The organism is Serratia ficaria, from assembly GCF_900187015.1.
Classification (GTDB): Bacteria; Pseudomonadota; Gammaproteobacteria; order Enterobacterales; family Enterobacteriaceae; genus Serratia; species Serratia ficaria.
The window spans coordinates 4,542,946-5,004,318 of sequence record NZ_LT906479.1 but is presented as its reverse complement, the minus strand read 5'-3'; the positions used below and the strand labels follow the sequence as shown (position 1 = coordinate 5,004,318).

Genomic DNA, 461,373 nt, shown 5'->3' with positions numbered 1-461,373 from the left:
CATAGCGTTCGGCCATAAAGTGGCGCGCTCGCCAGGCCTGGGCAAAGAAATTCGGCGTGGCGGCGTCCAGCACCGCCGGGCTTTCGATGCCAGTGATTTTAGCGCTCGGCATCAGCAAATACTGCAGCGGCCCGTTGCGATCCTTAAACACCACGAAACCGTCCGGCAGCGCCACCTGCGCGCAGGGCGCCGGATTGCCATGCGCCTGCTGATTGGGCACGCACTGCCGGCTGACGATGCGCCACAGCGCATCCGGGTGCGAGGGCTTCAGCCAAAAATAGAGCGCGGCGGCCACCACCGCCAGCAGCGCAACGCACAATAGCCATCCACGACGTACAGACATCAGCAAATCCCGATACGGAGAGAAGCTCTCAGCATAGTCGGCTTTTATGACAGGAGACAAACAACGCGTGCGGCCCCCGCAGCAGGGGGCCGACGGTGGGGTTACAGCGACTGGTGGCGGGTTTCTTTCATCAGCAGCAGGGCGATCAGCGTCAGGGTGGCCATCGCCGCCAGGTACATGCCGACGTAGAACAGCCCGTAGCGGGTCGCCAGCCAGGTGGCGATATAAGGCGCCACCGACGCGCCGAGGATCGACGCCACGTTGTAGGAGAACGAAGCGCCGGTATAGCGCACCTCGGTCGGGAACAGCTCCGGCAGCAGCGCGCCCATCGGGCCGAAGGTCAGGCCCATGATGCTCAGGCCGCACAGCAGAAAGCCCATCACCAGCGCCTGATTGCCGGAGCCCAGCATGCTCGGGAACAGGAAGGCGAAGCCAATCATCAGCAGGGTAATGACAATCATGGTCTTGCGGCGGCCAAAGGCGTCCGCCAGCAGGCCGGCGATCGGCACCATCACGCCGAAACCGATCACCGCCACCATCAGCATCCACAGGAAGCTGTTGCGCGAGTAGCCCAGGCCCAGCGGCTGCGGCGTGGTGCCGTAGGTCATCGAATACACCGTCATCAGGTAGAACAGCGTGTAGGTCGCCAGCATGATGAAGGTGCCGAGGATGGTGGCCTTCAGGTGCTTGCTCAGCAGGGTGCCGAGCGGGATTTTCACCTGCTTGCCGGCCTTGGCGACCTTGGCGAACACCGGGGTCTCGTGCAGCGATACCCGCACGTACAGGCCGATCAACACCAAGGTGGCGGAGAGAATGAAGGGCACGCGCCAGCCCCATTCCATAAATTGCTGGTCGGTCAGCAGCCATGACAGCAGCAGGAAAGTGCCGTTGGCGAAGAAGAAGCCGATCGGCGCGCCGAGCTGCGGGAACGAGCCGTACAGCGCCCGCTTTTTGGCCGGCGCGTTTTCGGTCGCCAGCAAGGCCGCGCCGCCCCATTCGCCGCCCAACCCCAGCCCCTGACCAAAGCGCGCCAGCGCCAGCAGGATCGGCGCGAAGATGCCGATGGTTTCGTAGCTCGGCAGCAGGCCGATCAGTACGGTGGAGATCCCCATGGTCAGCAGCGAGGCGACCAGCGTCACCTTGCGCCCGACGCGGTCGCCGAAGTGGCCGAACAGCGCAGAGCCGATTGGCCGCGCGACGAAGGCGACCGCGAAGGTGGCCAGCGACTGCAGCGTGGCGGTGGTCGGATCGCCCTGCGGGAAGAAGATATGCGGGAAGACGATCACCGCCGCGGTGGCGTAGATATAGAAGTCGAAAAACTCGATGGCGGTGCCGACCAGCGAGGCGACAATCACTTTTCCGCGTGAGTTTACCGGTGTTGACGCTTCGTCGGCGTCCAGAGTTGTTGCGATGGAGGCTTGCATAATGTTTCTTATATTTGGAATTTGTAAAAATCCATCTTAGACATAGCAAAATGCCTTTTCAATGCTGCAACTTTGTACAATGCGGTGATTAAGCGGTTAAAAAGATTAATGTTTTATCGGAGCTCAATCTTGCAGACGGAAACATTGGGAAATTGTCGATAAGCAGATGTAACGGCTGTAAAAACGGGAAAGAAAAGTTATTGGCTAGTTTGTTATGCTGTTTTTGCCGACCGGGTGGCGCTTGTTTTGGCGTTATATGCTGGTTTTTGGCCTTAATGCCAAAATAAAATGCCGGCCACGGCGATGTGGCCGGCATGATTGCGTTGCTTCAGGGCGCCGGCGGCGGCTGCTCCGGCAGGGTTTTATCCTCTTTGTACTGCGCGGTGGCGATCCAGGCGGCGCAAAATAGCGTCAGGCGGGCGAAGAAGTAGAAGAAGGCCATCAGCCCAATCACCGAACCGAAGGCGGCGCCCGAGGGCGATTTCGCCACCTGCGGCAAGGTCATGGTCATCACGAACTTGATCACTTCGAAGCCGATGGCGGCCAACAGCGTGCCGCGCAGCAGCGCTTTTTTCTTCGGCTTATGGCGCGGCAGCATCCAGAAGATCCACAAGAACAACAGGTAATTGGCGAAAATGGAGATCGACAGCGCAATCAGCGTCATCGCCGGCCGCAGCCACTCGATGCCGTCCAGCCCCAGCGCCTTGACGATCGCCGCCTGCGCCGAACCGGCGATAGAGGTCAGCGACAGCGTGACGATCAGCGCCACCACCAGGCCGGTCAGCGAGATAAAGTCGCGGGTGTACTTGAAGTAGATTTTCTCCTGGTCCTGCGGGTTGCGCTCCCAGACATCGCGCGACTGGGCGCGGATCGCTTCGCGCAGGTTGCCCATCCAGCTGATGCCCGAATACAGCGCCAGCGCCAGACCGGTCAGCCCAACGGTGGTGCGCTGCTGAATGGCGGTATTGACGGTGTTCTTCAGCGTGCCGGCGAGCGTCGGATCGCTGATGCTGCCGACCATCTTGTTGATCAGGCTGGCCAACAGATCGGGATTGGACGCCAGCACGAAGCCCACGGCGGCGAACGACACCATCAGAATGGGGATCAGCGACAGGAAGGAGAAGTAGGTGATGGCTGCGCCGAACTGGCTGCCCAGGCGATCGTTGAAACGTTCGGCGGCGCGCAGCAAATGCGCGATGCTCGGCCAGGCTTTGATGCGCTCCACCAGGCGTGAAAAACCGGAGATGCGGCGGTCGATCTTTTCATGGCCGGTTTTGATGGCGATAAGCGGCTTGGGCTGCTGTTCCTGCGGCGGCTGACGGCGTTCTTTATCTGGTCCTGTAGGCATTACTTCACGATTTCCTTAACGATAAATAGCATGTCTCGAATTTGATTATAGCCAAAACGCCCGGCGATTTGGCCGCCCGGCGCGGCAAAGGGGGCATTTCCGAGCTTAGCGCGTTAGCCTGCGGCATGAAACGCCGGGGGTGGCCGATAGGTAAAATTCTTATGCGAGCCCAGTCCCGGCGCGGTTTTTTTCACTCGTTACCCGCCAATTTTTATCTGTTTCATCGAAGAGAAAGCGTTTACTCATGATGTGGCGCGGCGGTTTATCGTCCGTCGCGCCGCCGCAGCCGTAGGGGCTGGAACGGTTTCACCGGTTATCAACAGAGAAATGGAAGGTCATATGAAATTACTTAATCACCCCACCTGTCGTCCGTTTACCGAAGCGGGCAACCTGACGCAGATCTCCGCCTATTACGAGGAGGAGCGGCACATCATGTGGATGCTGCTGCGCGCCGAGCCGCGTCCGTGCTTCAATCAGGCGCTGATTGAAGACATCATGACGCTGGCGCAGGCGGCGAAAGAGTCATCGCTGCAGTTCGACTTTTGGGTTACCGGTTCACTGGTGCCGAACATGTTCAACGTCGGCGGCGACCTGCAGTTCTTCGCCGAGGCGATCAAAAACCGCAAGCGTGAGGCGATGATGGCCTATGCTCGCGCCTGCATCGATTGCGTGCATGCGGCGGCGCGCGGTTTCGACACCGGCGCGGTGAGCATCGCGATGGTCGAAGGCAGCGCGCTGGGCGGCGGATTCGAAGCGGCGCTGGCGCACCATTTTGTGCTGGCGCAGAACAACGCGCGCATGGGCTTCCCGGAGATCGCCTTCAACCTGTTCCCCGGCATGGGCGGGTATTCGCTGGTGGCGCGCAAGGCCGGCATGCGGCTGGCGGAGGAGTTGATCTGGGGCGGCGAGTCGCACACCGCCGAATGGTTTGAAAGCCGCGGATTGGTGGATCAGCTGTTCCAGCCCGGCGACGCCTATGTGGCCACCCGCACCTTTATCGACACCATTCGGCCCAGGCTGAACGGCATGCGCGCCATGTTGCGCGCGCGCCAGCGGGTGTTGCAGCTGACGCGCTCCGAGCTGATGGATATCACCGAGGACTGGGTGCATTCCGCCTTCACCATCGAGGAAAAGGACCGCGCCTACATTGAACGGCTGGTGATGCTGCAGGACCGCCATACGCTCAACCTGCGGCGTGCCGGCTAACCTTGACTCGCCCGCATCACGCTGAGGGGGTGTGCGGGCGATATGACCGCAGCCAATGTTCCAGCTGCGCCGGGAGCATTGGCCGCGCAAACAGGAAGCCCTGTTTTTCATCCACGCCGACCTCGTCGAGGAAGCGGTTTTCGCTTTCGGTCTCCACGCCTTCGGCGATCACTCTGAATGCCAGCGCCTCCGCCGCCGCAACGATGGCGCGAACCAGCGATTGCGACACCGGGTTGGCGTCTACCCCGCGCACAAAGCTTTTATCCAGCTTGATGGCGTCCAGGGGAATGCGCGCCAGCTGGGCCAGCGATGAATAGCCGGTGCCAAAATCGTCAAGATGCACCTGAGCGCCCAACTCACGCAGCCGGGTGATCAACGCCCGCGCGCGCGCTTCGTCTTCAATCAGGCTGCTTTCGGTCAGCTCGAAGTCCAGCAGGCAGGGCGTCATCCGATGGTGATGCAACATGCCGATCAGCGCGTCGACGATGCCGTCGTCGGCCAACTGCCGGGCGGACAGATTGACCGCCACCCGCAGGTTCAGCCCCTGCCGCTGCCACTGCGCCGCTTGCCCGGCGGCGGTCTGCAGCACCCATTGCCCCAGCGGGCCGATCAGCCCGGACTCCTCGGCGTACGAGATGAACTGCAGCGGCGGGATCAGCCCGCGCTCCGGCGAATCCCAGCGCACCAGGGCCTCCACGCTGTGCACTTCGCCGCTGCGCGCGTCGATCTTCGGCTGGTAATAAACCACCAGTTGGTTCTGCTCCAGCCCTTTGCGCAGGTTGGTGTCCAGCCACATGTATTCGGCGACGCGCCTGTTCATTTCCGGCGAAAACACGGTATAGGTGCGCTTGCCCTGCTCTTTGGCCACGTACATGGCGGTATCGGCGCTGCGGATCAGGCTGTCGAGATCGTTGCCGTGCTCCGGGCACAGCGCGATGCCGATCGAGCAGCCGGTATAGACTTCGATCAGGCCGATGCGGAAGGGGGTTTTCAGCCGATCGATGATGCGCTGCGCCAGGGTTTGCAGCATTTCGCGGTTGGCCTGCTGCGCCAGCACCAGGAATTCGTCGCCGCCCAGCCGGGCCAGCACCTGGTCCGGGCTCAGGCAGCCGAGGATCGCCAGCGAGACCTCGACCAGCAGACGGTCGCCGAACATGTGGCCGTAGGCGTCGTTCACCTTCTTGAAATTGTCGAGATCGAGATACACCAGCCCGACGTTGTCGTCCTGGCGGTTGGCGATGGCCCGGGTGATTTTATCCTGGATGGCGTTGCGGTTGGGCAGGCCGGTAATGATATCGGTATTGGCCAGCACCCGCAGCCGCTCCTGCGCGCGCCGCTCTTCGGTGATGTCGGTGCCGGAGCAAATCAGGAACACCTCGTTTTTGCCGCTGCCGCTGTGGACGAACTTGTTGCGAAACAGGAACAGCCGCTCGCCTTTGACCGTTTTTATCCAGCGCTCCACCTCGTAGGAGGAGCCGTTGCGAAAGAAACCGGCGATGTTGCGCCTGGAGGCGGCGGCCTCTTCGGGGCTCATGAACAGCTGAAAGACGTTTTTGCCGATCACGTCATGCTCATGCAGCCCGGTATATTCCTCGCTCAGGCGATTGAAGCGTTGAATGCGGCCGTGCTGATCGACAATCACGATCACAGAGTTGGCTTCCGAGACCACCTGTTCGGCGAAGGACAGGCCGTGCACCAGGTCACGCGCTACCGACTGGGTATCGCTGAAGGCGGAGGCGGTGCCGGCCCATTCCAGCTTGTTGACGCGTCTTCCCACCAGATGCAGGTGTATCTGTTCGCCGGCCAGCGTAATGCTGAGGTCGAGGCTGGCGGTAACGCCGCTCAGCCGGCGGATTTTTGCCGCTTGCATGGCGCTGAGCGCCACCGCCAGGTGGGCTTTTCCTTTGACGGCGGACAGTTCCAGGGCGTTGCTGTCAAACGCCAACCGCCAGTAGGGGCTGTTGGTGCCGAAATGCGCGTTAAGAAGCATAGGGCCTTGGTCTGCGAACATGATTATTCCTCAAAAGAGCGCGGGCGGCCGGTCTGCGCGGTGAGCGTCGCGGCGGACTTATGGCCCGTTGGTGGCCGCAGTGTGCGTATCTCCATCATATAACACGTTTTTCACAGGCGGGCATGGGTGGTGAAACTATTATATAAGCAATAATTAGTTCTGCGTTGTACTCGCCGCTTGATCGCCGGCTGTCTTAAAGTGTAGAAACAGAAGCCATGGCCGTGCCAAATTATCGCCGACGGGCCTCACGCGGGAGCCGAAAAGCCGTTGACGAGCGGTTGCAATGCGCGAACGTAAATTATAGAGGCGACGGCGGTGAACCAAAATACCCTGATAGGGGGGATATTACTTTCGTCAGGAAATCAAAATTTCCACTGAATAAGCGCCATCTCCATAATTTTCTCATAATTGGCGAATAAAGCCGTCGCGGGTTTTAAAAAGTTTACACTGCATCGCATTACTTTAAGTTTATCAGCCTATTATTATCTCCGACGAACGATGAGCCTGTTAATGTACAGCGCTCCCGATGAAGAATAATTTTTAAAGGAAATGATTATGCGTAAATTGACCGCTTTATTTGTCGCTTCTACTCTGGCTTTGGGTTCTGCTTCTATGGCCTTCGCCGCAGACACCACGGCGGCGCCGGACGCCGCGCCGATGAAGATGATGCATCATAAAGGTGAAGGCAAAGGCGGCCCGTTCGCCGGTCTGAACCTGACCGAACAACAGCGCCAGCAAATGCGCGACATCATGAAAGAGTCGCATCAGAAGCGCGGCCCGGGCATGAAAGAGGACCGCCAGGCGCTGCATAACCTGGTCGCTTCCGACAGCTTCGATGAAGCGAAAGCGAAAACGCAAATTGACGCCATCAGCAAAGCGCAGTCCGAACGCATGCTGGAACGCGCCAAGGCGGAAAATAAGATGTATAACCTGCTGACCCCTGAGCAGAAAAAACAATACAATGAGAATTATCAGAAACGCGAACAAAAAATGATGGACCACATGAATAAAATGAAATCGCAAATGGCGACTGAGCAATAATATATTCCGGTGGTAAAAAAGGGCCAGATGAATAATCTGGCCCTTTTGTTTTTTATTAACCGGATGCCGTTAAATAATCGCCCGCTCTGGCGCGCCGGCGATGTGCCGAAACTGCTCGACAATCGCCTGCGAGAAGCGCGGATCGTTAATATGATAGGGCGTTTTGACCAGCCGCCGTTGATGGGTGGGCTGCAGCGTGCGCTCCAGCGCCTGCACAAAGGCGGCCAATGCCTGCGGGTCCCAGAACGGTTGGCCAGGGGCATCCAGGGCGGAAAGGCCGCCCCCCGGGATCACGAAGCGCACTTCGCCCGCGCAGGCATTCAGTTTTTCCCCGATCCAGCGCCCAAGCCGGGCGTTTTCCTGCGGCGTGGTGCGCACCAGGGTGACCTGCGGGTTATGGTGATGGCGCAGGCGCCCGGCATAACGCTGCGGCACGGTGGCCGGCGAGCCGAAATTGATCATGTCCAGCGCGCCGCAGGACAACACACAGGGAATGCCGGTGCGGGCGATGGCACCGAAGCGGTCGCCGCTGCAGGGCAGCACGCCGCCAAACAGATAGTCGGCCACCTCGGTGGTGGTCAGATCGAGCACGGCATTCAATAAACGGCTGTCGATCAGTTTCTCCATCGCTCTGCCGCCGCTGCCGGTGGCGTGGAACACCAGGCAATCCCAATCGGGCTCGAGGGCGGCGACGATGGTTTTAACGCAGGGCGTGGTGAGGCCAAACATGGTCAGGGCCACGGCGGCTTTGCTGTCTGCATCGGCATCGCCGGCAAAGCGCACCGCGCCGGCAATCTGGCGCGCCGCATTGCCCAGCACCCGGCGGGATATGCGGTTCAATCCGGCGAGATCGGTCACGGAATACAGCATGGCGATATCGCTGGTGCCGACGTACGCCGACACATCGCCGGACGCCATGCTCGAGACCATCAGTTTGGGCAGGCCGACGGGCAGCTGCTGCATCGCCGGGGTGAGGATAGCCGTGCCGCCGGAGCCGCCCAGGCCAAGCACGGCGGCGATATCGTTGCGCGTTAGCATAAAGCGCTCAAAGGCGAGCGCCATGGCGGCGATCGCCTGGCCGCGATGGCGGCAAAATACCGCGGCGGCCCCGTCAGGGTGATGGCCGGCGATGTCTATTGCACTGATGTCGGTTGCAGAGTCTGCGCCGGGACGGCGGGTGGAAATATCAACGGTGACCGTGGGTAACCCGAGGGCGGCGATGGCCTGACGAACATACTCCAGCTCTTGTCCTTTGGTATCTGCTGTGGTAGCAATATAGACAAAATTTGAAGTATTAATCATTGTCTTTTCCTGGGTGTTTCTTATTTTTATGTATAAAATTATAATGTTACTTAATCATTGGGGGCCCTGGCGTTGGCCTGTTAAGTTAGAATGATTAATGTATCTACATAATGAGACGGCAGTATCATTTTTGCAAGGCGCATTACGCCCATAATGAGACGCCGATCTCATTTTTGGGCTTTTTATGCTGCCGGCCTGAAGGCTATCGCATGTTGTGCCGGGGCGAAGCGTTGCGAAGAAGTATGAGGTTGCCGTGCCAATAACTGCCTTTCCCGAGAAGCCGGAGGAGTCTTTGACTTCGGCGCGGGCGAAAACCCACCGTCTGTTGCTGACCAGCGCCATGGCGCTGTATAACGAAGGCGCTTTTCCTTCCATTACCGAAGTGGCTGCGCATGCGCAGGTATCGCGCGCCACCGCTTACCGTTATTTCCCTACCCAGAGCGCGCTGATCGCCGCCGTGGTGGCGGAAAGCCTGGGGCCGATCCTGGAATGGCGGCCGCAGGATAATGACGCCTTGAAACGCATTCAGCAGCTGTTGGCCTTTGCGTACCCGCAGATGGAGCGGCATGAGGGCGCCCTGCGCGCCGCGCTGCAGCTGTCTTTGCAGCAGTGGGCCAATGCGACGCCGGGCGAGAAACTGGTGCGCGGCAATCGCAAGCGGCTGCTTAAACTGGCGGTCGAGCCGCTGCAGGATAAACTGCCGGCTGATGCGCTGCAGCGGGTGATTCATTCTTTCTCGCTGATTTACGGTTCGGAAGTGTTCCTGGTGTTGAAAGACATCTGGGGACTCGAACTTGACGGCATTCAGGAGGTGACGCAATGGATGGCCAAAGCCATTATTCGCCAGGCCGAAGAGGATGCGATGGACCGCAAAAAAACATCAGCAGGATAATCCATTTTTTGCCGAGTGCGGCGGTAAAACTCAGCATATTTCACTGAGTTAATATTGGCAAAAGTTATAATTAAAAGCGATAAAAAGAGCCTCGCAAGCAATTTGAAATCGGCCGCAGGTGGGGATCCCATGCGGCCTTTTTTGTCATTATTTCCATACTTATCATTTGATTAATTTATTTTATTACCGGGCGCGAAATGCCCCCTCCCTGAATGGCAAGCCATCGCCAACGCTTATCGGTTGCACCCCATTTTATCGACGTTGGTTCTCCTGCTGCCGCTCGTTGCCTATTTGACACATTAGGCGCACTTCAGATTGTTGTGCTTTATTTATTTGGTGTTACCAAACTGTTACACAAAAAACCAATAAAACATTTGCAAACAACAATGGACGGTATCTGGGATGGGAAATACACGTAGAGGAGTCAAGCCTGCTCGGGCGGCCTTCGGCTGGCCTGAGATTGGGGTGCATCGCGCGCGCTGGAGCGCCATGTTGTTGTGTCTGACCACCATCGGCGGCGCACAGGCCGCAACCTATATAGAGAACGGTAAAGCCGGCGATCCGGCCAGCTGGCGCAGCGGCGAATTCAACGCCGAGTGGGGGCTGGGGGCGATCCATGCCGATCGGGCCTATGCCGCCGGTTATACCGGAAAAGGCGTAAAACTTGGCATTTTCGATCAGCCGGTTTATGCCAAACACCCCGAGTTCGTCGGCGATGGCAAAGTGATCAACCTGGTTACCGAAGGCACCCGCGAATATACCGATCCCTATATTCCGGTGAAAAAAGGCGATCATTTCATCTATGACGGCACGCCGAGCGTGGATTCCGACGGCACGCTCGGTTCCCACGGCACCCACGTAGGCGGCATCGCCGCCGGCAGCCGCGACGGTGGCGCCATGCACGGCGTGGCGTTCAACGCCCAGATCATCAGTGCCGAGAACGGCGATCCCGGCCCGGAAGACGGCATTATCCTCGGCAATGACGGCGCGGTGTATAAGGCCGGTTGGGATGCGCTGATCGCCAGCGGCGCGCGCATCATCAACAACAGCTGGGGTATCGGCATTACCGAGAAGTTCGCCAAGGGGGGTGACGATCCGGCCTACCCGCACTTCACGGTGGACGACGCGCAAAAGCAGTTCGATCAGATCAAACTGATCCTCGGCACCAAGCCGGGCGGCGCCTATCAGGGCGCCATTGACGCCGCGCGCAGCGGCATCGTCACCATTTTCGCCGCCGGCAACGACGGCAACCTGAACAACCCGGACGCCATGGCCGGCCTGGCCTATTTCGTGCCGGATATCGCCCCGAACTGGCTGTCGGTCGCCAGCCTGGAGGATCCGAACAACACCGGCGACTACGGCATCAGTACCTTCTCCTCTCGCTGCGGCTACACCGCCAGCTTCTGCGTCGCCGCACCGGGCACCAAGGTTTACAGTTCGGTGATCGAAGGCAACAGCACGGACAACCTGACCACCGGCTATGCCAAATACAGCGGCACCTCAATGGCGGCGCCGCACGTGGCCGGCAGCATTGCGGTGCTGATGGAGCGCTTCCCTTACCTGAACGGCGCACAGGTAGCGGAAGTGTTGAAAACCACCGCCACCGACATGGGCGCGCCGGGCATCGACGCGCTGTACGGCTGGGGGATGATCAACCTGGGCAAGGCGATCAACGGCCCGGGTATGCTGGTTACCGAGCAGGATATTCCCGAAGAGTTTCGCGTCAGCGGCGCCTACGGCTCGGAACAGTTCGTGGTGGACCTGCCGGGTATCGGCGCGGTGCTGGATAAGGGCCAACCGACCGAGCGCGTCTGTGACGACATTCACTGCGGGCTGGACGTCTGGAGCAACGATATCTCCGGCCACGGCGGCCTGACCAAACAGGGCATCGGCACCCTGGTGCTGACCGGCGCCAACACCTATACCGGCCCGACCCAGGTCAACGCCGGCCTGCTGGCGGTCAACGGCTCGCTGGCGTCGGACGTCAGCGTGCAGGGCAGCGGCATCCTCGGCGGTGCCGGCAGCGTCGGCTCGCTGGCGGTGCATCGCGGCGGCACGGTGGCGCCGGGCAACTCGATCGGCACCCTCAGCGTGGCCAACGACCTCGGCTTCGACCCCGGCTCGCGCTACGCGGTGGAGGTAGGGCCGAACGGCCGGAGCGATCGGATCGTCAGCGGCGGATCGGCGACGATCGGCGGCGGCGAGGTGGCGGTATCGCTGGAGAACAGCGGCAACCTGCTGTCGCAAAGCGAGGCGCGCAGCCTGCTGGGCCAGGAATACAACATCCTGAGCGCCCGGCGGGGGATCAGCGGGCGCTTTGACGCGGTGGCGCCGAACTACCTGTTCCTCGGCACCGGCCTGAGCTACCGGCCGAACCAGGTGACGCTGAGCGTCGGGCGCAACGACACCGCCTTCGCCGACGTGGCGCAGACGCAGAACGAGCGCGCGGTGGCGGCGGCGGCGGATGCGCTGGCGGCGGGCAACCCGGTGTACGAGAGCATTTTGACCAGCGGCACGGCGGGTGAGGCGCGGCAGGCGTTCCGGCAGCTGTCGGGGCAGATCCATGCGGACATCGCCTCGGCGCTGGTGAACGACAGCCGCTACCTGCGCGAGGCGCTGAACGGGCGGCTGCGTCAGGCGGCAGGGCTGGCGGCGTCGCCGGAGATCAAGGCGGACGAGGGCGGCGCCTGGGCGCAGTTGCTGGGGGCCTGGGACCATGCGTCGGGGGACGCCAACGCCACGGGGTATCAGGCGTCGACCTACGGGGTGCTGCTGGGGCTGGACTCGGCGCTGGCTGACGACTGGCGGCTGGGGGTGGCGACCGGTTACACCCGCACCTCGCTGGACGGCGGCTACGGCGCGAATGCCGACAGCGACAACTACCACCTGGCGACGTACGGCGGCAAGCAGTGGGGGGCGCTGGCGCTGCGGGGCGGGGCCAGCTACAGCTGGCATCGCATCGACACCGCGCGGTCGGTGAACTACGGCCAGCAGTCAGATCGTGAGACGGCGAAGTACAGCGCGCGCACCGAGCAGGCGTTCGTGGAGGCGGGCTACGGGGTGAAAACCGCCTGGGTGGACCTGGAGCCGTTCGCCAACCTGGCGTACGTCAACTTCAAGAACAACGGCATCGCGGAAGACGGCGGAGCGGCGGCGCTGCAGGGCGACAAGCAGCACACCGACGCGACGGTGTCGACGCTGGGGCTGCGGGCGGACACCCAGTGGCAGGCGGGCAAAACCACCCGGGTGGCGCTGCGCGGCGAGCTGGGCTGGCAGCATCAGTACGGCGAGCTGGAGCGGGGCACCGGGCTGCGCTTCAGCGGGGGCAACGCGCCGTTCGTGGTGAACAGCGTGCCGGTATCGCGCGACGGGATGGTGCTGAAGGCCGGCGCGGAGGTGGCGGTGAACGACAACGCCACGCTGTCGCTGGGCTACGGCGGGCTGCTGTCGCAGAACCACCAGGACAACAGCGTCAACGCCGGTTTCACCTGGCGCTTCTGATCCAACGTATCTCAATCCTTGCACAGGAACCGTCTGCGGACGGTTCCTTTTTCACATCCTGCTTATGGCGGCCCGGCGTTCCTGACGGCCGTTAAAACATCAAAAGGTAAGGAAATGGCAACTACGGGGCTTGATAACAGGGGCGGCGCTCAGCGTTCGCTATGGCGGCTGAAAACGCTGGTGTGTTGCATGGCGTTGGCGGGGTATGCGCAGGCCGGTCCCTACGTCGAAAGCGGCAAGGCGGGCGATCCGGCCAGCTGGCGTACGCCGGAGTTTCAAACCGGGTGGGGGCTGGGCGGCATGCATGCCGATGCGGCCTATGCGCAGGGCGTCAACGGCGCCGGGGTGAACATCGGGATCCTGGATTCCGGTTTCGACAGCGCGCACCCGGAATTCGATCCGGCGCGTTTCCATTCGGTCACCGCCAGCGGCAACGACCTCAACGGCGCCGCCTTCAGCGTGTCGGGGGAGAAAAACGACAATAACGATTCGCACGGCACCAAGGTGAGCGGGGTCATCGGCGCCAGCCGCGACGGCGCGGGCATGCATGGCGTGGCCTACGGAGCCGACATTTACGTCGGCAACACCAACCAGAACGACGGCTTCCTGTTCGGCCCCGGGCCGGACGCCAACTATTTCACCGCGGTATACAACGCGCTGCAGGCCGCCGGCGTACGGGTGATCAACAACAGCTGGGGCAGCCAGCCCAAGGACGTTTCCTACGACACGCTGGCTGGCCTGCAGGCGGCCTACGCCCAGCATTTCGGCAAAATCACCTGGCTGGATGCGGCGGCGAAAGTGTCGCGCGAAGGGGTGATTAACGTATTCAGCGCCGGCAACAGCGGCTACCGGAATGCCAGCGTGCGATCGGCCCTGCCGTATTTCCGGCCGGAGCTGGAAGGGCACTGGCTGGCGGTCAGCGGCATGCGCGAGAACGGCAGCCAGATCTACAACCAGTGCGGTGCGGCGAAATACTGGTGCGTGGCGGCGCCGACCATTGTCACCAGCACAGGGCTGGACGGCAGCTATTCATCGTTCAACGGCACCTCTGCCGCGGCGCCGCACGCCACCGGCGCGCTGGCGCTGATCATGGCGCGCTTCCCGTACATGACCAATCAGCAGGCGCTGTCGGTGCTGTTCACCACCGCCGAGCAGGTTGCCGGCCAGATGAGCGAAGCGCCCATCGCCCTCACCGGCTGGGGCCTGCCGAACCTGCAAAACGCCATGGCCGGCCCGGGGCAGCTGCTGGGGAGCTTTGACGCCAACCTGCCGGCGGGCATCACCGACACCTGGAGCAATAACATCAGCGACAAAGCGCTGCAGCAGCGTCGGGAAGAGGATCGGGCGGAGCACGACGCCTGGTTGCAACGGCTGCAGGACAAAGGCTGGCAGCAGGGATTGGCGGCCAACGCCAGCCTGGAGGAGCAGTCCGAGTACGCCACCGGTATGGCGCGCGAGGCGGCTTACCAGCAGCGGGCCTATCAGGGCAGCCTGACCAAGTCGGGCGAAGGCACGCTGGTGCTGACCGGCGCCAACACCTATACCGGCCCGACCCAGGTCAACGCCGGCCTGCTGGCGGTCAACGGCTCGCTGGCGTCGGACGTCAGCGTGCAGGGCAGCGGCATCCTCGGCGGTGCCGGCAGCGTCGGCTCGCTGGCGGTGCATCGCGGCGGCACGGTGGCGCCGGGCAACTCGATCGGCACCCTCAGCGTGGCCAACGACCTCGGCTTCGACCCCGGCTCGCGCTACGCGGTGGAGGTGGGGCCGAACGGCCGGAGCGATCGGATCGTCAGCGGCGGATCGGCGACGATCGACGGCGGCGAGGTGGCGGTATCGCTGGAGAACAGCGGCAACCTGCTGTCGCAAAGCGAGGCGCGCAGCCTGCTGGGCCAGGAATACAACATCCTGAGCGCCCGGCGGGGGATCAGCGGGCGCTTTGACGCGGTGGCGCCGAACTACCTGTTCCTCGGCACCGGCCTGAGCTACCGGCCGAACCAGGTGACGCTGAGCGTCGGGCGCAACGACACCGCCTTCGCCGACGTGGCGCAGACGCAGAACGAGCGCGCGGTGGCGGCGGCGGCGGATGCGCTGGCGGCGGGCAACCCGGTGTACGAGAGCATTTTGACCAGCGGCACGGCGGGTGAGGCGCGGCAGGCGTTCCGGCAGCTGTCGGGGCAGATCCATGCGGACATCGCCTCGGCGCTGGTGAACGACAGCCGCTACCTGCGCGAGGCGCTGAACGGGCGGCTGCGTCAGGCGGCAGGGCTGGCGGCGTCGCCGGAGATCAAGGCGGACGAGGGCGGCGCCTGGGCGCAGTTGCTGGGGGCCTGGGACCATGCGTCGGGGGACGCCAACGCCACGGGGTATCAGGCGTCGACCTACGGGGTGCTGCTGGGGCTGGACTCGGCGCTGGCGGACGACTGGCGGCTGGGGGTGGCGACCGGTTACACCCGCACCTCGCTGGACGGCGGCTACGGCGCGAACGGCGACAGCGACAACTACCACCTGGCGACGTACGGCGGCAAGCAGTGGGGGGCGCTGGCGCTGCGGGGCGGGGCCAGCTACAGCTGGCATCGCATCGACACCGCGCGGTCGGTGAACTACGGCCAGCAGTCAGATCGTGAGACGGCGAAGTACAGCGCGCGCACCGAGCAGGCGTTCGTGGAGGCGGGCTACGGGGTGAAAACCGCCTGGGTGGACCTGGAGCCGTTCGCCAACCTGGCGTACGTCAACTTCAAGAACAACGGCATCGCGGAAGACGGCGGAGCGGCGGCGCTGCAGGGCGACAAGCAGCACACCGACGCGACGGTGTCGACGCTGGGGCTGCGGGCGGACACCCAGTGGCAGGCGGGCAAAACCACCCGGGTGGCGCTGCGCGGCGAGCTGGGCTGGCAGCATCAGTACGGCGAGCTGGAGCGGGGCACCGGGCTGCGCTTCAGCGGGGGCAACGCGCCGTTCGTGGTGAACAGCGTGCCGGTATCGCGCGACGGGATGGTGCTGAAGGCCGGCGCGGAGGTGGCGGTGAACGACAACGCCACGCTGTCGCTGGGCTACGGCGGGCTGCTGTCGCAGAACCACCAGGACAACAGCGTCAACGCCGGTTTCACCTGGCGCTTCTGATAGCAACAAACCAACGGATAAACCGTCTGGGGCGGTTTTACTAAAACAATAAGGGTAAGGGAATGAGAAGACTTGCAGGCAAGAATAAACCGGCGTCGGCGCCGTCATGGAAACTGAACGCCCTGCTGTGCGGGCTGCTGGCGGCCGGCCTCGCGCAGGCTGCGCCGCATGAGCCGGGCGGCAAGGCGGGCGATCCGGCCAGCTGGCGCAGCGATGAGTTCAACGCCAACTGGGGGCTGGGCGCGATCCACGCCGACGAGGCTTATGCCGCCGGCTATACCGGCAAAGGGCAGAAGGTGGGGATCCTGGATACCCCGGTCAACCGTCATCCGGAATTCGCCGGTGACGGCAAGCTGATCAACGTCGTCACCGAGGGCTATCGCGCCTATACCGATCCGCACCGGCCGGGAATCAACGCCGGCGATCGCTTCTACTTCGACGGTACTTTCCACTTCTACAACGGGGCAACGCTGAGCAACCACGGGGTGCACGTGGCCGGGATCAGCGCCGCCAACCGCGACGGCGTCGGCATGCACGGCGTGGCCTTCGACTCGCAGGTGATCAGCGTCGACAACGACAACGACGGCCCGGCCTACGGCGAGTTCCTCGGTCTGGACGGCGCCGTCACCAACGCCGGCTGGCAGGCGATGATCAACAACGGCGTACGGGTGATCAACAACAGCTGGGGCGTCAGCATTCCCGACATCCTGTCCGACGGCGGGCGGGATCCGGATGCGCTGCACTTTGAGCTGAAGGATGCGCAGGAACAGTTCGATCAGGTCAAGCCGCTGTTGGGCAGCCTGGCGGGCGCCGGGTATCAGGGAGCGATCGATGCGGCGCGCAAGAATATTCTGGTGCTGTTCGCCGCCGGCAACGACGGCAACTATAACCAACCGGATGTGATCAGCGGCCTGGCCTATTTCGTGCCGGATATCGCGCCGAACTGGCTGTCGGTGGCCAGCGTGGCGCAGGACGATGCGTCGACCAACCGCGTGCCTTACAGCATCAGCGCTTTCTCTTCCCGCTGCGGCTATACCGCCAGCTTTTGCGTTTCGTCGCCGGGCAGCAAAATCTACAGTACGGTGGCCAACGGCTCGGATCCCGCACAGCTGGTGTCGGACTACGGCAACAAGAACGGCACCTCGATGGCCACCCCGCACGTGGCCGGTGCGGTCGCGGTGTTGCTGCAACGCTTCCCGTACATGACTTCGGCGCAGATTGCCGACGTGCTGAAAACCACCGCCACCGACATGGGCGCGCCGGGCATCGACGCGCTGTACGGCTGGGGGATGATCAACCTGGGCAAGGCGATCAACGGCCCGGGCATGTTTTATACCGTCGAGGATATTCCTGAAGAGTTCCGCATCCCGGATCCCGCCGGCGTGGCCTACGGCCCCTCGCAGTTTGTCGCCAATATTCCGGGATTGGGCGCCGAGGTGGATGCGGGCACGCCGCACGCCAGGAAGTGCGACGATATTCATTGCGCGCTGGAGGTCTATGCCAACGACATTTCCGGCCACGGCGGCCTGACCAAAGAGGGCCAGGGGGCACTGGTGCTGACCGGCGCCAACACCTATACCGGCCCGACCCAGGTCAACGCCGGCCTGCTGGCGGTCAACGGCTCGCTGGCGTCGGACGTCAGCGTGCAGGGCAGCGGCATCCTCGGCGGTGCCGGCAGCGTCGGCTCGCTGGCGGTGCATCGCGGCGGCACGGTGGCGCCGGGCAACTCGATCGGCACCCTCAGCGTGGCCAACGACCTCGGCTTCGACCCCGGTTCGCGCTACGCGGTGGAGGTGGGGCCGAACGGCCGGAGCGATCGGATCGTCAGCGGCGGATCGGCGACGATCGGCGGCGGCGAGGTGGCGGTATCGCTGGAGAACAGCGGCAACCTGCTGTCGCAAAGCGAGGCGCGCAGCCTGCTGGGCCAGGAATACAACATCCTGAGCGCCCGGCGGGGGATCAGCGGGCGCTTTGACGCGGTGGCGCCGAACTACCTGTTCCTCGGCACCGGCCTGAGCTACCGGCCGAACCAGGTGACGCTGAGCGTCGGGCGCAACGACACCGCCTTCGCCGACGTGGCGCAGACGCAGAACGAGCGCGCGGTGGCGGCGGCGGCGGATGCGCTGGCGGCGGGCAACCCGGTGTACGAGAGCATTTTGACCAGCGGCACGGCGGGTGAGGCGCGGCAGGCGTTCCGGCAGCTGTCGGGGCAGATCCATGCGGACATCGCCTCGGCGCTGGTGAACGACAGCCGCTACCTGCGCGAGGCGCTGAACGGGCGGCTGCGTCAGGCGGCAGGGCTGGCGGCGTCGCCGGAGATCAAGGCGGACGAGGGCGGCGCCTGGGCGCAGTTGCTGGGGGCCTGGGATCATGCGTCGGGGGACGCCAACGCCACGGGGTATCAGGCGTCGACCTACGGGGTGCTGCTGGGGCTGGACTCGGCGCTGGCGGACGACTGGCGGCTGGGGGTGGCGACCGGTTACACCCGCACCTCGCTGGACGGCGGCTACGGCGCGAACGGCGACAGCGACAACTACCACCTGGCGACGTACGGCGGCAAGCAGTGGGGGGCGCTGGCGCTGCGGGGCGGGGCCAGCTACAGCTGGCATCGCATCGACACCGCGCGGTCGGTGAACTACGGCCAGCAGTCAGATCGTGAGACGGCGAAGTACAGCGCGCGCACCGAGCAGGCGTTCGTGGAGGCGGGCTACGGGGTGAAAACCGCCTGGGTGGACCTGGAGCCGTTCGCCAACCTGGCGTACGTCAACTTCAAGAACAACGGCATCGCGGAAGACGGCGGAGCGGCGGCGCTGCAGGGCGACAAGCAGCACACCGACGCGACGGTGTCGACGCTGGGGCTGCGGGCGGACACCCAGTGGCAGGCGGGCAAAACCACCCGGGTGGCGCTGCGCGGCGAGCTGGGCTGGCAGCATCAGTACGGCGAGCTGGAGCGGGGCACCGGGCTGCGCTTCAGCGGGGGCAACGCGCCGTTCGTGGTGAACAGCGTGCCGGTATCGCGCGACGGGATGGTGCTGAAGGCCGGCGCGGAGGTGGCGGTGAACGACAACGCCACGCTGTCGCTGGGCTACGGCGGGCTGCTGTCGCAGAACCATCAGGACAACAGCGTCAACGCCGGTTTCACCTGGCGCTTCTAAGCTTTTCTGGATTATCTTGTTCCACGGAGCCGGCATGCCGGCTCCGTTTTTATTTGTCGCGGTGACGTTCCGCCGAGGAGAACGTATGATGGCGCCGGAAATTGACGGCGATAACGACAATAAAAAACCGGGATCCTTGCGGAACCCGGCTCAAAAGTGGGTAAAACAGATTGGTGCTAAAGGCTCAAATCCAGTATTGCTTGCCGGCTGATCTGATGCATACATCCTTTCAGCAGCCACAATCGGAATGAGTTTTCCCTGGTGTTATTATGGTTATTATCAAAAAACGATCTGGTATTATTTTTTATAGTGTATTGCTGTATGTCTCTTTTGATACCATGTTTGACTATAGAACATGGTATGTCAAGCAACGTTTTTAGCGCATAATTGCATGAGATGCTAGTTTTAGAAGGTGCTTCTTCATCATAAATAATCAAAACGACTGATAAATCAGCAAAAAAAATCGAAGGAACAAATGGATAACAATCATCAAAAATTCGATTCACAGTCGATTGCAAACCGGGTCAGGGAGCTATTTTTACATTACGGGATTGGCAAGCGTCAGCATGCCAAAGAGCTCAGCCGCATTTTGGATCTGAGTTTTTCGCATGCGCACCGCAAACTGAAAGGGCAAAGCCCATGGACGCTGGAGCAGATCAACAGCGTCGCCGCCGCGTTGGGAGAAACGCCGGCGGCGATCGCCGATATGGATGCCGAACATGACGCGCCGGAGCAAACTATGGCACAGGATGCCATCTTTGTGGTCGGCGGCGTGGATATTCCCTGCGTCGGGCACATCGGCGACGAGCTGACGGCCGGGCGGTTATCGGAGTTTGTCGCGCTGCGGGTGGAACAACAATGGCGTATCTACCGCACCGACGATGCGCCGGCGGGCAAGCGCCACAGCGTCGAACTGATCGAAATCCGTCCCGGCAGCCAAGAAGACGAGCGGTTAAGCATTGCGGTGCTGGATGATTCGCATCAGGCGGCCGACGAGCTGGCGAAATATCTGGTCAGCCGCGGGTTCAACGCGGTGGCGTTCTATGACGTTAGCCGTTTTTGTCAGGCATTGCAGCAAAGCCTGTTCGACGGTTACGTGGTCGACTGGCTGATCGGCGAGGAAACGGCGGATAAGTGCATCGAGGTGATCCGCGCCTCCGATAACCCGGATGCGCCGGTGCTGGTGTTGACCGGTGAGCTGGGCACCGACCGGCGCGAATCCGAGATAGCCAAGGCGATGCGCGAGTACGACGTGCTCGGCCCTTATGAAAAGCCGGTGCGGCTTCACGTGATAGAAGCCGCCCTGCAGCGTTGTTTTAATCTGTAGAAGGGAATACCTCGGCCAGCGCGCCTGACAGCGCATCCAGCCGCACGGGTTTCATCAGGTAATTGTCGAACAGCGCCCGCTGTTCGGCGGAGAGCTGCTCCGGGGTATAGGCGCTGATGCCGATAATCGGCACGTGGCGGTTGGGCCCCCGGCGGTTGCGCAGCTGTTTGGCCAGCGCGGCGCCGTCGATGCCCGGCATCTGCAAATCCAGCAGCAGCGCATCGTAAGGCCGGCGCAGCAGCTTCTGCAGCGCGCGCTCCGGCGAATCGCACAGTTCATGCTGATAACCGAGCTTGTCCAGCAGCGCCGCAAAGGCATCCCCCACCGACTTGTTGTCGTCCACCACCAGCACATGCTGCGGTTTTTGCTGCGGGTTGTGGTGCGGCGCAGCCTGGTCGCCGGCCTGCGGGTCTTCGCTGACCTGCACCGGAATGCTGACGATAAAGGTGCTGCCCTTTTTAACTTCGCTGTAGACCGTGATGGTGCCGTTAAGCAGCGTCACCAGGCCATGCACGATCGCCAGCCCCATGCCGACGCCGGCATACTGCTTGGTATGCGACTGATCCAGCTGGGTAAAGGGTTTGAAGATCTGGTCGAGCATGTCTTTTTCGATGCCGATACCGGTGTCGGTCACTTCGATAATCAGCGAGCTGCCGCCGGGTTGACGCCGCAGGCAGCTGTGCAGGGTAATGCTGCCGCTCTCGGTATATTTGTAGGCGTTGGTCAGCAGGTTGACGATAATCTGCCGGATACGCAGCGGATCGGAATACACCTGCAGATGGCTGCATTCCACTTCGCAGCTCAGCTTGACCTGTTCTTTGCGCGTCAGCGTGGCGATTTCGTTGGCGGTTTCCCCGATCAGCTTCTGCGCGTCAAACGGCACGATGCGCAATTCCATCATGCCGCTGTCCAGGTGCGCGTAGTCGGTCAAATCCTTCATCTGGCTTTCGATCTGCTGCGCGGCGGTCTCCAGCCGCTGGAAGGTGTCCGCATGCTCCGCCGACACCCGGGTGTTCACCAGCACGTCGATGGCGGACATGATGCTTTGCAGCGAAGTGCGCAGCTCGTGGCCGATGGCGCCGAGGAAGGCGTTTTTGGTGCGGGTGGCCTTCTCCGCGGCGATCGCCTTGGCCTGCTGGCGAATGGTCAGCCGCTGCTGGCGGAAGACGATCAGGGTGATGGCGATCAACGCTATCACCGAAAACATCACGATCACCAGGCCATAGAAAATGATGTGCCGCTTCTCGATATAGTCTTCATAGGCGGCGGTGCGCTGCTTCACTTCGGCATGGTCGGTCAGGTTGGCCATTTCGATGGCGTAAGGCTTGATTTGCCGCATGGCTTGGGAAATCAGGCCAAAGTCGATTTGCGGGCTGTCCAGCAGCCGGTCAATTTTGTCCATTTGCTCGCGCATGTGCTTGACCACCTCCGGGTAACCCGGCTGGGCGTACAGCGGCTGGGTAGATTCGGAGACGGTTTCCAACACGTAAAAACGCGAATAGAGAATTTCAAACTTGAGACGCAGGTCTTCGCCGTTCACCCGCGGCGCGTTTCTCTGCTGTTCGACCAGCGTCTCGAACTCGGCCAGCTTGATGGAGAACTTGGCGATCGACCAGGAGTAGTTTTCCTGCGTGCCGGCGATGGCGTACAGCCCTTTCTTCGACAGGGTGGCGCTGTAGTAATACAGCGTCACCGTCGAGGCGACCAGGAACAGCGCGGCGAAGATGGCCGGGATCGCCAGCCTGCCGCCGCTTTTAAAACTTGTCAGCTTCATTTGATCACTATCCTGTCGACCTGCCAGATAAAGCGCGAGTTGTATAACGGCGAGTTCAACTCAGGCCCTGCGGCGTCCCTTGGGTAAACTAAAAATAACGGGCCGAAGTTTCTGATCTTCAGCATTTCCCCGTCCATTTTGTAGGCCAGAATCATGTTGTATTTTTCAACGTCGGACAGCGGCACGTCGATGTAATAGTCATTCAGCGCATAGAAGGTCAGCGTGCTGCCCCTGGCGCCGACGCGGGCCAAAATATCCGCCACCGCGATGCCTTCAAACTTGCGCTGCGGGGTCCAGGAGGTGGACGTGGTGATGCTGCGCACCGGCATGGCCAGTAACTGTTTATCGGTAAACAGATAGCTTTTTTTTGTCGGGTCGGTCACGTTGTCGATCTTTCCCGCCACTTCCAGCGTGAAGCTGAACGCGCTGGCCTGGGCGATAACCAGGGCCATGCAGGCTAACGTGATGTTTTTAAAAAGCGTGAACAGCATCAATATTCTCCAGAGGCGCGGATGCACTTATCGGTTCCGCTAATTTATCAGGCAAAATAATGGCAGAAAATGCCGGTTTATGTCGAAGGGAATGCTAAAGAGCACGAAAAGAATAGGCCAGCGGCGCATCCCGGCCCGGCGGCGCGGTTAAGCTTAATATAACGGGCGACGGCATCATGCGGCAGATTTTAAATGAGAGTGAGGGGGGAAATAAGCCCGATGCGGGCATACAGCTTGATTACCAATGAATATCTCTATGCCGATGAGGGTGGCTCAGGGGGAAATAATCTGGTTGGGTGAATAGGACGCTCATTTTGCCTTGCCGAATTCAGTAGAAACGTTTTAGTTATCGTTGCAGGAAAGAAAAACCAGCGATGCGGGCGCTATCGGTTTGTATTCGCCTGATTATGGGCGTGGTGAAGAAAAAAAAGCCCTATAAACATAGGGCAAAGACACACAACAACACCAGGGAAACTTTAGGGTATCTTATATTATAGGTTTCTAATCATATATACCGTTTTGTTATATCTATATCCTCACTCATTCAGTTGTTTAAATCTGCTTTACTTTCAACGGGTTGTTTTTTCTGCCGGCGACGGCAGGCCCGAGCAACCCGCGGGTTAATTTTGGCGGTAACTTTTAGTTACATTGCCATGATGCAAATATGCATCGTAATGATGAGCTTTTATGCATTCAAAAGAGGGCGCTGATCGTTTATTGTCCAGCGGTCGCCGATCGCAGCGTTATTGAATTTAAGCCGATACCAGGGCTTTTACGGCACCAGGGAATACCGATATTAGGGCGATGTTTTGCCCGCGATAAAATGGTTTGCGACGATTTAACGCGGCGGTTTTTTTTAGCCTGCGATTTACCGCATCGATGATAAAAACGTTTATTTTTAGCCGGCGGCGGCGATGGCTGAGCGAATTGACGGGCGTGGGCGCTTGCTGTTGCCGGCCGTTTTTTATCGGCGAAAGGCAATATTTTAACGCCCTCCTCAACGATAAAACCCGGGCGCCTAGGATTTTTGTCATGCGCAAAAATGCGGCGGCGGCCGGAGATAAAAAAAGCCAGACGCAAAGGCGTCTGGCTTGCGATGCTGCCGAGCGCGACGGCGCCGAGGATCAGCGCATGGTGACGAACTCTTCCGCGGCGGTCGGGTGGATCGCCACGGTGTTGTCGAAGTCCTGCTTGGTGGCGCCCATCTTCACGGCGACGGCGAAGCCCTGCAGGATTTCGTCCATGCCGAAGCCGATGCCGTGCAGGCCGACGATTTTCTCTTCCTTGCCCGCGCACACCAGCTTCATGCGGCACGGCTGGCGGTGCTGGGTCACGGCGCTGTACATGGCGGTGAAGGAGGATTTGTACACCTTCACGTTGTCGGCGCCGAATTTCTCGATGGCCTGCGGTTCGGTCAGGCCGATGGTGCCGATCGGCGGGTGGCTGAACACCACGGTGGCGATATTGCTGTAGTCCAGGTGCTCTTCCGGCTTGTTGTTGAACAGGCGCTCGGACAGACGACGGCCGGCGGCGACCGCCACCGGGGTCAGTTCAACCGCGCCGGTGTTGTCGCCCACCGCGTAGATGCCCTTGACGCTGGTGTTCTGGAACTTATCGACGTCGATATAGCCTTGCTCGTTGGTTTTCACCCCGGTGACGCTCAGGTTCAGGTTGTCGGTCGCCGGTTCGCGGCCGATGGCCCAGATCAGGCTGTCGACGGTGAATTCCTTGCCGTTTTCCAGCTGCAGCCGCAGGCTGCCGTCGGCGTTCTTCACGATCGCTTTCGGCACCGATTCGGTGTGCAGGCTTGGCCCTTCGGCGTTCATGACCTCCACCAGGGTTTCGACGATCATCGGGTCGAAGGTGCGCAGCGGCGCGTGCTTGCGCACGAACAGGTGAGTTTCCGCGCCCAGCGCGTTCAGCACCCCGGCGATCTCCACGGCGATGTAGCCGGCGCCCACCACGGCGACGCGTTTCGGCATTTCGTCCAGCTCAAAGAAGCCGTCGGAGTCGATGCCGTATTCCGCGCCCGGAATGTCCGGATGGCTCGGGCGGCCGCCGGTGGCGATCAGAATATGGTCGGCGGTGATTTTCTCGCCGTTCACTTCCACGGTGTGGGCGTCGACAAAGCGCGCGAAGCCTTTGATCACGTCGACTTTGTTTTTGCCCAGCACGTTATCGTAGGAGTTATGGATGCGGTCGATATACGCGGTGCGGTTGGCGACCAGCTTTTTCCAGTCGAAGGCATTGACGGTGGTGTCGAAACCGTAGTCCGGGCCGTACTGGTGGATGGCTTCGGCGATCTGCGCCGCGTGCCACATGACTTTTTTCGGTACACAACCCACGTTGACGCAGGTGCCGCCCAGTTCCTTGGCTTCAATCAGCGCACATTTCTGGCCGTACATGGCTGCCCGGTTGATCGATGCGATACCGCCGCTGCCGCCGCCAATTGCTAGATAATCGTAATGTTTCGTCATCTGGGATTTCCATGAGTTGTGAGATTCGAAGAGGGTAAGAGTTTAACGCCTGATGTGGGTTTGTCGCAAAGGTTGCGTCGATGGCTGCAATAGGCGGGGTAAAGGCGCGGCGTGCCGCGCCCCGGATGGCTTATTCCGGTACGACCCAGTTCACCAGATGGTGGCCGTTGCCGGACGGCACCAGCGTTTTGTGCAGCCACGGCAGCACGTTGTTCATCTGCTGCTCCAGCTTCCACGGCGGGTTAATCACGATCATGCCGGAGGCGGTCATGCCGCGCTGATCGCTGTCGGGTTTCACCGCCAGTTCGATCTGCAGAATACGGCGGATGCCGGTGGCTTCCAGCTCTTTCAGCATGCGTTTGATCTGCTGGCGCATCACCACCGGGTACCACAGCGCATAGGTGCCGGTAGCGAAGCGCTTGTAGCCTTCCTGAATGCCCTTGACCACGTCCTGATAGTCGGTCTTCATTTCGTACGGCGGGTCCATCAGGATCAGCCCGCGGCGCGAGGCCGGCGGCAGCTGGGATTTCAACTGCTGGTAACCGTCGGCGCGCTGCACCTTGGCGCGTTCGTCCTTTTGAAACTCGCCGCGCAGCAGCGGGAAATCGCTCGGGTGCAGCTCGGTCAGGTGAATTTTGTCCTGCGGGCGCAGCAGCTGGCGCGCGATCAGCGGCGAACCCGGGTAGTAGCGCAGGGTGCCGGAGCGGTTGAAGTTGTGCACCACGCTCATGTAGGCCGCCAGCTCTTCCGGCAGATCGTCGCGTTGCCACAGCAGGCCGATGCCTTCCAGATATTCGCCGGTGCGTTCGGCGTGCTCGCCGCTCAGCTGATAGCGCCCCGCGCCCGAGTGGGTGTCCAGATACAGGAAGGGTTTTTCTTTTTCTTTCAGCGACTCGATGATCAGGCTTTGAACGCTGTGCTTGAGCACGTCGGCGTGGTTGCCGGCGTGAAAACTGTGGCGATAACTTAACATGGCTGGTGGCAGTTCCTTGCGCTCCGCAGGCGGAGCTTTCAATAAGGCATATAATCTGCACAGTATAAACTGTCTGGCCGGGAAAAACCGGACTGCGTTACTGCAGACGATAAGGAGGCGACATGAGCTGCATTTTTTGCGACATGGTGGCGGGCAAGGTGCCGTGCCATAAAATCTGGGAAGACGACGCCCATATGGCGTTCCTTTCCATCTACCCCAATACCGACGGCTTCAGCGTGGTGATCCCCAAGGCGCACTACCCGAGCTACGCCTTTGAACTGCCGGACGCGGCGCTGAGCGCGCTGATGCTGGCGACCAAGCGGGTGGCGCAGCGGCTCGATCGGGCCTTCGACGACGTCGGCCGCTGCGGCATGGTGTTTGAAGGCTTCGGCGTCGATCACGTGCATGCCAAACTGATCCCGATGCACGGCACCGCCGCGTTGGAACAGTGGCGGCCGATCGAGTCGGCCTCGGCGAAGTTTTTCGATCGCTACGAGGGCTATTTGTCCTCCCACGACGCCGCGCGCGCCGATGACGCGCATCTGGCGGCGCTGGCCGAGCAGATCCGCCGATGCGCCGTTTAAGGCACTATCTATCAACGCCGGGCATTGATTTTCCCCTGTTCTGGCTCCATGTTAGATATTCATACGCATTTTAAGGCCTGCCCGCTGCGGCGGGCCCCAACGCTAATCAGGACTGCCCTATGACAAATCCGTTGCTGACTCCGTTTTCCCTGCCGCCGTTTTCGGCGATCCGCCCTGAAGATATCGTGCCCGCGGTGCAATCCGCGCTGGCAGACTGCCGCGCCGCGGTAGAGCGCGTGGTCGCGCAGCCGGGGCCGTTCACCTGGGACAACCTGTGTCAGCCGCTGGCGGAGTCGGACGATCGCCTGTCGCGCATCTGGTCGCCGGTCGGGCACCTGAACTCGGTGAAAAACAGCCCGGAGCTGCGCGCCGCCTATGAGCAGGCGCTGCCGCTGCTGTCCGAATACGGCACCTGGGTCGGCCAGCACGCAGGGCTGTACCAGGCTTACCGCAGCCTGAAAGAGGGCGCGGCGTTCGAGACGCTGAGCGCGCCGCAGCGCAAGTCGGTGGAAAACGCGCTGCGCGACTTTGAGCTGTCGGGCATCGGCCTGTCGGCGGAAAAACAGCAGCGCTACGGCGAAATCGTCGCGCGCCTGTCCGAGCTGGGCTCGACCTACAGCAACAACGTGCTCGACGCCACCATGGGCTGGAGCAAACTGATTACCGACGAAGCCGAGCTGAGCGGCCTGCCGGCCAGCGCGCTGGCCCAGGCGCAGGCGATGGCGCAGGCCAAAGAGCAGGACGGTTGGCTGCTGACGCTGGACATGCCGAGCTACCTGCCGGTGCTGACCTACGCCGACAACCGCGCGCTGCGTGAAGAAATGTATCGCGCCTTCGCCACCCGCGCTTCCGATCAGGGGCCGAACGCCGGCAAATGGGACAACAGCGAAGTGATGGCGGAAACGCTGGCGCTGCGCCACGAACTGGCCCAGCTGCTGGGCTTCGACACCTATGCCGACAAATCGCTGGCCACCAAAATGGCGGAAAGCCCGGACCAGGTGATTGGCTTCCTGAGCGATCTGGCCAAGCGCGCCCGCCCGCAGGCCGAGCAGGAGCTGGCGCAGCTGCGCGCCTTCGCCAAACGGCATCACGGCGTGGACGATCTGGAAGCCTGGGACATCACCTATTACGGCGAAAAACAGAAGCAACACCTGTTCTCGATCAGCGACGAGCAGCTGCGCCCGTACTTCCCGGAACAGCGGGTGGTGGAAGGGCTGTTCGAGGTGGTGAAACGCATTTACGGCATCAGCGCCAAAGAGCGCAAGGATGTGGATACCTGGCATCCTGAAGTGCGCTTCTTCGATCTGTTCGACGCCAACGGCGAGCTGCGCGGCAGCTTCTATCTCGACCTGTACGCGCGTGAAAACAAACGCGGCGGCGCCTGGATGGACGACTGCGTCGGCAGCCTGCGCAAGGCCGACGGCACGCTGCAAAAGCCGGTCGCCTACCTGACCTGCAACTTCAACCGCCCGCTGGGCGATCAGCCGGCGCTGTTCACCCACAACGAAGTGACCACGCTGTTCCACGAGTTCGGCCACGGCCTGCACCATATGCTGACCCAGATCGACACCGCCGGGGTCTCCGGCATCAGCGGGGTGCCGTGGGATGCGGTCGAGCTGCCGAGCCAGTTTATGGAAAACTGGTGCTGGGAGCCGGAAGCGCTGGCGTTCATCTCCGGCCATTATCAGAGCGGCGAGCCGCTGCCGAAAGAGATGCTCGACAAGCTGCTGGCGGCCAAGAATTACCAGGCGGCGCTGTTTATCCTGCGCCAGCTGGAGTTCGGCCTGTTCGATTTCCGCATGCACTTCGAATACCGCCCGGAAAAGGGCGCGCAGATCCTGCCGACGCTGGCGGAAGTGAAGAAAATGGTGGCGGTGGTGCCTTCGCCGAGCTGGGGCCGCTTCCCGCACGCCTTCAGCCATATCTTCGCCGGCGGCTACGCGGCGGGTTACTACAGCTACCTGTGGGCGGAGGTGCTGTCGGCCGACGCTTACTCGCGCTTCGAAGAAGAGGGCATTTTCAACGCCGAAACCGGCAAATCCTTCCTCGACAACATCCTGTCGCGCGGCGGTTCGGAAGAGCCGATGGCGCTGTTCAAACGCTTCCGTGGCCGCGAGCCGCAGCTGGATGCTATGCTGCGCCATTACGGCATTAAAGGATAACCCGCCACGTGAGTGTGTGTTTATTGTGTGAAGCAGGCGCCGATCCCGGCGCCTTGTCTATTTTGGCGCAGCGCTGGCAGTTGGTCTCGGACGACGACGCGCCGATGGCGCTGGTGCTGACCCCGGAGCGGCTGGAGCTGCGCAAGCGCGACGAGCCCAAGCTTGGGGCGATCTACGTCGATTTCGTTACCGGCACTCTGGCGCACCGGCGCCGTTTCGGCGGCGGCCGCGGCGAAGCGGTGGCCAAGGCGGTCGGCATCAAGGGCAGCTACCTGCCGGACGTGGTGGACGCCACCGCCGGCCTGGGGAGAGACGCCTTCGTGCTGGCGGCGCTGGGCTGCCGGGTGCGGATGCTGGAGCGCAATCCGGTGGTGGCGGCCTTGCTGGACGACGGCCTGCAGCGCGGCTATCGCGATGCGGAAATCGGCCCCTGGCTGCGCGAGCGCCTGACGCTGCTGCACGCTTCCAGCCTGACGGCGCTGGCCTGCCTCGATCCGCGGCCGGAGGTGGTGTACCTCGATCCGATGTATCCGCATAAGCAGAAAAGCGCGCTGGTGAAAAAAGAGATGCGGGTGTTCCAGTCGCTGGTGGGCAGCGACGACGACGCCGACGGCTTGCTGGAGCCGGCGCGCCGGCTGGCGACCAAACGCATCGTGGTGAAGCGGCCGGACTACGCGCCGCCGCTGGCCAACGTGCCGGCTCACGCCGCCACGCTGACGAAAAGCCACCGCTTCGATATCTATATGCCGCTGTAATCTTCGCCGGGCTCGGCGCGCCGGGCCCTCAGTTCCCCTCCCGCAAACTTTTCCCCACGTCGCCGCCCGGGTGCACCGCCAGCAAGGTTTCTTTGCCGTAGCCGCTGCGTTCCATCAGACAGGCGCAGGCGGCGTCGAAAATCGCCAGCACCAGCACGATAGAGGTGGTCGCCAGCATGTTCAACGGATCTATCTCGTTTTCCACCCCGGTGGCGATGGTCAGCTGCGCCGCCTGCGCGATGGCGGAGGCGGGGTTTTCCGTCACCGCGATCAGCGGCACCCCCTTGGCCTGCAGCGTCGGCAGCAGGCGGGTCAGCTCGTCGGAATTGCCGCCGCGCGAGATAAGGATCAGCAGATCGTCACTGCGCAAAAACCCCAGGTCGCCGTGCGCCGCGTCGGTGGCGTCGAGGTAGACCGCCGGCCGCTCCACGCAGGCCAGCATATGGGCGATTTTACGCGCCGCAATGCCCGAGGTGCCGACGCCGGTGACGGCGATTTTGCCGCGACACTCCGCCAGCTGCGCCAGCAGCCGTTGCCAGATCTGCGCGTCGAGGCGATCGCCGAGCTGCGCCAGCTCGCGGCTGTAGGTTTCCCACCCCTGAACGGCGCGTTGCCATTCCCGCTGCATCAGGCATCCTCCTGCATCAGTTGGCGGTATTTCATATGGTCGTCGTACAGCTGATGGAAGACCCGGTATTTGCGGTCGTAGTAGCGTTTGATCTTGTTGGTCTGCGGCGTGACCGTTTTGCCGATGCGGCTCATGGCGCCCATCGCCTCCGGCAGGGTGTCGAACACGCCCGCCGCCACGGTGCCCATCATGGCGCCGCCCAGCAGCATCGCTTCGCTTTCCTCCGGCAGCAGCATGGCGCAGCCGGTGGCGTTGGCGTGCTCCTGCACGAAGATCGGGTTCTTGGTGCCGCCGCCGCTGGCCATGATGGTGTCGATGCGGTAGCCGCTGTGGTTCATGGTCTCGATGATGTGGCGGGTGCCGAGCGCGATGGCCTGAATGGTGGCCAGGTAGTGCAGAGCCATGTCTTCCGGGGTGCGCGACAGCTTCAGCCCGGTCAGGGTGCCGGTCAGCGTCGGGTTGGCGCGCGGCGAGCGGTTGCCGTGGAAGTAGGGCAGCATGTGGATGTCCTGGGTGAGGAAGGCTATGTCCTCCGGCTCGCCGGCCATGCGGCGCAGAATGGCGTTCAGCGCCTCATAGATGGTCTGCCCCTGGGTTTTCGCCTGCGCCAGCAGATCCTGATGGCAGGGGTGCGACTGGATCACGTGGTCGATCAGCGCGCCGGTGGCCGACTGGCCGCCTTCGTTGAGCCAGTATTCCGGCAAAATGGCCGAGTAGTAAGGCCCCCAGACGCCGCCGATAAAGCGCGCGGTGCGCGACATCGCCATATGGCCGGTGGAGGTGCCGCCGATCAGCGCCACGCGGCGGTTGAAGTCCGCCACCTCGCCGGAAACGCCGGTGGCCCCCAACGTGCCGAGGGTGCCGGCGTGGGCGTCGATGATCGACACGCTGACCGCGGTGCCGGCAATCAGCCCCATCTCGCCGGCGGCGCGTTGGGTCAGGCCGTGGCCCAGCGGTTCGCCCATCATCTTGACGTCGCTGCCGATCTTGGCGGCGTCGTGCTCCAGCAGGTCTTCCAGACCGATCTGCCGGAAGTAGCTTTTGTCCCAGCGCTGCTCGTGGCCGAGGTAGGTCCACTTGCATACCGTCGAACACAGCGAACGGGTGGCGTCCTGGGTGGCGCGCCAGGTGAGGAAATCCGGCAGATCGAACAGATAGCCGGCGTTGGCCCAGGTGGTGGGCATGTGCTGCTTCAGCCACAGCAGCTTCGGCGTCTGCATCTCCGGCGAAATGATGCCGCCGACGAAGTCCAGCACCCGGTGTTTGGTGGCGTTGATGCGTTCGGCCTGGACTATCGCCCGGTGATCCATCCACACGATGATGTTCTGCTCGGTGCGGCCGGACGGGCTGACGGTCAGCGGCTTGCCCTCTTTGTCGAGCACCACCAGCGAGCAGGTGGCGTCGAAGCCCAGCCCCTTGACCTGAATCGGGTTGATGTCGGCCTGATTGACCGCATCGCGCACCGCGTTGCACACCGCCTGCCAGATATTGTCCGACGACTGCTCGACGAAGTCCGCCTTCGGCCGGTACAGTTCGATGGCCCGGCTGGCCTGGCCGACCATGCGGCCGTTGAGATCGAATACGCCTGCGCGCGCGCTTCCGGTGCCCACATCTACGCCAATAAAATAGCTCGCCATCATTTTCTCCTAAGGGTTGTGTCCGCAACCTAGCTTTTTCGATTCTGTAACGCGATAAACAGGATCAGCACGCCGCCCCACAGGGCCATGGTCAGATAGCTGCTGACCCCCAGCAGGTTGAGGCCGCTTTCCAGCATTTGCAGCACGATCAACGCCAGCACCAGCCCCAGGACGCGGCCGAAGCCGCCGTCCGGGTTGATGCCCCCCAGCACCGAGGCCAGAATGGTCACCAGCAGATAGGACTCGCCGTAGCCGGCCTTGGCCGAGTTGAACTTGGCCATCATCAACAGCGCGGCGCCCCAGCCGAGCAGCGCCGACAGGATGTACACCGCGACCTGCACCCGGGCGGTATTCACCCCGCTGAAGCGGGTAGCCTGTTCGTTGGAGCCGATCAGATACAGGCTGCGCCCCAGCGTGGTGTGCTCCAGCAGCAGCCACAGGCCGGCGGCCACCAGCAAGAACAGCAGCAGCGCCACCGGGATGCCCAGCACCGCGCCGTTGCCGAGAAACTGTATCGCCGCCGGGAAGCCGGAGATCACCGCGCCGTTGGACAGCAGGATGTTCAGGCCGGTGATCAGCGTCATGGTGCCGAGCGAGGCGAGGATCGGCGAAACGCCGACCCAGGCCACCAGCACGCCGTTGAGCGCGCCGATCGCCACCGCCACCAGCAGGCCCGCCAGCAGCGCCAGCGCCAGAAACAGCGGCTGATCGGGGTGGTTGACGATAATCGCCGCCATCACCAGCGAACAGGCGTTGGCGCCGGCGATGATCGACAGGTTGATGCCGCCGGTCAGCATGGTGATGCCCATGCCGAGCGCCAGCAGGCCGAGGATCGGCAGTTGCGAGGCGATCGACTGGAAGTTGCCAAGGCTGAAGAAGCGCGATCCGAGCAGGCCGGCGAACAGCAGCGCCACCGCGATGATGATCGCGCCCTGCAGGCGGATGATCCGATCGTTGGGGATCAAACGGGTTAACTGCGTCATGCTATAGCTCCTTGACCAGTTTGCGTTTTTCGTTCCAGGCGGTGCTGCTGATGCTGATCAGAATGATCGCGCCGCTGAACACCTGGTGCCAGTAAGCCGAGACGCTGAGCAGCGTCAGCCCGTTCTGCAGGAAGGCCAGCAGCACCACCCCGAGCAGGGTACCGGTCAGCGAGCCGCGGCCGCCGGTCATGCTGGTGCCGCCCAGCACCACCGCCGCCAGCACCGTCAGTTCGAAACCGAGCAGCGAGTTGGGGGCCACCGACTGGGTGATCTGCGCCTGCACCACCGCGGCGATGCCGGCTAAAATCCCCATGTAACCGTAGACATAGAAGTGCAGCCGCAGCAGGTTCAGCCCCAGGCGCGACGCCGCATCGCGGTTGCCGCCCATGGCGTAGATCTGGCGCCCCAGCCGGGTGCGGTTCATCAGCACGCCGGTGACGACAATCACCGCCAGCAGGCACAGCAGCGGCAGCGTCAGGCCGTAGTCATAGCCGTCGGCGCCCTGGAACGAGAACCAGTTGATGCCGTCCATGAACCAGTCCGGGAAGCCGTACAGCCAGGTGCCGTTGGTGGCGTACACCAGCAGGCCGTAGAACAGGTTGAGCGTGGCGATGGTGATGATGATCGCCGGCACCTTCAGCCAGTACACCAGGAAACCGTTCACCAGCCCGAGCAGCAGGCCGACGCCGGCAGCCAGGGCGAACGCCAGCGGGAAGCTGCCGCCGTGCTGGATAACCCAGCTGGCCATCGCGTACTGGGCGATGGCGGTGATCGCCGGGAAGGAAATGTCGATACCGCCGGCGATCAGCACCACGAACAGCCCGCAGGCGAGAATGCCGAGAATGGCGTAGCTGGTGGCGACGTCGGTCAGGTTGCCGAGCGTCAGAAACTCGTCGGTGCCCAGGCTCAGGCCGACGCCCAACGCCAGCACCAGCAGGCCGAGATAGAGCTCGTGCCGGCCGGCCAGGCGGGCCAATAATGACTTATCCATTCACCACCTCGGCGATCTGTTGTTCGGTACTCTGGTGCGGCGCAAATTCGGCGATCAGCTCGCCCTTGCGCATCACCATCACCCGATGGCTGTTGTAGTAGGCTTCCGGGATCTCGTCGCAGATCATCAGCACCGCCATGCCCAGCTGCGCCAGATCGCGGGCGATCTGGTAGATCCCCTCTTTGTTGGCGATATCCACCCCGACGGTCGGCGAATCGAGGATCAGGATCTTCGGCTGCGTCGCCACCCATTTGGCGATGGCGATGCGCTGGGCGTTGCCGCCGGACAGGGTTTTCACCGGCAAGGCGCTGTCGGACACCTTGATGTTCAGATCGCGGATCAAGCGGTTGACCAGCTCGCTCGCCTTGGCGTGGTCCAGCAGGCCGAGCCGGGTATGCAGCTGGTCAAACACCGTGACGATGGTGTTGTCGTAGATCGATTGCTCCATGATCAGCCCCTGGGTCAGGCGATCCTCCGACACATAGCCGATGCCGTGGCGCACCGCTTCGCGGTTGTTGTGCAGCCGCACCGGCTGGCCCGCCACCTTGATCTGGCCGCTGTCCGGCCGGGTCATGCCGAACAGGCTGAGGCACAGTTCGGTGCGGCCGGCGCCCAGCAGCCCGACGATCGAGACTATTTCGCCGCCGCGCAGCGCCAGGTTGATGTTGCGGTACTTGTCGCCGCGGCTGAGGTTGCACACCTCCAGCAGCGGTGCCTTGTCGGCCGGCGGCTGCGCCGGCAGCGGGCTGTAGTGGAAGCGTTGGCCGGTCATCAGGAACGCCAGCTCGTGGCTGTCCAGCTCGCTGGCGGGCCAGGTGCCGACCAGCTTGCCGTCGCGCATCACGCTGATGCGGTCGGCGACCTCCATCACTTCGTCCAGCCGGTGGCTGACGAACACCACGCAGATGCCCGCCGCCTTCAGCTCGTTGACCACCCGCAGCAGGCCGTTGACCTCCTGGCGCGTCAGCGAGGCGGTGGGTTCATCCATGATCACCAGCCGCGCCTCGGCGGCGATGGCGCGGCAAATCGCCACCAGTTGCCGATCGGCGATCGACAGTTTTTCGACCTTCTTGTCGGGATCGATGGTCACGCCGACGCGCGCCATGGCGTCCAGCGCCGTCTGGCGCATCACCCGCTTGCGCACCCAGAAGTGGCCGCCGGGCAGGTAGCGGTGGATGGCGATATTTTCCGCCACCGTCAGGTTAGGGAATAACGACAGATCCTGATAAATCACCTGAATGCCGTAATAACCGGACAGCTGCGGCGTCAGGGAGTGGAATAATTTGCCTTCCAGCGAAATATTGGCGCCTTTTTCCGGCTGATAAACGCCGGAGATAATTTTAATGATGGTGCTTTTGCCGCAGCCGTTTTGCCCGGCCAGGCAGTGCACTTCGCCAATATTTAGCGTCAGGTTGATCTGGTCTAATGCCAGCACGCCGGGGAATCGCTTGCTGATATTCTCCAGAGTGATAAATGCAGGGGATGCGTTCATAACGTTAACCTGTGTTTGCATAGCGGCGGCACGCGCAGCCGCTATGGATTTTCCCGGTGTGGCTAATGAATTAAAAACCGAGCGATTTGGCGTTATCTTTGGTCACTTCCAGAATTTTATTGAACCGAATCACTTTGTGTTCCATATCGACATCGGCCTTGCCCAGGCCCTCTATCGACAGATCTTGGGTCACTTCCTTGCCCTGCAGCAGCCGATCCGCCACCGTCACCAGCGCGTAGCCGGCGTCTTTCGGATCCCACAGCAGCGCTTTCTTGATGTCGCCGCGCATCAGGTAAGGGGCGGCCTGCGCCGGCATGGCGATGCCCACCACCGCAATCTTGTCCTTGGCGCGCTTCTTGGCCACCGCCTGGCCGGCGCCGATCGGGCCGAGCGAACCGAAGCCGATGATGCCCTTCATCTGCGGATAGGTTTTCATCAGGTCCAGCGTGGTGGCGTAGGATTTGTCGATGCTTTCGGCCACCGGCAGGCGCGAGGTGACTTCGAACATGTCCGGATATTTGGCTTTCTGGTACTTGATGGCGGAATCGGCCCAGGCGTTGTGCAGCGGCACGGTCAGCGAACCGACGTAGATCGCGTAGCCGCCCTTGCCGCCCATGTCTTTCGCCAGCTCATCGACGTTGGCCTGCGCGTATTTCTCGCTGTCGATGGTTTCGATATCCCACTGGCCGATCTGCTGGTCAGGAGATTCATGGGTCAGCACCACGATGCCTTTGTCGCGCGCCTTTTTCAGCACCGGCTCCAGCACCTTGGCGTCGTTCGGCACCACGATGATGGCGTTGACGTTTTTGGCGATCAGATCCTCAATCACCTTGACCTGCGCGGCCGGGTCCGGCGTGGAAGGGCCGGTCTGGTAGGCGTTGACGTCGAGCTTTTTCGCCGCCTCGTTCACGCCCACTTCCATACGGTTGAACCACGGAATGCCGGTCACTTTGGCGACCACGGCGATCTCGTACTTATCAGCGGCGAAAACAGGTGTTGTCGATAACATGCACGCAGAAACCACACATGCATTCAATAATGCGAGGTTAAATTTCATTAGCGGTACCTTTTTTATCTGTAGGGGTGGCGGTTTTTCCACCGATGCAGATTACAAAGGAATGGAAGGGGGGGCGTAACCGAAGTTAACGAAATGTGATCTGCGCACATTGGAGTGAAATAATGACGGTTTTAATGTTAATTAAATGTTTAATAATTTTGAGGTGGTAATTTTACCACGTTAAATAGTCATTTATTTAACATGTTAAATGATTATTGATAACATAATTGCAACCATTGGCGTTGAACAAAGCGGGAAAAAATGCCGGCGTCGTCGCCGGCATTGCAACATTTAACGGATGTGTGAACAAGATCACCTTGTCGGCAGGTCAGAGCACCCCCTGCGCCAGCATGGCGTCGGCCACCTTGACGAAACCGGCGATATTGGCGCCGTGCACGTAGTGGGTTTGCTTGCCTTCACCGCCGTATTCCACGCAGGCGTGATGAATATCCGCCATGATATGTTGTAAACGTACATCCACTTTCTCCGCCCGCCAGCCGAGGCGCGCGGCGTTTTGCGCCATCTCCAGCCCCGAAGTGGCCACCCCGCCGGCGTTGGCCGCCTTGCCCGGCGCGAACAGCACGCCGGCGTCGAGGAAGGCGTCGGTGGCCTGGATGGTGGTCGGCATATTGGCGCCTTCCGCCACCGCTTTCACCCCGTTGCGGATCAGCGTTTGCGCCGCCTCCAGGTCCAGTTCGTTCTGGGTGGCGCACGGCAGGGCGATATCCACCGGCACGCCCCACGGCTGTTGGCCGGCCAGATAGGTCAGGCCGCGCTCGCGGGCGTAATCCTCGACCCGGCCGTAGCGCTGGTTTTTGATCTCGGCCAGGTGCGCCAGCTTTTCGGTGGTGAAGCCGGCCTCGTCGACCAGCGTGCCGCCCGAGTCCGAGACGGTAATGACCCGCGCGTCCAGCTCCAGCGCTTTTTCGATGGTGTACTGCGCCACGTTGCCGGAGCCGGACACCGCCACCCGCATGCCCTCAAAACCCAGCCCGTGACGCTGCAGCATGGCGTCGGTGAAATACACCAGGCCATAGCCGGTCGCCTCGGGGCGGATCAGGCTGCCGCCGAAGGACAGTCCCTTGCCGGTAAACACGCAGGCGGTGTTGTTGGACAGCTTCTTCATCATGCCGGCCATAAAGCCGACCTCACGGCCGCCAACGCCGATATCCCCGGCGGGCACGTCGGTGTCCGGCCCCAGGTGACGGTACAGCTCGGTCATCAGCGCCTGGCAAAAACGCATGATTTCGCCCTGGCTTTTCCCTTTGGGATCGAAGTCGGCGCCGCCTTTGCCGCCGCCCATCGGCAGGGTGGTCAGCGCATTTTTGAAGGTTTGCTCGAAGCCGAGAAACTTCAGAATCGACAGGTTCACCGACGGATGAAAGCGCATGCCGCCCTTATAGGGGCCGATAGCCGAGCTGAACTGCACGCGCCAGGCGCGGTTGACCTGTACCTGGCCGCGATCGTCGACCCAGCTGACGCGGAACTGGATGACGCGCTCCGGCTCCACCAGGCGTTCCAGCAGCGCCTGCTCGCGATAGTGCGGGTTGCGTTCGATAAACGGCCACAGCGAGGTGAAAACCTCCCTCACCGCCTGCAAATACTCCGGTTGGTGGGGGCTGTGGCGCTGCAGCGAGGACAGGAAAGATTCGACCGATACGGCATGTTCCATGGATTAGCTCCTTCTGGCATTAAATGTCCCCCCGCTTTTTTTATAAATATGGGTATAGGCGATGTCCGGGGGAGTGATGTTGTGTCTTTAGCGACTATATCACCGGGGGGCGGTTGATTATCAAGCGATTAATCAGACAGGCGGAATGAAAAACGCCCGCGAGGGGCGGGCGTTGGCGAGCGGGTTCGGCAGAGGCTTAGTTATCTTCCGCCTCTTCTTCATCGCGCAGCGGCACGATCAGCATGTCGATATGCACGGTGTTGATCAGCTGGCGCGCGGAGGACATCAGCTTGCTCCAGAAGTCCTGGTGGTGGCCGCACAGCACCAGGTCCATATCGTATTTCTTGATGGCGTCCACCAGCACCTGCGCCAGATCGCCGCTGCCGCTCAGGGTCTCGGTAATCGGGTAGCCGGCGTTCTGCGACAGCTCGGTCAGCGCCTGGTGGGTTTCCTCGGAAATGCGCTTTTGCATGTCGCCAAGGTTGACGTCGATCAGGCCGGTGTACAGGTCGGAATAGTTGACATCTACGTGGATCAGGGAAACTTTGGCGTTGTAGGGGCGCGCCATAGATACGGCTTTCTCCACCAGAATTTTGCTTTCCGGGGACAGGTCTACCGCAATCAGAATGTGTTTGTAAGCCATGAGAATACTCCTTCCATAATACTGCCGATTAAAGGGTTAGCAGGCGTTCCATGTACCAGCCTGACGCTTTTGGTTTCATAGTATCATTCGGATAACGTAATGATATGTTGGGGCGATCACACTGCGCCGCATCAAAAATCTTGCCATTTCAACTCGTTCAGTTTTACACCCGGACGGCAGAAAAACCTATTGTTTATGCGGTCTTGAGCGGTCTGACCGCTTGAATTATAAGCGTTCTTACACAGAGTATAGTCCCAAAACCCCCATCAGGCAGTGGAAAATGCCGGGCGTCGTCCGGCGGCGCGGTTATCACTTATAACCCATCGGCAGATGACAAATCGGCGCGTTGCGGTAAATTTTATCTACTGCTCAGGCCAGTTTGCGTTTCATTAACCTACAATGATGAATATGGGCCTTATCATTTCTCCTCTGGCGGGATCGCGCTGACTATGCAGCCTGCGTGGCGATGACCCTTCTTCAGAGGCCGTGGGTTATGCGTCTGGCCCGTGCGGTGCAAAAGGGGATGGGAGCGGTATGCTCCAGCAGAGTATTGGGTATAGAGGTAGGGCGGTTGGACCCGGCGGATTGCCGCGGATAACCACGCCTTGAGGGGGCTATCATGATCAGTACCGTCGCGCTGTTTTGGGCTTTATGTGTGGTGTGTGTGGTAAACATGGTGCGGTATTACTCTTCTCTGCGTGCGCTGCTGGTGGTTCTGCGCGGCTGCGACCCGCTGCTGTACCAATACGTCGACGGCGGCGGTTTCTTCACCGCCCACGGGCAGCCCAGCAAGCAACTGAGGCTGGTGCGTTATATCTTTGCGCAGCGCTATGTCGAGCATCACGATCCGGAATTTATCCGCCGCTGCGAGCGGGTGCGCGGGCAGTTTATGCTGACCTCGGCCCTGTGCGGCCTGGTGGTCATCAGCCTGATTGCGATGATGATCTGGTATTGACTCCCGCCGGTTTCCTCGGCGAAGGGCAAAAAAAAGGCGGCCATCCTGGCCGCCTTTCTCATGCTGTGAAGGGCTTAAATCACCTTCAGCGCCAACCAATACAGCCCGCCGGAGAGCAGAATCGAGATTGGCAGGGTCAGTAACCAGGCCAACAGGATGTTCTTCACGGTTTTGCTTTGCACGCCGCCGCCGTCCACGATCATCGTCCCGGCAACCGCCGAAGACAGCACGTGGGTGGTGGAGACCGGCATGCCGGTATAGCTGGCCACGCCAATCGACAGCGCGGCGGTCATTTGGGCCGACACGCCCTGGGCGTAGGTCATGCCTTTCTTGCCGATCTTCTCGCCGATGGTGGTGGCCACGCGTTTCCAGCCAACCATGGTGCCGAGCGACAGCGCCAGCGCTACCGCGACGATGATCCACAGCGGCGCATACTCAACGGTCTGCAGCAGATCCTGACGCAGGTTCTTCAGGAAGCGCTGGTCGGCCGCGGAGGTTTCCGGCAGTTTGGCGACCTTGTCCGCAGTGTCGGTGACGCACATCAGCAGGCGGCGCAGATGGCTGCGCTGTTCTACCGTCAGCTGGTCGTAGCTCTGCAGGTTGTTCAGCATGCCCTGCGTCAGCTCAATCGCCGGCATGGCGCGGGAGCTGTCGCAGTGGAACTCGACCGGCTGGTTAGGCGCGGCTTCCTGATCCGGGCTCGGCACCAGCGGCGTCAGGGACACCACGTGCGCCAGCGCGTCGCCGTGCTGCTGGTAATATTGCTGCAGGTGGGTGACGGCATCCCGCGTACGGGTGATGTCATAACCGGTTGCATTCATATTGACCACGAAGCCGGCCGGCGCAACGCCGATCAGCACCAGCATAATCAGGCCGATGCCTTTCTGGCCGTCGTTGGCGCCGTGCGAGAAGCTGACGCCAATCGCCGACAGGATCAGCGCGATACGGGTCCAGAACGGCGGCTTGCGTTTGCCGTCGACCTTTTCGCGTTCCGCCGGGGTCATGTGGATACGCTGGCGTTTCTTGGTGCCGCTCCAATAGCGGCGCAAGGCGAACACCATCAGCCCGGCGACCATCATGCCGACCAGCGGCGAAATGAGCAATGACAGGAAAATACCGATCATTTTCGGGACGTTGAGCGCATCCACCACCGAAGTGTGGGTCATCAGGGCGTTGGTTAAACCGACACCGATGATTGCGCCGATCAGCGTATGGGAGCTGGAGGCCGGCAGACCGAAATACCAGGTGCCGAGGTTCCAGATGATCGCCGCCAACAGCATGGAGAACACCATGGCTAATCCGTGTGCTGAACTGACGTTCAACAACAGATCGGTAGGCAGCAAATGGACAATGGCGTAGGCAACACTCAAACCGCCGAGCATCACGCCAAGAAAGTTGAACAAGCCCGCCATGACGACCGCAAGTTGCGAACGCATGGCACGGGTATAGATTACTGTAGCAACCGCATTGGCCGTATCATGAAAGCCGTTGATGGCCTCATAAAACAACACGAACAACAATGCGAGAATTAACATCAGGCCGGTATGGAAATCCAGGCCAGCGAACAAATGCAGCATAAGCGTTACGCCAGGTTTGTGGACATGAACGCCGCGCATTATCAGTGACAACCGGGCCCGGGGAAAAGGAAAATATGACGTTTTTTTGATTTAAATATGACGAATTGACGTCAGCGTCGTGACAAACATATTTAATATCAGCCTGTTATGCTCATCTGACCTCTGTAATATTTTCTTACTATGGCGTTGGCGGCGCTGGGGCCTTACAATCGGCCACCGTGAATTTAGCGGTTACCGGCGGCGAAACGGCGTAACATGGCGCTCTTTTGTCGCGATTGTGGTTTTTACACCCAAAATAATTGGAGTTGCGGCCAGCCAGCCAGGGGCTGCGGCTTCAAGTATGCGGGGGATATACAGAGAGGCGCAGGTGGAACAGTTTGATGTCGTAGTAATAGGTGCGGGCGCCGCGGGCATGTTTTGCGCCGCGCAGGCGGGGCAGCTCGGCCGCCGGGTGCTGCTGCTCGACAACGGCAAAAAACCGGGCCGCAAGATCCTGATGTCCGGCGGCGGACGCTGTAACTTCACCAATATGTACACCGAACCGGCGGCCTATCTGTCGAATAACCCGCACTTTTGCAAATCTGCGCTGGCGCGTTACACCCAGTGGGATTTCATCGATCTGATCAACCGCTACGGCATCGCCTATCATGAAAAAACCCTGGGGCAGCTGTTCTGCGACGATTCGGCGCAGCAGGTGGTCGAGCTGCTGGTCAAGGAGTGCGAGTTGGGCCAGGTGACGACGCGCCTGCGCAGCGAGGTGCTGAGCGTGGAAAAAACCGAACAGGGTTTCGAGCTGGCGCTGAATGGCGAAAAAGTAAGCGCTCGCTCACTTGTGGTGGCCAGCGGCGGTCTTTCGATGCCGGGGCTGGGCGCGTCGCCGTTCGGCTACAAGCTGGCGGAGCAGTTTGGCCTGAACCTGTTGCCGACGCGCGCCGCGCTGGTGCCCTTTACCCTGCATAAACCGCTGCTGGAACATCTGCAGACGCTGTCCGGCGTCTCAGTTCCGGCGGTGATCACCGCCGAAAACGGAGTCAGCTTCCGCGAAAGCATCCTGTTCACTCACCGCGGGCTGTCTGGCCCGGCGGTATTGCAGCTTTCCAGCTACTGGCATCCTGGCGAGCATGTAAGCATTAACTTACTTCCGACGCTCGATCTGGCGGCCTTCCTCGACGAGCAACGGCGGGCGCACCCCAACCAAAGCCTGAAAAACACCCTGGCGCTGCACCTGCCGAAGCGGCTGGTGGAGTGCCTGCAGACGCTGGGGCAACTGCCGGAGGCCACGCTGAAGCAGCTGAACCCGGCGCAGCAGGCGGCGCTGGTGGACAGCCTGCAGAGCTGGCGGGTGCAGCCGAACGGCACCGAAGGCTACCGCACCGCGGAAGTGACGATCGGCGGCGTCGACACCAAAGAGCTGTCCTCCAAGACCATGGAGGCCGGCAAGGTGCCGGGCCTGTACTTTATCGGCGAAGTGGTGGATGTGACCGGGTGGCTGGGCGGTTACAACTTCCAGTGGGCCTGGAGCTCGGCCTGGGCCTGCGCGCAGGCGCTGGCGGCGGTCGACGGCTGATGGCCAGCGCCCTCGCTCCCGCGCCGCGGCGGGCTCCGCGTCGCAAATACGCCGGCAGTGCGCTCTCGTTGAAGGGGGCGACGCGCAGTACGATGTGATCGATTTGCTGCAGGCTGAATGGGCGCAGGGTTTTATCCTCGGGCGGATGCGTAATGACTCGGCATGTCAGGCGCCGTCCTCGTCGCACATCCTTGCCACCCTCTCCTCCAGCGCCGCACGCGCCGCCGCCTCGAGCGCCGGGGCGGCGGCCGCATTCTCCGCCAGCAGGGTTTGCAGGCCGACCAGCCAGTCGTAGATATAAAAGGCGGCATGCGTGGCCGCCGTCGGCGCCAGCTTGGTCAACCGCTGCTGATTGCCCCAGTCGATCGCCGGCTGCGGCGGCGGGCTAAATATCGGCCGGCCGTGATTGATGCGGCTGGCGGGGCGCGACGCCGCATCGCGTTGCTGGAAGCCCAGCCAGGCGACGAAATCGCCCAGTATCGCCAGCGCCTGGCCAATCTGCCGATCCTCGCCCGCGGCGGCGGCCAATGCGCGTTCCAATGCGGCGTCAATCTCCAGCCGGCCGGCGGCGGTAATCAAGGCATCGGCCAACAGTTCCAACTGGGGTTTGTCGACGCCCAGCAGCGCCGACAGTTGGGCGTTATCCGGCAGATTGCGCAGGTGATTGACCCACTCCGCGAACACCCGCTGGGCAAACGGCGAGCCGCCATGCGCCGCCGGTGCGGCGGCGGGCTCCTCGCCGAACAGGTCGACATCGACGCCGAACGGCGGGGCGGCGGCCACCGGTGCGGGCATGAGGGGCTGCGGCTGTGGGTACAACCGGCGCAGCGCATCGCGCTGCGGCAGCAGCCATTCCAGCAGTTCGCCATGCGCGCCGGCCTGCGCCTGCAGTGCGCGCAGCAGGCGCCGGGCGCGCTGCGGGTCCGGGCTGGTCAGCCAGTTGCCGAGCAGGCTGTCTTTCAGTTCGCGCCGCAGCTCTTGCCGCCGTTCAAGGATGCGCGCCTGTTTTAACGCCGGGCGCGCCTGCTCGGCCAGATAAGCCGCCATGCGGCGGCAGTCTCGCTCGTCCGTCGCCAGCAGCGTCGCCCAGCTGTCTCCGGGCTCGCCGACGTGACGCTGAACGGCGTCGTCAGGCCGTTGCTTCCCTTCCCGGCGCGCGTCGAACGGCGTGATGGCCCAGATCAAGCCGGGCTTGCGGCGGCTGCGCACCCCGGCGCTTTCCCCCTGCGTTTGCTCGACCCAATAGGCGAGCGCCTCGCCCGTTCGGCCGGCGTCCTGCGGCCGGTCGACCGCGTCGGCAATCAGCAGCAGGCTGGCATGCAGCCCTTCGGCGCAGCGCGCCAGCAGATCGGCGCGTTTCGCCTGCTGCAGGCGCTGCGTCGGCTCGGCCCCCGGGCAGTGGGCGCTGGCCGGGATATCGAGCAGCTCAACCCCGGCCGGCAAGCCGGCGGGCAGGGGCACCGTCACCTCGGCGGCCAGCCACGCCAGATCGGCCTGCGAGACGTTTAGCGCGGCACCGCTCTCCGTCAGCACCGACAGCGTTGCCCTGGCTGACGCGCCGAGGGCGCAGGCCGCTTCCGGGGCCTGCAGGCGCGCGCTGCAGCCCAGCGCGTGCAGCGCATAGGCCAGCTGACGATAGTGCGCCGTCAGCCGCGGATCCTCGCCCCACAGCGGCGCGAACAGCCGGGCCCGATCGTCGATGCTCAGGTGGGGCGCCAGCGCGACGGCCTGCGGCCAGAAATGGCGGTCCAGCGCCGGTTGCCATTTGCCGCCGTGGCGGCGGATGCGGTCCCACAGTGCTACAACGGCGTTGCTGTCCATGCCGTCAACGGCCATCGCCTGGCGGTGGCGCGCCAGCGCCTGCAGGCGAGCGGCGATGGCGCGCGCTTCGCCCTCGGGGCGAAACCCGTCCATTAACGCGGCGCCAATCGCCATGCCAAGCAGCTGCGTTTCATCAAGCAGGGTGATGGCGATCGGGTAAGCGGATGAGGCCCGAGCCGCGGAGCCGGCGTAGCGCACCGTCAGCGCGGCGTCCCCGCCCAGCGGCTCGGCGCCGGGCGCCAGCGCCGCCAGCAGGTGCCTTTTGGCGGCGAGGTTATGGCCATAGAGGCCGATGGCGACGGGCCGCTGCGCGGCGTGGTCCAACAGCGTCGCCCGGTTGTAGCAGCGCCGCAGGCGCAGCGTCAGGCTGTCGGCTTCCCGGTTCAGGCGGACGGAGCCTTGCCGCGCCGCCGCCAGCCAGTCAATCGCCTGAAGGATGCCGCCGCTGAGCCGCGAGGGGGAGGGGATAGGTTTCATCTGGTATAAATGCTCCCGCTGTCTATCCAGTAATGGGCGGCGCCGGAGGCGCTGGCAGCCAGGGTATTGAGTTTCAATTGCAGCTGGTGCGCGGGCACCGGCGTGCCGTCGTCCAGCAGGGCTTCGGCGATCTCGACGCCTTCGGCGCCCTGCTCGGCGCTGCCGGTGACGGCCAGCCTCAGGCTGATCACCGCATCGCCGGCCAGCCTGCGCGCCAGTTGGGCATCGGCGATGGTGAGCGTATACAGCGGCGATGCCGGCCAGCGCGGGTTGTCCAGCTGGCGGAAACCCAGGCGCAGCGGGCCGCGCAGCTGGAAGCGGCCATGGGGATCCAACGTAAAGTCGGCGCGGTCCAGATCGATGTCGCGGTAGTAGACGTTATCGTCCGCCAGCATGTTATTGCCGTCCAGCATGCCCAAATGGCGCAGGGTGGAATAGGGCTGGAAATCGCCGACGTTGAAGTAAAAGCTCCCCAGGCGCAGGCCGCTCGCCAGCAGGCACAGCATGGCGCCCACGGCGGCGGTGGATTTGGGGTTGGCGATGCGCCCGCGTTGGTTAAACGGATACCAGCTGCGGGTATGGTAGCCCTCCAGCGGCAAAATGCGGCTGGCGGGCAGCGGCTGCAGGCGGCGCAGCAGGGCCTGCACGCCGGGGAAGCGCGCCGGGCGGCCGGTCAGCAGCAGCACATCGCAGGCGTACAGCGCCACCACCTCGCAGAGCAGCCGCAGGCAGCGGCCGATGCCGACCCGGTCGGACAGAAAAGCGGCGTGCAGCGCGCCCAGGCGGATCACCAGCGGGGTCTGCAAGATGGCGAAGGCGGCGCCGATTTCGCGTTGCACCTCGCCGTCGATAAACGCCAGTACCTGCGGCGTCGGCGCTTGCGGCAACAGCTCGCCGAGGCTGGCGGCGATCTCGGCGCGGGCGTCCAGCGGATCGTAATCTTCATACGCGCAGAGCAGGGCGCGCCCGGCGGGCATGAATATCTGCAGCGCGGCCTGCTGGCGCAGGGTGGAAAACCCGTCCATGCGGCCTTCGTTGCCGAACAGCTTGTCCATGACGGCCGCCGGCGCGGCGACCCCGGCGTCTTCGAGCGCCTGCTGTACCGCGGGCAGGATAAACAGCCGGATGGTATCCAGCAGAATATCGTCACCGGCGACTTTAAATCCTTCGCGGAACAGCAACCGCGGATTGATCTTGATGTTGTTGCCCACGCCGTCGTCCAGCGCGTACTGGGTGATGGCCAGATCGGTGGTGCCGCCGCCGATGTCGATGGAGGCGATGCGCAACGTTTTGCCCGCCTGTTCTCCCGGCGCCGGCGGGCGGTCCGGCCTGGCCATGGCGGCGAAAAAGGCGTCGGTGCGGCCGGCGTAGTTCATCTGCGTTTCGTTATACAGATAAACCATCTGCCCGCAGGTGGCCTCGTCCCATTCCATATGCACCTGCGGCACCGCAACGCGGGTTTGCTCGCCGTCGAACGGCGCGTCCAGCGGGTGCCAACCCATGGCTTTCCACACCAGGCCGATGGCTTCCCGCATGCGGCGGCGGAAAATCTCCCGCTCGGGCTTCGGCATCGCCGAAGGCAGGGTCAGGATAATGGCGCGCAGGCGGCGCGGAGCGGCGGCGTTGGGCATTTTGCTCCGCTGGGCGACGCTGTTGATCTGCATCAGCGCCTGCGCCAGCAGTTCGGTCAGCATCAGGCTCATGACCGCGCTGCGGCTGTAGTGGGCGGCGAATACCGGCAGACGTTCCGCCGCAGGCAGCGCGGACAGCGGCACGCCTTCGTCGTTGATCAAGCCGGTCAGCGGCGCCGCGGCGGCCATCGGCTCTTGCGGGCCGTTGAACCGCCAGCCGGGGGCGTAGCGCTCTTCGTCCCACAGGTAGCGGCGCGGGCTGGAAATGCCGGTGCTGCCTTCAGTGCCCCGCCGCCGCTGCGCCAGCTGCACCGCCTCGCGGCCCACCCGGACGATAGCAGGCCAGACGAAGGCGTCGTCGCGCCCGCTTTGGAACGAGAGGTGGGCCTTGCCGAACGAAGCCTGGGCGAATTCGACCCGGCTTTCGAACAGCTCGTTGTAAACGCAGTGCGGTGCGGACAGCGAGCGCAGTTGCAGTTCATAGGTCTGCTTCAGGCCGTTGTTTTCTTCCGGATGATCCTCGACCAGCACGCCGCAGGTGTGGGAGTTGCCGACGTCCAGGACCAGATCCACGTCGACCGCCGGCTGCTGCAGCGTCGCGCCGACGATTTTTATCTGCGGCACCGCCAGCTGGTGGCCGAGCATGTGCAACAGATTGAGGTAGTGCGCTTGATATTCGAAGGTTTTCAGCCCGGCGTTAAGCGCGGCTTCGTCGCGCTGTTCCCGCATGGCGGCGCGCTGGGTAAAGGCTTCGCGCAGCCAGCCGTCCACCCAGGTGTGATCGAGAAACTCGCCCAGCTCATGGTTGCGGTGGGCCAGAGCGAAGTGCAGGCCGGTCGCGAGATCGCGCTCGCTCGGGGCCAGTCTCTCCTGGCCCGGCGCGGCGAGGCGGGTATCGAAGGCCAGCACCACCCGCAGCAGATTGCCGTCCCGATCGGGCGCGTCCAGCTGCGCGATTTGCATCCGCGCCCAGTTATCCGGCCCGGCTAAAAACGCCCCGGACGGGGTGTAACGGAAGAACGGCAGCGGCAGCCAGATTTTATCCAGCAGGCTCAGCGATTGCTGCAGCGAATAGCCGAACTCCGGGCGCACCACCTCGGCGGCCTGCCCCGGCTGGGCGGGCAACAGGTATTTCTCGCCGTCGGCATCCCACTGCAGGCGCAACAGCGGGCCGCTCGCCGTCTGGCGGACAAACTTGCCCGCCACGTCGCCATCGGCCGGTATCAGGGCAAAGTCCAGAAACTGAATACCGCTGTCCTGGATCAGCGTAACGGCTTGCGGGTAATCCGTAAGGGGTGCCGGCATCATTTACTCTCGCGCTTGAACGTCATGGGGTAAACCGTATCCGCACCGTAGCGGCCGCTGCACGCCGCCGGCCCGGTATCGTTTTGCCTGCAGACGATTTCCGGCAGCGGGTAGCGGCTGCCGTCGCTGCAGCGCGCTTTGGCGCGGCTGTTGATCACCAGGTTGCCCGACGGCATCAGCCCGGCCTCGATCGGCGCCCGGCAGGTGACGGCGTCGCCGTGGGTAATGCTGGCGGTGCCTTTGCCGCCGTTCAGCCGGTATTGCAGGCTGGGGCGTTTGCCGGTCAGGGGATCCTTCAGCGCCACGGTGGCGCGCCATTTGCCGTTAAGAAAACGGGTCGAACCGGCCTTGACCGCGTCGGCGGGCAGCACCAGCGAATGTTTATCCGCCGGCGTCTGGGCGGCCGGCGCGGGGGGCGGCGGCATCAGCGTCGCGTGGGCTAGCGGCAGCCGTGGCCTGAACGCCGGCGCGGTCGGGCGGGGCTGCGGAGCCGCGGGTTGCGCCACGGCAGGGTGAACCTGCGGCCGGCTCAGCCAGCCGGCCACGGCCAGCAAGGCGGCCAGCATCAGCGCAGGCCAGACAAAACGGCGCCGGCGAGGTTGCGCCGGCCTGATGATTTCAGTCGCGGGTGCGGGCTGGGCGGCGGGTGCCGCTAATGGCCGCGGCGCGGCGGCGATCGGCGCCGTTTTTTCCGTTGGCGGTTCGGCAGGGCGCAGGCAGGCCAGCGGATCGTCCTGGCGCTGGGCCTGCGGCCGGATAAAGCCCCAAAAGGTCAGCACCGGTTTATCGTCGACCAGGTAGACATGGTTTTGGTCCGGGATCTGCATCGCCTTGGCCAGCAAGGCGCCGAACAGACGCTGGCTGGGGTGATCCGTCGCCTGCGCCTGCGCCGCCAGGGTGCGCAATGTCTCCAGGCTGCGTTCCAGCCGGCGCAACGCCTGCGCGCGTTGATCGTCGCTCGCCGCCAGCCAGGAGGTGACCTTCCCCGGGAAGGGGGCATACCAGTCAATGCGGGTGCCGGACTCGTTCGGCTGGGGGATGGCCAGGCAATCGGCGGCCTGCTGCCGTTGGCGGATGCGCAAGGTTTCCCGCAGCTGCGGCGCGCAGGCATAAACCGGTTGCCCATTTTCGCCCAAGGCAAGCACATCATCCAAACTGCCACTGCGTAAAAAGGGTTTCACCACGGCAAAAAACCTTGTCCTGTTCCGCTAGACGCATAAACGACCATGGTAACCCGCGCCGCCCGCGGTCAAACGGCCAAGGACAGGCGTAAAAACCCGCTTCTTTCGCCGCTATCGGCCGGATCTTGCCGATACTGGTCTGGCGATAATCTCGCTATCCGGATCTGTCGCTGTACCGCTTTATCTGAAGAATAAGGGGAGCCGGGCGGTTAGCCGGCGCGCGATTTTCTCATTCAATATGACAGCGTCTCGCGGGTTGCCGACATGCGGCATGCCTCAGGCGTACGGAGTGGTAGCGGAATGAACGGTCAGTCAGAAAAAACGCCCGTGGTCGCCGGCCTTGCACGTTCAGAGGGAGGGCGCCCGACTCAGGGCTGGGTCAACGGATTTTTGGGCATGCTTATTTTCAGCGGATCGCTGCCCGCCACCCGGGTGGCGGTGCTGGAGCTGGATCCGCTGTTCCTGACGGCGGTCAGGGCGGTGATCGCCGCCCTGCCGGCGCTGTGCGCGCTGCTGTTCACGCGGCAGCCGCGGCCGGGGCGGGGCGACCTGCCGGCGTTGCTGTCTGTGGCGGTCGGCGTGGTCATCGGTTTTCCGCTGCTGACGGCGCTGGCGTTGCAACACGCCACCTCGGCGCATTCGCTGGTTTACATCGGCCTGTTGCCGCTGGCGACCGCCTGTTTCGGCGTGCTGCGCGGCGGGGAGCGGCCCAAAGCCGCATTTTGGGCGTTTTCCGTGCTGGGCGCCCTGTTGGTGGGCGGTTTTGCGCTGAGCCAGGGGGGCGGCGGCGCCGGGGTGGGCGATGCCCTGATGGTGGGGGCGATACTGCTGTGCGGCCTGGGCTACGCGGAAGGGGCGGTGTTGTCGCGCCGCCTCGGCGGCTGGCAGGTGATCTCGTGGGCGCTGGCGATCGCTCTGCCGCTGACCTCGGTCGCGGCGCTGCTCACGGCGCCGAACGGTTGGCCGACGATCGGCGGCGCGGCCTGGCTGTCGCTGATCTACGTTTCGGTATTCAGCATGTGGATCGGCTTTATCTTTTGGTATCGCGGCCTGGCGCAGGGCGGCATCGCCGCCGTCGGCCAGCTGCAGCTGCTGCAGCCTTTCTTCGGGCTGGCGCTGGCGGGGCTGGTGCTGCATGAAACCGTCCAGCCCGCGATGATCGCCGTGATGGCCGGCGTGTTGGCGTGCGTGTTCGGCGCCAGGCGTTTTTCTCGTTAGGGCGCAGGGGCGGCGCAGGCGCGGATGACCTGCCCAAGCTTTTGCACCGCCTGGTCGACCGCGCGATCGCTGTGGCCGCCCAGCCCGAGCACCAGTCCGGGCTTGCCGTGGCCGACGGCATACATCGGCGAAACGGCGCGCAGCGCCAGGCCGGCCCGGTTCGCGCGCTCGGCCACCTGCAGATCGTCGAAACCCGCCTTTAACCACAGCACCGTATGCATACCCTGATCGCAGGGCTGCAGCCAGGCCAGCTCAGGGTCGAGGTGGGCGTCTATCGCCGCGATCAGCACCCGACGCTTCTCCGCATAAACGCCGCGCATTTTGCGGATATGCCGGTCCAGATACCCTTCGGCGATAAAAGCGGCCAGCACGTGCTGATCGGCGCTGGGCGGATGGCGGTCCATCAGCATTCTGGCACCGCAAAAAGCGTCGACCAGCGGCGGGGGAACGATGGCGTAGCCCAGCCGCAGCGAGGGGAACAGCACTTTGCTGAAGGTGCCCAGATAGACGACCCTGTCGGGATCCAGCCCTTGCAATGAGGGAAACGGGTGGCCGGCATAGCGCATCTCGCTGTCGTAATCATCTTCAACGATCCAGGCCTGCCGTTCCCTGGCCCAGGCCAGCAGGGCGGTTCTTTTGGCCATGCTCATCGGCATGCCGAGCGGATATTGATGAGAAGGGGTGACAAAGGCGGCGCGGGCCTGAGCGGCGAGCCCGGCGCCGGCGGCGACGTCGATGCCGTCGTCGGCGACGGGCACCCTGATCATGCGGCGGTCCCTGAAGACGTTGTCGAAAATGGCGGTAATGCCCGAGTAGGCGGGATCTTCAACCCAGGCGGCGTCGCCGGCGTCCAGCAGTATTTGCGCGGCCAGATAGAGCCCCTGCTGGGTGCCTGAGGTAATAATGATTTGCTGCGGCGTGCAGCTTACGGAGCGGGAGCGGCGAACGTATTCGCAGAGGGCCTCGCGCAGCGGCAGTGCCCCCATGGGATCGCCGTAACCCGACGGCGCGCCCGGCCCGCGGGCGCGAATGCGGTTGCCGAGCCGGCGCCAGATATCGTCCGGCGCGGTCTCGCCGATGGGCACCGACACGGCGAAGGGCACCGGCGGCAGAGGGCGCACCTGGGCGGCGAAACGGGCCAGGCGCTGCGCTTGCTCCGCCAGCGGCGGCGCTGCCGCCGAGGGGGACTTTGCGGGGGAGAGGCGCACCCTGCGCGGCGCCAGCGAACCGGCCACCCGGGTGCCGGATCCCGGCTGCGGTGCGAGAAAACCTTCGGCGGTCAGCTGGGCGAAAGCCTCCAGCACGGTGCCTCTGGCCAGCCTGAGCGCCGCGGACAACCGCCGGGTGGAGGGCAGCAGATCGCCCGCCTTCAGTTCGCCCTTATTGATGGCGGCGCGCAGCGCCTGCGCCAGCTGCTGGCTCAGCCGCCCCGCCTGGCGATCGAGCTGACCGATGGCGGGAACTTCAACGACCCTGGCTTTTCTCGGCATCATTCCGGTCCATTGCTTATGAATAAAGTCGTGAACCAGAGTAAACCACTATGAGGTTGTTGGCGACAGCTCCGCGCAGCCTTAATTCAGCCCCATCTGATTCAACAGCATTTTGTTCAATTCGCTGCTCTTGCGGACGTTGAGCTTGCGCATCGCCGAGCGTTTGTGGGCGCTGATGGTTTTCTGGCTGCGCTGCAGCATGCCGGCGATGCTGCAGGCGGACATGCCGGTGCTCATCAGCCGCAGCACCTTTTTCTCGCAGCTGCTCAGCGCGGCGATGCGGCACTGCTGGCATTTCCACAGGCCGGCGGCGTGCAGCGCCACCCAGGGCTGCTGGCAAAAACGTTCCAGCGCCATCTGCAGCTTGTTGCGAACGGCGTAAACGGAATCGCGCCGGTGAATGCTGAACAGCGCCGGATGGGCCTGCCAATGCCGCGGCGCATGATCGTCCAGGATCAGCACGGTCATCTGCCGGTGCCGTGGCGTCTGATACGGGCTCTGGTAGCAACAGGCGCAGCCCCAGCGATCCTCCAGGGTGCGGAACACCACCTCAACGCCCTCCAGACGCTGCGACTCGAGGGGGGCCAGCTGAGGGTACAAGCGGTGGCATTCATTCAGGGCGTGCAGATAATCCTGCAGCAGCGAACGCAGCCCCTGCTGATAAAAGTTATCGCCGTCGAACAGGGTGAATCGGATATCGGGCATGGGTTACTCCTCAAAGCGTCCGTCGTGCGGGAACAGCCGACGCGCCTGCGATTGCAGCTGCGCAGCCCGTTGGGGCTGTTGCAGCAGCCGGCTGACCCGGATCAGGTTGAAGTAGATGTTGGCTTCCGGGCGCACGCGGATTTCGTTCTCGGCCCAGCGCCGGTAGCTCCGCAGCGCGGCCGCGTCCCGGGTGCGCGGGTACTGCAGCAGCAGCCGCAGCTGGCTGTCGAAGTCGTAACGGGTTTGCCAGGGCGTGGGCGAAATAACCTGATTCATGGGAGCGAACTGCCGCAGGCCCGTTTTTTCCACGCGGGTGATGATCAGCGCGCTGTGCAGCCCATTGAGCATATAAATCAGCATCAGCGCCGCCGATACGGCCGCCGCCCCGCGCGACGCCCGTTGCGCCATCGGCGGCAGGCGGCAGCGGCGGCGAAGGTCGCCGGCGCGCAGTATCGCCAGCAGCAGCACGGCGTGCGCGGCGGAAAGATACAGCGGGTATTCCACCATCATATGCAGCAGGATAGGCAGGGCCGCCTGCCAAGGCGCAGGGCGCAGCGGCCGGGCGCGCCGACGCAGCAGGCGCCACAAGCCCCAGCCGATGACGCCGACGCCGCACAGGCTCAGCAATCCGCCCTCCACGCCCCACAGCAACACTTCATTATGCGGATGGGTGACGCTGACGCTTTCCATGCCGCTGCGGTGGTTCTGGTAAAAATGATGCAGGAAATCATGCCGGAAGTGGCCATAGCCCCAGCCGAACCACGGACGCTCGGCGATCATGCGCACGGCTTCCTGCCAATAGGCCAACCGGTAGAAGATCGGCTCGGCCACGTCGATGGCGCGGGTGGCGCCATTCAACGCCACCAGGGCGAACCCGGCCAGCGTCCCGGCGGCCAGCAGCCACAGGGCGTGGCCGGCGCGGCGGCGGTTGAGGCGATGCAGCATCAGCCATTGCCACGGGGCCAGCAGCACGGCGGCCAGCAGGCCGGCGCGCGAGGCGATCAGGATCAGTAACAGCGGTGCCAGCGTCAGCATGGCCCCGCCCAGCAGGCTGACCAGCGGCGACAACCGCCCGCGGCGGCTCAGCAGGTACAGCGCCAGCGCCAGGCCGGTGGCGATAAAACTGGCCATCAGATTCCACTGCTGGAAAACGCCGTAGGGGCGATTCTTCAGGGTGTCATAACCGAAGCCGTTGCCCGGCTGCAGCAGGCTGTACTGCGCCATGCCCAGCAGCGCTTCGATGACCGCCGCCGCCAGCAGCAACGTCAGCAGGCGGCGGCGTCGGCGTCGGTCGAGCGGAATTTGCAGCAGCGCGAGGTAGGCCATGACGCCGAGCCCCAACCCCAGCAGGCGCGGCAAGGCCTCGCTCAGCCAGGGCTCGGCGGCCCAGCAGGAGGGCAATAATAAAATCAGGCCGCCCAGCGCCAGTCGGTTAAAAAAGCCGGAGACGGCCAGCGGCGGCCGGCTGAACAACATCGCCCCGAGAATAAACAGCGCCATAAATAGGGCGCCGACCATATTCCACGGCAGATAAAAACCGCTGCCGCCGCGATTGGGCCAAGACAGGTGCATGGCGATCAGGCAATAACCGGCCGCCAGCCCGAATAGCCAGGCCGTTTTTTGTTGGGACATATCGCTTTTCCTGAAGACGCCGGGCTTATTGGTAAGCCAGCACGAAGTTGGCCACCGAGCGGAATTCGCCTTCGGTTATGGTTTTATTCTGGATGGCGCTCGGGTGGCCCTGCACATAGGCGGTGAAATTCAGCACGTTGGGCCCGTTCTGCAGCGCCACCGCGCTGGTGGCCCGGTTCAGATCGATATCCGCTCCCTGGTGGTCGAACAGCGCGATGGCGGCGCCGTTGGTGCCGTTGTTGATCGCCAGCTTGCCCGGCAGCTCCGGGTCCTCAATGCCGCTGAAGGTGACGTTGACCGACTTGAACACCGCCGTTTTGCAGTCGGTCAGCTTGATGTTGAACGGCACCGGCGTGGTGTGGCCGTAGCGGTACAGGGTTTTGACGATCACCGTGCCGATCTCCACCAGCTGGTCGGCGGACTGCGGCTCGATGTTGCACGGCCGGCTCACCACGGTGCCGTGAAATTGCAACGGCGAGCCGATCAGCTCGGTATCCGCCGTGGCCGGCAGGGCCGCAAACCACCAGGGCGCGCAGCTCAGCAGCGCGAAAGCGCGTAGACGCATCTTGAGTTTCTCCCTCAGTTACTGGAATGCCGCCACTATGGTGGCCGACGCGTTGAATTCCCCTTCATCGATCTCCTTGCCGCCGTTGGCCAGCGGCGCCGCCACCAGATTCCAGGAGCCGCCGTTGCCGATATTCGGCACCGGATAAAATTCGTTCGGGACCACCAACTGGCCGTTATGCTTTATCTGGATGCCCAGATCGTTCTTGTCGGTTTTGAACGCGTTAGTGCTAAAAGAGGCCGCGGTGCCGGAAACCGCCAGCTTGATGTTCAGGGTGCCGTCTTCGAAGCTGCCGCCCTCGCATTGGAAGCGCACCGGAATGTTTTGCGGGTAGCTTGCGCCGTTCAGGTTGCTGCCGCTGATTTCGCCGAATTCCACGTTGATCAGCTGGCCTTCGTTGACCACGCATTTGTCCGGCACGTAGAGGATGGCGGACTGGATGAACACCTGCGCCATCGGATTGGGGCCGAAGCCGCCGTCGAGAGAGCCTAACCGGCCGTACATCTCGATGATCTGCCGGTCGTTGATCTGCACGCCATTGATGATCTTCTTGCGCACCCGGAAGGTGATGCGGCCTTTTGAACCGCTTTCGTAGTTGTTGATCTGCGCATAGGGCGGGGTGCAGGCATGCTGGCTCAGCAGGTTGGACTCGTTATAAAACGGCACGGTGACATAGGCCTTTTTATTGCCGGCGATCCACACCTCGGCCTTCAGGTCGAGAAAGTCGTTCAGCTGCAGATAGCCATTGCCGTAGTCGGAAGCGGGCAGCGCCGAGTCCGATTTGTAATAGTGCGGGCTTTTGGGGATAGGGGTATCGCAATAGGCCTTGCCGGTATAGGTGCCGCCTAATGAATAGGTAAACAGTTTGGTAAACCCCACCTGGTTGGTGATGTTGGTTTCATTCAGATCGATATAAAACTGTTTCGGGCCGCCGTCCGGCGTCACGTAGCCGTTGGCCCAGGCGGCAGGGGCCGCCAGCGTTAACGCCAGCGGCAGACAGAATTTAACGTATTGGTTTTTCATCGGATCACGAGCCTCACAGGTAGATCACCTGAATGTGCGCCACGGCGGCAAACCCCGCCGCCATCACCGCCCGCTGGGTGGACTCCACGCTGGCGCTGAACCACAGGGTGTTGCTGCCGGGTTGCAGAATATAGGGACGGCTTTGCTGATTGAGCGCCAACGCGCGGCCCTGCTGATCCCTCAGCCGCAGGCCGATGCCTTGCGCGCCGCCGTTCAGCTTCAGCAGCTGCGGATTGGCGATGTCGCTTTCGCCGAGGAACACCAGCGTGGCGGCCTGTTCGCCCTGCAAATAGAGCCGATTGGCGTCGCCGTTGCGCGGCCCGGCCGGGTTATCCGCCAGCGCGCGCGCGCCCAGCAGGCAATTGCGGAAGGACAGACGGAAGCGCACCGGCGCGCTCCGATCGCCGGCGTTCTGGAAGTCGCGCGCGTTGACCTCGCCGAGATCGATCGACTGATCCTGGCTATCCGGCGCCAGGCTGCAGGGGGCGCTGAGCAGCCCGCCGTAAAAACTGACGGTGCCGGTGGTGCCCTGAACCACGCCCAGCGGCGTCGCCGCCGTGGCGGATCCGCCGCACAGCAGGGCGCAAAGCAGCAGGGGCCGTAGGCGGCCGGTGAATTCAGCCATGCCGTATCTCCTTATTTTTTATCGGGCACGGCGGTGCAAACGCTGCCGTTGCAGGCGAAGCGCAACTCAGGGTGGCCGCCGTAGTCATTGATATAGGTGACGACAAAGCCGCTCAGGCCGTTATCGCGCAGCTTGATGCTTTCGCTGGATTTCGGCTTCAGCATCAGCGGCTGAAAGTCGCCGATCGCGCCGCCGCCCTGCTTCTGCGTTTGGCGGGTGATGCCGGTCAGGGTGATGTAGAACGGCGTCGGGTTGTCGATGGTGAAACCGCCGCCGCTTTTACGAAACACCAGCTTCTCCTGCCAGACTTCGCCCTTGGGGGCGACGATGGCCTTCGGCCGGTAAAACAGCTTGATTTGCGTCTGCAGCGCCAGCTGCATGACGTTGGTTTTGCCGCTTTTCGGCGGGATTTCGCGCAGGTTGAAATAGAACACCGATTCGCGATCCTGCGGCAGACGCTCGGCCTCCGGCGTTTTGGTGATGCGCACCACGCTGCGCTCGCCGGCCTCCACCCGCTGCAGCGGCGGCAGCACCACCAGCGGCGAGGTGATTTTCCGGTGCTGCTCATCCTCCAGCCAGGACTGGGCCAGGAATGGCAGCTCTTTGTTTTCGTTAACGATATTCAGGCTGATGGATTTGGCGTCGCTCAGGTAGACGGCGCGCGTGCGATCCAGCGAGATCGCCGCATTGGCCGCCGGCATGGCGGCCGTCAATGCCAGGCCGGCCGCGGTCAGTATTGCTATCGGGTGTTTATTCATGTCATCGGTTCTCAGCGTTACGGATTACAGTTTGGCGCACGGCAGCAGCAGCTGATCCAGCGGCTTGGCGGCGCCCGGGATCACTATGCGGCACTGGCGCTGGCCTTCCCAGGCGACGTCCAGCCGTTCTTCCGGCTGCACGCCGGTCAGATAGACCGAGCCGCCGTCGTTCACCACCGCCACTTCGCGGCCTTTTTCACTCAGCACCGTGGCGCCGAACGGCGGCTCGCTGCCGTCGGCCAGTTTGATGGTGGCCAACAGCTTGCTGCCTTTCACCACCTCGAAGTGGCGATAGCCGATGGCGCCTTCGGTCAGCGTGCCCTGCACCACGGCGCGGGTCGCTTCCACGTCGTCCGCCAGGGTGTTGACGTCGATGCGGGTGTCGGTGTTGTAGTAGCTGGTGATATCGGCGATCACCGCCAGCCCGAAACGGTTGCTGTAGGCGCGGCCGTTGTTGATCGGCACGCCGGCGACGCCGTCGGTATCCAGCATCATGCGGCTGCCGCCGTTGCTGGAGTTTTGGTGCGCCGCCACGCCGTGCCGGGTGGCGGTCAGGCCGCCGCGGAAGGTGCCGCCGACCGAGGAGTAGCTGTCCTGCTGGTAAGAGGCGCTGGCGTTGAGCGAGCCGAACGCGGCGTTGTGGGTGTAGTAGCCGCGCGCCAGTGACTTGCCGGACTGATTGAAGCCGCCGCTGACCTGCCAGCTGTTGTTCGGGTCGGTATAGTCGTTGTAGGACGCCAGCTGGGTGACGTCGCTGTTGGTGGTCTGCAGCGAATAGCCGATGCGTCGGCGGTCGCCGATCGGCACGGTGAAGTTCAGCATGATGCTGTCGTCGGTGCGCCCCTGGTAGCTGGTGCGGTAGGCGGCCAGCGAGGCGGTGATGTTGCTGACGTCGCCGATGCTGAACAGCTTGCTGGCCGACAGCCCATAGCGATCCTGTGTCCTGGCGTCCCAGTAGGTCTGGTGCGAATAGGTCAGGTAGGCGGTGATCGCCCTGGCGCTGTCTTCCGCCATAAAGGTCTTGCTGGCGGTGACGGTATACAGCTCTTTTTGACGGCCGTTGTAGCTGTCGTCGTAGTTGTCGTAGCGCTCCTGCAGGTACTGCGACATGTTCATGAACTTGCGCTGCGAGAAGCGGTAGCCGGCGAAGGTGATCTGGCTGTTCAGCTCATCGAAACGCTTGGCGTAGTTGACCTTGAACGACATGCCGCTGGCGGTCGGTTCGCCGGGCAGGCGGGCGATCGACTGGGTCACGTCCACCGACATGGCGCCGAACAGGTTCAGATCGCGGCCCAGGCCGAGCGCCCAGGCGTTGTAATCGCCGCCGAGCAGCGCGCCGCCGTACAGCGACCAGGCGTTGCTCAGCCCCCAGGAGAAATCGCTGGCGGAAAACAGCGGCCCCTGGATGCGATGATCGTAGGCCGAAGGCTTGCCGAGGGCGATGTTATAGCGCACGTAGCCGGGACGGGTCAGGTAAGGAATGGTGGCGGTATCCACCTGGAAGGTAGAAACGCTGCCGTCCTGTTCTTCCACCTTGACGTCCAGCCGGCCGCGCACCGAACTGTTGAGATCCTGAATGGCGAAGGGCCCGGCGGGCACCGTGGTTTCATACAGCGTGCGGCCTTCCTGCGACACGGTGATCTTGGCGTTGCTCTTGGCGATGCCGCGCACTTCCGGCGCGTAGCCCTGCAGGTTGGGCGGCAGCATGCGTTCGTCGCTGGCCAGGTTGAGGCCGGTGAAGCGGTAGGAGTCGAACACGCCCGAGTCGAGATAAACCTCGCCCAGCGTCAGCTTGGCGGCCTGCATCGGCAGCGCGCGATAGGCGTAAATTTGGTTCCAGTCGAAGCCGCTGTCGCGTTCGCCGGCCTGCTGATTGTAGTTGGCCTGATAATCCGCGCGCAGGCGCCAGGCGCCCAGGTTGGCGCCCAGCGTGCCGTAGCTGCTGAGGTTTTCCGCGGTCGTGTTGTTGTGGCTCTGTTTGCCGGCCTGGCCGCTGAGGCTGTAGTCCAGCAGCAGGCCGGGAATGCCGTCGTCCCACTGCTCGGGTGGGGTCCAGTTCGGATCGGAATACTTCATCCAGGCCTGCGGAATGGTGATCGCCAGCACGCCGCCGCCGATGCGGTCGGAAATCGTCGCGCCCTTGATGCCGCTGAGATCGGCGCAGCCGTTGTCGTGCCAAAAGGTGATTTTTTGGGCGGCCTCTTCTTTCAGCGCCATCTTCTCCACCAGGTCGGGCGGCAAACACACCCGGCTGCGGGTTTTTTCGTCCGCCGAGGGGTAATACTGGATGCTGCGCTGCGGCAGCGTTTTCTGGTTTATTTTGATATCCAGCAGATAGGCGCCGGGCATGACATAGTCGGCGTCGGAGAAACGCGACAGGTCCACTTTGCTGCGATCGCCAATATCCAATACATCGGTATTAAATTCCGTGGCGGACTGCGCCGGACGCACCCAGAGGAAAGATAGAATGACGATGATGGGTATGTTTTTCCGTGTCAGTAATGACGTCATAGAATAATCACTCATGGCAAATCCGCGCCCAATAGCAGGTCATCCTGTACGACCTGAATACGTATTTCGTCATGCTGTGCAACGCCTGTCGGGAACCGGCGCTACAGATAAGACAGGGTGAATCTGGCCAGCGAACTGAAACCGCCCGCCCGCGCCTTATCCGGATAAATGCGCAATTGCGCGCCGAAACGCAGCTGGTTGTCGCCGGCGACGATCAGATAATCCGGCGTGGTGCTGCCGAGCGGGATCGGGGTGCCGGCGTCGGTCAGCAGCTCGATGGCCACGCCCTGGGCTTCGCCGTGGACGCCAAGCAGTTCGGGGTCGCGGCGGTCCGCGGTGCCGTCGAAGGTGACGTTGGCCGCGCGATAAACGAAATCGGGCTTCACCTGGCTGGCCAACTCGCAGTTCACCAGCCGGATCGCAAAGCTGCGGCGGCTGCCGATCAGCACCGGCGCTGCGCCCTGCGCCGCATCGCTCATTGAAATAAGCCCAAAATCAACGGTTTGATCCACGCTCTCGCTGGCAATGCCGCAGGGCGTCTCGACGATTTCGCCGCCCAGGCTGACCTTGCCGTGGCCCTGATCCTTCGCCGTTGCCGCGGTGCTGCAAACGCTGAGCGCCACAAGCAGCGCGCCCCAAAATCGGCTTTTCATGCTGGCATCTCCCTGACGCGACCTGTTCCATTGCCGATGTCGGCAGGCATAAAGCGGGGATGCCGGTGCGGCATCCCCTGCGGGGGTATTACAGGTAAGCCAGGGTGAAGTTCGCCACGCTGGTGAAGTCGCCCGGCACTACGGCGCCGGATGCGCTGCTGCCCTGCAGGTAAGCGGCGAAGTCCAGGGAGTTGTCGTTTTCGGTCAGGCCCTGGCCATCGGTGGCGGTGCCCAGTTCAACGTCCTTGGAATGCAGCTTGTCGTAGATCATGATGCCGGCGCCGGTCGCCGTGCCGCTCAGGGCCAGCAGTTTGCTGTTGTCCGGATCCGGCGTGCCGGTGAAGGTCACCTTGACGTTTTTCATGGTCGACAGTGAGCAGTCTTTCAGTTTGATGCTGAAGGGTTCCATGCTGGATTTGCCTTGCTTGTCCAGAATGCGGCTGCTGATCTGGCCCATCGGCACGGTCTGGTCGACGGAGTTCGGTTCGATGCTGCATGGCGCATCGATGATTGAACCGGTAAAGGTGACTTTGCCGCTGCCTTGATTAGATGCTGCATGGGCAACAGATGCGGAAGCGAAAGCAATCATGGTTGCCAGCATTAATTTATTCAGTTTCATTTCTCAGGTTCCTGTAGAGAGTATTTAAATAAAAAGAACAGCACATCTAAATCCCCTGCGGGGGCGGCGACGTCATGTCACCGGCGCCGCAGTTGGAGCCAGATCCTTTTGCTCAGGGCAATACGCCATCCTCCGTTATTTATGGTGAATAACGAAAGTTATTGGAAATCGGTATTCAATTTCCGCGAAAGTAAAATATGAATATCGGCATGGCGTCTTGCTGGGATTATTCTTGCAAATAATAGAGTTGTTTGGGAATAGCTTTTATTAAATCAGGTCAAATTCAGAATATAAAACCAAAAGGAAAAAGAAATATATATCCCTGAAAATCAATAGATCGTATACAAATATTATCCAGTATAAATCACTATATAAATAACGATATGCGAGATATTAGATCGAGAGAAATAGAGTTCGCACTACAATTCATAATATTGTTTTGCTAATATCGCTCTCGGACGGCAGGCGACGAATGCCTGGGCGCTGGCAATGTATAAAACATAAATTATTGTTTTTATTTGCGTTGTCTGGCGGACTGTTGCGCGGTTATCGTGGGGCCGGCGTTCGATGGTGCAAACGTCTTTTCTCTTTAAATTAACAAAAAAACAACAATGCCGGCGGCGGATGATTATTCCGATCCTTTGCCGTTGTCGGGCGTTATTTTGTTATTTAACCCATTTTGATTAATCAAAAACGGTCAGGCGATGTGAAAGTTCGCTACATAATGATGACCTAAGTTAAAATTAAGGAATGATGACCGGAATGATTACTACAGTTAATGTTTTCACCGCTCGTTGTGCTGGCGCGCTGGCGATATTGATAATGTCAGTCGCTACGCTTTCAGGTTGCGCAGGGAAAAATAGCGCAGGCGCGATTTCTGTGAAAAAAGTTTCACAGAGTAATCCTAATGAAAAGTCCGATGAACAGCGGATCGCGCTGTGCCAACAAAGGGTTAATTCGTTAAAAAATATTAATCCGCAAAGTTATCAAAAGCGCATCGCCTATTTTAACGGGCTGCTGTCCAATGCCTCCGGATATGCCGGCATTCGCAGCAACGTGGATGAAAGCACCCGTAAAGCTATAGATGCGCTTTATAAATATAAAACGGAAAAGTTCTGCGCCGATGTGGAGCATGAGCTGATGTCCGACTTATCCAATCGGGTCGAGAGCCTGTAAGCATGAACAAGTGTGCGGAAGGAGCCGCAGCCATCTTGATATTATTGGCGGGGTGCGGCCTGGCCGGCGCCAGCGATGACGGCATTCCCGCGCTGCTGAAATTCGCCGAACGGCAGCAGGCCCCGGCGGTTAAGCCGGCGGCGCCCGCACCGCGGGCCGAGCCGGGTGCCGCCAGGCCCGGAAACGCGTCCCCTCCCGCCGGCGATAGCCTTCGTTTAACCACGCTGAATCAAACTCTGCGGCAGCAGGCCGAAACCATCCGCCGGCTGGAGCGACAGCTGGCGGAGCGCAAGGCGCTGCCCGCGCCGCCGCCGAAAATAACCGAAATCGACATTCGGCCGCTGGCGCGGGCGCTGCAGGGGTTGCGGCAGGCGATGGCCCCCGCGCCAGAGCTGGGCGCGCTCGCCGCGTCGCTGGCGCAGGCGGAGCAACAGCGCGCCGCTCTGGCCGGCCAACTGGCGCAGCAGCAGCAGCGGGAAGCAGCACGGGTACGGCGGCTGGAGCAGCAGCTGGCGGCGCGGCAAAAGGCGGCTGAACCGCCGGCGCTGACCAGCGCGGCGGATAAACAGGCCTATGCCGCCGGCGTATCGCTGGGCCGCGACATCCTGCAGCTGCAGCGCGATAACCGTCAGCTGGGGTTGACGGTGGATCGGCCGCGGTTGCTGGCGGGCATCGCCGACACCCTGGCGGGCAGCCAACGGCTGGACGACGCCGCGATCGACAGCGCGCTGCAGGCCGCCGATCGGGCCATGGAGCAGGCCCAGCGGCGCCGATCGCAGGACGGCAAGGCCTACCTTGCCGACTTTGCCCAACGGCCGGGGGTGCAAAAAGACGCGCTCGGCTTTTACTACCGGGTGGATTATGCCGGCAGCGGCCGGATCGGCGCGGCGGATCGCGTCGATATCGTGGTGCGCGAAAGCCTGCCCGGCGGGCAGGTCATCAAGGATATGGAGCTGGCCGGCACGGTGATCTCGCAGCCGCTGGCGCAATACCCGCCGCTGTTTCGCGCCGCCATCGGCAAGCTGCAAAAGCACGGCTCCATGACCCTGGTGGTGCCGCCGGCGCTGGCCTATGGCGATCGCGGCAGCCCGCCGGCGATCCCGCCGGGGGCCACCATGATTTACACCCTGCGCGTGGCCGACGTGCTGCCGCCGAGCGGGGAAGCTCAGAAGTAACCACTCAGGAGGAATGCCATGGCTAAGGCACCGAGAACATACGAAAGCAGGAAGTTGCAGATGCTGAACGTGTTGCAGGGATTGTGCAGGGAGCGGGCGGCGGGGGCGGGCGGCCACCACCCGCCGCCGGAACAGTGGCCGAAAACCCGCGAACTGGCGGATAAATGCGGCGAGAACATCTACACCACCCGCACCCTGCTGCTGGCGCTGGAGAAAGAGGGGAAAGTCCATTGCACCCATCGCAGCATCAATAATTCCCTGCGTTGGTATATTTGCCTCGAACGAGGCTCGGCGCGATAAAGCGTTATTCAGCCGTTCCAGTCTTTGACTGCCTTTCACCGATAATCATTAATAAATTTTATCATTTGGCGGGGCCGACAGGCTCCGCCTGCTTGCCGGCGATTTTTTCGCGCCTAGCAGGCGTTGCCAATATGTTTTTTACGGCCATATACTTAACGCTCAATTGCCAGTGGAAGCGCGGAGCCGTCGTCATCATGAAGGAAAACAAAGAAATACTCAGATTGGATGATATTCATTATCAAATAGATGGCCAGGTGATCCTTGATTCCGTCTCTTTCGGGCTTGCGGAAGGGGAATTTAAATTGATTACCGGCCCCTCGGGCTGTGGAAAAAGCACCTTGCTTAAAATCATCTCCTCGCTGATGGATCCCACCCGCGGCACCCTGACCTTCGCCGGCCAGGCCATCACCGCCATGCGGCCGGAGGATTACCGCAAACAGGTCTCTTACTGTTTCCAGACGCCCTCGCTGTTCGGCAATACGGTGTACGACAACATTGCGCTGCCTTATCAGATCCGCAAGCAACAGCCGGACGAACAGAAAATGCAGGCCGACCTGGCGCGTTTTGGCCTGCCGGACAGCATGTTGAAAAAGAGCATCAACGAACTTTCGGGCGGCGAAAAGCAGCGCATTTCGCTGATCCGCAACCTGCAGTTTATGCCCCGGGTGCTGTTGCTGGATGAAATCACCAGCGCGCTGGACGAAGACAACAAGCGCAACGTCAACGAATTGATCCATCGGCTGGTGGCGGAACAGCGGCTGGCGGTGCTGTGGGTGACGCACGATACGGAAGAAATCAGGCACGCGGATGAGGTGATCACGCTGCCTGCGCACAGCGCCCAACGACAGGAGCACGCCGATGAACCAGCATAACATCACCAATGAATCATTAGGGCTGTCGATGGTCTTGGTGGTCATCGCCATCCTGATCAGCCACCGGGAAAAGCTGGCGCTGGAAAAGGACATTATCTGGAGCATCTGCCGGGCGGTGGTGCAGCTGATTGCCGTCGGCTATGTGCTGAAATATATTTTCGACCTGAACAACGCCGCGCTTACCGTGCTGATGGTGCTGTTCATCTGTTTCAACGCCGCCTACAACGCCAAGAAGCGCAGCAAATATATCGAACGCGCGTTCGTCACCTCGTTTATCGCCATCACCACCGGCGCGGTGCTGACGCTGGCGGTGCTGGTGTTGACCGGCTCGATCGAGTTCACCCCGATGCAGGTGATCCCGATCGCCGGCATGGTGGCCGGCAATGCCATGGTGGCGGTAGGGCTGTGCTACACCAATCTCGGGCAGCGCTTCAAAGGCGATCAGCAGAAGATCCAGGAGATGCTCAGCCTGGGCGCTACGCCGAAATTCGCCTCGGCGACGCTGATCCGCGACAGCATTCGCGCTTCGCTCATTCCCACCGTCGATTCGGCGAAAACCGTCGGGCTGGTGAGCCTGCCGGGCATGATGTCCGGCCTGATCTTCGCCGGTATCGATCCGGTCAAAGCGATCAAATATCAGATCATGGTGACCTTTATGCTGCTGTCCACCGCCAGCCTGTCGACCATCATTGCCGGCTACCTGGCCTATCGCAAATTCTACAACGCTCGCCATCAGCTGGTGGTCGGCAACCTGAAATAACGCCATAAAAAACGGCCTCCGCAGAGGCCGTTCGCCGGAGTGTTACCCCTGCAGCAGGGCGATGCTCCGGCGAATTTCGCGTTCGATATCCGCTTCCGACCAGCCATCCAGCTGCGAGGAGAACGGCTCGAAGGCATAGATGCCGGTATAACCGAGCCGTTCCAGGTTCTGCACCTGCCGCCGGCTTTCCAGCCGATCCCCGTCGCTCAGCATGACGCGCTCTTCGTCGCTCAGCGTTTCCCTGGCCCGCGGGTCTTCCACCCCGGACAGATGCACCAGGCCGATTTGCGCCACCTGGATCTGCGCGTCGAAATCGGCCTGCGCCACGTCGCTGAGATAATGGTGGAAGGTATCGAGCACGATTTTGTAGGGTGCGCCCGAGTCGCGGATCAGCGCCTGCGTCAGCAGCGACGAGCGCAGCGAGCTGATGCCGAAGCCCAGCGGCTCGACGTAGCCCTGCACGCCGTAGCGCTGGAACAACGGCGCCAGCAGCTTCAGCGCGGCCAGCGTATCGTCCCGTTTTTGCCGTTCGCTGCGTGAGTCGTCGGCGCTGCAGTGCGGGCACAGCACCAGCGCCCGGCTGCGGATGGCCTGCGCCTGGCGCAGCAAGGCTTCCGCGCGCTGCTGCAGCGCGGCGGCGTCGTCCGGCAGGTTAAACATGCCGAGGGCGTTGATGGTGACGATGTCGATGCCATATTCGGCGGCCAGCGCATTGAGCTGCGCGTCGCTCAGGTTATCGGTCACCTTGCCGCTGGGCATATCGTTGCGCAGCTCGACTTTGCTGAGCCCGCACTTTTTCACCAGGCGGAAAAAGCGTTCCAGATCGAGGTTTGGGGCAATCTTGCGGTTGATGCAAAAACGGTCCAGCGCAATGGTCATGATGCACTACTCCAGCTGTAGGGGGTAAGTAACAGGGGTTGATCAGGATTTGCCGTTTTCCAACGGCGCCTGCGGCGTGGCGGCCAACGGTTGGCGGTCTCGTTTGGCCATCACCACCTCTTCCATTTTCTCCAGCGAGACGCCTTTGGTTTCCGGAATGTAGCGGCCGATAAACCAGTAGCCGAACAGGCAGCAGCCGGCGAAGATCCACATCGGGAAGGCGCCGTGGAAATGAGAGAACAGATAAGGGTTGTCGTTAATCATCGGGAAACTCTGCGACACCACGAAGTTGGCCAGCCACATGCAGCCGACGGCGATGCTCATGCCCTGCGCGCGCATGCGGTTGGGGAAAATTTCCGATACCAGCACCCAGGTGCCCACGCCCCACGACAGCGCGAAGAACAGCATGAAGAACAGCATGCCGAACAGCGCGAAGTAGCCGGTGGCCTGCGTGTAAAGCGCATAAGAGGTGAGCAGCAGGCCGGCGATGGCGCCCAGCGTGCCGTAGCGCATCAGCGGAATGCGCCCCATGCGATCCATCAGCACGGCGCCGATCACCGAACCGATCAGCTGCAGCACGCCGATCCAGATGGTCTGGAACAGCGCTTCCTGCGCATTCTCGGTGACGGTTTTCAACACCACCGGCGCGTAGTACATCATCACGTTGACGCCGGTAACCTGTTGCAGCATGGCTACCATGCAGCCGACGAACAGAATGAAGCGCACCCGCACGTCGCGGTAGTTCAGCTTCTGCTGATGCTTCTGCCGGTCCTGGCGCAGCGAGTCCTTGATCTCCTGCAGCAGATTCTGCGCATGCGCGGCGTTGGAGACCTTGGTCAGCATCGCCAGCGCCTGATCGTCCCGGCCCATCATGACGTTCCAGCGCGGCGACTCGGGAATGATAAACACCAGAATGCAGAACAGGATGCAGGGGAGCACGCCGGAGGCGAACATCCAGCGCCAGCCCATGTCCACCAGCCAGGCTTCGCTGGCGATGCTGGCGATTTTGAAGTTAACGTAGAAAATCACGATCTGGCCGAAGACGATGGCGAACTGCTGCATGCTGAGCGCGCGGCCGCGCATGTCTTTCGGCGACACTTCCGACATGTACATCGGCGAGACGGTGGCGGCGATGCCGACCGCCAGCCCGCCGATAATGCGATAGATGACGAACCAGCTGAAGGTCGGGGCCAGCGCGGCGCCGATCGCCGAGACGGTGAACAGCAGGGCCGCCAGCATCAGCGCCTTTTTGCGGCCGTAGCGCGCCGCCAGCGGCCCGGCGGCGAAGGCGCCGATCACGCAGCCGATCACCACGTTGGAGACCGCCCAGCCGGTTTCCGCCGGGCTGAGATCAAAATAGGTTTTCAGGGCTTCTATCGCGCCGGAGATCACGGCGGTATCGTAACCGAACAGAATGCCGCCGAGCGCCGCGATGCCGCAAATTCGCAGTATGTACCCGGTATTGTGCTTACGCTGATATGACATGTATCGCTCCGATTTTTATCCTGGCTTCCGCGCGCGCAGCAGGGTAGGGAGAAGGCGGCGAAAGGGTGTGAACCGTGCCTGTCATCAAGACGGTGATAGTGAATTGATTCTGGCCTAAACAAGAACATTTATTTCATAATTAGTGAATAATGAAATATAGATTTTTCGATCCAGTTCAAAAAAAACCGCAAATCGACGGCAAGCGACATCGAACTTTCGCGGGCCGGGTTACGCGGCGTCTGGCCGCCGGCACCGAAGCTTTTCTGTATAAAAGTCATGGGTAATTGCTGCGGGCTGGCTTGCCGCCGTCGGGACGCGCGCCCGGCGGCGATGCAATGGCTTTGTACGGCGCCGTGGCAAAATTGCGACCTTCCGCACTAAAAACAAAATTTCTAAAATAATTTATTTGAAACTTTTTTTTCAATGAAATAGAGTTTGCTGCATCCGGTCAGGATTTAGCCTGTGTGCGGGCGCCGCCTGGCAGACAGGATGATTAACGCCATGCCGTTTGCGGCCGGGCGACAGCGGACTTGAAAAGAGGGTGTGACATGAAAACCGTGGGTAACTTTATTGGCGGGCAAGTGTGCCTGAGCAGCAGTAATCAAACCGTCGACGTGCATAACCCGGCGACCGGGCAGGTTGAACGCCGCGTCACCCAGAGCACCGCCGCCGAGGTGAAACAGGCCATCGACGTGGCCCATCGGGCGTTTGCCGACTGGTCGCGCACCACGCCGCTGCGCCGCGCGCGCGTCATGTTCAACTTCAAGGCGCTGCTGGAGCAGCATCGCGACGAGCTGGCGGCGCTGATCGTCAGCGAGCACGGCAAAGTCTATTCCGACGCCCTGGGCGAACTGACCCGCGGCATCGAAGTGGTTGAATTCGCCTGCGGCATTCCGCACCTCATCAAGGGCGAGTATTCGCCGGACGTCGGCGGCGGCGTTGACAGCTTCTCGCTGATGCAACCGCTGGGCGTGGTGGCGGGCATCACCCCGTTCAACTTCCCGGCGATGGTGCCGATGTGGATGTTCCCGATCGCGCTGGCCTGCGGCAACACCTTCGTGCTCAAGCCGCCGGCGCTGGTGCCTTCGGCGTCGGTGCGCCTGGCCGAACTGCTGAAAGAAGCCGGCCTGCCGGACGGCGTGTTCAACGTGGTGCACTGCGCCAACGAAGACGCTGCGCAGCTGTGCACCGATCCGCGCATTCAGGCGGTGAGCTTTGTCGGCTCGTCCACCGTGGCGGAGCACATCTATACCACCGCCAGCGCCCACGGCAAGCGGGTGCAGGCCTTCGGCGCGGCGAAGAATCAGGCGATCATCATGCCGGACGCCGATCTGGACGCCACGGTTAACGCCCTGATGGGCGGCGCTTTCGGCTCCGCCGGCGAACGCTGCATGGCGCTGCCGGTGGCGGTGGTGGTCGGCGACAGCACCGCCGACAGGCTGATCGCCAAGCTGAAACCCTTGATTGCGCAACTGCGCGTCGGCCCGGGCATTCAGCAGGGCGGCGAAGAGAACGAAATGGGCCCGCTGGTTTCCTCCGCCCACCAGAAAAAGGTGCTGGGTTATATCGACCTTGGCGTCGAAGAGGGCGCCACGCTGGTGGCCGACGGCCGCAACTATCAGGTGGCGGGCTATCCTGAGGGGTACTACGTCGGCGGCACGCTGTTCGATAACGTGAAGCCGGACATGCGCATCTACCGCGAAGAGATCTTCGGGCCGGTGCTGGGCATCGTGCGGGTGCCGGACTACCAGACCGCCATCGACACGGTTAACGGCCATGAGTTCGGCAACGGCGCCGCCATCTTTACCAGCAACGGCCACTACGCGCGCCAGTTCGTGCAGGAAGTGCAGGCCGGGATGGTCGGCGTCAACGTGCCGGTGCCGGTGCCGATGGCGTTCCACAGCTTCGGCGGCTGGAAACGCTCGGTGTTCGGCGCGCTGAACGTGCACGGCACCGACGGCGTGCGCTTCTATACCCGCATGAAAACCGCCACCGCACGCTGGCCGACCGGGCAGCAGACGGTGTCGGAATACAGCATGCCGACGCTGGGCTAATCCCCGCAGGCAGAACAAGGCCGTTGCTTCATTGGAGCGACGGCCGCTGCATTTGTAACGCTATAGGTTAACAGGAGAATCGTCATGTCTTCACTGCTTGCCAAATGTCAGCAGCCGAACGCCCAGGGGCGCATCCAGCACGTCACCCCGGAAAATGCCGGCTGGCGCTTTGTCGGGTTCGAGGTTTATCGCCTGGCGGCCGGCGAGTCGCTGCAGCTGGAAAGCGGCGACCGGGAGCTGTGCCTGGTGCTGGTGGCCGGCATCGCCTCGGTCGCCACCCTGCGGGCGGAATACCCGCATATCGGCAAGCGCATGAGCCCGTTCGAGCGCACGCCGCCTTACGCGGTGTACGTGCCGCATCAGGATCGCATCGAGGTGCGGGCGGAAACCGATTTGGAGCTGGCGGTATGCAGCGCGCCGGGCGGCGGTCACCTGCCGTCGCGGCTGATCACCCCGGCGGATGTCGGCGTGGAGCGGCGCGGCAAGGGGCGCAACCAACGGCTGGTGCACAATATTTTGCCGGACAGCGAACCGGCCGACAGCCTGCTGGTGGTGGAAGTGTACACCGACGAGGGCAACACCAGTTCTTATCCCAGCCACAAGCACGATCGGGAAGACTCGCCGGATGAAACCTATCTGGAAGAGACTTACTACCATCGCATCCAACCGGAACAGGGCTTCTGCATGCAGCGCGTGTATACCGACGACCGCGCTCTGGACGAATGCATGCCGGTCTATAACCGCGACGTGGTGAAAGTGCCGCGCGGCTACCACCCGGTCGCGACCCTGGCCGGTTACGACAATTACTATCTCAACGTGATGGCCGGGCCGGTGCGGCTGTGGAAATTCACCTGGGAGAAAGATCACGCCTGGATTAACAGCGACGGTTATCCGGCGGCGAAGTAAGCGTTAGCGGGCCCGGCTTGCCGGGCCCGTCGTTATTCAGCGTTATTCGTCCTTGGCGTTGTTCAGCGCCAGCGAGACCGCCAGGGTTTGCGCCAGGCACATCGAGGCGACCTGCGAGCGGAACCCGTCCACCTGCGCTTCGCGCACCACAAAGCACACGTCGCTGAAGGCGGCCAGCGGGCTGACCTGGCTGTCGGTGATGGCGATCTGTTGCGCGCCGCGCTTGGCGCCCAGCTCCACCAGCTCCAGCGCTTCTTGCGCATACGGCGAGTAGCTGATGGCGATCACCACGTCCTTCGGTTTCACCATGCTCAGCTGTTCGGTAAACATGCCGCCCAGCCCGTCGATCAGAAACGCCCTGCGCTCCAGATGGCGCAGCGCATAGGTGAGGTAAGAGGCGACGCTGAACGAACGGCGCAGGCCGATCACGTAGATATTCTCGGCGTTGTTCAGCAGCTCGACCGCGCGATCCAACTGCTCGGGGGCGATTTGCATCGCCAGCTGCTGCAGCGCCTGGGCGTTGACCATGGTGAACACGTTGAGGATTTCCGCCGGTTTTTCCGGCGCCACGTTGTCGTCGGTCGAGGTTTGGCGGAACAGACGCGCGCGCTCGGTGTAGTTCACCGTTTCTTCCATCAGGTGCTGACGAAACACCTGCTTCATTTCGTTGAAGCCGCTGAAGCCGAAGGCGTTGGCGAAACGGATCAGGGTGGAGGGCGGGACGCTGGCCTGTGCGGCGATGGAGGCGACGGTATCGAAAGCAATGCTGTTACTGTTATCCAAAATGTAGCGCGCCACCTGCTTTAAGCGTTTGCTCAGCGTTTCATAACGGTGGCGAATCTCATCCTGTAACAGCGAAAGTTGAGTTGGGTTGTTCATCCATTCGGCTCGCAGTGTGGGCTAAGGCGTATCGGCCTGACGCCTGAATTGTTGACAGGCCATTCTAACAGACGGAGTGGAAATTTCATTTCCTCAAAAAGCGATTTATTCGATCGCAAGTTGCGTTACTTCACAGAAAACCGGCAAAAAAATCCCCTTAAAGTGGTGAAATCACCTTAAGGGGACGATAACGCGCAACGCGGCGATCAGCGCGCGCCGTCGCTCTGCGGGCGATACTGGCGCCAGAAACCGATCAGCGTCAGGTATTTTTGTTTCACCTGTTCGATCAGCGCGGCGTCGTCCAGCTCGCCCTGCAGCCAGCGGCGCGAAGGTTGGCCGAAGATGGTGCGACCGACGGCGAAACCTTTCACCCAACGGGCGTCCGCGGCGGCGGCGAAGCCGGCCTTCAGCGTTTCCTCCGGTGAGTCCAGCCCCAGGATCAGCACCCCGCGGCAGTGGGGATCGTTGGCCTCGATCAGCGCGCCGACCCGCTGCCAGTGGGCGGCGCTCAGCGGCGGCAGCTTCCACCAGTCCGGCTGCACGCCCAGCTGATAAAAGTGCTCAATCATCTCCAGATAGTAACGTTCGTCCTTGTCGGCGTTGCTGTCCGGCAGGATCACCTCGAGCAGCAGTTCATGGCCGGATTTGCAGCAGCCGCGGTAGATGTCGGCGATCAGCTCGTCCTGTTCGCGGCGCAGTTCGGCGGCATCGTGCGGGTGATAGAACACCAGGCATTTCACCACGTGCTCCTGCGGCCAGTCGATCAGCTGCGAGCCGATATTGCCGTGCTCCAGGCGCAGCGGGCGCGAGCTAGGCAGCTCCACCGGCCGGCCGATCCACCAGCCCTGGCCGGTGATTTCGTTCAGCGCCGCCTGGCCGTAGGTGGTGTCGGCCAGAATGCCGCTGTTGCCGTGCAGCCCGGCCTGTTCGGCAGCCTGCTGCGCCGCCGCCAGCAGCAGGGTCTTCAGGCGGGGGATGCGCTCTTCGCCGACGTTGGCTTCGCGCGCCATGTCCGCCAACTGCTTGCGGTGATCGAAGGCGAACACGCACAGCTCCGGCCACTGTCGTTTGCGGGTGGTCACCCGATGCAGGTGGTTCAGGCGCGCGTCGCGGTCCGGGCGCGGCACCTGCCGTTCGCGCAGCAGGTAGTCGTCCAGTTCGCTCTTGGTCGGCATCGCCGGCGCACAGCCGTGGCGCGACACCACCAGCGCGCCGCAGGCGTTGGCGTAGCGGCAGGCCTGATCCCAACCCTCATCGTTCAAATAGCCGCGCAGCAGGCCGGACATAAAGGCGTCGCCGGCGCCGAGCACGTTGAGCACCTCCACCCGCACGCCGGAGTGCAGCTTCACCTGCCGCCAGTCATCGGCGATCTCGCCTTCAAATACCGAGCAGCCTTGCGCGCCGCGTTTGCATACCAGCGTGGCCCGGGTGGCCCGGCGCACGTTTTTCAGCGCGGTCAGGGTGTCGGTGCTGCCGCCGGCGATATGAAACTCTTCTTCGGTGCCGACGATCAAATCAAAGTGGTGCAGCACTTCCTGCAGTTCGCGCGTCACCTGCTCGGATTCGACAAAGCGGGTTTCGCCGTCGCCCGGCGAGGTCAGGCCCCACAATACCGGGCGGTAGTCGATATCCAGCGCGGTGCGCAGGCCGTGGCGGCGGGCGTATTCCAGCGCCTTCAGCACCGCCGCGCGGGTGTTCGGGTGCGAAAGGTGGGTGCCGGTGATGGCCAGCGCCCGCGACGAAGCGATATAGGACTCGTCGATATCGTCCGGCGTCAGCGCCATATCGGCGCAGTTTTCGCGGTAGAAGATCAGCGGGAAGGTTTCCTGATCCTTGATGCCGAGGATCACCAGGCCGGTCAGCCGCCGCGGATCGGTGATCAGGCATTGGGTATCTGCGCCGACGCGCTGCAGCTCTTCGCGCAGAAAACGGCCCATGTGTTCATCGCCGACGCGCGCCAGCATGCCGGAGCGCAACCCCTGAATGGCGGTGCCGTAGGCCACGTTGCCGGAAGAGCCGCCAAGATATTTGGAGAATGTGCTGGCGTCTTCCAGACGCGCGCCGATCTGCTGAGCATAGAAATCGACGGCGATGCGCCCGAGACAAATGACATCAAGCTGTTTTTCTTGTGTAGCCATACCCGTTTCCTTCTGTATTAAGCAAAACCCCGGCTTGCGGCCCGATAACGGCGCCAGCAGGAAGCATGTTTTGAAGTATGGGGAATAAAAATTTCAATTTCAATATGGAATGAAATTTACACCCCAAAAATGTGATGCATTTAAAACATCGCCGCAACCGGCGAGGAAAGGGGAAAAACCGCGTCGGGGCTGAGGATAAACCGGCGATCGGCGGGAAACGACATGGCCCGCAACCGGACGGCCGCGCCGAGCTTCCGCCGGCCGGAGAACGGCGGCGGGCGCGGGATGGCGCCGCTAAGTCCGTGAATAGTAAAGGCCGGGATGAAATGGGGTTTTCATCAATATGCGATCTTTATCGCAAAATGAAATGTTTCTTCTGTAATGTGATTTTATGAAAAATATATTTGTTTATAATCGCTTCACGTTTCAGGTTGTCGACTTAGTGAGCGGCGGGCACCGCCCGCTCAAGATAACAGCTGCCGCCGCGTAACAAAACACCGGGCGTGCGACCCGCTAGCGAGGTTGCACCGGGGCGGCCCTCAATCGAAAGGGTGAGTAAATGGGCAAGATCAAGCTAACCATGGCGCAGGCGCTGGTCAGGTTCCTCGACAACCAGTATCTGCTGGCCGACGGGGTGGAAACCAAGTTCGTGAAGGGCGTCTTTGCGATTTTTGGCCATGGCAACGTGCTTGGCCTGGGGCAGGCGCTGGAACAGGACAGCGGCGACCTGGTGGTGCATCAGGGGCGCAACGAGCAGGGGATGGCCCATGCGGCGACCGGTTTCGCCAAGCAGAAGCTGCGCCGGCAGATTTACGCCTGCACCTCCTCCGTCGGCCCGGGCGCCGCCAACATGATCACCGCCGCGGCCACCGCCACCGCCAACCGCATCCCTTTGCTGCTGCTGCCGGGCGACGTCTACGCCTCGCGCCAGCCGGATCCGGTGCTGCAGCAGATAGAACAGTCTTACGATCTCAGCATCAGCACCAACGACGCCTTCCGCGCGGTGAGCAAATATTGGGACCGCATCGTGCGGCCGGAACAGCTGATGAGCGCCTGCATCAACGCCATGCGCGTGCTGACCGATCCGGCGGAAACCGGCGCGGTAACGCTGTGCCTGCCGCAGGACGTGCAGGGCGAAGCCTACGACTACCCGGACTACTTCTTCCAAAAACGCGTGCACCGGCTCGATCGCCGCCCGGCGACCGAAGGCATGCTGGCGGATGCGCTGGCGCTGGTGAGCGCCAAGCGCAAGCCGCTGCTGGTGTGCGGCGGCGGGGTGAAATACTCGCTGGCCGGGCAGGCGCTGCGCGCGTTCGCCGAGCGCTTCCACATCCCGTTCGTCGAAACCCAGGCCGGTAAGGGCGCGGTGCCGAGCGATCATGAGTTCAACCTGGGCGGCATCGGCGAGACCGGCTGCCTGGCGGCCAACACCCTGGCCAAGCAGGCCGATCTGGTGATCGGCGTCGGCACCCGCTACACCGATTTCACCACCTCGTCGAAATGGCTGTTCCAGGATCCGCACGTCGACTTCCTCAATATCAACGTCAGCGCCTTTGACGCCGGCAAGCTCGACGGCGTGCAGCTGCTGGCGGACGCCCGCGCGGCGTTGACCGCCCTGAGCGCGCTGCTGGCGCAGTCCGATTACCGCGCCGGTTGGGGCGAGGCGATCGCCGAGGCGCGCAGCGCCCAGCAACGGGAAACCGCCCGGGTGTATGCGGTGGAATACAGCGGCGAAGGCTTTGTGCCGGAGATAGACGACCATCTCGACCGCGAGCGGGTGTTCGCCGAGTTTATCGCGCAGACCGATTCCTTCCTGACCCAAAGCCGGGTGCTGGGGGTGTTGAATCGGCAGCTGCCGCAGGACGGCGTGATCGTCGCCGCCGCCGGCAGCCTGCCGGGCGACCTGCAGCGCGTGTGGCACAACCACGGCGAGCACGGCTACCACGTCGAGTACGGTTACTCCTGCATGGGCTACGAGGTCAACGCCGCGCTGGGGGTCAAGCTGGCCGAGCCGCAGCGTGAGGTATACGCGATGGTCGGCGACGGCGCCTTCATGATGCTGCATTCCGAACTGGTCACCTCGATCCAGGAAGGCTGCAAAATCAACGTGGTGCTGTTCGACAACATGACCAACGGCTGCATCAACAACCTGCAGATGGAGCACGGCATGGACAGCTACACCACCGAGTTCCGCTTTCGCAACCCGCAGGGCGGCAAGCTCGACGGCGGGCTGGTGCCGGTCAACTTCGCCATGCTGGCGGCGGCCTACGGCTGTAAAACCTACAGCATCACCACCGAACAGCAGCTGATCGAGGCGCTGGCCGATGCCCGCAAGCAAACCGTCTCCACCCTGCTGGATATCAAGGTGCTGCCGAAAACCATGGTGCACAAATATTTCAGCTGGTGGCGCGTGGGCGGCGCCCAGGTGGCCGACAGCGAAAAAATCGTCGCGGTGGCCCGCAGGCTGCAGGAAAACGTCGATAAGGCACGCGAATACTGATTCGTTCTCATACATAAATCTCGAGGGTAGCGAAATGACATTGAATATTGGGGTTATCGGCACCGGCGCCATCGGCCGCGATCACATCCGTCGCTGCAGCAAGGTGTTGCAGGGCGCCCGCGTCGTCGCGGTGAACGACATCAATCGCGACAACGCCGCCAGGGTGGTGAGCGATCTGCAGCTGGACGCCCGGGTCTATGACAACGGCCATGATCTGATCAACGCTGCGGACGTGCAGGCGGTGCTGGTCACCTCCTGGGGGCCGAGCCATGAAGAGTTCGTGCTGGCGGCGATCGCCGCCGGTAAGCCGGTGTTCTGCGAGAAGCCGCTGGCGGTGACCGCGCAGGGCTGCAAAAACATCGTCGACGCCGAAGCGAAGCACGGCAAACGTCTGGTGCAGGTCGGCTTTATGCGCCCTTACGATCGGGGTTACCGCGCGTTGAAACAGGTGCTGACCAGCGGCCAGATCGGCGAACCGCTGATGCTGCACTGCGCGCACCGCAACCCGACCGTCGGCGAGGCTTACACCACCGATATGGCGATCACCGACACGCTGATCCATGAGATTGACGTGCTGCGCTGGCTGCTGGACGACGACTATGTGTCGGTGCAGGTGGTGTTCCCGCGCAAGAGTCCGAAGGCGTTCCCGCACCTGAAAGACCCGCAGATCGTACTGTTCGAAACCGCCAAGGGCACGCGCATCGACGTCGAAATCTTCGTGAACTGCCAGTACGGCTATGACATTCAGTGCGAAGTGGTGGGGGAGACCGGCATCGCCAGGCTGCCTGAGCCGTCTTCGGTGCAGATGCGCAGCGGCGCCCGGCTGTCGACCGAAATCCTGACCGACTGGAAGGAACGCTTTATCGACGCCTACGACGTCGAGCTGCAGGGTTTCATCAACGACGTGTTGGCGGGGGCGCTGACCGGGCCTTCCGCCTGGGACGGTTACGCCGCCTCGGTTACCGCCGACGCCTGCGTGGCCGCCCAGCTCAGCGGCGAGATAGTGCCGGTGACCCTGCCGGCGCGCCCGGCGTTCTACAACAAATAACCGCCTGAACCGCCGATCTACGTTGAAGAGGAGTGACCATGAAGATCGCTTTTGATGTCGATGTCATCCGGGATTTGGGCGTGACCCGGATGGTTCAGCAGGTGGCCGACTGGGGTTATAAATACATCGAACAGTCGCCGCACCCGCAGATAAATCCGTTTTATAAGCATCCGAAAGCCAGCCGCGAAATTATGGCGGAATACAAAAATGCCCTGAAGGCTACCGGCGTGGAGATCTCCTCGTTCATCGTGGTATACCGCTGGTCCGGCCCGGGCGAAGATCGCCGCCAGGCGGCGGTCAAAAATTGGCGGCGGATGATCGAGATCGCGGTGGAAATGGGCGTTCAGGTGATCAACACCGAGCTGGCGGGCAACCCCAACGAACCGGAGATCTGCGAAGAGTTGTGGTACCGCTCGATGGAGGAGCTGCTGCCGATTATCGAGCGCGAGGGCATTCGCATGGAGATCCAGTCGCATCCGTGGGACTTCTGCGAACTGAGCAACGAAACCGCCGACATGGTGAAGTCGCTGCGCAGCGATCACGTCAAATACCTCTACAGCGTGCCGCACAGCTTCTATTACGACAAGGGGCAGGGCGACGTGGCCGGCATGCTGAAGTACGCCGGCGACGATCTCTCGCACGTGCTGATCGCCGACACCATGAACCACACCAAGCATTGCCGCTATATCGTCAACCCGCCGGGCGTTGACGCTGCGGTGCACCAGCACGTGGGCATCGGCGAAGGCGAAGTGGACTTCGACGCGCTGTTCCAGACCCTGCGCGACATGGAGTTCGCCAACCGCAACTTTAAGGTTGGCGGAGAGTCGATCATCTGCACCTCGCTGTTCGGCTATCCGGAAAAGATGAAGAGTCAGGCGGTGGCGACCCGCGAGCGCATCGAACGAGAGCTGCTGGGCAAATAACCTTTCGGTGCGCCGGCGGCCTGCGCCCCGGCGCGCCATCCGATGATTGAGGCTGAAAATGAACAAAGACCACGTAAAGCTGGCCATCGCGCCGATCGGCTGGACCAATGACGACATGCCCGATCTGGGCAAGGAAAACACCTTCCAGCAGTGCGTCAGCGAAATGGCGCTGGCCGGGTTCACCGGCAGCGAAGTGGGCAGCAAGTACCCGCGCGATCCGGCGGTGCTGAAGCCGATGCTGGATATCCGCGGCATCCAGATCTGCAACGCCTGGTTCAGTACCTTCTTCGCCGACGGCCTGAAGGAAAAAACCATCGATGAATTTATCAACCACATGAACTTCCTGCATGCGATGGGCGCCCGGGTGATCGGTTGCTCCGAGCAGAGCCAGAGCATTCAGGGCACCGCCAAGGGGGTGTTCGAAGAGAAGCCGCATTTCAGCGATGAAGAGTGGCAGCGGGTGGCCGACGGTTACAACGCGCTGGCGAAGATCGCTGCCGCCAAGGGGATGCAGGTCTGTCTGCACCACCATATGGGCACCGGCATCCAGACCACGGAAGAGATCGACCGTTACATGAGCATGGTCAACGACGACGTCTACCTGCTGTTCGATACCGGCCACGCCTACTACTCGGAAGGCAGCCAGCAGGCGATGATGGCGATCCTCGAAAAGTATCTGCCGCGCATCAACCACGTTCACCTGAAAGACGTGCGCGATGAGGTGGTGGCGGAAGTGAAGGCCAACAAGCTGAGCTTCCTCGACGGCGTGAAGAAGGGCACTTTCACCGTGCCGGGTGACGGGGTGATCGACTTCCGGCCGGTGTTCCGGCTGCTGGACGAGCGCGGCTACCAGGGATGGATGGTGGTGGAGGCCGAGCAGGATCCGGCGCTGGCCAACCCGTTCGAATACGCGGTCAAGGCGCGCCGCTACATTCGGGAAACCGCCGGGATTTAACCGGCGGGCGCGGCAAAGGGGCGATGACGCCCCTTTTTTTATGGCGTCGGCTCAGGCCAGACTGCGCCAGGTCACCACCTGGCTGCCCGGCCATGGGGTGGCGGCATACACGCCGCGGGCGATCGCCCGCGCCAGGGTATCCGCCGCCAGAGCGCCAATCTGCAGCACCGCCAGTTCGCGGCTGCCCTGCACCTCGCGTTGGCCGGTCGACAGGGCGAACACCACGTCGCCGTCGAACGGGCTGTGCAGCGGGCGAATGGCGCGCGCCATGCCGTCCTGCGCCATGATGGCCACCCGTTTCAGCTCTACCCGCGTCAGCGCCAGATCGGTGGCGATGCAGGCCAGGGTGGTATTCTTCCGGCCGCCTTCCGGCTCCTTCACCATCCAGTCTTCGCCCTGCGCCTGCAGCTGCGCCAGCGCCGCGGCGCCGCCATTGCCGAATTCGCCGTTGATTTCATAAGGGGTGGCCCAAAAAGCCCGGGTGCCGGGCGCGACCACCGAACCCAGGCTGTTGACCGCCACCAGCGCGCCGACGGCGGCGCCGTTGGCGGCGATCGCCGAGGCGGATCCGAGACCGCCCTTCAGCTTGCCCATGCCGGTCATGGCGCCGTAACCGGCGCCCACGGTGCCCAGAGGGAAATCCAGGCTCGCCTTGCCGGCCGCCTCGATGCCCAACTGGCGGTAGGGGGGAGCGAGCTGCCAGTCTTTATCTCCGGCATTGCTTAAGTCGTACAGGCAGGCGGTGGGCACGATCGGCGAAACCGGCACCCCGGGCGCCGGGCGCAGGGCGTAACCCTTGCCCTGTTGCCCCAGCCAGGCCGCCACGCCGTCCGCCGCCGCCAGGCCGTAAACCGAGCCGCCGCTCAGCACCAGCGCATCGAGGGTCTGCACCAGGTTGTCTTCCCCCAGCGCGTCGGTTTCGCGGGTGGCCGGGCCGCCGCCGCGCACGTCCACGGCGGCGATCGCCGGCCGATCCGGCAGGATCACCGTGGCGCCGGTGCGCACCTTGCTGTCCTGCGCTACCCCGACCTTCAGGCCGGGGACGTCGGTAATCAGGTTGCGGGCGCCGGTCCGCAGGGTGGCTGAAGTTGGCATAGCGGTCCCCAATAATGTGGTGGGAGAAAGGACGCCGACGGCGCCGGTGAGGCACGCCAGCGCCTGCAGAAAGGTGCGGCGGCTAAGGGCGAGGGGCCGGCTCAGCGGCCCCGTCTTACCTGCGGCGTTATGCATCGCCGTTTGCCTGCGCGGAACGAAAGCGCGCCATGTGGTAGGCGTCGACCAGCACTCCGTCGCGCATGGCGTAGCGGCGGCTGGTGCCTTCTATCTCGAAGCCGAACTTGCGGTACAGCGCGATGGCCGCCTGATTGTCGGTAAATACCGTCAGCTCGATGCGCTCGATGGCCGCCCAGCTGTCGCAGATGTCGATCATCGCCTGCATCAGGCTGCTGCCGATCCCTTGGCCCTGATAACGGGAATCGACGCCGAGGCCGAAGGTGGCCACGTGGCGGCGGCGCACGCGCTGGTTCAGTTCTACGGCCAACTGCCCGACAAGTTGCCCATCGAGGCAGGCCACCAGGTTGTGCATGCCAGGCGGTTGTTCGGCAAGACGGCGTTGCCACAGTTCTATTGACTGCAGCGGCAGATGTAGGGTGTCACGGTAGAGGGCGGGCTGAGAGTAGAGCTGTTGCAAAGCCTGCGCATCGGTTGTTTCCACGTGACGAACCACTATTTCGCTCATGTCGCTGCTCCTGTCGCTTACCGGTTGAATAACCTCTGAATTTATCCGTTTATCGTATCGAGTCAACATTATTCCCGGTTGGTCAAAAAAACGCTTTACAGGTGCGAATGATAATGATTATTATTGCGATGCGTTCCGGGGAGGGCATCAGCCTTTGATGCTCTCGCTGCGAAGGCACGACATTGCTCACATTGCTTCCAGTGTTTACTTAGCCAGCTCGGGTGCTGGCTTTTTTTTTGCCCGTTTTCCGCCGCCGCCCGCTCAACAAATCCGCTGTCGATCGCTTTCCCACTCCATCTAATTTTTTGAACAGAGGGATGAGTTTTTTACGCTTTCTTATTCTGCCGCCAGGACTAGACTGTAGAAAACATTGAGGAGAGTTGAATATGATTTACGTACGCAAAGCAGAAGACCGCGGTCATGCCAATCATGGTTGGCTGGACAGCTGGCACACCTTCTCATTCGCCAACTACTATGATCCTGACTTTATGGGGTTCTCGGCGCTGCGGGTGATCAACGAAGACGTGATCGACGCGGGGCAGGGCTTCGGCACGCATCCGCATAAAGACATGGAGATCCTGACCTATGTGCTGAGCGGCACGGTGGAGCACCAGGACAGCATGGGCAACAAGGAGCAGATCCACGCCGGTGAGTTCCAGATCATGAGCGCCGGTACCGGGGTGCGTCACTCCGAGTACAACGGCAACAGCGATCGTCCGCTGCACCTGTACCAGATTTGGATCATCCCGGATCAGGTCGGGCTGGAACCGCGCTACGAGCAGCGCATGTTCGACGCGCCGCAGGGCCGCCAGCTGGTGCTGTCGCCGGATGCGCGCGACGGCTCGCTGAAGGTGTTCCAGGACATGACGCTGTCGCGCTGGGCGTTGAACCAGGGCGAGCAGGCGGAATGCCCGATCGCTGCCGGCCGCCGGGTGTGGATCCAGGTGGTGCGCGGCAAGGTGACGGTGAACGGCCAGCCGGCCGGCACCAGCGACGCCTTCGCGGTGTGGGATGAAGCGGCGTTGTCGATCCGGGCCGACGAAGAGAGCGAAATCCTGCTGTTCGATCTGCCGCCGGTATAATTAAGCGGTAAATATCAAGGGCTCACGGCGTGAGCCCTTGTTGCTTTTCGTCGCCGGATAACCAGCAATATCAGCCCGCCGTTTTTTTTGCTAAAATGACCGCCCATTCACGGTTAGCCAGTTCATTGATAATGAAGAAAAAACGGCCGGTACTCCAGGATGTTGCAGACCAGGTAGGCGTTACCAAGATGACGGTGAGCCGTTATTTGCGTAACCCCGACCAGGTTTCTGTCGCCTTGCAGCAAAAAATCGCCGTCGCGCTGGATGAGCTGGGTTATATCCCCAACCGTGCGCCGGACATTCTTTCCAACGCCACCAGCCGGGCGATCGGCGTGCTGTTGCCGTCGCTGACCAACCAGGTGTTCGCCGAGGTGCTGCGCGGCATCGAAAGCGTGACCGACGCGCACAACTACCAGACCATGCTGGCGCACTACGGCTATTTGCCGGAGCGTGAAGAAGAACGCCTGACCTCGCTGCTGTCCTACAATATCGACGGCCTGATCCTGTCGGAGCGCCACCACACGCCGCGCACCCTGAAGATGATTGAGGTGGCGGGCATTCCCGTGGTGGAGCTGATGGACTGCGTCTCGCCGTGCATCGATCTGGCGGTGGGGTTCAACAACTTCGAGGCGGCGCGGCAGATGACGCAACAGATCATCGCCCACGGCCATCGTCACCTGGTGTACTTCGGCGCCCGTCAGGATGAACGTACCATTATCAAACAGCAGGGTTACGAACAGGCGATGCGCGAGTCCGGCCTGGAGCCGTACAGCATCATGACCGCGCGCTCTTCCTCCTATTCCGCCGGCGGCGAACTGCTGCGCCAGGCGCAGCGCGACTACCCGCAGATCGACAGCATCTTCTGCACCAACGATGACCTGGCGATCGGCGCGGCCTTCGAGTGCCAGCGCCAGGGGCTGTCTATTCCTCATGAGATGGCGATCGCCGGTTTCCACGGCCATGATATCGGCCAGGTGATGGTGCCGAAGCTGGCCAGCGTGCTGACGCCGCGTGAGCGCATGGGGCAAATCGGCGCCGAACGCCTGCTGGCCCGGCTGCGCGGCGAAACCGTCTGCCCGCGCATGGTGGACGTCGGCTTCACCGTGATCCCCGGCGGCAGCATCTGATCGGTTTCAACGGTTTGTTTTAGAACTATTTATTCCAGACTCGCGCCGTTCGGCGCGCCGCCTTTCCCCCCTGTACGCCACGCTTCCGTTACCTGCATAAGTTTGATCTCTATCCCAGAACGGGAATTTTAGCCCTTGACCCGGTTCCGCTGTTCGTTCTGTTACCGGTATCATGATACCGGTAACAACGAGCATGCGGTTATCTTGCAGCAAGATGAGACCTCTGACTCAACAACACCTACAGCTCGCCTTATCACACCGGGAAAGAGCCTAAAAATACAACAACCGCACGCTTTACGGCCTATTGTAAAGTGAGACTGCGATAAAAAGGTTGGAGAAAAATTATGCCATTAGTGATTGTTGCAGGCGGCGTAGCGCTGCTGCTGCTGCTGATGATCCGCTTTAAGCTGAACGGCTTTATCTCTCTGGTGCTGGTCGCGCTGGCGGTCGGCATCGCGCAGGGTATGCCGGTCGATAAAGTGATCGGCTCCATCAAGGCCGGGGTTGGCGGCACGCTGGGCAGCCTGGCGCTGATCATGGGCTTCGGCGCCATGCTCGGCAAGCTGCTGGCGGACTGCGGCGGCGCTCAGCGCATCGCCACCACGCTGATCGACAAGTTCGGTCAAAAATACATTCAATGGGCGGTGGTGCTGACCGGCTTTACCGTCGGTTTCGCCCTGTTCTATGAGGTCGGGTTCGTGCTGCTGCTGCCGCTGGTATTCAGCATTGCGGCTTCTGCGCGGGTACCGCTGCTGTACGTCGGCGTGCCGATGGCGGCCGCGCTGTCGGTCACCCACGGTTTCCTGCCGCCGCACCCTGGCCCAACGGCGATCGCCACCATCTTCCATGCCGACATGGGGAAAACCCTGCTGTACGGCACGCTGTTGGCTATCCCCACGGTGATCCTGGCCGGCCCGGTCTATGCCCGCTTCCTGAAAGGCATCGACAAGCCGGTGCCGGAAGGCCTGTATAACCCAAAAATCTTCACCGAAGCGGAAATGCCCAGCTTCGGCATCAGCGTCGCCACCTCTCTGGTGCCGGTGATCCTGATGGCGCTGCGCGCGGTAGCCGAAATGGTGCTGCCAAAGGGCCATAGCCTGCTGCGCTTCGCCGAATTCTTCGGCGATCCGGTGATGGCGACGCTGATTGCGGTGCTGATCGCTATCTTCACCTTCGGCCTGAACCGCGGTCGCAGCATGGATGAAGTGATGGGCACCATCACCGACTCGATTAAAATCATCGCCATGATGCTGTTGATCATCGGCGGCGGCGGCGCGTTCAAACAGGTGCTGGTCGACAGCGGCGTAGAGCAATACATCGCCGGCCTGATGGCGGGCAGCAACGTTTCGCCGATCCTGATGGCCTGGTCGATCGCCGCCGCGCTGCGTCTGGCGCTGGGTTCCGCCACCGTGGCGGCGATCACCGCCGGCGGCATCGTGGCGCCTCTGATCGCCACCACCGGCGTCAGCCCTGAGCTGATGGTGATTGCGGTCGGTTCCGGCAGCGTGATTTTCTCTCACGTCAACGATCCGGGCTTCTGGCTGTTCAAGGAGTATTTCAACCTGAGCATCATGGAGACCATCAAATCCTGGTCGGTGCTGGAAACCATCATCTCGGTGTGCGGCCTGGTGGGCTGCCTGCTGTTGGCGACGGTCGTATAATCGCTACCCCGTCCGGCGCCGCGTCTGGCGCCGGACCCCGTTACGGCATTTATTGAGCATTTTCATCAGTTGGGGCGCATTTGATGACGTCGGCAGCCTGACCCGCCGCCAGGACGCGCATTAGACTCCATAAGGGCATGACATTATGAGTAATCCGCAGAATCACGTATTTATCTTGATGGGGGTTTCAGGCAGCGGCAAATCCGCCGTGGCCAGCGCCGTCGCCCATGACGTCAATGCCGCCATGCTGGACGGCGACTACCTGCACCCGCGGGCCAACATCAACAAAATGGCCGCCGGGCACGCGCTGGACGACAACGACCGCGCGCCCTGGCTGGCGGCGTTGAACGACGCCATCTTCGCCATGCAGCGTACCAACGGGGTTTCGCTGCTGGTGTGTTCGGCGCTGAAAAAGAGCTACCGCGACCGCCTGCGCGAGGGCAACAGCAACCTGCATTTCATCTACCTGAAAGGGGATAAGGCGGTGATTGAAGAGCGTCTGAAGCAGCGCAAGGGCCATTTCTTCAAGCCGCAGATGCTGGTTTCCCAGTTCGCCACCCTGGAAGAGCCGGGTTCGCAGGAACCGGACGTGCAGGCGATCGACATCAACCAGCCGCTGGACGGCGTGGTTGCCGACACCGTCGCCTATATTCAGCGCGTTGCGGCCCGTTAATCGCGGGCCATCTGCCGGCGCCGCTCTGGCGCCTACAGCTTCATGTAAGCCCGCACGCCGTCCAGGAACATCTGGGTCGACAGCATCACCAGAATCAACCCCATCAACCTTTCCAGCGCGCTGACGCCCTTGCTGCCCAGCAGGCGCAGGAACAGATTCGACATCAGCAGGATAGCCGCGGAAATTCCCCAGGCGATCAACAGCGCCACCACCAGATGAGACAGCTGGTTCGGGTACTGGTGCGACAGCAGCATCAGCGCCGCCAGAATCGACGGGCCGGCCACCAGCGGGATCGCCAAGGGCACCAGAAACGGCTCTTCGCCGGCGGACAGCCCGGAGCTGTTGCCTTCCTGAGAGGGGAAAATCATCTTGATGGCGATCAGGAACAGGATGATGCCGCCGGAGATGGAGACGGTCTCGGTGCGCAGGTTGAGGAACGCCAGGATCTTCTCGCCGGCAAACAGGAAAATCAGCATCAGCAGCAGGGCGATCACCAGCTCGCGGATCAGCACCACCCGCCGGCGGCGCGGCTCCAGGTGCTTGAGCACCGACATGAATATCGGCAGGTTGCCCAGCGGATCCATAATTAAAAACAGCAGTACCGTGGCTGAAATCATCTCTGTCATGGTGACCTCGGGATTTAAAATACACGTCGGCCGTTCAGGCCGCGTCCTTGCCTATACCCTATGGATTTCAAATTGCAGCTAGGCGCCCAGCGATCGCATCCCCAGGAGCTTACTCAAGTAAGTGACTGGGGTAAGATCGTGCAGGTAACAACGTTGCAGTTTGAAAGACGACGGGTATATAAGAAGGATTGCTGAGAAATGCCCAGCCATCGAATAAATTCACTTTGCGCCCGCGCCGACATTTTGTAAGGTGAAGAGATATTGCACACCATTTTCATCATCTAATAGCCATCCCCAAGGCAGGACACAGTCATTATGAAAAACGTTGGTTTCATCGGTTGGCGCGGAATGGTCGGCTCGGTCCTCATGCAACGCATGACGGAAGAGCGCGATTTTGACGCCATTCGCCCGGTCTTTTTCTCCACCTCGCAGCACGGCGCCGCAGCGCCGGCCTTCGGCGGCCAGCCGCAGGGCACCCTGCAGGATGCCTATGACGTCGACGCGCTGAGCGCGCTCGACATCATTATTACCTGCCAGGGCGGAGATTATACCAACGAAATTTACCCCAAGCTGCGTGAAAGCGGCTGGCAGGGGTACTGGATTGACGCGGCGTCTTCGCTGCGCATGCAGAATGACGCGATCATCATCCTGGATCCGGTCAACCATGCGGTGATTCAGCAGGGGCTGGATAACGGCATCAAGACCTTCGTCGGCGGCAACTGCACCGTCAGCCTGATGCTGATGTCGCTCGGCGGCCTGTTCGCCAACGATTTGGTGGAGTGGGCGTCGGTCGCCACCTATCAGGCGGCCTCCGGCGGCGGCGCGCGCCACATGCGCGAACTGCTGACCCAAATGGGCATGCTGCACGCCGACGTGGCGAAAGAGCTGCAGGACCCGGCCTCGGCCATTTTGGACATCGAGCGCAAGGTGACCGCGGCCACCCGCAGCGGCAAGCTGCCGACCGACAACTTCGGCGTGCCGCTGGCCGGCAGCCTGATCCCCTGGATCGACAAGGCGCTCGATAACGGCCAGAGCCGCGAAGAGTGGAAGGGCCAGGCGGAAACCAACAAGATCCTGAATACGTCCAGCGTGATCCCTGTCGACGGCCTGTGCGTGCGCGTCGGCGCGCTGCGCTGCCACAGCCAGGCCTTTACGCTGAAGCTGAAAAAAGACGTTTCGCTGCCGGAAATCGAACAAATGCTGGCGACGCACAACGACTGGGTGCGGGTGATCCCGAACGACCGCGAGCTGACGATGCGCGAACTGACGCCGGCGGCGGTAACCGGCACGCTGAATACGCCGGTCGGCCGTTTGCGCAAGCTGAATATGGGGCCGGAATATCTGTCGGCGTTCACCGTGGGCGACCAGCTGTTGTGGGGCGCGGCCGAGCCGTTGCGCCGCATGCTGCGTATCCTGCTGTAAACTGAACTGAACTTCCCGGGGGCTGGCCTCTTTCAGCCCCCTAAAGCCCTATTTTTCACCTTTTTGTCGCTCATGCCGCGCTATGGACAAAGTGGCTGAAAGCAGGGCTTCGCCTACCGGTAACCCGCATTTTTCCCCGTCGGCGACAGCGCAAAGACGCCGTCAGGCTGGCAGTTTTCTTAATGAAGAATTTTCCTTGGCAATGCTGCGCTGCTTTTAACGGACATTGGCTATGCTTAAAGCACTGGCGGATAAATTTTCACCAGCGCTGATAGCCCCTTAAAAATAAGCATAAAGAGCGAAATTCAGGTCGGGAAGTCAAAGATTGGTCAATAACCGACCGCAATCACGCTTTAGATACCGAATGAATTGCATGATAACCAAAACGGCCATGGATCAATCAACCGGCCGATTCTTATAGATCATGCTGTTAATCTAAGGAAGAAGACTATGCCTGTACTTCCCGATCGTGACGTGATTGATCAGCTTATCTCCGGCCATTACGCCGACCCCTTCGCTCTGCTTGGCATGCATGCGGCCGATAACGGCCTGCAGGTGCGCGCGCTGCTGCCGGACGCCACCGAGGTGTGGCTGGTGGATCAGCAGACCGGCCGCCGGCTGGTGCAGCTACGCTGCGATGACCCGCGCGGCTTCTTCAGCGCCGCGGTGCCGCGCCGCAAAACGCCTTTCCGCTACCAGCTGCAGGTCAGCTGGCGCGATCACCAACAGATCGTCGAAGATCCCTACCGTTTTGGCCCCTTATTGCAGGATATCGACAGCTGGCTGCTGGCGGAGGGCACCCATTTGCGCCCCTATGAGCGGCTGGGCGCCCATCTGGCGACGCTGGACGGCGTCGACGGCGTCAGCTTTGCGGTCTGGGCGCCCAACGCCCAACGCGTTTCGGTGGTGGGGGAGTTCAATTTCTGGGACGGCCGCCGCCATCCGATGCGCCGCCGCCGTGAAAACGGCATCTGGGAGCTGTTCTTGCCCGGCGTGCAGGCCGGCCAGCTGTACAAGTATGAAATCATCGACTGCTACGGCAACACCCAGCTGAAGGCCGACCCTTACGCCTTCGAGGCGCAGATGCGCCCGGATACCGCCTCGTTGGTGGCGCCGTTGCCGGAGGTGGTCGAACAGACGCCGGAACGTCGGCGCGCCAATGATTTCGATCGGCCGATTTCCATCTACGAGGTGCATCTCGGCTCGTGGCGGCGCCATACCGACGATCACTTCTGGCTCAGCTACGGCGAGCTGGCGGCGCAGCTGATCGCCTACGTCAAGGACATGGGCTTCACCCATATCGAGCTGCTGCCGATCAACGAACACCCGTTCGACGGCAGCTGGGGCTACCAGCCGCTGGGGCTGTATGCGCCGACCCGGCGCTTCGGCACCCCGGCCGACTTCAAAGCCTTCGTGGCGGCGGCGCACCAGGCCGGCATCAACGTGATCCTCGACTGGGTGCCGGGGCATTTTCCCAGCGACGCCTACGGGCTGGCGAACTTCGACGGCACCGCGCTGTACGAGTACGCCGATCCGCGCGAGGGTTTCCACCAGGACTGGAACACGCTGATCTACAACTATGGCCGCCATGAGGTGCGCAACTACCTGGCGGGCAATGCGCTGTATTGGCTGGAGCGCTTTGGCATCGATGCGCTGCGGGTCGATGCGGTGGCCTCGATGATCTACCGCGACTACAGCCGCGCCGACGGCGAATGGGTGCCGAACTACTACGGCGGCAACGAGAATCTGGAGGCCATCTCCTTCCTGCGCTACACCAATCAGACCCTCGGCAAAGAGCGGCCCGGCGCGGTGACGCTGGCGGAGGAATCCACCGATTATCCCGGCGTGACGCTGCCGCCGGACGCCAACGGACTGGGTTTCCACTACAAATGGAACCTGGGCTGGATGCACGACACCCTCAACTACATGAAATGCGATCCGGTGCACCGCAAATATCACCATAACCAGATGACCTTCGGCATGCTGTACGCCTACACCGAGAACTTTGTGCTGCCGATCTCGCACGATGAAGTGGTGCACGGCAAGAAGTCGATTCTCGATCGCATGCCCGGCGACGCCTGGCAAAAGTTCGCCAACCTGCGCGCCTACTACGGCTTTATGTGGGCGCACCCCGGCAAGAAGCTGCTGTTTATGGGCTGCGAGTTCGCCCAGGGGCGCGAGTGGAATTTCGATACCAGCCTCGACTGGCACCTGCTGGAAGGGCTGGACAACTGGCATAACGGCGTGCAAAGGCTGGTGCGCGATCTGAACCGCTGCTATCAGCAGCAGGCGCCGCTGTATGAGCGGGATTACTGCCCCGACGGCTTCGAGTGGCTGGTGGTCGACGATCACGACAATTCGGTGTTCGCCTTCGCCCGCTACGACTCGCAGGGCAATGAGCTGATCGCCGTCAGCAACTTTACGCCGGTGCCGCGTCATCACTATCGCATCGGCATCTCCCGTTCCGGCGGCTATCGGGAGATCCTCAACACCGATTCGCATCACTATCACGGCAGCAACGCCGGCAATCAGGGGAGGGTCGAGTCCGAGCAGGTCGGCAGCCACGGCCGCGAATACTCCATCAGCGTGACGGTGCCGCCGCTGGCGACCATCTACCTGCTGCGGGAGGCGCAATGACGGAGCTGAAGCCCGGCCTCGCCGCGCCGCTGGGGGCGCATTACGACGGCAACGGCGTCAACTTTAGCCTGTATTCCGCCTGCGCGGAGCGGGTGGAGCTGTGCCTGTTCGACGGCCAACGGCGCGAAGTGCGGCTGCCGCTGCCGGCGCGCAGCGGCGACGTTTGGCACGGCTACCTGCCGGGAGGCAAACCGGGCCAGCGCTACGGTTATCGGGTTCATGGCCCGTTTGATCCGGCGCGGGGCCTGCGCTGCAACCCCGAAAAACTGCTGCTGGATCCCGCCGCGCGCGCGGTCGAAGGGCCGGTGGCGGACCATCCGCAGCTGCACGGCGGTTACGACCGGCCGGACGCGCACGACAGCGCGGAGCTGATGCCGAAGTGCGTGGTGGTCGACGAGCGCTATGACTGGCAGGACGATCGCCCGCCCGCGACCCCCTGGGGGCAAACGGTGATCTACGAGGCGCACGTGCGCGGCCTGACGCTGCTGCATCCGGACATCCCGCCGGCGCTGCGCGGCAGCTTCGCCGCCCTCGGCCATCCGGTGATGATCGCCTATTTCAAACGCCTCGGCATCACCGCGCTGGAGCTGTTGCCGGTGCAGCAGCACACCTCTGAACCGCGCCTGCAGCGGCTCGGGCTGATCAACTACTGGGGCTATAACGTGCTGGCGCCCTATGCGCCGGATAACCGCTACGCCAGCCTGCGCACCGGGAGCACGCCGCTGGGTGAGTTTCGCGACGCGGTCAAGGCGCTGCATAAGGCCGGCATCGAGGTGATCCTCGACGTGGTGTTCAACCACAGCGCCGAGCTGGATCTCGATGGGCCGACGCTGTCGCTGCGCGGTATCGACAACCCGGGCTATTACTGGCTGACGCCCGACGGGGACTACGTCAACGATACCGGCTGCGGCAATACGCTGCGGCTGGATAGCCCGCAGGGCGTTGCCTGGGTGATGGACTGCCTGCGCTTCTGGGTAAAAGAGTGCCACGTCGACGGCTTCCGCTTCGATTTGGGCAGCGTGCTCGGCCGCACGCCGGCGTTCGATCGCGAGGCGCCGCTGTTCCAGGCGATGCTGGCGGACGACCTGCTGTCGCGCTGCAAGCTGATCGCCGAGCCTTGGGACATCGGCCCCGGCGGCTATCAGGTGGGGGCGTTTCCCGGCCGCTTCGCCGAATGGAACGACCGTTATCGGGACGATATGCGCGGCTTCTGGCTGCAGGGGGAAGTCTCGCTCGGCCAGTTCGCCCGGCGTTTCGCCGCCTCCAGCGACCTGTTCAACCAACGCGGGCGGGCGCCTTACGCCGCCATCAACATGCTGACCGCGCACGACGGCTTCACCCTGCAGGACCTGGTCAGTTTCAATCAAAAACACAACCAGCCGAACGGCGAAGGCAACCGCGACGGTAGCGAACGCAATTTCAGCAACAACCACGGCGTTGAAGGCCCGACGGCCGACGACGCCATTGTGCAACGCCGCAGGGCCAGCCAGCGGGCGCTGCTCGCCACGCTGTTACTGTCCCAGGGAACGCCGATGCTGCTGGCCGGCGACGAACATGGACATAGCCAGCAGGGGAACAACAATGCCTATTGTCAGGACAACGCCACCACCTGGCTCGACTGGGCCACGGCGGACGACTCCCTTACCGCTTACGCCGCCGCGCTGATTCGCCTGCGCCGGCAGATCCCCGCGCTGCGGCAGGACCGCTGGTGGCAGGACGGCGACGGCAGCGTGCGGTGGCTGAATGCGCAGGGGCAGCCGCCCGATGCGCAGCAGTGGGAGCAGGGCGATCTGCAGCTGCAGATCCTTCTTTCGCAACGCTGGCTGCTGGTGATTAACGCCACGCCGCAGGCGGCGGAGATGAGGTTGCCCGACGGCGACTGGCAGGTTGTCGCCCCCTTTATTCAGGAAGACTCGCGGGCGGTTTTACCCGCCTGGCACCAGGCCGCGCACTCGCTTTGCGTGCTGGTACGGAAATAATAAAAGGAGTCAGCTATGGTTAGGTTTGAAAATAACGACCCCCTGATGTTGGCGCGCCAACTGCCGATCAAGTCCGTTGCCCTGATCCTGGCCGGCGGCCGCGGTTCGCGCCTGAAAGATTTAACCTCAACCCGCGCCAAGCCTGCCGTACACTTTGGCGGCAAGTTCCGCATCATCGATTTCGCCCTGTCCAACTGCCTGAACTCGGGTATCCGCCGCATCGGCGTGATCACGCAATACCAATCGCACACCCTGGTGCAGCACATCCAACGCGGCTGGTCGTTCCTCAACGAAGAAATGAATGAGTTCGTCGACCTGCTGCCGGCCCAGCAGCGCCTCAGCACCGAGCATTGGTACAAGGGCACGGCGGATGCGGTGTACCAGAACCTGGACATCATCCGCCGCTACGAGGCCGAGTACGTGGTGATCCTGGCGGGCGACCACATCTACAAGATGGATTACTCGCGCATGCTGATCGACCACGTCGAAAAGGGCGCGCAGTGCACCGTCGCCTGCCTGCCGGTGCCGCGCAACGAGGCCAGCGAATTCGGCGTGATGAACGTGGACGAAAACGACCTGATCCTCGAGTTCCTGGAAAAGCCCGCCAATCCGCCGGCGATGCCGGGCAACCCGGACATGTCGCTGGCCAGCATGGGCATCTACATTTTCAACGCCGATTACCTGTTCAGGCTGTTGGAAGAGGATATGTCGACCCCCGGTTCCACCCACGACTTCGGCAAGGATCTGCTGCCGAAAATCACCGCCCAGAAGGCGGCGTGGGCGCACCCGTTCACCCTGTCCTGCGTCACGTCCAACCCCGACCTGCCGCCGTACTGGCGCGACGTGGGCACGCTGGAAGCCTATTGGCGCGCCAACCTCGATCTGGCCTCGGTGACGCCGGAGCTGGACATGTATGACCGCGCCTGGCCGATCCGCACCCATATGGAGCCGCTGCCGCCGGCCAAGTTCGTGCAGGACCGTTCCGGCAGCCACGGCATGACCATGAACTCGCTGGTGTCCGGCGGCTGCATCGTCTCCGGTTCGGTGGTGGTGCATTCGGTGCTGTTCCCGCGGGTGCGGGTGAACTCGTTCTGCACCATCGACTCTACCGTATTGCTGCCGGACGTGAACGTCGGCCGCTCTTGCCGCCTGCGGCGCTGCATCATCGACCGCGCCTGCCATATCCCCGAAGGCATGGTGATCGGTGAAAACGCCGACGAAGACAGCAAGCGTTTTTATCGTTCGGAAGGCGGCATTGTGCTGGTGACGCGCGAAATGTTGTCAAAGTTGTGAGTTAACCTGGGCGGCAGAACGATAACCTGCCGCCGGATGAACGTTTCGCTGGCTTGCGCAACGCGGGATTAACACGGCGGCAAGCCTGCCTTATTTCTTATCCAGAGGCCTTTGGCCGACTTTCAGGAGTGATAATGCAGGTTTTACACGTATGTTCTGAAATGTTCCCCCTGCTGAAAACGGGTGGGCTCGCAGACGTGGTGGGTGCCTTGCCGGCGGCGCAAATTGCCGAAGGCGCCGACGTTCGGGTGTTATTGCCCGCTTTTCCTGACGTACGCAACGGCATACCCGACACCGTGCCGGTGGCGGAAATCGATTCGTTCGCCGGCCGGGTCGGCCTGCGCTACGGCAGCTATCACGGCGTGGGGGTGTATCTGATCGACGCCCCCTGGCTGTATGACCGGCCGGGCAGCCCGTACCACGATCAATCGATGTACGCCTACGCCGACAACCACCGCCGCTTTGCGCTGCTGGGCTGGATGGCCTGCGAGCTGGCCAAGGGGCTGGATCGTTACTGGCGGCCGCAGGTGGTGCACGCCCACGACTGGCACGCCGGGCTGGCCTGCGCCTACCTGGCGGCCAACGGCCACCCGGCGCGTTCGGTGTTCACCGTGCACAACCTGGCCTATCAGGGGCTGTTCTCGGCCCATCACGTCGCCGAGCTGTGGCTGCCGCCGTCGTTCTACAACCTCTACGGGCTGGAGTTTTACGGCCAGATGTCGTTCCTCAAGGCGGGGCTGTTCTATGCCGATCACGTCACCGCCGTCAGCCCGACCTATGCCCGCGAGATCACCCGGCCGGAGTTCGGCTACGGCATGGAGGGGCTGTTGCAGGAACGCCAGCGCCAGGGGCGGCTGAGCGGCATTCTCAACGGCGTGGACGACAAGATTTGGGACCCGGCCCAGGATCCGCGGCTGACCGCGCGCTACGACGCCGACGATTTGAAAAACAAGGTGAAAAACAAGCTGCACCTGCAGAAAGCGATGGGGCTGAAGGTGGACGAATCGCTGCCGGTGTTTGCGGTAGTGAGCCGCCTGACCAGCCAAAAAGGATTGGATCTGGTGCTGGAGGCGCTGCCGGCGCTGCTGGAGCAGGGCGGCCAGCTGGCGTTGCTGGGGGCCGGCGACGCGGTGCTGCAGCAGGCGTTTCTGGCCGCCGCCGCCGACTATCCGGAGCAGGTCGGGGTGCAGATCGGTTACCACGAAGCGTTCTCGCACCGCATCATCGGCGGCGCCGACGTGATCCTGGTGCCGAGCCGCTTTGAGCCCTGCGGCCTGACCCAGCTCTACGGTTTGAAATACGGCACGCTGCCGCTGGTGCGGCGCACCGGCGGGCTGGCGGATACGGTGGTGGACTGCGCGCTGGAGAACCTGGCCGACGGCACCGCCAGCGGATTTGTGTTTGACGATTGTGACGCCACCGCCCTGGGTAACGCTATCCGGCGCGCGATGGTGCTGTGGAGCAGGCCTAAACACTGGCGTCACGTCCAGCGCCACGCCATGGGCGTGGACTTTGGCTGGCAGATAGCGGCAAAGGCTTATCTGTCACTTTATTCCCGTCATATTTGACGCTGCCTCGGTGTTGGCTGCACTCACTTACCCGAATCACTTACTGAAGTAAGTTCATCGGGATAAGTTCCCTTGCCGCCTTGATGCAGCGCCAATTATTTTGGGTATATCAACGCTTGTTGTAACCACGCACTTGGGATCGAAAAGCTATGACTTCACCGATTAGTTACACCTCACCCACGGTCAGTGTTGAAGCGCTGAAACACTCCATCGCCTACAAGCTGATGTTCATCGTCGGCAAGGACCCGGCCATCGCCAATCAGCATGACTGGCTGAACGCCGTGCTGTTCGCGGTGCGCGACCGCATGGTGGAGCGCTGGCTGCGTTCCAACCGCGCCCAGCTGTCACAGGATGTGCGGCAGGTGTATTACCTGTCGATGGAATTTCTGATTGGCCGCACCCTGTCGAACGCGCTGTTGTCGATGGGCATTTATCAGGATATCGACGACGCGCTGAACGAGATGGGGCTGAGCCTGGCCGAGCTGCTGGAAGAGGAGAACGATCCCGGCCTCGGCAACGGCGGCCTGGGCCGATTGGCCGCCTGCTTCCTCGATTCGCTGGCCACGCTGGCGCTGCCGGGGCGCGGTTATGGCATTCGCTACGAATACGGCATGTTCAAGCAGAACATCGTCAACGGCCAGCAGATGGAATCGCCGGATTATTGGCTGGAGTACGGCAACCCCTGGGAGTTTCCGCGCCATAACACCCGCTACAAGGTGCGCTTCGGCGGCCGGGTGCAGCTGGAGGGCGCCAAGGCGCGCTGGCTGGAAACCGAGGAGGTGGTGGCCATCGCTTACGATCAGGTGATCCCCGGCTTCGACACCGACGCGACCAATACCCTGCGGCTGTGGAGCGCGCAGGCCAGTAACGAAATCAACCTGGGCAAATTCAATCAGGGCGACTACTTTGCGGCGGTTGAGGATAAAAACCACTCGGAAAACGTATCGCGCGTGCTGTACCCGGACGACTCGACCTATTCCGGGCGCGAGCTGCGGCTGCGGCAGGAGTATTTCCTGGTGTCGGCCACGGTGCAGGATATCCTCAACCGCCACTGGACGATGCACAAGACCTTCGACAACCTGGCGGACAAGATCGCCATTCACCTCAATGACACGCACCCGGTGCTGTCGATTCCGGAGCTGATGCACCGGCTGATCGACGAACACAAGTTCAGCTGGCTCGACGCCTGGGCGGTGGTGGAGCAGGTGTTCTCTTACACCAACCACACGCTGATGAGCGAGGCGCTGGAGACCTGGCCGCTGGACATGATCGGCCGCATTTTGCCGCGTCACCTGCAGCTGATTTTCGAGATCAACGACCACTTCCTCAAGCAGGTGCAGGAGGTGGCGCCGGGCGACAACGATCTGCTGGCGCGGGTGTCGATCATCGACGAAACCAACGGCCGGCGGGTGCGCATGGCGTGGCTGGCGGTAGTGGCCAGCCACAAGGTCAACGGCGTGTCCGCCCTGCATTCCGAGCTGATGGTGCAGTCGCTGTTCGCCGACTTCGCCCGGCTGTTCCCCAATCGTTTCTGCAATAAAACCAACGGCGTAACGCCACGCCGCTGGCTGGGGCTGGCCAACCGGCCGCTGGCGGCGGTGCTGGACGACAGCATCGGCCAGACCTGGCGCACCGATCTCAGCCAGCTGAGCGAAATCAAGGCCAACGTCGACTACCCGAGCTTCCTGCAGGCGGTGCAGGCCGCCAAGCGGCAGAACAAGGAGCGGCTGGCGGCCTATATCGCCAAGACGCTCAACGTGGTGGTCAATCCGGACGCGCTGTTCGACGTGCAGATCAAGCGCATCCACGAGTACAAGCGACAGCTGCTCAACGTGCTGCACGTGATCACGCTGTACAACCGCCTGCTGCAGGAGCCGGAAATCGAACGGGTGCCGCGGGTGGTGATCTTCGCCGGCAAGGCGGCCTCGGCATACTACGCCGCCAAGCAGATCATTCGGTTGATCAACGACGTGGCCAAGGTGATCAATAACGATCCGCGGGTGCATACCCAGCTGAAGGTGGTGTTTATTCCCAACTACGGCGTCAGCCTGGCGCAGATCATCATTCCGGCGGCGGATCTCTCCGAACAGATCTCGCTGGCGGGCACCGAGGCTTCCGGCACCAGCAATATGAAGTTCGCCCTGAACGGCGCGCTGACCATCGGCACGCTGGACGGCGCCAACGTCGAGATGCTGGAACACGTGGGGGAGGAGAACATCTTTATCTTCGGCAACACCGCCGAACAGGTGGAGGCGCTGCGCCGCAACGGTTACAACCCGCATCTTTACTATGAGCAGGATCCGGAGCTGCATCAGGCGCTGACCCAAATCGCCACCGGGGCGTTCAGCCCGGAAGAACCGAAGCGCTACAGCAACCTGTTCGACTCGCTGGTGAACCTGGGCGATCACTACCAGCTGCTGGCGGACTACCGCAGCTATGTGGACACGCAGGACAAGGTGGATGAGGTGTACCGCAATCAGGATGACTGGACGCGGCGGGCGGTGCTGAACATCGCCAACATGGGCTACTTCTCTTCCGACCGCACCATTCAGGAATACGCGGACGAAATCTGGCACATCAAGCCGATCAAGCTGTAATAAAAAAGGCCGCGCAAGCGGCCTTTTCCTTATGCGTTGGCTCAGGAAGCCAGCGACAGCGCTTTCGCTTTCGCGTGTTGCGCCAGCCAGGCCTTCACCCGCGCCTGCTGCGCGTCGTCCAGCCACATGCCCAGCTTGGTGCGGCGCCAGATGGCGTCGTCCAGCTCCACCACCCACTCTTTCTCGATCAGGTAGCGCAGCTCGGCTTCGTACAGGCCGTGGCCGAACTCTTCACCCAAATCGCTGAGGGCGTTGGCGCCGGCCAGGATCAGCTCGCTGTGGCTGCCGTAGGTGCGGGCATAGCGGCGCGCCAGGGATTCCGGCAACCAGCCGTGCTCGCGGCGCAGCCTGGCGGCGTAGGCGTCGCGATCGCCACCGATGTCGCCGCCGGGCAGCGAACCGTTTTTGGTCCACGCCGGGCCGCAGCCAGGGTAGTAGTGCGCCAGCTTCTCCATCGCGTGCTCAGCCAGCTTGCGGTAGGTGGTCAGCTTGCCGCCGAACACCGACAGCAGCGGCGCCTTGCCCTGCTCGTCGTGCACGTCCAGGGTGTAATCGCGGGTCACCGCCTGCGGCGAATCGGACTCGTCGTCACACAGCGGACGCACGCCGGAGTAGGTCCAGACGATATCGTCGCGGCCCAGCTGCTTCTTGAAGTGATCGTTGTACACCTTCAGCAGGTAGTTGATTTCGTTCTCGTCGATCTTCACATCTTTCGGATCGCCGTGGTATTCCACGTCGGTGGTGCCGATGATGGAGAACTCGTCGTTCCACGGGATCACGAACACGATGCGGTGGTCTTCGTTCTGCAGAATGTAGGACTGCGGCTGGTCATGCACGCGCGGCACCACGATGTGGCTGCCTTTGATCAGGCGGATGCCGTAAGGCGATTTCAGCTTCAGGCCGTCGTCGAAGAAATTCTTCACCCATGGGCCGGTGGCGTTCACCAGGCCCTTGGCGCGCCAGGTGAAGGTTTTGCCGCTGTCGATATCGACCGCTTCCACCATCCACAGGCCGTTTTCACGCCATGCGCGGGTGACTTTGGTGCGGGTGCGCACTTCGCCGCCGCGTTTTTCCACTTCCTGCGCGTTCAGCACCACCAGGCGAGCGTCGTCGACCCAGCAGTCAGAATATTCGAAACCGCGCTTCAGTTCAGGCTTCAGCACCGATTCTGGTCCAAAGCGCAAACTCTTGCTGCCCGGCAGGCTGGTGCGTTTGCCCAGGTGATCGTACAGGAACAGGCCGATGCGGATCATCCAGGCCGGACGCAGGTGCGGCTGATGCGGCAGGCGGAAACGCATCGGGAACGCGATGTGCGGCGCCAACTTCAGCAGCACTTCGCGTTCGGCCAGCGCTTCGCTCACCAGACGGAATTCATAGTGTTCCAGGTAGCGCAGGCCGCCGTGGATCAGTTTGGAACTGGCGGAAGACGTAGCACAGGCCAAGTCTTGCGCTTCCAGTAGCAGTACCGATAGCCCGCGCCCGGCAGCATCCGCCGCGATGCCGGCACCGTTGATGCCGCCACCGATAACGATCAAGTCTTTGGTTTCCACGTCATCTTCCTCCAGATGTTCGAAATAGCTCTTTCATGTTCGTTTTCGCTCATGATTGTAATCAAAAACCAACAAACAAGCCAAGACTTAACCAAACAAAAACATTTAGGCGTGATAGAGCTAACAGTTTGCCGGTAGTAGTTATACAAAAAGGAGGGATATGGACGCGGGCGAGTGCGGGTTCAGCAGGCTGAACCCAGCGAAAAAGCAGGCGTTAAACGGGCGCGGCGGGCGGCGCCCCGGGGGAGTGAACGCGTTGGGGCCGGCTCAGCACAGCTCCAGCTGCACGTCGTACTGTTCGATGATTTTCATCACGCTGGGCGGCGGCAGTTGGTCGGTGAACAGGTAGTCGATCAGGTTCATGTTGCCCAGGTTGACCATGGCGTTGCGGCCGAATTTGGAGTGGTCGGTCACCAGCATGACGCAGCGGGAATTTTCGATAATTGCGCGTTTGGTGCGCACTTCGTGATAGTCGAATTCGAGCAGCGAGCCGTCCATGTCGATGCCGCTGATGCCGAGAATGCCGTAATCGAGCCGGAACTGGGAGATGAAATCCAGCGTGGCTTCACCCATGATGCCGCCGTCGCGGGTGCGCACTTCACCGCCGGCCAGGATCAGACGGAAGTCTTCCTTGGCGGTCAGCAGGGTGGCGACGTTCAGGTTGTTGGTCACCACGCGCAGATTCTTGTGGTTCATCAACGCGTGGGCCACCGCTTCCGGCGTGGTACCGATATCGATAAACAGCGTGGCGCCGTCCGGGATCTGGCTGGCGACGCGCTGGGCGATGCGGGCTTTCTCTTCCGACCACATTACCTTGCGATCGTTATAGGCGGCGTTGACCGAGCTGGAGGGCAGCGCGGCGCCGCCGTGGTGGCGCTGGATCTTGTTCTGATCGGCCAGGTCATTCAAATCGCGGCGAATGGTTTGCGGGCTGACGTCAAAATGTTCCACCAGCTCTTCGGTACTGACATAACCCTGCAGGCGCACCAGCTCGATAATTGCGTCATGACGCTGTGTTTGCTTCACGATAATCCCCTAAAACGCCCGGTATACCCTGCGGTGGGCATAGGTCCTGGCTGTTATTGTTCGTTGTGCGCGCGATGACGCGTGTCCCAAAATGCCATCAATAACCCTAACACTAAACCGGCCACGTGTGCCGCGTTGGCGATCGACATTCCTAAAATATCGAAATATCCGGCCACCAGCCACAGCACCGAAAACACCATCAGGCCGCGCGGCAGCATCAGGCCGCGCTCCGGCGCGCGTTCGCCCGAGAGCCACGCGTAGCCCATCAGCGCGTAGACCACGCCGGACAGGCCGCCGAACAGCGCGCCGCTGAACAGCGATTGCGCCCAGCCGCTGAAAAACGCCGACACCACCGCCAGCACGAACAGCTTGCCGGCGCCGAGGCGTTTTTCCATCGGGCCGCCGAGGTACCACCACCACAGCAGGTTGAAGACGATGTGCAGCAGCGAGAAGTGCAGAAACGCATGGCTGACCCAGCGCCACAGCTGCAGGTATTGGCTGCTGTCCTGCGGCCATGACAGCCAGTACATCACCACGTCGTCGCCGAGCAGCTGCATCAGGATATACACCGCAATGCACAGCGCCATCACGCTCAGCGTCAGCGGCCCGGCCTTGCTGCGCAAGGTGTGCAGATAGGATTCGCTCTGGTAGTGCAGGCCGGCGTCGGTATGGCCGGTCTGCCAGCTGGCGGCCTGGTAGCGGCGGTTAAGCGGATCGACCAAAAACTGCTGCAGCTCATGTTGCACCTGCTCCAGCCGGCTGTCGTCCGCCAGCCAGATTTCGGCCGCCTCGCCGCTGTTGCGCAGCTCAAGCCGGATGCCCTGGGTCGCCATATAGTCGACAAAGGCCAGCGCCAGGCGCGGGTTGGATACGGCGATTACTCTAACCATTGCTCTTCCGTCTAAGTGGATGATTTTAGCCGCCGCTTTGGCGTCGACGGCCCAGACGGCCGATTATAGCGTCGAAATCCTGAGCGCAAACAAGGGATCGGTGAAAAACAGTAAAAACGCCGGCCGACGGCGAAGAAAAGCAACCCGCCGGCGATCGGCGGGCCAAATTAGGCGGAGGTTTCAACGTCCTGCGGGTACTGGCGCGCCCAGGCCTCGAAGCCGCCGTCGATGCTGTATACCGCGTCAAACCCTTGATGCAACAGGTATTGCGCCGCGCTGCGGCTGCTGTTGCCGTGGTAGCACATCACCATCACCGGGCGATCGAAATCGTTCTGCTGCATGAACGCCGGCAGGCTGGCGTTGGTGAGGTGGAAGGCGCCCGGCGTATGCCCGGCTTCAAAACTTTGCGGATCGCGGATGTCGACCAGGGCGGCGCTGCCGTCTTGCCAACGGCTGTGCGCCTGCTCAACGTTGATCGCTTCAAACTGTTCCATACTGCTGACTGCCTCGTGATTGGGGGACGCCGGTATTGTAACCAACTCTGCGGCAATTAAGACCAGAGCAAGGTTGTGGTTTTTAGGCGCCGTACCCCATCATTTTCAGCAATTGCTGCGCCTGCTGCACCGCTTCCTGCCGATGGGCGACCCCCAGCTTCTGGTACAGATTGCGGATATGGGTTTTGATGGTGGTGGCCGCCACGTCCAGCTCGCCGGCGATCTGGTCATTGCTGTAGCCGGAATAGATCAGCCCCAGCACCTGCCATTCGCGCTGGGTCAGCGGGCTGGTGCGAATAAGCTCCGGCACCTGCGGGTGAGTCAGCAGCTTATCGACGAAGTTCTCGTCAAAATGGGCGAATTTATGCCGGTGATGCTGGTTGATGTCGCGCAGAATGCGCTGGGCGCGATGCTGCTCCAGCTCCGGCAGCGTATTGAGCTGGATCAGCTGGCGCAGCTGCTGCGCCATCGCCTCGCCCTCGATAACGAAGTGGCTGATAAAACCGGTGCGATTCGCCAGCGACAGCGCCTCGATCAGCGCCTGCTGCGCTTCGCCTTTGCGATCCTGTTGCCAGAACAGCTGGTTGCTGAGCAGCAGGTTGCGGTTGAGATCGCTCATCAACCGCAGCCGGCGGGCGTTGTCGTTCAGTTCGTCCAGCACCACTCCTGCCTCGTCATGCTGGCCGAGCAGGATTTGCACCCGGGCGATATTGCGCCATTGGCCCTGGGTAAAATGGTTGTCCGCCATGCCGGGCTTTTCGGTCTGCCGCAGCCATTGGGCGGCGGCGGCGGCGTCGCCGGTCATCTGCCAGTGGATCACCCGCGATTTGTCGGTATTGGTCAGCCAGTCGCGGTGGTATTGCGCGCCGTGCAACAGCGCTTCGCAGCGCTGCAGATGGGCGTTGGCGTTGTCCAGATCGCCGCGCGCCAGCGAACACTTGGCCAGCATGGCGATGCACTGCAGCTGCTGCTGCGGCTGGTAGTTGGCGAGGATCTTCAGGCCGGCGCGCGCGGCGTCTTCGGCTTCGTCCAGCCGCGACCACGACCACAGGATCTGCGCGCGGATGCGCAGCAGGAACTCGTGCATCGGCAGCTGCTCCAGGTGCTGCTCGCGCACCAGCTCGAACGCCTTGTCCTGGGTTTCGTAGGCCGCCTGCAGAAAGCCCTGGGCGATCAGGATCTCGCTCTGCTGCAGCAGCGCCCACAGCCCGTAGTGGTAAGTCTGGTGGCGGCGCGCCATCTGTTCGGTCTGCTGCATCATCGGCAGCGCGCGCGCCAGCTCGCCTTTGCAGTGATGCACTTCGCCGGTCACCGAGGTGGCGACGATGCGGCTGTAATAGCTGGACAGCGGCAGGAACTTCAGCGCTTCGGTCGCCAGGCGCTCGGCTTCTTCCGGCTTGCCGGCGTTGATCGCCACCTGGGCGCGCAGGGCGTCGAATTCGGCGTGCAGCGTCTGATCGACTTCAACCTTCTGCTCGCGCATCGTTCGTTCGGCGCGCTCGAGCAGGGTATTCACTTCGCCGTAGCGGTGCTGGCTCTGCGCCAGCCAGGCCTGCAGCAGCGCCAGCTTGGGATTTTGGATCAGGCACTCATACGGCAGGGCGTTGAGGCACTCTTCCAGCAGGGCCAGCTCGCTGTGGTGGAACAGCGACCAGGCGTGCTGTTGCAGGATGTCGCGCAGCATGCTGACGTCGCTGGCCGCCAGCGCATGGTGGATGGCCTCGGTCGGATAGCCCAGCGCCAGCCAGCCTTCGGCGGCGGCGCGATGCAGCCCCGGCAGCTCCAGCGCCAGCTCCCACTGGCAGCGTTGGCGCAGGAAGGTGGCGAACAGCGGGTGGAAACAGAACCATTCGCCGGTGTCGTCCATGCGGTGGATAAACAGCCCCTGGCGCTCCAGCTCTTCCAGCCGCTGCTGGCCGTTGTCTTCGCCGGTCAGGCGGACGATCAGCGCGTCGTTCATCGAACGCAGCACCGAGCAGCGCAGCAGGAAGGCGCGCGCCTCGGCGTCGACGCGATCCAGCACCTCGTCCACCAGGTAGTCCGACAGATGGCTGGCGTTCAGCCCCGCCAACCGCTTGGCCGACAGCTGGGCGGAAGAGGCGGACTGACGGGCCGACAGCGCAATCAGCTGCAGGGCGGTGGCCCAGCCTTCGACCTCATCGCACAGGCGGCTGCTGTCGTGCTGCTCCAGCGGCGCGGCCAGCCGGCAATCGAAGAACTGCTTGGCTTCCTGGTGATTGAACGCCAACTGCTGCGTGCCCATTTCCAGCAGCTGATCGCGCACCCGCAGGTTGGCGATGCCGAGCGGCGGCAGGGTGCGCGACAGCAGGAGCAGCGTCAGGTTTTCCGGCTGATGGCGCAGGAAAAATCGCATCGCTTCGTGGATGGCGTCGTTGGTGATCAGATGGTAGTCGTCAATCACCAGGTACAGCGGCTGGTGCCAGTCGGACAGTTCGATAAACAGCTGGGCGAACAGCGCCGACAGGCTGGCGTACTGATGCTTCTGGCTCAGCGCCTCGCTCTTCACGCAGTGGCCGCCGCTGGCCTGCTGCAGCGCGGCGATCAGATAGCTGGCGAAGCGTTCCGGCTGGTTGTCGCTTTCGTCCAGCGAATACCAGCCGAGGTCGGTTTTCCCGGCCGCCCACTGGGCGACCAGCGTGGTTTTTCCGTATCCCGCCGGGCAATTGACCAGTGTCAGGCGATAGTTGCCCGCGCTGGCCAGCTTGGCCAACAGGCGATCGCGGATCACGGTATTTTGCAGCCGTACCGGGCGGCTCAGTTTTGATGGGATCAGCATAGTATTCCAGGGTAAAAATCGCGGTTCCCGCCGCCTAAGGCCAGCCCGAAGGAGTTCATATCATCGCGACTCCCGCCGGGATCGGAGTGGAGCTAATTATTTTATGGTTCGTAATTAATAGCCCTCCTAACTTCTGACAACGTTAAACGTATTGCAACAAGCTTCCGCATTGGCTTGGAGTTAAATTGCTATCGATCACACTTTTTTACGTTTAGCGCCGGCTCGCCGCGCTATCGCCCGGGATCGCATTTCCCGCCATGGACAAAACTTCAGCAGTGCGAATAACTGTGCTAACGTCAGGAACAGCGTTCTCAGTGCTCGCCGCGCCCGGCGGTGGGCTTTTTTGCATCGGTGCAAGGGAGTCAAAAAGTGCCTGAGATCACAATTCCAGCTACGCCCCAATCCTCCTCCCCAGCTAATCCTCAGGCGGGATGATGCCGTCCGGGTTTCTCCCCGGCACGATAACGGCAATTTGACGACCCACTTACTGGATAGAGAGTTTTTCTTATGTCACAGCCTACGCTCAAGAAGGATGCTTTTCTGGCGGCACTGACCCGTCAGTGGCAACGGTTCGGCCTCAGTTCCGCACAACAGATGACCCGGCACCAATGGTGGGAAGCGGTAAGCCGCGCGCTGGCCGAACAGCTGGCCGCGCAGCCGGCGCCGCGCAACGACGCCAGGCCGCTGCGCCATGTGAACTACATCTCGATGGAGTTTCTGATCGGCCGCCTGACGGCGAACAACCTGATCAACCTGGGCTGGTACGACACCGTTGAACAGGCGCTGGCGGAGCAGGACGTCAAGCTGGCGGACCTGCTGGAGCAGGAAACCGACCCGGCGTTGGGCAACGGCGGGCTGGGGCGCTTGGCGGCCTGTTTCCTCGATTCGATGGCGACGGTGGAGCAGCCGGCCACCGGCTACGGGCTGAACTATCAGTATGGGCTGTTCCGCCAATCGTTCAGCGGCGGCCAGCAGCAGGAGGCGCCGGACAACTGGCAGCGCGAAAGCTACCCCTGGTTCCGTCACAACGCCGCGCTGGCGGTGGACGTGGGCATCGGCGGCAAGCTGGAAAAACAGGCCGACGGCCGCGAGCTGTGGCGCCCGGCGTTCACCCTGCGCGGCGAAGCCTGGGATCTGCCGGTGCTGGGCTTTCGCAACGGCGTGACCCAGCCGCTGCGCCTGTGGCAGGCGACTCACCGGCAGCCGTTTGATCTCGGCGATTTCAACGACGGCAAGTTCCTGCAGGCTGAGAAGCAGGGCGTCGAGGCCGCCAGGTTGACCAAGGTGCTGTATCCGAACGATAACCATCAGGCCGGCAAACGCCTGCGCCTGATGCAGCAGTATTTCCAGTGCGCCTGCTCGGTGGCGGATATCCTGCGCAAGCATCATCAGGCCGGGCGCAGGATTGAAGACCTGCCGAAGTACGAAGTGATCCAGCTGAACGACACCCACCCGACCATCGCCATTCCGGAAATGCTGCGCATCCTGCTGGATGAGCATCAGCTGGACTGGGACGCGGCCTGGGCTGTCACCAGCAACACCTTCGCCTACACCAACCATACCCTGATGTCGGAAGCGCTGGAGTGCTGGGACGAGAAGCTGGTGCGCAGCCTGTTGCCGCGCCATTTCTCGATCATCAAACAGATTAACGCCAACTTCAAAAAGTTGGTGGAGCGGCACTGGCCGGGCGACGAGGCGGTATGGGCCAAGCTGGCGGTGCACTACGACAAGCAGGTGCGCATGGCCAACCTGTGCGTGGTCAGCGGTTTCGCGGTCAACGGCGTGGCGCAGCTGCACTCGGATCTGGTGGTGAAGGATCTGTTCCCGGAATATCACCGGCTGTGGCCGAACAAATTCCATAACGTCACCAACGGCATCACGCCGCGCCGCTGGCTTAAGCAGTGCAACCCGGCGCTGTCCGGCCTGATCGACCAAACCCTGAAGGTGGAGTGGGCCAACGATCTCGACGCGCTGAAAGGGCTGGAGAAATACGCCGACGACGCGGCTTTCCGCCAGCGCTACCGGCAGATCAAGCGCGACAACAAGGTGGCGCTGGCCAACTACGTGCACGGCGTAATGGGGCTGACGCTCAACCCGGACGCCATCTTCGACGTGCAGATCAAACGCCTGCACGAATACAAACGCCAGCACCTGAACCTGCTGCATATTCTGTCGCTGTATCGCCAACTGCGCGACAACCCGAACCTCGACATCGTGCCGCGCGTATTCCTGTTCGGCGCCAAGGCGGCGCCGGGCTACTACCTGGCGAAGAACATCATTTACGCCATCAATCAGGCGGCGGAGAAAATCAATAACGATCCGCTGGTGAGGGATCGGCTGAAGGTGGCGTTTATCCCCGACTACCGGGTGTCCGTGGCCGAACTGATGATCCCGGCGGCGGATATTTCCGAGCAGATCTCCACCGCAGGCAAAGAGGCCTCCGGCACCGGCAACATGAAGCTGGCGCTGAACGGCGCGCTGACCGTCGGCACGCTGGACGGCGCCAACGTCGAGATTGCCGAACAGGTGGGCGAAGACAACATCTTCATCTTCGGCAACACCGTCGAACAGGTGAAGGCGCTGCTGGCGCAGGGGTATGACCCGCTCAGCTACCGCAAGAAAGACAAGCACCTGAAAGCGATCCTGGACGAGCTGGCGAGCGGCGCTTTCAGCCACGGCGACAAGCACGCGTTCGACATGATGCTGCACAGCCTGCTGGAAGGCGGCGACCCGTACCTGGTGCTGGCCGACTTCGCTTCGTACTGCCAGGCGCAACGCCGGGTAGACGAGCTGTATCGCAACCAGGACGAATGGACGCGCCGCACCATCCTCAACACCGCGCGCGTCGGCATGTTCAGTTCGGATCGTTCGATTCGCGACTACCAGCAGCGCATTTGGCAAGCCAAACGTTAAGGAGAGCGAATGGATCGCAAGCGTATCGATCAGGCGGCCGCGCAGGCGGGTATCGCTGCCGACTACATCAATGCCCACGGCAAGCCGCAGGCGAGCCCGCTGGACACCAAGCGCAAGCTGCTGGCGGCGATGGGCCGCGACGGCGCGCCGGCGGCAATGCCGCCGACGCCGTTGCCGCCGGTAAAGGTGTTTTATCAGGGGGCGCCGATGGCGCTGCCGCTGGGCGGTGAGGGCGAATATTTGTGGACGCTGCAGCAGGAAGACGGCGGGCGCCGGCAGGGGAAAGCCCACGCGCGCAAAACCCTGACGCTGCCCGGTGACCTGCCGGCGGGCTATCACCAGTTGACGCTAAGCCAGGGGCAGCGGCAGTGGCCGTGCCGGCTGATCGTCGCGCCCAAACGCTGCTTTGAACCGGACGCGCTGCTGACCGGCAAAAAGCTGTGGGGCGCCTGCGTCCAGCTCTATACGCTGCGTTCCGACCGCAACTGGGGCATCGGCGATTTCGGCGACCTGCGGCTGATGGTGGAGCAGGTCGGCGAACGCGGCGGCGCCTTTGTCGGCCTGAACCCGATCCATGCGCTGTATCCGGCTAACCCGGAAAGCGCCAGCCCGTACAGCCCGTCATCGCGCCGCTGGCTGAACCTGGTGTATATCGACGTCGACGCGGTGGAGGATTTCCGGCATAGCCAGGCCGCCCAGCAGTGGTGGCGCAAGCCGGCGACGCAAAAGCGGCTGGCCAAGGCGCGCGCCGCCGATTGGGTGGACTACGGCGCGGTAACGCAGCTGAAGCTGGCGGCGCTGACGCTGGCGTTCCCGGTTTTCCAGGCGCGCAAAGCGGGCGACCCGCAGCGCCAGGCGTTTGAGCAATTCGTTGCCGAAGGCGGCGACAGCCTGTACCGGCAGGCGGTCTTCGATGCGCTGCATGCCCATCTGGCGGCGCAGGACAGCAGCCTGTGGGGCTGGCCGGCCTGGCCGGAACGGTACCGTCAGGGCGATGGGGCCGCGGTGCAGCAGTTTTGCCGGGAGCATCGGGATCAGGTGCGCTTCTACCTGTGGCTGCAGTGGCTGGCGGCCAGCCAGTTCGCCGAGTGTTTCAGCCAAAGCCGGCAGCAGCAGATGCCGATTGGCCTGTACCGCGATTTGGCGGTCGGGGTGGCGGAAGGCGGCGCGGAAACCTGGTGCGATCGCGAGCTGTACTGCCTGAAGGCCTCGGTCGGCGCGCCGCCGGACATCTTGGGGCCGCTGGGACAAAACTGGGGGCTGCCGCCGATGGATCCGCACGTGATGGCGGCGCGCGGCTACCAGCCGTTTATCGACCTGCTGCGCGCCAACATGACCAGCTGCGGCGCGCTGCGCATCGATCACGTGATGGCGTTGCTGCGCCTGTGGTGGATCCCCTACGGTGAAACGGCGGACCACGGCGCCTACGTCAAATATCCGGTGGATGACCTGCTGGCGGTGCTGGCGCTGGAAAGCCAGCGGCACCGTTGCATGGTGATCGGCGAGGATCTCGGCACCGTGCCGGTGGAGATCGTCGGCAAGCTGCGCGACAGCGGCGTTTATTCTTACAAGGTGTTGTATTTCGAGCGCGACGCGGAGAACCGTTTCCGTGCGCCGCAGGCTTACCCGGTGCAGGCGATGGCGACCATTACCACCCATGACCTGCCGACGCTGCGCGGCTATTGGCAAAGCGGCGATCTGACGCTCGGCAACCAGCTGGGGCTGTACCCGGATGCCGAGATCCTGCAGGCGCTGTTCGCCGATCGCGAGCGCGCCAAGCAGGGGCTGCTGGACGGGCTGCATCATTACGGCTGCGTGCCGCAAAAGGTGGGCAAGAAGGCGGCGCTGCTCGGCATGAGCCCGCTGCTCAACCGGGGGCTGCAACGCTACGTCGCCGACAGCGCCAGCGCCTTGCTCGGCCTGCAGCCGGAAGACTGGCTGGACATGGCCGGCCCGGTCAACATTCCCGGCACCAGCGATCAGTACCCGAACTGGCGGCGCAAGCTGACCCATACGCTGGAGGAGATGTTCGCCGATCCGCGGATCAATCGCCTGCTGAAGGATTTGGACAAGCGGCGACGCAAGGTGTCGGTGGGGTGACGACGAGGTGTCGCGGTATCAAGGCGCAGGATAACAACCCGGGCCCTATCCAAACGATGGGGCCCGAATTCATTGGAGTTGCCGCCTAGCTGCAACTTCAAGTAAGAAGGGGATCAGTAGTAAGAGTGCTCGCCGCGCTGGTGCTCGGTCAGATCGCGCACGCCTTTCAGCTCCGGGAACTTCTGCAGCAGCTCTTTCTCGATCCCTTCTTTCAGCGTCACGTCGACCATGGAGCAGCCGTTGCAACCGCCGCCGAACTGCAGAATAGCCAGGTTGTCGTCGGTGATCTCCATCAGCGTCACGCGGCCGCCGTGGCCGGCCAGCTGCGGGTTGATCTGCGATTGCAGCACGTATTCGACACGCTCCATCAGCGGCGCGTTGTCGTCTACCTTGCGCATTTTGGCGTTAGGCGCCTTCAGCGTCAGTTGCGAACCCAGCTGATCGGTCACGAAGTCGATTTCGGCGTCGTCCAGATACGGCGCGCTCAGCTCATCGACATAGGCGGACAGCTTTTCGAACTTCAGCTCGGTGTCTGTCGCTTCTACCGCATCCGGCGGGCAATAAGAGACACCGCATTCGGCCGTCGGCGTGCCCGGGTTGATCACGAACACGCGGATTTGGGTGCCTTCTTCTTGATTTGCCAGCAGTTTGGCAAAGTGTTCCTGTGCAGCATCTGTTATACGAATCATAGCATTAGCTCAATAATTGACTTCTATAGTCGGTTATAATACGCCCATTGCCGTGGCACTACAACGTGCGGCAGACGCACCATATCTGCAGCGACGCGGCGCCTTGCCGATGCAACAGCGCAGCGATTTCCGCCACGGTGCTGCCGGTCGTCACCACATCATCCAGCAGCGCGATATGTCGGCCGGCGACGGCTTCGTCACAGGCAAACGCATTGCGCAGATTGCGCCGCCGCGCGCCGGCGCTCAGCCGCTGCTGCAGGGCGGTTTTGCGCACCCGCCGCAGCGCCGCCGGGCGGTAGGCGCAGCCCAGCCAGCGCGCCAGCGGCCTGGCCAACAGATCGCTCTGATTATAGCCGCGCCGCCAGCAGCGTTTAGCCTGTAAGGGTACCGCTAAAATCAGGTCGGGTCTGTTCAGATACTGCTCTCTGCGCGCCTGCAGCCAGCTCAGCAGGATCAGGCGCGCCAGCGTCGGCGCCAGTTCGGGCGCCTGCTGGAATTTGAACCTTTTCACCAGCTGGCTGAGCGGGGCAATATAGTCGCCGGCGGACACCAGGCGTTGCCAGAGCGGCGGCCGTTGCAGGCAGCGGCCGCAGGGCAGCAGGGTGCTGCCGGCGGGCAGACCGCAGCGCGGGCAGCAGCGGGGTCTGGCCGGCAAATGGCGCAGGCAGCAGCTGCAGATGCCGTGGCGGATAAACACTAAGGGTTGTCGGCATAGCCAACAGCGGCTGCGGATTGCTAGCATAGGGGCTCGGTAACGGATGAATTTCAAAGGACATTAACCGATGACAGCGTTGTACTGGCAAACAGTGGGTGAAGGCGAGCGCGATCTTGTGCTGCTGCACGGCTGGGGTTTGAATGCCGAAGTGTGGGGTTGCATGCTGGAGCGGCTGACGCCGCATTTTCGCCTGCACCTGGTCGATCTGCCGGGCTATGGGCGCAGCCAGGGGTTTGGCGCCATGTCGCTCGAACAGATGGCGGAGACGGTGCTCGCCGCCGCGCCGCCGCAGGCCTGGTGGCTTGGCTGGTCGCTCGGCGGGCTGGTGGCCAGCCAGATTGCGCTGACGCGGCCGCAGCGGGCGAGCGGGTTAATCACCGTCGCCTCTTCACCGTGCTTTGCCGCCCGCGACGACTGGCCGGGGATCCGCCCTGAGGTGTTGAGCGGCTTTCAGCATCAGCTGAGTCAGGATTTCCAGCGCACCGTCGAGCGCTTTTTGGCCCTGCAGACGCTGGGCACCGAAAGCGCCCGTCAGGATGCCCGCCAGCTGAAAGCGGTGGTGCTCAACCAGCCCACGCCGACGGTCGAGGTATTGAACGGCGGCCTGGAGATCTTGCGCACCGCCGATCTGCGCCGGCCGATGGCGGATCTGAACCTGCCGCTGTTGCGCGTTTACGGCTATCTGGACGGGCTGGTGCCGCGCAAGGTCGCCGGGCTGCTCGACGCCGCCTGGCCGCGTTCAACCGCAGAAATCCTCGCCAAAGCCGCCCATGCGCCTTTCATTTCTCACCCTGACGCGTTTGCGTCGATTATCGAAACGTTCATCACAGCGCATTGAATATTGATGAGAAAAGCACGATAGGGCGCTAAAAAAAGCGCCCCCCGGGTGGATAAAAGACAAAGCTGTTCGATACTTAGTGAGTCAATGCGTTGGCTGCAAAGTGAAAAAGCCGCGTGCGCTTTTTTCACTTTGGCGTTTCGTCTCTGGGCAAGGGGTCTCGTCAGGGAAAGCAACGAGACCTGAGGATGTCACGGCAGCCTGCTTTAGCGCGCATTATTCTTGACGGCTTTCATAACGTATAAATTATCCATTGAGAGGTAGAGTCATGAAATCATTGAAGATGATAGTTGCAGCGTTGGTGGTGGGTACCTTGTCTTTCAGTTCCATGGCGGCAACTCTGCTGACCAAGGAAGATCTGGATAAGAATCCGGGTAAATACGAGAAAATCGGCACGGTCACCACGACCGCGGAAACCACGTCGCCGATGGACGCCAAAGAAGAGCTGTCCAAGCTGGCGGATGAAAAGGGCGGGCAATACTACGTGATCCTGGCCGGCCGTGAGCACGGCAAGTTCAGCGCCATCGCCGAAGTGTACAAAGACAAGCAATAATTATTGATTGGCGAGGGGCGCTCAACGCGCAGCGCCCCTGATTTCAGGCTTTCAGCCGATAGGTTACCGTACCGCATCCCCGGCCCTGCGGGCAGCTTTTGCAACTGCCGCTCAGGCAGGCGCCGTCCTCCTGTTCGATACGCTCCACTTTTCCCATCGCCGTTAAACGCTCCAGCATCGCCTGCACCAGCGGCAGAGGCGTCGCCAGCAGGCGGCTGAGCTGCTGCGGCTGCGCGCTGCCGTGCAGCGCCAGCGCGTCGCGCACCTGCAGCAGGCCGGCCATCAGTGGCAGCTTCCTTGCGGGCCCTGGCAGCAGGCGGCCGGCGTGGCGTTGCCCAGCCGCACTCTCACCCGGCTGCGCGCCCGGCGCAGGCCGAACAGGATCAGCAGGTTGATCAGCACCACCGTCAGGATCGCCGCCAGGCTGTACCGCGGGTGTTGGCTGAAGGTGGCCGTCTGGTAGAACAGCGTCGCCAGCGAATAGGCGATGTTCAGCCCCCAGAGAATGGAGAAGGTCATCCAGCCGCGGCTCGACTCACGGGCGATGGCGCCCATCACCGAGACGCAGGGCACATACAGCAGCACAAAAATCAGGTAGCTGTAGGCGGAGATCCCGGAGCCGAATTTGCTGCTCATCACGCCCATGGAGCTGGCGCCCATTTCGCCGTCGCCCTTGCTGGCCTCGATCGGGTTGGAGAGCACGCTCAGGCTGAAGGTGTCTTTCAGCCCCTGCCAGGTGTCATGCAGCGCGCCGCCCAGCTGGCCCAGCAGGTTAAAGCCGGCGGCGTCGAACGGCTGATTGTTGATCTGTTCTGCGGTGTACAGGGTGTTCAGGGTGCCGACCACCACCTCTTTGGCCATGGCGCCGGTCACCAGGCCGACGGTGGCCTGCCAGTTATCGCCGTGCACGCCCATCGGCTGCAGCAGCGGGGTCAGCACCTTCGAGACCGAGGCCAGCGCGGAGTCGTTGATGTTGTCGACCGGCTGGCCGCTGAACGAGAAGCTGTTCAGGCCGCCGATGAAGATGCTGGCGATCACGATCACCTTGCCGGCGCGCAGCACGAAGCCTTTCAGCCGCTGCCAGGTTTGCAGCAGCAGGCTTTTCAGGTGCGGCACGTGGTAGACCGGCAGCTCCATGACGAACGGCGAGGCTTCGCCGCGCATAATGGTGTATTTCAGCACCAGGCCGGTGAGGATCGCCACCACGATGCCGAGCATGTACAGCGAGAACACCACGCCCGCGCCGTCCTGGCCGAAGAAGGCGGCGGCGAAGACCGCGAAGATCGCCAGGCGAGCGCCGCACGACATGAAGGGCGCCATCATGATGGTGATCAGCCGCTCGCGCTGGGCATCCAGGGTGCGGGCGCCCATGATCGACGGCACGTTGCAGCCGAAGCCGACAATCAGGGGCACGAAGGATTTGCCCGGCAGGCCGAGCGCCTGCATCAGCCGGTCCATGACGAACGCCGCGCGCGCCATATAGCCCGAGTCTTCCAGAAACGACAGGAACAAATACATCATGCCGATCTGCGGCACCAGCGGCAGCACGGTGTTGATGCCGCCGCCGACCCCCTGCGCCAGGAAGATGGTCAGCCATTCGGGGAAATGCAAGGTATAGCCCAGCCACTGAATGCCCTGAATGAATATCGCCGCCGAGCCGATGTCGAAGATCGGCTGCAGCGCGCCGCCGATGTTGATCGCCAGCAGGAACATCAGGTACATCACCAGCAAAAAGATCGGCACCCCCAGCCAGCGATTGAGGATCACCTTATCCAGCAGTTCGGTCAGGCGGTTCGGCAGCGCCTGCTGCGAGTTGCTGACGGCGTCGCACAGGAGGGCGATCGACTGATAACGCGCATCGGCGATCACCAGCGCCGGATCTTCCTGCCGCTGCCGTTGCAGCGCCTGCCGGGCCGCCGGCAGCAGCGCGGTGGCGGGGCCGGCCAGGCTGTGGCTGTAGATATCGCCCTCCAGCATCTGCAGCGCCAGCCAGCGGCGTTGCTTCGTCGGCAGGCGCTGCGGCATGGCGTCGCTCAGCGTGGCGACCTCTTCCAGCAGCAGCGGCGGGTAGTTCACCAGCGCCTTCAGCTCATTGAAACCGTGGTTGTCGATCATCTGCTTCAGCACGCCGATGCCGTCGGCCTTGGTGGAAACCATCGGCACCACCGGGCAGCCGAGGCGCGCCGACAGCGCGGCGATGTCGATCTCGATGCGCTGGCTCCTGGCGATATCCAGCATGTTCAGCGCGACGATGCAGGGAATGCCCAGCTCCAGCAGCTGCAGCGTCAGATAAAGATTGCGCTCCAGGTTGGCGGCGTCGACCACGTTGATCAGCAGATCGGCGTCGCCGCTGAGGATGTAGTGGCAGGCGATCTGTTCGTCGAGCGAGGTTTGCTCCGAGATGGTGGTCAGGGAATAGGTGCCCGGCAGATCGACCAGCCGCACCTCAGACTGCGGCGTGGTGAAGTGGCCTTCCTTGCGCTCCACCGTGACGCCCGCCCAGTTGCCGACCCGTTGGCGCGCCCCGGTCAGCTGGTTGAACAGCGTGGTTTTGCCGGAGTTCGGATTGCCTATTAAGCCGATGGTGAGTTTTTTCATAATCCCACGTGATAGTAGTCAATGGAAACAGCGCCGACGCAGCGGTGCGCCGGCAAAGGGTCGGGCTCAGGCCTGGCCGTCGAGCAGCAGCAGGGCCAGATCTTTCCGGCGCAGCACCAGGCTGACGCGGCGAGTTTTTATTTCTATCGGGTCGCCGAGCGGGGCGACGCGCACCACCTCGAATGAGGAGCCGGGCAGCATGCCGAGCGATAACAGTTTCTGGCGATAGGCCGGGCCAATTTCGCTGGAGAAGCCGGCAATCTTATAAGCGTGTTTAGGCAGAAGATGCATATTGTTAACCTTCCGGGAGCCGATGAGAGTCGGGCTGATGATTATTGAGCGTGGCCGGTGAGCGCGCTGGGCCCGCGGCGTCATTCATCTATTAAGGTTATGCGGTAAATAAAGAAGGCAATAGTAGTGAGAATCATTATCGCATTCAATATAAAAAGTAAGGGTATTGGTAACCAATTATTATGACAATCACATGTGGGCGTGGCGTTGTCTTGTTGAGCACCGTTTTACCACCGGCGCTGGCGCGCTACAAATGAGAATGGCGAGTTAAATCAGTTACGTGATTGTAATTAATTTTTCCCATTTGAAAACGCCGGCGACAGTTTCATCGCTTTTTTATCAGCGCCAAGGGCAATTCAATAACATTCCACTCTTTGAATGCGAGCGGTAACCATTTGTGTTTCGCCCATAAATCACCAGATGAAAATGGCGTGTTAATGGCGGTGTTAATAAGTGGCTGGCGCGAAGTGTTTATCGGTTGGCAACAGGAGAGGTTTATCGCCCCGAGCGCGGTAATAAAAAAATGCCGGTTTATTGAGATGGGTCAAAAAAAGCCGCCGGATAATTATCCGGCAAGGGCGGAGCAGGCTCCGCCCTGAATAACCCGGTTAGCGTTTTTTACCGAACGCCGCCGCCAGAGCGTCGCCCATGGCGCTGTTGCCGGCCGGCGCGCTGGCGCGCGGCTTGGCCTTGTTGGCCGGCGACCGGTTGGCGTTATCGCGCGCCGGCGCCGATGCGTTGCCGCCGCGGCGCGGCGAGCCTTCGCCCGGCTGCTCATCCAGACGCATGCTCAGCGCGATGCGCTTACGCTGCAGGTCGACTTCCATCACCTTCACTTTGACGATGTCGCCGGCTTTCACCACGCTGTGCGGATCTTCGACAAACTTGTCCGCCAGCGAAGAAATGTGCACCAGGCCGTCCTGATGCACGCCGATATCCACAAAGGCGCCGAAGTTGGTGACGTTGGTGACCGACCCCTCCAGGATCATCCCCGGCTGCAGATCGTTAAGCGTTTCAACGCCTTCGGCAAAGGTGGCGGTCTTGAATTCCGGGCGCGGATCGCGGCCCGGTTTCTCCAGCTCTTTCAGGATGTCGGTGACCGTCGGCATACCGAACTTTTCGTCGATAAAATCGCTGGCCTTCAGGCTGCGCACCGCCGCCGAATTGCCCATTAAATCCTGCAGCGCCTGCTGGGTGGCGGCCAGAATGCGTTCCACCACCGGATAGGTTTCCGGGTGAACGGTGGAGGCGTCCAGCGGGTTGTCGCCGTGGTTGATGCGCAGGAAGCCGGCGCACTGTTCGAAGGCTTTCGGCCCCAGGCGGCTGACTTTCAGCAGCTGCTCGCGGTTGCTGAAGCGGCCGTTTTCATCGCGCCAGTTGACGATGTTCTGCGCCATCATGCGCGTCAGGCCGGCCACGCGGGTCAGCAGCGGCACCGAGGCGGTATTCAGATCGACGCCGACGGCGTTCACGCAGTCTTCCACCACCGAATCCAGCTTCTTGGCCAGCTGGCTTTGGCTGACGTCGTGCTGATATTGGCCGACGCCGATGGATTTCGGCTCGATCTTCACCAGCTCAGCCAGCGGATCCTGCAGGCGGCGGGCGATGGATACCGCGCCGCGCAGCGAGACGTCGAGATTGGGGAATTCCAGCGCCGCCAGTTCGGAGGCGGAATACACCGAGGCGCCCGCTTCGCTGACGATCACTTTCTGCGCCTTGACCTCGCTGAACTGTTTTTGCAGATCGAGGTAGAAACGCTCGGTCTCGCGTGAGGCGGTGCCGTTGCCGATGGCGACCAGCTCTACCTGATGTTTGATGCACAGCGCCGCGACGATGGCGGCGGCTTTGGCCGCCTGGCCGGTATGCGGGTAGACGGTGTCGGTAGCCACCAGCTTGCCGGTGGCGTCCACCACGGCGACCTTCACCCCGGTGCGCAGGCCCGGGTCCAGGCCCATGGTGGCGCGCATGCCGGCCGGCGCGGCCATCAGCAGATCCTGCATGTTGCGGGCGAAGACGTTGATCGCTTCGTCTTCCGCGCGCTCGCGCACCGTGCCCATCAGCTCGGTTTCCAGGTGCAGCAGCACCTTGATGCGCCAGGTCCAGTTGACCACCGCTTTGCGCCAGGCGTCGGCCGGGGCGTTGTTCAGGCGCAGGTCGAGGTGGTTGATGATGATCTGTTCCGCCTGGCTTTCGCGCGGCGCTTCTTCAAACTGCGGATCGGCATTCAGCGCCAGCTGCAGTACGCCCTCGTTGCGGCCGCGGAACATCGCCAGCGCGCGGTGCGAAGGCACCTGGGCGATAGGTTCGTGATGATCGAAATAGTCGCGGAATTTGGCGCCTTCCTGTTCTTTGCCTTCCACCACCTTGGACACCAGATGGGCGTTTTTCCACAGGTAGTTGCGCACCTTGGCCAGCAGGGCGGCGTCTTCGGCAAAGCGTTCCATCAGGATATAGCGCGCGCCGTCGAGGGCGGCTTTCACGTCCGCCACGCCGTTATCGGCGTTAACGTAGCTTTCGGCCAGCAGCTCCGGCTGCTGCTGAGGATCCTGCCACAGGGTATCCGCCAACGGCTCCAGGCCGGCTTCGATGGCAGCCTGCCCGCGGGTGCGGCGCTTCGGTTTGTACGGCAGGTAAAGATCTTCGAGCTCGGTTTTGCTCAGCGTGGCGTTGATCGCCCCCGCCAGCGGCTCGGTCAGCTTGCCCTGTTCGTCGATCGATTTCAGGATGGTCTGACGGCGGTCTTCGAGTTCACGCAGATAGCCCAGGCGGGTTTCCAGCTGGCGCAGTTGGGTGTCGTCCAGGCCCCCGGTGACTTCCTTACGATAGCGTGCAATAAAGGGCACGGTATTACCTTCATCCAGCAGACGGATGGCGGAGTCAACTTGCTCCGGCCGGGCCTGCAGTTCTGTTGCGATAATGCGGCTCAGTGGGTCATTCATAAGTCTGGTATCTGTGTTGGGAACGGTGAATAAACAGGGGACAGTTATACGGATTGCGCGCGGAAAATGCCAGTGGAGCGGCCGTTCGGAAAAAACCGAATCTTACTTCGGGTATTCGATCGCGTTGACGTACCACAGCGCCTCGCCCAGCGGGGTGTTGACGGTGGCGGTGTCGCCCACCTGTTTTTTCAGCAGGGCCCGGGCCATCGGCGCATCGATGGAGATGTAGTCCCGCCGGCCAAAAATCTCGTCATAGCCGACGATGCGGAAACGTTTGATATCGCCGTCGTCGTTTTCCACCTCGACCCAGGCGCCGAAGAACACCTTGCCTTCCTGCTGGGGGGAGTAGTCGACGATCTTCAACTGCTCCAGACATTTGGTCAGATAGCGCACGCGGCGGTCGATCTCGCGCAGCCGCTTCTTGTTGTACTGGTAGTCGGCGTTTTCGCTTCTGTCGCCCAGGCTGGCGGCCCAGGTCACTTTCTTGGTCACCTCGGGGCGCTCTTCGCGCCAGAGGTAATCCAGCTCCTGCTTGAGCTTGTCGTACCCTTCGCGGGTTATCAGTTGAGTTCTCATCGTGGCTTATCTTTATTGGGTCACCGGCACAGTGTACGTGAATGGAGAAGGCTTTAAAAATGGCGCGCGGGCCTGCGCCTTGCCGCACGGTTTTTATTCAGTTTGCGCAGCTTTTAACGATCGGGAGTATGCTTAGCGATAGCGGAAAAGGAATGTGACGAAAGGAGGATATCTGGCGAGAGAGACAAGAAATTTTGGCGCACAACCCATCAAATTGAAGGTATTACCGCATGGAATTTAAAGATTATTACGCGACGATGGGCGTCGAACCCACCGCCGATCTGAAAACCATCAAAACCGCCTACCGTCGGCTGGCGCGCAAGTACCACCCCGACGTGAGCACCGAAGACGATGCCGAGAGCAAGTTCAAGCAGCTTGCCGAAGCGTACGAGGTGCTGAAAGACGAGGAGCGCCGCGCCGAGTACGATCAGATCCGGCTGCATCGCAACGATCCGAACTTTGGCCGCCAGGCGCACGGCGATCGCGGCGGCTATCAGCAAAGCGCCGCTTGGCAGGGCGACGGCGGGCAGGACTTCTCCGACTTCTTCGAGAGCATGTTCGGCGGCCGCTCCGCGGCGGGGCATCGCGCCTCTTCGCACGGCGGGCATGGCTTCCGCGGCCAGGACCTCGAGATGGAAGTGCCGGTGTTCCTCGAAGAGACGCTGCATGGCCAAAGCCGCGAGATCTCCTATCAACTGCCGGTTTACGACGAACTGGGCCGCCAGGTCAGCGAAGCGGGCAAGACGCTGAATGTGAAAATCCCGGCGGGCGTGGTCGATGGCGAACGCATTCGCCTCAAGGGCCAGGGCGTCGCCGGCGTCGGCGGCGGCCGGAACGGCGATCTGTATCTGATTATCCGCATCGCGCCGCATCCGCTGTTTGAGGTCGACGGCCATAATCTGCATATCGTGGTGCCGCTGGCGCCGTGGGAAGCGGCGTTGGGCGCCAGCATCGAAGTGCCGACGCTGAGCGGCAAGATTGCGCTGACCATTCCTCCCGGCAGCCAGAGCGGCAAGCGGTTGCGGGCCAAGGGCAAGGGGCTGGTCGGCAAGAAAGAGACGGGCGATTTGTACGCCATTCTCAAGGTGGTGATGCCGCCGAAGCCGGACGAAAAAACCAGCGCCCTGTGGCGCGAGCTGGCGGGCCAGGCCGCATTCAATCCGCGGACGGAATGGGAGTGAACATGATGAACAAAGAGATCACTTTTACCCTGGTGGAGCTGTGCCAGCGGGTGGACCTGTCGCAGGACGAACTGATCGAGATAGTCGAGCTGGGCGTGATTGTGCCATTGCAGCCGGAACAGCCGAGCTGGGAATTTGACTACCCGGCGCTGAGCCACCTGCGACGCGCGCGCCGGCTGCGCGCCGAGCTGGACCTGGATTGGCCGGGGATCGCCATGGCGCTGACGCTGCTCGATCGGGTCGATGACCTGCAGAAAGAGAACCGGCAGCTGCGCCGCCAACTCGAGCGTTTTCTGCAGACGCCTGAGGCCCGGTAATCCTTCCCCGAGCGCCACCGCGCAAAATTGCCTGCCGGTGGCGTTTTTATTTATTGCGGCTGGGGTACACTGCGCAACCGGCCGCGAAGGGCGAATTGGCGAGAATTGGGCGGTTATCCCACATTTGGCCGATAAACGGCGGAATTTTGACGAACCCGCGTCGACATTTGCTCAAAATTGTTGATAAATGGGCAAAAGAATAAGCTTTGTAACAATTTCGTCTAGAATATATACCATTAAACGCTGTCCGAATTGACAGGGTTTTTTAACAATATTCGAGTCAGGCAATAAAGCCTTTGGGAGTAAGACAATGCAAGAGAATCATAAGATTCTGGTCGTCGATGACGATATGCGCCTGCGCGCGCTTTTAGAGCGTTATTTAACCGAACAGGGCTTTCAGGTTCGCAGCGTCGCCAACGCTGAGCAAATGGATCGCTTGCTGACCCGTGAATCCTTCCACCTGATGGTGCTGGACCTGATGCTGCCGGGCGAAGACGGCCTGTCGATCTGCCGCCGTCTGCGCAGCCAGAGCAACCCTATGCCGATCATTATGGTGACGGCCAAAGGCGAAGAAGTTGACCGTATCGTCGGCCTGGAAATCGGCGCCGACGACTACATCCCAAAACCGTTCAACCCGCGTGAACTGCTGGCCCGCATCCGCGCGGTGCTGCGCCGGCAGGCCAACGAGCTGCCGGGCGCCCCTTCGCAGGAAGAGGCGGTGATTGCCTTCGGCAAATTCAAACTGAACCTCGGCACCCGCGAAATGTTCCGTGAAGACGAACCGATGCCGTTGACCAGCGGTGAGTTTGCGGTGCTGAAAGCGCTGGTCAGCCACCCGCGCGAGCCGCTGTCCCGCGATAAGCTGATGAACCTGGCGCGCGGCCGCGAATACAGCGCGATGGAGCGCTCCATCGACGTGCAGATTTCCCGCCTGCGCCGCATGGTTGAAGAAGATCCCGCGCATCCGCGCTACATCCAGACCGTCTGGGGTCTCGGCTACGTCTTCGTCCCGGACGGCAGCAAGGCATGAGGCGATTGCGCTTTTCACCGCGTAGCTCGTTTGCCCGAACCCTGTTGTTGATCGTCACCCTGCTGTTTGTCAGCCTGGTGACGACCTATCTGGTGGTGCTGAACTTCGCCATCCTGCCCAGCCTGCAGCAGTTCAACAAGGTATTGGCTTACGAAGTGCGTATGCTGATGACCGACCGGCTGCAGCTGGAGGATGGCACGCTGCTGGAGGTGCCGCCGGCGTTCCGCCGCGAAATCTACCGCGAGTTGGGGATATCCCTTTACACCAACTCAGCGGCGGAGGAGAGCGGCCTGCGCTGGGCGCAGCATTATCAGTTCCTCAGCCAGCAGATGGCGCAGCAGCTCGGCGGGCCGACCGACGTGCGGGTGGAAGTGAACAAGAACTCCCCGGTGGTGTGGCTGAAAACCTGGCTGCAGCCCGATATCTGGGTGCGCGTGCCGCTGACCGAAATCCATCAGGGCGATTTCTCGCCGCTGTTCCGCTATACCCTGGCGATTATGCTGCTGGCGATAGGCGGCGCCTGGCTGTTTATCCGCATTCAAAACCGGCCGCTGGTGGAGCTGGAGCATGCCGCCCTGCAGGTGGGCAAGGGCATTATTCCGCCGCCGCTGCGCGAATACGGCGCCTCCGAGGTGCGTTCGGTCACCCGGGCGTTCAACCAGATGGCGTCGGGCGTCAAGCAGTTGGCCGATGACCGCACGCTGTTGATGGCCGGGGTCAGCCACGATCTGCGCACCCCGCTGACGCGCATCCGCCTGGCGACCGAAATGATGAGCGCCGAAGACGGCTATCTGGCCGAGTCGATCAATAAAGATATTGAAGAGTGCAACGCCATCATCGAGCAGTTTATCGACTATTTGCGCACCGGCCAGGAAATGCCGACCGAAATCAGCGACCTCAACGCCATTCTCGGCGAAGTGGTGGCGGCCGAAAGCGGCTATGAGCGAGTGATTGAAACCGCCATGTCGCCGGGCGAGCTGATGATGAACGTGCACCCGCTGTCGATCAAGCGCGCGGCGGTGAACATGGTGGTCAATGCGGCGCGCTACGGCAATGGCTGGATCAAGGTCAGCAGCGGGCGCGAACTGCAGCGCGGTTGGTTCCAGGTTGAAGACGACGGCCCGGGCATCAAGCCGGAAGAGCTGAAACACCTGCTGCAGCCCTTCGTGCGCGGCGACAGCGCGCGCAGCACCAGCGGCACCGGGCTGGGCCTGGCGATCGTGCAGCGTATTATCGACGCGCACGACGGCGCGCTGGACATCGGCACCAGCGAACGCGGCGGGTTGCTGATCCGCGCCTATATCCCGTTGCCGATGGAGAAAAAAGAGTCGACCAACGGGCAGCCGCCGCTGAAGGACAACGCGTAATCTTGCCGTATCGGGGCCGCGGTCAGGACTTCCTGCTCATCACGTAGTATTCCGCCGCATCCTCATGCAGCCGACGGCCGGCCGGCGCCTGCCAGGGATCGATTAACTCGATGCCGCAGTGGAGAAAGTTTTTGCTGTTGCGGGTGGCCAGGGCGGCGCCGTAGTGCAGGCAGGTGGCGGCGATTTGGGCATCCGGTACGCTCATCAGCTTGCCCTGCAGCCGGTTTCTTGCCGTCAACTCCGCGTATTGCATCGCGCACAGCCCGTCAAACGGCAGAGTTTGCCCTTCGAACTTCAGCTGGATGGCGTCCGCCAATTTGAGCTTCAGATCCCGCTGACGCTTGCCGTCAGGCATGCAGGCGGCGCCGTTGAACAGCTCGGCAATGACAATGGCGCTCAGGTAGAGCTCGTCATTGTCCTTTTCGTTTAACCAGTTTATGACGTTGTAGTGCGGGCTGGGGCGCAGCGTTTCTGACATGACGTTGGTGTCGAGAATAATCATGCGTTGTCATCTTCATCATCAAAGCTGACTATGCGAGGCGGCACGGCGTCTCGCGGCGGAATGTCCAGCTCGACGCCGCCAAATTCGGCGAAGTGCTGATGCATCCAGGTACCCAACCCGTAGCGCGGCGGCTTTTTCACCAGCGCCTGTTTCAGGATCGTGCGCGCTTCCTCTTCCATCGAATGGCCATTTTTCGCTGCCGAAATGCGCAGCAGCTCTTTTATCTCATCGTCCAGATTCCTGACGGTTATAGTAGCCATTGAAACCTCCTTTGCTAGCAATGATTGCATTGCTTTATTTTCTCGCTTTGCTGATTGCAAAGCAATCAGTGAAAATAAAAAAGGCGCGGGATCCGCGCCTTGGCTGAAGGGGTAACGCTAGCGAATCACAGCTTCGGGCCGGCGCTGACCAGCGCGGCGCCCGCAGGGGTATCGGTGTATTTGTCGAAGTTGGTGATGAAGCGCTCGGCCAGATCCTGCGCTTTTTCCTGCCACAGCTCGGCGCTGGCGTAGGTGGCGCGCGGGTCGAGAATATCCGGGTTTACGCCCGGCAGGGCGGTCGGCATCGCCAAATCGAAAATCGGCAGGGTGACGGTTTCCGCTTTATCGATTTCACCGCTCAGGATGGCGTCGATGATGCCGCGGGTATCCTTGATCGAGATGCGCTTGCCGGTGCCGTTCCAGCCGGTGTTCACCAGGTAAGCCTGGGCGCCGGCGGCCTGCATGCGTTTCACCAGCACTTCGGCGTACTGCGTCGGGTGCAGCGACAGGAAGGCGGCGCCGAAGCAGGCGGAGAAGGTTGGCGTCGGTTCGGTTACGCCGCGTTCGGTGCCGGCCAGCTTGGCGGTGAAGCCGGACAGGAAGTGGTACTGGGTCTGATTGGCGGTCAGGCGCGACACCGGCGGCAGCACGCCGAAGGCGTCGGCGGTCAGGAAGATCACCTTGGTGGCGTGACCCGCCTTGGAAACCGGCTTGACGATATTCTGGATGTGGTAGATCGGGTAGGAAACCCGGGTGTTCTCGGTTTTCGAACCGTCGTTGAAATCGATGCTGCCGTCGGCCAAGACGGTGACGTTTTCCAGCAGCGCATCGCGTTTGATGGCGTGATAGATATCCGGTTCGGCTTCTTCAGACAGCTTGATGGTCTTGGCGTAGCAGCCGCCTTCGAAGTTGAACACGCCGTCGTCGTCCCAGCCGTGTTCGTCGTCGCCGATCAGCTGGCGTTTCGGATCGGTGGACAGGGTGGTCTTGCCGGTGCCGGACAGGCCGAAGAACACCGCCACGTCGCCTTTCTCGCCGACGTTGGCCGAGCAGTGCATCGAGGCGATGCCCTGCAGCGGCAGCAGGTAGTTCATGATGGAGAACATGCCCTTTTTCATCTCGCCGCCGTACCAGGTGCCGCCGATCAGCTGCATGCGCTCGCTCAGGTTGAAGGCGACGAAGTTTTCCGAGTTCAGGCCCTGCTGCTGCCAGTTCGGGTTGGTGCATTTGGCGCCGTTCATCACCACGAAGTCCGGTTCGAAGTCCTGCAGCTCTTCGTCGCTTGGGCGGATGAACATGTTTTTCACGAAGTGCGCCTGCCAGGCCACCTCGGTGATGAAGCGCACCTTCAGGCGGGAGTCGGCGTTGGCGCCGCAGAAGGTATCCACGACGAACAGGCGCTTGCCGGAGAGCTGCTCGGTGACCAGGTGTTTCAGATCGGCCCACACTTCCGGGCTGAGGGGTTTGTTGTCGTTTTTGCCTTTGCCCTGATCGGCCCACCACAGGGTGTTGCGGGTGACGTCGTCGCGGACGATGTATTTATCTTTCGGAGAACGGCCGGTAAAGATGCCGGTATCGACGGAGACTGCACCCAGCTTGGTGACGACCCCACGCTCAAAACCTTCCAGAGATGGGTCTGTTTCTTCCTTAAACAGCAGTTCATAGCTCGGGTTGTGAACGATTTCGCTTACGTCGTGAATGCCGTAGGCGGCCAGATCCTGAGGGGTTATACCTTTAACGCGCATGTTACTACTCCTTGGTCACAGAATTTCTGGCGGCAATTGTAGGGATTCAGTGGGGCGTAACCGCGATGGGTATCAAATATTTAACGTTTTAAGCGGTATTTCGTTACGATCTGAGAGATAGCACACGGAAAAAAGCAAACGTGCAAACGGCGGACGCAGGGCGCGTCCGCCAATAGAGGGTGCTACTTAGTGCAACTGGTCGCTTTCGCCGGTGTTACCGGTGTACAGCGCGGCGACGTCCATCGGGTCAAAGACATAGTGATTGCCGCAGTAGTCGCAGTGCATGTCGATATTGCCGTCCTGCTCCAGCATTTCCGCCACTTCTTCGGCCGGCAGCGTCAGCAGCGCATCGGCGCAGCGCTGGCGCGAACAGGTGCAGCGGAACAGCACGTCCTGCGGTTCGTACAGGGTGACTTCTTCCTGATGGTACAGGCGATACAGCACCTCGTTGGCCGGCAGGCCGAACAGCTCTTCGCTCTTCACCGTGTTGGTCAGTTGCACCAGATGGTCGAAATCGTCGGCGTTGCCGTCCTGCGCCGGCAGAACCTGCAGCAGCATGCCGGCCGCGGCCGCTTTGCCCTCCGCTTCGCCGGTGCGGATGAACAGGCGGGTCGGCAGCTGTTCCGACTGACGGAAGTAGGCTTCCAGGCAGGCGGCCAGGGTTTCCCCTTCCAGGCCGACCACGCCCTGATAGCGTTCGCCTTCCGCCGGCGCAATGGTGATGACCATCACGCCGTTGCCGATCATCTGGTGCAGGGTGCTGTCGTCGGCGATGGGCGCCTGGACGCGCGCCACGCCGCGCATTTCCTGGCGGTTGTTGCCGTTGACCACCGCCAGCTTCAGCGGGCCGTCGCCCTGCAGCTGCACGGTGATGTCGCCTTCGAACTTCAGGGTCGCGGTCAGCAGGCTGGTGGCCACCAGCAGTTCGCCCAGCAGCTTTTGCACCGGCGCCGGGTAGTCGTGGTTGTTCAGTACCTGCTGATAGGTTTCGCTGACGGTAACCAGCTCACCGCGCACCGCGTAGTTTTCGAACAGGTAACGGTGCAATTGGTCATGGTTGGACATAATTTTCTCTCTTTACGGCGAGGGGTTATTCCGACTCGCCAAATTTAAATTTTATCAGGTCGCGCCGCTCTTTCTTATCCGGACGGCGGTCCGGATGCGGCATGGTCAGCGCATTCATCTTGCGCGCCAGCGCCAGCCTTTCGCGGTTGGCGATGCTGGCCTCGGTTTCCTGGTACAGCTGCTGCGCCTCGCCGGCGCCGCGCCGCTGGCTGGTGAGCGCCAGCACCTTCACCGTGCGCTCTTCGTTGCCCTGGCGCAGTTTGATCTCGGCGTTGAGCTCGACGAGTTTGCTCGGCTTGCCGCGCTGTCCGTTGTAGTGCACCTTGCCGCCGTCAATCATCTCCCGCGCCAGCGCGCGGGTCTTGTAAAAACGCGCCGCCCACAGCCACTTGTCCAGCCGGACTGCATCGTCGCGCGCTTCTTTCTCTTTCATGCTGCCCCCCTGGCCAGCGCCGGTATCAACAGGCGGTAATCGCGCATCGACGGATGGTGCCGGAAGGTTTTCTCCGCCGTGCTGGAGTCCGGATTCTGCACGCCCAGGCAATAACGAATGCCGAAGGTGCGGGCGGCGTCGAGGATCGGCTCGCCGTCGTCGACAAACAGCGTGCGCTGCGGATCAAAGCCGGTGCGTTGCTGTACCGCCTGCCACAGGCGCTGATCTTCTTTCGGATAACCAAATGTGTGGGTGGAAAGCAATAAATCAAGGTGCCGATCCAAACCGGTGTGCTCAATTTTTACCGCCAGGCTGTGCGGATGGGCGTTGGTCAGCAAAATGGTCTGCAGGCCGGCGTCGCGCAGCGCCTGTAAAAACGGCTCGGTATCCTCACGCAGCCGTGCGCGGCTGCCCACTTCGCTGGTCATGCGGTAAATATCCAGATCCAGCCGCTCGCTCCAGTAATCGAAGCAGTACCAGTTCATGGTGTGCTGCACCGCCAGATATTCCTGCTGAATGATATCACGCGCGTGTTCGAACGGGATGGCGCGCCTTTCGCTCAGCGCCTGCGGCACCAGACGGAGCCAGAAATGGCTGTCGAACTCCAGGTCCAGCAGGGTGCCGTCCATATCCAGCAGGACGGTATCAATTTGCTGCCAGTCAAACTCGGGAACCATAAAAACTCCATGGGCGGACCGGCGGCGGTCCGCAGATGAGAATAATAGCGTTAGCGTAGCACAAGCGGGGGGCGGGCCGGAGGGCGAAGCGCGGCTCAGGCCATCGGCCGCAGCGACATGGTATCGAGCTGCGGGTTGAAGCAGCTTTCGTAATAGCGCTGGATATCGGCGATGCGATGCCGGTTGATGCGCCGGCGCTGCACCAGCCGCCAGACGTTGTAACCGAGGCTGACGACCACCGCCAGCAGCAGCAGGCTGGTGCCGAGATAGCGCCACAGGGTGATCATGTCCGGCTCGCTGTGCAGCGCCACGTGGCGGGTGCCGTTGGCGTCGACGCTGATGCCGGTGATCACGCCCTGCGCCTGGAACGGGGTGTGCAGCAGCATGCTGGCAAGGCGCTGCAGCTCGTTCCACTGGTCGAGCGCGTTGTATTCATTCAACGGCACCGACGGCTGCGGATGGCTCACCAACTGCCGGCCCTCGTCGCTGCTGATCAGGAAACCGCCGGGCGGCGGGCTGTTGAGCGCCGCTGCGGCCTGACGGGTTTCGTTGTAAACGAATGAAGAGGCGGCGACCTTGGTCAGGCTTTCCAGCGATTCGGCGCTTACCGGGCGCAGCAACACGTTCACCCCCTGCAGCGCACCGGATTTGGCGCGCTTCACCAGGCTACCCCAGTTTTTGGCGTTGCCCAGATTCACCAGGGCATTTTTCAGCCGTACGCAGTCGTTGTCTTTCTGGCACAGATCCTGGGTTTTCAGCACGATATCCGCGAAGTCATCCAGCAGTATCATGCCGGATTTTTCAATCGCGCTGGCCAACTGCGGGTTGATTTTCTGATCCGCGCCGTCCGGGTGCAGCTGGGTGTTTACCGTCGCCAGCAGCGCGGTGGCCTTGTCGATGACCTCAGACTCCGGCTGCGGCAGCGGGGTGGCGTTGTTCCAGTAGATGCCCGAGCAATCGAACGGCATAAAGCCGGAAGCGCCGCCGCCGCCGGCCTGCGGCGGCACGTAGCACATGCCGTTGCCGCGCACGTTCAGCGTATCGCCGATGCGCAGCGGCATGGCTTCCAGCGCCTGCACGCTGGTCACTTCCACCTTTTGCGCGCCTTGCAGCCACGCCACGCTCAGCGTTAACGGCAGGCTGAGCGGGATGTAGGTCAGCAGCAACAGCAGCACCAGCGTCGAACTGGCCGCCAGCACCGCATTGCGCCCCCATTGCTGCAGCGGGAAGTTTTTCACCTCATCGTGCAGCGAGAGGAAACGTCCCTGCCGCACCACCTGGCGGTTCAGATAGATGTCCACATCGGTGGACTTGCCCAGGTCCCGAGTCAGGTAGGGCTGCCAGTGCGGCGGGTAGATCAGGTCGATGATGCCGAGCGAAATATTGCTGATTTGCCCCTGGTTGGATTCGCCGAACAGCCCCCAGCGTTTTGGCGTGCCGCGCAGGCAATGCACCTCTTTCAGCTCGCGAGCCGCCGGCCGGCGGAACAGGCTCCAGCTGCCCCAGGCGATCATCAGCACCGCGACGAAGATCATCCAGGGAATGACCAGCACCGGGCTGATCAGGCTGAAGAACAGCAGCAGCAGGGCGGTGGAGATGATGGCGGCTTCACGGATGCCGTTGGGGCGCGTCAAAGCGTGTTCTTCCGGCGTTTCCTTGCGGATGTTCACCAGCTCGACGTGCTCGCTTTCCTCTTTGCGAATGGAGGCGTTTTTGGTTGGCGCCGCCGTCACCACCGGCGGCTGCGGCCGATCGTGGATGTGATCTTTCAGCGAATGTCCGTTGAGGGAGATAACCAGCGGCAGCGTCTGGGTTCTGATCACTTCCACATGGTTGTCGGCCGTGATGTACTGCTCCCAAAACGGCGGCAGATGCACCTCTTCGGCGTCGAGATAATAACGCCATTTGTTGGGTTCATCGCTGGCCAGCCCGTAACGGGTGATGGCGTGGGTAACGGGATAGACGTTGTCGCTTTGCGGGGTCAGCGCCAGCTTGGCCGAAGGCAGCGCAGGGTTGCCGGGCAACAGCTTGTTGCCGAGTTTATTCTGCTGTTTGAGGTAGTACTCGACGGCCGCGCGCTCTTCAGCGGTCAACTTGCGGTGGGTGGGTTTAATAAACGGCAGCGTGCGCGCCAGCAATGGCTGGCTGCGGGCTTTGAACCAGAGATACAGGCCGGCGGCAATCAGGCAGGCAAGCACTAAGGCCAATATCAACACTATTGTGCTCATGCTATCCCCATCATATAACCGTGAATCTCGCCAACCCGATGAAAAACTGCATATTATACGGAGTAACCCGCCAGGAGGCACCCAGAACTCGTGAGGGAAGAACAGATACTCGCTCTGGATCTCATTCTTTCGCAACGCCACGCGATTTTATCACCAGCCCTTGCCTGCGCGATAGTAGCAACCGGCATCGGATGTCGATATCGGCATTATCCTATTTTATTCGGCTCTGTTTGCTGAATTGGTACGGAAAATCGGCGGGCGCTGGCTACGCTTGTTAAAAAAAAGTAAATTACTGCTTGTGCTCGTTGCGGCTAAGGTTCTCATTAACGCACAATGTGATCAAGATCGAATTTGGTCAGCGTTTGAGCGCCGACGCGCTGCGCCAATCATTATTCCGGCTATCCCTCTCCGTGCCTGATATTGCCGCCGGCCGACGGGTAACCCATTTGAGGCAATCATGGATAAACACCTGCAAAAACCTAAAATTCTGAAAGTGGAAACGGTCGCGCGTTCGCGTTTATTTAACGTAGAGTCGGTCGATCTGGAATTCAGTAACGGTGTACGGCGGGTGTATGAGCGCATGCGGCCTTCGGAGCGGGAAGCGGTGATGATCGTGCCGGTGATTGGCGACGACCTGCTGTTGATCCGCGAGTACGCGGTCGGCACCGAATCCTATGAGCTGGGCTTTCCCAAAGGGTTGATCGATCCCGGCGAAGGGGTGCTGGAAGCGGCCAACCGCGAGCTGATGGAAGAAGTGGGATACGGCGCCAAACGCTTTGATTTCCTCAGCAAGCTGACCATGGCGCCGTCGTATTTTTCCAGCAAGATGAATATTGTGCTGGCGCACGATCTCTATCCGCAGAGCCTGGAAGGGGATGAGCCGGAGCCGCTGCCGCAGGTGCGCTGGCCGATTGCCGACATGATGGCGCTGCTGGCGGAGCCGGATTTCCGCGAGGCGCGCAACGTGAGCGCGCTGTTCCTCACCGAGGCGTTTTTACGCGGCTCGCGCTGAGCGGCAGCGCTTGCCGAATAAAAAAAGGGCCAGATTTCTCTGGCCCTTGTTGATCAGAACAGCTCGTGGCTTTCGCCGCCGGGGTCCGTCAGCGTGGTGCCGGTATCGCGCGACGGGTAGTCCTTCGGTTGAGTGCCTTCGATGAAGTACTCGGAGCGGCTGCCGCCGCCGCCGCCGGAGAGCTTGCCGCTGCTCTTGTCGATGGTGACGCTGACGATGCCCGGAGGCGGGGTGACTTTCTGCTCCGGAATGCCTTCCAGCGCGCTTTTCATGAAATCATCCCATGCCGGCTGCGCACTCTTGGCGCCGCCTTCACCGCCGGAAATTTGATCCGGAATGGCCCCTGACACCGTAGAACGGCCCAGATCGCGGCGATGGTCATCGAAACCAATCCACACCGAGGTGACGGTATCCGGACCATAGCCGGAGAACCAGGCGTCTTTCGAACTGTTGGTGGTGCCGGTTTTGCCGCCGATATCGCGGCGCTTCAGATCGCGGCCCGCACGCCAGGCGGTGCCCATCCAGCCCGGTTCGCCGTAAATGTTGCTGTTCAGCGCATCGTGGATCAGGAACGCCAGCGGCGTGCTGATGACGTGCGGCGCATACTGCTGATCGCCGTCCTGCTGCACCTGAGCCGGGGTCACCTGCTGCAGTTGCGGCATCGGCACGTTGCCGTTATTGCCTTCCTGCGAGGTGGCGACGTTCTCGACGTTATCGTCGGAAAGCTCCGCCGCACGGTGGGTATCGCCGTAAATCACCGGCAGGTTGCAGCTGCTGCAGACGATCTTCGGCTTGGTTTCAAATACCGTATTGCCGTTATCGTCTTCGATTTTAGAGATGAAGTACGGATCCACCAGGTAGCCGCCGTTGGCCAACACCGCGTAACCGCGCACCAGCTGCATCGGCGTGAAGGAGGCGGAGCCCAGCGCCAGCGACTCGGTATGCACGATATTCTGCGCCGGGAAGCCGAAGCGCTGCAGGTACTCCGCCGCGTAGTCGACGCCCATTGCACGCATGGCGCGCACCATCACCACGTTCTTCGACTGGCCCAGCCCCTGACGCAGGCGAATCGGCCCGTCATAGGTCGGCGGCGAGTTTTTCGGCCGCCAGTCGGTGCCGGCGCCGGCGTCCCAGCGGGTGATCGGCAGGTCGTTCAGAATGGTGGCCAGCGTTAGGCCCTTGTCCATGGCGGCGGTGTACAGGAAGGGCTTGATGTTCGAACCGACCTGACGCAGCGCCTGGGTGACGCGGTTGAATTTGCTCTGGTTGAAGTCAAAACCGCCGACCAGCGCTTTGACCGCGCCGTCGTTCGGGTTGATCGACACCAGCGCGGAGTTGACGTCCGGCACCTGCGACAGCCCCCAGGCGTCGTTGACCTTACGCACCCACACCTGCTGGCCGGCCTGCACCACGTCGGTGACGCGCTTCGGCGTCGGCCCTTGCTGGGTGTCTGATTTGTAAGGACGGGCCCAGCGCATGCTGGCCATCGGCAGCGCGATATTGCTGCCGTCCGCCAACATCGCCGTGGCCTCTTCGGCATTGGCGGCGGTGATCACCGCCGGTGCCAACGGGCCGTAGTTCGGCAGGTTTTTCAGCGAGTCGACAATCTGTTTTTGATCCCAGGCCGCTTCACCGACTTTCCACAGCACGTTGGACGGGCCGCGGTAGCCGTGGCGCATGTCGTAGGCCAGCACGTTGTTGCGCACCGATTCCTGCGCCGCCTGCTGCAGCCGCTTGGTGACGGTGGTATAGACCTTGTAACCGTCGGTATAGGCGTTGTCGCCGTAGCGCTTGATCATCTCCTGACGCACCATCTCGGAGAGATAAGGGGCGGAGAAGCTGATTTCCGGCGCATGGTAGTTGGCCACCAGATCTTCGGCGCGCGCCTGATCGTACTGTGCCTGGGTGATGTAGTGTTCATCCAGCATGCGCGATAGCACCACGTTGCGACGGGCGACGGCGCGATCGTGCGAGTAGAGCGGGTTGAAGGTGGACGGCGCCTTCGGCAGACCGGCGATGGTCGCCATTTCGCTCAGGGTGAGCTGGCTGACGTCTTTGCCGAAGTAAACCTGCGCGGCGGCGCCCACGCCGTAGGCGCGGTAACCCAGATAGATCTTGTTCAGATACAGTTCAAGGATCTCGTCCTTGGACAGCATCTGCTCGATGCGCACCGCCAGGAAAGCTTCCTTGATTTTGCGCATCAGGGTGCGTTCCGGGCTCAAGAAGAAGTTTCGCGCCAGCTGTTGGGTAATGGTACTCGCCCCCTGAGACGCGTGGCCGGAGACCAGCGCGATAGAGGCGGCGCGGAAGATGCCGACCGGATCGACGCCGTGATGCTCATAGAAGCGGCTGTCTTCGGTGGCGATAAACGCATGCACCATCACCGGCGGGATCTGATTGAGCTTCAGCGGAATGCGGCGCTTCTCGCCGTATTGGGCGATCAGCTCGCCATCGGCGCTGTAAACCTGCATCGGTATCTGCAGCCGCACGTCTTTCAGCGTTGCGACGTCAGGCAGCTGTGGCTCGACATACTTGTACAAGCCAAAAATCGAGGCTGCTCCCAGCACGATGCAACATACTGCAAGGATTAGTAAATACTTTACGAACTTCACCTGAGATTTCCCATTTTCATGTCATTTGGGCAGTTTATAAACAACCGCGCGGTAGTATAAAGGCAAGCCTGCAACATGGATATGTTCTTTTATCATCTGATGTTATGGAGGCTTGGCGAAATATGTTCTCTCAATCATGGCAGGTGGGGCTGGATATACAAAACAACGGCGTGCGCGCCCTGGCGGCTCAGCGCCGCCGCAATGGGTGGCAGCTGCGCCACTGGTGGCAACATCGGCTGCCGCAGGCGGTGCTGCGCGACGGCTGCCTGGAACCTTCCGAATCCCTCATTCAGGCGCTGCGGCAATGGCGCGTCCAGTTACCAAGACATATTTCCTTACGCATTGCCCTGCCCGCGCAACGGGTTTTGCAGCAGCGCATGCCGCAGCCGGACGCGCGGCTGAAAGAGCCGGAGCGCGACGATTATATCAGCCGTCACGGGCTGAAGCAGTTCCCGCTCGCCGGGCAAACGCTGGTGCTCGATTACCGCGCCGCGCCGCCGGATGCGGCGGCATTGCTGCTGACCGCCGCGCGCAGGCTGGAATTGCAACAGTGGCTGCACTGCCTGCGCCAGGCCGATCTGCAGCCGCAGGCGGTCGACATTACGCCCTGCGCGCTGCGGGTGATGGCCACCGCCGCCGGATTGCCCGCCGCCGCGGGATTGTTGCACCGTCTGGAGCACGAATGGCTGTGGGTGGCGCCCGGCGGTGGCGCGTTCGCTTATGGCGCGCTGTCGGCCGGCGAGCCCGATGGCCTGATGCAGGCGCTGCGGGCGCTGCAAGCAGCAGGGGCGCCTCGCGCCGATCTGCCGGTCTGCTACAGTAGCGTGCTGGATGATGCGCCTCCGCCCGGCTGCCTTGCCTGGTCGCCGCTCAGCGCCTTTCGCCAGCTGCGGCCGCCGCTGCCCGCGCAGCCGGCGGCGTTTGTGCTGGCCGGCGGTTTGGCGCTGCGGCAGGAGGATGCGTGATGTATCAGGTCAATCTGCTGCCCTGGCGGGGCCAGCGTCAGCGCCGACGCGGTTTTTTTTGGCTGCGCATGTTGGCGCTGCAGCTGGCGTTGGTGCTGCTGACCGTGGCGCTGGTCTTCAGCTTGCTGCACGGCCGCCAGGCGCAGCGGCAAACTCGCCTCGAAGCGCGCGCCGATCGGTTGGCGGCGCTGACGCAACGCTACCAGCAGGGGCAGCGCCAGCTGGCGCAGCTGGAGCGGCAAAGCGCCAGAGCGGAGCAGCGGGCGCGCAATCGGCAGCATAACCGGCGCTATCTGCAGCTGTTGCAGCAGCTTTCCGCCGCCGTGCCGCCGCCGCTGTGGCTGATCTCGCTGGACGGCAACCTGCAGGAAGGGTTCCAGCTGCGCGGCCTGAGCCGGCATCACGCGGCGATCGCCCAATTTGAGCAGCGGCTGGCGGCGCTGCCGCTGTTGCGCCAGCATCGGCTGGCGGAGGTGGCGCAGCGCCAGGATGGTCTGTTCACCTTCACGCTGACGGCGTGGGGGCGCGATGGATAGCGCCTTTTCTCTCTGGCTGTGGCGCTGGCTGAGTCTGCCGGGCTGGCAGGTTTTGGCGACGCAGTGGCTCGCGCTGAGCCTGCTGGCGCTGGTTGCCGCCGGTTGGCTGCTGCGGGATGAAGGGCAACAGCGGGAACGCGCCTCCGCACAGCGGCAACGCCTTGAACAGCAAATTGAACAGCGCGAGCGGCAGCTGGCGCAGATGCCAACGCAGGAAGCGATGCGTGTGCGCTTGCGGCAGGCGATACACCCGTCTGTCGGGCAGGCGGGGCTGATGGAGGCGCTGCGGCCGACCGACGCCACGCTGCTGCGCTGGCAGCGGCTGGAAAAACCGCCGCGACAGCTCCTGAGTGTGCGCATCGGCTATGCCGGGTTATTGACGCTGTTGACGGCATTGCCCGCCGGCTTGCGCATTGAGCGGCTAAGCATTGAAACGCCGCCGCAGGGCATGAGAGTACGCCTCACGCTGCAAGACGACGCCGAAGAGTACGCCGATGAATAAACGGCGATGGCTGGGGATATGGCTGCTGCTGCCGTGGGTACTGGCGGCGCAGCCGCGCAATCCCTTTATCCCGCTGCCGTTGCCTGACTGCCCGATGGCGGCGGAGTCCCCGGGCGACTGGCGGTTGCTGGGCATTATCGGGCAGCCGGCCTTGCGCTATGGCTGGGTCGTCACGCCGGCGGGGCAATGGTTGCGCCTGCGGCCGCAGCAGACGTTGCTGGCCGGGCGCTGGCGGGTAGCGTGGATAGCGGCTGATGCGCTGACGCTGGCGGCGCTGCCGACGGATCCGGATTGCCCGGTCGCCGGCGACGACGTGCGGCTGATGCTGAACACACCATAGGGAAACAGAATGAAAGGATGCCACTGGCTGGGAATGTCGCTGTGGAGCCTGGCGGCTGCCGCGGCTCCCGCGCAGGATAACCCGCCCATTTCACTGGCGTTTCAGGAGGCGCCGGTCGCGGTGATCCTGCAGGCGTTGGCCGATTACCGTCAGCTGAATGTGATCGTCGCCGCGGGAGTGAGCGGCACTCTGACGCTGCGGTTAGATAACGTCCCCTGGCCGCAGGCGCTGGCGCTGGTATTGCGCATGGGCAAACTGTCGATGACGCGGGAGGGCAATGTGCTGCTGGTCTCTCCCGAGCCTGACGTGCAGGAACAACAGCAGCGCCAGCAGGCTCTGGCGTTGCGGCAGCCGCTGCACAGCCTGACGCTGGCGCTGAAAAACGCCGACGCCGCCGAGGTTGCCGAAACCCTGAACGCGCAGCGCGGCGCGTTGCCCGACGAACGCGGCAGCGTGGTGGCCGACAGGCGCACCAACGCGTTATTGATCCGCGATACCGCGTCGGGATTGGCGTTGCTCAAAAAGCGGGTGGCGGAGATGGACAGGCCGCTGGCGCAGGTGCAGCTGGCGGCGCATATCGTGACCATCAACAGCGAAAGCCTGCGCGATCTTGGCGTGCGCTGGGGGCTGGCGCCGGAGGGGCGGCCGGCGCAGCCGCTGCGGCTGGATAACTTCAGCGTCGATTTGCCGCTGGAGCGCAGCGCGGTGAACGCCGGCTTTCACCTGGCGCGCCTTGGCGGGCGCCTGTTGAGCCTGGAACTGAGCGCGCTGGAGCAGGAAAATCAGGTGGAAATCATCGCCAGCCCGCGCCTGCTGACGGCGCATTTGCAAACCGCGAGCATCAAGCAGGGAACGGAAATTCCTTACGAAGTCTCGAGCGGCGCCAGCGGCGCTACCTCGGTGGAGTTCAGGGAAGCGGTGCTGGGCATGGAGGTGACGCCGAAGGTGTTGCCCGACGGCCGCATTACCCTGACGCTGCACATCAGCCAAAATATGCCGGGGCGCTCGGTCAGTCGGGGGGCGGGAGAAGCGCTGACCATCGATAAGCAGGAGATAAAGACCCAGATCACGGTAAAAGACGGTGAAACCATCGTGTTGGGGGGGATTTTTCAACGGCATAGCGGGCGGGGCGCCGACAAGGTGCCCGGCATCGGCGACGTGCCGCTGCTGGGATCGTTGTTCAAACAGAGCAGCAAACAGCATAAAAGACGCGAGCTGGTGATATTCATCACTCCGACATTGATTAAGGCATGAACAGCCGGCTGTCGCCTTTGCCGTAAATCGCCTAAAGTTGATGTGCAGATACACTTTTTTGTCTCCTTGGGGGCATCTGCGTTTGACGCTGCGGCCGAATTAGCTTACAAGGGTTACCGAATTGAGCACCGAGGTTTTTTTTGTTAGCGCCAAGACGCCGTTAAAAACGTATGGTTTCCCTCCTGCGGCGTGGATTGCGATTTATTCGGTTGCCAAACTACCAAGAGTGTTGAGATAATTTTTCGTCTGATCTCGCACTATCGTTCATGAGGTTTCAGTTTAGGTCCCGCCGCTGATTTGATTGGCGGGGCGGGTTAACATTAACGAATTGTCTTAGTAATACCGAAAAACATGGCAGAGAAACGCAATATCTTTCTGGTTGGGCCTATGGGTGCCGGCAAAAGCACTATTGGCCGTCAGTTAGCTCAGCAACTCAATATGGAGTTCTTCGACTCCGATCAAGAAATTGAGCGACGTACCGGAGCTGACGTGGGCTGGGTATTCGACGTGGAAGGTGAAGAAGGTTTCCGCGATCGTGAAGAAAAAGTCATTAATGAACTGACGGAAAAGCAAGGGATTGTGCTGGCTACCGGTGGCGGTTCGGTGAAGTCGCGCGAAACGCGCAACCGTCTGTCGGCGCGTGGCGTCGTGGTCTATCTGGAAACCACTATCGAGAAGCAATTGGCCCGTACCCAGCGCGACAAAAAGCGTCCGCTGCTGCAGGTTGATTCTCCTCCGCGTGAGGTCCTGGAAGCCCTGGCGAAAGAACGCAATCCGTTGTACGAAGAAATTGCAGATGTGACTATCCGCACCGACGATCAAAGCGCTAAAGTGGTTGCCAACCAGATCATCAACATGCTGGAAAGCAACTGATTGCGGTTTCCGTGTTGGCCACGGGCAAATGCGGAAAGACTGATTGTGTTCCCCGCAGCAGCGGGGATAAACCGCCACATTGAGAACTGAGCGCGACATGGAGAGAATTACCGTAACGCTTGGGGAGCGCAGCTACCCGATTACCATAGCCGCCGGATTGTTTAACGATCCGGCTTCTTTTATGCCGCTGAAAGCCGGTGAGCAGGTGATGCTGGTCACTAACCAGACGCTGGCGCCGATCTATCTGGACCGCGTCCGGAAGGTGCTGGAGCAGGGCGGCGTGATGGTGGATCAGGTGATACTGCCTGATGGCGAACAGTACAAATCCCTTGCCGTACTCGAGCAGGTGTTCTCAGCGCTGCTGGAAAAGCCTCACGGCCGCGATACGACCCTGATCGCGCTCGGCGGCGGCGTTGTCGGTGATCTTACCGGCTTTGCCGCGGCCTGCTATCAGCGCGGCGTGCGCTTCATTCAGGTTCCCACCACGCTGCTGTCGCAGGTGGACTCCTCCGTTGGCGGCAAAACCGCCGTCAATCACCCGCTCGGCAAAAACATGATCGGCGCGTTCTATCAGCCCGCCTCGGTGGTGGTCGATCTGGACTGTCTGCAGACCCTGCCGGCGCGTGAACTCTCCTCTGGCCTGGCTGAAGTGATCAAGTACGGGATCATTCTCGACCGCGACTTCTTCGTCTGGCTGGAAAGCAATATCGATGCGTTGGTGGCGCTGGATATGCAGGCTCTGGCCTACTGCATCCGCCGCTGCTGCGAGCTGAAGGCCGAGGTGGTGGCTGCCGACGAACGCGAAAGCGGTCTGCGCGCGTTGCTTAACCTGGGTCATACATACGGCCATGCGATCGAAGCTGAAATGGGCTATGGTGTATGGCTGCACGGCGAAGCCGTGGCGGCCGGCATGGTGATGGCGGCGGAAACCGCGCGCCGTCTCGGCCAGTTCTCGGCCGACGACATCGCGCGCATCAAAGCGCTGCTGCTGCGCGCCGGCCTGCCGGTCTGCGGGCCGCAGGAAATGACGCCGGAGTCCTATCTGCCGCACATGATGCGCGACAAGAAAGTGCTGGCGGGCGAGCTGCGGTTGGTGCTGCCGACCGCCATCGGTCAGGCGGAAGTCCGCGGCGGCGTGGGGCATGAGCTGGTGTTGGCGTCGATCGCCGCCTGCCTGCCCGTGCAGAACGCCTAACCAAATCGGACGAAGTAACAGTGGCTTAGCCGCCGTTTACATCTATATTAATAATGAGCAAAGCATGACGGGTGTCGCTTTGCCATCATCGGGTTAATCTGCCCGTGCCACGGTAGGTCTACGGTGGTGGGCTTTTGCCTCTAGTTGGAGGGTTTCAGATGGATGAGTTTAAACCGGAAGACGATCTCAGACCTGATAGCAGCGATCGTCGTCCTGCGCGCTCGCGCAAGCCGGCTGCGGCGCCGCGTTTTGCCGTGTCGCGTCAGCATTTGATGATTGGCATCGGCATTTTGGTGCTGCTGCTGCTGATTATCGGCATCGGCTCGGCGCTGAAGGCGCCTACCAAGCATGAAGCGGCGCAGGAAGGCGCGCAAAACGGCGCGGCCAGAGACATCAACCTGTCCGGCTCTTCGTCGCTGACCACCAATAACAACGGTGTGGCGGGCGGCACTACGGATACCAACGACAATAACGGCGTGAGCACCGCGCCTCAGCCGCAACAGCCGCAAAACGTCAGCGTTCCGCCGATCTCCGGCACGCCGACGCAGGCGCAGCCACAGCCTCAGCAGGGCGGCGCGCAGCAGCGTGTCGATCTGCCGGGCAACATGGCGGATGCGCTGTCTTCGCAGCAGGGTCAGGTTGACGCGGCGACTCAGGGCATGACCGGCGCGGCCTCGACATTGCCGACCGCACCGGCCACGGTGATGAACGGCGCAGCGGCGAAAGAAGCCACGCGTCCGATTCAGGGCACCGCGCCGCAGCAGCACAAGACGCCGGCCAAAAAACCGGCGGCGACGCAGCACAAGGCGCCGACCACGGTGTATACGCCGCCGTCTACGCCGTCCTCTTCCGCCAAGGCGGGAGCGGTCAGCAGCAGCGGCAGCGCCGTGCAGTCCGCACCGGCCAGCCACTATACCCTGCAGCTGAGCAGCGCTTCGCGTTCCGATACGCTGAACGCCTACGCCAAACAGCAGAAGCTGCAGAACTACCTGGTGTACGCCACCAAGCGCGACGGCAAACCCTGGTATGTGCTGGTAAGCGGCAACTACGCCTCCTCTGCGGAAGCGAAGCGCGCCATTGCTACGCTGCCGGCGGATGTTCAGGCGAAAAAACCATGGGTCCGACCTGTACGTCAAGTGCAGCAAGATCTTAAAAAATAAATCATTTAAATTTGTGCGCTGATGTGCTGTCTGAAACAGAGTACAATCCGCCGCTCTGAATTGTATAAGTAGCTAACTGACGGCATGAAGAAAAACCGCGCTTTTTTAAAATGGGCTGGTGGAAAATACCCGCTGGTGGACGAGATTCGTCGTCATCTGCCAGCGGGCGACTGCTTAATCGAGCCCTTCGTGGGTGCGGGTTCAGTCTTCCTGAACACGGAATACGACGCCTATATTCTCGCCGACATCAACAGCGATCTTATCAACCTGTATAACATCGTTAAGCTGCGCACGGACGACTTCGTGCGCGATGCCCGCATTCTTTTCACCGATGAATTCAATAACTCAGACCAGTTTTACCTGCTGCGCGAAGAGTTCAATACTAGCGCCGACGCCTATCGCCGCGCGCTGCTGTTTCTGTACCTGAACCGCCACTGCTACAACGGCCTGTGCCGCTACAACCTGCGCGGCGAGTTCAACGTGCCCTTCGGCCGTTACAAGAAACCGTATTTCCCGGAAGAAGAGCTGTACTGGTTTGCTGAAAAATCCCGCAACGCCACTTTCGTCTGCGAGCATTACCGCGATACCATGGCCAAGGCGACGCGCGGCACGGTGGTGTATTGCGATCCGCCTTATGCGCCGCTGTCGGCGACGGCGAATTTTACCGCCTACCACACCAACAGCTTCAGCATTGCCGACCAGCAGAGCCTGGCGCTGATGGCGCACCAGCTTTCGGTGGAAAGCCAGGTGCCGGTGTTGATTTCCAACCACGACACCGAGCTGACGCGCGATTGGTATCAGCACGCTTCGCTGTACGTGGTGAAGGCGCGTCGCACCATCAGCCGCAACATTCTTGGCCGCAGCAAAGTGAACGAGCTTTTGGCGCTGTATCGCTGAGCCGGGATTGCCCCGGCGTATTTACCCTACGTTTGGAGATAGCGGATGAAAAAGTTTTTGATTGCCCCGTCCATTCTGTCGGCAGATTTTGCCCGGTTAGGTGAAGACACCGCCAACGTGTTGGCCGCCGGCGGCGACGTGGTGCACTTCGACGTGATGGACAACCACTACGTTCCCAACCTGACCATCGGCCCGATGGTGTGCGAAGCGCTGCGCAACTATGGCATTACCGCGCCGATCGACGTGCATCTGATGGTGAAACCGGTGGACCGCATCGTGCCGGACTTCGCCAAGGCCGGTGCGAACTACATCTCTTTCCATCCCGAAGCCTCCGAACACGTAGACCGCACCATACAACTGATCAAAGAGCACGGCTGCAAGGCCGGCCTGGTGTTCAACCCGGCTACGCCGCTGAGCTACCTCGATTACGTGATGGATAAAATCGACGTGATCCTGCTGATGTCGGTTAACCCGGGCTTCGGCGGCCAGTCGTTTATCCACGGCACGCTGGACAAGCTGCGTCAGGTGCGCAAGCTGATCGATGAAAGCGGCCGCGACATCCGGCTGGAAGTCGACGGCGGGGTGAAGGTGGATAACATCGCCGAGATCGCCGCCGCGGGCGCCGATATGTTCGTCGCCGGCTCGGCCATCTTCGGCAAACCGGACTACCGCAAGGTGATCGATGAAATGCGCGGCGAGCTGGCGAAGGTGACCCATGGCTGATTTCGGCGCGATCCGCGGCCTGGCTTTCGATCTGGACGGCACGCTGGTGGACAGCGCGCCGGGTCTGGCGGCCGCCATCGACCTGGCGCTGGCTGAAATGGGCCTGCCGCAGGCGGGCGAAGCCCGAGTCGGCACCTGGATCGGCAACGGCGCCGACGTGCTGGTGCAGCGCGCGCTGCGCTGGGCCGAGGTGGACGCCGCGCCGGAACACTGCAGCCGACTGCGTGCGCGTTTCGATCATTTCTATGCGCAAACCGTCGACGGCGGCAGCCGCCTGTTCCCGCAGGTGCAAGAGACGCTGGCTCGCCTGGCCGCGCAGGGCTATCCGATGGCGCTGGTGACCAACAAGCCGACGCCGTTTGTCGCGCCGTTGCTGGCCGCGCTCGGCATCGGCCGGCATTTCTCGCTGGTGATCGGCGGCGATGACGTGACGGAAAAGAAACCGCATCCGGCGCCGCTGTATCTGGTGCTCGGCAAGCTTGGCCTGCGCGCCAATGAGCTGCTGTTCATCGGCGATTCGCGCAATGATATTCAGGCCGCGCAGGCGGCCGGCTGCCCCAGCGTCGGCTTTACCTACGGTTATAACTACGGCGAGTCGATCGCCCTGAGCCACCCCGACCGCGTGTTGGAGCGCTTCGCCGATTTGTTGCCCGCTCTTGGGCTGTCATCTTTAGAGAATCAGGAAATTTAAACATGAGTAAGCCCATCGTATTTAGCGGCGCGCAGCCGTCCGGCGAACTGACCATCGGCAACTACATGGGTGCGCTGCGTCAGTGGGTTCAGATGCAGGACGACTACGACTGCATTTATTGCATCGTCGATCTGCACGCCATCACCGTGCGTCAGGACGCGGAAAAGCTGCGCAAGGCCACGCTGGATACGCTGGCGCTGTACCTGGCCTGCGGCATCGATCCGGAAAAAAGCACCATCTTCGTGCAGTCGCACGTGCCGGAACATACCCAACTGAGCTGGGTGCTGAACTGCTATACCTACTTCGGCGAGCTGAGCCGCATGACCCAGTTCAAGGATAAATCCGCGCGCTACGCGGAGAACATCAACGCCGGCCTGTTCAGCTACCCGGTGCTGATGGCGGCGGACATCCTGCTGTATCAAACCAACCAGGTGCCGGTCGGCGAAGACCAAAAGCAGCATCTGGAGCTGAGCCGCGACGTGGGCCAGCGTTTCAATGCGCTGTACGGCGAGGTGTTCAAGGTGCCTGAGCCGTTCATTCCCAAGTCCGGCGCGCGCGTGATGTCGTTGCAGGAACCGACCAAGAAGATGTCCAAGTCGGACGACAACCGCAACAACGTGATTGGCCTGCTGGAAGATCCGAAAGCGGTCACCAAGAAGATCAAGCGTGCGATGACCGACTCCGAAGAGCCGCCGGTGGTGCGCTACGACGTGGTCAACAAGGCGGGCGTCTCCAACCTGCTGGATATCCTCGCCGGCGTGACCGGCAAGAGCATCGCGCAGCTGGAAGCCGAGTTTGCAGGCCAGATGTACGGCCACCTGAAGGGCGCGGTGGCCGAAGCCGTGTCCGGCATGCTGGGCGAGCTGCAGGAGCGTTACCATCGCTTCCGCAACGACGAAGCCTACCTGCAGCAGGTGATGCGCGACGGCGCCGCCAAGGCGCGCGCGCGCGCGCAGGAAACCCTGGCGAAGGTCTATCAGGCCGTCGGTTTTGTGCCGCCGCCGCAATAATGGCGGACAAGCGAAAAAAGCGGCCAATGGCCGCTTTTTTTTAACTCTGCCTCAGGCTTGCCGGGCGAGATTTTCCGCCGTTTCCTCGCCGGAAAACCAGTTGAGCTTGCGCCGCAGGCCGACCACGCTGCCGACGATGATTAAACTCGGGCTGGCGGCCCGCTGCGCCAGAGCGGCCAACTGACGCAGTTCCCCCTCGATCACCCTCTGGCGGCATGACGTGCCGTTTTCCACCAGCGCCACCGGCGTGGTGGCCGCCAGACCGTGGGCGATCAGCTGGCGCTGGATTTCCGCCGCCTGCGACAGCCCCATATAGAACACCAGCGTTTGCTGCCCGGCGGCCAGCGGCGCCCAGTCCAGCCCGCCGTCGGCCCGGGCGTGGCCGGTGACCAGCCGCACGCTTTGCGCGTGGTCGCGGTGGGTGAGCGGGATGCCGCCGTAGGCCGCACAGCCGGAGGCGGCGGTGATGCCCGGCACCACCGAGAACGGAACACCGGCGTCCGCCAGCGTTTCCAGCTCTTCGCCGCCGCGGCCGAAGATAAAGGGATCGCCGCCTTTCAGCCGCACCACGCGCCTGCCTTGCAGCGCCTGCTGCAGCAGGATTTGGTTGATCTGCTCCTGCGGCACGCAGTGGTGGCCGGCGCGTTTGCCGACGAAAATGCGTTCGGCGTCGCGGCGCACCAGCGCCATGACGTCGTCCGACACCAGCCTGTCGTAAACCACCACGTCGGCCTGCTGGATCTGCTGCAGGCCCTTCAGCGTCAACAGGCCGGCGTCGCCGGGGCCGGCGCCGACCAGCACCACTTCGCCCCGATCTGCCGGCTGCTCGCTGAACAGCCGTTCCAACTGGCGTTCGGCCTGCGCATCGTCGTTGTTGGCCAGCGACTGCGCCAAGCGATGGTGGGCGAACAGCCGCTCCCAGAAGCGCCGACGCGCACCGGCGCCGGCAAAGCGCCGTTTTACCCGCTGGCGCAGCGCGCCGCCCAGCTGCGCCAGCTTGCCGAGGTGCTGCGGCAACGCCGCTTCCAGCTTCTCGCGCAGCAGGCGGGCCAGCACCGGTGCTTTACCGCCGGACGAGACCGCCACCATGATCGGCGAGCGGTCGATGATCGACGGCATGATAAAGCTGGCGCGCTTCGGATCATCCACCACGTTGCAGAACACCCGCTGCCGGTTGGCACACTGATACACCCGCGCGTTGACCTCCAGCCGATCGGTCGCGGCGATCGCCAGCCATTTTTCCGCCAGCAACGCCGGGGTGAATTCGCCCTCGACCAGCGTCAGTCGGCCCTCATCGGCCCACCGCCGGAACTGCGGGCTGAACTCGCAGGCATTGACGGTCAGCGCCGCCCCGGCGTCGAGCAGCAGGCGCGCCTTGCGTTCGGCGACTTCTCCGCCGCCGACCAACAGGCAGGCCTTGTGTTGCAACCGGCAAAAAATCGGCAGGTAATCCATCGGCGATCCTCGGAACGTTGTGGGGGTCAGGCGGCTATCTGCACCAGGCCGTCGACCACCCGGCTGGTGAAACTCGCGATGGAATGCGCGCCGTCTTCCAGGCAGTGACCGTCGTTCAGGCGAAAATGCTGTTTCTTCAGCGGGCTGGCGATCCACAGCTCGCCCTGATGTTCGGCGATCAGGCCGCGAGACAAGACGCTGGCCTGGGCGAAGGGGTCGATATTGCTGATGGCGAACACCCGCTCATCGGCATAGGGGCGGAACACCGCCACCTGGCGATCGCCAATCAGGGCGCACACGCCGGTGCCGGGCAGGATATCGGCGACGGGACAAACGGTAATCCACTGGCTCATGCGGGGTTCTCCTCGGTGTCGAGCAGGGTAACGGGAATGCGCTCGTCAGGGCGCGCCGGGCGATGCTGCTCGCGCTCGGTCACCACCTGGACGTTCGGGTCGCGCAGCGGGCTGTTGATAAAGTGGGCGAAACGCCGCTGCGTTTCCGGGTGTTCGAGGGTCTCTCGCCACTCGCAGACCACCGCGTCGCGCAGGCGGGCGATCTCGGTCTCCAGCTGGTCGTTGATGCCGAGCTTGTCGTCGACGATCACCTTGCGCAGGTAATCGATGCCGCCTTCCAGGCTTTCCAGCCACACCGAGGTGCGCTGCAGCTTATCGGCGGTGCGGATATAGAACATCATAAAGCGGTCGAGGTAGCGCACCAGCGTGTCGCCGTCGAGGTCGGCGGCCAGCAGATCGGCGTGGCGCGGTTTCATGCCGCCGTTGCCGCAGACGTACAGGTTCCAGCCGTTCTCGGTGGCGATGATGCCGACGTCCTTGCCCTGCGCCTCGGCGCATTCGCGGGTGCAGCCCGAGACGCCGAACTTCATTTTGTGCGGGGTGCGGATGCCTTTGTAGCGGTGCTCCAGCGTAACGCCGAAGCCGACGCTGTCGCCGACGCCGTAGCGGCACCAGGTGCTGCCCACGCAGGTTTTCGCCATGCGCAGCGCCTTGGCGTAGGCGTGGCCGGTTTCGAAGCCGGCGGCCAGCAGCCTGCTCCAGATGGCCGGCAGGTCGTCTTTTTGCGCGCCGAACATGCCGATGCGCTGCGAGCCGGTCATCTTGGTGTAGAGGTTGTACTCTTTGGCGATGCGGCCGATGGCCAGCAACCCGTCCGGGGTGATTTCGCCGCCGGCCGAACGCGGGATCACCGAGTAGGTGCCGTCTTTCTGGATGTTGCCGAGGAAGTTGTCGTTGGTGTCCTGCAGCGGCGTATGCTGCGGCTTCAGGATATACTCGTTCCAACATGAGGCCAGCAGCGAGCCGACGGTCGGCTTGCACACTTCGCAGCCGTAGCCCTGGCCGTATTTGGCCAGCAGTTGGTCGAAGGACTTGATGCCCTCGACGCGGATCAGGTGATACAGCTCCTGGCGCGAGTAGGCGAAGTGTTCGCACAGGTGGTGGTTGACCTCGATGCCCTGTTTGCTCAATTCGGCGTTCAGCACCTGGGTGATCAGCGGAATGCAGCCGCCGCAGCCGGTGCCGGCCTTGGTTTCGGCCTTGAGCGCCGCCACCGTGTGGCAGCCCATGTTGACCGCCTTGATGATGTCGCCTTTGCTGACGTCGAAGCAGGAGCAAATCTGCGCGCTTTCCGGCAGCGAGTCCACGCCGATCGCCGGCTTGCTGCCGGCGTGCGCCGGCAGGATCAGCCCATCCGGGTTCTCCGGCAGCGCGATGCCGTTCAACGCCAGCTGCAGCAGGTTGCCGTAGTCGCTGGTATCGCCCACCAGCACCGCGCCGAGCAGGGTTTTGCTGTCGGCGCTGACCCAGATGCGTTTATAGACTTCTTTGCTTTCATCCAGATACACGTAGCTGCGCGCGCCTTCGGTGCGGCCGTGGGCATCGCCGATGCCGCCTACGTCAACGCCCAGCAGCTTCAGCTTGGCGCTCATGTCCGCGCCCCGGAAAGCGTTTTCTCGGCCCAGCAGATGGTCGGCCGCCACCTGCGCCATTTTGTAGCCGGGCGCCACCAGGCCGAAGGTGCGCTCGCGCCAGGAGGCGCATTCGCCGATGGCGTAAACGTCCGGATCCGAGGTCTGGCAGCTGTCGTTGATGACAATGCCGCCGCGGCGAGCGGTGGCCAGCCCGCACTGGTGCGCCAGTTTGTCCTGGGCGCGGATGCCGGTGGAGAACACGATGAAGTCGACTTCCAGCGCGCTGCCGTCGGCGAACTGCATGGTTTTGCGCGCGGTGGTGCCGCCGTTGACGATCTCTTGGGTATTTTTACCGGTATGCACCTTAACGCCCATGCGTTCGATCTTGCGGCGCAGCTGGTCGCCGCCCATCGGATCGAGCTGCTCGGCCATCAGCACCGGGGCGAATTCGATCACGTGGGTTTCCACCCCCAGGCTTTTCAGCGCGCCGGCGGCTTCCAACCCCAGCAGACCGCCGCCGACCACCGCGCCGCGTTTGCTGCGGCGCGCGCAGGCTTCGATGGCGTTCAGATCTTCGATGGTGCGGTAAACGAAGCAGTCCTGGCTGTCCGAGCCTTTAATCGGCGGGATCCACGGATAGGAACCGGTGGCCATGATCAGCTTGTCGTAGTAGAGAGTGCGCCCGGTGTTGGAATGAATGACTTTCTCACCGCGGTTGATGGTAATGGCGCGTTCGCCGACCAGCACCTTCACGCCCTGTTTTTCGTAAAAGCCTTCGCGCACCAGCGACAGCTCTTCGGCGGTGTGGTGGGAGAAGTACGAAGACAGGTGAACGCGGTCGTAGGCGATGCGCGGCTCTTCACAGAACACCGTGATCTCGAACTGGTCCCGGTCTGCTTTCTCCAGCAGATCTTCGATAAACCGGTGGCCGACCATGCCGTTGCCGATGACGGCAAGTTTGACTCTGCTCATTATTGCCTCAAAATTCTGATTTCCTAGGCTTACCTTATTCCTCCCGGCGGGCAATTTATTGATGCAAATCAAGCCGGCCCTCATATACCCCTTATGTGGTATGCCAATGATTTTTCTATCTATTTGTTAAGTTGCGGATTTTATTCACCTTTAGCTGAAACGTGACAGTGACCGGATCATTTGCCTCTCGGGGAGTAGGGCGCGGGCGCACTCTCGCAATCGGCTTTTGTCAGCCCAATCCGCTGGCAGTATGATGAAGAAAACCAGCCGCAACAGCAGAGGTGAAGGGTGGCCAAGAGTCCATTGAAGTTTATCGACAACCTGCGTTTGAGCGGGCATGAAGGGCTGTGGCAGCTTGCCATCGAACAGGGGCGCATCGCTCATATCGTGCCGCAGCCGGAAGGGCAGGAATGGCGCACTGACGCGCTGGACGCGCAGGGCGGGCTGGCGCTGCCGGCCTTTGTCGAGCCGCATATCCACCTGGACACCACCCAGACCGCCGGTCAGCCGGCCTGGAATCAGTCCGGCACGCTGTTTGAAGGCATCGAACGCTGGGCCGAGCGCAAGGCGTCGCTGACCCACGAGGACGTCAAGCAGCGCGCCTGGCAGACGCTGAAGTGGCAGATAGCCAACGGCGTGCAATACGTGCGCACCCACGTGGACGTTTCCGATCCCACCCTGACCGCGCTGCGCGCCATGCTGGAGGTGAAGCTGGAGGCGGCGCCCTGGGTGACGCTGCAGATCGTCGCCTTCCCGCAGGAGGGCATTTTGTCCTATCCCGACGGTGAAGCGCTGCTGGAAGAGGCGTTGCGGCTCGGCGCCGACGTGGTGGGGGCCATTCCGCACTTCGAGTTTACCCGCGAGTATGGCGTGGAATCGCTGCACAAGGCGTTCGCGCTGGCGCAGAAGTACGATCGGCTGGTGGACGTGCACTGCGACGAGATTGACGACGAACAGTCGCGCTTTGTCGAAACGGTGGCGGCGCTGGCGCTGAAGCTGGAGATGGGGGCCAAAGTGACCGCCAGCCACACCACGGCGATGCACTCTTACAACGGCGCCTACGCTTCGCGGCTGTTCCGCCTGCTGAAGATGTCCGGCATCAACTTTGTCGCCAATCCGCTGGTGAACATTCACCTGCAGGGGCGCTTCGACAGCTATCCGAAACGGCGCGGCATCACGCGGGTGAAGGAGATGCTGGAGGCGGAGATCAACGTCTGCTTCGGCCACGACGACGTGTTCGATCCCTGGTACCCGTTGGGCACCGCCAACATGCTGCAGGTGCTGCATATGGGGCTGCACGTCTGCCAGCTGATGGGCTATGGCCAAATCGACGACGGGCTGAAGCTGATCACCAGCCACAGCGCGCGCACCCTGCACCTGAGCGATTACGGTCTGGCGGCGGGCAACAGCGCCAACCTGGTGATCCTGCCGGCGGAAAGCGGTTTTGATGCGGTGCGGCGGCAAACGCCGGTGCGCTATTCGATCCGGCAGGGGGCGATCATCGCCGAAACCCAACCGGCGGAAACCACGCTGTATCTGCAGCAGGATGAGAAAGTGGATTTCAGGCGCTAAGCGCCGCGACATAAAAAAGGGCGCCTCAGGGGCGCCCTTGTTGCATCACAGTCGGCCGATCAATGCGTAACGTGGCCGTGGCTGCGGTGCTTGGTCACGAAGCCCAGCAGCAAGCACATCACGAACACCGCCAGGTACAGGCCGTTGGCGGTGGTCAGCGCGGCGTGCGCGCCGCCTTTAGCGACGATCGGGCCGGTGACCACGAAGGTCAGCATGGTGCCGATGGTACCGCAGGTCAGGATGAAGTTGACCAGCTTCGGCGAAGACACCTTGGTCTGCAGCGAGCCCAGGGTGATCAGGGTGGTGTAGATGGCGCTGGAGACGAAGCCCAGCGCCATGATGTAGTAGCCCAGATGCTGCGGGTTATCGGTGCTGACGAACAGGTACATCGCGCCGGTAGCCAACGCGGCCAGCACGGTGACGATGCGCTGCAGGTCGAAGAAGCGCAGGATAAAGCTGAACACCCACATGCCGACCATGTACGAGGTCCAGAAGTCGCTCACCAGCTTGCCGGCCTGGCTGATGTCCATGCCGAACGACTTGGTGGCGTATTCCGGCACCCACTGAATGAAGCCCAGCTGGCCGAGGATGTAGCACAGCGCGGCGACCGACAGGAACAGCACGCCGATGCCCCATTTTTCTTTGGCGACGGGCTGGCCGGCATCGGCGCCTTTTTTGCCCAGCACCGGGAACTCGGAGCACAGGGTCAGTACGAAGATGCCGACGTACAGCAGGCCGATGCAGGCGTAGACCCAGTACCAGCCGATGTGGCGCGCCAGCAGCATGGCGGCGACGATCGGGAAGATCATGCCGGCCATGCTGAAGAAGGAGTCGGTGAACAACAGGCGCGAACCGCGCTGGCGGCCGGCATACATATGGGTGATCAGGAAGGTGCCGATCGACATGGTGATGCCGCTGACCACGCCGAGAATAAACATGCACAGCGAGAACATGGTCAGGCTTTTGCCGAGCATCAGTCCGGCCACCGCCAGCACCATCAGCACAAAGCCGAAGATCAGCTGGCGCTTCAGCGGGATGATTTCCATCAGCCAGGCGTTGAGGAAAATCGAAATCAAAATGCCGGCGTTGAGAAAGGTAAAGGTATTGCTCATGCTGGAAACCGGCAGATTAAAGTACTCTGCAATGTTTCCCATCACCATCCCTGTGACGATCACTAAAGCACCGGTCAGCGCATAAGAAAAGAAGCTGATCCAGGTAAGCCGTATGCGGTTACTGTCATTCATTGTATAGGCCTGATTATGTCTGTTAGAAGTGTTAAAACTGGCATAAGGCCGCTGGCTTTTCCTGGCAAAGCAGAAAAAAGTCCCGATCAGGCCACCAGGGAGCGGATCCTAGCACAGACCACGGGAGTTTTTGTGATGGCTGTCGATTTTTTGATGCAATCAATGAATAGTTGTGAATTGTTTTTGTGATCTATTTGCGCACCGTCACGATCGAATCGCGGCTGACGATCGCCGGCTCGAAGCGATGAGCCGGGGTGGCCGGGTCGATCAGGCGCCGCGCCGCGTACTGCGCCATTTCGCCGATCGGAAAGTGCACGCTGGTCAGCGCCGGGCGGACAAAGGGCGCGCGCTCGCCGCTGTCGTAGCAGATCAGCGAGATGTCCTGCGGCACCCGCAGCTGATGCTCATTGATCGCCAGCAGCGCGCCGATGGCCATTTCTTCGTTGCAGCAATAAATGGCGGTCGGGGCGGTTTCCTGCAGCAGCAGCCGATCGGCGCAGCGATAGCCGCTCTCCAGATCGTAAACGCCTTCCAGGCAGGCCAGCGGCTTGATGCGCGCCGCCTGCATCGCCTCCTCAAAACCCTGCAGCCGCAGCCGGCTGGAAGGGCGTTCGCGCGGGCCGCTGATGCAGGCGATGCGCCGGTGGCCGGCGTCGAGCAGCCGTTGCGTCGCCATGCGGCTGGCGTGCGGATGGTCGAAAGTCACGCAGCGATCTTCCAGGCCGGGCACCAGACGATCGAGCAACACAAAGTGACGCTGCTCGGCGGCCAGTTGGCGCAATTGGTTGTCGCTGAGAAAACGCACGTGCAGGATCACGCCGTCGCAGCGCAGGCTGAACAGCCGCTGGATAGCCTGCCATTCGTTCTCGGCGCTGTTGCGGCCCTGGGTGACCAGCAGCTGTTTGCCGTGGGATTCGGCTTCGGTTTGCACAAAGTCCATCAGCGCGCCGAAGAAGCCGCCGCGGTAGGAGGTGGTGACCAGGCCCAGCGTATTGCTGTGGCTGGAGGCCAGCGCCCGGGCGGCCGGATTCGGGGTATAACCGAGCTGGGCGACCGCGCGTTCAACCTTCTCGCGGGTCGGCGCCTTGACGTTGCTGTCGCCATTCACCACGCGTGACACGGTGGCGCGGGATACGCCCGCCAATGCTGCGACATCTTCCAGTGTCACCATCATCCGACTCCTGATTACGACAAAAATGGGTTCGGCGAACCGAACCCCGGCATGCTGCCCCTAACGGCTATCGGTTAAACTGCGGCAGGTAAGGCTGGTTTACCGTCAGCACCTCCTCCAGCAGCGGCTGCGCCACGTTGGCGTTGGCCACCAGCGGATTGGTGATCAGCGCCAGCAGGCCGCTGCGGCGATCGCCGTGCACCGCGGCCTCGATGGTCAGACGCTCGTAGGCTTTCACCTGTTGGGTCAGCGCATGCATCGCATCCGGCAGTTGGCCGAAGGTCAGCGGGTGCGCGCCCTGCGCGTCGACGATACAGTTGATTTCTATCACAGCGTCGTCCGGCAAACCACGAATAGCGCCACGATTTGCGGTATTGACCACCAACTGCGCGCCGAGATTATTATGGATGGCGCGGATAAGCTCCAGCGCCACTTCCGAATAATACGAGCCGCCGCGGAAGCCGAGCTGCTCCGGCTTGCTGTCCAGATGCGGATCGGCGTACAGCTCGAACAGTTCCTTTTCCACCCGCATCACCTGCTCGGCGCGGGTGCCGCGCTCGGCGGCGGCGGCCACTTCTTCGGCCAGCATCTCTTTCGTCTGGTAGAAATAGCGGTGATACGGGCAAGGAATGGCGCCGACCGCCCGCAGGAAGTCCGGTTGCCACGGCTCTTCCTTGATGTTGTTCATGGTCAGGGCCGCGCCGTCGCACAGCATGTCGATCACCTCGCCGGTGACGTCGCGGCCGTGTTGCGTCACCCGATGCACCCATACCATATGGTTCAGGCCGGCGAACTGCAGCTGCACGTCCTCATAGGGGGTTTGCAGCATGTTGGCGATCATGTGATGCATGCTGATCGGCACGTTGCACAGGCCGATGATCTTCGCCTTGGTGTAGCGAGAAACCGCTTCGGTCACGATGCCGGCCGGGTTGGTGAAGTTGATGATCCAGGCGTCCGGCGCCAGTTTTTCCACCCGGCGGGCGATGTCCAGCATCACCGGGATGGTGCGCAGCGCCTTGGCGAAGCCGCCGACGCCGGTGGTCTCCTGGCCGATCAGATGGTATTTCAGCCCCAGCCGTTCGTCGGCGGCGCGCGCCGGCAGCTGCCCGACGCGAAATTGGGTCAGCACGAAGCCGGCGTCGCGGATCGCTTCGTCCAGCGCGAAGTGCACGCTGACCTTCACCTGCTCCAGGCCGTGGCGCGCCAGCATGCGGCGGGTCAGGGCGGCGATGATCTCCACCTTGCCGCGGCCCGGCTCTACGTCCACCAGCGCCAGTTCGGTCACCGGCAGCTCTTCGATACGCTGGATCAGGCCGTCGACCAGTTCGGGGGTATAGCTGCTGCCGCCGCCGATTACGGCGATTTTCAATGAGCTCATGCGCGGGTCTCCATCTGTGCCTGGCGGCGGTAAAGTTCGATCATGTCGCCGGCCAGATCCTGGATCACCATGGCGTTCATCAGGTGGTCTTGCGCATGTACGGTGATCAGCGTGATCGCCAGCTTGCCGCAGCCCTCATCCAGGCCGATCAGTTCGGTCTGGATCAGGTGCGCCTTTTTCACCCAGGCCTTGGACTCGGCCATCTGTTCGGCCGCGGCGGAAAAATCTCCGGCGCGCGCCTGCTGCAGCGCCATCAGCGCACTGCTGCGCGCGCTGCCGGAGAACACCAGCAGTTCCATGATGGTGCTTTCAAAATCGGCGCTGATTTCAGTCATCAATTCACTCACATTATTTCTCCAGTCATTGCGCGGCGAAGCCGCCGGCGGATGGTCTTCGCATCGGCGCCCAAAAATGAGAGCGCTCTCATTTATCTAGAATAACCGCAATGGCGCAGCAAAACGGGAGTTGCGTCGCAAAACGCGTCGAAGGAGGGAAAAGGGCAAAAAATGCGTGATGCAGTTGGCAAAAAGGCCACCGGCGATCATACTTTCGGCAGTAAAATTCAGGGCCAGCTAAGATATGTCCCACAATTGCGTAAATATAGGTAAATGGCTGGTACTTGCCGATGCAGCTCTTTAGAATCAAAGCGCTTTTCCGTAGTTTGTCTCTCAGAGAAAGGACCCGTTAATGTTCAAACGTACTTTAGTGACCTTCGTTGCGCTGTGTTCCCTGACAGCAATGGCGCCCGCAGCCTTAGCCGCCGGCGAAACCCATGTCATGCTGACCACCTCGGCAGGGAATATCGAATTGGCGCTCGACGGTCAGAAGGCGCCGGTATCCAGCCAGAACTTCGTCGACTACGTGAACAGCGGCTACTACAACAACACCATTTTCCATCGCGTGATCCCGGGCTTTATGGTGCAGGGCGGCGGCTTTACCGCCGACATGCAGCAAAAGTCCACCAAGGCGCCGATCAAGAACGAAGCCGATAACGGCCTGCGCAACCTGCGCGGCACCATCTCCATGGCGCGCACCGCCGACAAAGACAGCGCCACCAGCCAGTTCTTCCTGAACGTGGCGGACAACGCCTTCCTGGATCACGGCCAGCGCGACTTCGGTTACGCGGTGTTCGGCAAAGTGGTGAAGGGCATGGACGTGGTAGACAAAATTTCTCAGGTGCCGACCGGCAACGTCGGCCCGTATCAGAATGTGCCGACCAAACCGGTGGTCATTCTGTCCGCCAAGGTACTGCCGTAAGATTGACGGCCGATCCCGCCGGGATCGGCCGTTCGCTCCCGGCCCCGAACCTTCCGAAGCCTTGCCTGCATCACTGTTTTCTTCCCCTTCGCATGTTCTAATCGGCAGACTATAACCAGACCGGAAATCCGGCGTTGTTTCTCTGGATGAGTTGCTGCCATGTATGAATTTAACCAGGTGTTGCTGCTGTTGCAGCAGACGTGCGTCTATCTTGTCATCGCTTATTTGCTGAGCAAGACGCCGCTGTTCATTCCGCTGATGCAGGTGACCATTCGCCTGCCGCACAAGCTGCTGTGCTACGTGATCTTCTCGGTGTTTTGCATCATGGGCACCTATTTCGGCCTGCATATTCAGGATTCGATCGCCAACACCCGGGCGATAGGCGCGGTGCTGGGCGGCCTGCTGGGCGGGCCGTCGGTGGGCTTTTTGGTGGGGCTGACCGGCGGCTTGCACCGCTATACCCTGGGCGGCATGACCGACGTGGCCTGCGCGATTTCGACGGTATCGGAAGGGTTGGTCGGCGGCATCGTGCACAGCATCGCCATGCGCCGCGGCCGCATCGAACTGTTGTTTAATCCGCTGTTCGTCGCCGGGGTGGCGCTGGTGGCCGAAGTGCTGCAGATGGCGATTATCCTGACGGTGGCGCGCCCTTACCAGGAAGCGCTGCGGCTGGTGGAGCACATCGCGCTGCCGATGATGATCGCCAACACCGTCGGCGCGGCGATGTTTATGCAGATCCTGCTGGACCGGCGCGCGATGTTCGAGAAATACACCAGCGCCTTCTCCTCCAAGGCGCTCAAGATAGCAGAACGCACCGAGGGCATTTTGCGCCAGGGGTTCGACCAGGAAAACAGCATGAAGGTCGCCCGGGTTATCTATCAGGAGCTGGGCATCGGCGCGGTGGCGATCACCGATCGCGACAAGCTGCTGGCGTTTATCGGCATCGGCGACGACCATCACCTGCCGGGCACGCCGATCGCCTCGGTGCATTCGCATCGCGCCATCGACAACAACGAAGTGGTGTACGCCGACGGCAACCAGCTTTCCTACTGCTGTTCGATCAATCCCGGCTGCAAGCTGGGATCGACGCTGGTGATCCCGCTGCGCGGCGAAAACCAGCGGGTGATCGGCACCATCAAGCTGTACGAACCCAAGAGCCGGCTGTTCAGCACCATCAACCGCACGCTGGGCGAAGGCATCGCCAGCCTGCTGTCGGCGCAGATCATGGCCGGGCAGTACGAGCGCCACAAACAGCTGCTGGCGCAGTCGGAAATCAAGCTGCTGCACGCCCAGGTCAATCCGCATTTCCTGTTCAACGCGCTGAATACCCTGGTGGCGGTGATCCGCCGCGACGGCGACCGCGCCTGCGAGCTGGTGCAGTATCTGTCGACCTTCTTCCGCAAAAACCTGAAGCGTTCGGACGATGAGGTCAGCCTGGCGGACGAGCTCGAACATGTGAACGCCTACCTGCAGATCGAGAAGGCGCGCTTTGCCGATCGTCTGGAGATTGCGGTGTCGCTGCCGGAAGAGCTGCTGGCGGTGCGTCTGCCGGCGTTTTCGCTGCAGCCGATCGTCGAGAACGCCATCAAGCACGGCACCTCGCACCTGTTGGGCGTCGGGCGGATCGATATCGGCGCGCGGCGCGAAGGTGACCGCTTGCTGCTGCAGGTGACCGACAACGCCGGGTTGTTCCAGGCGAAGCCCAACCGCAGCGGGCTGGGCATGAACCTGGTGGACAAGCGCATTCGGGTACGCTACGGCGAAGGCTACGGCGTGCGGGTGGATTGCCGGCCGGACGCCTTTACGCGCATTACGCTCAACGTACCCATGGCGAGGGCCGCCTGATGTTAAACGCACTGATTGTCGACGACGAACCCTCCGCGCGCGATAACCTGCGGCACCTGCTGGAGGCCGAGGAAGAAATCAGCATCATCGGCGAGTGCGCCAATGCGATAGAGGCCATCAGCCAAATTCATCGTCTGCAGCCGGACGTGGTGTTCCTGGATATCCAGATGCCGCGCATCAGCGGGCTGGAGATGGTCGGCATGCTGGATCCCAACCGCATGCCGCACATCGTATTTCTGACCGCCTATGACGAATATGCGGTGCAGGCGTTTGAAGAGCACGCGTTTGATTATCTGCTGAAGCCGGCGGAGCCCAAACGGCTGAGCAAAACCTTGCAGCGCCTGCGGCAGCGCAGCGCGCCGCAGGATATCGCGACGCTGGAACAGAGCGCCGGCTACTTGAAATACATTCCCTGCACCGGCCACAGCCGCATCTACCTGCTGCGTTTCGACGAAGTGCTGGCGATCCGTTCCCGCACCAGCGGGGTGTTCGTGGTGCGTAACGACGGCATGGAGTGCTTTACCGAACTGACGCTGCGTACGCTGGAAAGCCGCACGCCGCTGGTGCGTTGCCACCGGCAGTATTTGGTCAATCTGGAGCAGGTATGCGAGATCCGCTTCGAAGAGGGCGGCGCGGCGGAGATGATCATGCCGGCCGGCGACCCGGTGCCGGTCAGCCGGCGCTACCTGAAGGCGCTGAAGGAGCAGCTGGGGCTGCGCGGGTGAGCGTGATCTTAGGGCGATTCTGAAAATATTGGCTTAATGGGGCGTCCTGATGGCGCCCTTTTTGTTTGTTCTTGACGGGGTTACGCCGCGCTTATAGCTTTATTGCATCAACAGGCGCTTTTCGCGCCGCGGCAGCGTCAAAGGAAAAGAAAATGAGTGAAGCACGGATTATCGCCAAGGCGATGAAGGACGGGAAACCGGTACAGGATCTGGTCATCTTGCCGGCTTTGGCGAACCGCCATGGCTTGATTACCGGGGCGACCGGCACCGGCAAGACGGTGACGCTGCAGAAAATGGCCGAGCAGTTCTCGCGTATCGGCGTGCCGGTGTTTCTGTCTGACGTGAAGGGCGACCTGTCCGGCATCGGCACCGAGGGCGTGCCTTCCGAGAAGCTGCAGGCGCGGCTGACGGCGATTGGCGTCAGCGACTGGCAACCGCAGGCCTGCACCCTCATCCCCTGGGATATCTACGGCGAGAAAGGCCACCCGATCCGCGCCACCGTGTCCGATTTGGGGCCGCTGCTGCTGGGCCGTCTGCTGGACCTGAACGAAGTGCAAAGCGGCGTGCTGCAGCTGGTGTTCAAAATCGCCGACGACAACGCGCTGCTGCTGCTGGACATGAAAGATCTGCGCGCCATGGTGCAGTACGTCGGCGACAACGCCAAACGGTTCCAGACCCAGTACGGCAACATCTCTTCGGCCTCGGTCGGCGCTATCCAGCGCGGGCTGCTGACGCTGGAAGAGCAGGGCGCCAACCAGTTCTTCGGCGAACCGATGCTGGACATCAACGACCTGATGAAAACCGACGCCAACGGCCACGGCGTCATCAACCTGCTGGCGGCGGACAAGCTGATTAACCAACCGAAGCTGTATTCGGTATTCCTGCTGTGGCTGCTGGCCGAACTGTTCGAGCATCTGCCGGAAGTGGGCGATCCGGAGCAGCCGAAGCTGGTGTTCTTCTTCGACGAGGCCCACCTGCTGTTCAACGACGCGCCGCCGGCGCTGCTGACCAAGATCGAGCAGGTGGTGCGGCTGATCCGCTCCAAGGGCGTGGGCATTTACTTTGTCACCCAGAACCCGCTGGATATCCCGGACAGCGTGCTGGGCCAGCTGGGCAACCGCGTGCAGCACGCGCTGCGCGCCTTCACGCCGCGCGACCAGAAAGCGGTGAAGGCGGCGGCGCAAACCATGCGCGCCAACCCGGCTTTCGACGCCGAAACGGCGATCACCGAGCTGGGCGTGGGCGAAGCGCTGGTGTCGTTCCTGGACGAAAAGGGCCGGCCCAACGTGGTGGAGCGGGCGATGGTGATCGCGCCGGAGTCCAAGATGGGCATGCTGGGCGCCGACGGCCTGAACAGCGCGATCAACAAATCGCCGCTGTATGGCCGCTATGAGGATATGGTCGACCGCGAATCGGCCTACGAGAAGCTGTCTTCGGAGGGTTTCGCCACCGTCGGCGCGCCGCAGCCGGGCCAGCCGGCTCAGCAACCGCAGGCGCAGCAGCAGGCGGGCGGCGGCCTGATGGGCGGCCTGAACGAGATCCTGTTCGGCTCCACCGGCCCGCGCGGCGGCAAGCGCGACGGCATCGTCCAGACCGCGGCCAAGAGCATGGCGCGCGACCTCGGCCGGCAGATCCTGCGCGGCGTGCTGGGCTCCATCATGGGCGGCCGTAAAAAGTAAGCCGAAATTATCGTCGGCAGCAGCAGGCTAAACCAGTAAACTGTCGCAGCGCTTTTTTCTGCTGGACCTAACATGCTGCTGTTGATCGATAACTACGACTCCTTTACCTATAACCTTTACCAGTACTTCTGCGAATTGGGCGCCGAGGTGTTGGTGAAGCGCAACGATGCGCTGCAGCTGGCCGATATCGAGCGGCTGGCGCCGCAGCGCCTGGTGATTTCACCCGGTCCCTGCACCCCGAACGAAGCCGGCATCTCGCTGGACGCCATCCGTCACTTTGCCGGCAAGTTGCCGATCCTCGGCGTTTGTCTGGGGCATCAGGCGCTGGGCCAGGCGTTTGGCGCCGAAGTGGTGCGCGCCCGCGAGGTGATGCACGGCAAGACCTCGGCGATCCGCCACTGCGATGGCGGGGTGTTTCGCGGGCTGAACAATCCGCTCACCGTGACCCGCTACCATTCGCTGGTGCTGAAGGCCGATACGCTGCCGGACTGCTTCGAGGTGACCGCCTGGAGCGAACGCGACGGCGAGCGCGATGAGATCATGGGCATCCGCCATCGCCGGCTGGCGCTGGAGGGGGTGCAGTTCCATCCGGAGAGTATCCTCAGCGAACAGGGGCATCGGCTGCTGGATAATTTCCTTAAAAGTTAATCCATTGGCATTTTTTTTGCCCCAAAGGCGATTTGCGTTTGCCCTTTATTGGTTTTTTATGCATATTTTGTGATTATATTTTCACTCAATCATCAAGATAACGCTGAAAGACCTTCAGGGTGGGCCCGATAATGACCGAAAAATCCGCAGTAAGCCGCAGTACGTTTGATCAGGTTATCCTGCCTGTTTATGCACCCGCGCAGTTTGTTCCGGTGCGCGGCAAGGGCAGCCGGGTGTGGGATCAGCAGGGGAAAGAGTACATCGATTTCTCCGGCGGCATCGCGGTGACGGCGTTGGGCCATTGCCACCCGGCGCTGGTGGCGGCGCTGAAACAGCAGGGCGAAACCCTGTGGCATACCAGCAACGTTTTCACCAACGAACCGGCGCTGCGCCTGGCGAGCAAGCTGATCGCCGCCACCTTCGCCGATCGGGTGTTTTTCGCCAACTCCGGCGCCGAGGCCAACGAAGCGGCCTTCAAGCTGGCGCGCCACTACGCCATCACCCGCCACAGCCCGTACAAAACCAAAATCATCGCTTTCCATAACGCGTTCCACGGCCGCACGCTGTTCACCGTTTCGGTGGGCGGGCAGGCCAAGTATTCCGACGGTTTCGGGCCAAAGCCCGCCGATATCGTGCATGTGCCGTTCAACGATCTGGCGGCGGTGAAAGCGGTGATGGACGACCATACCTGCGCGGTGGTGATGGAGCCGATTCAGGGCGAAGGCGGCATCACGCCGGTGAACGCCGAATTCCTTAACGGGGTGCGCGCGCTGTGCGACCAGCATCAGGCGCTGCTGGTGTTTGACGAGGTGCAAAGCGGCATGGGCCGCAGCGGCAAGCTGTTCGCCTATATGCATTATGGCGTGACGCCGGACATTCTCACCACCGCCAAAGCGCTGGGCGGCGGCTTCCCGGTCAGCGCCATGCTGACCACCGAAGAGATCGCCTCGGTGATGCAGGTGGGCACCCACGGCACCACCTACGGCGGCAACCCGCTGGCCTGCGCGGTGGCGGAAGCGGCGCTGGACGTGATCAATACGCCGGAGGTGCTGAGCGGCGTTGAACAACGCCATGGCCTGTATGTCGACGCCTTGCGGAAGATTGGCGAAAAATACCGAATTTTCACCGACATTCGCGGCATGGGGCTGCTGATCGGCGCGGAGCTGACGCCGCAGTATCAGGGGCGGGCGCGGGATTTCCTCACCGCCGCCGCCGCGCGCGGGCTGATGATCCTCAACGCCGGGCCGAACGTGATCCGTTTTGCGCCGTCGCTGGTGGTGGAGCCGCAGGATATCGAGGCGGGCATGGCGCTGTTTGAACAGGCGGTGCAGGACGTGATCAACGCCTGAACCCGGCGTGCGACGATTGGGGCGCGGCCATGCCGCGCCCTTATTGATCGCGCAGCTTGCGTTTCAGCCAGATGCCGTGGTGCGGGCGCTGGCTCCAGGCCAGCGACGAAATGGTGTGCATCACGCTCAGGTGCGACAGGATGCGCCGCAGGTGGCGTTCCATCTCGGTGACCGGCATGTCGGGATGCAGATCCGGCGGCTGCATGATGCCGCTGTTGCTGCTGCTCGGCCCGTCGTATTCCAGCCGCTGCTGGCAGCTTTGCAGCGCGATTTCACAGGTTTGCAGGTACTCTTCCGCCAGCGTTGGCGTCAGCATGTAGTGCTCGCGCGCCAGGATGGTCATGGCGTTGAGGTGCTCGACGATAAACTGGCTGTGGGTGACCCACAGCCGCATATCCGCCAGATAATCCGAAGCGAATCCCGGTTCCTGCATCGCCTGATTCAGCGAGGTGAACAGCGCATTATGCGCCTGATTGACCTGCATGCGCGCATAGGCCAGCGCGGCGGGATCCGGCTCCCGTTCTTCCAGCATCAGCCGCAGCGCGCGCTGATCGTTTTCCAGCGCCTGGTGCGCGTTTTTGCGCAGCAGGCCGCTTTGCCACTGCGGCCACAGCCAGATGGTGCCGCCGAAGACCAGCACGCAGCCAATCAGCGTATCGACCAGGCGCGGCACCAGGAAATGGGAGCCGTTCAGCGCCAGCAGCTGCAGGGTGTACACCGCGGTAACCGTGAAGCCGATGACCGCCAGCCCGTAGTTTTTCCGCGAAACCAGGTAGGCCAGCAGCGTGATCGCCAACATGATGCTCAGGGTTTCGGCCTCCGGCAGCTGCAGCCGCAGCAGGCCGGCGGCGATCATCAGCCCGGCCAGGGTGCCGAGCGCACGGTGCTGGATCCGCACCCGGGTGGCATTGTAGCCGTTCTGGCTCACCAGCATGATGGTCAACAGGATCCAGTAAGGCTTGGGCAGGTTGAACATCATCCCCAGGCTGCTGCCGAGCGCCAGCGTGACGCCCAGCCGCGCGGCGTTGCGCAGGGCGTTGGACCTGAACGACAGGTAGCTGGCCAGCGCCGGCCAGAACGGCAGGCGGCTCTGATTGGCCATCAGATCGCGACGGTACAGCGGGCGCTGGGTGCGCAGCAGGCGGGCGATGCGGCTGAAATGGTAATAGCAGAACTGGCCGACCGGGTTGTCGGCATGCTGCGCCGCCACCTTCTCCAACGCCGCCAGTTCATGGGTCATATTGAAGCGCTGCGAATGCTGATGATAGAGGATATCGTGCGCCACCACGCGCAGCCGGCCGGCGATCACCTGGGCGTTGCGGCGGATAATCGCTTCGGCCTGGCTTTGCTCCACCAGTTTTTGCACCTCTTCCGGCTGATGCAGGCTGACGGTAATGTGCTCCTGCAGATCCAGCGCCACCTGGAAGGTGCGCAGCAGGCGTTTTTGCTCCAGATTGCTGGCGTGCGGCAGGAAGTTGAGCTGCTGATACAGCAGGCCGATCAGATCCATCACCTTTTGCTGGCGCACCAGCAGCGGCGGCAGCGCGGTTTGCGGATCGGTGTGCTGGGTCAGCAGCGAATATTTGGCCTCGCAGTAGTCCGCCAGCTCCAGATACAGCTGGCTCAAAGACTCGCGCATCGGCTGCTCTTTCCACAGCTTGAACCAGAACCAGGTGAACAGGCCGTACCAGGCGGTGCCGATGACGTACAGCAGCGGCGCCTGCCAGATCGGCACCGTACCGGCCATGCTGAGGGAAAAAATGGCGGCCACCAGCGCCGCCGGCAGCAGCCGGGCGTGCAGCGGGCTGATTTCCCCGCTGACGCCGAGCAGCAGCGCCAGGCCGAGCATCAGCGCCGGCAGCGGCACCTGCCACAGCAGCGCCTGTTGCAACAGCAGGCTGCTGAGCGCGAACAGCGAACCGCCGACGATCAGACGTTTAAAGAAGCGTTTATGGGGCGTGTCCAGCCCGGCGATGTTGCAGCAGGCGGGAACCAGCGAAAACAGCAGGCCGAGCTGCAGCTGGCCAATCAGCAGGCCGAGCAGTACCGGCAGGCACAGCACCAGCGTTTGCCGCAGTGCGTAGTTGACTTCGGGGTGGTAGATCAGGCGGCGCCACATCGCAGGCTGCAGATAAAAAAACGGCGCATCGCTGCGCCGTTTTTTCAGTGATTAACGCGTGCCGTAGACGACAATGGTTTTGCCGTGGGCGGAGATCAGGTTTTGGTCTTCCAGCATTTTCAGAATACGGCCAACGGTTTCGCGTGAGCAGCCGACGATCTGGCCGATTTCTTGACGGGTGATCTTGATCTGCATGCCGTCCGGGTGGGTCATGGCATCAGGCTGTTTCGCCAGGTTCAGCAGGGTTTGCGCGATGCGGCCGGTAACGTCCAGGAAGGCGAGGTTGCCCACTTTCTCGGAGGTGACCTGCAGGCGGCTTGCCATCTGGGCGGACAGGCGCATCAGGATGTCTGGGTTAACCTGGATCAGCTGACGGAATTTCTTATAGGAAATTTCAGCCACTTCACAGGCGGTCTTCGCCCGAACCCAGGCGCTGCGCTCCTGACCTTCTTCAAACAATCCGAGCTCGCCGATGAAATCCCCCTGGTTGAGGTAGGACAGGATCATCTCTTTACCTTCTTCATCCTTGATCAGCACCGCTACGGAGCCTTTCACGATGTAGTAAAGCGTTTCGGCCTTTTCACCTTGGTGAATCAGCGTACTCTTCGATGGATATTTGTGGATATGGCAATGAGACAGGAACCATTCGAGAGTAGGGTCTGTTTGCGGTTTGCCGAGAACCATTCGCTGTTATCCTCTGTTGTTATCGCTGCCTTGTGTCACAGGGGTCAGAGTTCCCTGTAAAACGTGCCTGTAGCCGTTGTCTGAGCGAGGGCTATCGGCAGGTTTTGAGGCGTGTCATAAATATACGCTGTCGCTCTAGCATATTAACTTGCCGGGAGAGCTGCAAGCTACATTCTATTAACATACCGGTAAAGGAGCCTTTCCCTGGGCGTTTCCCTGAAATCAGTGTCCCGGAAAGATTTATTGCGGCTCTGTTTGTAGCACAGAGTAAGGCGGGTGTCTTGTGTTGTCTCGCTTCAGCATGATTAGCATCAGGTTCCGTTGCCTGTTTCTATGCGAAAGCGTACCCTGATTTTAAGAAATCAACCGGAGTGACCAGTATGCAGGCAAGAGTCAAGTGGGTGGAAGGGTTAACGTTTCTGGGTGAATCGGCGTCAGGCCATCAGGTGCTGATGGACGGCAACGCCGGCGACAAGGCGCCCAGCCCGATGGAAATGGTGCTGATGTCGGTGGGCGGCTGCAGCGCGATCGACGTGGTGTCGATCCTGCAAAAAGGCCGCAACGACGTGCGCGACTGCGAAGTCAAACTGACCTCCGAACGCCGCGAAGAAGCGCCGCGCCTGTTTACCCGTATCAACCTGCATTTCATCGTGACCGGCCAGCATCTGACCGACAAGATCGTTGAGCGGGCGGTCAACCTGTCGGCCGAGAAGTATTGTTCGGTCGCGCTGATGCTGAACAAGGCCGCCAGCGTGACCCACAGCTTCGAGATCCGCAGCCCGGAATAACCGGTTAACGGGCGCGGCCAGCGCTGCGCCCGTGCGCTATCATTCGATCTTCTTGCCTTCCAGCAGCCGTTGCACCAGCGGCGCCATAATCAGCTCCATCGCCAGCCCCATTTTGCCGCCCGGCACCACCAGCGTGTTGATGTGCGAGATGAACGAGCCCTGCAGCATCGCCAGCAGGTAGGGGAAATCAATCTGATCCAGCCCGCGGAAGTGGATCACCACGAAGCTTTCATCCAGCGAGGGGATCGCCTTGGCGGCGAACGGGTTGGAGGTGTCCACCGTCGGCACGCGCTGGAAGTTGATGTGGGTGCGCGAGAACTGCGGCGTAATGTAGTTGATGTAGTCTTCCATCGAACGCACGACAGAGTCCATCACCGCCTCGCGGGAATGGCCGCGCTCGCCGGTATCGCGGATCAGCTTCTGGATCCATTCCAGGTTGACTATCGGCACCACCCCGACCAGCAGGTCGACATGGTTGGCCACGTCGTTGTGTTCGGTGACCACGCCGCCGTGCAGGCCCTCGTAAAACAGCACGTCGGTCGGCGCCGGCAGCGGCTCCCAGGGGGTGAAGGTGCCGGGCACCTGATTGTAGGGCACCGCCTCGTCATAGGTGTGCAGGTACTTGCGCGAGCGGCCGGTGCCGTTTTTGCCGTACTCGATAAAGCTCTGCTGCAGCAGGCCGAAATCGTTGGCCTCGGGGCCGAAGTAGCTGATATGCCGCCCCAGGTCGCGCGCCTTGCGGATCGCCGCGTCCATTTCCGGCCGGGTATAGCGGTGGAAGCTGTCGCCTTCGAGCTCCGCGGCGCGAATGTTGAGCTGCTGGAAAATCTTGCGGAACGCCACGCTGGTGGTGGTGGTGCCGGCTCCGCTGGAGCCGGTCACCGCGATAACGGGATGTTTGGCAGACATGATGGTTGTCACTCCGTGTTAAATGCGCCGGCGTCAGATTCAGATATGGTTATGGGTTTGTTTGACGCCCTTTCGCCGGGGGCAAAATCTCGCGCGCTGGTTTGCAATGGCCCATTGTTACCTGATTTTTTCCGTCAGTCATAGAACCGATAACCACTAAATTTCTTCCTGCCCGGCGCGTAGCTGCCCGCGCGGCATGATGTTGACGGTTTCATGCAGCTCCGACCACATCAGCACCACTTCGCCGCTTTTCAGCTGGCGGCGCACGTCTTCCACCTTCTGTTCCAGCGAGCGTTCATGTTCGCCGTAGTCGGTGCCTTCCCGCAGCACAAAGGATTCGATCAGGCTGTTCAGGGTGTCGGTTGCCAATTCTTTCCAGGGGATAATCACGTCGGGATGTCCAGATAAGGGGATAGCCAGGATGGAATGCGATATTCCAGCCACATTTGCGGTTTTTTCAGCGTGCCGCCAACGAAGCCGACGTGGCCGCCAAACTCGGTCAGCTGGTATTCGATGTTGCGCGGCAGGTTGGCGACTTCGGGGATCACTTCATCGGTCATGAAGGGATCGTCCTTCGCATGGATGATCAGCAGCGGCGTTTGGATCGCCGGCAGCAACGGCAGCGCGCTGCAGCGCCGGTAATAATCGGTGGCGTCGCTGAAGCCGTGGATGCGCGAGGTGATGGCGTCGTCGAACTCGCGGATGCGCCGCAGGCGATTGAGCTGCGGCAGCCTGAGCGGCAGGGTGTCCGGATAGTGCAGCAGCTTGCGGGTGGCGTTTTGCTTCAGCTGCCCCAGCAGATAGCGCTGATAAACGCGGGAAAATCCCTGATCCATGCGGAACGAACAGGGTTCCAGCATCAGCGGCGCCGATACCACCACCGCCGCCTGCAGCAGGCTGTCGGCGCCCTGCTGGGCCAGATAACAGGCCAGCATGTTGCCGCCGAGCGAGACGCCCACCGCGGCGGTCGGCGCCGTACCGTAAGTGGCGCGCAGCCACTGCAGGAAGAAGCGGGCGTCTTCGGTTTCACCGGAATGGTAGATGCGCTGCTTGCGATTGGGCACGCCGCTGCAGCCGCGAAAATGCATCACCACGCCGAGCCAGCCTTTTTCGCGCCAGGCGTTGAGCAGGCCGTGTGCGTACGGGCTGTAGAAGTTGCCTTCCAGGCCGTGGAACAGCACCACGCGCGGTTTGTCGCCGGCCAGCGCGGGGTCCTCGCTCCAGGCGAGATCGACAAAATCGCCGTCGGGCAATTCCAGCCGCTGCCAGTGCGGTTTCAACAACACGCGGCGGCGCACCAGCCGCGGCAATAGCGTTTGCAGGTGCGGATTGCTGGCCCCGCTCAGGGGGCGAAAAGATTCATGCATAACCTGAATAAAAATCTTGTTGGCGGCTATTGTGAGATCAATAGCGCACTGTTAGCTTCAATACCATGAATTGACAATAATACTGCAAAAAAGCGACCTGGGTGAGGAGCACCCGCCTCATGGAACTGAGTTTATTTCTTTCGATGTTAGGCTTCCTGTGGGTAGCCGCCATCACGCCTGGCCCCAATAATATGTTACTGACCACCTCCGGCGCCAATTTCGGCTTTATGCGCTCGCTGTGGCTGATGATCGGCATCATGCTCGGCATGCAAAGCATCCTGCTGCTGGTGGCGTTCGGCGTCGGCAGCCTGATCCTGGTTTACCCGTCGCTGCACCTGATCCTGAAAATTCTCGGTAGCCTGTATCTGCTGTGGCTGGCGTGGAAAGTCGCCACCGCCGCCTATGAAAAGCTGGAGACCGACGTGGCGCCGCCCAAACCGGTGCGTTTGTATCAGGGCTGGCTGCTGCAGTTCCTCAACCCCAAGGCCTGGCTGATGGCGCTGGGCGCGGTGGCGAGCTTCAGCCTGGCGGGCGACGAGTATAACCATTCCATCGCGGCGATTGCGTTGGGCATTCTGGTGGTGAATATTATCGCCGGCATTATCTGGCTGGGATTCGGCACGGTGATCGGCCGCCTGCTGCGCAGCAAGAAAGCCTGGATTATCTTCAACGTTTCCATGGGGTTGTTGACCGCAGCCTGCGTGTTGCTGATCTGGCACTGAGGACATGTTATGACGGAAAACTATTTCCACGTCGTCGCCTTTACCGGTGACGGCCTGCGCGGCAATCCGGCCGGCGTTTGCCTGTTGCCGCAGCCGCTGCCGGCGGCGCGGATGCAGGCCATCGCCAACGAAATCGGCCTGCCGGAAACCAGTTTCGTCTGGGATGACGGCGACATGACGGCGATCCGCTGGTTCACCCCCGAGCGTGAAGTGGACCTGTGCGGGCACGGCACGCTGGCGGCCGCGCACGTGATGTTCAGCGCGGTCAATCCGGCGCTGCAGGATATCCGTTTCCGCTCGGCCGGCGGCGAGCTGTACGTCAAGCGCGACGCGCAGGACGGCGAGCGCCTGGTGCTCGATTTCCCGTCGCGGCCGCCGCAGAAGGTCGCGGAGCCCGCCGGGCTGGCGGCGCTGCTGGGCGCCAGGCCGCAGGAAGTGTGGCAGGCCAACGCGCTGCTGGCGGTGTTGGGGAATGAGGCGCAGCTGCGGGCGTTGCAGCCGGATATCCCGGCGTTGATCGCGTTGGCCGGCCGCGCGGTGATCGTCAGCGCGCCGGGCGAGGACGTGGACTTCGTCTCGCGCTATTTCACCCTGGACGGCGGCGAAGATCCGGTAACCGGCTCAGCGCACTGCACGCTGCTGCCTTACTGGACGGCGCGTCTTGGCCGCCACCGGCTGCACGCGCGGCAGATCTCGGCGCGCGGCGGCGAGTTGTTCTGCGAGCAGAAGGGCGATCGCACGCTGATCGGCGGCTATGCGCAGACATTTTTACGCGGTGAAATCAGCCTGTAATCAGGCCGAACCGCGTCGCACCAGCCGCCAGTCGAGCACGTCATTGCTCGGCGGCTGCTGCGGGTTTTTGATTTTTTCCAGCAGCAACTGCACGCTACGCACGCCAAACTGGTGCATCGGCTGTTCGACGGTGGTCAGCGGCGGGGTGGTGACGGCGCCGAACGGCACGCCGTCGAAGCCCATTACCGCCACCTCAGCCGGGATCGCCAACCCCTGCCGGTGCAGGGTGCTCATCGCGCCGCCGGCGATCACGTCGGAGATGGCGAACACCGCATCCGGCCGCGGTTGCGCGTCCAGCAGCCGGCTCATCGCCAGCGCGCCGGCGGCATATTCCAGCCCCTCAACGTATTCCACCCGGCAATAGTCCAGCCCCAGTTCGGCCAGCGCCTGTCGGTAACCCTGTTCCCGCTGCTGTGAATAGAGGTAACGCATATCGCTGTTGATCAGCGCAATGCGCCGTCGGCCCTGCGCCGCCAGATAGCGCACGCCGGCCATCGCCGCCTGGTGGTTGTCGATGGTGACCGACGAGGCGCGAAAGTGGGGATCGCCTTCGCCGCACTGCACCCAGGGGAAATCGCCGATCATGGCGGTCAGGCCGGGCAGGCAGCTGACGGCGTCCATGGTGATCACGCCGTCCACCACTTTGCCGCTCAGCAGGCTGAGGTAGGCGGATTCGCGCGTCGGGTTGGATTCGGAGTTGCACAGCAGAATGTGGTAGCCGTGGCGTTCGGCTTCTTCTTCGATGCCGCGCACCACCAGCGAACAAAAGGGGTTGGTGATGCTGGAGACCAGCACCAGCAGCATGCGGCTGCGTGCGGTGCGCAGCTGGCGCGCCAGCAGGTTGGGCTGATAGTCGCATTCGCGGATCGCCGCCAGCACCCTGTCGCGGGTGGCCGGTTTGACGATTTGCTGGCCGTTCAACACCCTCGAGACGGTTGCGGCGGAGACGCCGGCGAGTTTCGCCACCTTTTCTATCGACATGGTTTGCTGTTCCTTCTGCCCATTTGCCCCGCACAATATGCCGAAGTGCGGGAGCCTGTCCGCGCCCGGCCACCGGATTGTGACGGCGGTTACAAATTCATCTTATCAATGCCTTTCTCTACATTAATCAGGTTGCCGAAAAAAAGAAATCGATTACATTTTGCTCATGGTGAAAATGAAATCGATTACATTTCATGATTTCGCGTTATTTCGCCGGCTTCCTAAACGCAAAAGAGGTGGCGGATGCAACTTTCATTAGCGCAACAGGGCGATCGCCAGGAGATTGCACGGCTGATTCAGCTATCGACCAACGCCTGGTATCGGCGTCACGGCATGGGCGACATTTTCCCCGCCGAGCCGGACGGCTGCGGGCTGTTCGTCGACGTATATCGCCGGCTGGATCCCGACCGGCACTGGATAGTGCGCGATGAACAGGGGGTGCTGTGCGGCTCCTGCTTTTTCCACCCGCGCGCTACGCATCTCGGGCTGGGCATCATGAATGTGCATCCCGATTATTTCGGCCGCGGCATCGCCGCGCAGTTGATTGTCAAGGCCGACGAGCTGGCGGGCGATTTGCCTATCCGGCTGTTGTCCAGCGCGCTGAACCTCGACTCCTACGCGCTGTATCACCGCGCCGGCTTTACCCCTTATGCGATGTATCAGGATATGGCGATCCCGGTGCCGGCCGAGGGATTTCCCGCTCTGCGGCTGACGCGCGGCCGGGTGCGCGCCGCCCGGCCGGACGATCTGGCCGGTATCCTGCAGTTGGAACGAGAGCTGTTGGGCATCGAACGGCGGCGAGACATCGACGACTTCCTCAATGACGCCGGCGGACTGTGGCGCACTGCGGTGTGGGAGCTGGACGGCGGCATCGGCGGTTACCTGGCCTCGGTGGCGCACCCGGCTTTGCGCATGCTGGGGCCGGGCTGCAGCCACAGCGAAGAGATCGCGCTGGAGCTGATCGGCTGGATGCTGGATCGGCATCACCGCGGCGAAACGCCGGTGGTGCTGGTGCCGGCCCGGCGTTCCGCCCTCAGCCAGGTGCTGCTGCAGTGGGGCGGGCGGATTTGCGAATTGCATGTGGCGCAGGTGAAAGGCCATGCGCAGCAACCCGGCGGTGTGGTTATGCCGTCCTTCCTGCCGGAAAGCGGTTAGACAACATTACAACAATACCGAGGGGGGAATTATGCAAACTGACAGCGCGGCCCTGGGGGCCAAAAGCGTCGAATTCAAATGGGTAGTGCCGCGGTTGGCGCTGATGATGTTCCTGCAGTTCTTTGTCTGGGGCGCCTGGTACGTCACGCTCGGCGTGGTGATGGGCAAGTACGGGCTGGCGGCGATCATCGGCGACGCCTATTCCACCGGCCCGATCGCCTCGATCCTGTCGCCGTTCGTGCTGGGCATGGTGGTGGACCGTTTCTTCGCCTCGCAGAAGGTGCTGGGTGTCCTGCACTTGATTGGCGCCGGGCTGCTGTGGCTGATGCCGGGTTTCTTCAGCAGCGGGCAGAGCGGCCTGCTGTGGGTCATCTTCGGCTACATGCTGTGCTATATGCCGACCATCGCCCTCAGCAACAACGTGGCGTTTTACAGCCTGAGCAACAGCGAGAAGGCCTTCCCGGTGGTGCGGGCGTTCGGCACCTTCGGCTGGATCGTCGCCGGCCTGATCGTCGGCGCCGGCGGGCTGTCCGACAGCACCGGCATTTTCACGCTGGCGGCGGCGGCTTCGCTGGTGCTGGCCATTTACAGCTTTACCCTGCCGCATACCCCGGCGCCGGAGCGCGGCAAGCCGGTAAAAATGCGCGACCTGCTGTGCGCCGATGCGTTCGCCATGCTGAAACAGCGGCATTTCCTGGTGTTCATCATCTGCGCCACGCTGATTTCCATTCCGCTGGCGGCCTATTACGCCTATGCCGCGCCCTTCGTGGCGGCCACCGGCTTCAGCAACGTCGGCGGCGTGATGTCGCTGGGGCAGATGTCCGAGCTGTTCTTTATGCTGCTGATCCCCTTCCTGTTCGCCCGGCTGGGCATCAAGGCGATGTTGCTGATCGGCATGCTGTCCTGGTTCCTGCGCTACGTGATGTTCGCGTTGGGCATCACCGAGGAGCTGCGCTGGATGATTTACCTCGGCATCATCCTGCACGGCATGTGTTACGACTTCTTCTTTGTGATCGGTTTTATCTACACCGACAAGGTGGCGGGCGATAAGGTCAAGGGACAGGCGCAGAGCCTGCTGGTGCTGTTCACCTACGGACTGGGCATGCTGATCGGCTCGCAGATCAGCGGCGCGTTGTTCAACCGCCTGGTAACGGCGGAAGGGGCGGCGGCGTTGCCGCAGTGGCAGAGCTTCTGGTGGTATCCGGCGGTCGGCGCGCTGGTTATCGCCGCGCTGTTCTTCTTTACCTTCAACTACCGGGAAACCCCGCAGGGGGAGAAGCGAGATGGCTGATTTACGCGTACTGGTGGTGGGCTGCGGCAATATGGGGGCTTCGCACGCCGAAGCTTACCACGGCATGGCGGGCGTCGAGATTTGCGGGCTGGTGGCGCGCGGCGATACCCGGCGCCGGCTCAATGCCCGGCTGGGCGGCGGCTACCCGGAGTTCATCGACTTCGCGCAGGCGCTGGCGGTTACGCGCCCGGATGCGGTCTGTCTGACCACCTGGCCTGACACCCACGAACCCTATGCGCTGGCGGCGCTGGCCGCCGGCTGCCATCTGTTTATTGAAAAGCCGCTCGCCACCACCGTGGCCGGGGCGGAGCGGGTGATCGCCGCCGCGCGCGCCGCCGGTAGGCAGGTGGTGGTCGGGTATATCCTGCGGCATCACCCGTCGTGGCGGCAGTTTGTCGAGCTGGCGCGCGGCCTGGGCAAGCCGCTGGTGATGCGCATGAACCTCAACCAGCAGAGCCACGGCGCGATGTGGGACGTGCATCGCAACCTGATGCAGTCGCTGTCGCCGATCGTCGACTGCGGCGTGCATTACCTCGACGTCATGTGCCAGATGACCGAGTCGGAACCGATCGGCGTCAGCGCCATCGGCGCGCGGCTGAGCGATGCGCTGCCGCCGGAGATGTACAACTACGGCCAGCTGCAGGTGCGCTTCGCCGACGGCTCGGTCGGTTGGTACGAAGCGGGCTGGGGGCCGATGATCAGCGAAACCGCTTTTTTTGTGAAAGACGTCATCGGCCCGCTGGGGGCGGTTTCGATCGTGGCGCGGCAGGCGGCGGGAGCGTCGGATAACGTCGACGCCCATACCCGCACCGAATCGCTGCGCATCCATTACGCGCAGCTCGACGGCGCCAATAGGTTCGTTCGCCCGGACCGCTGGATCGACTGTCAGGACGAACCGGATCATCTGGCGCTGTGCCTGAGCGAGCAACGTTACTTTTTGCAGGCGATACGCGAAGGGCTGGATCTTGGCCGCCACTGGCAGGATGCGGTGAACAGCCTGCGAGTGGTATTGGCGGCGGATGAAGCGGTGCGCAGCCAGAAAACGGTAACCTTAGGGAGAAAAGGATCATGAAGACCATTCAGGGGCCGGGACTGTTTCTGGCGCAGTTTATCGGCGCGCAGGCGCCGTTTGATACGTTGGACGGGCTGGCCGACTGGGCCGCCGGGCTGGGGTTCAAAAGCCTGCAGATCCCGACCGGCACGCCGTCCATTTTTGACCTGGAGCGGGCGGCGCATTGCCAGGAATATTGCGACGAGGTGCGCGAACGGCTGGCGCGGCGCGGCCTGGCGATTTCCGAACTGTCCACGCATCTGCAGGGGCAGCTGGTGGCGGTGCATCCGGCTTACGATGCGGCCTTCGACGGCTTCGCTCCGCCGCCGCTGCGCGGCAACCCGCAGGCGCGGCAGGCATGGGCGACCGAGCAGCTGCTGATGGCGGCGCAGGCGTCGCGGCGGCTCGGACTGACGGCGCACGTGACCTTTTCCGGCGCGCTGGCCTGGCCTTACTTCTATCCCTGGCCGCCGCACAACGCCCTGTTGCTGGAGGAGGCCTTCAGCCAGCTGGCGCAGCGCTGGCGGCCGATCCTCGACGCCTTCGACGATGCCGGCGTCGATCTCTGCTATGAGCTGCATCCGGGGGAAGACCTGCACGACGGCGTGACCTTCGAGCGCTTCCTGCGCCAGGTCGGCAATCACCCGCGCTGCCACATTTTGTACGACCCCAGCCATCTGCATTTGCAACAGATGGACTACCTCGGGTTTATCGATCTGTATCACTCGCGCATCCGGGCGTTTCACGTTAAAGACGCCGAGTATCGGCCCAGCGCCCGCAGCGGCGTCTATGGCGGCTATCAGCCATGGCTGGAAAGGCCGGGACGTTTTCGTTCGCTCGGCGACGGGCAGATAGACTTCCCGGCGATTTTCAGCAAGCTGGCGCAGTACGACTTCCCCGGCTGGGCCACGCTGGAATGGGAGTGCTGCCTGAAGTCGCCGGAGGTTGGCGCGCGGGAAGGGGCCGAGTTCATCGCCCGCCATATCATTCCGGTCGCCGGCCGGGCGTTTGATGATTTCGCCGCCGGCGGCGGCGAAGCCAGACAGATTAAAAAGATGCTGGGCATCGGAGAGCAGCCATGAGATTACGCTTGGGCATGGTCGGGGGCGGCGAAGGGGCGTTTATCGGCGCGGTGCATCGGTTGGCGGCGCGGATGGACGACGAGTTTGAGCTGGTGGCCGGGGCCTTCTCCTCCGACGCCGAAAACTGCCGCCGCACCGGCGAACGGCTGCACCTCGATCCGCAGCGCTGTTACCGCGACTTCAGCCGGATGGCGCAGGCGGAAGCGGCCCGCGCCGACGGCATCGATGCGGTGGCGATCGTGACCCCTAACTACCTGCATGCGCCGGTGGCGAGCGCCTTCCTCAACGCCGGCATCGACGTCATCTGCGACAAACCGTTGTGCAACAGCTACGCCGAGGCGCTGCAGCTGGCCGAGACGGTGCGGCGCAGTGGGCGGCAGCTCATTCTGACCCATAACTACAGCGCCTATCCGCTGGTGCGCGAGGCGCGCAGCCGGGTGCTGGCCGGTGAGCTGGGAGAGCTGCGCTTTATCGAGGTGGAGTATCTGCAGGAGTGGCTGGCGCAGCCGCTGGAGCTGACCGACAACAAGCAGGCCGGTTGGCGCGCTCAGCCGGAGAAGGCCGGCGCCGGCTGCATCGGCGACGTGGGTACCCACGCCTGGCAGCTGGCGCAGTTTGTCAGCGGCCTGCTGCCGCAGGCGATCAGCGCCGAACTCAGCACCTTTATTGCGGGCCGCCGGTTGGATGACGACGTGCGGGTGCAAATGCGTTACGCCAACGGTGCCAAAGGCCGCCTGTGGGCCAGCCAGGTGGCCTGCGGGCACGAAAATGGCCTGCGGCTGCGGGTATACGGCAGCGAGGGCAGCCTGGCGTTTTGCCAGGAGCAGCCGAACCAGCTGTGGGTGCGCCCGCGGGACGCGCCGGCCTACTGCATTACCCGCGCGTCGTCTTTCCAGTATGCGGAGAACCGCCAGCTGGCGCGGGTGCCTGCGGGCCACCCCGAAGGGTATCTGGAGGGCTTCGGCCAGATCTACCGCGAGGCCGCGCGCCGGCTGCGTGAAGGGCCGCAGGCTGCGCCGCTGCTGCCGGGGATTGAAGCCGGGGTGCAGGGCATGGCGTTTATCGACGCGGCCCAGCGCAGCAGCCTCGCCGGTGGAGAGTGGATCGATATAGAAGAATTCATATTTCATTAAGTAATAAAGAAGACTTTTTTATTCTTTTATCGCCCGCCACCGCTCGGATAAAACTGTCAGCAACTGAACAGACTTTTATCAACGGAGCGGAACATGGCGGGCAAACTCTTTTCCTTACGCAGCGCGGCGCTGCTGGTGTTGTCGCTCAGCGCGGCCAGCGCCTACGCGGTGGACGTGACCGTGGCGTACCAGACCTCGGCGGAGCCCGCCAAGGTGGCGCAGGCGGAAAACAGCTTCGCCAAAAGATCCGGCGCCACCGTCGACTGGCGCAAATTCGACAGCGGCTCCAGCGTGCTGCGCGCGCTGGCTTCCGGTGACGTGCAGATCGGCAACATCGGCTCCAGCCCGTTGGCGGTCGCCGCCAGCCAGAAGCTCCCCATCGAAGTGTTTCTCATCGCCTCGCAGCTCGGCAGCTCCGAGGCGCTGGTGGTGAAGAACGACATCAAGAGCCCGAAAGATCTGATCGGCAAGCGCATCGCGGTGCCGTTCATCTCCACCACCCATTACAGCCTGCTGGCCTCGCTCAAGCACTGGGGCATCAAACCCGAACAGGTGAAAATCCTTAACCTGCAGCCGCCGGCCATCGCCGCCGCCTGGCAGCGCGGCGATATCGACGGCGCGTACGTCTGGGCGCCGGTCGTTAACGAGCTGGCCAAGCAGGGCAAGGTGCTGACCGACTCCGAACAGGTGGGGCAATGGGGTTCGCCGACGCTGGACGTGTGGGTGGTGCGCAAAGACTTCGCCGATAAGCATCCCGAAGTGGTGACCGCCTTCGCCGCCAGCGCCCTGCAGGCGCAAAAAGCCTATCTGGCGGAGCCGGAAAAATGGTTGAAGGATCAGGGCAACCTCAGCACCCTGGCGCGCCTGAGCGGCGTGCCCGAGGCGCAGGTGCCGGAACTGGTGAAGGGCAACCGCTATCTGCCGGTGGCGGATCAGATAACCCAGCTTGGCCAGCCGGTGGACAAGGCCATTCGCGACACCGCCGAATTCCTTAAACAGCAGGGCAAAATCCCGCAGGTCGACGGCGATTACAGCGCCTATGTGACCGACCGCTTTGTGAAACAGGTGCAGGCTGCGCCGCAGTCGTAAGGAAGCCGGATGCTAAACGTTAACCATCTTTCGGCAGAGTATCAGGGGCGTCCCGCGCTGCGCGACGTCTCGTTCCAGATAGCCCCCGGGCAGCTGGTGGTGGTGCTCGGCCCGTCGGGCTGCGGCAAAACCACGCTGCTGAATTTGATCGCCGGGTTTATTGAGCCATCAGCCGGCAGCATCCGGCTGGATGGAACGCCGGTTAACGGCCCGGGGGCCGAACGGGGCGTGGTGTTCCAGCATGAGGGTTTACTGCCGTGGCGCAACGTGGCGGATAACGTCGAATTCGGCTTGCAGCTGGCCGGCGTGGGCAAAGCGCAGCGCCGCCAGGTAGCGCAGCAGATGCTGCAGCGCGTGGGGCTGGCCGGCTACGAACAACACTTTATCTGGCAGCTCTCCGGCGGCATGCGCCAGCGCGTCGGCATCGCCCGCGCGCTGGCGGCCGATCCGCGCCTGCTGCTGCTGGACGAACCCTTCGGCGCGCTGGACGCCTTCACCCGCGAACAGATGCAGGAGCTGTTGCTGACCATCTGGCGCGACACCGGCAAGCAGGTGTTGCTGATCACCCACGACATCGAAGAGGCGGTATTCCTCGCCAGCGAGCTGCTGCTGCTTTCGCCGGGGCCGGGGCAGGTAGTGGAGCGGTTGGCGCTGAACTTCGGCCGGCGCTACGCCGACGGCGAACCCTGCCGTGCGATCAAGTCCGATCCTGAATTTATCGCGCAGCGCGAATACGTGCTGGGCAAAGTCTTCCAACAGCGCGAGGCATTGCCATGAGCCTGCATTCTACCCTGAAGCGCGCGGCGCAGCAGCCGCAGGCCGGGACCGCGCGCCGTTTCAGCCTGCCGCGCAACGTTTGGCTGAGCGGTGCCACCCTGCTGACGGTGCTGGCCATCTGGTGGGGCGTGACCGCGCTGAACCTGATCAGCCCGCTGTTTTTACCGGCGCCGCAGCAGGTGCTGCATCAATTAATCACTATCGCCAGCCCGCAGGGCTTTATGGACGCCACCCTGTGGCAGCATTTGGCGGCCAGCCTGGGGCGCATTCTGGTGGCGCTGCTGGCGGCGGTGATCGTCGGCGTTCCGGTGGGCATCGCCATGGGGCTGAACGACAGGGTGCGCGGCATTCTCGACCCGCTGATTGAAATTTACCGCCCGGTGCCGCCGCTGGCCTATCTGCCGTTGATGGTGATCTGGTTCGGCATTGGCGAAACATCGAAAATACTGTTGATTTATCTGGCCATTTTCGCGCCGGTGACGCTTTCCGCGGTAGCGGGGGTGCGCAGCGTGGCGCAGGTGCGAGTGCGCGCGGCGCGCGCGCTGGGCGCCAACCGCTGGCAGCTGTTGCGTTTCGTGGTGCTGCCGAGCGCGCTGCCGGAGATCCTGACCGGCATCCGTATCGGGCTGGGCGTCGGCTGGTCGACGCTGGTGGCCGCCGAACTGATCGCCGCCACGCGCGGCCTGGGATTTATGGTGCAATCCGCCGGTGAGTTTCTGGCGACCGACGTGGTGCTGGCCGGCATCGGCGTGATTGCGATTATTGCATTTGGGCTGGAGCTGGGGCTGCGCGCCCTGCAGCGCCGATTGACCCCCTGGCATGGAGTACAGCAATGAACGAACGTCTGAGTATCACCCCGCTGGGGCCTTATATCGGCGCGCTGGTGGATAATGTGGCGCTGGCGCGGCCATTGGGCGACGGCCAGTTCGAGCAGCTGTACCATGCGCTGCTGAAGCACCAGGTGCTGTTCTTCCGCAATCAGCCGATCACGCCGCTGCAGCAGCGCGATCTGGCCGGCCGCTTCGGCGATCTGCATATTCACCCGGTTTACCCGCACGCCACCGACGTGGAAGAGATCATCGTGCTGGACACCCACGACGACAACCCGCCGGATAACGACAACTGGCACACCGACGTGACCTTTATCGAAAATCCGCCGCAGGGGGCGATCCTGGCGGCCAAAACGCTGCCCGCCACCGGCGGCGACACGCTGTGGGCCAGCGGCATCGCCGCGTACGAGGCGCTGTCCGCCCCCTTCAGAACGCTGTTGGCCGGATTGCGGGCCGAGCACGACTTCACCAAGTCGTTCCCGGAACACAAGCACCGCGGCAGTGAAGAAGAGCTTCAGCGCTGGCGGCTGGCGGTGCAGAAGAACCCGCCGCTGCTGCATCCGGTGGTGCGTACCCATCCGGTCAGCGGGCGGCAGGCGCTGTTCGTCAACGAAGGTTTCACCACGCGGATTGTCGATCTGGCACCGAAGGAGAGCGATGCGCTGCTCAATTTCCTGTTCGCCCATATCACCAAACCGGAGTTTCAGGTGCGCTGGCGCTGGCAGGAGAATGACGTGGCGATCTGGGATAACCGCGTGACGCAGCATTACGCCAACGCGGATTACCTGCCGCAGCGGCGCATTATGCACCGCGCGACTATCTTGGGGGACAAACCTTTTTACAAGGCGTAACGCTTAGGACTCAAACGCTTGCGTTAACTGTTCCAGCTGTTCCTGCGCGTCCAGCCAGGTCATTTCCGTCTCTTCCAGCGCGGATTTGGCCTGGCTTTGTTGTTGCAGGCATTCGGTCAGCTCGGCCTTGCGGCCGATGTCGTACAGCGCCGAATCCGCCAGCTTCTCCTCTATCGCCGCCAGTTCGGCGCCCAGTTTTTCCATCTGCTGTTCCAGCTTGGCGATCTGCTTGCGCAGCGGCTGGGTCTGGGTGCGGAACTCGGCCTCGCGCCGTTTCTGATCTTTGCGCGCCTGCGCGCTGTTGCCGTTGTTTTCCTTCTCCGGCGCATCCTGCTGGCTCTCCTGACGTTGCAGCTCGATCAGCCATTGCTGGTAGTCGTCCAGGTCACCCTCGAACGCCTCCACCTGGCCGTCGTGCACCAGGTACAGATCGTCGGTGGTGGAACGCAGCAGGTGACGGTCGTGCGAGACCACCACCAGCGCGCCTTCGAAGTCGATCAGCGCTTCGGTCAGCGCCTGGCGCATATCGAGATCCAGGTGGTTGGTCGGTTCGTCGAGCAGCAGCAGGTTAGGGCGCTGCCAGACGATCAACGCCAGCACCAGCCGGGCTTTTTCGCCGCCGGAAAAGCGTTCGGTCTGCTCGGTGACCTTGTCGCCCTGGAAGCCGAAGCCGCCCAGGTAATCGCGCAGCTGCTGTTCCAGCACCCGGGGGGCGATGCGGCTCAGGTGCTGCAGCGGCGACTCGTCTGCGCGCAGGAACTCCAGCTGATGCTGGGCGAAGTAGCCCAGCTTGATGCCCTTCGCCAGGCCAATCTCGCCGCTCAGCGGTTCCAGCGTGCCGGCCAGCAGCTTGATCAGCGTCGACTTGCCGGCGCCGTTGCGGCCGAGCAGGCCGATGCGCGAGCCGGGCACCAGGTTGAGCTTGATCGACTTCAGGATCACCTTGTCGCCATAGCCGGCGCTGACCTTCTCCATGCGCAGCAGCGGATTCGGCAGGCTCTCCGGCGCGCGGAAGCTGAAGGTGAACGGGTTGTCGACGTGGGCCGGGGCGATCAGCTCCATGCGCTCCAGCATCTTGATGCGGCTCTGCGCCTGTTTGGCCTTGGTGGCCTGGGCGCGGAAGCGGTCGATGTAGCTCTGCAGATGCGCCACTTTCTCCTGCTGGTGCTGATACAGCGACTGTTGCTGCGCCAGCTTGGTGGCGCGCTGGCGCTCGAACGAGGAGTAGTTGCCGGTGTATTCGTTCATCGCCTGCTGCTCGATATGCAGGATCTTGTCGACGATCGGATCGAGGAAGTCGCGGTCGTGCGAGATCAGCACCAGCGTGCCCGGGTAGTTTTTCAGCCAGCGTTCCAGCCAGATCACCGCATCGAGATCCAGGTGGTTGGTCGGTTCGTCGAGCAGCAGCAGGTCCGAGCGGCACACCAGCGCCTGCGCCAGGTTGAGACGCATGCGCCAGCCGCCCGAGAAGGCGCGCACCGGGCTTTGCAGCTGCTCATTGGAGAAGCCGAGGCCGTGCAGCAGGCTGGCGGCGCGGGCGCGGATGGTCCAGGCGTCGATGGCGTCCAGCTTGCCGTGCAGCGTGGCGATGGCGTGGCCGTCGTTTTGCTCGTTCGCCAGCTGCAACTCGGCTTCCAGCTGGCGGAACTCGCGGTCGCCGTCGATAACATACTCGATCGCCGGCACCTCCAGCGCCGGCGTCTCCTGGTTGACCCAGGCCAGCGCCCAGTTGCCGGGGAAGGTATAGCTGCCGCCGTCCGCGGCGATTTCGCCCTTCAGCAGCGCCAGCAGCGTCGATTTGCCGCAGCCGTTCTTGCCCACCAGGCCGACCTTCTGACCTGGATTAACCGTCGCCGTGGCGTTGTCCAGCAGGACGCGGGTGCCGCGTCGGATTTGTAGCGAGGAGAATACAATCATAAAGCGCCGTATGTTCAGAGTATGTTAAATTATCATTAAGGTAACAGCGCCGATTGAGCGCGCTGTTTTTGTCTTTGCGCTGCATGGTAACGGAAAACCGCTACCCTGACGACGCTTTGGAGGGGAATGATGTCGCAGCCGCCCAAGGTCCTGCTGCTGTATGCCCATCCGGAATCCCATGACTCGGTGGCTAACCGGGTTTTGCTTCGACCGGCGCAGCAGTTGGAACATGTCACCGTGCACGATTTATACGCGCACTATCCTGACTTTTTTATCGATATTCACCACGAACAACAGCTGCTGCGTGACCATCAGGTCATTGTTTTTCAACATCCTCTTTATACTTACAGCTGCCCGGCGCTGCTGAAAGAGTGGCTGGATCGCGTGCTGTCGCGCGGCTTCGCCAGCGGCGTGGGCGGCAATGCGCTGGCGGGCAAGTATTGGCGTTCGGTGATCACCACCGGCGAACCGGAGGGCGCCTACCGCACCGGCGGTTATAACCGTTATCCGATGGAGGATATCCTGCGCCCGTTCGAACTGACCGCCGCCATGTGCCACATGCACTGGCTGACGCCGATCCTGGTGTACTGGGCGCGCCGGCAAAAGCCGGAGGTGCTGAAAAGCCATGCCGACGCCTATGGCGACTGGCTGCGTAACCCGCTGCCGCACGGAGGGCGCTAATCATGGAAGGCTCGACCTTACTCACCGCCATTCTGCTGTTTCTGTTCGCCGCCGTGGTGACGGTGCCGATCGCCCGGCGGCTGGGTATCGGCGCGGTGCTGGGCTACCTGATCGCCGGTATCGCCATCGGCCCCTGGGGATTGGGTTTCATTCGCGACGTCGATGAAATTCTGCACTTCTCCGAACTCGGGGTGGTATTCCTGATGTTCATCATCGGGCTGGAGCTGAACCCCAGCAAGCTGTGGGAACTGCGCCGCTCGATCTTCGGCGTCGGCGCCGGCCAGGTGTTGCTCAGCGCGGCGGTGCTGGGCGGGTTGCTGTATCTGACGCAGTTCGCCTGGCAGGCGGCGGTGATCGGCGGTATCGGCCTGGCGATGTCTTCCACCGCCATGGCGCTGCAGCTGATGCGCGAGAAGGGCATGAACCGCAACGAAGGCGGCCAGCTGGGCTTCTCGGTATTGCTGTTCCAGGATATGGCGGTGATCCCGGCCCTGGCGCTGATCCCTATTCTGGCGGGCGCCGGCGGCAGCAGCGACGACTGGGCGAAGATAGCGCTCAAGGTGGCGGCGTTCGGCGGCATGCTGATCGGCGGCCGCTTCCTGCTGCGGCCGCTGTTTCGCTATATCGCCGCTTCCGGCGTGCGCGAGATCTTCACCGCCGCCGCACTGCTGGTGGTATTGGGCGCGGCGCTGTTTATGGACGCGCTCGGCCTGTCGATGGCGCTTGGCACCTTCATCGCCGGCGTATTGCTGGCGGAGAGCGAGTATCGCCACGAGCTGGAGATTTCGATTGAGCCGTTCAAAGGCCTGCTGCTGGGGCTGTTCTTTATCTCGGTGGGCATGGCGCTGAATATCGGCGTACTCTATACCCATCTGGCCGAAGTGCTGATTGGCGTGCTGCTGCTGGTGGCCATCAAGTCCGGGGTGCTCTATACGCTGTCGCGCATTTTCGGCCTGCGCAGCTCGGTGCGTTTGCAGTTTGCCGGCGTGCTCAGCCAGGGCGGCGAGTTCGCTTTCGTGCTGTTCTCGGCGGCGGGTGCGCAGAAGGTGCTGCAGCCTGACCAGCTTTCCCTGCTGTTGGTGGTGGTGACGCTGTCGATGATGACCACGCCGCTGCTGATGCAGATTATCGACCGCATTCTGGCGCGCCGTTACAACGCCAAAGACGAAGACGAAGAAACGCCTTACGTCGAAGATGACGATCCGCAGGTGATCATCGTCGGTTTCGGGCGCTTTGGCCAGGTGATAGGCCGCCTGCTGATGGCCAACAAAATGCGCATTACCGTGCTGGAGCGCGACGTTAGCGCCGTCGGCGTGCTGCGGCGCTATGGCTACAAGGTGTACTATGGCGACGCCACCGAGCTGGAGCTGCTGCGCGCGGCGGGGGCCGAGAAGGCCAGGTCGATCGTGATCACCTGCAACGAGCCGGAAGATACCCTGGAGATCGTGCGTTTGTGCCAGCAGCACTTCCCGAATCTGAGCATTCTGGCGCGCGCGCGCGGTCGCGTTGAGGCGCATGAGCTGCTGCAGGCCGGGGTGAAGCAGTTCAGCCGCGAAACCTTCTCCAGCGCGCTGGAGCTGGGGCGCAAGGCGCTGATGGAGCTGGGCATGCATCCGCATCAGGCCTATCGCGCCCAGCAGCATTTCCGCCGGCTGGACATGCGCATGCTGCGCGAACTGATGCCCCCGCATCAGGGCGACGTGGCGCAAATTTCCCGCGTGAAAGAGGCGCGGCGCGAACTGGAAGAACTTTTCCATCGCGAAATGCAAAAAGAGAGTCGCCAGTTCGACGGCTGGGACGAATACGAATAAGCGGGAGCACAGAGATGTCTGTAACACGTAAAAGGTTTATCGCCGGCGCGGTATGCCCGAGCTGTAACGCTATGGATACGTTGGCGGTTTGGCGCGAAGATCAGGTCGAAGTGGTGGAGTGCGTCAAGTGCGGTCACCATCAGCGGCAGACCGAAAAGCAGGTGGAAAAACACGTTCGGCCGCAGGAACAGGTGATCGGTATTTTCCATCCGGAGTAGCGTTATCCGGCGCGTTTTTTTATGCTGAAGGGTACAGCGGGGCAGATTTCCGATACAATCTGTCCGGAAAAGGCGCGGCTCTGGTTTGCAGGCTCGCGTCCAAGTATCCAACGGTAGGAGATATCATGAAAGTAGCAAAAGACTTGGTGGTCAGCCTGGCTTACCAAGTACGTACAGAAGACGGTGTTTTGGTTGATGAGTCTCCGGTGAGTGCACCGCTGGACTATCTGCACGGGCATGGTTCTCTGATCGCAGGTCTGGAAAAAGCGCTCGAAGGCCACGAAGCCGGCGATCGCTTTGACGTGAACGTTGGCGCTAACGATGCGTACGGCAACTACGACGAAAACCTGGTGCAGCGCGTTCCTAAAGACGTCTTCATGGGCGTTGACGAACTGCAGGTTGGCATGCGTTTCCTGGCTGATACCGATCAGGGCCCGGTTCCGGTTGAAATCACCGAAGTTGACGGCGACCACGTGGTGGTCGATGGCAACCACATGCTGGCCGGCCAGAACCTGAACTTCAACGTGGAAGTTGTCGCGATCCGCGAAGCGACCGCAGAAGAGCTGGCGCACGGTCACGTACACGGCGAGCACGATCATCACCACGAACACGGCGACGGCTGCTGCGGCGGCCACGATCACGGCCACGATCATGACCACGACCACGGCCAGAAAGGCGGTTGCGGTAACGGCGGTTGCGGCTGCCACTAAGCGCGGCGCAGTAACTGCAAAAAAGGGCGGCCATCGGCTGCCCTTTTTTATCGGCGCTCAGTAGTGCGGCGGCGGCGTTTCTTCCGACTGCGAGGCGATCATCGAGGTTTGGGTCGAACGCAGCTTGTCGGTCAGCATGCGCAGGTGTTCGCGCATCTTCAACATCTCCATTTGATGCTGAACTACGGTCTGGTTGAGCTCTTCGATGGTGAGCTCCTGAAAAGCCTGACGGCTCTCCAGTTCTTCAAGCCGCTGTAGCAGGCTTTGGGTGTCGGCGTTGTGCATGAGGCTACCTCTGACGCGGTTAAATCCTGATTCCGGCGCTATGTTAACAGCTGCCGCCGGGTTTGCCTGCGCTATTTGATCGAGCGGGGCACAAGGCGCGGATAAACTGTGTAAAGTGCTGAAAAGTCACGCGCCGGGCGCGGCGGTTTTTGCTGGCGTTGTCGGATGAGCGGCAAGAAAAATCTGATTTATCATACGGGTAGCACGTTTAAGGAAACTTCTCCGTAAAGCAGGAGTCACACTTTGACTCGATTGGTTACCTGTGCGACTGTTTTGTTTGCTTTCAGGCAGCTATAGTAGCCCGGTTATCTTACTTAATGATTGTTTGGGGCACCGCTTCAGACACTGGAGAAATGGATGAAATCTTTGTTTAAAGTCACGCTTCTGGCAACCACCATGGCTTTTGCTCTGAATGCGACCCAGGTCATGGCCGCCGATGCCGCCAAGCCAGCTGACGCTGCAGCCGCTGCGCCAAGCACCGGAAAATTCAAGAACGATGACGAGCAAGCGGCTTACGCGCTGGGCGCTTCTCTGGGCCGTTACATGGACAACTCTCTGAAAGAGCAAGAGAAGTTGGGCATCAAACTGGACAAGGATCAGCTGATTTCCGGCGTTCAGGATGCGTTCGCCAACAAGAGCAAGCTGAACGACGCGGACATCGAAAAGACCCTGCAGGGTTTCGAAGCGCGCGTGAAGGCTTCCGCTCAGGCGAAGATGGAGCAGGACGCCAAAGACAACGAAGCCAAAGGCGCCAAGTATCGTGACACCTTCGCCAAAGAAAAAGGCGTGAAGAAAACCGAATCCGGCCTGCTGTATCAGGTAGAGAAACCTGGTGCCGGTGAAGCGCCGAAAGACAGTGATACCGTGGTGGTCAACTACAAAGGCACCCTGACCGACGGCACCGAGTTCGACAACTCGTACACCCGCGGCGAGCCGCTGTCATTCCGTCTGGACGGCGTGATCCCGGGCTGGACCGAAGGCCTGAAACACATCAAGAAAGGCGGCAAGATCAAGCTGGTCATCCCACCGGCGCTGGCCTACGGTAAAACCGGCGTTCCGGGCATCCCGGCTAACTCTACCCTGGTGTTCGACGTTGAACTGCTGGACGTGAAAGCGGCGCCGAAAGCCGACGCCAAGGCTGAGAAGCCCGCTGCCGCTGCGGCAGACGCCAAAGCGAAATAAGGCCGAGCTTTTGCCTGCCACCGCCGCGAATGCCCTTCGCGGCGGTTTTCATTTCCGCCCACCGCAGCCCCCTTCCCATTGATCGCTTGACGCCTGCCGGGCATCGGGCTTAACGTCAATACCACGCGCAAACGCAAGGACTTTACTCTGGCAGTTTTGCTAGACTAATAATCCGGACTTATGAGTCATGCGCCTGCCCCTTAGGGCGTGTACCTAAAACTGCTCCCGGCCGTCTTGGCCCGCGGAGGCTCGCCGTGCCGTTTCATGCTGATAACCGCCTGTTATCCTGCGGGATGCCTGACGGCGTGCCGCCTGCGGAAAAAAGCCTGCCCGAGCTGTTTTAGCTGCGCCCCCTGGCACAGGCGATCTATGAGGGTGGTATTTTCGATGTCTAATTCGCTTTTATCCAGCGAAGCCAGCGAACTTGATTTGCTGAATGAACGTCCGTTTAGCCAGACGGATCATGAAATCCTGAAGTCGTATGAAGCGGTGGTCGACGGCCTGGCGATGCTGATTGGCGGCCACTGCGAGATAGTGCTGCACGCGCTGGAAGATTTGAACTGCTCGGCGGTGCGCATCGCCAACGGCGAACATACCGGGCGCAAGATAGGCTCGCCGATCACCGACCTGGCGTTGCGCATGCTGCACGACATGGCCGGCGACGACAGCAGCGTGTCGAAGGCCTATTTCACTCGCGCCAAAAGCGGCGTGCTGATGAAGTCGGTGACCATCGCCATCCGCAACCGCGAGCAGCGGGTGATCGGCCTGCTGTGCATCAACATGAACCTCGATGTGCCGTTCTCCCAAATCATGCAGACCTTTATGCCGCCGGAAACGCAGGAGGTGCCTTCTTCGGTGAATTTCGCCTCCTCCGTAGACGATCTGGTGGCGCAAACGCTGGAGTTCACCATCGAAGAGGTGAATGCCGATCGCAACGTTTCCAACAACGCCAAAAATCGGCAGGTGGTGCTCAATCTCTATGAGAAGGGCATCTTCGATATCAAGGATGCGATCAACCAGGTGGCCGATCGTCTGAACATCTCCAAGCACACCGTCTATCTGTACATTCGCCAGTTCAAAAGCGGCGATCTGCTGGGAAGCGACCGTTGATGCTCGATTACTGTTTGCTGGTCACCGGGCCGGCCTACGGCACCCAGCAGGCCAGCAGCGCCTATCAGTTCGCGCAGGCGCTGTTGACCAGGGGGCACCGGCTCTCCAGCGTATTTTTCTATCGCGAAGGGGTGCTGAACGCCAACCGGTTGACCGCCCCCGCCGGCGACGAGTTCGATTTGGTGCGCGGCTGGGTGCAACTGGCGCAGCAGCATGGCGTTGCGCTCAATGTCTGCGTGGCCGCGGCGCTGCGACGCGGCGTGACCGACGAGCAGGAGGCGGCCCAGCTGGGGCTGGCCGGTGCCAACCTGCAGCCCGGTTTCACCCTGAGCGGGCTGGGCTCGTTGGCCGAGGCCTCGCTGCGCTGCGATCGCCTGGTGCAGTTCTGAGGACATGATGAAACGAGTCGCTTTTGTGTTTACCCACGGGCCGCACGGCAACGCCGGCGGCAGGGAAGGGCTGGACGCCTTGCTCGCCACCTCGGCGTTAAGTGAAGATCTGGGCGTGTTTTTTATCGGCGACGGCGTGTTGCAGCTGCTGCCCGGCCAGCGGCCGGAAAAAATTCTGGCGCGCAATTACATCGCCACCTTTGGCGTGCTGCCGCTGTATGACGTCGAGCAATGCTATCTGTGCCAGGCTTCGCTGCAGGAGCGCGGCCTGAGCCAGGTGAAGGATTGGGTGCTGGACGCCGAGGTGCTGGCGCCGGACGAATTGCGCCGCGCGCTGGCCGGTTTTGATGCGGTGATGACCTTTTAGGAATTTTTGATGCTGTATACCCTGAGCCATGCTCCCTCGCAATGCGATTTACCCGCGCTGCTGCGCCTGACGGCGGAAGGCGACGCCCTGCTGTTGCTGCAGGACGGCGTGCTGGCAGGCCTGGCCGGCGGCGCGCATCTTGAATTGCTGCTCAGCGCCCCCATATCCCTGTATGCGCTGCAGGACGACCTGGAAGCCAGAGGGCTGGCTGGTCATTTTTCACACAAGATAGCCGTCGTCGGCTATAATCACTTCGTTGAATTAACCGAAAAACATCGCAGCCAAATGGCCTGGTGATGAGAGTGATGTTGTATATTTCTTGACACCTCTACTGGTCAGCCATAAAATTCTGCGTCCTCGTACTTTGCCAGTAGTGCATACGAGGGGATTTATCACATGTTTACGAAGCTAGTACGAAGCAAAAACCAGGAGCTTTTTTAATGGCAACAATTAATCAGCTGGTTCGCAAACCACGCTCTGTGAAGGCTGCTAAAAGCAACGTTCCAGCGCTGGAAGCTTGCCCGCAGAAACGTGGCGTATGTACCCGCGTATATACCACCACCCCGAAAAAACCAAACTCCGCACTGCGTAAAGTTTGCCGTGTGCGTTTGACCAACGGTTTCGAAGTGACTTCCTACATCGGTGGTGAAGGTCACAACCTGCAGGAACACTCCGTGATCCTGATCCGTGGCGGTCGTGTTAAAGACCTGCCAGGTGTGCGTTACCACACCGTCCGTGGTGCACTTGACTGCTCCGGTGTTAAAGACCGTAAGCAAGCTCGTTCCAAGTACGGCGTGAAGAAGCCAAAGGCTTAATGGTTCTCCGTTAAGTAAGGCCAAACATTTTCACTTTAATGTCAAAATAAACTCGTAGAGTTTTGGACAATCCTGAATTAACAACGGAGTATTTCCATGCCACGTCGTCGCGTAATCGGCCAACGTAAAATCCTGCCAGATCCTAAGTTCGGATCCGAGCTGTTGGCCAAATTTGTAAATATCCTGATGGTAGACGGTAAAAAATCTACTGCAGAAGCAATCGTCTATACCGCGCTGGAGACCCTGGCTCAGCGTTCTGGTAAAGAGCACCTGGAAGCTTTCGAAGTAGCTCTCGACAACGTTCGCCCGACTGTAGAAGTTAAGTCTCGCCGCGTTGGTGGTTCTACTTATCAGGTACCAGTTGAAGTCCGCCCGGTCCGTCGTAATGCTCTGGCAATGCGTTGGATCGTTGATGCTGCACGTAAACGCGGTGATAAATCCATGGCTCTGCGCCTGGCGAACGAGCTGTCTGACGCAGCAGAGAACAAAGGTTCTGCTGTTAAGAAGCGTGAAGACGTTCACCGTATGGCCGAAGCCAACAAGGCGTTCGCCCACTACCGCTGGTAATTGCCACGCAGTAGTTATGCTAACCAAGCGGGCGCGTCAAGCCAACCCGCTTGGGTTAACCGAACTTGAACGCCCTAGGAATAGAGGAATCAAATGGCTCGTACAACACCCATTGAGCGCTATCGTAACATCGGTATCAGTGCTCACATCGACGCCGGTAAAACCACCACTACCGAACGTATTCTGTTCTACACCGGTGTAAACCACAAAATCGGTGAAGTTCATGACGGCGCTGCCACCATGGACTGGATGGAACAGGAGCAGGAGCGTGGTATTACCATCACTTCTGCAGCGACTACTGCCTTCTGGTCTGGTATGGCCAAGCAGTTTGAACCGCACCGCGTAAACATCATCGACACCCCGGGACACGTTGACTTCACCATCGAAGTAGAACGTTCCATGCGTGTTCTTGATGGTGCGGTAATGGTTTACTGTGCTGTTGGTGGTGTTCAGCCACAGTCTGAAACTGTATGGCGTCAGGCTAACAAATACAAAGTTCCACGCATCGCGTTCGTTAACAAAATGGACCGCATGGGTGCCAACTTCCTGAAAGTTGTTGGTCAGATCAAATCTCGTCTGGGCGCTAACCCGGTTCCACTGCAGCTGGCTATCGGCGCAGAAGAGAAATTCACCGGCGTTATCGACCTGGTGAAAATGAAAGCCATCAACTGGAACGAAGCTGATGCAGGCGTGACCTTCGAATACGAAGAGATCCCGGCTGACATGCAAGAGCTGGCCGCAGAATGGCGCCAGAACCTGGTTGAATCGGCAGCTGAAGCTTCTGATGAACTGATGGACAAGTACTTGGGCGGCGAAGAGCTGACCGAGGAAGAAATCAAGACCTCTCTGCGTCAGCGCGTGCTGAACAACGAAATCATCTTGGTTACCTGTGGTTCCGCCTTTAAAAACAAAGGCGTGCAGGCAATGCTGGATGCGGTAATTGATTACCTGCCATCCCCGGTTGACGTACCTGCGATCAACGGCATCCTGGACGACGGTAAAGATACCCCGGCTGAGCGTCACGCTAGCGATGATGAGCCATTTGCTGCACTGGCCTTCAAAATTGCTACCGACCCGTTCGTGGGTAACCTGACCTTCTTCCGCGTGTACTCCGGTATCGTTAACTCCGGCGACACCGTGCTGAACTCCGTTAAGGCGGCGCGTGAGCGTCTGGGCCGTATCGTTCAGATGCACGCTAACAAGCGTGAAGAGATCAAAGAAGTTCGCGCAGGCGACATCGCTGCGGCTATCGGTCTGAAAGACGTGACTACCGGTGACACCCTGTGTGATCCAAACCACGTGATCATTCTGGAGCGCATGGAATTCCCTGAGCCGGTGATCTCCGTTGCAGTTGAACCAAAAACCAAAGCTGACCAGGAAAAAATGGGTCTGGCTCTGGGCCGTCTGGCGAAGGAAGACCCATCATTCCGCGTATGGACTGACGAAGAATCAGGTCAGACCATCATCGCAGGTATGGGTGAGCTTCACCTGGACATCCTGGTTGACCGCATGAAGCGTGAATTCAACGTAGAAGCTAACGTGGGTAAACCTCAGGTTGCTTACCGTGAAGCGATTCGCGCCAAAGTTACCGATATCGAAGGTAAACACGCCAAGCAGTCTGGTGGTCGTGGTCAGTATGGTCATGTTGTTATCGACATGTACCCACTGGAGCCGGGCTCAAATGCGAAAGGCTACGAGTTCGTCAATGACATCAAAGGCGGTGTGATCCCAACGGAATACATCCCTGCCATTGATAAAGGCCTCCAGGAGCAGATGAAGTCTGGTCCACTGGCCGGTTACCCGGTAGTTGATCTCGGTGTGCGTCTGCATTTCGGTTCTTTCCACGATGTTGACTCCTCCGAATTGGCGTTTAAACTGGCCGCGTCTATCGCCTTTAAAGATGGCTTTAAGAAAGCGAAACCTGTTTTGCTTGAGCCGATCATGAAGGTTGAAGTTGAAACGCCGGAAGAGAACACTGGTGACGTCATCGGTGACCTTAGCCGTCGTCGTGGTCAACTGAAAGGTCAGGAATCCAACGCTACCGGCGTTCAGATTCACGCTGAAGTTCCGTTGTCCGAGATGTTCGGCTACGCAACTCAACTGCGTTCTCTGACCAAAGGCCGTGCTTCTTACTCCATGGAGTTCCTGAAGTACGATGATGCGCCGAACAACGTCGCTCAGGCCGTTATTGAAGCCCGTGGTAAATAAGCTTTCGGGTTTAACACATTGATCAGTGCTCTCTCCATGAGGGGGGAGCATAAGAGTAAGGAATATAGCCGTGTCTAAAGAAAAATTTGAACGTTCCAAACCGCACGTTAACGTTGGTACTATCGGCCACGTTGACCACGGTAAAACTACCCTGACTGCAGCGATCACCACCGTTCTGGCTAAAACCTACGGCGGTTCTGCGCGTGCTTTCGACCAGATCGATAACGCGCCAGAAGAAAAAGCTCGTGGTATCACCATCAACACTTCCCACGTTGAGTATGACACCCCGACTCGCCACTACGCGCACGTTGACTGCCCAGGGCACGCCGACTACGTTAAAAACATGATCACCGGTGCTGCTCAGATGGACGGCGCTATCCTGGTTGTTGCTGCGACTGACGGCCCAATGCCTCAGACCCGTGAGCACATCCTGCTGGGTCGTCAGGTTGGCGTTCCTTTCATCATCGTATTCATGAACAAATGCGACATGGTTGATGATGAAGAGCTGCTGGAACTGGTAGAAATGGAAGTTCGCGAACTGCTGTCCGCTTACGACTTCCCTGGCGATGACCTGCCGGTAGTTCGCGGTTCCGCGCTGAAAGCGCTGGAAGGCGAAGCCGAGTGGGAAGCTAAAATCATCGAGCTGGCTGGCCACCTGGATACTTACATCCCAGAACCAGAGCGCGCTATCGACAAGCCGTTCCTGCTGCCAATCGAAGACGTATTCTCCATCTCCGGTCGTGGTACCGTGGTTACCGGTCGTGTTGAGCGCGGTATCATCAAAGTTGGCGAAGAAGTTGAAATCGTTGGTATCAAAGACACCGTCAAGTCTACCTGTACCGGCGTTGAAATGTTCCGCAAACTGCTGGACGAAGGCCGTGCCGGTGAGAACGTAGGTGTTCTGCTGCGTGGTATCAAGCGTGAAGACATCGAACGTGGTCAGGTTCTGGCTAAACCAGGTTCCATCAAGCCACACACCAAATTCGACTCAGAAGTTTACATCCTGAGCAAAGAAGAAGGTGGTCGTCACACTCCATTCTTCAAAGGCTACCGTCCACAGTTCTACTTCCGTACTACTGACGTGACCGGTACCATCGAACTGCCAGAAGGCGTTGAGATGGTAATGCCTGGCGACAACGTGAACATGGTTGTTACCCTGATTCACCCAATCGCGATGGACGACGGTCTGCGTTTCGCAATCCGTGAAGGCGGCCGTACTGTAGGCGCTGGTGTTGTTGCTAAAGTTATCGCTTAATCGCGTATAATTTTTCGACACAGTAAAGAGGGCACTTCGGTGCCCTTTTTTTATGCAGTTCGTATAAATCTTAATTGAAATAAAAAGCATTCTTATTTAGACTCAGAATATTGGTTAAGAAGTGAGTCTCTCTATGTATGTATGTCTGTGTAATGCCGTGACTGACAAAGCGATCCGCAAGGCCGTGCGTCAGCACAATCCTCATACCATGAAGCAGCTGCGTGAATTAGTGCCGATTGGTACCGACTGTGGAAAATGCATTCGTCAGGCAAGACAAATTATGGTGGAGGAACGCGGAACCATTATTCCGATGCACGAAGTTGCCTAACAAAAGGTAAGGTTATTTTTTGACTCTTGGCCTACAGGTTCTACACTTTTAGAACCGGTCAGGAGGATTTACCTATGAAAGGCGATAAAAAGATCATTGCTCACCTCAACAAGCTGCTTGGAAACGAGCTGGTTGCCATCAATCAATATTTCCTGCACGCCCGCATGTTCAAGAATTGGGGTTTAATGCGCCTCAACGACAAGGAATATCACGAGTCGATCGACGAAATGAAACATGCCGATCGCTACATCGAGCGCATTCTGTTTCTGGAAGGTCTGCCTAATCTGCAGGACCTCGGCAAGCTGAACATCGGCGAGGACATCGAAGAGATGCTGCGCTCCGATCTGGCTTTGGAGCTCGATGGCGCCAAGAACCTGCGCGAAGGTATCGCCTATGCTGATTCCATTCACGATTACGTCAGCCGCGACCTGATGATAGAAATCCTGGCCGATGAGGAAGAGCACATCGACTGGCTGGAAACCGAACTGGATCTGATTGCGCGGCTGGGTATCCAAAATTACGCCCAGGCCCAGATCCTGGAACGCAAAGACTGACATTATCGCTTTTACCTACGCCGATGACTCTTCTGCCGGCGGCCGCATGGCATGTGCGGCGGGGCAGGGGAGCCACTGCCCGCATCGCTCCGTGCATAAACCATTCCTTTTCGCTCGTTCTGCCGCGTTGAATTCCCCTCTTCATTAAAAGTGGCGATATCCTGAGCATATTTCCAACTGCGGCTTGCTTCCTGGCTCATTTTGCGTATAATGCGCGGGCTTACCTAATCTTGGTAAGCCTGATTTTAGCGAATCAGTCGATTGGCAGGCCGTTTTTGCCTTTCGAACAATACTCCCGATATGGGGGTTATATGTTGACGATTACACTCCCCCATCAATCGAAATGGGTGTGAGGAGTAATTATTTACGTTTATAAATAATTGGAGCTCTGGTCTCATGCAGAACCAAAGAATCCGTATCCGCCTGAAAGCGTTTGATCATCGTCTGATCGATCAATCAACCGCGGAAATCGTCGAGACTGCTAAGCGCACTGGTGCGCAAGTCCGTGGTCCGATCCCGCTGCCAACTCGCAAAGAGCGCTTTACCGTTCTGATCTCTCCGCACGTTAACAAAGACGCGCGCGATCAGTACGAGATTCGCACTCACAAGCGTCTGGTTGACATCGTTGAGCCAACCGAGAAAACCGTTGATGCTCTGATGCGTCTGGATCTGGCTGCCGGTGTAGACGTGCAGATCAGCCTGGGTTAATCAGGTCATTGAGCGATTGAGAGGTTGAAACAATGATTGGTTTAGTCGGTAAAAAAGTGGGCATGACTCGTATCTTCACTGAAGATGGCGTTTCTATCCCAGTAACCGTGATTGAAATTGAAGCGAACCGCGTGACTCAGGTTAAAGACCTGGCGAACGACGGATACCGTGCCATTCAGGTCACTACCGGTAGCAAAAAAGCTAACCGTGTGACCAAACCGGAAGCGGGTCATTTCGCTAAAGCTGGCGTTGAAGCTGGCCGTGGTCTGTGGGAATTCCGCCTTGAAGAAGGTCAAGAGTTCGCTGCAGGTCAAGAAATCAGCGTAGAAATCTTCGCTGACGTTAAAAAAGTCGATGTTACCGGTACTTCTAAAGGTAAAGGTTTTGCTGGCACTGTAAAGCGCTGGAACTTCCGTACCCAAGACGCTACCCACGGTAACTCCTTGTCTCACCGCGTTCCGGGTTCTATCGGTCAGAACCAGACTCCGGGCAAAGTGTTCAAAGGCAAGAAAATGGCTGGCCACCTGGGTGACGAGCGTGTAACCGTTCAAAGCCTGGACGTAGTACGTGTTGACGCTGAGCGCAACCTGCTGCTGGTTAAGGGTGCTGTACCGGGCGCAACCGGTGGCAACCTGATCGTTAAACCAGCTGTGAAGGCGTAAGGGGATAGCAATGGAATTAGTATTGAAAGACGCGCAAAGCGCGCTGACTGTTTCCGAAACTACCTTCGGTCGTGATTTCAACGAAGCGCTGGTACACCAGGTTGTTGTTGCTTATGCAGCAGGTGCCCGTCAAGGTACCCGTGCTCAGAAGACCCGTGCTGAAGTGACTGGTTCCGGCAAAAAGCCATGGCGTCAGAAAGGTACCGGCCGTGCGCGTTCAGGTTCTGTAAAGAGCCCGATCTGGCGTTCCGGTGGTGTGACCTTCGCTGCCAAGCCACAGGACCACAGTCAGAAAGTAAACAAAAAGATGTACCGCGGCGCGCTGAAAAGCATCCTGTCCGAACTGGTACGTCAAGATCGTCTGATCGTTGTCGAGAAGTTCTCTGTAGAAGCGCCTAAAACTAAGCTGCTGGCACAGAAACTGAAAGATATGGCTCTGGAAGACGTGCTGATCGTGACCGGTGAACTGGATGAGAATCTGTTCCTGGCAGCTCGCAACCTGTACAAGGTTGACGTGCGCGATGTAGCAGGTATCGATCCGGTTAGCCTGATCGCCTTCGACAAAGTGGTTATGACTGCTGATGCTGTGAAGCAAGTTGAGGAGATGCTGGCATGATCCGTGAAGAACGTTTGCTGAAAGTGCTGCGTGCACCGCACGTATCTGAAAAAGCATCCGCTGCGATGGAAAAAAGCAACACCATCGTACTCAAAGTTGCCAAAGACGCGACCAAAGCAGAAATCAAAGCTGCAGTGCAGAAACTGTTTGAAGTCGAAGTCGAAGACGTGAACACCCTGGTAGTTAAAGGGAAAGTGAAACGTCACGGTCAGCGTGTTGGTCGTCGTAGCGACTGGAAAAAAGCTTACGTCACCCTGAAAGAAGGCCAGAATCTGGACTTCATCGGCGGCGCAGAGTAAGTCGGAGGAGTAAGAACAATGGCAATTGTTAAATGTAAACCTACATCTCCGGGTCGTCGCCACGTTGTTAAAGTGGTTAACCCTGAGCTGCACAAGGGTAAACCTTATGCCCCGCTGCTGGAAAAACTGAGCAAAAGCGGTGGTCGTAACAACAATGGCCGTATCACCACCCGTCATATCGGTGGTGGCCACAAGCAACATTATCGTCTGGTTGACTTCAAGCGCAACAAAGACGGTATCCCTGCTGTGGTTGAGCGTCTGGAGTACGATCCGAACCGTTCCGCGAACATCGCGCTGGTTCTGTACAAAGACGGCGAACGCCGTTACATCCTGGCGCCGAAAGGCCTGAAAGCTGGTGACCAGATTCAATCTGGCGTTGATGCTGCAATCAAAACGGGTAACACCCTGCCGATGCGTAACATCCCAGTTGGTTCAACGGTTCACAACGTAGAAATGAAACCAGGTAAAGGCGGCCAGATGGCTCGTTCAGCCGGTGCCTACGTTCAGATCGTTGCTCGTGATGGTTCCTACGTAACTCTGCGTCTGCGCTCAGGCGAAATGCGTAAAGTTCCAGTTGATTGCCGCGCCACCCTGGGTGAAGTCGGTAACGCTGAACATATGCTTCGCGTTCTGGGTAAAGCAGGTGCTGCACGTTGGCGTGGTGTTCGTCCTACCGTTCGCGGTACGGCGATGAACCCGGTAGATCACCCGCACGGTGGTGGTGAAGGTCGTAACTTTGGTAAGCACCCGGTAACTCCGTGGGGCGTTCAGACCAAAGGTAAGAAGACCCGTAGCAACAAGCGTACTGATAAGTTCATCGTACGTCGCCGTAGCAAAAAATAATTAGAGGATAAGCCATGCCACGTTCTCTCAAGAAAGGTCCTTTTATTGACCTGCACTTGCTGAAGAAGGTAGAGAAAGCGGTGGAAAGCGGTGACAAGAAGCCTTTGCGCACTTGGTCCCGTCGTTCAACGATCTTTCCTAACATGATCGGTTTGACCATCGCTGTCCATAATGGTCGTCAGCACGTACCAGTGTTCGTTTCCGATGAAATGGTCGGTCACAAACTGGGTGAATTCGCGCCGACTCGTACTTATCGCGGCCATGCGGCTGATAAAAAAGCTAAAAAGCGCTAAGGTAGGAGGAAGAGATGGAAACTATCGCTAAACATCGCCACGCTCGTTCTTCTGCTCAGAAGGTTCGCCTTGTTGCAGACCTGATCCGCGGTAAGAAAGTGTCGCAAGCTCTGGAAACTCTGACCTACACCAACAAGAAAGCTGCTGGTCTGGTTAAGAAAGTGCTGGAGTCTGCCATTGCTAACGCAGAACACAACGATGGCGCTGACATCGATGATCTGAAAGTCACGAAAATCTTCGTAGACGAAGGCCCAAGCATGAAGCGCATTATGCCGCGTGCGAAAGGTCGTGCAGATCGCATCCTGAAGCGCACCAGCCACATTACTGTGGTTGTGTCCGATCGCTGAGACTCTGGAGACTAGCAATGGGTCAGAAAGTACATCCTAATGGTATTCGCCTGGGTATTGTCAAACCTTGGAACTCTACTTGGTATGCGAATACCAAAGAATTCGCTGACAACCTGGACAGCGACTTTAAAGTTCGTCAATTCCTGACTAAGGAACTGGCGAAAGCTTCCGTTTCTCGCATCGTTATCGAGCGTCCTGCGAAGAGCATCCGTGTGACTATTCACACTGCTCGTCCAGGCATCGTTATCGGCAAGAAAGGTGAAGATGTCGAAAAACTGCGTAAGGTCGTAGCGGATATCGCTGGCGTTCCTGCACAGATTAACATCGCCGAAGTCCGTAAACCGGAACTCGACGCTAAATTGGTTGCTGACAGCATCACTTCCCAGCTGGAACGTCGCGTTATGTTCCGTCGTGCTATGAAGCGTGCTGTACAGAACGCAATGCGTCTTGGCGCTAAAGGTATCAAAGTTGAAGTAAGCGGCCGTCTTGGCGGTGCTGAAATCGCGCGTACCGAATGGTACCGTGAAGGTCGTGTTCCGTTGCACACACTGCGTGCGGACATCGATTACAACACATCTGAAGCGCACACCACTTATGGTGTAATCGGCGTTAAGGTATGGATCTTCAAAGGTGAGATCCTGGGTGGTATGGCTGCAGTTGAACAACCGGAACCGGCTGCTCAACCTAAAAAGCAGCAGCGTAAAGGCCGCAAGTAAGGAGAGTCGCTGATGTTACAACCAAAGCGTACAAAATTCCGTAAGATGCACAAGGGCCGCAACCGTGGTCTGGCGCAGGGTACGGATGTTAGCTTCGGCACTTTCGGTCTGAAAGCTGTTGGCCGTGGCCGTCTGACTGCTCGTCAAATCGAAGCAGCTCGTCGTGCAATGACTCGTGCAGTTAAGCGTCAAGGTAAGATCTGGATCCGTGTATTCCCGGACAAACCGATCACCGAGAAGCCGCTGGAAGTGCGTATGGGTAAAGGTAAGGGTAACGTGGAGTATTGGGTTGCCCTGATCCAGCCTGGTAAGGTCCTGTACGAAATGGACGGCGTGCCAGAAGAGGTTGCCCGCGAGGCATTCAAACTGGCAGCAGCGAAACTGCCGATCAAAACCACCTTTGTAACTAAGACGGTGATGTAATGAAAGCACAAGAGCTGCGTGAAAAAAGCGTTGAAGAGCTGAACACTGAGCTGCTCAACCTGCTGCGTGAGCAATTCAACTTGCGCATGCAGGCGGCCAGTGGCCAACTGCAACAAACTCACCTGTTGAAACAAGTGCGTCGTGACGTCGCACGCGTTAAGACTTTACTGACTGAAAAGGCGGGTGTGTAAATGACTGATATTATCCGTACTCTGCAGGGTCGTGTTATTAGTGACAAAATGGAGAAATCCCTGGTTGTCGCTATCGAGCGCACGGTGAAGCACCCGATCTACGGGAAATTCATCAAGCGTACGACCAAGCTGCACGTACATGACGAGAACAACGAATGTGGTATCGGCGACGTGGTGGAAATCCGCGAATGCCGCCCACTGTCCAAGACTAAGTCCTGGACGTTGGTTCGCGTTGTAGAGAAAGCGATTCTGTAATAGAGTAGCTGGCTCTCACCTAATAAACGGCTCAGAAAATGAGCCGTTTATTTTTTCTACCCATACTCTGGAAGCGGTGTTATAATGCTGCGCCCTCGGTTATGGGGCTTTTCAACGACCTGAAAATTACTTAGGTCTTAAAGTAGTAGTTGACATTAGCGGAGCACTAAAATGATCCAAGAACAGACTATGCTGAACGTCGCCGACAACTCCGGTGCACGTCGCGTAATGTGTATCAAGGTTCTAGGTGGCTCGCACCGTCGCTACGCAGGCGTCGGCGACATCATCAAAATTACCATCAAGGAAGCAATTCCTCGCGGTAAGGTGAAGAAAGGCGATGTGCTGAAGGCGGTAGTGGTGCGCACCAAGAAGGGTGTACGTCGCCCGGACGGTTCTGTCATTCGCTTCGATGGTAATGCATGCGTTATTTTAAACAATAACAGCGAGCAGCCTATCGGTACGCGTATTTTTGGGCCGGTAACTCGTGAACTGCGTAATGAGAAGTTCATGAAAATTATCTCTCTGGCACCAGAAGTACTCTAAGGAGCGAACCATGGCAGCGAAAATCCGTCGTGATGACGAAGTTATCGTGCTTACCGGGAAAGACAAAGGTAAACGCGGTAAAGTAAAAAATGTCCTGTCTGCTGGCAAGGTCATTGTTGAAGGTATCAACCTGGTTAAGAAACATCAGAAGCCGGTTCCGGCCCTGAACCAACCAGGCGGCATTGTTGAAAAAGAAGCTGCAATTCAGGTTTCTAACATTGCTCTCTTCAACGCGGCTACCGGTAAGGCTGACCGTGTAGGCTTTAGATTCGAAGACGGCAAAAAAGTCCGTTTCTTCAAGTCTAACAGCGAAACTATCAAGTAATTTGGAGTAATACGATGGCGAAACTGCATGATTACTACAAAGACGAGGTAGTCAAACAACTGATGTCTCAGTTTGATTACAACTCTGTCATGCAAGTCCCTCGGGTCGAGAAGATCACCCTGAACATGGGTGTTGGTGAAGCGATCGCTGACAAGAAACTGCTGGATAACGCAGCAGCTGACCTGACAGCAATCTCCGGTCAAAAACCGCTGATCACCAAAGCCCGCAAATCTGTTGCAGGCTTCAAAATCCGCCAGGGCTATCCGATCGGCTGTAAAGTAACTCTGCGTGGCGAACGCATGTGGGAGTTCTTTGAGCGTCTGATTTCCATTGCTGTTCCACGTATCCGTGACTTCCGTGGCCTGTCCGCCAAGTCATTCGATGGCCGTGGTAACTACAGCATGGGTGTGCGCGAGCAAATCATCTTCCCAGAAATCGACTACGACAAAGTCGATCGCGTTCGTGGTTTGGATATTACCATTACCACTACTGCGAAATCTGATGATGAAGGCCGCGCGCTGTTGGCTGCTTTTAACTTCCCGTTCCGCAAGTAAGGCAGGGTTACTGATGGCTAAGCAATCAATGAAAGCACGCGAAGTCGTTCGCGTGAAACTGGCTGACAAGTACCGCGCTAAACGCGAGGAATTGAAAGCTATCATTTCTGGTGTGAACTCTTCCGACGAAGATCGTTGGGATGCTGTTCTCAAGCTGCAAACTCTGCCGCGTGATTCCAGCCCGTCTCGTCAGCGTAAACGCTGCCGCCAAACTGGCCGTCCACATGGTTATGTGGGCAAATTCGGGTTGAGCCGTATCAAGCTACGTGAAGCCGCTATGCGCGGTGAAGTACCAGGCTTGAAAAAGGCTAGCTGGTAATTACCAATTGAATCACGGGAGTAAAGACAGATGAGCATGCAAGATCCGATCGCGGATATGCTGACCCGTATCCGTAACGGTCAAGCCGCGAACAAAGTTGCGGTCACCATGCCTTCCTCCAAGCTGAAATTGGCAATCGCCAACGTGCTGAAGGAAGAAGGTTTTATTGAAGATTTCAAAATCGAAGGCGACGCCAAGCCTGTTCTGGAACTGGTACTGAAGTACTTCCAGGGCAAGGCAGTGGTAGAAAGCATTCAGCGTATCAGCCGTCCAGGTCTGCGAATCTATAAGAAAAAAGATGAGCTGCCAAAAGTTATGGCCGGTTTGGGTATCGCTGTTATTTCTACCTCTAAAGGTGTTATGACCGATCGTGCAGCTCGCCAGGCTGGTCTTGGTGGCGAGATTATCTGCTACGTAGCTTAATTCGGGAGGAAAGAATGTCTCGTGTTGCAAAAGCACCCGTCGTCATTCCTGCCGGCGTAGAGGTAAAACTCAACGGTCAGGTTATTTCGATTAAGGGTAAGAACGGCGAGCTGACTCGTACTGTCCACGACGCCGTTGAAGTGAAGCAAGAAGCTAACGCACTGACTTTCGCCCCGCGCGAAGGTTTTGCTAACGCCTGGGCCCAAGCGGGTACTACGCGCGCTCTGCTGAACGCAATGGTAGTTGGTGTTACCGAAGGCTTCACCAAGAAGCTTCAACTGGTAGGTGTTGGTTATCGTGCTGCCGTAAAAGGCAACGTGGTGAATTTAGCCCTGGGCTTCTCTCACCCTGTCGATCACCAGCTGCCAGCAGGTATTACTGCTGAATGCCCAAGCCAAACTGAAATCGTGCTGAAAGGCGCTGATAAGCAGGTTATTGGCCAGGTTGCTGCAGATCTGCGTGCCTACCGCCGTCCTGAGCCTTACAAAGGCAAGGGTGTCCGTTACGCCGACGAAGTCGTGCGTACCAAAGAGGCTAAGAAGAAGTAAGGTAACACTATGGATAAGAAATCTGCTCGTATCCGTCGTGCGACCCGCGCACGCCGTAAGCTCAAAGAACTGGGTGCAACCCGCCTGGTGGTACATCGTACCCCGCGTCACATTTACGCACAGGTAATTGCTCCAAACGGTTCTGAAGTTCTGGTAGCCGCTTCTACTTTAGAAAAAGCTATCACTGAGCAACTGAAGTATTCCGGTAACAAAGACGCAGCAGCAGCAGTGGGCAAAGCCCTGGCTGAGCGCGCGTTGGAAAAAGGGATTGCGAAAGTATCCTTTGACCGTTCCGGTTTCCAATATCATGGTCGAGTCCAGGCACTGGCAGATGCTGCCCGTGAAGCTGGCCTTCAGTTCTAAGGAAGAGGTTTAAGATGGCTCACATCGAAAAACAAGCTGGCGAACTGCAGGAAAAGCTGATCGCGGTAAACCGCGTATCCAAAACCGTAAAAGGTGGCCGTATTTTCAGCTTTACCGCACTGACTGTAGTTGGTGATGGTAACGGTCGCGTAGGTTTTGGCTACGGCAAAGCTCGCGAAGTTCCAGCAGCGATCCAGAAAGCGATGGAAAAAGCCCGTCGCAACATGATGAACGTCGCGCTGAACAGCGGCACCCTGCAGCACCCTGTTAAAGGTGCTCATACGGGTTCCCGTGTGTTCATGCAGCCGGCTTCCGAAGGTACCGGTATTATCGCCGGTGGTGCAATGCGCGCCGTCCTGGAAGTCGCTGGGGTGCACAACGTATTGGCTAAAGCTTATGGTTCCACCAACCCGATCAACGTGGTTCGTGCAACTATCGATGCTTTGGCAAATATGAAGTCCCCTGAAATGGTCGCTGCCAAGCGTGGTAAATCCGTTGCAGACATTCTGGGGTAATTGACCATGGCTAAGACTATCAAAGTAACACAAGTTCGCAGCTCCATTGGCCGTCTGCCGAAGCATAAAGCTACACTGCTCGGTCTGGGTCTGCGTCGTATTGGTCACACCGTAGAGCGCGAGGATACTCCTGCTGTTCGCGGTATGGTCAACCTGGTTTCCTACATGGTTAAAGTTGAGGAGTAACAGATGCGTTTAAATACTCTGTCTCCGGCTGAAGGTGCCAAGCATGCGCCGAAGCGTGTAGGTCGTGGTATTGGTTCTGGCCTGGGTAAAACCGGCGGCCGTGGTCACAAAGGTCAGAACTCACGTTCTGGCGGTGGCGTACGTCGCGGGTTTGAAGGTGGTCAGATGCCTTTATATCGTCGTTTGCCGAAATTCGGCTTCACCTCTCGCAAAGCTATGATCACGGCAGAAGTTCGTCTGTCTGAGCTGGCTCTGATCGAAGGCGACGTAATCGACCTGAACGCGCTGAAAGCCGCTAACGTAGTTGGTATCCAGATCGAATTCGTGAAAGTTATGCTTTCTGGCGAAATCGCTCGTCCGGTTACCCTGCGTGGTCTGCGTGTCACCAAAGGCGCTCGTGCTGCTATCGAGGCTGCTGGCGGTAAAATTGAGGAATAAGTAGCAGATGGCTAAGCAACCAGGATTAGATTTTCAAAGTGCTAAAGGCGGGCTCGGCGAGCTGAAGCGCAGACTTTTGTTTGTCATCGGCGCGCTGATTGTCTTCCGTATCGGCTCTTTTATTCCGATTCCTGGTATCGATGCCACTGTGCTTGCCAAATTGCTTGAGCAGCAGAGAGGCACTATCATTGAAATGTTTAACATGTTCTCTGGTGGTGCCCTCAGCCGTGCTTCTATCTTTGCCCTGGGGATCATGCCGTATATTTCGGCGTCGATCATCATCCAGCTGTTAACGGTGGTTCATCCGGCGTTGGCAGAAATCAAGAAAGAAGGGGAGGCTGGCCGTCGCAAGATTAGCCAGTACACCCGTTACGGTACGCTGGTATTGGCCATATTCCAGTCGATCGGTATTGCTACCGGTCTGCCGAATATGCCTGGTATGCAGGGCCTGGTGTTAAACCCAGGCTTTGCATTCTACTTTACTGCGGTTGTGAGCCTGGTGACCGGGACGATGTTCCTGATGTGGCTGGGCGAGCAGATTACTGAGCGTGGTATCGGCAACGGTATCTCAATCATTATCTTCGCGGGTATCGTAGCGGGACTTCCGCCGGCAGTGGCCCATACTATCGAGCAAGCCCGGCAAGGCGACCTGCACTTCCTCCTGTTGCTGTTGGTTGCAGTATTGGTGTTTGCAGTAACCTTCTTCGTTGTTTTCATCGAACGTGGTCAACGTCGTATCGTCGTTAACTATGCGAAACGTCAACAAGGTCGTCGTGTTTACGCAGCACAGAGCACACACTTACCGTTGAAAGTGAACATGGCAGGGGTTATCCCGGCAATCTTCGCTTCCAGCATTATTCTGTTCCCGGCCACGATCGCATCATGGTTTGGGGGCGGTACCGGTTGGAACTGGCTGACAACGATTTCGCTGTATTTGCAGCCAGGGCAACCGCTTTATGTGTTACTCTATGCGTCTGCAATCATCTTCTTCTGTTTCTTCTACACGGCGTTGGTTTTCAACCCGCGTGAGACAGCAGATAACCTGAAGAAGTCCGGTGCCTTCGTACCAGGAATTCGTCCGGGAGAGCAAACGGCGAAGTACATCGATAAAGTAATGACGCGTTTAACCCTGGTGGGCGCGATGTACATTACTTTCATCTGCCTGATCCCGGAGTTCATGCGTGATGCAATGAAAGTACCATTCTACTTTGGTGGTACCTCGCTACTGATCGTGGTTGTCGTCATCATGGACTTTATGGCTCAAGTGCAAACTCTGATGATGTCAAGTCAGTACGAGTCTGCATTGAAGAAAGCAAATCTGAAAGGCTATAACCGCTAGTCAGATTCGTTTGAGAAGTTACGGAGAGTAAAAATGAAAGTTCGTGCTTCCGTCAAGAAATTATGTCGTAACTGCAAAATCGTTAAGCGTAACGGTGTCGTTCGTGTGATTTGCAGCGCCGAGCCGAAGCATAAACAGCGTCAAGGCTGATTATCTCGCATATTTTTCTTGCAAAGTTGGGTTGAGCTGGCTAGATTAGCCAGCCAATCTTTTGTATGTAGCTGCAACATTATTTGAGTATCCTGAAAACGGGCTTTTCAGAATGGTGTTGCCGTATAAAATAGTAGGAGTGCATAGTGGCCCGTATAGCAGGCATTAACATTCCTGATCATAAACATACCGTTATCGCCTTAACCGCGATCTTCGGCATCGGTAAAACCCGTTCACAGTCTATCTGTGCATCTACGGGCATTGCTGAAAATGTTAAGATCAGTGAGCTGTCTGAAGAGCAAATTGAACAGCTGCGTGAAGCAGTCGCCAAATTCACCGTAGAAGGTGATTTGCGTCGTGAAGTTACCCTGAGCATCAAGCGTCTGATGGATCTTGGTACATATCGTGGTTTGCGCCATCGTCGTGGTCTGCCAGTTCGCGGTCAGCGTACTAAGACCAACGCACGTACCCGTAAGGGTCCGCGTAAACCGATCAAGAAATAATCGGGGTGATTGAATAATGGCAAAGGCACCTGTTCGTACACGCAAGCGTGTAAGAAAGCAAGTCTCTGACGGCGTGGCTCATATCCATGCTTCTTTCAACAACACCATTGTTACTATTACCGATCGTCAGGGTAATGCTTTGGGTTGGGCAACTGCCGGTGGTTCCGGTTTCCGTGGTTCTCGTAAGTCAACTCCGTTTGCAGCTCAGGTTGCAGCCGAACGTTGTGCTGAAGCAGTAAAAGAATACGGTATCAAGAACCTGGAAGTTATGGTTAAAGGACCTGGTCCTGGTCGTGAGTCTACTATCCGCGCTCTGAACGCGGCTGGTTTCCGCATCACTAATATTACTGATGTGACTCCGATCCCTCATAACGGTTGTCGTCCGCCGAAAAAGCGCCGCGTATAACGCCGCCGCTTTTCGGATTGTTGGAGAAAGAAAATGGCAAGATATTTGGGTCCTAAGCTCAAGCTTAGCCGCCGTGAGGGCACAGACCTGTTCCTGAAGTCTGGCGTTCGCGCGATCGATTCAAAATGCAAAATTGAGCAACCGCCTGGTCAACACGGTGCGCGTAAACCGCGTCTGTCTGACTATGGTGTACAGTTACGTGAGAAGCAGAAAGTTCGCCGTATGTACGGTGTTCTGGAGCGTCAATTCCGTAACTATTACAAAGAAGCAGCACGCCTGAAGGGCAACACCGGTGCAAACCTGTTGCAACTGCTGGAAGGTCGTCTGGACAACGTTGTTTACCGTATGGGCTTCGGCGCTACTCGTGCAGAGTCACGTCAGCTGGTTAGCCACAAAGCAATTATGGTAAACGGTCGCGTTGTTAACATCGCTTCTTATCAGGTATCTCCGAATGACGTAGTCAGCATCCGCGAGAAGGCTAAAAAGCAGTCTCGTGTTAAAGCTTCTCTGGAGCTGGCTGAGCAGCGTGAAAAGCCGACTTGGCTGGAAGTTGATGCTGCTAAGATGGAAGGCGTGTTCAAGCGTATGCCTGAACGTACCGATCTGTCTGCGGACATTAACGAACACCTGATCGTCGAGCTTTACTCCAAGTAAAGCTTAGTACCAAAGAGAGGACACAATGCAGGGTTCTGTGACAGAGTTTCTAAAACCGCGCCTGGTAGATATCGAGCAAGTCAGTTCGACGCACGCCAAGGTGACCCTTGAGCCTTTAGAGCGTGGCTTTGGCCATACTCTTGGCAACGCACTGCGCCGTATTCTGCTTTCATCTATGCCGGGTTGCGCGGTGACCGAGGTTGAGATTGATGGTGTACTGCATGAGTACAGCACCAAAGAAGGCGTACAGGAAGATATCCTGGAGATCCTGCTCAACCTGAAAGGGCTGGCGGTGAGAGTTCAAGGCAAAGACGAAGTTATTCTTACCCTGAATAAATCTGGCATTGGCCCTGTGACCGCTGCCGACATCACCCATGATGGTGATGTCGAAATCGTCAAGCCTCAGCATGTGATCTGCCACCTGACCGATGAGAACGCTGCTATCAGCATGCGTATCAAAGTTCAGCGCGGTCGTGGTTATGTGCCGGCTTCTGCCCGAATTCATTCGGAAGAAGATGAGCGCCCGATCGGTCGTCTGTTGGTTGACGCCTGCTATAGCCCTGTAGAGCGTATTGCCTACAATGTTGAAGCAGCGCGTGTAGAACAGCGTACTGACCTGGACAAGCTGGTAATCGAGATGGAAACCAATGGCACGATCGATCCTGAAGAGGCGATCCGCCGTGCGGCTACCATTCTGGCTGAACAACTTGAAGCTTTCGTTGACCTGCGTGACGTGCGTCAACCGGAAGTTAAAGAAGAGAAACCAGAGTTCGATCCGATCCTGCTGCGCCCTGTTGACGATCTGGAATTGACTGTCCGCTCTGCTAACTGCCTCAAGGCAGAAGCTATCCACTACATCGGTGATCTGGTACAGCGTACCGAGGTTGAGTTGCTGAAAACGCCGAACCTGGGTAAAAAATCTCTTACCGAGATTAAAGACGTGCTGGCCTCACGTGGTCTGTCTCTGGGCATGCGCCTGGAAAACTGGCCGCCGGCAAGCATTGCTGACGAGTAACCGGATCACAGGTTAAGGTTTTACTGAGAAGGATAAGGTCATGCGCCATCGTAAGAGTGGTCGTCAACTGAACCGTAACAGCAGCCATCGCCAGGCTATGTTCCGTAACATGGCCGGCTCTTTGGTTCGTCATGAGATCATCAAGACGACCCTGCCAAAAGCGAAAGAGCTGCGTCGCGTTGTTGAGCCGCTGATTACTCTTGCCAAGACCGACAGCGTAGCTAATCGTCGTCTGGCATTCGCCCGTACTCGTGATAACGAGATCGTGGCAAAACTGTTTAACGAGCTGGGCCCGCGTTTCGCGAGCCGTGCCGGTGGTTACACTCGCATTCTGAAGTGTGGCTTCCGCGCAGGCGACAACGCGCCGATGGCATACATCGAGCTGGTTGATCGTGCTGAGTCTCAAGCAGAAGTGGCAACTGCAGAGTAATCTGTAGACGCGTAAAAAAACCGGGCTTGCCCGGTTTTTTTACGTCCAAAGCCAGCCAAACGTGCTGTCTTTTCCCCGCCAGTCTTAAGATCCCCATCCCTATCCGCTATGCTATGGCTATTAATCAGGCTAACTGGGGCGGCATGCCATGTGGTTACTCGATCAATGGGCGGAACGTCATATTCACCAAGCCCAGGAAAAGGGCGAGTTTGATAATTTGCCGGGTCAGGGCCAGCCGCTGGCGCTGGATGATGACAGTGCGGTGCCCGCCGAGCTGCGCGCCGGCTTTCGCCTGCTGAAGAATGCCGGCTATGTGCCGCCGGAGTTACAGGCTCGCAAAGAGGCGTTAACCTTGGCCAAATTGCTGCAAGAGATCGGCAGTGAGCATCCGGACTATGCCGAGCTCGGCAAGCGCATGGCGCTCCTCGAATACCGTTTGCATCAGGCGGGAATGAGCACCGACTTCCTGCATGGAGAATATCAGCGTGCGTTGGATGGCAAATTTACCCGGGAGGAAAAGTGATGTTCAAAATCGGCCAATTGGCCAAGCTGGCTGATGTGACGCCGGATACCGTGCGCTACTACGAGAAGCAGGGCATGATGGATCATAACGTCCGTACCGAAGGCGGCTATCGGCTCTATAGCGATCAGGATCTGCAGCGCCTGCGGTTTATCCGCTATGCTAAACAGCTGGGCTTTACGCTGGAAACGATCGCCGAGCTGCTGTCGATCCGCGTCGATCCTGAACATCATACCTGCCAGGAGTCGAAGTCGATTGTCGACGCGCGCCTCAGTGAAGTGCAAAGCAAGCTGGCTGAATTGAGCCGGATGCGGGACTCATTGCAAAGATTGAGCGATGCCTGCTGCGGCACGGCCCACACCAGCAACTATTGCTCTATTCTGGAAGCGCTGGAACAGGGCGCCAGTGACGAAAAATGTAAAAAAGGCGGCTGATGCCGCTTTAATTTTTATGCGGCCGGCAGTATTATCGCCAGGCGTTATAACCATACCTTTAACAGGAGCATTACCATGACAAAGTATCGTCATACCAAAGGCCAGATTCAGGATAACGCCATTGAGGCGCTGTTGCATGACCCGTTATTCCGCCAGCGGGTAGAAAAGAACGTCAAAGGGAAAGGCAGCTACCGGCGTAAAGACAAACACGCTAAAGGCGGCAGCTGGGAGGCCAGTGGTAAACGATCAGGCGATAATTTACCACTGGCCTTCTGGTTTTGAGACATTAAAAAAGCCATCTTGATAAGATGGCTTTTTATTTGAATGGCCTAATCCGTTTTACAGTTTTGGCTGTTGCTGTTGGCTCAGCAAATCACGAATTTCAGTCAGCAGCTTCTCTTCTGCAGTCGGTGCCGGAGGGGCTGCCGGCTCTTCCGCCTGTTTGCGACGCATTTTGTTCATCAGCTTAATTGCCAGGAAAATAGCGAAGGCAACAATAACGAAATCAAAAACGGTCTGGATGAACGAACCGTAGTTCATTACCACTGCCGGTACGGTGCCTTGAGCTTCACGTAATACCAGGTGGAACTGTTTGAAATCAACGCCGCCGATCAATAAACCCAGCGGCGGCATGATGATATCGGCAACGAATGACGATACGATCTTACCGAATGCCGCACCGATAATCACACCCACCGCCAGATCGACCACGTTGCCACGCATGGCAAATTCGCGGAACTCTTTTAACATACTCATAGAACGCACCCCTTGCAGAATTAATAACTCAAGTTTAACAAAGCAATTTCCCTTTGCCATAAAAGGAGAGAAAAGTTTTATCTCTTTCCACGGCAGAGAACAACCTCGCAATTATAGACTATCCATGCCGGCATTTGTTCTACAGGAAGAATGGGCTCGGCTGGAACAGCCGCTCAACGTCCGGTACGAATTTTTTGTCGGTAATAAACATGATGACGTGATCGCCCTGTTCAATTTTGCTGTTGCCGTTGGCGATGATAACGTCGTCGCCGCGCACGATCGCACCGATGGTGGTACCCGGCGGCAGTTTGATATCTTCGACGATGCGGCCGACCACTTTCGAGGTGCTTTCATCACCGTGAGCAATGGCCTCAATCGCTTCGGCCACGCCGCGGCGCAGTGAAGAAACGCTGACGATATCCGCCTTGCGCACGTGGCCCAATAAAGCCGAAATCGTCGCCTGCTGCGGTGAAATGGCAATATCGATCACGCTGCCCTGCACCAGGTCGACATAGGCGCGGCGCTGGATCAGCACCATCACTTTCTTGGCGCCCATGCGCTTGGCCAGCATCGCCGACATGATGTTGGCTTCATCGTCGTTGGTGATGGCGATAAACACGTCCACCTGTTCGACGTGCTCTTCCGCCAGCAGTTCCTGATCGGAAGCGTCGCCATAGAATACGATGGTATCGTGCAGCTGCTCGGCCAGTTCGGCGGCGCGCTGCTGATTACGCTCAATCAGCTTCACGTTGTAAGATTTTTCCAACCGCTGGGCCAGGCCGGCGCCGACGTTGCCGCCGCCGACGATCATGATGCGCTTATAGGGTTTTTCCAGCCGCTGCAGTTCGCTCATTACCGCGCGAATATGCTGCGAAGCGGCGACGAAGAACACTTCGTCACCGGCCTCGATAATGGTTGAACCCTGCGGGCGAATCGGCCGATCCTGGCGGAAAATAGCGGCGACGCGGGTATCGATGTGCGGCATATGCTCGCGCATGGAGGACAGCGCATTGCCGACCAGCGGGCCGCCGTAATAGGCCTTGACCGCCGCGATGCTGACCTTGCCTTCGGCAAAGTTCACCACCTGCAGCGCCCCCGGGTATTCGATCAGCTTGTAGATGTAATCGATAACCAGCTGTTCCGGCGAGATCAGGTGATCAATCGGCACCGCTTCGGGCTGGAACAGCTTTTCCGACTCGCGAATATATTCCGGCGCGCGAATGCGGGCGATGCGGTTGGGGGTATTAAACAGAGAATAGGCGATCTGGCAGGCGACCATATTGGTTTCGTCAGAGTTGGTGACGGCAACCAGCATGTCGGCGTCTTCTGCGCCGGCTTCGCGCAGTACGCGCGGGTGAGAGCCGTGTCCCTGAACCACCCGCAGGTCAAATTTGTCCTGCAGCTGCCGCAGGCGGCCGGAGTCGGTATCCACCACGGTGATATCGTTATTTTCGCCCACCAGGTTTTCCGCCAGCGTGCCGCCAACCTGACCTGCACCAAGAATAATTATTTTCATTTGGTTCTCTGCTTCACACCGAAAGACTCAGGGCGCGGGAGCACGCCCTGAAGCATTACATTTTAATCAGCTTAGCGTAAAAGAAGCCATCGCCATCCTCAGGATGAGGAAGGTTCTGCCGGGCCGGCTCAACCAGCCTGGCATCGGCATGGCTTTGCAGGAAGGCGGCAATCTGCTCGCCGTTCTCTTCAGGCAGTATGGAACAGGTCGCATAAACCATCACGCCGCCGGATTTCAGATGCGGCCACACCGCCTGCAGAATTTCCGCCTGCAGGGCGGCCAGTTCGGCGATGTCGCGATCGCGGCGCAGCCACTTGATGTCGGGGTGGCGGCGGATCACGCCGGTGGCAGAGCAGGGAGCGTCCAGCAGAATGCGATCGAACTGCTTATCGCCGCACCACTGTTGCGGCGTGCGGCCATCGCCCAGTCTGACTTCGGCATGCAGACGCAGGCGCTGCAGGTTTTCGTTGACCCGCGCCAATCGCTGTTCGTCGATATCGACGGCCATCACGTGCGCCTTGGGCGCGGCTTCCAGAATATGGGTGGTTTTACCCCCCGGCGCCGCGCACAAATCGAGGATCTGTTCGCCATCCTGCGGATCCAGCAGGGGGATACAGCCCTGCGCCGAAGCATCCTGCACGGTAACCCAACCTTCGGCAAAGCCCGGCAGACTGGTTACGGCGCACGGCGCCAGCAGGCGCAGCGCGTCAATATACTCGGGGTGCGGTTCGGCGGCGATACCGGCCTGGGCCATCAGCTGCAGGTAGCCCTCGCGGGTATGATGCAGACGGTTGACGCGCAGCCACATCGGCGGCTTTTGGTTATTGGCGTCGACCAGCTGTTCCCACTGCGCAGGGTAAGCTTGCTGAATGCGTTTCAACAGCCAGCTCGGGTGCAGATAGCGGCTGTCGTTATTGGCGGCACGCTGCAGCAGCTCTTCCTGCTGGCGTTGGAATTGGCGCAATACGCCATTGATCAGCCCTTTTAGCTGCGGCCGCTTCAGCGCGACGGCGCCTTCTACGGTTTCCGCCAGCACTGCGTGCGGCGGAATACGGGTATACAGCAGCTGGTACAGCCCGACCATCAGCAAATAGTGCAGGGTGCGCTGTTTGCCGGTCATCGGCTTGGCCATCAGCTGTTGAATGCACCACTCAAGCTGGGGCAGCACGCGCAGGGTGCCGAAGCACAGCTCCTGCAGCAGCGCGCGATCCTTTTCGCTGATAGCGTTTTGCAGTGCCGGCAGGACAGTGCTGAGCGACTGACCCTGATCCAGCACCTGGCCGATGGCTTTGGCAGCGAGGCTTCGGAGATTGTAATTGTTTTTCATAGGCTAAAGCTGACCACTATCGGCATTAAGAAAGAAACGGCCCGGCGTTTAACGGCCGGGCAGTGGAGGGGGTTACAGCCGATTGCCCGGGGTAAACCATTCTCGACGTGAATTCAGTAAATCCTGCGCCGACATCGGTTTTTTGCCCGCCGGCTGCAGCTGGGTCAGGTTAAGAACGCCGTCGGCGGTCGCCACCTGAATGCCCTGCCTGTCGGCGTGCACCACGGTGCCCGGCTCGGCATCGGTGGTTACCGCCAACACCTTGGCCTGCCACACCTTCACCGGCTGATCGTCGATGACGAAGTAGCTGACCGGCCAGGGGTTGAAGGCGCGAATGCAGCGCTCCAGTTGGGCGGCGGACAGGCTCCAGTCCAGGCGCGCCTCTTCCTTGCTCAGCTTCTCGGCGTAGGTCACCAGCGATTCATCCTGCACTTCGCGCTTGGCGCTGCCGTCCGCCATCTGCCGCAGCGTGGTCAACATGCCCTGCGGGCCGAGCTGCGCCAGTTTGTCGTACAGGCTGGCGCTGGTATCGTCGGCTTCAATCGGGCAGGCGACCTTGTGCATCATGTCGCCGGTATCCAGCCCCACATCCATCTGCATGATGGTGACGCCGGTTTCACCGTCGCCGGCCCAAAGCGAACGCTGGATCGGCGCCGCGCCGCGCCAGCGCGGCAGCAGAGAACCGTGCACGTTAATGCAGCCCAGGCGCGGCATGTCCAACACCGCTTTCGGCAGGATCAGGCCGTAGGCCACCACCACCATCACGTCGGCGTTAAGATCGGCAACCAACCGCTGGTTCTCTTCCGGCCGCAATGACTTGGGCTGAAATACCGGCAGTTGATGCTGCTCCGCCAATAGTTTGACCGGGCTTGGCGTCAGCTTGTTGCCGCGGCCGGCCGGCCGATCGGGCTGGGTGAATACGCCGACAATCTGGTGCCCGGATGACAACAGCGCGTCAAGATGACGCGCTGCGAAGTCTGGCGTTCCGGCGAAAATAATCCGTAAAGAGTCAGACACGTTGATTTCCTGATCGGTTAGGCGCGGGCGTTAAGCTTGGCCATTTTTTCCAGTTTCTGACGGATACGCTGACGCTTGAGCGGCGACAGGTAATCGACGAACAGCTTGCCTACCAGGTGGTCCATCTCGTGCTGGATGCAGATCGCCAACAGATCGTCCGCTTCCAGCTCGAAAGGTTTGCCGTCGCGATCCAGCGCGCGGATCTTCACGTTGGCGGCGCGCGGAACCAGAGCGCGCTGTTCGGGAATGGAAAGGCAGCCTTCTTCGATGCCGGTTTCGCCGCTTTTTTCCAGCAGCTCCGGGTTGATCAGCACCAGGCGCTGATCGCGGTTCTCGGAAACGTCAATCACGATAATGCGCTGATGGATGTCCACCTGAGTCGCAGCCAGGCCAATGCCTTCCTCTGCGTACATGGTTTCAAACATATCATCCACGATGCGCTGGATATCTGCATTGACTTCTTTTACCGGCGCAGCAACTTTGCGCAGCCGGTCGTCTGGGAAATGTAATACCTGCAAGACTGACATATATCTTTAGATCTGTATCCGAGTGATAAACGAGGTTTAGCTTCTATTCTAGACATTTCTCGGCCTGATTGACAGCATTGCGCACCAATTGCTCGAATGGGTCATACCACCGCTTTTTGCGAGGGAACAGGCGATGCGGCCAGAAGAAATCAGCTTACGGATGCGCGGAGTGGCGGGGCTTGGCGCCGCATTGGCCAGCCGAATGATACGGCAATTAGCGGCGGCCGGCGGCCAGCCCCGCAGGCTGCTGCGCGAGCTGGGCCTGAATGACCGGCAGCGGGCGCAGTTTCTGCAGGCGGATCCCCAGTATCTGGCCGCTACGCTGCGTTGGCTGGAACAGACGGGCTGTCGGATGCTGAGCTATGGCGAGGCCGGCTATCCTGAACGGCTGAGCCATATCGACGATGCGCCGTTATGGTTATTGGTGCAGGGCAACCCCCAGGCGCTGCTGCAGCCGCAAATCGCCATGGTCGGCAGCCGCCGGTTCAGCCACTACGGCGAGCGCTGGGCCCGTTACTTCGCCGGCGAGCTGACGCACTGCGGCTTTACGGTCACCAGCGGGTTGGCCATCGGTATTGACGGTATTTGCCATCGCGCCGCCCTGGAGGCCGAAGGCTGCACGGTGGCGGTATTGGGCAGCGGGCTGGCCAACGTCTATCCGCGCCGGCATCGGCGGCTCGCCGAACAGATTGTCGATCAGGGCGGGGCGGTGATTTCCGAGCATTTGGTTACCGATTTGCCGCTGGCCGATCATTTTCCGCGCCGTAACCGCATTATCAGCGGGCTGAGCCTGGGCGTACTGGTGGTTGAGGCCTCGTTGCGCAGCGGCACCCTGATCACCGCCCGCTATGCCCTGGAGCAGGGGCGGGAGGTTTTCGCTTTGCCCGGTGCGCTGGGCAACCCGATGAGCGAAGGCACGCACTGGCTGATTCAGCAGGGGGCTTATCTGGTCACCGGCCCGAAAGACATCGCTGAACAGCTGGGAAGCGGTCTGAATTGGCTGCCACTGGACGAAAATACAACTATTTGTGCGTCTGAGGCCGAAGTTGAATTGCCATTTGCCGATGTGTTGGCTAACGTAGGAGATGAGGTGACACCTGTTGACGTCGTCGCTGAACGTGCCGGCCAACCTGTGCCAGAGGTGGTAATCAAGTTACTCGATCTGGAGTTAGCAGGGTGGATCGCAGCTGTACCCGGCGGCTATGTCCGTATAAGGAGGGCAGGCCATGTTCGACGTACTCATGTACTTGTTTGAAACTTATATCCACAATGAACCAGAGATGCGCGTCGATCAGGATCAGCTGACCGATGATCTCGCTGAGGCGGGGTTTCATCGGGATGATATCTACAACGCGTTGAATTGGCTTGAAAAACTTGCTGACCTGCAGGAAGGCGAAAATGCGCCTTACTTTATGGATGCCGATCCGCTGGCGATGCGGATCTACACCGAAGAGGAAGGCATGCGTTTGGATGCCGGTTGCCGTGGTTTCCTCCTGTTCCTGGAACAGATTCAGGTATTGAACCTCGAAACCCGTGAAATGGTTATCGATCGTGTTATGGCTTTGGATAACACGGAATTCGATCTCGAAGATCTGAAATGGGTGGTGTTGATGGTGCTGTTTAATATCCCCGGATATGAAAGCGCTTATCAACAAATGGAAGAACTGTTGTTTGAAGTAAACGAAGGTTATCTGCACTGAGCCGGTAACACGCATAGAAGAAGTTATGACAAAAACAGCGATTTTTGCCGCGAGGCAAAATGAACCCTGTCCAGAATGCGGGGCCGAGCTGGTGATCCGCAGCGGTCGCCACGGCCCCTTTCTTGGCTGTTCCCGTTATCCCGAATGCCAGCATATTCGGCCGCTTAAAGCGCAGGCCGATGGCCACATCGTCAAGGTGCTGGAGGGGCAGCAATGCCCGAAGTGTCAGGCGACGCTGGCGCTGCGCCAGGGGCGTTACGGCATGTTCATCGGCTGCAGCAATTACCCGGAATGCGTTCATACCGAAGCGATTGATAAACCGGATGAAACCACCATCACCTGTCCGCAATGCGGCCAGGGCAAGCTGTTGCAGCGCAAGTCGCGCTACGGCAAGGTATTTCATTCCTGCGATCGCTACCCGGAATGTCAGTTCGCCCTTAATTTCAAACCCGTCGCCGGCGAGTGCGCCTACTGCCACTATCCGCTGCTGATGGAGAAGCGTACGGCAAAAGGCCCGACCCTTTGCTGTGCCAGTAAACTGTGCGGAAAACCCGTCGCAACCACAGAATAATCACACCATGAGCTCAGAACTTACCTCCGCCCTCGCGTCTATTATCGACGCTCTGAATAATCAACAGGTGATCGCTTATCCTACCGAGGCCGTATTCGGCCTGGGATGCGATCCCGACAGCGAGCAGGCGGTCAATGCGCTGCTGGCCTTGAAGCAACGGCCGTGGGAGAAGGGGTTGATCCTGATCGCCGCAGACTATGCGCAGCTAGCGCCTTATATAGATGACAGTGCGCTGAATGAACGGCAACGCGCCGCGATATTCTCCAGCTGGCCAGGCCCGGTGACCTGGGTGATCCCTGCACGGCCGGAAACGCCGCGGCTGCTGACCGGGCGTTTCAGCTCGCTGGCGGTGCGCGTCAGCGACCATCCGCTGGTGCAGCAGCTGTGCCGGCAGTACGGCAAGCCACTGGTGTCGACCAGCGCCAATCTCAGTGGGCAGGAACCTTGCCGCAACGCGGATGAAGTGACGCAGCAGTTTGGCGCCGCGTTCCCGGTATTGGCCGGCAGCGTTGGCGGCCGCCTTAACCCTTCAGAAATCAGAGATGCCCTGACCGGCGAACAGATCCGCCAGGGCTAGAGGTATGTGCATGGAGAAGTTTGCGGTATTCGGCAACCCTATCGGCCACAGCAAGTCGCCGCGAATTCATGCGCTGTTCGCTGCGCAGACCGGGATTGATCATCCGTATGGTGCGGTGTTGGCGCCGTTGGAGGGGTTCGAAACCAGCCTGCAGGCGTTTATCGCTGCCGGCGGTCAGGGCGCGAACGTAACCGTGCCCTTTAAAGAACAGGCCTATGCAGCGGCAACGGAGCTGAGCGAACGCGCCTCGTCTGCCGGGGCGGTGAACACGCTTAAACGGTTGCCGAACGGGGGGCTGTTGGGGGATAACACCGACGGTATCGGCTTGCTGACCGATCTGGAACGTCAGCAGTTGATCCGGCCCAAGGATCGTATTTTGCTGGTGGGCGCCGGCGGCGCGGCGCGCGGCGTGATTTTGCCGCTGCTGTCCTTTGGCTGTGAGTTGACGATCGCCAACCGGACGTTCAGCCGGGCGCAAGATCTGGCGCAGGCGTTCAGCCATCTTGGCGGGATCTCGGCATTGCCGTTGGATCAGCTTGGGCAACGGTCCTTCGATCTGGTGATCAACGCCACGGCTTCCGGCATCAACGGCGAGGTCCCCGCGTTGCCGAACGGCGTGGTTAACCGCCATACCCGTTGCTACGACATGTTCTATCAACGGGGGCCAACGCCCTTCCTGGCCTGGGCGCAACAGCAGGGGGCAACCGACTATGCCGATGGTTTGGGGATGCTGGTGGGGCAGGCGGCCCATGCGTTTCTGCTTTGGCATGGCGTAATGCCGGAGATCGAACCGGTGCTGCGTCAGCTGCGCAGCGAACTGGCGGCATAAACGGGGCCCGTTCCCGCCAGGGAACGGGAGCTTGTCAGATATCTTCCGACAGGTATTCGTCTTTCCAGCGCACATAGTTAGTTGAAGAGTAGACAAGCCCTTCCAGCTCGGCGGCGGTTAACGGGCGAACCTGGCGTGCCGGGCTGCCCATATAGAGATAGCCGCTGACCAGTCGTTTACCCGGCGCCACCAGGCTACCGGCGCCAATCATCACATCGTCTTCTATTACCGCACCGTCCAGCAGGATCGATCCCATACCTACCAGTACCCGGTTGCCGATGGCGCAGCCGTGCAGCATGGCCTTGTGGCCCACGGTCACGTCTTCTCCAATCAGCAAGGGGTAGCCTTCGGGATTATGTTCGGATTTGTGGGTCACGTGCAGCACGCTACCGTCCTGGATATTGCTGCGCGCGCCGATCTTTACCGCATTCACGTCGCCACGAATGGCGACCAGCGGCCAAACGCTGACGTCATCGGCCAGCTCAACGTTGCCGATCACCACGCTGGAGGGATCGATCATGACGCGTTGACCGAGTTTGGGAGAGTAATGAAGATAAGAGCGTACTGCATCGGACATGGTGATAGCCTCACGTCGGGATCATATTTACCGGCAATACTAGACGCTGCTGATGGAATTACAACCAGTCACAGCGGCGGAACCTGTGAAAAACGGCCCCGATCGCGCAAGATCCACCCGAAAGGACTGAAAAGTGTGCAAACGGAAAGAAAAGATCAAAAAAGGGGTTGTGCAAAAAACTCGGATCCCTATAATGCGCCTCCATCGACCGGGCACAACGGCAAGTGATTCGCTTCACGAGGCGGCCAGGAAGAAAGAGAAAAAATCCTGAAAATTAGGGTTGACTCTGAAAGAGGAAAGCGTAATATACGCCACCTCGAGTTAGCAAGCCAACGCGGCTAACTCACTGCTCTTTAACAATTTATCAGACAATCTGTGTGGGCACTCCACAAGACGATATCCAGTACCTTCGGGTACGAAAAAATATCAAGTCTTGAAGAGTGACTAACTGAAGTAAAATTCATGCAGTAACCTTTGAGCATCGCTTCACGAGTTGAAGCAAATCAAGCTTTTAATTGAAGAGTTTGATCATGGCTCAGATTGAACGCTGGCGGCAGGCCTAACACATGCAAGTCGAGCGGTAGCACAGGAGAGCTTGCTCTCTGGGTGACGAGCGGCGGACGGGTGAGTAATGTCTGGGAAACTGCCTGATGGAGGGGGATAACTACTGGAAACGGTAGCTAATACCGCATAACGTCTACGGACCAAAGTGGGGGACCTTCGGGCCTCACGCCATCAGATGTGCCCAGATGGGATTAGCTAGTAGGTGGGGTAATGGCTCACCTAGGCGACGATCCCTAGCTGGTCTGAGAGGATGACCAGCCACACTGGAACTGAGACACGGTCCAGACTCCTACGGGAGGCAGCAGTGGGGAATATTGCACAATGGGCGCAAGCCTGATGCAGCCATGCCGCGTGTGTGAAGAAGGCCTTCGGGTTGTAAAGCACTTTCAGCGAGGAGGAAGGGCGATGTCTTAATACGGCAGCGCATTGACGTTACTCGCAGAAGAAGCACCGGCTAACTCCGTGCCAGCAGCCGCGGTAATACGGAGGGTGCAAGCGTTAATCGGAATTACTGGGCGTAAAGCGCACGCAGGCGGTTTGTTAAGTCAGATGTGAAATCCCCGCGCTTAACGTGGGAACTGCATTTGAAACTGGCAAGCTAGAGTCTCGTAGAGGGGGGTAGAATTCCAGGTGTAGCGGTGAAATGCGTAGAGATCTGGAGGAATACCGGTGGCGAAGGCGGCCCCCTGGACGAAGACTGACGCTCAGGTGCGAAAGCGTGGGGAGCAAACAGGATTAGATACCCTGGTAGTCCACGCTGTAAACGATGTCGATTTGGAGGTTGTGCCCTTGAGGCGTGGCTTCCGGAGCTAACGCGTTAAATCGACCGCCTGGGGAGTACGGCCGCAAGGTTAAAACTCAAATGAATTGACGGGGGCCCGCACAAGCGGTGGAGCATGTGGTTTAATTCGATGCAACGCGAAGAACCTTACCTACTCTTGACATCCAGAGAACTTAGCAGAGATGCTTTGGTGCCTTCGGGAACTCTGAGACAGGTGCTGCATGGCTGTCGTCAGCTCGTGTTGTGAAATGTTGGGTTAAGTCCCGCAACGAGCGCAACCCTTATCCTTTGTTGCCAGCGATTCGGTCGGGAACTCAAAGGAGACTGCCGGTGATAAACCGGAGGAAGGTGGGGATGACGTCAAGTCATCATGGCCCTTACGAGTAGGGCTACACACGTGCTACAATGGCGTATACAAAGAGAAGCGAACTCGCGAGAGCAAGCGGACCTCATAAAGTACGTCGTAGTCCGGATTGGAGTCTGCAACTCGACTCCATGAAGTCGGAATCGCTAGTAATCGTAGATCAGAATGCTACGGTGAATACGTTCCCGGGCCTTGTACACACCGCCCGTCACACCATGGGAGTGGGTTGCAAAAGAAGTAGGTAGCTTAACCTTCGGGAGGGCGCTTACCACTTTGTGATTCATGACTGGGGTGAAGTCGTAACAAGGTAACCGTAGGGGAACCTGCGGTTGGATCACCTCCTTACCTAATGATATCGATTCGCGTGAAGTGCTCACACAGATTGTCTGATGAAAAAGTAACGAGCAATGCGCACCTGTTGATGTAATGAGTCTCTGACTCATGCTGATGCGAACCGATTAAAACGTTCAGTTTAATCGGATTTTCGTGTCCCCATCGTCTAGAGGCCTAGGACACTGCCCTTTCACGGCTGTAACAGGGGTTCGAATCCCCTTGGGGACGCCATTCCGATAATGAGTGAAAGACATTATCACCGGTCATGCGTGACCAAAAAATCTTAAAGATGACTCTTGCGAGTCGTGTTTAAGATATTGCTCTTTAACAATCTGGAACAAGCTGAAAATTGAAACATGACGGCTGAAACTTGTCCCTCCGTAGAAATATTGGGATAAGGAGTAACCCGTCATAGAGTCTCTCAAATGTTTGCAATGCGAAGTGTCGATTATTCATAAAAGACGCCTTCGGGTTGTGAGGTTAAGTGACTAAGCGTACACGGTGGATGCCTAGGCAGTCAGAGGCGATGAAGGGCGTGCTAATCTGCGAAAAGCGTCGGTAAGGTGATATGAACCGTTATAACCGGCGATACCCGAATGGGGAAACCCAGTGCAATTCGTTGCACTATCGTTAAGTGAATACATAGCTTGACGAGGCGAACCGGGGGAACTGAAACATCTAAGTACCCCGAGGAAAAGAAATCAACCGAGATTCCCCCAGTAGCGGCGAGCGAACGGGGAGCAGCCCAGAACCTGAATCAGTTCTTGTGTTAGTGGAAGCGTCTGGAAAGTCGCGCAGTAAAGGGTGATAGCCCCGTACACTAAAATGCATTGACTGTGAGTTCGATGAGTAGGGCGGGACACGTGACATCCTGTCTGAATATGGGGGGACCATCCTCCAAGGCTAAATACTCCTGACTGACCGATAGTGAACCAGTACCGTGAGGGAAAGGCGAAAAGAACCCCGGCGAGGGGAGTGAAATAGAACCTGAAACCGTGTACGTACAAGCAGTGGGAGCACCTTCGTGGTGTGACTGCGTACCTTTTGTATAATGGGTCAGCGACTTATATTTTGTAGCAAGGTTAACCGTATAGGGGAGCCGTAGGGAAACCGAGTCTTAACTGGGCGAATAGTTGCAAGGTATAGACCCGAAACCCGGTGATCTAGCCATGGGCAGGTTGAAGGTTGGGTAACACTAACTGGAGGACCGAACCGACTAATGTTGAAAAATTAGCGGATGACTTGTGGCTGGGGGTGAAAGGCCAATCAAACCGGGAGATAGCTGGTTCTCCCCGAAAGCTATTTAGGTAGCGCCTCGTGAACTCATCTTCGGGGGTAGAGCACTGTTTCGGCTAGGGGGCCATCCCGGCTTACCAAACCGATGCAAACTCCGAATACCGAAGAATGTTATCACGGGAGACACACGGCGGGTGCTAACGTCCGTCGTGAAGAGGGAAACAACCCAGACCGCCAGCTAAGGTCCCAAAGTCATGGTTAAGTGGGAAACGATGTGGGAAGGCATAGACAGCCAGGATGTTGGCTTAGAAGCAGCCATCATTTAAAGAAAGCGTAATAGCTCACTGGTCGAGTCGGCCTGCGCGGAAGATGTAACGGGGCTAAACCATGCACCGAAGCTGCGGCAGCGACGCTTAGGCGTTGTTGGGTAGGGGAGCGTTCTGTAAGCCGTTGAAGGTGGCCTGTGAGGGTTGCTGGAGGTATCAGAAGTGCGAATGCTGACATAAGTAACGATAAAGCGGGTGAAAAGCCCGCTCGCCGGAAGACCAAGGGTTCCTGTCCAACGTTAATCGGGGCAGGGTGAGTCGACCCCTAAGGCGAGGCTGAAAAGCGTAGTCGATGGGAAACAGGTTAATATTCCTGTACTCGGTGTTACTGCGAAGGGGGGACGGAGAAGGCTAGGCTAGCCGGGCGACGGTTGTCCCGGTTTAAGCGTGTAGGGGGGTGTTCCTGGTAAATCCGGAACGCTATCAACCCTGAGGCGTGATGACGATGCACTACGGTGCAGAAGTAGTTGATGCCAAGCTTCCAGGAAAAGCCTCTAAGCATCAGGTAACACAGAATCGTACCCCAAACCGACACAGGTGGTCAGGTAGAGAATACCAAGGCGCTTGAGAGAACTCGGGTGAAGGAACTAGGCAAAATGGTGCCGTAACTTCGGGAGAAGGCACGCTGGCGCGTAGGTGAAGTCCCTCGCGGATGGAGCTGAAGCCAGTCGCAGATACCAGCTGGCTGCAACTGTTTAATAAAAACACAGCACTGTGCAAACACGAAAGTGGACGTATACGGTGTGACGCCTGCCCGGTGCTGGAAGGTTAATTGATGGGGTCAGCCGCAAGGCGAAGCTCTTGATCGAAGCCCCAGTAAACGGCGGCCGTAACTATAACGGTCCTAAGGTAGCGAAATTCCTTGTCGGGTAAGTTCCGACCTGCACGAATGGCGTAATGATGGCCAGGCTGTCTCCACCCGAGACTCAGTGAAATTGAACTCGCTGTGAAGATGCAGTGTACCCGCGGCAAGACGGAAAGACCCCGTGAACCTTTACTATAGCTTGACACTGAACATTGAGCCTTGATGTGTAGGATAGGTGGGAGGCTTTGAAGCGTGGACGCCAGTCTGCGTGGAGCCAACCTTGAAATACCACCCTTTAATGTTTGATGTTCTAACTCGGCCCCGTAATCCGGGGTGAGGACAGTGTCTGGTGGGTAGTTTGACTGGGGCGGTCTCCTCCCAAAGAGTAACGGAGGAGCACGAAGGTTAGCTAATCACGGTCGGACATCGTGAGGTTAGTGCAAAGGCATAAGCTAGCTTGACTGCGAGAGTGACGGCTCGAGCAGGTACGAAAGTAGGTCTTAGTGATCCGGTGGTTCTGAATGGAAGGGCCATCGCTCAACGGATAAAAGGTACTCCGGGGATAACAGGCTGATACCGCCCAAGAGTTCATATCGACGGCGGTGTTTGGCACCTCGATGTCGGCTCATCACATCCTGGGGCTGAAGTAGGTCCCAAGGGTATGGCTGTTCGCCATTTAAAGTGGTACGCGAGCTGGGTTTAGAACGTCGTGAGACAGTTCGGTCCCTATCTGCCGTGGGCGTTGGAAGATTGAGAGGGGTTGCTCCTAGTACGAGAGGACCGGAGTGAACGCACCGCTGGTGTTCGGGTTGTCATGCCAATGGCACTGCCCGGTAGCTAAGTGCGGAAAAGATAAGCGCTGAAAGCATCTAAGCGCGAAACTTGCCTCGAGATGAGTCTTCCCTGGACCTTTAAGGTCCCTGAAGGAACGTTTAAGACTAAGACGTTGATAGGCTGGGTGTGTAAGTGCAGCGATGCATTGAGCTAACCAGTACTAATGATCCGTGAGGCTTAACCTTACAACACCGAAGGTGTTTTAGAGAGACGAATAATTTTCAGCGAAGTTCTTAGATTGGTTCTGGTGGTTACGCGAGTAACGGCCAAGAATGAAACAGAATTTGCCTGGCGGCAATAGCGCGGTGGTCCCACCTGACCCCATGCCGAACTCAGAAGTGAAACGCCGTAGCGCCGATGGTAGTGTGGGGTCTCCCCATGCGAGAGTAGGACACTGCCAGGCATCAAATTAGTGTGCTGATATGGCTCAGTTGGTAGAGCGCACCCTTGGTAAGGGTGAGGTCCCCAGTTCGACTCTGGGTATCAGCACCACTTTATTTAAAGTGGGTTTAGAAGTTCGGCAAAAAGAATCAAAAGAATTTGCTTGGCGGCAATAGCGCGGTGGTCCCACCTGACCCCATGCCGAACTCAGAAGTGAAACGCCGTAGCGCCGATGGTAGTGTGGGGTCTCCCCATGCGAGAGTAGGACACTGCCAAGCATCAAACAAAGTACAAAGCCTCATGCGAAAGCATGGGGCTTTTTACTTTGTCTGTTATTCAGTGCGCTGCTCGAGCATGGGCATGCGACCCATCCGTCGGGAACGGATGGGAACGCCGCTGGCGGCGGCCCTGCAGGGGTGAGTCTCAGGATGAGACGAATATTGCAGGACACAGCCAAGCATCAATTAAGCCAAGAGGCCACCCGCAAGGGTGGCCTTTTTGCTTTGCGCCTGCCAACCGCGCGCTCTGGTGCAATGAAACATTTTCACCTTCCCGTTGAAGACTCGACATCCGGTTAAAAAAACGCTATCTTCGGGCATCTAGAAGTCTAAACGTATAAACGGATGTGTGAGGATTAAGCAATGCCGATTCGTGTGCCTGATGAGTTACCTGCAGTCAGTTTCTTGCGCAATGAGAATGTCTTTGTCATGACATCCTCTCGGGCAAAAACACAGGAAATCAGGCCGTTGAAAGTGCTGATCCTCAACCTGATGCCAAAGAAGATCGAGACGGAAAATCAGTTTCTGCGTCTGCTCTCCAATTCTCCGCTGCAGATTGATATCCAGCTGCTGCGCATCGACAGCCGCGAGTCGAAGAACACGCCGGCCGAGCATCTGAACAACTTCTACTGCGATTTTGAAGACATTCAGGAGGAGAACTTCGACGGCCTGATCGTTACCGGCGCCCCTCTGGGGCTGGTCGATTTCTGCGACGTCGCCTATTGGCCGCAGATTGAACGCGTCATCGACTGGGCCAAAAACCACGTCACCTCCACGCTGTTCGTTTGTTGGGCGGTACAGGCGGCCCTGAACATCCTGTACGGCATTCCCAAGATGACGCGCGAAGAGAAGCTGTCCGGCGTTTATCAGCATCAGACGCTGCAGCAGCATGCGTTGCTGACGCGCGGTTTTGATGAAACCTTTCTGGCGCCGCATTCGCGCTATGCGGATTTCCCGACCGAAATTATCCGCCGCTATACCGACCTGGATATTCTGGCCGAGTCCGAGCAAACCGGCGCTTACCTGTTCGCCAGCAAGGACAAGCGCCTGGCGTTTGTAACCGGTCACCCGGAGTACGACGCACTGACCCTGGCGGGCGAGTATTGTCGCGATTACGCTGCCGGCCTTAACCCCGGTGTACCGCTCAACTACTTCCCCGACGACAACCCCGAACTCCCCCCGAAAGCTTCCTGGCGCAGCCATGGCCACCTGTTGTTTTCCAACTGGCTCAACTATTACGTCTACCAGATCACGCCATTCGATCTGCGCCGCATGAACCCCACTCTCGAGTAACCTTGTTCCCTGGCCGGCGGCTGAATCGAGGCCGCCGCGCCGCTATGCCCTCTTCAGGATCCTTCCCGCGCTTTCGATCTTTTGCCAAAACTCGTTTCACAACAACGCATTAACTACCTCCTCCTTGGTTATTGGAACCGGTTTCCTTACCGTTTTTTCATGTTATTAAAGCTAACAAATTGATAAATATAGGTTAATAAAATATTTTTCAATAAAATGGAAATCGTTTTTGATTTTTGTTTTTAGTTGAGTATTCTAGATCTATCGGGATGTGATCTGACCAGTTGAGGATCGTTTCATTCGCCCTGATCCACAGTGATTTCTGATGAAAAGGCGCCGGTCGCGGCGGTAATCGCGGCGCGCAACGAGAGGAAGGAGCAAGGCCATGACGCAACAGACAGTAGGCACGGAGTTAACGTTTACGCAGGGTTTCACCGCTGCAGAGCGGCAGGTGTTAACGGATGACGCGGTCGAATTCCTGGCGGAGCTGGTAGGGAAGTTTACGCCACGCCGCAACGAACTCTTGGCGGCGCGCGCCAGCGCGCAGCACAAGATCGACCAGGGTGCACTGCCTGATTTCATTTCGGAAACGGCTTCCATTCGTGATTCCGAGTGGAAGATCCGCGGCATACCGCAAGACCTGCGTGACCGCCGGGTGGAGATCACCGGGCCGGTAGAACGCAAGATGGTGATCAACGCCCTGAACGCCAATGTGAAGGTGTTTATGGCGGACTTCGAAGATTCTCTGGCGCCAAGCTGGGACAAAGTGATCGAGGGTCAAATCAACCTGCATGATGCGGTCAACGGCACTATCTCCTACACCAATGAAGCCGGCAAAATTTACCAGCTGAAGCCGAACCCGGCGGTGTTGATCGCCCGGGTGCGCGGCCTGCACCTGCCGGAAAAGCACGTGCTGTGGCGGGGCGAAGCCATCCCCGGCGGCCTGTTCGACTTCGCGCTGTACTTCTTCCACAACTACCGTCAATTGCTGGCCAACGGCAGCGGCCCTTACTTCTACCTGCCGAAGACCCAATCCTGGCAAGAGGCGGCCTGGTGGGGTGACGTGTTCAGCTTTACCGAAGATCGTTTCGATCTGCCGCGCGGCACCATCAAGGCCACGGTGCTGATCGAAACGCTGCCCGCGGTATTCCAGATGGACGAGATCCTTTATCACCTGCGCGATCATATCGTCGGGCTGAACTGCGGCCGCTGGGATTACATCTTCAGCTATATCAAGACGCTGAAAAACCACGGCGATCGGGTATTGCCGGATCGTCAGTCGGTGACCATGGAAAAATCTTTCCTCAGCGCCTATTCACGCCTGCTGATCAGGACCTGCCACAAACGCGGCGCCTTCGCCATGGGCGGCATGGCGGCGTTTATTCCGAGCAAAGACGCAGAGAAAAACGCCTGGGTGCTGAACAAGGTGCGGGCCGACAAAGAGCTGGAGGCTAATAACGGCCACGACGGCACCTGGGTGGCGCATCCGGGGCTGGCGGATACCGTGATGGAGGTGTTCAGCGGCGTGTTGGGCAACCGCCAGAACCAGCTGGAAGTGCTGCGCGAAAGCGACGCGCCGATCAGCGCCGCCCAGCTGCTGGAGCCCTGCGAAGGTGAACGCAGCGAAGCGGGCATGCGCGCCAATATCCGCGTGGCGGTGCAATACATCGAAGCCTGGATCTCCGGCAACGGCTGCGTGCCGATTTACGGCCTGATGGAGGATGCGGCGACGGCGGAAATTTCCCGCACCTCAATCTGGCAGTGGATCCACCACGAGAAAAGCCTGAGCGACGGCCGCCCGGTGACCAAGGCGCTGTTCCGCCAGATGCTGCAAGAAGAGATGTTGGTGGTGCGTGAAGAAGTGGGGGAAGCGCGCTTTAACGCCGGCCGGTTTGAAGAGGCGGCGCGCCTGATGGAGCGCATCACCACGCAAGACGAATTAATCGATTTCCTGACCTTACCCGGCTATGAACTGCTGGCCTGAACCCTTTCCTGACCTTTAACCCTACATGACTGAAAAGGATAAAAATTATGTCTACCTCTCGCAGCCAACAGATTCAGCAGCTGGAACAGGAATGGAAATCGGCCCGCTGGGAAGGCATCACCCGCCCTTACAGCGCCGAAGAGGTGATCAACCTGCGCGGCTCGGTGAACCCGGTTTGCACGCTGGCGCAGAACGGCGCCGCCAAACTGTGGGCATTGCTGAACGGCAAGGCGCGCAAAGGCTACGTCAACTGTCTGGGCGCCCTGACCGGCGGCCAGGCGCTGCAGCAGGCCAAGGCCGGCGTCGAGGCTATCTACCTCTCCGGGTGGCAGGTGGCGGCGGACGCCAACAGCGCGGCCGCGATGTATCCGGATCAGTCGCTGTATCCGGTAGACTCGGTGCCAAAGGTGGTGGAGCGCATCAACAATACCTTCCGCCGCGCCGATCAGATCCAGTGGGCCAACAAGATTGAGCCGGGCAGCAAAGGCTACACCGATTTCTTCCTGCCGATCGTGGCGGATGCCGAAGCCGGCTTCGGCGGCGTGTTGAACGCCTTCGAACTGATGAAGGCGATGATTGAAGCGGGCGCCGCCGGGGTGCACTTCGAAGACCAACTGGCGGCGGTGAAAAAGTGCGGCCACATGGGCGGCAAGGTGCTGGTGCCGACGCAGGAAGCGGTGCAGAAGCTGGTTGCCGCCCGCCTGGCGGCCGACGTGCTCGGCGTGCCGACGCTGGTGATCGCCCGCACCGACGCCGATGCGGCTGACCTGCTGACGTCCGACTGCGACCCGTACGACAGCGCCTTCGTGACCGGCGATCGCACCGCCGAAGGTTTCTTCCGCACCCATGCCGGCATCGAGCAGGCGATCAGCCGCGGTCTGGCCTACGCCCCTTACGCCGACATGGTGTGGTGCGAAACCTCTACGCCGGATCTGGCGGCGGCCCAGCGCTTTGCCGACGCCATCCACGCCGAATTCCCGGGCAAGCTGCTGGCTTACAACTGTTCGCCGTCGTTCAACTGGAAGAAGAACCTGGACGACCAGACCATCGCCCGCTTCCAACAGGCGCTGTCGGATATGGGCTACAAATACCAGTTCATTACCCTGGCGGGCATCCACAGCATGTGGTTCAACATGTTCGACCTGGCGCACGCCTACGCGCAGGGCGAGGGCATGAAGCACTACGTCGAGAAAGTCCAGCAGCCGGAATTCGCCGCCGTCGAGCGCGGTTACACCTTCGCCTCGCACCAGCAGGAAGTGGGCACCGGCTACTTCGACAAGGTCACCACCGTCATCCAGGGCGGCGCCTCCTCGGTCACCGCGCTGACCGGTTCGACGGAAGAGCAGCAGTTCTGAAGCGGCAACGCTGACAAGGTATAACCCGGAGCCTGCGTTTGCAGGCTCTGTTTTCTGGCGAGGGTAAAGATGGCGGCAAAACTGGAGTTATTGATCGCACAGACGATCCTGCAGGGCTTCGATGCGCAGTACGGCCGCTTTCTCGAGGTGACCGCCGGCGCGCAGCAGCGCTTCGAGCAGGCGGACTGGCCGGCGGTGCAGCAGGCGATGAAAAAGCGCATCCATCTGTACGACCATCACGTCGGCCTGGTGGTGGAACAGCTGAAGTGCATCACCGGGCAGCAGGTTTTCGACGCCGGCTTTCCCAGCCGGGTGAAGGCGGTCTATACCGACCTGCTGCCGGACTACCCGCGTTTCGAGATTGCCGAAAGCTTCTTCAATTCGGTTTACTGCCGGCTGTTCCGCCATCGCGAGCTGACGCCGGAAAAGCTGTTCGTGTTCAGTTCGCAGCCTGAGCGGCGCTTTCGCGACATTCCGCGCCCGCTGGCGCGCGATTTCACCGCCGAGGGCGACCTGCCCGCCATGCTGCGCAGCCTGCTGACCGATCTGCCCTTGCGCCTGCCGTGGGAGGATCTGGCGCGCGATATCCGTTACATCACGCAGGCGCTGCAGCAAACCTTCAGCGCCCGGCAGCTGGCCGGGGCGACCTTCCAAATCGCCAACGAACTGTTTTACCGCAACAAGGCCGCCTGGCTGGTCGGCAAGCTGCGGTTGACGGACGGCGTCTACCCGTTTCTGTTGCCGATCCACCACAGCGATTCGGGCGCGCTGTTTATCGATACCTGCCTGACCAGCAAGGCCGAGGCCAGCATCGTGTTCGGCTTCGCCCGCTCCTATTTTATGGTTTACGCCCCGCTGCCGGCGGCGATGGTCGAATGGCTGCGCGAGATCCTGCCGGGCAAGACCACCGCCGAGCTGTATATGGCGATCGGCTGCCAGAAGCACGGCAAAACCGAGTGTTACCGCGAATACCTGACGTTTATGGCCCGGTCGCAGGAGCAGTTCATCATCGCGCCGGGGGTCAAGGGCATGGTGATGCTGGTGTTTACCCTGCCGTCGTTCGATCGGGTGTTCAAGGTGATCAAAGACGAGTTCGCGCCGCAAAAAGAGGTCACCCAGGCGCAGGTGATGGCCTGCTATCAGCTGGTCAAGGAGCACGACCGCGTCGGCCGCATGGCGGATACTCAGGAATACGAAAATTTCGTGGTCGACAAGGCGCGCATCAGCCCGGAGCTGTTGGCCGAGCTGCAGCGCGAGGTGCCGGGCAAGCTGGAAGATCTCGGCGACCGTATCCTGATCAGGCACCTGTATATGGAACGGCGCATGACGCCGCTGAACCTGTACCTGGAGCAGGCCAACGAACAACAGCTGCACGACGCGATCGAAGAGTACGGCAACGCCATCAAGCAGCTGGCGGCCGCCAATATCTTCCCCGGCGACATGCTGTTCAAGAACTTTGGCGTCACCCGCCACGGGCGGGTGGTGTTCTACGATTACGACGAAATTTGCTATATGACCGAGGTGAATTTCCGCGATATTCCGCCGCCGCGTTACCCGGAAGATGAGCTGGCCAGCGAGCCCTGGTACAGCATTTCACCGAACGACGTGTTTCCGGAGGAGTTTCGCCATTTCCTGTGCGGCGACCGGCGCATTCGCCAGGTATTTGAAGAGATGCACAGCGATCTGTTCGAGGCGGACTACTGGCGCGGCCTGCAGCAGCGCATCCGCGAAGGGCATGTGGAGGACGTATTCGCCTACCGCAAGAAACGGCGGTTCAGCCAGCGCAGCGGGGCGGCATTGCCGGCCACCTCCGCCGCGCTGTAACCCGGGGCTGTCAGGCGACGGCACCCGCCACGGCGGCGCGCGCCAGTTCGGTGATGCGCGCGTAGTCGCCGCTTTCCAACGCATCCGCCGGCACCAGCCAGGAACCGCCGATGCACAGCACGCTGTTCAGCGCCAGGTAGCTGCGGTAGTTGTCAGGGGAAATGCCGCCGGTCGGGCAGAAGCGCACCTGCGGGAACGGGCCGCCAATCGCCTGCAGCGCCTTCACGCCGCCGTTGGCCTCCGCCGGGAAGAACTTGAACTCGCGTAGCCCATGGTCCATGCCGAGCATCAGCTCGGAAACGGTGCTGATGCCCGGAATCAAAGGAATTGAACCGGCGGTCGCCGCCTGCAGCAGATCGGCGGTCAGGCCCGGGCTGATGGCGAACTGCGCACCGGCCTCGGTCACTGCCTGCAGCTGCTGCGGGTTGATCACCGTCCCGGCGCCGATGATGGCGTCAGGCACCTCTTTGGCGATGGCGCGGATGGCCTCCATGGCGCAGGCGGTGCGCAGCGTCACTTCCAGCACCCGCACGCCGCCGGCGACCAGGGCTTTCGCCAACGGCACGGCGTGTTCCAGCTTGTTGATCACGATGACCGGCACCACAGGGCCCGCGGTCATGATTTGCTCAGCGCTTGTCTTCCAATTGTTCATTATGACGTTCTCCGGTTATGGCCGCCGCCACCGGGCTGCGCGGCCATGCTGTCGTTAGAATTTGATGCAGCAGGCGCCCTGTTCGGCGCCGGAAAGCTGGCTGCGCAAGGCGCCGAACAGCTCGCGGCCGCAGCCGATGTGTTCGGCGCTCAGGTCCGGCTGGCACGGCGCGCGCTGCGCCAGCGTCTCGGCATCGACCAGCAGCTCCAGTTCGCCGCTGCGGCCGTTGACGCGGATCGGGTCGCCGTTTTGCACCTTCGCCAGCACGCCGCCGGTATAGGCCTCCGGCGTCACGTGGATGGCGGAAGGCACCTTGCCGGAGGCGCCGGACAGGCGGCCGTCGGTCACCAGCGCCACCTTGAAGCCGCGGTCCATCAGTACCCCCAGCGGCGGCATCAGCTTGTGCAGTTCCGGCATGCCGTTGGCCTGCGGCCCCTGGAAGCGCACCACCACCACGCAGTCGCGATCCAGCTTGCCGGCTTCGAAGGCCGGCACGATGTCGTGCTGGCTTTCGAATACCACCGCCGGCGCTTCGATAATCTGGTTATCGGCGGGCACCGCCGAGGTTTTCATCACCGCACGGCCCAAATTGCCGGCCAGCACCTTGGTGCCGCCGTGGTGTTCGAACGGCCGCTCGACGCTGGCGATAACCCCGGCGTCGAGCGAGGTTGCCACGCCTTCGCGCCAGGCCAGCCGGCCGTTATCCAGCCAGGGCTCCTGGGTGTAGCGCTGCAGGCCGAAACCGGCCACGGTGTGCACGTCTTCATGCAGCAGGCCGTGCTGGAGCAGTTCGCGCACCACCAACGCCACGCCGCCGGCGGCCTGGAACTGGTTGATGTCGGCCGGGCCGTTGGGGTAGATGCGGCACAGCAGCGGCACCGCGTCCGACAGCTCGGAGAAGTCGTCCCAGTTGATGATGATGCCGGCCGCGCGCGCCATCGCCACCATATGCATGGTCAGGTTGGTGGAGCCGCCGGTGGCCAGCAGCGAAACGATGCCGTTGACCACCACTTTCTCGTCCACCAGTTGGCCGATCGGCAGATAGTTGCCGGCGGTTTCGGTCAGGCGGGTCACCTGACGGGCGGCGGCGTCGGTCAGCGCATCGCGCAGCGGGGTATCCGGGTGCACGAAGGAGGCGCCCGGCAGATGCAGGCCCATCACTTCCATCACCATCTGGTTGGTGTTGGCGGTGCCGTAGAAGGTGCAGGTGCCGATGCCGTGATAGGAGGCGGCTTCGGCCTCCAGCAGCGCCAGGCGGTCGGCCTTGCCTTCGGCGTACAGCTGGCGCACGCGCACTTTTTCCTTGTTCGGCAGGCCGCTGCTCATCGGGCCGGCCGGCACAAACAGCGAAGGCAGATGGCCGAAGGACAGGGCGGACATCACCAATCCCGGCACGATTTTGTCGCAGATGCCGAGGAACAGCGCGCCGTCGAACATATTGTGCGACAGGCCGACCGCGGCCGACATGGCGATGACATCGCGGCTCATCAGCGACAGCTCCATGCCGTCCTGGCCCTGGGTCACGCCGTCGCACATCGCCGGCACTCCGCCGGCCACCTGGCCGACCGCGCCGACGGCCTTCAGCGCCTGTTTCAGCCGCTGCGGATAGTGCTCGTAAGGCTGGTGGGCCGACAGCATGTCGTTATAGGCGGTAATGATGGCGATATCGCTGCGCACCATGTTTTTCAGCGCGGCCTTGTCATCCGGCTGGCAGGCGGCGAAGCCGTGCGCCAGGTTGCCGCAGGCCAGCTGCGCGCGGTGCACGGTCTGGGAGCGCGCCGCGTCGATGCGCGCCAGATAAGCGGTGCGGTGGGGTTTGGAGCGGTCGATGATGCGCTGTGTGACACGGGCCAGGGTTGAATTAATCATGCCTTCCTCACATTGCTGTTGTTATAGACGCCGCCTGTGGCGGTGCCCCCGGTGGTGAAATGCAGCCCTGGTGAGCCATGGCCGGGGGCGGATTATGTCGTTATGGTTTAGAACATCGTGAACGCAATCATGCCGATAATGCCGCCTACGCTGCCCAGCAGGGTTTCCATCACCGTCCAGGTTTTCAGCGTTTGCAGTTCGTTGGCGCCGGTGAATTTGCCGAACAGCCAGAAGCCGGCGTCGTTGACGTGGCTCAACACGATCGAACCGCCGGCGATGCAGATGGCCAGCGCGGCCAGCTGCCCGCCGCCGAGTCCGAGCTGGCTGGTCACCGGCAGCACCAGGCCGACGGTGGTCAGGCAGGCGACGGTGGCCGAGCCCTGAATGACCCGCACCATGGCGGAGAGGGCAAACGCGGCCACGGCGATCGGCAGGCCGGTGCCTATCATGGCGTCACCCAGCGCCGGGCCGACGCCCGAGTCCACCAGGATCTGCTTGAACACGCCGCCTGCGCCGGTCATCAGCAGGATGATGCCGGCCGGTTGCACCGCGGCGGAACAGATGGCCAGCGTTTGTTCGTTGGTCATGCCGCGCGGTTTCGCCAGGCCGTAAATCACGATCAGGCAGGCCAGCAGAATGGCGGTGAACGGGTGGCCGATAAACTCCAGCCACTGCTGCAGCTGCGAGCCGGGCGTCACCAGGCGCGCACCGATGGTCTTCATGCCGACCAGCACCAGCGGGCACAGCACCAGCGCCAGGCTGAAGCCGAACGACGGCAGGTTGCCCTTGCCGAGCGCCGGCTCGTTTTCATCGGCCGGCATTGGCCAGTTGACGTAGCGGCTGATGAAGCTGCCGTACAATGGGCCGGCAATCAGCATGCCGACCACCGCGGCCACCAGGCCGATGGCGATCATCCAGCCGAAGTCGGCCTTCATTTGCGACGCCAGCAGCATCGGCACCGGCCCCGGCAGCAGGAAGGAGGCGGCCGCCGCCACGCCGGCGAACAGCGGAATGGCCAGCTTGACGATATTGCCGTCGGTGCGGCGCGCCACGGCGAATACGATGCCGATCAGCAGCACCACCGCCACGTCGAAGAACAGCGGCAGGGCGCAGATCAGGCCGGCGATGCCGAGCGCATAGTGCGCCTTGCTTTTCCCGAATCGTTTCAGCAATTGCGCCGCAATTTGATCGAGCGCACCGACCTCATGCAGTATCTTGCCGAACATCGCCCCCAGCGCCACCACGATGGCCAGGAAGCCCAGCGTGTCGCCCATGCCTTTCTGCATGGTGTCGGCGATGCGATCCAGCGGCATGCCGGAGAAGATGCCGGCGGCGATGGACACCAGCATCAGCGCGACGAAGGCGTGCATGCGCGCCTTCATCACCAGGAATAACAGCAGTAAAACCGAGCCGACTGCGGTACCGACCAGTGTGAGCGTACTCACGCGCACACGTCCTGCGGCAGGAAGCTCTGGATATGCTGCACGGTATCGGCAATCACGCCTGCCAGCGGCTGGTTGATGTCGATGGCCATCACGTCGCTTTCGTCAATGCCCGGCTGCTCCAGGGCGGCAAACTGGGTGACCAGCATCTGCGGCTTGAAGAAGTGGCCGTTGCGCGCCGCCAGGCGGGCCTCGATCACCGGGAAATCACCGTGCAGGTAGATGAACGACAGGTTGCCGTTGCCGGCGCGCAGGCGGTCGCGGTAATGCTTTTTCAGCGCCGAGCAGACGATGATCGACACGCCGTGGGTGCGCTGCATGGCGAAGGCGGCGTCGTTGAGCGCGGCCAGCCACGGGGCGCGGTCATCGTCGTTCAGCGGTTCGCCGGCGGCCATTTTCAGGATGTTGCTGCGCGGGTGCAGGAAGTCGCCGTCGAGGAACCCGGCGGAGAGTTGGCGGGCCGCCGCGGCGGCCACGGCGGATTTGCCGCTGCCGGAAACGCCCATGATGACGTAGATTCGGTTTTGATTATTGGTCATGGCTTAGCTCCAAAACGACAGATGGCGTTACCTTGCGTAGGTTGTTACCGGTAACATGTTATCGGTAACATTGTCGAAGGAAGTTTCGCCGGTTGCAATGGGCTTTAGCGATGAGGATCGTTAACTGTGATCGGCTTCAAGTTTTTATCCGATGGAGGAAACAGGAACCCGATGGTCTGTTACATGCTGACAACAGCGAGGGAAAACCGGCGGGGCGCGGCGACGGCGCCCCGAAGGCGGGGAATGTCAGCGTACGCCGCCGTATTCCAGGCTGATTTCTTTCGCCGCGTGGATCACCAGCGCACCCAGTTCAATCACGCGGTTATCGGTAATGCGCGACACCGGGCCGGAGATGGAGATGGCGGCGAAGGCTTCGCGGTGTTCGTCGAAGATGCAGGCCGCTACGCAGCGCAGGCCGAGCGCGTGCTCTTCATCGTCAAAGGAAAAGCCCTGTTTGCGGATCTGCGACAGACCCTCTTTCAGGTTGTGCGGCGTCAGGGTGTGCTGGGTATAAGTTTGCATGCCCTTTTTGTGCAGCAGCTTGGTCACCAGGTCGTCCGGCAGGGTGGCGAGAAACGCCTTGCCGGCGCCCGAGGCGTGCATCGGCAGCTTGCCGCCGATCGGCGCCGACATGCGCATCAGCGCGGTGCACTGCACCTGATCGATGATGATCGCCTGGTGTTCGGCCTGATCCAGCACCGCCAGGTTGACCGTTTCGCCGGACTCTTCCATCAGGCGGCGCAGCGTCGGGTGCACCATCGCCAGCAGGTTGCGGCTCTGCAGGAAACTGCTGCCGACCACAAAGGCGTGCGAGCCGATGGTCCACAGGCCGAGATCGCCGACCTGGCGCACGAATCCCTGCTGTTGCATGGTGGTGAGCAGCCGGTGGGTGGTGGAGTTGGGCAGCCCGGCCTGCTGGGCCAGATCGGTCAGCGCCACGTTGCCCTGGGCCTCGGCGATGTATTCCAGCAGCTTCAGGCCGCGGGTCAGCGACTGTACCTGACCGGTCGCCGCGCTGGCGGCCGGGGCGGCGGCGCGGGGCTTCTTGCCGCGTTTGGCGGGAGCGGGGGTGGCCATGGTGTGCGTTCCTCTTTCCGTATGATGGAATTCATTTTCGTTTTTTACCGATGAATTGCAAGCCGTCCGTCATCTCATCGGAGGTGTTGCCGGGCAACCTGAAAAACTCTCAATCGCCGTGCGCCACTTTGCCCCTGCAAGCTGTGCTAGGATGACCGATACCCGTCGTCTTTCAAGCCGCAGCGTTGTTGCCTGCGCTGGTTCACCCCAGTCACTTACCTTGAGTAAGCTCCGGGGGATGAACAAGCTGGGCGCCTAGCTGCAACTTGAAATCCACAGGGTATGCAACATTTTAGCGATGGTGAAAGAGTGTGGCTTAAAAGATAAAGGGGATCATGGGTGACAAATCGAGTAGAACAACTGCGCCGGCAGTTAGCGCAGCGCATTTTGGTGCTGGACGGCGGCATGGGCACCATGATCCAGAGCTACCGGCTGGAAGAAAGCGACTTTCGCGGTGAACGTTTTGCCGACTGGCAGAGCGATCTGAAGGGCAATAACGACCTGTTGGTGCTGACCAAGCCGGAGGTGATCACCGCCATTCACTATGGCTACCTGGAAGCCGGCGCCGATATTCTCGAAACCAACACCTTCAACTCCACCACCATCGCCATGGCCGACTACCATATGGAGTCGCTGTCCGCCGAGATAAACTATCAGGCCGCCTGCCTGGCGCGCGCCTGCGCCGACGAATGGACCGCGCGCACGCCCGAAAAACCGCGCTACGTCGCCGGGGTGCTGGGGCCGACCAACCGCACCGCTTCAATCTCGCCGAACGTCAACGACCCGGCGTTCCGCAACGTTTCGTTCGATGAGCTGGTGGCGGCCTACCGCGAATCGACGCGCGCGCTGGTGGAGGGCGGGGTCGATCTGATCATGATCGAAACCATCTTCGACACCCTGAACGCCAAGGCCGCCGCCTTTGCGGTGGAAACCGAATTCGAAGCGCTGGGGGTGGCGCTGCCGATCATGATTTCCGGCACCATCACCGACGCTTCCGGCCGCACCCTGTCCGGCCAGACCACCGAAGCCTTCTACAACTCGCTGCGCCACGTGAAGCCGCTGACCTTCGGCCTGAACTGCGCGCTGGGCCCGGATGAGCTGCGCCAGTACGTCGCCGAGCTGGCGCGCATTTCGGAAAGCTACGTTACCGCGCACCCCAACGCCGGTTTGCCGAACGCCTTCGGCGAATACGATCTGGACGCGCAAGAGATGGCGAAGCAGGTCGGCGAGTGGGCGCACGCCGGCTTCCTCAATATCATCGGCGGCTGCTGCGGCACCACGCCGGAGCATATTGCGGCGATGGCTAAAGCGGTTGAGGGCGTGCCGCCGCGCCGGCTGCCGGAGATCCCGGTCGCCTGTCGTCTGGCGGGCCTGGAACCGTTGAACATCGACGCCAGGACCCTGTTCGTCAACGTCGGTGAGCGCACCAACGTCACCGGTTCCGCCCGCTTCAAGCGGCTGATCAAAGAAGAGAAATACAACGAAGCGCTCGACGTGGCGCGCCAGCAGGTAGAGAGCGGCGCGCAGATCATCGATATCAACATGGATGAGGGGATGCTCGACGCCGAAGCGGCGATGGTGCGTTTCCTCAATCTGATCGCCGGCGAGCCGGACATCGCCCGGGTGCCGATCATGATCGACTCCTCCAAGTGGTCGGTGATCGAAAAGGGCCTGAAGTGCATTCAGGGCAAAGGCATCGTCAACTCGATCTCGATGAAAGAGGGTGAAGAGGCCTTTATCCACCACGCCAGGCTGGTGCGCCGCTACGGCGCCGCCGTGGTGGTGATGGCGTTTGACGAAGTCGGCCAGGCGGATACCCGCGAGCGCAAGTTCGAGATCTGCCGCCGCGCCTATAAAATCTTGACCGAGCGCGTCGGCTTCCCGCCGGAAGACATCATTTTCGACCCGAACATTTTCGCCGTCGCTACCGGCATCGAAGAACACAACAACTACGCCGTCGACTTTATCGAAGCCTGCGCCGACATCAAAACGCACCTGCCGCATGCGATGATTTCCGGCGGGGTGTCCAACGTATCGTTCTCGTTCCGCGGCAACGATCCGGTACGCGAAGCGATCCACGCGGTGTTCCTGTACCACGCGATCCGCAACGGCATGGACATGGGCATCGTCAACGCCGGGCAGTTGGCTATCTACGACGATCTGAGCGCCGAGCTGCGCGACGCGGTGGAGGATGTGATCCTCAACCGCCGCGACGACGGCACCGAGCGGCTGCTGGAGCTGGCGGAAAAATACCGCGGCAGCAAAGACAACGACGCGGCGGTGCAGCAGGCCGAATGGCGCGGCTGGCCGGTGGAGAAACGGCTGGAATACTCGCTGGTGAAGGGCATCACCGAGTTTATCGAGCTGGATACCGAAGAGGCGCGGCAGAATGCCGATCGCCCGATCGAAGTGATCGAAGGGCCGTTGATGGCCGGGATGAACGTGGTCGGCGATCTGTTCGGCGAGGGCAAGATGTTCCTGCCGCAGGTGGTGAAGTCCGCCCGGGTGATGAAGCAGGCGGTGGCCTATCTGGAGCCGTACATCGAGGCCAGCAAGCAGAAGGGCTCCACCGCCGGCAAAATCCTGCTGGCGACGGTGAAGGGCGACGTGCATGACATCGGCAAGAATATCGTCGGCGTGGTGCTGCAGTGCAACAACTATGAAATCGTCGATCTGGGCGTGATGGTGCCGACGGAGAAAATCCTCAGGACCGCGCGCGAAGAGCAGGTGGACATCATCGGCCTGTCCGGGCTTATCACTCCGTCGCTGGATGAAATGGTCAACGTGGCCAAAGAGATGGAGCGTCAGGGCTTTACCCTGCCGTTGCTGATCGGCGGCGCCACCACCTCCAAGGCGCATACCGCGGTGAAGATCGAGCAGAACTACAGCGGCTCCACCACCTATGTGCAGAACGCCTCGCGCACCGTGGGCGTGGTGTCGGCGCTGCTGTCCGCCACCCAGCGCGACGATTTTGTGGCGCGTACCCGCAAAGAATACGAAACCGTGCGCATTCAGCATGCGCGCAAAAAGCCGCGCACGCCGCCGGTCAGCCTGCAGAAGGCGCGCGACAACGCCATGGCGCTGGACTGGGAAAGCTACCGGCCGCCGGTGCCGCAGCAGCTTGGGGTGCATGCGGTGGAGGCCGATATCGGCACCCTGCGCCGCTACATCGACTGGACGCCGTTCTTCATGACCTGGTCGCTGGCGGGCAAGTACCCGCGCATTCTGGAAGATGAGGTGGTGGGGGAAGAGGCCAAACGGCTGTTCGCCGACGCCAACCAGATGCTGGACATGCTGGCCGCCAACCGCAGCCTCAACCCGCGCGGCGTGTACGGCCTGTTCCCGGCCAACCGGGTCGGCGACGACGTGGAAGTGTATCGCGACGAAAATCGCGACGAGGTGCTGGCGGTCAGCCGCCATTTGCGTCAGCAAACGGAAAAAACCGACTTCCCGAACTACTGCCTGGCGGACTTCGTGGCGCCGAAAAGCAGCGGCAAAGCCGACTACTTCGGCGCCTTCGCCGTCACCGGCGGGCTGGAGGAAGACGAGCTGGCGGCGGCTTACGACGCGCAGCACGATGATTACAACAAGATCATGGTCAAGGCGCTGTCGGACCGCCTGGCCGAAGCCTTCGCCGAGTATCTGCACGAGCGGGTGCGCAAGCTGCACTGGGGGTTCGCCGCCGACGAGAACCTGAGCAACGACGAGCTGATCCGCGAGAATTATCAGGGCATCCGCCCGGCGCCGGGGTATCCGGCCTGCCCGGAGCACACCGAAAAAGCGGAGATCTGGCGCCTGCTGGACGTTAACCGCCATACCGGCATGGTGCTGACCGAGTCCTTCGCCATGTGGCCGGGGGCGGCGGTGTCCGGCTGGTACTTCAGCCATCCGGAGAGCAAGTATTTTGCGGTGGCGCAGATCCAGCGCGATCAGGTGGAGGACTATGCGGCGCGCAAAGGCATGAGCGTCGGCGAGGTCGAACGCTGGCTGGCGCCCAACCTCGGCTACGACGCCGACTGACTCTCTCCCTCAAGGGCGCAGCGATGCGCCCTTGTCATTTACCGGGCTTCGACGTCAATGTGCAGCGCGTCGTAGCGCCAGTACTCCAGGTCGCAGTCAATCACCCGATCGTGCTGATCGCGGTTCACCCGGGTAATGAACAGCGCCGGGCTGCCGTAGGTGACCTTCAGCATGGCGGCGGCCTGCTGCGGCAGCAGGGTGGGCAGCATGTCGAAGCGCACCCGGCCATAGCGAATGTCGTAGCGTTCGGCGTACAGCCCGGTCAGCGACTGGGTCAGATCCTCACTCAGGATGCCGGCGAAGTAGGCCGGGTTCAGATAGTGCTCGCAATACAGCACTGCGCGGCCGTCGATGTAGCGCAGCCGGCGGATGCGGTAAATTTTCGCGCCCTCCGGCAGCTCCAGCCGGCGCGCCAGGGCGGCGTTCGCCGTCACGCGGCCGCTGTCGATCACTTCGGTATGAGCGTCGCGCCCCTGCTGCTGCGCCATGGCGTGAAAGTGGCTGCGCTGCAGCGGGTTGTAGATCAGGCGCGGCGGCGAGATAAACCAGCCGCGGCGCATCTGCCGGTAGATCACGCCCTGCGCCTCCAGTTGGCCGAGCGCTTCCTGCAGGGTGATGCGGGTGGTGGAGAACTGTTCGCTCAGGGCGCGCTCGGAGGGCAGCTTGCCGTCGGCGCTGAACTCGCCTCCGGCGATACGGGCGGTCAGCGTCCGGCAGATCGCCGCCACCGTGGTCGGTACATCATTCATGCAACAGGTGCCCCATTTCAGTGCGTTTCGCCTTGGTTAAGGTAGACCAGCAGAACGATTTACGGGACGCAAAATGCGATAAAGCCGCTGCTTTTTTAGGCTGACATATAATTATCACATTCGTCCGTTAGATTGGCTTGGTTCTTGCTGGACTAGTCCAGCGCCCCCATACCCTACCACCCGGAGCATCAGTTATGAAACGTTTGTGCGCTTCTGTGTTAAGCAGTGCCATGCTACTGACCAGCCAGATGAGCTGGGCCGCAGATACCGATCTGGCGGCGCTGGAGCAGGCGGCCAAGAAGGAAGGCGAGGTCAACAGCGTCGGCATGCCGGACAGCTGGGCCAACTGGAAAGGCACCTGGCAGGATCTGCTGAGCAAATATGGCCTGAAGCATGTCGATACCGACATGAGCTCGGCGCAGGAAATCGCCAAGTTCGATGCGGAGAAGGGCAACGCCACCGCGGATATCGGCGACGTGGGCGCGGCCTTCGGCCCGATCGCGGTGCAAAAAGGGGTGACGCAGCCGTACAAACCCTCCACCTGGGAGCAGGTGCCGGACTGGGCGAAGGATAAAGACGGCCACTGGGCGCTGGCCTACACCGGCACCATCGCTTTCATTATCAATAAGCAGCAGGTCAAAGACATTCCGCACAGCTGGGCCGACCTGCTGAAAGGCAGCTATCAGGTCACCATCGGCGACGTCGGCACAGCTTCGCAGGCGGCCAGCGGCGTATTGGCGGCCACCTACGCCATGGGCGGCAACGAAAAGAACCTGAAGCCGGGCCTGGAGTTCTTCGGCAAGCTGGCCAAGGCCGGGCGCCTGAGCCTGAGCAACCCGGTGATCGCCTCGCTGGAGAAAGGCGAAGTGCAGGTTGGCGTGGTATGGGACTTTAACGGCCTGAACTACCGCGATCAGATCGACAAAACCCGTTTCGACGTGCTGATCCCGTCGGACGGCTCCATCACCTCCGGCTACACCACCATCATCAACAAATACGCCAAACACCCGAACGCCGCCAAGCTGGCGCGTGAATACATCTTCTCCGACGCCGGCCAGATCAACCTGGCGCGCGGCTACGCCCGCCCGATCCGCGCCGAGCATCTGACCCTGCCGGATGACGTCAAGGCCAAGCTGCTGCCGGCCGAACAGTACAAGAATGCCCATCCGATCGCCGATCCGGCGGCCTGGGAGCAGAGCGCCAAAACGCTGCCGCGCCAGTGGCAGGAAAACGTCATCATGTTTATGCAGCAGTGAGTCAAGCCATTATGAAAACGATCCTCGTGCTGCTGGACGGCCTCAACTATCAAGTGGCGCACGACGCCATGGGGTATCTGCAGGCCGAATGCGCGGCGGGGCGTGGACGGTTGTATCAGCTGGAGAGCGAGTTGCCCTCGCTCTCCCGGCCGCTGTATGAATGCATCCTCACCGGCGTGACGCCGGTGGAGAGCGGCGTGGTGCATAACCAGGTGTCGCGTCTCTCGCAGCAGCAAAGCGTATTCCACTACGCGCGCGCTGCCGGGCTGACCACCGCCGCCGCCGCCTACCATTGGTTCAGCGAGCTGTATAACCGCACGCCGTTCGACGCCGCGCGCGATCGCCATACCGACGACGCCGAACTGCCGATCCAGCACGGCCATTTTTATTACGACGACGGCTACCCCGATACGCACCTGTTCGACGACGCCGAAAACCTGCGCCGCCGCCATCAGCCGGATTTCCTGTTGATTCACCCGATGAATATCGACGACGCCGGCCATCGCTTCGGCCTGTCGTCGCCGCAGTACCGCAACGCGGCGCGCCATGCCGACGGCGCGCTGTCGCGCTATCTGCCCGACTGGCTGGCCGCCGGCTATCAGGTGATGGTCACCGCCGATCACGGCATGAATGACGATCGCAGCCACGGCGGGGTGCTGCCGGAAGAGCGGCAGGTACCGCTGTTCGTGTTCGGCGCGGCGTTCAGCCAGAACGACGCCGATCCGCTGCAGACCGAGCTGTGCGGCACCCTGTGCGATCTGCTGCAGGTGGCGCATGACAAACCGCGCTGCCGGGCGTTGTTGGCGCAGGGTGAAAGATGAGCGCCAAATGGATTGCCGCGCTGTGCCTGCTGCCGTTTATCCTGCTGTTCGGCGCCTTCCAAATCGCGCCGCTGGTGTGGATCGCCGTCAGCAGCTTCTTTAGCGAAACCGGCGGCTGGGGCTGGGGCAACTACGTTGACGTACTGACCTCGCCGTTTTATCTGCAGGCGTTTCAGTTCTCGCTGGAGATCTCCTGGTGGTCCAGCGTTTACGGCTTGCTGATCGCCCTAGTGGGCAGTTACTCACTGCGCCAGCTGGGCCAGACGCGGTTTCATGATTTCGTGATGTCCTTTACCAACATGACCAGCAACTTTGCCGGGGTGCCGTTGGCGTTCGCCTTCGTCATCCTGCTGGGGCTGAACGGCTGCCTGACGCTGCTGCTGCGCAAATACGGCCTGATGGAGAGTTTTAACCTCTATTCGAAGGGCGGTCTGATCGTGCTGTACACCTACTTCCAGATCCCGCTGGGCGTGTTGCTGTTGTACCCGGCGTTCGACGCGCTGCGCGAGGACTGGCGCGAATCGGCCTCGCTGCTCGGCGCCAGCCCCTGGCGTTACTGGCGCCACATCGGCCTGCCGGTGCTGGCGCCGGCGCTGATGGGCACCTTCGTGATCCTGCTGGCCAACGCGCTGGGCGCCTACGCCACCGTGTATGCGCTCACCACCGGCAACTTCAACGTGATCCCGATACGCATCTCGGCGCTGGTAGCCGGTGACATTTCCCTCGATCCCAACCTGGCCAGCGCGCTGGCGATGCTGCTGGTGGCGATGATGGTCTTCATCACCCTGATCCACCAGTGGCTGTTGCGCAGGAGCTACCTCAATGCGCGCTCATAACTTCCCGGAGGACGGCCATGTCGCCCATTGAACGCCTCTACCATCGCACGGTGACCTGCCTGCTGTTGCTGATCTTGTTGCTGCCGCTGGCGGCGACCCTGATTTACGCGCTGGCCACCCAGTGGGGCGCCACCATTTTGCCGGACGGCTTTACCCTGAAGTGGCTGCTGGCGCTGTGGAGCGACCCGCGCTTCCTGCTGGCGTTAGGGCATTCGCTGCTGATCTGTTTCGGCACGCTGGTGCTGGCGGTGGTGGTGATTTTGCCGACGATGTTTGTGATCGCTTACTACTTCCCTAAGCTCGATGCGGTAATGAACGTGCTGATCCTGCTGCCGTTCGCCGTGCCGCCGGTGGTCTCGGCGGTCGGGCTGATGCAGCTGTACGCCGCCGATCCGCTGCCGCTGCTGGGCACCCCCTGGATCCTGATCGGCTGTTACTTCACCATCGCGCTGCCGTTTATCTATCGCGCCATCAGCAATAACCTGCAGGCCATCAACCTGCGCGACCTGATGGACGCCGCGCACCTGCTGGGCGCCAGCACCTGGCAAGCGGCGCTGCTGGTGGTGCTGCCAAACCTGCGCAAGGGCGGGATGATTGCGGTGCTGTTGTCGTTTTCGTTTCTTATCGGCGAGTTCGTGTTCGCCAACCTACTGGTGGGCAGCCAGTATGAAACGCTGCAGGTCTATCTGTTCAATATGCGCAACGGCAGCGGTCATTTCACCAGCGCGCTGGTTATCTCCTATTTCGCCGTGGTGCTGTTAGTCACCTGGCTGGCGAATCTGCTGAATAAAAACAAGGGCTAACCCGATGGCTTATCTCAACGTCACCCGTTTGAACAAACGCTATGGCCAGACCCAGGTGTTTGCGGATATCGATTTCAGCGCCGAAGAGGGCGAGTTCGTCACCCTGCTGGGGCCGAGCGGCTGCGGCAAGTCGACGCTGCTGCGCTGCCTAGCGGGACTGACCCCGGTCGACAGCGGGCAAATCCTGCTGCAGGGCCAGGATCTGGTGCCGCTGGCGCCGCAAAAGCGCGGCATCGGCATGGTGTTCCAAAGCTATGCGCTGTTTCCCAACATGACGGTGGATGGCAACGTGGCCTTCGGCCTGAAGATGCAGAAGCTGGCGGCGGCGCAGACTCGCCAGCGGGTGCAGGAGGTGCTGGCGCTGGTGGAGCTCACCGAACTGGCCGGGCGCTACCCGCACCAGCTGTCCGGCGGCCAGTGCCAACGGGTGGCGCTGGCGCGATCGCTGGTGACCCGCCCGCGCCTGCTGCTGCTCGACGAGCCGCTGTCGGCGCTGGACGCGCGCATCCGCAAGCACCTGCGCGAACAAATCCGCCGCATCCAGCGCGAGCTGAACCTGACGGCGATCTTCGTCACCCACGATCAGGAAGAGGCGCTGACGCTGTCGGACCGCATCGTGCTGATGAATAAGGGCCAGATCGTGCAGAGCGGCGATGCGGAAACCCTGTATACCCAGCCGGCCGACGCCTTCGCCGCCGGGTTTATCGGCAACCACAACCTGCTCAGCGCCGAACAGGCCGCGCTTTTGACCGGCGGCCCTTACCACGGTAAGGTAGCTATTCGCCCCGAATCCATCGGTTTGCTGCCTGCCGGGCAGGGGATCGCTGCGGTGATCCTCAACCACAGCCTGCTGGGCAATGTGGTGCGCTACCGCGTTCAGGCGCGTGGCGTGGAGCTGCTGGTGGACGTGCTGAACCGCTCGGTAGCCGATTTGCACGCCGACGGCAGCGAGATTGGGCTACACTTGGAAACTGTTACATTACGGGAAGTTGCATGACTTTTTCAGGCTGAAAGCAGGGGCAATCCTTTCTCAGCGACAGTCTGCCGCCCGTGCCGCTGTCCTGTTCTTTTAACGCCTGGCAGGCAGGATAAGCCATCGAGCCGGGCGTTAATGGAGCGTATCTTCCGTGCTGACCCTTCTTCACCTGCTTTCCTCCGTGGCGCTGCTGGTGTGGGGCACCCACATCGTGCGCACCGGCATCATGCGGGTCTATGGCGCCAATTTGCGCCGCGTGTTAAGCGACAGCGTTGAAAGAAAACCGCTGGCCTTCGTTTCCGGCATCGGCGTCACCGCGCTGGTGCAAAGCAGCAACGCTACCGCGCTGCTGGTCACTTCGTTTGTTGCGCAGGGGCTGGTGGGGCTGGCGCCTGCGCTGGTGATCATGCTCGGCGCCGACGTCGGCACCGCGCTGATGGCGCGGGTGCTGACCTTCGATCTGTCCTGGCTGTCGCCGCTGCTGATCCTGGTCGGGGTATTCCTGTTCCTCAGCCGCAAGCAGACCCGGGTTGGCCAGATGGGCCGGGTGTTCATCGGCCTTGGGCTGATCGTGCTGGCGCTGGAACTGATCGTTGCCGCCGCTACGCCGATCACTCAGGCGGCCGGCGTCAAGGTGCTGTTCTCGTCGCTGACCGGCGACGTGATGCTCGATGCCCTGACCGGCGCGCTGTTCGCCATCGTCAGCTATTCCAGCCTGGCTGCGGTGCTGCTGACCGCCACCCTGACCGCCTCCGGCGTGATCTCGCTGAAGGTGGCGTTGTGCCTGGTGATCGGCGCCAATCTCGGCAGCGGCCTGCTGGCGGTGATCAACACCAGCGGGCAAAACGCCTCAGGCCGCCGGGTGGCGCTCGGCAGCCTGCTGTTCAAGCTGATCGGCTGCGTGCTGGTGCTGCCGTTCGTCTCTTATCTGGCGGACGCGATGAGCCGGCTGCCCGGCGGCAACGAAGAGCTGGTGATCTACTTCCACGTGTTCTACAACCTGATCCGCTGTCTGGTGCTGATCCCGCTGGCCGGGCCGATGGCGCGCCTGTGCGAAACGCTGATCGCCGACGTGGCGGCCGACGATCCGCGCCTGCGCCCGCGGCACCTGGACGCCAGCGCGCTGGATACGCCGACGCTGGCGCTGGCCAACGCGGCGCGCGAAACCCTGCGCATGGGCGATGTGGTGGAGCATATGATGATCCTGCATCGCGAAGTGCTGCACGGCAAGCAGGGGCAGGATAAAGAGGTGCGCCGGCTGGACGATGACGTCGACGTGCTGTACACCGCCATCAAGCTGTATCTGGCGCAGATCCAGAAGGAGGATCTGGGCGAGGAAGATTCCCGCCGCTGGGCGGAGATTATCGAGATGGCGCTCAACCTGGAGCAGGCGGGCGACATTATCGAACGCATGGCCGGCGACGTGGGGGCGAAATCGCACGCGGCGCGGCGGGCCTTCTCTGCCGAAGGGCTGGCGGAGCTGGATGCGTTGCATGAGCGTCTGATCGGCAATTTGCGGCTGGGTCTGTCGGTGTTCCTGTCCGGCGACCTCACCAGCGCCAAGCGGCTGCGTCGCTCCAAGCACCGTTTCCGCATCCTGGACCGCCGTTACGCGCATGCGCACGTCGACCGCCTGCATCAGCAGAACGTGCAGAGCATCGAAACCAGCTCGCTGCATCTGGGGTTGTTGGGAGACATGAAACGCCTGAACTCGCTGTTCTGCGCGGTGGCTTACAACGTGCTGGATCAGGATGAGAGGGACGACGATCGCGACTGGGAAGACACCCCGAGCACGCTGTAATGACGGGGCGCAGCCGTTTGCGCCCCGGTGAGAGGGTTATTTCTTCTTGATCGGCCGGCCGGACCAGTAACCCGCCAGCAGCGAGCCGGACAGGTTGTGCCAGACCGAGAACAGGGCGCCCGGCAGCGCGGCCAGCGGCGAGAAGTAAATCTTGCCCAGGGTGGCCGCCAGACCGGAGTTCTGCATGCCGACCTCGATCGCCAACGTGCGGCAGGTGGATTCGTCGAAGCCGAACAGCTTGCCGCCCCAATAGCCGCTCAGCAGCCCGATGGCGTTGTGCAGGATCACCGCGATGATCACCACCAGGCCGACCGAGGCGATATGGCTCTGGCTGCCCGCCACCACCGCGCTGATGATCGCCAGAATGCAGACCATCGACAGCGCCGGCAGCAGCGGTTCAACCCGCTTGACGGCTTTGGTGAAGGCGTGATGGACGATCAGGCCAAGGCCGATCGGGATCACCACGATCTGCAGAATGCTCAGCAGCATGCCCATGATATCGACGCTGATTTTGGCGTCGACGTACAGGCGGGTCAGCAGCGGGGTGGCGAATACGCCCACCAGGGTGGATACCGCCGAGATGGTGACCGACAGCGCCACGTCGCCCTTGGCCAGATAGATCATCACGTTGGAGGCGGTGCCGCTGGCCACGCTGCCGACCAGCACCATGCCGGCGGAAAGATCCGGCGGCATGCGGAACAGCATCGCCAGGATCCAGGCCGCCAGCGGCATGATCAGATAGTGCAGGAAGATCCCGGCGGCCACCGGCCCGGGGCGCGACAGCACCCGTTTGAAGTCATCCAGCCGCAGCGTGACGCCCATGGCGAACATGATCAGCATCAGCAGCGGGCTGACGTAGGGGCCGATGCCGGTAAAGGTGGTCGGCGTGTAATAGGCGGCGACGGACAGCAGTATCGCCCACAGAGGGAATAAGCGCGTGAGTTTTGCCAGCATTGACGTGGGATTCCTTAGCCAAATTAAGAACGATGGTTGTGTTTGTGGTTGTGTTTGTGGTTGTGTTTGTGGTTGTGTTTGTGGTTGCGTTTTTGCGGGAAATCCCTGCGCGTTATATACCGTTTATTGTTGGCGCAGGGGCGCGGCAAGCCGCGCCCGCTGGAAAAGATAATAACTTATTCGAACAGGTTGTGGTGCAGGGTGCGCACCACCTGCTCGGCGTCGTCGCCCGGCACCAGGAAGCACAGGTTGTAGCTGCTGGCGCCGTAGCAGATCATGCGGATGTTGAACGGGTCGAGCACGCCGAACACCTCTTTGCCCACGCCGCAGGCCTGGGACAATTTGTTGCCGATGATCGCCACCAGCGCCAGGTTTTCTTCCACTTCCACCCGGCACAGCGACGACAGCTCGGTCAGCAGCGAGGTGGTCAGCAGGCTGCCGCCGGTGGAGGTGGAGCCGGTGGTGTCCATGGTCAGCGCCACGCTGACTTCCGAGGTGGTGATCAGGTCAACGGAGATGTTATGGCGCGCCAGAATGCTGAACACTTCGGCCAGGAAACCGCGCGCATGCAGCATGTTCAGGCTGTGCAGGGTCAGCAGGGTTTGCCTGCGGCGCAGCGCCAGCGCGCGGAACAGCGGCGGGTTTTCGGTGGTGTTGCACACCAGCGTGCCGCCGGCGGCCGGATCCTTGCTGGAGCCGACGAATACCGGAATATCGCTGCGCACCGCCGGCAGCAGGGTGGCCGGGTGCAGCACTTTGGCGCCGAAGGTGGCCATTTCGGCCGCTTCTTCAAAGGTTATCTTGTCGATGCGCTTGGCCGCCGGCACCACGCGCGGGTCGGTGGTGTAAATGCCCGGCACGTCGGTCCAGATATCCACCCGGCCGGCGTGCAGCGCTTCGCCCAGCAGCGCGGCGGTGTAGTCGCTGCCGCCGCGGCCCAGGGTGGTGGTGCGGCCTTTCGGTTCGCAGCCGATAAAGCCCTGGGTGACCACCAGGGCTTCCTGCAGACGCGGCTTCAGCAGCGTCTGGGTCAGCTCGCTCAGCGCGGCGCTGTCCGGCACCGCCCGGCCGAAGTGATCGTCGGTGCGCATCACTTTGCGCACGTCGAACCATTCCGCCGGCACTTGACGCGCGCGCAGCACCTCGACGAACAGCAGGGTGGACATCAGTTCCCCATGGCTGACCAGTTCGTCGGTCAGCGCGGTGGAGTTGGCCAGCGCCGCGGCCTCCGACAGCATGGCGATATTTTCCAGCATGCGGTCGATTTCTTCGCGGATCACCTCCGGCGCGTTCAGGCGCTCGAGGATGGCGTACTGGATGCGGCGGATTTCATCGAGCCGGTAGCTGCGCTTGTCGGCATCGCAGCCTTCGGCCAGCGCCACCAGCAGGTTGGTGACGCCGGCGGAGGCGGACAGCACCACCAGGCGCACCTGCGGGTTGGAGAGCACCACGTCGGCGCTGCGGTTCATGGCTTCAAAATCGGCAACGCTGGTGCCGCCGAACTTGGCCACCAGGGTAGAATGTTGGGGTACTGCTAGGGTCATGTAAAACCTCGTGTCAGGGATGCCGTCTTCAGAGGGCACTTTATTTCATAGCCTTGGCACAAGGGGAGAGCGGTAAACAGGGAGCAGGCGTAGAGGTTAAAGCTACGGTACACCCAGAAGCGCCCCACCTTGCCAACCGCCCTACGGGGCGGTTCTGGTGACAACCCAGGGGATTCAGCCCCTGTAGCCGATACGATGATCGCCGCGCATCATCCTACCTCGGCGTCGCTCCCCCTCCTGTGTCGTCGTCGGAATACGGCTCCTCTGACACTCTACCTGGGCGACGCGCCTCTTCTGGCTTGCGCACCGGGTGCGCAAGTAGGCTGTTAGGAATAGCCGGTTATCGCCTTTCTGTCAACGGGCAGACGCTGAGGGATTTTCATCTTGCACCAATGCGATCAGCGTGCAGGGCATGGCCGGCGCCGATCCGGCGCCGATCGGCTGCAGCGAACCGTCTTCGCGTTGGCAGAACAGCGGGATCACCCCCTGATGCTTTTCCAGATATTCCAGCCAGCCAAAGTTCTCGTTCAGCTTGGTCGCCTTGATGGCGGCGCCTTTGGCGATCAGGCTGCTCAACCGGCCGTAGGTGGCCTCCTGGTTGAACAGGATCTCGTGCCGGCGGAAGCGCGAGCTTTCGCCGCTGTTGCCGCGGCCTTTCAACGGCGCGCCGGAGCGGATGGCGAACACGTGATCCTCACCGAAAATATGCCCGAAGTGATAGACCGCCAGCGCGTTCTGATGGCGGTTGGGCGACAGCGCCAGCACCTGGGCGGTGTCGCTCAGGTCGAGGTAGTTTTCGGCATGTTCGGAGTAGGCGTGGCCGTAATAGGCCGGGATGCCTTCCATGCGCGCCTGCCGGTAGTATTCCCAGCTGCTGTCGGTGACGATCACCGGGATATTCATTTTCATCAGCGCCTGCGCCAGCATGCGCGCCACGCCGTTGGCGCCGACGATCAGCACGCCGCGCGGCTTTTGCTGCTGCACCCGCAGCCAGCGGGCCATCATGCCGCTGGTCAGGCTCTGCAGCACCACGGTGCCGATGATGATGGCGAACACCACCGTCACCAGCCGGTCGGCGCCCTGATAGCCGCTGCGCTGCAGCGTCAGCGCGAACAGCGAACTGACCGCGGCGGCGACGATGCCGCGCGGCGCGATCCAGCACAGCAGCAGCCGATCGCGCCAGTGCAGGGAGGAGCGCCAGGTCGACACCGCGATGCACAGCGGACGGGCGATAAACTGCACCGCCAGCAACAGCCCCAGCAGCGGCCAGCCCATGTGCCACAGCGCGTTGATGTCCAGCCGCGCCGCCAAAATGATAAACAGCGCCGAAATGAGGATCGCCGACAGCTCTTCCTTGAACGCCAGAATATCGCTGGTGTCCACGTCGCGCATGTTGGCCAGCCAGATGCCCATCACCGTGACGGTCAGCAGGCCGGATTCATCGGCGATGGCGTTGGAGACGCCGAAGGCGGTCAGCATGATCGCCAATACCGCCAGGTTTTGCAGATAGCGCGGCAGCCAGACGCGGCGCAGCGCCAGCCCCAGCAGATAACCGAACAGCGCGCCGGCGATCAGGCCGACGGCGGCGGTGGTGCCCAGCGTCCAGAACAGGTGGGTATAGGATTCCGCATTCTGTTTGAGCACGATAAATTCGAACACCAGCAGGGTGAAGATGGCGCCGACCGGGTCAATGACGATCCCTTCCCAGCGCAGCACCTGGTTGATGTTGGCGTTTGGCCGCACCACGCGCATCAGCGGGGCGATCACCGTGGGCCCGGTCACCACCGTCACCGCGCCGATCAGCGCCGCCAGCTCCGGCGGGAAATCCAGCAGCCACCAACTGGCGACGCTGATGACCAGAAAGGTCACCAGCATGCCGATGCTCACCAGGTTGCGCACCACGCCGCCGAGGCCGCGTATTTCCTCGACCCGCAGCGTCAGCGCGCCCTCAAACAGAATGATCGCCACCGACAGCGACACCAGCGGAAACAGCAGATCGCCGAACAGCAGGTCCGGCTGCACCAGGTGCGCCGCCGGCCCGAGCACGATGCCGAACAGCAGCAGCGGCAAAATGGCCGGCAGCCGCAGCAGCCAGGCCAGCCACTGCGCCAGCAGCGAACTGAGGCCGATGACCACCAACATTAACGGGGCAGATAATTCCATAGAGGAGATCCCTTTCAAATACGGTATGAACGACAAAATGGCACATTCCAGTGACAATTCTGCAGCCCTGATAACAGGCTGTCAGCCAAAAGTATAGGGGAAAAGCTGAAACGATGCGGCACGCGTTGACAGTTAGCGCCTATCGCAAGAAAAGAGATCATAATCACAGTCGAACAGGCTACAATCGGACAACCACGTCACCTTTATTCTCAAGCCTAAGAGTGTTGCTATGAAAAATATCAATCCTAGTCAAACCGCTGCTTGGCAAGCCCTGCAGCAACATTTTGCACAGATGAAAGACGTCCGCATCGCCGATCTGTTTGCGCAGGACAGTGAGCGTTTCACCAAGTTTTCCGCCACCTTCGACGACCAGATGCTGGTGGATTACTCCAAAAACCGCATCACTGAAGAAACCCTGGAAAAACTGCAGGCGCTGGCGAAAGAGACCGATCTGCAAGGCGCGATCAAGTCGATGTTCGCCGGCGAGAAAATCAACCGCACCGAAGACCGCGCGGTGCTGCACGTTGCCCTGCGCAACCGCAGCAACAGCCCGATCGTCGTCGACGGCAAAGACGTGATGCCGGAAGTGAACGCGGTGCTGGCAAAAATCAAACAGTTCTGCGGCCGGGTGATCGGCGGCGATTGGAAAGGCTACACCGGCAAGCCAATCACCGACGTGGTGAACATCGGCATCGGCGGTTCGGACCTCGGCCCTTATATGGTCACCGAAGCGCTGCGCCCGTATAAAAACCACCTGAACATGCATTTCGTCTCCAACGTCGACGGCACCCATATCGCCGAGACGCTGAAACCGCTGAACCCGGAAACCACGCTGTTCCTGGTGGCGTCCAAGACCTTCACCACCCAGGAAACCATGACCAACGCCCACAGCGCGCGCGACTGGTTCCTGAACAGCGCCGCCGACCCGCAGCACGTGGCGAAACACTTCGCCGCGCTGTCGACCAACGGCAAGGCGGTGGCCGAGTTCGGCATCGATACCGACAACATGTTCGAGTTCTGGGACTGGGTTGGCGGCCGTTACTCCCTGTGGTCGGCGATCGGCCTGTCGATCGCGCTGTCCGTGGGCTACGACAATTTCGAACGGCTGCTGAGCGGCGCGCATGCGATGGATCAGCACTTCGCGAACACCCCGGCGGAGAAAAATCTGCCGGTGCTGCTGGCGTTGATCGGCATCTGGTACAACAACTTCTTCGGCGCCGAAACCGAAGCCATCCTGCCTTACGATCAGTACCTGCATCGCTTTGCCGCTTACTTCCAGCAGGGCAACATGGAATCCAACGGCAAATACGTCGATCGCAACGGCAACCCGGTCGATTACCAGACCGGCCCCATCATCTGGGGCGAACCGGGCACCAACGGCCAGCACGCGTTCTATCAGCTGATTCACCAGGGCACCAAGCTGGTTCCCTGCGACTTTATCGCCCCGGCGGTCAGCCATAATCCGCTGAGCGACCATCACGCCAAGCTGCTGTCGAACTTCTTCGCGCAAACCGAAGCGCTGGCGTTCGGTAAATCGCTGGAGGTGGTGGAGGCCGAATTCGCCGCGCAGGGCAAGACGCCGGAAGAGGTCAAGCACGTGGCGCCGTTCAAGGTGTTCGAAGGCAACCGCCCGACCAACTCCATCCTGCTGCGTGAAATCACCCCGTTCAGCCTGGGCAGCCTGATCGCGCTGTACGAGCACAAAATCTTTACCCAGGGCGCGATCCTGAACATCTTCACCTTCGACCAGTGGGGCGTGGAGCTGGGCAAACAGCTGGCCAACCGCATCCTGCCCGAGCTGGCGGGCGGCGAGAAAGTCAGCAGCCACGACAGCTCAACCAATGCGCTGATCAACCGCTTCAAGGAATGGCGCTAATCGCCGCCTGAATTGAAGCCAATAAAAAACCCGCCGCGGCGGGTTTTTTTAGCTCTGCAGATTTTACAGATCGATCGGCACTTCGAAGCTGACGCCGGCGCCCACGTCGTCCGCCGTGCTGGCGTCGCTGTTGGTGTACCACAGGCTGGTATCGAATTTGACTGCGGAAGGGAAGGTGTAGCCCCAGCCGAGCTGAACGCCTTTCAGCGTGTCGGATTTCGGGAACGCCTGGTTGATGGACTGATTGACCGGGTTCACCTTGGCGTACACCAGACGGGTGCTCCAGCGCTGGCTGTCATCCAGCACCAGCTCTACGCGGCCGGACAACATCTGGCCGTCGCCGCCCATGGCGTGGCCCAGCGGGTAACCCTGCTGGTAGTAACCACCCTTATAGGTGTAGTGGTTATACACGTAATTTTTGCGGTTACGGTCGGCGCGGGTGTCCGCCCCTTCAATCGACCAGTTAATGGTGGATGAACCCCACTCCGGGTGACCTTCCAGGCCCAGAAGATAGGTGTTCTTCGACGGCAGCATGCCGGCTTCGTCTTCACCCACCAACTGGCCGTACAGGCTGACCGGCATGCCGATCAGCGGCTGCATTTTCAGCTTGAAATCGAAGCCGGCGAGCTGGTTGCCCGGATCGTTGCCCTGGCCGGAATCATCGTTGTCTTTACCGGTTGCCGCATCCCAGAAAGAGCTCCAGGATTGCGGACGGCCTTCACCGCCCCATTGCATGATGCGCGAGGCGCCCAGTTCGAGGAAGTCGGTCGGCATCATGGTAAAGCGGCCGCCGATCAGTTTGGTGTGAGGTACTGCGGTATATTGCGACAGCTGGCCGGCGGTCAGCTGGTACTGCCAGCGGCCAATCCACGACAGCCATGGCGTTTCGAACGGCGACTGGTCGGCGCGCTGCAGCAGGAAGCCGGTGACCGGGCGCGCGGCGTCGGAGCGGATCAGGCTGCCGTCATAGCCAGGGCCCCACCATTGGGAAACTTCACCGAAGGACAGCCACTGGTTCCAGATCTTCACCGCACCGTAGGAACCCTGCATATTGAATTTGGAGCCGTCGCTGACGCGCTGATCGCCTTCGACCGACCCCTGCAGACGCACGTCCCAGAATTCGCCGTTGGCGCCGGCGCCGATGGTCAGGCGATCGTCGGCGTATTCATTCTGACCGAAACCCTGCGGAGTGCCGGGCTTGTCGGTGGAAGCGTAACCGCTGACGCGGATATTGGCTTTTAACGCATCAACGCGGCGTTGCACGCGATCGATGACGTTCTTTTCGGTATTGGTCACCGGTTTGGCCTGGGCGATGACCGAGCTGATTTCTTCCTGGCTCAGCGGCCAGGTGGACAGGCTGACGTTAATCACGCCGCGGTCGGACAGCCACGCGAGATCGTTGCGCAGATCGTTGTCAGGGGTCACCAGACCGGCGGCATGGCCGGTTAATGCACAGGTAAACAGGCCCGCCGCGACCAGTCCGTTAAGTTTAGCGCGCATAAAGAATTCCCTTGTTAATTCGAGGTTATTGGTTTTATGTAAAGATCTATGTCCCATCATAGTTGACATTTCAATTTGCTACAAATATATCCACCAGAAATATCTTAATGTAACCAGTTGAATTGAATTAGGTTTAAAGTGCTTCCGCAGGGCGGGCAAATTTTAAGATAATGCCTATGTCAGGATTTATGGGTAATTTCAGCGCTATTTATGAGGGGGTTTTATGGCGAAAACATCGCGTTCGATAATGATTGCAAAGGGACTGCAGCGGGTGCTGAACGTTGGCCTGCTGCTGTTGGCGGCTATCCTGGTGATTTTTCTGGTTAAGGAAACCATTCACCTGGCGAAAGTATTATTTGTCAACAGCGAGGAGTCATCCTCCTACCTGCTGATTGAAGGCATCGTGATTTACTTCCTGTACTTCGAGTTTATCGCCTTGATCGTAAAGTATTTTGAGTCGGGTTATCATTTCCCGCTGCGCTATTTCATTTATATCGGCATTACCGCGATTATTCGTTTGATCATAGTGGATCATAAAAATCCCTTTGATACCTTAATTTATGCTGGCGCGATATTGTTGCTGGTGGTGACGCTCTACCTGGCCAACACCGACCGACTAAAGCGCGAGTAACTGCCCGTTATCTGCGTGGTTGGATGCCATAAAAATGGCGGCCCCTGGGGCCGCCGAAGACACAGGCAAGTACATCAAGCGCATTGCAGTGGCACAAATTTAGCCTTTCACCCCGCCGGCCGTCAGGCCGCCCACCAGCCAGCGCTGCGCCAGCAGGAACACGGCGGTAATCGGGATGGCCGACAGCACCGCCGCGGCGGCGAAGTCGCCCCACAGATAGTTCTGCGGATTGAGATATTGCTGCATGCCGACCGCCAGCGTGTAGCTGTTCACGTCGCGCAGCAGCAGCGAGGCCACCGGCACTTCGGTGATGGCGGCGATAAACGACAGAATGAACACCACCGCCAGAATCGGCACCGACAGCGGCAGCAGCACCAGGCGGAAGGCCTGCCAGGGGCTGGCGCCATCCAGCGCCGCCGCTTCCTCCAGCGAATTATCGATGGTCTCGAAGTAGCCTTTGATGGTCCAGACGTGCAGCGCAATGCCGCCCATGTAGGCGAAGATCACCCCGCCGTGGGTGTTCAGGCCGATAAACGGCAGGTACTGGCCCAGCCGATCGAACAGGGCGTACAGCGCCACCAGCGACAGCACCGCCGGGAACATCTGGAAAATCAGCATGCTTTTCAGCAGCGTGCTTTTGCCGCGAAAGCGCATGCGGGCAAAGGCGTAGGCGCAGGTGGTGGACAGGGTGACGATGCCGATGGCGGTGATCACCGCGATCTTGATCGAGTTCCACAGCCACAGCAGCACCGGGAACGGCGGCGGCGTCACGCTGCCGTCGGCGTGGGTAACGCTGAGGCCGAGCGCCAGCCGCCAGTGATCCCAGGAAATCTGCTCGGGTATCAGGCTGCCGGTGGCGAAGTTGCCGGAGCGCAGCGAGATGGCCACCACCATCAGCAGCGGGAACATGATCAGGGCGATAAAGCTCAGCATCAGAATATGGGTGATCCACAGACGCAGGCGCTGGGATTTGGGTTGAACCATGGCCATTATTATTCTCCCTAATCAAAGTTCATCTTGCTGGCTTTCAGATTCAGAATCGCCAGCGCGCCCACCAGCAGGAAAATCAGCGTGGCGATGGCGGCCGCCAGGCCGAAGTCTTGCCCGCCGCCGCCTTCGAAGGCGATGCGGTAGGTGTAGCTGACCAGCAGGTCGGTAGAGCCGGCCGGCGTGGTGGTGCCGATCATGTCCGGGCCGCCGTTGGTCAACAGCTGGATCAGCACGAAGTTGTTAAAGTTGAAGGCGAAGCTGGCGATCATCAGCGGCGTCAACGGCTTGATCAGCAGCGGGAAGGTAATGCGGAAGAAGTTCTGCAGCGGGCTGGCGCCGTCCATCGCCGAAGCCTCGTACAGATCGTCGGGTATCGCTTTCAGCAACCCCATGCACAGGATCATCATGTACGGGTAGCCCAGCCAGGTGTTGACGATCAGAATCATGCTCTTGGCGGTGATCGGATCGCTGAACCAGGCCGGTTTGATGCCGAACAGGTGGCTGAGCATCATGTTGATCTCGCCGAAGCTTTGGTTGAACAACCCCTTGAAGATCAGAATCGAAATAAACGACGGTACCGCATAGGGCAGGATCAACAGCACGCGATACGCCGCCTTGCCTTTCAGCGCTTCCCACTGCACCACGCAGGCCAGCACCATGCCGACCGCCACGGTGAGGATCACGGTCATCACCGAGAACAGGATGGTCCAGATGAAGATTGAAATGAACGGTTTTTTGATGCCCTCATCCTGCAGCACCCGCAGGAAGTTTTTCCAGCCGGTGGTGACGGTATAGCCCGGGCTGAGGGTTTCCTGCCCCCAGTTGCCGTCGGCGTTGACCGCCTGATAGAAGCCGATTTCGGCGTTTGGCCGATACGTCACCCGGGTCTGATTATTGGTCAGCGCGCCATCGTCTTTGTTCAGCGCATACAGCGGGCTGGTGCCGGAGAACTGGCGCAGGGAACTCATGCGCAGCTCGCCGCCGTCGGGCAATTGGGCGACCAGCTGGTTCAGCGCCTGACGATTCTGCGTGATCACCCGCAGCGTGGCGCGTTCGCCCGCCGGCTCGGCGCTTTCCGCCGTCAGCTTCAGGGTCTGCGGCGCCGCGGGGTCGAAGCGGAAAGGTTCGGAGATAAGCCGCTCGCCGCTGTCCGGATGGGTCAGCTGCAGTCGCCACTGCTGGTTGTCCGCCGGATACAGGCCGAAGCTGAAGGTTTTCCCGGTCTGGAACTGGCGCTGCATCAGCACCGACTGCGCGCGTTCGAAGGTCAGCTGGTTGGTGCTGCTGTAGTTGGTAAAGGCGATGGCGATGGTGCAAATCAGCGGGAACAGGACAAACAGCCCCATGCCGGCGACGCCCGGATACACATAGCGCCAGGCGTAGGCGCGGCGGTTGGCGAAGACGTACAGCCCGGCGCTGACCAGGATCAGCGTCATGATGGCGAACAGATATTCACCCTGTGCATACATCAACACAATCAGATAGCAGGTGATCAGGCTGAACAGGCCGATAACCAGCCATTTCAACCCCTCACTCTGCCACCACTTCGACTTTTTTCGCACAGCCGAGCCGGCGTGAGCTAATTGCATAGGGCGTTCCTTTCTGTGGAGCGACAGCGGGGCACCGTGGCGCCCCGCACGGCGTCGTTACTTGGTGATGCGGGTCTGCACGTCATCCAGCGCGGCTTTCACCGTCTGGCGGCCGCTGACGGCGTTGATCACCGCACTGCGTTCGGCGTACCAGAAGGCGCTCATCTGCGGAATGTTCGGCATGATTTCGCCGTTTTGCGAGTTCTGCATGGTGGCGGCGATCTTCGGATCTTTCGCCAGCACCTCCTGGTAGGACTTCAGCGCCACGGCGCCCAACGGTTTGTCTTTGTTGACGTCCGCCAGGCCTTCGTTGGTCAGCAGATAGTTTTCCAGGAATTCGGTCGCCAGCTCCTTGTTCGGGCTGGCGGCGTTGATGCCGGCGGTCAGCACGCCGACGAAGGGTTTGGACGGCTTGCCTTTAAAGGTCGGCAGCAGGGTCACGCCGTAGTTGATCTTGCTTTGCTCGATGTTGCTCCAGGCCCAGGGACCGTTGATGGTCATGGCGGTCTGGCCCTTGTTGAACGCCGCTTCGGCGATCGAGTAATCGGTGTCGGCGTTGACGTGCTTGTTCTTCACCAGATCGACGATGAACTGCAGGCCGGCCTGCGAGCCGGCATTGGCCACGCCGACGTCCTTGATGTTGTACTTGCCGTTCTCATACTTGAAGGCGTAACCGCCGTCGGCGGCGATGATCGGCCAGGTGAAGTAGGGTTCCTGCAGGTTCCACATGATGGCGCTCTTGCCGCTGGCGCGCAGCTGCTTGTCCAACGCCGGGATCTCTTCCCAGGTCTTCGGCGCCTGCTTGATCAGGTCCTTGTTATAAATCAGCGACAGCGCTTCAACGGCGATCGGGTAGCCGATCAGCTTGCCGTCATAGCGCACCGCGTCCCAGGTGAACGGGAACAGTTTGTCCTGGAAGGCCTTGGACGGGTGGATTTCGGCCAGCAAGCCGGATTGCGCATAGCCGCCGAAGCGGTCATGGGCCCAGAAGATGATGTCCGGGCCGTCGCCGGTGGCGGCCACCTGCGGGTATTTTTCTTCCAGCTTGTCCGGATGCTCGATGGTGACCTTGATGCCGGTGTCTTTCTCGAACTTTTTGCCGACCTCGGCCAGGCCGTTATAGCCCTTGTCGCCGTTGATCCAGATAACCAGTTTGCCTTCCTCGATCTTGGCGAAGGCGGAAGAAGAGAGCACCAGGGTGGTCAGAGCCGAAAGCACCAGCGTGCGGGCGGTGGTAATGCTGCGAGTCATAATCCGGTCCTTTTTATTGTGGGCACATAAATCGAGGAGAGCAGTTTCGCGGTAATAGTGGGTCACAAAGCGACACATTCTCATCCTCCCCCCGTCTACGCCCCATGCCGACGTAGTGTGATCCAGTTAACATTGCGCTCTATTCTGTGGCGTCAGGCACAAAATGGGGGGACGATTTTTGCCGGGTTGATCACAGATTTGCCTTAAGCGGGGAACTTCTCAGCGCCGCGGTCGTTCTCTCATCCTCCCGTCTCCTCCCCCATGAAAAATCCTGTTACGGATGATTACCCTTTCCGGCAACTCCCGCACTATCGGCCACATTGATTTTCAACGCCACGCGCAGCAGGGAACCTGATTTATGTCGCCAACGCCTATCGTCGCTCAGCCCACCCTGTACCGGATCCATCCGGTCAGTTTCCGCGATGGAAACGGCGACGGCGTGGGCGACGTGCACGGCATGCTGGCGGCGTTGCCCTACCTTAACGCGCTGTCGATCGATGGCCTGCTGCTGCCGCAGGCGCTGCCGCCGGAGGCCAGCGCCGCGGTGGCGGCGCAAGGGTTGGCGCTGTGGTATTGCGACGGCGGCAGCTACGTTCGCCACGCCGTCGCGCCGCAGCAGTATGCCCGCAGCCCGCTGGCGCTGGACGTGGTGCCGTTCAGCGTGGAAAAGCTGGTGGCGGTGCTGCACGCTCGCCGCGCTACCCTGGCGGACAGCCTGTGGAGCACCGGCGACGCCGATCAGCCGCGGGTGGTCAGCCATTGGGGGCAGGGCGATCTGCGCTCCGCCGACGCTTTTTTGACGCTGCTGGCGATGCTGCCGGCGCCGATCTGCCTGTATCAGGGCGAGGAGCTGGGATTGCCGCACGCCGCCGGGCTGCAGGACCCGCGGGGCGCGCAGACGCGCATGCCGTGGCATGAGGCCCCCGAACAGGTGACCGCCGGTGAAATTGACTGGTATCAGCAGGTGGCTATCGAGCACCGCGCGCTGGCCATCAGCCGCCAGCAGCACGACAGCCACTCCACCCTGCGTTACTGCCAGTCGCTGCTGGCGTTGCGTCGCTCACCGCTGATCCAGCGCGGCGAACTGAACGCGGTCAGCCAGCGAAATGGCGTGGTTCGCTTACTTATTACCCATCAGGATCAATGCCTTGAAGCGCTGATTAACCTGCAGCCTTATACTCAGGCGGCCGCGCCGTCTGAGGCGACCTTGCCATTGGCATGGCAGCACGGCGCGCAGCAAGAGGGTCATCAATGGGTTTTGGCGGGCTTTGCGTCCGCCATTTTTACACGAAATGTTAACTGCGAAAGCAGGGGAGTAACGCATGGCTAGCGTCACACTGCGCGGCGTTTATAAGGCCTTCGGCGAGGCTGTGATTTCCAAAGACGTCAATCTGACCATCGATGACGGCGAGTTTGTGGTGTTTGTCGGGCCCTCGGGCTGCGGCAAATCGACGCTGCTGCGCATGATCGCCGGGCTGGAGGACATCACCTCCGGCGAGCTGCTGATCGGCGAAAAACGCATGAACGACGTGCCGCCTTCCGAGCGCGGCATCGGCATGGTGTTCCAGTCCTACGCGCTGTATCCGCACCTGTCGGTGGCGGACAACATGTCGTTCGGCCTCAAATTGGCCGGCGCGAAGAAGGCCGATATCGCCCAGCGGGTGAACCAGGTGTCGGAGGTGCTGCAGCTGGCGCACCTGCTCGATCGGCGGCCGAAGGCGCTGTCCGGCGGGCAGCGTCAGCGCGTGGCGATCGGCCGCACGCTGGTGGCCGAACCGGACGTGTTCCTGCTCGACGAGCCGTTGTCCAACCTCGACGCCGCGCTGCGGGTGCAGATGCGCATCGAGATCTCCCGCCTGCACAAGCGCCTGCAGCGCACCATGATCTACGTGACCCACGATCAGGTCGAAGCGATGACGCTGGCCGACAAGATCGTGGTGCTCGACGCCGGGCGCGTGGCCCAGGTCGGCAAGCCGCTGGAGCTGTACCACTATCCGGCCAATCGCTTCGTCGCCGGGTTCATCGGCTCGCCGAAAATGAATTTCCTGCCGGTCAAGGTGACCGCCGCAGAGCCACAACGGGTGCAGGTCGAACTGCCGAACCGCCAGCTGGTGTGGCTGCCGGTGGAAGGCGCCGAGGTTCAGCCCGGCACCAATCTGTCTTTGGGCATCCGCCCGGAGCATCTGCTGCCCGGCGACGCTTCCGAAGTTCGTCTGACCGGTGATGTACAGGTGGTCGAGCAGCTCGGCAACGAGACGCAAATCCACATCCAAATCCCGGCAATCCGTCAAAACCTGGTGTACCGCCAGAACGACGTGGTGCTGGTAGAAGAAGGTGCAACATTCGCCATCGGCCTGCCGCCTCACCGCTGCCATCTGTTCCGTGAAGACGGTACGGCATGTAAACGGCTGCACCAGGAGCCGGGCGTTTAAAGCATCACAGTCTGTATAACAGGAGAATAATGATGACTACTCTGCGCAAACTTCCTCTGGCACTGGCAATCGCCGCCGGTGTGCTGACCACCCAGGCCATGGCCGTCGATTTTAAAGGCTATGCCCGTTCCGGCATCGGCTGGACCGGCAGCGGCGGTGAGCAACAGTGCTTCCAGGCCACCGGGGCCTCGAGCAAATACCGTCTCGGCAACGAATGCGAAACCTACGCCGAACTGAAACTGGGGCAGGAAGTGTGGAAGGAGGGCGACAAGAGCTTCTACTTCGATACCAACCTGGCCTACTCCGTTTCGCAGCGTTCCGACTGGGAAGACGTGACGCCGGGCTTCCGCGAAGTGAACGTGCAGGGTAAAAACCTGATCGACTGGCTGCCGGGCTCCACCATGTGGGCCGGTAAGCGCTTCTATCAGCGTCATGACGTCCATATGATCGACTTCTACTACTGGGATATTTCCGGCCCGGGCGCCGGCCTGGAAAACATCGATCTGGGCTTCGGCAAGCTGTCCGCCGCGGTGACCCGCAACTCCGAATCCGGCGGTTCTTACGGTTACCTGGATAACGAGTGGGATCAGCGCCCAACCGTCAACGACACCTTCGACGTGCGTCTGGCCGGCCTGGAGCTGAACCCGGGCGGCACCCTGGAGCTGGGCGTGGACTACGGCCGCGCCAACGTGCAGGACGGTTACAGCCTGGCCGACGGCGCCAGCAAAGACGGCTGGATGTTCACCGCAGAACATACCCAAAGCATCCTGAGCGGCTACAACAAGTTCGTGCTGCAGTACGCCACCGACTCCATGACCTCGCAGAACAACGGCCGCAACCAGGGCGCGACCATCGACAACAACGGCAAGATGATCCGCGTGCTGGATCACGGCGCCATCGACTTCAACGATAAATGGGCGCTGATGTACGTCGGCATGTTCCAGGACATCGATCGCGACAACGACAACGGCACCACCTGGTACACCCTGGGCGTGCGGCCGATGTACAAATGGACGCCGATCATGAGCACCCTGCTGGAAGCCGGCTACGACAACGTCAAGTCCCAGCGCACCGGCGATCGCAACGGCCAGTACAAAGTGACCCTGGCGCAACAATGGCAGGCGGGCAACAGCATCTGGTCGCGTCCGGCCATCCGCGTGTTCGCCACCTACGCCAAGTGGGACGAGAAATGGGGCTACGCCACCAACAGCGATACCGGTTACGCCACCGGCACCGCCTATAACGACACCAGCATGCACACCTTCAGCCGCGGCAATGACGATGAAGTCACCTTCGGCGCCCAGATGGAAATCTGGTGGTAATGACAGGACGGGGAGAGCCGCGTGCTTTCCCCAACATGTATTCGCCGACGCCGGCTCTCTTGCCTGACCTGCGTCGGCGCCGATAGAGGGTATAACAATGAAAAAAAATCTGCTGTCGCTCTGCCTGTCGCTGGCGCTGAGCCTGGGTGCGCCGCTGGCGGCCTATGCCGATACGCCGGCCAACGTCTCCGTCGCGCCGGCCATCAGCGCCGCCACGCTGCAAAGTCTGCCGTGGCAACCGCTGCAGCCGCCGGTCACGCAGGAGGTGAAACTCGATAACGTCAGCCCGCAGATCAACCAGGGCGACATTCAGGGGGCCATCGCCGCCTATACGCTGCCGGCCGATCGCGGATCGCTGGAAGTCACGCTGAGCAGCATCAGCAAGAATAATTCGATTTATGCGCCGAGCGTACTGGTGCTGGATGAACACCTGCGGCCGGCGGCCTATTACCCGAGCAGCTACTTCCCGTATCAGCCGCCGGGCGCGATGTCTTCCGATCGGCTGGAGGGCACGCTGAAGCTGACCCCGGCGCTGGGGCAAAAGCAGATTTACCTGTTGGTGTACACCACCCGCCAGGATTTGGCCAAAACCACCCAGCTGACCAACCCGGCCAAGGCCTATGCCGCCGGCGTAGGCAACGCGGTGCCGGATATCCCGGACCCGGTCGCCAGCCACGGCACCGGCGGCACGCTCAGGCTGAAAGTGACCGCCGAGCAGGGCAGCGGCAACGTGATGATCGGCATGCTGCAACCGGCGCCGACCGCGACGCCGGTGGTGGTGGGGTCAACCGCGCCTGTCGCAACGGCGGCTGCGGCTCCGGCGCCCGCGCCGGCCAAACCGGCGGAGCCGATGCTCAACGACACGGAAAGCTATTTCAATAACGGCATCAAACAGGCGGTGAAGGCGGGGGATATCGATAAAGCGCTGAAGCTGATGAATGAGGCCGAGAAACTGGGTTCCACCACAGCGCGTAAAACCTTTATCAGCAGCGTTAAAGGCAAGGGGTAGTACCCGACGCTGCCGATGCTGGCTCTATGACTGGTGCGCTTCGGCGCACCTTTTTTCATCCGCGGGCCAGGGTTTCGCCGCTCGGCGTCAGCAGGCGGGCGTTATCCACCCGCCGCTCCGGCATGCCGCGCGTCATCGCCCCCTCCAGCGCCACATCCACATAATATTCCCCGCCAGTGACCAGCTGCGGCACCGGCAGCGAAGGCGAAACTTTGCCGAGGATCACGGAATCACCGCCGTAACGGCTCCCGAAGGTAGAGAAAACCGCGGGCAAAAAAGATGACAGCCCGGGCATTTTTTATCGCGGTTCAACCTATTCTGACCCCACGAATCAGCCTGCCGCTTTTGCATTTCTGCGTTACAATGGAGGCCTGTTAACGGTTTGTATCGTCTGGCGCGGCACGCAGCGTGCGGCCTCAGGCGTGGAGTAGAGCAATGTCTGGCAATAGGGACTCGATCCTGCCGCCGCTTGAGTGGTTATCCGATCGGCATTCGCCGCCGCCCGCCGCCGTGAGCGACTGGCTGATGGAATTAGGCTCCATGACCCGTCGTTTTGAACGTCATTGCGCGCGGGTGCACGTTGAACCGCAGCGCGAATGCTTCGTGAGCCGTGACGAGCTGGGGGAAGAGGCGGAGCATCTGCCCGCAAGCCCGCGTTACTGGCTGCGCGAAATCGTGCTGCTGGGCGATAACCGGCCCTGGCTGCTGGGGCGCACGGTGATCCCGCAGGAAACCCTGACCGGCCCCGACCTGGCGCTGGTGGACCTGGGCACGCTGCCGCTGGGGCGTTATCTGTTCAGCAGCGGCGAACTGACCCGCGATTACATTCACATCGGCCGGCAGGATGCGCTGTGGGCGCGGCGTTCTCGTCTGCGGCTGGCGGGCAAACCGCTGCTGCTGACCGAGCTGTTTTTACCGGCTTCACCGCTGTATGCGGCGGATCCCGCTTAAAGAGGAGAGGAAAGACCTTGGAGGGAAGCGTGACTCAAAGCAAATGGCGGGCTTACAGCCATCTGATGCGCATCGATAAGCCGATCGGCAGCCTGCTGCTGCTGTGGCCGACGCTGTGGGCGCTGTGGCTGGCCGGGCAGGGCGTGCCGCCGCTGTCGATCCTGCTGGTGTTCGTGCTCGGCGTGTTCCTGATGCGCGCCGCCGGCTGCGTGGTGAACGACTACGCCGACCGCGCGGTCGACGGCCACGTGAAGCGCACCGCCGGGCGGCCGATGCCGAGCGGCCGGGTGAGCGAGAAAGAGGCCAAGGTGCTGTTCGTGGTGCTGGTGCTGATCTCGTTTGGTCTGGTGCTGACGCTGAATGCCATGGCCATCTGGCTGTCGCTGGCGGCGCTGGCGCTGGCGTGGGTTTATCCGTTTATGAAGCGGGTGACCAACCTGCCGCAGTTCGTGCTGGGCGCCGCCTTCGGCTGGGGCATTCCCATGGCCTACGCCGCGGTCAGCGAAGCGCTGCCGCTGAGCTGCTGGCTGCTGCTGCTGGCCAACATTTGCTGGACGGTGGCTTACGACACGCTGTATGCGATGGTGGACCGCGATGACGACCTGAAAATCGGCGTCAAATCCACCGCCATCCTGTTTGGCCGCTACGACAAGCTGATCGTCGGGTTGCTGCAGTTCGCCACCCTGCTGCTGCTGCTGTGGGTCGGGTATCTGGCGCAGCTGGGCGGGGCGTTTTACTGGTCGCTGCTGCTGGCGGGCGCGCTGTTCATCCATCAGCAAAAGCAGGTCGCCACCCGCGAGCGCGAAGCCTGCTTCAGGGCGTTTCTGCACAATAACTACGTCGGGCTGGTGGTGTTTATCGGCATCGCGCTGAGTTATTTGCCGGCTTAAGCGCCGCGAGCAATAAAAAAGGCACCCGAGGGTGCCTTTTGCATTTCCGGTTCGCGCGGATCAGCCTTCTTTCTCTTCCTCTGCGGTCGCCTCTGGCAGCGCATTGGTTTCCGCCGGCATGCTGACGCTCTCGATGGTCAGCTTGATCTCCGGGGTGATCAGATCGCTCAGCATGCTGTACACCTCGAGGGTGTGCTCGCGGATGGCATCGCCGATGTCGTTGATGTAGCCCTCTTCACGCAGCGTCGCCACCAGGGTGGAGAACACCGCCTTGTCGAAGAACTCCGGCGCGTTGATGCCGTGCAGCACCGACAGGCGCTGCGCCATGATGCGGCTCTCTTTCTCCAGCGCGCCGCGGTTGATGCTCGGGTTGGTGCTGAGGATCGACATGGTGATGGCGTAGCGTTGCAGGGTTTCGCGCACGCCGGCGGCCAGCAGCTGCAGCGGACGGATGCGCGCCGGGTTCAGCACCAGATCCTCGCCTTTGCCGCAGATCAGCTGTTGGCGGATCATTTCGCCGATCAGCGGCTGCAGCACCTGTTCCAGCTGTTCCTTGTCGTTATGCAGGAACAGCTCGGCTTTCAGCATCGGGTAAATCAGACCGATCTGCCGCAGCAGCTCGGCGCGCGACACCTTGCGGTGGTGCATCACGATGGTGGCGATCAGGGAAGGCAGCACCAGCAGGTGATGGATATTGTTGCGGTAATAGGTCATCAGCACCGCCTGCTCGCGCGGCAGGATGATGATATCGCCGATGTTGTCCTTCTCCACCTCGAACTTGTTCATGTTCAACGCGTGATCCAGCAGCTCATCCGGCGTCTGGGTCGGCACCGTGACGTCGTGCGCGTAAGGCACGTTGCGCATCAGTTGCAGGTAGCACTCGAGCTGTTCGAGCAGCTGCTCGCGGGTCAGCGAACGCTGGCGCGAGGCCAGCAGCGCGGTGGAGCACAGATTCATGGCGTTGGCCGCGGCGGCGTTGTTGATGCGCACCATGATTTTGGCCGCCAGATCGTTGACCGTCGGCGTCAGCCAGCTTGGGCGCTGGGCTTCGATCGGGTCGATCGATTCGCGCCACTGCGGCACGTGCTGGTTCAGATAGGCGGTCAGCGGCAGCGGATCGCCGAAGTTGACGTAGCCCTGGCCCAGGTTGCGCAGCTTGCGCAGGCCGCGCAGCATCTGCAGCAGGCTCTCTTTTTCCTTGGTGGCGCCGCGCAGCTCTTTGGCGTAGGTGCCCACTTCCATCACGTGCTCGTAGCCGATGTAGATAGGCACCAGGGTGATGGGACGGGTGCCGCCGCGCAGCATCGCCTGGATGGTCATCGACAGGGTGCCGGTCTTCGGTTCCAGCAGGCGCCCGGTGCGCGAGCGGCCGCCTTCGACGAAGTATTCCACCGAGTAGCCGCGGGTGAACAGTTCGCCGAGGTACTCGCGGAATACCGTGGAGTACAGCTTGTTGCCCTTGAAGGTGCGGCGAATGAAGAACGCGCCCAGGCGGCGGAAGATCGGCCCGGCCGGCCAGAAGTTGAGGTTGATGCCGGCCGCGATGTGCGGCGGCACCAGGCCCTGGTGATACAGCACGTAGGACAGCAGCAGGTAGTCCATGTGGCTGCGGTGGCAGGGCACGTAGACGATTTCGTGGCCGTCCTGCGCCAGCTGGCGCACGCGTTCGGCGTTGGTGACGTTGATGCCCTGATACAGCCGGTTCCAGGTCCAGCTCAGCACGCGGTCGGAGAGGCGCACGGTCTCGTAGGAGAAGTCGGCGGCGATCTCTTCCATCAGCGCGATGGCGTTCTGCTGGGCTTTTTCGTGGGAAATCTTCTTGCTGCGCGCCTCGTCCTCGACCGCTTTTTCGATCGCCTTGGACGCCAGCAGCTTGTTGAACAGATCCTGACGCGCCGGCAGGCTTGGGCCGACCGCGGCCAGGCGCTGGCGCGAGAAGTGCATGCGCGCCACGCGCGCCAGCTTCTGCGCGATGATTTTATCCGTGCCGTGTTCGGAGGCCATGCGGCGCAGCGAGACGGTATTGGAGAAGCGCACGAAGCTGTCGCGGCCGAGCCACAGCACGGCGAAGAATTTCTGCACGCCGTTCAGCAGGCGCAGATGCGGCGTGCCTTGCCCTTCGCGGCCCGGCGAGCGGCCAAACATCACCGAGACCGGCAGCATCTGGATGTCGAGATCCGGATTGTTGCGGTGCAGGTCCAGGTAGTCGTGGAACAGCTTTACCGACTCTTCCTTCGGCGTGTAGTAGCGGAACACGCGCGGGCCGTCGTGAATGAACACGTGGCTCGGCAGCACCGTGCCGTCAATTTCCAGCGGGTTGAGGGGGTCGGGCAGATCCTGCGCCAGGCACTGAGTGCGCAGCGTCAGCAAATCCGCCTTGGAATTATAAGGCAAAACATACAAAATCGGCCGTGAGGGATCCAACCCTAATTCCGTGACCGGATCTGAAGGGATAACCTTACTTCTTACCAACAATTTGAGTGGTAAATTCAATAATTTATAATAAATTTTACGCCAACCTGACATAACAACGTGAAGCCTCTTGTTAGCAATGCGCCGCAAGCATACCAGAAACCGGGTAGCAGATCTGTGGTGTTGGAAAACCGAGAGCCGATAACGCTGGCTGATCTAGACTCTTTTTATTATGACTTACCTCTGAGAAAGGCACCGAAAACATGGCGAACCAAGCAACCGGCCTGACCCGTATTATTAAAGCCGCCGGCTACTCTTATAAAGGACTTTCCGCCGCCTGGCAGCACGAGGCGGCGTTCCGCCAGGAGCTGGTGGCGACCCTGCTGGCCATCATACTGGCGATCTGGCTGGATGTGGGTGCGATAGCGCGCATTTTGTTGATCGGATCGGTGGCGCTGGTGATGATCGTCGAGATCCTGAACAGCGCGATCGAGGCGGTGGTCGACCGCATCGGCAGCGAGCATCATGAGCTCTCCGGCCGGGCGAAGGACATGGGGTCGGCGGCGGTGTCGCTGGCGATCCTGCTGGCGCTGTTCGTCTGGGGCTCGGTGCTGTGGCAACACTTCCTTTGAGCGGGGCGCTAATCCCTGATTTTTATTCATTCTTCGGTTCCCAATCCGCGCTTACCTGTATATACTCACAGCAAGACTGTATAAACAAACAGGGGGCGGAATGAAAGCACTAACTACCAGACAGCAAGAGGTCTATGATCTGATTCGCGATCATATTTCGCAGACGGGCATGCCGCCGACGCGTGCCGAGATCGCTATGCGTCTGGGGTTCCGCTCGCCAAATGCCGCCGAAGAACACCTGAAGGCGCTGGCGCGCAAAGGGGTGATCGAGATCGTCTCCGGCGCGTCACGCGGCATCCGCCTGCTGATGGAAGATGAAGAAGGCCTGCCGCTGATCGGCCGGGTGGCCGCCGGCGAGCCGCTGCTGGCGCAACAGCATATCGAAGGCCACTACAAGGTGGATCCTTCGCTGTTCAAACCGAACGCGGATTTCCTGCTGCGGGTCAACGGCATGTCGATGCGCGACATCGGCATTCTGGACGGCGATCTGCTGGCGGTGCACAAGACTCAGGACGTGCGCAACGGCCAGGTGGTGGTGGCGCGCATTGAGGACGAAGTCACGGTCAAACGCCTGAAAAAACACGGCAACGTGGTTGAACTGCTGCCGGAAAACAGCGAATTCCAACCGATCGTGGTCGATCTGCGTCAGCAGAATTTCACCATCGAAGGCCTGGCGGTCGGCGTGATCCGCAACGGCGACTGGATTTAACCGCCGCGCCCGAACGGTCGTCCCCCGATTTAAATCGCCCCTGCTTTGGGGCGATGTCATTTCTGATTCAATATCGTGCCCAATCGCTTTCAATGCGCAGCCGACACGCCTGCAGCTTGGTAAGATGAAGGGTATCCACGGGAACATTTCACCATGCGCCTGATCTCCGCCTTTTCCGCCTTCACCAGCGACACCGATAAAGCCCTGTGGCGTCTCGCCCTGCCGATGATTTTTTCCAATATTACCGTGCCGCTGCTCGGGCTGGTGGATACCGCGGTGATCGGCCATCTCGATAGCCCGACCTATCTCGGCGGCGTGGCGATCGGCGCCATGGCCACCAGCTTCCTGTTTATGCTGTTGCTGTTCCTGCGCATGAGCACCACCGGCTTGGCCGCACAGGCGCTGGGGGCGCAGAACCCGCAGGCGCTGGCGCGCGCCTTTATGCAGCCGCTGCTGTTGGCGGTGCTGGCCGGGCTGGCCATTGTGCTGTTGCGCCAGCCGCTGATTGATGCGGCGCTGGGGATCGTCGGCGGCGACGCCGAGGTACTGCGGCAGGCGCGGCTGTTTCTTGAGATCCGTTGGCTGAGCGCCCCGGCGGCGCTGGCCAATATGGTGATCCTCGGCTGGCTGCTCGGCGTGCAGTACGTGCGCGCGCCGGTGATCCTGTTGATCGTCGGCAACCTGCTGAACATCGTGCTGGATATCTGGCTGGTGATGGGGCTGGGCTGGAACGTGCAGGGGGCGGCGACGGCGACCGCCATCGCCGAATACGCCACGCTGCTGCTCGGGCTATGGCTGTCGTGGCGCGTGATGCGGCTGCGCGGCATTTCACCGCCGATGCTGCAGCAGGCCTGGCGCGGTAACCTGCGGCGCCTGCTGGCGCTAAACCGCGACATTATGCTGCGCTCGCTGTTGCTGCAGCTGTGCTTCGCCTCTCTGACCATTTTTGGCGCGCGCCTTGGCAGCGAAGTGGTGGCGGTGAATGCGGTGCTGATGAACCTGCTCACCTTTACCGCCTATGCGCTGGACGGTTTCGCTTACGCGGTGGAGGCGCATTCGGGCCACGCCTACGGCGCCCGCGACGACCGCCAGCTGAGGAGGATATGGCGCGCCGCCTGCCGTCAGGCCTGCCTGGTGGCCCTGGCCTTTGGCGCGGCTTACGCCGTTGCCGGCCAGCAGATCGTGGCGGCGCTGACCTCGCTGCCGGAGCTGCGCGCGTTGGCCAATCACTATCTGCCGTGGCAGGTGGCGCTGCCGTTGGTCGGCGTATGGTGCTACCTGCTGGACGGCATGTTTATCGGCGCCACCCGCGGCGCGGAAATGCGCAACAGCATGGCGGTGGCGGCGGCAGGTTATGGGCTCACCTTGTTCAGCGTGCCGCTGCTGGGCAACCATGGGCTGTGGCTGGCACTGGCGGTCTTTCTCTCGCTGCGCGGCCTCTCTCTGGGTTGGATCTGGCATCGCCACCGGGTGCGCGGCAGCTGGTTTTCAGCGACATAGTCGATGCTGAATGACGCAAAATCATTAATTTTATTTATGTTTTAATTCATATTTAGTTACATGTTTTCGTTGCCGAACTTAACCCGTTAGCAGGCTGTTTTTCGGCGTTTTCTACTGTTATACGAAGTTTGAATGGATTTAAATTCTGCTTACTTTTTATTTGTCGCTATCTGATTCTATACTTAATCATGTGGCTGGCGACGTGAGCAGGGGAGCGGCGCCCCTTTGGTTAGCGCATATAAACCATAAAAATTACTGAGTAATGCGCCCGGCCAGCAGGATCTGAAACTGATTCACCACAGGTTAACGGAGAGACTATGAACAAAGATCAAGCCGACGGTAACTGGAAGCAGTTTAAAGGGAAAGTGAAGGAACAATGGGGCAAGCTGACCGATGACGATCTGGCGGTTATCGAAGGGAAACGCGAACAGCTTGTCGGCAAAATCCAGGAGCGCTATGGCTACCAGAAAGAGGCGGCCGAGAAAGAAGTGAAGTCCTGGGAAGATCACAACAAGTATCGCTGGTAGCGCGACGGGCCGCTGCGGATTGCGGCCGGAAGCTGCCATTGATGGCCTGGCGTTTCCCCCCTTGGCGCCATGGCCGCAGGTACAGGGAGGTACCTGATCCCGCCTATTTCTTCTTGATGGCGATGCTGTGATCGTGTTCGCCGCAATCATGCTTGCTGTCGCAGGCCTCAACCTCAACGCAGCCGGCGCACAGGCCGTGGGCTTCCACCACGCTGTGGCGCAGCGCGAACCCTGACTCTTGCGCCAATTTTTGCAGCGTATCTTCTACGCCTTCGGTGGTGCGTTCGGTCACCTGCCCGCAGCGATCGCAAATAAACAGCGCGGAGGTATGCATCGGCTGTTCAAAATGGTGGCACAACACATAGCTGTTGGCGGATTCCACCCGGTGGATAAACCCTTGCTCGAGCAGGAAATCCAGCGCGCGGTAGACCGTTGGCGGCTTGGCCTGCGGTTCGACGACGCGCAGCAGGTCGAGCAGGTCGTAAGCGCTGATGGCACCGGGCTGCTGCGCCATCAGGCGCAACACTTCCAGCCGTTGCGGCGTCAATCGCACATTGCGTTGCTGGCAGAGCTGTTCAGCCTGCGCCAGCAGCTTTTCCTGGGTGGTTGAGTTCATCGCAAATATCCCGGTACGTAAAAAAGCGATTTTAACATGATTACGGCGAATCGCCGAGAGTTGGCCCCTTTTCCCCTGACTACGGCGCACCAGAAGGCAAATATCGCGGCGTGAACGGTCATAAATGAGAGGCATATCACAACTTTTTTCCGCCTGTGGGCGGCGGCGGCCGGTGCGGGGGTTTTCCCAACGGCGACGATTGTCGTTATAATAGCCGTTTGCGGCACTACGCCGTTCGTTGAACCCAGACAGACTCAGGTAGCCAGTAACCCAGCATGACGAAAGACAACCACGCCCCAACCTACGCCGCCAATCGTTTTTCCATCGCGCCGATGCTCGACTGGACCGACCGTCATTGCCGTTACTTCCACCGCCTGCTGACCAAGGAAACGCTGCTGTACACCGAGATGGTGACCACCGGCGCGATTATCCACGGCAAGGGCGACTACCTGGCTTACAGCGAAGAAGAGCATCCGGTGGCGCTGCAGCTGGGCGGCAGCGATCCGGCGGCGCTGGCGCACTGCGCCAAATTGGCTGAACAGCGCGGCTATGACGAGATCAACCTCAACGTCGGCTGCCCGTCCGACCGGGTGCAGAACGGCATGTTCGGCGCCTGCCTGATGGGCCAGGCGACGCTGGTCGCCGACTGCATCAAGGCGATGCGCGATGCGGTGTCGATCCCGGTCACGGTCAAGACGCGCATCGGCATCGACGAGCAGGACAGCTATGAGTTCCTGTGCGATTTCATTGCCACCGTCGCCGGCCGCGGCGAATGCGACATGTTCACCATCCATGCGCGCAAGGCCTGGCTCTCCGGCCTCAGCCCGAAAGAGAACCGCGAAGTGCCGCCGCTGGACTACCCGCGGGTGTACCGGCTGAAGCGCGACTTCCCGGCGCTGACCATCGCCATCAACGGCGGCGTGAAGACGCTGGAAGAGGCGCGGCAGCACCTGCAGCACCTGGACGGCGTGATGATGGGCCGCGAGGCTTACCAGAACCCGGGCATTTTGGCGCGGGTCGACAGCGAACTGTTCGGCGCGCGGAGCGAAGTGCAGGACAGCGTGGCGATTATCGAATCGCTGTACCCGTACATCGAGCGCGAGCTGTCCAACGGCACCTATCTGGGCCATATCACCCGCCATATCCTCGGCCTGTTCCAGGGCGTGCCGGGCGCGCGCCAGTGGCGTCGCCACCTGAGCGAGAACGCCCACAAGCCGGGTGCCGACGTGCGGGTAGTGGAAGCGGCGCTGGATCTGGTGCGCCTGCCGCGTACCGAGGTGGCATAACCCCTAAAGAATTTGACTAACAGTTAGTCTTTCTCGCCAGGCATTCAGCGTCTTGCTGTATGCCTATCCAAATATTTCAATGAGTTATATTTTACGCCGTTCTGGCACGCTTCTTGTAATAACTCAGCAGATACGTTGCGTTGCGAAGGAGCAATCATGTTAGAACTCTTCTTTCTCGTTGGCTTTGTGGTGATGCTGATGGTGACCGGCATTTCGCTGCTGGGCGTGTTGGCCGCGCTGTTGGCGGCGGCGGCCTTCATGCTGCTTGGCGGGCTGTTCGCTATGGTTTTCAAGCTGCTGCCTTGGCTGATCCTGGCGGTGGTGGGCGTGTGGATCTACCGTTCGATGCAGAAGTCCCCGATCAGGCGCTACTGATTTTTGTCGAACAATCAGACAGTCACGATGAAATTCAGGTAACGGCGGCATGACTAATGCGGCGGCGATCACAGCTTGGCAGTTTTAACCGCGCGGGTGGCACATAAAGCGTGTTTTTTGCGTTGGGGGGCTGTTAGGATAATCGCCGATGCAGTGATGCGACCGATTTCATCACCGCGAGAGACAATCCAATAATAGCGTTGCCGAAGCAACCCCCTGTCTCTGGCGGACTCTGCTCTACCCCTACAAAGCGCAGTAACAGAAAGGGCTCCTTACGGAGCCCTTTTCTTTTGGCGGTAATCAGGGGATCAACAGGCTGGAGCCGCTGGTGCTGCGGCTTTCCAGCACCTGGTGCGCGCGTTGCGCGTCGGCCAGCGCGAATTTCTGCTGTTCCTTCACTTCCACCTTGATGGCGCCGCTGCCGATCAGCGAGAACAGCTCATTGCTGGCGTACTGCAGCTCGGCGCGGTTGGTGATATAGCCGTTGAGGGAAGGACGGGTGACGTACAGCGAGCCTTTCTGGTTCAACAGCGCCAGATCGACGCCGGTTACCGGGCCGGAGGCGTTGCCGAAGCTGACCATCAGGCCGCGGCGCTTGAGGCTGTTGAGCGAGGCCTGCCAGGTGCTTTTCCCTACCGAGTCGTACACCACGCCGACTTTCTCGCCCTGCGTCAGCTCGGCCACTCGCTGGGCGATATCTTCCTTATGGTAGTTGATGGTCGCCCAGGCGCCGGCCTGTTTGGCGAGCGCGGCCTTTTCGTCCGAGCCGACGCTGCCGATCAAGCGGGCGCCGAGCGCCTTGGCCCACTGGCAGGCGATCAGCCCGACGCCGCCGGCCGCGGCATGGAACAGGAACACTTCGCCCGGCTGCACTTCGTGAGTCTGGCGCAGCAGATAGTGCACCGTCAGCCCTTTCAGGAAGGCGGCGGCGCCCTGCTCAAAGCTCAGGTTGTGCGGCAAGAGCGCCACTTTTTCCTCCGGCACGTTGTGGATCTCGCTGTAGGCGCCGAGCGCCGACTGGGCGTACACCACCCGGTCGCCCGGTTTTACCGCGCTGACGCCGGCGCCGACCTTGACCACCACGCCGGCGGCCTCGGTGCCCAGCCCGCTCGGCAGGCTGGCGGGGGCGTACAGGCCGCTGCGCACGTAGGTGTCGATGTAGTTGATGCCGATCGCCTTATTCTCGACCTGCACCTCGCCGGCCGCCGGATCGCGCGGCGTGAAATCAACGTATTGCAGCACTTCCGGCCCGCCGGTGGCGGAGAATTGAATGCGCTTTGCCATGTCGTTACCTCGTTGGAGTGTCTGATTTCACCCTATTCTTTTTAGTATCGGAGATCCAGTTCGCCCGCGCCGGGTTCAATACCTTTTTTGCATCGGTTATGCCGCGGGAATCACGAATAAAAATCACGTATACTCTCGCGTCAGGATCCTTCATTCGCAACCGGATAAAGAATACGCTTCATGGCAGGAAAAAAACCAACCAACAGAACCAACGCTGACGAAGCCAGAGAACGGCCACGAGATCGCCAGATGGAAGGGCTGAAGATGCCGCCGCATTCGCTGGAGGCCGAGCAGTCGGTGTTGGGCGGTTTGATGCTGGACAACGAACGCTGGGATAACGTGGCCGAACGCGTGGTCGCCAACGACTTCTTCAGCCGTCCGCACCGCCTGATCTTTACCGAGATGCAGCGGCTGCTGGAAATGAGCAAGCCCATAGATCTGATCACCCTGTCCGAATCGCTGGAGCAGAAGGGCGAGCTGGATTCGGTCGGCGGCTTCGCCTATCTGGCCGAGCTGTCGAAAAACACCCCGAGCGCCGCCAACATCGGCGCCTATGCCGACATCGTGCGCGAACGCGCGGTGGTGCGCGAGATGATCTCGGTGGCCAACGAGATCGCCGACGCCGGTTACGATCCGCAGGGGCGCAGCAGCGAAGACTTGCTCGATCTGGCGGAGTCGCGGGTTTTCCAGATTGCCGAAAACCGCGCCAGCAAGGACGAAGGCCCGAAGGGCATCGAACGCATCCTGGAAGACACCGTTTCGCGCATCGAACAGCTGTATCAGCAGCCGCACGACGGCGTGACGGGGGTGGATACCGGCTATCAGGACCTCAACAAGAAAACCGCCGGCCTGCAAAAATCCGACCTGATCATCGTCGCCGCCCGCCCGTCGATGGGTAAAACCACCTTCGCCATGAACCTGTGCGAACATGCGGCGATGACGCAGGAAAAGCCGGTGCTGATCTTTAGCCTCGAGATGCCCGGCAACCAGATCATGATGCGTATGCTGGCGTCGCTGTCGCGCGTCGATCAGACGCGCATCCGTACCGGCCAGCTCGATGACGAGGACTGGGCGCGCATTTCCAGCACCATGGGCATCCTGCTGGAGAAGCGCAACATGTACATCGACGACTCCTCCGGCCTGACGCCAACCGAAGTGCGTTCCCGCGCGCGCCGCATTTTCCGCGAACACGACGGCCTCAGCCTGATCATGATCGACTACCTGCAGCTGATGCGCGTGCCGGCCTTGTCCGACAACCGTACGCTGGAGATCGCCGAAATTTCCCGCTCGCTGAAGGCGCTGGCGAAAGAGCTGCAGGTGCCGGTGGTGGCGCTGTCGCAGCTGAACCGTAGCCTGGAGCAGCGCGCCGATAAGCGCCCGGTCAACTCCGACCTGCGTGAGTCCGGCTCGATCGAGCAGGACGCCGACCTGATCATGTTCATCTACCGTGACGAGGTTTATCACGAGAACAGCGATCTGAAAGGCATCGCTGAAATTATTTTGGGTAAGCAGCGTAACGGCCCGATCGGCACCGTGCGCCTTACCTTTAACGGCCAGTGGTCGCGCTTCGACAACTACGCGGGGCCGCAATACGATGACGAATAACCCGTTAAGGAACTGAAATGAAAGCGGCAACCGCTGTAATCGACCGCCGCGCTCTGCGACACAATCTGCAACAGGTGCGCCGCCAGGCGCCGCAAAGCCGCCTGATTGCCGTTGTGAAAGCAAACGCTTATGGACACGGCCTGCTGGAAACGGCCCATACCCTGCAAGACGCCGACTGCTACGGCGTGGCGCGCATCGGCGAAGCGCTGATGCTGCGCTCCGGCGGCATCGTCAAACCGATCCTGCTGCTGGAAGGCTTCTTCTCCGCCGAGGACCTGCCGGTGCTGGTGGCGAACAACATCGACACCGCGGTGCACAGCATCGAACAGCTGGAAGCGCTGGAGCGGGCCGAACTGGCGCGCCCGGTGCCGGTGTGGATGAAGCTGGATACTGGCATGCATCGCCTGGGCGTGCGCCCCGAGCAGGCGGAGGCGTTTTACCGGCGCCTGTGCGCCTGCCGCAACGTGGCGCAGCCGGTCAACATCATGAGCCACTTCAGCCGCGCCGACGAGCCGGAGTCTGACGCTACCCTGAAACAAATCGCCTGCTTCGAACAGTTTGCCCGCGGCAAGCCGGGGCAGCGCTCGATCGCCGCTTCCGGCGGCACCCTGCTGTGGCCGGACGCGCATAACGAGTGGGTGCGTCCGGGCATTATCCTGTATGGCGTTTCGCCGCTGGAGAGCGCCAGCGGCAGCCAGTACCGGCTGCAGCCGGCGATGACGCTGAAGTCCAGCCTGATTGCGGTGCGCGAGCACCAGGCCGGCGAGTCGGTCGGTTACGGCGGCACCTGGGTGAGCCAGCGCGACACCCGATTGGGGGTGGTGGCGATGGGCTATGGCGACGGCTATCCGCGCAGCGCGCCAACCGGCACGCCGGTGTGGCTGAACGGGCGCGAAGTGCCGATCGTCGGGCGGGTGTCGATGGACATGATCTCTGTCGATCTCGGGCCGGACGCCGGCGACAAGGTCGGCGATGAGGCGGTGCTGTGGGGCAGAGAGCTGCCGGTCGAGCGCATCGCCGCCTGTACCGGCATCAGCGCCTACGAACTGATCACCAAGCTGACGCAGCGCGTGGCGATGGAATACATCGGCGATTGAGCCGCCGCCGGGGCCGGTTTGCGCCGGCCCCGCTCATCACGGCGTCACTTGTTCGCCGCCAGCCATTTATCGATAATTTTCTGATACTCGCCGGTCGCCTTGGCCAGGTGCAGCCACTGATCCACATACAGTTTCCAGCTCAAATCGTCGCGCGGCAGCATGTAGGCCTTCTCGCCGTATTGCATCGGCTTCTTGGGGTTGACCGCGCACAGCTTCGGATAACGTTTCTGCTGATACAGCGCCTCGGAGGCGTCGGTGATCATCACGTCCGCCTTGCGGTCCACCAGCTGTTGGAAAATACCGACGTTATCGTGGGTCAGCGTCAGCTTGGCTTTCGGCAGATAGGCGTGCACAAAGGCTTCGTTGGTGCCGCCCGCCGGCTCCAGCAGGCGCACCGACGGCCTGTTGATCTGCTCGATAGTGCGGTATTTCTTCACGTCGGTGCAGCGCACCAGCGGGATCTTGCCGTCGGTATCCAGCTTGTCGGCGAAGAACACCTGCTTTTGCCGCTCCAGCGTTACCGAGATGCCGCCCATGGCGATGTCGCACTTGCCGGAGACGAAGTCCGGGGTCAGGGTTTTCCAGCTGGTTTTCACCCACTTCACCTTGGCGCCCAGGCTTTTGGCCAGCGATTCGGCCATGTCGATATCGATGCCCCGGTAGCTGCCGTCCTCCTGCAGGAAGGTGTAGGGCTTGTAGTCGCCGGTGGTGCAGACTTCCAGCGTTTTTTGCTGCACCACCTTGTCCAGATGGGATTGGGCGCTGGCGCTCCCGGCGGCGACCAGCAGAGCGAGAGGGAGTAGCTTTTTCATCAGGCTTCCTTTTTATACATTCGTGGTTTTATGCGTTACTTAGCCGTTAATTGTTGTTTGCTTGCATGAATTACCCGTCTTTTATGCCATTAACCGGCGAAAATGCCCGGCGTTGCTGCTGTACGCGGCGTAAGCGCCACGGTGTGATGCCGGCAACGGCAAAAAAACTGATAGGCTGTAACGTCAACATTTATTAACACAGTTTACAGGTGGCTATGTACAACATTGACGATTTTGATATGAAAATCCTGACGCTGTTACAGGCCAACGGCCGTCTGACCAATCAGGAGCTGAGCGAGCTGGTGGGGTTGTCGGCTTCGCAATGTTCGCGGCGGCGCATCAGCCTGGAGCAGGCGCAGCTGATCCGCGGCTACCATGCGCGCCTGGCGCCGGAAGCGGTCGGGCTGGGCCTGGTGGGGCTGATCGAGGTCAGCCTGATCACCCACGCGCAGGAGCAGATCGACAGTTTTCATCAGATGCTGGAAGAGGTGGACGCGGTCCTTGACGCCTACAAAACCACCGGCGACGCCGACTACCTGCTGAAGGTGGCGGTGGCGGATCTGCCGGCGCTGAGCGATTTCATCAGCCAGACGCTGTCGCAGCACAAAAGCGTGGCGCATATCAAAACGGCGGTGGTGCTGAACAGGATCAAGGAAAACGGTTTGTTGCCGGTGGCGAGATAAAGCTAAAACCGCAGGCGGTTTTACGTCTATATTAGGAACGTAACGCTGTGCCCAAACCACCCTAATCCAGGAGAATAACCCCGTGTTCCAGAACGTTGACGCCTATGCCGGCGATCCTATTCTGTCGCTGATGGAAAAATTCAAAAAAGACCCGCGTGCGCACAAGGTGAACCTGAGTATCGGTCTGTACTACAACGAGCAGGGCATCATCCCGCAGATGCGGGCGGTCGCCGCGGCGGAAGCGCAGCTGAACAGCGTCGAGCACGGCGCGTCGGTGTATCTGCCGATGGAAGGCCTGCAGCCTTACCGCACCGCCATCCAGCAGCTGCTGTTCGGCGCGCAGCACCCGATGCTGCAGCAGGGGCGCATCGCCACCATTCAGACCGTCGGCGGCTCCGGCGCGTTGAAAGTGGGCGCCGACTTCCTGAAAAGCTATTTCCCGGATTCGCAGGTGTGGGTCAGCGACCCGACCTGGGAAAACCACGTCGCCATCTTCGGCGGCGCCGGCTTCAAGGTGAACACCTACCCGTACTTCGACGCCGAAAGCCTGGGCGTGAAGTTCGACGCCATGCTGAGCGCCTTGCGGCAGCTGCCGCAGCACAGCATTGCGCTGCTGCACCCGTGCTGCCACAACCCGACCGGCTCCGATCTGACCGCCGCCCAATGGGACGAGGTGGTCAAGGTGATTGCCGATCGCGCGCTGATCCCGTTCCTCGACATCGCCTATCAGGGCTTTGGCGGCGGCATGGATCAGGACGCCTACGCCATTCGCGCCATCGCCGCGGCGGGCCTGCCGTGCCTGGTGAGCAACTCGTTCTCGAAAATCTTCTCGCTGTACGGCGAGCGCGTCGGCGGCCTGTCGGTGGTGTGCGAAAGCGAAGAGGCGGCCGGCCGCGTGCTGGGCCAGCTGAAGGCGACCGTGCGCCGCAACTACTCCAGCCCGCCGAACTTCGGCGCGCAGGTGGTGGCCAAGGTGTTGAACGACGCGCAGCTGAAAGCCCAGTGGCTGGACGAAGTGGAAAACATGCGCACCCGCATCCTCGAAATGCGCAAAACGCTGGTGGAGGCGTTGAAAAACGCGCTGCCGCAGCGCAACTTCGACTACCTGCTGGAACAGCGCGGCATGTTCAGCTACACCGGCTTCAGCGCGGCGCAGGTCGATCGCCTGCGCGAAGAGTTTGGCGTCTATCTGATCCACAGCGGCCGCATGTGCGTCGCCGGCCTGAACCACAACAACGTGCACCAGGTGGCCGAGGCATTTGCCGCAGTGCAGTAAAGCCTGTTAGGGTTAACCGAAGTTCGCAAAGGAGCGATAGCGATATCGCTCCTTTTTTGTTGTCGGTTTGCCGCCGCAGTTGCCGCAAACCGGATAGAGAATATACTGATTGAGGGGCGCTCACTCATGTGGCATCAGCAAACGCTTATCCTCAGCGCTAAAGCGCGTGGTTTTCATCTGGTTACCGAAGAGATAGTCGACCAGTTAACCCACTTACACCGCCTGCAAACCGGCCTGCTGCATCTGTTGTTGCAGCATACCTCGGCCTCGCTGACGCTCAACGAGAACTGCGATCCCACGGTGCGAGCCGATATGGAGCAGCATTTCCTGCGTCAGGTGCCGGAAAACGCACCCTATCAGCATGACTACGAAGGGCCGGACGACATGCCGGCGCACATCAAATCCTCGTTGCTGGGCGCGACCTTGACGCTGCCGGTTAGCCACGGGCGGCTGATGCTGGGCACATGGCAGGGCATTTGGCTGGGGGAGCACCGCATCCACGGCGGATCACGCCGTATTGTGGCCACGTTACAGGGGGAGTAACCCGATGAATAACACAGCATTGCTGGAATACTGCATGGCGAAGCCGGGCGCGCAACAGAGCGACCAGAACCAGTGGCAGGCCAGCCAGATCAAGGTTGGCGACGTGATGTTCGCCATGGTGTGCGAAGTGCAGGGGCGGCCGGCGCTGGCGGTAAAGTCCAGCCCGGAGCTGGCGGAAAGCCTGCGCGAGCATCACCCGGAGATCGTCGCCTGCGCCGGCCTGAACAAAGCGCACTGGAATACGGTGTTTCTCGACGGCAATCTGCCGAATTCGCAGTTTTATACCCTGATAGACAGTTCCTACCAGCTGGTGCTGGCAGGGTTGCCCGAACATGTGCGCCAGGAGCTGCGCGCCTGATCCCATTTCCTCTGTTTGCCGCTGAAATTGTGATCGCCGATCGGTATTGGGAACGTTCCCGTTTTATTGGCTCAGCGAAAAAGTTAGGCTGATGCACGGATAATCGGCCTGAAAAAAGGATGCCGCGAATGAGCATGAGCGAAGAAAAACGCAGGATGATTGCCGGCGAGCTGTATGACGCCGGGGACGAGCTGCTGCGCAGCGAACGCCAGCGGGCGCGCCAGCTGGTGCACCATTACAACCACTCGTCGCCGGAAGAGGGCGAGCAGCGCAAACGCTGGCTGGGGGAGCTGCTGGGCCGGTATCAGGGCGGCACTGTCGAACCGACCTTCCGCTGCGACTACGGCTACAACATTTATCTGGGCAAGAACTTCTACGCCAATTTCGACTGCGTGATCCTCGACGTGTGCGAAGTGCATATCGGCGATAACTGCCTGCTGGCGCCGGGGGTGCATATCTACACCGCCACCCATCCGCTGGACGCCGAGACCCGCGTCGGCGGGGCGGAATTCGGCAAGCCGGTGAGGATTGGCGATAACGTGTGGATCGGCGGCCGGGCGGTGATCAACCCGGGGGTGACGCTGGGGGATAACGTGGTGGTGGCGTCCGGAGCGGTGGTGACCAAAGACGTGCCGGCCAACTGCGTGGTGGGCGGCAACCCGGCGCGGGTCATCAAGCGGCTGTAAAAAAACGGGCGCCGCAGCGGGCGCCCGTTGGCGTTATGCCCGCAGGGAGTCGATATCCACCACGAAGCGGTATTTCACGTCGCTTTTCAGCATGCGTTCATAGGCCTGGTTGATCTGCTGCATCGGGATCAGCTCGATGTCCGAGGTGATGCCGTGCTGGCCGCAGAAGTCCAGCATCTCCTGGGTTTCCGCAATGCCGCCGATCAGCGAGCCGGCGATGCGGCGGCGCTTCATGATCAGGTTGAACACCTGCGGCGACGGATGGTCGTGCTCCGGCGCGCCGACCAGCGTCAGGGTGCCGTCGCGGCGCAGCAGGTTGAGGAACGGATTGAGGTCGTGCTGGGCCGCCACCGTATTGAGGATGAAGTCGAAGCTGTTGGCGTGCTGCGCCATCTCTTCCTGATTGCGGGAAATCACCACCTCATGGGCGCCCAGGCGCTTGGCGTCTTCGATTTTCGACGGCGAAGTGGTGAACAGCACCACGTGCGCGCCCATCGCCCGCGCCAGCTTGACCCCCATGTGCCCCAGCCCGCCCAGGCCGACGATACCGACCTTTTTCCCCGGGCCCGCGCCCCACTGGCGCAGCGGCGAATAGGTGGTGATGCCGGCGCACAGCAGCGGCGCGACGCCGGCCGGATCGAGGTTGGCCGGCACCCGCAGCACGAAGTCCTGGTCCACCACCATATCGGTGGAGTAGCCGCCGTAGGTCACGGCGCCGGTCTGGCGATCCTGGCCGTTATAGGTGCCGGTAAAGCCGTTTTCGCAGTATTGCTCCAGCCCTTCCTCGCAGCTCGGACAGCTGCGGCACGAATCCACCATGCAGCCCACGCCGACCAAATCGCCGACCTGATAAGCCGAGACATGGCTGCCGACGGCGCTGACGCGGCCGACAATTTCATGGCCAGGCACCACCGGGTAGAGGGTATTGCTCCATTCGTTGCGGGCCTGATGCAGGTCCGAGTGGCAGACGCCGCAGAACAACACCTTGATTTGCACATCGTGGTCGCGCAGGGCGCGCGGCTGATAATCGAAAGGCACCAGCGCAGACTTCGCGTCATGCGCGGCATAGGCATGCGTAATGTTCATGGTCACTCCAGTCATCTGTGGATGGGGGATAAGGCATCGCCGGCAGCAGAATGCCGGTGAGACGCGGCCTGAATAATGCCGGCGGCCGCCGAGGGAACATTGATGATAAAAGGAGCGAGCGGGGAGGGAAATGCCTGAAAATGTCGAAATCTTGCCTGTTTCTGTTCAATGTGCGCGAAATCGGCAAGCGGGCGGGCCGCCGGAGAGACGGCCCGCCGCGCAGGGGGTTACTTGTTCAGCAGCGGCTTGAGGAAGCGCGCGGTATGCGAAGCTTCGCAGTCGGCCACGGTTTCCGGCGTGCCGGAGACCAGGATCTCACCGCCGCCGCTGCCGCCTTCCGGCCCCAGATCGACGATCCAGTCCGCGGTTTTGATCACGTCGAGGTTGTGCTCAATCACCACGATGGTGTTGCCCTGGTCGCGCAGCTGATGCAGCACCGCCAGCAGCTGCTGGATATCGGCGAAGTGCAGGCCGGTGGTCGGCTCGTCGAGGATGTACAGCGTCTGGCCGGTACCGCGTTTTGACAGCTCGCGCGCCAGCTTGACGCGCTGCGCCTCGCCGCCGGACAGCGTGGTGGCCGACTGGCCGAGACGAATGTACGACAGCCCGACGTCCATCAGGGTTTGCAGCTTGCGCGCCAGCGCCGGCACCGCGTCGAAGAAGTCGCGCGCCTCTTCGATGGTCATCTCCAGCACTTCGTGGATGCTCTTGCCCTTGTACTTCACTTCCAGCGTTTCGCGGTTATAGCGCTTGCCCTTGCACTGGTCGCACGGCACGTAGATGTCCGGCAGGAAGTGCATTTCCACTTTGATCACCCCGTCGCCCTGGCAGGCTTCGCAGCGGCCGCCCTTGACGTTGAAGCTGAAGCGGCCCGGGTTGTAGCCGCGGCTGCGCGATTCCGGCACGCCGGCGAACAGCTCGCGCACCGGGGTGAAGATGCCGGTGTAGGTGGCCGGGTTGGAGCGCGGCGTACGGCCGATCGGGCTCTGATCGATGTCGATCACCTTGTCGAAGTGTTCCAGGCCGGTGACTTCGCGGAACGGCGCCGGCTCGGCGATGGTGGCGCCGTTGAGCTGGCGCTGGGCGATCGGGAACAGCGTATCGTTGATCAGCGTCGATTTGCCGGAGCCGGATACCCCGGTGATGCAGGTAAACAGGCCGACCGGCAGCGTCAGCGTCACGTCTTTCAGGTTGTTGCCGCGCGCGCCGCTCAGCTTCAGCACCTTGGTCGGATCGGCCGGCACCCGCCGCGCGGGAATGGCGATTTCGCGCTTGCCGCTGAGGAACTGGCCGGTCAGCGAGTCCGGCTGCGCCATGATGTCTTCCACCGTGCCTTCCGCCACCACCTGGCCGCCGTGCACGCCGGCGCCGGGGCCGATGTCGATCACGTGGTCGGCGGCGCGAATGGCGTCTTCGTCATGTTCCACCACGATCACCGTGTTGCCCAGGTTGCGCAGGTGGATCAGGGTTTCCAGCAGGCGTTCGTTGTCGCGCTGGTGCAGGCCGATCGACGGCTCATCCAGCACGTACATCACGCCCACCAGGCCGGCGCCGATCTGGCTGGCCAAACGGATGCGCTGCGCTTCGCCGCCGGACAGGGTTTCCGCCGAACGCGACAGCGACAGGTAGTTCAGGCCGACGTTCACCAGGAACTTCAGGCGATCGCCAATCTCTTTCAGCACTTTTTCGGCAATTTTGGCGCGCTGGCCGCTGAGCTTCATGTTCTGGAAGAAGCTCATCGCGTGGCCGATGCTCAGATCGGAGATTTCCGGCAGCGTGGTGTCCTCGACGAACACGTTGCGCGCCTCTTCGCGCAGGCGGGTGCCGTGGCACGAGGCGCAGGGGCGGTTGCTGATGAACTTGGCCAGCTCTTCGCGCACCGCGCTGGATTCGGTCTCCTTGTAGCGGCGCTCCATGTTGTGCAGCACGCCTTCGAACGGATGGCGGCGCACCGTGGTGTCGCCGCGATCGTTGATGTATTTGAATTCGATCGACTCCTTGCCGGAGCCGCTCAGCACCGCCTTCTGCACGTTGGCGCTCAGGCTGTTGAACGGCGCCTCGACGTCGAACTGGTAGTGCTCCGCCAGCGAGCGCAGCATCTGGAAGTAATAGAAGTTGCGGCGATCCCAGCCGCGGATCGCGCCGCCGGCCAGCGACAGCTCGGGGTTCTGCACCACGCGCTCCGGATCGAAGAACTGCTGCACGCCCAGGCCGTCACAGGTTGGGCAGGCGCCGGCCGGGTTGTTGAACGAAAACAGGCGCGGCTCGAGTTCACGCATGCTGTAGCCGCAGATCGGGCAGGCGAAGTTGGCGGAGAACAGCAGCTCCTCGGCCTTTTCGTCGTCCATATCGGCCACCACGGCGGTGCCGCCGGACAGCTCCAGCGCGGTCTCGAAGGATTCCGCCAGGCGCTGCGCCATGTCTTCGCGCACCTTGAAGCGGTCGACCACCACTTCGATGGTGTGTTTCTTCTGCAGCTCCAGCTTCGGCGGATCGGACAGATCGCACACTTCGCCGTCGATGCGCGCGCGGATATAGCCCTGGGTGGCCAGGTTTTCCAGCGTCTTGGTGTGTTCGCCCTTGCGGTCTTTCACCACCGGCGCCAGCAGCATCAGGCGCTTGCCTTCCGGCTGGCTGAGCACGTTGTCGACCATCTGGCTGACGGTCTGCGCCGCCAGCGGCACGTGGTGATCCGGGCAGCGCGGCTCGCCGACGCGGGCGAACAGCAGGCGCAGGTAGTCGTGGATCTCGGTGATGGTGCCGACCGTGGACCGCGGGTTATGCGAGGTGGATTTCTGCTCGATGGAGATCGCCGGCGACAGACCTTCGATGTGGTCGACGTCCGGTTTTTCCATCAGCGAAAGAAACTGGCGTGCATAGGCGGAGAGCGACTCGACGTAGCGGCGCTGCCCTTCGGCATACAGCGTATCAAAAGCCAGCGAGGACTTGCCTGAACCGGACAGGCCGGTGACGACGATCAGCTTGTCACGCGGGATAATCAGGTTGATGTTTTTGAGATTATGGGTTCGAGCACCACGAACTTCGATATTGTCCATTTACACTTCCCGTCTTGATGATACACCGTGCCTGCCAGGGGATTTTTGCGGGCGATTTTGTGACCGAACGCGCAAAAAACCGGCACAGCCAGGTCGAAACGCATAATTATGACACAAAAAAACCTGAATGAATATCCAGTATACGAATGCAACAAGGTCGATCGAAAGGCCAATTCTGGAATACAATACGCACTAATCAACACGGGTGTGGTTTCGGACTCAGCGTGTTAAACTTACTCGTTTATACTGTGTAAAAATCAATCATCAGGAGAGTGCTCATGGCCAGCAGAGGCGTAAACAAAGTAATTCTGGTCGGGAATCTGGGCCAGGACCCGGAAGTCCGTTACATGCCGAACGGCGGCGCAGTGGCCAACATGACCCTGGCGACCTCCGAAAGCTGGCGTGACAAGGCGACGGGCGAGCAGAAAGAAAAAACCGAGTGGCACCGCGTCGTGCTGTTCGGCAAGCTGGCCGAAGTGGCGGGTGAATATCTGCGTAAAGGTTCTCAGGTGTACATCGAAGGTTCCCTGCAAACCCGCAAATGGACCGATCAGGCCGGCGTAGAAAAATACACCACCGAAGTGGTGGTTAACGTTGGCGGCACCATGCAGATGCTGGGCGGCCGTCAGGGCGGCGGCGCACCTGCGGGCGGCGGCCAGGCTTCCGGCGGCCAGGGCGGTTGGGGCCAGCCTCAGCAGCCGCAGGGCGGCAACCAGTTCAGCGGCGGCCAGCAGGCTCGCCCAGCGCAAAGCAGCGCGCCGGCGGCCAGCAGCAACGAACCGCCAATGGACTTCGACGACGATATTCCGTTCTGAATGACATAAATTTAATATTGTTAAGTAAATTTTGATCTGGTTTATTTAACTGATTGGTTTTAGTAGCGATAAATGAAAAATAGAACCCTTTTAATGTGTAAGCATTTGAAGGGTTTTATTGTTTTATAAGTCCCTGTAACTTTACAAAATCGTATAATTTAAAAAATTGTAAACTTAGAAATCTTTGGCTATTCTTGTTTTGTCAATGAGGGTGGTGCAATGAAAATAGAGCTAGTCACACACAAGACGGGTGAGCAGATACCAATAATGCTTGATGCTTCTGGTATGCCAGTAGTTTTACCTAATGAGTTTATCCTTGCCAGACGATCCCTTAGTACCAATACATTGGTTCGGAATCTGAGAGAGTTGTCAGTGCTTTATCGTTGGTTGGATAAATCAAATTGTGACCTATCTGCGAAATTATTGGCTCAAAACTCATTCAACGAAGCGGAATTAAAAGGTGGTTTAGTCGAAGCGTTAAGAATCGACCAGTCCAATGGACGGATAAGTACAGTAGCGCCTAATACCTTCAATCAACGGTTAACAACTATCCGGCAATTTATCAGTTGGTGCATGGACGTACTGACAAGTCAATTGCCCTTATCTTCCTTAGACTATGAGCGTTTAAGGGAGCGAAAGTCATTTTTGCTTAAAACGCTCGATGGTAGCTTTATGTCTGCTACACCAATGAGAAAGAGTCTTCGAAAGGGCCTAAACGAGGCAGAAGTTGATTTCTTGTTTGCGGTATTGAACCCCGATAATGAGCAGGGTTATGGGCGAGATTCTGCTGTAAAATTTAGAAATTATGTATCTGTTGGGCTGATGCTATTTTGTGGTTTAAGGCCAGGTGAGCTGCTTAGCCTCAGGGTAGAGGATGTCCAGGTTGGTGCGATTTCGGCGATAAAGGTTGAGCGTAGAGCAGCGGACCCACTAGATGTAAGACGACCGAGGCCTCAAATAAAGCGCAATGGTCGAGTTATCCCGATTGAGAATAGGCAGCTTGCATTTGCTTTGAATGAGTACATTATTACTTGGCGTGAAGTACTTGAAAGTAAAAGCCAAGCCGAATCAGACTATTTAATCTTGAGTGATGAGGGTTCGCCTTTGTCGCAATCCTCAATTACACAGTTCTTTCAATTGTTGCGATCGCAATACGTTGACCATCTTCCTGAAAACTTAACGGCTAAATCTCTAAGGCATACATTCTCATCTCTGCTTGAACGGGTGTTGCGTGCATCAGGAATGGATGAGCAGCGCAGAAGAGAAGCCCTAGCCTTGCTTCGTGGCGATAGTAGTTTGGATTCACAAGATACTTACATAGCTCAGGAAGTGGAGGAGCAGGCAATCAAGTCACTGAAGCGGTACCAGGCTGAAATAATGTCAGGGAGGCGGCTATTGTGATCACGAGTTTATCGGGAGTGCAAGCTGTAGAGCGGTCTTGGCCTGAAATAAAGAGCCTAGTTACCCGAGAGGGGAAGAAAATTGATATATCAGGCGATAAATGGTTGCTCCCCATAGTGATTCGCGATCACTCAGTGATCGATTTTGGCAAAGTGTCAGATTTGCAGCTGAGAAATGCTTTGAAGCACTATGTGTCTGATCGACTGAGGCGTATTTCAACATCCGCTGGATACAAAGTATTTCAGGATGTATGGAGGCAAGTTCTTAGGTATTGGGATAAAGATATTCAGTCATCAGCTGTTAAAGTTCATCTTATTGATTTATTTGAAAAATCTATCAATTCCCAGCGTTCCCATCACAAGCTTTGGATGATGTACGAGCCTATTAGGTGGTATATCTGGTGTTCTGACAATATTTCAGGCAGTACATTTTCAGATGCATATGCAGCTGAGCTTGAGGCAATGGTTATCCCCGGTGGACCAAAAGGGGAGGCAGTTAGGATGTCCGATCCCGATATGGGGCCATTACATAAATCATTAGAGCTCCCTCTTTTGATTGCTGCGCTTAAGGAGGACGAGAGTTTAGAGTTTGAGCATCTCCAGCAGAAGGCTGTTATGGCTTTGTCACTGGCTTTCGGTCGAAATCCCGCAAACCTGACATATCTTAGGGAAAGCGATCTCGTTAAGCTTGATCCGTCACGCGAAGACCCCTGTTATATCATTCGGATGCCGCGTATTAAGAAGAGATTTGTTAATCCTCGCGATGACCTGATGGATGAATATTTAGATCCCCATTTCGGAAGAATTCTAGAAAATCTTGTTGAGCAAAATAACTTAGTGCCTCTTAGCTTTAAAGGTAGAGACTTCTCGCTCCCTGAGAATCGACCACTTCTAATTAGAACTGGCGGTAACCGCGTTGCCATGTTTTCTCTAGATGCAGAGAATATTTTCAATATGACGAGCGGTGATATATCTCGTTTAATTACAGCCTTTATAAAACGACATAACATAATTTCCCCGCTTACTGGTGAGCTAATGCATGTTACACCAAGGAGGTTGCGATATACCTTGGCAACAGGCCTAGCGGCAGAGGGAATCAGCAGACGTGAGCTGGCCAGAATATTAGATCATACCGATACCCAGCATGTGGGGGTATATTTCGATGTCGCCGGTAAAGTCGTTGAGCATCTCGACAGCGCAATGGCAAAAGGATTCTCGAAGTACCTCAATTTCTTCAAAGGTAAGTTGGTCGATGGCGATGAGGAAGCTGTTAATGGAGGGCGAGATGACAAACATCTGAAGTTCATAGACGAGCAAAATCCTGCTGATCAATCTGCTATTGGTGTTTGTGGCGAATCCAACGTCTGCCATCTTGATCCACCTTACTCATGTTATTTGTGTCCCAAGTTTCAGCCATATCGTCATGCTAATCATGAGCATGTCTTGGAATGTTTGCTGGCAGGCCGTGAAGAGCGTTTAAAAAAATACGAGAATGCGCGATTGGGTATACAGCTTGATGAGGTAATCGCTGCGGTCGCACAGGTAGCTCAGCTTTGTGAAGAAGGGGGCCGGAATGTCTGATGGTCGCTCGAATCGGAAGGCCAAGGTTATCCCCTTCATTGATCGTCTTGAGCGCGATAGAAAGGCAAATACCCAAGCCTTGGTCGATAAAGCTAAGCTAATGAAGTTGGAAGGGTTTGAGTCGGTTGTTTGGGGTAATCCTGTGTGGCAAGTCAATGCTGGCCGCCTAGTCAAACTTACGGGCAAAAACGCCAAAACAGCGTCGTTTGCTTTTACACTTCCCCCCAAACTCGGCTCTGAACCTCTACGTGCTGACTGGGAGGAGGTTGCCAAAGCATTATTGATTCTTCGATACCACAGAAAACACCAATCAACACCCAATCAGCGTAACTTCGTTACCGCTGTTGGATATATCTCATTTGCAGCTAACCAACTTGGGCAGGATCTAGCCAGACTCACGCCAGAAGCGCTAGACAATGCGTGTGGGTTAATTTCAAAACACTACAGCGACACCACGGCCTACAACCTTCACAAACATGTTGCAGAGTTCGCTGCACACTCTGATGCCAATGGTTTGTGCAGGGTTCTATTGCAGTACAAATATTCCAAGATAGCACGCCCTGCGAGCACAGGAGGACTGAATCATAAGCGGCTGGATGATCCTGAGGTTTTGGAAACAAAATCTGACAAATTTGTTGATCCTGTTGTGTTTCGAGTTATCGGCGAGCTCTATTTGAAAATTCCAAAAGAGCATAAATACAGATTGTATATCCTGATGTTGACTCTGCTTGCTTGCACAGGTCGCCGCTTTAGTGAAATTTCATTGCTTCCACTTCAAGAAATTAAATTGGATGATGAGCAAAATGTCTTCATACAATACTTCCCTAGGAAGGCAAGCCGTGGTGATCTATTTACGCCTATAAGAAATCTCTATTTGCCATCAGAGGTTGTGCCAATCGTTCGAGATGTGCTTGGTGAAGCACTTGAGGCAACAGCTGTGGCGAGAATAACAGCAGAAGAAATGCATCGTACTAAAGGACCTGACCTTCGTTTTCTGTATAAAATTCCAGAGCACAAGAAGCTATACATCGATGACTTGCTAAGTATAGGGGTAAGTCACACTGTGATTGGTTCTACTGGGTGGATCAGGAAGGAAGGGCTTGTTTGGCAGGACTATGGTCGTGTCACCAAGAAAGGAAAAATGCCAAATAACCCAATTTGTTACACAAACAAAGAGGGGGTCAGGGCCTATTGCTTTCGAGATTTTTCTGAAAAATCACTACGACCACTTCATATCGATCAGTTTGGTAAAGAATATTATCTAAAAGATCTTTTATTCATTCGTCCGCTGGGACTTTCTAGTGGGAGCTACGCTCATTGGCTGGCTACAAGCTGTAGCCAGTCCATGTTTACTACCTTTCTTCGCTATTTCCCTGCGCTTGCCGCCGAATACGCATCTAGCAGTATTGAGGTGGATTTTACCAGTCACCATTTCCGTCACACGCTTAATACCCTGCTTGATGAGGGCGGGTTAAGTGATTTGCTGCAAACCGAATGGTTTGGCCGAACCAACCCAAGGGATACCAAAGCCTATCAGCATACATCCCGCGAAAAACGAGCACTGATGCTCCGTGAAGACATCAAAAAAGGCTTGGTTGGAGGCCAGTTAGCTGAGCAAATCAAAGTAGCTCCGGTAGCAGTCCAGGATGCCATTCTGAAAGCGCGAATTCAGGCGGTGCATGATGTTGGTACGGGTATCTGCATTCACAACTTTTCTCAAACACCCTGCGAGCGGCATTTGCAATGTTCGGCGGACTGCAAAGACTACGTGTGGGCTAAGGATGATAAGGGTCGTCTGGACGAGCAGAAGCGCCAGTATGCCCTTACTGCGCTGGCGCGAAAAAATGCTGAAAAGCAGTTGGATAGTGCCAAGCCGAAAAAGAGTGCGGACTGGCTGGCACACAACGATAAAAAACTTAAAACACTGGCTGCCCAACTGGCCGACAACGGGGTTGAGCACTTTGATCCCGAAGAATATCTAAACGAGGTAGAGCATGGTTAAGCGCTTCAGACGAATGTCCGACAGTGATATCAATACAATCGTTGCCGATTTGGATCGCTGGGCACTGGGCGAGCTTGGGTCAAAACTTACCTGGGTGGTGCTAGAAGAGCGCTTTGGCTTTAGTCGCCAGTCGCTCCAGGCTAAATCCGAGATCAAAGCCGCTTATGATAACGCTAAACGAGCACTGTCGGGCGGTTTGGTGAAAACCAAAGAGCAAGCCGCTAAAGAGGCTGAGGTGCTTCAGGTGGAGGTAGATCGCCTCAAGGCTGAGTTGGAGGCCTACAAGCGAAAAGAAGCTCAATGGCTGCGCCGCTGGCAGCAAATCGCCTTCCACGTACGGCAGAAAGGCATACAAATGACTAATGTTGATAAAGCCCCGCTAGAAGGAGCTGAGCTGCCTTCTAATACTGAAACTGCGCAAATCCTCCGGCCGTTTGACAAAGAAATTCCACCTTTAGGGAGAGTTTAATGAAATTTGATCTAAATGAAGCAATCCGTGATGTGTTAGATTTTCTGAAGACACATTGGAAGCCCTCATTAGCGAAGTATATTATTTGGCCGTCAATGACTGTAGGTTTAGCGTCGCTTAGTGTCCCTATATGGATTGATATTGCCAACTGGGTGTTAGTCCACCAGAATTTTTTCCCCGGTTATCAGTTTCCTCTTGCGCAGCCAAATTACCCTCTGGGAGCCTCCCTTATAATTTTAAGTGTTCTTGTTTATTTTCTTGATGTGTGGCTAAAGAAAAATAATGAGCTACCCAATCAATTAACCGAACTCCCATCACAAGTAGCCCATGAAATAACAAAACGTATGAAGAGTGCAGGATTTAATGCTCAGCATCTTCAAGACGAGAAAATAGAAAAACTTTCTCACGAAATTACCTTATTACGTTTTTTTGGATCTTTTCCTAAGGAAGAAAAAGCGACTGCTTTAGCAGAAAGCATTATTGATGGAGAGCTGTCCGGTGGTACCCCTCAAGCAAAAGCTAGGGCACTAGCGCTACTGGCAAGGTACGTGTGCATGGGGGAAAGAGTTGAGCAGGCGAAAAGCTGGTTATCAAGTTCTAAAAAACTGTGCCAAACGGAGGAGGCGGTAATAGCACAGGCCTTTTTTGATGCTATTGGATCGAACAATGTAGATGCGGCGTCTGGTTTGCTTAAGACAAGTAGCCCATCCAATTATGCCGCCTTCTTCATGATTACAAAAACAGTGGAGGGAAACGAAGCTGCTTTTGACTGGCTTGACGGTTCAGGTTTAAGTGTTCAGGACTTAGATAACGATGGAAAAGTCGTTTTAGTTTCTGCATTGCTGTCAGAACATCGATGGGAAAAGGCATTAGGTTTTGTGCAGGCGATAGGCGATGAGTCCTTGTCTATGTCTCCAGCGCTGGCTCAGATTTCTGCATTCACATTTTTGGTAAATGCAATTAAGGCCACTGAACTTCGCAAAATCGTAATGAATTCTGTTCCATTAGCGGCAGAGCGATTTCCGCTGGCAGATGATTCTGACTCTATAGTGCTTAGAAATCGCGCTGTTGATCTGTTTAAAGTTTGTTCTGAACTGGCGAGGCGTCTTGGTGCTGAAGATGTCGCGAATATGGCGGATAACTATGGGCTGTGGTTAGAGCTTAGAAACAGTGAAACACATGAGCAGGCAAAGGCTCAACTTCAGAGCTACTTCGTTAGTTACACTCAAAAAACTCTTGAGTATTTGCCACTGGCATTCGCGTTTGGAATTGATATTGATTTTGAGTCCATTGAAAAGGAAGTAAATAGGCAAACGGCACTAAGCTATTATAATGATCCAATTCTTGGTTTAGCCAGGTTTGTATTGGCACAAACAAAAAAACCAGTCTCGGCAGTAGTGGAGTATATCGTTCGCCACAGAGTTCAAATGGAGAGAGCGGTTAATCCCATTGCCATTAGCATGTTTGAAATAGAGGCATTGGCGCGTTCAGGATTGGTTGATGATGCAGAACTGCTCCTAAAAAAGATAGAGGGATCTGGTGCGCCTGATGCTGAAGTAAGGAATCTGCAAAATATTATTGAGTCGGCCAAGGGGGAAGATCCAGTTGCATTAGCTATAAGCCAATATCAACAAAGTAAAGCTACCAATGATCTTTCTCATTTGGTTAATTTACTGGAAAGAGAAAACGTTGGGGATAGATACTACTCATATTGTAAGGAGCTCTTTGATCGCACTGGCCAGGAATCTGATGCTATCAGAGTCTGTAATGCCGCCTCTTCGCTTGGGAAATTTTCTGAGCTTCATCAATTTCTGTCAGATAGGATGGATCTCGTCAAGATAAGTGAGGGGTTGCAGGCTCACTGGGCTTGGTCTTTATTTAGAAAAGGCGACCTAAGCGGCGCTCAACAACAGATTGCGTTGTTGAGGCAATCTAAATCACAACTGACTGATCTTAAAGCACTTGAAATCAATTTGGCCATATTCGGTGGTAACTGGGAATCTCTTAGCGTTTTTGTAGAGGATAGTTGGAATAGCCGGGAGGAATTGAAGGTTGATGATCTTTTGCATGCTGCCCAGTTGGCGAAGGCGGTTTTACCCGGTCGGGCAAGGCAAATAGTAGAGTACTGTACTGGAAAAAACACTGAAGACCCTAAGGTGTTAGCGGCATCATACCTTACGGCGACCATGATGGGCTGGGAGAACAATCAAGAAGCATCCGCATGGCTCAATAAGGCGATGGCTCTTTCCAATGATAATGGCCCATTGCATAGGGCTTCATTTGACGACTTAAAAGAGATGATGTCCGAGGCTAGGGAGAGAAATGAAAGAGTTTATAAGGCCTATTATGATGGTGATTCGCCCATTTTTACAGTGGCGGAGATATTAAACAGGACTATGTCTGACTTTTACCTAGTCCAGCCTCAGGAAAACAAAAGCGCGAAAGATATACGTCGGAAAAATTTGGTCCCAATATTTTCTGGGACAAGACCTGTGCAGATTATTGTTGGTAAGACGATTGCCATCGATGCCTCCAGTGCCATGGTTATGGAAAATATAGGGGTGCTACATTATTTATTAGATTGCTTCGAGAGCATTGTTATCCCTCACTCGTTCATGCGCTGGTTGTTTGAAGAAAAGCAAAAAGTTGCTTTTCACCAACCGAGCCAGATCGAAAAGGCAAAATATTTTGAGCGAATGGTATCTAACGGCAGAATTTCCGTTTTTCATCCTAAAACGATCAACAATCCGGGGTTGGTCCTGGATGTAGGTGATGAACTTGCTTATATGCTTGAGGAGGCACACGCTAGTCCTAAAAATGAGTTGCAGGCACTGGTGGTGTGCTCCAACCCTGTGTATAAGGTAGGTGGCTCCTTCAGGGAGGTGGAAGCAGACCTTTCTTCATTTCACCACAGTCTGATTTCATGTACGCAATTAATTAAAAAACTCGAAAGTCTGGCTGTAATAACGGAAGCTCAGTGTGTTAAAGCCTTAAACTACCTGCGCCAACACGAGAAAGAGTGGCCTACAGATATTGAAGTAGCAAGTGGTGCAAGATTGTATCTTGATTCACTGTCAATTACCTATTTGATGACAGTTGAAATGCTCGACAAGCTCAGTGATGCCGGATTCGACTTGTATGTATTTAAGGGGGAGCGTGATAGGTATAGATCGTTGGTAAACTACGATTCAATCATCGAACAGGCAGATTCGAAAATAGAAAATATAAGGAAAATATTATCTAATGGGCTCATGTCTGGGAAAGTACTCCTTGCTGAAATGCCGCTAAATCGAGAGCAAGTAGCTTCGTCTAAGAATAATTATGCTAGGCCAACAGAGGAACTTTTTGAGGCACTTAAAATATGCGATACAGCCTTGATCGATGATCGATTTATGAACAAGTATCAAAATATTACATTTGATGGAAGAACCGCACCTATTTATACATCATTAGATTTTATTGAGACTCTACACCATAAAGGGATTATTTCTCAAGAACAGAAGCTTGATGCCAGAACATCACTTCGGGAATTTGGGTTTGAGTTTGTAGGCATTTCTGCTGAAGAGCTTGAATATCATCTAAATCACTCGGTCATTTCAAATGGCGAGTTTAAACCAACTAAACAGCTAAGACTGATAAGAGAAAATCTGCTTTTGATCAGGATTAGTGGTCTGGTTCAGCTCCCGCGAGATGCGCAGTGGCTACACGAAACAATGAAAATGATTGCAGAAACCATAATGGCTCAGTGGTCGGCTGATATCCCACTTGAACTGAGCCGTGCGAGATCCTGCTGGCTTTATGAGCTGATGGGCTATCGGGAGTGGGCTCAGGCCCACCAAATAAGGGGCGATGGAGGGATGGCCTATATGGGTGAGGTTTTAAAGGTGAATTCCATGTTGATCGCACCGGAGTCTTTATCTAATGAGCAAAAGGAAGGCTACAAAGCATGGTTAGATGAGTTTGTTCTGGGGCCGCTGAGGGATATCGACCCCTGGAGTTTTAAAAAAGTGATTGACTCTATGAAGCAACAGGTTAAAAGCATTTCTAAGCAATCAATGTTGGAGGAAGAGCTGAATGGCTAACTATGATTCGATGCGAGCTTATATGGCCTCCCATATTATCAATTTATTCCCCAGCTTGGTCAGGACGGAATTATTATCTGATTCTACGTTGTCGGAAGAGATCGGTCTTGCGACTGATGCCACCGTTAGTTTTGGTTATAAAGATATAGCCTTTTCCAGAAGCGCTCTCTTTAAGGCTATCCGCAGTGCTTTTAAAAATACCGAGGAAGAATTTTATTTGGAGGATGTTAATGGCAACTCTTGGTCTCTACGCCATCATCCAGGTGAACGTCCTGCATTTTCTTTAAGCAGGGGAGGCGAGCGATTACTTAATCACAGTTTTTGGCCGCTTTGTAATGATGCGGACAAGAGGTTTAGCCTATTTGAAACAGAAGCGAAAGATAGGTCGCTTTCGAAAGATGAGTTGGAACGTTGGGGGGCTGTGCTTTCGGTGCCAACGATCAGTGATGATGACGTATCAGATTTATTACTTGATTTGGAGCGGTCACCAAGTCACATTGAGGCCTTATTGAGGCAGGAGTTTCAAGGGTCGCTAAATAAAATTTCTACCCTAGTTCCCGATAATATTCGCTATTACGAAAGGCTTGTGGGGAAATATTGCGGGAGTAAAAATATTTATGAGTACTGTAAGGTCGAGCTAAAACAGTATTTTGACAACCGAATAGAAAATAAAGTGGGCGTTAATGATCTCTTGATCTGCTTCCATAAGTCTATATCAGTAATTGTTTCCAATGGTCTTGTTGATGAGGCTCAGTATCATGCAATAGCAAACCAAGCAATCGAAACCTGTCATCCGATACTTTTAATATCATGCCTTGAAGTAGGCATACTGAAATTCAAGGATTCATCAGCCGAAATTATTAAAAAGCTGTTTGAAAGCATATCTTCTGAAAAAACGTTAGATAATCTTCGGATATTTTGCTCAATGGCAGTTTTTGTTGATGGAGAACTGGCGCGATTGCAGATATTCAAGGGGAAACCACCATTCTACAGGCGCCTTGCTGCATTTTCCCAGTCAGCGTTAATTGTCAAGGTGGGGCTGGACGAGGGCGTTGCTTTTGACAAAGTAGAGCAGTGGGCTACTCAACAAAGGGGGCTTTACTTTTTCTGTCAAAGTGTTATCGATCTGATAGAAGAGCCAAGATGGCTGCCAATGTACTTAACCGCAGGACAGTTCATTAATGAGTTGTATGGACGGGTAAATAACGTATGCCAAGAGGCCAATCAGTGTGACGTTGTTGAGTACCTAAAAAAGGAGCTTATACCTGGTTTGCGATTAAATATGCACTCATTCTTACCTGGGCCATTGGAGGGTAACTCTACGCCAGCAGTTGTACCGGATGAAATCTCGAATTTGCTTGCTAAGCATATTAACAGCGAGGCTTCATTCGAGTCCTTCAGGGTTTTGATGAATTCAACACCCTTCTGGAAAATTGATGATGAATATTTGGAGCGTGTAGTTTTACTTCTCGAAAGCGCACAGCACAAATTAGCAGCAGTTAATGACAAGGATTCTGTCTACCAGGTGTTAAACGGGCTGGCTCAGGTTGCCTGTATGACCAGAAGTAAAAAACTTGCTGCATCGGTGACGATCTTAAGTCGGCTGTATAGGGACTATATTGATGTGAATTCTGAGCCCGAAAACTATCTGGCAATAGGTCTCGTGGCAGGAGCGGCCTTTGAGGATAAAGAGGGCTGGGCGGAATATATAGGGCAATGGTGTACGGAGTTGGCATATCTTCCAATCGGCGAGGACACTATTGAGAGAATAGAAGTGATGCTTGAAAGGCTTTGTATCCTGGAGCCCTATTTATACTACACCTGCTCAAAAGCCCTCGATATCTTGAGGATGCTGAGTAGAAAATAATAATTGGTTTCAGCAGATTAATTTTGAATGTGGCTTTGAGAGTGAGCTGCGGATAGCCGAGTTACGCACGACATGCGTAATTACGCATAAGGCAGGTAATTGCGCGTAATTTGGGGTAACTCTATTCCAAACCTTAGTATGAGACGGGAGCTGTGCCGGTAATATTTCAAAGTATGCAAAAGTATTCATTTGAAAACTACTAAATTGTATGGCAGCTAATTCGCTGCCATGTTGCTCACAAATAATAAGGTTTGACATAGAGTTGATGGCAAGAGCGGAACATGGATTTTATTTCGCCTAGATCTTGCTAAATGTTGTCCAATGTTTGGTGGAAACAACCTGCCTTCCAATACCCTCCTTTTTGATTTTGGGCGTTGGAAGCCGCCTGAGTTGGTCAGGTGCTGTCGCTAAAAGTGTCAAGATTTTATCTTTACGCTTGGCGACTAATATTCCCACAGTACCTGCCCAGAAAGTTGACAATATTTGTCTTAGCTTAACGGTTTTGTTTATACTTATGGTAAAAAACAATATTTTCAATAGATTGAATGATTTGTTTTCTATTTTATGCGAACTGCCGTTCTAAGGTTCGCCTGGAAAATATCGCGAAGACCCCGCTCAGGCGGGGTTTTTTTATGCCGGTTTGCGAGCCGCCCAGGCATGGATCAGCAACGACTGGAAGAAGCGCTGCGGCGCAGAGAAACCGGCCTCGGCGATCAGCCGCTCGGTGTGCGCCGGCGGCAACAGCAGCAAGCGCTGCTGCAGCTGGGTCCTGAGCTCGTCCGCCGTGCGCGGAGTTTGGCCGGCGAGAGCCTGCATGGCGGCCCAGCTGGCCAGGTGCTGGTCGAAATCCGCCGCCGCCATATCGCCGGCGATTTCGGCGACCACCATGCGGCCTGCGGGTTTTAACCGCGCCGCCGTCTGGCGATACAGGCCGCCGCGTTCGCCATCAAGAATAAAGTGGGTTACCAGCAGGCACAGCGCGGCGTCGTAATCGGCCGTGCCCGGCAGATCCTGCAGATAGCCCGCCGCCAACGCGCAGCGATCGCCAATCCCCGCCCGTCGCAGCTTACTGGCGCACACCTGCAGCATATCGGCGGAGGGATCGACGCCGGTGAAACGCCAGCCCGGGTACAGCCCGGCCAAATGGACGATCTCGGTGCCGGTTCCCACGCCGATGCACAGGATGTGCGCATCGGCGGGCAAATCCTTCAGCAGCAGCGCAATCAAAAAGTGAAGATTGTCGCTAATCGCACTGAAGCGCGCGTTGCCGGCGTCATACTGGCGGGAAAACTCGCCGTTGAAAATGTCATTGGTGTTCTGGTTCATGTGCGCCTCGTCGCGACTCATGCGGGTTCAACATCTGCTGCGCCTCGTGCTTCATCACATGAGTGCGAACGGCCGCCTGAAACGCTTTAAACAGCAGGCCGTTAATGAAGGTGGTGACGGTGAGCACGATAAAGGCGGTCATCACCCAGTCGACCGGGCCGATGCCGCTGTGCAGCAACGCGGGGCGGTAAACCAGCATCCCGGCTATCACCACCCAGTGGCTCATGCAGTAAAAGCATTTGAACAGATGGCCCAGCAGGGCGTTTTTGCGCGCCGCCCAGGCCCGCAGCGCCGCGAAGAGTTCGGTTTGGGTCAGCGTCATGGAAATGCTGGCCGACGCCAGCGCGATCATCAGGCATACCGAGAGATCTGAAGCCAGTGCGGATGTCATCGTTTATTCCTTATATAAGTCATGGTGCATGCGTTTTCAGCGCGCAAGACAGCGCCGGTTCTCTCATGTAACTTATAAAAGCACGTGATATTCGCCGTTGTCAATCTCTTGTATCATTGTAAGATACGTGATTATACCTGGAAGAAGGAAGGGGAATGCGTCAGGACAACAAGCTTTCGCGCATGCTGCACGTATTGCTGCATATGGCGCGCCACGAGGGGGTCTATACCTCGGAACAGATCGCCGCGATGCTGGGCACCAACAGCGCCGTAGTCAGGCGCACCCTGGCCGGCCTGCGCGACGCCGGTTTCGTTACGTCGGAGAAAGGCCACCACGGCGGCTGGCGCATCGCCGGCGATCTGCGGAATATCAGCCTGCTGGATATCTATCGCGCGGTGGGCGTTAAGCAGCTGTTCGCCATCGGCGACGGGGAGGAGCACCCGGAGTGCGCGGTCGAGGCGGCGGTGAATCAGGCGCTGGGCAACGTGCTGGATGAGGCCGAACGGGCGCTGCTGGCGCGCTTTGCCGACATCAGCCTGGCAGACCTGAAGGATAGGTTCGATCGCCACTTCCCGGCAGGGCCGGATGCCGATACGGCGGCCTGCCTCGACGGCGCCAACGCGTAATCCGCCGCTAAAAAAGCCCCTTGCGGGGCTGTTTGCACTGCAGACCGGTCACGCCGAGAAGCCGCCGTCGATGCTCAGGCTGGCGCCGGTGATGTAGCCCGCCTGCGGTCCCGCCAGGTAGGCGACGAAGCTGGCGATTTCCTCGTCTTTGCCGTAGCGGCCGATGGCCATCAGCTGTTTCAGCTGTTCGGCAAAATCGCCTTCGTCCGGGTTCATCTCGGTATCCACCGGGCCGGGCTGCACGTTGTTGACGGTGATGCCGCGCGGGCCGAGATCGCGCGCCATGCCCTTGGTCAGGCCGACCAGCGCCGACTTGCTCATCGCATACACCGCCGCGCCGCCAAAGGGCACGCGCTCGGCGTTGGTGCTGCCGATGTGGATGATGCGGCCGCCGTCGTTCATATGGCGCGCCGCTTCCTGGCTGGCGACGAACACGCTGCGCACGTTAACCGCCAGCATGCGGTCCAGATCCGCCAGCGCCAGTTCCTCGGTGCCGCCCAGCGTGAACACCCCGGCGTTATTCACCAGAATATCCAGCTTGCCGACGCTGTTTACCGCCTGACGCACCGCCTGTTGTAGCGCCGCCGCATCGGCGCTGTCGGCCTTGATGGCGAGCGCTTTACCGCCGGCGGCGGTGATTTCGCTCGCCAGCGCGTTGGCCCGATCGGCAGAGGCGGCGTAGGTAAAGGCGACGGCGGCGCCTTCGCGCGCCAGCCGTTTGACGATGGCGGCGCCGATGCCGCGTGAGCCGCCCTGAACGAATGCGACTTTGCCCTGCAGAGGAAGCGTTGCTGACATGATGTTTCTCCAGAGTGGATGAGGTTAAAAAATCTACCGAACCAGTATCGGAGAAACGGCCGCAGGCCACTAGCCGTAAAGAGCTATAATCAGCTTAAACCAAAGGTTTTAAATCAGGGGAAGAAAACATGCTGGGTCATCTGGAATGCTTCGTCAGCAGCGCGGAAAACGGCAGCTTCTCCGCCGCCGGCCGCAAGCTGGGCATCAGCCCGGCGGCGGTGGGCAAGAATGTCACCAAGCTGGAGACGCTGGTTGGCGTGCGGCTGTTTCAACGCAACACCCGTAAGCTGATCCTCACCGAGGCCGGCGAGCGCTTTTTGCAGGAGGTGAGCGGGGGATTGCAGACCATCCAGTGCGCGCTGAAAGGGCTGAGCAGCGGCGGCGGCGTGGCGGCCGGCACGCTGAAGATCAGCATGGGCACCGCTTTCGGCCTGCATTTCGTGTTGCCGATGCTGCCGGATTTTTTGGCGCGCTACCCGGCGATCGTCCCCGACTGGCATTTCGACAATCGCCAGGTGGATCTGATTGGCGATCATTTCGACGCGGCAATAGGCGGCGGCATCGAGCTGGCGCAGGGCATGATCGCGCGCGAACTGGCGCCGGCCCACGGGGTGCTGGTGGCTTCGGCGCAGTATCTGCGCAACCGACCGCCGCTGCAGCAGCCGGAACAGCTGGCGGAGCATGCGGGCATTTTCATCCGTTCGCCGCAAACCGGCCGCGTGCGCAACCTGCCGCTGCGCAACGCGCAAAACGAACAGCGGGCGCCGGCGATGGCGATGAAGATGACGGTGAACGAGCCGGACGCGGCGGCGCGGGCGGCGGAAATGGGGCTGGGCATCGCGCTGATCGGCATGCCGAACGCGCTGCCTTACCTGGAGAGCGGCCGATTGGTGCGGGTGTTGCCGGGCTGGTATGTCGATCGCGGCAGCGTATACCTCTATTTCCCCACCACCAAATTCCTGCCGACCAAAACCCGGGCGTTTGTCGATTACATCACCGAACAGTTTCGCCTGCAGCGGCTGGCGACGCGTTTCGACGCCCGCTGAAACGAGAAAAGCCCCTGGCGGGGCTTCTTTCTTCCGTCAACTGGCTGGTTGACGATCAGTTGAAGATTTCTGCGGTGCCGTACAGTTTGTTCTGGCCGCCGGCGGCGACGATGCGGTAGGCGTTGGCGCCGGAAGCGGCGGCCTTGCCGGCCAGTTCATTTTCCAGCGCGCTCAGGTTGGCGGCGCCGCTAACGGAGATCACGCCGATTTTCTGGGCGCCGGCGGCAGGCAGGCTGGCTGGGGTGTCCGCGGCGACGCTGGCGAAAGACGCGGTGGTCAGCAGCAGGGCGGTAGCAAAAATTTTGATGTTTTTCATGATTCGTTCCTCAGGGTATTTATTCGGTGAGAGTCCGTTGTCTCTCGATGTATTAAATGATAGTTGCCGATGCCTAAAGAAAAAATCGGAGAGTTTTGAGTATATCGATCAAATAAATTGACTGATATTTGTGCGGCTGGCGTGGTGCAAAAATCGCCGCTACCCTTTAAACAACACCCCCTGCAGGAGGAAGCCTGATGTCAATCAACGCGTTTATCGGCAGCTGGTCGCTGGTGTCTTCCGTGTTTAAAGGCGAAGACGGCAGGATAAATTACCCCTTGGGCGAGCAGGTGCTGGGCCGCATCAACTACGAGGCCAACGGCACCATGGCGGCGCAGCTGTATAGCGCCACCCGGCCGCGCTTCGCCGCCGACGATTTGGCGCTGGGCAGCGAACGGGAAATCCACGCCGCCTTTATCAATATGATTTGTTATTTTGGCCGCTATCAGGTGGACGAGAGCGACCAGCGGGTGGTGCATCAGGTCGAGGGCAGCTCGTTCCCCAACTGGATCGGCAGCCGACAGGTGCGCTTCTACAGTTTCATCGGCGATCGGCTTATGCTGCGCACCGTGCCGCTGCAAATCGGCAACGGCGTGCAGGTTGGCGAGCTGGTGTGGCAACGGCTAGGGACCTCTTCATGATCATCGTTCATCATCTGAATAACTCGCGTTCGCAGCGCATCCTGTGGTTTTTGGAAGAGCTGGGGGTGCCTTACCAGGTACAGCGCTATCAGCGCGATCCGCAAACCATGCTGGCGCCGCTGGCGCTGAAAAACATCCATCCGCTGGGCAAATCGCCGGTGATCGTCGACGGCGATCTGACGCTGGCGGAGTCCGGCGCCATCATCGAGTACCTGCAGGAAGCCTATGATGCGCAGGGGCTGTTCATCCCCACCGACTACCACGCTCGTCAGCAATACCGCTACTGGCTGCACTACGCCGAAGGTTCGCTGATGCCGCTGCTGGTGATGAAGCTGGTGTTCAGCCGGCTGGGCCAGCCGCCGATCCCCTGGCTGCTGCGGCCGGTGGCCGGCGCGATCGGCAAGGGCGTGCAGCGCGAGTACCTCGACAAGCAGATTGCGCCGCATTGCGAATACCTCGAGCAGCACCTGAATAAAGGCACCTGGTTTGTCGGCAACGAATTCAGCGCGGCGGATATTCAGATGAGCTTTCCGCTGGAGGCGATGGCGGCGCGCGGCGCGCTGGACGATTGCCCGAAGCTGCGCGGCTACCTGCAGCGCATTCATGCCCGTCCCGCTTACCAGCGGGCGCTGGAGCAGGGCGGTCCGTACGCGCTGCTGAGCTAGCGCGATGGGCTATACTCGATGAGGTCACCCTTCATTGGAGGTAGCCCATGGCTACGCAAATTTTTGTGAACCTGCCGGTTGGCGATCTGCCCGCGTCCATGGCATTTTTTAGCCGGCTGGGCTTCGGCTTTAACGCGCAGTTTACCGACGACACCGCCGCTTGCATGGTGGTCAGCGACAGCATTTACGTGATGCTGCTAACCCACGACAAGTTCAAAATGTTCACGCCGAACCCGATCGGCGACGCCAGAAAGGCCACCGAGGTATTGGTCTGCCTGTCGCAGCCCAGCAGAGCGGCGGTGGACGAGCTGGTGCGCAAGGCGATCGCCGCCGGCGGCAACACCTACAACCAGCCGCAGGATTACGGTTTCATGTATGGCCACGGCTTCCAGGATCCGGACGGTCACATCTGGGAGCTGATGTATATGGATGAAAACGCCCCGCAGGCGCAGTAACCCGGCCGCCCCCGGCCGCGGGGGCGTTCCCATCGGATTTACCTATGTGACAAACCCCGCTTTTTCGATAATGATTGATCCCGGCGCCTTTCTGCATACTTTGCCGCGATCTTTAGTTGATTCGACGGTAGAGAAGGCCGGATAATCGTTTGCCTTGAATAAACCACCATAAATCACCCGCATCACGCGCTGCGAGTTAAACGTTTGCCTTTTTGCGCGCCGCCGGTTGGCCGCGCCGCTGAAGGGCAGGGAAGCGAACGTGACGGAAACGATTCCGTGGCGACCAGGCGCGGGCGGGATTACAGGCCTGTTGCAACGGGCCGATAATGAAACACAGGGGACAGCAACATATGTCGAATTCTCAAGCGAATAACGCCGTAAAACCAAAAGGCGGGCTTGATGGCTACTTTAATATTTCCGCGCGCGGCAGCACCGTGCGTCAGGAGGTGGTGGCGGGGCTGACCACCTTCCTGGCGATGGTTTACTCGGTGATCGTGGTGCCGAGCATGCTGGGCAAGGCGGGGTTCCCGCCGGCGGCGGTGTTCGTCTCCACCTGCCTGGTGGCCGGGTTGGGGTCGCTGCTGATGGGGCTGTGGGCCAACCTGCCGATGGCCATCGGCTGCGCTATCTCACTGACCGCCTTCACCGCCTTCAGCCTGGTGCTGGGCCAGCACATCAGCATTCCGGTGGCGCTGGGCGCGGTATTCCTGATGGGCGTGCTGTTCACCGTCATTTCGGTCACCGGCATCCGCGCCTGGATCCTGCGTAACCTGCCGATGGGCGTGGCGCACGGCACCGGCATCGGCATCGGCCTGTTCCTGCTGTTGATCGCCGCCAACGGCGTCGGCCTGGTGGTGAAGAACCCGCTGGACGGCCTGCCGGTGGCGCTGGGCGCCTTTACCTCCTTCCCGGTGGTGATGACGCTGCTCGGGCTGGCGGTGATTTTCGGCCTGGAGAAGCTGCGGGTGCCGGGCGGCATCCTGTTGGTGATCATCGCCATTTCGGTGATTGGCCTGATCTTCGATCCGGCGGTGAAATACCAGGGGCTGTTCGCCATGCCAAGCCTGGCGGACGCCAACGGCAACTCGTTGATTTTCAGCCTGGACATCATGGGCGCGCTGCAGCCGGTGGTCTTGCCGAGCGTGCTGGCGCTGGTGATGACCGCGGTCTTTGACGCCACCGGCACCATCCGCGCGGTGGCCGGCCAGGCCAACCTGCTGGATAAAGACGGCCAGATCATCAACGGCGGCAAGGCGCTGACCTCAGACTCCCTGAGCAGCGTCTTTTCCGGCCTGGTGGGCGCCGCGCCCGCCGCGGTGTACATCGAATCCGCCGCCGGCACCGCCGCGGGCGGCAAGACCGGCCTGACCGCCACCGTGGTCGGCCTGCTGTTCCTGTTGATCCTGTTCCTGTCGCCGCTGGCCTACCTGGTGCCGGTCTACGCTACCGCGCCGGCGCTGATGTACGTCGGCCTGCTGATGCTGAGCAACGTCACCAAGCTGGACTTCAACGACTTCGTCGACGCCATGGCCGGCCTGCTGTGCGCGGTGTTTATCGTGCTGACCTGCAACATCGTCACCGGCATCATGCTGGGCTTCAGCTCGCTGGTTATCGGCCGCATCTTCTCCGGCGAATGGCGCAAGCTGAATATCGGCACCGTGCTGATCGCACTGGCTCTGGTGGCGTTTTACGCCGGCGGCTGGGCCATCTAATCGCGCGTTCTCTTCCCCTGCCCGCGCGGGCGGGGGAAGCTCGCCCCGCCGTTCCCCTTCGGATAAGTCTCCTTCTGTTCTGCGTGGCGTTTTGAAAGGCACAACAAGCTTTAACCGCCGTAAAAAAAGTGATCTACTATTCGGTGCATACTCAGAGATGCAGTCTGAACCCGAGAGTCTAAGGAAAGCATGGAAATCTTTTTTACAATCCTCATTTTGATCCTGGTGGTCTCCCTGTCCGGGGTGGTGACACGCATGTTGCCGTTCCAGGTGCCGCTGCCGTTAATGCAAATCGCCATCGGGGCGCTGTTGGCCTGGCCGCATTTCGGGCTGCACGTCGACTTTGATCCCGAACTGTTCCTGGTGCTGTTCATACCGCCGCTGCTGTTCGCCGACGGCTGGAAAACGCCGACGCGCGAGTTTTTGCACCATGGGCGAGAAATTCTCGGCCTGGCGCTGGTGCTGGTGTTGATCACCGTCGTCGGCGTCGGCTACCTGATTTACGCCATGGTGCCGGGCATTCCGCTGGTGGCGGCCTTTGCGCTGGCGGCGGTGCTGTCGCCGACCGACGCCGTGGCGCTGTCCGGCATCGTAGGCAAAGGGCGCATTCCCAAGCAGATCATGGGCGTGCTCGAGGGCGAGGCGCTGATGAACGACGCGTCCGGCCTGGTGTCGTTGAAGTTCGCCATCGCGGTGGCGATGGGCACCATGGTGTTCACCGTCGGCGGCGCCACCCTCGAATTCCTCAAGGTGGCGATCGGCGGCCTGTTGGCCGGCGTGGCGGTTACCTGGCTCTACAGTAAATCGCTGCGGGTGATGAGCCGCTGGAGCGGTGACGACCCGGCCACCCAGATTGTCTTCCTGCTGCTGCTGCCGTTCGCCTCGTATCTGATCGCCGAACATATCGGCGTCTCGGGCATCCTGGCGGCGGTGGCCGCGGGCATGACCATCAGCCAGTCCGGCGTGATCCGCAACGCGCCGCTGGCGATGCGCCTGCGCGCCAACAGCGTCTGGGCGATGCTGGAGTTTGTGTTCAACGGCATGGTGTTCATCATGTTGGGGCTGCAGCTGCCGGGCATTCTGGAGACGTCAATCCTGCAGGCCGAGCTGGACCCGACCATCCAGACCTGGTACCTGTTCGCCGACGTGGCGACCATCTACGCCGCGTTGCTGGTGCTGCGTTTCACCTGGCTGTGGCTGATGAAAAACGCCAGCAAGCGCTTTATGAAAAAGCGTCCGCTGCAGTTTGGCGATTACAGCACCCGCGAACTGTGGGTCGCCTCTTTCGCCGGGGTGCGCGGGGCGATTACCCTGGCCGGCGTGCTGTCGATACCGCTGCTGCTGAGCGACGGCAGCGCCTTCCCGGCGCGTTATCAGCTGGTGTTTATCGCCGCCGGGGTGATACTGCTGTCGCTGATCGTCGGCGTGCTGGCGCTGCCGCTGTTGCTGCGCGGGGTACAGGTGGCGGACAAGAGCGCCAGCAAGAGCGAAGAGCGCATGGCGATCGCCATGGCCGCCGAAGTGGCGATCGAGAGCGTGAACAAGATGGAAGAGCGCCTGGCCGCCGACACCGAGGAAAACCTCGATCCGCAGGTGCTGAAAGAGATCAGTTCCCGGGTGGTGGGCACGCTGCGGCGGCGCATCACCTCCAAGGACGATATCGAGAATGCGCTGGCGCTGGAAAACCTCGAGCGGCGTTTCCGCCTGACGGCGCTGCGCGCCGAACGCGGCGAGCTGTATCACCTGCGCGCCACGCAGAAAATCAGCAACGAGACGCTGCAGAAGCTGCTGCACGATCTCGACCTGCTGGAAGCGTTGCTGATAGAACGCGAAGGGTAATGAAACACGGGGCCGCAGACGCGGCCCCGATTATTTCACCGGCGGCCAGTAGTCGCGGCAGCAGGCGATCCAGGCCTGTGCGCTGTGCGAAAGGTAGCTGCCCTGGCGCCAGATCAGCCCGACCTTCCACTCCATGCGCGGCTCCAGCGGCAGCCAAATCAGGCTTTCCTTGTCCAGCCACTGGCACACCGGCTCCGGCAGGGTGGCGATGCCGACCCCGGCCTGCACCATCGAGGCGAGAAAATCCCACTGCCCGCTGCGCACCGCGATCTGCGGTTCAAAACCGGCCTGGCGAAAAGCCTTCATCAGCATTTTGTACAGCGCGAAATCCTCGTTGTAAATCAGGATCGGCCAGTGGGCCAGCTCGGCGATATCGATGCCGGTGCGGTTGAGCCAGTGCGGCGTGCGCGGCGCCACCACGCACATCGGGTGCCCCAGCAGCGGCAGAAAGGTCAGCGGCTGATCCGAATCGACGGGCAGCACGGTCATCGCCAAATCCAGCTCGCCGGACATCACCGCCTGCTCGACCGACAGCCCGCCCAGCTCGGAAATTTTCAGTTCGATGCCGGGGTAGGTCTGGCGGAAGCGGCGGATCAGATCGGCTATCTGGCGGCCGACCATCGGCGGAATGCCCAGCCGCAGCACGCCTTTTTTCACCGAGCTGATGTCTTCCAGCTCGGCCTCCAGCTGGCGGAACTCGTCGAGGATCGCCAGCCCGCGCTGGTACACCGCCTGACCGCTGTCGGTCAGGTGCAGCTTGCGTCCTTCGCGGATCAGCAGCGTGCATTCCAGCTCTTCCTCCAGATGGCGCAGCATCTTGCTGATGGTCGGCTGGGTGACGAACAGTTTCTCCGCCGCGCGGGTAAAGCTTTGCTGGCGCACCACTTCGACGAAGTAGCGCAGGGTGCGAACGTCCACGTTGGGGTTCTCCTCAGGGCGATACCGGCGGGAAACTATTCCCTGACGGCATGATGCCGATAATTTTAATTCATTTCAGGCAGGGTTACCCGGCTGCGTATACTGTAAGCCGTAAATTATTTGCTCGAGGTTATCTTCCATGTCACTGGCGTTACGCCGTGTCGCGCCATCCCTGCTGACCCGCCTGCAGGTGCCGATCCAGGTTGCTTTGTATGCGGTGCTGTTCCTGATTGCCGACCGTCTGGTTCAACAATTTCACCTGCCGCTGCCCGCCAATATTGTCGGCATGCTGATGCTGCTGGCGCTGATCCTGTTGCGCATTCTGCCGCTGAACTGGGTCAAGGCCGGTTCGCGCTGGCTGCTGGCCGAAATGCTGTTGTTTTTCGTGCCGGCGGTGGTGGCGGTGGTCAACTATGCCCAGCTGCTGATGGTCGAGGGCTGGAAGATTTTTCTGGTGATTGGGATCAGTACCACGCTGACGCTGGGCGCCACCGGACTGGTGGTGGATCGGGTCTACCGGCTGGAAGTGTGGCTGCAGCGGCGGAAACAGCGCCATGAATGACTTTATCCTCAGCCTGGCCTGTTTCCTGGCGACGCTGGCGCTGTACTTCGCCAACAAGCGGCTCTATCGCCGCCGCCGCACCCTGCTGCTGATGCCGCTGGTGCTGACGCCGATGATCCTGGTGCTGCTGCTGGTGGTGACCCACATCTCCTATCGGGACTACATCGGCGAAACCCATTGGCTGCTGTGGCTATTGGGGCCGGCGACCATCGCTTTTGCGGTGCCGGTATACGAAAACCTGCATATTATTCGCCGCCACTGGCTGTCGCTGACCGCCGGCGTCGTGACGGCGGTGCTGGTGGCGGTGCACAGCTCGGTGTGGCTGGCGCGGCTGCTGACGCTGCCGGAAGAGGTGCAGCGCAGCCTGGCGGTGCGTTCGATCACCACGCCCTTTGCGCTGGAGGCCGCCAAACAGATGGGCGGACAGCCGGATCTGGTGGCGCTGTTCGTGGTGATCACCGGGGTGTTCGGCATGGCGGTGGGGGATATGCTGTTCCTGCGGCTGGCGGTGCGCAGCCGTCTGGCGAAGGGGGCCGGGTTGGGGGCCTCGTCCCACGGCGCCGGTACCGCGAAGGCCTATGAGCTCGGGCAGCAGGAAGGGGTGGTTTCCAGCCTGGTGATGATGCTGGCGGGGATCATCACGGTGATCGCCGCGCCGCTGATTGGCCAATGGATGTGGTAACGCCGGGCGCGGTTGCATGAAATTTCGCCAATGGGAACGGTGCCGACCGCCGTTGGCGAGAAAAAGCGAAAAAACTTTTCAGCACGATTTTGTCCATCATTAGAACAAAATGCGATAGATAAAACGGCGTTAAACTCTTCTGCGCATTTCTCGTCCAGTCGCGCTTATTTAAATATAAATAATTACCGCGCTAATCATAAAGCGCAACTTATTGATATAAAGAAATTCTCATCGTTAAATTTTCTGCACATTAACTGTGGTAAATAATATCAAATAGTATAAATCCGAATGCAATGATTATATTGTCATGGATAATGCGCCGGAAAGTCATCTCCAGGTAATATCGGGGAAACAAAACGGTCATTTATTGCTCGCAGCACCTTTCGCCAAAAAAAATATCCTCTCCTATACTTCATTCCTCAGGAAAACGAGGCAGGCAGGGGGTTCTCAAGATTAGCTATTACGTCATTTCTTAGTTGGGGGGCGACCCAACTTTCTCATGTTTTTTATTCTGACTTAACCTGTCGGGCGGCCAGGCTTTGCCTAAAACCGGGCGGTTATTTTCATTAACTTAATGAAGACGTGCTAGAGAATATTATGAACAAACAAACGGGTGTAAAAGGCGAAGAGTCTCAGGCGCAGCATTCTGCTATTGTCGAAAAAAATGAGTTGCATGAAATAACCACCGCCCAGCGCGAGCTTTGGCTGGGGGAAAACATCTCCAAAGACCTGTCGTTCAATATTTGGGGGTATGGGCGGGTCGACGGGCCGCTCGACGTTAGGCTGTTGCGGCAAGCCATCGACGCCATTGTCGAAGAAACGCCGGCCCTGCAGGCGCATTTTGTGGAAAGAGACGGTGAGCTTTACCAATACCGCGCGCCACGCACCCATGAGCCCTTGTTCAGCCTCGATCTCAGCCACGACCCCGACCCCGAACAGGCCGCCAACCGCTGGATGATCGAAGACGCGGCGCTGCCGCGGCGGGCGACAGGCGAAGAACCCTTTAGTTTTTATTTGATTACGCTCGCCCCGCAGCGCTATGTGCTCTATCGTCGCTTCCACCACATGATGACCGACGGCCGCAGCGCCGAGGAGGTGATGCGGCGCATTGCGGCCTACTACAACGCCCTGGCTTCCGGCGGCGACATTCCGGAATTCGCCAACTGCAATTTCTCCCTGCTTTACGAAAATGACCTCAAATACCGCGGCTCTTCGCGCTTCGCCTCGGACCAGGCCTTTTGGCGGGAATACACCGCCGCCGCGCCGCAGAGCCTGTCGCGCCAGGCGATACTGACCCCGGGCGCCGCCATGCAGCACAGCACGCAGCTGCTGGAAAAAGCGGCCTTGGATCGGCTGCAGAGCCGCGCAGAAATTATCGGCGTCCACCGTGCGCATATTTTGGCCGCCGCCGTCGCACTATGTTTCTACAGTTTGACCGGTAGCGAATATCTTAATTTCAGCATGCCGGTGACCGGCACGCGCGAAAGAAACAGTATTGGTATGACCTCCAACGTAGTCCCTTTAATTATTCAGGTTAATCCGCAGCAGGGCCTGACGGAATTTATTCAACAGGTTGCGGCTGAAATAGCAAAAGTGGTGCGCCATCAATTATACCGCGGTGAGGATATTCGCCGTGACAATGGCGCAACGGATCACGCCTGGTTTGGCCCTTCAATTAATATCGTTTCTTTCGACCATGGCGATCCTTTCTGGGGATGCCGCACCCGTTGGTACTACGGCGGGAATATCCCGGCCGGTGATTTACAGATTATGCTGTACGAAGATCGGCAGGCGGACGAGCTGGACGTAACGTTTTCCGACGCCGCCTATGCAAATTCATTAGGCGATCTGAATGTTTTGCAGCGACGTTTCCAGTTTATTTTACGCGCGTTGAGCGCATCAACCGCGGGCACCGTAGCGGCGCTGGATCAACAGGTGGCGGCGCTGGCGGAGGCCGACGCCAGCGGCAGTTTTTACGCCAACCGCCGCCAGCCGCCGGCCGGCGGCATTATTCGCTGGGATCGCCCGGCGCAGGCGCTGCAGCGCATGGTCAGCTCGCTGAGCCATGGCGCGGGCATCGGCTGCCAGGCGAAAATTCTGCTGGCGGACCGCGCACTGGGGCTGGCGGCGCTGCAGGCGCTGAGCGCCGAGCGGGCAGCCGCGCCCGGCACCCTGCTGCGGATCGACGCCGACGGCTGGGACATCGCCGCCGACCCTGGGGTGGTGCGGGCCGGGCCATTCCTGCGCGCCGACGGCACGCGCCTGCCGGGCGATGCGCTGGCTCAGGCCTGCGGTCTGTCTGTCGGCGCGGTTCTGCCGCTGTTGAGCGATGCCGAAGCGCTGCAGCTTGGCGCGGCGTATGGCGCCAGCGCCGGCAACGCGGCATTCTGGCAGCCGCGCCTGACGCGCTTTTATCCGGCGCCGTTCCCGCCGGGGCCTGGGCGCCAGGCGAGTCGGCCGGCGCGCTGGCAGGCGACGGCGTGGCAGCGGCTGGAACAGATATCCGGCGAGCAGGTGCTGGCCGCGGCGACCCTTTATCTGGCGCGCATGTGCAACGAAACCGATTTTCAGCTTGGCTGGATTGTCGCGGACGAACGTGACTGGGGGCGTTGGTCTTCTCTGCGCGCGCGGGCGCTGCCGCTGCAGGTTTCTATCGATAACGGCCACAACTTCCAGCAGGCGCTGGACGCGCTGCAGCAGGAATATACGCAGCTGCGCGCCCACGCGGTTTATCACCCCGCGCTGCTGACGCGCGATGCGGAGCTGCGCGCCCCGATGGCCTGGCCTGCGGCGGTGTCGATCGTCAGCCGGCGGGCGGAGCAGGGGCTGCGGCCTGAAGACGAGGGCGTCGCCGCCATCATGGCGTCCGGTTCGCGCGCGGTGCTGCAGATCTGCAAGACCGACGGCGCTTTCCGCTGGGTGTACGACGCCGCCTCGGTGGCCGATGAACAAATGCTGCGCGCCACCCAGCACCTGTTGATGCTGCTCAATGACGCGGTCAAAGCGGGCGCCCACCGTCGCACCGTCGGCGAGCTCAGCCTGGTCTCCGCCGAAGAGCGCGAACTGCTGCTCAACGGCCTCAATCACCGCGTCGTTCCGCACCCGCCTGCGCTCTGCCTGCATCAGCAGTTCGAAGCCCAGGTGAAGCGCACGCCGAACGCCACGGCGCTGGTGCACGGCGCCGAGCGCCTGAGCTATGCCGAACTGAACGACCGGGCTAATCGCTGGGCGCATCGCCTGATGCGGCAAGGCGTGCAGCCGGACAGCCTGGTGGCGCTGTGCGCCGAACGCGGCCTGCCGATGTTGGTCGGCCTGCTGGGGATCCTTAAGGCCGGCGGCGCTTACGTGCCGCTGGATCCGGCCTACGGCGGGGAGCGCTTGCAGTATATCCTGGCGGACTCCGCGCCGGTGCTGCTGCTGGCGGACGCCGCGGGCCGTCAGGCGCTGGGCGACAGCGCGCTGCCGGTGCTGGCGCTGGAACAGCTGCCCGCGGAGGAAAGCGGCGATCCGCAAACCGCCGGGGTGGGGCCGTCGCATTTGGCGTATGTGATCTACACCTCCGGCTCGACCGGCAAACCCAAAGGGGTGATGGTCGAGCATCGCCAGGTGGCGCGGCTGTTCAGCGCCACGGACAGCTGGTTCAACTTTACCGCCGCCGACAAATGGTGCCTGTTCCACTCGTTCGCCTTTGATTTCTCGGTCTGGGAGATTTGGGGCGCCTTGCTGCACGGCGGGCAGCTGTTCATCGTGCCGCAGGACATCGCCCGCTCGGCGCCGGATTTTTATCGCTTCGTCTGCCGCAGCGGCATTACGGTATTGAACCAAACGCCCAGCGCGTTCAAAGCCTTTATCCAGGCGCAGGCCCACAGCGACGAGCGGCAACGGCTGCGCTACGTCGTGTTTGGCGGCGAAATGCTGAAGCCTTCCGATCTGGCGCCGTGGTTCGCCCGCAATGCGGAGCGGCAGCCGCAGTTGATCAACATGTACGGCATTACCGAGACCACGGTACACGTCACCTATCGCCCGCTGTCGGCGCAGGACGCGGCGATCACCGCCAGCCCGATCGGCCGGCGCATTCCCGATTTGCGGCTCTACCTGCTGGGCGCCGACGGCCAACCGGTGCCGATGGGGGCGATCGGCGAGCTGTACGTCGGCGGTGAAGGCGTGGCGCGCGGCTACCTGAATCGGCCGGAGCTGACGGCGGAACGCTTCCTCGAGGATCCTTTCAACCGGGCCCCGGGCGCGCGCATGTACCGCGCCGGCGATCTGGCGCGCTATCTGCCGGATGGCGACCTCGAGTATCTGGGGCGCAACGATCAGCAGGTGAAGATCCGCGGTTTCCGCATCGAGTGTGGCGAGGTGGAGGCGCAGCTGAGCGCCGATCCGCGGGTACGGAGCGTTGCGGTCGACGCGATTGACGACGGCGACGGCGGCAAGCGGCTGGTGGCCTGGGTGGTGCCGGCTATGGATGCCGATCGCGGCGCGCTGGCGGCCGGGTTGCGCCAGCATCTGCAGGCGCGCCTGCCGGATTATATGGTGCCGGTGGCCTATGTGTGGCTGGAGGCGTTGCCGCTGACCGGCAACGGAAAACTGGACAAACGCGCCCTGCCGGCGCCGCAGATCGGCGCCTGCGCGCGCGAAGCCTACGTTGCGCCGCAGGGCGAGACGGAAACGCTGCTGGCGGGGATTTGGCGCGAACTGCTGGGCGTGGAGCGCGTTGGCCGTTACGACAGCTTCTTCGAGCTGGGCGGGCACTCGCTGATGGCGGTGCGGCTGGCCAACCGGGTGCAGCAGGCGGGATGGCTGCTGCCGCTGCGGGCGTTGTTCGCCGAGCCGGTGTTGCACCTGCTGGCGCAGGCGCTGGAGGCGGCGCCCACGCAGGCGCTGCCGCCGATCGAGGCGACGGCCCGCGATGCGGCGCTGCCGCTGTCGTTCGCCCAGCAGCGCCTGTGGTTCCTGACCCAGCTGGAAGGCATGAGCGAAACCTATCACATCCCGCTGGCGCTGCGCCTGCGCGGGCGGCTGGACCGGCAGGCGCTGCAGCAGAGTCTGGACGCGCTCTATGCTCGCCACGAAGCGCTGCGCAGCCGGTTCGTCAGCCAGAACGATCGGCCGCAGGTGCATATCCTGCCGGCCGAGGGGCTGCCGCTGGCATTCCACGATCTGCGCCGTCAGCCCGAGCGCGCCGGGCCGCTGTGCCGGCAGGCGGCCACCGAACCGTTCGATCTGGCGCAGGGCCCGCTGGTGCGCGCCACGCTGATCCGCCTGGCGGAGGAAGAGCATCTGTTCCTGCTCACCTGCCACCACATCGTTTCCGACGGCTGGTCGACCGGCATTCTGCTGCGCGAATTGGGCGCCCTGTACGGCGCCTTCCGCCACGGCGAAGCCGATCCGCTGCCGCCGCTGGCGCTGCAATACCCGGACTACGCCGCCTGGCAGCGCCGCCACCTGACGCCGGAACGGCTGTCGGCGCAGGCGCAATACTGGCGCGAAACCCTGAGCGGCGCGCCGGCGCTGTTGACGCTGCCGACCGACCGGCCGCGCCCGACGGTGCAGTCGTTCAGCGGCGCGGAGGTGCCGGTCGTCATCGACGCCGAGCTGACGCAGGCGCTGCGGCAGTTCGGCCGGCAGCACGGCGCCACGCTGTTCATGACGGTGCTGGCGGCCTGGAGCCTGGTGCTGGCGCGCATGGCCGGGCAGCGGGAGCTGGTGATCGGCACGCCGGAGGCCAACCGCAGCCGGCTGGAAACCGAGCCGCTGGTCGGCTTCTTCGTCAGTACGCTGGCGCTGCGCATCGATCTTCAGGACGATCCGAGCCTGCCGACGCTGATCGAACGGATCCGCCGCACGGTGCTGACGGCGCAGGAAAACCGCGACCTGCCGTTCGAGCAGGTGGTGGAGCAGGTGAATCCGCCGCGCCACCTGGGCTATACCCCGCTGTTCCAGGCGATGCTGGCCTGGCAGGACGGTTCGGTGCGCGATATCGCGCTGCCCGGCCTGCGGGCGGAGCCGGCCGGACTGGAATACGGCGCGGCGAAGTTCGATCTGACGCTCGATCTGGCCGATACCGGCGAGCACGTCAGCGGCACGCTGAACTTCGCCACCGCGCTGTTCGATCGCGCCACCGCCGAACGCTACGGCGTTTACCTGCTGCAGGCGCTGCGGGCCATGACGCTGGATAACCAGCAGCCGGTATCCCATATCGATTTGCTGCCGATGGCCGAGCGCGAGCATCTGCTGCACGGCTGGAACGACACCGGCCGGGACTACCCGCTGCACCAGACGCTGCAGGCGCTGTTCGAGCAGCAGGTGCAGCGCACCCCGGAGGCGGTGGCGGTGGTCTGCGGCGGGGAAAGCCTGAGCTACGCCCAGTTGAACGCCCGCGCCAACCGGCTGGCGCATCGGCTTATCGCCTGCGGCGTGGGGCCGGACAGCCGGGTGGCGGTGTGCGCCGAGCGCAGCCTGGCGATGGTCACCGCGCTGTTTGGCATCCTCAAGGCCGGCGGCGCCTACGTGCCGCTGGATCCGTCCTACCCGGGCGAGCGCCTGCAGTACATCCTGCAGGATGCCGAGCCGCTGCTGCTGCTGGCGGACGCCGCCGGGCGGGCGGCGCTGGCGGCGCACGAGGTGCCGCAGCTGGCGCTGGACGAGGCGCTGCCAGGCCAATTGAGCGGCGACAACCCGCAGCCGCGGGCGCAGTCGTCGCACCTGGCGTACGTGATTTACACCTCGGGGTCGACCGGCAAGCCGAAGGGGGCGATGAACGAACACCGCGGGGTGGTCAACCGGCTGCTGTGGATGCAGGAGGCCTACGGCCTGACGGCGCAGGACCGGGTGCTGCAAAAAACGCCGTTCGGCTTCGACGTGTCGGTGTGGGAGTTCTTCTGGCCGCTGATGGTCGGGGCGCAGCTGGTGATGGCGAAGCCGGAGGGGCACAAGGATCCGGACTACCTGAGCCGGGCGATAGCCGAGCACGGCATCACCACGCTGCACTTCGTGCCCTCGATGCTGCAAAGCTTCCTGGCGGACGAGCGGGCGGCGGCGCGCTGCCAACAGGTGCGGCGGGTAATGTGCAGCGGGGAAGCGCTGCCGGCGACGCTGGTGGCGGCGTTCTACCGGCGGCTGCCGCAGGTGGAGCTGCATAACCTGTACGGGCCGACCGAGGCGGCGGTGGACGTCACCGCCTGGCGCTGCGCCCGCGAGCCGGGGCTGGCGTCGGTGCCGATCGGCCGGCCGATCGCCAACACGCGGATTTACCTGCTGGACGAACGCGGGCAACCGGTGCCGCTGGGGGCGGTGGGCGAGCTGCATATCGGCGGGGTGCAGGTGGCGCGCGGCTACCTGAACCGGCCGGAGCTGACGGCGGAGCGCTTCCTGCGCGATCCGTTCAACCCGGGCGGGCGGATGTACCGCACCGGCGACGTGGCGCGCTATCTGGCGGACGGCGCTATCGAGTACCTGGGGCGCAACGATCAGCAGGTGAAAATTCGCGGCTTCCGCATCGAATGCGGCGAGATAGAAGCGGCGCTGGCGGCGCACCCGGCGGTGCGTGAAGCGGTGGTGGATGCGCGCGAGACGGGCGGCGACAAGCGGCTGGTGGCCTGGGTGGTGCCGGCGGCGGGCGTGGCGGAGGAGGGTCTTGCGGGGACGCTGCGTCAGCATCTGAGCGCGGCGTTGCCGGACTACATGGTGCCGGCGGCCTGGGTGGTGGTGGCGGCGTTGCCGCTGTCGCCGAACGGCAAGCTGGACCGGCGGGCGCTGCCGGAGCCGCAGGGAGCGCAGAGCCAGGCGGCCTACGCGGCGCCGCAGGGCGAGCGCGAAACGCTGCTGGCGGAGATCTGGCGCGAGCTGCTGGGGGTGGAGCGGGTAGGGCGGCACGACAACTTCTTCGAGCTGGGCGGCCATTCGCTGCTGGCGGTGAAGCTGATGGCGCAGCTGCGCCGCGCCGGCCTGGCCGCCGGGGTGCAGACGCTGTTTACCGCACCGACGCTGTCGGCGCTGGCGCAGGCGGTGGTCGCACAGGGTGAAATCAGCGTGCCGGAAAACCGCATTGATACAGACACCGCGAACATTACGCCGGAGATGTTGCCGCTGGCGACGCTGAGCCAGCAGGACATCGACGCGGTGGTGGCGCAGGTGCCCGGCGGCGTGGCCAACGTGCAGGATATTTACGCGCTGTCGCCGCTGCAGGAAGGGATCCTGTTCCACCATTTGTTGGCGGAACAGGGCGACCCGTACCAGCTGTCGGCGGTGCTGCGTTTCGACAGCCGCGCGCGGCTGGACGCCTGGCTGGCGGCGATGCGCCAGGTGATCGCGCGGCATGACATTTTGCGCACCGCGTTCATCACGCAGGGCGTTTCCTCACCGGTGCAGGTGGTGTGGCGCCAAGCGGAGCTGGCGCTGAGCGAGCTGAGTTTCGATCCTGCCGCGGGACCGGTCCGCGAGCAGCTGGCGGCCAGCTTTGATCCGCAACGGCAGCGGCCGGATCTGAGCCGCGCGCCGCTGCTGAACTTCAGGGTGGCGCAGGAGGAAGACGGCGGCTGGTGCGCATTGCAGCAGTGGCACCACCTGATTGGCGATCACTCGACCCTGGCCTTTATGGAGCAGGAAGTGAGCGCGATCCTGGCCGGGCGCGGGGCGCAGCTGGCGGCGGCGCAGCCGTTCCGCAATGCGGTGGCGCAGGCGCGGTTGGGCGTCAGCGAAGCCGAGCATGAGCGCTTCTTCCGCGAGATGCTGGCGGATATCAACGAGCCGGTGCTGCCGTTTGGCCTGAGCGACGTGCACGGCGAAGGGCATCAGATGGTCAGCCGTTATCAGGCTCTGCCGTCGGCGTTGAACCTGCGGCTGCGGCGGCAGGCCCGGCGCCTGGGCGTGAGCCTGGCCAGCCTGTGCCATCTGGCCTGGGCGCAGGTGCTGGCGCGCGCCAGCGGACGCGACGCGGTGGTGTTCGGCACCGTGTTGCTGGGGCGTTTGCAGGGGGGCGAAGGCGCCGAGCGGGCGCTGGGGTTGTTTATCAATACCCTGCCGTTGCGTCTGGATATCGATCGGCGCGGCGTCGCGGCGGCGGCGCGCGAGGCGCACGCCCGGTTGAGCGGGTTGCTGGCCCACGAGCATGCGCCGTTGGCGCTGGCGCAGCGCTGCAGCGGCGTCAGCCCGGGCGCGCCGTTGTTCAGCGCCTTGCTTAACTATCGCCATAACAACGGTGAAGCGGCGGTGCTGCCGGAAGGCGTCAGCCTGCTGAGCGCCGAGGAGCGCACCAACTATCCGTTCGTGCTGTCGGTGGAGGACGGCGGCGACTCGCTGGGCATGACCGCGCAGGTCACCGAGGCGGTCAGCGCGGAACGGGTCTGCGGCTATATGACGCAGGCGCTGGCTTCGCTGGCGGAGGCGCTGGAGCAGGCGCCGGACACGCCGGTGTGCAGCCTGGCCGTGATACCGGACGCGGAGCGCGAACTGCTGGTGAATGGCTGGAACGACACCGGCCGGGACTACCCGCTGCACCAGACGCTGCAGGCGCTGTTCGAGCAGCAGGTGCAGCGCACCCCGGAGGCGGTGGCGGTGGTCTGCGGCGGGGAAAGCCTGAGCTACGCCCAGCTGAACGCCCGCGCCAACCGGCTGGCGCATCGGCTTATCGCCTGCGGCGTGGGGCCGGACAGCCGGGTGGCGGTGTGCGCCGAGCGCAGCCTGGCGATGGTCACCGCGCTGTTTGGCATCCTCAAGGCCGGCGGCGCCTACGTGCCGCTGGATCCGTCCTACCCGGGCGAGCGCCTGCAGTACATCCTGCAGGATGCCGAGCCGCTGCTGCTGCTGGCGGACGCCGCCGGGCGGGCGGCGCTGGCGGCGCACGAGGTGCCGCAGCTGGCGCTGGACGAGGCGCTGCCAGGCCAATTGAGCGGCGACAACCCGCAGCCGCGGGCGCAGTCGTCGCACCTGGCGTACGTGATTTACACCTCGGGGTCGACCGGCAAGCCGAAGGGGGCGATGAACGAACACCGCGGGGTGGTCAACCGGCTGCTGTGGATGCAGGAGGCCTACGGCCTGACGGCGCAGGACCGGGTGCTGCAAAAAACGCCGTTCGGCTTCGACGTGTCGGTGTGGGAGTTCTTCTGGCCGCTGATGGTCGGGGCGCAGCTGGTGATGGCGAAGCCGGAGGGGCACAAGGATCCGGACTACCTGAGCCGGGCGATAGCCGAGCACGGCATCACCACGCTGCACTTCGTGCCCTCGATGCTGCAAAGTTTCCTGGCGGACGAGCGGGCGGCGGCGCGCTGCCAACAGGTGCGGCGGGTAATGTGCAGCGGGGAAGCGCTGCCGGCGACGCTGGTGGCGGCGTTCTACCGGCGGCTGCCGCAGGTGGAGCTGCATAACCTGTACGGGCCGACCGAGGCGGCGGTGGACGTCACCGCCTGGCGCTGCGCCCGCGAGCCGGGGCTGGCGTCGGTGCCGATCGGCCGGCCGATCGCCAACACGCGGATTTACCTGCTGGACGAACGCGGGCAACCGGTGCCGCTGGGGGCGGTGGGCGAGCTGCATATCGGCGGGGTGCAGGTGGCGCGCGGCTACCTGAACCGGCCGGAGCTGACGGCGGAGCGCTTCCTGCGCGATCCGTTCAACCCGGGCGGGCGGATGTACCGCACCGGCGACGTGGCGCGCTATCTGGCGGACGGCGCTATCGAGTACCTGGGGCGCAACGATCAGCAGGTGAAAATTCGCGGCTTCCGCATCGAATGCGGCGAGATAGAAGCGGCGCTGGCGGCGCACCCGGCGGTGCGTGAAGCGGTGGTGGATGCGCGCGAGACGGGCGGCGACAAGCGGCTGGTGGCCTGGGTGGTGCCGGCGGCGGGCGTGGCGGAGGAGGGTCTTGCGGGGACGCTGCGTCAGCATCTGAGCGCGGCGTTGCCGGACTACATGGTGCCGGCGGCCTGGGTGGTGGTGGCGGCGTTGCCGCTGTCGCCGAACGGCAAGCTGGACCGGCGGGCGCTGCCGGAGCCGCAGGGAGCGCAGAGCCAGGCGGCCTACGCGGCGCCGCAGGGCGAGCGCGAAACGCTGCTGGCGGAGATCTGGCGCGAGCTGCTGGGGGTGGAGCGGGTGGGGCGGCACGACAACTTCTTCGAGCTGGGCGGCCATTCGCTGCTGGCGGTACGCCTGACCAACCGTCTGCAACAGGCGGGGCTGCAGCTGCAACTGCAGGCGCTGTTTGCCGGCCCGACCTTGCACCTGCTGGCGCAGCAGCTGCGATCGGCGGCGGGCGAGACGCTGCCGCCGATCGAGGCGACGGCCCGCGATGCGGCGCTGCCGCTGTCGTTCGCCCAGCAGCGCCTGTGGTTCCTGACCCAGATGGAAGGCATGAGCGAAACCTACCATATCCCGCTGGCGCTGCGCCTGAACGGCGATCTGGACCTGTCCGCCTGGCGCCGCAGCCTGGACGCGCTCTATGCGCGCCATGAGGCATTGCGCAGCCGGTTCGCGACTCTGGACGATCGGCCGCAGGCGCACATTCTGCCGGCCGACGGCCTACCGCTGACGCTGCACGATCTGCGCGGCCAGCAGGATGCGCAGAGCCGCGCACGGCAGCTGGCGCAACAGCAGGCGGATGCGCCTTTCGATCTGAGCGCCGGGCCGCTGGTGCGCGCCACGCTGATCCGCCTGGCGGAGGAAGAGCATCTGTTCCTGCTCACCTGCCACCACATCGTTTCCGACGGCTGGTCGACCGGCATTCTGCTGCGCGAGCTGGGCGCCCTGTACGGCGCCTTCCGCCACGGCGAAGCCGATCCGCTGCCGCCGCTGGCGCTGCAATACCCGGACTACGCCGCCTGGCAGCGCCGCCACCTGACGCCGGAACGGCTGTCGGCGCAGGCGCAATACTGGCGCGAAACCCTGAGCGGCGCGCCGGCGCTGTTGACGCTGCCGACCGACCGGCCGCGCCCGACGGTGCAGTCGTTCAGCGGCGCGGAGGTGCCGGTCGTCATCGACGCCGAGCTGACGCAGGCGCTGCGGCAGTTCGGCCGGCAGCACGGCGCCACGCTGTTCATGACGGTGCTGGCGGCCTGGAGCCTGGTGCTGGCGCGCATGGCCGGGCAGCGGGAGCTGGTGATCGGCACGCCGGAGGCCAACCGCAGCCGGCTGGAAACCGAGCCGCTGGTCGGCTTCTTCGTCAGTACGCTGGCGCTGCGCATCGATCTTCAGGACGATCCGAGCCTGCCGACGCTGATCGAACGGATCCGCCGCACGGTGCTGGCGGCGCAGGAAAACCGCGACCTGCCGTTCGAGCAGGTGGTGGAGCAGGTGAATCCGCCGCGCCACCTGGGCTATACCCCGCTGTTCCAGGCGATGCTGGCCTGGCAGGACGGTTCGGTGCGCGATATCGCGCTGCCCGGCCTGCGGGCGGAAAGCGCGAATCTGGGTTATCAGACCGCCAAGTACGATTTGACGCTCGATCTGGCGGAGGTCGGCGGGCAGGTCAACGGCACGCTGAACTTCGCCACCGCGCTGTTCGATCGCGCCACCGCCGAACGCTATGGCGCTTATCTGCTGCAGGCGCTGCGGGCCATGGCGCAGGGCGGCTCCCTGCCGGTTTCGGAGATCGATCTGCTGCCGGCCGCGGAGCGCGAACTGCTGCTGCATGGCTGGAACCAGACCGCCGAAGCCTATCCGGCGCAGAGCAGCGTGCACGGCCTGTTTGAACGGCAGGTGCGGCAGGATCCGGCTGCCGTCGCGCTGGTGAGCGACGACGGCAGCCTGAGCTACGCCCAGCTCAATGCCCGCGCCAACCGGTTGGCGCATCGGCTGATTGCGCAGGGCGTGCGCCCCGGCGATCGGGTGGCGACCTGCGTGGAACGCAGCGCCGCGCTTATCCTCGCTCAGCTGGCGATCCTCAAGGCGGGGGCGGCGTATGTACCGGTCGATCCGCAGTTGCCTGCCGTGCGGCAGGCGTGGATCCTCGACGACAGCGGCGCGATGTTGATCCTGTGCGATCGCGATCTCGACGGCGCAATCGCCGGCGAGGTGCAGCGCCTGCGTATCGATCGGCCGCTGGAGGGCGCGGCCACCGATCCGGGGTTGCCTGTCGCCAGCGACCGGCCGGCTTATGTCATGTACACCTCGGGGTCTACCGGCACCCCTAAAGGCGTGGTGGTGGCGCACCGGGGCATCGTCCGCCTGGCGGTCAACAATCGCTTCGCCGCCTTCGCGCGCGGCGATCGCCTCGCCTTCGCCGCCAACCCGGCGTTCGACGCCTCTACCCTGGAGACGTGGGGGGCGCTGCTGAACGGCGCCAGCCTGGCGGTGATTACGCCGGAGGTGCTGACGGATGCCGACGCGCTGGCGGCGGCGCTGGTGCGGCAGCAGGTCAACGTGCTGTTCCTCACCACCTCGTTGTTTAACCAATACGCCCACAGCATCGCCGGCACGCTGGCGCAGTTGAAGTACCTGATCAGCGGCGGCGAAGCGGCGGATCCGCATGCCTATGCCCGCCTGCTGAAGGAAGGGGGACCGGTGCAGCTGGTGAATGCCTACGGGCCGACCGAAGGCACCGTCATCGCCACGGCGGCGGCGATTACCCGGGTAGAGCAATGGCAGCGTCTGCCGATCGGCCGGCCTGCCGGCAACACCCGGATCTACCTGTTGGATCCGCATCAACGGCCGGTGCCGCTGGGGGCGACCGGCGAGCTGTATATCGGCGGCGCCGGGGTGGCGCTGGGCTATCTCAACCGCGCCGAGCTGACCGCCGAGCGCTTCCTGGCGGATCCGTTCGCCCCGGGCGGACGCATGTATCGCACCGGCGACCTGGCGCGCTATCTGCCGGACGGCAACATCGATTATCTGGGGCGCAACGACCGGCAGGTGAAAATCCGCGGTTTTCGCATCGAATGCGCTGAAATCGAAGCGCGGCTGGCCGGCCATGCTGCGGTGCGCGAGGCAGTGGTCGACGTATGCGGCGAAGGGGACGACAAGCGCCTGGTGGCCTGGCTGGTGCCGGAGGCCGCAGCGGAGCGCACGACATTGGCGACCACGCTGCGGCAGTATCTGGCGGGCATGCTGCCGGAGTTTATGCTGCCTGCGGCCTATGTGCCGCTGGAGGCGCTGCCGCTGACGCCAAACGGCAAGCTGGATCGGCGGGCGTTGCCGGCGCCGGAGGAAGCGGCCTATGCGCGTGAAGCCTACGCCGAGCCTGAAGGCGAGCTGGAGACGCTGCTGGCCGGGATCTGGCGCGAGCTGTTGGGCATTGAGCGCGTTGGCCGTCACGACAACTTCTTCGAGCTGGGCGGCCATTCGCTGCTGGCGGTGAGGCTGATGGCGCAGCTGCGGCGCGCCGGGCTGAGCGCCGGGGTGCAAACGCTGTTCACCGCCCCGACCTTGTCGACGCTGGCGCAGACGTTGGGCGCGCAGCGGGAGGTGAGCGTACCGGCCAACCGCATTGATGCCGACGGCGAACGCATTACCCCGGAAATGCTGCCGCTGGCGACGCTGAGCCAGCAGGACATCGACGCGGTGGTGGCGCAGGTGCCGGGCGGCGTGGCCAACGTACAGGATATTTACGCGCTGTCGCCGCTGCAGGAGGGGATCCTGTTCCACCATTTGTTGGCGGAGCAGGGCGACCCGTACCAGCTGTCGGCGGTGTTGCGTTTCGACAGCCGCGCGCGGCTGGATGCCTGGCTGGCGGCGATGCAACGGGTGATCGACCGCCACGACATCCTGCGCACCGCCTTTATCGGCGAGGGGGTTTCATCGCCGGTGCAGGTGGTGTGGCGCCGCGCGGAGCTGGCGCTGAGCGAACTGCGGCTGAACCCGGCGGCGGGCGAGATTGGCGCGCAGCTGACGGCGTTGTTCGACCCGCGCCGTATCCGGCCGGACCTGACGCGCGCGCCGCTGCTGAACTTCGTGACCTCGCCGCAGGCCGACGGCAGCTGGTGCGTGCTGCAGCAGTGGCACCATCTGATCGGCGATCACTCGACCCTGGCGGTGATGCAGGAGGAGGTCAACCTTATCCTGGCGGGCCGCGGGGATGAACTGGCCGCCGCACCGCCGTTCCGCAATGCGGTGGCGCAGGCGCTGCTGGGGGTCAGCAAGGCCGAGCATGAGCAGTTCTTCCGCGGCATGTTGGCGGATATCGAGGAGCCGGCGCTGCCGTTTGGCCTGAGCGACGTGCACGGCGAAGGGCTGGACGTTTCGACGGCGCAGCTGGCGCTGCCGCCGGCGCTCAACCTGCGGCTGCGGCGGCAGGCGAGGCGGCTGGGCGTGAGCCTGGCCAGCCTGTGCCATCTGGCCTGGGCGCAGGTGCTGGCGCGCACCAGCGGGCGCGATGAGGTGGTGTTCGGCACCGTGCTGCTGGGCCGCCTGCAGGCCGGCGAGGGCGCCGAGCGGGCGCTGGGGCTGTTCATCAACACGTTGCCGCTGCGCCTGGACGTCGATGACGCCGGCGTGGAAACGGCGGTGCGGCAGGCGCACATTCGGCTGAGCGGGCTGCTGGCCCACGAACATGCGCCCCTGGCGCTGGCGCAGCGCTGCAGCGGCGTGGCGGCCGGAACGCCGCTGTTCAGCGCCTTGCTGAACTACCGCCATAACGACGGAGAGGACGCGGCATTGCCGGCCGGGGTGACGCTGCTGGACGCGCAGGAACGTACCAACTACCCGTTCGTGCTGTCGGTGGAAGACGGCGGCGATTCGCTGGGGCTGACCGTGCAGGTCAGGCAGCCGATCGCGGCGCAGCGGGTATGCGGCTATATGGCGCAGGCGCTGACCTCGTTGGCGGCCGCGCTGGAGCAATCGCCGCAGACGCCGGTGTGCGAACTTGAGGTGGTGCCGGATGAAGAGTATGCGCTGCAGCTGCACGGCTGGAACGCCACGGCGGAAGACTACCCGGCGCAAGCCTGCGCGCACCAGCTGTTCGAACAGCAGGCGGAGCAGACGCCGCAGGCCGTGGCGCTGATCCACGACCAACGGCAGTTGAGCTACGCGCAACTGAATGCCCGCGCCAACCGGCTGGCGCACCGGCTGATCGAGCGCGGCGTTCTGCCGGGCGACCGGGTGGTGGCGCGGCTGGCGCGCGGTATCGAGCTGGTCTGCGCCCAGCTGGCGATCATGAAGGCCGGCGCGGTGTATGTGCCGGTCGATCCGCAGCTGCCGGCGGCGCGGCAGGCCTGGATCATCAACGACAGCGGCGCGCGCCTGATGGTGGCGGAAACCGCCGGCGATGAGGGCGTTCCGCAGCTGTCGGCCAGGGATGCCGAGGGCAATGCGCACAACCCGTCGCTGCCGCTGTCGAGCACCGCCACGGCGTACATCATGTACACCTCGGGCTCGACCGGCCTGCCGAAAGGCGTCATGACCCCGCATCAGGGGATCACCCGGCTGGTGCGCCATAACCGCTACGCCGCCTTTGACGCCGCGGATCGCGTGGCCTTTGCCGCCAACCCGGCGTTCGACGCCAGCACGCTGGAGGTGTGGGCCGCGCTGTTGAACGGCGGCGCGCTGGTGGTGATGGCGCCGGAGGTGGTGATGGATGCCGAATTGCTGGCCACCGCGCTGCAGCGCCAGCGCATCACTACGCTGTTCCTGACCACGGCGCTGTTCAATCAGTACGTGCAGAGCATCGCCGCAACGCTGGCGCAGCTGAAATACCTGATCAGCGGCGGAGAGAAAGAGGATCCGGGCGCTTACGCGCGGCTGCTGCAGGAGCGCGGGCCGGTGCGGCTGATCCATGCCTATGGGCCGACGGAGACCACCACCTTCGCCACCACGGCACAGATCGAACACGCCGAAGGCTGCGTGCGCCTGCCGATTGGCAAACCGGTCGGCAATACCCGCGCTTATCTGTTGGATGGCCGCGGGCGACCGGTGCCGATTGGCGCGGTCGGCGAGTTGCACATCGGCGGCGTCGGGGTGGCGCTGGGCTACCTGAACCGGCCGGCGCTGACGGCGGAGCGCTTCCTGAGCGATCCCTTTAACCCGATCGGCGGCAGCCGCATGTATCGCACCGGCGATCTGGCGCGCTATCTGTCGGATGGCAATATCGAATACCAAGGGCGCAACGATCAGCAGGTCAAGCTTCGCGGTTTCCGCATTGAGCCGGGCGAAATAGAAGTGCAGCTGGCGGCGAGCCCCTGGGTGCGGGAGGCGGCGGTGCAGGTCTGCTCGGCGGCGCATAACCCGCGGCTGGTGGCCTGGATTGTGCCGGCGGCGGATGCCGACCGCGCGGCGCTGCCTGGGCAACTGCGGGCGCACCTGAGCGATCGGCTGCCGGATTACATGGTGCCTTCGGCCTACGTTTGGCTGGAGGCGATGCCGCTGACCGCCAACGGCAAGCTGGACCGGCGCGCGTTGCCGGAGCCGGAAACCGCGGCCGGCGTCGCGCGGGAATACGCGCCGCCGCAGGGCGCGGGCGAAACGGCGCTGGCGCAGCTGTGGCGCGAGCTGCTTGAGGTGGAGCGGGTAGGGCGGCACGATAACTTCTTCGAGCTTGGCGGCCATTCGCTGCTGGCGGTGCGCCTGTCCAGCCGGATGCGGCAACTGGGCATCAACGTGCCGGTGCAGGCGGTATTCAACCATCCGATACTGGCCGAGCTGGCCGCGCGGATCGACCGTCGCAGCGAAGATGCCCCGCCGCGCAAGGCGGTGCCGGCCCGCAGCGGCGGCAGCCGACATCCGCTGTTCTTCGTGCCGACCGGGTTTGGCGACCATTCCTACGTGTTTGAACTGGCGAAGGAAATTGACGAAGAGTTCCCGGTGTACGCCGTGCCGTGGCCGGCGGTGGAGGAGAAGCCGGCCACCATGCACGAGATGGCCGCCAGCGCCGTGGCGCTGATCCGCGAGGTGCAGCCGCAGGGGCCGTATCATCTGGCGGGTTACTCTTCCGGCGGCGTATTGGCCTACGCCATCGCCGAGCAGCTGCAATCGGCGGGGGAACCGATCGCCTTCCTGGGGCTGATCGATACCCTGCGGCCGGTGGACGCGATGCACAGCCCGGTACAGCTGTTGTTGAACTGGGTGGAGTCGACGCTGGAAACGCCGGATCCCCGGCTCTGCCGGCAGCTTGCCGAGCTGCCGTTGCCGGAGGCGATAGCGGTGGTGCAACGGGCGGGGATAAAAACGCAGCACCCGAAAGTGGCCGACGAGGCGGCGCTGTGGCAGCAGCGTCATCATTACGCCAAGCTGGTGGAGGCGACCCAGGTGCAGCCGGCGTCTCTGAAGCTGCACCTGTTCAAGGCGAAACAGGAACAGGTTTCCGCCCATTCGCAAAATGAGCAGTTCAGAGAATACTGGCAGAAGATCAAACAGGCGGGGTATTGCCGTGAAGACGCGTCCGCGCTGGGTTGGGACATGCTGTTGTCGCCTTCGGCGGTCAGCGTGCGCCAGGTCAGCGGCGACCATGTGTCGATGATGGAGCATCCGGATCACCGGCGTGAGCTGGGCCAGCACTTCAACCTGGTGCTGCACGGCCTCGGGCGGGCGTAACCCGGCGCCGGCAGGATGAAAAAGCCCTCGTTCGAGGGCTTTTTTTTAGCGACTGGCGGCGGTGCGGATCAGCTCGACCACCAGCGGCGACAGCGCATTGCGCAGCGCGGCGCGCTCCGACTGGAACAGCGTGGCGACGTAGAAAGGGTGATCCGGCAGCTCGACGGCGCGCACCTCGCCCTCGAGATCGTGAGCGCTGACGATCAGCGGGTAACGCTGCAAATCGGCGACAAACTCCGGGTTGACGCCGAAGTTGCAATGATAGCCTTCGACCGTGTCCAGGCGCCCGTAGGCGCGGGCGGCGCGGGTGTTCGGCTGGAAAAGGACGCCGCCGGATTTCTCCACCAGCGAGCAGCTCAAGGGCGCAATCACCAGCCGGCCGCCGCTGTCGGTTTCCGCATGGCCGGCGTCGTGCCAGCCCATCACGTTGCGGGCGTATTCGACCACCGCATACTGGAACCCGCCGCAGGAGCCGAGAAACGGCACCCGCTGCTCGCGCGCATGGCGGATCGCCATAAAGGCGCCGGCATCATGGTTATACGGGCTGCCGGGCACCACCCAGATGGCGTCGTAGCCTTGCAGTGCCGACGGCGAGGTGAGGGTTTCTGTGGGCAGCCAGTGGAATTGAATGTCGATGTCGAGATGGGCGGCGGTCAGTTGCAAGGCCACGGGGATGGCCTGATGGGCGATGGCCTGCGGTTTGTAGTCACCGACCAGCGCAATGCGGACTTGATCTTTCATCATTTCCTTTTCCTGTGCGGGTAAAACGGGAGGTTACAGCAAAGCGAAGGAGCGATCCGCAGATTTTTTAAACGCGGCGCACAAAAAAGCCCGGCGTTGGCCGGGCTCGAAAATGCAGGGGTCAGTACAGCGAAGGGGCGCCGACCGGCCGGGTTTTGAAGCGGCGATGCAACCACATGTACTGCTCCGGCGCGCGCATGATCTCTTTCTCCACCACCTTGTTCATGTAGGCGGCGGCGGCCAGCTCATCGGCGATCGGGTAATCTTCCAGCGCCGGCTGGATCAGCAGATCGTAACCGCGGCCTTTTTCGCGGCGGATCAGCACCACCGGCACCAGCGCCGGCTTGGCCATGCGCGCCAGCATAAAGGTGCCGCTGGTGGTGGCGGCTTCATCCACGGCGAACAGCGGGGCGAACACGCTGCCGCGCGGGCCGTAATCCTGATCCGGGGCGAACCATACCGCTTCACCGCGCTTCAGCGCATGCACCATGCCGCGCAGATCCTTGCGATCGAGCATCGCCTTGTTGGAACGCATGCGCCCTTTGGTCTGCGCCCATTCCATCGCCTTGTTGTTGTGCGGGCGATACATCGCCATCATCGGCTGGCACAGGCCCATGGCCCGGCCGCCCAGCTCCAGCGACATGAAGTGCACGCCAATCACCAGCACACCGCGCTGGTTTTGCTGCGCCATTTTCAGGTGGTTGATGCCGGTCACGTTGAACCAGCGCTTGACGCGTTTATCCGACCAGAACCAGGCCATGCCGGTTTCCAGCAGGCCCATGCCCAGCGATTCGAAGTTGCCCACCACTTTGCGCTCGCGCTGCGCTTCATCCATATCCGGGAAACACAGTTCCAGGTTGCGGCGCGTGATGGAAACCCGGCGCTTCAGAAAGCGCATAGAGGTGCGGCCCATCCATACGCCGAGGCGATGCAACAGCGGATAGGGGAGTTGGACCAGTAAAAACAGAAAGGCCAGGCCGAACCAGGTCAACCAGTAGCGGGGGTGCAGCAGGGCCGATTGAAATTTTTGCGGACGCTTCATATAAACTCATTTATGCATTAGGGGGTAGCAACCTGTAACGCATAAAGGATCCACTCGATAGCGATACAACTACTCAGACACCCGGGTACGACTATGGTTTAGTCAGATTCCGTAATTGACCAAATCTTTACATTCGAAGGGCGGTTTGCGCTGATATCAGGCTTCGGAGGGATAGCTGTTGGCCAGCGAAGGCGGCTCTCGGAATGTCTATTCTATCACAGAATACGGGGTCCGGCGGAAGAGGGGCATACGAATATTCTCATTCGCATCTTGCCGGGGGGAAGAGTGGCGCCGTCTGGTCGGCGGGGCGGGATGGCGGCGAGGCGCGAACCTGACCAGCATAAAGGCGTGGGTTTTAGACAAACAAGCAAGTTTTGTATCGCGCTTTGGCGTTTTAGGCCTATTCTTAAATCGCGCAATGGGAAACTTATGCCATCTTGTTTCATGCTCAATAGCATGTATCTGACAAAAAGAGGGAATTATGAAGAAAGCGATTTTTGCCCTGTCCGCCCTGCTGCTGGCCGCGCCGGCGTTTGCCGCAACCACCGCCGCCCAGGCCGGCAACGAAGTCGTCGCTGAGGCGCACAAGGGCGCAGATACCGCCAAAGAAAAACTGCACCAGACGCAGGATCAGGGCGAGGAGCTGAAGCTCAAGGCCAAGCATGCCGCGGAAGGTAAAAGCGACACCGCAGGCAGCAAGGTGACCGAAGGCTCGCAAAAGGCCTGGCACAGCACCAAGCAAGGCACCGAGAAAGCCTGGGACAAAACCAAGCAGGGGGCGGAAAGCCTCAAGAACAAGGTTAGCGAGTAATGCGTTAACGCCATACCATATCAAGAGGGCCGGGCTTCCGGCCTTTTTTTCGGCCGCCGTCCGCAAAAAGAAAAAGGCGCTTATCAAATGAGATAAAGCGCCTTTTCAACACGTTGACTGACTAGTATCAGTTCATGCCGTATTTTTTCAATTTCTTACGCAGCGTACCGCGGTTGATGCCCATCATCAGGGCTGCACGGGTCTGGTTGCCACGGGTGTATTGCATCACCATGTCCAACAGTGGCTGTTCAACTTCAGCCAGTACCAGCTCATACAGGTCATTCACGTCCTGACCGTTCAGTTGAGCAAAATAGTTCTTCAGTGCTTGTTTAACCGAGTCACGCAGAGGCTTTTGGGTCACCTGATCCTGTGAGTTTACGGTAGAAACGGTCAGTACGTCAGAATTTACGCGTTGTTCGAACATAGTTCTGTCAGCTCTTTTTTGTTACGCAAGATTTTCGAAATATGCCTCCAACGCCTCCAGCTGTTCGCTGGCATCCTCTATGGCGTTGAATGTGCGCCGAAACTGGTCATTCGGGGCGTGCTCCTGGAGATACCAGGACACGTGCTTACGTGCAATTCGGAATCCCTTGCCTTGGCCGTAAAAGCCGTGCAATTCCCGAATATGCCCTATCAACAAGCGCTTCACTTCGCCAAGCGGCATCGGTGGCAGCAGCTCCCCAGTGTCCAGATAATGCTGGATTTCCCGGAAGATCCAGGGTCTCCCCTGAGCAGCGCGGCCTATCATCAGGGCATCGGCCCCGGTGTAGTCGAGCACTGCTCTGGCTTTATGCGGGTCAGTAATGTCGCCATTCGCGATAATCGGAATGGAAACATTCTGCTTAACTGCCCGAATGCTGTCGTACTCCGCGTCGCCGTTGAACAGGCAGGCGCGGGTTCGGCCATGAATAGTCAGGGCCTGTATACCACAGTCTTCGGCCAGTTGGGCAATCTCTACACAGTTACGGTGTTCCGGCGCCCAGCCGGTGCGGATCTTAAGCGTTACCGGCACATCCACCGCGTTAACCACCGCGTGGAGGATCTGTTTAACCAGATCCGGGTGCTGCAACAGCGCAGACCCTGCAAGCTTCCGGTTCACTTTCTTGGCCGGGCAACCCATATTGATGTCGATGATCTGTGCGCCGCTGGCCACGTTAATGCGCGCCGCGGCGGCCATATCATCCGGATCGCATCCGGCAATCTGCACGGAACGGATCCCGGGTTCATCGCTATGCACCATACGCAGACGCGACTTATCCGTTCGCCACACCTCCGGGTTGGAGGAGAGCATTTCGGATACAGCCATCCCAGCACCCATTGCATGACATAAGGTTCTGAACGGGCGATCTGTAATACCGGCCATCGGGGCCGCAATCAGGCAATTAGTAAGCTGGTGGTGTCCAATGCGCATAGACAAAGAGTAACCATACTGTGTCCGCAAGGGCGCGTATATTACGCATTTTTGCGTTGAGATGAAAGGCCAAACTTTGACCAATTGACCGTAATCGCACAAGAAAAATGCGCTTTGCGGAGACCCATAAAAATATTATATATATTTAACAATAAGTTGACGAAAAGTGCTTATTTTATGCGCGCTAAAATATTCGCCGTTGCGCAGGATATTATCTGTATTCGATGGTCATTTTTACCCTGATAGCCTGGATTGTCGGCCTTTTGTCAGGGCAATCCGTCGCTGGAGGGTAAAAAGTTGCATAAAATTTTGTTTCGCCTGCGCGGCAAAAAAAATCCACCGGCCGGCCTGACCGATGGATTTCCCGCTGCCGCGCCGCGCGGATTACTTGCGGCGGCCGGTGATGCGGCACCATTCTTCGCGTTCGGCGACCGGATCGAGCACAAACTTGTCTTCGTAGGCTTCCGCCACGCTCGCCGCCTGGCTGGCCAGCACGCCGGACAGGCCCAAATGGCCGCCGGATTTCGGCAGGCAGCCGATCAGCGGCGCCAGCTCGCGCAGCGGGCCGGCCAGGATATTGGCCACCACCACGTCCGCCAGCAGTTCCGCCGGCTGGTCCTGCGGCAGATACAGCTCCAGACGCTCTGAAACGCCGTTACGCTGCGCGTTGTCGCGGCTGGCCTGAATGGCCTGGGGATCGATGTCGATGCCGATAGCGCGCGCGGCGCCGAGCTTCAGCGCGGCTATCGCCAGGATGCCGGAGCCGCAGCCGAAGTCGATGACGGTTTTGCCGGCCAGGTCGAGGCCGTCCAGCCACTGCAGGCAGAGCGCGGTGGTCGGGTGGGTACCGGTGCCGAACGCCAGGCCCGGATCGAGCATCACGTTGACCGCCTGCGGATCGGGCACGTCGCGCCAGCTCGGGCAGATCCACAGGCGCTCGCCGAAGCGCATCGGGTGGAAGTTGTCCATCCACTCGCGCTCCCAGTCCTTGTCTTCCAGCTGTTCAATCTTGTGGCGGAAACCGGCGCCCAGCAGCGGGTGCTGTTCCAGCATCGCCACCACCCCGGCCATGTCGGTTTCGGCGTCGTACAGGCCGATCACATCGGTGTCGCCCCACAGCAGGGTTTCGCCCGGCAGCGGTTCGAACACCGGGTTATCGTGGGTGTCCTGAAAGGTCACCGACACCGCGCCGCTTTCCACCAGCGCGTCGCTCAGGTCTTCCGCCTGGCTGCCGGTGGCGTTCAGTTTAAGTTGGATCCAAGGCATAGCAATTCTCTTCAAGAGGGTAATGATGACGTCATGCGGCGTTTTTCGCCGACGACGTTACCGATATAAAACGCCAGCAGGCTGAGCAGCAGCGAAGGCACGATAGGGTGCAATCCCGCCGGCTGCAGGCTGAAGCTGGCCAATAGCGTATAGCATACCGCACCCGACACCATTGAGCTAAGCGCTCCCTGCGCGTTGGCGCGTTCCCAATACAGCCCCAGCACCAGCGGCCACAGGAATACCGCCTCCAGCCCGCCGAAGGCCAGCAGGTTCAGCCAGATGATCATTTCCGGCGGCCGCCAGGCCGCCAGCAGCACCAGCAGGCCGAGGATCAGGGTGGTCAGGCTGGAGAAGCGCTTGATCATCCGCTCGTTTTGCATGTGCTGCGGCCGTACGCCCAGGAACAGATCCTTGATGATGGTCGCCGAAGATTGCAGCAGCTGCGCGTTGATGGTCGACATGATCGCCGCCATCGGCGCCGCCAGGAAGATGCCGGCGGCGTAAGGCGGCAGCACGGTGACCATCAGCGTCGGGATCACCTGATCGGGGATCTTCAGGTCCGGCAGCACCGCGCGGCCCAGCGCGCCGGCCAGGTGCATGCCGAACATCAGCACCGCCACCACCGCGGTGCCGAGGATGATGCCGCGGTGCACCGCCTTGCTGTCTTTATAGGAGATGCAGCGCACCGCGGTGTGCGGCAGGCCGATCACCCCGAAGCACACCAGGATCCAGAACGAGGCCATAAACGGCAGGCTGAGGATCTGGTCGCCGCCCTGCGGCGACACCAGCGCCGGGTCGATCTGCTGCAGCTTGTCCACCGCGCTGTGCAACCCGCCGGCGGCGTGGATCACCGCCACCAGCAGCAATAGGGTGCCGACCAGCATCACCAGGCCCTGCATGGCGTCGTTCAGCACGCTGGCGCGGAAGCCGCCGAAGGCGGTGTAGAGCGCGATGCTGATGCCGAAAATCAGCAGGCCGGTGTCGTAGGGGATGCCGGCGGCGGTTTCCAGCAGGCGGGCGCCGCCGATAAACTGCACCGTCATGGCGCCGAGGAACGCCACCAGCAGGCTGAGGCTGGCCAGCCATACCAGCAGGCGGCTCCGGTAGCGGCCGTACAGCATGTCGTTGAGGGTGATGGCGTTATAGCGCCGCGCCAGAATGGCGAACTTCTTGCCCAGTACGCCGAGCGACAGCCACACCGCCGGCAGCTGGATCATCGCCAGCAGCACCCAGCCCAGGCCGTATTTGTAGGCGGCGCCGGGGCCGCCGATAAACGAGCTGGCGCTGATATAGGTGGCGGTCAGGGTCATCGCCAGCACAAAGCCGCCCATCGAACGGTTGCCGAGGAAGTATTCGCTGAGAAAGTTGCCGCTTTGGCGGCGGCTGTAGGCGTAGGCCGACAGGCCGAACACCAGCAGCAGGTAGGCGATCAGCGGGAGGATCACTTCAGTTTGCATCGCCGTCCTCCAGCGAAATGTCGCGGAACACGCCGCGCACCATCAGCCAGCACAGGCCGATAAACAGCAGCGGCACCAGCAGGCAGGCCATTTCGAACCAGTGCGGCAGGCCGGTGACGCCGGATGCGCTGTCCGGCAGATAGGCCGCCAGCGACCAGGCCAGCAGGTAAAGCAGCGTCAGGCCCAGCGCCCAGCGCGCTTCGCGGTGGGCTTGAATAAAACGTGTGTCCATCCGTTTCTCCAATATACCCGTCATACTTGAAGCTGCCTCTGTGTTGGCTGCGCTCACTTACCCGAATCACTTACTCCAGTAAGCTCATCGGGATGCGCTCCCTTGCCGCCTTGATGCAACTCCAATTATTTTGGGTATACAACTATATATGGATTTGATCATCCCTTGAGTGACCCAAAGCAGTAAAGAAAAAGGCCGGTGATTAACCGGCCTTCCGTCAGGCAATGCGCGCAGCCCGCCTTAGGTTTCCTGCAGACCCAACTTCTTCTCCAGATAGTGGATGTTGGTGCCACCGTGCTGGAAGTTTTCGTCGTTCATGATCTTCTGCTGCAGTTCAACGTTGGTTTTGATGCCGTCGATGATCAGCTCAGCCAGGGCGTTCTTCATGCGGGCAATCGCCACGTCGCGGTTTTCGCCGAAGGTGATCAGTTTGCCGATCATGGAGTCATAGTACGGCGGTACGGTATAACCGGCGTAAATATGAGATTCCCAACGCACGCCGAAACCGCCTGGCGCGTGGAAGCGGGTGATCTTGCCCGGGCTCGGCAGGAAGGTATTCGGATCTTCGGCGTTGATGCGGCATTCCACCGCGTGGCCGTGGATCTTCACCTCTTCCTGTTTGATCGACAACGGCTGACCGGCAGCGATGCGCAGCTGCTCTTTGATCAGATCCACGCCGGTGATCATTTCGGTAACCGGGTGTTCAACCTGAATACGGGTGTTCATTTCGATGAAATAGAACTCGCCGTTTTCATACAGGAACTCGAAGGTGCCTGCGCCGCGGTAGCCGATTTCCACACAGGCTTTCGAACAGCGTTCACCGATGTAACGGCGCATTTCGCTGGTGATGCCCGGTGCCGGCGCCTCTTCGACCACTTTCTGGTGGCGACGCTGCATGGAGCAGTCGCGCTCGGCCAGATAGATGGCGTTGCCCTGGCCGTCGGCCAATACCTGAATTTCGATATGGCGCGGGTTTTCCAGGTATTTTTCCATGTAAACCATGTCGTTGTTGAAAGCCGCTTTGGCTTCCGCTTTCGTCATGTTGATGGACTGTTCGAGGTCTTTGTCGCTGCGCACGACGCGCATGCCGCGGCCGCCGCCGCCGCCGGACGCCTTGATGATCACCGGGTAGCCGATGCGCTTGGCGAAGGCACGGTTTTTATCCATGTCGTCGGTCAGCGGGCCGTCGGAGCCGGGCACGCAAGGTACGCCGGCTTTCTTCATGGCGTTGATCGCGGAAACCTTGTCGCCCATCAGGCGGATGGTTTCGGCGCGCGGGCCGATGAAGATAAAGCCGGAGCGTTCAACCTGCTCGGCGAAGTCGGCGTTCTCGGACAGGAAGCCGTAACCCGGGTGGATCGCCACTGCGCCGGTGATTTCCGCCGCGGAGATGATGGCCGGGATGTTCAGGTAGCTTTTTACCGATGGCGCCGGACCGATGCACACGGTCTCGTCGGCCAGCAGTACGTGTTTCAGATCGCGATCGGCCATAGAGTGGACCGCAACGGTCTTGATGCCCAATTCTTTACAGGCACGCAAAATGCGAAGCGCGATCTCGCCGCGGTTGGCGATAACAATTTTATCAAGCATGGGGCGCCTCGTTATTCGATGACGACCAGTGGCTCGTCATATTCAACCGGCTGGCCGTTTTCCACCAGAATGGCTTTAACAACGCCGGATTTGTCCGCTTCGATCTGGTTCATCATTTTCATTGCTTCAACGATGCACAGAGTGTCGCCGGCGTTCACTTTCTGGCCAACTTCCACGAAGGCTTTCGCATCCGGGCTTGGCGTGCGGTAGAAGGTGCCTACCATTGGGGAACGAACAACGTGGCCACTCATGGCCGCAGGCGCCGCTGGGGCTTCCGCCGCAGGCGCGCTGGCGACTGCGGTGGCCAGGGCTGGCTGCTGTGGTGCCGGCATGGCGTAGGCCTGCTGCATCATTGGGTAAGCCTGCGCCGGTGCGGCACGGCTGATGCGAACCGACTCTTCGCCTTCAGAGATTTCCAGTTCAGAAATGCCTGATTCTTCAACCAGTTCGATCAGTTTCTTGATTTTACGAATATCCATGAGTGTGATTCCGTACTCTTTTTGTGTAGCTATTAGTGGGTTTTTGACAGACGGTTAACCGCTGCCTGCAAAGCAAATGTGTAGCCATCCGCGCCGAGGCCGCAGATCACGCCTACCGCTACGTCCGAGAGGTAAGAGTGATGGCGGAAAGGCTCGCGGGCGTGCACGTTGGACAGGTGGATCTCGATAAACGGGATCTGCACCGCCAACAACGCATCGCGCAGCGCCACGCTGGTGTGCGTGAACGCCGCCGGGTTGATCAGAATGAAGTCCGTGTTGCCGCGCGCCTGATGAATGCGATCGATCAGCCGGTGCTCGGCGTTGGACTGCAGATGGCTCAGGGTAATATCCAGTGCGGACGCCTGGTTTTCCAATCCGTTAACAATCTCTGTCAGCGTCGTGCTGCCGTACTTCTCCGGCTCACGCGTCCCCAGCAGATTCAGATTGGGGCCGTTCAGAAGCAAAATGTGAAACTTATCCGCCATTGTGCTGGTATCTCCGGCAATAAAACCATCATCGTAGAAAATAACCCGATGTCACCGATTTGTCACCTGTTAAGGGGCAAATTCACCCTGAGAACGGTAACAAGGTCGGGCATTATAACGATATCGTAGCAATTCGCAGCTAAATACTGGTCTTATCAGCGAAGATATTCAACCCCAAATCGATGGGCGGGGGAAACCGTTACTGGAATATGAGGGGTAGAACACAGAAAAGTTCCCGCCTGCGGCGCGCGATTGTTACCGTCAATAACGCGCGCCGTGGCGAGGTTTACCGCCACCAGCCGCGGAATTTCTTGTAGCGCAGCGCCAGCAGCGCCACCGCCAGCAGCGCGTAGATGAAAGGCTGCGGCGAAAAGGTCTTTACCGACCACAGATAGTGGATCGGCGCGAGGATCGCCGCCAGATAGACGAAGTTATGCCATGTCTGCCATTTGGCGCCCATTTTGCGCATCGCCCAGCGCGTTGACGTGGCGGCCAGCGCCAGCAGGATACACCAGCTGACGATGCCCAGCGTCAGATAAGGCCGGGTGACCAGTTCGCGCCCCAGCAGGCCGATATTGCTCAGGCCCAGCTCCAGCGTGGAGTAGCTTATCAGATGCAAGGTTCCCCAGGCAAAGCACCACAGCCCGAGCAACCGGCGGCAGCGGATCAGCAGCGGCTGGCGGGCATAGCGCGCCAACGGGGCGATAGCCAGGGTGGCCAACAGCAGCTTCAGCGTCATCCTGCCGGTAAAATGCTGGATATCCTTGGCCGGATCGGCGCTGAGCCAGCCCTGATCGACCGCCAGCACCAGCCAGAGAAACGGCAGCAACGCCGCCAGGTAAATCGCGGCCTTCAGCCAGGTGATGTGGGTCGGGGTCAAGCGCACTTAAAAATTCTCCCGCAGGTCCATGCCGCGATACAGCGAGGCCACCTGTTCGGCATAGCCGTTGAACAGCAGCGTCGGCTGACGTTTGACGTCCAGAATGCCGCCGGAGCCGATAAACCGCTCGCTGGCCTGCGACCAGCGCGGGTGATCGACGTGCGGATTCACGTTGGCGTAAAAACCGTACTCGTTCGGCGCCGATTGGTTCCAGGTGGTGGGCGGTTGATCGCGCACCAGGCGGATGTGTACGATCGACTTGATGCCCTTGAAACCGTATTTCCACGGCGCGATCAGCCGCAGCGGCGCGCCGTTCTGCGGCGGCAGGGTTTTGCCGTAGACCCCGACGGTCAGCAGCGCCAGCGGGTGCATCGCTTCGTCCAGCCGCAGCCCTTCGACATAGGGATATTTCAGGCCGCCGCCGATGAAGCGGTCCTTCTGGCCCGGCATCTGCTCCGGATCGTACAGCGTCTGGAAGGCGACGTAGCGGGCGTTGCCGTTCGGCTCGGCCAGCCTGATCAGCTTGCCCAGCTCAAAGCCGATCCAGGGCACCACCATCGACCAGGCCTCGACGCAGCGCATGCGGTAGATGCGCTGTTCCAGCGGAAAACGCCGCATTAAATCGTCGATGTCCAGGGTGATGGGTTTGGCCACCTCGCCGTCGATGCGCACCTTCCAGCCTTCGGTCTTCAGCCCGCCGGCGTTGGCGGCCGGATCGGCCTTGTCGAGGCCGAACTCGTAGAAGTTGTTGTAACCGGCCACCTTGTCCTCCGGCGTCAGCGCCAGCGGAGCCTGCCAGGCCGCAGGCCGGCTGAATTCCAGCGCCTTGCCCGGCGGCGCCTTGGGGCGGTCGTTGCCTTTGAACCATGACAACAGGTCCGCCCGGGCGTTGACGGGCAGGGCCAGCGACGCGGCGGTAATGCCCAGCGCCTGCAGCACTTTGCGCCGCTGATGAAACACGCTTTCCGGCGTGACATCGGCTTCGGTCAATTTGGGGGATTTATTCATGGTCATTTTCTCCGCGATTTATCCTGTAAGCATGGCGCGAAAGCGGGCCGGATGCGAGAGGCGGCGGGAAAATATGAAATTTCGCAGAGCGGGGCCGTGTCCCCCCGTCGCCGGGGGGCGGGCATCAGCGGATTTTCACCAGGGTGCGGCCGGTGACCTGGTTGTTCAGCAGCGCGGCGGCGGTGGCCGGCGCCTGTTCCAGCGCGATTTCATGGGTGGCTTGCTGATAGAAGCTGTCCGGCAGGATGCCGGCCAGGCGTTCCCAGGCGGTCTGGCGGCGGTGCAGCGGCGTATGCACCGAGTCCACGCCCTGCAGGCGCACGTTGCGCAGGATAAACGGCATCACGGTGGTGGGCAGCTGATAACCGCCGGCCAGGCCGCAGGCGGCGACGGTGCCGTTGTAGTTCATCTGCGCCAGCACCCGCGCCAGCAGTTTGTCGCCGACGGTATCCACCGCGCCGGCCCACAGCTGCTTCTCCAGCGGGCGCGGCGTTTCGATGTAGCCGTCGCGCGACATCACCTCTTTGGCGCCGAGCGCTTTCAGGTAGTCGGTGTTGCTGTCGCGGCCGCTGATGGCGGTCACCCGGTAGCCCAGCGCCGCCAGCAGCGCGATCGCCGTGCTGCCTACGCCGCCGCTGGCGCCGGTCACCAGGATATCGCCGTCGTCCGGATGCACGCCGCCTTCTTCCAGCGCCATCACGCACAGCATGGCGGTAAACCCGGCGGTGCCGATGATCATCGCCTTGCGCTCATCCAGGCCGTTCGGCAGCGGCACCAGCCATTCGCCGGATACCCGCGCCTGTTCGGCCAGGCCGCCCCAGTGGTGTTCGCCCACGCCCCAGCCGGTCAGCACCACGCTTTGGCCCTCTTTGAAGCGATCGTCCCGGCTGTGGCGCACGGTGCCGGCGAAGTCGATGCCCGGCACCATCGGGAAGTTGCGGACGATTTTTCCCTTGCCGGTGATCGCCAACGCATCCTTGTAGTTAAGGCTGGACCAGTTGACGTCGACGGTGACGTCGCCGTCGGGCAGCTGCTCGCTGCCGATATCCTTTATATGAGCCAGAGTTTGATCGTCTTGTTGTTCCAATAACAGTGCACGCATGTCACTCTTCCTCTCTTTGCATTTTGCTATAAATGGCCGAATCAGATTTATTTGACTATATGCATAATAAGCAAGCCGGGCCCTGATTAAGGACAAAAATGATGCTTTCAGGTTTTCTTCATCGGCAATGCTTGTTAGCTTGTTCTGCACTTGCCGGCGACGGGCCTGAGAAATAACCGCCGTTTCAAATAAAAATCAGGGCATTGCGTTGCGTTCATTTGAGCAGGTTCGGGGCCTTTATTCATCAAAGGGTGAACAGTTACTTAACCATAGCGGACAAGGCACAGGGATGCGATTTACCACCAAACTCTCTGCATTGATCACCCTGCTGGTGGCGTTGGCGATGTTTTTGATGCTGATGGGGTGCTCATACAGCTTCTTCCATGTCACTCAGGAGCGGTTGGATCGCCGCTTCGATTCGCTGGTGGCGTCGCTCGATCAGGCGATGCTGCGCGAGCCGCCGCAGGAGCAGGAGCAGTGGCTGCCGCTGGTGATGCGCCCGCTCGGCATCGTGGCGGTCAGCGTGGACAGCGGCCAAAGCAATGTTCTCAGCTATAAGCTGCCGACGGCGAAGGTGCCCTGGGACGCGCTGAACGGCTATCGCCAGGTGTCGCGGCCGATGCTGCAACACCCGGGCAGCGTCCTTAACATCACCTATCTTGACCCCTTCGCCGGCGACATGCGCACCTTGCGTTCCACCGCCGCCGTAACGCTGTCGATCATCGTGATGGTGGTGATCCTGCTGTTCAGCCTGCGCTGGCTGCGCGAACAGGCCGACGGCGAAGATCGCCTGGAGCGCCGCGCGCGGCGCATTCTCAACGGCGAGCGCGAAAACGTCATGCAGGGCGACGTGCGCGAATGGCCGGCCAACGTCAGCGGCGCGCTCGATCGCCTGCTGGCGGACCTGGCGGAAGCGCGCGAAGAGCGCAGCCGGGTCGATACGCTGATCCGCGCCTTCGCCGCCCAGGACGCCAAAACCGGCCTGAACAATCGATTGTTCTTCGATAACCAATTGACCACCCAGTTGGAAGAAGAAGGCTCGCACGGCATCGTGATGATGGTGCGGCTGCCCGATTTCGACACCCTGCGCGATACCCACGGCAGCGCGGCGGTGCAGGAGCTGATGTATTCGCTGGTCAACCTGCTTTCCACCTTTGTGATGCGCTACCCGGCGGCGCTGCTGGCGCGCTATTTCCACAGCGACTTCACCGTGCTGCTGCCGCATCGCACCCTGAAGGAGGCGGACGGCATCGCCGCGCAGCTGGTTCACGCCATCGATGCGCTGCCCTCCACCGCGCTGATCGACCGCGACGCCTTCCTGCACATCGGCATCGTGGCGTACCGCAGCGGCCAGACCACCGAACAGGTGATCGACCATGCGGAGCAGGCGACGCGCCACGCTTCCTTGCAGGGGGAAAACGGCTGGTATGTTTACGACAGCCAGGTGCCGGAAAAGGGGCGCGGCAGCGTCAAGTGGCGCACCTTGCTGGAACAGGTGTTGGCGCGCGGCGGCCCGCGGCTGTATCAGAAACCGGCGGTCACCGTGGAGGGGGAGGTTCATCACCGCGAAATCATGAGCCGCATTTATGATGGCACTCAGGAGTTGCTGCCTTCGGAATATATGCCGCTGGTGCAGCAGCTTGGGCTGGCGGAGAGTTACGACCGCCAGAAAGTCAGCCGGATCCTGCCTTTGCTGACGCTGTGGCCCGCAGAGACGCTGGCGTTTACGCTGTGCGTGGATTCATTATTGCAGCGCACTTTCCAGCGCTGGCTGCGCGATACGCTGCTGCAGTGCGAAAAAAGTCATCGGCGGCGAATTCTGATTGAACTTGCAGAGGCAGATGTGTGTCAACATATCGACCGTTTGCGCCCGGTGCTGAGATTGCTGTCAGGACTGGGCTGTCGTCTTGCCGTTTCCCAGGCGGGTTTAACCGTGGTCAGTACGTCCTATATCAAATCGCTGCAGGTGGAGATCGTCAAGCTCCATCCGGGGTTGGTGCGGAGTATCGACAAGCGGGACGAGAATCAGCTGTTCGTTCAGAGCCTGGCCGGCGCCTGCGAAGGCACCAGCGCGCAGGTGTTCGCCGCCAGCGTGCGCACGCGCAACGAATGGCAGACGCTGAAAGAACGCGGGATCCGCGGCGGACAGGGCGACTTTTTCGCACCGCCGGAGCCGATAGACCTCGGGCGTAAAAAATATTCACGTCGTTATCGTGTTTAACCTGAATGCCGGGCAAAAATTGACGTAGAATGAGCGCCAATCCATCTGGGCTTTTTTTATCCGTCATTTTGGGATTACCCCCCAAACTGCCTGCGACAACGACGCCTATTTGAGATAGGCTCTTGTCAGCCTCTTCCTGTCGGACGTTGGTAGGTGCTTACCACCAGCGGCAATCAGGGAATATGTTAGATTTTATGAGCTGTGTTACGCCGTTTCGTGCGCTGACAGGGTGGTAAACTGAGCCTTTGTTCAGGGAATTCAGGCCTCATCCAATTTCCGTGCATTCGAGCAGAAACAATACAGACTATTTTTCACCGAAGTAGAACGTTTTTGCGCCTTGTCGCTGCTTCGTGTGGTTGGTAAAGTAGGCGGATTTTATTTTCCGCCCCCAGCTTGCAGGATTATCCTTTAGTTATGTTTAAGAAATTTCGTGGCATGTTTTCCAATGACTTGTCCATCGACTTGGGTACCGCCAATACCCTGATTTATGTTAAAGGGCAAGGCATTGTACTGAATGAACCGTCGGTGGTTGCCATTCGCCAAGATCGTGCCGGTTCTCCGAAGAGCGTTGCGGCCGTGGGCCACGACGCCAAACAGATGCTGGGGCGCACCCCTGGCAATATCGCGGCTATTCGCCCGATGAAAGACGGCGTGATCGCCGACTTCTTCGTGACCGAAAAAATGCTGCAGCACTTTATCAAACAGGTTCACAGCAACAGTTTCATGCGCCCAAGCCCGCGCGTGCTGGTCTGTGTGCCGGTCGGCGCAACCCAGGTTGAACGCCGCGCTATCCGCGAATCCGCCCAAGGGGCAGGCGCGCGCGAAGTGTTTCTGATTGAAGAGCCGATGGCTGCGGCGATCGGCGCGGGCCTGCCGGTGTCTGAAGCGACCGGTTCCATGGTGGTGGATATCGGCGGCGGCACCACTGAAGTGGCGGTGATCTCGCTCAACGGCGTGGTCTACTCCTCTTCCGTGCGCATCGGCGGCGATCGCTTCGATGAAGCCATCATCAATTATGTGCGCCGTAACTACGGTTCACTGATCGGTGAAGCCACCGCCGAGCGCATCAAGCATGAAATCGGCTCGGCTTACCCGGGCGACGAAGTGCGCGAGATCGAAGTCCGCGGCCGTAACCTGGCCGAAGGCGTACCGCGCGGCTTTACCCTGAACTCCAATGAAATCCTCGAAGCCCTGCAGGAGCCGTTGACCGGCATCGTCAGCGCGGTGATGGTGGCGCTGGAGCAGTGCCCGCCGGAGCTGGCTTCCGACATTTCCGAACGCGGCATGGTATTGACCGGCGGCGGCGCGCTGCTGCGCAACCTCGATCGCCTGCTGATGGAAGAAACCGGCATTCCGGTCGTGGTGGCAGAAGATCCGTTGACCTGCGTGGCGCGCGGCGGCGGCAAGGCGTTGGAAATGATCGACATGCATGGCGGCGATTTGTTCAGCGAAGAATAGTCAGCCCCTGGAAGGAGGAATCGTATCGGATGAATGCGCAAAGCGAGAATCGGGTACGGTTCCTCTTTCTGTTGTCGAGGAACTCGCATAATTTATGAAGCCGATTTTTAGCAGGGGGCCTTCCCTGCAACTGCGACTTTTTTTGGCGGTGATCGCGGCCATTGGCCTGATCGTTGCCGACAGCCGGCTCGGTACGTTCGTGAAGATACGCAACTACATGGACACCGCCGTCAGTCCTTTCTATTTTTTGGCCAATGGGCCGCGTAAAGTTTTGGACAGCGTGTCGGATACGCTGGCCACCCGCCAACAGCTGGAGCTGGAAAACCGCGCTCTGCGGCAGGAACTGCTGCTGAAAAACAGCGATGTCCTTCTTCTTGGCCAATTCAAGCAGGAAAACGCCCGCCTGCGCGAACTGCTCGGCTCGCCGCTGCGCCAGGATGAGCACAAGATGGTCACCCAGGTGATCTCCACCGGCTCCGATCCCTACAGCGATCAGGTGGTGATCGACAAAGGCTCGGACAACGGCGTGTACGAAGGCCAGCCGGTGATCAGCGACAAGGGCGTGGTCGGCCAGGTGGTGGCGGTGGCCAAGGTCACCAGCCGGGTGCTGCTGATTTGCGACGCCTCGCACGCGCTGCCGATCCAGGTGCTGCGCAACGATATCCGGGTGATCGCCGCGGGCAGCGGCTGCGCCGACGATTTGCAGCTCGAGCATCTGCCGAACAACACCGATATCCGCGTGGGCGACGTGCTGGTCACCTCCGGCCTGGGCGGCCGCTTCCCGGAGGGTTATCCGGTGGCGGTGGTGTCTTCGGTCAAGGTGGACAACCAGCGCGCTTATACCGTGATCCAGGCGCGGCCGACCGCCGGGCTGCAACGCCTGCGCTATCTGCTGTTGCTGTGGGGCGCGGACCGCAACGGCGATATGCCGCTGCCGCCGGACGAAGTGCATCGGGTGGCCAATGAGCGCCTGATGCAGATGATGCCGCAGGTGCTGCCGCCGGCCGACGCCGTAGGGCCGCAGCTGCCATTGCCGGCGCCGGCGACCGGCGCCGTATCGCCGCAGGCCGCCGCGCCGGCCCAGCCGACTGCGGGAGTCGCCCAATGAATCGCTACCGCAGCCACGGGCGCTGGATCATCTGGCTGTCATTCCTGGTCGCGCTGGTGCTGCAGATCATGCCGTGGCCGGAACAGATCTACATGTTCCGCCCCTCCTGGCTGGCGCTGATCCTGATTTACTGGGTGATGGCGCTGCCGCACCGCGTCAACGTCGGCACCGGCTTCGTGCTCGGGCTGATCATGGACCTGATCCTCGGCTCCACGCTCGGCGTGCGCGCGCTGGGGCTGGGCATCATCGCCTATCTGGTGGCGTTCAAATTCCAGCTGTTCCGCAATATGGCGCTGTGGCAACAGGCGCTGATCGTGGTGCTGCTGTCGCTGGCGATGGACGTGGTGGTGTTCTGGGCTGAGTTTTTAGTGATCAACGTCTCTTTCCGCCCGGAGGTGTTCTGGAGTAGTGTGGTAAACGGCATTCTGTGGCCGTGGTTGTTCCTGCTGATGCGCAAGATTCGCCGTCAGTTCGCCGTACAGTAAGGGTATATCAATGAATTCGACTGCGCTTTATCTGGCCTCCGGCTCTCCGCGTCGACGCGAACTGTTGACCCTGCTGGGCGCGTCGTTTGACATTTTGCTGACGCATACCGAAGAGCAGCGCCAAGAGGGCGAAGCCGCCGAAGCCTACGTGCGCCGCCTGGCGCAGGACAAGGCCAAAGCGGGCGTCGCGCTGGCGCCGCAGGAACGGCCGGTGCTGGGCGCCGATACCATCGTGGTGCTCAACGGGCGGGTGCTGGAGAAGCCGCGCGATGAAGCGCATGCGGCGGAAATGCTGGCGATGCTGTCGGGCAGGCAGCATCAGGTGATGACCGCGGTGGCGATCGCCGATCGCCATGACGTGCTGTGCCAGCTGGTGGTGACCGACGTGACGTTCCGCAACCTGTCCCAACGGGACATTCGCGACTATATTGCAACGGGCGAGCCGATGGATAAAGCGGGCGCCTACGGAATTCAAGGAAAGGGTGGTTGTTTCGTCAGAACGATAACCGGGAGTTATCACGCGGTGATGGGCCTGCCGCTGGTCGAAACACATGAGCTGCTCAGTAATTTTGTCGCATTACGTGATGTAAGAACCGGTTGATGGGCGCTGCCATTATCGACCGGCTCTGAGGAGAAGGCATGACAGCTGAGCTACTGGTTAATATCACACCGTCTGAAACGCGGGTTGCCTATATCGACGGCGGCATCCTGCAAGAGATCCATATCGAACGCGAATCCAAACGCGGCATCGTCGGCAATATATACAAGGGGCGCGTCAGCCGCGTCTTGCCGGGCATGCAGGCGGCGTTCGTCGATATCGGCCTGGACAAGGCCGCCTTCCTGCATGCCTCCGACATCATGCCGCATACCGAATGCGTGGCCGGCGATGAGCAAAAGAACTTCCACGTGCGCGACATCGCCGAACTGGTGCGCCAGGGGCAGGACCTGATGGTGCAGGTGGTGAAGGATCCGCTCGGCACCAAGGGCGCGCGCCTGACCACCGACATCACCCTGCCTTCGCGTTACCTGGTGTTTATGCCGGGCGCGGCGCACGTCGGGGTATCGCAGCGCATTGAAAGCGAAGCCGAGCGCGAGCGCCTGAAGAACACCGTCGCCGCTTACTGCGACGAACTGGGCGGGTTCATCATCCGCACCGCGGCGGAAGGCATCGGCGAAGAAGAGCTGGCGCAGGACGCCGCCTTCCTCAAGCGCCTGTGGACCAAGGTGATGGAGCGTAAAAAACGCAACCAAACCAAATATAAGCTGTATGGCGAGCTGGCGCTGGCGCAGCGCATCCTGCGCGACTTCGCCGGCGCGGCGCTGGATCGCATCCGCGTCGATTCGCGGCTGACCCACGATCTGTTGGTGGAGTTCACCGGCGAATACATTCCGGACATCACCAGCAAGCTGGAGCTGTACACCGGCAGCCAGCCGATTTTCGATCTTTACGACGTGGAAAACGAGATCCAGCGTGCGCTGGAGCGCAAGGTGGAGCTGAAATCCGGCGGTTACCTGATCATCGATCAAACCGAAGCGATGACCACCGTCGATATCAATACCGGCGCCTTCGTCGGCCACCGCAACCTCGACGAAACCATTTTCAACACCAATATCGAGGCGACCCAGGCCATCGCCCGCCAGCTGCGGCTGCGCAACCTGGGCGGCATTATCATCATCGACTTTATCGATATGAATAACGAGGAGCATCGCCGCCGGGTGCTGCACTCGCTGGAGCAGGCGCTGAGTAAAGATCGGGTAAAAACCACGATCAACGGCTTCTCTCAGCTAGGCTTAGTGGAAATGACGCGTAAACGGACGCGGGAAAGCATTGAACATGTGCTGTGCCGCGATTGTCCTACCTGCAATGGACGCGGCACCGTGAAAACGGTGGAAACCGTGTGCTACGAAATCCTGCGCGAAATCGTGCGCGTGCATCATGCCTACGATTCCGATCGTTTCCTGGTGTACGCCTCGGCGGCGGTCGGCGAAGCGCTGAAGAGCGAAGAGTCGCATGCGCTGGCGGAAGTGGAGATCTTCGTGGGCAAACAGGTGAAGGTGCAGATCGAACCCTTGTACAGCCAGGAGCAGTTCGACGTCGTCATGATGTAACCCGTCCGACATCGGTAAGGGTCCGGCGTACCGGGCCCGTCAGTGCATAGATATTCCCGTTGCCAGGCAGCGGAAGCAAGGAGAACTGCGTGAGGCGACTGCCTGGGATCCTGTTAGCAACAGGCGCCACTCTGATAGTTATTGTGGCGTTGCTGATCAGCGGGCTGCGCCTGGTGCTGCCTAAACTGAACGATTACCGCCCCCAGCTGCTGGCGAAGGCGGAAAGCCTCTCCGGCGTGCCCGTTCAGGTCGATTTCATGCAGGGCAGTTGGGAAACCTTCGGCCCGCGGCTTGAAATGCGCAACGTGCGCGCCGCGCTGCCGAAGAGCAATCTGCATATCGAACGCGTGACGCTGGCGCTGGACGTGTGGCAATCGCTGCTGCACTGGCGTTGGCAGTTTCGCGATCTCACCTTTTACCAATTCCAACTCGATCTGAACGCTACGCTCGGCGGTGACGACCACCAGGGCAGCGCCATTGAGCCGGGCAGGATCAGCGACCTGCTGCTGCGCCAGCTGGATCATTTCGACCTGCGCGACAGCCGCATCTCGTTCCTGACGCCCGCCGGCGCGCGCGCCGAATTTGAAATCCCGCAGCTGACCTGGCTTAACCGCCGCGATCGCCACCGCGCCGAAGGGCAGCTCGGGCTGTCGACGCTGAACGGCCAGCACGGCGTGGTGCAGCTGCGCATGGATCTGCGCGATAACCGGGGGCTATTGGATACCGGCACGGTCTATCTGCAGGCCGACAACATCGACATGAAACCCTGGTTCACCCGCTGGCTGCGCGCCAATACCGGGCTGGAAAGCGCCGACTTCAGCCTGGCGGCCTGGCTGCAGGTGCAAAACGGCGAGATAGCCGGCGGCCATGCGCTGTTGAAGCAGGGCGCGGCCAACTGGGGCGAAGGGGCCGCGCAGCATCGGCTGGACGTGGATAACCTGGCGCTGTCGGCGCGGCGGCAGGGGACCGGCTGGCAAATAGACGTGCCGCAGCTGCGGTTGAGCACCGATGGGCAAGCCTGGCCGCAGGGCATGCTCTCGGCGCTGTGGCTGCCGGAAAACACCGAATTTATGGGGCCGGGCCAGAATGAAGAGCTGCGGGTGCGCGCCACGGATATTCAGCTCGAACGTCTGTCTGCGCTGCTGCCGACCTTCTCGTTCCTCAGCCCGGCGCTGCTGGAGCGCTGGAACGATCTGCAGCCGCAGGGGAAACTCGAGGCGCTGGCGCTGGACATCCCGCTGAAACAGCCGGAAAAGACCCGCTTCCAGGCCCTGTGGCAAGATGTCAGCTGGCAGCGCTGGCAGTTGCTGCCGGGCGTCGATCGCTTTTCCGGCGCGCTGAGCGGCGGGGTGGAGGATGGCCGGCTGACGCTGGGCCTCGACGGCAGCACGCTGCCCTATGGCGATATGTTCCGTGCGCCGCTGGAAGTCAGCAGCGCGCGCGGCGCGCTGAGCTGGCGTTATAACGACCAGGGCTGGGAACTGGCGAGCAAGGGGCTGGATGTCAAGGCCAAATCGCTGTGGGTCAACGGCGACTTCAGCTACCGTCAGCCGGCCAAGGGCGACCCCTGGCTGAGCATCCTGGCGGGCATCCGCCTGTATGACGGCGCGCAAGCCTGGCGCTACTTCCCGGAACCGCTGATGGGCAAACACCTGGTGGACTACCTCAGCGGCGCCATTCAGGGCGGCCAGGTGGATAACGCCACGTTGATCTACTCCGGCGATCCAAAGCATTTCCCGTACCGCAAAAAAGAGGGCCAGTTTGAGGTGTTCGTTCCACTGCGCCATGCGACCTTCCAGTTCCAGCCGGGCTGGCCGGCGCTGACCGACCTGGCGATCGACCTCGACTTCGCCAACGAAGGGCTGTGGATGCATGCGCCGCAGACCCGGCTGGGCAAGGTCGACGGCAAAAACGTCAGCGCGGCGATCCCGGACTACCTGAAGGAGCGGCTGCTGATAGACGCCGAGGTGGCGGGCGCCGGTTCCGAGGTTCACGACTACTTCAAACAGACGCCGCTGCATGATTCGCTCGGCGCGGCGCTGGACGAGCTGCAGATCGGCGGCGATGTCAGTGGGCGCTTACATCTCGATATCCCCCTGAACGGCGAGCAGGTGCGCGCCACCGGTGAAGTGGCGTTGAACAACAACTCACTGTTGGTTAAACCGATCGGCAGCGAGCTGCAGAAGCTGAACGGCAAGTTCCGCTTCGACAACGGCAATCTGCAGAGCGATACCCTGTCGGGCAACTGGTTCGGGCAGCCGATCGCGGTGAACTTCAATACTCAGGAAGGCGAGCGCGACTACAAGGTCAACGTGGGCCTGAAAGCCGACTGGCAGCCGGCCAAATTCCCCGGTCTGCCGCAGGCCGTGGCCGACCAGCTCGGCGGCAGCGCCCCCTGGCAGAGCCAGGTCGCCATCGTGCTGCCGCATCAGGGCTCGGCCAGTTATGATATCGGCGTCGATGCGGACCTAAAGAAAGTGAGCAGTCACTTACCACCACCGCTGGATAAACCGGCCGGTGAAGCGCTGCCGCTGAGCGTCAAGGTCAAAGGCGGCCTGAACGGTTTCATGCTGACCGGCAACGCAGGCAAGCAAAATCATTTCAACAGTGAATGGCTGTTTGCCAAAAAGCAGGTGACGCTGGCGCGCGCCGCATGGCAAACCGCCGGCAACGGCACGCCGCCGCTGCCGGCCAGCCAGTCGCTGACCCTCAATCTGCCGCCGCTGGACGGCGAGAAGTGGCTGGCGCTGCTGGCGCCGGCGTTGAAGCAGGGCGGCGGTTCCGGCCAGGTGGGCGGCTTCAGCTTCCCGACCACCGTGGCGCTGAACACGCCGCAGCTGCTGTTGGGCGGCCAGGCCTGGCATAATCTGAAGCTGTCGGCCGAAAAGCAGCTCGGCGGCACGCGGGTGAGCGCCAAGGGCGATGAAGTGGACGGCAGCCTGCGGGTGGCGGACCGCGGCCCGTGGCGCGCCGATATCAACTATCTCTATTACAATCCGCAGTTCGCCGACGGCAAGAGCGCGCCGGCGGCGGCCAGCCCGCAGGGGCCGGCGGACAAGGTCTCTTTCCGCGACTGGCCTTCGCTGATGCTGCGCTGCCGGTCATGCTGGGTGCTGGGGCAAAACCTCGGCAAGGTCGAGGCCGATCTGGCCAACAAGGGCGATACCCTGACGCTGGAACATGGCCTGATCGACACCGGCAAGGGGCGCATGACCGCCAGCGGCCTGTGGAAGCAGAACGCGCAGGAGGAGCGCAGCTCGCTGAAAGGCAAGCTGCTGGGCGGCAAGATTGACGAAACCGCCGCCTTCTTCGGCATCACCACGCCGCTGAAGGGCGCGCCTTATGATGTGGACTTCGATCTGTACTGGCGCGGCGCGCCGTGGCAGCCGCAGATCAACAGCCTCAGCGGCGCGCTGCAGGTGAAAATGGGCAAAGGCGAGATCGACAGCATCGGCGGCGGCCGCGCCGGGCAGTTGCTGCGGCTGGTGAGTTTCGACGCCTTGCTGCGCAAGCTGCAGTTTGATTTCAGCGATACCTTCGGCAAAGGCTTTTACTTTGACTCCATCCGCAGCACCGCATGGCTGAAAGATGGCATAATGCATACCGATAACCTGTTGGTTGACGGATTGGCGGCGGATATCGCCATGAGCGGCCAGATCGATCTGGCGCGCCGGCGGATCGACATGGAAGCGGTGGTGGCGCCGGAAATTTCGGCCACCGTCGGCGTGGCCACGGCGTTTGTCATCAACCCGATCGTCGGCGCGGCGGTGTTTGCCGCCTCGCAGGTGCTGGGGCCGCTGTGGAACAAGATTTCGCTGATTCGTTACCATATCAGCGGCGATCTGGACCAGCCGAAGATCAACGAGGTCCTGCGTAAGCCAAAGGAGGATAAGGCGTCATGAGAAATGCTAACGTTGCGTTGTTACAGCTGTGCAGCGGCGATCGGGTGCGCGATAACCTGGCCCAGATTGAACAGCAGATCAAGCAGCTCAATGCCGGGGTAAAACTGGTCATGACGCCGGAGAACGCGCTGCTGTTCGCCAACTCCGCCGCTTACCGCGAACACGCGGAAACTCAGGGCGACGGCCCGCTGCAGAACGCGGTGCGCGAGATGGCGCGCCGCTATGGCGTGTGGCTGCTGGTCGGTTCGATGCCGTTGGTCAGCCGGGAAAATCCGGCGCTGATCACCACCAGCAGCCTGCTGTTCGACGATCGGGGCGAGATCCGCGCGCGCTACGACAAGCTGCATATGTTCGATGTGGACATTCGCGACAGCCACGGCCATTACCGCGAGTCGGACACTTATCAGCACGGGCAACACCTGACGGTGGTGGACACGCCGGTCGGGCGGTTGGGCATGACGATATGCTACGATCTGCGTTTCCCGGCGCTGTTCCAGGCGCTGCGGGCGCAGGGCGCCGAGCTGATATCGGTGCCGGCGGCCTTTACCCGGGTCACCGGCGAGGCGCACTGGGAGATCTTGCTGCGCGCCAGAGCGATTGAAAACCAGTGCATGATCCTGGCGCCGGCGCAGGTGGGCCGCCATGGGCCGACGCGCCGCACCTGGGGCCATACGCTGGCCGTCGACGGCTGGGGCAAGGTGCTGGCCGAAAACGCCGACGCGGTGGCGGCGCTGAAGGTGCGCGTGGACAGCGCCGGCCTGCAGACCGTCCGCGAGCAGATGCCGGTGCTGCGGCACAACAGATTCCAGACGTCGCTGATTGCGCCGTCTGACCCGATATCCTCCAATGAAGAGTGAAAAAATTATGAGCCTGACGTTTGTCAGTGAGCAGTTACTCGCTGCGAATAAGCTGAGTCATCAAGACCTGCACAGGGTGTTGGGTCAACTGGCAGAACGCCGCCTCGATTATGCCGACCTCTATTTTCAGTCCAGCTATCACGAAGCCTGGGTGATTGAGGACGGCATCATCAAGGATGGTTCCTACAATATCGATCAGGGGGTTGGGGTGCGCGCGGTCAGCGGCGAGAAGACCGGTTTCGCCTATGCCGATCAGATCACCCTGAACGCGCTGCAGCAAAGCGCCCAGGCGGCGCGCAGCATCGTGCGCGACAGCGGTAACGGCCGGGCGCATACCCTGGGCGAAATCAGCCATCAGGCGCTGTACCCGCTGCTCGACCCGCTGCAGAGCCTGCCGCGCGAAGAGAAAATCGCCCTGCTGCACCGTGTTGACAAGGTTGCCCGTGAGGCCGATAAACGGGTGCAGGAAGTCAGCGCCAGCATCACCGGCGTCTACGAACAGATACTGGTCGCGGCCACCGACGGCACGCTGGCGGCGGACGTGCGCCCGCTGGTGCGCCTGTCCGTCAGCGTGCTGGTGGAGCAGGACGGCAAGCGCGAACGCGGCGCCAGCGGCGGCGGCGGCCGTTTCGGCTATGACTATTTTCTGGAAAGCGTCGACGGCGAAGTGCGCGCCGACGCCTACGCCAAAGAAGCGGTGCGCATGGCGTTGGTCAACCTGAGCGCCGTGGCGGCGCCGGCCGGCAACATGCCGGTGGTGCTGGGCGCGGGCTGGCCGGGCGTGCTGCTGCATGAGGCGGTGGGGCACGGTCTGGAAGGCGACTTCAACCGGCGCGGCACCTCGGTGTTCAGCGGGCAGATGGGTCAGCTGGTGGCCTCCGAGCTGTGCACGGTGGTGGACGACGGCACCCTGCAGGGGCGCCGCGGTTCGCTGGCCATCGACGACGAAGGCGTGCCGGGCCAATACAACGTGCTGATCGAAAACGGCATTTTGAAAGGCTACATGCAGGATAAGCTCAACGCGCGCCTGATGGGCGTGCCGCCGACCGGCAACGGCCGCCGCGAGTCTTACGCGCATCTGCCGATGCCGCGCATGACCAATACCTACCTGCTGGCGGGCAAATCGACGCCGGAAGAGATCATCGCCAGCGTGGAGTACGGCCTGTATGCGCCGAACTTTGGCGGCGGGCAGGTGGACATCACCTCCGGCAAGTTCGTGTTCTCCACCACCGAAGCCTATCTGATCGAGAACGGCCGCATCACCAAACCGGTGAAGGGCGCCACCCTGATCGGCTCCGGCATCGAGGCGATGCAGCAGATTTCCATGGTCGGCAACGATCTGGCGCTGGACAAGGGCGTGGGCGTCTGCGGCAAAGAAGGGCAGAGTCTGCCGGTGGGCGTCGGCCAGCCGACCCTGAAGCTGGACACCCTGACCGTCGGCGGCACGGCGTAAGCCTCACGGGGGCCGTGCTTCGGCCCCTGATATTTCCCCGTTTTGGCCGCGCTTACACCCGCACCTCACCGATCCTCGCCAGCGCATCCACCACCAGATCCCAAAATTTATCCTGATCCAGCTTCACCGCGACCTGGGTATGGCAGCCCGGCGGCGGCGGCGCGCGGAAATCCGCTACCGTCATGCCCAGCGTCAGGGTGCCGGTCAGTTCGATATCCACCGGCGCTTTGCGCACCGTCATCACCTCAGGGTTGATGACGTAGGCCACCGCGCAGGGATCGTGCACCGGCGGGGAGCTGAAGCCCTGCGCCCGCCGATACATCTTGCCGAAGAACGCCAGCAGCTCGCCGACGAAGTCGGCCGGCCCGGTGCCGATGGCGGCGATGCGTTCGCACACCGCCGGCGTGGCCAGCGCCTGATGGGTGAGATCCAGCCCCACCATGGTCAGCGGCCATCTCTCGTTGAACACGATATGCGCCGCTTCGGGGTCGATCTTGATATTGAATTCCGCCACCGCGCTCCAGTTGCCCACGTGGTAACCGCCGCCCATCAGCACCACTTCCTTGACCCGTTCGGCAATGCGCGGTTCTTTGCGCACCGCCATGGCGATGTTGGTCAGGCCGCCGGTCGGCACCAGCGTCACGCTGCCCGGCGGGTGCGCCATCAGGGTATCGATGATCAGATCCACCGCGTGGCGCGTGTCCAGCCGCAGCGTTGGCTCCGGCAGCGCCGGGCCGTCCAGGCCGGATTCGCCGTGGATATCGGGCGCCACCTCAATGTTGCGCACCAGCGGGCGCGGGCAGCCGGCGGCGAAGGGCACGCCGGTGATATTGGCGATGCGCGCCACCGCCAGCGCGTTGCGGGTCACCTTGTCCAGCGTCTGGTTGCCCACCACCGTGGTGACCGCCAACAGTTCGATATCCGGGTTGCCCCAGGCCAGCAGCAGCGCGATGGCGTCGTCATGCCCCGGGTCGCAGTCCAGTATGATTTTTTTCATTTTTATTCCTGATGCAGGGAGAGGTTCGCGCAGCATAACGCAGCCCTGCGCGCCAGGGTAATGCCGATGATGCTTTTGCCATCCGCATCAAAACCTTGCCAATTTTTCGGTGTAATTAAACGTAAATCCGCTGGGTCACGCTTTACCCTGGAGCTTGCTCCATGGTTTACATTGAGACTGACGCAAAACAAGGGGGTGGAGTATGACGAAAAACGGTTGGGCAATGATGACAGTGCTGGCGGCGATGGCCTTGTGGACCCTGTTGGCCTGGGGCGCGGCCGGGCTGTTGGGCTGGTTGCCGGTGCTGGTGGACTTCGCCGGCGGCAGCGTCGAATCGCTGCCGGTGAACGGCATGTTGAGCCTGGTGCCCCAGACCATGCTGGATGCCTGGTTGCCGTGGCTGAAACAGCTGGGTGGCGCGCTGGCGGGCAGCTTCCCGACGCTGCTGGCCTGGGCGGGCTATGCGGTCTGGCTGCTGTGGGGGCTGGGCATGCTGGCGCTGGCGCTGGTGGCAGCACTGGCGCGCCGCTGTCTGGCCGGCGCTCAGCGGTAGCCCTGGTACACCGCCGCGACGCGCTCGAAATACTCGGTCAGGTAGTTGATGCACACCTGCACCTTCAGCGGCAGCTTGTCTTTTTCGGTATAGAGCGCGTAGATCGGTCGCGGATCCGAATGGTAGCTTTTGAACAGGATCTCGATCTCGCCGCGCTTGATCTCTTCGATCACCCACATCAGCGGGGCGTAGGCGATGCCGGCGCCGTTCTTCAGCCAGCGGATCATGGTCTGGGAGTCGTTGGTGACGAAGCGCCCCTGCGGTGAAATACGCGTGGTGATGCCCTCCGGCGCGATCAGCTCGAACTCGCTGTCGGGGCGCACGCTGTATTCCAGCCAGGAGAAGTTGACCATGTCGCTCGGCTTTTGCGGCGTGCCGTGCTGGCTGAGGTAACTTTTGGCGGCGCACACCACCATCGGCATCGAGCCTAAGCGGCGCGAGAACAGGCTGGAATCCCGCAGCTCGCCGGTGCGGATCACCAGATCCAGCCCGTCGGCGATCAGATCCGGCGCCGGGATGCCGGTCACCAGGTTCACCGTCAGGCCGGGGTATTCTTTCAGCATTTCGGCGGTCATGTTCGCCAGCACGTTCTGCGCCATGGTGGACGAACTGCCGATGCGCAGCGTGCCGGTGGGCGTATTGTTGAACGCGAACAGCTGCTCGTGCACTTCGCTCACTTCCTGCAGCATGCGGCGGCAGCCCTGGTAGTAAATTTTGCCGGCTTCGGTCAGGCCGATGCTGCGCGTGCTGCGGTTGAGCAGCTTGACCTGCAGTTCATTTTCCAGTTTCGACACCGTTTGGCTGATCGATGAAACGCTCATGTCCAGCTGGCGCGCGGCCGCGGTAAACGACCCGAACTCAACCACTTTGGCGAATACCGACATCCGTTTTAATCTTTCCATTGTTCACTCTGGCTTAAAAGTGATTTAGATCACAGATTGTTGATGAGTTGATAGTAAGCACGCTAATATAACGTGGTCGGGTGGAAAGACCTTACCAACGCGCGCGATCGATCGGCAACGCCATTCTGGCCGATCCCTCCGGCGCCCTCGCAGTCCCTGTCGCGGATATATGCCCCAGAGTTTAACCTTTTTTCAGGTTCCTGGCCTGTCTGGTCAAGATTTGTGGTGCGCGTCCGCTAAAATGTAAAGAGAATGTGAATGGGAAGAAAGGTTGTCGCCCGGTGCAGTGAATAATAAGGAAAAAGTGATGAGTTTGCTTCCGGTTATGGTCATCTTCGGACTGTCGTTTCCGCCGGTGTTTTTCGAGCTGCTGGTTTCGCTGGCGTTGTTCTTTTTGCTGCGACGCCTGCTGCAGCCCACCGGGATATACGATTTTGTCTGGCATCCGGCGCTGTTCAATACCGCGCTGTATTGCTGCTTGTTTTATCTGATTTCACGTCTTTTTGTTTGAGGTCGCTGTGAAAAATTTTTCAATAAAAATAACCCGAATCGCGATCACTTTGATTCTCGTGCTGCTGGCGATCGTCGCCATCTTCAAGGCCTGGGTGTTCTATACCGAATCGCCGTGGACGCGTGACGCCAAATTCACCGCCGACGTGGTGGCGATAGCGCCGGACGTCAGCGGCCTGCTGACCGACGTGCCGGTGGTGGATAACCAGCTGGTGACGAAAGGGCAGATACTGTTCGTGGTCGACCGGCCGCGCTATGAGCAGGCGCTGGCGGAAGCCACCGCCGACGTGGCCTATTACCGGACCCTGGCGGCGGAGAAGAAGCGCGAGGCGGGCCGCCGCGTGCGGCTGGGCGTGCAGGCGATGTCGCAGGAGGAGATAGACCAGGCCAACAACGTGTTGCAGACCGTGCAGCACCAGCTGGCGAAAGCCGTGGCGGCGCGTGAACTGGCGCAGCTGGACCTGCAGCGCACCACGGTGCGCGCGCCGGCCGACGGTTGGGTCACCAACCTGAACGTCCACGCCGGTGAATACATCACCCGCGGCTCCGTTGCCGTGGCGCTGGTGAAGAAAAACACCTTCTACGTGCTGGCCTACCTGGAAGAAACCAAGCTGAACGGTCTGAACAAGGGCGACCGTGCGGAGATCACCCCGCTGGGCAGCAACCGCATCATGCACGGCACCGTCGACAGCGTGGCGGCGGCGGTGAACAACAGCAGCAGCACCGTCAACAGCAAGGGGCTGGCGTCGATCGACAGCAACCTGGAGTGGGTGCGTCTGGCGCAGCGCGTGCCGGTTAAAATTATGCTGGACGACAAGGATCAGCAGCACCCGTACCCGGCCGGCACCACCGCCACCGTGGTGATCACCGGTAAAAACGACCGCAGCGCCGACAGCGGCTCGCCCTTTGTGCGTTTGATGCATCGGCTGCGTGAGTTCGGCTAATGAATAGCCCAACCTTTATCCGGCTGAGGTTCGCCTTCAAACTCAGCTTCGCGATTGTGTTTGCGCTGTTTGTCGGTTTCCACCTGAACCTGGAAACGCCGCGCTGGTCGGCGATGACCGCCGCCATCGTCGCCGCCGGCCCGGCCTTCGCCGCCGGCGGCGAACCTTTCTCCGGCGCGATCCGCCACCGCGGCTGGCTGCGCATCATCGGCACCTTTATCGGCTGCTTCGTCGGCCTGGTGATTATCGTCACCACCGCCCGCGCGCCGGTGGTGATGCTGTTGCTGTGCTGCATCTGGGCCGGTTTCTGCACCTGGCTGTCTTCGCTGATCAAGGTGGAGAACTCCTACGCCTGGGGGTTGGCCGGCTATACCGCGCTGATCATCATCGTCACCGTCGCCACCAGCGAATCCCACCTGCTGGAAGCGCCGCAGTTCGCCATCGAACGCTGCAGCGAAATCGTGCTGGGGATCGTCAGCGCGGTGCTGGCGGACCTGCTGTTCTCGCCGCGGTCGATCAAACAGGATATCGATCGGGCGGTGGACCGGCTGTTGGTGGATCAATACCGGCTGATGCAGATGTGCGTCAGCAACGCCGATAAAGAAGACATCGACCGCGCCTGGAGCAACCTGGTGAAGAGCACCACCGCGCTCAACGGCATGCGCAGCAACCTGATGATGGAGTCCTCGCGCTGGCAGAAGGTCAACCGTCGGGTGCGGGCGCTGCACACCCTGTCGCTGACGCTGATTACCCAGGCCTGCGAAACCTATCTGATCTTGCTGAATCATCCGGATGCATTGAAGGAAAACATCCGCGAGCTGCTGCTGGTGCCGGCGGAAACGCCGCCGGAGATCCACAAGCGCATGAAGCTGCTGCGGCAGGTGCTGACCACCAACCGCACCGACGAAACCTTGCCGACGGTGACCTCCTGGGTCGGCGCAGCGACGCGCTACCTGCTGCTGTCGAAAGGCGTGCGCACCAACGGCAGCATCAGCGCGGTGGAAGAAGACGTGCTGAGCGGCGAAGCGGTGGTCAAGCCGACCTCGGCGGAAGGGCATCACGCGATGATCAACGGTCTGCGCACCTTCGTGGCGACGTCGGTCGGCTGCCTGCTGTGGCTGTGGACCGGCTGGACCTCCGGCAGCGGTTTTATGGTGATCATCGCGGTGATCACCTCGCTGGCGATGCGCACCCCGGCGCCGCGCATGGTGGCGATGGACTTCGTGCTGGGGATGTTGGCGGCGATCCCGGTCGGTTCGCTGTTCTTTATGGTGATCCTGCCGGCGACCCAGCAGAGCATCCTGCTGCTGTGTCTCAGCCTCGGCCTGCTGGCGTTCTTCATCGGCATCGAGGTGCAGAAGCGGCGGCTGGGCTCGCTGGGGCTGCTGGCGGGGACCATCAATATCCTGGTGCTGAGCAACCCGATGGAATTCAACGTCACCCAGTTCCTCGACGGGGCGCTTGGCCAGTTCCTCGGCAGCTGCGTCGGGCTGATGGTGCTGCTGTTGATCCGCGACAACTCGCGCGAACGCACCGGCCGCACCTTGCTCAACCAGTTCGTCAGCAGCGCGGTCTCGGCGCTGACCACCAAGGCGGCGCGCCGTCGGCAGAACCATTTGCCGGCGCTGTATCAGCAGCTTAATCAGTTGCTGATGATGTTCCCCAACGACATCGCCAAATACCGGCTGGCGCTGAACCTGATCATTGCCCACCAGCGCATGCAGCGCGCGGAGATCCCGGCCAGCGAAGAGCTGTCGGCGTTTCACCGGCAGATCCGCAACACCGCCGACCACGTGGTGTCGGCGAAGAACGACGTCAAGCGCGCCTACTATTACGATCGGCTGCTGGGCGAAATGAACGAATATCAGCAGAAGCTGGTGGACAACCAGGCGCCGCTCGCCGTCACCGGGCCGGTCAAACGCCTGGCCGACATGCTGCACCGCTATCGCCACGCCTTGATCGATTGATGCGCTAACCTCCCGTCAGGCGCCGTTCGGCGCCGTCCGCGACTATACTGAGATCGGTATCCGGCGCTGAAAGCCGGCCGCAAGCATTGGGCCGCTTTCAGGGATACTCTGAGTGTCAGAACCGCGGGAAAATGGCATGATTAGCATGAACGGGGGGCAAAGATGCCGGCAGCCGACGACCCTGCAGCGAAAACGTTACGCGCCAGTCATCTTTGTTTCATCCTTTTCATCTATACACCTAACTAGCGCTGGGGGCTGCTGCGCCTCTGGCGGCAATAATTCAGGGAAAGCAATGAACAAGCGGATTCTCGTGGCGATCGTCATCGCCGTTGTGATAGCCGGATTCAGCGCGCTGCGCGGCACCGATCGGGCGATCGGCGTCAACGCGCCGGCGGCGACGCAGGGGCAGCAACAGCAGCAGGGCATCGATCGCCTGACGCAGCAGCAGAGGGTGGTCAGCTACCTGCAGCAACATCAGCGGCTGCCGGATTATTACCTCACCAAAAAGCAGGCGCGTGAGCAGGGCTGGGATCCGCGCGACGGCAATCTGTGCTCGGTGCTGCCGGGCAGGGCGATTGGCGGCGATCGGTTCTCCAACCGTGAAGGGCGATTGCCCGGCGCCCGTAATCGGGTATGGCGCGAGGCGGACATCAATTATCAGTGCGGCCGGCGCGGCGCCGATCGCCTGCTGTATTCCAGCGACGGTCTGATTTTTGTCACGCGTGACCATTATAAAAACTTCATTCGGGTGGAGTGATCTTGATGGCAAAAGTAGAGTTCGATTTTGAGCAGATCCAGGATGTGCCGACCTTCTACCGCGACTTTGCGCGCAAGTTCGCGCTGGGCGAGGAGTTTGGCGCCAATCTGGACGCGCTGTGGGACGTGGTGACCGGCGACATCGGCCTGCCGGTGGAAATAGAATTCACCCACCTCAACGCCCGCAGCAAACGTCGTTTTGGCGCGATTATCCTGCTGTTTGAAGAGGCGGAGGAAGAGCTGGAAGGCAGCCTGCGTTTCAACATTCACGAAAGCAGCGGCGAACCGGCGCATCACCGGGGATGAAGCGGCTTCATCCCCGGGTGACGGCGGCGATCATTCGGCCGTCTCGGCCAGATCGCGCAGGTACTGGAAGATTTGGCGGTAGGCTTTAGGCGGCTTGTTGGCGGCCTTCTCTTTCTGCGCGTTACGCACCAGCGCGCGCAGCTGCTGGCGATCGGCTTCCGGATACAGATCCAGGACAGACGGGATCGCATCATCACCTTCTTCCACCAGGCGGTCGCGCAGCGCTTCCAGCTTGTGGAACAGCGAAACCTGTTGGTTGTGGCGGTTTTTCAGCTTGTCGAGCGCGGTTTGGATCGGCTCTACGTCGCGGGCGCGCAGCATTTTGCCAATCAGCTGCAGCTGACGGCGGCGGCCTTCTTTCTTGATCTTCTGCGCCAGCTCGATGGCGGTGCGCAGATCTTCGTCCAGCGGAATGCGTTCCAACGCGTTTTTGCCCAGATCGACCAGCTCGGCCCCCAGGTCTTTCAGCGCTTCGGCATCACGTTTAATCTCACTTTTACTGACCCAGATAATCTCGTCATCGTCCTCGTTTTCATGCTCCGGGACATCGTCGAGCCAATCTTCAGGCTGTTTGTTCATGGTAGGCTCCGTCAAAAAGAGGCTAATCCTAACAGGTTGCCGGCTTTATGCGAAATTCAACGCGGTTCCTGTTAGACTCAAAGGCATAAATCTCATGATTTTTGCGCGTGACTCCGCGCGCAACCACGCCGCCACGGCACTTTTCTCAACGATTTTCTGATTAATTATGGCAGATTGATGAAAGTAGTCACTCAAGTTGCAGAACAGCGCAAGGCGCTGGAACAGGCCGTTTCACAGGCTTTGGAACTGGCGCGCGCCGGCTCCGATGCGGCAGAAGTCGCCGTCACCAAATCCACCGGCATCAGCGTCAGCACCCGCTTCGGCGAAGTGGAAAACGTCGAATTCAACAGCGACGGCGCGTTGGGCATTACCGTCTATCACCAGCAGCGCAAGGGCAGCGCGTCGTCCACCGATCTCAGCCCGGACGCCATCGCCCGCACCGTGCAGGCGGCGCTGGATATCGCCCGCTATACCTCACCGGATCCCCACGCCGGCCCGGCGGAAAAGGACCTGCTGGCGTTCGAGGCGCCGGATCTGGACCTGTTCCACCCGACCGAGCTGGACGCCGAGCGCGGCATCGAGCTGGCGGCGCGCGCCGAGCAGGCTTCCCTGGCGGCGGATAAACGCATCACCAACACCGAAGGCGGCAGCTTTAACAACCACTACGGCATCAAGGTGTTCGGCAACAGCCACGGCATGCTGCAAAGCTATTGCTCCAGCCGCCACTCGCTGTCCAGCTGCGTGATCGCCGAGCATGACGGCGACATGGAGCGTGATTACGCCTACACCATCGGCCGCGCGATGGGCGACCTGCAGAGCCCGGAATGGGTAGGTCAGGAGTGCGCCCGCCGCACGCTGGCGCGCCTGGCGCCGCGCAAACTGTCGACCATGAAGGCGCCGGTGCTGTTCGCTTCGGAAGTGGCTACCGGGCTGTTCGGCCATCTGGTGGGCGCCATCAGCGGCAGCAGCGTATACCGCAAGTCGACCTTCCTGCTGGATTCACTCGGCCGGCAGATCCTGCCGGATTGGCTGACCGTCGAAGAGCACCCGCACCTGTTGAAAGGGCTGGCGTCGACGCCGTTCGACAGCGAAGGCGTGCGCACCCAAAGGCGCGACATCGTCAAAGACGGCGTGCTGCAAACCTGGCTGATGACCAGCTATTCGGCGCGCAAGTTGGGCATGCACAGCACCGGCCACGCCGGCGGCATCCATAACTGGCGGATCGCCGGGCAGGGCGCCGACTTCGCCGGCATGCTGAAACAGCTTGGTACCGGCCTGGTGGTGACCGAACTGATGGGCCAGGGCGTCAGCGGCGTGACCGGCGACTACTCGCGCGGCGCCGCCGGTTTTTGGGTAGAGAACGGCGAGATCCAGTATCCGGTCAGCGAGATCACCATCGCCGGCAACCTGAAAGACATGCTGCGCAATATCGTCAGCATCGGCAGCGATATCGAGACCCGCAGCAATATCCAATGCGGCTCGGTGCTGTTGCCGGAAATGAAAATCGCCGGCCAGTAATCGCCAATCCTCCTGTGCGGCCGGCGTTCGCCCGGCCGCTTCTTAACCTTGCTTACAAATCTCCGGTTTCGGTTTTTGCCGCGCTTGCCTATGTTAACCATGAGTTAAATAAAACAATAACTGGAAGGTGAGCGAATATGCAGAACAAACTGAAGGCGCTGGTGGCGTTGGCGTTGCTGGCCGCCAGCTCGTTGGCGGCCGCCGCCGATCTGGCCGACGATATGGACACCATCGCCGCCAATTACAAAACGGCGCTGGGCACCGATTCAACCGATACTCTCAAGCAAAGCCTGCAAAACATGCGCGCCGCTGCGCTGGACGCCAAACGGGGTACCCCGCCGAAGCTGGAAGACAAGGCCGCCGACAGCCCGGAAATGAAAGACTTCCGCCATGGGCTGGATCAGCTGATCGGCCAGATCGACCAGTCGCTGGCTCTAGCCAATCAGGGCAAGCTGGCCGAGGCCAAGCAGGTGGCGCAAGGCTTCAAGCAAACCCGCGACGCCAACCACAAGAAATTCCGCTAAGCCGGACCCGGCCCTCATCCGTCGCGCCGTTCCTCCGCCAGATAGGAGGACGGCGCCCGCCCCAGCACGCGGCGAAACATGGTAGAAAACGCCGCGCTGCTTTCGTAGCCCATTTCCATCGCCACTTGGGTAACGCTTCTGCCCGCCGCCAGCTGCGCCAGCGCCAGCACGACGCGGGCGCGTTGCCGCCATTGCGAGAATGACATGCCGGTTTCGCTGCGGAACAGACGGCTGAAGCTGCGCAGGCTCATGTACAGACGATCCGCCCAGGCCTGCGGGCTGGCCTGGGCTTCCGGCTGTTGCAAAAACTGCTGGCACAGCGCGCTCAGCCGCCGATCGGCGGGCAGGGGGATATGCAACGGCAGCGGTTGCAGCCCTGCCAGTTCGTGCAGCAGCAGCGCGGCCAGGGCGCCGTCTCTGCCCTGCCGCTGATATTCCAGCGGCATCTCCACCGCGGCGATCAGCAGCTGGCGCATCAGCGGGCTGATGCCGACCACCTGGCACAGCGGCGAGGCGGCGGCGGGCAGCGCGTCCGGTTCGATATACAGGCTGCGGGTGCTTACCCCCACCATCTTCACCGCATGCGGCATCTGCGGCGGCAGCCACACCGCATGCTGTGGCGGCACCAGCCAGTTGCCCTGGCGGGTAAACACCTGCATGACGCCGGTAGCGCCGTACAGCAGCTGAGCGCGCCGGTGGCTGTGCAGCGGCAGCTGAAAGCCCGGAGGGTAGTCGGTGCCGATGGCGATCAGCGGGCGTTGAATGTGATCGACGTTATCAATGTGGGCGTTGCGCATGCCGTGGTCCGATCGGATTGGCCGAAACGCAATGATAGTTGGCCTGTCATCGCATGCAAGCCAGCTGCGGTCGTTTTATCCTGCCGTTCGACCTTTCGCTCGGGAGTTTCAACGCTATGACGGATATCTTACTCGTGCTGTTTGCCGGGTTTTTCACCGGCGTTACCACCATTATGTTCGGTTTTGGCGGCGGTTTCGTGGTGGTGCCCTTCGTTTACCATCTGATTTCAGCCTCGGGCGAACAGCCCGGTCAGGCTATGCATATTGCGGTGGCCACCTCGGCGGCGGTGATGATCCTCAATGCGGGATACGCCACGCTCACCCATTGGCGCAGCGGCAACCTGCAGCCGGAGACCGTCACGCCGCTGATCTTTTATATCGGCATCGGCGCGGCGTTTGGCGCCCTAGTTTCCAGCCTGCTGGCGGATGAGGCGATCCGCCTGCTGTTCGTGATCTATATGGCGGCGAGCATCGCCGATTGCCTGCTGCGCCGGGGTTTTCTGGTCAAGCCGGCGCGGGCCGAACTTTCCGCGGCGACGCGCTGGGTCGGCGGGCCGCTGATCGGGATGGTCGCCACCCTGCTGGGCGTGGGCGGCAGCGTGATGACCGTGCCGCTGCTGCGCCGGCATGGCTATGACATGAAGCACTGCGTCAGCGCGGCCAATCCGCTGTCGCTGCCGGTCGCGGTGATCGGCGCGCTGATGTACGTGGCGCTGGGCTGGCGCGAGATGGCGGGGCCGCAGTATCTCGGCTACGTCAACCTGGGCATTCTTGGGCTGCTGGTGGCGGCGGGCATGGCGGGGATTGTCTTTGCCAGGCGCTGGTTGCCCAGGGTCGATGATGCGTTGCACGCCAAAATTTACGTGCTGCTGCTGATTGCGGTCACCCTCGCCATCAGCCTGTAGAAACAGAAAGGGCGGCCAGACGCCGCCCCGATCGCCGCTTAGCGGTGGTATTCACCGGCCGCTTCCGGCTGGTACAGCAATTCCAGCACTTCAATCTGCGCTTCCTCGCCGTTCGGCAGCTGCCAGGTGATTTGCTTGCCGACGTGCATGCCCAGCAGCGCGGCGCCCAGCGGCGCCATCACCGACAGCTGATCGTGGCTGTCCTTCAGCGAGGCCGGGTAAACCAGGGTGCGCACGTGTTCTTCCGCGGTGTGCAGATCGCGAAAGCGCACGCGGCTGTTCATGGTCACCACGTTGGCCGGGATCTTTTCCGGCGGCAAGATTTCGGCGCGATCCAGTTCGTCGTTCAGCGCGGCGGCGACGTCGGTGTTGGCAAAGGCCGGTTGTTCCAATAGCGCATCCAGGCGTTCCGCATCCAGCTCATTAACAGTAATGGTTGGTTTGGTCATTCCACTCTCCAGTCAAATCAAAGGGCGCCAGCCTGCGCGCCCATAAATTCGGAAAAACAACACAAAAGCAACACCCCCGCGCCAGAGGAGCGGGGGTGTGGGTAATGTCGGTTTGTCTGACTGATAGTAGGCGGTTAGGGCGTGAAAAGAAAGAGATCCCGATCACGAAGCTTTTCACCGCCGCAGGCCCAACTGGAAACAGTTCGTCAGGCTATCTTTTTGTAATCTAATTAACTTATCTGCCGACCCGGCGTTTTGCGAAATGGATCCCTGCGCGTCATTCGATTTCCACTTCGAACTGGAAAAAAACGGAGTACACAGAAAATCTTCCCGGGGTTAGGGTAAAGACATCAAAGAAAGCGGGTTATTCAGGTGATGCGCTTTGCGGCTTACAGATTAATGTTGGATCTAGGGGTACTGAAAAGTGAATGATGGATCTGCTTCGTTAAAACAAACTGAAGGATCGGATATCGGCGCAGCCGGGGCGATCACCGCTCAGGTGTTGGCGGATATTACTGCGATGTTGAACGCGGAAAATATTTATACCAATGAGGTGCAGCAGCAGATGCTGGAGTCGCATATTCGCGCCATGGTGTTGCGTTCAATCACCGGCGAGCCGCTGCCGGAAGTGGATAAATCCCTGTTTGACGAGATCTCTGCCGAGTCGATGCAAATGGCGCAGCGGGTAGTGAATCAGTTTACCACCTTGCCAATCGAAGAAGCCTATTTGCTGTCGGTGCATTTCGAAGTGGCGAAAGATAATAACCAAAGCGTTTAACGAATTAACTTTAATCAGGAGAAAATACCATGGGTCAAATTACCGTAGTGATCGGCGATCGTCTGGGCAAAGGTCAGAAAGTTGGCCAGGGCATTGAAAACGCAGGCGGAAAGGCGATTGTCATCCCCGGCGTCGCGGCGGACATGAAGCTGGGCGACGTGATGAAAGCGGAAAACGCGCAGCTGGGCATCTCCTTCTGCGGCAGCGGTGGCGCCGGTGCAATTACCGCGCAAACCAAACATGGCTACAAGGCGAAATACGGCATGCGTTCTGTTGAAGAGGGCGTAACGGCTATTAACGAAGGCTGTAATGTGCTGGGTTTCGGCTTTATGGATAAAGAAGAGCTGGGCCAGAAACTGGTGGAAGCCTACATCAAAAAACACGGCAATCCGTAATGAAAGAGCAATATACCACATCGGTAAAGGTGGAGGGCAAGGGCGACAGCAAAGCGAAAGCTTTTGCTTCCGCCTTGGCGAATGTGCAGGGCGCGGTATTAAAGTCCACCAACAATATTCTGCTGCGCATAGAACCGCAGGACGTCAGCGTATTGAAAGCCGAAGAGAAAATAACTAAAGAGAAATTTCTTTTCTTCTTTTTGCCGCGTGAAAGAAAAAGCTATGCCGTTTCTCTGGAAATAACCGTGAGCGTGACAATCATCAATACTGAAAAGGTTGTCTTCGTCACGAAATAAAAACGTTAGCATAAATGAAAGGGTATACTGATGTTTTTAATCATCTTATTTAAGTCGCTTATTATCGGCGGCCTGGTGGGGGTCGGCGTAGGGGCCGGCGCCGCGCGCATGTTCCATGCCCCGACCACCCAGGGCATGGGGGCGTTCCGCACCCTGGGCGAGCTGAACTCCTGCGAAGGCGATCCGGCTTCCCACTTCTCGTTCGGTCTGGGCTTCTTCTTCAACGCCTGGGCGTCTTCCGTGGCGGCAGGCTCCTTCACGCAGGACGTTGACCACCGCATCATCCCGCACTGGGGCGCGGCGGCGCTGATGGTCAAAAACCGCAATCTGGCGCAGACGCTGCACGATCCGAAAAAAATGGCTATCGCCTGCGGCATCATCGGCATGCTGGTGGTGGCCTTCCTCAACACCACCGCCTCGGCGGTACCCGCTGCGCTGCAGGTAACGGCGATCAAGGTGCTGGTGCCGGCGGCCAACCTGCTGGTCAATACCGTGATGCCGGTGATCTTCTGGCTGGCGGCGATCGACGCCGGGCGCCGCTCCGGTTTCTGGGGCACCATCTTCGGCGGCCTGGCGCAGCTGATCATGGGCAACGCCGTACCGGGCCTGGTGCTGGGCATCCTGATCGGTAAAGGCGTGGAAGAGAGCGGCTGGAACAAGATCACCAAGATCATGATGGCGGTGATCGTGCTGCTGTTCGTGCTGAGCGGCTTCTTCCGCGGCTTCGACATGAAAGTCCTCGAGTCCTTCAGCCTCGGCGTGCCGGGCTGGCTGGACGCCATTCACAATACCCTGAGCGGTAAATAAGGAGCGGGATGATGGAAGAACAAACCCAAAAAGGCTTCTGGTACGCCGACTGGTCATTCCCGATTTTCGTCGGCCTGCTCTCGTCCGGCGTGTTCGCCGGGACGCACATGTATTACCTGTACGGCATCGGCGCCTTTAACGAAGTGGCCTTCGTTTCCATGCTGCGGGCCGGGATGGACACCGGCGTGTACGGCGCGGTGGCGGCGTTCGGCGCCAGCTTCCTGTTCGCGCGCATCATCGAAGGCTCGCTGGTGGGCATCCTGGACATCGGCGGCGCGATCCAGACCGGCGTCGGGCTGGGCGTGCCGGCGCTGTTGCTGGGCGCGGGGATCATCTTCCCGGTGGCCAACTTCGCCGCTTCGCTGGTGACCGGGCTGGTTATCGGCGTGGCGATCGGTTACGTGATCATCCTGGCGCGCAAGTTCACCATCAATCAAAGCAACTCCACCTACGGGGCGGACGTGATGATGGGTGCCGGCAACTCGTCCGGCCGCTTCCTCGGCCCGTTGATCATCCTGTCGGCGATGACCGCCTCCATTCCGATCGGCATCGGTTCACTGCTCGGCGCGCTGCTGTTCTATATCTGGGGCAAGCCTATCACCGGCGGCGCCATCCTCGGCGCGATGCTGCTGGGCGCGATTTTCCCGGTCGCCATTTCGTAACAACCGGCCCCCTCGGGCGGGTAAACGGCAGAGGGGGCCGGCGTGTAGCAGAAGGAGTAGGCAGTATGTATGACTTAGTAATCAGAGGCGCCAGGCTGGCGGACGATACGCTGATCGATCTGGCGGTCAAGGACGGCAAGATTGCTTCCGTCGGCCGGCTGGCGGCGGACGTCAGCGCCCGGCGCCAGCTGGATCTGGCGGGCAATTGCCGCCTGAGCGCCGGTTGGATCGACTCCCACGTGCACTGTTATCCCTCTTCGCCGATTTACCATGACGAACCGGATTGGGTCGGCGTCGCCGGCGGCGTCACCAGCGTGGTCGATGCCGGCAGCACCGGCGCCGACGATGTCGATGAATTCTATGCCCTGACGCGCAGCGCCAAAACCAACGTCTTCGCCTTCCTGAACATCTCGCGCATCGGCCTGCTGCGGCAGAACGAACTGGCCGACCTGGCGGACATCGATAAGCAGGCGGTGAGCCAGGCCATTAACGGCCACCCCGGCTTTATTATCGGCATCAAGGCGCGCATGAGCAGCAGCGTGGTCGGCCAGAACGGCACCCGGCCGCTGGTGTTGGCCAAGGAGATCCAGCAGGAGAACAACCGGCTGCCGCTGATGGTGCATATCGGCAACAACCCGCCGGATCTGGACGAGATCGCCGATTTGCTGACGCGCGGCGACATCATCACCCATTGCTACAACGGCAAGCCGAACCGCATCCTGACCCCGGCGGGCACGCTGCGCGAGTCCATCCAGCGCGCGCTGCAGCGCGGCGTGCTGCTCGACGTGGGCCATGGCACCGCCAGCTTCAGCTTCGAAGTGGCCCGCCAGGCCATCAGGCTGGGCATTTTGCCGCACACCATCAGCTCCGACATTTACTGCCGCAACCGCATGGCCGGGCCGGTGCACAGCCTGGCGACGGTGATGTCCAAGTTCTTCGGCGTCGGCCTGTCGCTGCCGCAGGTGATCGCCTGCGTGACGGAAAACGCCGCGTCGGCGCTGCGTCTGGCCACCAAGGGCCGCCTCGAGCCGGGTTACGACGCCGATTTCACCCTGTTTGAGCTCCGCGATACGCCGCAGGTGTTCGCCGATTCGGAAGGGCAAACGGCCGACGGCGAACAGTTGCTGGTTCCGCTGGCCGCGGTGGTGGCCGGGGACATCTTATTAACCGAACAAGGGAAAGCCGCTCATGTCTTCAGTCTATGAAAAATATAATTTAAAGCAGGTCATCAACACCTCCGGCCGCATGACCATGCTCGGCGTTTCCACGCCGCGCCAGGAGGTGATCGACGCCGTGGACTACGGCCTGAACCACTACTTTGAAATCAAGGATCTGGTCAACAAGACCGGCGCCTACATCGCCAATCTGCTGAACGTGGAGGATGCGGTGATCGTTTCCTGCGCCTCGGCGGGCATCGCGCAGTCGGTGGCGGCGCTGATCGTCAAAGACGACGCCAACCTGCTGGTAAACCTGCATTCGGCGCCGATCGCCGTGCCGCGTGAGGTCGTGCTGCCGCGCGGCCACAACGTCAACTTCGGCGCGCCGGTCGACACCATGGTGGCGCTGGGCGGCGGCAAGGTGGTAGAGGCGGGCTACGCCAACGAATGTTCGGCGGAACAGATTGAAGCCTGCATCACGCCGCAGACCGCCGCGATCCTGTACATCAAATCTCACCACTGCGTGCAGAAAAGCATTCTCTCGGTCGAACAGGCGGTCGTGGTGGCGCGCAAACACAACCTGCCGCTGATCGTCGACGCCGCGGCGGAAGAAGATTTGCTGTGCTACTACCAGATGGGCGCCGATTTGGTGATCTACAGCGGCGCCAAGGCCATCGAGGGCCCGACCAGCGGCCTGGTTATCGGCAAGAAAGAGTACGTGGAGTGGGTGAAGCTGCAGTCCGGCGGCATCGGCCGGGCGATGAAGGTGGGCAAAGAGGGCATTCTCGGCCTGACGCAGGCGATTGAAAGCTATCTGACGCTTGAAAAAACCACCGGCGAGCAGATGGTGGCGCGCATGCAGGCGTTTATCGACAACCTGAACACCCTGACCGGCGTCAGCGCCAAAACCGTCTGGGACAGCGCCGGCCGCGACATCGCCCGTGCGGAAATCAGCTTTGACGAAGCGGTGCTGGGGCGCTCGACCTACGATATCGTGCAGGCGCTGAAAACCGGCGATATCGCCATTTACTTCCGCGGCTACAAGGCCAACGAAGGCAAGATCGAAGTCGACGTGCGCAGCGTCGACGAACAACAGCTGATGACCGTCTTTAGCTGTATTAAAAACCTGTTCACGGAGAAACAAGCATGAAGCTGCAGCCTAATTACTATCGCGACCGCGTTTGCCTGAACGTGCTGGCCGGCTCCAAAGCCAATGCGCAGGATATCTACGCCGCGGCGGAAGGGCATGTGCTGGTGGGCGTGCTCTCCAAAAATTACCCGGACGTCGACAGCGCGGTGACGGACATGCTGCGCTACGCGCGACTGATTGAAAACGCGCTGTCGGTCGGCCTGGGCGCCGGCGATCCGCGCCAGTCGGCGATGGTCAGCCTGATTTCCCAACAGGTTCAGCCGCAGCACGTGAATCAGGTGTTCACCGGCGTCGGCGCCAGCCGCGCGCTGCTGGGCCAGAACGACAGCGTGGTCAACGGCCTGGTGTCGCCTACCGGCCGCGTCGGTTGGGTGAAGATCTCCACCGGCCCGCTGAGCGCCGCGGCGCCGGACGGCGTGGTGCCGGTGGAAACCGCCATCGCGCTGCTGAAAGACATGGGCGGCAGCTCAATCAAGTATTTCCCGATGGGCGGGCTGAAGTGCAAAGACGAGTATCAGTATGTGGCCAGGGCCTGCGCCGAACACGACTTTATGCTGGAACCGACCGGCGGCATCGATCTGGAGAATTTCGAACCGATCCTCGAGATCGCGCTGGAGGCCGGCGTGAAGCGGGTGATCCCGCACATCTACAGTTCGATCATCGACGCCGCCAGCGGCGACACCCGCCCGCAGGACGTGAAAACCCTGTTGGCGATGACCAAAAAACTGGTCGGCTAACGTGCGCCAATGGATGGCGTAAGGCAGGGAGGCTAACGGTTTTGTTCCCACGGGCGCGGCTTGCCGCGCCGCTATCTATGATAAGGATAACTATGCGAAACTGGCAGTCTCCTACCTTAAGCACCGCGTTGTCCCTGGCGCTGTCGGCCATGTTCAGCTCGGCGCTGCACGCTGAGGATGCAATGCGCTCCACGTCATCTCATTTTGCCTATATCGGCACCTACAATCCCAACGGCGAAGGCGTTTACCGGGTACGGGTCGACCCGGCCAGCGGCGCGCTGAGCGCGCCTGTGCTGGTCAGCAAAGCGCCGAACCCGGCGCAGCTGACGCTGGACGCCGGCGGCAAAACGCTGTACGTCGCCAGCGAAGTGGCCGATTTCAACGGCGGCAAACACGGCGGCATCACCGCCTATCGCGTCAACCCGAGCGACGGCGGCCTGACGCAGCTCAACCAGGTAGACTCGCAGGGCGCCGGGCCGGTGTATCTGTCGCTGACGCCGGACGGCGGCCATTTGCTGGTGGCTAACTACGTCAGCGGCAGCGTGGCGGCGTTTCCGGTGGAACAAGACGGCAGCCTGGGCGGCGCCAGTTCGGTGCAGCAGCAGCAGGGGCCGGCGGGCGCGGGCAAACCGGCTGCGGCGGTGGAGGGCAGCTTCGCCATCAGCGATCACAACGGCCCGCACGCGCATATGATCGCCAGCGATCCGAGCGGCAAGTTTGTCTTCTCTACCGATCTGGGATTGGATCGCATCTACCAGTGGCGGTTTGACGCCGCCAGCGGCAAGTTGACGCCGAACGATCCGCCTTGGATCGCCGCGTCTTCCGCCGGGGCCGGGCCGCGGCATTTCGTGTTCCACCCGGACGGCAAAACCTTGCTGCTGGTGAATGAAGAGGCTTCGACGCTGACCAGCTACCGTTTTGACGGCCAAAAAGGTACTCTGAAACAGCTGCGCGCCGTTTCTACGCTGCCCGCCGATTATAAGGGTACCAGCTTCGCTGCGGGGCTGGCGCTGAGCCAGGACGGCGGCAATCTGTATGTCGCCAATCGGCTGCATAACAGCATTGCTCAGTTCGGCGTCGGCGCGGAAGGCGAACTGACGCCGGTGGCGGAAACCTGGACGCGCGGCGACTACCCGCGTTCACTGACCCTGAGCCCGGACGGGCGTTATCTGTATGCGCTGAATCAGCGCAGCGATAACGTCACCCGTTTCAGCGTAGATCCGGCCAGCGGCAAGCTCAGCTTTGCGGCTGGCTATACGCCGATCGGCAGCCCTTCACAAATGGCGTTCTTGCCGGTGGCGAAGTAACCCGTTGCCCCCCTGACTTTTCGGGCGGGCACCCTGATTAACGGAAACAGAATGGTACGATTCCCTTACCCGCGTTTGGCCTCTTTGTTTGATGCTCTGCAGTCCGAAACCTTGCCGCAGGACGAGCTGGCCAAGCGTTTCGCCGTCTCCACCCGCACGGTGCGGGCGGACATCACCGCGCTGAACGATATTCTGGAAAAATATGGCGCGCGCTTCGTGCACAGCCGCGGAGCCGGTTATCGCCTGCAGGTGGACGACGCCGCGCTGTTCAGCGCCCTGCAGCATCAGGAACGCCGCAAGCACGCCACCCCGCGCAGCGCGCAGGAACGGGTGCATTATCTGTTGGTACGCTTTTTGACCTCAGCCTTTTCCCTGAAGCTGGAAGATCTGGCCGATGAATGGTTTGTCAGCCGCGGGACGCTGCAAAACGACATGGCTGAGGTGAGGGAGCGTTTGGCGCATTATCAGCTGACCATCGAAACCAAACCGCGTTACGGCATGAAGTTGTTCGGTTCTGAGATGGCGATCCGCGCCTGCCTGACCGATCTGCTGTTCCAGCTGCATCTGGCCGACGCCGAAAATCCGCTGCTCAATAACGACATCCTGCTGCAGCCGCAGGTAGCCGCCTTCGCCGGGCTGCTGCACCCGCTGCTGTCGCAGTACGCCATTCGTCTGACCGATGAGGGCGAGCAATATCTGATCTTCTACTGCGCGGTGGCGCTGCGGCGCATCGGCGACGGCTATCCGCTGCCGGACTTCGACGTGGAGGACGGCGACGACGCGGTGCGCAAGGTCTCCACCTGGCTGGCCGGCGAGTTGCGCAAGGCCTCCGGCAAGGAAATTTCGATGGCCGAAGAGGCCTATCTGCGGGTGAATATTGCCGCGCGGCGGGTGCAGGAGGTGCAGCCCACCGAGATCAACGCCGATGACGAAGAGGCGCTGGTGGACTACATCCTGTCTTACATCAACGCGCACTATAACTACAACCTGCAGGGCGACAAACAGCTGCGGGCCGACCTGCTCACCCACATCAAAACCATGATTACCCGGGTGAAATACCAAATCAACATACCCAACCCGCTGCTGGCCAACATCAAACAGCATTATCCGATGGCCTACGACGTCACGCTGGCGGCGGTCTCCAGCTGGGGGAAATACACCCCTTATACCCTGAGCGAAAACGAGATCGGCTACCTGGTGCTGCATATCGGCGTGGGCCTGGAGCGGCATTACAATATCGGCTACGAGCGTCATCCGCAGGTGATGCTGGTGTGCGACACCGGCAACTCCACGGTGCGGATGATCCAGGCGCAGATCGCCCGCAAATACCCGCAGCTGGTGATGACGCGCATCGTTTCGCTGCGCGATTACGAGATGCTGAACCACATCGACGAAGACTTCGTCATTTCCAACGCCCGCATCGGCGAAAAGAACAAGCCGGTGGTGGTGATGTCGCCGTTCCCGACCGAGTACCAGCTGGAGCAACTGGGCAAGCTGGTGCTGGTGGATCGCACCAAGCCCTACATGCTGGAAAAGTTTTTCGACGCCGGCCACTTTATGGTGATCAACCAGCCGCTGACCCAGGCGGAGCTGTTCAGCACGGTGTGCGGCCAGCTGGAGCGGGAAGGCTATGTCGGCGAGGATTTCTATCCTTCGGTGGTCGAACGCGAGGCGATAGTTTCAACCCTGCTGGGCGAGGGCATCGCGCTGCCGCATTCGCTGGGATTGCTGGCGAAGAAGACCGTGGTGGTGACGCTGCTGGCGCCGCAGGGCGTAGCGTGGGGGGAGGGCGAAATCGCCCACGTGATCTTCCTGCTGGCGATCAGCAAAAGCGACTATGAAGAGGCGATGGCGATCTACGAGCTGTTCGTCACCTTCGTGCGCGAACGCTCGATGAGCCGGCTGCTGGGCAGCGACAGCTTCGACAGCTTCAAGGCGGTGGCGCTGGACTGCCTGAGCAGGATTTAGCGGCGATGGTTTGTGGTTCGATGCTGTTTGCAGTAACTTGATGGGCGCATTGACGGACAATAATGGATTTTTATTTTTTAATGACAGGAGTCATTCAGATGATATTCCCCTCTCGCCAACGTATTGAACCTGGGTATTGCGTTGTTGATACTCCGGGTTCTCTGGCTTCCCAAGGAAACATGTTGTTTCGCAATCCACGTAGCGAAGCCGCCCGTTATTTTATGCAGATTAATGCCGATACTCCGTGGGTTAAACCGGGACAAATACTGCTTGTCGCCGATCCCAATAACTCTCAGCAGGAGGCATCGTTACAGCAATTGCGCCTGGCCAAGGGAAAGGTCAATCACGCAATGGACGCTGTCAGCACCGATCAGGCAGATTTTCTTCAGCGTCATTATGCCACCATTGCAACCATACTGAATGGCAGTAGCACTGGGTTGGGCATTGCGAGTGATGCTGGTAAGCAATACTTCACTCGTATCGATGAGATTCTTAAAAAGATCGAAATGAGCTACCAGAACCAGTTCCGTACCCAAGGTACGCTAATCGGCCAACAATTTTTTGTTGAAAGACAGCGGCTGTTTAATGAATTGAAGGTTCTGTTGGATAAACCGATACTTAGCCGGCTGGCGCGTAAGATTCTGAATTTGCATCCGTATGAGAGCATCAAAAGTGCGTTGAATTTGTCGAGTCGCTCAATCGTTCATGAGTGGTCAACGGTGGGGGTAGGGGCTATAAAAGGCTACTCGACTTATCTTGACGGTGCCGGTAAGGCGGTAAGGTTTATGAAAGGAGCAGGATGGATAGGATTGGCAGCGGCCGGAGTTAGCACGTCTAACGATATTTATCACGCCTGTACTAGCGGACGCGAAAATGAATGTACTCGAGTCGCATTGAAAGGGTATGGCGGCTTCTTTGGTGGAGCTGGGTTAGGTATTGCCGGTGGGGTTGCCGGGACGGCGGCGGCAGGTGGTCTCTGTGTCGCGTTGGGTATTATTAGTGCTCCGATGGCCGGTAGTGCGGGATTAGCATGTGCTATTGTTGGTTCGACGATTGGCGGCGTTTCTGGCGGTTTGCTAGGTAGCTCTGGAGGGGAGAAATTTGGTGACTCCATGGCTGACTTATTGCTCAAGTAACTGGATTATGAGATTTTTTCTATGCTGATGACCGTAGGCGCAGTGATGTTTTTTATATCGACGTTTATTATTATTTTCAGCGTGATTTATTTTGGCCTAAATAAAAGAAAATACGAAAGCGTTGTTAAGCAGTATCAGTCACAAGGCTGGCCACTGAATCCCTCGTATCAGTTTTTTAGCAATCTTGGGTATTTTGGCAGTTTTTTTATAACCGCTCATTTTAAAAAATTGCTTGCGGGGACACCGATAAAAACTGGCAAACGCGTTTGGCTACCCAAAGCCCATTATGAATTTCTACAATCGTTGCCTGGCGTAGAAACGAGATGGCTAATCCACTACTACTACATCAATTTCGTCTGGATGTTGTTGATAGTCATTTCAATGTTGGTTGGGGGCGTGGCTGAGATCACGGCATAAACCAAGATTGAAATTTTAAACAAAATAACCTCGATAGCGCCTTATGGCTCTGCCTGAGCAGGATTTAGCGGCGATGGTTCGGTCAGCGGGCTTCCGGCAGGAAAATGGCCGGAGGCAGATTAAAGCGCTTGGCCAGCGCCATGATATGGGGAATGGTGAGAGACCGCTTTCCGTTCAGGATTTGGCTGACCAGCGATTTTTTGCCTATCTCGTTTTCAAAATCGCGCTGACTCAGTTGGTGTTGCTCCATCAGCACGCTCAACGCGGCGACGCCCTGCGGCAGCTGCCGCTGCCGCAGATTAAATTCGGCAAAGTCGGGGCCGCTCTCTTCAAACTCGGCAATTTTTGCCGCCAACAGGTCAATCAGCGGATTATGTTCGTCGGTTTCAAGCAGGTGCTCAACCAATTCAAGCGCCTGCCGATAGTCCTGTTGCGAGGTGCTGCCCCGCAGCAACGGGACGGCGCGCAGCAGCTCCTGAGTGGCCTTGATGGCATCTGAAATCATTCCTGGTTCCTTCGTACAGCTGCATCAGCTTGTGGTACTCAGCGTGGCAGACAATGTGTTTAACAAAGATTTTCTGGGTATCGAAACTGGCAAAAAACAGCATCCTCAGATTGTTGCCCCCGATATCAATGACCCACCATTTAGCTCTATATTTCATGCGGTCCAGACTGGGAAAAAGGGCTTTTAAATCGTCCGGCGTGTTGAAGCTGCCTCGCCGCAGCGTTTCTCATTATTTTCTGCGCTGCGGCTGGCGAGATGTCAGATTATTTGTACGGTCTGCTGGGGACTATAACCGGGCGAGTTTTCTGGGGAACAAAACGAGTGAATTTGCACCAGGTTGTTGCAAAATTTGGAAGAGGATGCGCAATTGTGCCGATGAAGCTTTTGAAAGCTGAACGCGCCAGGGCGGCGCGCTCAGGTTTTTTCGGATCAGTCTTCGTCAAAGCCGGAGTTGAACAGCTCGACCACCGCGGCCAGCGCTTTCACTTCGTCGGGGCCGTTGGCTTCGACTTCGATTTGCCGCCCCTGAGCGGAGTCGAGCATCAGCAACGCAATCACGCTGCTGGCTTCGGCCTCGGTGCCGCTGTCGTTGCGCAGCATCACCTCGGCGTCAAAGCTCTGCACCAGTTCAAACAGCTTCATCGCCGGGCGGGCGTGCATGCCCAGCTTGTTTTTGATTTCAACCGTTTGTTTGACCGTCATTGTTTGCGTTTTTCCAGCGTGCGGTGGCGCGATTGCACGTTCTTGCCGCGTGAGCGGAAGTAATCGGCCAGCTGCTCCGCCACGTAGACCGAGCGGTGCTTGCCGCCGGTACAGCCGATCGCCACCGTCAGGTAGCTGCGGTTGTTGGTCTCGAGCATCGGCAGCCACTGTTCCAGGTAGCTGCGCGTCTGGTAGATGAAGTTGTGCACTTCGGTATGGCGATCGAGGAACGAGGCTACCGGCTTGTCCAGGCCGGTCATCGGGCGCAGCTTGGGATCCCAGTGCGGGTTCGGCAGGAAGCGCACGTCAAACACGTAGTCGGCGTCGATCGGGATGCCGTGCTTGAAGCCGAAGGACTCGAACACCATGGTCAGCTCGCGCTCGCGTTTGCCCAGCAGGCGGGTACGCAGCATTTCGGCCAGTTCATGCACCGACATTTCCGAGGTGTCGATGATCAGATCGGCCCGTGAACGCAGCGGTTCGAGCAGATCGCTTTCTTCATCGATCGCGCTTTCCAGCGACAGGTTCTTGCTGGAGAGCGGATGCAGGCGGCGGGTATCACTGTAGCGGCGGATCAGCGTATTGCGGTCGGCGTCGAGGAACAGCAGCTGCGGCGAAAAACTCTCGGGCAGCTGGGTCATCGCGTACTCGAACACTTCCGGCGATTCCGGCATGTTGCGCACGTCGATGCTCACCGCGGCGGAGCTGTTGCGTTCCGCCAGCGTATTGGCAAGCTGCGGCAGCAGCACCACGGGCAGGTTATCAACGCAGTAAAAACCCATGTCTTCCAGCGCCCGCAAGGCGACGGATTTCCCTGAACCGGAACGGCCGCTGACAATCATCAGCACCATGTGGCAACTCCCCCTGGCAACTCGGCGGCGTTGGTCGCCGCCGTTAGACTCTTTATTATCCCGGCCTAAGCCGGGATCCATCATGGTGAAACAGTATCGCTATCCTGGCTGGAAGTCACGTCAGCCGGGCGTTACTCGGTGATGATTTGGTAAAGCTCTTCGTCACTCTGCGCCGCGCGCAGGCGGCGGCATACGGTTTTGTCGGCCAGGCGCTTGGCGACCAGCGACAGGGTATGCAAATGGGTCTTGCACTGATCGGCCGGCACCAGCAGGGCGAACAGCAGATCGACCGGCTGGTTGTCGATGGCGTCGAAGGCGATAGGTTGGTCGAGACGGATAAACACGCCAACGGCCCGCAGTGTGTCCTCTTCCAGTTTTCCATGGGGAATGGCGATACCGTTGCCGATACCGGTGCTGCCCATGCGCTCCCGGGTGAGAACCGCGTCAAACACCACCTGCGAAGGCAGGTTGAGCTGAGTGGCCGCCAGTTCGCTGATAATTTCCAAAGCCCGTTTCTTGCTGGTGCAGTGTACCGAGCTTCTGGTGCACTCGATGTTTAACACCGAGCTGAGTTGCATATATTCGTTGTTCATCTCATCTTCACTTAAAGCCATGCTTATCAGGCTATTTTACTGGCCATTCCGGCTCCGGGCGGTGCGCGAACCCCTCAGGGACTTGCGGGCACGTTCCGGGCTGCAACCAAACTGTCTACGCCAATGGCGCCTGAAAAGAGGGCTTTCGCCTGTTTTAACCCTGATTACCGTTCGGCGCGTTACCCATGCAGGTAACGCGCCGATAGCTGAGGCCGCGGTTAAGCAGCGCCCCTGACGGAAAGAGGGTCAGAGTGTCAGTGTTGCTTCAATTTGTCTTTATGTTTGTTCAATTGGCGCGCCAGTTTGTCGATCAGCGTGTCAATTGCGGCATACATATTCTCGTCTTCCGAGGTGGCGTGCAACTCGCCTCCATTCACGTGCACCGTTGCTTCCGCAATTTGCTGCACTTTTTCCACACTTAAAACAACATACACCTGATTGATGCGATCAAAATACTGTTCGAGTTTGGCGAACTTGTTATTCACGAACTCGCGCAACGGATCGGTGATTTCGATGTGGTGTCCGGTAATGTTGAGCTGCATAGTGTCTTCCTTCTCAATAGAGGTCAAACCAACTGTTTACGCTGGTTCGACGGCGGGATGGACAAAGACTCTCGGTACTTGGCGACGGTGCGCCGCGCCACGATGATCCCCTGATCGGAAAGCAGGGTGGCCAGCTTGCTGTCGCTGAGCGGTTTGGCGGGGTTTTCCGCCGCAATCAATTTCTTCACCAACGCCCGGATCGCCGTCGAGGAGGCTTCGCCGCCGCTGTCGGTGTTCACATGGCTGGAGAAGAAATATTTTAATTCGAAAATACCGCGCGGACTGTGCAGAAACTTCTGCGTGGTGACGCGCGAAATTGTCGATTCATGCATCTCCACGGCCTGGGCGATATCCGCCAGCACCATGGGTTTCATAAATTCTTCGCCCTGTTCAAAGAAAGCCTGCTGCTGGCTGACGATGCAGCGGGTGACCTTCAACAGGGTCTCGTTGCGGCTTTCCAGGCTTTTAATCAGCCATTTGGCTTCCTGCAGGTTGCTGCGGATAAACTGGCCGTCGGCTTCGCTGCGCGCGCTGTTGCCCAACGCGGCGTACTGCTGATTGATCTTCAGACGGGGAATGCTGTCGGCGTTGAGCTCAACCGTCCATTTATCCTGCGCTTTGCGCACCAGCACGTCCGGAATGACGTATTCCGACTCGCCGGTGTTGATCGACTGCCCCGGGCGCGGGTCGAGCGACTGAATCAGCAGCATCGCTTCTTTCAGTGTATCTTCTTTTAGCCGGGTTGATCGCATCAGGCTGCGAAAGTCGTGATTGGCCAGCAGATCCAGATGCTCGCTGATGATCAGCCGCGCCTCGGCCAGATACGGCGTGTCTTTGGCGTATTGGGAAAGCTGCACCAGCAGGCAGTCGCGCAGATCGCGCGCGGCGACGCCGACCGGATCAAAACGCTGCACGCGCTTCAGTACCGCCTCGACCTCGTCCATGGTCACATTCTCGTCACCCATGCTCTCGAGAATGTCTTCCAGCGGCACGGTGAGGTAGCCGGTGTCGTCGACCGCATCGACGATCGAAGTGGCGATGGCGGCGTCGGTATCGGAGAACGGCGTCAGGTCCACCTGCCACATCAGATAATCCTGCAGCGTCTGGGTGGTTTCGCCCTGATACACCGGCAGTTCGTCATCGCTGTAATCGGTGCCGGTGCCCGACGGCGTGCCGGCGGTGTAGATTTCGTCCCAGGTGGCGTCCAGCGGCAGCTCTTCGGGCATGTCCTTCTGTTCCAGCGCCTCGCGGGTATCCAGGCCTTCGGTGTCGGTGGCCTCTTTGGCGTCGATTTCGTCGTGCAGATCGGTTTGCTCAAGCAGGGGGTTGCTCTCTAACGCCAGCTGTATCTCTTGCTGAAGCTCAAGCGTGGACAACTGCAGCAGGCGAATGGCCTGCTGGAGCTGCGGGGTCATGGCCAGCTGTTGGCTGAGCCTGAGTTGCAAACCTTGCTTCATAATCTTCTGTCTACTTCCGTTAACCGTCGTCCTTCAGGACGCGCTGGCACTCAGAGGCGGAATTCTTCGCCCAGATAAACGCGTTTCACCTGCTCATCGGCCAGAATAGCATCCGGCGTGCCGTGGGCAATCAGTTTGCCCTGGCTGACGATGTAGGCGCGTTCACACACGTCCAGCGTTTCGCGCACGTTGTGGTCGGTGATCAGCACGCCCAGGCCGCTGTCACGCAGGTGCTCGATGATTTTCTTGATGTCGATAACGGAAATCGGGTCAACCCCGGCGAAGGGTTCATCCAGCAGGATGAATTTCGGGTTGGCCGCCAGCGCGCGGGCGATCTCGACGCGGCGGCGTTCACCGCCGGACAGCGCCTGGCCCAGGCTGTCGCGCAGGTGGGTGATGTGAAACTCTTCCATCAGCTCTTTGGCGCGGTCTTCGCGCTGTTCGCTGGACAGATCGTCGCGGATCTCCAGCACCGCCATCAGGTTGTCATACACGCTCAGGCGGCGGAAGATCGACGCTTCCTGCGGCAGATAGCCGATACCGCGGCGCGCACGAGCGTGCAGCGGCAACAGGCTAATGTCTTCTTCGTCGATCACGATGCGCCCGGCGTCGCGCTGAACGATGCCGACCACCATGTAAAAGGTGGTGGTTTTGCCGGCGCCGTTCGGCCCCAGCAGGCCGACGATCTCGCCGGATTTCACTTTCAGGCTGACGTCTTCAACGACTTTGCGGCCCTTGTAGGCTTTCGCCAGGTTTTCTGCGATGAGTGTAGCCATAAGTGATTAGTTACTCTTCTTTTGCCCGTTTTTGTCTTGCAACTGCGACGGTACCAGAACCGTAGTCACGCGTTTGCCTTTATCGCTGAACGCCTGCATTTGCTGCTGTTGCACCAGATAGGTGATGCGGTCGCCTTTCACGTTGCTGTCGAGCTGTTCCAGATAGGCGTTGCCCGTCAGGGTCACCAGCTGCGTCGCCACGTCGTAGCGCACTTTCTGCGCGTGGCCTTTCACCGGCTTGCCGCTGTCCTGCATCTGGTAGAAGGTTACCGGGTTGCCGAAGGCTTCAATATAGGTTTTATTCTGATCCCCGCCCGGCCGGGTGACCACCACCTTGTCCGCGCGAATGTCGATGGTGCCCTGCTTGATCACCACGTTGTCGGTAAAGGTGCTGACGTTGCTTTGCATGTCCAGCGATTGCTTCAGCGAGTCGATGCTAACCGGTTGGTTAGAGTCGGATTTCAGCGCCAGTGCCGGGGCGCTGGCGGCCAAAACTAAGCTGCCGATCAACAGATTACGGAGTGGTTTTTTGGTTCTGAATTTCATAGTTGGTCTTAACCTTATCAATCAGCTCGGCGGTCTTGGCCCGCAGGTTCCCACGCATTTTCATGCCGTTAGAGGTGAAGTTCGTCCCGTAGAGCGTGACTTCGTCATCGGAGGACACGTCCTGGGTCACCAGGTTCACCTGAGCATTGTCCGTTTTAATTTTTTCCAGCTGCGAGGTGGTGGTCAGGCTGTTCACCTCGACGTGGCCGTAAAGATACAGCATGCGGTCTTTAGTCAGTTTGGCGCGATCGGCGCGCACTGACCAGGTCGCCACCGCATTTTCATCAAACAGCGTCATCACCGGTTGGGTAAACCAGCTCAGCTCGTCTGCGGTGTAATAGTTCACGTCTTCCGCCACCAGCTTGTAGCTCAGCTTGCCGGCCGGATTGTACACCACGGTGACCGTATGCTGGCTCTGATACGTCGGCGACCGATCGTTGATCGGCGCCGGAACGCTGTCATCGCTGAAATCCGTCATGTTCCAACCGATCAACGCCAGCGCGATCACCGCCAGCAGGATGGTGATCCAAAGTTTGGTTTTGCTCATATCGACAGCCCTTTGGCGTCCTCCAGCTTATTCTGAGCCAAAAGAATAATGTCGCACAGTTCGCGCACCGCGCCGCGGCCGCCGGCAATGCGGGTAACGTAATGGGCCCGCGGCGTCAGCAATGGATGCGCGTCCGCCACCGCGACCGCCAGACCCACCTGCGCCATCACCGGCCAGTCGATCAGATCGTCGCCGATGTAGGCCACCTGATCCGCCGTCAGCGACAGTGTATCCAACAGTTCGCGGAAGGCCAAAAGCTTATCGGACTGCCCCTGATACAGATGGGTGATGCCGAGGGTCTTCGCCCGGTCTTCCAGCAGCCTGGCTGAGCGGCCGGTGATGATCGCCACCTCGATGTCCGAGGTCTTCAGGCAGCGGATGCCGTAGCCGTCGCGCACGTTGAAGGCTTTTAACTCTTCGCCGTTGTTGCCCATGAAAATCAGGCCGTCGGACAGCACGCCGTCGACGTCGCAAATCAGCAGGCGGATTTTACCGGCACGCGCCATCACGTCTTGCTCTACCGGCCCGTAGCAGGTTTCTACCGTACTCATTCCGTTCTATTCCTTAATTAAACGACGCCGGCGCGCAGCATGTCATGCATATGTACCACACCCAGCAACTGGTCGCCATCGGCAACCAGCAGCGCGGTGATGTGGCGTTGCTGCATCAGGTTCAGCGCGTCGACCGCCAGCATGCTCGGGCGCACCCGCACGCCGCCGAGCGTCATGACGTCGGCGATCTTGGCGTCGTTGAGATTGATGCCCATATCGAACACCCGGCGCAGGTCGCCGTCGGTGAAGATGCCGGCGATTTTCATCAGATCGTTGCAGATGACCGTCATGCCCAGATTTTTGCGGGTGATTTCCAGCAGCGCGTCGCGCAGCGAAGCGTCGGCGCTGACGTGCGGGATTTCATCGCCGCCGTGCATGATGTCGCTCACCCGCAGCAGCAGCCGGCGGCCGAGCGCGCCGCCCGGATGCGACAGCGCGAAATCTTCCGGGGTGAAGCCGCGCGCTTTCAGCAACGCCACGGCCAGCGCATCGCCCATCACCAGCGTGGCGGTGGTGCTGGTGGTCGGCGCCAGACCCAGCGGGCAGGCCTCCTGCGGCACCTTGATGCACAGGTGGATATCCGCCGCCTTGCCCAGCGAGCTTTCCGGGTTGTTGGTCATGCAGATAAGCGGGATCTGCTGGCGTTTCAGCACCGGGATCAGCGCCTGGATCTCATTGGACTCGCCGGAGTTGGAAATGGCGAGCACGATGTCCTGCGCGGTGACCATGCCGAGATCGCCGTGGCTGGCTTCCGCCGGGTGAACGAAGAATGAGGGGGTACCGGTGCTGGCGAAGGTGGCGGCGATCTTGCAGCCGATGTGGCCGGACTTGCCCATGCCCATCACCACCACTTTGCCGCCGCAGGCGGCGATGGCTTCGCAGGCGCGGGTAAAGTTCGCATCGATATGGCCGTCGAGCTGAGCCAGCCCTTCGCGCTCGATCTGGAGCACTTCTTTGCCGGCCTGTTGAAAATCGAAGCCAGGTTGCAACTGTATGTTCGACATGCTCATTCCCGTCGGTTTAGCCGAAAGTATTGAAAGGGTTAAAGAACAGCACCGCAAGATACGCAATAAAGCCACATAATAACAGAGCGCCCGCCAGATGGCCGATGCGATGCTTGCGGCCGATGCACAGGGCGCTGAGCAGAATGCTGACCGCCAGCATCACCCAGTAATCGCGCTGGAACGCGGCGGCGTCAACGCTGCCCGGCGACAGCAGGGCGGGGACGCCCAGCACGATCACCGTGTTGAAAATATTGGAGCCGATGATATTACCAATCGCCATATCATCCTCGCCCTTTAGTGCGCCGGCGATGGTGGTGGCCAGTTCGGGCAGGCTGGTGCCGATGGCGATGACGGTCAGCCCGACCACCAGTTCGCTGATGCCGAAGTAGTGCGCGATCACCGTGGCGTTATCGACCACCATTTTGGACGACAGCGGCAGAATGATGAACGCCAGCACCAGCCACAGCACCGCCACGGTGTTGCTGCTGTCCTGCGGCAGTTCGGCTAGCTGCTCGACGGTCAGGCTGTCGCTGCCTTCGCGCTGCGCCAGCCGGGCGATTTTCAGCATCAGCAGAATGAACCCGGCGGCGGCGGCCAGCAGCAGCACGCCGTCCAGCCGGCTCAGGGTGCCGTCCATCAGCACGAAACCGCACAATACTGTGACCGCCAACATCAGCGGCAGTTCGCGGCGCAGCACTTCCGAACGCGCCGCCAGCGGATGGATCAGCGCGGCGACCCCGAGGATCAATAAAATATTGGCGATGTTGGAACCCAATACGTTCCCCACGGCCATGTCTATTTGCCCGTTCAGCGCGGCGGTGGTCGAGACGATCAGCTCCGGCAGCGAGGTGCCGATGCCGACGATGGTCATGCCGATAATCAGCGGCGGCACGCCGAGCGAGCGGGAAATCACCGCAGCACCGTAAACTAAACGGTCGGCGCCATATACCAGTAAAAATAAACCAACGATTAATAATGCTATAGCGAGAAACATGCAGGGTCCTTTGTGGGTATCATCCCGGTTCGTTGGTTAAAAGCCGCTCTTCGGCTATCTTGCTTTGCCCTCCGTTGCGCAGACTGAAGCCGCAGCAACGGGTTTTCCCGGCTAATATATGAACACTTTCGCTTTTTTTCGTTATGGCGCTAATTTTGAACGGGTGGCGCATAAAAGTAAAACCAATGGCATCATTGGTAGCGAAATGGCGGTAAGTTTTTGTAAAGATGAGACGCATTGCGCCCGTTGCTTTAACATCGCGGGTAAATTTGTACCCAAACGAAGCTGGCGTTGCCGCTTCAAGCAAGCAGGGCCTGGCAAAAAATGAGCCGTAAAGGATCTAGATAACATGCACCAGAAGGCAGAGAATCTGGTCGAAGTGCGCGATATGAGCTTCTCACGCGGCGATCGACTGATATTCGAAGACATCAACCTGACGGTTCCCCGCGGCAAGGTAACGGCGATCATGGGGCCGTCCGGCATCGGCAAGACCACGCTGCTGCGCCTGATCGGCGGCCAGCTGGCGCCGGACCGCGGCGAGATCTGGTTTGATGGCGACAATATTCCCGCGTTGTCCCGCCATCAGCTGTATGACGCGCGCAAGAAAATGAGCATGCTGTTTCAGTCGGGCGCGTTGTTCACCGATTTGACGGTGTTCGAAAACGTGGCGTATCCGCTGCGCGAACACAGCAAGCTGCCGGAACCGATCCTGCGCAGCACGGTGCTGATGAAGCTGGAAGCGGTGGGGTTGCGCGGCGCGGCCGAGCTGATGCCCAACGAACTGTCCGGCGGCATGGCGCGGCGTGCGGCGCTGGCGCGGGCGATCGCGCTGGATCCGGAATTGATCATGTTCGACGAACCCTTCGTCGGCCAGGATCCCATCACCATGGGCGTGCTGGTGAAGCTGATCGACGAGCTGAACCATGCGCTGGGCATTACCTGCATCGTGGTGTCGCATGACGTGCCGGAGGTGCTGAGCATCGCCGACTACGCGTATATCGTCGCCGACCACCGGGTGATCGCCGAGGGCACGGCGCAGCAATTACAGAACAATCCTGATGCGCGGGTGCGCCAGTTTCTGGATGGTATTGCCGATGGGCCGGTGCCGTTCCGTTATCCGGCCGGTGATTATCAGGCCGAACTGCTAGGCTTAGGGAGTAAATAAGCTCATGTTATTACGGGCGTTAGCGTCGATAGGACGCCGTGGCATCAACACCAGCGCCAGCTTCGGCCGGGCCGGGCTGATGCTGTTCAACGCGCTGGTCGGGCGGCCTGAACCGCGCAAGCAGTGGCCGCTGCTGCTGAAACAGCTGCACAGCGTCGGCGTGCAGTCGCTGCTGATTATCATGGTGTCCGGCCTGTTTATCGGCATGGTGCTGGGGCTGCAGGGGTATCTGGTGCTCACCACCTACAGCGCCGAGGCCAGCCTGGGCATGATGGTGGCGCTGTCGCTGCTGCGTGAGCTGGGGCCGGTGGTGACCGCGCTGCTGTTCGCCGGCCGGGCCGGTTCCGCACTCACCGCCGAAATCGGCCTGATGAAGGCGACCGAACAAATCTCCAGCCTGGAAATGATGGCGGTCGATCCGCTGCGGCGCATCGTGGCGCCGCGCTTCTGGGCCGGTTTGATCAGCATGCCGCTGTTGACGATCATCTTCGTCGCGGTCGGCATTTGGGGCGGTTCGGTGGTCGGCGTGGACTGGAAGGGCATCGACAGCGGCTTCTTCTGGTCGGCGATGCAGGGCGCCGTGGAGTGGAAAAAAGATCTGCTCAACTGCCTGATCAAGAGCGTGGTATTCGCCATTACCGTGACCTGGATTGCTATCTTCAACGGGTATGACGCCGTACCGACCTCCGAGGGGATTAGCCGGGCAACGACCCGTACCGTGGTACATTCGTCACTGGCGGTGTTGGGATTGGATTTCGTGCTGACAGCACTGATGTTTGGGAATTGATTCGATGCAAACGAAGAAGAGTGAAATCTGGGTGGGGGCATTTATGCTGATTGCGCTGTGCGCCATCGTGTTTATCTGCCTGCAAGTGGCGAACATTAAGTCGATCGGCAACGAACCGACCTACCGCATCTATGCGACTTTCGATAACATCGGCGGCCTGAAGGCGCGCTCGCCGGTGAAAATCGGCGGCGTGGTGATTGGCCGCGTGGCCGACATTTCGCTCGATCCGAAAACCTATACGCCGCGCGTGGCGCTGGACATCCAGGATAAATACAACCAGATCCCGGACACCAGCTCGCTGGCGATCCGCACCTCCGGCCTGCTGGGGGAGCAGTATCTGGCGCTCAACGTGGGCTTTGAAGATCCGGATATGGGCACCACCATTCTGAAAGACGGCGGCACCATTCAGGACACCAAGTCTGCCATGGTTCTGGAAGATCTGATCGGCCAGTTCCTGTATAAAAGCGGCGGCCAGGACAACGCCAAACCGGGAGACGCGGCCGCCGAGCCGGCTGCCGGCGCCGCTGCACCGCAACCCGCCGTACCCAGTCATTAAAAGAGGAAACCTGCATGTTTAAACGTTTATTGATGGTGGCCCTGCTGGTGGTCGCGCCGCTGGCGAATGCGGCCGATCAAACTAACCCGTACAGCCTGATGCAAGACGCGGCTCAGAAGACCTTTACCCGTCTGAAAACCGAACAGCCGAAAATCAAGCAGGATCCCAACTACCTGCGCACCATCGTCCATCAGGAGCTGATGCCGTTCGTACAGGTCAAATACGCCGGTGCGCTGGTGCTGGGCCGCTATTACAAAGAGGCGACCCCGGCGCAGCGCGAAGCCTATTTCACCGCCTTCCAGTCTTACCTGGAGCAGGCCTACGGCCAGGCGCTGGCGATGTACCACGGCCAGACCTACCAGATTGCGCCTGAGCAGCCGCTGGGCGACGCCAACATCGTGGCGATCCGCGTGACCATCATCGACAACGGCGGGCGCCCGCCGGTGCGTCTGGACTTCCAGTGGCGCAAAAACAGCAAAACCGGCTACTGGCAGGCGTATGACATGATCGCCGAAGGCGTCAGCATGATCACCACCAAGCAGAACGAGTGGGCTTCCACCCTGCGTACCCAGGGCATCGACGGCCTGACCAAGCAGCTGCAGTCCGCTGCGGCGCAGCCAATCACCCTGGATCAAAAAAACTGATGTCGGCGGCGCTCAGCTTTGAATCGCAGCAGCAAACGCTGATTTTACGCGGTGAGCTGGATCGGGAAACGCTGCTGCCGCTGTGGCGGCAGCGGGACGCGTTGCTGGCGGATAAAACTGCGATCGACGTGGCGCAGCTGCAGCGCGTCGACTCTTCCGGGCTGGCGCTGCTGCTGCATCTGCGTGAACAACAGCGCCAGCGCGGCGTGGAGCTAAAAATTTCCGGCGCCACCGATCGGCTGAAAACGCTGGTCGCGCTCTATAATCTGCAAGCCATAATGCCTGTCGATACCGCTGGTTAGCCCTGTTTTCCGCTGCCGCAACGCGAAGCCTCGATACAAAGCCCCTGTTGAACAGGGGCTTTTTCTTTAGTTTAAGAAAACGTCGTATTCCACTAAGATACTAGGCTGTTTATGATCCTTTAGCTGCAGAACTGGATACTATGGAAACCAACGAGATTAAAGACGTGCTGATGCAGGCATTGGCACTGGACGAAGCGCACGTGACGGGCGACGGCAGCCACTTCCAGGTGATCGTGGTCGGCGAACTGTTTGCCGCCATGAGCCGCGTCAAAAAGCAACAGACGGTCTATGCGCCGCTGATGGAATACATTGCCGACAACCGCATTCACGCCTTGTCGATCAAAGCGTACACCCCTGAAGAGTGGCAGCGAGACCGCAAACTCAACGGATTTTAAGGCTGTTTGCCCCCTGGGGCGGGCAGCTTCAGATTAGATAACAGAGAGTAGTCAAATGGATAAATTTCGTGTGCAGGGTCGGACCCGCCTGAGCGGTGAAGTGTCTATTTCCGGGGCTAAAAACGCCGCCCTGCCGATCCTGTTCGCCGCGCTGTTGGCGGAAGAGCCGGTCGAGCTGCAGAATGTCCCCAAGCTGAAGGACATCGATACCACCATTAAGCTACTCAGCCAGTTGGGCGCCAAGATCGAACGCAACGGCTCGGTGTTTGTCGACGCCAGCGGCGTGAACGAGTTCTGCGCGCCGTACGACCTGGTGAAAACCATGCGCGCCTCCATCTGGGCGCTGGGGCCGCTGGTGGCGCGTTTCGGCCGCGGCCAGGTTTCTCTGCCGGGCGGCTGCGCGATCGGCGCGCGCCCGGTCGATCTGCACATTACCGGTCTGGAGCAGCTGGGCGCCGAAATCAAACTGGAAGAAGGCTACGTCAAGGCTTCCGTCGAAGGCCGCCTGAAGGGCGCGCATATCGTGATGGACAAGGTGAGCGTCGGCGCTACCGTGACCATCATGAGCGCCGCCACCCTGGCGACCGGCGTGACCGTGATCGAGAACGCCGCGCGTGAGCCGGAGATTGTCGATACCGCCAACTTCCTCAACACGCTGGGCGCTAAAATCACCGGCGCCGGCAGCGACAAAATCACCATCGAAGGCGTCGAACGTCTGGGCGGCGGCGTGTACCGCGTGCTGCCTGACCGTATCGAAACCGGCACCTTCCTGATCGCCGCCGCGGTTTCCGGCGGCAAAGTGCTGTGCCGCGATACCCGTCCGGACACGCTGGATGCGGTGCTGGCCAAGCTGCGCGAGGCCGGGGCGGATATCGAAGTGGGCGAAGACTGGATCAGCCTGGACATGCACGGCAAACGTCCGAAGGCGGTCACCGTGCGCACTGCGCCGCACCCGGGCTTCCCGACCGATATGCAGGCCCAGTTCAGCCTGTTGAACCTGGTGGCGGAAGGCACCGGCGTGATCACCGAAACCATTTTCGAAAACCGCTTTATGCACGTGCCGGAGCTGATCCGCATGGGCGCGCACGCGGAGATCGAGAGCAACACTGTGATTTGCCACGGCGTTGAGCAGCTCTCCGGCGCTCAGGTGATGGCGACCGATCTGCGCGCTTCCGCCAGCCTGGTGATCGCCGGCTGTATCGCCGACGGCGTGACCGTGGTTGATCGCATCTATCATATCGATCGCGGTTATGATCGTATCGAAGACAAGCTGCGCGCCATGGGGGCGAACATCGAGCGAGTGAAGGGCGAGTAAGCGTTGACCGCCGGCGCATCAGCGCCGGCGGTAGATGGAACCGGCTTCCGGAACGGGAAGCCGTTTTAACGCTGATTACTCGATAGCGCCGTCGAAATTCAGCCCCGCCTTCGGCAGGCTCGCCGAGACGCCGGAAACGCTGTTGTTCCGCAGATAACCCATCGCGTTTATCCCGACCAGGCTGCCCACCCACTGCCCGTCAAACTGCTTCGGCATCACCGAACCGCTGAACGAAGAGTCGTAGATTTTGCCGGTGTTGAAACCGACTAATCCGCCGCGCATCGAGGCTTCCGCGCTGCTGATTTTGCCCGAGGCGGACGCGTGCCTGATGAGGCCGTCATTTTTGCCTGCGATGCCGCCGACGTTGCTGCCGGCTTTACCGGTGACGTTACCGGAGGCGCTCGCCTGTAGGATATCGCCGGAGGCGCCGTAGGCGTGTATGCCCACCAGGCCGCCAACGCGGCTGACATCCCCGCCTTCAACGTCGCCGGAGGCCTGCACCTGCGAGAGTGCGCCCTGGTTATAGCCCACCAGGCCGCCGACGTCACTGTTGTAGCCGCCTTTGACACGGGCACTGGACTGCGAGTTGCTGATATTGCCGTACTCGTTGTTGCCCACCAGGCCGCCTACCCGGCTGTTGGCCGCGGCGCTGACGCTGCCGGCGGTTTTGGCGTTGCTGATGCGCCCCCCCCGGTGGTTGCCGACCAGGCCGCCGGCCATGGCGTCGTCGCCGGCGGCGACGCGGGTATCCGCGCTGACCCGATCGAGCGTTCCGCCGTTATTTTCACCGATCAACCCGCCCAACGCCTGGCTGAAGGCGCCGACCACGCTGCCGCGCACGTCGGCGTTGCTGACGACGACGGCGCCGTTGCGGCCAATCAGTCCGCCGGCGCGGCTGGCTTTACCGGCACGCACCTCGGTGTCTGCGCTGACGTTGCTCAGGCTGCCGTAGTTATCGCCGATCAGCCCTCCGACCAGGCTGTTGTCTCCCCCGCTGACTTTGCCGCCGGCGGAGGCGTTAGCGATTTTGCCCGCCTTGTTCAGGCCGACCAACCCGCCGACGTTGGCATTGTCGCCGCCGGTGACCGCGTTTTTCGCCTGAACGTTTTTAAGCTCCGAGGCCGTCTCATTGATGCCGATTAAGCCGCCGACGTTGCGGCTGCCGGTGTCCAGCACGTCGCCGTTAGCCTGGACGTCGCGCAGCGCGCCTTCGTTGCGCCCAACCAATCCGCCGATGGCCTTGCTGCCGTTGCCGGTGACGTAACCCACGGCGGCCGAATTGCTGATGTCGCCCTGGTTAAGGCCGACCAGGCCGCCCGTCAGGCTGCCGCGGTTGCCGGCCACGGCGGCGTTCGACAGCGCATGGGTGATGCGGCCGGTATTCAGCCCCGCCAGCCCGCCGATATTCACCGCGTTGCCTGATGCGCCGACCGTGCCCTGGCTGGTTGAGTTGGCGATAACCGCGGCATTTCTGCCGACCAGGCCACCAACGCCGCCGTTGCCGTCGGTGTCGAGCACGTTGCTGAATACGTTGACGTTCGCCTGGCTGTTGTCTATCCGGCCGGCGTTGCCAAAGTTGACGCCCACCAGGCCGCCGACAAAGCGGGAATTGCTGCCGTTGACTCTGCCGCTGACCAGCACGTTGGACAAGGTGCCCATATTGGCCCCGACCAGCCCGCCGAGATCGCCGCTGCCGCTAACGTTGACGTTGGTTGCTTTGACGTTCTGGATGGTCCCCGCGTTGTATCCCGCCAGGGAGCCGGAAAACTGCGAGCGCCCGTTGGTGATGACCGTTATCGAGTCCAGATTCAGGTTGCTGATTTTACCGGTCGAAGCGCCGAACAGGCCAACATAAGGCCCGTTGCCGCCGATGGTCAGCCCTTGCAGCGTATTGCCCAACCCCTCGAAGGTGCCGGAAAACGCGCCATTGCCGCCAATCGCATTGATTCTGCTTCTGTCGTTAATGTTGTTGCCTAATACATAGCGGGCGTTTAAATCCTTGTTGATATCGAGCAACTGGGCCAGATTCTGCACCACTTTGTAACTTTCGCCATTGAGGCTGAACGAGGCTCCGTTGCCGGATAGCTGGACTGACGCGGCGTTATTCAGCGTATAGCCGGTCTTATGATTCAGCGCCAGGCCGGCGCCTGCGCCGGTGGCCTTCAGCGGAGCATTGATGTTGATCCCGGCGCGTTCGGCCGTCAGCGACAGCTTGTTGGCGCTCTGCCAGGCGACCGGCGCGGAAATGGCGACGTCACCCTGGGTGCTGACCAGCTCAACGTTGCTGTTGGTCAGCGCGGTCGACAGGGTGTCGGCCTTGAGGGTGGCGCCATCGCCGACGTTAACGTCGGTGGCGGTCAGTTTCCAATTGCCGGTCTTGCCGGCGGTCGCCCGGGTGGTTATCTGCGTCGCCGTCTGCACCGCCACGCGTGCGCCGCGGGTTTCAATCACGCCGCCATCGCCGGCATTGGCGCTGGCGTCCAGTCGCCCGGCGACGTTCACCACGCCGCGTTCGCCGCCATCCAGCACGATGCGGCCCGCCTGATTGTTCAGCGTGGTCGCTTCGATGGCGCCCCGGTTGTTCACCACGGTTTGCAGCATGTCGCCGGCCGTTCTGGCGGTCATCAGCACCTGGCCGCCATCGGCTTTCAGCAGGCCACCGTTTTGCACCAGCGCCTTGGCGGCGGCGCCGTCAATTTTCAGGTTTAATAAATTATCGCCGTCGAAGTTCAGGGTAATGTCATCACCCGCGCCCAGCGCGATGCTGCCCATCTGCGCCAGGATCACCCCCTGGTTATTGACCTGGGCGCCGAGGAGGGCAATGCTGCCTGCCTGGGCGGCATTCAGAACGCCCTCGTTGCGAACTTCCGCCTGCGATGTGCCGACGAAGCGGTTTTTGCCGGCCAGGAAGTCGGCGTTGCTGATGTCGCGCGTCGAAGCCACCAGCCCGCCGACGTTCACCTGGGCGGTCTTGCCGAAAATAACGCCGTTAGGGTTGACGATGAAAACTTTACCGTTGGCGTCTATTTTCCCCTGAATATCGCTGCCGTTAACGCCCATCACGCGGTTCAGCGCCACCGAGCCGCGGCCCGGCTGTTTGAAGGTCAGGCTTTCATCCCGGCCGACATTGAAAGCGTCCCATTGGGTAATCAGCTTGTCGCTCTGCTGATTGACCGTCATGCTCTGGCCGTTGGTGGTGATGCTGCCCTGGCCGGCGACGATATTTTGCCCGGTCGGCAAGGCGTGGGCCGGTTCCAGCGCCGTCAGACCCAGCAGCGACAGCGCCACCGCTAGGCGGCGTTTGGCGCTGCCCTTGCCGCGGCGGCTGCAGTGTTCGCTGACGACGTTCCAGCATTCCTGAGCCGGGTTCCATACCAGTGCGTAAATTTTATTCATGAAATGATTTCCTTTTTATCATGCGTGCTGCTTTCCAGGCAGCGGGTCTTTATCATCAGACGCTCAGAAATATCTGGCAGCCTGAAGCCAAATGCGGGGGGACTTTTCCGTGTTGCCGCCGGGGCCCGATTGGGCCAGCGGCCATGCCGCCGTCAGGGAGAGTTGGTGGCTGGCGCCGCCCCAGGCCAGCGCCGAACCGGCGGCCGACATATGCAGAGTGTTTTTTTCTGGCGTCCAGGGCTGCCGGTTGAGGCGCGCCTGGCCCTGATCGACAAAAGCGCTCAGCTGCCACCCGGGATGCAGGGCATAGCGCAGTTCCAGGCTGGCTTGCCAACCCAGATCGCCGTTGCCGCTGCCTGGCGCATAGGCGCGCACGCCGTAAGGGCCGCCAACGTTGAATTTTTCCGAGGCGTCGAGGTTGCCCGGCGACCACTGCGCGTTCAGCTGACCATAGAGCTGGACGCGGTCGTTTAGAGTTTGCAGGCGCAGCGCGCTGAGCATCAGCTTGCTGAACTGGCCCGCGGTCTCTGCGGTGAGCCTGTCCCATCGGCGAGCGTAGGGGTCGTCAATCCGCAGGTGCCCGAAGGCGTAAGCCAGCGAGGCCGCGCTTTGCCCCCCGCCATGCCAGCGGTCCTGCGCATTGAGGCTGATTTCCGCCGTCCAGAGCGCGATGCGCTTCCGGCTGCGGCTATCGAACAGATCGATGTCGTCCTGCAGCGTTTTATCTTCGAACTGCAGCTGCGCATTGAGATTCAGCGCGCGGCTGCGCAGCAGCGGTTGGGCAACGAAAATGCTGTTGATGGCGGCGTTGCCGTGCGCCTGCAGCTCGCTAAAGTCTTTCCCCAGCCGATAGCGCATCGATGAATGGGCAACGCCCGGCCGGGTGGACCAAGGGCCGACGGGAAGTTGGTACGAAACGCGGTAATAGCGCTGGCGCTTATCGCTGCTCAGCAGGCGCAGATCCAGCCTGTCGCCCAGCCGCAGTGGGCTATTGACGCTGAGCGCGCCGCCGCCGCGATACTCGCCGGTATAGCTGTCGCCGTAGTTGTCGGCCTGCAACGAGCCGTTGACCCACGGCCCGGGCGTCGCGTCTATTTGCCAGTCGGTGGTGCCGGGCCGCTCGCCCGGCAGCAGGGTGCTATTCACTTTCACGCCGGGAGTATCGCTTAATAACAGCAGGCTGCGTTCAAGCCGAGCGCCGGTTACCGGCATGCCGCTTTTCAGTGCGGACAGGGGCTGCAGCAATACGCCGTCGCCCGCGTGCGAACGGTTATTCAGCCGGATTTGCCCATAACGGCCTTCGAGCACGTCAATATGCACCCGGCCATCGACGATTTCCTGCTTGGGCAAATAAGCGGTCGTCAACACGTACCCCCGTTGACGATAATAAGAAGTGACGCGCTGGGCCGCTTGTTTTAGCTGGGGCAGGGTTAATTCCCGGCCATTCAAGTCGCGCAGCAGCGGCAATATCTTTTCGGAAGGAATACTGTGGTTGCCGCTGATAATAAACTTCGTCACGCGAACTCGCGGCGAGCCGTCGTCTAATGGCGCGATCGGCGCCGCATTGGCCGAGGGGGCCGAGAGTTGCACCGGCGGCGGCAGGCTGGGGCGCTCGTTTTCAAGATCCCTGATAGCCTGGCCGGCGCCGGGCAGCGCTGCCTGGCTCAGCGGCGAGAACAGTAAAAGCAGCGCTAGGCCGCGGTAGGTAGAAAGCGGCCGATATCGCCGGGATGAAATGGCAGGCGTGCGGGGAGGGCGATTAATCCATAATATATGGTCGTTGTTATATTTAATTGTATTCACGAAAAGAATTCCATTCTTAGATTAAAGCGTTAATTAATCTATGTCCCTGGACGCACCATTAGCCTGGCGCGCTCAATCATTATTGAGGTTATGGCGATGCGAGTTGATGTCGTGCAGTATACAGAGAAAATAAAAGGAGTGTGTTTTTTTGCTGTTAAATAACGCGTTCTTTTAAATAAAATATCACATCATTGTCGTAATTAATTCGTTTTTAATATTCTTGGTTTTTTATTTATATATTTTTATTATTCAATCGTAATGAAATTATGAAATAGAAAAGTATTATTATTTTTTTATATTGATGGCGATCAGGGGCTGCGTCAGCGGGATGGGCGGGGACGAGGGCGGCAGGCACCGCCCAAGCGTGGTCAGCGGCGCCTGAGGCCGCCGCTAATTATTGTCTTCCGGGAACTCACCCACCGTCATCTTCAGCGTGATGCGTTTGCCTTCGCGCAGCACCACCACCGGAATTTCCGTTCCTGGCCGGATTTCCGCCACCTGGTCCATGGTTTCCAGCACCGAGACAGCAGGCTTGTTGTCCACGTTGATGATGATGTCGTTGATCTGGAAGCCGGCGTTGCCCGCCGGGCCATTTGGCGTGATCTCGGTGACGATGATGCCCTGCAGGCGATCGATACCGGAATTGGAGGAGCGCAGCGGGATGATTTCCTTGCCCTGGATGCCGAAGTAACCGCGAATGACGCGGCCGTCGCGGATCAGCTTGTCCATGATCTTGGTGGCCAGCTCGATCGGGATGGCGAAACCGAGGCCTTCCGGCGTTTCGCCGTCGGTGATTTTGTCGTAGGTCAGGGTATTGATGCCGATCAGTTCGCCCAGCGAGTTGACCAGCGCGCCGCCGGAGTTGCCGCGGTTGATCGAGGCGTCGGTCTGCAGGAAGGTCTGGCGGCCGGTGGTGCTCATACTGATGCGGCCGGTGGCGCTGAGAATGCCCTGGGTGACGGTCTGCCCCAGGTTGTAGGGGTTGCCGATCGCCAGCACGACGTCGCCCACGTGGGCGATGCGGGCGTTGTTGATAGGGATAACCGGCAGGTTGCCGGGATCGATCTTCAGCACCGCCAGATCGGTGAGGCCGTCGGAGCCGACCAGCAGCGCTTCGTAACGGCGGCCATCCTGCAGCACCACGGTGATTTGTTGCGCGTCCTTGATCACGTGGCGGTTGGTGATGATATAGCCGCGTTCGTTCATGATCACGCCGGAACCGAGCGACAGCACGTTGGTGGCGCCGTTCAGGTTGCGATTATAGATGTTCACCACCGCCGGCGCGGCGCGGCGCACCGCTTTGTTGTAGCTCACCGGGGTCTCGTCGCGGGTATTCTCAAGCTTTTCTGTAAACAGACTATTGGAAGAACGCAGCACGGGCAGCACGGCCAGCAGCAGACCGGCAACGATGAGACCAATAATGACAGAACGCAAGAGCTTAGCAAACATGGAGTTTTAGTGGGTGAGGTTAACGATGTTCGGAGGATAGCATGAGTTAACCGGGCGCAGTATGTTACCGGGCCCGGTTTTTAAACAAATTAACGCAACAGCAGATAAATGGTTTCGGAGCCGCGTACCACATTCAGCGCCATGACCGGCGGTTTGGCTTCCAGCACCTTGCGCAGCGCGGTGATGCTGTCGACGCGTTGGCGGTTGACGCCGATGATCACATCGCCTTTCTGCAGGCCGATCTGCGCCGCCGTCGAGCCTTTGTCGACGTTATCCACCTTCACGCCCTTATCGCCGCTCGGCAACGCGCCGTTGCTGAGCGAAACCCCCTGCAGCGCGGGCGACAGCGTTTCCGCGTTGGTTGAGCCGCTGTCGCTGTTGTCCAGCGTCACCGAGACCTCCTGCGGTTTGCCGTCGCGCAGCAGGCCGACCTTGACGGTTTTGCCCGGCGCGGTGGTGCCGATCTTGGCGCGCAGTTCGGCGAAGCTGCTGACCGGCTTGCCGTCGACGGAAACCAGGATGTCGCCGGCCTTGATGCCGGCCTTGGCGGCGGCGGATTTCGGCAGCACTTCGCTGACGAAGGCGCCGCGTTGGGCGTCGGTATTGAAGGCTTTGGCCATGTCAGGCGTCATTTCGCTGCCTTTGATGCCCAACAGGCCGCGCTTCACCTGGCCGAATTCGATCAGTTGCTGGCTGAGGTTTTTCGCCATGTTGCTCGGAATGGCGAAGCCGATGCCGACGTTGCCGCCGCTCGGCGCCAGAATGGCGGTGTTGATGCCGATCAGCTCGCCGTTGAGGTTGACCAGCGCGCCGCCGGAGTTGCCGCGGTTGATCGAGGCGTCGGTCTGGATGAAGTTCTCCAGCCCTTCGAGGTTCAGGCCGCTGCGCCCCAGCGCCGAGACGATGCCGGAGGTGGCGGTCTGGCCGAGGCCGAACGGGTTGCCGACGGCCACCGCGAAGTCGCCGACGCGCAGTTGATCGGAGTCGGCCATTTTGATGGCGGTCAGGTTTTTGACGTCGCTGAGCTGCAGCAGTGCGATGTCGGATTGCTCATCGCGGCCGACCAGCTTGGCGTCCAGCTCGCGGCCGTCGTTCAGCAGCACGCGGATCTTGTCGGCGTTGTTGATGACGTGGTTGTTGGTCAGCACATAGCCCTTGGCGGCGTCGATGATCACGCCGGATCCCAGGCCTTCAAACGGCCGAGACCCCTGTTGCTGCCCGGGGAAATCGGGGCCGAAGAAGCGCTTTAGCTCCTCTGGCAGCTGCTGGCGCTGTACCTGGGTCCCTTCAACGTGCACGCTGACCACGGCGGGCAAGACTTTTTCCAGCATCGGCGCCAGGCTCGGCAGCGGCTGCCCCTGAACGGCGACGGGCAGGGCCGCGCTGGCGACCGGTACGGAGCTGAGCGTCAGACCAATGCTCATTGCCAATGCACTAAGAATTAACGACTTTTTCTTCATTGATAATAACTCTCTCGATACCTGCCGATGAAAATTGGATGATAAGGCAACATCCCTATCATAGTGAAGGGTAAGACCGTGAATTTGCGTGAAAAGTTCAGTAAAGGCCGTGCGGGAGAGGAAAGGGGCCGGGCAAGCCGGGGTACCCGTGGGCGAGCCCACGGGTGGGGGGATATCAGTCGCGGCGCGCCGTCTGGCCGCGCAGCAGGCCGGATGCACCTTCCGAGTAGTCGCGCGGCATTTCCACCGGCGCCTGATCGTTGTCCGCTTCCGCTTCGGTCAGGCGATAGCGGAACGGGTTGTCCTGGATAGGCAGGTCCGGCAGCAGGTTATTGGAGCTCTTCGCCATGTGCTGATACAGCTGGCGATAATCGCGCGCCATGTTGTCCAGCAGCTCGGCGCTGCGGGCAAAGTGACCGACCAGTTCCTGACGGTACTCTTCCAGCTCGGTTTTGCTTTTGTCCAACTCGTTCTGCAAAACTTGTTGTTGACGTAATTTACGGTTACCAAATCGCATCGCTACCGCACCAATGACGATACCGACCACCAAACCAATCAGCGCATACTCCCAGGTCATGATGACTCCTATTTTGACTTCGTTGTTCCGCAGGGATTTTTCACTTAATAATATCCACTATAACCGTTAACCTTGTCCGAGTGGAATCCTGATGCGCTTTTACCTAGTGTTTGCAGGGTTTTTCAGCGTTGCCCGGAGCGGGCATTTGTGGCGATAACGGTGCGAAGCAGCATCAACTTGCCGCCAAAATTGGCTAAATAATTTCTTATGCCCAATAGATTTCGAGCTGTAACAAGGCGGCGACCGAGCGGCTTGAAAGATGCAGGGGATAGCGTTCTTAGGGAACATCGAACAGATGCAGGCACAATCACCGTTATCACGTTACCAGCGGCTGCTTGCTGCGGGGGAATATCAGGCCGATGAGGTTCAATGCCAGGCCGTCACTCAGCTGGACCGCATTTATCAGGCGCTGCAGCAGGCGCCGGCCGCGAGCGCGCCAACCGGCGGGCTGCGCGGCAAGCTCGGCCGTTTGCTGGGCAAAGGCGCCGAGCCGGCCCGGCAGCGCCCGGTGCAGGGGCTGTACATGTGGGGCGGCGTCGGGCGCGGCAAAACCTGGCTGATGGACATGTTTTTCCACAGCCTGCCGGGCGATCGCAAGCTGCGGTTGCATTTCCACCGCTTCATGCTGCGGGTGCACGAAGAGCTGACCGCTCTGCAGGGCCAGGAAAATCCGCTGGAAACCATTGCCGACGGCTTCAAGGCGCAAACCGACGTACTGTGCTTCGACGAGTTCTTCGTCTCCGACATCACCGACGCCATGCTGCTGGCCACGCTGCTGCAGGCGCTGTTCGCTCGCGGCATTACGCTGGTGGCCACCTCCAATATTCCGCCGGACGATCTGTACCGCAACGGCCTGCAGCGCGCGCGCTTCCTGCCGGCTATCGAGCTGATCAACCAATACTGCGACGTGATGAACGTCGACGCCGGCATCGACTACCGCCTGCGTACCCTGACGCAGGCGCATCTGTACCTGACGCCGCTCAATGAGCAAACGCGGGAAACCCTGGACCGGATGTTCGTCAAGCTGGCGGGCAAGCCGGGCGAAGAGGCGCCGGTGCTGCAGGTCAACCACCGGCCGCTGCAGGCGATCCGCGCGGTGGACGGCGTGCTGGCGGTGGATTTCCACACCCTGTGCGAAGAGGCGCGCAGCCAGCTGGACTATATTGCGCTGTCGCGCCTGTATCACAGCGTGATGCTGTATGATGTGCAGGTGATGGGGCCGCTGAAAGAGAACACCGCGCGCCGCTTCCTGGCGCTGGTGGATGAATTCTACGAACGCCACGTCAAGCTGGTGATAGCCGCCGAGGCGCCGATGTTCGAGATCTACCAGGGCGAGCGGCTGAAGTTTGAGTATCAGCGCTGCCTGTCGCGCCTGCAGGAGATGCAGAGCGAAGAGTACCTCAGGCTGCCGCACTTGCCCTGAGGGGCGCGGCGCGATCGCCGGTGACGCGCTGCCGGCGATAAATTGCTTTTCCATTCAAAAACCGTTCGATCTTTGCGAGCGACTTCTCTATAATCTTGCGACCCCACGTTACAACAAAGTTTTTTTTCCCAAAAACTTTATAGTGCCGGCAATGGCTATTCGAAGGGGTAGGTTTGCTGGACTTGTATGGTCGTGTGAGCCTCAACTGTTTTCGAGCGTTTGGGTGTTCACCAACGTGTAACTAATTATTGGGTAAGCTTTCTAATGAAAACTTTTACAGCTAAACCAGAAACCGTAAAACGCGACTGGTACGTTGTTGATGCAGATGGTAAAACTTTAGGCCGTCTCGCTACTGAACTGGCTCGTCGCCTGCGCGGCAAGCATAAAGCGGAATACACCCCGCACGTGGATACCGGTGATTACATCATCGTTCTGAACGCAGAAAAAGTTGCTGTAACCGGCAACAAGCGTACAGACAAAGTGTACTACCACCACACCGGCCACATCGGTGGTATCAAGCAAGCGACCTTTGAAGAGATGATTGCCCGCCGTCCTGAGCGCGTGATTGAAATCGCGGTTAAAGGCATGCTGCCAAAGGGCCCGCTGGGTCGTGCTATGTTCCGTAAACTGAAAGTTTACGCGGGCACCGAGCACAATCACGCGGCACAGCAACCGCAAGTTCTGGACATTTAATCGGGATTAATGGCAATGGCTGAAAATCAATACTACGGCACTGGTCGCCGCAAAAGCTCCGCCGCTCGCGTCTTCATCAAGCCGGGCAACGGTAACATCGTTATCAACCAGCGCAGCCTGGAACAGTACTTCGGTCGCGAAACTGCCCGCATGGTAGTTCGTCAGCCGCTGGAACTGGTCGACATGGTTGGCAAACTGGATCTGTACATCACCGTTAAAGGTGGTGGTATCTCCGGTCAAGCTGGCGCTATCCGTCACGGTATTACCCGTGCACTGATGGAATACGACGAGACTCTGCGTTCTGAACTGCGTAAAGCCGGCTTCGTCACTCGTGACGCTCGTCAGGTTGAACGTAAGAAAGTCGGCCTGCGTAAAGCACGTCGCCGTCCGCAGTTCTCCAAGCGTTAATTTCTACTGCTTCGGCAGTGCGATTTACGCAAAAAACCCGGTGCTTCACCGGGTTTTTTTATGCCTCAAAATCCGCGCGTCTCCACTAAAATCTGTGGCATATCAGACAATTCAACATGAAATCGCCGCAGGATCCCCACAAAACAAGCAAAATCTGGTAAACTATCATCCACTTTTGCGCCTGTTCGCCGTGCAGTTGTCGTCAGTTTACCTTCCAGGCCGGTTTTTATGACCCAGGTTGATTGCGAGCTGCCGGCCGCGGCAAGATCATTCAGGATAGCAGCCTGTCAGTTGGCTATTCGCAGTATTTTCTAGATAACTTGGAGGTTTTCATGGCTGTCGCTGCCAACAAACGTTCGGTAATGACGCTGTTTTCTGGCCCGACCGACATTTTTAGCCATCAAGTACGCATCGTACTGGCGGAGAAAGGTGTCAGCGTCGAGATTGAGCAGGTCGAGCTGGATAACCTGCCGCAGGATCTGATTGACCTCAATCCTTACCAAACGGTGCCTACGCTGGTCGATCGCGAGCTGACCCTGTATGAATCCCGCATCATCATGGAATACCTTGATGAGCGTTTCCCGCATCCGCCGCTGATGCCGGTTTACCCGGTCGCGCGCGGTGAAAGCCGCCTGATGATGCTGCGTATCGAGAAAAACTGGTACTCGCTGATGTACAAAATCGAGCAGAGCAGCGGCCAGGAAGCGGAATCCGCCCGCCGTCAGCTGCGTGAAGAGCTGTTGGCGATCGCGCCGATCTTCGGCCAGACGCCGTACTTCATGAGCGAAGAGTTCAGCCTGGTGGATTGCTACCTGGCGCCGCTGCTGTGGCGTTTGCCGCAGCTGGGCATCGAGCTGAGCGGCGCGGGCTCCAAGGAGCTGAAAGGCTACATGACCCGCGTATTCGAACGCGACGCGTTCCTGGCCTCCCTGACCGAAGCCGAGCGCGAAATGCGCCTGCAGACCCGGGGCTAAGCGTTATGGACATGTCTCAGATGACTCCGCGCCGTCCGTACCTGCTGCGGGCCTTCTATGACTGGCTGCTTGATAACCAGCTGACGCCGCATCTGGTGGTGGACGTCACGCGTCCCGACGTGCAGGTGCCGATGGAGTTCGCCCGCGACGGCCAGATCGTGCTGAACATCGCGCCGCGCGCGGTCGGCAATCTGGAGCTGGGCAACGAAGACGTGCATTTCAACGCGCGCTTCGGCGGCGTGCCGCGTCAGGTTTCGGTGCCGATGGCCGCCGTGCTGGCGATTTACGCGCGCGAGAACGGCGCAGGCACCATGTTCGAACCGGAAGCCGCCTATGAGGCCGAGGGCACCTTCGAGGGGTTGGACAGCGAAACCATCCCTTCCGAAAGCCTGATGTCGGTGATTGACGGCGACCGCCCGGACGTCAGCGACGACCAGGATCCGGATGACGAGCCGCCACAGCCGCCGCGCGGGGGGCGCCCGGCGTTGCGCGTCGTGAAATAACGCTGCCGCAGCAAACGAAAAAGGTACCGCATGCGGTACCTTTTTTATTGCCTGCCATTTGCTAATCAGCCCTTCAACGCCGCCATGCAGGCATCGCGCGGGGCGCCGAGATCGCCGACGCGCACGGTCGAGAGCGCATGCGTGGCGCGTTGCCTGAAGCTGGTGATGGCGGTATCGCCCTGGACTTCGGGCGGCGCGGTGCAAATGTCATTGATTGGCAGGTTGTTGCCCTGGTTGAGCGCGTGCAGCACCGCCGCCGGGTTGTAGACCAGCGCCGAAGACAGGGCCGATTTGATGCCGCTGGTGAAGCCGGCGTTGCCGCCGTTGGCCAGCTTGGGCGCCAGCGCAATCCAGCCGTCGTCGCCCAGCCTGATGCTGTCTTCCACCGCGTGCAGCTGGCCCGCCTTGGCCAATTGCGCCACCACCGGCGCGGCGCCGCGCGCCTCGATGTTGTAGCCGACCTCCTGCGCATCCGGCGCCATGGCCGAGGAACTGAAGCTGACGGCCAGCAAGGTGCCGGCCAGCAAGGAAACGGAGCATTTCATGTTAGCTATCCTTATCAAGATGTCAGGCGCCGCCGCGCCGCCGAATGATGCTAACTGAATACTATAGCGCGTCGAGTGGGTTATGGCGGGAGAGGTTGTTACCAGGCGTGGCGGGGCGGAAAAGGCAGAGGCCCGGCGAACCGGGCCTCTGAGGCAGGAGAGCGGCGATTACACTTCCAGGTAGTTCATGATGCCGTCGGCGGCCTTGCGGCCCTCGGCAATCGCCGTCACCACCAGATCCGAACCGCGCACCGCATCGCCGCCGGCGAAGATTTTCGGGTTGCTGGTCTGGAAGGCGTTGTCGGTGCTTTCCGGGGCCAGAATGCGCCCCTGCTTGTCGAGCTGCACGTCGTGCGCCGCCAGCCAGTCCATCCGGTGCGGACGGAAACCGAAGGCCATCACCACCGCGTCGGCGTCGATCACGTGCTCGGAGCCCGGCACCTGTTCCGCCGCCTGGCGGCCGTTGGCGTCCGGGGCGCCCAGCTGGGTGCGCACCATTCTGACGCCGGCTACGCGGCCGGCGCTGTTCAGCTCGATGCTCAACGGCTGCAGGTTGAACTTGAACTCCACGCCTTCCTCGCGGGCGTTTTTCACCTCGCGTTTGGAACCCGGCATGTTGGCTTCGTCGCGGCGATAGGCGCAGGTAACCTGCGTCGCGCCCTGACGGATCGAAGTGCGCACGCAGTCCATCGCGGTATCGCCGCCGCCCAGCACCACCACGCGTTTGCCTTCCATGCTGACGTACGGCTCGTGCTGCTCGGCTTCATAGCCCATCAGTTGCTTGGTGTTGGCGATCAGGAACGGCAGCGCGTCGTAAACGCCCGGCGCGTCTTCGTTCTCCAGCCCGCCGCGCATCGACTGATAGGTGCCGACGCCCAGGAACACCGCATCGAACTCGTCCAGCAGCGTTTCCATCGCCACGTCCTTGCCCACTTCGGTATTCAGCCGGAACTCGATGCCCATCTCGCTGAAGATGCCGCGGCGCTTGATCATCACCTCTTTTTCCAGCTTGAAGGCCGGAATGCCGAAGGTCAGCAGGCCGCCGATCTCCGGATGACGATCGTACACCACCGCCTTGACGCCGTTGCGGGTCAGCACGTCGGCGCAGGCCAGCCCGGCCGGGCCGGCGCCGACGATCGCCACGCGCTTGCCGGTCGGCTGTACGTGCGACATATCCGGCTTCCAGCCCATTTCGATGGCCTTATCGCTGATATAACGCTCGATGTTGCCGATGGTCACCGCACCGAACTCATCGTTCAGGGTGCAGGAACCCTCGCACAGGCGATCCTGCGGGCAGACGCGGCCGCACACTTCCGGCAGGCTGTTGGTCTGGTGCGCCAGATCCGCCGCCTCCATGATGCGGCCTTCGTTCGCCAGCTTCAGCCAGTTCGGGATGTAGTTGTGAACCGGGCATTTCCATTCGCAATAAGGGTTGCCGCAGGACAGACAGCGGTCTGCCTGCGCTTTCGCCTGGGTTTCCGAAAACGGCTCGTAAATCTCTACAAACTCAATTTTACGGATCTTCAGCGGTTTCTTTGGCGGATCAACACGCTGCAGGTCGATAAATTGATAAACATTCTGACTCATTAATGACCTACCTCTTACTGCGCCTGAACCCGCAGCTCGGCTGCGGAACGACTACGGTGACCCAACAATGCTTTGACATCGCTGGACTTCGGCTTGACCAGAGCGAACTTCGGCGCCCATTCCGGCCAGTTGGCCAGGATCTCTTCCGCGCGGGAAGAACCGGTCGCCTGCACGTGCTCGGTAATCAGGCCGCGCAGGTGCTCTTCGTGAATGGCCAGTTGGTCAACGTCCAGCACTTCCACCAGTTCCGGGTTGACGCGCTTGCGGAACTCGCCGTCTTCGTCCAGCACGTAGGCGAAGCCGCCGGTCATGCCCGCACCGAAGTTGATGCCGGTTTTACCCAACACGCAGACGATGCCGCCGGTCATGTATTCACAGCCGTTGTCGCCAATGCCTTCCACCACGGTGATGGCGCCGGAGTTGCGCACCGCGAAGCGTTCGCCCGCGCGGCCAGCGGCGAACAGCTTGCCGCCGGTGGCGCCGTACAGGCAGGTGTTGCCGATGATGCTGGCTTCGTGGCTGCGGAACGCGGAACCGATCGGCGGACGCACCGCGATGCTGCCGCCGGCCATGCCTTTGCCGACGTAGTCGTTGGCGTCGCCGGTCAGGGTCAGCTCAACGCCGCCGGCGTTCCACACGCCGAAGCTTTGCCCGGCGGTGCCGGAGAAGTGCGCCTTGATCGGATCGGCCGCCATGCCCTGATCGCCATGTGCGGTAGCGATGGCGCCAGACAGCATTGCGCCCACCGAACGATCGGTGTTGCGGATATCGAAGTAGAAGGTTTTGCTGTGCTTCGCTTCGATATGCGGTTCCGCCTGCGCCAGCAGCTCTTTGTTCAGCAGGCCCTTGTCGAACGGCGGGTTGCTGCTTTCGGTGCAGTACAGCGCCTTGCCCGGATGCGGGGTGGCGGTTTTCAGCATCGGCGACAGATCCAGCTTGTTCTGCTTGGCCGAGATGCCGTCCAGTTCGGTCAGGAACTCGGTGCGGCCAATCAAGTCGACCAGTTGACTGACGCCCAGCTGCGCCATGATCTCGCGGGTTTCGCGCGCGATGAACTGGAAGTAGTGGGTCACGCGCTCCGGCAGGCCGTGGTAGTGATCGCGGCGCAGCTTGTCGTCCTGGGTCGCCACGCCGGTCGCGCAGTTGTTCAGGTGGCAGATGCGCAGGTATTTGCAGCCCAGCGCCACCATTGGGCCGGTGCCGAAGCCGAAGCTTTCCGCGCCGAGGATCGCCGCCTTGACGATGTCCACGCCGGTTTTCAGGCCGCCGTCCACCTGCAGGCGGATCTTGTGGCGCAGGCCGTTGGCCACCAGCGCCTGTTGGGTTTCCACCAGGCCCAGCTCCCACGGACAGCCGGCGTATTTCACCGAAGACAGCGGGCTGGCGCCGGTGCCGCCGTCGTAGCCGGCGATGGTGATCAGGTCGGCATAGGCTTTCGCCACGCCGGTGGCGATGGTGCCGACGCCCGGTTCGGACACCAGTTTCACCGAGATCACCGCCTTCGGATTGACCTGTTTCAGGTCGAAGATCAGCTGAGCCAGGTCTTCGATCGAATAGATGTCATGATGCGGCGGCGGGGAGATCAGGGTCACGCCCGGCACCGAGTAACGCAGCTTGGCGATATACGGGGTGACTTTATCGCCCGGCAGCTGGCCGCCTTCGCCCGGTTTGGCGCCCTGCGCCACCTTAATCTGGATCACGTCGGCGTTGACCAGGTAGGCCGGCGTCACGCCGAAGCGGCCGGAGGCCACCTGCTTGATGCGCGACACCTTGTTGGTGCCGTAACGCGCCGGGTCTTCGCCGCCTTCGCCGGAGTTGGAGAAGCCGCCGAGGCTGTTCATGGCGATGGCCAGCGACTCGTGCGCTTCCGGGCTCAGCGCGCCGATCGACATCGCCGCGGTGTCGAAGCGTTTGAACAGCGATTCCGCCGGCTCAACCTGATCGACCGGGATCGGCGTGCCCTGCGGCGTGATGGCCAGCAGGTCGCGCAGCATGGCGACCGGACGCTCGTTCACCAGCTTGGCGTAGGCCTGATAGTCGCTGTATTCGCCGCTGTGCACCGCTTTTTGCAGCGTGCTGACCACGTCCGGGTTATAGGCGTGGTATTCGCCGCCGTGGACGAACTTCAGCAGGCCGCCCTGTTCCAGCGGTTTGCGTTTCAGCCAGGCGCGTTTGGACAGGTTCTGCAGATCCTGCTGGAAGTCGCCGAAGCTGGCGCCGCCGATGCGGCTGATCACGCCCTGGAAGCACAGCTCGGACAGGGAGCGGTGCAGGCCGACCGCTTCGAACAGCTTGGAGCAGCGGTACGAGGCGATGGTCGAAATGCCCATTTTGGACATGATCTTGTACAGGCCCTTGTTGATGCCGTTACGGTAGTTCAGCATCACCTCGCGGTACTGTTTGTCGATCGCCTGGCTGTCGACCAGCTTGGCCAGCGTTTCGTAGGCCAGGTACGGGTAGATGGCGGTGGCGCCGAAACCGAGCAGCACGGCGAAGTGGTGCGGGTCGCGGGCGCTGGCGGTTTCAACGATGATGTTGGCGTCGCAGCGCAGGCTTTTTTCCACCAGACGCGTCTGGATGGCGCCGACCGCCATGGGGGCAGGCACCGGCAAACGGTTGGGGGCGATGGCGCGGTCGGAAAGCACCAGCAGCACGGCGCCGTCGCGCACCTTGCGCTCCGCTTCGTCGCACAGCGCGCGAATGGTCTGCTCCAGATCCTGCTCAGCCGGATCGAAGGTCAGATCCAGAGTGTCGGCGCGGTAGTATTCGCCTTCCAGCGTGGTCAGCTGCTTGAAATCGGAGTACAGCAGGATCGGCGATTTGAAACTCAGGCGGTGCGCCTGGCCTTCGGCTTCGCAGAACACGTTCATTTCGCGGCCGATGCTGGTCGCCAGCGACATCACGTGCGCTTCGCGCAGCGGATCGATCGGCGGGTTGGTCACCTGCGCGAACTGCTGGCGGAAGTAGTCATAGACGATGCGCGGGCGGCTGGAGAGCACGGCGAACGGGGTATCGTCACCCATCGAGCCGGTTGCCTCCTGGCCGATCTCGCCCAGCACGCGGATCACCTGATCCAGCTCTTCGCTGCTGTAGCCGAACTGTTTCTGGTAGGTTTCGAGCTGCGCGTCGTCCAGTTCGCGGCTGCCCACCTGATCGGCCGGCAGGTCTTCGAACGGCACCAGACGCTTGACGTTCTTTTCCATCCACTCTTTATACGGGTGGCGGCTTTTCAGATCGTTGTCGGTTTCGGCCGAGTGCAGAATGCGGCCGCTGCGGGTGTCGATCACCATCAGTTCGCCGGGGCCGACGCGGCCCTTTTCCACCACTTCATCCGGCTGGTAATCCCAGATGCCGACCTCAGAGGCGCAGGTGATCAGCTTGTCTTTGGTTATCACATAGCGCGCCGGGCGCAGGCCGTTGCGGTCGAGGTTACAGGCGGCGTAGCGGCCGTCGGACATCACGATGCCGGCCGGGCCGTCCCACGGCTCCATGTGCATCGAGTTGAAGTCGAAGAAGGCGCGCAGGTCGGTGTCCATGTCCGGGTTGTTCTGCCAGGCCGGCGGCACCAGCAGGCGCATGGCGCGGATCAGGTCCATACCGCCCGCCAGCAGCAGCTCCAGCATGTTGTCCAGCGAGCTGGAGTCGGAGCCGGTTTCGTTGACGAACGGCGCGGCGGCCTGCAGGTCAGGGATCAGCGGCGTCTGGAATTTATAGGTGCGGGCGCGAGCCCACTGGCGGTTGCCGGTGATGGTGTTGATTTCGCCGTTGTGCGCCAGGTAGCGGAACGGCTGCGCCAGCGGCCAGCGCGGCACGGTATTGGTGGAAAAACGCTGGTGGAACAGGCAGATGGCCGATTCCAGACGCAGGTCCGCCAGGTCGAGATAAAAGCGCGGCAGATCCGCAGGCATGCACAGGCCTTTATAGATCGTCACCAGGTTGGAAAAGCTGCAGACGTAGAAGCTGTCGTCCTGGACGCGTTTTTCGATGCGGCGGCGCGCCACGAACAGGCGGCGTTCCATATCGCGCGGGCGCCAGCCGGCCGGGGCGTTAACGAAAATCTGTTCGATGCGCGGCAGGGAAGAAAGCGCGATCTCACCCAGCACGTCCGGGTTGGTCGGCACTTCGCGCCAGCCGACGATCGACAGCGTTTCGTTTTGCAGCTCTTCTTCTACAATGCGGCGGCTGGCGCGCGCTTCCTCTTCGTTCTGGCTGAGGAACATCATGCCGACCGCGTAGTTTTTGGCTAAACGCCAGCCGCGCTCTTCCGCCACCATGCGGAAAAAGCGATCGGGCTTTTGCAATAACAGGCCGCAACCGTCGCCCGTCTTGCCGTCAGCAAGAATTGCGCCACGGTGCTGCATGCGGGCCAGCGCGTGAATGGCGGTACGCACCACCTTATGGCTAGGTTCGCCTTCTATGTGGGCGATCAGGCCGAAACCACAGTTGTCCCTCTCATGGGATTTATCGTACAACATATCAGTGAACCTCCCCAGGCTCTGCGTGACTCTCACAACCTACTGCGAGGGGGCTTCCCAACTTCAGGCAGAAGTCCAATCAGCAAGTTAACCCCGCCAATCTGCTTTTCCGCCCTCCGTTAATGGCCTCTCGTGACGGTTCTCACAAGTGGTATATGACTTGTTTTAAGAGGGAGTCTTAAATTACTGCATAAATATGACGAGACGTTTGCCCGTCCAGAAAGCTTCCAGCGGACTTCCAACTTAGCGAGAAAGAATACGCAGGTCAAATATAGGCTTAAGATAGATTTTTATTGAATTAATTCGACTTATTTATTTGATAATTAATGTTTTTTACGCGAATTTACGCTTGCGGCGAGATGCGTCGGGCCCGGAAAAAATGTGAGCTGTCTCACTATAGTGCAACCGTTGAATCTCTGCACCATGCTAGTGCGGGTGGGAATGCCAGAGTTTTATTCTATTAAATATAAGTTTGTTGATGTTTGTAACTATTTTTAATCGTATTGTCATACCGGCGTTAACGGTTGCGCGAGAATTAGAAAAATTCATCGTGGCCTTGGTGATTTTATTTGCATTTATAATGAATAGTTATGCCTGGCGGCGCCTTGCGGGGAAAGCGTTGATCTCCGTCATCGCGGGAAAAGCCGTTTCTTATTAGCATCACGGGCTTTGAACGCAGAGAAACGCCAAGATTATGCCGTTGCCGCAATTAGTCAATATGTTTGGCGCCGATTTCCAGCGCCGCCATGGTGAAAAGATCCATAAGCCCAGCCTGCAGCCGACAGGGATATGAGGCGTGGCTGGGGCTGCAGACGGCGCACGATAAAACGCTGAACCGCATCAATCGCGGCCATAATTTCTCCTGTTACCGGCAGGCCGCCCAGCAGGCCCGCCGGTCGACGCCGTTGGCACCATTATGGTGCGAGAGCCGCTGGAACGGCATGCAGGCGGTGGGCGGCTACCTGCAGCAGCATGGCGGGCAGGGCAGCGCGCTGGATGAAAAGTGGCGTTATCGGCCCTGAACCCCGCGTTGATTTGCAATCTTTGCCACACTTCGACGTTTGCCGCCTTATCTCACCGGTGTTTTACGGTATGATTCAAAAGATTGTGTCTGATGGGAGCCGCTATGAAGCAAATCCGGGTATTGGCCCAGTATTACGTTGATCTAATGGTGAAACTGGGGCTGGTGCGTTTCTCGCTGCTGCTGGCTTCGGCGCTGGTGGTGCTGGCGATGGTGGTGCAGATGGCGGTGACCATGCTGCTGCGCGGCGAAGTGGAAAGCATCGACGTGGTGCGCTCGATCTTCTTCGGCCTGCTGATCACCCCCTGGGCGGTTTACTTTCTGTCGGTGGTGGTCGAACAGCTGGAGGAATCGCGCCAGCGGCTGGCGCGGCTGGTGGACAAGCTGGAAGAGATGCGCCACCGCGACCTGGAATTGAACCAGCAGCTCAAGAACAACATCAGCCAACTGAACCAGGAGATCGCCGACCGCATCAAAGCGGAAGAAGAGCGTCTGCAGGTGATGGAAAAGCTGACGGAAGAAATGGAACAGCGCGAGCTGGCGCAAATCGAGCTGGGCCAACAGTCGGCGCTGCTGCGTTCCTTCCTCGACGCCTCGCCCGACCTGGTGTATTACCGCAACGAAGACAAAGAATTTTCCGGCTGCAACCGGGCGATGGAGCTGCTGACCGGCAAAAGCGAAAAGCAGCTGATCGGCCTGACGCCGTACGACGTCTACGGCCAGGAGATCGCCGAGAAGGTGATCGAGACCGACGAAAAAGTGTTCCGCCACAACGTCTCGCTGACCTACGAGCAATGGCTGGTGTATCCGGACGGCCGCAAGGCCTGTTTCGAACTGCGCAAAGTGCCGTTTTATGATCGGGTGGGCAAGCGTCACGGGCTGATGGGCTTCGGGCGCGATATAACCGAGCGTAAGCGCTACCAGGACGCGCTGGAGAACGCCAGCAGGGACAAGACCACCTTCATCTCAACGATCAGCCACGAGCTGCGTACGCCGCTTAACGGCATCGTTGGCCTCAGCCGCATCCTGCTCGATACCGAACTGAACGACGAACAGCTGAAATACCTGAAAACCATCCACGTCAGCGCCATCACCCTCGGCAACATCTTCAACGACATTATCGAAATGGACAAGCTCGAGCGGCGCAAGGTGCAGCTGGATAACCAGCCGGTGGATTTCACCGGCTTCCTGGCGGACCTGGAAAACCTCTCCGGCCTGCTGGCGCAGCCGAAAGGGCTGCAGTTCGTTCTGGAGCCGCAGCTGCCGCTGCCGCAGCAGATCATCACCGACGGCACGCGCCTGCGGCAGATCCTGTGGAATCTGATCGGCAACGCGGTGAAGTTCACCCAGCAGGGGCAGATCCTGGTGCGGGTGCGGCGCGAAGCGCAGGAGAAGCTGGTGTTCGAGGTGGAAGACTCGGGCATGGGCATTCCGCAGGACGAGCAGGACAAGATTTTCGCCATGTATTATCAGGTGAAGGATCAGCACGGCGGCCGCCCGGCGACCGGCACCGGCATCGGGCTGGCGGTGTCCAAACGGCTGGCGCAGAGCATGGGCGGCGACATCAGCGTCCACAGCGTGCAGGGGCAGGGATCCTGCTTCACGCTGACCATCAAGGCGCCGGCGGTGCAGGAGGCCGTCAGCGAGGTGCAGACGGAGGAGGAGCTGCCGTTGCCGGCGCTGCATATCCTGCTGGTGGAAGACATCGAACTGAACGTGATCGTGGCGCGCTCGGTGCTGGAGAAGCTGGGCAACAGCGTGGAGGTGGCGATGAACGGCCACGACGCGCTGGCGATGTTCGATCCGGACGAGTTCGACCTGGTGCTGCTGGACATTCAGCTGCCGGACATGACCGGGCTGGACATCGCCCGGGCGCTGCGCGAACGCTATGCCGGGCAGGCGCTGCCGCCGCTGGTGGCGTTGACCGCCAACGTCCTGAAAGACAAAAAGGAATACCTCGATGCGGGCATGGACGACGTGCTGAGCAAGCCGCTGTCGGTGCCGGCGCTGACCCGGGTTATCAAACACTATTGGGATCATCAACCTTCTCATACTTCAAAGAAAACGGAGCACAAGGCGATGCAGATTAATGAGTCGTTACTCGATACCGCAATGCTGGAACAGTATATGGATTTGGTCGGGCCGCAGCTGATCCACCAGAGCCTGGAGATGTTCGAGCAGATGATGCCGGGTTATTTGGCGGTGCTGGAGTCCAACATGACGGCGCGCGATCAGAAGGGCATCACCGAGGAAGGGCACAAGATCAAGGGCGCCGCCGGCTCGGTCGGCCTGCGCCATCTGCAGCAGTTGGCGCAGCAGATCCAGACGCCGACGTTGCCGGCCTGGTGGGATAACGTGCAGGACTGGGTGGACGAGCTGAAGCAGGAATGGCGTAACGACGTGCAGGTCTTGCGTGCATGGGTGGAGAACGCTGAAAAAAAATGACCCCGACCTAAGCCGGGGTGCGCGAATATTGCGCCAACACCAGGGAAATTGTGAACCTGCGTATTGGTTTCAGTGTTCTGATCGAGCAGGTTGTAGATAATTCCTAAACATCATACAGCCAACAACATAGCAAATGTAAGCGCTCTTGTTAGAAGATTCATTAAAATGTGTGATGTAGATTAGTGTTTGTCAACTCCGAGCACTAACCGGTTGACAGTAGCAACGGGAGTCAGAACGATGAAAAAGGTAGGTGTGGTGCTCAGCGGCTGCGGGGTTTATGACGGCGCGGAGATCCATGAAGCGGTGCTGACGCTGCTGGCGCTGGATCGCGCCGGCGCCCAAGCGGTGTGTTTTGCGCCGGATAAGCCCCAACTTCATGTTATTAATCACTTATCCGGCGATGAAATGCCGGAGCGACGCAACGTGCTGGTAGAGTCCGCTCGCCTCGCCAGAGGGCAGGTTCAACCGCTTGCGCAGGCCGACGCCGCGCAGCTGGACGCGCTGATCGTTCCCGGCGGCTTTGGCGCGGCCAAGAACCTCAGCAACTTCGCCGCCGCCGGCGCCGAATGTCAGGTTGATGAAGATTTGGCTAGGCTGACGCAGCAAATGCATAAGGCGAATAAACCAATTGGTTTTATGTGCATCGCTCCGGCGCTGCTGCCGAAGCTGCTGAACCGCCAGGTGCGGCTGACCATCGGCAACGATCCGGATCTGGGTGAAGTGATCGACGCGATGGGGGGCGAGCCGGTGATTTGCCCGGTAGACGACATCGTGGTGGATATCGAGCATAAGGTGGTGACTACGCCGGCTTATATGCTGGCGCAGTCGATCGCCGAGGCGGCCGGCGGCATCGATAAACTGGTGTCACGCGTGCTGGATCTGACCGAATGAGAAAATCCGCCGGCAAGTCGCTGCTTTCCCGCCCCTGGTTTTGGCTGAAGCGCGGCGTCATCGCGCTTATCGGCCTGTGGCTGTTGGGCATACTGGCCTTCGCGTTTCTGCCGGTGCCGTTTTCCGCGGTGATGGCGGAGCGGCAGATTGGCGCCTGGCTGAGCGGCGATTTCGGCTATGTCGCGCACTCCGACTGGGTGCCGATGAGCGACATCTCGCCGCAGATGGCGCTGGCGGTGATGGCGGCGGAAGATCAAAAATTCCCCGAACACTGGGGTTTTGACCTGGCGGCGATCGAAAAGGCGTTCAGCCACAACGAGCGGCGGCCGACGCGCATCCGCGGCGCCTCGACGCTGTCGCAGCAAACCGCCAAGAACCTGTTCCTGTGGGACGGCCGCAGCTGGCTGCGCAAAGGGCTGGAGGCCGGGTTGACGTCGGGCATCGAACTGGTGTGGACCAAAAGGCGCATTCTCACGGTGTATCTGAATATCGTCGAGTTAGGCGACGGCGTATTCGGCGTGGAAGAGGCATCGCAGCGCTATTTCCACAAGCCGGCCAAGCGCCTGACCGCCTCTGAAGCGGCGCTGCTGGCGGCGGTATTGCCGAACCCGCACCGGTTCCGGGCGGATGCGCCGTCCGGCTATGTGATCCAGCGGCAGCAGTGGATTATGCGCCAGATGCGTCAGCTGGGCGGGGAAGGATTTCTGCGCGAGAACAAACTGGATTAACCGGCCGGGGGCGGCATGGCGCAGCCCCCGGCCCGGCGATTACTTCACGTAGGTAAAGGCGGTGGTGACGTGCTTCACGCCGCTGACCTGGCTGGCGATCTGCGCGGCCGACTGGCCTTCCTGTTGGGTCACCAGGCCCAGCAGGAACACCTCGCCGTTCTCGGTAGTGACCTTCACGTTGGACGATTTCACCGTATCGCTGGTGAGCAGCTGCGAACGCACCTTGGTGGTGATCCAGGTATCGGACGAGGCGGTGCTCAGGCTGACCGGCGTTCCCTGACGGATCTCGTTATACACTTCGGTGGCGCCTTCCACGCCCATGGCGATCTGTTTGGCGCGGGCGGTGAGGTCGGCGCTCGGCGACTGGCCGGTCAGCAACACTTTACCCTGATAGGCGGTCGCGACCACCCGGGTGTCTTTCTTCAGCTGTTGATCTTTGCTCAGGGCGTTTTCTACCCGGGCTTCCAATGTGCCGTCGTCCACCTGGGTGCCTACGCTGCGCGGATCGGTGGCGGTTTTAGTGGCGACGGCCGCGCTGCCGACGACGACGCCGGCGATACAGCCTTGTAACAGCAGGGCGCTGCACAGCACTGCAAATGTGGCTTTTAGCTTCATCTCGGTTCCTTAATCGTCCTGGTGGGGAAACAACGTATTATCTATCAAATCGCAAAGGCAGTTTACGGTCAGCATATGCATTTCCTGAATGCGTGCGCTGCGGTGCGATGGAATACGGATCTCGACATCCTGTTGGCCGAGCAAACCGGCCAGCTCCCCGCCGTCGTAGCCGGTGAGCGCAACAATCGTCATGTCACGCGTGACCGCCGCTTCGACCGCCTTCACAATATCACGGCTGTTGCCGCGGGTGGAAATCGCCAGCAATACGTCGCCGGTATGCCCGAGCGCGCGTACCTGCTTGGCGTAGACTTCATCGTGCAGCCGATCGTTGCTGATCGCCGTCAGCACCACGTTGTCGGCGTTGAGGGCAATCGCCGGCAGGCTTGGGCGTTCGGTTTCAAAGCGGTTGATCATGCTCGCGGCGAAATGCTGCGCGTTGGCCGCCGAGGTGCCGTTGCCGCAGCACAGGATCTTGTTGCCGTTGAGTAAGGATTGAACCAGCGTCATCGCTGCGCGGGAGATGGCGTCAGGCAGAGCCTCCGCCGCCGCGATCTGGGTTTGGATGCTTTCGGTAAAACAGGCTTTAATTCTATCCAGCACGTTGTATTAATCCACTAAGTCAAAGGGCCGGTCTGCACCGGTAAACCACGATTAATCCGCATTGAAGGCGTTGGGTATCCATTCTAACTGGCTACCGGTAAAGGCCAAAACATCAAAACGGCAAGATGATGTGTCAAAGCTGGCTCCGCGCCCCGCCAGCCAGACGGCGGCGGCGTGCAGCAGCCGCTGTTGTTTGCGGTAGGTGACGCTGGCGGCCGCGCCGCCGAAGGCGTCATTGCGGCGATAGCGCACCTCGACGAACACCCAGGTTTGGCCATCGCGCATGATGAGATCCAGCTCGCCGCCGCGCAGCGCGACGTTGGCCGCGCAAAAGGTGAGCCCGGCGCGTTCCAGATGGCGGCGGGCCAATGACTCATAGCCCGCCCCCGTGGCGCGTTGACTCAAGAGACGGGAACAACCCGGCCCTGACGGTACTGCAGCCAAGGCAGCTTGCGGTTGATCACGCAGCTTGGGGAGGCGGTGAGCACGCCGGTGGTGCCGGAAACCTGGAAGCCGGGCAGCTGGCGCATTTCAGCAAAGTGATTGGCCAATGTCCAGGCGTCCATCCCCATGGCGTACAGGCGAACCAGCGAATAGTCGCTGCGGAAGCGGGAGCTGGCCTGCTGCAACAGCTGCGGATTGGCGCCGGCCAGCAGCGGGATATCGCTGAACTGCAGGCCTTCCATCTCCAGACGGAAGTCCGGGCCGGCTCCGGCCTGGTAGCTGCGCGAGCTGGCGTACATCGCCGGCTTGCCGCGCGAGTTGGTGGCCATGTCGATCATCGGCTTGATCAGCGTCAGCTGGGATTGGGTGGCGACGATATACACCGCATCGACGCTGCCGCCCGAGGCGGCCGGCGCATCGCTCGGCGGCGCCGGAATGGTCAGCCCGGCGATGGTCACGCTTTGCGGTGCCGGCGCGGTGGAAATTGGCGTGCCGGACATGCGGATGCCGCCGCTGTTCACCATTTGGCGCAGTTCGCCGGCGGAGCCGATATCCTGGCGCAGCACGGTCTGGCCGCCCAGCGACTGCCACTCCTGATTAAAGGCATTGGCGACGCGGGTGCCGAAGGCGCCGCGCGGCACCAGCAGCAGCGGCTGACGCTTTTGCTGCTCCCAGATATGGCGCGCGGCGTCACGCGCTTCGTCTTCCGGCGACAGGGCGAAGTAACAGATATTCGGATTGTCCTTCGGCGTTTCCGGCTGGTTGAGCGCCAGCACGTTCAGCGTGGTGTTGCTGCCGGCCAGCTGGTCGACGTTTTCTTTCAGCAGCGGGCCGACCACCAGGGTGGCGCCGTCCTGCTGCGCCTGGCTCAGCAGCGCGGCCAGCGGCTGGCTGGAGGTGTCGTACACCTTCACCTGCGCGTTGGCGGCCTGCGGCGGGGTAATCGGCGCGCTGGACGGGGCGGCAGGCTGCGCAGCGGCCACTGCGGGCCGATCGGCCGGCTGTGCCGAGGTGCTGACCGCGCCGTTGGCGTTGATGTCGCCGGCGGTAGCTGCGGTCTGCTCGGCCGGCGCCGCCTGATCCGGACTGTTGGTCGGTTGCTGCGGCTGCGACGGAGCCGGCGCTGGCGCGGAGACGCCGTTTTTCGCGGCTTCAAACCCCTGCTGGATAGCCTCGGCGAACACCTTCGCCTGGCCGTTCAGCGGCAGCAGCAGGGCGATTTTCGAGGTGGAGGCCTGGGTGAAGTTCAGCACCTGGTTCAGCTGGGTCGGCAGGGTTTTGGCCGCCGGGTTCTGCGGGTAGCGGTTTTGCCAGTCCTTGATGCCGGCCTTCAGCAGATCCGGATCCTGCTTGTTGTCCTGATAGACCCGCAGCAGGTCCAGCCAGCCTTGCAGCACGTTCTCGTTGGCGTTGATCACCAGGCTGGTCATGTCCTGCGGCGTCAGCTGCAGCAGCGCCTGCCAGGTTTGGTCCAGGTTGTTCTGGTGCGCTTTATCGTTCAGCAGCGGCTCTTGCGCGATATAGGCGCGGATCAGCGGCAGCGAGGCTTTGCCCTGGTTGGCGGCGATCTGCGCCTGATAGAAGCGCACCAGCTGGTTGGTCGACAGCTCGCCGCTGTCCAGATGGCCCAGGGTGCTGCGGGCGCTGACGTAGCTCTTGTTGGCCACCTGCAGTTCGGCGGTCAACAGCTGGCGTTCCGCCTGTTGCGCGCCGTTGAGGTTTTTCGGCAATTGGTTCAGCTGCTCACCGGCCTGCGGCAGCTTTCCTTCACGCATCAGCGCGCGAATAGCAAGTAATTGCCAGTCAGCCTTGTTATCATCGCTGCTTTGCTGCAGCTGCTGCAGATAGTAATCGGAGCTGGCGCTCGCTTCGTCCTGTATATTGGCGGGCGGCGTTTGCGGGGCCCGACTTGGACAGCCTGCCAGGAAAAGGGCTGCCGCGATAACTGCGGTGAGTCGGACAGGCTTGGAGCGCCCTGCTTTGGTACGAACGAATGTTGAGGAAAGCATACTGTATCCAGTGATGTTTTTTTCAAGATGCTCAATATTAAATCGGCAACCCGGATGAAACAATGAATCAACACCAACAATCAGTCATTTCTGCATCAACGCTGTATGTGGTGCCCACTCCAATCGGCAATTTGGGCGATATTACCCACCGCGCGTTAGAGGTACTGAAAAGCGTTGATCTGATTGCGGCGGAAGATACGCGCCATACCGGGTTGCTGTTGCAACACTTTGCGATTAGCGCGCGGCTGTTTGCGCTGCATGACCATAACGAACAACAAAAGGCCGATCAACTGCTGGCGAAGCTGCAGGAAGGCCAGAGCATCGCGCTGGTTTCCGACGCCGGCACGCCGCTGATCAACGATCCCGGCTATCACCTGGTGCGCCGCTGCCGCGAAGCCGGCATCCGCGTGGTGCCGCTGCCGGGCGCCTGTGCGGCGACTACCGCCCTGTGCGCCGCCGGCGTCGCCTCGGACCGCTTCTGCTACGAAGGGTTCCTGCCGGCCAAAACCAAGGGCCGCAAGGATACGCTGATGGCGCTGGCAGAGGAACCTCGCACGCTGATTTTCTATGAATCCACCCATCGCCTGCTGGAAAGTTTGCAGGACATGGTCACCGTCTGGGGGCCGCAGCGCTACGTGGTGCTGGCGCGCGAACTGACCAAAACCTGGGAATCCATCTACGGCGCGCCGGTGGGCGAACTGTTGGCCTGGGTGCTGGAAGACGAGGTGCGCCGCCGCGGTGAAATGGTGTTGATCGTCGAAGGCCACAAGGCGCAGGAGGATGCGTTGCCGCTCGAGGCGCTGCGCACGCTGGCGCTGCTGCAGAAAGAGCTGCCGTTGAAAAAAGCGGCGGCGCTGGCGGCGGAGATCCACGGCGTGAAGAAAAATGCGCTGTACAAGCACGCATTAGAGCAACAACAGCAGTAAAGCGGTTGACCTGTCGCGACGGCGACGCTACTATCCGCGCCGGAGTTGACCAGACAGTCGCCGCTTCATTGCCGTCCTCTTCGGGGAGACAGATGGAGGGGAGGAAAGTCCGGGCTCCATAGGGCAGGGTGCCAGGTAACGCCTGGGAGGCGCAAGCCTACGACTAGTGCAACAGAGAGCAAACCGCCGATGGCCCGCGCAAGCGGGATCAGGTAAGGGTGAAAGGGTGCGGTAAGAGCGCACCGCGCGGCTGGCAACAGTTCGTGGCACGGTAAACTCCACCCGGAGCAAGGCCAAATAGGGGTTCACATGGTACGGCCCGTACTGAACCCGGGTAGGCTGCTTGAGCCAGTGAGCGATTGCTGGCCTAGAGGAATGACTGTCCACGACAGAACCCGGCTTACCGGTCAACTCCCTCTATAAAGAAAACCCCGCGCAACGCACGTTGCGCGGGGTTTTTCGTTTCCGGCGGCGTTTACACCGGCAGGTCGATCAACAGCGCGCGCAGCGGCGTCTCGGCGCGGAGGGTCAGGCGATGTTCCTCGTGGATGAACGCGCCGTCGCCGCAGGTCAGGCGCTGCCCGTCGTGGCGTTCGCCGTTGGCGGCGAGGGTGCCGTGGATCGACTGCAGATAGGCGCGCGGCCCGTTCAGCGTAAAGGTATGCTGCTCGCCCGGCTGCAGGTCCAGATGATGGATCCACACCTGCTGGCGCAGCTGCAGGCTGCCCTGCGCCCCGTCCGGCGAGGCCAGCAGCAGGTTGCCCTCCGCCGGCAGCGTCAGGCGCTGCACCCGTTCGTTGCTGCGTTCCGGGCAGGCGTCCAGCCACAGCTGCAGGCGGGTCAACGGCGTATCGCCGCTGACGTTCTGTTCGCTGTAGCTCAGGCCCGGCTGCGTGGCCAGCAGCAGCGCTTCGCCGGCTTTGACGCGCGCCGTGCTGCCGTCGCTGTCGCGGTATTCCGCTTCCCCCTGCAGGATCAGGTTGAGGATATCCACGCTGGGGTAGGTGCGCGGCTGGAACGCGGCGCCCGGCGCCAGCACTTCCTGATTCAGCACCCGCAGCGAGGCGTAGCCCATCAGCTTGGGATCGAAGTAGTGGCCAAAGGAAAAGGTGTAGCGAGCCTGCAGCCAACCAAAGTCAGCTTGCCCGCATTGTTGTGCTGTTCTGCATGTAATCATGGCAATCGGCTCTCTAAATTCATTCTTCCCTGCATCTTTCTGGCCGCGGCGTCGGCCTCTCTCGATTGCCGCTTTGCCGCCGCCCGAAATCTATTGGGTATATTAAGATGGTAAGCATCTGGACGCCGGATTGTTAGCCAGTTAATCTGGTCGGCATATTCAAATTTCCTGACAGAGGGATTCGATGGCCAGAGATCGGGCGTTAACGCTTGAAGCGTTAAGGGTTATGGATGCGATCGACCGACGCGGCAGCTTTGCTGCGGCCGCCGATGAGCTGGGGCGGGTGCCCTCGGCGCTCAGCTACACCATGCAAAAATTGGAAGAAGAATTGGACGTGGTGTTGTTCGACCGTTCCGGCCATCGAACCAAGTTCACCAACGTGGGGCGCATGCTGCTGGAGCGCGGCCGGGTGCTGCTGGAGGCGGCGGATAAGCTGACCACCGACGCCGAGGCGCTGGCGCGCGGCTGGGAAACCCACCTGACCATCGTCAGCGAGGCGCTGTCGCCGCCGAGCAGGCTGTTCCCGCTGATAGACAAACTGGCGCTGAAGGCCAATACCCAGGTGTCGATTTTCACCGAAGTGCTGGCCGGCGCCTGGGAGCGTCTGGAGCAGGGGCGGGCCGACATCGTGATCGCGCCGGACATGCATTTTCGCGCGTCATCGGAGATCAACACCCGCAAGCTGTACAAGGTGATGAGCGTCTACGTGGCCGCGCCGGATCACCCGATCCATCTGGAGCCGGAGCCGTTGTCCGAGGTGACGCGCGTGAAGTACCGCGGCATCGCCGTGGCGGACACCGCCCGCGAGCGGCCGGTGTTGACCGTTCAGCTGCTCGACAAGCAGCAGCGTCTGACGGTCAGCACCATCGAAGACAAACGCTTGGCGCTGCTGGCCGGGTTGGGGGTGGCGACCATGCCGTACCCGATGGTGGAAAAAGACATCGAAGCCGGGCGGCTGCGGGTGGTGGGGCCGGAATACAGCCGCGAGGCCGATATCATCATGGCCTGGCGGCGCGACAGCATGGGGGAAGCCAAAGCCTGGTTCCTGCGTGAAATTCCGCGGCTGTTCGCCCAGCAGGAGCGCCAATAACCGCATGATCCCCTTGCCGTTGCGGCAAGGGGATATCCGCTAGCGGAAGCGCAGATCGCGGCCGTGCGGCTCATCCAGATCCTGCGCCGGCCCGATGGAAATAATGCCGTGCGGGTTGATGGTGGCGTGGCTGCGGTAGTAGTGGTTGCGGATATGCGGCAGGCTGACCGTCTCGGCGATGCCCGGCATCTGGTAGATGTCGCGCAGGAAGCCGTACAGGTTGAGATAGTCGCTGATGCGGTGTTGGTCGCACTTGAAGTGGGTGACGTACACCGGATCGAAGCGCACCAGCGTGGTCCACAGCCGCAGGTCGGCCTCGGTCAGGCGGTCGCCGGTCAGATAACGATGTTGCCCCAGGATCTGCTCCAGCCGCTCCAGCGCGGTGAATACCCCGTTGACCGCCTCGTCGTAGGCCGCCTGACTGGTGGCGAAACCGGCCTTGTACACCCCATTGTTCACCCGATCGTAGATCCAGCCGTTCAGCTCATCTATCTTGCCGCGCAGTTCGGTCGGATAGTAATCGCCGGCGCGGGCGCCCGCGCCGTCGAAGGCGCTGTTGAACATGCGGATGATATCGGCGGACTCGTTGCTGACGATGGTCTGTTGCCGTTTGTCCCACAGCACCGGCACGGTGACGCGCCCGGTGTAATGGCGATCGGCGCGCAGGTAGAGCTGGTAAAGGAAGTCTGAGTTATACAATCGGTCGCCGGTCGCCTCGGGAAAATCTTTGCCGAAGGCCCAGCCGTTTTCCAGCATCAGCGGATGCACCACCGAGACCGGAACGATCTGTTCCAGCCCTTTCAGCTGGCGCAGCAGCAGGGTGCGGTGCGCCCAGGGGCAGGCGAGGGAAACGTACAGGTGATAACGGTCCGGTTCGGCGTTAAAACCGCCGGCGCCGTGTTCGCCCGGCTGGCCGTCGGCGGTCACCCAATTGCGGAACTGGGCGGTTGAGCGTTTGAAACGGCCGCCGGTAGATTGGGTGTCATACCAGATGTCTTGCCAAACGCCATCGACGAGTTGTCCCATGGGAGTCTCCTTGGTGTGCGAGTTGAAAAGCAACAGGGTCCGGCAAGCCGGACCCTGAGCGCTAAACCTGAGTACAGTTTAGATTACCACTTCTTGTTCAGAATGCGGTCGATGCTGAAGCCGCCCGGGCCGGCTACCGCCAGCACGATGAAGCCGCCGGCGATGGTCAGGTTTTTCATGAACATCAAAGGGTTGACTTCGTTGGTAAAGTCGGTGTGGAACAGCAGCGCGGTCAGGATGGTGAAACCGGCGGTGAACAGCGCCACGGTGCGGGTCAGGAAGCCGAACAGGATCGCCAGACCGCCGCCGAACTCCAGCAGGATGGTCAGCGGCAGCAAGAAGCCAGGCACGCCCATCGATTGCATGTATTGTTGGGTGCCGGCATAGGCGTCACCCATTTTGCCGTAACCCGCCACGATAAACAGGATTGGCATCAAAATACGGGCAACCAGCAAACCTGCATCTTCTAATTTTTTCATCATCTACTCCAAAGTGGTGTGGTGCGCCTGTCCGGCGTTTGTCATGTCGAGGGGCGGTGTGCCGGGTATCTGGCCCGGCTTTGCCCGTGTCGTATTGATGGAGTGAATGTTAAGCGGGAAGTGCTCGGTTTGTTAGCAAGTAAAACTGTCGTAATTTTTCAAAAAATCTGAATCTTTAGCCTGCTAACAAATTGCCGATAATCAGCAGGTTGCCCGGCCCCCGTCGGCGGAACCTGTGAATTTGAGAAAAACCGGGGGCATAGCAACGAGAGAATTGAAGGAACTGCGGCGGCGTTACTTGGCGGAAAACGTCTTTTTGAACAAGCGAATAGCGCTCCAGGCGCCAAAGGCGCGGCGCGACCAGCGGATCATCTTGCTGGGGTGGCGAATGCCGTACAGCGCCATGACGCTGGAACCGAGCACCAGATAACGGCGCAGGCCGAACACCGTTTGCCAGCCGCGGTCGATGCGCTCGGTCTTTTCCAGCCACAGGGTTTTATTCTCGGCCAGATCCAGCCGCTGCTGCTGGATCTGCCGAATCAGCCTCGCTTTTTTCCATTCCAGATAGCGGCTGCGGCTCATTGATCGCCCTCCAGCTCGGCGCGGTCGATTTCCAGCTGTTTGCGCGTGGCGCCCAGCAGGGTGGTGCGACGGGCTTTGACCAGCGTCCAGAGGGTGCCGACCGCGGCCAGGAACAGCAGCACGCCGGTGGTGGCGCCCAGCGCCATCAGGCGATAGACCGGATCGATGGCCCAGAAGATCAGGATCAGCAGGCTCATCAGGCCGAAGGCGGTGAACAACAGGGTCATGCCGGCCATGATCAGCAGCTGGATGAGGTTGGCTTTCTCCTCTTCCAGCTCGACCACCGCCAAACGGACCCGGGTTTCGACCATGCCGACCAGCAGGGTGATGATGCGCTGGCCGATATCCAGGACCCCTTTGGCGGGGCCCTGAGCGCGAACTTGCGGTTGTTCAGCCATAATCAGCGGCGCGCGAGCAGAACGCCCAGCACTACGCCCACCGCAGCGCCGATGCCGATGCCGGTCCACGGATTATCACGCACGTAATCATCCGCCTGGCCGGCGATCTGCCTGGTCTGCGAAGCCAGCTTGTCCCCGGCGTCGCTCAGGCGGGCGCGGGTGTCTTTCAACCTGTCTTGTGCCTTTGAGCGCAGCTTTTCCAGCTCGGCTTTCGGCTTGTCGGTGGAAGAGTTCAGCACTTCTTCCAGCGTGTCGGCTAAGGACCTCAGTTCAGCGCGTAAGTTTTCTGCATTTGAATCATGTGCCATGTGATTAATTCCTTAACGTTAATTGCGACAGACTTTCAACATAGCGGATTTTTTCGCCGGAGCAAAGGGCTGATGGCTAGTCGATAAAACCAGTCATCGGTTTTATATATAGCAAAAATCCCGTGTGATGCGGCTCTCGGCGATAAATCCGCTGGTGTAAAAAATTATTCCGCCTGAGCCTGTTTCAGATCGGCCTGCGCTTCCGCCAGCTTTTGCTGTTTCTTGGCGACCTTTTCCAGGTTGCCGGTTTGCTGGGCGGCTTTCAGCTCTTGCTGACGTTCAGCAACCTTGCTTTGTTTTTCTTCGATTTTTTTCTGGTGATCGGCCTGCAGGCCCGCTTCGGTGCAGTTGCTCCGCACTTCGCTCAGCGCCTTTTTCAGCCCGGCCACGCGGTGGGTGTTGCCGTGCTGGGTGGCGTAGTCGATTTGCTGTTGGATGTCCTGTGCCTTGGCGGCGCAGCCGCCCTCCGCCGCAAACGACAGGGCCGGTAATGCGCATAAGGGGAGAGCCAGTAACAGTGAGTGGCGTAATTTCATGGGTCGGTTCCTTGTTAGTGGGATGCATTGGTACGCATCCGCCTTTCCTGACTGCCGCCGTCGGCAGTGCGACAGGGGACTGCCGGGCCGACTGACGCTAACCTTCAGCATAGTCGTGAAACCTGCAGATCCCCAAAGAATCAGCCGAAATCCGCGATTGACTGATTAATTATCGAACAAAAAGCGCAAGTGAAAGGAAACCCCTTCAGGTGAAGGGGTATTATCCCAGATTGAGCGGGGAACGTGCAAATTCGCGTACCCAATGCGAGGGCACGGGGGCTTCGCTCAGCGCGATGCTGTAGCCGGGGGGAAGGATCGTCTGCAGCGCTTCGCGCGCCAGCAGCTGCTGTTCCGGCGAATCCAGGCGGATCACCAGGCCGTCGCCTTCCGGCGTGATGCTCTTGATGCGAATGCCGCGCGCGTCCAGGCGCTGGTAGACGTAAAAACCGTCCGGCAGCGACAGGCCTTGCTGATTGGCGCGGATGCGCAGCTCGCTCTCGGTGCGCACCATGCAGGGCACCAGCAGCGTGGCCAGCGCCAGCAGGGCGAGGGCGATCAACAGAACGTATTGCCAGCGCGGACGCTTCGTCATCACGCCCCTTTCTCCGGGTTCTGGCTGTCCGCGCGCTTTTTGCGCCACAGCACAATCAGCGAGCCGACCAGCCCGACCACCAGCAGCACCAACGGCAGCAGCATCAGGCAGAACATCAGCTGGTCTTCATATTTGCGGAACACCGGGGTTTTGCCCAGCGCGAAGCCCAGCGAAGTCAGGATCAGCACCCACAGCAGGCCGCTCATCCAGTTGAAGAACTGGAAGCGCGCGTTGCTCAGGCCGGACAGGCCGGCGATGGTCGGCAACAGGGTGCGCACGAAGGCCAGGAAGCGGCCGACCAACAGCGCGGAAAGCCCGTGGCGGTGGAACAGCTGATGGGCGCGCTGGTGGTAGTGGGCCGGCAGGTGCGACAGCCAACCCTGCACCGTGCGCGTGTTGCCGAGCCACTTGCCCTGTATGTAACTGACCCAGCACCCCAGGCTGGCGGCGACGGTGAGGATCAGGATGGTCAGCGGAAAATTCATGGTGCCTTTGGCGATCAGCACGCCCACCAGGATCAGCAGGCTGTCGCCCGGCAGGAAGGCCGCCGGCAGCAGGCCGTTTTCTAAAAACAGGATCATAAACAGCAGGATATACAGCGTCCACACCAGCGAAGGGTTCGCCAACGTTTCAAAATCCTGCTGCCATAAGGCATGTATCAGTTCTTTAATGATGTCCATCCGGTGTTCCTAAAACGTCATTGTTTGTTTTTTCAGCGGCGGAGCGGACGTGGCCTGGAAGCGCGCGGCGATCCTGAGTGCTGATAACGATGAAACGGCGTTGCTTTTAAGGGTTCTAATCGGTGCGACACCGGTCATATGTGGTAAGTCAGCGTGCCACGGTACTGCATGTTACTTTCTTTCCAGCCGCCCTGCCTGCTCTGTTGAGGTGAGGAGTGCAGCGTCCAGTCGACCTGAGAAAGTCGGTTTGGCGCCGGGGCGTCCTGGCGGGGAGTGCGGATTCGGTGGCCCAGTTCCGCAGCCAGGGTATAGGCCGGAACTAACTGGGCGGAGGCAAGCAGCGAGCCGGGGAAAGAGTGCGCCCTGGGCAGCAGCAGCGGCAATTTGCCGGGAACCTTGCGGCCTGCTTCAGCCGGCGATCGATAAACCTGATCATAGGGGGAAAGCACCGGATCCGCCAGCGAAGGCAGGCTGCTCAGTGCGCTCGGGGTAGGCTTGGGTGACGCCAGACATAGCTTTTGGCCGGAGACCGAACCGGTCCAGCAACAAAGAGCAATAAGCATGGCAAACAACCAGCGCATGTATTCGCGTTCCGCCCCCGCAGCAATGGGTAAAAAAGTGGGCTAACTCTACCAAAATAGCACGATTGGCAACAGGGAAATCTATGTTGCCGGAGGTGAAATATTACACGGCAAACGGCCGTTCCGGCATCGATTCAGCGGATTTTACATTACCTGACATAACCCGACGGTTTTTGACCGCCTGGGTCATTTATGTTCGCCGCCGATCCCGTCCAGATGCACCACCGGATTCTCGGCGAACAGGTAGCGATCGGCATTGTATTCGAAGTCATCGCTGGTGGCGTTGAACAGCATCTGCTTGGTGTTCTCGAGGTGTTGCCACATCGCCAGCTTGGCGGCGTAGGGGTCCTTGCGCATCAGCGCCTTGAGGATCTGATCGTGATCGTCGCACCAGCTGGCGATCGAACGCTCGTCGATATGCTCGTGCAGTTTTATCCAGTAGGGGTTGTTCACCCGCTGCACCCACATTTTCTCCACGATGGTGGCCATGGCGGTATTCTGGGTGGCCAGCGCCACCTGCACGTGGAATTTCAGATCCCACTGCGAGTCGCGGAAGCGGTCTTCCTTGCGGGCGTGCTCCTGGATCTCCATCAGCTGCACGATATCCTGCTTGGTCACCTGGGTGGCGGCGAATTCGGCGATGTTGCTCTCGATCAGCTGGCGCGCCTGCAGCAGCTCGAAGGGCCCGGCGGTCGCGAATTCAATGCTGTCGCCCGGCACCACCAGGTGCTTTTGCTGGTTGGATACCACGTGGATCCCGGAGCCCTTGCGCACGTCGACGTAGCCTTCCACTTCCAGCATGATGATGGCTTCGCGCACCACGGTGCGGCTGACGTTCATCTCCTCGGCGATGTATCGCTCGGCCGGCAGCTTGTCGCCTACCGGGTAGCGGCCGCTTTCGATGCGTTGTTTTAGCTCGGCGGCCAGTTGCTGATACAGGCGTCGGGTTTCAGTGAATTCCATAGTGAATGCTCTATAGGGTGCGGTGGGAAGGGGCACAGGGCCAACAGATTTGTTATACCACTTATTCGGCGGTGCTGCCAGTGGCTGAAGGGGCCCGGCGCGGCGGCCGGGCGGGGGATCAGCTGCGCGCCGGGGCCGGCTGCAGCGCGGCTTCGTCCGGCTGGGCGGCGGGGCGGTTTTGCAGCACCGTCCAGATAACGATCGCGCCGAGAATATCGAACACCGACAGCGCGGCGAACAGCGGGCTGAAGCCCAGGGTGTCGGCCAGCGCGCCGACCACCAGGGCGAACAGGGTGCTCGCCGTCCAGGCCGCCATGCCGGTCAGGCCGTTGGCGGTCGCCACTTCGTTGCGGCCGAACACGTCTGAAGACAGCGTGATCAGCGCGCCGGACAGCGCCTGGTGGGCGAATCCGCCGACGCACAGCAGCGCGATGGCGGCGTAAGGGCTGGTGAACAGGCCAATCATGCCGGGGCCGATCATCAGCACCGCCCCCATCGTCACCACCAGCTTGCGCGAGACGATCAGGTTGACCTTGAAATATTTCTGGAACAGCGGCGGCAGGTAGCCGCCGACGATGCAGCCGAGATCGGCGAACAGCATCGGCATCCAGGCGAACATGGCGATCTCTTTCAGGTTAAAGCCGTAGGCTTTGAACATGAACAGCGGGATCCAGGCGTTGAAGGTACCCCAGGCCGGTTCAGCCAGAAAGCGCGGCAGCGCGATGCCCCAGAACTGGCGGTTGCGCAGGATCTGCCAGGCGGACATTTTTTTGGCATTGCTGGTTTGATGCTGCGCCTCCTGGCCCGCCAGAATGTAATCGCGCTCCTCGTCGCTCAGCTTCTGCTGATCTTTCGGATGCTTGTAGAAAATCAGCCAGCAGATGGCCCAGATCAGGCTCAGCACGCCGGTGATGATGAACGCCATCTCCCAGCTGTGCGCCACTATCGCCCATACCACCAACGGCGGGGCGATCATGCCGCCGATCGACGAACCGACGTTGAAATACCCCACGGCGATCGACCGTTCCCTGGCGGGGAACCACTCGCTGCTGGCCTTCAGCCCGGCGGGGATCATCGCCGCTTCGGCCATGCCGACCGCGCCGCGCGCCAGCGCCAGCCCGCCCCAGCTGTTGGCCAGCGCGGTGCCCATGCAGAATATCGCCCACAGAATGGCGAACATCGCGTAGCCGACCTTGGTGCCGAGCACGTCCAGCACGTAGCCCGCCACCGGCTGCATCACCGTATAACAGGCTGAGTAGGCGGCGACGATATAGGAATACTGCTGCGTGGTGATATGCAGGGTGCCTTCCAGCGTCGGCGCCGCGACGGCGATGGCGTTGCGCGTCAGGTAGCCCAACACGGTGCCGACGGTCACCAGCCCAATCATGTACCAGCGTAAGCCTTTAATTTTACGCATGCGAAATGTCTCCCAGTCTTGAATATGCGCGGCCGAAGGTACGGCGGAGTGGCGAGACAATAACTTGTCATACAGATTTAAAAGTTGAGTGACATCACAAAAGCCATTTTTCAATTGGGTAATAATATTCACGGCGCGATACTGCGTTATTGGCGTGGTTTTGCCGAAAAAACGACCGTTACTGCGGTTGGAGGCGCCTGTTTATGACGGCTACGGCAAAATTTTGCTGGACGCCCGGTTGAATTGGTGTGATAACTTTTGCGCATTGACCCCGGTACCGAACGGCAAGCAAGGTGAGGAGCCTGATATGGCGACGTTTTTAAGCGAAGACTTTCTGCTGGACAGCGAATTTGCCCGGCGCTTGTATCACGATTACGCGGCGGACCAGCCGATCTTTGACTATCACTGCCATTTGCCGCCGGAACAGATCGCCGAAAACACCCGTTTCAGCAACCTGTACGATATCTGGCTGAAGGGCGATCACTATAAATGGCGCGCGATGCGCACCAACGGCGTGGCCGAACGCCTGTGCACCGGCGATGCCGGCGATCGCGAGAAATTCGACGCCTGGGCCGCCACCGTGCCGCATACCATCGGCAATCCGCTGTACCACTGGACCCATCTGGAGCTGCGCCGGCCGTTCGGCATCACCGGCACGCTGCTTTCTCCGGCGACGGCGGACGACATCTGGCAACGCGGCAACGCGCTGCTGGCGCAGGACGATTTCCGCGCGCGCGGCATCATGCAGCAGATGAAGGTGAAAATGGTCGGCACCACCGACGATCCGATCGACGATCTGCGTCATCACCGGGCGATTGCCGAAGATCGGAGTTTCGACATCAGGGTGCTGCCGAGCTGGCGGCCGGACAAGGCGTTCAATATCGACGCGCCGGGCTTCAACGATTATCTGCAGCGGCTGGAAGCGGCGGCGGACCTCAGCATCGGCCGCTTCGGCGCGCTGTGCGACGCATTGAAAAAACGCATGGACCACTTCGCCGCGCACGGCTGCAAGGTGGCCGACCACGCGCTGGACGTGGTGGTGTATGGCGAAGCCGACGAAGCGGCGCTGGACGCGATCCTCAGCCGCCGCCTGAGCGGCACGCTGCCGACGCCGGCGCAGAGCGCGCAGTTCAAAAGCGCGGTGCTGCTGTTTTTGGCCGGCGAATACCGGCGCCGGGAATGGGTGCAGCAGTACCACATCGGCGCGCTGCGCAACAACAACAGCCGCATGCTGGCCAGCGTAGGGCCGGATATCGGTTTCGATTCGATCAACGACCGGCCGCTGGCGGAGCCGCTGTCGCGTCTGCTGGACGCCCAGGCGCGCCAGGGCGGCCTGCCGAAAACCATCCTCTACTGCCTCAACCCGCGCGACAACGAAGTGATCGGCACCATGGTCGGCAACTTCCAGGGGGAAGGCACGCCGGGCAAGATGCAGTTTGGCTCCGGCTGGTGGTTCAACGATCAGAAAGACGGCATGCAGCGCCAGATGACGCAGCTGGCGCAGCTCGGCCTGCTGAGCCGCTTCGTCGGCATGCTGACCGACAGCCGCAGCTTTTTGTCCTATACGCGCCATGAGTATTTCCGCCGCATTCTCTGCCAGATGATCGGCCGCTGGGTGGCCGACGGCGAAGCGCCGGCCGACATCGCGCTGCTCGGCGAAATGGTGAAAAACATCTGCTTCGACAATGCCAAAAACTATTTCGCCATTGAACTGGCGTAGCCGCTGCCCAAGGTTGGTTTATGCAAAGCATCGTAAAAATTCATTCACAAGATAATGTGGCGGTAGCGCTGCGCGATCTGGCGGCCGGCGAGTCGCTGACGCTGGCCGAGCTGGCGATCCGGCTGCCGCAGCCGGTGGCGCGCGGGCACAAGTTTGCGCTGCGGCCGATCGCCGAAGGCGAGGATATCATCAAGTACGGTCTGCCTATCGGCCATGCGCTGACGGCCATTGCGCCGGGCGAACACATTCATTCGCAGAACGCCAAAACCAACCTGAGCGATCTGGACAACTATCAGTATCAGCCGCAGTTTCCTGCGCTGCCGCCGCAGGCGGCGGATCGCGAGGTGCAGCTGTACCGGCGCGCCAACGGCGAGGTGGGCATCCGCAACGAACTGTGGATTGTGCCGACCGTCGGCTGCGTCAACGGCATCGCCCGCCAGATCCAGCAACGTTTCCTGAAGGAAACGCAGGAAGCGGCGGGGATCGACGGCGTGCATCTGTTCAGCCACCCGTTTGGCTGTTCGCAGCTGGGGCAGGATCATGAAAATACCCGTACCATGCTGCAAAATATGGTGCGCCACCCCAACGCCGGCGCGGTGCTGGTGATTGGCCTGGGCTGTGAGAACAACCAGGTGGACGCCTTCCGCGCGACGCTGGGGATGGAGGACGAGCAGCGGGTGCGCTTTATGGTCTGCCAGCAGCAGGACGACGAGGTCGAGGCCGGGCTGGCGTTGCTGCATGCGCTGTACCGGGAGATGCGCGACGATCGGCGCGTGGCGGGAACGCTGAGCGAGCTGAAGTTCGGCCTGGAATGCGGCGGCTCCGACGGCCTGTCCGGCATCACCGCCAACCCGCTGCTGGGGCGTTTTTCCGACTATGTGATCGCCAACGGCGGCACTACGGTACTGACCGAGGTGCCCGAGATGTTCGGCGCCGAACGCATTTTGATGAGCCGTTGCCGCGATCGGGCGACCTTCGACAAAACCGTCAGCATGGTCAACGACTTCAAGCGGTATTTTATCGCTCACCAGCAGCCGATTTACGAGAACCCTTCGCCGGGCAACAAGGCCGGCGGCATCACCACGCTCGAAGAGAAGTCGCTCGGCTGCACCCAGAAGGCGGGGCAGAGCCAGGTGGTGGACGTGCTGAAATACGGCGAGCGGCTGCGTCGGCCGGGGCTGAATCTGCTTAGCGCACCGGGCAACGATGCGGTGGCGACCAGCGCGCTGGCCGGCGCCGGCTGCCATATGGTGCTGTTCAGCACCGGGCGCGGCACGCCGTATGGCGGCTTCGTGCCGACGGTCAAGCTGGCCACCAACAGCGAACTGGCGGCGAAAAAGCCGCACTGGATCGATTTCGACGCCGGCAGCCTGATCCACGGCACGCCGATGGACAGCCTGCTGACGCAGTTCGTCGACCTGATCGTCGCGATCGCCAACGGCCGGCCGGCCTGCAATGAAGCGAACGATTTCCGTGAGTTGGCGATTTTTAAAAGCGGGGTGACATTGTAAAGCCGCCGCGGCGGGAGTAACATAAAACGGCGTTTCACTTTCTATGTTGCCCTCTCCCGCTGCAGGATCCTTCATGACGTTTTATTGGTTTGCTCAGGCCGTTGGCGTGCTGGCTTTTTTGGTTGGCATCACCAGCTTTTTCAACCGCGATGACCAGCGCTTCAAGCTGCAGCTGTCGGGCTACAGCCTGATCATCGGCATCCATTTCTTCCTGATGGGCGCCAGCGCCGCCGGCAGCAGCGCGTTGCTCAGCGCCTGCCGCAATCTGGTTTCCATGCGCACCCGCAGCCTGTGGGTGATGTGGCTGTTTATCGGCCTGACGCTGACTATCGGCCTGACGCGCTTTCAGCACGCCATCGAACTGCTGCCGATCTTCGGCACCTCAATCAGCACCTACGCGCTGTTCCGCACCCGCGGCCTGACCACCCGCTGCGTGATGTGGTGCTCCACCGCCTGCTGGGTGACGCATAATGTTTGGCTGGGGTCGATCGGCGGCTCGCTGATTGAGGGCAGCTTCCTGCTCATGAACGGCTTCAATATCATTCGCTTCCGCCGCCTGCAGCTGCGCGGCATCGACCCTTTTGCGGTCGAAAAAAAGGCGCCCCCCGAGGAGCGCCTTGCGGAACAGCGTTAGTGATTAACGCACTTTCAGCGGATCTTCATTCGCCAGGCGCTGATCTTCCGCCTGGCAGGCCGCGGCGGTAAACAGCACGTCGGTGGAGGAGTTGAGGGCGGTTTCCGCCGAATCCTGCAGCACGCCGATGATAAAGCCGACCGCCACCACCTGCATCGCCACGTCGTTTGGAATGCCGAACATGTTGCACGCCAGCGGGATCAGCAGCAGCGAACCGCCGGCCACGCCGGAGGCGCCACAGGCGCAGAGCGCGGCCACCACGCTCAACAGCAGGGCGGTCGGCACGTCGACCGCGATGCCCAGGGTGTGCACCGCCGCCAGGGTCAGTACGGTGATGGTGATCGCCGCGCCGGCCATATTGATGGTGGCGCCCAGCGGAATGGATACCGAATAGGTGTCTTCGTTCAGGTTCAGCTTCCTGCACAGCTCCATGTTCACCGGAATGTTGGCGGCCGAGCTGCGGGTGAAGAAGGCGGTCACGCCGCTTTCGCGCAGGCAGGCGAACACCAGCGGATAGGGGTTGCGGCGGATCTTCCAGTAAACGATCAGCGGGTTCAGCACCAGCGCCACCAACAGCATGCAGCCGATCAGTACCATCAGCAGCTGGGCATAGCCCCACAGCGCGCCAAAACCGGTCTCCGCCAGCGTCGAGGCCACCAGGCCGAAAATGCCCAGCGGCGCGCAACGGATCACCGCGCGCACCACCAGGGTGACCGCATTCGACATGTCGTTGATCAGCGCTTTGGTGGTGTCGGAAGCGTGGCGCAGCGCCAGCCCCAACCCGACGGCCCAGGCCAGGATACCGATATAGTTGGCGTTGATCAGCGCGTGGAACGGGTTGGCCACCACGCTCATCAGCAGGCCTTTCAGCACCTCCACGATGCCGCCGGGCGGGTTGACGTCGGCGTTGCCGGTCACCAGCGCCAGATTGGAAGGGAAGATAAAGCTGACGCCGACCGCCACCAGCGCCGCGGCGAAGGTACCCAGCAGGTAGAGGAACAGGATCGGGCGGATATTGGTCTTTTGGCCGTGTTTATGGTTGGCTATCGAGGCCATCACCAAAATCAGCACCAGCACCGGCGCCACCGCTTTCAGCGCGCCGACGAACAGGGCGCCGAGCAGCCCCACCGCCGATGCCGCCGCCGGCGAGATCAGCGCCAGGATAATGCCGGCCACCAGGCCGACCATGATTTGTTTGACCAGGCTGCCCTGTATGATCCTTTGTAGTAATTTTTGCATGATGCGTTGTCTTCCCGATGATGTTGCGTACAGACTTTTTCACCTCGGCGCGAACGTCGCCGGGCGTCTTTATGTGCATCTGTAACCAAGTGTGTTTGCCGAATCAGTATTCAGCAATTGGATGGGTATGGAAAGGGGGCAAGGGGAAATTCTGAGCGCGGATCAACTCTTGATAACATACTGGTTACATTTGTGTGATCGCAATAACATTTGGCGTTTCGGGCGAATTGCCAAACAATCACGGGGCGGCTAGCGCCCCGGATAACAGATTATGGCGATTTCTTCGCCAGTCGATCGTTGCGACGGTTAACCCAGGCGTTGATCGCCAGCGTCAGCGTCAGAATGCCGGCCACTACGCCCAGCGATATGCCGATCGGGATATGGAAGAAGTCGATAATCAGCATCTTGATGCCGATAAACACCAGGATCACCGACAGACCGTACTTCAGCATCGAGAAACGCTCCGCCACGCTGGCCAGCAAGAAGTACATGGCGCGCAGCCCCATGATGGCGAACAGGTTGGAGGTCAGCACGATAAACGGATCGGTGGTGACGGCGAAGATAGCCGGAATGCTGTCGACCGCGAAGATCACGTCGCTCAGCTCCACCAGGATCAGCACCAGCACCAGCGGGGTGGCGAACAGGATGCCGTTGCGGCGCACGAAGAAGCGCTCGCCCTCCAGGTTGTCGGTCATGCGCAGGTGGCTGCGCAGCCATTTCACCAGCGGCTTGTCGCCAATCGCCGAATCATCTTCCTTCGCCAGCGCCATCTTGATGCCGGTAAACAGCAGGAAGGCGCCGAACAGGTACAGCAGCCACTGGAATTGGGACACCAACCAGCTGCCGGCGAAGATCATGATGGTGCGCAGCACGATAGCGCCCAATACGCCGAAGATCAGCACCCGCCGTTGCAGATTGGCCGGTACGGCGAAATAGCTGAACAGCATCAGCCAGACGAATACGTTATCGACCGCCAGCGCTTTTTCGATCAGATAACCGGTCAGGAAGGCCAGCGCCTGGGTGTCGGCGACGGCGCGGCCGGCGGTTTCGTTCAGGTAGTACCAGAAAGCGAAGTTGAACAGCAGGGAGAGGCTGACCCACACCAGCGACCAGCTGGCGGCCTGCTTCAGCGTCATGGTGTGCGCGCCTTTACGGCCCTGCAGCAATAAATCGATTGCGAGCATCACGATTATGACGGCGGCGAAGCTGCCCCATAACCAAGGTGTGCCAACGGTATTCATCATCAGAGATATCCTTCAAAAACAAAAACGGCCAACGTCGGAAGACGCTAGCCGCTCTGTGAACGCTGCAAGCAAACCTCGCCTTCCGGCAAGGTCTCACTTACAACGTTGATGAAGGTTTGGGTAAACCTGTGACATCAGGTTGCCCGGTAACCGGATGCTTGCGCATCGTAATGACGATTGACCGGCAAGATACCCTTCGTCTTTCAAACCGCCGCCGCGTTGGCTGCCCTCTGTCACCCCAGTCACTTAGTCAGTCCAAGCTTCCGGGGACTCCTTCGGTTGCCGCCTTGCCGCACCTTGAAATCCATTGGGTATAAAAGTTACTCCCCTTTGCAGAGCAGAAAGTAATGCAAAATGTGTCGGCGGTCAACGTTTATCGCGCTAGCCGGCGAGGGCTTTTTGCGCCCCCAGGCTGACGACGAAGCCCTGCAGCAGCAGGCGGCTGAACGGGGTATCGCTAACCTGTTGCTGCTGCAGCCGATACGCTTCCCGCTGTTCGGGGTGCAGCTCGCCGAGCCAGTCCAGATACTGATGCATCACCGCGCCGTTGAATTCCGGATGAAACTGAGTGGTCAGCGCGCGATCGCCATAGCGCAGGATCTGACAGGCGTCCTGCCGAGAGCGGGCCAGCGGCTCTGCGCCGGCGGGCGGCGTCAGCACGCTCTGCGCGTGGATCAGATTGGCCTTGAAGCGCGGCGGCAGGAAGGCAAGCCGCCGATCGTTGGCCGCCGCGGGCAGCAGTTCAATTTCCAGCGTGCCGGCCTCCATGCCCTGCGGGTGATAACCGACTTCGCCGCCGAGCGCATAGGCCAGCAGCTGGTGGCCATAGCACACGCCAAACAGCGGCAGCGCGATCGACATCGCCTGCCGCAGCCAGTCGGCGGCCCGTTCGCTCCACGGCAGTTGCTCGGTCACCATCGCCGGCGAACCGGTGATCACCACGCCGCAATACTCCGTCGGCGGCAGCGGCAGTTCGCCGGACGGCAGGTGCACGATGTGCACGCGTTCGGCGCTGATATTCCCCTGTTGCAGGAACATGCCTTCAAAATTGGCCTGTTCCCGGCGAATGACGTCCGGCGCATCGCCGGTCTGCATCAACAGTAGCGGCTTCATCTCATTCTCCGTCGGCAGGGAACACCACGCCGGTCTGGCGGCGGATTTCGGTCAGCAGCCGGGCGACGATCAGCGAATTTTCCAGCCCCGGATGCTCCACCTGGTTTTTTTCCACCAGATCGGCGAAAGCCTCCGCCTCATACAGCATGGTGTTGATGTGCTGCGGCTGGGTCAGATCCTGGCGCTGGCCGCCGCGCGGGGTCAGCGCCACGCCCTGGCATTCGGATATCTTGTCGATGGTCAGCGTGCCTTCCTCTCCCTGGATCTCGCTCGGGATGTGCGAATCGCTGACCTTGGAGTGGGAAAGGGTAACGTCGAAATCGCCGTAGTTCAGGCAGACGGTGCCGTGGGCGTCAACGCCGGTTTCGAGCAGCGTCGCGCTGGCGATCGCCGACTGCGGCGCGCCGAACAGCGCCACGGCGCTGGCCAGGCAGTAGTAGCCGATGTCCATGATCGACCCGTTGGAGAACTGCGGGTTGAAGGTATTGGGGTTTTCACCGGCCAGATAGCGCGGGTAACGGGACGAGTACTGGCAATAGTTGATGAAGGCTTTGCGCAGCGGGCCGACTTTCGGCAGCGCTTGCCGCAAGCTCAGGAAATTCGGCAGATAGGCGCTTTTGAACGCCTCAAACAGCACCACCTGGTTTTCACGGGCGCAGGCCACCAGCCGTTCGGCTTCGCGCAGGTTGGACACCAGCGGCTTTTCGCAAATCACGTGCTTTTTATGCTGCAGGAACAGCAGCGATTGCGGGCAGTGCAGGGAATTGGGGCTGGCGATATACACCGCGTCTATGGCGTCGGACTGGGCCATCGCCTCCAGGGAATCAAAAAACAGATCGACGTGGTAGTTGGCGCCAAACGCCTGCGCCTGTTCCAGCCTGCGCGAATAGACCGCGCTCAGCTTCAGTTTGCCGCTTTCATGGGCGGCATCGATAAAACGTTCGGTAATCCAGTTGGTGCCGACGACGGCAAAGCGAATCATGACCAGCTCCGGTGCCCAAGCCTAAAAATTCAGATTATCACGCTCCAACTCGTTATGCATACAGCTTGCCGAACAGCGAGAGGTGGGTCAAATACAGCCGGGTATCGAACTCCAGCTGATGGTAGTTCGGCTCCATGTGGCAGCACAGGCTGTAGAACGCCTTGTTGTGATCTTTTTCCTTCAGGTGCGCCAGCTCGTGCACCACGATCATGCGCAGAAAGGGTTCGGGCGCCACTTTGAACACCGTCGCCACGCGGATTTCCGCCTTGGCCTTCAGCTTGCCGCCCTGCACGCGCGAAATGGCGGTATGCATGCCCAGCGCGTGTTTCATCACCTGGATCTTGCCGTCGTAGGCCACCTTGCTCAGCGGCTGCACATTGCGCAGGTACTGGTTTTTCAGATCGACGGTAAACTGATACAGCGACTTGTCGGTGGTGCAGTCATGCACCTGCGGGTAGCGCTGCAGCAGCACGTCGCCCAGCCGTTGCTGGTGGATAAGCTGTTGCACCTGGCTTTGCAGATGCGTTGGGTAGCCTTGCAGGTAAGCGAGCTCGATGTCATGCATGAGTGATATTGCGTCCCAGTATTTCTTTGATTGGCCGAAGCCGCACACGTTGCGCATCGGCCTGTCTGGCCTCCCAGCGATCGTGCGCCGCCTGCAGGTTCAGCCAAAAGTCGGCGGTCGTTTCGAACAGATCGGCAAACAGGTTGGCCTCGGCAACGCTCATGCGCCGATGCCCATTGCACAGGCGGTTAACGGTGGCGCGGGTAACGCCCAGTACCTTCGCCAGTTCTTCCTGGCCGATGCCCAACGGCGTTAAATACTCTTCCTGCAGCACTTCCCCCACCGTGGTGGGTTCGCGAGTCGTGGTTTCCAACATGGGGTCCCCCTCGTTCAGGTATCTTGGTGAGGATCGAGGTAAATTCTTTCAGCGGCATCATGCCGCCACTGGAACATCAGCCGCCAGTGCATATTAACGCGCAGACTTGACCATCCCTGAAACGGCCCCGACAGCCGCTTGTAATAGTTGCCCGTGGGGTGATGCAAATCGCGCTCTTGCTGCGCGGCCGCCAACATATCGAGCTTTCTGGCCAACTGCCGTTCGAGCATACCGGGAATCAGACGGCTGCGCATGCCTTCCAGATAGAACTGCTCCAGATAGCGATCGCGGAAAGATTTAATCATGCTTCCCCCTTCCATAGGGATTGGCAGTGTAACATTTAAAGTTACACCCCGTCAGGTTAAAAAAACGTCGACATGGACGTGCGGGCAAGGAAGGTTAATGTTGTTAAAGGGGAAAAGGGGCATGGGTTTTCAGATACGCGGCACAATACGCAATTTATCCGAAAAAACATTTTACTGACGGGCGTTTTTAGGGGATAAACAGCCCAAATTTTTATCAGTCAGGAGGGGCGATGAGCCAACTCGATCTGGGAACACAGCAACTTGAGCTGGAACGTTATCCCCAACAGGAAGAAGCCACCCAGTTGCAGGCGTGGGAAGCGGCGGATGAGTATCTGCTGCAACAGCTTGAAAACGTAGATATCGGCGGCCGCCCGGTGCTGATTTTCAACGACAATTTCGGCACCCTGGCCTGCGCATTGCACGCCCATCGGCCGTACAGCATCAGCGATTCCTACATGAGCCAGCTGGCGACGCGCCACAATCTGAAGCTCAACGAACGGGATCCCGAGCAGGTGCATCTGCTGGACAGCCTGGCCGAGCTGCCTGCGGCGCCGGCGGTGGTGCTGATCCGCATCCCCAAGGCGTTGGCGTTGCTGGAACAGCAACTGCGCGCACTGCGTGACGTGGTGACCCCGGATACGCTGATCGTCGCCGGCGCCAAGGCGCGCGACGTGCATACCTCGACCCTGCAGCTGTTCGAAAAGGTCCTGGGCCCAACCCGCACCAGCCTGGCGTGGAAAAAGGCGCGGCTGATTTACTGCCAGGCGGCGGACATCGTGCCGCCGGCGGCACCGGACACCACCAACTGGACGCTGGACGGCAGCGATTGGCTTATCCACAACCACGCCAACGTATTTTCGCGCGGCAGCCTGGATATCGGCGCTCGGTTGTTTATGGAGCATTTGCCGCACGGCCTGAACGGCCATATTGTCGATCTGGGCTGCGGCAACGGCGTGATTGGCCTGGTCGCGCTGCAGCAGAACCCGGAGGCGCAGGTGACCTTCGTCGATGAATCCTACATGGCGGTGGCTTCCAGCGAGCTGAACGTGGAGCACAACCTGCCGCAGGAGCTGGACCGCTGCCAGTTCGAGGTGAACAACTCGCTGGCGGGCATCGAGCGCGAAAGCGTGCAGGCGGTGCTGTGCAACCCGCCGTTCCACCAGCAGCACGCCATTACCGACCATACCGCCTGGCAGATGTTCTGCGACGCCAAGCGTTGCCTGCAGGTGGGCGGCGAACTGCGCATCGTCGGCAACCGCCATCTGGATTACCACCAGAAGCTGAAGCGTTTGTTCGGCAACTGCACCCTGGTGGCGTCCAACAAGAAGTTCGTGATACTGAAAGCGGTGAAATCCGGCGCGCGGCGCTGAGTGAACGAGGGGCGCAACGCGCCCCTTTTTTTATAGCGCCATCGCCAGCCGCGTGCCCTGATCGATGGCGCGGCGGGCGTCCAGCTCGGCGGCCACGTCTGCGCCGCCGATCAGATGCACGGTTTTCCCCATCGCCAGCAGCGGCTGCTGCAGCTCGCGGCGCGGCTCCTGCCCGGCGCAGATAATCACCGTATCCACCGGCAAGCAACTTTGCCGATCGGCGCGGGAAATATGCAGGCCCTCATCGTCGATGCGCCGATAGCTTACGGCGTTGAGCATTTTGACGCCGCGCATCGCCAGGCTGGCGCGGTGGATCCACCCGGTGGTTTTCCCCAGGCCTTCGCCGACTTTGCTGGTTTTGCGCTGCAGCAGATAGATCTGGCGCGCCGCCCGTGGCGCCTGCGGCCCCTGAGGCGCCAGCCCGCCGCGCTGCTCCAGGCTGCCGTCGATGCCCCATTCGCGGTTGAATTCCGCCTGATCCAGGCTGCTGGAGACGCCGTGCTGGCTGAGGTATTCGGCGGTGTCGAAGCCGATGCCGCCGGCGCCGATGATCGCCACCCGCGGGCCGACCGGCTTCTTGTCGCGCAGCACGTCGAGGTAGGTCAGCACCTTGGCGTGGCCGATGCCGGGGATGTCCGGGGTGCGCGGCACGATGCCGCAGGCCAGGATCACCTCGTCGAATTCGCTTAACTCCGCCGCTTCGACCCGTTTGCCCAGCCTGACTTCAACCTCGCGCAGTACCAGCTGGCGGCGGAAGTAGCGCAGGGTTTCGTGAAATTCTTCCTTGCCGGGGATCTGTTTGGCGATATTGAACTGGCCGCCGATTTGCTCCGCGGCATCGAACAGCGTCACCCGGTGGCCGCGGCCGGCGGCGGCGGTGGCGAAGGCCAGCCCGGCCGGCCCGGCGCCGATCACCGCCAGCCTTTTCGGCCGCTCCGCCGGCGTCAGCGGCATCTCGGTTTCGCGGCAGGCGCGCGGGTTCACCAGGCAGGAGGTGAGTTTGCCTTCAAAAATCTGGTCGAGGCAGGCCTGATTGCAGCCGATGCAGGTGTTGATCTCGTCGGCGCGCCCCTCGGCGGCTTTCTGCACGAAGGCGGCGTCGGCGAGGAACGGGCGCGCCATCGACACCATATCGGCGCAGCCGTCCGCCAGCACCTGCTCGGCCACCGCCGGGTCGTTGATGCGGTTGGTGGTGATCAGCGGAATGCCGACCTTGCCCATCAGTTTGCGGGTTACCCAGCTGAAGCCGGCGCGCGGCACCATGGTGGCGATGGTCGGGATGCGCGCCTCGTGCCAGCCGATGCCGGTGTTGATAATGGTGGCGCCCGCCCGCTCAATCGCCAGCGCCAGCTGCTCTATCTCTTGCCAGCTGGAGCCGTCTTCCACCAGATCGAGCATCGACAAGCGGTAGATCAGAATAAATTCGCCGCCGGTCGCCTGGCGCACCGCCCGGACTATCTCGACGGCAAAGCGCATGCGGTTGCTGAAGCTGCCGCCCCATGCGTCGTCGCGCTGGTTGGTGCGCGCCGCCAGAAACTGGTTGATCAAATAGCCTTCGGAACCCATCACCTCGACCCCGTCGTAGCCGGCCTGCTGCGCCAGCGCCGCGCAGCGGGCGAAGTCGGCGATGGTTTGCTCAATCTCCGCCTCGCTCAGCGCCGCGGGGGCGAAGGGGTTGATCGGCGCCTGCAGCGCGGAAGGCGCCACCGGCTGCGGCTGATAGCTGTAGCGCCCGGCGTGCAGGATCTGCAGCGCAATCTTGCCGCCGGCCCGATGGACGGCGTCGGTCACCGTGCGATGGTGATCCACCTGCTCCTCGCGACTGAGGGTCGAGCCGCCGCGATACACCACGCCTTTTTCATTGGGGGCGATGCCGCCGGTGACGATCAGGGCCACGCCGGCGGCCGCGCGTTCGGCATAGAAGGCCGCCATGCGCTCGGGGCCATCGGGCAGCTCTTCCAGGCCGGTATGCATCGATCCCATCAGCACCCGGTTTTTCAGGGTGGTGAAGCCGAGATCCAGCGGCGCCAGCAGGTGGGGGTAATTGCTCATTGCACTCTCCATCGGGTGAAATCGGGGCCCGTTGTTATAATTATGTGAACACAAGTGGTCGGATGAGATAAATCTAGCCGTTGTCGTGCCGCTTGGGAATCTGCGTTGCGCCGAATGTGATAGACGTCATGAATCTCTGGTCATGTTTGCATAATGAACAACGGATCGGTCAGCGTTTGTCCGTTGCAAATACCTTCTCTCTGTGGAGCCACTACCGAAAATGAACGCTCACGCCTGCTGATATCATGTCCCACGCTGAGCATACCGCTGCCTGGTCGGGCGCAGCAGCCGGAAAGTCAGGGAGTTGCTTCCGGCGCTTCGATGCACGCCAGCAGCTGGGTAAAGGCGGCGGCCATTTGCTCTTCCGGCACGCAGGCGAAGCCCATCAGCAGGCCGCGCCGTCGGCTGGGCAGCATGTAGTAGCGCGACAGCGGCCGCACCAGAACGCCGCGCGCGCTGGCGGCGGCGGCGATAGCCACGTCGTCGGTTTCGTCCGGCAGATTGAGGATCAGATGCAGCCCGGCGTTGTTGTTGAACTCGCTCAGCGCCTGTTTGCCCAGATGCTGTTCGATGAGATGGGTGAGAAAGGCGCGCCGCCGCGCGTACAGCAGCCGCATGCGGCGGATATGCGCGGTGTAATGGCCTTGCTGAATGAACTCCGCCAGCGCGGTCTGGATCAGCAGATGGCCACCGCGATACAGCTCGGCGTGGGCGGTCTTCAGCGCCTGCGCCAACGGCTGGGGCAGCACCACGTAACCGAGCCGCAGCGCCGGATACAGCGTTTTGCTGAAGGTGCCGATATAGATCACCGGCGCATCGGCTTCCAGCCCCTGCAGCGCCGGGATCGGCTGGCCGGAGAAACGGAACTCGCTGTCGTAGTCGTCCTCGACGATCCAGCCGCCGGCGTTGCGCGCCAGCGCCAGCAGCCGCTGGCGGCGCGCCAGGCTCATCACCGAACCCAGCGGATACTGGTGCGACGGGGTGACGAAAATCAGCCGCGGCGGGTTGGTCGGCTGCTCCGGCGGCACCAGGCCGGCCTCATCCACCGCCAGCGGGCAGATGTTCAGCGCATTCATCCGCAGAATATTGCGGATCCCCCAGTAGCCGGGCTCTTCGATCCAGGCGTCGTCTCCCGGGTTGCACAGCATGCGCGTCACCAGGTCTATCGCCTGATGAATGCCCTCGGTAATCAATATTTGTTCCGGCGAGCAGCGCACCGAGCGCGCCACCCGCAGGTAATCCACCAGCGCGTGCTGCAGCTCGGGGCTGCCGCCCTGGTTGCTGTAGGTCAGCCGCTGGGGCGTCGGCCGGCGGCTGATACGCGCCTGGATCTTGCTGAACAACGGGTGCGGGAAGGCGTTGACGTCCGGCACGCCGGGAATGAATGCCCCCCACTGTTTGGGGCTGGCGCTGGCGTGGTGCAGCAGCGCGGCGCCGCGATCCGACAGCTCGATGCCCCTCTGCTGCCCGTCGCTGCCGACGGGCACGCTGCTGGTGGATAAACAGCTGTCCGGCACGGTTTCGGCGACGAATGTTCCGCTTCCCTGGCGCGCCAAAACATAGCCTTCCGCCAGCAGTTGTTCATAAACGGTTAAAACCGTGTTGCGCGACAGGCTGAGCTCCTGCGCCAAATCGCGCGAGGCCGGCAGGCGGCTGGAGGGCGGCAGGCTGCCGTCGAGAATGCTGGTGCGGATCGCGTTGTAAAGCCGTTTGTGCAGCTTGTCGTCGGGTTGTTCGCCGAGGCGCTGCAGCAGCAGATCACCACTCAGTGAGCGCAATTGGATCCCTCAATTATTCGTAACTGGCACTCGATTATAGGGCCACATCCTGTGTAAATAAACGTCATTGTTTCACGAATGTGAACAAAACGTCTGACAAGCCCCCGATCGGAGATAACAGCATGAACAACGCAGAATTGAACCAACGCCGTCAGGACGCTACTCCGCGCGGAGTCGGCGTGATGTGTGGTTTTTACGCCGAGCGTGCAGAAAACGCCACGCTGTGGGATGTGGAAGGCAATGAAGTTATCGATTTTGCCTCGGGTATCGCGGTACTGAATACCGGGCACCGCCACCCGAAGGTGATCGCGGCGATTGAAAAACAGCTGCAGGCCTTTACCCATACCGCTTACCAGATAGTCCCTTACGAAAGCTATGTCTCGCTGGCGGAGCGCATCAACCAGCGCGCGCCGATCGCCGGCCCGTGTAAAACCGCGTTCTTCACCACCGGTGCGGAAGCGGTGGAGAACGCGGTCAAAATCGCCCGCGCCCATACCGGCCGCCCCGGCCTGATCACCTTCGGCGGCGGTTTCCACGGCCGCACCTACATGACCATGGCGCTGACCGGCAAAGTGGCCCCTTACAAACTGGGCTTCGGGCCGTTCCCGGGCTCGGTGTTCCACGGCCAGTACCCGAACGCGCTGTACGGCGTGAGCACCGAAGACGCGATGAACAGCCTGGAGCGCATCTTTAAAGCGGATATCGATCCCAAACAGGTGGCGGCGATCGTGCTGGAGCCGGTGCAGGGCGAGGGCGGCTTCAACGTGGCCCCGGCCGATTTCATGCAGGCGCTGCGCGCGCTGTGCGATCGGCACGGCATGTTGCTGATTGCCGACGAAGTGCAGACCGGCTTCGCCCGCACCGGCAAGCTGTTCGCCATGGAACATTACGGCGTCAAACCGGATCTGATCACCATGGCTAAAAGCCTGGCGGGCGGCATGCCGCTGTCGGCGGTGGCCGGCCGCGCGGAAGTGATGGACGCCCCGGCGCCGGGCGGGCTGGGCGGCACCTATGCCGGTAACCCGCTGGCGGTGGCCGCGGCGCACGCGGTGCTGGACGTGATTGAAGAAGAGCAGCTGTGCCAGCGTGCGCAGCGTCTGGGCCAGCATCTGGTGGAGGTGCTGCAGCAGGCGCGCAAAACCAGCCCGGCGATCGCCGATATCCGCGCCCAGGGTTCGATGGTGGCGGTCGAATTCAACGATCCCGCCGGCAAACCTTCGGCGGAGATTACCCGCCAGGTTCAGCAGAAGGCGCTGGAAGAAGGGCTGTTGCTGCTGAGCTGCGGGGTGAACGGCAATGTGATCCGCTTCCTGTACCCGCTGACCATTCCTGAAGACCAGTTCACCAAGGCGTTGGGCATTCTGTCCCGCGCGCTGGCTCAATAAGGAGTGCGCGCGATGAAACTGAATAATCCCGAACTGCTGCGCAGCCAGTGCCTGATCAACGGCGAGTGGTGCGACGCGCTGAGCGGCAAACGCGAAGCGGTGATCAACCCGGCCACCGGCGCCGAACTGGCCAGCATTCCGCTGGTGAGCGAAGAAGAAACTCAGCAGGCGATCAACGCGGCGCAGCTGGCGCAGCAGAGTTGGAAGCAGCTGACCGCCAGGCAGCGCGCCGCCTTGCTGTTGGCCTGGGCCGACCAGGTGCTGGCCGCCCAGGAAGACCTGGCGCAGCTGATGACCGCCGAGCAGGGTAAATCGCTGGCGGAAGCGCGCGGCGAAGTGGCCTACGCCGCCTCGTTCATCACCTGGTTCGCCGAGGAGGCCAAGCGGGTCGACGGCGCGGTGCTGCAGGCGCCGCAGGCTTCGCAGCGGCTGGTGGTGGTGAAGCAGCCGATCGGCGTGTGCGCGGCCATTACCCCGTGGAACTTCCCGGCGGCGATGATTACCCGCAAGGTGGCGCCGGCGCTGGCGGCAGGCTGCGCCATCATCGTCAAACCGGCCGAGCAAACCCCTTTGACCGCGCTGGCGCTGGCCAGGCTGGCGCAGGACGCCGGCATCCCGCCGGGCGTACTGCAGGTGGTGACCGGCGAAGCGGCGCAGGTAGGCAAGGTGCTGTGCGACAGCCCGGTGGTGCGCAAGCTGAGCTTTACCGGCTCGACCGAGGTTGGCCGCATCCTGATGGCGCAGTGCGCGCCGAGCATCAAGAAGCTGTCGCTGGAGCTGGGCGGCAACGCGCCGGTGATCGTGTTCGACGACGCCAATCTGGACGCGGCGGTGGCGGGCATCATGGCCTCGAAATTCCGCAACAGCGGCCAGACCTGCGTTTGCGCCAACCGCATCTACGTGCAGGACGGCATCTACGACCGCCTGGCGGAGAAGCTGGTGGCGGCGGTCGAACAGCTGAAGGTCGGCGACGGCAGCCACGAGGGCACCACCCAGGGGCCGCTGATCGACGGCGATGCGGTGGAGAAGGTGCAGAGCCACATCGACGATGCCTTGATCAAGGGCGCGCAGATCGCCACCGGCGGTCAACCGCACGCGCTGGGCGGCACGTTCTTCCAGCCGACGGTGGTGACCGGCGTCACCCAGAAGATGCGCTTCGCCAAAGAGGAGACCTTCGGCCCGGTGGCGCCGCTGTTCCGCTTCCATGACGAAGCGGAGGCCATCGCCATGGCCAACGACACCGAATTCGGCCTGGCCGCCTATCTGTTCACGCAAAACGCCTCGCGCCAGTGGCGCGTGCCGGAAGCGCTGGAGTACGGCATGGTCGGCATCAATACCGGACTGATTTCCAACGAAGTCGCGCCGTTCGGCGGCGTGAAACAGTCAGGGCTCGGGCGTGAAGGATCGCGCTACGGGATTGAAGAATATCTGGAGCTGAAATACCTGTGTATCGATGTGAGCTGTTAACCACCGGGAAATTAACCTGCCCCGGTGGCCGCAGCCGCCGGGCGATAAAGGATGATGCATGTCTTCTGATAACACCTATGTTTCTCCGGCGCTTGCCGCCGGGGTGCGAGCACCTGCACCCGCCAAATCACTGAGTTTTCTCGAAGGGGTGGCGATGATCGTCGGCACCAACATCGGCGCCGGCGTGCTGTCCATCGCCTACGCCTCCAGCAAGGCCGGCTTTTTGCCGCTGTTGTTCTGGCTGGTGCTGGTCGGCGGGCTGACCACCATCACCATGCTGTACGTCGCCGAATCCACGCTGCGCACCCGCGCTCACCTGCAGCTTAGCGGGCTGGCGAAGCGCTACGTCGGCGGCGTGGGCGCCTGGCTGATGTTCGCTTCGGTGTGCGTCAACAGCATCGGCGCGCTGACCGCCTACATGACCGGCAGCGGCAAGCTGCTGCAGTCGCTGTTCGGCATTTCGCCGGCGCTCGGCAGCCTGCTGTTTTTCGTGCCGGCGGCGGGGGTGCTGTATCTCGGGCTGAAGGCGATTGGCCGCGGCGAGAAGTTCATCAGCATCGGCATGGTGGTGATGCTGACCGCGCTGGTGGCGGCGACGCTGCTGAAAGACACCACCCAGATGCGCAACCTGCTGGACGGCGACTGGCGCTTTATGGTGCCGGTGTTCAACGTGGTGGTGTTCTGCTTCTCTGCGCAGTACATCGTGCCGGAAATGGCGCGCGGCTTTTCCGACAAACCGGAGCAGCTGCCGAAGGCGATTATGGTCGGCATGGCGGTGACCTTTGTGCTGCTGGCGGCGGTGCCGATGTCGGTGATCGCGCTCAGCGGGCTGGACGATATCTCCGACGTGGCGACCATCTCCTGGGGCCAGGCGCTGGGGCAGTGGGCGTTCTTCTCCGCCAACATCTTCGCGCTGTGCGCGATGCTGACCTCTTATTGGGGATTGGGCGGCAGCTTCCTGACCAATATCTTCGACAAGTTCCGGTTGGGCAACGACGAGCAGCCGCTGCGCCGCTTCGGCGTACTGTTGCTGGTGGTGGTGCCGCCGTTCGTATTGGCCTACAGCGGGCTGGTGTCGTTCGTTAACGCGCTGTACTTCGCCGGGGTGTTCAGCGGGGTGATCCTGTCGATCATGCCGATGCTGATCCTGCGCGGCGCGCGCAAGCACGGCGACCAAACCCCGCGCTGGCAGTGCAGTTGGATCACCCACCCGTTGCTGCAGGCCAGTATCGTGCTGCTGTACCTGGCCAGCGCGGTGTACGCCATCGCTTCGTTGTTAGGCTATTTGCCCGCCGGATGGTGAGCCGTCTTCCCTCAAGCAGTGATGTTGTTTCTCAGCGTTGAGAACGGCGGCGTCGTGGCCGCCGGTTTTTTTATCAGCCGCGCATTTTCTCCGGCAGCGCCAACCAGGCCTGCACCGAGGGACGCTGCCACTGCTTTTGCGCATAGTGGCGAATGCGTTCCGGCACCTCGTCGCCGTGCATCACCAGCCGGTTGAGCATCAGCGCCAGATCGGTATCGGCGATGCACCACTCCCTGAACAGATCATCCTGCCCGTGACTCAGCAGCCTCTCGGCGGCGGCGATCAGCTTGCGGGCGGCCTCCTGCGCGGCGGCGGACAGCGGTGGAAATTTAGCGCCGCCGAAGATGGCTTCGGTCGGGCGTTCGGCGCGGATCGCCAGCAGATCGCTGCGCAGCCAGGCCTGGATTTCGCGCGCCTTGGCGCGTTGCTTGACGTCGCGCGGGTAGACCGCATGGGCCGGATGAATGTCCTCCAGGTATTCGGTGATTGCCGAAGATTCGGAAAGCTGAAACTCACCCATCACCAGCGTTGGCACCCGACGTGACAACGACAGCGACGCATAGGCGGCGCTCTGGTTTTCTGCCTGCGCCAAATCTATCGGTTTCACGCTGAAGGGAATGTTCTTTTCCGTCAACGCGACGAACGCGGACATGGCATAAGGGCTGAAAAATTGGCTGTCGGCATACAGCTCGACAATCGGTTGAGACATCGGCTTTTCCTCAAGGCTAGGGTCGGAACATTGATAATTGCCGAGGGGTGGCTAAAGATCAATCTGTTAGGACAAAGTTCATGGCTGCGGCAGCGCCCGCAGCGTTATTCCATCGCTGATGATGTGATATCTTTGTTGCCAACAAGTGAATTTGGCCGTGCCGGGTAATATGAAAACGCAGTGGATAGAAAAGGTAAAAGTGGGATGTGCGCGCCTGTGGCCACACCCGTTGGCGGTGGGTAAAAGAGAGATTGCGCTTTCCAGCATCGGGGCGGGTCTGGGGTTGATGATTGCCGGCTGGATCAGCCATTTTATTCTGGGCGAGGTGAACCTGTGGTTTATCGCCCCGATGGGCGCTTCGGCGGTACTGCTGTTTGGCGTGCCGAACAGCCCGCTGGCGCAGCCCTGGTCGATCGTCGGCGGCAATACGCTGGCGGCGGTGGTGGGGGTCAGCAGCGGCTTGCTGGTCGCCGATCCCGGGTTAGCCTGCGGGCTGGCTGCCTGCCTGGCGATTGGCCTGATGTTCAAGCTGCGCTGCCTGCATCCGCCCGGCGGCGCGGTGGCCCTGACCGCCATCCTCGGCGGGCCGGGCATCCACCAGATGGGCTATCAGTTCGTGCTTTACCCGGTGTTGCTCAACTCGGTGCTGCTGGCGGCGCTGGCGATACTGTTCAACAACCTGGCCGGGCGGCGTTACCCGCACCCGCTGGCGCCGGCGGAGGCCAAGCCGGCCAGCCTGCCGATCGACGCCGTGTCGATCACCCGCGCCGATCTGCATCAGGCGCTGATGCAGGGCGAGCTGTTCGATATCGATGAGGACGATCTGCAGGAAATCCTGCTGCGCGCCGAACAGCTGGCGCACCGACGGCAAAACCCGGGTGGATGAAATGCCTCTGAGCGCTGCGCTGGGAGGCTCGGCGGCGGCGCCTCATGTTTGAAGTGGATCGCGTGGAAATGTCGTCAGAACGCGACGAGCCAGGCCCGGCAGGGGGGCTGGAGGGTTAAGCCGTTTCGAACAAACTGAAAAATGCGTGAATTGGTAATCTGTTTGTTGTTTGGTTATTCTTTGGTCTTGACAATTTTTGCTTAGGGAAAGCGTATGGACGTCAAGCAGATAGCTAAGGGAATTGCTGAGGGGCTAGGTTCGATACCGGTTAGCCTTGGCTACAGCGTTCGAAGAACGTGGGAGGGTGCGGGGGCGGCTGGTAGCAGTCTTAAGGAGCGGAATTTTAGGGAAACTGAACGGTTTGTTTCTTTGATTCGATCAGCCGTTGATAAGCAAGAGCCAATACGGAAGTTGGTCATGATTGTCATCAACGACTTTTATTCAAAACTTGATGAGGGCAGCAAGAGCGCTGTTGCAGGTGAGATTAACCGTGCGGAAGGGTTTATCGCGGGCCGTAGTGTGACGCAATTTTTCATTGCCAATAAAATAGCCTCAAACATCATACGCAAGGCGAGCTACGGCCTCGTCTACAAGCGGTTTATCAAGTACAGCACGACTGCCATTCTGAACGTGGTTATGTTCCAAGGGATGATTGAGGAAGCCGCGCTCGCTTCCAGGCGTATGCAGGTGAAATTCCCCAAAACGTTTTACAAGATAAGGGGGATGAATCTGGATATGGCATATTTTCTCGTTGAGAGCTTCTTAGAGCCATATCTCATCTACATCAATAATTCTTCTAATCAGTTTTGCGCAGGTGTTAACCATGAGCTGGCTAAAATCCTTTCTTGTGAAGTTCGTTAAATTTGTTGGCCGGCAAACTGCTGACCTGGCGGAGTCCATAGTCATTGGCCTGTTCTCTATAGCGGCATTTGTTGCATTGTTTTGGTTTGACGAGTGGTGGAAATCAATCGCTATGGCTATCGCGATCTTCTTTGCCGGCTTCTTGGTTAGCTTGGCGATTGGGTGGTTGCGAGGTGAGAAATGAAAGAAAATGGTGGCAGGCTGCTGCTATTTTTCTGTTACTGACTCCAGAAAGTAAAAGACCACCTCCTGAGGAGGTGGCTTTACACGACGCCCCTAGAAGGGGGTAATATCCGAGTTAGTCCTGTAACAACTCCATTTGCTGTTCGATCTCTTGGTCTTTTTTATCCTGATGCCGGAAGAGTACCGGCTGATGGCTGAAAAAACGGAAGCCTCAAAAAGTGTGTGGAACTAAAACGGGTGTGCTTACACAAGCATGAAAGGTTTGCATTTCTTATCGCCTTTTTATCGCCACTATAAACTAAAAACAAAAAAGCCACCTTGGTAGGTGGCTTAATTATATGATTTTAAAGCTAAAATTTGGTGGCCCCTGCTGGGTTTGAACCAGCGACCAAGCGATTATGAGTCGCCTGCTCTAACCACTGAGCTAAGGGGCCAAGCGGCGAGATTATACGGTAATCCCTCGGCGCAGGTCTACTGTTACCCGCCCGTATGTTGCTTTTCTGCGCAGTTCTAGCCTGTTGTAATTGCTGGCGGATTTTGCGATAACCGCTATAAATCCCCTTAAATGGACTCGCAATACTCATGGAACTTCTGGCGCCCCATCTGCGGGTGGTGTTTTGCGGCATCAATCCCGGCCTCTCCTCCGCCCATCAGGGCTATCCCTTCGCCAACGGCAGCAACCGCTTCTGGAAGGTGGTTCATCAGGCCGGCTTTACCCGCAGCCAGCTGGCGCCTGAGCAGTGGCGCCGGCTGCAGGACGACGGCTGCGGCATCACCGCGCTGGTGGCGCGCCCAACGGTGGCCGCCAGCGAGCTGTCGCGCGACGAGCTGCGCGGCGGCGGCGAGGCGTTGAAGGAAAAAATTCTGCGTTACCAGCCGCGGGCGTTGGCCATTCTCGGCAAACAGGCGTTCAGCAGCGCCTTCGGGGTGAAAAATGCGCCCTGGGGCAGGCAGGAGATGATGCTGGGAAAAACCGAGGTCTGGGTATTGCCTAACCCCAGCGGATTGAACCGCGCCACGCTGGAGCAGCTTACCGCCAGCTATCGCGAGCTGTTTCTGGCTCTGGAGTGAGATGCGGCGATTAATAGCAGGCAATAAAAAACCCCGGCGTGCCGGGGTTTTTGTTGTTGGCTGACGGCCGGACTTAGTCGTCCAGGAAGCTGCGCAGCACTTCAGAACGGCTAGGGTGGCGCAATTTACGCAACGCTTTCGCTTCGATCTGACGAATACGCTCGCGGGTAACGTCGAACTGTTTGCCCACTTCTTCCAGCGTGTGGTCGGTGTTCATGTCGATGCCGAAACGCATGCGCAGCACTTTGGCTTCGCGCGCGGTCAGCCCGGCCAGCACGTCGTGCGTAGCGGAACGCAGGCTTTCCGAGGTGGCGGAATCCAGCGGCAGCTCGAGGGTGGTGTCCTCGATGAAATCGCCCAGATGCGAATCTTCATCATCACCGATCGGCGTTTCCATGGAGATCGGCTCTTTGGCGATCTTCAGCACTTTGCGGATTTTGTCTTCCGGCATCAGCATGCGCTCAGCCAGTTCTTCCGGCGTCGGCTCGCGGCCCATCTCTTGCAGCATCTGGCGCGAGATACGGTTGAGCTTGTTGATGGTCTCAATCATATGCACCGGAATACGGATGGTGCGCGCCTGGTCGGCGATGGAGCGGGTGATAGCCTGACGGATCCACCAGGTGGCGTAGGTCGAGAACTTATAACCGCGACGGTATTCAAACTTGTCTACCGCTTTCATCAGGCCGATGTTGCCCTCCTGGATCAGATCCAGGAACTGCAGGCCGCGGTTGGTGTATTTCTTGGCGATCGAAATAACCAGACGCAGGTTGGCCTCAACCATTTCTTTCTTCGCGCGGCGGGCTTTCGCTTCACCGATCGACATGCGGCGGTTGATGTCTTTCACCTGCTCGATGGTCAGGCCGGTTTCTTCTTCGATCTGACGCAGTTTCTGCAGGCTGCGCTGCACGTCTTCCGCAACGTCTTTCAGCTTCTCTGACCATGGCTTGGCCATGGCCAGCGCCGCTTCGAACCAGGAATCGCTGGTTTCGTTGCCGGCGAACAGGGTGACGAAGTTTTTCTTCGGCATTTTGCACTGTTCGACGCACAGCTTCATGATGATGCGTTCCTGGGTGCGAACGCGGTCCATCATGGTGCGCATGCTGTTGACCAGGAAGTCGAACTGCTTCGGCACCAGGCGGAACTGCTTGAACACGTCAGACAGCTTCAGGATTTCTTCTGCTGCGCTGGCGTGGCTGCGGCCGTTCTTTTTGATCACCAAACGGGTCGCTTCGTACTGATCGCGCAGGTCGGTGAATTTCTGGCGCGCCAGCTCCGGATCGATGCTGTTGTCGTCTTCAGCGTCGTCGTCGTCGTCGTCTTCTTCTTCGTCGTCGTCCTGTTCTTCGGTCGACAGTTCAGAACCGACGTGGGTGGCGGTAGGGGCGATGTCCTCTTCCGCGTTCGGATCGACGAAACCGGTGATCAGGTCAGACAGGCGCGCTTCGCCCGCTTCAACGCGATCGTACTGCTCCAGCAGGTAGGTAATGGCTTCCGGGTATTCCGCGACGGAGCACTGCACCTGATTGATGCCGTCTTCGATGCGTTTGGCGATGTCGATTTCGCCTTCGCGCGTCAGCAGTTCAACGGTACCCATTTCGCGCATGTACATGCGCACCGGGTCGGTGGTGCGGCCGATTTCAGATTCCACGCTGGACAGCACCTGAGCGGCGGCTTCTTCCGCGTCTTCATCGGTGCTGTTCGAGTTTTCAGCGAGCAACAGGTCATCGGCGTCCGGTGCTTCTTCCATCACCTGGATGCCCATGTCGTTAATCATCTGGATGATGTCTTCGATCTGATCGGAGTCGACGATATCTTCCGGCAGATGGTCATTGACCTCAGCATAGGTCAGATAGCCTTGCTCCTTACCGCGTTGGACAAGAAGTTTAAGCTGTGACTGCGGGTTTTGCTCCATAAGACGGTATCCACACTTCAGAGTATTTGGGTTGGTGTCGGTCGGCGAAACCGCCAACAATAGCATTTGGGGCGTTTTTGTTGTTGCCGCGGCCCACTGTGGCGGCATATTGCAGGGCTCTGCCCTCGCATTTATCGGCACTTAAGCCGTTTGGTATTCAGTTTTTCTTCGCTAAAACCTGGTTGAGCGAACGGACTTCTTCACGTTCTTCCGGGCTTAGGCCGTGCGTCCTGGCCTGCGCGATCAGCGTTTCCAGCCGTTGCTCGAGCACCGAGTCATACAGGCTGGCTAACGTATCCAAAAAGGTCTGTTCGACCATATCCTCAACGATCATATGGTTCCATGTCGCCAAGGTTTCAAGCTGCTGGCTGAATTTGTTGTCGCGGTACAGCTCCAGCAACTGCCCGGTGGTCAGCCCCGGCTGCGCCAAACAGGTCTGCACCAGTTCAACGAACAGCGGCAACCCCGCCTGTTTGGTCTGCTCCAGCCCCTCGAGCGAAGGGATAAGTGTAGCCAACTGCGGGTTTTGCACCAGTAACCCTATCAGTATACGCATGGTTGTGCGTTTTAGCTGGGGCGCCTGATAGGTATTCGCATTTTCAGCCTGCTTGGGCATCAGCTTGTCGAGCTGGCTGTCGTCCAGCAAACCCAGCTTGCTGCCGAGCTGCTGGCGCAGGTACAAGCGCAACGTTTCGCCCGGCACCTGAGTAATCAGCGGCAGCGCCAGCGTGCTCAGCTTGGCGCGCCCGTCCGGGCTGCTCAAATCCACCTGCGGCATCAGCGTTTCGAACAGGAAAGTGGAAAGCGGCTGCGCCTGCTCCATCCGTTGTTCGAAAACCGCTTTGCCCTCTTTGCGCACCAGGGTGTCCGGATCTTCGCCGTCGGGCAAAAACATGAACCGCAGCTGCCGCCCGTCGTTCAGGTAGGGCAGTGCGGTCTCCAGCGCGCGCCAGGCCGCTTCACGGCCGGCGCGGTCGCCGTCGTAACAGCAGATGACGTTATCGGTGGCGCGGAACAGCAGCTGAATATGTTCAGCCGTCGTCGAGGTTCCGAGCGAGGCGACGGCATAATCGATGCCGTATTGCGCCAACGCCACCACGTCCATATAGCCTTCCACCACCAGCAATCGCTGCAGGTTAGGGTGGCTCTGCTGTGCTTCATACAGGCCGTACAATTGGCGGCCCTTGTGGAATACTTCGGTTTCCGGCGAGTTCAGGTACTTCGGCATGCCGTCGCCCAGCACGCGCCCGCCAAAGGCGATCACCCGCCCGCGCTTATCGCGGATAGGGAACATCACGCGCTCGCGGAAACGATCGTAGGTGCGTCCTTGATCGTTAGTCACCAGCATGCCGGCATCGTTCAATGCGCGGCGCGAGTCGGCGTCGCGCCCAAAACGCTTCAGTGCGTTATCCCATCCGGCCGGGGCAAAGCCGATGGCGAAATGGCGGATAACGTCGTCGCTCAACCCGCGCTGCTGCAGGTAGCTGCGCGCCGGCGTGCCGGTGGGCTGATGCAGTGACTGTTGATAGAACGCGCTGAGCTGTTCCATCAGTTGATACAGGCTCTGCCGCTGATGACGTTCGATTTGGGTCGGTCCGGTGCCTGCCTCGTAAGGCACTTCCAGCCCGTGCATGGTCGCCAGCTCTTCGATGGTTTCGACAAACTCGAGCCTGTCGTAATTCATCAGAAAGTCGACGGCGTTGCCGTGCGCACCACAACCAAAACAGTGATAAAACTGCTTGTCGCCATTAACGGTAAATGAAGGCGTCTTTTCGTGGTGGAACGGACAGCACGCGTGATAGTTCTTGCCCTGCTTCTTGAGCTTCACCCGCGCGTCGATCAGATCGACGATGTCGGTGCGAGCCAGCAAGTCATTGATAAATACGCGCGGAATTCGTCCAGCCATAAGCCCTTACTTCACTAGCCTATAAACGAGAACAAGCCGCGCATTCCTTTCGGAAAGCACGGCCTTCGTATGCAACTACTCGGTCTGCGCGATTTTTAAAATCAGAAATTCACGCGGCGGGGTTGCCCCCGAAGAATTAATACAGACGAGTGCGGCGTGCGTTTTCGCGAGCCAGTTTCTTCGCGTGACGTTTCACAGCGGAAGCTTTAGCGCGTTTACGTTCGGTAGTCGGTTTTTCATAGAACTCACGACGACGAACTTCAGCTAAAACGCCTGCTTTCTCGCAAGAGCGTTTGAAACGACGCAGAGCAACGTCAAATGGCTCGTTTTCACGTACTTTAATTACCGGCATGTGCCTCTCACCTCAATAAAATTCGGTTTGCTGCTGGCCAAGCGCCAGCCTTTTCAAAATGGTGCGGAATTTTACTTCAACGGATGCTGCTTTGTAAAGCACCACAGCAAATTGAAACCTGCGCCGCCCTGGTAAAACGTGCGCAATTTTGCATCGGGCGCTGATTATAGACTAATCAGAAAAAAATGCTCGTTTTTAATCAAATCGGCATTTACCGCAGGAATCATCGACATAGCGGCGAGGTGGCGGCAAGATGCGCGGCGCTGGCGGAAAATGATGCCGATTGTGATAAACTGACGGCCGCACGTGAATGATGGGAAATGTAATGCGAGTACTGGGTATAGAAACCTCCTGCGATGAAACCGGAATTGCAGTGTATGACGATCAAGCCGGTTTGTTGGCCAACCAATTATACAGCCAGGTGAAGCTGCATGCCGACTACGGCGGCGTGGTGCCGGAACTGGCCTCCCGCGATCACGTGCGCAAAACCGTGCCGCTGATTCAGGCGGCGCTGAAGGAAGCCAACCTGAGCGCGGCCGATATCGACGGCGTGGCCTATACCGCCGGGCCGGGCCTGGTGGGGGCGTTGCTGGTCGGCGCCACCGTGGGCCGCGCGCTGGCGTTCGCCTGGAACGTGCCCGCCGTGCCGGTGCACCATATGGAAGGCCACCTGCTGGCGCCGATGCTGGAAGACAACCCGCCGGCCTTCCCGTTTGTCGCGCTGCTGGTTTCCGGCGGTCATACCCAGTTGATCAGCGTCACCGGCATCGGTGAGTATGCGCTGCTGGGCGAATCGATCGACGACGCCGCCGGTGAAGCTTTCGACAAAACCGCCAAGCTGCTCGGGCTGGATTACCCCGGCGGGCCGATGCTGTCGAAGATGGCGCAGCAGGGCGTGGCGGGGCGTTTCACCTTCCCGCGGCCGATGACCGATCGGCCGGGGCTGGATTTCAGTTTCTCCGGGCTGAAAACCTTCGCGGCCAACACCATTCGTTCCAACGGCGGCGACGATCAAACCCGCGCCGACATCGCGCGCGCGTTCGAAGATGCGGTGGTGGATACGCTGGCGATCAAGTGCAAGCGCGCACTGGATCAAACCGGCTTCAAACGGCTGGTGATGGCGGGCGGCGTCAGCGCCAACCGCACGCTGCGGGCCAGGCTGGCGGAGATGATGCAAAAACGCGGCGGGGAGGTGTTCTACGCCCGTCCGGAATTCTGTACCGACAACGGCGCGATGATCGCCTACGCCGGCCTGGTGCGGCTGCAAAGCGGCGCCAACCCCGAGCTGAGCGTTTCGGTGCGGCCGCGCTGGCCGCTGGCGGAGCTGCCTGCGGTATAAGCGCAGAGGCGCCTTGCCCGGCTCCCGGCTCGCGCAGCGCACCGATCGATAGATAAAGAAAAGGCCGGAAATTTCCGGCCTTTTACTTCTAGGGTTCTTTCTTTTCTTCCGCTTCGGCCGCATCGGCCTTCTTCTTGCGGAACTTGCCCCAGATTTTCCCTTCCTGGCCGCGCCACAGGCGCTGGATGTTATCGTGATGCCGCATCAGGATCAGGCAGGAGAGCATCGCCACCGGGAAGGTGAACTGCGGTTTGAACCACCAGACGTAGAACGGGGCGATCAGCGCGCTCACGATGGCGCCCAGCGAAGAATAGCCGCTGAGCAACACCGTCAACAGCCAGGTGCCGGTCATCAGGCCGGTCAGATCCCAGCCGATCGGCGCGATGGCGCCAAAGGCCGTCGCCACGCCCTTGCCGCCGCGGAAGTGGAAGAACACCGGGTAGATATGCCCCAGGCAGGCGGCGATCGCCGTCAGGCCCAGATACAGCGGCGGCACCTCCAGCTTATAGGCCAGCCAGACCGGCAGCATTCCTTTCAGGATATCGAAAACCAGCACCGCCGCCGCCGCCAGGCGGCCGCCGATGCGCAGGACGTTGGTCGCTCCTGGATTCCCTGAGCCATGTTCACGCGGATCGGGCAGCCTGGCGATCCGGCAAACCAGGATCGCGCTGGAAATTGAGCCACACAGATACGCGAAGATAATCATGCCAAGCGCGGTAGCACTCATAACGCGGTTCCGTTTAATAATGGTCGTTTTACTCGCAACATCTATGGATAATACGCATATTCCGCTGGAAGTGGTATCCGGCAAGGCCAAAAACAGAGAATGACGTGATGGATATCGTATTTATTGAAGAGCTTACCGTAATTACCACCATTGGCGTTTATGATTGGGAACAAAGCATTCGCCAGAAGCTGGTGTTCGATATCGAAATGGGCTGGGATAACCGTACCGCCGCCGCCAGCGACGACGTCGACGACTGTCTGAGTTACGCCGACATCAGCGAAGCCATCATCCAGCACGTCGAACCGAACCGCTTCGCGCTGGTGGAGCGCGTGGCGGAGGAAATATCCGAAATTTTGCTCCAGCGCTTCAATTCCCCCTGGGTCCGTATTAAGGTCAGCAAACCGGGCGCTGTAGCACATGCCAATCGGGTCGGCGTCATCATTGAGCGTGGCACCCGTCCTGCGTGATTTTTATGTCATCTGCATGCAACGAAAGGCCGTTAACCTGGTCTTAACCTGAGAATTGTTTTAGCGGCACTGTATTTAGCACTGCCGCTTTTTTATGTTTATAGCCGTAAATTTATGGGGTGATCGAAGCACATGGCGGACATGCATTCACTGTTTATCGCGTTTGTTCTTGGGGTGGTCGAAGGGTTAACGGAGTTCTTGCCGGTGTCTTCCACCGGGCACATGATTATCGTCGGCGAGTGGCTGGGCTTCACCGGCGACAAGGCCAAAACCTTTGAAGTCATCATTCAGCTGGGATCGATTCTGGCGGTGGTGGTGATGTTCTGGCGCCGCCTGTTCGGCCTGATCGGCATCCACTTTGGCGGCAAGCCGGTGGAGCACGAAGGCAAGACCGCGGGCCGTTTGAAACTGGGCCATATTCTGCTGGCGATGATCCCGGCGGTGGTGTTGGGCCTGGTGTTCCACGACGTGATCAAGTCGCTGTTCGCACCGAAAAACGTGATGTACGCACTGGTGGTCGGCGGTTTCCTGCTGCTGGCGGCGGAATGGCTGAAGCCGAAAAAACCGAGTGCGGAAGGGCTGGATGACATTACCTACCGCCAGGCGTTCATGATCGGCTGCTTCCAGTGTCTGGCGCTGTGGCCGGGCTTCTCCCGCTCAGGCTCCACCATCGCCGGCGGCATGCTGGTGGGCGTGAACCGTTACGCGGCCTCCGAGTTCTCCTTCATTCTGGCGGTGCCGATGATGATCGGCGCCAGCGGCCTGGATCTGTACAAGAGCCTGCACTTCCTGACGATGGGTGACTTGCCGATGTTCGCCGTCGGTTTCGCCACCGCCTTCGTGGTGGCGCTGATTGCGATCAAGACCTTCCTGACGCTGATCAAACGCATCTCGTTCGTGCCGTTCGCCATCTATCGCTTTATCGTCGCGGCCGTGGTTTACATGGTCTTCATGTAAGCGGCGATGCCAATAAAAAACCCCGCGGCGCGGGGTTTTTTTATGCCTGATCGGGCAGAATATCCTGAGTGCGCTTCCAGTCGCTCAGCGCCTGCTGGCGGCGGCGTTTGAGCTCGTCGCGGATCGCCAGGCCCTGCAGCCCGCTGGCCACCACCTCTTTAATCGACACCGCATTGGCCACCCGATAGGCCTGGCGCAAATAGTCGCCCTGCGGATACGGGTTATTCTCGAAGCCGGTGCGGCCGCGCGCGTCCGCTTCGCTGGTCAGGATCATCTGCTCCAGCCGCTGCGGTTTGCGCCACACGTCCACGGCGTCAAACAGCTTCAGCAGGGTTTCCGGCCGCAGCTTGTTCACCGTATGGATCAGGTCGTGATATTCGGCCACCAGCCTGGCCAGATCGCGCACCGGGTTGGGCACCCGCAGCCGTTGGCACAGGGCTTCGACCAGCCGCACGCCGGCCGGCCCATGGCCGTGATGGTGCGGCCAAAACTCTTTCGGCGTCAATCCCTTGCCCAGATCGTGACACAGCGCGGAGAAGCGCACCTCTACCTCCGGGCTGAGCCGAGCGGCGATCGCCAGCGTCATCAGGGTGTGGACGCCGGTGTCGATCTCCGGGTGCCACTTGGCGGGCGCCGGCACGCCGAACAGGGCATCGATTTCCGGGAACAGCACCGCCAGCGCGCCGCAGTCGCGCAGCACCTGGAAATACACCTGCGGGCTTTGGCTTTGCAGCGCCTTCTCGGTTTCTTTCCACACCCGTTCGGCGGTCAGCGCCGCCAGCTCGCCGCTGTGCGCCATGCGGCGCATCAGCGCCAGGGTTTCCCCGGCGATGCTGAACCCCAGATGGGCGAAGCGGGCGGCGAAGCGCGCCACGCGCAGCACGCGCAAAGGATCTTCGCCAAAGGCGTCGGAGACGTGGCGCAGCAC

The 461,373-nt window shown here is 60.7% G+C and carries 413 protein-coding genes, 3 tRNA genes, 4 rRNA genes, 1 other RNA gene, 1 pseudogene and 1 riboswitch (2 of these 423 cut by a window edge); of the genes and pseudogenes, 246 read left to right on the top strand and 176 right to left on the bottom strand.

Going from position 1 to position 461,373, the window contains the following annotated elements:
• The 3 genes from CKW09_RS23380 to yhjD form a co-directional block, all read right to left on the bottom strand.
• Positions 1-343, bottom strand: the 5' portion of a protein-coding gene (locus CKW09_RS23380) for a CDP-diacylglycerol diphosphatase (protein ID WP_061800342.1). The gene continues 419 nt to the left of window position 1, outside the view; 343 of the gene's 762 nt are visible here — the first part of the coding sequence; the start codon lies at positions 341-343; the stop codon falls past the left edge of the window.
• Between the two features lie 101 nt (positions 344-444).
• Positions 445-1,767: an MFS transporter gene (locus CKW09_RS23375; protein ID WP_095099774.1), complete on the bottom strand. Its 1,323-nt coding sequence runs from the start codon at positions 1,765-1,767 to the stop codon at positions 445-447.
• A gap of 328 nt (positions 1,768-2,095) precedes the next feature.
• Entirely contained in the window at positions 2,096-3,115 is a 1,020-nt protein-coding gene (gene yhjD, locus CKW09_RS23370) for an inner membrane protein YhjD (protein WP_095099771.1), read from the bottom strand.
• A 339-nt stretch (positions 3,116-3,454) separates the two neighbouring features.
• Here yhjD and CKW09_RS23365 point away from each other — a divergent pair, with 339 nt between their 5' ends.
• On the top strand, positions 3,455-4,321 hold the full coding sequence (locus CKW09_RS23365; RefSeq protein ID WP_061800297.1) for a crotonase/enoyl-CoA hydratase family protein: 867 nt from the start codon (positions 3,455-3,457) through the stop codon (positions 4,319-4,321).
• A gap of 16 nt (positions 4,322-4,337) precedes the next feature.
• On the opposite strand, the gene pdeR is transcribed toward CKW09_RS23365, so the two are convergent.
• Complete coding sequence (gene pdeR, locus CKW09_RS23360; RefSeq protein ID WP_061800296.1) at positions 4,338-6,332, bottom strand: cyclic di-GMP phosphodiesterase; 1,995 nt, start codon at positions 6,330-6,332, stop codon at positions 4,338-4,340.
• Between the two features lie 555 nt (positions 6,333-6,887).
• On the opposite strand from pdeR, the gene spy reads away from it, so the two are divergent.
• Positions 6,888-7,373, top strand: coding sequence for an ATP-independent periplasmic protein-refolding chaperone Spy (spy, locus tag CKW09_RS23355; protein ID WP_061800340.1), 486 nt, complete (start codon positions 6,888-6,890; stop codon positions 7,371-7,373).
• Positions 7,374-7,442: 69 nt separating this feature from the next.
• On the opposite strand, the gene CKW09_RS23350 is transcribed toward spy, so the two are convergent.
• Positions 7,443-8,675, bottom strand: a complete 1,233-nt coding sequence (locus CKW09_RS23350) for a Tm-1-like ATP-binding domain-containing protein (protein ID WP_095099768.1) — start codon at positions 8,673-8,675, stop codon at positions 7,443-7,445.
• A 340-nt stretch (positions 8,676-9,015) separates the two neighbouring features.
• Here CKW09_RS23350 and CKW09_RS23345 point away from each other — a divergent pair, with 340 nt between their 5' ends.
• From CKW09_RS23345 to CKW09_RS23325, 6 genes are all read left to right on the top strand, one after another.
• Positions 9,016-9,567 (top strand): TetR/AcrR family transcriptional regulator, encoded by a 552-nt coding sequence (locus CKW09_RS23345; protein WP_231922190.1) that lies wholly within the window; start codon positions 9,016-9,018, stop codon positions 9,565-9,567.
• Between the two features lie 489 nt (positions 9,568-10,056).
• A complete protein-coding gene (locus CKW09_RS23340; protein ID WP_095099763.1) occupies positions 10,057-13,068 on the top strand; it encodes an autotransporter outer membrane beta-barrel domain-containing protein in 3,012 nt (1,003 codons plus the stop codon).
• A 114-nt stretch (positions 13,069-13,182) separates the two neighbouring features.
• Positions 13,183-16,188, top strand: a complete 3,006-nt coding sequence (locus tag CKW09_RS23335) for an autotransporter serine protease (RefSeq protein ID WP_095099761.1) — start codon at positions 13,183-13,185, stop codon at positions 16,186-16,188.
• Between the two features lie 62 nt (positions 16,189-16,250).
• On the top strand, positions 16,251-19,343 hold the full coding sequence (locus CKW09_RS23330; RefSeq protein WP_095099758.1) for an autotransporter outer membrane beta-barrel domain-containing protein: 3,093 nt from the start codon (positions 16,251-16,253) through the stop codon (positions 19,341-19,343).
• A 34-nt stretch (positions 19,344-19,377) separates the two neighbouring features.
• Positions 19,378-19,554 carry a hypothetical protein gene (locus CKW09_RS24770; RefSeq protein WP_157079258.1) on the top strand — a complete coding sequence of 59 codons (177 nt, stop codon included), beginning with the start codon at positions 19,378-19,380 and terminating at the stop codon, positions 19,552-19,554.
• 264 nt (positions 19,555-19,818) lie between these two features.
• On the top strand, positions 19,819-20,670 hold the full coding sequence (locus tag CKW09_RS23325) for a helix-turn-helix domain-containing protein (RefSeq protein WP_061799593.1): 852 nt from the start codon (positions 19,819-19,821) through the stop codon (positions 20,668-20,670).
• On the opposite strand, the gene CKW09_RS23320 is transcribed toward CKW09_RS23325, so the two are convergent.
• From CKW09_RS23320 to CKW09_RS23305, 5 genes are all read right to left on the bottom strand, one after another.
• On the bottom strand, positions 20,660-22,444 hold the full coding sequence (locus tag CKW09_RS23320; protein ID WP_061799592.1) for an ATP-binding response regulator: 1,785 nt from the start codon (positions 22,442-22,444) through the stop codon (positions 20,660-20,662). The two genes, CKW09_RS23325 and CKW09_RS23320, sit on opposite strands and share 11 nt — an antisense overlap.
• Positions 22,441-22,935, bottom strand: a complete 495-nt coding sequence (locus CKW09_RS23315; RefSeq protein WP_061799591.1) for a molybdopterin-dependent oxidoreductase — start codon at positions 22,933-22,935, stop codon at positions 22,441-22,443. Before CKW09_RS23315 ends, CKW09_RS23320 begins: the two co-directional genes overlap by 4 nt.
• Positions 22,936-23,649: 714 nt before the next feature.
• Complete coding sequence (locus CKW09_RS24635) at positions 23,650-24,015, bottom strand: hypothetical protein (protein ID WP_129543456.1); 366 nt, start codon at positions 24,013-24,015, stop codon at positions 23,650-23,652.
• Positions 24,016-24,059: 44 nt separating this feature from the next.
• Positions 24,060-25,412 (bottom strand): glutathione-disulfide reductase, encoded by a 1,353-nt coding sequence (gene gorA, locus CKW09_RS23310; RefSeq protein ID WP_095099754.1) that lies wholly within the window; start codon positions 25,410-25,412, stop codon positions 24,060-24,062.
• Between the two features lie 130 nt (positions 25,413-25,542).
• Positions 25,543-26,385 carry a 23S rRNA (adenine(2030)-N(6))-methyltransferase RlmJ gene (locus tag CKW09_RS23305; protein ID WP_061799588.1) on the bottom strand — a complete coding sequence of 281 codons (843 nt, stop codon included), beginning with the start codon at positions 26,383-26,385 and terminating at the stop codon, positions 25,543-25,545.
• A 122-nt stretch (positions 26,386-26,507) separates the two neighbouring features.
• Between CKW09_RS23305 and CKW09_RS23300 the strand changes: the two genes are divergently transcribed.
• The 3 genes from CKW09_RS23300 (at position 26,508) to rsmJ (ending at position 29,886) form a co-directional block, all read left to right on the top strand.
• Positions 26,508-26,969: an HIT family protein gene (locus tag CKW09_RS23300; protein ID WP_061799586.1), complete on the top strand. Its 462-nt coding sequence runs from the start codon at positions 26,508-26,510 to the stop codon at positions 26,967-26,969.
• 119 nt (positions 26,970-27,088) lie between these two features.
• Positions 27,089-29,131: an oligopeptidase A gene (gene prlC, locus CKW09_RS23295; RefSeq protein ID WP_061799583.1), complete on the top strand. Its 2,043-nt coding sequence runs from the start codon at positions 27,089-27,091 to the stop codon at positions 29,129-29,131.
• An 8-nt stretch (positions 29,132-29,139) separates the two neighbouring features.
• Entirely contained in the window at positions 29,140-29,886 is a 747-nt protein-coding gene (gene rsmJ, locus CKW09_RS23290) for a 16S rRNA (guanine(1516)-N(2))-methyltransferase RsmJ (protein ID WP_061799582.1), read from the top strand.
• 28 nt (positions 29,887-29,914) lie between these two features.
• Here the strand turns inward: rsmJ and CKW09_RS23285 are convergent, their stop codons facing one another.
• The 8 genes from CKW09_RS23285 to uspA all read right to left on the bottom strand — a co-directional run bounded on the left by CKW09_RS23285 (position 29,915) and on the right by uspA (position 38,989).
• Positions 29,915-30,514, bottom strand: coding sequence for a KpsF/GutQ family sugar-phosphate isomerase (locus tag CKW09_RS23285; RefSeq protein WP_061799579.1), 600 nt, complete (start codon positions 30,512-30,514; stop codon positions 29,915-29,917).
• Positions 30,514-32,151 carry an FGGY-family carbohydrate kinase gene (locus CKW09_RS23280; protein ID WP_061799578.1) on the bottom strand — a complete coding sequence of 546 codons (1,638 nt, stop codon included), beginning with the start codon at positions 32,149-32,151 and terminating at the stop codon, positions 30,514-30,516. The genes CKW09_RS23285 and CKW09_RS23280 overlap by 1 nt, the downstream gene beginning before the upstream one ends.
• Before the next feature lie 29 nt (positions 32,152-32,180).
• Complete coding sequence (locus tag CKW09_RS23275; protein ID WP_061799576.1) at positions 32,181-33,134, bottom strand: ABC transporter permease; 954 nt, start codon at positions 33,132-33,134, stop codon at positions 32,181-32,183.
• 1 nt (position 33,135) lies between these two features.
• Positions 33,136-34,125 carry an ABC transporter permease gene (locus tag CKW09_RS23270; protein ID WP_061799575.1) on the bottom strand — a complete coding sequence of 330 codons (990 nt, stop codon included), beginning with the start codon at positions 34,123-34,125 and terminating at the stop codon, positions 33,136-33,138.
• Positions 34,118-35,617, bottom strand: a complete 1,500-nt coding sequence (locus CKW09_RS23265; protein WP_095099751.1) for a sugar ABC transporter ATP-binding protein — start codon at positions 35,615-35,617, stop codon at positions 34,118-34,120. The genes CKW09_RS23270 and CKW09_RS23265 overlap by 8 nt, the downstream gene beginning before the upstream one ends.
• Before the next feature lie 70 nt (positions 35,618-35,687).
• A complete protein-coding gene (locus CKW09_RS23260) occupies positions 35,688-36,674 on the bottom strand; it encodes an autoinducer 2 ABC transporter substrate-binding protein (protein WP_061799574.1) in 987 nt (328 codons plus the stop codon).
• A 328-nt stretch (positions 36,675-37,002) separates the two neighbouring features.
• The gene (gene gdhA, locus CKW09_RS23255; protein WP_061799573.1) at positions 37,003-38,346 is read right to left on the bottom strand and encodes an NADP-specific glutamate dehydrogenase; all 1,344 of its coding nucleotides are present in this window, start codon (positions 38,344-38,346) and stop codon (positions 37,003-37,005) included.
• Between the two features lie 196 nt (positions 38,347-38,542).
• A complete protein-coding gene (uspA, locus tag CKW09_RS23250; protein WP_061799571.1) occupies positions 38,543-38,989 on the bottom strand; it encodes a universal stress protein UspA in 447 nt (148 codons plus the stop codon).
• A 619-nt stretch (positions 38,990-39,608) separates the two neighbouring features.
• On the opposite strand from uspA, the gene uspB reads away from it, so the two are divergent.
• Complete coding sequence (gene uspB / locus CKW09_RS23245) at positions 39,609-39,944, top strand: universal stress protein UspB (protein WP_061799568.1); 336 nt, start codon at positions 39,609-39,611, stop codon at positions 39,942-39,944.
• 74 nt (positions 39,945-40,018) lie between these two features.
• Here uspB and pitA read toward each other — a convergent pair whose 3' ends face one another.
• Positions 40,019-41,521, bottom strand: coding sequence for an inorganic phosphate transporter PitA (gene pitA, locus CKW09_RS23240; RefSeq protein WP_061799566.1), 1,503 nt, complete (start codon positions 41,519-41,521; stop codon positions 40,019-40,021).
• A 367-nt stretch (positions 41,522-41,888) separates the two neighbouring features.
• Here pitA and CKW09_RS23235 point away from each other — a divergent pair, with 367 nt between their 5' ends.
• Positions 41,889-43,088 carry a BaiN/RdsA family NAD(P)/FAD-dependent oxidoreductase gene (locus tag CKW09_RS23235; protein WP_061799565.1) on the top strand — a complete coding sequence of 400 codons (1,200 nt, stop codon included), beginning with the start codon at positions 41,889-41,891 and terminating at the stop codon, positions 43,086-43,088.
• A gap of 165 nt (positions 43,089-43,253) precedes the next feature.
• On the opposite strand, the gene CKW09_RS23230 is transcribed toward CKW09_RS23235, so the two are convergent.
• From CKW09_RS23230 to CKW09_RS23220, 3 genes are read right to left on the bottom strand one after another with little or no spacing between them, the layout of a single operon-like run.
• Positions 43,254-45,386 (bottom strand): virulence factor SrfC family protein, encoded by a 2,133-nt coding sequence (locus CKW09_RS23230; protein ID WP_095099747.1) that lies wholly within the window; start codon positions 45,384-45,386, stop codon positions 43,254-43,256.
• Positions 45,383-48,322, bottom strand: coding sequence for a virulence factor SrfB (locus CKW09_RS23225; RefSeq protein WP_095100313.1), 2,940 nt, complete (start codon positions 48,320-48,322; stop codon positions 45,383-45,385). Before CKW09_RS23225 ends, CKW09_RS23230 begins: the two co-directional genes overlap by 4 nt.
• Complete coding sequence (locus tag CKW09_RS23220) at positions 48,322-49,506, bottom strand: SrfA family protein (protein WP_095099743.1); 1,185 nt, start codon at positions 49,504-49,506, stop codon at positions 48,322-48,324. Before CKW09_RS23220 ends, CKW09_RS23225 begins: the two co-directional genes overlap by 1 nt.
• Positions 49,507-49,803: 297 nt before the next feature.
• On the opposite strand from CKW09_RS23220, the gene CKW09_RS23215 reads away from it, so the two are divergent.
• A complete protein-coding gene (locus CKW09_RS23215) occupies positions 49,804-50,721 on the top strand; it encodes a DMT family transporter (RefSeq protein WP_095099739.1) in 918 nt (305 codons plus the stop codon).
• Here the strand turns inward: CKW09_RS23215 and pdxR (CKW09_RS23210) are convergent.
• From pdxR (CKW09_RS23210) to CKW09_RS23165, 10 genes are all read right to left on the bottom strand, one after another.
• Positions 50,718-52,211 carry a MocR-like pyridoxine biosynthesis transcription factor PdxR gene (pdxR, locus tag CKW09_RS23210; RefSeq protein ID WP_095100310.1) on the bottom strand — a complete coding sequence of 498 codons (1,494 nt, stop codon included), beginning with the start codon at positions 52,209-52,211 and terminating at the stop codon, positions 50,718-50,720. The two genes, CKW09_RS23215 and pdxR (CKW09_RS23210), sit on opposite strands and share 4 nt — an antisense overlap.
• 81 nt (positions 52,212-52,292) lie before the next feature.
• Positions 52,293-52,916 carry a LuxR C-terminal-related transcriptional regulator gene (locus CKW09_RS23205; RefSeq protein ID WP_061799560.1) on the bottom strand — a complete coding sequence of 208 codons (624 nt, stop codon included), beginning with the start codon at positions 52,914-52,916 and terminating at the stop codon, positions 52,293-52,295.
• Positions 52,917-52,919: 3 nt separating this feature from the next.
• Entirely contained in the window at positions 52,920-54,548 is a 1,629-nt protein-coding gene (locus CKW09_RS23200) for a PglL family O-oligosaccharyltransferase (protein WP_095099735.1), read from the bottom strand.
• 25 nt (positions 54,549-54,573) lie between these two features.
• Complete coding sequence (locus tag CKW09_RS23195) at positions 54,574-55,113, bottom strand: fimbrial protein (protein WP_061799556.1); 540 nt, start codon at positions 55,111-55,113, stop codon at positions 54,574-54,576.
• Between the two features lie 18 nt (positions 55,114-55,131).
• Positions 55,132-56,136 carry a fimbrial protein gene (locus CKW09_RS23190; protein WP_061799554.1) on the bottom strand — a complete coding sequence of 335 codons (1,005 nt, stop codon included), beginning with the start codon at positions 56,134-56,136 and terminating at the stop codon, positions 55,132-55,134.
• Between the two features lie 13 nt (positions 56,137-56,149).
• The gene (locus CKW09_RS23185) at positions 56,150-56,761 is read right to left on the bottom strand and encodes a fimbrial protein (RefSeq protein WP_061799552.1); all 612 of its coding nucleotides are present in this window, start codon (positions 56,759-56,761) and stop codon (positions 56,150-56,152) included.
• An 11-nt stretch (positions 56,762-56,772) separates the two neighbouring features.
• On the bottom strand, positions 56,773-57,462 hold the full coding sequence (locus CKW09_RS23180) for a fimbrial biogenesis chaperone (RefSeq protein ID WP_231922189.1): 690 nt from the start codon (positions 57,460-57,462) through the stop codon (positions 56,773-56,775).
• A gap of 81 nt (positions 57,463-57,543) precedes the next feature.
• Positions 57,544-60,045 carry a fimbria/pilus outer membrane usher protein gene (locus CKW09_RS23175; protein WP_181907827.1) on the bottom strand — a complete coding sequence of 834 codons (2,502 nt, stop codon included), beginning with the start codon at positions 60,043-60,045 and terminating at the stop codon, positions 57,544-57,546.
• A gap of 86 nt (positions 60,046-60,131) precedes the next feature.
• A complete protein-coding gene (locus tag CKW09_RS23170; protein ID WP_061799546.1) occupies positions 60,132-60,683 on the bottom strand; it encodes a fimbrial protein in 552 nt (183 codons plus the stop codon).
• Between the two features lie 88 nt (positions 60,684-60,771).
• A complete protein-coding gene (locus CKW09_RS23165) occupies positions 60,772-61,302 on the bottom strand; it encodes a fimbrial protein (RefSeq protein ID WP_061799544.1) in 531 nt (176 codons plus the stop codon).
• A 762-nt stretch (positions 61,303-62,064) separates the two neighbouring features.
• Here CKW09_RS23165 and CKW09_RS23160 point away from each other — a divergent pair.
• The 5 genes from CKW09_RS23160 (at position 62,065) to fetB (ending at position 65,585) form a co-directional block, all read left to right on the top strand.
• A complete protein-coding gene (locus tag CKW09_RS23160; RefSeq protein WP_095100307.1) occupies positions 62,065-62,478 on the top strand; it encodes a hypothetical protein in 414 nt (137 codons plus the stop codon).
• A 2-nt stretch (positions 62,479-62,480) separates the two neighbouring features.
• Positions 62,481-63,653: an FKBP-type peptidyl-prolyl cis-trans isomerase N-terminal domain-containing protein gene (locus CKW09_RS23155; protein WP_061799542.1), complete on the top strand. Its 1,173-nt coding sequence runs from the start codon at positions 62,481-62,483 to the stop codon at positions 63,651-63,653.
• A gap of 18 nt (positions 63,654-63,671) precedes the next feature.
• The gene (locus tag CKW09_RS23150; RefSeq protein WP_061799540.1) at positions 63,672-63,953 is read left to right on the top strand and encodes a FaeA/PapI family transcriptional regulator; all 282 of its coding nucleotides are present in this window, start codon (positions 63,672-63,674) and stop codon (positions 63,951-63,953) included.
• Positions 63,954-64,147: 194 nt separating this feature from the next.
• The gene (fetA, locus tag CKW09_RS23145; RefSeq protein WP_061799538.1) at positions 64,148-64,825 is read left to right on the top strand and encodes an iron efflux ABC transporter ATP-binding subunit FetA; all 678 of its coding nucleotides are present in this window, start codon (positions 64,148-64,150) and stop codon (positions 64,823-64,825) included.
• Positions 64,812-65,585, top strand: a complete 774-nt coding sequence (gene fetB, locus CKW09_RS23140; protein WP_061799536.1) for an iron efflux ABC transporter permease subunit FetB — start codon at positions 64,812-64,814, stop codon at positions 65,583-65,585. Before fetA ends, fetB begins: the two co-directional genes overlap by 14 nt.
• A 42-nt stretch (positions 65,586-65,627) precedes the next feature.
• Here the strand turns inward: fetB and CKW09_RS23135 are convergent, their stop codons facing one another.
• Positions 65,628-66,464 (bottom strand): TIM barrel protein, encoded by an 837-nt coding sequence (locus CKW09_RS23135; protein WP_061799535.1) that lies wholly within the window; start codon positions 66,462-66,464, stop codon positions 65,628-65,630.
• 42 nt (positions 66,465-66,506) lie between these two features.
• A complete protein-coding gene (locus CKW09_RS23130; protein ID WP_095099722.1) occupies positions 66,507-67,949 on the bottom strand; it encodes a sugar porter family MFS transporter in 1,443 nt (480 codons plus the stop codon).
• Positions 67,950-68,497: 548 nt separating this feature from the next.
• Between CKW09_RS23130 and CKW09_RS23125 the strand changes: the two genes are divergently transcribed.
• The gene (locus CKW09_RS23125; protein WP_095099719.1) at positions 68,498-70,003 is read left to right on the top strand and encodes a CoA-acylating methylmalonate-semialdehyde dehydrogenase; all 1,506 of its coding nucleotides are present in this window, start codon (positions 68,498-68,500) and stop codon (positions 70,001-70,003) included.
• A gap of 84 nt (positions 70,004-70,087) precedes the next feature.
• Positions 70,088-70,909 carry a 5-deoxy-glucuronate isomerase gene (gene iolB, locus CKW09_RS23120; RefSeq protein WP_095099715.1) on the top strand — a complete coding sequence of 274 codons (822 nt, stop codon included), beginning with the start codon at positions 70,088-70,090 and terminating at the stop codon, positions 70,907-70,909.
• 42 nt (positions 70,910-70,951) lie between these two features.
• On the opposite strand, the gene CKW09_RS23115 is transcribed toward iolB, so the two are convergent.
• Positions 70,952-71,788 (bottom strand): MurR/RpiR family transcriptional regulator, encoded by an 837-nt coding sequence (locus CKW09_RS23115; RefSeq protein WP_061799529.1) that lies wholly within the window; start codon positions 71,786-71,788, stop codon positions 70,952-70,954.
• 206 nt (positions 71,789-71,994) lie between these two features.
• A complete protein-coding gene (locus CKW09_RS23110) occupies positions 71,995-73,926 on the bottom strand; it encodes a bifunctional 5-dehydro-2-deoxygluconokinase/5-dehydro-2-deoxyphosphogluconate aldolase (protein ID WP_061799527.1) in 1,932 nt (643 codons plus the stop codon).
• A gap of 559 nt (positions 73,927-74,485) precedes the next feature.
• Here CKW09_RS23110 and iolD point away from each other — a divergent pair.
• Genes iolD through iolE form a run of 4 tightly spaced genes read left to right on the top strand, consistent with a single transcriptional unit; the run spans position 74,486 to position 79,352 of the window.
• Positions 74,486-76,426, top strand: a complete 1,941-nt coding sequence (iolD, locus tag CKW09_RS23105) for a 3D-(3,5/4)-trihydroxycyclohexane-1,2-dione acylhydrolase (decyclizing) (protein ID WP_061799525.1) — start codon at positions 74,486-74,488, stop codon at positions 76,424-76,426.
• Positions 76,427-76,460: 34 nt separating this feature from the next.
• Entirely contained in the window at positions 76,461-77,474 is a 1,014-nt protein-coding gene (locus tag CKW09_RS23100) for a Gfo/Idh/MocA family protein (RefSeq protein WP_061799523.1), read from the top strand.
• A 38-nt stretch (positions 77,475-77,512) separates the two neighbouring features.
• On the top strand, positions 77,513-78,397 hold the full coding sequence (locus CKW09_RS23095; RefSeq protein WP_061799521.1) for a sugar phosphate isomerase/epimerase family protein: 885 nt from the start codon (positions 77,513-77,515) through the stop codon (positions 78,395-78,397).
• Positions 78,398-78,455: 58 nt separating this feature from the next.
• On the top strand, positions 78,456-79,352 hold the full coding sequence (iolE, locus tag CKW09_RS23090) for a myo-inosose-2 dehydratase (RefSeq protein ID WP_061799519.1): 897 nt from the start codon (positions 78,456-78,458) through the stop codon (positions 79,350-79,352).
• A 51-nt stretch (positions 79,353-79,403) separates the two neighbouring features.
• On the opposite strand, the gene CKW09_RS23085 is transcribed toward iolE, so the two are convergent.
• Together CKW09_RS23085 and CKW09_RS23080 are read right to left on the bottom strand one after the other, a co-directional pair.
• On the bottom strand, positions 79,404-80,582 hold the full coding sequence (locus CKW09_RS23085; RefSeq protein WP_061800599.1) for a P1 family peptidase: 1,179 nt from the start codon (positions 80,580-80,582) through the stop codon (positions 79,404-79,406).
• The gene (locus CKW09_RS23080; protein WP_095099712.1) at positions 80,575-81,090 is read right to left on the bottom strand and encodes a GNAT family N-acetyltransferase; all 516 of its coding nucleotides are present in this window, start codon (positions 81,088-81,090) and stop codon (positions 80,575-80,577) included. The genes CKW09_RS23085 and CKW09_RS23080 overlap by 8 nt, the downstream gene beginning before the upstream one ends.
• Positions 81,091-81,476: 386 nt before the next feature.
• On the opposite strand from CKW09_RS23080, the gene CKW09_RS23075 reads away from it, so the two are divergent.
• The 4 genes from CKW09_RS23075 to gntK (CKW09_RS23060) all read left to right on the top strand — a co-directional run bounded on the left by CKW09_RS23075 (position 81,477) and on the right by gntK (CKW09_RS23060) (position 85,633).
• Positions 81,477-82,172 (top strand): pirin family protein, encoded by a 696-nt coding sequence (locus tag CKW09_RS23075; RefSeq protein WP_061800602.1) that lies wholly within the window; start codon positions 81,477-81,479, stop codon positions 82,170-82,172.
• Positions 82,173-82,303: 131 nt separating this feature from the next.
• On the top strand, positions 82,304-83,299 hold the full coding sequence (gntR, locus tag CKW09_RS23070) for a gluconate operon transcriptional repressor GntR (RefSeq protein ID WP_061800604.1): 996 nt from the start codon (positions 82,304-82,306) through the stop codon (positions 83,297-83,299).
• A 344-nt stretch (positions 83,300-83,643) separates the two neighbouring features.
• On the top strand, positions 83,644-84,960 hold the full coding sequence (gene gntT / locus CKW09_RS23065; protein ID WP_095099710.1) for a gluconate transporter: 1,317 nt from the start codon (positions 83,644-83,646) through the stop codon (positions 84,958-84,960).
• A gap of 145 nt (positions 84,961-85,105) precedes the next feature.
• Positions 85,106-85,633: a gluconokinase gene (gene gntK, locus CKW09_RS23060; protein ID WP_061800609.1), complete on the top strand. Its 528-nt coding sequence runs from the start codon at positions 85,106-85,108 to the stop codon at positions 85,631-85,633.
• Positions 85,634-85,665: 32 nt separating this feature from the next.
• Here gntK (CKW09_RS23060) and CKW09_RS23055 read toward each other — a convergent pair whose 3' ends face one another.
• A complete protein-coding gene (locus CKW09_RS23055; RefSeq protein WP_061800612.1) occupies positions 85,666-86,259 on the bottom strand; it encodes a YhgN family NAAT transporter in 594 nt (197 codons plus the stop codon).
• Between the two features lie 315 nt (positions 86,260-86,574).
• Here CKW09_RS23055 and asd point away from each other — a divergent pair, with 315 nt between their 5' ends.
• The 6 genes from asd to glgP all read left to right on the top strand — a co-directional run bounded on the left by asd (position 86,575) and on the right by glgP (position 97,755).
• Positions 86,575-87,681, top strand: coding sequence for an aspartate-semialdehyde dehydrogenase (gene asd, locus CKW09_RS23045; RefSeq protein WP_061800614.1), 1,107 nt, complete (start codon positions 86,575-86,577; stop codon positions 87,679-87,681).
• A gap of 450 nt (positions 87,682-88,131) precedes the next feature.
• On the top strand, positions 88,132-90,318 hold the full coding sequence (gene glgB, locus CKW09_RS23040) for a 1,4-alpha-glucan branching enzyme (protein ID WP_095099704.1): 2,187 nt from the start codon (positions 88,132-88,134) through the stop codon (positions 90,316-90,318).
• Positions 90,315-92,297: a glycogen debranching protein GlgX gene (glgX, locus tag CKW09_RS23035; RefSeq protein ID WP_095099701.1), complete on the top strand. Its 1,983-nt coding sequence runs from the start codon at positions 90,315-90,317 to the stop codon at positions 92,295-92,297. The genes glgB and glgX overlap by 4 nt, the downstream gene beginning before the upstream one ends.
• A 15-nt stretch (positions 92,298-92,312) precedes the next feature.
• Positions 92,313-93,590, top strand: coding sequence for a glucose-1-phosphate adenylyltransferase (gene glgC, locus CKW09_RS23030; RefSeq protein WP_061800620.1), 1,278 nt, complete (start codon positions 92,313-92,315; stop codon positions 93,588-93,590).
• Positions 93,591-93,724: 134 nt separating this feature from the next.
• Entirely contained in the window at positions 93,725-95,158 is a 1,434-nt protein-coding gene (gene glgA / locus CKW09_RS23025; RefSeq protein ID WP_061800622.1) for a glycogen synthase GlgA, read from the top strand.
• 149 nt (positions 95,159-95,307) lie between these two features.
• On the top strand, positions 95,308-97,755 hold the full coding sequence (gene glgP / locus CKW09_RS23020; protein WP_095099699.1) for a glycogen phosphorylase: 2,448 nt from the start codon (positions 95,308-95,310) through the stop codon (positions 97,753-97,755).
• A gap of 41 nt (positions 97,756-97,796) precedes the next feature.
• Here glgP and glpD read toward each other — a convergent pair whose 3' ends face one another.
• From glpD to malT, 5 genes are all read right to left on the bottom strand, one after another.
• The gene (gene glpD, locus CKW09_RS23015) at positions 97,797-99,305 is read right to left on the bottom strand and encodes a glycerol-3-phosphate dehydrogenase (protein ID WP_061799011.1); all 1,509 of its coding nucleotides are present in this window, start codon (positions 99,303-99,305) and stop codon (positions 97,797-97,799) included.
• 267 nt (positions 99,306-99,572) lie between these two features.
• Positions 99,573-100,331, bottom strand: a complete 759-nt coding sequence (locus CKW09_RS23010) for a DeoR/GlpR family transcriptional regulator (protein WP_004930797.1) — start codon at positions 100,329-100,331, stop codon at positions 99,573-99,575.
• A 53-nt stretch (positions 100,332-100,384) separates the two neighbouring features.
• Positions 100,385-101,221, bottom strand: coding sequence for a rhomboid family intramembrane serine protease GlpG (gene glpG / locus CKW09_RS23005; RefSeq protein ID WP_061799009.1), 837 nt, complete (start codon positions 101,219-101,221; stop codon positions 100,385-100,387).
• Between the two features lie 167 nt (positions 101,222-101,388).
• Positions 101,389-101,715, bottom strand: coding sequence for a thiosulfate sulfurtransferase GlpE (gene glpE / locus CKW09_RS23000; RefSeq protein ID WP_061799007.1), 327 nt, complete (start codon positions 101,713-101,715; stop codon positions 101,389-101,391).
• Positions 101,716-101,797: 82 nt separating this feature from the next.
• The gene (gene malT, locus CKW09_RS22995) at positions 101,798-104,512 is read right to left on the bottom strand and encodes an HTH-type transcriptional regulator MalT (RefSeq protein ID WP_095099696.1); all 2,715 of its coding nucleotides are present in this window, start codon (positions 104,510-104,512) and stop codon (positions 101,798-101,800) included.
• Between the two features lie 507 nt (positions 104,513-105,019).
• Here malT and malP point away from each other — a divergent pair.
• The gene (gene malP / locus CKW09_RS22985) at positions 105,020-107,425 is read left to right on the top strand and encodes a maltodextrin phosphorylase (RefSeq protein ID WP_095099693.1); all 2,406 of its coding nucleotides are present in this window, start codon (positions 105,020-105,022) and stop codon (positions 107,423-107,425) included.
• Positions 107,426-107,434: 9 nt separating this feature from the next.
• Positions 107,435-109,525, top strand: a complete 2,091-nt coding sequence (malQ, locus tag CKW09_RS22980) for a 4-alpha-glucanotransferase (RefSeq protein WP_095099690.1) — start codon at positions 107,435-107,437, stop codon at positions 109,523-109,525.
• A 113-nt stretch (positions 109,526-109,638) separates the two neighbouring features.
• On the opposite strand, the gene nfuA is transcribed toward malQ, so the two are convergent.
• Together nfuA and gntX are read right to left on the bottom strand one after the other, a co-directional pair.
• On the bottom strand, positions 109,639-110,214 hold the full coding sequence (gene nfuA / locus CKW09_RS22975; RefSeq protein ID WP_061798998.1) for a Fe-S biogenesis protein NfuA: 576 nt from the start codon (positions 110,212-110,214) through the stop codon (positions 109,639-109,641).
• A gap of 58 nt (positions 110,215-110,272) precedes the next feature.
• The gene (gene gntX / locus CKW09_RS22970) at positions 110,273-110,956 is read right to left on the bottom strand and encodes a DNA utilization protein GntX (RefSeq protein ID WP_061798996.1); all 684 of its coding nucleotides are present in this window, start codon (positions 110,954-110,956) and stop codon (positions 110,273-110,275) included.
• A 40-nt stretch (positions 110,957-110,996) separates the two neighbouring features.
• Here gntX and bioH point away from each other — a divergent pair, with 40 nt between their 5' ends.
• Positions 110,997-111,767, top strand: a complete 771-nt coding sequence (gene bioH, locus CKW09_RS22965; protein ID WP_061798994.1) for a pimeloyl-ACP methyl ester esterase BioH — start codon at positions 110,997-110,999, stop codon at positions 111,765-111,767.
• Positions 111,768-112,035: 268 nt separating this feature from the next.
• Positions 112,036-112,320, top strand: coding sequence for a YdgH/BhsA/McbA-like domain containing protein (locus tag CKW09_RS22960; RefSeq protein WP_061798992.1), 285 nt, complete (start codon positions 112,036-112,038; stop codon positions 112,318-112,320).
• A 43-nt stretch (positions 112,321-112,363) separates the two neighbouring features.
• Here the strand turns inward: CKW09_RS22960 and CKW09_RS22955 are convergent, their stop codons facing one another.
• The 5 genes from CKW09_RS22955 to greB all read right to left on the bottom strand — a co-directional run bounded on the left by CKW09_RS22955 (position 112,364) and on the right by greB (position 118,724).
• Complete coding sequence (locus CKW09_RS22955) at positions 112,364-112,603, bottom strand: FeoC-like transcriptional regulator (protein ID WP_061798990.1); 240 nt, start codon at positions 112,601-112,603, stop codon at positions 112,364-112,366.
• Complete coding sequence (gene feoB, locus CKW09_RS22950) at positions 112,603-114,918, bottom strand: Fe(2+) transporter permease subunit FeoB (RefSeq protein ID WP_095099686.1); 2,316 nt, start codon at positions 114,916-114,918, stop codon at positions 112,603-112,605. The genes CKW09_RS22955 and feoB overlap by 1 nt, the downstream gene beginning before the upstream one ends.
• Before the next feature lie 66 nt (positions 114,919-114,984).
• The gene (gene feoA / locus CKW09_RS22945; protein WP_061798985.1) at positions 114,985-115,209 is read right to left on the bottom strand and encodes a ferrous iron transporter A; all 225 of its coding nucleotides are present in this window, start codon (positions 115,207-115,209) and stop codon (positions 114,985-114,987) included.
• Positions 115,210-115,817: 608 nt separating this feature from the next.
• Positions 115,818-118,148 (bottom strand): Tex family protein, encoded by a 2,331-nt coding sequence (locus CKW09_RS22940; protein ID WP_095099683.1) that lies wholly within the window; start codon positions 118,146-118,148, stop codon positions 115,818-115,820.
• 102 nt (positions 118,149-118,250) lie between these two features.
• The gene (gene greB, locus CKW09_RS22935; protein WP_061798982.1) at positions 118,251-118,724 is read right to left on the bottom strand and encodes a transcription elongation factor GreB; all 474 of its coding nucleotides are present in this window, start codon (positions 118,722-118,724) and stop codon (positions 118,251-118,253) included.
• Between the two features lie 230 nt (positions 118,725-118,954).
• On the opposite strand from greB, the gene cbpA reads away from it, so the two are divergent.
• The 4 genes from cbpA to envZ all read left to right on the top strand — a co-directional run bounded on the left by cbpA (position 118,955) and on the right by envZ (position 122,619).
• The gene (gene cbpA, locus CKW09_RS22930; protein ID WP_095099678.1) at positions 118,955-119,905 is read left to right on the top strand and encodes a curved DNA-binding protein; all 951 of its coding nucleotides are present in this window, start codon (positions 118,955-118,957) and stop codon (positions 119,903-119,905) included.
• A gap of 2 nt (positions 119,906-119,907) precedes the next feature.
• Positions 119,908-120,222, top strand: coding sequence for a chaperone modulator CbpM (locus CKW09_RS22925; protein ID WP_061798977.1), 315 nt, complete (start codon positions 119,908-119,910; stop codon positions 120,220-120,222).
• Positions 120,223-120,532: 310 nt separating this feature from the next.
• The gene (ompR, locus tag CKW09_RS22920; RefSeq protein WP_004709363.1) at positions 120,533-121,252 is read left to right on the top strand and encodes an osmolarity response regulator transcription factor OmpR; all 720 of its coding nucleotides are present in this window, start codon (positions 120,533-120,535) and stop codon (positions 121,250-121,252) included.
• A complete protein-coding gene (gene envZ, locus CKW09_RS22915; protein WP_061798975.1) occupies positions 121,249-122,619 on the top strand; it encodes a two-component system sensor histidine kinase EnvZ in 1,371 nt (456 codons plus the stop codon). The genes ompR and envZ overlap by 4 nt, the downstream gene beginning before the upstream one ends.
• 22 nt (positions 122,620-122,641) lie before the next feature.
• On the opposite strand, the gene CKW09_RS22910 is transcribed toward envZ, so the two are convergent.
• The 7 genes from CKW09_RS22910 to CKW09_RS22880 form a co-directional block, all read right to left on the bottom strand.
• Positions 122,642-123,121 carry a type II toxin-antitoxin system VapC family toxin gene (locus tag CKW09_RS22910; protein ID WP_095099675.1) on the bottom strand — a complete coding sequence of 160 codons (480 nt, stop codon included), beginning with the start codon at positions 123,119-123,121 and terminating at the stop codon, positions 122,642-122,644.
• Complete coding sequence (locus CKW09_RS22905; protein ID WP_061798971.1) at positions 123,118-123,381, bottom strand: FitA-like ribbon-helix-helix domain-containing protein; 264 nt, start codon at positions 123,379-123,381, stop codon at positions 123,118-123,120. Before CKW09_RS22905 ends, CKW09_RS22910 begins: the two co-directional genes overlap by 4 nt.
• 125 nt (positions 123,382-123,506) lie before the next feature.
• A complete protein-coding gene (pckA, locus tag CKW09_RS22900) occupies positions 123,507-125,126 on the bottom strand; it encodes a phosphoenolpyruvate carboxykinase (ATP) (protein WP_095099672.1) in 1,620 nt (539 codons plus the stop codon).
• A gap of 186 nt (positions 125,127-125,312) precedes the next feature.
• Entirely contained in the window at positions 125,313-126,191 is an 879-nt protein-coding gene (gene hslO, locus CKW09_RS22895) for an Hsp33 family molecular chaperone HslO (RefSeq protein WP_061798966.1), read from the bottom strand.
• 25 nt (positions 126,192-126,216) lie between these two features.
• Positions 126,217-126,624 (bottom strand): ribosome-associated heat shock protein Hsp15, encoded by a 408-nt coding sequence (hslR, locus tag CKW09_RS22890; RefSeq protein WP_061798964.1) that lies wholly within the window; start codon positions 126,622-126,624, stop codon positions 126,217-126,219.
• Positions 126,621-127,301, bottom strand: a complete 681-nt coding sequence (gene yrfG, locus CKW09_RS22885) for a GMP/IMP nucleotidase (RefSeq protein ID WP_095099668.1) — start codon at positions 127,299-127,301, stop codon at positions 126,621-126,623. Before yrfG ends, hslR begins: the two co-directional genes overlap by 4 nt.
• Positions 127,302-127,396: 95 nt before the next feature.
• The gene (locus CKW09_RS22880) at positions 127,397-129,529 is read right to left on the bottom strand and encodes an intracellular growth attenuator family protein (RefSeq protein ID WP_061798959.1); all 2,133 of its coding nucleotides are present in this window, start codon (positions 129,527-129,529) and stop codon (positions 127,397-127,399) included.
• A 457-nt stretch (positions 129,530-129,986) separates the two neighbouring features.
• On the opposite strand from CKW09_RS22880, the gene nudE reads away from it, so the two are divergent.
• Positions 129,987-130,541, top strand: a complete 555-nt coding sequence (gene nudE, locus CKW09_RS22875; protein WP_095099664.1) for an ADP compounds hydrolase NudE — start codon at positions 129,987-129,989, stop codon at positions 130,539-130,541.
• 53 nt (positions 130,542-130,594) lie between these two features.
• Here nudE and mrcA read toward each other — a convergent pair whose 3' ends face one another.
• A complete protein-coding gene (gene mrcA, locus CKW09_RS22870) occupies positions 130,595-133,153 on the bottom strand; it encodes a peptidoglycan glycosyltransferase/peptidoglycan DD-transpeptidase MrcA (RefSeq protein ID WP_095099660.1) in 2,559 nt (852 codons plus the stop codon).
• A 122-nt stretch (positions 133,154-133,275) separates the two neighbouring features.
• Here mrcA and pilM point away from each other — a divergent pair, with 122 nt between their 5' ends.
• The 12 genes from pilM to trpS all read left to right on the top strand — a co-directional run bounded on the left by pilM (position 133,276) and on the right by trpS (position 143,299).
• Positions 133,276-134,118 (top strand): pilus assembly protein PilM, encoded by an 843-nt coding sequence (gene pilM, locus CKW09_RS22865; RefSeq protein WP_061798954.1) that lies wholly within the window; start codon positions 133,276-133,278, stop codon positions 134,116-134,118.
• Positions 134,118-134,654, top strand: a complete 537-nt coding sequence (locus CKW09_RS22860) for a PilN domain-containing protein (RefSeq protein WP_095099654.1) — start codon at positions 134,118-134,120, stop codon at positions 134,652-134,654. The genes pilM and CKW09_RS22860 overlap by 1 nt, the downstream gene beginning before the upstream one ends.
• Complete coding sequence (locus tag CKW09_RS22855; protein WP_095099651.1) at positions 134,647-135,156, top strand: hypothetical protein; 510 nt, start codon at positions 134,647-134,649, stop codon at positions 135,154-135,156. The genes CKW09_RS22860 and CKW09_RS22855 overlap by 8 nt, the downstream gene beginning before the upstream one ends.
• A complete protein-coding gene (locus CKW09_RS22850; protein WP_095099647.1) occupies positions 135,149-135,496 on the top strand; it encodes a DNA utilization family protein in 348 nt (115 codons plus the stop codon). The genes CKW09_RS22855 and CKW09_RS22850 overlap by 8 nt, the downstream gene beginning before the upstream one ends.
• A gap of 9 nt (positions 135,497-135,505) precedes the next feature.
• On the top strand, positions 135,506-136,750 hold the full coding sequence (hofQ, locus tag CKW09_RS22845) for a DNA uptake porin HofQ (RefSeq protein ID WP_095099644.1): 1,245 nt from the start codon (positions 135,506-135,508) through the stop codon (positions 136,748-136,750).
• 351 nt (positions 136,751-137,101) lie between these two features.
• A complete protein-coding gene (gene aroK, locus CKW09_RS22840) occupies positions 137,102-137,623 on the top strand; it encodes a shikimate kinase AroK (protein ID WP_004391482.1) in 522 nt (173 codons plus the stop codon).
• A 97-nt stretch (positions 137,624-137,720) separates the two neighbouring features.
• Positions 137,721-138,818, top strand: a complete 1,098-nt coding sequence (gene aroB, locus CKW09_RS22835; RefSeq protein WP_095099641.1) for a 3-dehydroquinate synthase — start codon at positions 137,721-137,723, stop codon at positions 138,816-138,818.
• Positions 138,819-138,976: 158 nt separating this feature from the next.
• The gene (locus CKW09_RS22830; RefSeq protein ID WP_061798948.1) at positions 138,977-139,978 is read left to right on the top strand and encodes an SPOR domain-containing protein; all 1,002 of its coding nucleotides are present in this window, start codon (positions 138,977-138,979) and stop codon (positions 139,976-139,978) included.
• An 84-nt stretch (positions 139,979-140,062) separates the two neighbouring features.
• Complete coding sequence (gene dam, locus CKW09_RS22825; RefSeq protein WP_061798947.1) at positions 140,063-140,875, top strand: adenine-specific DNA-methyltransferase; 813 nt, start codon at positions 140,063-140,065, stop codon at positions 140,873-140,875.
• 45 nt (positions 140,876-140,920) lie between these two features.
• The gene (rpe, locus tag CKW09_RS22820) at positions 140,921-141,598 is read left to right on the top strand and encodes a ribulose-phosphate 3-epimerase (protein WP_095099638.1); all 678 of its coding nucleotides are present in this window, start codon (positions 140,921-140,923) and stop codon (positions 141,596-141,598) included.
• Positions 141,591-142,289 carry a phosphoglycolate phosphatase gene (locus CKW09_RS22815; protein ID WP_061798944.1) on the top strand — a complete coding sequence of 233 codons (699 nt, stop codon included), beginning with the start codon at positions 141,591-141,593 and terminating at the stop codon, positions 142,287-142,289. Before rpe ends, CKW09_RS22815 begins: the two co-directional genes overlap by 8 nt.
• A 2-nt stretch (positions 142,290-142,291) precedes the next feature.
• Positions 142,292-143,299: a tryptophan--tRNA ligase gene (gene trpS, locus CKW09_RS22810; RefSeq protein WP_061798943.1), complete on the top strand. Its 1,008-nt coding sequence runs from the start codon at positions 142,292-142,294 to the stop codon at positions 143,297-143,299.
• A 51-nt stretch (positions 143,300-143,350) separates the two neighbouring features.
• Here trpS and cysG read toward each other — a convergent pair whose 3' ends face one another.
• The 3 genes from cysG to nirB are packed head-to-tail and all read right to left on the bottom strand — an operon-like array spanning position 143,351 to position 147,653.
• Positions 143,351-144,754 carry a siroheme synthase CysG gene (gene cysG / locus CKW09_RS22805; protein ID WP_095099633.1) on the bottom strand — a complete coding sequence of 468 codons (1,404 nt, stop codon included), beginning with the start codon at positions 144,752-144,754 and terminating at the stop codon, positions 143,351-143,353.
• 26 nt (positions 144,755-144,780) lie between these two features.
• On the bottom strand, positions 144,781-145,107 hold the full coding sequence (gene nirD, locus CKW09_RS22800; protein WP_061798940.1) for a nitrite reductase small subunit NirD: 327 nt from the start codon (positions 145,105-145,107) through the stop codon (positions 144,781-144,783).
• Complete coding sequence (nirB, locus tag CKW09_RS22795; RefSeq protein WP_095099623.1) at positions 145,104-147,653, bottom strand: nitrite reductase large subunit NirB; 2,550 nt, start codon at positions 147,651-147,653, stop codon at positions 145,104-145,106. Before nirB ends, nirD begins: the two co-directional genes overlap by 4 nt.
• A 303-nt stretch (positions 147,654-147,956) precedes the next feature.
• On the opposite strand from nirB, the gene CKW09_RS22790 reads away from it, so the two are divergent.
• On the top strand, positions 147,957-149,225 hold the full coding sequence (locus CKW09_RS22790) for a cytosine deaminase (protein WP_269458462.1): 1,269 nt from the start codon (positions 147,957-147,959) through the stop codon (positions 149,223-149,225).
• A gap of 59 nt (positions 149,226-149,284) precedes the next feature.
• On the opposite strand, the gene tsgA is transcribed toward CKW09_RS22790, so the two are convergent.
• The 4 genes from tsgA to CKW09_RS22770 all read right to left on the bottom strand — a co-directional run bounded on the left by tsgA (position 149,285) and on the right by CKW09_RS22770 (position 153,353).
• Positions 149,285-150,469, bottom strand: a complete 1,185-nt coding sequence (gene tsgA, locus CKW09_RS22785; RefSeq protein WP_061798935.1) for an MFS transporter TsgA — start codon at positions 150,467-150,469, stop codon at positions 149,285-149,287.
• A gap of 190 nt (positions 150,470-150,659) precedes the next feature.
• Positions 150,660-151,640 carry a LacI family DNA-binding transcriptional regulator gene (locus CKW09_RS22780; protein WP_095100304.1) on the bottom strand — a complete coding sequence of 327 codons (981 nt, stop codon included), beginning with the start codon at positions 151,638-151,640 and terminating at the stop codon, positions 150,660-150,662.
• Positions 151,641-151,707: 67 nt separating this feature from the next.
• The gene (locus tag CKW09_RS22775) at positions 151,708-153,018 is read right to left on the bottom strand and encodes a 6-phospho-beta-glucosidase (protein WP_061798934.1); all 1,311 of its coding nucleotides are present in this window, start codon (positions 153,016-153,018) and stop codon (positions 151,708-151,710) included.
• Complete coding sequence (locus tag CKW09_RS22770; protein ID WP_061798932.1) at positions 153,015-153,353, bottom strand: PTS lactose/cellobiose transporter subunit IIA; 339 nt, start codon at positions 153,351-153,353, stop codon at positions 153,015-153,017. Before CKW09_RS22770 ends, CKW09_RS22775 begins: the two co-directional genes overlap by 4 nt.
• Before the next feature lie 352 nt (positions 153,354-153,705).
• On the opposite strand from CKW09_RS22770, the gene ppiA reads away from it, so the two are divergent.
• The 6 genes from ppiA to argD all read left to right on the top strand — a co-directional run bounded on the left by ppiA (position 153,706) and on the right by argD (position 160,521).
• Positions 153,706-154,275, top strand: a complete 570-nt coding sequence (ppiA, locus tag CKW09_RS22765; protein WP_061798930.1) for a peptidylprolyl isomerase A — start codon at positions 153,706-153,708, stop codon at positions 154,273-154,275.
• Between the two features lie 159 nt (positions 154,276-154,434).
• A complete protein-coding gene (locus CKW09_RS22760) occupies positions 154,435-156,120 on the top strand; it encodes a sensor histidine kinase (RefSeq protein ID WP_095099611.1) in 1,686 nt (561 codons plus the stop codon).
• Positions 156,120-156,845 (top strand): two-component system response regulator BtsR, encoded by a 726-nt coding sequence (gene btsR / locus CKW09_RS22755; protein WP_095099610.1) that lies wholly within the window; start codon positions 156,120-156,122, stop codon positions 156,843-156,845. Before CKW09_RS22760 ends, btsR begins: the two co-directional genes overlap by 1 nt.
• A 152-nt stretch (positions 156,846-156,997) precedes the next feature.
• Positions 156,998-158,524 (top strand): helicase HerA-like domain-containing protein, encoded by a 1,527-nt coding sequence (locus CKW09_RS22750; protein ID WP_095099608.1) that lies wholly within the window; start codon positions 156,998-157,000, stop codon positions 158,522-158,524.
• Between the two features lie 72 nt (positions 158,525-158,596).
• The gene (locus tag CKW09_RS22745; protein WP_095099604.1) at positions 158,597-159,172 is read left to right on the top strand and encodes an aminodeoxychorismate synthase component II; all 576 of its coding nucleotides are present in this window, start codon (positions 158,597-158,599) and stop codon (positions 159,170-159,172) included.
• 131 nt (positions 159,173-159,303) lie between these two features.
• A complete protein-coding gene (argD, locus tag CKW09_RS22740) occupies positions 159,304-160,521 on the top strand; it encodes a bifunctional acetylornithine/succinyldiaminopimelate transaminase (RefSeq protein ID WP_061798920.1) in 1,218 nt (405 codons plus the stop codon).
• Between the two features lie 40 nt (positions 160,522-160,561).
• Here the strand turns inward: argD and CKW09_RS22735 are convergent, their stop codons facing one another.
• Complete coding sequence (locus tag CKW09_RS22735) at positions 160,562-162,640, bottom strand: YccS/YhfK family putative transporter (RefSeq protein ID WP_061798918.1); 2,079 nt, start codon at positions 162,638-162,640, stop codon at positions 160,562-160,564.
• A gap of 51 nt (positions 162,641-162,691) precedes the next feature.
• A complete protein-coding gene (gene crp, locus CKW09_RS22730) occupies positions 162,692-163,324 on the bottom strand; it encodes a cAMP-activated global transcriptional regulator CRP (protein ID WP_004090925.1) in 633 nt (210 codons plus the stop codon).
• A gap of 380 nt (positions 163,325-163,704) precedes the next feature.
• Here crp and CKW09_RS22725 point away from each other — a divergent pair, with 380 nt between their 5' ends.
• The gene (locus tag CKW09_RS22725) at positions 163,705-164,112 is read left to right on the top strand and encodes an OsmC family protein (RefSeq protein WP_061798916.1); all 408 of its coding nucleotides are present in this window, start codon (positions 163,705-163,707) and stop codon (positions 164,110-164,112) included.
• A 39-nt stretch (positions 164,113-164,151) separates the two neighbouring features.
• Here CKW09_RS22725 and CKW09_RS22720 read toward each other — a convergent pair whose 3' ends face one another.
• From CKW09_RS22720 to CKW09_RS22710, 3 genes are all read right to left on the bottom strand, one after another.
• Positions 164,152-165,021, bottom strand: coding sequence for a phosphoribulokinase (locus tag CKW09_RS22720; protein WP_061798915.1), 870 nt, complete (start codon positions 165,019-165,021; stop codon positions 164,152-164,154).
• A gap of 156 nt (positions 165,022-165,177) precedes the next feature.
• A complete protein-coding gene (locus CKW09_RS22715) occupies positions 165,178-165,411 on the bottom strand; it encodes a YheU family protein (RefSeq protein WP_061798906.1) in 234 nt (77 codons plus the stop codon).
• On the bottom strand, positions 165,408-166,388 hold the full coding sequence (locus CKW09_RS22710; RefSeq protein WP_061798903.1) for a hydrolase: 981 nt from the start codon (positions 166,386-166,388) through the stop codon (positions 165,408-165,410). Before CKW09_RS22710 ends, CKW09_RS22715 begins: the two co-directional genes overlap by 4 nt.
• A 119-nt stretch (positions 166,389-166,507) precedes the next feature.
• On the opposite strand from CKW09_RS22710, the gene CKW09_RS22705 reads away from it, so the two are divergent.
• Positions 166,508-167,110, top strand: coding sequence for a LysE family translocator (locus CKW09_RS22705; protein WP_061798901.1), 603 nt, complete (start codon positions 166,508-166,510; stop codon positions 167,108-167,110).
• 9 nt (positions 167,111-167,119) lie between these two features.
• Complete coding sequence (locus tag CKW09_RS22700) at positions 167,120-167,902, top strand: PhzF family phenazine biosynthesis protein (protein ID WP_061798899.1); 783 nt, start codon at positions 167,120-167,122, stop codon at positions 167,900-167,902.
• Here CKW09_RS22700 and CKW09_RS22695 read toward each other — a convergent pair whose 3' ends face one another.
• The gene (locus CKW09_RS22695; protein ID WP_061798897.1) at positions 167,903-168,883 is read right to left on the bottom strand and encodes a LacI family DNA-binding transcriptional regulator; all 981 of its coding nucleotides are present in this window, start codon (positions 168,881-168,883) and stop codon (positions 167,903-167,905) included. It abuts the gene before it with no gap.
• A gap of 243 nt (positions 168,884-169,126) precedes the next feature.
• Here CKW09_RS22695 and CKW09_RS22690 point away from each other — a divergent pair, with 243 nt between their 5' ends.
• The 9 genes from CKW09_RS22690 to tauD all read left to right on the top strand — a co-directional run bounded on the left by CKW09_RS22690 (position 169,127) and on the right by tauD (position 178,142).
• Positions 169,127-170,038 (top strand): GNAT family N-acetyltransferase, encoded by a 912-nt coding sequence (locus CKW09_RS22690; protein ID WP_095099601.1) that lies wholly within the window; start codon positions 169,127-169,129, stop codon positions 170,036-170,038.
• Between the two features lie 31 nt (positions 170,039-170,069).
• Positions 170,070-171,329, top strand: a complete 1,260-nt coding sequence (locus CKW09_RS22685) for an MFS transporter (protein ID WP_061798893.1) — start codon at positions 170,070-170,072, stop codon at positions 171,327-171,329.
• Positions 171,322-172,401, top strand: coding sequence for a Gfo/Idh/MocA family protein (locus CKW09_RS22680; RefSeq protein ID WP_095099597.1), 1,080 nt, complete (start codon positions 171,322-171,324; stop codon positions 172,399-172,401). The genes CKW09_RS22685 and CKW09_RS22680 overlap by 8 nt, the downstream gene beginning before the upstream one ends.
• Entirely contained in the window at positions 172,398-173,462 is a 1,065-nt protein-coding gene (locus CKW09_RS22675; RefSeq protein WP_061798889.1) for a sugar phosphate isomerase/epimerase family protein, read from the top strand. The genes CKW09_RS22680 and CKW09_RS22675 overlap by 4 nt, the downstream gene beginning before the upstream one ends.
• Positions 173,459-174,595 carry a Gfo/Idh/MocA family protein gene (locus CKW09_RS22670; protein ID WP_095099594.1) on the top strand — a complete coding sequence of 379 codons (1,137 nt, stop codon included), beginning with the start codon at positions 173,459-173,461 and terminating at the stop codon, positions 174,593-174,595. The genes CKW09_RS22675 and CKW09_RS22670 overlap by 4 nt, the downstream gene beginning before the upstream one ends.
• 93 nt (positions 174,596-174,688) lie before the next feature.
• Positions 174,689-175,684, top strand: coding sequence for a taurine ABC transporter substrate-binding protein (tauA, locus tag CKW09_RS22665; RefSeq protein ID WP_061798885.1), 996 nt, complete (start codon positions 174,689-174,691; stop codon positions 175,682-175,684).
• A gap of 9 nt (positions 175,685-175,693) precedes the next feature.
• On the top strand, positions 175,694-176,461 hold the full coding sequence (tauB, locus tag CKW09_RS22660) for a taurine ABC transporter ATP-binding subunit (protein WP_061798883.1): 768 nt from the start codon (positions 175,694-175,696) through the stop codon (positions 176,459-176,461).
• Positions 176,458-177,297: a taurine ABC transporter permease TauC gene (tauC, locus tag CKW09_RS22655; protein WP_061798881.1), complete on the top strand. Its 840-nt coding sequence runs from the start codon at positions 176,458-176,460 to the stop codon at positions 177,295-177,297. The genes tauB and tauC overlap by 4 nt, the downstream gene beginning before the upstream one ends.
• The gene (gene tauD, locus CKW09_RS22650) at positions 177,294-178,142 is read left to right on the top strand and encodes a taurine dioxygenase (protein ID WP_061798879.1); all 849 of its coding nucleotides are present in this window, start codon (positions 177,294-177,296) and stop codon (positions 178,140-178,142) included. Before tauC ends, tauD begins: the two co-directional genes overlap by 4 nt.
• 3 nt (positions 178,143-178,145) lie before the next feature.
• Here tauD and CKW09_RS22645 read toward each other — a convergent pair whose 3' ends face one another.
• Positions 178,146-180,059: an ABC transporter ATP-binding protein gene (locus CKW09_RS22645; protein ID WP_095099581.1), complete on the bottom strand. Its 1,914-nt coding sequence runs from the start codon at positions 180,057-180,059 to the stop codon at positions 178,146-178,148.
• A gap of 129 nt (positions 180,060-180,188) precedes the next feature.
• Between CKW09_RS22645 and kefG the strand changes: the two genes are divergently transcribed.
• The 4 genes from kefG to slyD all read left to right on the top strand — a co-directional run bounded on the left by kefG (position 180,189) and on the right by slyD (position 183,479).
• Positions 180,189-180,740 (top strand): glutathione-regulated potassium-efflux system ancillary protein KefG, encoded by a 552-nt coding sequence (kefG, locus tag CKW09_RS22640; protein ID WP_061799013.1) that lies wholly within the window; start codon positions 180,189-180,191, stop codon positions 180,738-180,740.
• Positions 180,741-180,742: 2 nt separating this feature from the next.
• Positions 180,743-182,551: a glutathione-regulated potassium-efflux system protein KefB gene (gene kefB / locus CKW09_RS22635; protein ID WP_061798875.1), complete on the top strand. Its 1,809-nt coding sequence runs from the start codon at positions 180,743-180,745 to the stop codon at positions 182,549-182,551.
• A 14-nt stretch (positions 182,552-182,565) separates the two neighbouring features.
• Entirely contained in the window at positions 182,566-182,769 is a 204-nt protein-coding gene (locus CKW09_RS22630) for a YheV family putative zinc ribbon protein (RefSeq protein WP_061798873.1), read from the top strand.
• A gap of 125 nt (positions 182,770-182,894) precedes the next feature.
• Complete coding sequence (gene slyD, locus CKW09_RS22625) at positions 182,895-183,479, top strand: peptidylprolyl isomerase (protein ID WP_095099569.1); 585 nt, start codon at positions 182,895-182,897, stop codon at positions 183,477-183,479.
• 57 nt (positions 183,480-183,536) lie between these two features.
• Here slyD and CKW09_RS22620 read toward each other — a convergent pair whose 3' ends face one another.
• Complete coding sequence (locus tag CKW09_RS22620; RefSeq protein WP_061798869.1) at positions 183,537-183,764, bottom strand: SlyX family protein; 228 nt, start codon at positions 183,762-183,764, stop codon at positions 183,537-183,539.
• Between the two features lie 357 nt (positions 183,765-184,121).
• On the opposite strand from CKW09_RS22620, the gene fkpA reads away from it, so the two are divergent.
• From fkpA to CKW09_RS22410, 42 genes are all read left to right on the top strand, one after another.
• Positions 184,122-184,946 (top strand): FKBP-type peptidyl-prolyl cis-trans isomerase, encoded by an 825-nt coding sequence (gene fkpA / locus CKW09_RS22615; RefSeq protein ID WP_061798867.1) that lies wholly within the window; start codon positions 184,122-184,124, stop codon positions 184,944-184,946.
• 387 nt (positions 184,947-185,333) lie between these two features.
• A complete protein-coding gene (locus CKW09_RS22610; RefSeq protein ID WP_061798865.1) occupies positions 185,334-186,056 on the top strand; it encodes a helix-turn-helix transcriptional regulator in 723 nt (240 codons plus the stop codon).
• Complete coding sequence (gene tusD / locus CKW09_RS22605) at positions 186,056-186,445, top strand: sulfurtransferase complex subunit TusD (RefSeq protein WP_061798862.1); 390 nt, start codon at positions 186,056-186,058, stop codon at positions 186,443-186,445. The genes CKW09_RS22610 and tusD overlap by 1 nt, the downstream gene beginning before the upstream one ends.
• A gap of 7 nt (positions 186,446-186,452) precedes the next feature.
• On the top strand, positions 186,453-186,812 hold the full coding sequence (gene tusC / locus CKW09_RS22600) for a sulfurtransferase complex subunit TusC (RefSeq protein ID WP_095099562.1): 360 nt from the start codon (positions 186,453-186,455) through the stop codon (positions 186,810-186,812).
• A gap of 9 nt (positions 186,813-186,821) precedes the next feature.
• A complete protein-coding gene (tusB, locus tag CKW09_RS22595) occupies positions 186,822-187,109 on the top strand; it encodes a sulfurtransferase complex subunit TusB (RefSeq protein ID WP_061798859.1) in 288 nt (95 codons plus the stop codon).
• Positions 187,110-187,252: 143 nt separating this feature from the next.
• The gene (rpsL, locus tag CKW09_RS22590) at positions 187,253-187,627 is read left to right on the top strand and encodes a 30S ribosomal protein S12 (protein WP_004930426.1); all 375 of its coding nucleotides are present in this window, start codon (positions 187,253-187,255) and stop codon (positions 187,625-187,627) included.
• A 96-nt stretch (positions 187,628-187,723) separates the two neighbouring features.
• Positions 187,724-188,194: a 30S ribosomal protein S7 gene (rpsG, locus tag CKW09_RS22585; RefSeq protein ID WP_061798857.1), complete on the top strand. Its 471-nt coding sequence runs from the start codon at positions 187,724-187,726 to the stop codon at positions 188,192-188,194.
• Positions 188,195-188,287: 93 nt separating this feature from the next.
• Complete coding sequence (gene fusA / locus CKW09_RS22580) at positions 188,288-190,402, top strand: elongation factor G (RefSeq protein ID WP_061798855.1); 2,115 nt, start codon at positions 188,288-188,290, stop codon at positions 190,400-190,402.
• Between the two features lie 70 nt (positions 190,403-190,472).
• A complete protein-coding gene (tuf, locus tag CKW09_RS22575; RefSeq protein ID WP_095099556.1) occupies positions 190,473-191,657 on the top strand; it encodes an elongation factor Tu in 1,185 nt (394 codons plus the stop codon).
• A gap of 133 nt (positions 191,658-191,790) precedes the next feature.
• Complete coding sequence (gene bfd, locus CKW09_RS22570; RefSeq protein ID WP_071919937.1) at positions 191,791-191,985, top strand: bacterioferritin-associated ferredoxin; 195 nt, start codon at positions 191,791-191,793, stop codon at positions 191,983-191,985.
• 74 nt (positions 191,986-192,059) lie between these two features.
• Complete coding sequence (bfr, locus tag CKW09_RS22565) at positions 192,060-192,539, top strand: bacterioferritin (RefSeq protein ID WP_061800456.1); 480 nt, start codon at positions 192,060-192,062, stop codon at positions 192,537-192,539.
• Between the two features lie 396 nt (positions 192,540-192,935).
• Positions 192,936-193,247 carry a 30S ribosomal protein S10 gene (rpsJ, locus tag CKW09_RS22560; RefSeq protein ID WP_001181005.1) on the top strand — a complete coding sequence of 104 codons (312 nt, stop codon included), beginning with the start codon at positions 192,936-192,938 and terminating at the stop codon, positions 193,245-193,247.
• Between the two features lie 32 nt (positions 193,248-193,279).
• The gene (rplC, locus tag CKW09_RS22555; RefSeq protein WP_095099548.1) at positions 193,280-193,909 is read left to right on the top strand and encodes a 50S ribosomal protein L3; all 630 of its coding nucleotides are present in this window, start codon (positions 193,280-193,282) and stop codon (positions 193,907-193,909) included.
• Between the two features lie 10 nt (positions 193,910-193,919).
• A complete protein-coding gene (rplD, locus tag CKW09_RS22550; RefSeq protein WP_004929779.1) occupies positions 193,920-194,525 on the top strand; it encodes a 50S ribosomal protein L4 in 606 nt (201 codons plus the stop codon).
• On the top strand, positions 194,522-194,824 hold the full coding sequence (gene rplW, locus CKW09_RS22545; protein WP_004951179.1) for a 50S ribosomal protein L23: 303 nt from the start codon (positions 194,522-194,524) through the stop codon (positions 194,822-194,824). The genes rplD and rplW overlap by 4 nt, the downstream gene beginning before the upstream one ends.
• 18 nt (positions 194,825-194,842) lie before the next feature.
• The gene (gene rplB, locus CKW09_RS22540; protein WP_073970394.1) at positions 194,843-195,667 is read left to right on the top strand and encodes a 50S ribosomal protein L2; all 825 of its coding nucleotides are present in this window, start codon (positions 194,843-194,845) and stop codon (positions 195,665-195,667) included.
• 14 nt (positions 195,668-195,681) lie between these two features.
• Positions 195,682-195,960: a 30S ribosomal protein S19 gene (gene rpsS, locus CKW09_RS22535; RefSeq protein ID WP_004929772.1), complete on the top strand. Its 279-nt coding sequence runs from the start codon at positions 195,682-195,684 to the stop codon at positions 195,958-195,960.
• Positions 195,961-195,974: 14 nt separating this feature from the next.
• Positions 195,975-196,307 (top strand): 50S ribosomal protein L22, encoded by a 333-nt coding sequence (gene rplV / locus CKW09_RS22530; RefSeq protein WP_002223844.1) that lies wholly within the window; start codon positions 195,975-195,977, stop codon positions 196,305-196,307.
• 17 nt (positions 196,308-196,324) lie between these two features.
• The gene (rpsC, locus tag CKW09_RS22525; protein ID WP_004956187.1) at positions 196,325-197,023 is read left to right on the top strand and encodes a 30S ribosomal protein S3; all 699 of its coding nucleotides are present in this window, start codon (positions 196,325-196,327) and stop codon (positions 197,021-197,023) included.
• Between the two features lie 12 nt (positions 197,024-197,035).
• Complete coding sequence (rplP, locus tag CKW09_RS22520; RefSeq protein ID WP_004951171.1) at positions 197,036-197,446, top strand: 50S ribosomal protein L16; 411 nt, start codon at positions 197,036-197,038, stop codon at positions 197,444-197,446.
• Positions 197,446-197,637: a 50S ribosomal protein L29 gene (rpmC, locus tag CKW09_RS22515; RefSeq protein WP_004956182.1), complete on the top strand. Its 192-nt coding sequence runs from the start codon at positions 197,446-197,448 to the stop codon at positions 197,635-197,637. Before rplP ends, rpmC begins: the two co-directional genes overlap by 1 nt.
• Positions 197,638-197,892, top strand: coding sequence for a 30S ribosomal protein S17 (rpsQ, locus tag CKW09_RS22510; RefSeq protein ID WP_061800460.1), 255 nt, complete (start codon positions 197,638-197,640; stop codon positions 197,890-197,892). It abuts the gene before it with no gap.
• Between the two features lie 171 nt (positions 197,893-198,063).
• Positions 198,064-198,435: a 50S ribosomal protein L14 gene (rplN, locus tag CKW09_RS22505; protein WP_000613954.1), complete on the top strand. Its 372-nt coding sequence runs from the start codon at positions 198,064-198,066 to the stop codon at positions 198,433-198,435.
• Between the two features lie 10 nt (positions 198,436-198,445).
• Positions 198,446-198,760, top strand: coding sequence for a 50S ribosomal protein L24 (rplX, locus tag CKW09_RS22500; protein WP_061800463.1), 315 nt, complete (start codon positions 198,446-198,448; stop codon positions 198,758-198,760).
• A 14-nt stretch (positions 198,761-198,774) separates the two neighbouring features.
• On the top strand, positions 198,775-199,314 hold the full coding sequence (rplE, locus tag CKW09_RS22495; RefSeq protein WP_061800465.1) for a 50S ribosomal protein L5: 540 nt from the start codon (positions 198,775-198,777) through the stop codon (positions 199,312-199,314).
• Positions 199,315-199,327: 13 nt separating this feature from the next.
• Positions 199,328-199,633 carry a 30S ribosomal protein S14 gene (gene rpsN, locus CKW09_RS22490; RefSeq protein ID WP_037425862.1) on the top strand — a complete coding sequence of 102 codons (306 nt, stop codon included), beginning with the start codon at positions 199,328-199,330 and terminating at the stop codon, positions 199,631-199,633.
• A 30-nt stretch (positions 199,634-199,663) separates the two neighbouring features.
• A complete protein-coding gene (rpsH, locus tag CKW09_RS22485) occupies positions 199,664-200,056 on the top strand; it encodes a 30S ribosomal protein S8 (RefSeq protein ID WP_061800468.1) in 393 nt (130 codons plus the stop codon).
• 14 nt (positions 200,057-200,070) lie between these two features.
• Positions 200,071-200,604 carry a 50S ribosomal protein L6 gene (gene rplF / locus CKW09_RS22480; protein WP_020837235.1) on the top strand — a complete coding sequence of 178 codons (534 nt, stop codon included), beginning with the start codon at positions 200,071-200,073 and terminating at the stop codon, positions 200,602-200,604.
• 9 nt (positions 200,605-200,613) lie between these two features.
• Positions 200,614-200,967 (top strand): 50S ribosomal protein L18, encoded by a 354-nt coding sequence (gene rplR, locus CKW09_RS22475; protein WP_021182221.1) that lies wholly within the window; start codon positions 200,614-200,616, stop codon positions 200,965-200,967.
• Positions 200,968-200,981: 14 nt separating this feature from the next.
• Complete coding sequence (gene rpsE / locus CKW09_RS22470; protein ID WP_004956164.1) at positions 200,982-201,482, top strand: 30S ribosomal protein S5; 501 nt, start codon at positions 200,982-200,984, stop codon at positions 201,480-201,482.
• A gap of 6 nt (positions 201,483-201,488) precedes the next feature.
• Complete coding sequence (rpmD, locus tag CKW09_RS22465) at positions 201,489-201,668, top strand: 50S ribosomal protein L30 (RefSeq protein ID WP_073970395.1); 180 nt, start codon at positions 201,489-201,491, stop codon at positions 201,666-201,668.
• Positions 201,669-201,671: 3 nt separating this feature from the next.
• On the top strand, positions 201,672-202,106 hold the full coding sequence (gene rplO / locus CKW09_RS22460; protein ID WP_061800470.1) for a 50S ribosomal protein L15: 435 nt from the start codon (positions 201,672-201,674) through the stop codon (positions 202,104-202,106).
• A 7-nt stretch (positions 202,107-202,113) separates the two neighbouring features.
• On the top strand, positions 202,114-203,445 hold the full coding sequence (gene secY, locus CKW09_RS22455; RefSeq protein WP_004929740.1) for a preprotein translocase subunit SecY: 1,332 nt from the start codon (positions 202,114-202,116) through the stop codon (positions 203,443-203,445).
• Positions 203,446-203,478: 33 nt separating this feature from the next.
• Entirely contained in the window at positions 203,479-203,595 is a 117-nt protein-coding gene (gene rpmJ / locus CKW09_RS22450) for a 50S ribosomal protein L36 (protein WP_002227352.1), read from the top strand.
• A gap of 146 nt (positions 203,596-203,741) precedes the next feature.
• The gene (rpsM, locus tag CKW09_RS22445; RefSeq protein WP_061800472.1) at positions 203,742-204,098 is read left to right on the top strand and encodes a 30S ribosomal protein S13; all 357 of its coding nucleotides are present in this window, start codon (positions 203,742-203,744) and stop codon (positions 204,096-204,098) included.
• A gap of 16 nt (positions 204,099-204,114) precedes the next feature.
• Positions 204,115-204,504 (top strand): 30S ribosomal protein S11, encoded by a 390-nt coding sequence (gene rpsK / locus CKW09_RS22440; protein ID WP_004956154.1) that lies wholly within the window; start codon positions 204,115-204,117, stop codon positions 204,502-204,504.
• Between the two features lie 33 nt (positions 204,505-204,537).
• On the top strand, positions 204,538-205,158 hold the full coding sequence (gene rpsD, locus CKW09_RS22435; RefSeq protein WP_061800475.1) for a 30S ribosomal protein S4: 621 nt from the start codon (positions 204,538-204,540) through the stop codon (positions 205,156-205,158).
• Between the two features lie 25 nt (positions 205,159-205,183).
• Positions 205,184-206,173 (top strand): DNA-directed RNA polymerase subunit alpha, encoded by a 990-nt coding sequence (locus CKW09_RS22430; protein WP_002919219.1) that lies wholly within the window; start codon positions 205,184-205,186, stop codon positions 206,171-206,173.
• A 40-nt stretch (positions 206,174-206,213) separates the two neighbouring features.
• A complete protein-coding gene (gene rplQ / locus CKW09_RS22425; protein WP_004929726.1) occupies positions 206,214-206,603 on the top strand; it encodes a 50S ribosomal protein L17 in 390 nt (129 codons plus the stop codon).
• A gap of 148 nt (positions 206,604-206,751) precedes the next feature.
• A complete protein-coding gene (locus CKW09_RS22420; RefSeq protein ID WP_061800476.1) occupies positions 206,752-207,126 on the top strand; it encodes a DnaJ family domain-containing protein in 375 nt (124 codons plus the stop codon).
• Positions 207,126-207,557 carry a Zn(2+)-responsive transcriptional regulator gene (gene zntR / locus CKW09_RS22415; protein ID WP_061800478.1) on the top strand — a complete coding sequence of 144 codons (432 nt, stop codon included), beginning with the start codon at positions 207,126-207,128 and terminating at the stop codon, positions 207,555-207,557. Before CKW09_RS22420 ends, zntR begins: the two co-directional genes overlap by 1 nt.
• A 75-nt stretch (positions 207,558-207,632) precedes the next feature.
• Complete coding sequence (locus CKW09_RS22410; protein ID WP_061800480.1) at positions 207,633-207,839, top strand: alternative ribosome-rescue factor A; 207 nt, start codon at positions 207,633-207,635, stop codon at positions 207,837-207,839.
• 57 nt (positions 207,840-207,896) lie between these two features.
• On the opposite strand, the gene mscL is transcribed toward CKW09_RS22410, so the two are convergent.
• From mscL to def, 5 genes are all read right to left on the bottom strand, one after another.
• Complete coding sequence (gene mscL, locus CKW09_RS22405; protein WP_061800483.1) at positions 207,897-208,313, bottom strand: large-conductance mechanosensitive channel protein MscL; 417 nt, start codon at positions 208,311-208,313, stop codon at positions 207,897-207,899.
• A 139-nt stretch (positions 208,314-208,452) separates the two neighbouring features.
• Positions 208,453-209,829: a Trk system potassium transporter TrkA gene (gene trkA / locus CKW09_RS22400; RefSeq protein ID WP_061800485.1), complete on the bottom strand. Its 1,377-nt coding sequence runs from the start codon at positions 209,827-209,829 to the stop codon at positions 208,453-208,455.
• Positions 209,830-209,884: 55 nt separating this feature from the next.
• A complete protein-coding gene (rsmB, locus tag CKW09_RS22395) occupies positions 209,885-211,156 on the bottom strand; it encodes a 16S rRNA (cytosine(967)-C(5))-methyltransferase RsmB (RefSeq protein ID WP_061800486.1) in 1,272 nt (423 codons plus the stop codon).
• A gap of 72 nt (positions 211,157-211,228) precedes the next feature.
• Positions 211,229-212,173, bottom strand: a complete 945-nt coding sequence (gene fmt / locus CKW09_RS22390; protein WP_061800487.1) for a methionyl-tRNA formyltransferase — start codon at positions 212,171-212,173, stop codon at positions 211,229-211,231.
• A 17-nt stretch (positions 212,174-212,190) separates the two neighbouring features.
• Complete coding sequence (def, locus tag CKW09_RS22385) at positions 212,191-212,700, bottom strand: peptide deformylase (protein WP_061800488.1); 510 nt, start codon at positions 212,698-212,700, stop codon at positions 212,191-212,193.
• 133 nt (positions 212,701-212,833) lie between these two features.
• Here def and dprA point away from each other — a divergent pair, with 133 nt between their 5' ends.
• Genes dprA through aroE form a run of 5 tightly spaced genes read left to right on the top strand, consistent with a single transcriptional unit; the run spans position 212,834 to position 216,377 of the window.
• Positions 212,834-213,955: a DNA-protecting protein DprA gene (gene dprA / locus CKW09_RS22380; protein WP_061800490.1), complete on the top strand. Its 1,122-nt coding sequence runs from the start codon at positions 212,834-212,836 to the stop codon at positions 213,953-213,955.
• The gene (smg, locus tag CKW09_RS22375; RefSeq protein WP_061800491.1) at positions 213,927-214,400 is read left to right on the top strand and encodes a DUF494 family protein Smg; all 474 of its coding nucleotides are present in this window, start codon (positions 213,927-213,929) and stop codon (positions 214,398-214,400) included. Before dprA ends, smg begins: the two co-directional genes overlap by 29 nt.
• A gap of 25 nt (positions 214,401-214,425) precedes the next feature.
• On the top strand, positions 214,426-214,971 hold the full coding sequence (locus CKW09_RS22370; RefSeq protein ID WP_095099543.1) for a DNA topoisomerase family protein: 546 nt from the start codon (positions 214,426-214,428) through the stop codon (positions 214,969-214,971).
• A gap of 7 nt (positions 214,972-214,978) precedes the next feature.
• On the top strand, positions 214,979-215,548 hold the full coding sequence (gene tsaC / locus CKW09_RS22365) for an L-threonylcarbamoyladenylate synthase type 1 TsaC (RefSeq protein WP_061800493.1): 570 nt from the start codon (positions 214,979-214,981) through the stop codon (positions 215,546-215,548).
• A gap of 10 nt (positions 215,549-215,558) precedes the next feature.
• Entirely contained in the window at positions 215,559-216,377 is an 819-nt protein-coding gene (gene aroE / locus CKW09_RS22360; RefSeq protein WP_061800494.1) for a shikimate dehydrogenase, read from the top strand.
• Between the two features lie 34 nt (positions 216,378-216,411).
• Here aroE and CKW09_RS22355 read toward each other — a convergent pair whose 3' ends face one another.
• Complete coding sequence (locus tag CKW09_RS22355) at positions 216,412-216,954, bottom strand: gamma carbonic anhydrase family protein (RefSeq protein WP_061800496.1); 543 nt, start codon at positions 216,952-216,954, stop codon at positions 216,412-216,414.
• Positions 216,955-217,466: 512 nt separating this feature from the next.
• Here CKW09_RS22355 and CKW09_RS22350 point away from each other — a divergent pair.
• From CKW09_RS22350 to aceK, 10 genes are all read left to right on the top strand, one after another.
• Positions 217,467-219,008 (top strand): 16S ribosomal RNA (locus tag CKW09_RS22350).
• A 143-nt stretch (positions 219,009-219,151) separates the two neighbouring features.
• Positions 219,152-219,227 (top strand) — tRNA-Glu (locus tag CKW09_RS22345).
• A gap of 247 nt (positions 219,228-219,474) precedes the next feature.
• Positions 219,475-222,382: ribosomal RNA gene (locus CKW09_RS22340) — 23S ribosomal RNA — on the top strand.
• Between the two features lie 102 nt (positions 222,383-222,484).
• A 5S ribosomal RNA gene (gene rrf / locus CKW09_RS22335) occupies positions 222,485-222,600 on the top strand.
• A 13-nt stretch (positions 222,601-222,613) separates the two neighbouring features.
• Positions 222,614-222,689 (top strand) — tRNA-Thr (locus CKW09_RS22330).
• Between the two features lie 51 nt (positions 222,690-222,740).
• Positions 222,741-222,856: ribosomal RNA gene (rrf, locus tag CKW09_RS22325) — 5S ribosomal RNA — on the top strand.
• Together the 16S, 23S and 5S rRNA genes with 2 tRNA genes alongside form the textbook arrangement of a ribosomal RNA operon.
• A gap of 363 nt (positions 222,857-223,219) precedes the next feature.
• Positions 223,220-224,149, top strand: a complete 930-nt coding sequence (gene metA / locus CKW09_RS22320; protein WP_095099539.1) for a homoserine O-acetyltransferase MetA — start codon at positions 223,220-223,222, stop codon at positions 224,147-224,149.
• Between the two features lie 385 nt (positions 224,150-224,534).
• Positions 224,535-226,133 (top strand): malate synthase A, encoded by a 1,599-nt coding sequence (gene aceB / locus CKW09_RS22315; protein WP_095099534.1) that lies wholly within the window; start codon positions 224,535-224,537, stop codon positions 226,131-226,133.
• Between the two features lie 47 nt (positions 226,134-226,180).
• The gene (gene aceA / locus CKW09_RS22310) at positions 226,181-227,488 is read left to right on the top strand and encodes an isocitrate lyase (RefSeq protein WP_061799231.1); all 1,308 of its coding nucleotides are present in this window, start codon (positions 226,181-226,183) and stop codon (positions 227,486-227,488) included.
• A 69-nt stretch (positions 227,489-227,557) separates the two neighbouring features.
• Entirely contained in the window at positions 227,558-229,312 is a 1,755-nt protein-coding gene (gene aceK / locus CKW09_RS22305) for a bifunctional isocitrate dehydrogenase kinase/phosphatase (RefSeq protein ID WP_061799229.1), read from the top strand.
• A 10-nt stretch (positions 229,313-229,322) separates the two neighbouring features.
• Here the strand turns inward: aceK and CKW09_RS22300 are convergent, their stop codons facing one another.
• The 5 genes from CKW09_RS22300 to iclR form a co-directional block, all read right to left on the bottom strand.
• A complete protein-coding gene (locus CKW09_RS22300) occupies positions 229,323-229,964 on the bottom strand; it encodes a bifunctional 4-hydroxy-2-oxoglutarate aldolase/2-dehydro-3-deoxy-phosphogluconate aldolase (protein ID WP_061799228.1) in 642 nt (213 codons plus the stop codon).
• A gap of 54 nt (positions 229,965-230,018) precedes the next feature.
• Complete coding sequence (gene edd, locus CKW09_RS22295) at positions 230,019-231,833, bottom strand: phosphogluconate dehydratase (protein WP_095099533.1); 1,815 nt, start codon at positions 231,831-231,833, stop codon at positions 230,019-230,021.
• Between the two features lie 107 nt (positions 231,834-231,940).
• A complete protein-coding gene (gene gntU / locus CKW09_RS22290; RefSeq protein WP_095100297.1) occupies positions 231,941-233,278 on the bottom strand; it encodes a gluconate transporter in 1,338 nt (445 codons plus the stop codon).
• A complete protein-coding gene (gene gntK / locus CKW09_RS22285; protein ID WP_061799225.1) occupies positions 233,275-233,814 on the bottom strand; it encodes a gluconokinase in 540 nt (179 codons plus the stop codon). The genes gntU and gntK (CKW09_RS22285) overlap by 4 nt, the downstream gene beginning before the upstream one ends.
• 246 nt (positions 233,815-234,060) lie before the next feature.
• A complete protein-coding gene (iclR, locus tag CKW09_RS22280; protein WP_061799224.1) occupies positions 234,061-234,891 on the bottom strand; it encodes a glyoxylate bypass operon transcriptional repressor IclR in 831 nt (276 codons plus the stop codon).
• A 339-nt stretch (positions 234,892-235,230) separates the two neighbouring features.
• Here iclR and metH point away from each other — a divergent pair, with 339 nt between their 5' ends.
• Complete coding sequence (metH, locus tag CKW09_RS22275) at positions 235,231-238,911, top strand: methionine synthase (RefSeq protein ID WP_095099530.1); 3,681 nt, start codon at positions 235,231-235,233, stop codon at positions 238,909-238,911.
• 38 nt (positions 238,912-238,949) lie between these two features.
• Here the strand turns inward: metH and CKW09_RS22270 are convergent, their stop codons facing one another.
• The gene (locus tag CKW09_RS22270; RefSeq protein ID WP_061799222.1) at positions 238,950-239,660 is read right to left on the bottom strand and encodes a UTRA domain-containing protein; all 711 of its coding nucleotides are present in this window, start codon (positions 239,658-239,660) and stop codon (positions 238,950-238,952) included.
• A 194-nt stretch (positions 239,661-239,854) separates the two neighbouring features.
• Here CKW09_RS22270 and CKW09_RS22265 point away from each other — a divergent pair, with 194 nt between their 5' ends.
• From CKW09_RS22265 to CKW09_RS22240, 6 genes are all read left to right on the top strand, one after another.
• A complete protein-coding gene (locus tag CKW09_RS22265; protein ID WP_095099528.1) occupies positions 239,855-240,916 on the top strand; it encodes an ABC transporter substrate-binding protein in 1,062 nt (353 codons plus the stop codon).
• 11 nt (positions 240,917-240,927) lie between these two features.
• A complete protein-coding gene (locus CKW09_RS22260) occupies positions 240,928-241,737 on the top strand; it encodes an alkaline phosphatase family protein (protein WP_095099525.1) in 810 nt (269 codons plus the stop codon).
• On the top strand, positions 241,734-242,573 hold the full coding sequence (locus tag CKW09_RS22255) for an ABC transporter permease (protein WP_095099522.1): 840 nt from the start codon (positions 241,734-241,736) through the stop codon (positions 242,571-242,573). The genes CKW09_RS22260 and CKW09_RS22255 overlap by 4 nt, the downstream gene beginning before the upstream one ends.
• A 17-nt stretch (positions 242,574-242,590) precedes the next feature.
• Positions 242,591-243,376, top strand: coding sequence for an ABC transporter permease (locus CKW09_RS22250; protein WP_095099520.1), 786 nt, complete (start codon positions 242,591-242,593; stop codon positions 243,374-243,376).
• A 4-nt stretch (positions 243,377-243,380) separates the two neighbouring features.
• Positions 243,381-244,373, top strand: a complete 993-nt coding sequence (locus CKW09_RS22245; RefSeq protein ID WP_095099517.1) for an ABC transporter ATP-binding protein — start codon at positions 243,381-243,383, stop codon at positions 244,371-244,373.
• A gap of 130 nt (positions 244,374-244,503) precedes the next feature.
• Positions 244,504-246,153, top strand: a complete 1,650-nt coding sequence (locus tag CKW09_RS22240; protein WP_095099514.1) for a Na/Pi cotransporter family protein — start codon at positions 244,504-244,506, stop codon at positions 246,151-246,153.
• Positions 246,154-246,189: 36 nt separating this feature from the next.
• On the opposite strand, the gene panS is transcribed toward CKW09_RS22240, so the two are convergent.
• The 3 genes from panS to CKW09_RS22225 all read right to left on the bottom strand — a co-directional run bounded on the left by panS (position 246,190) and on the right by CKW09_RS22225 (position 250,814).
• On the bottom strand, positions 246,190-247,107 hold the full coding sequence (panS, locus tag CKW09_RS22235; RefSeq protein ID WP_061799213.1) for a ketopantoate/pantoate/pantothenate transporter PanS: 918 nt from the start codon (positions 247,105-247,107) through the stop codon (positions 246,190-246,192).
• Positions 247,108-247,283: 176 nt separating this feature from the next.
• On the bottom strand, positions 247,284-248,651 hold the full coding sequence (gene lysC / locus CKW09_RS22230) for a lysine-sensitive aspartokinase 3 (RefSeq protein ID WP_061799211.1): 1,368 nt from the start codon (positions 248,649-248,651) through the stop codon (positions 247,284-247,286).
• Between the two features lie 109 nt (positions 248,652-248,760).
• Positions 248,761-248,953, bottom strand: a riboswitch (Lysine riboswitch).
• 52 nt (positions 248,954-249,005) lie between these two features.
• The gene (locus CKW09_RS22225) at positions 249,006-250,814 is read right to left on the bottom strand and encodes a cation:proton antiporter (RefSeq protein ID WP_061799209.1); all 1,809 of its coding nucleotides are present in this window, start codon (positions 250,812-250,814) and stop codon (positions 249,006-249,008) included.
• 229 nt (positions 250,815-251,043) lie between these two features.
• Between CKW09_RS22225 and pgi the strand changes: the two genes are divergently transcribed.
• Positions 251,044-252,690, top strand: a complete 1,647-nt coding sequence (gene pgi / locus CKW09_RS22220; protein ID WP_095099511.1) for a glucose-6-phosphate isomerase — start codon at positions 251,044-251,046, stop codon at positions 252,688-252,690.
• A gap of 63 nt (positions 252,691-252,753) precedes the next feature.
• On the opposite strand, the gene CKW09_RS22215 is transcribed toward pgi, so the two are convergent.
• On the bottom strand, positions 252,754-254,190 hold the full coding sequence (locus tag CKW09_RS22215) for a capsule assembly Wzi family protein (RefSeq protein ID WP_061799206.1): 1,437 nt from the start codon (positions 254,188-254,190) through the stop codon (positions 252,754-252,756).
• A gap of 223 nt (positions 254,191-254,413) precedes the next feature.
• Here CKW09_RS22215 and psiE point away from each other — a divergent pair, with 223 nt between their 5' ends.
• The gene (psiE, locus tag CKW09_RS22210) at positions 254,414-254,821 is read left to right on the top strand and encodes a phosphate-starvation-inducible protein PsiE (RefSeq protein WP_061799205.1); all 408 of its coding nucleotides are present in this window, start codon (positions 254,414-254,416) and stop codon (positions 254,819-254,821) included.
• Positions 254,822-254,920: 99 nt separating this feature from the next.
• Here the strand turns inward: psiE and malG are convergent, their stop codons facing one another.
• The 3 genes from malG to malE are packed head-to-tail and all read right to left on the bottom strand — an operon-like array spanning position 254,921 to position 258,651.
• Positions 254,921-255,811 carry a maltose ABC transporter permease MalG gene (malG, locus tag CKW09_RS22205; protein WP_061799204.1) on the bottom strand — a complete coding sequence of 297 codons (891 nt, stop codon included), beginning with the start codon at positions 255,809-255,811 and terminating at the stop codon, positions 254,921-254,923.
• A gap of 11 nt (positions 255,812-255,822) precedes the next feature.
• Positions 255,823-257,400 carry a maltose ABC transporter permease MalF gene (gene malF, locus CKW09_RS22200; protein WP_095099508.1) on the bottom strand — a complete coding sequence of 526 codons (1,578 nt, stop codon included), beginning with the start codon at positions 257,398-257,400 and terminating at the stop codon, positions 255,823-255,825.
• Positions 257,401-257,457: 57 nt separating this feature from the next.
• The gene (gene malE / locus CKW09_RS22195) at positions 257,458-258,651 is read right to left on the bottom strand and encodes a maltose/maltodextrin ABC transporter substrate-binding protein MalE (protein WP_061799201.1); all 1,194 of its coding nucleotides are present in this window, start codon (positions 258,649-258,651) and stop codon (positions 257,458-257,460) included.
• A 358-nt stretch (positions 258,652-259,009) separates the two neighbouring features.
• On the opposite strand from malE, the gene CKW09_RS24970 reads away from it, so the two are divergent.
• The 4 genes from CKW09_RS24970 (at position 259,010) to malM (ending at position 263,414) form a co-directional block, all read left to right on the top strand.
• Positions 259,010-259,981: an alpha-amylase family glycosyl hydrolase gene (locus tag CKW09_RS24970; protein ID WP_095099504.1), complete on the top strand. Its 972-nt coding sequence runs from the start codon at positions 259,010-259,012 to the stop codon at positions 259,979-259,981.
• Positions 259,974-261,083, top strand: a complete 1,110-nt coding sequence (gene malK / locus CKW09_RS22185) for a maltose/maltodextrin ABC transporter ATP-binding protein MalK (RefSeq protein ID WP_061799198.1) — start codon at positions 259,974-259,976, stop codon at positions 261,081-261,083. The genes CKW09_RS24970 and malK overlap by 8 nt, the downstream gene beginning before the upstream one ends.
• 29 nt (positions 261,084-261,112) lie before the next feature.
• Complete coding sequence (locus CKW09_RS22180) at positions 261,113-262,405, top strand: maltoporin (RefSeq protein ID WP_145957259.1); 1,293 nt, start codon at positions 261,113-261,115, stop codon at positions 262,403-262,405.
• Positions 262,406-262,502: 97 nt separating this feature from the next.
• Entirely contained in the window at positions 262,503-263,414 is a 912-nt protein-coding gene (malM, locus tag CKW09_RS22175) for a maltose operon protein MalM (protein WP_061799195.1), read from the top strand.
• 55 nt (positions 263,415-263,469) lie between these two features.
• Here malM and CKW09_RS24630 read toward each other — a convergent pair whose 3' ends face one another.
• Positions 263,470-263,640: a nucleoside hydrolase gene (locus CKW09_RS24630; RefSeq protein WP_231922105.1), complete on the bottom strand. Its 171-nt coding sequence runs from the start codon at positions 263,638-263,640 to the stop codon at positions 263,470-263,472.
• A 209-nt stretch (positions 263,641-263,849) separates the two neighbouring features.
• Between CKW09_RS24630 and ubiC the strand changes: the two genes are divergently transcribed.
• Positions 263,850-264,365: a chorismate lyase gene (gene ubiC / locus CKW09_RS22165; protein WP_061799193.1), complete on the top strand. Its 516-nt coding sequence runs from the start codon at positions 263,850-263,852 to the stop codon at positions 264,363-264,365.
• Between the two features lie 17 nt (positions 264,366-264,382).
• The gene (ubiA, locus tag CKW09_RS22160; RefSeq protein ID WP_061799192.1) at positions 264,383-265,255 is read left to right on the top strand and encodes a 4-hydroxybenzoate octaprenyltransferase; all 873 of its coding nucleotides are present in this window, start codon (positions 264,383-264,385) and stop codon (positions 265,253-265,255) included.
• Positions 265,256-265,315: 60 nt separating this feature from the next.
• Here the strand turns inward: ubiA and plsB are convergent, their stop codons facing one another.
• On the bottom strand, positions 265,316-267,781 hold the full coding sequence (gene plsB / locus CKW09_RS22155; protein ID WP_095099498.1) for a glycerol-3-phosphate 1-O-acyltransferase PlsB: 2,466 nt from the start codon (positions 267,779-267,781) through the stop codon (positions 265,316-265,318).
• A 149-nt stretch (positions 267,782-267,930) separates the two neighbouring features.
• On the opposite strand from plsB, the gene CKW09_RS22150 reads away from it, so the two are divergent.
• From CKW09_RS22150 to CKW09_RS22135, 4 genes are all read left to right on the top strand, one after another.
• Positions 267,931-268,299 carry a diacylglycerol kinase gene (locus tag CKW09_RS22150; protein WP_061799189.1) on the top strand — a complete coding sequence of 123 codons (369 nt, stop codon included), beginning with the start codon at positions 267,931-267,933 and terminating at the stop codon, positions 268,297-268,299.
• 100 nt (positions 268,300-268,399) lie between these two features.
• Positions 268,400-269,008: a transcriptional repressor LexA gene (gene lexA / locus CKW09_RS22145; RefSeq protein ID WP_061799187.1), complete on the top strand. Its 609-nt coding sequence runs from the start codon at positions 268,400-268,402 to the stop codon at positions 269,006-269,008.
• A 153-nt stretch (positions 269,009-269,161) separates the two neighbouring features.
• Positions 269,162-270,508, top strand: coding sequence for an MATE family efflux transporter DinF (dinF, locus tag CKW09_RS22140; RefSeq protein ID WP_061799185.1), 1,347 nt, complete (start codon positions 269,162-269,164; stop codon positions 270,506-270,508).
• A 317-nt stretch (positions 270,509-270,825) separates the two neighbouring features.
• Positions 270,826-271,035 carry a CsbD family protein gene (locus tag CKW09_RS22135; RefSeq protein ID WP_061799184.1) on the top strand — a complete coding sequence of 70 codons (210 nt, stop codon included), beginning with the start codon at positions 270,826-270,828 and terminating at the stop codon, positions 271,033-271,035.
• A gap of 103 nt (positions 271,036-271,138) precedes the next feature.
• On the opposite strand, the gene zur is transcribed toward CKW09_RS22135, so the two are convergent.
• Positions 271,139-271,651, bottom strand: a complete 513-nt coding sequence (zur, locus tag CKW09_RS22130; protein ID WP_061799183.1) for a zinc uptake transcriptional repressor Zur — start codon at positions 271,649-271,651, stop codon at positions 271,139-271,141.
• A 275-nt stretch (positions 271,652-271,926) separates the two neighbouring features.
• On the opposite strand from zur, the gene dusA reads away from it, so the two are divergent.
• A complete protein-coding gene (gene dusA / locus CKW09_RS22125) occupies positions 271,927-272,937 on the top strand; it encodes a tRNA dihydrouridine(20/20a) synthase DusA (RefSeq protein WP_061799181.1) in 1,011 nt (336 codons plus the stop codon).
• Positions 272,938-273,093: 156 nt separating this feature from the next.
• Positions 273,094-273,312 (top strand): envelope stress response protein PspG, encoded by a 219-nt coding sequence (pspG, locus tag CKW09_RS22120; protein WP_061799180.1) that lies wholly within the window; start codon positions 273,094-273,096, stop codon positions 273,310-273,312.
• 300 nt (positions 273,313-273,612) lie between these two features.
• Here pspG and CKW09_RS22115 read toward each other — a convergent pair whose 3' ends face one another.
• The gene (locus CKW09_RS22115; RefSeq protein ID WP_061799179.1) at positions 273,613-274,596 is read right to left on the bottom strand and encodes a quinone oxidoreductase; all 984 of its coding nucleotides are present in this window, start codon (positions 274,594-274,596) and stop codon (positions 273,613-273,615) included.
• Between the two features lie 180 nt (positions 274,597-274,776).
• Here CKW09_RS22115 and dnaB point away from each other — a divergent pair, with 180 nt between their 5' ends.
• Positions 274,777-276,201 carry a replicative DNA helicase gene (gene dnaB, locus CKW09_RS22110; protein WP_061799178.1) on the top strand — a complete coding sequence of 475 codons (1,425 nt, stop codon included), beginning with the start codon at positions 274,777-274,779 and terminating at the stop codon, positions 276,199-276,201.
• A gap of 17 nt (positions 276,202-276,218) precedes the next feature.
• Entirely contained in the window at positions 276,219-277,298 is a 1,080-nt protein-coding gene (alr, locus tag CKW09_RS22105) for an alanine racemase (protein ID WP_095099495.1), read from the top strand.
• Between the two features lie 44 nt (positions 277,299-277,342).
• Here alr and CKW09_RS22100 read toward each other — a convergent pair whose 3' ends face one another.
• Positions 277,343-278,110, bottom strand: a complete 768-nt coding sequence (locus CKW09_RS22100; RefSeq protein ID WP_061799176.1) for a transporter substrate-binding domain-containing protein — start codon at positions 278,108-278,110, stop codon at positions 277,343-277,345.
• Between the two features lie 215 nt (positions 278,111-278,325).
• Here CKW09_RS22100 and CKW09_RS22095 point away from each other — a divergent pair, with 215 nt between their 5' ends.
• The 5 genes from CKW09_RS22095 (at position 278,326) to maa (ending at position 281,656) form a co-directional block, all read left to right on the top strand.
• Positions 278,326-278,793, top strand: a complete 468-nt coding sequence (locus CKW09_RS22095; RefSeq protein WP_061799174.1) for an Lrp/AsnC family transcriptional regulator — start codon at positions 278,326-278,328, stop codon at positions 278,791-278,793.
• A gap of 82 nt (positions 278,794-278,875) precedes the next feature.
• On the top strand, positions 278,876-280,069 hold the full coding sequence (locus CKW09_RS22090; protein WP_095099492.1) for an amino acid aminotransferase: 1,194 nt from the start codon (positions 278,876-278,878) through the stop codon (positions 280,067-280,069).
• Between the two features lie 126 nt (positions 280,070-280,195).
• Positions 280,196-280,612: a secondary thiamine-phosphate synthase enzyme YjbQ gene (locus tag CKW09_RS22085; protein ID WP_061799172.1), complete on the top strand. Its 417-nt coding sequence runs from the start codon at positions 280,196-280,198 to the stop codon at positions 280,610-280,612.
• A 4-nt stretch (positions 280,613-280,616) separates the two neighbouring features.
• Positions 280,617-280,970, top strand: a complete 354-nt coding sequence (locus CKW09_RS22080) for an MmcQ/YjbR family DNA-binding protein (protein ID WP_061799170.1) — start codon at positions 280,617-280,619, stop codon at positions 280,968-280,970.
• A gap of 128 nt (positions 280,971-281,098) precedes the next feature.
• The gene (gene maa / locus CKW09_RS22075; protein ID WP_061799169.1) at positions 281,099-281,656 is read left to right on the top strand and encodes a maltose O-acetyltransferase; all 558 of its coding nucleotides are present in this window, start codon (positions 281,099-281,101) and stop codon (positions 281,654-281,656) included.
• 33 nt (positions 281,657-281,689) lie between these two features.
• Here the strand turns inward: maa and CKW09_RS22070 are convergent, their stop codons facing one another.
• Both CKW09_RS22070 and uvrA read right to left on the bottom strand, forming a co-directional pair.
• Positions 281,690-282,742: an NAD(P)-dependent alcohol dehydrogenase gene (locus tag CKW09_RS22070; RefSeq protein WP_095099489.1), complete on the bottom strand. Its 1,053-nt coding sequence runs from the start codon at positions 282,740-282,742 to the stop codon at positions 281,690-281,692.
• Between the two features lie 227 nt (positions 282,743-282,969).
• Positions 282,970-285,798, bottom strand: a complete 2,829-nt coding sequence (uvrA, locus tag CKW09_RS22065; protein ID WP_061799166.1) for an excinuclease ABC subunit UvrA — start codon at positions 285,796-285,798, stop codon at positions 282,970-282,972.
• A gap of 278 nt (positions 285,799-286,076) precedes the next feature.
• On the opposite strand from uvrA, the gene ssb1 reads away from it, so the two are divergent.
• From ssb1 to CKW09_RS22030, 7 genes are all read left to right on the top strand, one after another.
• A complete protein-coding gene (ssb1, locus tag CKW09_RS22060; protein WP_061799165.1) occupies positions 286,077-286,613 on the top strand; it encodes a single-stranded DNA-binding protein SSB1 in 537 nt (178 codons plus the stop codon).
• A gap of 219 nt (positions 286,614-286,832) precedes the next feature.
• Positions 286,833-288,014 (top strand): tyrosine-type recombinase/integrase, encoded by a 1,182-nt coding sequence (locus tag CKW09_RS22055; protein WP_095095228.1) that lies wholly within the window; start codon positions 286,833-286,835, stop codon positions 288,012-288,014.
• Positions 288,011-289,594 (top strand): site-specific integrase, encoded by a 1,584-nt coding sequence (locus CKW09_RS22050; protein ID WP_095095231.1) that lies wholly within the window; start codon positions 288,011-288,013, stop codon positions 289,592-289,594. Before CKW09_RS22055 ends, CKW09_RS22050 begins: the two co-directional genes overlap by 4 nt.
• Positions 289,587-291,596, top strand: a complete 2,010-nt coding sequence (locus tag CKW09_RS22045; RefSeq protein ID WP_095095234.1) for an integrase — start codon at positions 289,587-289,589, stop codon at positions 291,594-291,596. Before CKW09_RS22050 ends, CKW09_RS22045 begins: the two co-directional genes overlap by 8 nt.
• Entirely contained in the window at positions 291,589-292,065 is a 477-nt protein-coding gene (locus CKW09_RS22040; RefSeq protein ID WP_095095237.1) for a protein kinase, read from the top strand. Before CKW09_RS22045 ends, CKW09_RS22040 begins: the two co-directional genes overlap by 8 nt.
• Positions 292,065-296,147 carry an HTH domain-containing protein gene (locus CKW09_RS22035; RefSeq protein ID WP_095095240.1) on the top strand — a complete coding sequence of 1,361 codons (4,083 nt, stop codon included), beginning with the start codon at positions 292,065-292,067 and terminating at the stop codon, positions 296,145-296,147. The genes CKW09_RS22040 and CKW09_RS22035 overlap by 1 nt, the downstream gene beginning before the upstream one ends.
• The gene (locus tag CKW09_RS22030; RefSeq protein ID WP_095095243.1) at positions 296,140-298,014 is read left to right on the top strand and encodes a hypothetical protein; all 1,875 of its coding nucleotides are present in this window, start codon (positions 296,140-296,142) and stop codon (positions 298,012-298,014) included. The genes CKW09_RS22035 and CKW09_RS22030 overlap by 8 nt, the downstream gene beginning before the upstream one ends.
• A 630-nt stretch (positions 298,015-298,644) precedes the next feature.
• Here CKW09_RS22030 and CKW09_RS22025 read toward each other — a convergent pair.
• Positions 298,645-299,340: a class I SAM-dependent methyltransferase gene (locus tag CKW09_RS22025; protein ID WP_095099486.1), complete on the bottom strand. Its 696-nt coding sequence runs from the start codon at positions 299,338-299,340 to the stop codon at positions 298,645-298,647.
• Positions 299,321-299,731: a DUF1360 domain-containing protein gene (locus CKW09_RS22020; RefSeq protein WP_181907829.1), complete on the bottom strand. Its 411-nt coding sequence runs from the start codon at positions 299,729-299,731 to the stop codon at positions 299,321-299,323. Before CKW09_RS22020 ends, CKW09_RS22025 begins: the two co-directional genes overlap by 20 nt.
• A 155-nt stretch (positions 299,732-299,886) precedes the next feature.
• Between CKW09_RS22020 and CKW09_RS22015 the strand changes: the two genes are divergently transcribed.
• A complete protein-coding gene (locus CKW09_RS22015; protein ID WP_095099484.1) occupies positions 299,887-300,357 on the top strand; it encodes an Rrf2 family transcriptional regulator in 471 nt (156 codons plus the stop codon).
• Positions 300,358-300,405: 48 nt separating this feature from the next.
• Here CKW09_RS22015 and CKW09_RS22010 read toward each other — a convergent pair whose 3' ends face one another.
• A complete protein-coding gene (locus CKW09_RS22010; RefSeq protein ID WP_095099482.1) occupies positions 300,406-301,155 on the bottom strand; it encodes a 3-oxoacyl-ACP reductase family protein in 750 nt (249 codons plus the stop codon).
• Positions 301,156-301,283: 128 nt separating this feature from the next.
• Here CKW09_RS22010 and CKW09_RS22005 point away from each other — a divergent pair, with 128 nt between their 5' ends.
• Positions 301,284-302,201 (top strand): LysR family transcriptional regulator, encoded by a 918-nt coding sequence (locus CKW09_RS22005; protein WP_095099479.1) that lies wholly within the window; start codon positions 301,284-301,286, stop codon positions 302,199-302,201.
• A 55-nt stretch (positions 302,202-302,256) separates the two neighbouring features.
• On the opposite strand, the gene bhsA is transcribed toward CKW09_RS22005, so the two are convergent.
• Positions 302,257-302,517, bottom strand: a complete 261-nt coding sequence (gene bhsA / locus CKW09_RS22000; protein ID WP_095099477.1) for a multiple stress resistance protein BhsA — start codon at positions 302,515-302,517, stop codon at positions 302,257-302,259.
• Between the two features lie 197 nt (positions 302,518-302,714).
• Between bhsA and CKW09_RS21995 the strand changes: the two genes are divergently transcribed.
• The 5 genes from CKW09_RS21995 (at position 302,715) to CKW09_RS21975 (ending at position 307,829) form a co-directional block, all read left to right on the top strand.
• Positions 302,715-303,158 carry a lipocalin-like domain-containing protein gene (locus CKW09_RS21995; protein ID WP_061799157.1) on the top strand — a complete coding sequence of 148 codons (444 nt, stop codon included), beginning with the start codon at positions 302,715-302,717 and terminating at the stop codon, positions 303,156-303,158.
• Positions 303,155-303,823, top strand: a complete 669-nt coding sequence (locus CKW09_RS21990; protein ID WP_095099474.1) for a glutathione S-transferase family protein — start codon at positions 303,155-303,157, stop codon at positions 303,821-303,823. The genes CKW09_RS21995 and CKW09_RS21990 overlap by 4 nt, the downstream gene beginning before the upstream one ends.
• Positions 303,824-303,870: 47 nt before the next feature.
• Complete coding sequence (locus CKW09_RS21985) at positions 303,871-304,278, top strand: VOC family protein (RefSeq protein ID WP_061799155.1); 408 nt, start codon at positions 303,871-303,873, stop codon at positions 304,276-304,278.
• Positions 304,279-304,628: 350 nt separating this feature from the next.
• Positions 304,629-305,990, top strand: a complete 1,362-nt coding sequence (locus tag CKW09_RS21980; RefSeq protein WP_095099471.1) for an NCS2 family permease — start codon at positions 304,629-304,631, stop codon at positions 305,988-305,990.
• Positions 305,991-306,179: 189 nt separating this feature from the next.
• A complete protein-coding gene (locus CKW09_RS21975; RefSeq protein WP_061799152.1) occupies positions 306,180-307,829 on the top strand; it encodes a Na+/H+ antiporter in 1,650 nt (549 codons plus the stop codon).
• Between the two features lie 30 nt (positions 307,830-307,859).
• Here CKW09_RS21975 and CKW09_RS21970 read toward each other — a convergent pair whose 3' ends face one another.
• Entirely contained in the window at positions 307,860-308,747 is an 888-nt protein-coding gene (locus tag CKW09_RS21970; protein WP_095099469.1) for a LysR family transcriptional regulator, read from the bottom strand.
• Between the two features lie 139 nt (positions 308,748-308,886).
• Here CKW09_RS21970 and CKW09_RS21965 point away from each other — a divergent pair, with 139 nt between their 5' ends.
• The 3 genes from CKW09_RS21965 (at position 308,887) to CKW09_RS21955 (ending at position 328,444) form a co-directional block, all read left to right on the top strand.
• Positions 308,887-309,309, top strand: a complete 423-nt coding sequence (locus CKW09_RS21965; RefSeq protein WP_095099466.1) for a CidA/LrgA family protein — start codon at positions 308,887-308,889, stop codon at positions 309,307-309,309.
• Positions 309,302-309,991 (top strand): LrgB family protein, encoded by a 690-nt coding sequence (locus CKW09_RS21960; protein WP_095099461.1) that lies wholly within the window; start codon positions 309,302-309,304, stop codon positions 309,989-309,991. Before CKW09_RS21965 ends, CKW09_RS21960 begins: the two co-directional genes overlap by 8 nt.
• A gap of 597 nt (positions 309,992-310,588) precedes the next feature.
• Entirely contained in the window at positions 310,589-328,444 is a 17,856-nt protein-coding gene (locus tag CKW09_RS21955; protein ID WP_095099457.1) for a non-ribosomal peptide synthetase, read from the top strand.
• Positions 328,445-328,489: 45 nt separating this feature from the next.
• Here CKW09_RS21955 and CKW09_RS21950 read toward each other — a convergent pair whose 3' ends face one another.
• Positions 328,490-329,188, bottom strand: coding sequence for a CTP synthase C-terminal region-related (seleno)protein (locus tag CKW09_RS21950; protein WP_445263840.1), 699 nt, complete (start codon positions 329,186-329,188; stop codon positions 328,490-328,492).
• Positions 329,189-329,306: 118 nt separating this feature from the next.
• Positions 329,307-330,227, bottom strand: a complete 921-nt coding sequence (gene lpxP, locus CKW09_RS21945; protein WP_061800682.1) for a kdo(2)-lipid IV(A) palmitoleoyltransferase — start codon at positions 330,225-330,227, stop codon at positions 329,307-329,309.
• Positions 330,228-330,708: 481 nt separating this feature from the next.
• Between lpxP and CKW09_RS21940 the strand changes: the two genes are divergently transcribed.
• Complete coding sequence (locus CKW09_RS21940; RefSeq protein WP_061800684.1) at positions 330,709-331,038, top strand: hypothetical protein; 330 nt, start codon at positions 330,709-330,711, stop codon at positions 331,036-331,038.
• A 127-nt stretch (positions 331,039-331,165) separates the two neighbouring features.
• Here CKW09_RS21940 and fis read toward each other — a convergent pair whose 3' ends face one another.
• The 11 genes from fis to acuI all read right to left on the bottom strand — a co-directional run bounded on the left by fis (position 331,166) and on the right by acuI (position 340,948).
• The gene (gene fis / locus CKW09_RS21935; protein WP_000462905.1) at positions 331,166-331,462 is read right to left on the bottom strand and encodes a DNA-binding transcriptional regulator Fis; all 297 of its coding nucleotides are present in this window, start codon (positions 331,460-331,462) and stop codon (positions 331,166-331,168) included.
• A gap of 21 nt (positions 331,463-331,483) precedes the next feature.
• The gene (gene dusB / locus CKW09_RS21930) at positions 331,484-332,449 is read right to left on the bottom strand and encodes a tRNA dihydrouridine synthase DusB (RefSeq protein WP_061800686.1); all 966 of its coding nucleotides are present in this window, start codon (positions 332,447-332,449) and stop codon (positions 331,484-331,486) included.
• A 384-nt stretch (positions 332,450-332,833) separates the two neighbouring features.
• A complete protein-coding gene (gene prmA, locus CKW09_RS21925) occupies positions 332,834-333,715 on the bottom strand; it encodes a 50S ribosomal protein L11 methyltransferase (RefSeq protein ID WP_061800687.1) in 882 nt (293 codons plus the stop codon).
• A gap of 11 nt (positions 333,716-333,726) precedes the next feature.
• Positions 333,727-335,172 carry a sodium/pantothenate symporter gene (panF, locus tag CKW09_RS21920; RefSeq protein ID WP_061800689.1) on the bottom strand — a complete coding sequence of 482 codons (1,446 nt, stop codon included), beginning with the start codon at positions 335,170-335,172 and terminating at the stop codon, positions 333,727-333,729.
• The gene (locus CKW09_RS21915) at positions 335,162-335,404 is read right to left on the bottom strand and encodes a YhdT family protein (RefSeq protein ID WP_073970405.1); all 243 of its coding nucleotides are present in this window, start codon (positions 335,402-335,404) and stop codon (positions 335,162-335,164) included. The genes panF and CKW09_RS21915 overlap by 11 nt, the downstream gene beginning before the upstream one ends.
• Positions 335,405-335,644: 240 nt before the next feature.
• The gene (gene accC / locus CKW09_RS21910) at positions 335,645-336,994 is read right to left on the bottom strand and encodes an acetyl-CoA carboxylase biotin carboxylase subunit (protein ID WP_061797032.1); all 1,350 of its coding nucleotides are present in this window, start codon (positions 336,992-336,994) and stop codon (positions 335,645-335,647) included.
• Positions 336,995-337,005: 11 nt separating this feature from the next.
• Positions 337,006-337,473 carry an acetyl-CoA carboxylase biotin carboxyl carrier protein gene (gene accB / locus CKW09_RS21905; RefSeq protein WP_061797033.1) on the bottom strand — a complete coding sequence of 156 codons (468 nt, stop codon included), beginning with the start codon at positions 337,471-337,473 and terminating at the stop codon, positions 337,006-337,008.
• 32 nt (positions 337,474-337,505) lie between these two features.
• Positions 337,506-337,958: a type II 3-dehydroquinate dehydratase gene (aroQ, locus tag CKW09_RS21900; RefSeq protein WP_061797034.1), complete on the bottom strand. Its 453-nt coding sequence runs from the start codon at positions 337,956-337,958 to the stop codon at positions 337,506-337,508.
• A gap of 286 nt (positions 337,959-338,244) precedes the next feature.
• Positions 338,245-338,844: a protein-methionine-sulfoxide reductase heme-binding subunit MsrQ gene (gene msrQ, locus CKW09_RS21895; RefSeq protein ID WP_095099454.1), complete on the bottom strand. Its 600-nt coding sequence runs from the start codon at positions 338,842-338,844 to the stop codon at positions 338,245-338,247.
• Positions 338,845-339,846: a protein-methionine-sulfoxide reductase catalytic subunit MsrP gene (msrP, locus tag CKW09_RS21890; protein ID WP_061797098.1), complete on the bottom strand. Its 1,002-nt coding sequence runs from the start codon at positions 339,844-339,846 to the stop codon at positions 338,845-338,847.
• Positions 339,847-339,970: 124 nt separating this feature from the next.
• Positions 339,971-340,948, bottom strand: coding sequence for an acrylyl-CoA reductase (NADPH) (acuI, locus tag CKW09_RS21885; RefSeq protein ID WP_061797036.1), 978 nt, complete (start codon positions 340,946-340,948; stop codon positions 339,971-339,973).
• A 289-nt stretch (positions 340,949-341,237) separates the two neighbouring features.
• On the opposite strand from acuI, the gene csrD reads away from it, so the two are divergent.
• The 9 genes from csrD (at position 341,238) to tldD (ending at position 354,541) form a co-directional block, all read left to right on the top strand.
• Positions 341,238-343,169 carry an RNase E specificity factor CsrD gene (csrD, locus tag CKW09_RS21880; protein ID WP_061797038.1) on the top strand — a complete coding sequence of 644 codons (1,932 nt, stop codon included), beginning with the start codon at positions 341,238-341,240 and terminating at the stop codon, positions 343,167-343,169.
• Positions 343,170-343,583: 414 nt separating this feature from the next.
• Entirely contained in the window at positions 343,584-344,627 is a 1,044-nt protein-coding gene (mreB, locus tag CKW09_RS21875; RefSeq protein WP_003855260.1) for a rod shape-determining protein MreB, read from the top strand.
• Between the two features lie 94 nt (positions 344,628-344,721).
• Positions 344,722-345,735: a rod shape-determining protein MreC gene (gene mreC / locus CKW09_RS21870; protein WP_061797039.1), complete on the top strand. Its 1,014-nt coding sequence runs from the start codon at positions 344,722-344,724 to the stop codon at positions 345,733-345,735.
• On the top strand, positions 345,732-346,220 hold the full coding sequence (mreD, locus tag CKW09_RS21865; RefSeq protein WP_061797040.1) for a rod shape-determining protein MreD: 489 nt from the start codon (positions 345,732-345,734) through the stop codon (positions 346,218-346,220). Before mreC ends, mreD begins: the two co-directional genes overlap by 4 nt.
• A 10-nt stretch (positions 346,221-346,230) precedes the next feature.
• Positions 346,231-346,821, top strand: a complete 591-nt coding sequence (locus CKW09_RS21860) for a Maf family protein (RefSeq protein ID WP_095099451.1) — start codon at positions 346,231-346,233, stop codon at positions 346,819-346,821.
• A gap of 38 nt (positions 346,822-346,859) precedes the next feature.
• A complete protein-coding gene (gene rng, locus CKW09_RS21855; protein WP_061797043.1) occupies positions 346,860-348,329 on the top strand; it encodes a ribonuclease G in 1,470 nt (489 codons plus the stop codon).
• An 89-nt stretch (positions 348,330-348,418) separates the two neighbouring features.
• Positions 348,419-352,231, top strand: a complete 3,813-nt coding sequence (gene yhdP / locus CKW09_RS21850) for an AsmA2 domain-containing protein YhdP (protein ID WP_095099448.1) — start codon at positions 348,419-348,421, stop codon at positions 352,229-352,231.
• A complete protein-coding gene (nit1, locus tag CKW09_RS21845; RefSeq protein ID WP_061797045.1) occupies positions 352,228-353,088 on the top strand; it encodes a deaminated glutathione amidase in 861 nt (286 codons plus the stop codon). Before yhdP ends, nit1 begins: the two co-directional genes overlap by 4 nt.
• A 7-nt stretch (positions 353,089-353,095) precedes the next feature.
• Positions 353,096-354,541, top strand: a complete 1,446-nt coding sequence (gene tldD, locus CKW09_RS21840; RefSeq protein ID WP_061797047.1) for a metalloprotease TldD — start codon at positions 353,096-353,098, stop codon at positions 354,539-354,541.
• 52 nt (positions 354,542-354,593) lie between these two features.
• Here tldD and uriH read toward each other — a convergent pair whose 3' ends face one another.
• On the bottom strand, positions 354,594-355,538 hold the full coding sequence (gene uriH, locus CKW09_RS21835; RefSeq protein ID WP_095099445.1) for a uridine-preferring nucleoside hydrolase UriH: 945 nt from the start codon (positions 355,536-355,538) through the stop codon (positions 354,594-354,596).
• 202 nt (positions 355,539-355,740) lie between these two features.
• Between uriH and CKW09_RS21830 the strand changes: the two genes are divergently transcribed.
• Entirely contained in the window at positions 355,741-356,091 is a 351-nt protein-coding gene (locus CKW09_RS21830; RefSeq protein ID WP_154899686.1) for a hypothetical protein, read from the top strand.
• Here the strand turns inward: CKW09_RS21830 and aaeR are convergent.
• Positions 356,082-356,993 carry an HTH-type transcriptional activator AaeR gene (gene aaeR, locus CKW09_RS21825; RefSeq protein WP_061797051.1) on the bottom strand — a complete coding sequence of 304 codons (912 nt, stop codon included), beginning with the start codon at positions 356,991-356,993 and terminating at the stop codon, positions 356,082-356,084. The two genes, CKW09_RS21830 and aaeR, sit on opposite strands and share 10 nt — an antisense overlap.
• Before the next feature lie 307 nt (positions 356,994-357,300).
• Here aaeR and aaeX point away from each other — a divergent pair, with 307 nt between their 5' ends.
• The 5 genes from aaeX to CKW09_RS21800 all read left to right on the top strand — a co-directional run bounded on the left by aaeX (position 357,301) and on the right by CKW09_RS21800 (position 361,476).
• Positions 357,301-357,504: a p-hydroxybenzoic acid efflux pump operon protein AaeX gene (gene aaeX / locus CKW09_RS21820; RefSeq protein WP_004948617.1), complete on the top strand. Its 204-nt coding sequence runs from the start codon at positions 357,301-357,303 to the stop codon at positions 357,502-357,504.
• Positions 357,505-357,511: 7 nt separating this feature from the next.
• Positions 357,512-358,447: a p-hydroxybenzoic acid efflux pump subunit AaeA gene (aaeA, locus tag CKW09_RS21815; protein WP_061797052.1), complete on the top strand. Its 936-nt coding sequence runs from the start codon at positions 357,512-357,514 to the stop codon at positions 358,445-358,447.
• A complete protein-coding gene (aaeB, locus tag CKW09_RS21810) occupies positions 358,447-360,414 on the top strand; it encodes a p-hydroxybenzoic acid efflux pump subunit AaeB (RefSeq protein WP_061797053.1) in 1,968 nt (655 codons plus the stop codon). Before aaeA ends, aaeB begins: the two co-directional genes overlap by 1 nt.
• Positions 360,415-360,706: 292 nt before the next feature.
• A complete protein-coding gene (locus tag CKW09_RS21805; RefSeq protein ID WP_095099442.1) occupies positions 360,707-361,171 on the top strand; it encodes a ribonuclease domain-containing protein in 465 nt (154 codons plus the stop codon).
• A gap of 5 nt (positions 361,172-361,176) precedes the next feature.
• A complete protein-coding gene (locus CKW09_RS21800) occupies positions 361,177-361,476 on the top strand; it encodes a barstar family protein (RefSeq protein ID WP_061797099.1) in 300 nt (99 codons plus the stop codon).
• Positions 361,477-361,506: 30 nt separating this feature from the next.
• Here CKW09_RS21800 and yjgA read toward each other — a convergent pair whose 3' ends face one another.
• A complete protein-coding gene (gene yjgA, locus CKW09_RS21795) occupies positions 361,507-362,055 on the bottom strand; it encodes a ribosome biogenesis factor YjgA (RefSeq protein WP_061797057.1) in 549 nt (182 codons plus the stop codon).
• Between the two features lie 177 nt (positions 362,056-362,232).
• Here yjgA and pmbA point away from each other — a divergent pair, with 177 nt between their 5' ends.
• Together pmbA and cybC are read left to right on the top strand one after the other, a co-directional pair.
• Positions 362,233-363,573, top strand: coding sequence for a metalloprotease PmbA (gene pmbA / locus CKW09_RS21790; protein WP_095099439.1), 1,341 nt, complete (start codon positions 362,233-362,235; stop codon positions 363,571-363,573).
• Positions 363,574-363,710: 137 nt separating this feature from the next.
• The gene (cybC, locus tag CKW09_RS21785) at positions 363,711-364,097 is read left to right on the top strand and encodes a cytochrome b562 (RefSeq protein ID WP_095099436.1); all 387 of its coding nucleotides are present in this window, start codon (positions 363,711-363,713) and stop codon (positions 364,095-364,097) included.
• A 14-nt stretch (positions 364,098-364,111) separates the two neighbouring features.
• On the opposite strand, the gene CKW09_RS21780 is transcribed toward cybC, so the two are convergent.
• Complete coding sequence (locus tag CKW09_RS21780) at positions 364,112-364,894, bottom strand: AraC family transcriptional regulator (protein WP_061797063.1); 783 nt, start codon at positions 364,892-364,894, stop codon at positions 364,112-364,114.
• 116 nt (positions 364,895-365,010) lie between these two features.
• Between CKW09_RS21780 and CKW09_RS21775 the strand changes: the two genes are divergently transcribed.
• Positions 365,011-365,799 carry a sulfite exporter TauE/SafE family protein gene (locus tag CKW09_RS21775; RefSeq protein WP_095100291.1) on the top strand — a complete coding sequence of 263 codons (789 nt, stop codon included), beginning with the start codon at positions 365,011-365,013 and terminating at the stop codon, positions 365,797-365,799.
• 38 nt (positions 365,800-365,837) lie between these two features.
• Here the strand turns inward: CKW09_RS21775 and rnk are convergent, their stop codons facing one another.
• Positions 365,838-366,248 (bottom strand): nucleoside diphosphate kinase regulator, encoded by a 411-nt coding sequence (rnk, locus tag CKW09_RS21770; protein ID WP_061797065.1) that lies wholly within the window; start codon positions 366,246-366,248, stop codon positions 365,838-365,840.
• Positions 366,249-366,672: 424 nt separating this feature from the next.
• Here rnk and CKW09_RS21765 point away from each other — a divergent pair, with 424 nt between their 5' ends.
• The 12 genes from CKW09_RS21765 (at position 366,673) to CKW09_RS21710 (ending at position 377,058) form a co-directional block, all read left to right on the top strand.
• Entirely contained in the window at positions 366,673-367,026 is a 354-nt protein-coding gene (locus CKW09_RS21765) for a glycine dehydrogenase (RefSeq protein ID WP_061797066.1), read from the top strand.
• A 29-nt stretch (positions 367,027-367,055) separates the two neighbouring features.
• The gene (locus CKW09_RS21760) at positions 367,056-367,421 is read left to right on the top strand and encodes a glycine-rich SFCGS family protein (RefSeq protein WP_095099433.1); all 366 of its coding nucleotides are present in this window, start codon (positions 367,056-367,058) and stop codon (positions 367,419-367,421) included.
• Positions 367,421-367,717 carry a DUF4312 family protein gene (locus CKW09_RS21755; protein WP_061797070.1) on the top strand — a complete coding sequence of 99 codons (297 nt, stop codon included), beginning with the start codon at positions 367,421-367,423 and terminating at the stop codon, positions 367,715-367,717. The genes CKW09_RS21760 and CKW09_RS21755 overlap by 1 nt, the downstream gene beginning before the upstream one ends.
• Before the next feature lie 30 nt (positions 367,718-367,747).
• Complete coding sequence (locus tag CKW09_RS21750) at positions 367,748-368,524, top strand: DUF4311 domain-containing protein (protein WP_061797072.1); 777 nt, start codon at positions 367,748-367,750, stop codon at positions 368,522-368,524.
• Between the two features lie 11 nt (positions 368,525-368,535).
• Positions 368,536-369,186 (top strand): DUF4310 family protein, encoded by a 651-nt coding sequence (locus tag CKW09_RS21745; protein ID WP_061797102.1) that lies wholly within the window; start codon positions 368,536-368,538, stop codon positions 369,184-369,186.
• Between the two features lie 65 nt (positions 369,187-369,251).
• On the top strand, positions 369,252-370,391 hold the full coding sequence (locus CKW09_RS21740) for an amidohydrolase/deacetylase family metallohydrolase (RefSeq protein ID WP_061797074.1): 1,140 nt from the start codon (positions 369,252-369,254) through the stop codon (positions 370,389-370,391).
• A complete protein-coding gene (locus CKW09_RS21735) occupies positions 370,375-371,493 on the top strand; it encodes a DgaE family pyridoxal phosphate-dependent ammonia lyase (RefSeq protein WP_061797076.1) in 1,119 nt (372 codons plus the stop codon). The genes CKW09_RS21740 and CKW09_RS21735 overlap by 17 nt, the downstream gene beginning before the upstream one ends.
• Positions 371,490-372,230: a 2-dehydro-3-deoxy-phosphogluconate aldolase gene (gene dagF / locus CKW09_RS21730; protein WP_061797078.1), complete on the top strand. Its 741-nt coding sequence runs from the start codon at positions 371,490-371,492 to the stop codon at positions 372,228-372,230. Before CKW09_RS21735 ends, dagF begins: the two co-directional genes overlap by 4 nt.
• A 92-nt stretch (positions 372,231-372,322) precedes the next feature.
• Positions 372,323-373,537 carry a lactonase family protein gene (locus tag CKW09_RS21725; protein ID WP_095099427.1) on the top strand — a complete coding sequence of 405 codons (1,215 nt, stop codon included), beginning with the start codon at positions 372,323-372,325 and terminating at the stop codon, positions 373,535-373,537.
• A gap of 51 nt (positions 373,538-373,588) precedes the next feature.
• On the top strand, positions 373,589-375,505 hold the full coding sequence (locus CKW09_RS21720) for a BglG family transcription antiterminator (RefSeq protein WP_095099424.1): 1,917 nt from the start codon (positions 373,589-373,591) through the stop codon (positions 375,503-375,505).
• 62 nt (positions 375,506-375,567) lie between these two features.
• A complete protein-coding gene (locus CKW09_RS21715) occupies positions 375,568-376,641 on the top strand; it encodes a hypothetical protein (RefSeq protein WP_231922104.1) in 1,074 nt (357 codons plus the stop codon).
• Between the two features lie 21 nt (positions 376,642-376,662).
• The gene (locus tag CKW09_RS21710) at positions 376,663-377,058 is read left to right on the top strand and encodes a hypothetical protein (RefSeq protein ID WP_095099419.1); all 396 of its coding nucleotides are present in this window, start codon (positions 376,663-376,665) and stop codon (positions 377,056-377,058) included.
• 82 nt (positions 377,059-377,140) lie between these two features.
• On the opposite strand, the gene CKW09_RS21705 is transcribed toward CKW09_RS21710, so the two are convergent.
• From CKW09_RS21705 to CKW09_RS21645, 13 genes are all read right to left on the bottom strand, one after another.
• Positions 377,141-377,563 carry a helix-turn-helix domain-containing protein gene (locus CKW09_RS21705; RefSeq protein ID WP_095099416.1) on the bottom strand — a complete coding sequence of 141 codons (423 nt, stop codon included), beginning with the start codon at positions 377,561-377,563 and terminating at the stop codon, positions 377,141-377,143.
• Positions 377,466-377,729, bottom strand: a complete 264-nt coding sequence (locus tag CKW09_RS25015) for a type II toxin-antitoxin system HigB family toxin (RefSeq protein WP_390900673.1) — start codon at positions 377,727-377,729, stop codon at positions 377,466-377,468. The genes CKW09_RS21705 and CKW09_RS25015 overlap by 98 nt, the downstream gene beginning before the upstream one ends.
• 263 nt (positions 377,730-377,992) lie before the next feature.
• Entirely contained in the window at positions 377,993-378,265 is a 273-nt protein-coding gene (gene npr, locus CKW09_RS21695) for a PTS phosphocarrier protein NPr (protein ID WP_061797082.1), read from the bottom strand.
• Complete coding sequence (gene rapZ, locus CKW09_RS21690) at positions 378,262-379,116, bottom strand: RNase adapter RapZ (protein ID WP_061797083.1); 855 nt, start codon at positions 379,114-379,116, stop codon at positions 378,262-378,264. Before rapZ ends, npr begins: the two co-directional genes overlap by 4 nt.
• 131 nt (positions 379,117-379,247) lie before the next feature.
• The gene (gene ptsN, locus CKW09_RS21685) at positions 379,248-379,709 is read right to left on the bottom strand and encodes a PTS IIA-like nitrogen regulatory protein PtsN (RefSeq protein WP_095099411.1); all 462 of its coding nucleotides are present in this window, start codon (positions 379,707-379,709) and stop codon (positions 379,248-379,250) included.
• 254 nt (positions 379,710-379,963) lie between these two features.
• Positions 379,964-380,251, bottom strand: a complete 288-nt coding sequence (gene hpf, locus CKW09_RS21680) for a ribosome hibernation promoting factor (protein WP_004937038.1) — start codon at positions 380,249-380,251, stop codon at positions 379,964-379,966.
• A 23-nt stretch (positions 380,252-380,274) separates the two neighbouring features.
• Positions 380,275-381,708 (bottom strand): RNA polymerase factor sigma-54, encoded by a 1,434-nt coding sequence (rpoN, locus tag CKW09_RS21675; RefSeq protein ID WP_061797084.1) that lies wholly within the window; start codon positions 381,706-381,708, stop codon positions 380,275-380,277.
• Positions 381,709-381,758: 50 nt separating this feature from the next.
• On the bottom strand, positions 381,759-382,484 hold the full coding sequence (gene lptB, locus CKW09_RS21670) for an LPS export ABC transporter ATP-binding protein (RefSeq protein ID WP_061797086.1): 726 nt from the start codon (positions 382,482-382,484) through the stop codon (positions 381,759-381,761).
• A gap of 6 nt (positions 382,485-382,490) precedes the next feature.
• The gene (gene lptA / locus CKW09_RS21665; protein WP_061797087.1) at positions 382,491-383,030 is read right to left on the bottom strand and encodes a lipopolysaccharide ABC transporter substrate-binding protein LptA; all 540 of its coding nucleotides are present in this window, start codon (positions 383,028-383,030) and stop codon (positions 382,491-382,493) included.
• Positions 382,999-383,577, bottom strand: coding sequence for an LPS export ABC transporter periplasmic protein LptC (gene lptC, locus CKW09_RS21660; RefSeq protein WP_061797089.1), 579 nt, complete (start codon positions 383,575-383,577; stop codon positions 382,999-383,001). The genes lptA and lptC overlap by 32 nt, the downstream gene beginning before the upstream one ends.
• Complete coding sequence (gene kdsC / locus CKW09_RS21655; protein WP_061797090.1) at positions 383,574-384,128, bottom strand: 3-deoxy-manno-octulosonate-8-phosphatase KdsC; 555 nt, start codon at positions 384,126-384,128, stop codon at positions 383,574-383,576. Before kdsC ends, lptC begins: the two co-directional genes overlap by 4 nt.
• 17 nt (positions 384,129-384,145) lie before the next feature.
• A complete protein-coding gene (kdsD, locus tag CKW09_RS21650) occupies positions 384,146-385,132 on the bottom strand; it encodes an arabinose-5-phosphate isomerase KdsD (protein ID WP_061797105.1) in 987 nt (328 codons plus the stop codon).
• 16 nt (positions 385,133-385,148) lie between these two features.
• Entirely contained in the window at positions 385,149-386,126 is a 978-nt protein-coding gene (locus tag CKW09_RS21645; protein ID WP_061797091.1) for a calcium/sodium antiporter, read from the bottom strand.
• Between the two features lie 118 nt (positions 386,127-386,244).
• Between CKW09_RS21645 and CKW09_RS21640 the strand changes: the two genes are divergently transcribed.
• The 8 genes from CKW09_RS21640 (at position 386,245) to murA (ending at position 391,290) form a co-directional block, all read left to right on the top strand.
• Positions 386,245-386,454: a hypothetical protein gene (locus tag CKW09_RS21640; RefSeq protein ID WP_073970290.1), complete on the top strand. Its 210-nt coding sequence runs from the start codon at positions 386,245-386,247 to the stop codon at positions 386,452-386,454.
• 21 nt (positions 386,455-386,475) lie between these two features.
• On the top strand, positions 386,476-387,291 hold the full coding sequence (gene mlaF / locus CKW09_RS21635) for a phospholipid ABC transporter ATP-binding protein MlaF (protein ID WP_061797092.1): 816 nt from the start codon (positions 386,476-386,478) through the stop codon (positions 387,289-387,291).
• Between the two features lie 4 nt (positions 387,292-387,295).
• A complete protein-coding gene (mlaE, locus tag CKW09_RS21630) occupies positions 387,296-388,078 on the top strand; it encodes a lipid asymmetry maintenance ABC transporter permease subunit MlaE (protein ID WP_061797094.1) in 783 nt (260 codons plus the stop codon).
• Positions 388,079-388,082: 4 nt separating this feature from the next.
• A complete protein-coding gene (mlaD, locus tag CKW09_RS21625; protein ID WP_061797095.1) occupies positions 388,083-388,634 on the top strand; it encodes an outer membrane lipid asymmetry maintenance protein MlaD in 552 nt (183 codons plus the stop codon).
• Between the two features lie 14 nt (positions 388,635-388,648).
• Complete coding sequence (gene mlaC, locus CKW09_RS21620; protein ID WP_095099405.1) at positions 388,649-389,278, top strand: phospholipid-binding protein MlaC; 630 nt, start codon at positions 388,649-388,651, stop codon at positions 389,276-389,278.
• The gene (gene mlaB / locus CKW09_RS21615; RefSeq protein WP_061797106.1) at positions 389,278-389,580 is read left to right on the top strand and encodes a lipid asymmetry maintenance protein MlaB; all 303 of its coding nucleotides are present in this window, start codon (positions 389,278-389,280) and stop codon (positions 389,578-389,580) included. The genes mlaC and mlaB overlap by 1 nt, the downstream gene beginning before the upstream one ends.
• A gap of 140 nt (positions 389,581-389,720) precedes the next feature.
• A complete protein-coding gene (gene ibaG, locus CKW09_RS21610) occupies positions 389,721-389,975 on the top strand; it encodes a BolA family iron metabolism protein IbaG (protein WP_061797107.1) in 255 nt (84 codons plus the stop codon).
• Between the two features lie 55 nt (positions 389,976-390,030).
• The gene (murA, locus tag CKW09_RS21605; RefSeq protein WP_061797108.1) at positions 390,031-391,290 is read left to right on the top strand and encodes a UDP-N-acetylglucosamine 1-carboxyvinyltransferase; all 1,260 of its coding nucleotides are present in this window, start codon (positions 390,031-390,033) and stop codon (positions 391,288-391,290) included.
• Between the two features lie 75 nt (positions 391,291-391,365).
• On the opposite strand, the gene CKW09_RS21600 is transcribed toward murA, so the two are convergent.
• The 5 genes from CKW09_RS21600 to zapG form a co-directional block, all read right to left on the bottom strand.
• Entirely contained in the window at positions 391,366-394,686 is a 3,321-nt protein-coding gene (locus CKW09_RS21600) for a GLUG motif-containing protein (protein WP_095099402.1), read from the bottom strand.
• A gap of 63 nt (positions 394,687-394,749) precedes the next feature.
• Positions 394,750-396,204, bottom strand: a complete 1,455-nt coding sequence (locus CKW09_RS21595) for a ShlB/FhaC/HecB family hemolysin secretion/activation protein (protein ID WP_231922102.1) — start codon at positions 396,202-396,204, stop codon at positions 394,750-394,752.
• Between the two features lie 675 nt (positions 396,205-396,879).
• A complete protein-coding gene (gene degS, locus CKW09_RS21590; RefSeq protein WP_061797110.1) occupies positions 396,880-397,938 on the bottom strand; it encodes an outer membrane-stress sensor serine endopeptidase DegS in 1,059 nt (352 codons plus the stop codon).
• Between the two features lie 89 nt (positions 397,939-398,027).
• Positions 398,028-399,398, bottom strand: coding sequence for a serine endoprotease DegQ (gene degQ, locus CKW09_RS21585; RefSeq protein WP_061797111.1), 1,371 nt, complete (start codon positions 399,396-399,398; stop codon positions 398,028-398,030).
• Positions 399,399-399,573: 175 nt separating this feature from the next.
• On the bottom strand, positions 399,574-399,975 hold the full coding sequence (gene zapG, locus CKW09_RS21580) for a Z-ring associated protein ZapG (protein ID WP_061797112.1): 402 nt from the start codon (positions 399,973-399,975) through the stop codon (positions 399,574-399,576).
• A 295-nt stretch (positions 399,976-400,270) separates the two neighbouring features.
• Between zapG and zapE the strand changes: the two genes are divergently transcribed.
• The 5 genes from zapE to sspB all read left to right on the top strand — a co-directional run bounded on the left by zapE (position 400,271) and on the right by sspB (position 403,976).
• Complete coding sequence (gene zapE, locus CKW09_RS21575) at positions 400,271-401,398, top strand: cell division protein ZapE (RefSeq protein WP_061797113.1); 1,128 nt, start codon at positions 400,271-400,273, stop codon at positions 401,396-401,398.
• A 264-nt stretch (positions 401,399-401,662) separates the two neighbouring features.
• Positions 401,663-402,091, top strand: coding sequence for a 50S ribosomal protein L13 (rplM, locus tag CKW09_RS21570; RefSeq protein WP_061797115.1), 429 nt, complete (start codon positions 401,663-401,665; stop codon positions 402,089-402,091).
• A 15-nt stretch (positions 402,092-402,106) separates the two neighbouring features.
• The gene (gene rpsI / locus CKW09_RS21565) at positions 402,107-402,499 is read left to right on the top strand and encodes a 30S ribosomal protein S9 (protein ID WP_004937080.1); all 393 of its coding nucleotides are present in this window, start codon (positions 402,107-402,109) and stop codon (positions 402,497-402,499) included.
• Positions 402,500-402,831: 332 nt separating this feature from the next.
• Complete coding sequence (gene sspA, locus CKW09_RS21560; protein ID WP_061797116.1) at positions 402,832-403,473, top strand: stringent starvation protein SspA; 642 nt, start codon at positions 402,832-402,834, stop codon at positions 403,471-403,473.
• Positions 403,474-403,478: 5 nt separating this feature from the next.
• Positions 403,479-403,976: a ClpXP protease specificity-enhancing factor gene (sspB, locus tag CKW09_RS21555; RefSeq protein WP_061797118.1), complete on the top strand. Its 498-nt coding sequence runs from the start codon at positions 403,479-403,481 to the stop codon at positions 403,974-403,976.
• Positions 403,977-404,041: 65 nt separating this feature from the next.
• On the opposite strand, the gene CKW09_RS21550 is transcribed toward sspB, so the two are convergent.
• From CKW09_RS21550 to gltB, 3 genes are all read right to left on the bottom strand, one after another.
• Positions 404,042-404,521 carry a hypothetical protein gene (locus CKW09_RS21550; RefSeq protein WP_061797120.1) on the bottom strand — a complete coding sequence of 160 codons (480 nt, stop codon included), beginning with the start codon at positions 404,519-404,521 and terminating at the stop codon, positions 404,042-404,044.
• Positions 404,522-404,689: 168 nt separating this feature from the next.
• Positions 404,690-406,108 (bottom strand): glutamate synthase small subunit, encoded by a 1,419-nt coding sequence (locus CKW09_RS21545; protein ID WP_061797123.1) that lies wholly within the window; start codon positions 406,106-406,108, stop codon positions 404,690-404,692.
• 14 nt (positions 406,109-406,122) lie between these two features.
• On the bottom strand, positions 406,123-410,583 hold the full coding sequence (gene gltB, locus CKW09_RS21540; protein ID WP_061797125.1) for a glutamate synthase large subunit: 4,461 nt from the start codon (positions 410,581-410,583) through the stop codon (positions 406,123-406,125).
• A gap of 779 nt (positions 410,584-411,362) precedes the next feature.
• Between gltB and CKW09_RS21530 the strand changes: the two are divergent.
• The 4 genes and pseudogenes from CKW09_RS21530 to mtgA all read left to right on the top strand — a co-directional run.
• Positions 411,363-411,605 (top strand): annotated as a pseudogene (locus tag CKW09_RS21530) (hypothetical protein); the annotation flags it as partial.
• A gap of 104 nt (positions 411,606-411,709) precedes the next feature.
• A complete protein-coding gene (gene arcB / locus CKW09_RS21525) occupies positions 411,710-414,049 on the top strand; it encodes an aerobic respiration two-component sensor histidine kinase ArcB (protein WP_095099394.1) in 2,340 nt (779 codons plus the stop codon).
• A gap of 237 nt (positions 414,050-414,286) precedes the next feature.
• The gene (gene elbB, locus CKW09_RS21520; protein WP_095099382.1) at positions 414,287-414,940 is read left to right on the top strand and encodes an isoprenoid biosynthesis glyoxalase ElbB; all 654 of its coding nucleotides are present in this window, start codon (positions 414,287-414,289) and stop codon (positions 414,938-414,940) included.
• Positions 414,937-415,668, top strand: a complete 732-nt coding sequence (gene mtgA, locus CKW09_RS21515; protein WP_061797134.1) for a monofunctional biosynthetic peptidoglycan transglycosylase — start codon at positions 414,937-414,939, stop codon at positions 415,666-415,668. The genes elbB and mtgA overlap by 4 nt, the downstream gene beginning before the upstream one ends.
• 39 nt (positions 415,669-415,707) lie before the next feature.
• Here the strand turns inward: mtgA and dolP are convergent, their stop codons facing one another.
• From dolP to CKW09_RS21495, 4 genes are read right to left on the bottom strand one after another with little or no spacing between them, the layout of a single operon-like run.
• On the bottom strand, positions 415,708-416,283 hold the full coding sequence (gene dolP, locus CKW09_RS21510; protein WP_061797136.1) for a division/outer membrane stress-associated lipid-binding lipoprotein: 576 nt from the start codon (positions 416,281-416,283) through the stop codon (positions 415,708-415,710).
• A 9-nt stretch (positions 416,284-416,292) separates the two neighbouring features.
• Positions 416,293-416,883 (bottom strand): DnaA initiator-associating protein DiaA, encoded by a 591-nt coding sequence (gene diaA, locus CKW09_RS21505; RefSeq protein WP_061797139.1) that lies wholly within the window; start codon positions 416,881-416,883, stop codon positions 416,293-416,295.
• 51 nt (positions 416,884-416,934) lie between these two features.
• A complete protein-coding gene (locus CKW09_RS21500; RefSeq protein ID WP_095099380.1) occupies positions 416,935-417,288 on the bottom strand; it encodes a YraN family protein in 354 nt (117 codons plus the stop codon).
• Entirely contained in the window at positions 417,285-419,336 is a 2,052-nt protein-coding gene (locus tag CKW09_RS21495) for a penicillin-binding protein activator (RefSeq protein WP_095099377.1), read from the bottom strand. Before CKW09_RS21495 ends, CKW09_RS21500 begins: the two co-directional genes overlap by 4 nt.
• A 62-nt stretch (positions 419,337-419,398) precedes the next feature.
• Between CKW09_RS21495 and rsmI the strand changes: the two genes are divergently transcribed.
• Positions 419,399-420,262 carry a 16S rRNA (cytidine(1402)-2'-O)-methyltransferase gene (rsmI, locus tag CKW09_RS21490; RefSeq protein WP_061797145.1) on the top strand — a complete coding sequence of 288 codons (864 nt, stop codon included), beginning with the start codon at positions 419,399-419,401 and terminating at the stop codon, positions 420,260-420,262.
• 41 nt (positions 420,263-420,303) lie between these two features.
• An RNA gene (rnpB, locus tag CKW09_RS21485) (RNase P RNA component class A) lies at positions 420,304-420,681 on the top strand.
• A 56-nt stretch (positions 420,682-420,737) separates the two neighbouring features.
• Here the strand turns inward: rnpB and CKW09_RS21480 are convergent.
• On the bottom strand, positions 420,738-421,439 hold the full coding sequence (locus CKW09_RS21480) for a pirin family protein (RefSeq protein ID WP_095099374.1): 702 nt from the start codon (positions 421,437-421,439) through the stop codon (positions 420,738-420,740).
• 184 nt (positions 421,440-421,623) lie between these two features.
• On the opposite strand from CKW09_RS21480, the gene CKW09_RS21475 reads away from it, so the two are divergent.
• Positions 421,624-422,529: a LysR family transcriptional regulator gene (locus CKW09_RS21475; protein ID WP_061797148.1), complete on the top strand. Its 906-nt coding sequence runs from the start codon at positions 421,624-421,626 to the stop codon at positions 422,527-422,529.
• A 39-nt stretch (positions 422,530-422,568) separates the two neighbouring features.
• Here CKW09_RS21475 and CKW09_RS21470 read toward each other — a convergent pair whose 3' ends face one another.
• The 11 genes from CKW09_RS21470 to CKW09_RS21420 form a co-directional block, all read right to left on the bottom strand.
• On the bottom strand, positions 422,569-423,555 hold the full coding sequence (locus tag CKW09_RS21470) for a glutathione S-transferase family protein (RefSeq protein WP_095099371.1): 987 nt from the start codon (positions 423,553-423,555) through the stop codon (positions 422,569-422,571).
• 83 nt (positions 423,556-423,638) lie between these two features.
• Positions 423,639-424,034, bottom strand: coding sequence for a DoxX family protein (locus tag CKW09_RS21465; protein ID WP_061797151.1), 396 nt, complete (start codon positions 424,032-424,034; stop codon positions 423,639-423,641).
• A 294-nt stretch (positions 424,035-424,328) separates the two neighbouring features.
• Positions 424,329-424,616, bottom strand: a complete 288-nt coding sequence (locus tag CKW09_RS21460; protein ID WP_095099368.1) for a YqjK-like family protein — start codon at positions 424,614-424,616, stop codon at positions 424,329-424,331.
• Complete coding sequence (locus CKW09_RS21455; protein WP_095099365.1) at positions 424,613-425,014, bottom strand: phage holin family protein; 402 nt, start codon at positions 425,012-425,014, stop codon at positions 424,613-424,615. Before CKW09_RS21455 ends, CKW09_RS21460 begins: the two co-directional genes overlap by 4 nt.
• A gap of 2 nt (positions 425,015-425,016) precedes the next feature.
• Positions 425,017-425,322: a DUF883 family protein gene (locus CKW09_RS21450; RefSeq protein ID WP_061797155.1), complete on the bottom strand. Its 306-nt coding sequence runs from the start codon at positions 425,320-425,322 to the stop codon at positions 425,017-425,019.
• 164 nt (positions 425,323-425,486) lie between these two features.
• Positions 425,487-425,858, bottom strand: coding sequence for a DUF1090 domain-containing protein (locus tag CKW09_RS21445; protein ID WP_095099362.1), 372 nt, complete (start codon positions 425,856-425,858; stop codon positions 425,487-425,489).
• Positions 425,859-426,078: 220 nt separating this feature from the next.
• On the bottom strand, positions 426,079-426,450 hold the full coding sequence (mzrA, locus tag CKW09_RS21440) for an EnvZ/OmpR regulon moderator MzrA (protein ID WP_061797159.1): 372 nt from the start codon (positions 426,448-426,450) through the stop codon (positions 426,079-426,081).
• Positions 426,450-427,130, bottom strand: coding sequence for a DedA family protein (locus CKW09_RS21435; protein WP_061797160.1), 681 nt, complete (start codon positions 427,128-427,130; stop codon positions 426,450-426,452). The genes mzrA and CKW09_RS21435 overlap by 1 nt, the downstream gene beginning before the upstream one ends.
• Before the next feature lie 134 nt (positions 427,131-427,264).
• Positions 427,265-427,711, bottom strand: coding sequence for a hypothetical protein (locus CKW09_RS21430; protein ID WP_073970291.1), 447 nt, complete (start codon positions 427,709-427,711; stop codon positions 427,265-427,267).
• 186 nt (positions 427,712-427,897) lie between these two features.
• On the bottom strand, positions 427,898-428,674 hold the full coding sequence (gene exuR / locus CKW09_RS21425) for a transcriptional regulator ExuR (protein ID WP_095099359.1): 777 nt from the start codon (positions 428,672-428,674) through the stop codon (positions 427,898-427,900).
• A 118-nt stretch (positions 428,675-428,792) separates the two neighbouring features.
• On the bottom strand, positions 428,793-430,091 hold the full coding sequence (locus CKW09_RS21420) for an MFS transporter (RefSeq protein ID WP_061797163.1): 1,299 nt from the start codon (positions 430,089-430,091) through the stop codon (positions 428,793-428,795).
• Positions 430,092-430,398: 307 nt separating this feature from the next.
• Here CKW09_RS21420 and uxaC point away from each other — a divergent pair, with 307 nt between their 5' ends.
• The 3 genes from uxaC (at position 430,399) to CKW09_RS21405 (ending at position 433,956) form a co-directional block, all read left to right on the top strand.
• Positions 430,399-431,811, top strand: coding sequence for a glucuronate isomerase (gene uxaC / locus CKW09_RS21415; RefSeq protein ID WP_061797164.1), 1,413 nt, complete (start codon positions 430,399-430,401; stop codon positions 431,809-431,811).
• Between the two features lie 20 nt (positions 431,812-431,831).
• On the top strand, positions 431,832-433,322 hold the full coding sequence (locus CKW09_RS21410; RefSeq protein WP_095099356.1) for a UxaA family hydrolase: 1,491 nt from the start codon (positions 431,832-431,834) through the stop codon (positions 433,320-433,322).
• A gap of 73 nt (positions 433,323-433,395) precedes the next feature.
• Positions 433,396-433,956 (top strand): YgjV family protein, encoded by a 561-nt coding sequence (locus tag CKW09_RS21405; protein WP_061797166.1) that lies wholly within the window; start codon positions 433,396-433,398, stop codon positions 433,954-433,956.
• Between the two features lie 3 nt (positions 433,957-433,959).
• Here the strand turns inward: CKW09_RS21405 and sstT are convergent, their stop codons facing one another.
• The 7 genes from sstT to CKW09_RS21370 form a co-directional block, all read right to left on the bottom strand.
• On the bottom strand, positions 433,960-435,195 hold the full coding sequence (gene sstT, locus CKW09_RS21400; protein WP_061797168.1) for a serine/threonine transporter SstT: 1,236 nt from the start codon (positions 435,193-435,195) through the stop codon (positions 433,960-433,962).
• 269 nt (positions 435,196-435,464) lie between these two features.
• Complete coding sequence (locus CKW09_RS21395) at positions 435,465-436,436, bottom strand: TerC family protein (RefSeq protein ID WP_115939816.1); 972 nt, start codon at positions 436,434-436,436, stop codon at positions 435,465-435,467.
• Positions 436,437-436,820: 384 nt separating this feature from the next.
• The gene (locus tag CKW09_RS21390) at positions 436,821-437,552 is read right to left on the bottom strand and encodes a glutamine amidotransferase (RefSeq protein ID WP_095099353.1); all 732 of its coding nucleotides are present in this window, start codon (positions 437,550-437,552) and stop codon (positions 436,821-436,823) included.
• A 1-nt stretch (position 437,553) separates the two neighbouring features.
• The gene (locus CKW09_RS21385; protein WP_095099350.1) at positions 437,554-438,534 is read right to left on the bottom strand and encodes a Gfo/Idh/MocA family protein; all 981 of its coding nucleotides are present in this window, start codon (positions 438,532-438,534) and stop codon (positions 437,554-437,556) included.
• Between the two features lie 52 nt (positions 438,535-438,586).
• Positions 438,587-439,099 (bottom strand): M48 metallopeptidase family protein, encoded by a 513-nt coding sequence (locus CKW09_RS21380; RefSeq protein WP_095099347.1) that lies wholly within the window; start codon positions 439,097-439,099, stop codon positions 438,587-438,589.
• A complete protein-coding gene (locus CKW09_RS21375) occupies positions 439,092-439,415 on the bottom strand; it encodes a HigA family addiction module antitoxin (RefSeq protein WP_015379150.1) in 324 nt (107 codons plus the stop codon). Before CKW09_RS21375 ends, CKW09_RS21380 begins: the two co-directional genes overlap by 8 nt.
• A 14-nt stretch (positions 439,416-439,429) precedes the next feature.
• A complete protein-coding gene (locus tag CKW09_RS21370) occupies positions 439,430-439,720 on the bottom strand; it encodes a type II toxin-antitoxin system RelE/ParE family toxin (RefSeq protein WP_061797174.1) in 291 nt (96 codons plus the stop codon).
• A 230-nt stretch (positions 439,721-439,950) separates the two neighbouring features.
• Here CKW09_RS21370 and rlmG point away from each other — a divergent pair, with 230 nt between their 5' ends.
• A complete protein-coding gene (gene rlmG, locus CKW09_RS21365) occupies positions 439,951-441,090 on the top strand; it encodes a 23S rRNA (guanine(1835)-N(2))-methyltransferase RlmG (RefSeq protein ID WP_095099344.1) in 1,140 nt (379 codons plus the stop codon).
• A gap of 30 nt (positions 441,091-441,120) precedes the next feature.
• Here the strand turns inward: rlmG and CKW09_RS21360 are convergent, their stop codons facing one another.
• On the bottom strand, positions 441,121-443,142 hold the full coding sequence (locus CKW09_RS21360; RefSeq protein WP_095099340.1) for an NADPH-dependent 2,4-dienoyl-CoA reductase: 2,022 nt from the start codon (positions 443,140-443,142) through the stop codon (positions 441,121-441,123).
• A 296-nt stretch (positions 443,143-443,438) separates the two neighbouring features.
• On the bottom strand, positions 443,439-444,920 hold the full coding sequence (gene pdxR / locus CKW09_RS21355; RefSeq protein WP_061797178.1) for a MocR-like pyridoxine biosynthesis transcription factor PdxR: 1,482 nt from the start codon (positions 444,918-444,920) through the stop codon (positions 443,439-443,441).
• Between the two features lie 122 nt (positions 444,921-445,042).
• Here pdxR (CKW09_RS21355) and CKW09_RS21350 point away from each other — a divergent pair, with 122 nt between their 5' ends.
• Genes CKW09_RS21350 through CKW09_RS21340 form a run of 3 tightly spaced genes read left to right on the top strand, consistent with a single transcriptional unit; the run spans position 445,043 to position 449,075 of the window.
• Entirely contained in the window at positions 445,043-446,305 is a 1,263-nt protein-coding gene (locus CKW09_RS21350) for a 4-aminobutyrate--2-oxoglutarate transaminase (protein WP_095099337.1), read from the top strand.
• Between the two features lie 12 nt (positions 446,306-446,317).
• Entirely contained in the window at positions 446,318-447,772 is a 1,455-nt protein-coding gene (locus CKW09_RS21345; protein ID WP_061797181.1) for an NAD-dependent succinate-semialdehyde dehydrogenase, read from the top strand.
• Between the two features lie 58 nt (positions 447,773-447,830).
• The gene (locus CKW09_RS21340) at positions 447,831-449,075 is read left to right on the top strand and encodes an aromatic amino acid transport family protein (protein WP_061797182.1); all 1,245 of its coding nucleotides are present in this window, start codon (positions 447,831-447,833) and stop codon (positions 449,073-449,075) included.
• 73 nt (positions 449,076-449,148) lie between these two features.
• Here CKW09_RS21340 and yfcF read toward each other — a convergent pair whose 3' ends face one another.
• Entirely contained in the window at positions 449,149-449,784 is a 636-nt protein-coding gene (yfcF, locus tag CKW09_RS21335) for a glutathione transferase (protein WP_061797184.1), read from the bottom strand.
• A gap of 169 nt (positions 449,785-449,953) precedes the next feature.
• Between yfcF and CKW09_RS21330 the strand changes: the two genes are divergently transcribed.
• From CKW09_RS21330 to CKW09_RS21320, 3 genes are all read left to right on the top strand, one after another.
• Positions 449,954-450,670, top strand: a complete 717-nt coding sequence (locus CKW09_RS21330) for an HPP family protein (protein WP_095099334.1) — start codon at positions 449,954-449,956, stop codon at positions 450,668-450,670.
• 213 nt (positions 450,671-450,883) lie between these two features.
• Positions 450,884-451,531, top strand: coding sequence for a hypothetical protein (locus tag CKW09_RS24810; RefSeq protein ID WP_181907830.1), 648 nt, complete (start codon positions 450,884-450,886; stop codon positions 451,529-451,531).
• On the top strand, positions 451,494-451,715 hold the full coding sequence (locus CKW09_RS21320; RefSeq protein WP_129543330.1) for a hypothetical protein: 222 nt from the start codon (positions 451,494-451,496) through the stop codon (positions 451,713-451,715). Before CKW09_RS24810 ends, CKW09_RS21320 begins: the two co-directional genes overlap by 38 nt.
• Before the next feature lie 357 nt (positions 451,716-452,072).
• On the opposite strand, the gene CKW09_RS21315 is transcribed toward CKW09_RS21320, so the two are convergent.
• A tRNA-Ile gene (locus CKW09_RS21315) sits at positions 452,073-452,148 on the bottom strand.
• Positions 452,149-452,296: 148 nt separating this feature from the next.
• Here CKW09_RS21315 and mug point away from each other — a divergent pair.
• Positions 452,297-452,785: a G/U mismatch-specific DNA glycosylase gene (gene mug / locus CKW09_RS21310; RefSeq protein WP_095099329.1), complete on the top strand. Its 489-nt coding sequence runs from the start codon at positions 452,297-452,299 to the stop codon at positions 452,783-452,785.
• 73 nt (positions 452,786-452,858) lie between these two features.
• On the opposite strand, the gene rpoD is transcribed toward mug, so the two are convergent.
• The 3 genes from rpoD to rpsU all read right to left on the bottom strand — a co-directional run bounded on the left by rpoD (position 452,859) and on the right by rpsU (position 456,955).
• Complete coding sequence (gene rpoD, locus CKW09_RS21305) at positions 452,859-454,697, bottom strand: RNA polymerase sigma factor RpoD (protein WP_061797192.1); 1,839 nt, start codon at positions 454,695-454,697, stop codon at positions 452,859-452,861.
• A 157-nt stretch (positions 454,698-454,854) separates the two neighbouring features.
• On the bottom strand, positions 454,855-456,603 hold the full coding sequence (gene dnaG, locus CKW09_RS21300) for a DNA primase (protein WP_061797193.1): 1,749 nt from the start codon (positions 456,601-456,603) through the stop codon (positions 454,855-454,857).
• 136 nt (positions 456,604-456,739) lie between these two features.
• Positions 456,740-456,955: a 30S ribosomal protein S21 gene (gene rpsU / locus CKW09_RS21295; protein WP_001144069.1), complete on the bottom strand. Its 216-nt coding sequence runs from the start codon at positions 456,953-456,955 to the stop codon at positions 456,740-456,742.
• A 325-nt stretch (positions 456,956-457,280) separates the two neighbouring features.
• Between rpsU and tsaD the strand changes: the two genes are divergently transcribed.
• A complete protein-coding gene (gene tsaD / locus CKW09_RS21290) occupies positions 457,281-458,294 on the top strand; it encodes a tRNA (adenosine(37)-N6)-threonylcarbamoyltransferase complex transferase subunit TsaD (RefSeq protein WP_061797195.1) in 1,014 nt (337 codons plus the stop codon).
• Between the two features lie 88 nt (positions 458,295-458,382).
• On the opposite strand, the gene plsY is transcribed toward tsaD, so the two are convergent.
• Positions 458,383-459,021, bottom strand: a complete 639-nt coding sequence (plsY, locus tag CKW09_RS21285; protein ID WP_061797197.1) for a glycerol-3-phosphate 1-O-acyltransferase PlsY — start codon at positions 459,019-459,021, stop codon at positions 458,383-458,385.
• 107 nt (positions 459,022-459,128) lie between these two features.
• Between plsY and folB the strand changes: the two genes are divergently transcribed.
• Positions 459,129-459,488 (top strand): bifunctional dihydroneopterin aldolase/7,8-dihydroneopterin epimerase, encoded by a 360-nt coding sequence (gene folB / locus CKW09_RS21280; protein WP_061797199.1) that lies wholly within the window; start codon positions 459,129-459,131, stop codon positions 459,486-459,488.
• A gap of 132 nt (positions 459,489-459,620) precedes the next feature.
• Positions 459,621-460,445, top strand: a complete 825-nt coding sequence (bacA, locus tag CKW09_RS21275) for an undecaprenyl-diphosphate phosphatase (protein ID WP_061797201.1) — start codon at positions 459,621-459,623, stop codon at positions 460,443-460,445.
• Between the two features lie 40 nt (positions 460,446-460,485).
• Here the strand turns inward: bacA and CKW09_RS21270 are convergent, their stop codons facing one another.
• A protein-coding gene (locus CKW09_RS21270) for a multifunctional CCA addition/repair protein (protein ID WP_095099317.1) crosses the window boundary here: on the bottom strand, positions 460,486-461,373 show its 3' portion. It continues 357 nt past the right edge of the window; 888 of the gene's 1,245 nt are visible here — the last part of the coding sequence; the start codon falls outside the window, past its right edge; its stop codon occupies positions 460,486-460,488.

Bases quoted from the DNA above. Each gene is read 5' to 3' on its own strand.
- CKW09_RS22725 (WP_061798916.1), top strand. From the start codon at position 163,705: ATGCAGGCAAGAGTCAAGTGGGTGGAAGGGTTAACGTTTCTGGGTGAA.
- btsR (WP_095099610.1), top strand. From the start codon at position 156,120: ATGTTAAACGCACTGATTGTCGACGACGAACCCTCCGCGCGCGATAAC.
- ibaG (WP_061797107.1), top strand. From the start codon at position 389,721: ATGGAAACCAACGAGATTAAAGACGTGCTGATGCAGGCATTGGCACTG.
- CKW09_RS21480 (WP_095099374.1), bottom strand. From the start codon at position 421,439: ATGATTACATGCAGAACAGCACAACAATGCGGGCAAGCTGACTTTGGT.
- CKW09_RS21350 (WP_095099337.1), top strand. From the start codon at position 445,043: ATGAACAACGCAGAATTGAACCAACGCCGTCAGGACGCTACTCCGCGC.
- asd (WP_061800614.1), top strand. From the start codon at position 86,575: ATGAAAAACGTTGGTTTCATCGGTTGGCGCGGAATGGTCGGCTCGGTC.
- CKW09_RS22115 (WP_061799179.1), bottom strand. From the start codon at position 274,596: ATGGCAAAGCGCATTCAATTCTCCGCCACCGGCGGGCCGGAAGTGCTG.
- CKW09_RS21375 (WP_015379150.1), bottom strand. From the start codon at position 439,415: ATGTTGGAAACCACGACTCGCGAACCCACCACGGTGGGGGAAGTGCTG.
- CKW09_RS21320 (WP_129543330.1), top strand. From the start codon at position 451,494: ATGAGCTGGCTAAAATCCTTTCTTGTGAAGTTCGTTAAATTTGTTGGC.
- CKW09_RS23190 (WP_061799554.1), bottom strand. From the start codon at position 56,136: ATGAAAAACCAATACGTTAAATTCTGTCTGCCGCTGGCGTTAACGCTG.
- kdsD (WP_061797105.1), bottom strand. From the start codon at position 385,132: ATGTCGAACATACAGTTGCAACCTGGCTTCGATTTTCAACAGGCCGGC.
- nirD (WP_061798940.1), bottom strand. From the start codon at position 145,107: ATGAGCCAGTGGATTACCGTTTGTCCCGTCGCCGATATCCTGCCCGGC.
- gntK (WP_061800609.1), top strand. From the start codon at position 85,106: ATGAGTAATCCGCAGAATCACGTATTTATCTTGATGGGGGTTTCAGGC.
- panS (WP_061799213.1), bottom strand. From the start codon at position 247,107: ATGCTGGCAAAACTCACGCGCTTATTCCCTCTGTGGGCGATACTGCTG.
- zntR (WP_061800478.1), top strand. From the start codon at position 207,126: ATGTTCAAAATCGGCCAATTGGCCAAGCTGGCTGATGTGACGCCGGAT.
- CKW09_RS22040 (WP_095095237.1), top strand. From the start codon at position 291,589: ATGGTTAAGCGCTTCAGACGAATGTCCGACAGTGATATCAATACAATC.
- CKW09_RS21720 (WP_095099424.1), top strand. From the start codon at position 373,589: ATGGTACGATTCCCTTACCCGCGTTTGGCCTCTTTGTTTGATGCTCTG.
- CKW09_RS23175 (WP_181907827.1), bottom strand. From the start codon at position 60,045: ATGAGTGATTATTCTATGACGTCATTACTGACACGGAAAAACATACCC.
- CKW09_RS22070 (WP_095099489.1), bottom strand. From the start codon at position 282,742: ATGAACATTACGCATGCCTATGCCGCGCATGACGCGAAGTCTGCGCTG.
- rpoD (WP_061797192.1), bottom strand. From the start codon at position 454,697: ATGGAGCAAAACCCGCAGTCACAGCTTAAACTTCTTGTCCAACGCGGT.
- CKW09_RS22005 (WP_095099479.1), top strand. From the start codon at position 301,284: ATGCTGGGTCATCTGGAATGCTTCGTCAGCAGCGCGGAAAACGGCAGC.
- lexA (WP_061799187.1), top strand. From the start codon at position 268,400: ATGAAAGCACTAACTACCAGACAGCAAGAGGTCTATGATCTGATTCGC.
- CKW09_RS21385 (WP_095099350.1), bottom strand. From the start codon at position 438,534: ATGATTCGCTTTGCCGTCGTCGGCACCAACTGGATTACCGAACGTTTT.
- yfcF (WP_061797184.1), bottom strand. From the start codon at position 449,784: ATGTCTCAACCGATTGTCGAGCTGTATGCCGACAGCCAATTTTTCAGC.
- CKW09_RS21430 (WP_073970291.1), bottom strand. From the start codon at position 427,711: ATGCGCTGGTTGTTTGCCATGCTTATTGCTCTTTGTTGCTGGACCGGT.
- ssb1 (WP_061799165.1), top strand. From the start codon at position 286,077: ATGGCCAGCAGAGGCGTAAACAAAGTAATTCTGGTCGGGAATCTGGGC.
- aroK (WP_004391482.1), top strand. From the start codon at position 137,102: ATGGCAGAGAAACGCAATATCTTTCTGGTTGGGCCTATGGGTGCCGGC.
- CKW09_RS23170 (WP_061799546.1), bottom strand. From the start codon at position 60,683: ATGAAAAGCCGATTTTGGGGCGCGCTGCTTGTGGCGCTCAGCGTTTGC.
- CKW09_RS23075 (WP_061800602.1), top strand. From the start codon at position 81,477: ATGATTTACGTACGCAAAGCAGAAGACCGCGGTCATGCCAATCATGGT.
- cysG (WP_095099633.1), bottom strand. From the start codon at position 144,754: ATGGATTACCTGCCGATTTTTTGCCGGTTGCAACACAAGGCCTGCCTG.
- CKW09_RS23365 (WP_061800297.1), top strand. From the start codon at position 3,455: ATGAAATTACTTAATCACCCCACCTGTCGTCCGTTTACCGAAGCGGGC.
- CKW09_RS21775 (WP_095100291.1), top strand. From the start codon at position 365,011: ATGACGGATATCTTACTCGTGCTGTTTGCCGGGTTTTTCACCGGCGTT.
- degS (WP_061797110.1), bottom strand. From the start codon at position 397,938: ATGTTTGCTAAGCTCTTGCGTTCTGTCATTATTGGTCTCATCGTTGCC.
- uxaC (WP_061797164.1), top strand. From the start codon at position 430,399: ATGGCGACGTTTTTAAGCGAAGACTTTCTGCTGGACAGCGAATTTGCC.
- ompR (WP_004709363.1), top strand. From the start codon at position 120,533: ATGCAAGAGAATCATAAGATTCTGGTCGTCGATGACGATATGCGCCTG.
- malG (WP_061799204.1), bottom strand. From the start codon at position 255,811: ATGGCCATGGTTCAACCCAAATCCCAGCGCCTGCGTCTGTGGATCACC.
- uvrA (WP_061799166.1), bottom strand. From the start codon at position 285,798: ATGGACAATATCGAAGTTCGTGGTGCTCGAACCCATAATCTCAAAAAC.
- CKW09_RS21750 (WP_061797072.1), top strand. From the start codon at position 367,748: ATGTTTTTAATCATCTTATTTAAGTCGCTTATTATCGGCGGCCTGGTG.
- CKW09_RS23135 (WP_061799535.1), bottom strand. From the start codon at position 66,464: ATGACCATTGCGCTGGACCGTTTTTGCATCAACCGCAAGATTGCCCCA.
- crp (WP_004090925.1), bottom strand. From the start codon at position 163,324: ATGGTTCTCGGCAAACCGCAAACAGACCCTACTCTCGAATGGTTCCTG.
- accB (WP_061797033.1), bottom strand. From the start codon at position 337,473: ATGGATATTCGTAAAATCAAGAAACTGATCGAACTGGTTGAAGAATCA.
- CKW09_RS23205 (WP_061799560.1), bottom strand. From the start codon at position 52,916: ATGCCCGATATCCGATTCACCCTGTTCGACGGCGATAACTTTTATCAG.
- dnaB (WP_061799178.1), top strand. From the start codon at position 274,777: ATGGCAGGAAAAAAACCAACCAACAGAACCAACGCTGACGAAGCCAGA.
- CKW09_RS21760 (WP_095099433.1), top strand. From the start codon at position 367,056: ATGGGTCAAATTACCGTAGTGATCGGCGATCGTCTGGGCAAAGGTCAG.
- dprA (WP_061800490.1), top strand. From the start codon at position 212,834: ATGCGGCCAGAAGAAATCAGCTTACGGATGCGCGGAGTGGCGGGGCTT.
- ubiC (WP_061799193.1), top strand. From the start codon at position 263,850: ATGTCTGGCAATAGGGACTCGATCCTGCCGCCGCTTGAGTGGTTATCC.
- CKW09_RS21745 (WP_061797102.1), top strand. From the start codon at position 368,536: ATGGAAGAACAAACCCAAAAAGGCTTCTGGTACGCCGACTGGTCATTC.
- CKW09_RS21740 (WP_061797074.1), top strand. From the start codon at position 369,252: ATGTATGACTTAGTAATCAGAGGCGCCAGGCTGGCGGACGATACGCTG.
- glgX (WP_095099701.1), top strand. From the start codon at position 90,315: ATGACGGAGCTGAAGCCCGGCCTCGCCGCGCCGCTGGGGGCGCATTAC.
- bioH (WP_061798994.1), top strand. From the start codon at position 110,997: ATGACAGCGTTGTACTGGCAAACAGTGGGTGAAGGCGAGCGCGATCTT.
- CKW09_RS22955 (WP_061798990.1), bottom strand. From the start codon at position 112,603: ATGGCCGGCCTGCTGCAGGTGCGCGACGCGCTGGCGCTGCACGGCAGC.
- rplW (WP_004951179.1), top strand. From the start codon at position 194,522: ATGATCCGTGAAGAACGTTTGCTGAAAGTGCTGCGTGCACCGCACGTA.
- malQ (WP_095099690.1), top strand. From the start codon at position 107,435: ATGGATCGCAAGCGTATCGATCAGGCGGCCGCGCAGGCGGGTATCGCT.
- lptA (WP_061797087.1), bottom strand. From the start codon at position 383,030: ATGAAATTCAGAACCAAAAAACCACTCCGTAATCTGTTGATCGGCAGC.
- glgP (WP_095099699.1), top strand. From the start codon at position 95,308: ATGACTTCACCGATTAGTTACACCTCACCCACGGTCAGTGTTGAAGCG.
- pmbA (WP_095099439.1), top strand. From the start codon at position 362,233: ATGAAAGTAGTCACTCAAGTTGCAGAACAGCGCAAGGCGCTGGAACAG.
- aaeB (WP_061797053.1), top strand. From the start codon at position 358,447: ATGAATAGCCCAACCTTTATCCGGCTGAGGTTCGCCTTCAAACTCAGC.
- CKW09_RS21545 (WP_061797123.1), bottom strand. From the start codon at position 406,108: ATGAGTCAGAATGTTTATCAATTTATCGACCTGCAGCGTGTTGATCCG.
- CKW09_RS21800 (WP_061797099.1), top strand. From the start codon at position 361,177: ATGGCAAAAGTAGAGTTCGATTTTGAGCAGATCCAGGATGTGCCGACC.
- CKW09_RS21950 (WP_445263840.1), bottom strand. From the start codon at position 329,188: ATGATGAAAGATCAAGTCCGCATTGCGCTGGTCGGTGACTACAAACCG.
- rplO (WP_061800470.1), top strand. From the start codon at position 201,672: ATGCGTTTAAATACTCTGTCTCCGGCTGAAGGTGCCAAGCATGCGCCG.
- CKW09_RS23195 (WP_061799556.1), bottom strand. From the start codon at position 55,113: ATGCGTCTACGCGCTTTCGCGCTGCTGAGCTGCGCGCCCTGGTGGTTT.
- rpmD (WP_073970395.1), top strand. From the start codon at position 201,489: ATGGCTAAGACTATCAAAGTAACACAAGTTCGCAGCTCCATTGGCCGT.
- kdsC (WP_061797090.1), bottom strand. From the start codon at position 384,128: ATGAGTACGGTAGAAACCTGCTACGGGCCGGTAGAGCAAGACGTGATG.
- CKW09_RS21965 (WP_095099466.1), top strand. From the start codon at position 308,887: ATGTCACTGGCGTTACGCCGTGTCGCGCCATCCCTGCTGACCCGCCTG.
- aroB (WP_095099641.1), top strand. From the start codon at position 137,721: ATGGAGAGAATTACCGTAACGCTTGGGGAGCGCAGCTACCCGATTACC.
- acuI (WP_061797036.1), bottom strand. From the start codon at position 340,948: ATGCGTGCACTGTTATTGGAACAACAAGACGATCAAACTCTGGCTCAT.
- CKW09_RS22610 (WP_061798865.1), top strand. From the start codon at position 185,334: ATGTCTAATTCGCTTTTATCCAGCGAAGCCAGCGAACTTGATTTGCTG.
- CKW09_RS21380 (WP_095099347.1), bottom strand. From the start codon at position 439,099: ATGCATGACATCGAGCTCGCTTACCTGCAAGGCTACCCAACGCATCTG.
- CKW09_RS21450 (WP_061797155.1), bottom strand. From the start codon at position 425,322: ATGGCACATGATTCAAATGCAGAAAACTTACGCGCTGAACTGAGGTCC.
- CKW09_RS23225 (WP_095100313.1), bottom strand. From the start codon at position 48,322: ATGCCGGCACCCCTTACGGATTACCCGCAAGCCGTTACGCTGATCCAG.
- CKW09_RS23275 (WP_061799576.1), bottom strand. From the start codon at position 33,134: ATGACGCAGTTAACCCGTTTGATCCCCAACGATCGGATCATCCGCCTG.
- CKW09_RS22695 (WP_061798897.1), bottom strand. From the start codon at position 168,883: ATGTCGATAGAAAAGGTGGCGAAACTCGCCGGCGTCTCCGCCGCAACC.
- CKW09_RS23165 (WP_061799544.1), bottom strand. From the start codon at position 61,302: ATGAAACTGAATAAATTAATGCTGGCAACCATGATTGCTTTCGCTTCC.
- CKW09_RS21330 (WP_095099334.1), top strand. From the start codon at position 449,954: ATGAAAACGCAGTGGATAGAAAAGGTAAAAGTGGGATGTGCGCGCCTG.
- CKW09_RS23185 (WP_061799552.1), bottom strand. From the start codon at position 56,761: ATGGCTGAATTCACCGGCCGCCTACGGCCCCTGCTGCTTTGCGCCCTG.
- CKW09_RS22270 (WP_061799222.1), bottom strand. From the start codon at position 239,660: ATGAATGATGTACCGACCACGGTGGCGGCGATCTGCCGGACGCTGACC.
- CKW09_RS23095 (WP_061799521.1), top strand. From the start codon at position 77,513: ATGAAGATCGCTTTTGATGTCGATGTCATCCGGGATTTGGGCGTGACC.
- CKW09_RS22735 (WP_061798918.1), bottom strand. From the start codon at position 162,640: ATGTGGCGCCGCCTGATCTACCACCCCGAAGTCAACTACGCACTGCGG.
- CKW09_RS21455 (WP_095099365.1), bottom strand. From the start codon at position 425,014: ATGGCTGAACAACCGCAAGTTCGCGCTCAGGGCCCCGCCAAAGGGGTC.
- rplX (WP_061800463.1), top strand. From the start codon at position 198,446: ATGGCAGCGAAAATCCGTCGTGATGACGAAGTTATCGTGCTTACCGGG.
- CKW09_RS21470 (WP_095099371.1), bottom strand. From the start codon at position 423,555: ATGGGACAACTCGTCGATGGCGTTTGGCAAGACATCTGGTATGACACC.
- CKW09_RS23285 (WP_061799579.1), bottom strand. From the start codon at position 30,514: ATGCAGCGGGAATGGCAACGCGCCGTTCAGGGGTGGGAAACCTACAGC.
- mtgA (WP_061797134.1), top strand. From the start codon at position 414,937: ATGAGAAAATCCGCCGGCAAGTCGCTGCTTTCCCGCCCCTGGTTTTGG.
- aroE (WP_061800494.1), top strand. From the start codon at position 215,559: ATGGAGAAGTTTGCGGTATTCGGCAACCCTATCGGCCACAGCAAGTCG.
- CKW09_RS21915 (WP_073970405.1), bottom strand. From the start codon at position 335,404: ATGGACACACGTTTTATTCAAGCCCACCGCGAAGCGCGCTGGGCGCTG.
- tauA (WP_061798885.1), top strand. From the start codon at position 174,689: ATGGCGGGCAAACTCTTTTCCTTACGCAGCGCGGCGCTGCTGGTGTTG.
- CKW09_RS22300 (WP_061799228.1), bottom strand. From the start codon at position 229,964: ATGAACAATTGGAAGACAAGCGCTGAGCAAATCATGACCGCGGGCCCT.
- rsmB (WP_061800486.1), bottom strand. From the start codon at position 211,156: ATGAAAAACAATTACAATCTCCGAAGCCTCGCTGCCAAAGCCATCGGC.
- CKW09_RS21805 (WP_095099442.1), top strand. From the start codon at position 360,707: ATGAACAAGCGGATTCTCGTGGCGATCGTCATCGCCGTTGTGATAGCC.
- CKW09_RS23080 (WP_095099712.1), bottom strand. From the start codon at position 81,090: ATGAGCGAAATAGTGGTTCGTCACGTGGAAACAACCGATGCGCAGGCT.
- CKW09_RS22255 (WP_095099522.1), top strand. From the start codon at position 241,734: ATGAGCGCCAAATGGATTGCCGCGCTGTGCCTGCTGCCGTTTATCCTG.
- CKW09_RS21460 (WP_095099368.1), bottom strand. From the start codon at position 424,616: ATGAGCCGCAGCCGCTATCTGGAATGGAAAAAAGCGAGGCTGATTCGG.
- mlaF (WP_061797092.1), top strand. From the start codon at position 386,476: ATGCACCAGAAGGCAGAGAATCTGGTCGAAGTGCGCGATATGAGCTTC.
- plsB (WP_095099498.1), bottom strand. From the start codon at position 267,781: ATGTCAGGTTGGCGTAAAATTTATTATAAATTATTGAATTTACCACTC.
- gdhA (WP_061799573.1), bottom strand. From the start codon at position 38,346: ATGGAACATGCCGTATCGGTCGAATCTTTCCTGTCCTCGCTGCAGCGC.
- rpsK (WP_004956154.1), top strand. From the start codon at position 204,115: ATGGCAAAGGCACCTGTTCGTACACGCAAGCGTGTAAGAAAGCAAGTC.
- mreD (WP_061797040.1), top strand. From the start codon at position 345,732: ATGAATCGCTACCGCAGCCACGGGCGCTGGATCATCTGGCTGTCATTC.
- CKW09_RS23230 (WP_095099747.1), bottom strand. From the start codon at position 45,386: ATGAAACCTATCCCCTCCCCCTCGCGGCTCAGCGGCGGCATCCTTCAG.
- CKW09_RS22700 (WP_061798899.1), top strand. From the start codon at position 167,120: ATGACGGAAAACTATTTCCACGTCGTCGCCTTTACCGGTGACGGCCTG.
- mlaE (WP_061797094.1), top strand. From the start codon at position 387,296: ATGTTATTACGGGCGTTAGCGTCGATAGGACGCCGTGGCATCAACACC.
- bfd (WP_071919937.1), top strand. From the start codon at position 191,791: ATGTATGTATGTCTGTGTAATGCCGTGACTGACAAAGCGATCCGCAAG.
- CKW09_RS21995 (WP_061799157.1), top strand. From the start codon at position 302,715: ATGTCAATCAACGCGTTTATCGGCAGCTGGTCGCTGGTGTCTTCCGTG.
- CKW09_RS22045 (WP_095095234.1), top strand. From the start codon at position 289,587: ATGTCTGATGGTCGCTCGAATCGGAAGGCCAAGGTTATCCCCTTCATT.
- malM (WP_061799195.1), top strand. From the start codon at position 262,503: ATGAAAAAAAATCTGCTGTCGCTCTGCCTGTCGCTGGCGCTGAGCCTG.
- CKW09_RS23265 (WP_095099751.1), bottom strand. From the start codon at position 35,617: ATGAACGCATCCCCTGCATTTATCACTCTGGAGAATATCAGCAAGCGA.
- mug (WP_095099329.1), top strand. From the start codon at position 452,297: ATGGAACTTCTGGCGCCCCATCTGCGGGTGGTGTTTTGCGGCATCAAT.
- CKW09_RS21345 (WP_061797181.1), top strand. From the start codon at position 446,318: ATGAAACTGAATAATCCCGAACTGCTGCGCAGCCAGTGCCTGATCAAC.
- gntR (WP_061800604.1), top strand. From the start codon at position 82,304: ATGAAGAAAAAACGGCCGGTACTCCAGGATGTTGCAGACCAGGTAGGC.
- tsgA (WP_061798935.1), bottom strand. From the start codon at position 150,469: ATGAATGACAGTAACCGCATACGGCTTACCTGGATCAGCTTCTTTTCT.
- tusB (WP_061798859.1), top strand. From the start codon at position 186,822: ATGCTGTATACCCTGAGCCATGCTCCCTCGCAATGCGATTTACCCGCG.
- nfuA (WP_061798998.1), bottom strand. From the start codon at position 110,214: ATGATTCGTATAACAGATGCTGCACAGGAACACTTTGCCAAACTGCTG.
- hslR (WP_061798964.1), bottom strand. From the start codon at position 126,624: ATGAAAGAGAAAGAAGCGCGCGACGATGCAGTCCGGCTGGACAAGTGG.
- CKW09_RS22080 (WP_061799170.1), top strand. From the start codon at position 280,617: ATGAATAACACAGCATTGCTGGAATACTGCATGGCGAAGCCGGGCGCG.
- trpS (WP_061798943.1), top strand. From the start codon at position 142,292: ATGAGTAAGCCCATCGTATTTAGCGGCGCGCAGCCGTCCGGCGAACTG.
- CKW09_RS22855 (WP_095099651.1), top strand. From the start codon at position 134,647: ATGGATAGCGCCTTTTCTCTCTGGCTGTGGCGCTGGCTGAGTCTGCCG.
- pitA (WP_061799566.1), bottom strand. From the start codon at position 41,521: ATGCTGCATTTGTTCGCTGGCCTGGATTTCCATACCGGCCTGATGTTA.
- CKW09_RS22940 (WP_095099683.1), bottom strand. From the start codon at position 118,148: ATGAATGACCCACTGAGCCGCATTATCGCAACAGAACTGCAGGCCCGG.
- rplQ (WP_004929726.1), top strand. From the start codon at position 206,214: ATGCGCCATCGTAAGAGTGGTCGTCAACTGAACCGTAACAGCAGCCAT.
- CKW09_RS22645 (WP_095099581.1), bottom strand. From the start codon at position 180,059: ATGATTGTATTCTCCTCGCTACAAATCCGACGCGGCACCCGCGTCCTG.
- CKW09_RS22720 (WP_061798915.1), bottom strand. From the start codon at position 165,021: ATGTCTGCCAAACATCCCGTTATCGCGGTGACCGGCTCCAGCGGAGCC.
- smg (WP_061800491.1), top strand. From the start codon at position 213,927: ATGTTCGACGTACTCATGTACTTGTTTGAAACTTATATCCACAATGAA.
- feoA (WP_061798985.1), bottom strand. From the start codon at position 115,209: ATGCATCTTCTGCCTAAACACGCTTATAAGATTGCCGGCTTCTCCAGC.
- hofQ (WP_095099644.1), top strand. From the start codon at position 135,506: ATGAAAGGATGCCACTGGCTGGGAATGTCGCTGTGGAGCCTGGCGGCT.
- glgC (WP_061800620.1), top strand. From the start codon at position 92,313: ATGGTTAGGTTTGAAAATAACGACCCCCTGATGTTGGCGCGCCAACTG.
- CKW09_RS21445 (WP_095099362.1), bottom strand. From the start codon at position 425,858: ATGAAATTACGCCACTCACTGTTACTGGCTCTCCCCTTATGCGCATTA.
- CKW09_RS22030 (WP_095095243.1), top strand. From the start codon at position 296,140: ATGGCTAACTATGATTCGATGCGAGCTTATATGGCCTCCCATATTATC.
- CKW09_RS21860 (WP_095099451.1), top strand. From the start codon at position 346,231: ATGAATTCGACTGCGCTTTATCTGGCCTCCGGCTCTCCGCGTCGACGC.
- CKW09_RS22925 (WP_061798977.1), top strand. From the start codon at position 119,908: ATGATGAACAAAGAGATCACTTTTACCCTGGTGGAGCTGTGCCAGCGG.
- rpsD (WP_061800475.1), top strand. From the start codon at position 204,538: ATGGCAAGATATTTGGGTCCTAAGCTCAAGCTTAGCCGCCGTGAGGGC.
- CKW09_RS21420 (WP_061797163.1), bottom strand. From the start codon at position 430,091: ATGCGTAAAATTAAAGGCTTACGCTGGTACATGATTGGGCTGGTGACC.
- glgB (WP_095099704.1), top strand. From the start codon at position 88,132: ATGCCTGTACTTCCCGATCGTGACGTGATTGATCAGCTTATCTCCGGC.
- CKW09_RS21405 (WP_061797166.1), top strand. From the start codon at position 433,396: ATGACGTTTTATTGGTTTGCTCAGGCCGTTGGCGTGCTGGCTTTTTTG.
- dolP (WP_061797136.1), bottom strand. From the start codon at position 416,283: ATGAAGCTAAAAGCCACATTTGCAGTGCTGTGCAGCGCCCTGCTGTTA.
- malE (WP_061799201.1), bottom strand. From the start codon at position 258,651: ATGACTCGCAGCATTACCACCGCCCGCACGCTGGTGCTTTCGGCTCTG.
- uspA (WP_061799571.1), bottom strand. From the start codon at position 38,989: ATGGCTTACAAACACATTCTGATTGCGGTAGACCTGTCCCCGGAAAGC.
- glpE (WP_061799007.1), bottom strand. From the start codon at position 101,715: ATGGAACAGTTTGAAGCGATCAACGTTGAGCAGGCGCACAGCCGTTGG.
- plsY (WP_061797197.1), bottom strand. From the start codon at position 459,021: ATGAGTGCTACCGCGCTTGGCATGATTATCTTCGCGTATCTGTGTGGC.
- CKW09_RS23280 (WP_061799578.1), bottom strand. From the start codon at position 32,151: ATGGCGAGCTATTTTATTGGCGTAGATGTGGGCACCGGAAGCGCGCGC.
- kefG (WP_061799013.1), top strand. From the start codon at position 180,189: ATGTCGCAGCCGCCCAAGGTCCTGCTGCTGTATGCCCATCCGGAATCC.
- CKW09_RS21830 (WP_154899686.1), top strand. From the start codon at position 355,741: ATGACGAAAAACGGTTGGGCAATGATGACAGTGCTGGCGGCGATGGCC.
- CKW09_RS22815 (WP_061798944.1), top strand. From the start codon at position 141,591: ATGGCTGATTTCGGCGCGATCCGCGGCCTGGCTTTCGATCTGGACGGC.
- rplF (WP_020837235.1), top strand. From the start codon at position 200,071: ATGTCTCGTGTTGCAAAAGCACCCGTCGTCATTCCTGCCGGCGTAGAG.
- CKW09_RS23325 (WP_061799593.1), top strand. From the start codon at position 19,819: ATGGATAACAATCATCAAAAATTCGATTCACAGTCGATTGCAAACCGG.
- CKW09_RS22775 (WP_061798934.1), bottom strand. From the start codon at position 153,018: ATGAGCTCATTGAAAATCGCCGTAATCGGCGGCGGCAGCAGCTATACC.
- CKW09_RS22035 (WP_095095240.1), top strand. From the start codon at position 292,065: ATGAAATTTGATCTAAATGAAGCAATCCGTGATGTGTTAGATTTTCTG.
- rpsU (WP_001144069.1), bottom strand. From the start codon at position 456,955: ATGCCGGTAATTAAAGTACGTGAAAACGAGCCATTTGACGTTGCTCTG.
- CKW09_RS21755 (WP_061797070.1), top strand. From the start codon at position 367,421: ATGAAAGAGCAATATACCACATCGGTAAAGGTGGAGGGCAAGGGCGAC.
- CKW09_RS21600 (WP_095099402.1), bottom strand. From the start codon at position 394,686: ATGAATAAAATTTACGCACTGGTATGGAACCCGGCTCAGGAATGCTGG.
- malP (WP_095099693.1), top strand. From the start codon at position 105,020: ATGTCACAGCCTACGCTCAAGAAGGATGCTTTTCTGGCGGCACTGACC.
- pilM (WP_061798954.1), top strand. From the start codon at position 133,276: ATGTTCTCTCAATCATGGCAGGTGGGGCTGGATATACAAAACAACGGC.
- CKW09_RS22680 (WP_095099597.1), top strand. From the start codon at position 171,322: ATGGCTGATTTACGCGTACTGGTGGTGGGCTGCGGCAATATGGGGGCT.
- CKW09_RS21975 (WP_061799152.1), top strand. From the start codon at position 306,180: ATGGAAATCTTTTTTACAATCCTCATTTTGATCCTGGTGGTCTCCCTG.
- CKW09_RS21715 (WP_231922104.1), top strand. From the start codon at position 375,568: ATGGATTTTTATTTTTTAATGACAGGAGTCATTCAGATGATATTCCCC.
- CKW09_RS22670 (WP_095099594.1), top strand. From the start codon at position 173,459: ATGAGATTACGCTTGGGCATGGTCGGGGGCGGCGAAGGGGCGTTTATC.
- CKW09_RS22025 (WP_095099486.1), bottom strand. From the start codon at position 299,340: ATGAACCAGAACACCAATGACATTTTCAACGGCGAGTTTTCCCGCCAG.
- gntK (WP_061799225.1), bottom strand. From the start codon at position 233,814: ATGACCAATAATCAAAACCGAATCTACGTCATCATGGGCGTTTCCGGC.
- CKW09_RS21390 (WP_095099353.1), bottom strand. From the start codon at position 437,552: ATGAAGCCGCTACTGTTGATGCAGACCGGCGATGCGCCGGACGTCATT.
- dagF (WP_061797078.1), top strand. From the start codon at position 371,490: ATGAAGCTGCAGCCTAATTACTATCGCGACCGCGTTTGCCTGAACGTG.
- fkpA (WP_061798867.1), top strand. From the start codon at position 184,122: ATGAAATCTTTGTTTAAAGTCACGCTTCTGGCAACCACCATGGCTTTT.
- cbpA (WP_095099678.1), top strand. From the start codon at position 118,955: ATGGAATTTAAAGATTATTACGCGACGATGGGCGTCGAACCCACCGCC.
- lptB (WP_061797086.1), bottom strand. From the start codon at position 382,484: ATGGCTACACTCATCGCAGAAAACCTGGCGAAAGCCTACAAGGGCCGC.
- CKW09_RS22705 (WP_061798901.1), top strand. From the start codon at position 166,508: ATGGAACTGAGTTTATTTCTTTCGATGTTAGGCTTCCTGTGGGTAGCC.
- elbB (WP_095099382.1), top strand. From the start codon at position 414,287: ATGAAAAAGGTAGGTGTGGTGCTCAGCGGCTGCGGGGTTTATGACGGC.
- CKW09_RS23150 (WP_061799540.1), top strand. From the start codon at position 63,672: ATGGCTAAGGCACCGAGAACATACGAAAGCAGGAAGTTGCAGATGCTG.
- iolB (WP_095099715.1), top strand. From the start codon at position 70,088: ATGTCTTCACTGCTTGCCAAATGTCAGCAGCCGAACGCCCAGGGGCGC.
- CKW09_RS22370 (WP_095099543.1), top strand. From the start codon at position 214,426: ATGACAAAAACAGCGATTTTTGCCGCGAGGCAAAATGAACCCTGTCCA.
- CKW09_RS23350 (WP_095099768.1), bottom strand. From the start codon at position 8,675: ATGATTAATACTTCAAATTTTGTCTATATTGCTACCACAGCAGATACC.
- fetB (WP_061799536.1), top strand. From the start codon at position 64,812: ATGAACCAGCATAACATCACCAATGAATCATTAGGGCTGTCGATGGTC.
- ptsN (WP_095099411.1), bottom strand. From the start codon at position 379,709: ATGAACAACGAATATATGCAACTCAGCTCGGTGTTAAACATCGAGTGC.
- malT (WP_095099696.1), bottom strand. From the start codon at position 104,512: ATGCTGATCCCATCAAAACTGAGCCGCCCGGTACGGCTGCAAAATACC.
- aceK (WP_061799229.1), top strand. From the start codon at position 227,558: ATGGCGGCAAAACTGGAGTTATTGATCGCACAGACGATCCTGCAGGGC.
- tsaC (WP_061800493.1), top strand. From the start codon at position 214,979: ATGAGCTCAGAACTTACCTCCGCCCTCGCGTCTATTATCGACGCTCTG.
- rplC (WP_095099548.1), top strand. From the start codon at position 193,280: ATGATTGGTTTAGTCGGTAAAAAAGTGGGCATGACTCGTATCTTCACT.
- CKW09_RS22260 (WP_095099525.1), top strand. From the start codon at position 240,928: ATGAAAACGATCCTCGTGCTGCTGGACGGCCTCAACTATCAAGTGGCG.
- zur (WP_061799183.1), bottom strand. From the start codon at position 271,651: ATGAACTCAACCACCCAGGAAAAGCTGCTGGCGCAGGCTGAACAGCTC.
- rpmC (WP_004956182.1), top strand. From the start codon at position 197,446: ATGAAAGCACAAGAGCTGCGTGAAAAAAGCGTTGAAGAGCTGAACACT.
- feoB (WP_095099686.1), bottom strand. From the start codon at position 114,918: ATGAAAAAACTCACCATCGGCTTAATAGGCAATCCGAACTCCGGCAAA.
- rpsN (WP_037425862.1), top strand. From the start codon at position 199,328: ATGGCTAAGCAATCAATGAAAGCACGCGAAGTCGTTCGCGTGAAACTG.
- metA (WP_095099539.1), top strand. From the start codon at position 223,220: ATGCCGATTCGTGTGCCTGATGAGTTACCTGCAGTCAGTTTCTTGCGC.
- csrD (WP_061797038.1), top strand. From the start codon at position 341,238: ATGCGATTTACCACCAAACTCTCTGCATTGATCACCCTGCTGGTGGCG.
- CKW09_RS22690 (WP_095099601.1), top strand. From the start codon at position 169,127: ATGCAACTTTCATTAGCGCAACAGGGCGATCGCCAGGAGATTGCACGG.
- CKW09_RS21495 (WP_095099377.1), bottom strand. From the start codon at position 419,336: ATGCTTTCCTCAACATTCGTTCGTACCAAAGCAGGGCGCTCCAAGCCT.
- CKW09_RS23305 (WP_061799588.1), bottom strand. From the start codon at position 26,385: ATGTTAAGTTATCGCCACAGTTTTCACGCCGGCAACCACGCCGACGTG.
- CKW09_RS23085 (WP_061800599.1), bottom strand. From the start codon at position 80,582: ATGCATAACGCCGCAGGTAAGACGGGGCCGCTGAGCCGGCCCCTCGCC.
- CKW09_RS22085 (WP_061799172.1), top strand. From the start codon at position 280,196: ATGTGGCATCAGCAAACGCTTATCCTCAGCGCTAAAGCGCGTGGTTTT.
- CKW09_RS24770 (WP_157079258.1), top strand. From the start codon at position 19,378: ATGCCGGCTCCGTTTTTATTTGTCGCGGTGACGTTCCGCCGAGGAGAA.
- CKW09_RS22780 (WP_095100304.1), bottom strand. From the start codon at position 151,640: ATGGTGACACTGGAAGATGTCGCAGCATTGGCGGGCGTATCCCGCGCC.
- prmA (WP_061800687.1), bottom strand. From the start codon at position 333,715: ATGCCTTGGATCCAACTTAAACTGAACGCCACCGGCAGCCAGGCGGAA.
- zapE (WP_061797113.1), top strand. From the start codon at position 400,271: ATGCAGGCACAATCACCGTTATCACGTTACCAGCGGCTGCTTGCTGCG.
- aroQ (WP_061797034.1), bottom strand. From the start codon at position 337,958: ATGGCGGATAAGTTTCACATTTTGCTTCTGAACGGCCCCAATCTGAAT.
- mscL (WP_061800483.1), bottom strand. From the start codon at position 208,313: ATGAGTATGTTAAAAGAGTTCCGCGAATTTGCCATGCGTGGCAACGTG.
- tauD (WP_061798879.1), top strand. From the start codon at position 177,294: ATGAACGAACGTCTGAGTATCACCCCGCTGGGGCCTTATATCGGCGCG.
- bhsA (WP_095099477.1), bottom strand. From the start codon at position 302,517: ATGAAAAACATCAAAATTTTTGCTACCGCCCTGCTGCTGACCACCGCG.
- uriH (WP_095099445.1), bottom strand. From the start codon at position 355,538: ATGAAAAAAATCATACTGGACTGCGACCCGGGGCATGACGACGCCATC.
- CKW09_RS21410 (WP_095099356.1), top strand. From the start codon at position 431,832: ATGCAAAGCATCGTAAAAATTCATTCACAAGATAATGTGGCGGTAGCG.
- mlaB (WP_061797106.1), top strand. From the start codon at position 389,278: ATGTCGGCGGCGCTCAGCTTTGAATCGCAGCAGCAAACGCTGATTTTA.
- folB (WP_061797199.1), top strand. From the start codon at position 459,129: ATGGATATCGTATTTATTGAAGAGCTTACCGTAATTACCACCATTGGC.
- yhjD (WP_095099771.1), bottom strand. From the start codon at position 3,115: ATGCCTACAGGACCAGATAAAGAACGCCGTCAGCCGCCGCAGGAACAG.
- pgi (WP_095099511.1), top strand. From the start codon at position 251,044: ATGAAAAATATCAATCCTAGTCAAACCGCTGCTTGGCAAGCCCTGCAG.
- edd (WP_095099533.1), bottom strand. From the start codon at position 231,833: ATGATTAATTCAACCCTGGCCCGTGTCACACAGCGCATCATCGACCGC.
- hpf (WP_004937038.1), bottom strand. From the start codon at position 380,251: ATGCAGCTCAACATTACCGGACACCACATCGAAATCACCGATCCGTTG.
- CKW09_RS22355 (WP_061800496.1), bottom strand. From the start codon at position 216,954: ATGTCCGATGCAGTACGCTCTTATCTTCATTACTCTCCCAAACTCGGT.
- rpsI (WP_004937080.1), top strand. From the start codon at position 402,107: ATGGCTGAAAATCAATACTACGGCACTGGTCGCCGCAAAAGCTCCGCC.
- CKW09_RS22020 (WP_181907829.1), bottom strand. From the start codon at position 299,731: ATGACATCCGCACTGGCTTCAGATCTCTCGGTATGCCTGATGATCGCG.
- CKW09_RS22135 (WP_061799184.1), top strand. From the start codon at position 270,826: ATGAACAAAGATCAAGCCGACGGTAACTGGAAGCAGTTTAAAGGGAAA.
- rplN (WP_000613954.1), top strand. From the start codon at position 198,064: ATGATCCAAGAACAGACTATGCTGAACGTCGCCGACAACTCCGGTGCA.
- CKW09_RS22015 (WP_095099484.1), top strand. From the start codon at position 299,887: ATGCGTCAGGACAACAAGCTTTCGCGCATGCTGCACGTATTGCTGCAT.
- CKW09_RS22620 (WP_061798869.1), bottom strand. From the start codon at position 183,764: ATGCACAACGCCGACACCCAAAGCCTGCTACAGCGGCTTGAAGAACTG.
- CKW09_RS22830 (WP_061798948.1), top strand. From the start codon at position 138,977: ATGGATGAGTTTAAACCGGAAGACGATCTCAGACCTGATAGCAGCGAT.
- lysC (WP_061799211.1), bottom strand. From the start codon at position 248,651: ATGACCCTAGCAGTACCCCAACATTCTACCCTGGTGGCCAAGTTCGGC.
- greB (WP_061798982.1), bottom strand. From the start codon at position 118,724: ATGAGAACTCAACTGATAACCCGCGAAGGGTACGACAAGCTCAAGCAG.
- CKW09_RS21435 (WP_061797160.1), bottom strand. From the start codon at position 427,130: ATGGACATCATTAAAGAACTGATACATGCCTTATGGCAGCAGGATTTT.
- alr (WP_095099495.1), top strand. From the start codon at position 276,219: ATGAAAGCGGCAACCGCTGTAATCGACCGCCGCGCTCTGCGACACAAT.
- secY (WP_004929740.1), top strand. From the start codon at position 202,114: ATGGCTAAGCAACCAGGATTAGATTTTCAAAGTGCTAAAGGCGGGCTC.
- hslO (WP_061798966.1), bottom strand. From the start codon at position 126,191: ATGTCCAACCATGACCAATTGCACCGTTACCTGTTCGAAAACTACGCG.
- rpoN (WP_061797084.1), bottom strand. From the start codon at position 381,708: ATGAAGCAAGGTTTGCAACTCAGGCTCAGCCAACAGCTGGCCATGACC.
- CKW09_RS23315 (WP_061799591.1), bottom strand. From the start codon at position 22,935: ATGCTGTTCACGCTTTTTAAAAACATCACGTTAGCCTGCATGGCCCTG.
- CKW09_RS21940 (WP_061800684.1), top strand. From the start codon at position 330,709: ATGAAGAAAGCGATTTTTGCCCTGTCCGCCCTGCTGCTGGCCGCGCCG.
- rplB (WP_073970394.1), top strand. From the start codon at position 194,843: ATGGCAATTGTTAAATGTAAACCTACATCTCCGGGTCGTCGCCACGTT.
- gntX (WP_061798996.1), bottom strand. From the start codon at position 110,956: ATGCTAGCAATCCGCAGCCGCTGTTGGCTATGCCGACAACCCTTAGTG.
- npr (WP_061797082.1), bottom strand. From the start codon at position 378,265: ATGACGGTCAAACAAACGGTTGAAATCAAAAACAAGCTGGGCATGCAC.
- arcB (WP_095099394.1), top strand. From the start codon at position 411,710: ATGAAGCAAATCCGGGTATTGGCCCAGTATTACGTTGATCTAATGGTG.
- CKW09_RS22100 (WP_061799176.1), bottom strand. From the start codon at position 278,110: ATGAAAAAGCTACTCCCTCTCGCTCTGCTGGTCGCCGCCGGGAGCGCC.
- iolE (WP_061799519.1), top strand. From the start codon at position 78,456: ATGAACAAAGACCACGTAAAGCTGGCCATCGCGCCGATCGGCTGGACC.
- dusA (WP_061799181.1), top strand. From the start codon at position 271,927: ATGACGAAAGACAACCACGCCCCAACCTACGCCGCCAATCGTTTTTCC.
- CKW09_RS21705 (WP_095099416.1), bottom strand. From the start codon at position 377,563: ATGATTTCAGATGCCATCAAGGCCACTCAGGAGCTGCTGCGCGCCGTC.
- CKW09_RS21465 (WP_061797151.1), bottom strand. From the start codon at position 424,034: ATGAAAAAATTAGAAGATGCAGGTTTGCTGGTTGCCCGTATTTTGATG.
- CKW09_RS22225 (WP_061799209.1), bottom strand. From the start codon at position 250,814: ATGGAATTATCTGCCCCGTTAATGTTGGTGGTCATCGGCCTCAGTTCG.
- CKW09_RS21640 (WP_073970290.1), top strand. From the start codon at position 386,245: ATGAACACTTTCGCTTTTTTTCGTTATGGCGCTAATTTTGAACGGGTG.
- CKW09_RS24970 (WP_095099504.1), top strand. From the start codon at position 259,010: ATGTCGCCAACGCCTATCGTCGCTCAGCCCACCCTGTACCGGATCCAT.
- CKW09_RS23260 (WP_061799574.1), bottom strand. From the start codon at position 36,674: ATGAAATTTAACCTCGCATTATTGAATGCATGTGTGGTTTCTGCGTGC.
- def (WP_061800488.1), bottom strand. From the start codon at position 212,700: ATGTCAGTCTTGCAGGTATTACATTTCCCAGACGACCGGCTGCGCAAA.
- rpe (WP_095099638.1), top strand. From the start codon at position 140,921: ATGAAAAAGTTTTTGATTGCCCCGTCCATTCTGTCGGCAGATTTTGCC.
- CKW09_RS24810 (WP_181907830.1), top strand. From the start codon at position 450,884: ATGGACGTCAAGCAGATAGCTAAGGGAATTGCTGAGGGGCTAGGTTCG.
- CKW09_RS22960 (WP_061798992.1), top strand. From the start codon at position 112,036: ATGAAATCATTGAAGATGATAGTTGCAGCGTTGGTGGTGGGTACCTTG.
- CKW09_RS23340 (WP_095099763.1), top strand. From the start codon at position 10,057: ATGTTGTTGTGTCTGACCACCATCGGCGGCGCACAGGCCGCAACCTAT.
- CKW09_RS22860 (WP_095099654.1), top strand. From the start codon at position 134,118: ATGTATCAGGTCAATCTGCTGCCCTGGCGGGGCCAGCGTCAGCGCCGA.
- CKW09_RS21725 (WP_095099427.1), top strand. From the start codon at position 372,323: ATGCGAAACTGGCAGTCTCCTACCTTAAGCACCGCGTTGTCCCTGGCG.
- accC (WP_061797032.1), bottom strand. From the start codon at position 336,994: ATGCTTGATAAAATTGTTATCGCCAACCGCGGCGAGATCGCGCTTCGC.
- CKW09_RS22710 (WP_061798903.1), bottom strand. From the start codon at position 166,388: ATGCATGAATCTTTTCGCCCCCTGAGCGGGGCCAGCAATCCGCACCTG.
- rplM (WP_061797115.1), top strand. From the start codon at position 401,663: ATGAAAACTTTTACAGCTAAACCAGAAACCGTAAAACGCGACTGGTAC.
- dinF (WP_061799185.1), top strand. From the start codon at position 269,162: ATGCGCCTGATCTCCGCCTTTTCCGCCTTCACCAGCGACACCGATAAA.
- iolD (WP_061799525.1), top strand. From the start codon at position 74,486: ATGGGCAAGATCAAGCTAACCATGGCGCAGGCGCTGGTCAGGTTCCTC.
- CKW09_RS21645 (WP_061797091.1), bottom strand. From the start codon at position 386,126: ATGTTTCTCGCTATAGCATTATTAATCGTTGGTTTATTTTTACTGGTA.
- CKW09_RS21710 (WP_095099419.1), top strand. From the start codon at position 376,663: ATGCTGATGACCGTAGGCGCAGTGATGTTTTTTATATCGACGTTTATT.
- CKW09_RS23375 (WP_095099774.1), bottom strand. From the start codon at position 1,767: ATGCAAGCCTCCATCGCAACAACTCTGGACGCCGACGAAGCGTCAACA.
- CKW09_RS22180 (WP_145957259.1), top strand. From the start codon at position 261,113: ATGATGACTACTCTGCGCAAACTTCCTCTGGCACTGGCAATCGCCGCC.
- CKW09_RS22910 (WP_095099675.1), bottom strand. From the start codon at position 123,121: ATGATTATTCTCGACACCAACGTCATGTCAGAAACGCTGCGCCCCAGC.
- CKW09_RS22420 (WP_061800476.1), top strand. From the start codon at position 206,752: ATGTGGTTACTCGATCAATGGGCGGAACGTCATATTCACCAAGCCCAG.
- CKW09_RS23130 (WP_095099722.1), bottom strand. From the start codon at position 67,949: ATGTCATATCAGCGTAAGCACAATACCGGGTACATACTGCGAATTTGC.
- CKW09_RS22250 (WP_095099520.1), top strand. From the start codon at position 242,591: ATGTCGCCCATTGAACGCCTCTACCATCGCACGGTGACCTGCCTGCTG.
- rplR (WP_021182221.1), top strand. From the start codon at position 200,614: ATGGATAAGAAATCTGCTCGTATCCGTCGTGCGACCCGCGCACGCCGT.
- rpsC (WP_004956187.1), top strand. From the start codon at position 196,325: ATGGGTCAGAAAGTACATCCTAATGGTATTCGCCTGGGTATTGTCAAA.
- CKW09_RS22850 (WP_095099647.1), top strand. From the start codon at position 135,149: ATGAATAAACGGCGATGGCTGGGGATATGGCTGCTGCTGCCGTGGGTA.
- CKW09_RS23215 (WP_095099739.1), top strand. From the start codon at position 49,804: ATGAACGGTCAGTCAGAAAAAACGCCCGTGGTCGCCGGCCTTGCACGT.
- malK (WP_061799198.1), top strand. From the start codon at position 259,974: ATGGCTAGCGTCACACTGCGCGGCGTTTATAAGGCCTTCGGCGAGGCT.
- tusC (WP_095099562.1), top strand. From the start codon at position 186,453: ATGAAACGAGTCGCTTTTGTGTTTACCCACGGGCCGCACGGCAACGCC.
- CKW09_RS23155 (WP_061799542.1), top strand. From the start codon at position 62,481: ATGAACAAGTGTGCGGAAGGAGCCGCAGCCATCTTGATATTATTGGCG.
- CKW09_RS22745 (WP_095099604.1), top strand. From the start codon at position 158,597: ATGCTGCTGTTGATCGATAACTACGACTCCTTTACCTATAACCTTTAC.
- CKW09_RS22150 (WP_061799189.1), top strand. From the start codon at position 267,931: ATGGCGAACCAAGCAACCGGCCTGACCCGTATTATTAAAGCCGCCGGC.
- mreB (WP_003855260.1), top strand. From the start codon at position 343,584: ATGTTTAAGAAATTTCGTGGCATGTTTTCCAATGACTTGTCCATCGAC.
- CKW09_RS21955 (WP_095099457.1), top strand. From the start codon at position 310,589: ATGAACAAACAAACGGGTGTAAAAGGCGAAGAGTCTCAGGCGCAGCAT.
- mlaC (WP_095099405.1), top strand. From the start codon at position 388,649: ATGTTTAAACGTTTATTGATGGTGGCCCTGCTGGTGGTCGCGCCGCTG.
- nudE (WP_095099664.1), top strand. From the start codon at position 129,987: ATGGATAAACACCTGCAAAAACCTAAAATTCTGAAAGTGGAAACGGTC.
- murA (WP_061797108.1), top strand. From the start codon at position 390,031: ATGGATAAATTTCGTGTGCAGGGTCGGACCCGCCTGAGCGGTGAAGTG.
- fetA (WP_061799538.1), top strand. From the start codon at position 64,148: ATGAAGGAAAACAAAGAAATACTCAGATTGGATGATATTCATTATCAA.
- CKW09_RS23115 (WP_061799529.1), bottom strand. From the start codon at position 71,788: ATGAACAACCCAACTCAACTTTCGCTGTTACAGGATGAGATTCGCCAC.
- sspB (WP_061797118.1), top strand. From the start codon at position 403,479: ATGGACATGTCTCAGATGACTCCGCGCCGTCCGTACCTGCTGCGGGCC.
- pckA (WP_095099672.1), bottom strand. From the start codon at position 125,126: ATGCGCGTTAAAGGTATAACCCCTCAGGATCTGGCCGCCTACGGCATT.
- aceA (WP_061799231.1), top strand. From the start codon at position 226,181: ATGTCTACCTCTCGCAGCCAACAGATTCAGCAGCTGGAACAGGAATGG.
- panF (WP_061800689.1), bottom strand. From the start codon at position 335,172: ATGCAAACTGAAGTGATCCTCCCGCTGATCGCCTACCTGCTGCTGGTG.
- uspB (WP_061799568.1), top strand. From the start codon at position 39,609: ATGATCAGTACCGTCGCGCTGTTTTGGGCTTTATGTGTGGTGTGTGTG.
- rpsE (WP_004956164.1), top strand. From the start codon at position 200,982: ATGGCTCACATCGAAAAACAAGCTGGCGAACTGCAGGAAAAGCTGATC.
- CKW09_RS22055 (WP_095095228.1), top strand. From the start codon at position 286,833: ATGAAAATAGAGCTAGTCACACACAAGACGGGTGAGCAGATACCAATA.
- tauC (WP_061798881.1), top strand. From the start codon at position 176,458: ATGAGCCTGCATTCTACCCTGAAGCGCGCGGCGCAGCAGCCGCAGGCC.
- gntT (WP_095099710.1), top strand. From the start codon at position 83,644: ATGCCATTAGTGATTGTTGCAGGCGGCGTAGCGCTGCTGCTGCTGCTG.
- CKW09_RS22675 (WP_061798889.1), top strand. From the start codon at position 172,398: ATGAAGACCATTCAGGGGCCGGGACTGTTTCTGGCGCAGTTTATCGGC.
- exuR (WP_095099359.1), bottom strand. From the start codon at position 428,674: ATGGAATTCACTGAAACCCGACGCCTGTATCAGCAACTGGCCGCCGAG.
- CKW09_RS23160 (WP_095100307.1), top strand. From the start codon at position 62,065: ATGATTACTACAGTTAATGTTTTCACCGCTCGTTGTGCTGGCGCGCTG.
- CKW09_RS22630 (WP_061798873.1), top strand. From the start codon at position 182,566: ATGTCTGTAACACGTAAAAGGTTTATCGCCGGCGCGGTATGCCCGAGC.
- tauB (WP_061798883.1), top strand. From the start codon at position 175,694: ATGCTAAACGTTAACCATCTTTCGGCAGAGTATCAGGGGCGTCCCGCG.
- rplD (WP_004929779.1), top strand. From the start codon at position 193,920: ATGGAATTAGTATTGAAAGACGCGCAAAGCGCGCTGACTGTTTCCGAA.
- fis (WP_000462905.1), bottom strand. From the start codon at position 331,462: ATGTTCGAACAACGCGTAAATTCTGACGTACTGACCGTTTCTACCGTA.
- aaeX (WP_004948617.1), top strand. From the start codon at position 357,301: ATGAGTTTGCTTCCGGTTATGGTCATCTTCGGACTGTCGTTTCCGCCG.
- CKW09_RS23335 (WP_095099761.1), top strand. From the start codon at position 13,183: ATGGCAACTACGGGGCTTGATAACAGGGGCGGCGCTCAGCGTTCGCTA.
- pdxR (WP_095100310.1), bottom strand. From the start codon at position 52,211: ATGCCGAGAAAAGCCAGGGTCGTTGAAGTTCCCGCCATCGGTCAGCTC.
- yrfG (WP_095099668.1), bottom strand. From the start codon at position 127,301: ATGGTTCCCGAGTTTGACTGGCAGCAAATTGATACCGTCCTGCTGGAT.
- argD (WP_061798920.1), top strand. From the start codon at position 159,304: ATGACCGAAAAATCCGCAGTAAGCCGCAGTACGTTTGATCAGGTTATC.
- CKW09_RS23300 (WP_061799586.1), top strand. From the start codon at position 26,508: ATGAGCTGCATTTTTTGCGACATGGTGGCGGGCAAGGTGCCGTGCCAT.
- rpsS (WP_004929772.1), top strand. From the start codon at position 195,682: ATGCCACGTTCTCTCAAGAAAGGTCCTTTTATTGACCTGCACTTGCTG.
- CKW09_RS23055 (WP_061800612.1), bottom strand. From the start codon at position 86,259: ATGACAGAGATGATTTCAGCCACGGTACTGCTGTTTTTAATTATGGAT.
- CKW09_RS21990 (WP_095099474.1), top strand. From the start codon at position 303,155: ATGATCATCGTTCATCATCTGAATAACTCGCGTTCGCAGCGCATCCTG.
- tusD (WP_061798862.1), top strand. From the start codon at position 186,056: ATGCTCGATTACTGTTTGCTGGTCACCGGGCCGGCCTACGGCACCCAG.
- msrP (WP_061797098.1), bottom strand. From the start codon at position 339,846: ATGAATAAATCCCCCAAATTGACCGAAGCCGATGTCACGCCGGAAAGC.
- aceB (WP_095099534.1), top strand. From the start codon at position 224,535: ATGACGCAACAGACAGTAGGCACGGAGTTAACGTTTACGCAGGGTTTC.
- nirB (WP_095099623.1), bottom strand. From the start codon at position 147,653: ATGAGCAGAGTCAAACTTGCCGTCATCGGCAACGGCATGGTCGGCCAC.
- kefB (WP_061798875.1), top strand. From the start codon at position 180,743: ATGGAAGGCTCGACCTTACTCACCGCCATTCTGCTGTTTCTGTTCGCC.
- rplP (WP_004951171.1), top strand. From the start codon at position 197,036: ATGTTACAACCAAAGCGTACAAAATTCCGTAAGATGCACAAGGGCCGC.
- rpsQ (WP_061800460.1), top strand. From the start codon at position 197,638: ATGACTGATATTATCCGTACTCTGCAGGGTCGTGTTATTAGTGACAAA.
- rpmJ (WP_002227352.1), top strand. From the start codon at position 203,479: ATGAAAGTTCGTGCTTCCGTCAAGAAATTATGTCGTAACTGCAAAATC.
- tsaD (WP_061797195.1), top strand. From the start codon at position 457,281: ATGCGAGTACTGGGTATAGAAACCTCCTGCGATGAAACCGGAATTGCA.
- gltB (WP_061797125.1), bottom strand. From the start codon at position 410,583: ATGTTGTACGATAAATCCCATGAGAGGGACAACTGTGGTTTCGGCCTG.
- CKW09_RS23125 (WP_095099719.1), top strand. From the start codon at position 68,498: ATGAAAACCGTGGGTAACTTTATTGGCGGGCAAGTGTGCCTGAGCAGC.
- mlaD (WP_061797095.1), top strand. From the start codon at position 388,083: ATGCAAACGAAGAAGAGTGAAATCTGGGTGGGGGCATTTATGCTGATT.
- CKW09_RS23345 (WP_231922190.1), top strand. From the start codon at position 9,016: ATGGCGCTGTATAACGAAGGCGCTTTTCCTTCCATTACCGAAGTGGCT.
- malF (WP_095099508.1), bottom strand. From the start codon at position 257,400: ATGCAATTAGCTCACGCCGGCTCGGCTGTGCGAAAAAAGTCGAAGTGG.
- rsmI (WP_061797145.1), top strand. From the start codon at position 419,399: ATGAATCAACACCAACAATCAGTCATTTCTGCATCAACGCTGTATGTG.
- rng (WP_061797043.1), top strand. From the start codon at position 346,860: ATGACAGCTGAGCTACTGGTTAATATCACACCGTCTGAAACGCGGGTT.
- glgA (WP_061800622.1), top strand. From the start codon at position 93,725: ATGCAGGTTTTACACGTATGTTCTGAAATGTTCCCCCTGCTGAAAACG.
- CKW09_RS22095 (WP_061799174.1), top strand. From the start codon at position 278,326: ATGTACAACATTGACGATTTTGATATGAAAATCCTGACGCTGTTACAG.
- glpG (WP_061799009.1), bottom strand. From the start codon at position 101,221: ATGGTTAGAGTAATCGCCGTATCCAACCCGCGCCTGGCGCTGGCCTTT.
- aaeR (WP_061797051.1), bottom strand. From the start codon at position 356,993: ATGGAAAGATTAAAACGGATGTCGGTATTCGCCAAAGTGGTTGAGTTC.
- CKW09_RS23100 (WP_061799523.1), top strand. From the start codon at position 76,461: ATGACATTGAATATTGGGGTTATCGGCACCGGCGCCATCGGCCGCGAT.
- CKW09_RS21735 (WP_061797076.1), top strand. From the start codon at position 370,375: ATGTCTTCAGTCTATGAAAAATATAATTTAAAGCAGGTCATCAACACC.
- yjgA (WP_061797057.1), bottom strand. From the start codon at position 362,055: ATGAACAAACAGCCTGAAGATTGGCTCGACGATGTCCCGGAGCATGAA.
- psiE (WP_061799205.1), top strand. From the start codon at position 254,414: ATGGCGAAAACATCGCGTTCGATAATGATTGCAAAGGGACTGCAGCGG.
- rpsJ (WP_001181005.1), top strand. From the start codon at position 192,936: ATGCAGAACCAAAGAATCCGTATCCGCCTGAAAGCGTTTGATCATCGT.
- zapG (WP_061797112.1), bottom strand. From the start codon at position 399,975: ATGACCTGGGAGTATGCGCTGATTGGTTTGGTGGTCGGTATCGTCATT.
- CKW09_RS22410 (WP_061800480.1), top strand. From the start codon at position 207,633: ATGACAAAGTATCGTCATACCAAAGGCCAGATTCAGGATAACGCCATT.
- pspG (WP_061799180.1), top strand. From the start codon at position 273,094: ATGTTAGAACTCTTCTTTCTCGTTGGCTTTGTGGTGATGCTGATGGTG.
- CKW09_RS21340 (WP_061797182.1), top strand. From the start codon at position 447,831: ATGTCTTCTGATAACACCTATGTTTCTCCGGCGCTTGCCGCCGGGGTG.
- nit1 (WP_061797045.1), top strand. From the start codon at position 352,228: ATGAGAAATGCTAACGTTGCGTTGTTACAGCTGTGCAGCGGCGATCGG.
- rplV (WP_002223844.1), top strand. From the start codon at position 195,975: ATGGAAACTATCGCTAAACATCGCCACGCTCGTTCTTCTGCTCAGAAG.
- rplE (WP_061800465.1), top strand. From the start codon at position 198,775: ATGGCGAAACTGCATGATTACTACAAAGACGAGGTAGTCAAACAACTG.
- mreC (WP_061797039.1), top strand. From the start codon at position 344,722: ATGAAGCCGATTTTTAGCAGGGGGCCTTCCCTGCAACTGCGACTTTTT.
- rpsL (WP_004930426.1), top strand. From the start codon at position 187,253: ATGGCAACAATTAATCAGCTGGTTCGCAAACCACGCTCTGTGAAGGCT.
- CKW09_RS22880 (WP_061798959.1), bottom strand. From the start codon at position 129,529: ATGAGCACAATAGTGTTGATATTGGCCTTAGTGCTTGCCTGCCTGATT.
- CKW09_RS21550 (WP_061797120.1), bottom strand. From the start codon at position 404,521: ATGAAATGCTCCGTTTCCTTGCTGGCCGGCACCTTGCTGGCCGTCAGC.
- trkA (WP_061800485.1), bottom strand. From the start codon at position 209,829: ATGAAAATAATTATTCTTGGTGCAGGTCAGGTTGGCGGCACGCTGGCG.
- degQ (WP_061797111.1), bottom strand. From the start codon at position 399,398: ATGAAGAAAAAGTCGTTAATTCTTAGTGCATTGGCAATGAGCATTGGT.
- iclR (WP_061799224.1), bottom strand. From the start codon at position 234,891: ATGGCCACCCCCGCTCCCGCCAAACGCGGCAAGAAGCCCCGCGCCGCC.
- pdeR (WP_061800296.1), bottom strand. From the start codon at position 6,332: ATGTTCGCAGACCAAGGCCCTATGCTTCTTAACGCGCATTTCGGCACC.
- CKW09_RS22770 (WP_061798932.1), bottom strand. From the start codon at position 153,353: ATGACTGAAATCAGCGCCGATTTTGAAAGCACCATCATGGAACTGCTG.
- fusA (WP_061798855.1), top strand. From the start codon at position 188,288: ATGGCTCGTACAACACCCATTGAGCGCTATCGTAACATCGGTATCAGT.
- cybC (WP_095099436.1), top strand. From the start codon at position 363,711: ATGCAGAACAAACTGAAGGCGCTGGTGGCGTTGGCGTTGCTGGCCGCC.
- CKW09_RS21960 (WP_095099461.1), top strand. From the start codon at position 309,302: ATGAATGACTTTATCCTCAGCCTGGCCTGTTTCCTGGCGACGCTGGCG.
- CKW09_RS21475 (WP_061797148.1), top strand. From the start codon at position 421,624: ATGGCCAGAGATCGGGCGTTAACGCTTGAAGCGTTAAGGGTTATGGAT.
- rlmG (WP_095099344.1), top strand. From the start codon at position 439,951: ATGAGCCAACTCGATCTGGGAACACAGCAACTTGAGCTGGAACGTTAT.
- CKW09_RS23180 (WP_231922189.1), bottom strand. From the start codon at position 57,462: ATGCCGGCGGCCAATGCGGCGATCTCGCTGGATCGCACGCGCGCCGTC.
- lptC (WP_061797089.1), bottom strand. From the start codon at position 383,577: ATGAGCAAAACCAAACTTTGGATCACCATCCTGCTGGCGGTGATCGCG.
- slyD (WP_095099569.1), top strand. From the start codon at position 182,895: ATGAAAGTAGCAAAAGACTTGGTGGTCAGCCTGGCTTACCAAGTACGT.
- CKW09_RS22265 (WP_095099528.1), top strand. From the start codon at position 239,855: ATGAAACGTTTGTGCGCTTCTGTGTTAAGCAGTGCCATGCTACTGACC.
- envZ (WP_061798975.1), top strand. From the start codon at position 121,249: ATGAGGCGATTGCGCTTTTCACCGCGTAGCTCGTTTGCCCGAACCCTG.
- CKW09_RS21360 (WP_095099340.1), bottom strand. From the start codon at position 443,142: ATGAGCAATTACCCCCACCTGCTGGCGCCGCTGGATCTCGGCTTCACC.
- rapZ (WP_061797083.1), bottom strand. From the start codon at position 379,116: ATGGTGCTGATGATTGTCAGCGGCCGTTCCGGTTCAGGGAAATCCGTC.
- maa (WP_061799169.1), top strand. From the start codon at position 281,099: ATGAGCATGAGCGAAGAAAAACGCAGGATGATTGCCGGCGAGCTGTAT.
- CKW09_RS22750 (WP_095099608.1), top strand. From the start codon at position 156,998: ATGAGTGAAGCACGGATTATCGCCAAGGCGATGAAGGACGGGAAACCG.
- CKW09_RS22430 (WP_002919219.1), top strand. From the start codon at position 205,184: ATGCAGGGTTCTGTGACAGAGTTTCTAAAACCGCGCCTGGTAGATATC.
- gorA (WP_095099754.1), bottom strand. From the start codon at position 25,412: ATGACGAAACATTACGATTATCTAGCAATTGGCGGCGGCAGCGGCGGT.
- bfr (WP_061800456.1), top strand. From the start codon at position 192,060: ATGAAAGGCGATAAAAAGATCATTGCTCACCTCAACAAGCTGCTTGGA.
- CKW09_RS22010 (WP_095099482.1), bottom strand. From the start codon at position 301,155: ATGTCAGCAACGCTTCCTCTGCAGGGCAAAGTCGCATTCGTTCAGGGC.
- CKW09_RS22245 (WP_095099517.1), top strand. From the start codon at position 243,381: ATGGCTTATCTCAACGTCACCCGTTTGAACAAACGCTATGGCCAGACC.
- tldD (WP_061797047.1), top strand. From the start codon at position 353,096: ATGAGCCTGACGTTTGTCAGTGAGCAGTTACTCGCTGCGAATAAGCTG.
- spy (WP_061800340.1), top strand. From the start codon at position 6,888: ATGCGTAAATTGACCGCTTTATTTGTCGCTTCTACTCTGGCTTTGGGT.
- rpsG (WP_061798857.1), top strand. From the start codon at position 187,724: ATGCCACGTCGTCGCGTAATCGGCCAACGTAAAATCCTGCCAGATCCT.
- sstT (WP_061797168.1), bottom strand. From the start codon at position 435,195: ATGCAAAAATTACTACAAAGGATCATACAGGGCAGCCTGGTCAAACAA.
- CKW09_RS21980 (WP_095099471.1), top strand. From the start codon at position 304,629: ATGTCGAATTCTCAAGCGAATAACGCCGTAAAACCAAAAGGCGGGCTT.
- prlC (WP_061799583.1), top strand. From the start codon at position 27,089: ATGACAAATCCGTTGCTGACTCCGTTTTCCCTGCCGCCGTTTTCGGCG.
- rpsH (WP_061800468.1), top strand. From the start codon at position 199,664: ATGAGCATGCAAGATCCGATCGCGGATATGCTGACCCGTATCCGTAAC.
- dnaG (WP_061797193.1), bottom strand. From the start codon at position 456,603: ATGGCTGGACGAATTCCGCGCGTATTTATCAATGACTTGCTGGCTCGC.
- CKW09_RS23270 (WP_061799575.1), bottom strand. From the start codon at position 34,125: ATGGATAAGTCATTATTGGCCCGCCTGGCCGGCCGGCACGAGCTCTAT.
- CKW09_RS21780 (WP_061797063.1), bottom strand. From the start codon at position 364,894: ATGCGCAACGCCCACATTGATAACGTCGATCACATTCAACGCCCGCTG.
- mzrA (WP_061797159.1), bottom strand. From the start codon at position 426,450: ATGACGAAGCGTCCGCGCTGGCAATACGTTCTGTTGATCGCCCTCGCC.
- bacA (WP_061797201.1), top strand. From the start codon at position 459,621: ATGGCGGACATGCATTCACTGTTTATCGCGTTTGTTCTTGGGGTGGTC.
- lpxP (WP_061800682.1), bottom strand. From the start codon at position 330,227: ATGAAGCGTCCGCAAAAATTTCAATCGGCCCTGCTGCACCCCCGCTAC.
- CKW09_RS23320 (WP_061799592.1), bottom strand. From the start codon at position 22,444: ATGAAGCTGACAAGTTTTAAAAGCGGCGGCAGGCTGGCGATCCCGGCC.
- dusB (WP_061800686.1), bottom strand. From the start codon at position 332,449: ATGCGCATTGGACACCACCAGCTTACTAATTGCCTGATTGCGGCCCCG.
- ppiA (WP_061798930.1), top strand. From the start codon at position 153,706: ATGTTCAAACGTACTTTAGTGACCTTCGTTGCGCTGTGTTCCCTGACA.
- CKW09_RS22905 (WP_061798971.1), bottom strand. From the start codon at position 123,381: ATGGCTACTATAACCGTCAGGAATCTGGACGATGAGATAAAAGAGCTG.
- CKW09_RS22215 (WP_061799206.1), bottom strand. From the start codon at position 254,190: ATGCGCGCTAAACTTAACGGACTGGTCGCGGCGGGCCTGTTTACCTGT.
- CKW09_RS23200 (WP_095099735.1), bottom strand. From the start codon at position 54,548: ATGTCCCAACAAAAAACGGCCTGGCTATTCGGGCTGGCGGCCGGTTAT.
- dam (WP_061798947.1), top strand. From the start codon at position 140,063: ATGAAGAAAAACCGCGCTTTTTTAAAATGGGCTGGTGGAAAATACCCG.
- CKW09_RS21395 (WP_115939816.1), bottom strand. From the start codon at position 436,436: ATGAATACCGTTGGCACACCTTGGTTATGGGGCAGCTTCGCCGCCGTC.
- CKW09_RS22685 (WP_061798893.1), top strand. From the start codon at position 170,070: ATGCAAACTGACAGCGCGGCCCTGGGGGCCAAAAGCGTCGAATTCAAA.
- sspA (WP_061797116.1), top strand. From the start codon at position 402,832: ATGGCTGTCGCTGCCAACAAACGTTCGGTAATGACGCTGTTTTCTGGC.
- CKW09_RS22760 (WP_095099611.1), top strand. From the start codon at position 154,435: ATGTATGAATTTAACCAGGTGTTGCTGCTGTTGCAGCAGACGTGCGTC.
- CKW09_RS21370 (WP_061797174.1), bottom strand. From the start codon at position 439,720: ATGATTAAATCTTTCCGCGATCGCTATCTGGAGCAGTTCTATCTGGAA.
- CKW09_RS23110 (WP_061799527.1), bottom strand. From the start codon at position 73,926: ATGGCTACACAAGAAAAACAGCTTGATGTCATTTGTCTCGGGCGCATC.
- rnk (WP_061797065.1), bottom strand. From the start codon at position 366,248: ATGACCAAACCAACCATTACTGTTAATGAGCTGGATGCGGAACGCCTG.
- CKW09_RS23330 (WP_095099758.1), top strand. From the start codon at position 16,251: ATGAGAAGACTTGCAGGCAAGAATAAACCGGCGTCGGCGCCGTCATGG.
- CKW09_RS21985 (WP_061799155.1), top strand. From the start codon at position 303,871: ATGGCTACGCAAATTTTTGTGAACCTGCCGGTTGGCGATCTGCCCGCG.